Source organism: Cellulosimicrobium sp. So1_17, assembly GCF_055181235.1.
On sequence record NZ_CM143702.1, the window covers coordinates 3,947,654 to 4,405,164 of the forward strand.

Genomic DNA, 457,511 nt, shown 5'->3' on the forward strand with positions numbered 1-457,511 from the left:
GCACGTCGGGTTCGCGCTCGGCGCGGCGAGCGACTACGTGGTCCTGCAGTCGGGACGCGTCACGAGCCGCGGGACCGGCGGCGAGGACGCCGAGGCCGGGGTCCGTGCGGCGATGGCGGTCTGACGGCGTACGGCGGGCGCGCGGGTGCGGGAGGATGGGGCAGGGGACGCAGTGGCCGGACGAGCCGGGAGAGCCAGCATGGACATCGTGACCGCGACGACGCCCGGCTCGGCCGCGCGCTCCCTCCGGGACACCGTCTACACCCGGCTGCGCGCCGAGATCCTCAACGGGCGCGTCGACCCGCGCGAACGGCTCACCGAGCCCAAGCTGAGCAAGCTCTTCGACGTCTCCCGCACCCCGGTGCGCGAGGCCCTGTCCCGCCTCCTCTCCGACGGGCTCATCGAGCGGACCGACTTCGGCTACGCCGTCGTCGTGCCGAGCCTGCCCGAGCTGCGCGACCTCTACGAGCTGCGCGTCACGCTCGAGCTGCGCGGGGTCGAGCGGATCATCGAGAACCCCGAGCTCCGCTACGACACGGGCGCGCTGTCCGCCGAGCTCGAGCACTGGCTCGGGCTGCGCGCCGACGTGCCCGAGCCCGACCCGAGCTTCGTCATGCTCGACGAGCGCTTCCACACCGTGCTGTCGCGTGCGGCGGGCAACGAGCGGCTCACCGAGGCCCTCGTCGCGGTCAACGAGAAGGTCCGCGCGGTGCGGATGTACGACTTCGTCGAGCCGGAGCGCATCCGCATCACGATCGACGAGCACGTCGAGATCCTCGAGCTCGCGCTCGCGGACCGGCTCCCCGAGGCCCGCACGGCCCTGCACAAGCATGTCGGGGAGTCGCTCGCCGTCGTCATGGAGCGCGCGGCCCGGGCGCTGTCACGCATGGCTCTCGCCGTCTGAGACCCGCGTCCGCCGGGGGCTCGGCGGGCCTAGAGTGGCGTCGTTCGACCCGACGGCGAGGCGCGCTCTCGCCCGCCCGCACGGCACCCGGGAGGGCGATGACCGCCACGCTCCTCGTCGCGAACCGCGGCGAGATCGCCTGTCGCATCCTCCGCAGCGCCCGCGACCTGGGGTTGCGGACGGTCGCCGTGCACTCCGACGCCGACCGCGGGGCGCGTCACGTCGGCCTCGCCGACCGGGCCGTGCGCATCGGGCCGGCGCCCGTCGCCGCGTCCTACGACGCGGCGGACCGGCTGCTCGCCGCGGCGGCGTCCGTCGGCGCCGACCTCCTCCACCCCGGCTACGGGTTCCGCTCCGAGGACGCCGCGTTCGCCGCAGCCGTCGAGGCCGCGGGCGTCGCGTTCGTGGGCCCGACCCCCGAGCACCTGCGCACCCTGGGCGACAAGGCCCGGGCCCGGGAGCTCGCCCTGGCCTGCGGGCTCCCCGTGCTCCCCGGGTCGCCGCTGCTCACGGGCCCCGAGGACGCCGCCGCGCACGCCGCGGCGGTCGGCTATCCCGTCGTCCTCAAGGACGCGGCCGGGGGCGGCGGCACCGGGGTCCACGTGTGCCAGGACCCCGACGAGCTCGCGGTCGCGTGGCGGCGCGAGTCGTCCCGGCCCGAAGCCTCCGGCCGGCTGTTCGTCGAGCGCCACGTCGCCCGCGCGCGCCACCTGGAGGTCCAGGTGTTCGGTGACGGCGCGGGACGCGTCGTCACGCTGGGCGACCGCGATTGCTCGGTGCAGCGCCGTCACCAGAAGGTGATCGAGGCCGCACCCGCGCCCGGGCTCGCCCCGGAGGCCCGGGCCGGGCTGCACGACGGCGCTCGCCGTCTCGCGGAGGCCGTCGCGTACCGGTCGGCCGGGACCGTCGAGATGCTCCTCGACGTCGACACCGGCGAGACGTGGTTCTGCGAGGTGAACCCCCGCATCCAGGTGGAGCACACCGTCACCGAGGAGGTCACGGGCGTCGACCTCGTGTCGTGGATGCTCCGGCTCTCCCTCGGCGACGCGAACGTCCTGGACGGGGTGGCAGCGTCCGGACCGTTGCCGGTCGGCGTCGCGGTGCAGGCCCGCGTGTACGCGGAGGACACCCGGCACGGACGACCCGCCGCGGGCACGCTCACGCGGCTCGAGCTGCCCGACGGCGTGCGGGTCGAGACCGGCGCGCGGGCAGGCGACGAGCTCGGCGGCCACGCCGACGCGCTCGTCGCGAAGCTCGTCGCGCACGCACCGACCCACACCGGGGCCCTGGACGCCCTCGGCACGGCCCTCGCGGCGACGCGCGTCGAGGGCGTGCCGACGAACCTCTCGCTCCTGCGGGCCGCGGTCGTCGACCCGGCCGTCCGTGGCGGGACCGCGACGACGAGCACGCTCGCCGGGCTGCAGGACCCGACGCCGTGGGTCGACGTGCTCGACCCCGGCGTGCTCACCACGGTCCAGGACTGGCCCGGTCGCACCGGGTACTGGGCGGTGGGCGTGCCGCCGTCGGGACCGATGGACGACCTCTCGTTCCGTGCGGGCAACCGCGCGCTGGGCAACCCCGAGGGCGCGGCTGGGCTGGAGTGCACGCTCTCGGGCCCGACCCTGCGGTTCTCGCACGCCGCGACGGTGTGCGTGACCGGTGCGCCGGCGCCGGTCACCGTGGACGGCGAGCCGGTGCGCCAGTGGGAACCGGTCGAGGTCCCGCCCGGGGGCGTGCTCGCGGTGGGCGCGCCGCACGCCGTCGGGCTCCGGACCTACGTGCTGGTGCGCGGCGGGCTCGACGTCCCGGCGTACCTCGGGTCGTCCGCGACGTTCCTCCTCGGGGGTGTCGGAGGCTACGCCGGCAGGGCCCTCGCCAGGGGCGACGTGCTGCACCCGCGTCGACCCGCGGACGCCGGTGCCGACGCCGACGACGAGGGCGTGGGCCTGGGCGACGGGTGGCCGAGGCCGCGGGCCGTGCCCTCCGACGAGCGCCCGCGCATGGGTCACTCCTGGGAGATCGCCGTCGCGACCGGGCCGCAGCCGACGCACCTCACGGCAGCTGCGCTGCGCCGGCTGCGCACCGCGTGGTGGCGTGTTCTGCCGCACGCCGACCGCACCGGGATACGGCTCTCCGGGCCGCCCCTCACGTGGGTGCGAGCCGACGGCGGCGACGCCGGGCTGCACCCCTCGAACGTGCACGACAACCCGTACTCCGTCGGCGCGCTCAACGTCAGCGGCGACACCCCGATCCTGCTCGGCCTGGACGGTCCGAGCCTGGGCGGGTTCGTGTGCCCGCTGACCGTCGTCGTCGGTGCGCGCTGGAAGCTCGGACAGCTTCGACCGGGCGACGTCGTCCGGTTCGTCCTCCTGGACGACGACGAGGCGCGTGTCCTGCGCACCCGTGCCGCGGCGCGTGCCGTGGCGCGGGTCCCCGCCTCGCGGCGTACGGTCCCGGACGACGGGGTGCTCGCGCGCCGCCACGGGAGCGGGCCCGCCGGACGGCCCGCGGTGCGGTACCTTCGCGGCGCCGAGGACAACGTGCTCGTCGCGTACGGCGACGACGAGGGTGACGGGAGCAGCGGCGACCCGCTCCTCCTGCGGCTGCGCGTGCACGCCCTGGCGCAGGCGCTCGCGGCGCACGCCCCGCGCGGCGTCGTCGACGTGACGCCGGGCGTGCGGACGCTCCACGTCCACGTCGACCCGGACGAGCTGCCCGTCCGGCGCCTCGTGGGGCTGCTCGGCGAGCTCGAGGACGACCTCCCGCCCGCCGCGGAGATCGAGGTCCCGAGCCGCGAGCTCCACCTCCCGCTGAGCTGGGACGACCCCGCGATCCACGAGGCCGTCGAGCGGTACGCGGCGGCCGTCCGGGAGGACGCGCCGTGGCTCCCGTCCAACGTCGACTTCGTGCGGCGTGTGAACGGGCTCGGTTCGGTGGACGACGTGCGCCGCACCGTGCTCGACGCGCAGTACCTCGTGCTCGGTCTGGGCGACGTGTACCTCGGCGCGCCGCTCGCCCTGCCCGTCGACCCGCGGCACCGCCTCCTCACCACGAAGTACACGCCCGCGCGGACCTGGACCCCCGCGGACACCGTGGGCCTCGGCGGGACGTATCTGTGCGTGTACGGGATGGACAGCCCTGGGGGGTACCAGCTCGTCGGCCGCACGGTGCCGATCTGGGCGCCCCACGCCCAGCGCGGCCCGTTCGAGCCGGGCGTCCCGTGGCTGTTCCGCGCGTTCGACCGCATCGTGTGGGACCCGGTGGACGCGTCGGAGCTCGCGGAGCGGCGGGCCGCCGCACGGGCAGGGGTCCTCGACGTGCCGGTGACCCCGGGGACCTTCTCCGGGCGCGCACACCTCGACCTGCTGGCGGAGCACGCCGACGAGATCGCGACCGTCGCCCGGTCGCGCCGTGCCGCGTTCGATCGCGAGCTCGAGGCGTGGACGGGCGCGGGCGAGCTTGTCGGCGCCCCCGGGCGTCGCGGCCGACGGCGCCGCGGCGCCATCACGGACCCACCGCCTCCTGACCGGGCCGTGGAACGACGGGCCGCCGCCCGCACCACGGGAGGCAGCCCGGGTGTCGTCGTGGAAGCGTCCCGCCACGCCGACGCGTCCGAGCCCGGAACGGGCCCGGACGGACGGCCCGGCCCGGGACGGACGGTGCTCCGGGCCCCCCTCGGTGGCGTCGTCTGGCGGGTCGAGGCGCAGCCGGGCGACCCTGTGCCCGCGGGAGGCGCCGTCGTCGTGCTCGAGGCGATGAAGCTGGAGCTGCCCGTGACGACGACCGTGCCGGGGCGGGTGACCGAGGTCCTGGTCCGCCCCGGCGACCACGTCGCACCCGGGGAGGGGCTCGCCGTCGTCGTCACCGACGTGTGAGCCGCGGCCCACCGCGACCGCCGCCGCTAGCGGGCCACGAACAGGCGCGACGCCTGGGCCTCGGCGTCCGCGTACGTCTGCGCGGCCGACCCGAGGGCGGCCGTGATCGCGTCGAGCGCGGACTCGACCTGGACCTGCGTGCCCTGCCACTGGGCCATCACACCCGTGAAGGCGTCTGCGGCGCCGCCGCGCCACGACGCCTGCAGGTCCGTGAGGTGCCGCATCATCGCTGCGACCTCCGTGCGGATCGCCGCCACCGACCCGCTCACGGCCGTGCTGGCCTGCGCGACGCGCGCGCTGTCGACCTCGTACCTGCTCATCGTCGTCCTCCGTCGTGTCCGGCGGCTCGTCAGGGCCGCGTGGCCCGGCCGACCGCCGGGCTCGTCGAGGACGTTAGGGGAGCGATCGGTGGCCGGGCTCGAGGAGGCGGTGCACCTGTGGACGACCGCTCAGGCCGTGGAGGGTGTGGACGGCGTGGACTGTTGCGCCAGCTTGATCTGCTCCTTGCGCAAGCGCTGGAGCTCGGCATCGAGGTTCTGCCGGGCGGGCTCTTCCCAGGCCGTGCCGAGCGGGCTGGAGAACAGCGACCGCCGCTCGAGCAGCTTGGTGAGGATGGCCATGCGCGCCCGGACGTAGTCCTCGGGCGGGATGTGCGCGTACTCGTCGCGCACGTCCTTGAGGTATTCCTTGTAGCGCTGGGGCTCCGCGGCCAGCACCGCCAGGTCGGCGTCGCACAGCACGGCGCAGTCGAAGTCCGTGGGGTCGGGTGCGTGCCGCACGAGGGCGTTGACGAGGTGGGCGACGCGGCGCGCCGCGTCGTCGGGGACGCCGAGCTCCGTCAGCTCGGCCAGCGCGAGCGCCGCGCTCGCCGTCTCGTCCTCGCCGCCCTTGTTCGCGTACGTCGCGCGGCCCTTCGCGTCGAAGACCGCGCCGTGGTACCAGGCGGCGAGCCGGACGAGGTCGGGGTCGTGGGTCTCCTGGGAGAGCTCGTCGACCCGTCCGAGCACGTCCGCGAGGTGGCGCAGGTTGTGGAAGTTGCGACCCGGGGTGTCCCAGCGGTCGAGCAGTCCCTGCCCGACGCCGCGGATCGCATCGTCCGACGCGGTCGCTCCGGCGCCCCTGGCGCTGCGGACGAACGAGGAGAGGAACCACTGCGGTGCGTCGATGCTCGTGACGCCCATGGAATCAGCCTTCTTCGACGACGAGGGAGGAGCGGCACCGGTCGGGGAGAGCCGACCGGCAGGCCCGACGTCGGCAGCGTCCTTGCCGGGCCTTCGGTCCCAGCCTAGGTCGATCCACCGACGACGACGCGCCATCGTAGCCCGTGCCCGACGGCGAGGTGTCAGGACGAGAGGTCACCGGGGTGACCTCTCGTCCTGACACGAGGCGACGGGGCGCCGTGTGTCAGGGGCACAGGTCACCCGGGTGACCCGTCGCGCTGACAGGGTGTGGTCAGGACGCGAGCGGGAGCTCCACACGGACGGTCAGCCCGCCGTCGTCGTCGGTCGTGCGCACCGAGACGTGGCCGCGGTGCGCGGCGACGATCGCCGCCACGATCGCGAGCCCGAGGCCCGAGCCGCCCGACGCACGGTTGCGGGACGAGTCCGCCCGGTAGAAGCGCTCGAACACGCGGTCCTCCTGCCCGGCGGGCACGCCGGGGCCGTGGTCGCGGACCTCGAGCACCGCCGTCGCGCCGCGAGCCGTGCCGTGCGGAGCGCGCTGGACGGTGCCGTCCGTCGGGAGCGGGGGCGCCTCGACGACGCCGAGCGCGATCTGCGCGGCCGTGCCGCGCGGCGTGTGCCGCGCGACGTTCCCGACGAGGTTGGCCAGCACCTGCCGCAGCCGGTCCTCGTCGCCGACGACGCGCAGCGGCTCCGGCGCGACCGACCCCGCCGCCAGCCCCACGACCTGCACGTCCCGCGACGGGTCGAGCGCGTGCAGGTCCTGCGCGGAGTCCTTCGCGAGCGCGGCGAGGTCGACGGGCTCGTGCCGCAGGGGCCGCCCCTCGTCGAGCCGCGCGAGCGCGAGCAGGTCGTTGACCAGCGCCCCCATGCGCGTCGCCGAGTCCTCGATGCGGCCCATCGTGTCGTCGACCTTCTCGGGCGTGTCGAGCGCTCCCATGCGGTACAGCTCGCCGTACCCGCGGATCGTCGCGAGCGGCGTGCGCAGCTCGTGGCTCGCGTCGGACACGAACGTCCGCATGCGCGCCTCCGACGCCTCCTGCACGGCGAACGCCTCCTCGATCTGCGACAGCATCGCGTTGAGCGACGTCGCGAGCGAGCCGACCTCGGTCGTGGGCGGTGCCGGCCGCACGCGTCGGGCGAGGTCGCCCCCCGCGATCCCTGCGGCGGTCTCCTCGATCTCCCGCAGCGGACGCAGCGCGCGCTGCACCGCCATGTACGCGACCGCTCCGCCGATGAGCGCGATCCCGAGCGCGGACAGCGCGAGCGTGCGGCCCAGCACCTTGACCGTCTCGTGGATACCCGTGAGAGGGAGCGCGACGAACGCGGTTCCCTGGACCTCGCCCGTCAGCTCGCTGCGGATGAAGAAGGGGACGACCCGCCACTTCGCGGGGTCGGACCCGCCGCTCGACGACACGGTGAACGGATCACCGGCGCGATCCCTCACCTCGGGGTCGGACATCGCCGGGATGTCCGGCTCGCCGTACCGCGAGACGGTCTGCGGCCAGCCGAGCGCGCTGCTGTTCCCGTCCCGGTCCCGGGCGACCACGTAGTAGTCGCTCGGGAGGACGCTGCGGACCGGCCCCTGGTTGAGGGTGGACTCGGCGACCTCGCTGGCCGAGCGCTCGAGCTGGTCGTCCACCTGGTCGACGAGGTACTGCGACACGACGGTGGTCGTCAGGAGCGCGGCGATCCCCTGCCCGGCGGCGAGCAGCAGCACGATGATCGCGACGAGCCGCGCCCGCAGCGGCACGCGTGCGAGCCAGCTCCAGCCCTCGGTGGGGACGCGCCGGCCGAACGGCCGCTGCGCCGTCGGGCCCGGGTCGCTCGTGCCCCCGGCCGCCGCGTCGCCGGACGTGCCCGACGCCGTGTCCCCGGCAGGGCGCACGGCGTCGCCCGGGGGAGAGGGCGGCACCGCGCGCGCGTCGGTCGCCGTGCGGTCGGACCCTGCGCTCATGACGACGGCGGCGCGCCCGGCGGCTGCCGCAGCAGGTATCCGACGCCGCGCTTGGTGTGGATGAGCGGAGGCAGGGCGACGGGCGCTCCGTCGGGGCCGGGCACGGTGAGGTTGTCGATCTTGCGCCGCAGGTAGGAGATGTAGGACTCGACGATGTTCGCGTCGCCGCCCCAGTCGTACTGCCACACGTGGTCGAGGATCTGCGCCTTGGAGAGCACGCGGCCGGCGTTGAGCATGAGGTAGCGCAGGAGCTTGAACTCGGTGGGGGACAGGTCGACGTCGATCCCGGCGCGGCGGACCTCGTGCGAGTCCTCGTCCATCTCCAGGTCGGCGAAGCGCAGCACGGCGTCGTCGACGGGCTCGGCGTGGGTCCGGCGCAGGACCGCGCGGATCCGCGCCACGACCTCCTCGAGGCTGAACGGCTTCGTCACGTAGTCGTCGCCGCCGACCGTCAGGCCGGTCACCTTGTCGCGCGTGTCGTCCTTCGCGGTGAGGAACACGACGGGCGTGCGCTGGCCCTTCTCGCGCATGCGGCGCGTGACCGTGAAGCCGTCCATGTCGGGGAGCATCACGTCGAGCACCACGAGGTCGGGCTCGACGTCGCGTACGAGCTTGAGCGCGCTCTGGCCGTCCGCGGCGGCGTGCACCTCGAACCCCGCGAACCGCAGGGACGTGGCCAGGAGCTCGCGGATGTTCGGCTCGTCGTCGACGACGACGAGGCGTGCCTCGGGAGTGCTCATGGATCCAGTGTGCGCGCGTCCTCTGGGAGCTGCCTGGGAGACCCCTCCACCGGTGCCGGCGCGGTCGTGGGCGGTGGCGTGCAGGATGGCGGGGTGCGCATCACCGTGGAGCAGCGTCGTCGTCTGCTCGTGGCCCGTCAGCTCGCCCTCGGCGTCGACCACCCCGGCCTGCCCGCCGCGCGCTCGGTCGAGGACGTGGTCGGGCGGGTCCTCGCGCTGCACGCCACCGACGCACCGAGCGTGTACCTGTCGGTCCTCGCGCGCGTGCCCGACCTCGTGCTCGCGGACGTCCGCGACGCGCTGTTCGGGCGCCGCACCCTCGTCAAGGTGCTCGCGATGCGTCGGACGATGTTCGTCGTACGGCGCGAGCTGGTCCCGGTGGTGCACGCCGCAGCGGGGGCGGCCGTCGGGCGGCGGCTGCGGACCCGCCTGCTCAAGGAGCTCGCGACCCTGCCGACCGACCCGCCCGTCGAGGACGCCGACGCGTTCCTCGCGGAGGCCGAGCGTCAGGTGCACGCCGCGCTCGCGGAGCACGGGCCGCTGGACGGCGCGAGCCTCTCTCGGGCAGCGCCGGCGCTGCGCACCGCGTTCTTGCCGACCACCACGAAGTCGTGGGACGTGCGCCGGACGGCGACGAGCCAGCTCCTGTCGATGCTCTCTGCCGAGGGCGTGGTCGTGCGCGGCGAGCCGCGCGGCTCGTGGTCGTCGAACCGGCACGTGTGGACGCCGATGGACGACTGGTTCCCCGGCGGTATGCCCGAGCTCGACGAGCCGACGGCGCGCGTCGAGCTCGCGCGCGCCTGGCTCGCCGTGTTCGGGCCGGCGACCGAGAAGGACCTGCAGTGGTGGACGGGGTGGAACCTGCGGGACACGCGCGCGGCGCTCGGCGCTCTCGACGTGCGCGAGGTCGACCTCGAGGTGGGCGCGCGCGGCGCGACGGGAGAGGCGGCGGTCGCGCGCGGCGTCGTGCTCGCGCAGGCGCTCGACGACGGGTCGCTGGACCTGCCGGAGGACACGGCCGAGGGCGTCGTGTCGCTCGTGCCCTCGCTCGACCCGACGACGATGGGGTGGTCCGTGCGCGACTGGTACCTCGGGCCGCACCGCGACCAGCTCTTCGACACGATCGGCAACGCGGGAGCGACCGTCTGGTGGGAGGGGCGGATCGTCGGCGCGTGGACCGTCCGGCGCGGCGGGGAGCCCGCGTACCGCCTGCTCGAGGACGTCGGAGCGGACGCGGAGGCCGCCGTCCAGGCCGAGGCGGCACGCATCGCCGCCCTCCTCGGCGGGGACGGCACGACCGCGTCGTTCCCCACGCCTCTGTACCGCGAGCTGCAGGCCTGAGCCCGCGGCCCGCGGCACGCGTCAGAGGTAGCGCAGCGGGTCGAAGTCGGCGAGCGGGATGATCCGCACGCGGGGCAGCATCGTCGTGAACGCGCCGGCGTGGTCCTCGAGGTCGAACACCTCGAGCCCGCGCGCGGTGAGCTCCGAGAGCCGCACGTTGACGAACTCGCGGAACGCGAGCACGCCCACGCGCCGGTCGGGGTCGCCCAGGAGGTTCTCGACCTGCGGCAGGAAGTCGCCGTCGTGGCTCGCGAGGAGGACGTCGCCCGGCCGGTCGCGCAGGGCGTCGAGCGTGCGCTGGATGCCGATGTCCACGACCTTCTCGCTGCCCGACCCCGCGAGCGGGATGGGCCGGTAGCCCATCGCGAGCAGCGCCTGCACGAACGACATCGGCATCTGCCCGGACGACGCGTTGAGGAAGAACAGCGGCGTGACGTCCTGACCCCACGCCTGACGCGCGAAGTCGACGATCCGGTCCCAGCGCGGACGCTCCTCGGGCGCCGGGCGGTGCCCGAGGACGTTCATGCCGAGCGTCGCGTCGATGTTCTCGCCGTCCACGACGAGGTACGTGCGGCGCGGCTGCTCGACGACGGGCGGGGGCGCGACGATCTGGGGGTCGGACATGCGGTCAGCCTAGCCGTGACCTGCGTGCCAGGTCCCGGCGGGCTGCCGTGCGACGTCGCGGTTTGCGTCCTCCGGGGGGCCACTGGGTACGGTCGTCCTTCGTGACCACGTTCGACACCTCGCCCGGCCCTGCCGGAGCGCCGTCCGGCACCGCCGGAGCCTCGCTCGACCTCGAGCGCCCCGCCGTGCGCGTGACGGTCGTCCAGAGCTCTCCGGACGTCACCCTCGACACCTACGCCGACCACCTCGACGCGGACCTGCACGTCGTGCGCGCCTACGACGGCGAGCCGGTCCCCACGGCGAGCGAGGTCGGTGACGGGCTGGTCGTGCTCGGCGGCCACATGTCGGCGTACGACGACTCCCGCGCACCCTGGCTCCCCGCCGTGCGGGAGCTGCTGCTCGCGGCGGCGACGTCCGGGGTCCCCACGCTCGGCATCTGCCTCGGCGCCCAGCTCCTCGCCGTCGCCGGTGGCGGCCGGGTCGAGGTGGCCGCGCCCCCGGGCCGCGAGGTCGGCGCGACGCGCGTGTTCTGGCGGCACGGCGCCGAGGCCGACCCCGTCCTCGGGGCTCTCGCCGCCGGCGACGCGCCGGTCCGCTGGGCTGCGAGCGCGCACGGCGACGCCGTCGTCGACCTGCCGGCCGACGCGGTGTGGCTCGCGTCGTCGAACATGTATCCCTACCAGGCCTTCCGCCTCGGCTCGGCGCTCGGCGTCCAGTTCCACCCCGAGGTCTCCTGGGCGAGCCTCGCCGGGTGGTGCGACCGCTACGACGACGTCGACACCGCCGCCGTGCTCGCGGGGTTCGACGAGCACGCCACCGAGATCGCCGACGGCGGCCGCCGCCTCGCTGCCGCGTTCGTCGCCGAGGTGCGTACCGCCGTCGAGCGGCGGTTCGTCACCGCCTGAGGGCGAGGCGCTGAGGCGCTGAGCCGCTGAGCCGCTGAGCCGCTGGGGCGCTGAGGCGGGGCGGCGTCGGTCCGCGGTCGACGGCTCCACGAGGAAGGGGCCGGGTCTACCATCCGCCCGCTCGTCCCTCGCGGGCTCCCGCCAGCCCCGCCACGACCCGGCCCCTTCCTCGCTCCGCCGTCGACCGCTCGGCGGGGTGGCGCGCCGACAGGCTGTGACATGGCGAACCAGCGGTCGCGTGGTGGACGAGCGGTGAGACGGCGGACCAGCGGTCGCGCGGCGGACGAGCGGTGAGACGACGGACCAGCGGTCGCGCGGCGGACGAGCGGTGAGACGACGGACGAGCGGTGGGGGCGACGTCGGATGCGAAGGGCGTAGACGCCGCGCTCCGGAGACCGGAAGCCGACGGGCCGAGGCGACGGCGCGGCAGCCCGAGCACCGACGGCGCCCCCACCGCGGACCGGACGAGCGCCGATCTGCGGCGGGGACGCGCGTTCTCACCAGCCCGACGTCGGCGCGTCCTGGGTGCTCGTGCCGGACCCGATCTCCGGGGTGACCTGGGTGGGCGCGACCTGGGGCGCCGTCGACGCCGTGCCGCCCTTGAGCGCCGCGAGCCGCGCCTCGATCTCGATCGTCTCGCCCGACGACTCGAGCTCGGCGAACTGGGCGTCGATGCTCGACGCCGCGACCTCTGCCTGGCCCATGGACATCGCCTCCTCGCGCCGCACCATCTCCTCGTAGCGCGAGATCTCGCTCGTCGGGTCGAGGACGTTGATCGAGCTGATGGCGCCCTGCACGGTCTGCTGCGCCTGGGCGCTCTTCTGGCGCGCGACGAGCGAGTCGCGCTTCGAGCGCAGCTCGCCGAGCTTGTCCTTCATGAGCGCGAGGCCGGTCTTGAGCTTGTCGACCGTCTCGCGCTGGGAGGCGATGAGCGGTTCCGCCTGCCGGACCTCCCCCTCGGCGGCGATCTGCTTGCCGAGCGCGAGCTTGGCGAGGTTGTCGAACTTGTCGGCGTTCGCGGAGTCGCCGGCCTGGCGGTAGCGGTCCGCCTGCGCGGACGCGGCGACGGCCTTCTGCCCCCACTCCTGCACCGCCGCGACGTCCTCGTTGTAGTCCTGCTCGGCGAGGCGCAGGTTTCCGATCGTCTGCGCGACGGCCTGCTCGGCCTCGGCGATGTTGTTCGTGTAGTCCCGCACGAGCTGGTCCAGCATCTTCTGCGGGTCCTCGGCGCTGTCGATCAGCGCGTTGATGTTGGCCCTCGTGAGCTGGGCGATGCGCCCGAAGATGCTCTGCTTCTCCGCCATGGTGCCTCTCCTGTCGATGCGTCGTTCCGTGACCGGGTCGTGCTGCTGAGAGATGCCGGGGTGGTGCGGGGCGCGCTAGAACCGTCCGCCGCGCCCGGAGCGGCCGCCCGAAGACCTGCCGCCGGACCGCCCGCCCGAGCGTCCACCGCCGAACCCTCCGCCCCCGGACCCCCCGCCGAAGCTGCCGCCGCCGAAGCCCCCGCTGCGACCACCCCGTCCGCCGCCCCCGCGCAGGATCGAGTCGAGCAGGATGCCGCCGAGCACCATCCCGCCGACGTTGCTCCCTCCACCCGATCCGTAGCCGCCGCCACCGCCGAAGCCACCGAGCCCACCGCCCTGCGAGGCGTCCCACCGGGACGCGTCCTGCTGGGCCAGCTGCGCGGCGGCCTGCGCCTGGGCGTCGGCCTGCTGGGCACGCTGCAGGGCCGACACGGGGTCGGTCGGCTGGAGGGAGCGCGCCTCACCGAGCAGGCGGATGGCCTCCGAGAGCCTGGTCCGCGCCTCGGAGCCGACGGCGCCGCGCCGGGTCTCGATGAAGTCGTGGGTCGCCCGGACCTGGGAGTCCACGCGCGAGAGCGTCTCGCGCAGCAGCGCGTTCGCTCGGGCCACCTGCTCCGCGCGCTCCCGGAACGGGGCGAGCACGGTGTCGAGGGCGGCCTCCGCGTCGGTGAGGCGACGCAGGGCGGCGAGGGGGTCGCCGCCGTCGTGCACCGTCGCGGCAGCCTCGGCCGCTGCCTGCGCCTCGGCGAGGGCGGGTGCCACGGTGGCGTCCTGTGGCGCGAGCCGACCGGCGTCCGCCACGTCCGCGCGGATCGAGGCGAGTCCCTTGTCCAGACGGGCACCGGCCTGCGCGAGGTCGGTCCCGGCGCGGTCGACCGCGTCGAGGAGCGTGACCGCCTGGCCGACCGCGTTCTGGGCCGCACGCGCCAGCGCGACGGCAGCCGCCCGGTCCTTGCGGGCCAGCGACTCGCGGCCCCGCGCCACCGAGTCCTGCGCCCCCGCGACGAGCGCCTCCGCCTGGTCCGGGTTCTGCGCGACCGATGCGAGCGCCGTCGCCGGATAGGTGCGGGCGAGGGTGTCGAGCGTCGTGCGGGACGCCGGTACACGCGCCAGCACCTCGGTCGCGCGCTGGTCCGTCTCGTCGAGCACCTGCGGCGCGCGGGCCTGCAGGTCGCGCAGCTCGTCGAACGTCGCGGACTGGGCGTCGAGCTCGTCCGCCACGTCGTCGCACAGCGTGACGATCCGGGCGAGGAGGGCGCGCGCCTCGGGCTCCGTCTCCGGGGCCGAGTCGTCGAGGCGCCGGCGCAGCGCGAACGCCTCGGTCACCTTCTGCTTGCCCGAGGCCAGGGCCGCGGAGAACTGCTGCGTCGCCTCGAGCCCGAACTGGGCCTGCGCGAAGCCGAGCTCCTGCTCCGAGGTCTTCAGCGCGTCGTCGATCGCGACCAGAGCGGAGCTCGCCCGACGGTCCAGCTCGTCGGTCGGCAACGACTCCAGGCTGCCCGGGGCGGGCCCGCCCGCGGCGCCCCCGGGGGCGCCGCGCTCCTGGCGACGTCGGCGGTTCGCGACGGCGCGCACCACGAGCACCACGACCAGCACCAGCAGCCCGCCCACCGCGAGCACGAGGAACCAGCTCACCCCGCCGCCGTCGCCGCCGGTCGCCGACTCCCGCGCGGTGTCCGCGGCGGCGATCGCCGCGCCCGCCCAGTCGTCCTCGCGCAGGTGGTCCTCGACGGTGGACGTGACCCGGTCGATGCCGGCGTCGCTCAGCGCGATGTTGTTGTCGTACGACAGCCCGTACCGCCGGTCCTGCGTCCCGACCGCGAGCAGGAGGTCGTCGACGCCGAGCCCCGACGCGTTCGCCGTCGCGTTCGCCCAGTCGATGCCGTCCATGCCACCGAGGTCGGGCACGTACACCACGAAGAGCTGCAGGTCGGTGTCTGCCGCGAGCCGGTCGAGGGCCTCCTCGACCTCGCCCGTGCGGTCGCCGAGCACGCCCTCCGGGTCCGTGATCTCGCCCTCGACGTCGAGCGGCGCCTCGGCACGGACCGGTGGCCCGGCGGGGAGCGCGGTGGCGACCGTCGGGCTCGCCGTGAGCAGCACACCCGTCAGCAGCGTCAGGACGACGGCGACGCCGCGCCGGAACCCGTCGCTCGCCGTCGTGACGGGGGCAGGGGCGGTCGTGCGCACGAGCGGTCTCACGCGCCCGATCCTTTCCCAGCGGCTCCCTGCCTGCAATCGCTGGCACGACCTGCCGTTCCGCGCCGGGAGGGGACCGTGCTGCGCTGCGGTCCCCACCCTCTGCTGCACGACGCCCAGGTCCTCGTTCTCGTGGTCGGACCTGGGCACCGTTCCGTGCCGGGCGGGGACCGTGCTGCGCTGCGGTCCCCACCCTCTGCTGCACGACGCCCAGGTCCTCGTTCTCGTGGTCGGACCTGGGCGCCGTTCCGGGCGGGGACCTTGCTGCGCTGCGGTCCCCACCCTCTGCTGCACGACGCCCAGGTCCTCGTTCTCGTGGTCGGACCTGGGCGCCGTTCCGGGCGGGGACCTTGCTGCGCTGCGGTCCCCACCCTCTACTGCACGACGCCCAGGTCCTCGGCGTCGACGATGCGGTAGGCGTACCCCTGCTCCGCCAGGAACCGCTGGCGGTGCGCCGCGAAGTCCTGGTCGACGGTGTCGCGCGCGACGACGGCGTAGAAGTGCGCCGTCCGGCCGTCGGCCTTGGGGCGCATGACGCGGCCGAGGCGCTGCGCCTCCTCCTGGCGGGACCCGAACGAGCCCGACACCTGGATCGCCACCGACGCCTCCGGCAGGTCGATGGAGAAGTTCGCGACCTTCGACACCACGAGCCGCGAGATCTCGCCGGAGCGGAACGCCTCGAACAGGCGCTGGCGCTCGCGGACGGTCGTCGCGCCGGTGATGAGCGGAGCGTCGAGGTGGTTGCTCAGCTCCTCGAGCTGGTCGAGGTACTGGCCGATGACGAGCACCTGGTCGTCCGGGTGCTGCGCGACGATCTGCTCGACGACCCGGTTCTTGCCCGTCGCCGTGGCTGCGAGCCGGTACTTGTCCTCGGGCTCCGCCACCGCGTAGGTCATGCGGTCGGACTCGGGCAGCGTGAGCCGCACCTCGACGCAGTCGGCGGGCGCGATGTAGCCCTGCGCCTCGATGTCCTTCCACGGCGCGTCGTAGCGCTTCGGCCCGATGAGCGAGAACACCTCGTCCTCGCGGCCGTCCTCCCGCACGAGCGTCGCCGTCAGGCCGAGGCGGCGCCGCGCCTGCAGGTCCGCCGTCATGCGGAAGATGGGCGCGGGCAGGAGGTGCACCTCGTCGTAGACGACGAGGCCCCAGTCGCGTGCGTCGAGCAGCTCGAGGTGCGTGTAGACGCCCTTCCGCTTCGTCGTGAGCACCTGGTACGTCGCGATCGTGACCGGCTTGATCTCCTTGCGGGCGCCCGAGTACTCGCCGATCTCGTCCTCCGTGAGGCTCGTGCGCCGCACCAGCTCGTCACGCCACTGCCGCGCGCTCACGGTGTTCGTCACGAGGATCAGGGTCGTCGTCCCGGACCTCGCCATCGCACCGGCCCCGACGATCGTCTTGCCCGCGCCGCACGGCAGCACGACGACGCCGCTCCCGCCGTGCCAGAACCCGTCCACGGCCTGGGCCTGGTAGGGACGCATCTCCCACGGCTTCGGCGCGTCGCCCTCGGTGCGCGGCGGCGTCGTCGGGCTGAGCGCGATGGCGTGCTTCTCGCCGTCGACGTAGCCCGCGAGGTCCTCGGCGGGCCAGCCGAGCTTCACGAGGACCTGCTTGAGGTGGCCGCGCTCGGAGGGGTGCACGACGACGGTCGTGTCGTCGACCCGCTCGCCCACGAGGCCCGCGGTCCGCTTCGACTTGAGCACCTCCGCGAGCACGGCGCGGTCGGTCGCCTCGAGCACGAGCCCGTGCACCGGGTGCTGCGCGAGCGTGAGGCGCCCGTAGCGCGACATCGTCTCGGCGATGTCGATGAGCAGCGCGTGCGGCACCGGGTAGCGCGAGTACTCGATGAGCGTGTTCACGACCTGCTCGGCGTCGTGGCCCGCGGCGCGCGCGTTCCAGAGGCCCAGCGGGGTGAGCCGGTACGTGTGGACGTGCTCGGGGGCGCGCTCGAGCTCGGCGAAGGGCGCGATGGCGCGCCGCGCGTCGCCGCCGCGCGGGTGGTCGACCTCGAGGAGCAGCGACTTGTCGCTCTGGACGATGAGGGGGCCGTCGGTCATGCGTCTCCTTGCCGAGGTAGGACCGGGGTCGTGCGAGGCAGGACCGGGGTCCTACCTCGCCGGGTCGTGGTCACCCGCGCGGGCGGGGGTGACGGAGGCGATGCGGTGCACCGCGACGGTGAGCTCGGCGTCGCGCGCAGGGTCCTGCGCGCGCAGCCGCCCGGCGTCCAGCGTCAACGGTCGCACGAGCCGTCGGGTCGGGGACCCGACGGACCCCACGACCTCGAGCCACACCGACGCGCCGTCGGCGATCGCCTCGCGCAGGAGACCCAACGCGGCCGCCGGGTCCGTTGTTCCATCGGCACCGGGCTGCCGGACCGCACCCCGCACCGCTGATCCCTCCGCGTCCCCGAGCGCCCTGTCCGCGTCACCCGCGGGCGCCGTGCCCGTGCCCGACGACGCCCGCGCGCCACCGCGACCCGTCGCGCCTCCCGGGGCGCCGGGCAGGGCGGAGCCGCTCTGCGACCGACGGGACGAGGAGGCACCGGGACGGCCCGACGGCCTGCCGTCGTCCTGCCCTCGGGCCGCCGCGTCGTCGGCCGCGCGCAGCCGCGCGACGAGCGCCGCGTACCTCTCGCGAGCCGGCCCCGGGCGCCCGTCCCCGGGCCCCGGCCCGTCGTCGTCGGCACCGGGACCGAACCCCGCCGCCGCGGCGCGGGCGCGTCGTCGGCCGACCACGTGTCGACCGCCACCCGGCGGACCGGTGCGCCGGCCGCCGTCGGCCACGAGCACCCGCCCGTCCGGGCCCTCGACCGCCGAGACCACGCCGCGGTCGCGCAGCGCCGCCTGGAGCTCGCCCGCCGGGACGGCCGCGACGAGCACGGTCGGCGCGATCCGCACGAGCCCGAGGTGCCGGAGCGCGGGCGCCTCGACCAGGCCGGCGAGCAGGGCCGGGTCCTCCGCGCGGACGTAGCTCGACGCCGATCCCACCCGCACGCGCCCGTGCCGGCGCGCGGCGTCGCGCACGAGGTATTCGAGCGGCTGGGGGACCGGCGTGCGGGAGTGCGCGGCGAGGTCGTCGAGCAGGTCGTCCGCGCTGCGCCCGTGGTCGAGCGCACGTACGACGGACTCGGCGGAGAACCGGACCGTCGTCGCGGCGCCGCGCGATTCGACGTCGGCCGCGATCTCCACGAGCCGGCTCAGCGCGCCCGACGGTCGCCCCGGCACGATGCCCGTGAGGTCGCCCTGCAGCAGCAGCTCGTCGACCTCGGGCGGCAGGACGGCCTCGAACGCGGCGGGGAGCGCCGGAGCGCTCTCCTCGCCCTGGCCGAGCAGCGCGCGCCCCGGCGCCGACAGCGCCCCCGCTCCCGTGACGCCCAGCAGCGCGGCCTCGCGCAGCAGCCCGGCGACGGCCTGCTCCGGCGGGACAGCGCGCGGCGTGCGCCAGCGCAGCACCTCGACGACCTCGGGCGCGCCCGGCCCGCGCCCGGGGAGGTCCGCGAGGACGTCCAGTACGGTGCTCCGCAGCCGCGGCACCCACGGACGCCACAGCTCCGGGTCGAGCGCGCCGCGCAGCGCACCCTTCTCGTCGCGGCTGCCCACGAGCCACGGGGTGCGTCGGGAACGCCACCAGCCGCGCGCGAGCGCGGCCCAGCGATCGCCGAGGTCGTCGTCCAGCCAGTCCTCGGCCGCAGCGGTCGCGGTGAACGACGGCGGGTCGTCGCCGTCGTCCGCGACCAGCCCTGCGGCGGCGGCGAGCTCGACGACCGCTGCCGCCGTCGCGTCGTCGACCTCGAGCGTCGTGCCGGCGCGGCGCAGCTCCCGCACGCCGAGCCCGCCGGAGCGCAGCACGCCGGGCGGGTCCTCCTGCCACGCCGTGACGAGCCGGGCCACGAGCCGCACGGCCTCGATCCCGGCGCTCGCGGACTCGGCGTCGACGGTCGTCGCCGGGACTTCGCGGACGTCCGGCACCGGTGGGCTCGTGCGCACGTCGCGGTGGGTGCGGCCGCCGCGCAGCGCGAGCCCGACCTCGCGCGGCAGCACGACGTGCCGGTCGTCGGTGGCGTGCAGGTACCCGCGCTCGACGAGCCATCCCACGGCGCGCCGGGCCGCCGGGTCGGTACGCGGTGCGACGCCGACGGGTGGCCCCCACGTGAGCGCGTCGAGGATGGCCGTCGCACCGGGCGGGGCGTCGGCGGGGAGCGGGACCGCTGGGACGTCGTCGGGCGCGACGCCCGCCGCGGGGCCGAGGCCGGCGGGGTAGGGCCCGAGGATCTCGGCCAGGCCGGGAGCGGGGCGACGGCTCGCGGGCCGCGCGGGGTCGGGGGACCAGACGAGCGCGGCCTCGGCGAGGTGCGCCAGAGCCTCCGTGGTCGACCGGACGCCTGCCGCGCCACGCGTGCCGAGCGCGGCGGCGACGTCGCGCGCCGTCGTCGGACCGGTCACCGGGTCCAGCAGCAGCACGGACTCGAGCACGTGCAGCTCGAACGCGCTCAGCCCGGCGAGAGCCCGCTCCAGGCTCGTGCGGCTCGACGCGCGGGCAGCGAGCGACAGGAGCGTCGACGGCGAGGGCGTGGCCAGGTCAGGGCGTCTGGTCAGGAGCGCGACGAGGCGCGCGTCGTCGCTCGAGCGCAGCGTGTCGCTGAACGTCGCGGACCGCCCGGACGTGGAGATGGCCATCCGTTCGATGCTACGCGGGCGGAGCGCACGCGACGGCACGGGCCGTGGCGTCGTCGTCCGAGATCGCGAGATCGCGAGATCGCGAGATCGGCAGGAAGGCGCGAGACCGGTTCTTGCACGGACCGATCTCGCGTGGAGGGACCGATCTCGCGTCGACGGACCGATCTCGCGTGGACCACCTGCTAGCGGCCGTGGGCGGTGACCCGAGGGAGCGGCGGCAGCAACCGGTCCGGGCGCAACGACCGGACGACCTCGGGCGGCAGCGCCGCCAGGACACGGTGCTCGACGGACGCCGCCGAGTCCGACGCCATGAAGCGCAGCATCCGCCACCGGGCACGCTCGGCGGCCTCCTGGCGGCGCTTCTCCTGGACAAGGACGCGACCCGGGTCGTCCAGCGGCGCGAGACCGTCGCCGGAGGTCCGGTACTTGACCAGCCCGTCGAACTCGAGCAGCAGCCGCCACTGCTCCCAGCCGGCGTCAGCGCGGACCCGGCCGATCGACGTCCGGATCTCGAGCTGCGTCGTCGGACGCGGCAGGCCGAGACGGAGCACCACGTACCGCAGCCACGACTCCCACGCGGACTCGGCACCGGCGTCGGCGAGCTCGAGGACGTGCCTCGCCCGGCGGACGCCGCGCGCTCCGGGAACCTGGCGGTCCAGCACGGCGGCGACGTCCTCGCGTCGTATGCCGGACGCCAGCGCCGAGTCGGCGACGACGAGACCGTCGAGCGGGGGCGACGTGCGCAGGCAGTCCGCCACGGTGCGAGCGGGCGACGTCACCGGCAGACCGCCGAGGATCACACGCTCGCCCGCGCCGAGCGGAAGACGGTGCCGTGTCACGTCGTCCGCCGAGACGCTCGACGCGTTGTACGCCTGGACCACGTGCGTCGTCCGCGGTGGTGTCCACAGGCGGAAGCCGTGGAGGAGCGCGGCCGTCGTGTGACTCAGCGTGTGCTCGGCCGAGAGCTGGAGGTGGAGCGCCCGGGCGCGGTCGGCGGCGAGCTCGCGCTCCGCGACGTGTGGCGAGGCGTGCGGCGGGGTCCGCGGGCGGTACGCGCCGCGACGCACGCGGTCCCACGCGCCGTCGTGCACGGCCTGGGCCGCGGTGCCGGGCGGGTGCTCACGGGCGAGGAAGATCGGGCGGTCGTGGTCCGGACTCATGGAGGGAGCGTGTCCTGCGCGCTCGCTCGTCGTCTCGAGCGAGCCGCGTGCCTGTGGACGGGCTCACCACAGCCGGGCCTCTGGACGGCCAGGACCCTGCCATCACGCCGTGACCCGTTGGCGCACGGGGGATGACCGTCGAGATCGGTCGGGCGGCGCGAGATCGGTCCTCTGCAGGACCGATCTCGCGCCAACCGGCCGATCTCGGTGCCGGGTCTTCGCACGCCGTCTCCCCGCATCCCGGGAGCGTCAGCCGCGCGCGGTGCGCCGGCACACCTCGTCCCATGGCGTCGGCTCGATGTCGAAACGTGCGCGAGCCGCCGAGTCGTCGAGGACGTACGGGCGCTCCCACTGGTAGATCAGCTCGCGCAGCTCGCGGAGCAGCGGCGAGAACAGCCCCGCGGCGGCGAGGCCCGGCCCGCGCAGCGACCGGACCCGCACGGGCGGCAGCCCGACGCTCGCGAGCACGTCCGTGAGCGCCTGCGCCTGGCTGCGAGGAGCGTTGCTCGGCGTGTGCCACGTGCGGCCGTGCGCGCCGGGATCCTCGGCCGCCGCGACGAGGGTGCGCGCGGCGTCCTGCACGTCGGTGAAGGTGTGGGGCAGGTCGGTGCGCCCCATCATCGTCACGCTCTTCCCGCGGGACGCCGCCGGGACGACGCGCGACACGTGGCCGTTCCCGCCGACGCCGGGCCCCATGAAGTCGGAGCTGCGCACCTCGACGGCGCGGACCCGGCCGGCCCGGTGCGCGGCGAGCGCGTCGGCCCACAGGCGGGCACGCAGCATGCCCTTGTGGTCGGTCGCGGCGTCGGGCAGGTCCGCCGTCATGGGGCCGTCGACGGGTCCGTACGGGTAGAGGTTGCCCGTGATCGCGTAGACCGCGCCGCTGTGCCCGGCGGCCGTGAGCATCGACGCGGCGAGAGGCGGCCAGACTCGTTCCCACTGCGTGTAGTCGCCGGGGTTCGCGCAGTTGTAGAGGACGTCCGAGCCCTCGGCCAGGCGGCTGAGGGCGTCGGCGTCGGACGCGTCGAGCGCGACGTGGCGGACGCCGGGGATCCCCGTGTCGCGCCCGCTGCGCGTCACGACGGTGACGGACGACCCGCGCGCGGCGAGCAGCTCCGCGACGTGGCGGCCGACCGGGCCCGCGCCGACGACGAGGTGGCGGTCGAGAGGGGTGCTGGGCATGACGGTCTCCGTTTCCGAGAGCGGTGCTCTCACTTCGAGGAGCCTGACACGGTTCGCCGGACAAATCAAGAGCACTGCTCTCATTGGTGGACAGCGCTCTCGTCTGCCACGCTGGACCGCATGGCAGCACCCCGGAACGCCCGCGCCCTGGCCCGAGAGACCCTGACGCGCGAGATCCTCGACGCCGCGCGCGCACGGCTCGCGACCGACGGCCCGGGCGCCCTCTCGCTCCGGGCGGTCGCGCGCGACGTCGGCATGGTCTCGTCGGCCGTGTACCGGTACTTCCCGAGCCGCGACGCGCTCCTCACGGCGCTGCTCGTCGAGTGCTACGACGAGCTCGGCGCCGCCGTCGAGGGCGCCGAGGCCGCCGTCGCGCGGGACGATCACCAGGGCCGCTGGCTCGCCGCGTCTCGGGCGCTGCGGGCGTGGTGCGTCGGGCGGCCCGGCGACTTCGCGCTGCTCTACGGCACGCCGGTGCCCGGCTACGCCGCGCCGCGCGACACCGTCGAGCCCGCGACGCGCGTCGTGCGGGTCCTCGTCCGGATCGTCGGCGACGCATGGGTGGCCGGGCGAGAACCCGTCCCGGCGCCGGAGGGCGCCAACGACGCCACCGCGCTCGTCGCCGACGCCCGCGCCTACGTCGCCGCGCGCGGGCTGGTCGGGCCGGACACGCCGACGGAGAGCGTCGTGCGGACTCTCATCGCCTGGACGACCCTGTTCGGCACGGTCTCGTTCGAGCTGTTCGGGCACCTCGAGCGCACGGTCGGGGACCGCGCGTCGTGGTTCGACGCCGTCGCGCTCCGGCTGGGCGCGGACCTCGGTGTCGTCGGGCGCGCCGCCGACCCCGGGAGCGGTGCGCCCTGAGCTGCCGTCCGGCGGGCGGTATCGATGCGGCGACTGCCCGACGAGGCCGGTAGCCTGATGGCTCTGGTCCCTACGAGCACGAACGAGGTCTACGTGCCCACCGGCAAGGTCAAGTGGTTCGACACCGAGCGCGGCTTCGGCTTCATCGCCGACGACGACGGCGGCGAGGTCTTCCTGCACGCCTCCGCGCTCCCCGCGGGCGCGCCCGCCCCCAAGCCCGGAGCGCGCGTCGACTTCGGCGTCGCCGACGGCCGTCGTGGCCCCCAGGCCCTGGCCGTCAAGCTCCTCGACCCCGCGCCGTCGGTCGTCAAGGCGAAGCGCCGCTCGGCCGACGAGATGGCCGTGATCGTGGAGGACCTCATCAAGGAGCTCGACGGGATCGGCAACGGCCTGCGCCGCGGCCGCTACCCGGAGAAGGGCAAGGCGACGAAGGTCGCCGCCGTGCTGCGCGCGGTCGCGGACGAGATCGAGGCCTGAGCATGAGTGCCGTGGCAGCTGCCGAGGAGCGCGTGCGCGGGGTGTCCGCGCGTGCCGCGCGCGACGCCGTCCTGACGGGCGCCGTCGACGTCGCCCGCGCCGCGGCCGAGGAGGTCGCGGAGAACCCTCAGGACGTCGGCGAGCACCTCGGCACGGTCGCGGAGGCCGACCGGCTCATCTCCCACCGGTTCGCGTGCACGATGCGCGGGTACTCCGGCTGGCACTGGACCGTGACCCTCGCACGCGTGCCGCGCGGGCGCGTCGCGACCGTGTGCGAGGTGGAGCTCCTGCCCGGCGACGGCGCGCTGCTCGCGCCTGCGTGGCTCCCGTGGTCGGAGCGCCTGCGGCCCGGCGACGTGGGCCCCGGCGACGTCCTGCCCTTCCGCGCGGACGACCCGCGCCTCGAGCCCGGCTACGTGCCGACCGGCGACGAGGAGGAGGACGCCGTCGCGATCGAGGAGCTCGCGCTCGCACGGGCGCGCGTGCTCTCGCCGGAGGGCCGGGACGAGGCCGCCGAGCGCTGGTACCGCGGCTCCCGCGGCCCGACGACGCGTGGCGCCGTCGCGTCGGCGGCCGAGTGCGGGTCGTGCGGCTTCCTCGTGCCCCTCCAGGGTGCGCTCGGCCAGGTGTTCGGCGTGTGCGCGAACGCGTGGTCGCCCGACGACGGCAAGGTCGTGAGCCTCGACCACGGCTGCGGCGCGCACTCCGAGACCGACGTCGACCCCCAGCCGAGCGACTGGCCCGACGCCGCGCCGCTCATCGACGAGATGCACGTCGAGCTCGTCTCGATGCTCGAGGCGGCGGCTCCGGCCGAGCCTCCGGCCGCGACGACCGACGTCGTGAGCGGGACCGGGTCGGCGGAGCCGTCGCGAGCGGCCGAGGACGAGCCCGGGGCGTGAGCCACGACCCCCTCGGGACCGCGGCGCTGCGTCGCGCCGTCCTCGAGGCCTGGCGGTCCTCGCCGACCCGGCTGCGCGAGGACGCCAACACCGAGGAGGACCACGCGCACGGGTCCTACCGGGACCGCGTGGTCGTCGAGCTCGCGCAGAACGCCGCCGACGCCGCCGCTCGCGCCGGGGTGCCCGGCCGCCTGCTCCTGGCCCTGCGGCCGTCGGACCGTCGTGGCACCCCCGGCGTGACCGGCACCGGCGGCGCCGGCGGCGAGGTCTGGGTGCTGCGCGCCGCCAACACCGGGACGCTGCTGGACGCCGCGGGCGTGGCGTCGCTCGCCGCGCTGCGGGCGTCCGCCACGGGCGAGCAGCGCGCGGCGGGGTCGACCGTCGGCCGGTTCGGCGTCGGGTTCGCCGCGCTGCGCTCGGTGTCCGACGAGATCCGCATCGGCGCCGGGGACCGCGCCGTCGGCTTCTCGCTGGACCGTGCCCGCGTCGCGCTCCAGGAGGTCGTGCGCGACGACGCCGCGCTCGCGACCGAGGTCGCCCGGCGCGGCGACCGTCTTCCCGTGCTGCGGCTCCCGTTCCCTGCGACGGTCGTGGTGCCGGACGGCTACGACACGGTCGTCGAGATCGTGCTGCGCGACGCGGCCGCACTCGCCGCGGTGCGGGCGGAGCTGGCGGCGGTCGGCGACCCGCTGCTGCTCGCGCTGCCCGCACTGGAGGAGATCGTCGTCGACGACGACGACCGCCCGCCCCGACGGGTCGCGGACGTCGAGGAACGCTGGACGACGGTCCGCCGCGGCGGGTCGGTCGACCCGGAGCTGCTCGCCGGGAGGCCGGTCGAGGAGCGGTCGCGGAGCGGCTGGGCGGTCACGTGGGCCCTCCCGCACGACGCCGCACGTCCGGAGGGCGGGAACCTCCTTGAGGCGCCGCCGTCGGGCGCCGGCGACATGCTGCACGCGGCAGAGCCGTCGAGCGGTCGCGAGCTGCTGCGTGTCGTGCACGCTCCCACGCCCACCGACGAGCCCGCGACCTTCCCTGCGCTGCTGCTCGCGTCGTTCCCGCTCGACCCCTCGCGCCGGCACGTGTCCCCGGGAGCCCTGACCGAGCACGTGGCGCGCCGCGCGGGCGAGGCGTACGCGGAGCTGCTCGGGGCGGAGGCGACGCGACGCGGGGCCGACGTCCTCGGGCTCGTGCCGACGGGGCTGCCCGCGGGCGCCGTCGACGCCCTCGTGCGCGACGCGGCCACGGACGCCCTGCGACGCACGCCGCTCCTCCCCGTCGCGGGCTCACGTCACCTGGTCCGCCCCGCCGACGCGCGGGTGCTGAGCGGGGACGTCGGCGCCGACCCGGCCGTGCTCGAGGTGCTCGGCGTGCCCGACCTCGTCGCGGTGCCGCGGCACCTCGTGCCGGTCGCCCGCTCCCTCGGGGTGGAGGTGCTCGACCTCGCGGACGTCGTCGACGATCTCCGGACCCCGGTCGCCCGCGACGGCTGGCGCACCCTCTACGACGCGCTCGCACCGCACTCCGCGGACCCGGCCGTGCGGGAGGCGCTCGGCGCGGTCCCCGTGCCCCTGGCCGACGGCCGCACCGTGCGCGGGGCGCGTGGGCTCGTCCTGCTCGACGTGCCCGAGGACCTCGACGCGCCTGGCGCCCTGCCCGCCCTCACCGCGCACGACGGCGCGGTGCTGGGCCTGCGCGTCGTCGACCCGGAGGCGGTGCACCCGCTCCTCGAGCGCCTCGGCGCCCGCCGGGCCTCGGTGCGCGACCTCGTCGCCGACGACGCGGTCCGCGCGCGCGTGCTCGCTGCGGCGGCTGCGTCCGACGACGGCGACGACGTCACGGCGGTGGTCGGGCCCCTGCTCGCGCTCGTCGCAGCGGCGGTGGCGACAGGTCTCGACGCCGCGCCGTTCTGGTGGGGGGAGCTGCCGCTCGCGACCGGGGACGGCGAGACGGCGGCGGCGCGGTCGCTCGTCCTGCCGGGCTCGTGGGCGAGCCGTGTCCTCGCCCTCGACCCGGTGGGTGCGGACGTGGTCGAGCGGTGGGGCGAGCCCGTGCTGCGGGCGGTGGGGGTCGTCGTCGGGCCGACCGTGCACCGGGTGCGCGACGTCCTCACCCCGTCGCCCGGCGAGGACCCGGTGCTCGCGCCGCACGGCGCGGAGGGCTGGCTGTCGGACTGGTCGGGATACCTGGAGCACCTGGCGCGCGCGCTCGGGGCCGGGGTGTTCGTGGGCGACGTCGCCGCCGTCGCGGATCTCGACGCGGTCACCGACGACGCCTGGACCGAGGTCCTCGCGGCGATCGCCGCGGACCCTGCCACCCGGGCGGCGCTGCTCGAGCCGGTGCGGGCGCCGGGCGGGCGGGAGGCACCGTCGTACACGGCGTGGTGGCTGCGCGAGGAGCTGGGCGGGCCCTTCGCGCTCGGCGACGTCCCTTTCCTGCGCCCGGCCCCGCCGGAGCTCGCCGCGCTCGACGAGGAGATCCTCGTCGCGCTCGGTGGTGTGCGACGCCTCGGCGGGCTCACGCCGGTCGAGTGGGTCGGGCTGCTGGACGCGCTGCCCGACGTCGGGTCGCGGGTCGACGCCGACGACGCCCTCGCGGTGTGGCACGCGCTCGCGGGGCTGGCGGGGCGCGGAGAGGAGCTGGACCCCGCCCCGGACCGGCTGCCGACGCTCGGTCCGCGGGGTGTCGAGGTCGCGGACGCGGGCGAGGTCGTGGTCGCGGCGGACCCGATGTGGTCTGCGCTGCGCCCGGTGGTCCCGGCGCCCGCGGACCTGGTGGGCGCCGTCGCCGACCTGCTCGACGTCGCCGTCGCGCCCCCCGCCCCACGACCCGACGGCGCGGGCCTGCCGCCTACCCCGTCGACCGACGGCGCCGCGCTGCGCGAGGTCCCCGTGTCGGTGCGCCGGGTCGTGCCCGACGCGCCGGGGACGTGGACCGAGCACGCGGACCTGCGGGTGCAGGGGGTCCGCGTGCCGTGGTGGGTCGTGGGCTCGGGGTCGGCGGTGGCCGTGCACGTCGGCGAGCCCCGTGCCCTCGCGCCCGCGCTGGCCGCGGCGGCGGGGAGGTTCGCCCTGCGGCACCTGGTCGAGGAGGTGCTGCGCGACCCCGGGAGCGCCGACGCGATCGTGGCGTCGTCGTTCTGGGACGAGGCAGGGTGAGGGGCGCGCGCCGAGCTCTGCCGACGTCAGTCGGTCGTGCGGTCCCGACGGTCGTCGCGCGGGGCGACGGGGGGCTCGGCGGTGCCGGCACGGTAGCTCTCGCGGTGCCCGCGTTCCCACCACAGGCCGATGCCTCCGAGGACGAGACCGACGACGCACGTCGCGACCCCGCGGGCCGTGGGCACGCCTGTCGCGAGGAGCACGACGCACACCAGCAGGGCCGCCGCCCACAGCGCGACGCCCCACAGGATCACCGCGCGCAGGTCCACGCGCAGGGGCGCAGGCTCGGGCCGGCGGCGGTCGGGGTGGAGCAGGAGCGAGACGAACGTGGGCACGTCGCCATCGTACCGGCGGGCCTTTTCACCCGGTGATGCCCGTCACAGATGGCGGTCACGGATGTCTCACCTGGTGTGATGATCTCCAGCGTCGCCGACCGGCCCGCCGCGACGCTGCGGCGAGACGAGGCGACGCGCATCCGCACAGAGCCGGGTATCTCAAGGCAGAACACCTGGACTGGACGCCTGTCCAAACTCTTTCACTCCGACCCGATGGCTGCAGGAAACGTTGAAATCCTGCGCCTGCGAGGTTCGAGGGATCGTGCAGCGCAGTGATCATCTCACCCGGGTGAAAGCCGATGAGAATTCGCTTTCCACTACTTCGACGAACCTAGGATGAGTCGCCATGCAGGGGTATCAGGAGTCAGGAGGTGGACACGTGTCCCACGACGTCGAGCACGACACACGACGCGGGCTGCGTTCCCTCCTCGGCGTCTCGCCCGCAGCGAGGGTCCGGGCGGCCCGGGCGGCGTTCACGGACAGGGACTGGCAGGTGGCCTACCGTCGCCGTCTTTTGCTCACCGACACCGTCGCCGTCGCCGTCGCCGTCCTCGTCGCCTACTTCATGCGGTGGGAGCAGTTCCTCTCGGACCCGGTGCGGAGCAACGTCCACGTCCCGTACGTCGTCCTCAGCGTCCTCATCGGCGTCGCGTGGTCCGTGTCGCTCGTCGCCACCCGCACCCGCGACCCGCGGGTCCTGGGCAGCGGGGCCACGGAGTACCACCGTGTCTTCGACGCGTCGTGGCGGCTCTTCGCCGTGCTGGCGGTCCTCGCCTTCCTCCTGCGGTTCCAGGAGGCCCGCGGCTACCTCGCCTTCGCGTTCCCCATCGGTCTCGGCGGAGTCCTGCTCGGGCGCTACGCGTGGCGGCAGTGGCTCCACCGGCAGCGCGCCCACGGGCTCGCACGCTCCGCGGTCCTCGCCATCGGTCACCGCGAGCAGGCCCAGCGGCTCATCAGCGACCTCAACGGCCGGTCCGAGTCGGGCTACCGCGTCGTCGGGGTGTGCGTCCCGTCCGGGCGCATCGAGGAGGGGGAGACCGTCAGCGGGATCCCCGTGCTCGGTTCCCTGCGCGACGCCGGCGAGGTCGCCGCGAGGGTCGACGCCGACATCGTCGCGGTCTCCGGCTCCGACGCGATCACGGCCGACGTCGTGCGACGGCTCGGCTGGGAGCTCGAGCCCTACGGCGTGGACCTCATGCTGACCGCGGAGCTCGCCGACGTGGCCGGGCCGCGCATCACCATCACCCCTGCCGAGAGCGTCGCGCTCCTGCACGTCGACGCACCGCGCTTCACCGGGCCCCGGTTCGTCGTGAAGACGGCCACCGACTGGTTCGGGGCCGCGCTCATCACCCTCGTGCTGCTGCCCGTCCTCGTTGTCGTGGCGCTCGCCGTACGGTTGACGAGTCGCGGACCGGTCTTCTACCGCCAGGACCGCGTGGGCCGCAACGGCCGCGTGTTCCCGATGTTCAAGTTCCGCTCCATGCGGACCGGTGCGGACCGCGAGATCGCCGCCCTCGTCCAGCAGAACGACGGCGCGGGCCCCCTGTTCAAGATGCGCGACGACCCGCGGGTCACGCGCGTGGGCAAGGTGCTGCGCCGGTACTCGCTCGACGAGCTCCCGCAGCTGCTCAACGTGCTGCGCGGCGACATGAGCCTCGTGGGCCCGCGCCCGCCGCTGCAGAGCGAGGTCCAGAAGTACGAGATGAAGGTCCGTCGTCGTCTGCTCGTCAAGCCGGGGCTCACCGGGCTGTGGCAGGTGGGCGGGCGCTCCGACCTGTCGTGGGAGGAGAGCGTGCGGCTCGACGTCTATTACGTCGAGAACTGGACCCTCTTCGGCGACTTCCTCATCCTCGCCCGCACGGCGCGAGCCGTGTTCGGCGGGCACGGCGCCTACTGAGGCGGAGGTGGTCCGTCGTGCGGGTCTCCGTCGTCGGGTGCGGCCGCCGAGGCGCGGTCCAGGCGGCGTGCCTCGCCGCAGCCGGTCACGACGTCGTCGCCCTGGAGACGGACCCGTCCGCCCGACGGCGGCTGCGTGCCGGGCTGCCCGCGACCGCCGAGCCGCGCCTGCGACGGCTCCTCGCCCTCGCCCTGCTGAGCGGGCGGCTGCGGGTCACCGGTGACCGGACCGCGGTCGCCGGTGCCCGGGTCCACGTCCTGGCCGTGGGGACCGGTGCAGTCGCGGGCGGCCTGGCCGTCGGGGACGACGACGTGCGCGCGGGTGCCCGGACGGCGATGCTGCGCGACGCCGTCGAGCAGCTCGCCCCGCACCTGGGGCCCGGGGACCTCGTCGTCGGCCGCGCGAGCGTCCTGCCCGGGACCGCCGCGTGGCTCTCGGCGTCGCTCGCGGCCGACGGCGTGCACGCGGACGTCGTGTGGGTGCCGGACGAGCACCGGCCCGGCCACGCCGTCCTCGACACGCTGCGCCCCGCCCGCCTCGTGTACGGGGTGCCGGGCGGCACGCCGGGGGAGCGGGCGGTGGCGATCCTCGACGCGCTCCACGCCCTCCAGCTCGCCGCGGGTACGCCCCGTGAGACGGCCGGCCTCGAGCACGCGGAGCTCGTGGGAGCGCCCGTCCCCGCCGTGCTCGGCGCGGCGTGAGGCGCGCCACGGCGGGCACCCTACCCCGGTTACGCCCTCGTAACCCGCGTCTGGCAGCATTCTCCCCATGTCTTCCCCCACCTCCGTCCGTGAGGACGAGCAGGCGCCCCCGCCTGCCACCAGCGCGATCGACCGCTTCTTCAAGATCACCGAGCGCGGCTCGACGATCGGTACGGAGGTCCGCGGGGGCCTCGTGACGTTCTTCGCGATGGCGTACATCATCGTGCTCAACCCGCTCATCATCGGGACCGTGCAGGACGGCACGGGCCAGTTCCTCGGCGGCGGCGACGCCCCCGACTTCGGCAAGGTCGCCGCGGCGACGGCGCTCGTCGCCGGCGTCATGACCATCGCCATGGGCGTCTTCGCCAACTTCCCGCTGGGTCTGGCCGCGGGGCTCGGCCTCAACGCCGTCGTCGCGTACTCGATCGCGTCCCTGCCGGGCGTGACGTGGGCCGACGCCATGGGCCTCGTGGTGATCGAGGGCCTCATCATCCTGCTGCTCGTGCTCACCGGGTTCCGCGAGGCCGTGTTCCGCGCCGTCCCCGTCGAGCTCAAGACGGCGATCAGCGTCGGCATCGGCCTGTTCATCGCCCTCATCGGCCTCGTCAACGCCGGCTTCGTCACCGCGGGCAGCGGCACGCTCCTCGCGCTCGGGGACCTCGGCACGTGGCCGATCCTCGTGTTCGTCGTGGGTCTCGTCCTGACCATCGTGCTGTGGGTGCGCAAGGTGAAGGGCGCGCTCCTGATCGCGATCCTCACCGCCACCGCCCTCGCGGTCGTGCTCGAGAACACCCTGAACATCGGGGCCAAGGCACCCGACGGCTCGAACCCGGACGGCTTCAACCTCAACGCGCCGACGTTCGACGGCGTCGTGCAGGTCCCCGACTTCGGCCTCCTCGGGCAGTTCTCGCTGCTCGGCTCGTTCGAGAACATCGCGACGGTCACCGTCATCCTGCTGGTCTTCTCGCTGCTCCTCGCCGACTTCTTCGACACGATGGGCACGATGGTCGCCGTCGGTGCGGAGGCGAAGCTGCTCGACGCCGACGGCACCCCGCCGCGCTCGCGCGCCATCCTCGTCGTCGACTCCATCGCCGCGGCCGCCGGTGGCGCCGGGTCCGTGTCGTCGAACACGAGCTTCGTCGAGTCGACGACGGGTGCGGGCGAGGGTGCCCGGACCGGCCTCGCCTCGGTCGTCACAGGTGTCGCGTTCCTGCTCGCGACGTTCCTGTCGCCGCTCGTCGCGCTCGTGCCCTACGAGGCCGCGGCGCCCGCGCTCGTCTTCGTCGGGTTCCTCATGATGACCCAGATCGCGGGCATCTCCTGGAAGGACGTCGAGATCGCGATCCCGGCGTTCCTCACGATCATCGTCATGCCGTTCACCTACTCGATCGCGGACGGCATCGGCGCGGGCTTCCTCGCGTTCGTGCTCATCAAGCTCGCGCTCGGCAAGGTCAGGGCGATCCACCCGCTCATGTGGGTCTCGTCGGCGATGTTCGTCGTGTACTTCCTGCTCGGCCCGATCCGCGAGGCGCTCGGCCTGTAGGGCCGGTGCGTCGGACGGTGGTCGAGTCGCCGCTGGGGCGGTGAGCGCGGCGCGGGGGACGCTTGCGCCCTACCGGCTCGACCGCACCGTCGAGCGCGACGACCGGGGATCGCCGTCGGCCCTCCAGGACCTCCTGGGCCTGGAGGCCGACGGCCGACCCGCGGGCAGCCTGCTGGACCTCGTGCACAGGCACCCGGCCGGGTGCGCTGGGGAGGTCATGGCGAGCCTCGACGACGTGCTGCGCGCCGGGCTCGTCACGCAGCGCGTCGATGTCGACGCGCTGCCCCTCGCCGCGCACCGTCAGCGAGCTGCCGCGCGCGGCACCAACACCCGGCCGACGGCGACCCGGGACTCTTTCATTACCCGAGGTAATGAGTTAGGGTAATGATCATGCCTGCTGCGGATCCCACTGCCCCGACCCGGAGCCAGTGCCGGCCCGCCACCCTCGGCGGCGAGCTCCGCGTCGCGCTGACCCGCATCTCCCGCCGGCTGCGCTCCCAGCGCGGCGAGGCCGACCTCCCCGAAGGGCAGTTCGGCGTCCTCACCGTCCTGCACAAGCACGGTGCCATGTCGCCCGGCGCGCTCGCCGAGCACGAGCGCGTCCGCCCGCCGTCCATGACGCGGGCCGTGAACCGGCTCGTCGAGCTCGGTCTCGTCGAGAAGGTCGAGCACGAGACCGACCGGCGCCAGGTCGTCGTCCGCCTGACCGACGTCGGCGTGCACGAGGTCAAGGAGACGCGGCGCCGACGCGATGCGTGGCTCACGCAGCAGCTGACCACCCTCACCCCCGACGAGAGAGAGACCTTGGCCCGCGCCAGTGAGCTGTTGATCAGGATCGCCGCCCGATGAGCGCGACGTTCTCCTCCCTGAAGTACTTCAACTACCGCGTCTGGTTCGGTGCCGCGCTCGTCGCCAACATCGGCACGTGGATGCAGCGCGTCGCGCAGGACTGGCTCGTCCTGACCGACCTCACGGACGAGTCGGGCATCGCCGTCGGCGTCGTCACCGCGCTGCAGTTCGCCCCCGTCCTCGCGCTGTCCGCCTGGGCGGGCGTCCTCGCCGACCGGCTCCCGCGCCGTCGGCTCCTCATGGCCACGCAGAGCGCCATGGGCCTGCTCGCGCTGGGACTCGGTGCGCTCGTGCTGTCCGGGCACGTCCAGCTCTGGCACGTGTACGTGTTCGCGACGCTGCTGGGCGTCGTGTCCGCGTTCGACAACCCCGTGCGCCAGACGTTCGTCGCCGAGATGGTCCCCGCCGACAAGCTGTCCAACGCCGTCGGGCTCAACAGCGCGTCGTTCAACGCCGCACGCCTCGTGGGCCCCGGCGTGGCCGGCCTGCTCATCGCCGTCGTCGGCTCCGGCTGGATCTTCGTCATCAACGGCGTGACCTTCGCCGCGACGATCCTCGCGCTCGGCTACATGCGGACGCGCGAGCTGCATCCGATGCCGAGCGCCTCCCGGCAGAAGGGGCAGATCCGCGAGGGCATCCGGTACGTGCGCGGCCGGAGCGACATCATCGTCATCATGGTCGTCGTCGGCGTCGTGTCGACGTTCGGGCTCAACTTCCAGCTCACCTCCGCGATGATGGCCAAGGTCGAGTTCGGCATGGGCCCGGGGGAGTACGGCATCCTCGGGTCGATCCTCGCGATCGGTTCGCTCACCGGCGCGCTCCTCGCCGCGCGGCGCGAACGGCCGCGCGTGCGCCTCGTCATCGGCTCCGCGTTCGGGTTCGCCGTCGCCACGGGCGTCATGGCGCTCATGCCGACCTATCCGAGCTTCGCCGTCGCGTGCATCCCCGTCGGACTCGCGTCGCTCACCATGATGACCGCGGCGAACTCGACCATCCAGATGTCCGTCGACCCCGTCATGCGTGGGCGCGTCATGTCGCTCTACATGATCGTGTTCCTCGGCGCGACGCCGGTCGGGTCGCCCCTCATCGGCTGGGTCGCCGAGGCCTGGGGGCCCCGCTGGGCCATCGGCATCGGGTCCATCACCGCGGGGCTCGTCGCCGTCGGCGCGGCCGTGTGGGCCGTCCGCAACTGGCGCCTCGAGGTGCGCTACCGCGTCCTGCAGCGCCCTCACCTCCTCGTGCGCTACCTCGACGCTGGAACGCCGGTCGAGACCGGCGCCCGCGCGGAGACGAAGCGTCAGCTCGGCACCGAGGACGCGCAGGAAGCAGCGCGCGCGGCCTGAACGCACTGCGCGTGTGGTCGGGCTGGGTGGCGAGCGCCCCCGACCACCCATGGTCGGATTCCAGCGGTCGTCGCACCACGTGTGGTCGGCGTGACGCTACGTGCTGACGTGGGCCTGTGGAGAGATGCTCGCGGTGGTGGTGATGTCGACGTCTCCGACGGCGGGTAGCGCGCGGCGCAGGGCTCGCGTGGCCTCGCTGGTGGCTCGGGTGGCGGCCGCGAGAGTGGTGTCCGGCGGGAGCTCGACGCGGGCCTGGACGGTGAGGCGGTGGCCGGTCCAGCGCAGCCGGACGTCGGTGGCGCGCCCGAGGTCCGGGACGTGCTCGAGTGCGTGTCGTGCGCGGTGGGTGAGGTCGGGGTCGACGCCGTCGAGGAGGCGGCGTCCGACGTCGCGTGCGGTACCCCAGAGGAGGACGAGGATCGCGGCGGTGATGAAGAGGCCGACGATCGGGTCTGCGAGAGGGAACCCAGCCCAGACGCCGATCACGCCGAGCACGACGGCGAGGGAGGTGAACCCGTCGGTGCGCGCGTGCACGCCGTCGGCGACGAGTGCTGCGGAGCCGATGCGTCGCCCGACGCGGATGCGGTAGACCGCGACGGCCTCGTTGCCGACGAATCCGATGATGCCGGCGGCGAGCACCCAACCGAGGTTGTCCAGCGGCTGGGGGTCCGCCAGGCGGCGCACGGACTCCACGCCGGCGACGACGGCGGACAGAGCGATCATCGCGACGATGAACAGCCCGGCCAGGTCCTCGGCGCGTCCGTACCCGTAGGTGTAGCGGGTGGTGGCGGCGCGACGACCGAGGACGAACGCGATCCACAGCGGGACGGCGGTCAGGGCGTCGGAGAAGTTGTGGATCGTGTCGGCCAGGAGCGCGACCGACCCGCTGATCGCGACGATCGCGAGCTGGGCGGCCGCGGTGAGGCCCAGCACGACGAGGCTGACCTTGACTGCGCGGATGCCCTGCCCGCTGGCCTCGAGCGCGTCGTCGATCGAGTCCGCAGCGTCGTGCGAGTGGGGCACGAACACCTCGTGCAACCAGCCCTTGAACCCGGTGGCGTGCTCGTGCTCGTGCGTGTGCTCGTCGCGCGGGTGGTCGTGCCCGTGCTCGGGGTGGGCCGACGGGTCCGTGTGCGGATGGCGACGGGTCGCGGTCACGACGCGTCCCCGACGTGGCTCGGGTGTGCCTCGTGGTGGGCGGGCTGGTCGTCCACGGCGTGCTGCGCCTGGAACACCGCCTGCGTCACGAGGTTCCGTGCGTGCTCGTCGACCAGGGAGTAGAACACCCGGGTCCCGTCCTGACGAGTGCGCACGATCCGGCCCCAGCGCAGCTTCGCGAGGTGCTGGGAGACCGCGGTCGGTGCCTTCCCGACCGTCTCGGCGAGGGCGCTCACCGACTGCTCGCCACCACGCAGCGCCAGGATGATGCGCACCCGCGTCGGGTCCGCGAGGAGCGAGAACACCTCCGCCGCGAGCTCGACGTACTGGTTGTCGACCCCGAACGTGCAATCCTGCTTATCTGCGTGCATACGCAGATATTAGCCCTCGCCCCGAGCGGCTGCTCGAGCCGTTGCGTCGGGGGACTGCCGGTCCAGCGTCTTGCGGCGACGGAAGGGTCAGGCCAGGCGGTCGACGACGTGGTCGACGCACGCCGTGAGAGCGCGGACGTCGTCGGGGTCGATGGCGGGGAACATGGCCACGCGGAGCTGGTTGCGGCCCAGCTTGCGGTAGGGGAAGACGTCGAGGATCCCGTTCGCGCGGAGCGTCGCGACCACCTGGGTGGCGTCGACCGAGTCGTCGAGGTCGATCGTGCCGACGACGGTCGAGCGCTCGGTGGGGTCCGCGACGAAGGGCGTGGCCCACTCGCGGGCCTCGGCCCAGCCGTAGAGGTGGGTGGCCGACTCGGCGGAGCGTGCGGCGGCCCAGGCGAGGCCGCCCTGGGCGAGGAGCCACTCGACCTGCTCCGCGAGCATGACGAGCGTCGCGACGGCCGGGGTGTTGAGGGTCTGGTCCTGGCGTGAGTTCGCCGCGGCGGTGCGGAGGGAGAGCGACTCGGGCACCCAGCGCGTCCCGCTCGACTCGACCTCCTCCGCGCGCGCGAGCGCGTCGGGCGAGCACAGCGCGAGCCACAGGCCGCCGTCGGACCCGAAGACCTTCTGCGGCGCGAAGTAGTAGACGTCGGTCTCCGCGACGTCGACCGGCAGCGCGCCGGCGCCCGACGTCGCGTCGACGAGCGTGAGGGCGCCGCGCTCGCGCGAGCCGGGGACGCGGCGTACTGGCGCCATGGCTCCGGTGGACGTCTCGTTGTGGGGCCACGCGTGCACGTCGACGTCGTCGGCGGGCTCGGGGTGGGCGACCGTGCCCGGCGGGGCCGTGATCACCTGGGACGGATCGAGGAAGGGGGCCGCCGTCGTCGCGGCCGCGAACTTCGCACCGAACTCCCCGAAGGCCGCGTGCTGCGCCCTGCGGCGCACGAGGCAGGCCGTCGCGACGTCCCAGAACGTCGTGGACCCGCCGTTGCCCAGCACGACCTCGTACCCCTCGGGGAGGCTGAAGAGCTCCCCGAGGCCCTCGCGCGAACGCCGCACGAGCGACCTCACCGGCGCCTGCCGGTGCGACGTGCCGAGGAGCGACGTGCCGGCGTCGGACACGGCACGTACCTGGGCGGCGCGCACCTTGCTCGGCCCGGACCCGAACCGGCCGTCGGCCGGGAGCAGGTCCGCGGGGATCGTGATCTGGGCGGTGGTGTCGGCGGGCGATGCGTGCTCGGTCACAGCGTCACCCTACGCGCGCGCGAGGCGCGGGCTCGGCGGCGTCCGGGGGGCGTCGGGCGACGGCGCTCGTTCTTCCGGGATTCTCCCCGGAACGCGTCAGGGGATCGCCATAGACTGTCCCCCAGCCGACGGACGACAGGGAGCGCGACGTGACCGATCTGATCGATACCACCGAGATGTATCTGAAGACGATCTACGAGCTCGTCGAGGAGGGCATCACACCCCTCCGCGCGCGCATCGCGGAGCGCCTCGGCCACTCGGGCCCCACGGTGTCGCAGACGGTCGCGCGCATGGAGCGCGACGGCCTCGTCGTCGTCACGGGGGACCGGCACCTCGAGCTCACGCCGGCGGGCAACGACAAGGCGACGCGCGTGATGCGCAAGCACCGCCTTGCGGAGCGCCTGCTCACCGACGTCATCAAGCTCGACTGGGAGCACGTGCACACGGAGGCGTGCCGCTGGGAGCACGTCATGAGCGAGCTCGTCGAGGAACGACTCATCGGGCTGCTCGACCACCCGCACTTCGACCCCTACGGGAACCCGATCCCGGGGCTCGCGGAGCTGGGCGAGCAGTTCGAGGGCGTGGAGTTCCTCGACGGCGTCGTCCCCCTGCCCGCGTACGTCGCGCAGCGCGCGACGGGCGACGTCGAGGTCGAGGTCGTCCTGCAGCGCATCGCCGAGCCGATCCAGGTGGACGTCGAGCTCCTGGCGCGGTTCGCGGAGGCCGGGGTGCTCCCGCGCCGGACGCTGCTCGTGCGTCCGGCGAGCGGCGGTCTCGTGGTCCAGGGCAAGGGGTCCGAGATCGTCCTGGACCTCCCCGAGGAGATCGCGCGCCACCTGTTCGTCGCGCAGGGCTGACCCGCGTCCCCCGACCGGGGTAGCGCTCCCATGGCGCCCTGACCAGCAGGAACGCGATCTCGTGGGCTGCCCTGGGGAGACGGCTCCCGAGGGCCGTGATGGGAACGTGACATTTGGCAGGGTGTCCTGTACGGTCGGTGCTGCTCCATCGGAAGACCTGTCCGGCGGAGTCCTCGAGCGGAACGCCTAACCCTGTCGCTGCCCGAGGTTCACGACAACCCGACGACAGGGACGGGGGACCCAAATCCGGGCGCTGGAGACAGCGTCCTTGGGGTGAAGCCCGACGGACCTCGGTCCGTCAGGCCGGGTGTATCTCCCACCCGAACCCGACAGCTGACCTCGCAGGCGTCCAGGAGAGGCAACACGTGACCGTGAGCACGACTCGCGCCCGCCACCGCGCGGCGCGGCGTCCTATGACGCCACTCAGCACCATCGCCCAGGCCGCCTCGGACCAGATGACGACCGTCGGGCGCCGCACCGCCGTCGTCGCCGCGTCCTCCGGTCTCATCGTCTCGATGATCGGCGCTGCCGCTCCCGCGACCGCAGCCCCCGTCGACACGGAGCCGAAGCTCAACTCGGTCGACCTCAGCGCACTGACCGCGCAGGCGCGCCAGGCCCTCGAGGCCGCGCCGACCGTGACGGTCGCGGCCGACGCCGCGTTCTCGATCGAGGCCGCACCGGTGACGGTGACGCCGGCCCCCGAGCCGGAGCCCGAGCCCGAGCCCGTCGTCGAGCGGACCCAGAGCACGAGCCGCACGCAGGAGCGTGAGTCGACGCAGACCGTTGCCGAGGCGCCCGCCCAGGAAGAGGCCGCGGTCGCCGTCCCGGCGTCGGCCTACGGCAGCACGATCGTCTCGATCGCGGCGCGCTACGTCGGCGTCCCGTACGTCTACGGCGGCACCACGCCCGACGGCTTCGACTGCTCCGGCTTCACGAGCTACGTCTACGCGCAGGTCGGCATCAGCCTCCCCCGCACGTCGGGCGCGCAGGGCTCCGTCGGCACCAAGGTCCCGCGCTCCGAGGCGCAGCCGGGCGACCTGATCTGGACGCCGGGCCACATCTCGATCTACGCCGGCGACAACATGCAGATCGACGCGCCGCGTCCGGGCAAGACCATCCAGTTCCGTCAGATCTGGCAGTCTAACCCGACGTTCATCCGCGTCGCCTGACCCACGGCGCAGCGCAGCACGTCACACGAGCCCCGTCCCTCCGCGAGTCGTCGCGTAGGGGCGGGGTTCGTGGCATTCTTGACTCGTTCGTGACCTGCGGTGGAGGTTCTGCCCGGGGCGCCTCGGCGACGTCGGTCGCCGGACGGCACGCGGCCGTCGAGAGGAGAGTCACCCATGACCCGCACGGAGACCGTCCTGGTCGGCGTCGACGGCTCGGCGCCCAGCCTGCACGCCCTCGACTGGGCGGCCGCGTACGCGCTGCGCGTCGGCTGGTCGCTCCACGTGGTCTGCACCTACTCGCTGCCGTCGTTCACCGCAGCGTCCCTCGACGGCGGGTACGCCGCGCTCGACGACAGCGCCATCCAGGAGGGTGCCAGGGCGGTGCTCGAGGAAGCACGGGCGCGCGCCGACGCCGCGGGGGTGCGCGTCACCGCCACGGTCACGACGGGTGACGCCGCGGGTGTGCTCGTCGAGATGTCCCGCGACCACTCGCTCGTCGTCGTCGGGACCCGCGGCCGCGGCGGGTTCACCGAGCGGCTGCTCGGCACGGTGTCCTCCGCGCTCCCGGCGCACGCGCACTGCCCCACGGTCGTCGTCCCGTTCCGCGCCCGGACCAAGGGCGACGACGCCGCGACGGAGGAGCTGCCGGTCGTCACCCCGCTGCGCCGCATCGTCGTGGGCGTCGACGGGTCGCCGTCGGCCGAGATCGCCCTGCGGCACGCGATCCGCCAGGCCCGCGCGTGGGACGCCGAGCTCGTCGCGGTCGCCGGGGTGCCGGTCGGTGCGGGCGCCGGGTTGCTGGCGTGGCTCCCCGCGTCCATCGACCACGAGCAGGTGCTTGCCGACGTCACCGAGGGGCTCAACGTCATCATCGCCCGGCACGAGGCCGAGAACCCCGGTCTGACCATCAAGCGGATCGTGCTCGACGGGACCGGCGCGGAGCTGCTCACGGAGTTCTCCACCGCGTCCGACCTGATCATCGTCGGGTCCCGCGGTCGCGGGGGGTTCCGCGGCCTGCTGCTCGGGTCGACGAGCCAGGCCGTGCTCCACCACTCCGCGTGCCCCGTCATGGTCGTGACGAAGAAGTGCGACGACGTGGTCGAGTCGGGCTGAGGCTGCCGAGGGAGTACCGCGGTCGGGCCATCCTCTGCTGGTTCGGGGGGAGACTCACTTCTCGGTGGGGGGACCACCTGCGAGGATGCGGCGATGCAGATCCACCGCCTGGGTGCTCACCCCTTGACTCGCTTCGGAAGTGCGGGCGTCGAGCTCGTGCCGGTCGGACGCGCGCTCGGTCCGGCGGTCGTGCACGTCGCGCGGATCGCTGCGGGAGGCAGCATCGGGGCGCACCCTGCGACGGTGGACCAGGTGATGACGGTCGTGAGCGGCAGCGCCCGGGTCGAGGGTGGGGACGGTGCGGATGCCCGGCTCGACACCGGTGACGCCGTCCACTGGGCTGCCGGCGAGGTCCACCGCACCTGGGCGCTGACGGACGTCGTCGTGACGATCCTGGAGGCTTCGGACGGCATCGAGGTCGCCGGCGCCGAGGCGTGACCGGTGTGCCTGCCGGACCTCAGCTGCGGTTGCGGTACAGACGCATCGTGATCGGGGCGAGGACCGCGGTGAGGACGACCGACGCCACGAGCACCCACATGATGCCGTCGAGGTCGGGCTCGCCCGCCATGAGGCTGCGGACGGCCGTGACGAGGTGCGTCACCGGGTTGATCTCGACGAAGCGCTGCAGGACCACCGGCATGGTCGACGGGTCGACGAAGATGTTCGACGCGAACGTCAGCGGCATGAGCACGAGCATCGACGTCCCCATGACCGCGTTCGGCGAGCGCAGCACGAGGCCGAGGGCCGTGAAGACCCAGCTCAGCGCGAACGAGAACACGAGCAGCAGCAGGATGCCGAGCACGACCCCGACCACACCGCCCGGCGGGCGGAACCCGAGGACGAGCCCGAGCGCGAGCGTGACCACCGACGCGATGGTGTAGCGGACGGTGTCGCCGAGCAGCGCGCCGACGATCGGTGCCGGGCGCCACACGGGCAGCGAGCGGAACCGGTCGAAGACGCCCTTCGAGATGTCGGTGTTCATCGTGTAGCCCGTGTAGATCGTCGTGAACAGCACGGCCTGCACGAGGATGCCGGGGAGCAGGAACTGCAGGTAGCTCTGCACGTCGCCCGCGAGCGCACCGCCGAACAGGTACGTGAACATGAGCGTGAAGATGATCGGCGACACGGTGACGTCGAACAGCTGCTCCGGGACGTGCTTGATCTTGAGCAGCGCACGCCACGTGTAGGTGAAGGTCGCCGAGACAGGGGAGGGCCGGCTCGGGCGGTGCTCGAGCGCGACGGCCTCACGCAGGGCGCTCGCCTCGGGAGCGCGCAGCTCCGCGGCAGTGGTGGGCTCGGTCGCCATCAGGCCACCTCCTCGATCTGCTCGTCGGGTTCGTCGACCGGCTGGCCGGTCAGGGCGAGGAACACCTCGTCGAGGCTCGGCTGCCCCAGCGTGAACTCGGGCACCGCGATGCCCGCGTCGCCCAGCGCGGGCAGGAGGTCCGCGACCGAGGTGGCGCCGTCGTCGGGCACGCGGGCCGAGAAGGCGTAGGGGTCGTTGGCGAGGGAGACGTCGGTGCCCAGCACGGCGCCCACGATCTCGGCCGCGCGGGTGCGCTGCGCGGAGTCGGCGAGCCGCACGTGCACCGCGCCCTCGCCCACCGAGCGCTTGAGCTCGGTCGCGGTGCCCTCCGCGATGACCTTGCCGTGGTCGATGACCGCGATCTTGTCGGCGAGCTGGTCCGCCTCCTCGAGGTACTGCGTGGTGAGGAGGACGGTCGCGCCGTCGGCCACGAGCACGCGCACGATGTCCCACACCTGGTTGCGGCTGCGCGGGTCGAGGCCCGTCGTCGGCTCGTCGAGGAACAGGACGCGCGGGCTCATCACGAGGCTCGCGGCGAGGTCGATGCGGCGGCGCATGCCGCCCGAGTACGTCTTGACCTGGCGGTCACCCGCGTCGCCGAGGCCGAACGCCTCGAGCAGGTCCGCCGAGCGGCGGCGCGCCGTCCCGCCGAGGAACCCGTAGAGCCGCGCGAGCATCACGAGGTTCTCGGTCCCCGTGAGGTCCTCGTCCACCGAGGCGTACTGCCCCGTGAGCCCGACGACGGAGCGCACCTTGTCGGCGTCGCGCACCACGTCGTGGCCCAGGACGGTCGCCGTCCCGGCGTCGGGCTGGAGCAGCGTCGCGAGCATGCGGACGGCGGTCGTCTTCCCGGCCCCGTTCGGGCCGAGCACCCCGAGAACGGTGCCCTCGGGGACCGACAGGTCGATGCCGTCGACCGCCTTGGTCACCGACTTCTTGGACGTGAAGTGCTTGACGAGACCTCTCGCCTCGACGGCGAGGTCACCGGTCGACGAGCTCATGTCCCTCCTCGGGTCGCACGTGGCGGCACCCGGGCGGTCCCACCACCCACGCTCCGACCGGGCCGTCCGGCGGAACTCATCGGTGCACCCACCCATCGTGCGCCGAGCGTCCGACACGGTCCAGTGAGATCTGTCAGCTGCCGAGGGAGTACCCCGCCCACCCCGACACCCAGAGCGACCACGCGCCGTCGGGCGCGACCGCGGTACTACTTCGCGGCCTGCTCCGCGGCGGCGAGCAGGACGCACGTGGCGACGCCGTCCATCGCGACGCGGACCTCCTCGAGCGGGGGCAGGGACGGCGCGAGGCGCAGCACCGTGTCCTGCGGGTCCTTGCCGTACGGGTAGGCGGCGCCGGCCGGCGTGAGCGCGATGCCCGCGGCCTTCGCGAGCTCGACGACGCGCGACGCGGTGCCGGGCCGCACCTCGAGGCTCACGAAGTAGCCGCCCTTCGGCTCGGTCCACGACGCGACGTCCCACGGCCCCAGCCGCTCGGCGAGGATGCCGGTCACGGCCTCGAACTTCGGCGCGAGGATGTCGCGGTGCCTGCGCATGTGCTCGCGCACGCCCTCCGCGTCGCCGAAGAACAGCGCGTGCCGGAGCTGGTTGACCTTGTCCGGGCCGATGGACCGCGACGACAGGTTCTTCCGGACCCACGCGACGTTGGCCGGCGACGACGCGAGGAACGCGACGCCCGCACCTGCGAACGTGATCTTCGACGTCGACGCGAACAGCACGACGCGGTCCGGGTTGCCCGCCTCCGCGGCGAGACCGATCGCGTCGACGGTCGTCACCTCGTCCTGCGTGAGGTGGTGCAGCGCGTACGCGTTGTCCCACAGGATGCGGAAGTCGGGGGCTACGGTGGGCATCGACACGAGCCGGCGCGCGACCTCGTCCGTCACGACCGAGCCGTCGGGGTTCGCGTACGTCGGCACGACCCACATGCCCTTGATGCTCGGGTCGTCGGCGACGAGCGCGGCGACGGCCTCGGCGTCCGGGCCGTCCGCCGTCATGGGCACCGTGACCATCTCGATGCCGAGCGCCTCGCACACCGAGAAGTGGCGGTCGTAGCCGGGCACCGGGCAGATCCAGCGCACGCGCTCCTCGCGGCCCCACGGTCGCTCGGACCCGGGGACGCCGAACAGCGTCGCGTCGGCGAGCGTGTCGTACATCATCGTGAGGCTCGCGTTGCCGCCCGCGAGGAGCTGCTCCACCGGGACGCCGAGCAGCTCGGCGAAGATGCGCCGGAGCTGCGGGAGCCCGTCGAGGCCACCGTAGTTGCGCACGTCCGTGCCGTCGGCGTCCGTGTGCACCCCCTCGCCGGGCAGGGCGAGCAGCGCCTCGGACAGGTCGAGCTGCTCGGCGGACGGCTTGCCGCGCGTGAGGTCCAGCTTCAGCCCGAGCGCCTGCAGGTCCGCGTAGGCGCGGCGCAGGTCGTCGAGGGACGCGGCGAGGGCGGAGGGGGTGGGGTGCGCGGTGGTCACGCTCCGGACTCTACCGATCGTCGGCGAGCCCCGTCAGGGCATTCTCCAGCGCGGACAGCCCGGTCTCGAGGTCGTCGGCGGAGATGGTCAGCGGGGCGCGAGCCGGATGGTCGAGCCGTGCGTGTCCTTGGCCAGCACCCCGCGCGCGAGCAGCGCCTCGCACAGGTCGCGGCCGGTCCCGCGCGCCGGGTCGAGATCGAGCCCGGCCCACAGCCCGACGCCGCGGACGCCGTCGAGCAGCCCGGCGCCCACGAGCCCGGCGAGGCGCGCGTGGAACGCCGACCCCAGCGACCGGGCCGCGGCCTGCGGCACGCCGGAGCGCAGCAGGTCGACGACGGCGATCCCGACGGCGCACGCGAGCGGGTTGCCGCCGAACGTGCTGCCGTGCGTCCCCGGCGTGAGGACGTCGAGCACGTCGCGGCGGCCCACGACCGCGGAGACCGGGAGGATCCCGCCGCCCAGCGCCTTGCCGAGCGTCACGAGGTCGGGCCGGACACCCCACAGCTCGCACGCGAGCGTCGTCCCGGTGCGCCCGAGGCCGGACTGGATCTCGTCGGCCACGAGCAGCACGTCCCGATCGGCCGTGAGCGCACGCAGCGCGGGCCAGAACCCGTCCGGCGGCACCACGACCCCCGACTCGCCCTGGATCGGCTCCATGAGCACCGCGACGGTCGTGTCGTCGACCGCCGCGGCCACGGCGTCGACGTCGCCGAACGGCACGACGCGGAAGCCCGGCGTGTACGGGCCGAACCCGTCGCGCGCGTCGGGGTCGTCGGAGAAGGACACGATCGTCGTCGTGCGGCCGTGGAAGTTGCCCGACGCGACGACGATCGTCGCCTCGCCCGGCGCGATCCCGCGGACGTCGTAGCCCCACTTGCGCGCGGTCTTGATCGCTGTCTCGACGGCCTCGGCGCCGGTGTTCATCGGCAGCACGGCGGTGCCCGGACCGTGGTCCGCGCCGCCGGCCGTCAGCGGCCCGACGAGCGCGGCGAGGGCGTCGGCGAACGGGAGCAGCAGGTCGTGGTCGAACGCGCGCGACGTGAGGGTGACGCGCCCGAGCTGGCGCGTCGCGGCGTCGACCAGCGCCGGGTGCCGGTGACCGAAGTTGAGCGCGGAGTACCCGGCGAGCAGGTCGAGGTAGCGGCGCCCGCCCGTGTCCGTGACCCACGCCCCCTCGGCGGTCGCGATCGTCACGGGGAGCGGGTGGTAGTTGTGCGCGAGAGTGCCGGGCACGCCGGGGGCGGGCGTGGCCGGGTGTGGCGTCGAGGGGCGCACGTCCTGCGCGGTCATGCGGCACCGCCGGCGCGGAGCCCGCGCACCTCGAGCGTGCAGCACTTGGCGCCACCGCCCCCGCGCAGCAGCTCCGACGTGTCGACGCCGAGCGGTTCGTAGCCGCGCTCGCGCAGCGCTCCCGCGAGGTGCTCGGCGCGCGGGTTGTGCACGACGTGCGTCCCGTCGCTCACGGCGTTGAGCCCGAGGACGACGGCGTCCTCCTCCGTCGCGAGGAGCGCGTCGGGGAAGCGCTCGCGCAGGACATCCTGCGCGGCGGGCGAGAAGGCGTCGGGGTAGTAGGTGACGTCGACGGCGGGCGGGCCGACGAGCGCGGGGTGAGCCCCGCCGTCGGGCACGGGGCCGCCCTGGTTGCCCCGCAGGACCGTGAGGGCGGTGTCGAGGTGGTAGAAGCGCGGGTCGACGAGCTCGAGCGTGACGACCTCGCGCCCCCAGAGGGCGGCGGCCTCGGCGTGCGCGGCGCGGTCGGTGCGGAACCCGGTGCCGGCGAGGACGACGTCGCCCGCGACGAGCAGGTCGCCCTCGCCCTCGTTGACCTGCTCCGCGAGGTGCGTGACGAACCCGTGGTCGGCGAACCACTTGAGGTAGGCGGGGCCCTCGGCGGCGCGCTCCGGGTGGAGGAACCGGGCGGAGTAGACGAGACCGTCGACGACGGTCGCGCCGTTCGCCGCGTAGACCATGTCGGGCAGCCCGGGGACGGGGTCGATCGTCTCGACGGTGTGCCCGAGGTCGCGGTAGGTGTCGCGCAGGCGCTCCCACTGGGCGACGGCGAGCGGCGTGTCGACCGGCCTGCTGCGGTCCATCCAGGGGTTGATCTCGTAGCTGACCGTGAAGTAGGTCGGCCGGCACATGAGGTATCGCCGGGAGTGGTCCGCGTGCATCGCCGCCTCCTCGCTGAGACCGGGCCGCGGGGTGGTGGCCCGGGGTGACCCGGGCGGTGGGTGTCCGGCCGGGTGACGTGCTGGCTGCCAGCGTACGTCCGGTGGTGGCCGGTGGCCCGGCGCCGCGCGCTTCTCGCGGAGGGTTGACGACGATAGTCTGTCGATATATCGTTAGCGTATCGCTGAGCCACTCGATGCGACTCGCGACCACCGCCCGCGGCGACGACACGTCGCCCGGGCGTCGGCCCTGGGCACACGCCCGGGCCCTCCAGACACCCTCACCCAGGAGAAACTCCATGAGCTACGCACACCAGAACCGGGGTCGTCACCCCGAGAACCTGTCCCAGCCCTCCGGCGACCTCGGCGGGCGCGGCCCGCGGCGTCGCCGTCGCGACGGCTTCCCGTCCGTGCCCGACGACGCGGCCTGGTTCCGCGGCGACGCACCCTCCGGCCGTGGTCGGGGCGGCGCTCGCCGCGGGCCCGGCGGCTTCGGCGGCCCGGCGGAAGACCCGCGCGGTCCCGAGGGCCGCGGCTTCGGCGGTCCCGAGAGGCGCGGTGGCCCGGCCTTCGGCCCCGGGTTCGGGCCGGGCTTCGGCCCTGGCGGGCACCGAGGTGGCCACCGCGGCCGCGGGCCGCGCCGTGCAGGCCGCGGCGACGTCCGCGCCGCGATCCTCCTGCTCCTCGCCGACCAGCCGATGCACGGCTACCAGCTGATCCAGGAGATCGGCGACCGGAGCGAGGGCCAGTGGCGCCCGAGCCCCGGTGCCGTCTACCCGGCGCTCAACCTGCTCCAGGACGAAGGGCTCGTGGAGCTCTCCGCCGAGGGCGGGCGCCGGCTCGCCTCGCTCACCGAGGCGGGACGCGCCGTCGTCACCGAGCAGGCCGACACGCTCGGCGACCCGTTCGCCGAGGCCGCCGGTCGCGGCGGGCGCTCGCGCCACGCGCTGCGGGCCGGCGTCGAGGCCGTCGCGGCCGCCGTCCACCAGGTCGCCCGCACGGGCACCGACGAGCAGGCGAAGGCCGCGGCCGAGCTGCTCGAGCGCACGCGCCGAGACCTCTACCTGGTCCTCGCCGGCCCGACGCCGTCGGACGCCCCCGCGGACGTGCAGGACGCGCCCGTGGCGGAGGACTCGCCGTCGGGCACGGGCGACGAGCCCACCGTCTGAGGCATCGGTCACCAGCCACGCCGAACCCCGGGTTGCGTCCCGATCAGACAGCTGATCGAGGCGCAACCCGGGGTTCGGCGTCTGCGTCGGCGGCGCGCTGCGGGAACGGGGGCCGACGGTCTGCTGAGAGGGCCAGGTCAGCCGTGCCGTGCGGTGAGCCGCGTCTCCAGCCGGCGCAGCGACGCGTGGAGCATCCAGCGCAGCACGAGGCCGACGAGCGGTCCCGTCACGGCCCGGGGGAGCGGGCCGGCGAGGTACGCGTCCTCCCACCACACGACGCGGCAGCGCCCGGCGCCGAGCGGCTCGACGTCGAACCCCGCGTCGCCGAGCAGCACGGGCCCTTCCTTGCGGACGCTCGTGCGCCCGGTCCGGCCGGCGGCGGTCGACGGCCGCTCCAGCGACGTCACGACCATCCGGTCGACGACGCCGCGCGCGCCGCGACCGACGAACGGCCCGCTGACCATCGCGAACCGGTCGCCGACCTCCGGACCGCGCCCGGCCGGCGTCGCCATCCGCGTCAGCGGGATGAAGCGGGGGTGCGTGCGCGGGTCGGCGACCCAGGCGAACGCGACCGTCGCGTCCACGGGCAGCTCGCGGCCGACCGCGACCCGGTGGGACGTCACCCGGCGTCTCGCGTCGGGTCCTGCCGGCGACGACGCCCCGGCAGGAACCGGCGTCGACCGCGCGACGGCGAGGCGTCCTCGGGAACGGGGACCAGGGTCGGCCGGGCGTCCTCTGTCGGTGCCTCGACGACCTCGAGGATCCGCCCGAACGTCGACGGCGGCGGGCCGAACGCCCGGCGCGACTGCGCGACGACGCCGTGCCCCAGGGCGCGCGCTCCCACGACCCCGACGACCGCGCCGATGCCGAACGGCACCAGCCTGCCGAGGGCGAGCCCGGACTGCTTCGCGAGCTGCGTGCGCAGGAAGCGGTTGCCCAGGGCCTTGTTGACCTTGACGAGCGTCCCGGCGGGCATCCGGGTCAGCAGCACCTTGCCCCAGGCGAGGCCCGAGCCCTGAGCGGCCTTCTCGACGTCGCGCGCGCCCTTCTCGCCGAGGACCGAGGCGAGCAGGAGCGCCCGGCGCCGGGCGACGTCGTCGACGGCGATCCCGTGCACGTCGGCGACGGCGAGCGAGAACGCCGCCGACGACGCGAAGAACGTCGCGATGTCGCTCGAGGTGAGGACGAGGCCCACGCCGGTGCCGACCGCCGGAAAGCCCGCCGCGGCACCGACCGCGCCTCCGGCGGCCTGGATGACGAGCAGGTACTCCCGCTCGAGGATGCGGATGACCTCGGCAGGCCCCGCCTCCGGGTTCCGACGGCGCACCGAGTCGACGTGCGCGCGGATCACCTGCGACGGGATCGTCACGGCCTTGTCGAGCGCGGCGTCGAGCAGCGGGGTCGGCCGGTACGCGGCCCACTCGACGGCGTCCTGGGTCGCGACGTCGTCCGGGTCGCGCGTGGCCGGCGGCGTCCCGTAGTCCGGGGCACCGCCGTACGGCGTCGGGGTCCTCGAGGGGTCCTGGTGGTGCGCCATCGCGTCTCCCGTCATCCGTGCGGTCCGGTCATCCGTTCCGTCTGGTCGTCCGTGCGTCCCGGTCAGCCCTGCGTCCCGGTCAGCCCTGCGGTCCGGTCAGGCCTGCGTCTCGACCTCGCGACCGGCGCCCTCCGGCTGGAAGAGGTACTCGACCTCGGCTCCCGCCTTGACCGTCCGTCCTACGGTGCACGCCTTGTCGATCGCTCGCGCGGCGACGGTGACCAGGCGGTCGCGCGCGTCGTCGTCGAGCGAGGTCAGGTCGATGTCGTACGTGCCCGTGATCTTCGGGTAGCGGTCCTCCTCGACGAGCTTGGCGCCCTCGACGTGGATCGTCACCTGGTAGTCGTCGCCGAGCCGTCGCGCGAACGTCCGGTCCGTGCTCATGCCGGCGCACGCAGCGAGCGCGATCTTCAGCAGCTCGCCCGGCGTGAACACCGCGCCCTCGCTCGCCGGGCCGATCGAGACCTGCGCGCCGCGCGCCGAGTGCCCGGTGTACGTGCGGTTCCCCGTGCGCTCGACCCACAGGGGGTCGGTCGGTGCGGGCGACGCCGCGGGGACGTCGCGCTCCGCCTCGTCGGCGGAGTTCAGGGTGCTCTCGGCAGGCTGGGTCGTCATGCGTCGATCCTCGCACTCCTCGGTCCGTGGCGGCCGGACGGTCCGCCGTCCGAGGAACGTGCGGGAGACGTCGGCGATTCCCCGCACGGGTTCGCGCCTCGACCTGCCGTCAGGACCCCCGGGTGTCACGACGCCGCCCGCTGGTCGGTCAGGAGGGTGGCAGGCGGCAGAGCGCCGCGCGCCCGAGAGGAGAACGTCATGAGGATCGTCGTCGTCGGAGGAACGGGGCTCGTCGGGAGCCAGGTCGTCGCACGGCTGCGGGACGCCGGGCACGAGGCGGTGGTCGCCGCGCCGAGCACGGGCGTGGACACGCTGACCGGTGCGGGGGTGGACGAGGCGCTCGCGGGCGCCGACGTCGTGGTGGACGTGTCGAACTCGCCGTCGTTCGCGGACGACGACGTGATGCGGTTCTTCACGACGTCGACGCGCACGCTGCTCGACGCCGAGGCGCGCGCCGGGGTCGGGCACCACGTGATCCTGTCGATCGTCGGCACCGACCGGACGGACGCGGGCTACCTGCGGGCGAAGGTCGCGCAGGAGGACCTCGTCCGCGGGTCGGGACGTGGATGGTCGGTCGTGCGGGCGACGCAGTTCTTCGAGTTCGCGCGGTCCATCGCGGACGGCGCGACCGCGGACGGGGTCGTGCGGATCCCCCCGGTGGCCTTCCAGCCCGTGGCGTCGGCCGACGTCGCCCGCACGGTCGCCGACGTCGCGACGGGAGCGCCGCTCGACGGCCTGGTCGAGCTCGCGGGCCCGGAGCGGCTGCGGTTCGACGAGTTCATCCGGTCGGCGCTCGCGGCTCAGGGGGACGACCGGGAGGTCGTCGCGGACCCTGAGGCCACCTACTTCGGGACGCGGCTGGTCGAGGACTCGATCGTCCCGCAGGGCGAGTCGCTGCGCGGCGGGATCACGTTCGCCCAGCACGCCGCGTGACCGGAGTGCCGCGAAGGGCAGACGCGCGGTGCGTCGCCGTCGTACCGTGACGGCATGACGTCAGGACCGGGCACGGTCGAGCGCCCCGGGGCCCAGGAGGACCCCGGGGCGCTCGACGCGTTCCTCGGGGCGCGCCCCCAGCTCTTCGGCATCGCGTACCGCATGCTCGGCAGCGTCCCCGAGGCGGAGGACGTCGTGCAGGACGCCTGGATCCGCTGGCAGGGCACGGACCGCGAGGTGGTGCGCAACCCGACCGCGTTCCTCACCACGACGGTCACGCGCCTGGCGATCAACGCGGCGACGTCGGCCCGGGCTCGCCGCGAGACGTACGTGGGGCCGTGGCTCCCCGAGCCCGTCGACACGTCCGACGACCCCGCGCTCGGCGCGGAGCGCGCCGAGGCCCTGGAGATCGCGACCCTCGTGCTCCTCGAGCGGCTCACGCCCGTGGAGCGCGCGGTCTACGTGCTGCGCGAGGCGTTCGGGTACCCGTACCGCCGCGTCGCCGAGATCCTCGACATGACCGAGGCGAACGCCCGCCAGCTCGCACGCCGCTCGCGCGAGCGGCTCGGCCGCCGCGAGGCCGTCCCGGTGGATCCCGGCGAGCACCGCCGCCTCCTCGACGAGTTCGTCGCGGCCGCGCACGACGGCGACCTCTCACGCTTCGAGCGGTTCCTCGCCGACGACGTGGTCGCCCGCCCCGACGGCGGCGGGAAGGTGAACGCGTCGCGCGTCGAGCTCCACGGCGTCGCCCGCGTGTCCCTGTTCTTCGACAACGTGTGGCGCAAGTACTGGGCCGACGCCGACGTGCGCGTCGTCGAGGCCAACGGGCTGCCCGCGCTGCTCGTGCGGATCGAGGACGCGCCGTTCGCGCTCGTGTCCCTCGAGGTCACGTCCCGCGGGATCGAGCACGTCTTCGTCCAGGTCAACCCCGACAAGCTCGGCGGATTCGCGGCTGCGGCCTGACCGACCAGGTCCGGTCGTGGACGTGCCGTGCACGTCCTTCGGCGACGGCGCGCCACCGTCAACGCTCGGTGTCGTCGGGCTCCGCGAGGAGCGCGGGCTCGCCGTCGGGGCCGAGCGGGGCCACGAGGACCAGCTCCTCGGCCTCGGGATCGACCCAGCGCTGGTAGCCGGGCCCGGTGTGCGCGGTCTCGAAGCGCACGGCGATACGCCCGTCGTCGCCGACCCGCACGACCCAGCCCCGACCGTCCGCCTCGGTCTGCACGTCCAGCCCGGGCGCGACGACGGCCGCCGTCGCGCGCACCGGCCCGGCCGGGACCGGTGGGGGCGGCGGTCCGGCGGCGTCCGGCACGGGCTGCTCGTCGGCGACCACCACGTCGTCGCCGAGGGGCAGCATGAGCTGCGCGTGCTCGGACAGGGCGTGGAACGAGGTGCCGAGCAGCCGCACGGGCTCGGTGACGTCCGCGAGCGCCAGTGCGCGGTGCGCCGCGGACCGCAGCGCGCCCTCGTCCGACGTCGGGCGCGGCAGCGTCACCGACCGGGTCAGCGTCGTGAACGACGAGAGGCGGACCTTGACCACGACGGTGCGCGCCGCGACGGCGTGCCGCTCCAGGCGGGCGAGCGCGGAGTCGACGACGCGGTCCAGCGCCCCGCTGATCGCGGCACGTCCGTGCAGGTCGGCGTCGAACGTGTGCTCCGCGCCGGCGGACTTGCGCTCGCGCACCGTCGTCACCGGACGGTCGTCCCAGCCGCGCGCGATCCGGTACAGGTTCGTGCCGCCGGACTCCCCGCCGATCGCGACGAGGGTGTCGAGCGGTTGTCGCCGCAGGTCGGCCACGGTGCGCACGCCGAGCTCGTCGAGGCGCGCCGCGGAGACCGGGCCGACACCCGACAGGGCCCGGACCGGCATCGCGAGCAGGAAGTCATCCTCGTCGTCCGGGTCCACGACCCGCACCCCGCCGGGCTTGGCGTCCTCCGACGCGAGCTTCGCGACGAGTTTCGACCGGCCGAGCCCGATCGAGACCGACAGCCCGCTCAGCCCGCGTGCCCGCTCCCGGATCCTCAGTGCGAGCTCCGCGAGATCCGTGCCCGGCCCGGCCGCGGCGTCGAGGTCCGCGAACGCCTCGTCGATGCTGACTGGTTCCACCAGCTCCGTGACCTCGCGCAGCGCCGCCATGATCCGGTCGGAGTAGGCCGCGTACGCGGCGAACCGCGGCACGACGACCACCGTGGACGACGGGCAGAGCCGGCGCGCCAGCTCCATCGGCATCGCCGAGCGCGCGCCGAACCGGCGCGCCTCGTACGACGCCGTCGCGACGACGCTGCGCGGACCGACCCCGCCGACGAGCACGGGGCGATCACGCAGCGACGGGCGCTGGTGCTGCTCGACGCTCGCGAAGAACGCGTCGGCGTCCAGGTGCGCGACCGTGGCGCGGGCGCGCAGCACGGGAGCGAGCGGCACGCGGGCGAGGTTCACCGCACCACTGTGCCGTGTCCCTCCGACACCCGGATGAGAGCGTCCTCCCGCCCGGTCTCGACGACGGCGTTCGTCTCGGTCCTTGGAGCCTCCGCCGACCCGCTCGGCGCGGCGGCCACGAACGCGGCGCGAGGCCGCTGCACCGAGGTGAGCGAGACGACGTCGCGCCCGAACAGTCCCGCCGTGAGCCACACGGCCAGCACGCGGACCTTGCGCTCCCACGTGGGGATCGCGAGGACGTGGTAGCCCCGGTGCATGAGCCAGGCCAACGGGCCGCGCACCACGAGCCGTCGGTACTGGAAGATGCCGGAGCCGAGGCCGAGCGTCGCCACGACGCCGAGGCTGCCGTGCACGTAGGGGCGGGTGGCCCGCCCGCGGCGGGCGGCGACGAGGTTGCGCGCGAGGCGCCGGCCCTGCCGGACCGCGTGCTGCGCGTTCGGCACGGTGAGCGCGCCCGGGCGCGGCACGGCGAGGTCGGGCACGGCGGCGCCGTCGCCCGCGGACCACGCGTCGTCGACCGGCGCGTCGTCCGTGCCCACCCGCAGGTCGGGGCGCACCACGACGTAGCCGCGCGCGTCGACGGGCAGGTCGGTGTGCGTCGCGACGACGGGGTTCGCCGCGTTGCCCGCGGTCCACACGAGCAGGCCGGAGGGGAACGACTCACCGGTCGAGAGCGTCACGACGCCGCCCTCGGCGGACTCGAGCCCCGACCCGAGGTGCACGTGCGCGCCGCGCCGCTCGAGCTGCCGCACGACCCAGCGGCCCGGGCGCTCGGTCACCTCCGGCAGGATCCGCGTGTTGCGCTCGACGAGGTGGAAGTGCAGCTCCGACGCGTCGATCTCGGGGTAGACGCGCAGCAGGTCGTGCGCGAGCGACAGGAGCTCGGCGAACCCCTCGACGCCGGAGAAGCCGCCGCCGACGAACGTCGCGGTGAGCAGCCGCTCCCGCTCCGGCCCGGCGGGCATGCTCGCGGCGCGGTCGAAGGACGTGAGGAGCTGGTCGCGGATCGCGACGGCCTCCTCGACGTGCTTCATGCCGATCGCGTGCTCGCCGACGCCGGGGACGGGGAAGACGCGGGTCACGGCGCCGGCCGTGACGACGACCGTGTCGTAGGCGAGCGCGTACTCCTCGCCCGACGGTGGCCGGACGCGCACGACGCGGTGCGCGTGGTCGACGCGCGTCACCGACCCGTCGACGAGCCGCGTGCGGCGCAGGTGGCTCCGGTGGGCCACGGCCGCGTGCCGCGCCTCGACGGACCCGGCGAGCACCTCCGGGAGGAACGGCTGGTAGGTCATGTAGGGACGAGGGTCGACCAGGACGAGCTCGACGTCGCCGCGGCGCAGCTCGCGCCGCAGGTGCTTCTCGAGCTCTCGGGCCGCCGTGAACCCGGCGTAGCCCCCGCCGACGATGACGATGCGTTCCATGACCGCCTCCTGTGCGTCGCGCCCTCTGCGCGCTCTCACCCCCTCGACCACGCAGCACGGGCTTTCGTGACGCTCTGCGGACATGGCGTACGTCACGCCCCGGGCCACCATCCGAGACGTCCGTGCCGGCCTGCCGAACGTCGCGGGCCTCGTCTACGTCGGCGCGTTCGCGCCCGACACGGGCGAGAGCGCGTTCGAGCTCTCGGCGAAGTTCCCCGGGAGCACGCTCGGTGACGCCGTCGTGCCCACGCCGCTGTCGGACGGGGGTGCCGAGCTCACGATCCGCCAGGACCTGTTCCACCAGCAGTTCGTCGCCGACGTCGACGAGGCGACGGCCGCGCTCATGGCGGTGGCCCAGAGGCCCGTCACCGCGGCGGCGCTGAACGAGCCCCTCGCGGCCGAGCCGGCGTGGCGGACCGTCCCGTCGTGGTTCGTCCACGGTGCCGAGGACCGGAACATCCCGGCCGAGGTGCTGCGGTTCGTGGCCGAGCGAGCCGGTTCGCGCGGCACGACCGAGGTGCCCGGCGCATCGCACGCGCTCGGGGTCTCGCAGCCCGACGCCGTCGCACAGGTCGTGCTCGACGCCGTCCGCGCCGTGGGCGAGGCCGCTGCCTGAGGCTGCTCGTGCCCGGGAACGACTGCGGGCCTGGTTCCGTCCGAGGACGGCACCAGGCCCGCAGCGTCGTGAGAGGTCAGGCGTGGCTGCGCTTGGTGAGCGCGCCGTACACGCCGAGCGTGATGAGCGAACCGAGGATGGCGAGGAGCCAGGTCCGGAAGTCGCCGAGGTCGCCGAGGCTCGTGCCGAAGAGCACGGAGCCGAGCCATCCGCCGAGGAGGGCGCCGAGGATCCCCAGGAGGATCGTGATGATCAGCGAGCTGGTCTGCTTGCCAGGAAGGACGAAGCGCGCGATGAGTCCGGCGATGAGCCCGAGCACGATGTAGGCGAGCCAACCCATGGTAAATCTCCGTTTCGTCGGATCTGTGAGTTTTCCCCCTGCGACCGTGAACTCTGGCAGAGGTCGTGCGACCTCGCACGTCGAAACGTCCGACGGTGCCGTCGCGCCTAGACTGACGGCCGTGGCCACCGACTCTCCGTCCGCCGTCCCCACGCCCTACGAGGACCTCCTGCGTGACGTCCTGGAGAACGGGACGCCCAAGGGTGACCGGACGGGGACCGGCACGCGGAGCGTGTTCGGCCGGCAGATCCGCTTCGACCTCTCGCAGGGCTTCCCGCTGATCACCACCAAGCGCGTGCACCTGAAGTCGATCGCGTACGAGCTGCTGTGGTTCCTGCGCGGCGACTCGAACGTGCGCTGGCTGCAGGAGCAGGGCGTGACGATCTGGGACGAGTGGGCCGACGCCGACGGCGAGCTGGGGCCTGTCTACGGCGTCCAGTGGCGCTCGTGGCCGACGCCGGACGGCCGTCACGTCGACCAGGTCGCGCAGGTGATCGAGCAGATCCGGAGCAACCCCGACTCGCGGCGGCACATCGTCTCGGCGTGGAACGTGGCCGAGCTCTCGACCATGGCCCTACCGCCCTGCCACGCGTTCTTCCAGTTCTACGTCGCCGACGGCCGGCTCTCGTGCCAGCTCTACCAGCGCTCGGCCGACCTGTTCCTCGGCGTGCCGTTCAACATCGCGTCGTACGCCCTGCTCGTCCACATGGTCGCGGCGCAGACCGGCCTCGAGGTCGGCGACTTCGTGTGGACCGGCGGCGACGTGCACATCTACGACAACCACGTCGAGCAGGTGCGCGAGCAGCTCACGCGCGACCCGTACCCGTACCCGACGCTGCGCCTCGCGCCCCGCGACTCGATCGACGCGTACGAGTACGAGGACATCGAGGTCGTCGGGTACCAGCACCACCCGACGATCAAGGCCCCGATCGCGGTCTGATGCTCGGTCTGATCTGGGCCCAGGCGCGCGACGCCGCCGGGCGGCCCGTCATCGGCGCGGGCGGCACCATGCCGTGGCACCTGCCGGAGGACCTCGCGCACTTCAAGCGCGTCACGTCGGGCCACCCGGTGGTCATGGGGCGGCGCACCTGGGAGTCGCTCCCGCCCCGGTTCCGGCCGCTCCCGGGCCGGACGAACGTCGTCGTCACGCGCCAGGACGGCTGGGCACCGGACGACGCGGTGGCCGACGGCGGGCAGTCGCTCGGAGCGGTCGGCGCGCCGGTGCGCGTGGCCGGGTCGGTGGACGACGCCCTCGCCGTGGCGCGCGCCGCCGCCGGCGCGGACGGCGAGGTGTGGGTCATGGGTGGCGCCCAGCTCTACGCGGCGACGATCGAGCAGGCCGACCGGTGCGTCGTCACCGAGATCGACGCGGCCGTCGAGGGAGACACGTTCGCCCCGCCCGTGCCGGCGGGATGGCGCGTGGAAGCGGGGGAGTGGGCGACGTCGTCCACGGGTCTGCGCTACCGCATGGTCGTGCACGACCGCGGCTGACCTCGGCCGACGGCGAACCGTCGGCGGCCTGAGGGGAACGGCGCACACGCGCGCAACTATGTTGACGCGCTATCTAGTCTGACCTACGGTCTAGTGGTGAGCGAGGACGCGGAGTGGCCCAGCGAGTGGCTGCGCGGCGTCCTCGCGGTGTGCGTGCTGCGCGTGCTCGCCGACGGTCCGACCTACGGGTACGCGATAGCGGCGACGCTCGCCGACCGCGGGCTCGGGCCCGTCAAGGGCGGCACGCTCTACCCCCTGCTCAAGCGGCTCGAGGACGCGGGGTGGGTCATCACCGAGTGGCGCGCGGGCGACGGCGGGCCAGGGCGGAAGTACTACGCGATGACCGAGGCGGGGCGCGACGAGCTCCGGCGCTCCGCCGCGCTCTGGGGCGCGTTCGCCACCGTGACATCGACGATCGTCGCCGACGGCGCCTCGCGCCCGTCGCGGACCGAGGAGGAGCTCGTATGAGCAGCACGACCCGCGACCGTCGTCGCGCCAGACGGTACGCCCTGGAGCGGGAGCTGGCCCCGCACGTCGACCCGGCCTGGACCGAGGCGGTGCTGCTCGAGCTGCGCATCCAGGGGGTCGCCGGTGAGCTGATCGGCGAGGTGCTGGGCGAGGTGGACTCGCACTGCGCCGAGAGCGGTGAGGACGCGCGGGAGGCGTTCGGCGACCCGATCGCCTACGCGCGCGAGCTCGGACTGCCGCCGAGCCCCGCGCAGCGTCCCGCCGCGACCGTGCGGGGCGTGCTGCCCACCCTGGCGCAGCTCGCGGGAATGTTCCTGACGCTCTGGTCCGTCCCCGGTCTGACGTCTTCGGGCGTCGTCGAGATCACCGTCGGCCAGGCGCTCGCGGCCGTGGTCGCCGCGACGGCCCTCCTGCTGTTCGCGGGGCGGCCCGAGCCGGTGCTCCGGGGGATCGTCCGCCGCCCGGTCCTGGGGACGCTCGCGTTCGGGGCGGCGTCCGCGGCGCTCGTCGTCCCGCTCCTGCTGCTGCAGCGCACGCTCGTCGTGCTGCCCGCCACGGTGACGGTCGCCGCCGGGCTGACGCTCCTGGTCCTCGGCGTGGTGGTCGAGCTGGCTCGGGCACGGCGACCCGACGACGCCGACCCCGTCGTGGCGCCGCTCCAGGACGAGGGGGCCGTGGCGCGGCGTCGGCGCGTCGACGGGCGCGTGCGTCTGCTCGGCGTGCTGCTCGTGCCCGCGTGGACGGTCGTCGTCGGGCTGCTCCTGTGGTGGCTCGCCGGCTGACACCTCGCCTCCCGGCCAGTCCTCCGCGATCCGGTGCCGGGGTCTCAGAGGGCGGTCGGCTCGATCGGGTCCAGGCGCGGCGGCGGGACGGGGTGCGGTTCCTCGAGCGTCTCGACGTCGGCGTCCTGCGGCGCGGTGAGGCGCTCGACCGCTCCGTCGAGGTTGGCGGCGATCGCGGCGACGAGGCCGTCGGCGTCGCGCGCCTCGAGCCGCTCGACGATGTCCGCGTGCGACGCCGCGGAGTCGCGGCGCACCGCGTACTCGTCGCTCACGGTGAAGCTCGCGACGCGGACCTCGACGATGAGCGTCGTCATCCAGCGCAGGAGCCACGGGTTGCCGGCCGCCGCGACGAGCGTCCAGTGCAGCGTGAGGTCGGCGTCGCCGATGCGCCGCGCGTCCTCGGAACGTCCGGCCTCCACGAGCGCGTCGTAGGCCCCACGGACCGCCGCGACCTCGGCGTCCGACGCACGGGCGACGGCGAGGCGCGCGGCCGTCGTCTCGACCGTCGCCCGCGCCGCGTAGAGGGCGGGGATGCGCTCGCGACCGATGGTCACCACGCTCAGCCCGCGCCCGGGCGTCGCGGTGAGCAGGCCTTCCTGCACGAGGCGCTGGGCGGCCTCGCGGAACGGGCCGCGGCTCACGCCGAGCTGGCCCGCGATCTCGACCTCACGGATGGGGGAGCCGACGCGCAGGGCGCCGGAGTAGATCGCGTCGCGGAGCTCGCGGACGATGAGGTCGACCGTCGACGGGCGCGTCACCGGTGAGAGGAACGGCGCGTTGCCGAGCGGCGCGCGCGAGGCGGGGCTCATCGGCTCTCCTTCGCTGAGGTCGTGCGGTGGTGGGCCCGCCGGGCCGAGTGTGCGTGCAGGACGGTCGAGGTCACGATCCGGTATCACATCATCCCCTGTCGGAGGCCGGAGCGCGGCCCGTGGTCGAGCGGCCGACGCGCGTGCGGCGCGGCGGTCGTGGAACAAGCGTCCGTGCAGGTCAGCGATGCTCTCGACCCCTGTGGAGCGGACGCCTCCGACGTCCGCCACGAGGCGGAGTCACCGAGTTGTCGTCCGATTGTAGACAATCCGACGGTAGGACGAGCAGATTGTCGAATGGTCGACATCGCGTTAGCGTGTTCGATCGTCCAGCCACCCACGACCGTCCGCCGCGACACGCGTCGACGGGCACGAAGGGAACCATGACTTCCACGCGATCCACCGCGACCCGACGCCGCGCGCTCCTCTCCGCGAGCGCCGTCGGCCTCCTTGCCGTCACCACCGCCTGCTCGAGCGTCGACTCCGGGGGCGGGGGCGGCGCCGGCGGCGGGACCACGGAGGGCGGCAGCGGCACCCTCGCGGAGCTCCAGGAGAGCGGGACCATCACGGTCGGCTTCGCCGGCGAGGAGCCCTACAGCTTCCAGGACGACGGCGGTGAGCTCACCGGTGCCGCCGTCGCGCTCAACGAGGCGATCTACGGCGAGCTCGGCATCGACACGGTCGAGGGCACGCTCACCGAGTGGAACTCGCTCATCCCCGGCCTGAACGCCGACCGCTTCGACTCGATCAGCGCGGGCATGTCGATCCTGCCGGACCGCTGCGAGCAGGCCGCGTTCAGCGAGCCCGAGATCATGTACACGACGGCGTTCCTCGTGCCCGAGGGCAACCCCGACGGCCTCGACGACTGGCAGTCCGCGGTCGACGCCGGCGTCACCCTCGCGGTGATGGGCGGCGCCATCGAGGCCGGCTACGCCGAGGACACCGGTGTGGAGACGATCCAGGTGGGCAGCCCGCAGGACGGGCTCGACGCCGTCGTCGCCGGTCGTGCGGACGCGTTCGCACTCACCGGGATCTCGCTGCGCGCCCTCGCGGAGCGGTCCGACGCCGCGGTCGAGGCGACCGAGGCCTTCGTCGCCGTCATCGACGGCGTGCCGCAGATCGGCGCCGGTGCCACCGTGTTCCGCCAGGCCGACACCGAGCTGCTCGACGCCTACAACGAGAAGCTGGCGGAGATCGTCTCCGACCCGCAGCAGTACGAGGACGTCCTCGGCCCGTTCGGGTTCACCGAGGCGGAGCGTCCCGTCGACGGTCTGACCGCCGAGATGCTCTGCGAGGGCGACCTCGAGGCGATCGCCGACGAGCTCGGCCCGGAGCTGGGTCAGGACTCCTGACCCCATGTCCGACGACCTCCAGACACTTCTCAACAGGCTCCCGCAGCTCGGGGAGAGTGTCCTCGTCACCCTGCAGCTGACGGTCGGCGGCGCGGTCCTCGCGATGGTCGTCGCCCTGCTGCTCGGGTTCGGCTCGCGCACCCGCACCCTGTGGGTGCGCGGGCCCTCCCGGGTGGTCGTGGAGTTCTTCCGCGGGACGTCGCTCGTCGTCCAGTTCTTCTGGCTCTTCTTCGTGCTCCCGGTGTTCGGGTTCAAGATGGAGTCGCTGGCCGTCGGGATCGTCGCGCTCGGCCTCAACTACGGCGCGTACGGCGCCGAGGTCGTCCGGGGCTCGATCAACTCCGTGCCGGTCGGCCAGTGGGAGGCGTCCACGGCGCTCAACCTGGGCCCGCTCCACCGCGTCCGGCGCGTGATCTTCCCGCAGGCGTGGGCCCTGATGATCCCGATGCTCACCAACCTGCTGATCCAACTCCTCAAGGGCTCGGCGCTGGCGACCTACATCTTCCTCCACGACGTGAACTTCTTCACCGACCAGCTGCGCAACACCACGCAGGACACCGTGTTCTCCTACTCGGTCGGCCTGCTCGTGTACTTCGCGATCGCCTACCTGCTGACGCTCGGCATGAACGCGCTCGAGGTGCGCGCGAAGAACCGGCTCGGGGCCGGCCCGAGCCTGCGCGAGGTGCTGCGGCTGGCACCGGTCCCCACGACGGCGAAGGCAGGTGCGGCATGAGCGACATCTGGAGCTGGGAGCGCGCCTGGGACGTGCTGCCCGCCCTCCTCGAGGGCTTCAAGATCACCCTGGTCGCGACGGTCGTCGGCATGGCGATCGCCTCCGTGCTCGGTCTGCTCGTCGCCCTCGTGCGGCGGTCCGGGTCGCGGTGGGTGACGGTGCCCGTCGGTGTCGTCGTCGAGTTCATCCGGTCGACGCCGCTGCTCGTGCAGCTCGTGTTCGCCGCACTGCTGCTGCCCACGGTGCCGACGCTCGCCATCGGGTGCACGGTGCTCGGCATCCACTACGCCACGTACATGTCCGAGGTCTACCGCGCGGGCATCGACGCGGTGCCGCGCGGCCAGTGGGAGGCCGCGACCGCGCTCAACCTCCCGCGCGGCCGGACCTGGCGTGCGGTCGTGCTGCCGCAGGCGATCCGCAAGACGCTGCCCGGGCTCGGCAACTACGCGATCTCCATGTTCAAGGAGACGCCGTTCCTGTTCGCCATCTACGTGGTCGAGATGTTCGCGGCAGCGCAGAACTACGGAGCCAACACGTTCTCCTACATCGAGCCGCTCACCCTGGTCGGCCTGATCTTCCTGGCGGCGAGCTACCCGACCTCGCTCCTCGTACGACGGATGGAGAGGCGCCTTGCCTGACGTGATCGATCCTGTGACCGAACCTGTGCCCGACCCCCTGCCCGACTCAGCGACATCCCCGGAGGACAGCGTGTCGACCACCCAGGGCACCACCCCCGCGATCGAGTTCCGTGACGTCGTCAAGAGGTTCGGCGACAACGTCGTGCTCGACGGGCTGAGCTTCAGCGTCGCGAAGGGCGACCGCGTGACGCTCATCGGCCCGTCGGGCTCCGGCAAGACGACGATCCTGCGCCTGCTCATGACCCTCGAGGAGTCGGACGGCGGGCTCATCCTCATCGACGGCGACCCGTACACGCACGAGTACCGCGGCCAGAAGCGGGTCGAGGTACCCGAGAAGCGGCGGCGCGTCGTGCGCAACCGTGTCGGGATGGTCTTCCAGCAGTTCAACCTGTTCCCGAACATGACGGTGCTCGAGAACATCATCGAGGCGCCCGTGCACGTGCTCAAGCAGCCGAAGGGCGAGGCGATCGCCCGCGCGGAGCAGCTGCTCGAGCAGGTCGGGATGTCGGACAAGCGCGACTTCCGGACCAACCAGCTCTCGGGCGGCCAGCAGCAGCGCGTCGCCATCGCGCGGGCGCTCGCGATGGACCCCGAGATCCTCCTGCTCGACGAGGTCACGTCCGCGCTCGACCCCGAGATCGTCGCCGACGTCCTCGGCGTCCTGCGGGAGATCGCCGAGACGACGGACATCACCATGCTGCTCGTGACGCACGAGATGCAGTTCGCGCGCGACGTGTCGAACCGCGTGCTGATGTTCGACCACGGGCACATCATCGAGGAGGCTCACCCCGAGACGATGTTCACCAACCCGACCCACGAGCGCACGCAGGAGTTCCTCAAGGCCGTCCTCGGCTGACGGCTCGTCGGGGCGGGGTCGTGGTGGCTGGGCCCGCGGCCGACGGTTCCGCGAGGGGCGGGGCGGGTCTACCATCCGCGGCCCGGCACGGCGCTCCCGGCTGTTCAGTCATCACCCGCCACGACCCGCCCCACCCCTCGCTCCACCGCCAGCCGCTCTGCCGTTGGCCGTCGGTCCGGCAGTCGCTCGGTCGCCCGGCTGGTCGCGTGCTGTCAGGCCGGGTCACCGATGCGGCGGAGGGCATCGACGATCTGGGTCCAGAAGCGGTCGTGGTCGAGCGTGACGCCGACCTGGGTGCGGCACTCGACGGGCTCGTCGCCGCGGAGGTCGACGACGGTCATGCCGGTCGTGAGGGTGCCGGTGAGCTCGACGTCGACCGGCGCGCGGCGCGTCGTCATGACCTCGGGGTCCGCCACGTAGGCGACGGCGCACGGGTCGTGGACCGGCGGGTGCGGGAAGGCCTGCGTGGCGCTGTACGTGCCGCCGTAGAAGTCGAGCAGCTCGCCGACGAAGCGCGCCGGTCCGGTGCCGAGGGCGGCGAGCCGGTCGCGCACGTCGGGGGTGGCGACGGCCTGGTGCGTGAGGTCGAGACCGACCATCGTTACCGGCCACGCCTCGTTCAGGACGACGTGCGCGGCCTCCGGGTCGGCGAGCACGTTGAACTCGGCCGTGGGCGTGCGGTTGCCGCCGTGGAACGCTCCGCCCATCATCACGACCTCGCGCACGCGCGGCACGATGCGTGGCTCCTTGCGCGCCGCCGTCGCGATGTTGGTCAGCGGACCGACGGGCACGAGCGTGATCTCGCCGGGCTCCGCCGCGAGGACCGTCTCGACGATGAGATCGACGGCGTGCCGCGGGTCGACGGCGCGGCGCGGGGCAGGCAGGACGGGACCGTCCATCCCCGAGTCGCCGTGGATGTCGGGGGCGACGATCCGCGGCCGGACGAGCGGGCGGTCGCAGCCCGCCGCGACCGGTACGTGGATCCCCGCGACCTCCGCGACGGACAGGGCGTTACGCGTGACCTTCACGAGCGTCTGGTTGCCCGCGACGGTCGTCACGGCGACGAGGTCGATCGCGGGGGAGCCGTGGGCGAGGAGCATCGCGACGGCGTCGTCGTGGCCCGGGTCGCAGTCGAGGACGATCTTCCGCGGGTACGTGGGCTCGGGAGTCACGCGCCCATCCTCGCGCGGTGCGGCACGCCAGGCACGTGCCCGACGACGCGTGGCGCGCTTCGCGCCGGACGGCCCACGGCGGCTAGGCTGTGCTGCGGCCCTGCCCCGGGGCCATGCGCCTGTAGCTCAGGGGATAGAGCACCGCTCTCCTAAAGCGGGTGTCGGCAGTTCGAATCTGCCCAGGCGCACAGCGTGGCTGTGTCCACGGTAGTGCTCGTCCCGAGGCTCCTCGGTGACGGGGCGCAGGAGGCGTGAAGGCGTCGTCCTCCTGCTGAGCGTGCGGTCGGCAGGCCGTCTCGCGCTGCGGCTCGTCCGTCGCGCGACGTGAGAGTGCGGGGAGCCCGCCCGTCACGGCTGGTCGAGCGGTGTCCCTCGCCACGAGCGCGCATGCTCGCTCGCTCGTGGGGCCCGGAGGCGGCGGTCGTGCGGAGAGGCTGCGCCCTTCGACACGGCGCCGACCTGTCCGCCGGGCAGGTCGTGACCCGGCGTGCTGCGCCGCGGTCGGTGTGAGAATGGAACGAAGGAGGAGACGTGGCTCGAGCAGGCCAGCGGCGGACCGGTCGCGCGCGCCCTGACCCCGGCGCCCAGCGCCGTCGCGCACCACGACCCTCCGAGAAGGGGATCATCCCGGTGCTCGCGGGGATCGCCCGCGAGCTCGACGGGGCGGTCCGCCGACCGCCGACGCGTCCCGCCGTGCGCACGCAGTTCCAGGTCGCCGCGCTCCTCGTCCGGGAGGAGCGGGCCCGGGTGATGGCCGACGCCTCCCTGACCGCGGGCAAGCGCGACCAGGAGCTCAAGCGGCTCGACGGCGTCGCGACGCTGCTGGCCAAGATCGCTGTCCGGGACACCACGCTCCTTACGCTGCTCGCCGAGGACGCCCGGGTCACCGACGCGGCGCGCGACTACAAGGCGACCGTGATGCGCGCCGGCGGGCTGGAGCCGCCCGAGGAGACTGCGCCCGCCGCGCCGGCGCCGTCGGCCTCGTCGCCCTCGTCGGCCCAGCCGACCTCTCCGGCTGCGATCCCCGCCGAGAAGCGGGTCGTGCCCCGGTCGGTGATCTCGCGCCAGCTGGCCAACCCCTTCCTCGCGCCGGACTTCGAGGCCGCGGCCGAGCGGACGGCTGCGCGTGCACGCCGGCTGGCCGGCTGGGAGCTGCTCGAACCGCTCTTCCGATCCTTCGAGCAGGCCGGCCCCGGCGCACCGGCGTGCATGCCGCTGCCCGAGGCCCGCTCGCTGTCCGCATCCTTCGGCCGTGAGCTCATGCCGCACCAGGCCCAGGTCGTCGCGGCGACCGCCCGCGGCCACCGCACCTTCCTCCTCGCCGACGAGCCCGGGCTCGGCAAGACCGCCCAGGCGCTGCTCGCCGCGCAGGCGGCGGACGCGTTCCCCCTGCTCGTCGTGGTGCCCAACGTCGTCAAGACGAACTGGGCGCACGAGGTCGGGATGTGGACGCCGCTGCGCCGCGCCACGGTGGTCCACGGCGACGGCGACAAGGTCGACGCGTTCGCCGACGTCGTCATCGTGAACTACGAGCTGCTCGACAGGCACGTCGGCTGGCTCGGCGACCTCGGCTTCCGCGGCATGGTCGTCGACGAGGCGCACTTCATCAAGAACAAAGGATCGCAGCGCTCCCAGCACGTCCTCGCGCTCTCCGAGCGGATCCGGACCCGCACCGCGCGGCCGTTGCTCATGGCCCTCACCGGCACCCCGCTCATCAACGACATCGAGGACTTCCGGGCGATCTGGCAGTTCCTCGGCTGGATCGACGACACCAAGCCGCTCGGGAAGCTGATGACCGCTCTGGAGGACACCGGTCTCACCCCGGCGGACCGGGGCTTCTACGCCGCCGCCCGGGCCGCCGTGATCGACATGGGCATCGTGCGCCGCCGCAAGGCCGACGTCGTCGCCGACATCCCCGCCCGCCGGGTGGCGGACCTGCCGGTCGAGCTCGACGGCGCTGCCGGCCGCTCGATCCGTGCCGCCGAGACCGCGCTCGCGCGCCGTCTGGCCGACCGCTATCGCTCTGCCGAGGCGGCGCGCGCCGGCGCCGACGCCGCCGACACGGTGGGCGGCGAGGTCGACCTCGACCTCGCGCGCCGGGTGGCGGCCGCGGAGCTCAAGGACTCGAGCTCGAAGACCGGTGGCGAGAACGTGTTCACGATGGTCCGCCGGATCGGCCAGGCCAAGGCCGGCCCGGCCGCGGACTACGCGGCGCAGCTCGCCCGCAACGTCGGCAAGGTCGTGTTCTTCGCCAAGCACGTCGACGTGATGGACGAGGCCGAGCAGACCTTCGCCCAGCGCGGCATCCGCTACGCCTCGATCCGCGGCGACCAGACGCCGAAGGTGCGCGAGAAGAACATCGACGCGTTCGTGAACGATCCCGACGTGTCGATCGTGGTGTGCTCCCTGACGGCCGCGGGGGTGGGGCTGAACCTCCAGGTCGCCTCCAACCTGGTGCTGGCCGAGCTGTCCTGGACCGACGCCGAGCAGACCCAGGCCATCGACCGCGTCCACCGGATCGGGCAGGACGAGCCCGTCACCGCCTGGCGGATCATCGCCGCCCAGACCATCGACGCCACGATCGCCGAGCTCATCGACAGCAAGTCCGGTCTGGCCGCCCGTGCGCTGGACGGGGCGTCGGACGACGACGGCGCGTCGTCGAAGGACGTGCAGCTCGACGCCCTGGTGGCGCTGCTCACCGACGCGCTGGCCGCCGAGCGTCTGGGTTGACCGCGGGACCGCCGGCGCGGGCCGGCGCACGGGCGGTCGCGGCGCGGCCGCGGGACCGGACCGGTGGCGCAGGAGCAGCGCGAGCATGAGCGCGCTGGTCACGAGGTAGAACGTGTGCAGCACCCAGATCGGTCCCGCCGGCAGGTCGAAGACGTACAGCGAGTAGACGGCGTTGCCGAGGTTGGTCATCAGCAGGCTCGGCAGGCTGTACGACTCGAGGTCCCGCGTGCGGACGGCCTTGACGACCATCGGGAGCATGCTGCTCGCGAAGACCACCGTCGAGACGCCGCCGGCGGCGAGCGCCACGTCGACCACCATGTCCGCGGGCCTCCTTCCGCCTCGATCACCTCGCGTGATCCGACGCTAGGCGCGCGGGGAGGGACGGCGCGTCGGGTCTTCGGCGCATCCCGGCCACCCGTGGGTGGGCAGAACGGTGCAGGTGCCCGACGGCGGTGCGGCGCCCGGGCGGTCGTCGCACCTCAGGTGGCGGGTCGCCGAGGGACCCCGTTCTCGTGCGCCCACGCGGCCGCCGCGGTGCGCGACGAGACGCCGATCTTCGTGAAGATGTTCGCCAGGTGCCGGCTCACCGTCTTCTCGCTGATGAACAGCTCACCGGCTACCTGCCGGTTCGTCAGACCCGAGGCGACGCTGGAGAGCACCTCGCACTCGCGGTCGGTCAGCCCGCCGGGGAGCGCACCCCGGTCGAGGCGCCGCACGTCCGGGAGGGCCCCGAGCTCGCGGTAGATCGCCAGGGCCGTCGCGCGGTCGGCGTCCGCGACCCCCGGCTCGCCCGTGGCGCGGTGTGCGTGCGCGAGCAGCTCGTAGACCTGCGCGGTCTCGTAGCGGCACTGCAGGCTGCGGTACTCGCGCGCCGCCGCCTCGAGCGTGCGCACGGCATCAGCGGGGTGTGCCCGGGCCACCTGCACCGCACCCCGGGCGTGCGCCGCCCAGGCGCGCAGGCCCGGGGTGTCGAACAGTGCTGCCGTCTCCTCGAGGCGCGCGCACCAGGCCTCCGCCTCGTCCACCAGGCCGAGCTCGAGGGCCATCCGCACGCCCGGGGCGAGCAGGGCTGCGGACGAGAGCGGGTCCCTGCCCGCGAGCGCGAGGGACAGCCTCGACCAGCCGGCGCCGCCGTCGCCGGCCGCGAGCAGGAGGAGGGACTCGCCGGGCTGCGGCTCCGTGCCGAGCCCTCGCGCCCGGTCGTACGCCGCGCGGGCGCCGTCGTGGTCACCGCGGAGCCGCCTGATCTCGCCGAGCTGGTAGAACGCCTCGGCGGCCACCCAGTTGCTGCGGCCCTCGAGCTCGACCCCGCTGCGCTCGACCTGTTCCTCGACCGCCGCGCCCCCGCCCTGCGTGCACAGCAGCTGGAGCCGGTGGACCCGGCAGATCCCCGAGTAGATGCCCTCGCCCTGGAACTGCTCGCACCACTGCTCGGTCGCCTGCGTCCAGGCCCGCATCCGGTCGAGGTCCGCGAGCTGGTGGCACGCGTGGATGACCGTGCAGTACACCTCGCCGGCCCACTCCGGGGCGAGCCGCCCGGCGAGCACGGGCAGCATCGCCTCGTCGAGCTGGCCGAAACCTGTCGCGACGCGGCCGCGCTGCAGGTCGCTCAGCCCGGCCAGCACGAGGGCCAGGGACGTGACCGCCAGGTCGCCGGTGCGTCGCGCGACCCGCGCGGTGCCGTCGGCGGCCTGCTGGAGTCCTTCGTGGTCGCCGCGGGCGAGCGCGAGCGCGCCGGTCCCGTAGAACAGGTAGCCGTGCGTCGCGCTCTCCGGGAGGTCGGCGAGCAGGCGGCGGGCACGGTTCAGCCAGCCGGACGCCACGACGAGGTCGCCCCGGCCGCCCCAGAGGACGGTCAGGTCGAGCGCTCGGCGAGCTGCGCCGTCGGCGTCGCCCTCGTCCTCGAGGAGGCGGAACGCGAGCTCGGTGATCTCGAGCGACTCCTGCGCGCTGCCGACCCACCACGCGGCGCCGCCGAGCCGTGCCAGGTCTCGTGCCTCGAGCCCCGCCACCTCGCGAGCCCGCGACAACGCGCCGTAGGCGACCTGCCAGTCGCCCCGGGCATACGCCGCACGCCCTGCGGCGAGGTCGTCCGTGCCGTCCATGGTGCCAACCCACGCTAGACCCTTCGGTCCGACGGTGGGCAGACGGGCAGACCTCGAGCGCCATCGGGGGAGACCGATCGGCGGGTGGCGTCGCCCTCGCGCGTGTCCGCAGACCCTGCCCTACGCTCGCACGACGACGGCGAGAGAGAGGTGTGCCATGGGATTCCTGGGAAAGATCACGAAGAGCGGGATCGCGGTCAAGGCGGCTCGCGTCGCCCAGCGGGAGATGTCGAAGCCGGAGAACCAGCGCAAGGCCAAGGAGCTGCTGGGCAAGATCACCCGGCGGGGAGGCTCCACCGGGCCGTCCGGACGGTCCTGAACGCCGACCGCGTGGACGGCGGCCCGGCACGCTCGTAGGGCTTCGGCGGCGCTCGTCGGCGGCGCTCGCTGGCGGCCACCGACGCTGTCGGTGGCCGCGCGTAGCGTGAGGCACGTCACGTCGCCGCGACGAGAGGCCGCACCATGACCGATCCGCCCTGGGAGCCCCCGCTCGCCGGCACCGACGTCGAGCACCTCGTCGGCACGCTCGAGCGGCTCCGTGCCACGTTCCGCTGGAAGGCCGACGGCCTCGACGTGGAGCAGCTCCGTACCCGGGCGGTCCCGACGTCCGAGCTGACGGTCGGCGGCCTGCTCAAGCACCTCGCCGTCTGCGAGGACGACGTGTTCTGCTGGCGCATGGCGGGGCGGCCGCCCGTCACGTTCCTCTCGGTGCCCGAGGAGGACGTCGCACGCTGGCAGTTCACCGTCGACCCCGACGAGACGGCCGATCAGGTGTACGGGCTGTGGGAAGCTGCCGTCGGGCGCTCGCGCGTCCGGCTGCGCGAGCTCGTGGCCGACGGCGGGCTGGACCAGCCCGGACACCTCGAGTTCGGCGACACCCGTCCCACGGTGAGGCGCCACCTGCACGACATGATCGAGGAGTACGGGCGGCACACCGGTCACATGGACCTGCTCCGCGAGGCGATCGACGGGCGGGTCGGCGAGGACCCGCCGACCGACTGGCCGATGCTCCCGCCCGACGCCCCGGAGGCATGAGCGGGAGCGGTCGGCGTCAGCCCACGACCCGCACCGCGACCAGCTCGCACTGAACGGGGTGCGACTCGGCGCACGAGCCGGTGAGCCACACCTCGACCTCGTCCCCCGTCGCGAGACCGGCGGACTCGATCGGTTCGCCGTCCGCCCCCACGAACGGCGTCTCCGTCACCACCAGGCTCATGCCGTCGAAGTAGTAGTCCGACGGCTCCGTCAGGAGGGCACCGGTCCCGGTGCGCTCGACGACGCCCGTCACGTCCGGCTCCCGGTCGGGGACGCCGCCGGCTCCACCGCCGCAGGCGGTCAGGAGCATCGCCAGCGCGACGAGCGCAGCTGCCGCCGAGGCAGTGGGGACGGACCGTGCGGAGATGCGTCGTCGGGCCATGAGGACCATGCTCCTCGACGCCGAAGGTTCGCGGTGGGGTTACGTGCCGTCAACGCCCGACGTCGACGGCGACGGGGCCGGCTCGGCCGAGCCGCCCGTCGTCCCGCCGGATCCCGAACCGCCACCGACTCCCGTGTCCGTCCCGCCTGTCTCCGTCCCGCCACCGGGCGTGCCGGTCTCACCGGTGCCGGGGGTCGCGGGCTCCGTGGGCTCCGGCGTCGGCGTGGCCGGATCGGTGGGCTCGTCGGTCGGGACCTCGGTCGGCGCGTCCGAGGGATCGTCCGTCGGCACGTCCGTGGCGTCGTCGGAGGGTGCGGACGGGTCGGGGGAGGGCGTCGTGGTACCGCCGTCGGGCAGCTCCTGCGGAGGCGTCACGGTCCCCGTCCCGGGCTCGCTGCCGCCGTCGTCGGTCGTCGTCGTGCGGCTGATCGACGTCCCTGACCCCTCCTGCCCGCGCACGGCGTCGGAGATCGGCTTGCCGATCACGAGCTCGGCGACGAGCACGACGCCCATGACGACGACGAAGAGCGCCGCGGCGGAGACGGCGAGCACCTTGCCCGTCCCGTAGCGGTCGATGAGGCGGAACCACGGACCGGGGCGCGCGTCGTCGTCGGGCGCCGGCGCGTCGTCGTCGGCAGGAACAGGCGTGCCGACGGTCGCGGTGACGGGTCCGCCTCCGCCGTCCTCGGCCGCGACGCTGCCACGCGAGACGACCGCCGCGTCGTCCGGCGCAGCGGAACGCGGTCGGGGGAGCGGCTGCGTGTCGTCGCCGCGAGGGACCGCGGGCAGCTTCGCCGTCCCGCCGCGAGGGCGGGGCGCGAGGTGGCTGACGACGGGCTTGAGCTGCTCGTGCGTCTTCTGGATCGACCGCGTGTACGCGTAGTTCGCGACGACGGTGATGACGCTCGCCGCACCGGCCCCGATGATCGTCCCGGCGATGCCGAAGTACGAGAGCAGCACCGTCGTGCTCACGGCGGCGAGGGCGCTCGCGATCATCTGCGTGAGCGAGAGCTTCGGCGCCTCGGGAGCCTTCTCGTCGGGCGCCTCGGGCGCGCCGGTGGGCGCGCCCGGGAACGGGCGGGTGCTGGGGGAGGTCGTCACGTCGTCTGTGGTCCGCGTCTTTCGAGTCGGGTGGCTGGTCGCGCCCGCTCTCCTCCGGCCGGCGCCTGCGCCGGGCGCTCCGCGGTCCGGCGTCGGGGCGGGCGTCCTTCCAGCGTAGCCACGGGGTGTGGGCGCGCCCGCGGGCGCAGGTGACCGGGACGTGACGGAAGGAGGAGATCGTGTGTCGGCGCCCGAGGAGTGACCAACGTCCCTGAACCTAGACGCGTGTGCAGGTTTATGGTGGAAGAGCCGGGCGGTCCCCGAACCGTCCCCTCGGCGGACCGCCCGGCGTCAGCAGCACAGCCAGGCGAGAGGAGTGGCCATGAAGGCCGTCCAGTACCGAGAGATCGGCGCACGACCCGAGGTCGTGGAGATCGAGACCCCAGAGCCGAAGCCGGGGGAGGTGCTGCTCAAGGTCTCCGCCGCGGGCCTGTGCCACTCCGACGTCTTCGTCATGGAGCAGTCCGCGGACGAGTACGCCTACGGGCTGCCGCTCACCCTCGGCCACGAGGGCGTCGGCGTCGTCGAGGCGGTCGGCGCCGGCGTCGACCAGAGCCTGGTCGGCACCGCGGCCGCGGTCTACGGGCCGTGGGGCTGCGGCGTCTGCCAGCGGTGCGCCGCCGGCCAGGAGAACTACTGCCTGCGCGCCGCCGAGCTCGGCATCGCCCCTCCCGGGCTCGGTGCACCCGGCGCGATGGCCGAGTACATGATCGTCGACTCGCCCCGCCACCTCGTGCCGATCGGCGACCTCGACCCGGTCCAGGCCGCCCCGCTCACGGACGCCGGTCTCACGCCGTACCACGCGATCAAGCGGTCGCTGCCGAAGCTCACGGCCGGCACGACGGCGGTCGTGCTCGGCGTCGGCGGCCTCGGCCACGTGGGGGTGCAGATCCTCAAGGCCCTGAGCGGGGCCCAGGTCGTCGCGCTCGACGTGACCGAGGAGAAGCTGGCCCTCGCGCGCGAGGTGGGCGCCGACCATGCCCTGATGTCGGACTCGTCCGCCGTCGAGGCGGTCAAGGACCTCACGGGCGGGCGCGGTGCCGACCTCGTGGTCGACTTCGCCGGTGTCCAGCCGACGATCGACCTCGGGCAGCAGCTGGTCGGAGTCGGCGGGGACTTCACGCTCGTCGGTATCGGGCACGGCATGCCGTCCGCAAAGGTCGGTTTCTTCCAGTCCCCGTACGAGGCGTCGTTCCTCGTGCCGTACTGGGGATATCGGCAGGAGCTGTTCGAGGTCCTGCAGCTCGCCCAGCAGGGACGACTCACCGTCCACACGGAGGTGTTCGACGTCGACGACGCCCCTGCGGCGTACGGCAGGCTGTGGGACGGAACGCTGCGCGGACGCGCCGTCGTGCGGTTCTGAAACGGTCCATTCGGGCGCCGGACATGGACGGTCGTCCAGATGACTTCCGTGCCGCACAGGACGCATCGCGCCACGTCGCGAGGCTTCACCCGGAGGCGAGTTGACGCGCCCCCGTGAAGCGTGCAAACTAGTGCCCGACGGAGCGCATCGCCTGCCCCCTGCGCGGTGCGCTCCGTTTCTACGTCCCGGCCCAGAGCCGGAGGCAGTGCCCCGGACCGCTGGTCCGGGGCACTTTGCATTTCCCGGGAGAACGCCGACGTCGCCATTTCCCAGGACTTCTCCAGGAAACCGCCCGGACGACCGTCCTGGTCCGCACGGCGGGCGATTCGTGCTCGTCGCGGCGCCGGACCGACGCGGTGATGCGCTCGGCGGTCGCGTGCTCGGGGAACCTTCCCCGGCGTGCCTCGACCGGGCGCCGCACCGGCACGGTTAGCGTCAGAGGGTGAACGCCGCAGCCCGCACCAGCTCAGCCGCCCGGAACGTGGCCGATCCTGCTCGGCTGCCCACCGACCCCGCCGGGACGCCCCCGGACGTCGACGACGAGGCGGTGCCGCAGCGCCCGGTCCTCGTGCGCCCGCCCACCACCGCCGACCTCGTCGAGGAGGCCGTCGCGCGGTGGCGCGCCGGGCTCGTCGAGCTCGCCGGCGGGTCCTCGCTCGCCGACATCTCGCTCCTCGGAGACGCCGTCGTCGATCTCACGGCCGCCCACCCGTCCGGTGTCGCGCAGCTCTTCGCCGGCCGACCCACCCGGCTGTCCAACCTGTTCCGGGAGGGCGGCTCGCTCCCGGCGGCGCGGCGTCGGGCACGCGCCGTCGTGGTCCGCGCCGCCGAGCACGCGCAGCGCTACGGTGTCGCGCCCACGTACCTCGCGATCGGCGTCGCGACCTGGACCGAGAGCGAGCCGTCGCCCTCCCGGCCGGCGGACGACGTCGGCGCGCTCGCGCGCGTCGCCGGCCGCGCGTCGCGGCCCGGCACGGCGACGATCGAGGTCTCAGCGCCCCCGGCGGACGTGACCGACGGCGGGCCCGACGACGTGACGAGCTCTGCCGACGTGTCCGGCTCCGACTCCGGTGCGGTGCCCGCCGCAGCGTCCGACGACGCGCGCCCCGCGGCCCTGCCGGCGCAAGGCGAGGACCCGGGCGCGCAGGCCGCGGACGGGGAGCCGGGCTCGGACGCCCCCGCCGAGGAGCCCGCCGACGCCGGTGTGCGCACCGTCCGGGCCCCCGTGCTCCTGCGACCGCTGACGATCACGCCGCGCGGCGACGGCGAGACGGACTACGAGCTCACGCTCGAGCCGACCGCCGAGATCAACCCGCTCCTCGCCCGGACGCTGCGTGCCCACGGAGCGCTGCTCGACCCGGTGACGCTCGCACGCAGCACCTTCACCGGTGCCGGGTTCGACCCGGGTGACGCGACGGACCGCATCGCGGCGCTCGGGCGCGCCGTCCTGGACGACTTCGGCCTCACGCACCGCGTGCTCGCCGGCACGTTCGTGCACCCCGGCCAGGTCCTCGTCGACGACCTCGACGAGCTCGTGGCCGGCCTCGAGCGGCACGAGATCGTCGCCGCGCTCGCTGGGGACGAGGACGTCGCGGCGACCGTGCGGCGCGAGCTGCCCGGCCCACGCGTCGGCGACGCCGACCCCGAGCTCGAGCGCGGGGTCGGCGACCTCGACCCGTCCCAGCGCCACGTCGTCGACGCGCTCGCGAGCGGCTCCCACCTGTTCGTCGACGCGCCGGCGGGGTCCGACGTCGCGGGGACGCTCGCCGCCGTCGTCGCCGAGGCCGCGGCGAGCGGCCGCCAGGTCCTGTACGTCCCCGGGCACCGGCGCGCGGCGGACGCGCTGGTCGCGCGTCTGGAGAGCCTCGGGCTCGGCGGCCTCGTGCTCGACGTCGCCCCCGACCCCACCTGGCGCGCCACGGTCTCGCACCGCCTGCTGTCCGCGATGGCGACCGAGCCGGAACCCGCGGCCGACGACGCGGTCGAGCGCACGCGCGACGCCCTGCTCGGCTCCCGGGCCCGGCTCGCCGGGTACATCGAGGCGCTGCACCTGGTCCGCGAGCCGTGGAGCGTCTCGGCCTACGACGCGCTCCAGGCCCTCGCGCGCATCGTCGCCGAGCGGCCCGCCCCCGACACCACGGTGCGCCTGGCCCCGGAGGTGGTGCTCGCCGTCGGGCAGCAGCGCGACCAGCTCGCCGACGACCTGCGGGACGCCGCCGAGCTGGGGGCGTTCACGACGCGCGCGACGTCGACCCCTTGGTACGGGGCGAACCTCACGACCCGGCAGGAGGCGCAGGACGTGCTGGTGCGCGTCGAGCGTGTGCGCACGCACACGCTCCCGCAGCTGCGGTCAGAGGTCGAGCGGGTCGCCGAGGTCACCGGCCTCACGCCTGCCACGACGCTGCGGCAGTGGGGCGACCAGCTCCGCATGCTCGGCGGCATGCGCGGCACGCTCGACGTGTTCCAGCCGATGATCTTCGAGCGCACCGCGCAGGACATGGTCGAGGCGACCGCCACCCGCCAGTGGCGCGAGGCGCACGGCGTCGACATGGGATGGTTCGCGCGCCGCCGCCTGCGCCGCCAGGCGCGGGACATGGTCCGCCCCGGCGTCCGGGTCCCGGACCTGCATGCCGCCCTCGTCGAGGTCCAGGCACAGCGGGCGGTCTGGCAGAGGCAGGCACCGGGTGGCGGCTGGCCGCGCCTCCCCGAGGGCCTCGCGGCGATCGAGGACACGCACGAGGCCGTCCGCATCGACGTCGAGGAGATCGAACCGGTCCTCGCGGGCACGCCGCAGGGCGCCGGGCTGCTCGACCTCCCGCTCGTCGACCTCGCCGCGCGCCTCGACACGCTCGCCGAGGACACGGAGTCGCTCGACCGCCTCCCCGCCCGCACGGCGGTGCTGCGCCGGCTCTCCGCCGCCGGGCTCGACGACCTGCTCGCCGACCTCGCCGAGCGGCGCGTCGAGACCGACCTCGTCGGTCCGGAGCTCGAGCTCGCGTGGTGGAGCTCGGTGTTCGAGCAGGTCCTCGCGCAGGACCATGCGCTCGCCGGGCAGGACGGCGCCGGGCTCGACGCGCTCGCGCGGCGCTTCCGGGAGCTCGACCGCGCACACGTCGCGTCGCTCGCCTCCCCCGTGCGCGTCGCGGTGCGTGAGCACCTCGCCACGGCGATGCGCGAGCACCGCGACGAGGCCGAGGACCTTTTCACCGAGCTGCTCGAAGGGCGGCTCGTCAGCCTCCGCGAGACGTCGGAGAAGCACCCGGACGTGCTGCGGCGCCTGCGGCCCGTCGTCGTCGCGACGCCCACGCTCGTGCCGCACCTGCTGCCGCCCACCCGCACCGTCGACCTCGTCGTGCTCGACGCGATCGAGCACGCTCCCGTCGAGCTCGTCCTCTCGGCGCTCGCGCGCGGGCGCCAGGTCGTCGCCGTCGGCGACCCGCGGGCGTCCTCGGCGTCGACGGTGCACGACCTGGCCGACCTGCTCCCGACCGTCACCCTCCTCGCGGACGGTTCGCAGCGGGACCCGTACGTCACGACCTTCCTCGCCGAGCACGGCTACGCCGGCGTCCTGCGGCCCGCGCCCCTGCCCCGGGCCGAGGCCCTCGTCCGGCTCGACGTCGTCGACGGCGCCGGGATGCCCGACCCGACGTCCGGGGCGGTCGAGAGCACGCAGGTCGAGGTGGACCGCGTCGTCGAGGTCGCGATCGAGCACGCGCTGACCCGGCCCGACGAGTCGCTCGCGATCGTCACCGTCACGCAGCTGCACGCCGACCGCATCCGCGAGGCGCTGCTCGTCGAGGTGCGGCAGAACCCGGCGCTCGCCGGCTTCTTCTCCGCGTCGCGGCCCGAACCGGTCGTCGTCGCCGACGTCTCGGGCGTCGCCGGCCTCGTGCGCGACACGATCGTGCTGTCCGTCGGCTTCGGGCGGACGCCGCACGGCCGCGTCCTGCACCGCTTCGGCATCCTCAACACCCCGGGCAGCGAGGCGATGCTGCTCGACACCGTCGGCGCGGCGCGCAGGCGCCTGCACGTGGTGTCCTGCTTCGCCGCGGTCGACCTCGACCCCGAGCGCCTGCGCGGCGGCGGCGCGAAGCTGCTCGCCGAGGTGCTCGACCTGGCCGAGCAGCGCAACGGCGTGGCCGACCAGGTCACGCTCGGCAACGGCGTCGACGTGGGCGGCACCCCCGACCGGCTCGTGCTCGACCTCGCGGAGCGCCTGTGGCGCGCCGGGCTCGTGGTCGAGACCGACTACGGCGTCGGCGACGGCGACCGCATCCCGCTGGTCGTCGGGCACCCCGACCTGCCCGGAGAGCTGCTCGTCGCCGTCCTCACCGACGACACCGCCTACGTCGCCGAGCGCAGCGTCCGCGTGCGCGACCGCCAGACCGCCGAGCGGCTCGAACGGATCGGCTGGACCGTCGCGCAGGTGTGGTCGGCCGCCGCGTTCCTCGATCCCGCGAAGGAGGCCGAGCGCATCCGGCGCGTCGTGCAGGACGTGCGCGACGCACGCCTGCCGGAGACCGGGGGCGTGGCCCAGACCGGTGGTGGCGACCGGATCGTCGTCGTGCCGGTGCTCGACGACGACGCGGACCACGGCGACGACGACCTCTGACAGCCCGCGCCCGTGTCAGGGCGAGGGGTCACGGGGGTGATCCGTGGCCCTGACACGGTGGTGGCTCGGCGAGGGTGTCAGGGCGAGGGGTCACCGGGGTGACCCGTACCCCTGACAGGTTGGTGGCGCGTGCCCGCACGGTGCGACGATGGTCCCGTGACCTCTGCCCCGCACGACGACACCTCCCAGGAGCCGACGCCGGGACGTCCCGGCGCCCGGCGGCCTCGCCGCGCGGTACGTCGCGGCACGGAGACGGCGGCGTTTGCCGGGGTGAGCGACGACGAGCGCCCGGGCGGCTGGGGGGACCCGGCGACGACCGACGGCGCAGGCAGTGGACAGAACGACGACCGACTGCTGCAGGACGTGCCCCCGCACTACGGGAAGCACTGACACGCACGAACCGGGGCGGCCGCGCCGTGGGCACGGACCGCGGCGGGGCGGGCACGAGGAGGCCCTCGACGCGGTGCGCCGAGGGCCTCGTTCCGCCGAGAGCTCCGGTCGGAGCCGGTCAGAACCGGTCGGTGGGACCGCCGAGCGGGCCGCCCGTGGGTCCTGCACCGGGCGAGCCCGGTCCGCCCTGACCCGGTGCGCCGGCCTGCGCGGCGAGCAGGTCGCGGATCTCCTGGAGGACGCGGACGTCCTCGGCCGGGGCCTCCGGCTCGGGCTCGACGTCCTTCTTGCGTCGCGCGGCGAGGTGGTTCATCGGCAGCACGATGACGAAGTAGACCGCGGCGGCGACGCACAGGAACTTGAACAGTGCGTCGAGGATCAGGCCGAGGCTGAAGACGGCGTTGTTGACCTCGAAGGTCGCCACCTGTGTGAGGTCGACCTGACCGAAGAGCGCCGCGATGAGCGGGCTGATGAGCCCGTCGACGATCGCGGTGACCACGGCGCCGAACGCCGCACCGATGACGACGCCGACCGCGAGGTCGATCGCGTTCCCGCGGAGCACGAACTCCTTGAACCCGTTGAACACGCCCTTCATGCAGATACCTCTCCTGTCGCTGGTCCGCGTGGCAGCGGCGCCACGACAAGTGCAGGAACGATCTTCGCAACGGGTCGGACGAGCGGCAACAGCGGTCTCGGGCTCCGGACGGTCGTGCGTCAGGCTGCGACGGCGGCCTCACGGGACGAGGACTGCCGTCACCTGGCCCCAGCCCGCGACGGCCGCGAGCCGTTCCGCCTCCTCCGGGAGCACCGCGACGAGCGTGACCTGCTCACCGGTCACGGTCGGCGAGCCGAGCAACCCACCCGAGGCCGACTCGCCCGGTCGACCGGGCACGACGACGGCGCCCCGCGCGAGGTAGGGGCTCGCACCGTCGGCCGGCGCGGGCTCGCCGGCGACGCCGGTCAGGCCCGTAACGGCGGACGCGACGAGCAGGTCCACCCGGTCGCCGGCGGCGAGGAGCCCGCTGATCCCGGGGTCGAGGCGCACAGGAGCCACGACCGTGCCGGGCGGCGCCGCGGAGACGAGGTCGCCCGCAGCGACGAGCGACTCCTGCAGCGCGGTCCCCGGCGCGATACGGACGGAGGCGGACCGTCCGACGGCGTCGTCCGGCGACCGCAGAGCCTCGGGCGCGAGGTCAGCGGGGACGTCGACGACCCGGACGTCCGCCGCGGCGAGCTCGGCACCGGCGGAGACCTCGCGCGCGGTCACGACGACGGGGACGGTGGGCGGAGGATCAGGACTCAGTGCCGAGACGGCCGTGGCCGCGGCGACGCCGCAGCACAGCGCGGCGACGGCGAACCGCAGGCGCCACCACAGCACCCCGGCACGACGGCGCGCCGAGCGGGCACGCGCACGGGCGTCGTCGGGCAGGGAGCCGCCGGGTCGAGGGGTCGAGACCATGGCCGCGACCGTAGCGGCGAGCGGCGCAGGACCGCCGTCGTCCCTGGGGACGACGGCGGTGGTGAGGCCCGTCACGGCGGCGGCGATGCCGACGACGCGGGCCTGTGGTCGACCGTGCGCGGCAGGTTGCCGCGCGGCTGACCGGGACCGGTCAGGAGGCGGGCGTGCTCGCGGTCGAGCTCGTCGACGAGGACGAGCTCGAGGAGGTGCCGTCCGAGGAGGACCCGGACGACGTGCTCGGGCTGCTCGCGCTGCCGTTCGACGAGCTCTTCGCGCTCGTGGACGCCGACCCGGACTTCCCGCCGGAGCGCGAGTCGGTCCGGTAGAAGCCGGAACCCTTGAAGGTCACGCCGACCGACGAGAACACCTTGCGCAGGCGCCCGGAGCACTCCGGGCAGACCGTGAGGGCGTCGTCCGCGAAGGACTGGTGGATGTCGAAGGCGTGACCGCAGGCGGTGCAGGTGTACGCGTAGGTGGGCACGGGTTCTCCTCGTTCACGTGACGGCGACTCGACGGGGGCCGGGCCTCTGCCGCCAGGTCAACACTCGCTGGCACTCGAATCTTCCGAGTGCCAATCATACGCGGGCGGGCGTGGACCCCGGCCGGGGTAGTCTCGCACCGTGTCTGCGCACGAACCCGTCGAGAAGCCTGCCGGTGACGACCCTGAGACCGTGACCGGCACGCGCCCGGCGCGGCGCACCGGCCGGCGCGTGCTCGTCGCCGTCGCTGCCCTGCTCGTCGTCGTGCTCGTGGCGGTGACCGTGCTCGTCGTCACGACGGTCCGCCGGCCGCTGCCGCAGACGGGCGGCGAGATCACGCTCACCGGGCTCGACGCCGAGGTCACGGTGCTCCGCGACGCGCAGGGCGTCCCCCAGATCTACGCCGACACCCCCGAGGACCTCTTCCGCGCCCAGGGCTTCGTCCAGGCGCAGGACCGCTTCTTCGAGATGGACTACCGCCGGCACGTCACGTCCGGACGGCTCACCGAGCTGGTGGGCGACAACCCGGACGCGATCGCGGCCGACAAGGTCACGCGCACCTTCGGGTGGCGCGAGGTCGCCGAGCAGGAGTGGGACATCGTCGCCCCGGAGACGAAGGCGTACCTCCAGGCCTACGCCGAGGGCGTCAACGCCTACCTCGAGAACCGCAGCCCGGGCGAGGTCGCGCTCGAGTACACGGTGCTCGGCCTGCAGGTCGACGTCGCGGAGCCCGAGCCGTGGGACCCCATCGACTCGCTCGCGTGGCTCAAGGCCATGGCGTGGGACCTGCGCGGCAACTACGACGACGAGCTCGACCGGGCGCTCGCGTACGGCACGCTCCAGGACCCCGCGCGCGTCGCCGAGCTCTTCCCGGCGTACCCCTCGGACGTCAACGCGCCGATCCTCCAGCCGGGCGAGCTCGAGAACCCGCAGCGGGTCTCCGCCGAGCTCTCGCCGGAGGCCGCGCAGACGTACTCGTCCGAGGGTCTGCAGGCCGCCGTCGCGTCGGCGGACCGCGCGCTCGCCGCCGTCCCCGTCCTCATCGGGCGCGGGGAGGGGACGGGCTCGAACTCGTGGGTCGTCTCCGGCGAGCACACGGCGAGCGGGCAGCCGATCCTCGCGAACGACCCGCACCTCGGCCTCTCCGCTCCCGGCATCTGGGCCCAGGTGGGACTGCACTGCACGACCGTCGGCCCCGACTGCGCCTTCGACGTCGCGGGCTTCTCCTTCGCCGGGTTCCCGGGCGTGGTCATCGGGCACAACGCCCAGCTCGCGTGGGGGCTGACCAACATGGGCGCCGACGTCACGGACTTCTTCGTCGAGCGCGTGCGCGACGACACCTACCTGCGCGGCGACACGTGGGAGCCGCTCGACGTCCGCACCGAGACCCTCGAGGTCGCGGGCGGGGACGACGTCGAGCTCGAGATCCGCTCGACGGTCCACGGCCCGATCGTCTCGACCGTCGTCCCCGCGACCGCCTCCGCCGAGGACACCCCCGCTCCGGACACACGCCTGGGCGAGTACGCCGTCTCGCTCCAGTGGACCGCGCTCGAGCCCGGCCGCACCGCCGACGCGGTCTTCGCCTTCAACCTCGCCGCGAACGCCGAGGACATGCAGGCCGCCGCGGCCCTGTTCGAGGTGCCCGCGCAGAACATCGTCTTCGCCACCGCGGACGGCCACATCGGCTACCAGGCCCCCGGGAAGATCCCGGTCCGCCAGACGGTGCCCGACGCCGCCGTGCCGTCCGACGGCACGTGGCCCCGCGACGGGTCCGACCCACGCTACGACTGGCAGGGCTACGTCCCGAGCGACCAGATGCCGCGCGTCGTCGACCCCGCCGAGGGTTTCGTCGTGGCTGCCAACCAGGCCGTGCTGCCCGCCGGCCTCGAACCGTTCCTCACGACGGACTGGGACTACGGATACCGCTCCCAGCGCATCCGCCAGCTCCTCGAGGAGGAGATCGCAGCCGGGCGGGCGGTCGACGTCGACACCATGAACGAGATCCAGGTCGACGACCGCAGCCCCTACGCCGAGGCGCTCGTCCCGATCCTGCTCGACCAGGACATCGACGACGACTTCGCCGCCCAGGGCCAGGAGCTCCTCGCCGACTGGGACTACCGGACGGACACCGACTCCGCCGCCGCGGCGTACTTCGCCGCCGTGTGGCGCAACCTGCTCGAGCTGACGTTCTGGGACGAGCTGCCGGAGTCCGCGCGGCCGAGCGGCGGCAGCCGGTGGCTCGCCGTCGTGCAGCGGCTCGTCGAGAACCCCACGGACGCGTTCTGGGACGACCGGCAGACCGTGAGCGTCGTCGAGACCCGTGACGAGGTGCTGACGCAGGCCCTGATCTCCGCCCGGCTCGACCTCACCGTCGAGCAGAGCAAGCAGCCCTCCGACTGGGCGTGGGGCAAGCTGCACCAGCTCGCGCTCGAGCACCCCGTCCTGGGCGGGTCGTCGATCCCGGCGCCCGTGCGCGACTACGTCAACCCCGACCCGGTGGGCATGCCTGGTGGCTCGTCCATCGTCAACGCGACGGCCTGGGACGCGGCGTCGGGCTCCTTCGAGGTGACCGCCGGACCGTCCATGCGCATGGTCGTCGACCTCGCCGATCTCGACCGCTCCACGTGGGTCACCGTGACGGGCGCGTCCGGCCACCCGGCGTCGAAGCACTACGACGACCAGCTCGGCACCTGGGCGCGCGGCGAGACCTTCGCCTGGCCCTTCACCGTCGAGGCCGTCGCCGACGCGGGGACGGACGAGCTGACGCTCGTCCCGTAGCGGACACTCGGGTCGCGTCCGCGGCGGGTCGAGATGTGTGCTTGGGCTGGCGCGCTCGTGGTCGTGTCCGCGGCGGGGTCGAGGTGTGTGCTCGGGCTGGCGCGCCGTCGCCACCTCCTGTCGGGTCGCCTTCTCGCGCGCGCTTCTACGCCCTTCGCACACACCTCGACCCCGCCGCTCGTCCTGCCCGTCACCGCCCGACGGTGCGGGTCGGTCGTGCCTGTCGGCGCGCGACGGCGTGACGCGGGCTGGTGGTGCGCGTGGCCGCCGGCCGACGGGGCGGGCGCGTCGTGCTCGTCACGGCCTGGTGCGGGACGACCGGGGTGAGACGACGAGGGTCGGGGCGGGTGACGTGCGAAGGGCGTAGAGCCGCGCGCGTGAAGCGAGGACGACGGGCCGGAGGTGACGGCGCGGCAGCCCGAGCGCGTGACCCGGTCCGGCCACCCAGCCCGGCCACGCGCGTGCACCGACGACCAGCGCGCACCGACGACGGGAGCGCGGCGACGACGAGGGCTCAGGGGAGCCAGCGCCAGCCGAGGGGGGTGGCGACGGCGTCGACGGTCTTGTCGTGCCGTTCGAGGGGGAGAGGGCGGTCGTCGGCGTCGTAGACCTCCTCGGGGAAGACGACGGCGACGACCCTGGCGCCGGGCCGGGTGTGCTCGAGGGCGCGGTCGTACCAGCCGCCGCCCTGGCCGAGCCGTACGCCGCGCGAGTCGACGGCGAGCGCGGGCGCGACGACGACGTCGGCGAGCGCGAGGGCTTCGGGCCCGAGGGGTGCGGTGCCGGGTTCGGGCGGGCGGCCGGGCGCGCGGACCTGCAGGTCCGCCGGGCCGGCGTACTCGGCCCAGTCGCGCTGCAGCCCGGCGCCGAGCACGGGCAGCAGCACGCGCACGCCGCGCGCGGCGAGCCGTTCGAGCATCTCGGCGGTGCCGGGTTCGGTGGGGCGGGCGGCGTAGGTCGCGACGCACGTCGCCGCCGCGACCTCGGGGATCGTCTCGATCACGTCCGCGATGGCGACGGCCGCTTCCTTGCGGAGCCGTTCCGAGCGGGACTGTCGGTTCGTCCGGATGGCCTTGCGGAGGATCTCCTTCGCGTCCTCGACCTCGATGCTTCCGTGCAGGGGGTAGGGCTGGTCCGGGCCACTCATGTCCCTATTGTCACCCGGGCGCCGCGATGGGCCGTCCGCCGCGCGGGGGATGTCTCGCCCGTCGTGCACGGGTACGGGGTTCCCTGGACGCTCCGGACGGACCTATGATCGGGATCGTACTAGTACGGACTCCTGACAAAAGCGCCTGCCGCTCGTGTCAGGGCCGGCCTGCGCCGACCAGTGAGGACGCCATGACCGCGCCGACGACCGCCCTGACGACCGCTCCGTCCACCGAACCGACGCGCCGTCCGTCCACGGCGCCGGCGCCCCGTCCGTCCGGCGCTTCGGCCACCGCGTCGCCGCTCCGGGCCACCCGTGCCGCGGTGGTCCTCGCCGCCGGTCACGACGCCGCGTCGCGCGACCTGCTCACCCGGCCGCTCGGGGACGCGACCGTCGTCGAGCTCGCCGTCGCGACGGTGCGCAAGGTCGTCGACCCGCGCCGCGTCGTCGTCGTGGTCTCGCCCGACGACCCGACGGTGCGCGAGCTGCTCGGCGAGGACGTCGTCTACGTCGAGCAGCCCGAGCCGCGGGGGACGGGTGACGCGGTCCTCGCGGCCCGTGAGGCGGTCGCGTCCGTCCTCGGCGTGGGCGCGGACGGTCCTGTCCTCGTCGCCTACGCGGACACGCCGCTGCTGCGTCCCGAGTCGCTCCTCGGCGTGCTCACGCGCCACACGCTGACCGGGGCCGACCTGTCGTTGCTGTCGGCCGTCGTCGACGAGCCGCAGCCGAGCTCGGGCCTCGTCGTGCGGGCCGGCGGCGAGATCAGCGCGATCCTCGAGCCGGAGGACCGCGCGGGCGCGCCGGTGGGGGAGCGACCCGAGGTCAACGTGGGCGCCTACGTCGCCTCGCCGGCTCTGCTCTTCCGCGAGCTCGAGGCCATGGCCGCGGGCGGCGAGCACCGGCTCACCGAGCTCGCGCGCCGCGTCATCGGGGCCGGTCGGCGGATCTCCTCGTACCGGATCTACGACACCGACGAGGTGCGCGGCATCAACACGCCCGACGAGCTGCAGGAGGCCGCGGACGTCGTCCTCAAGCGCCTGTTCGTCCCGACGAAGAACACGGACACGAAGATCGTGTTCGGCACCGGGGGCTGGCGTGCGGTGATCGGCGAGGGCTACACGCTCGCGAACGTCCGCCGGCTGTGCCAGGCCATCGCGAACGAGACCGTGCGCCAGGGGCTCGACGGCAAGGGCGTCGTCATCGGCGGGGACCGCCGCTTCCTGTCGCGCGAGTCAGCGATCGCCGCCGCGGAGGTCTTCGCGGGCAACAACATCGCGGTCACGCTCCTGCCCGACGACGTCCCCACGCCTCTCGTGACGTTCGCCGCCCCGTACCTCGGCGCGGCGTACGGGATCATCGTCACGTCGAGCCACAACCCGCCCGAGTGGAACGGCATGAAGGTGTTCCGCCAGGACGGGTCGCTACCGCTGGACGACGAGACGGACCGGTACCAGGACGAGGCCAACGCGCTCTCCGTGGACGACGTCATCACGCTCGACATCGACGTCGCGCGCCGCACGGGCGTCGTCGTGGACCGGGCGCTCACCGACCCGTACGTCGACGCGATCGAGCGGATCATCGACGTCGACGCGGTGCGCGGCTCGGACCTGCAGGTGGTGGTGGACCCGATGTACGGGACGAGCCAGCTCACGCTCGGCACGATCCTGTCCGACATGCGCGTGCGCTCGGAGTTCATCCACGCGGCGCACAACCCGCTGTTCGGCGGCGTCGCGCCGGCGCCCGACCTGCAGCGCCTCAGCACGCTCGTGTCGATGATCCGGCAGGGCGGCGGGCGATACGACCTCGGCATGGCGACCGACGGCGACTCCGACCGCATCGGCATCGTCGACGAGACCGGCGAGTACATCTCGACCAACGACCTCCTGCTCCTCCTGTACTGGTACCTGCACGAGGTGCGCGGCGAGACGGGCGGCGTGGTGCGCAACCTCGCGACGACGCACCTGCTCGACCGCCTCGCGGCGCACTTCGGCGAGGAGTCGCGCGAGGTCAAGGTCGGGTTCAAGCACGTCACGGCGGGGATGGAGGAGATCGGCGCGGTGCTCGGCGGAGAGTCGTCGGGCGGCCTGACGATCCGGGGCTGGATCCTCGGCAAGGACGGGATCTTCGCGTGCGCGCTCGTCGCGGAGATGCTGGCCCGCACCGGCAAGCGGATCTCCGAGCTGCGCGCGACGGTCTACGCGATCACGGGCCGCCTGTACACGCTCGAGGCGGGGGTGCCCGCGACGCCGGAGATGCGCGTCGAGGTCCCGCGTCGGCTCGCGGCCGAGCCGCTCACGCACGTCGGGCCGTACCCGGTCGTGTCCGTCTCCCACCTGGACGGCACGAAGATCCTCCTCGAGGACGACAACTGGGCGCTCCTGCGCTTCTCCGGCACCGAGCCCGTGCTGCGCATGTTCGTCGAGGCGGACAGCCCTGAGAAGGCCGGCGAGCTGCTCGACTGGCTCCGCGGCTTCGTCACCGCCGGCGTCTGAGCCGCACCCGGCACGAGCCGGACGCACCCACCCCGGCGACCACGCGCCGTCGGGCACGTACGACCACCCGAGCAGCCCCCCGGAGAGGAACCCCAGCAACGATGCGCTACGGCCGCTTCGACACCGCGCGCGACGAGTACGTCGTCGAGCGCCCCGACGTCCCCGTCTCGTGGACGAACTACCTCGGCACGAAGGACCTGTGCACGGTCCTGTCCCACACCGGGGGCGGGTACTCGTACTACAAGAGCTCGCAGCAGGGCCGCATCACGCGCTTCCGTCCCAACGGTGTGCCGCTCGACCGCCCCGGCCACTACGTGTACGTGCGCGACGCCGACGACGGCGACTACTGGTCGGTGTCGTGGCAGCCGGTGGGCAAGCCGTTCGTCGGGCCGGACGAGGAGGTCGACGCCGCGGGCGGGGCCGGCCGGTGGACCACGCGGCACGGGCTCGGCTACTCGACCTTCCGGGCCGAGTACAAGGGCGTCGACGCCGAGCAGACCGTCTTCATCCCGGTCGACGACGACGTCGAGGTGTGGGACGTGCGCCTGACGAACACGACGGACCGGGAGCGGCGCCTCACGGTCTCCGGCTACGTGGAGTTCAGCTTCCACACGATCACCATCGACAACCAGAACCTGCAGATGTCGCTGTACGCGTCCGGGTCCTCGTACGAGGACGGGATCGTCGAGTACGACTTCTACTACGAGCCGTGGACGTTCCACTATTTCGCGTCGAGCGAGACGCCGTCGTCGTACGACTCGCTGCGCGACAGCTTCATCGGCCCCTACCGCACCGAGTCGAACCCGATCGCGATCGAGCGCGGCCACGGCTCCGACACGAGCGCGACGACGCAGAACCACTGCGGGGCGCTCCAGCACGAGATCGTGCTGCAGCCCGGAGAGACCAAGCGCCTCGTCTACCTGCTGGGCTACGGCTCGCGCGACGCGGCGGGCCGGGCGATGCAGGCGAAGTACGCGGACCTGCACGCCGACGTCCCGGCCGTCGACGCCGAGCGCGCACGCCTCGCCGCGTACTGGAGGGCCAAGCAGGACGCGCTCCGCATCCGTACGCCCCACGAGGGCATGAACACGATGATCAACACGTGGACGCTGCTCCAGGCCGAGACGTGCGTGCAGTGGTCTCGGTTCGCGTCGTTCGTCGAGGTCGGGGGGCGTGCGGGGCTCGGCTACCGCGACACGGCCCAGGACGTCCTGAGCGTCATCCACTCGAACCCGACGAAGACGAGGCAGCGGATCGTCGAGCTCCTGCGCGCCCAGACCGAGGCGGGGTACGGGCTGCACCTGTTCGACCCGAGGGCGTTCGACCCCGACGCGGAGAAGCTCCCCGACGTCCCGTCGCCGACGATCGTGCCGACCGTGGACCCGAAGGACCTGATCCACGGACTGGAGGACACGTGCTCCGACGACCACCTGTGGCTGGTCCCGTCCGTCGTGGAGTTCGTCAAGGAGACGGGGGACCGCGGGTTCCTCGACCTCGAGATCCCGTTCGCCGAGGGCACGCCCGCGACCGTCTACGACCACCTGGTCAAGGCGCTCGAGTTCTCCGCCGAGCAGGTGGGTCAGAACGGCGTCGCGCTCGGCCTGCGCGCGGACTGGAACGACTGCCTCAACCTCGGCGGGGGCGAGACGTCGCTCGTGACGTTCCTGCACGCGTGGGCGATCGGCGCGTTCCTCGAGATCGCGGAGCCGCTGGCCGCGGCCGGCGACGAGCGCGCGGAGGCCGACGTCGTGCGGTTCACCGCCGAGCGCGAGCGGATCGCGAAGGTCGCCGACGCCCAGCTCTGGGACGGCCGCTGGTGGATCCGCGGCTACACGCGCGACGGCGTGAAGATCGGCTCGGCCGAGAACGCCGAGGGCAAGATCTTCCTCGAGCACCAGGCATGGCCCGTCATCGCGGACATCACGACCCAGGAGCGCGGCGAGACGTCGATGGACGCCGTGCGCGAGCTGCTCGGCTCCGAGTACGGGAGCCACCTCAACTGGCCGGCGTTCACGCAGGTCGACGACACCGTCGGGTTCGTCACGCGCGTGTACCCGGGCATCAAGGAGAACGCCGCGATCTTCTCCCACCCCAACGCGTGGCCGATCATCGCCGAGGCGCTGCTGGGCCGCGGCGACGAGGCCGTGCAGCTCTACGACGCGATCCTGCCGTACCACCAGAACGACAACATCGAGGTCCGCGGGGCCGAGCCGTACGCCTACGTGCAGTTCCTCTACGGCCGCGACCACGAGTGGTTCGGCACGGCGCAGAACCCCTGGCTGACCGGCACGGCCGGCTGGATGTACACCGCCGTGACCAAGTACGTGCTCGGCGTGCGGCTCGCGCTCGACGGCCTCGTCGTCGACCCGTCGATCCCGCGTGACTGGGACGGGTTCGAGGTGCGACGCGAGTGGCGCGGTGCCGTCTACGAGATCGAGGTGCGCAACCCCGACCACGTCTCCAAGGGCGTGCGGGCCGTGACCGTCGACGGCGTCGAACACGACCCGGCGCTCCCGATCCCCGTGCAGCCGGTGGGCAGCGAGGTGCGCGTCGTCGTCACGCTCGGTTGACCGCGCCACGGTCGCGGCTGGTGGCGTCGGCCGCGACCGTGGTACACCCTGTCAGCGAGGCCGGGTCGTCCGTGCTTCGGCACGCGCGAGGAAGGCCGAGGATGGACGCCGCACGAAGGACGCCACGATGACCGGGAGGACGGCGCGCGCGTGGACCCTCACCAGGCCCTGGCCGGTCACGCTGCGCGAGGACACGCTCGACGGGTCCGTGGTGCTACGCCCGCTGCGCCGGCGTGACGCCCACGACTGGATGACTCTGCGGGCCCGCAACGCCGGGTGGCTCGAGCAGTGGGAGGCGACCTCTCCACGCCCCGGACCCGGCGGTCCGCCGACGTTCGGCGAGTACGTCCGAGCGCTCACCTCGCAGGCGCGCAACGGCTCGTCGTTGCCCTTCGCGGTCGAGTTCGACGGCGAGCTCGTCGGCCAGCTCACGGTCTCGTCGATCACCTACGGCTCCCTGTGCGGGGCGAGCGTGGGCTACTGGGTGAGCGAGCACGTCGCCGGCCGAGGGATCATCCCGACCGCCGTGGCCATGTCGGTCGACTACTGCTTCGCCGTGCTCGGCCTGCACCGGATCGAGATCAACATCCGCCCGGAGAACGGGCCGAGCCTGCGCGTCGTCGAGAAGCTCGGGCTGCGCGACGAGGGGCTGCGCGAGCGGTTCCTCCACATCCAGGGCGCCTGGCGCGACCACCGCACGTTCGCGATCACGACCGAGGAGGTCCCGGACGGCCTCCTGGCGCGCTGGCAGGCGACGCGCCGCGCCGGCGGCTGACGCGGCGTCGGGCACACGGCGTCGGGCGTGCCGCGGATGCCGGGCGCCCGACACGCCGGGGCGCGTCCGGGACGCGTGCGAGGGCCTCGCCTACCGTCGGAACGTGGAATCGGCCTCGGGGATCGTCGCGCTCGCGGTGGTCCTGCTGTGGCTGGGGTACTACGTACCCCACCGCGTGCAGCACCGCCAGCAGCTGCTGGAGGCGCGCACGGAGGACCGGTTCTCGGGCGCGCTGCGTGTCCTGTCCGTCGCCGGACGGGGCCTCGGCACTCCCGAGCGGCTGGTGCCGACGCTCGACGGGACGCTCGCCGTCGCGGCGGCGCCGACGGGCGGGGGTCGGGCACTGCTCGGCTCCGCACCGGGGGCCACGCAGAGGACGACGGGTACCGAGGGCACGGCGGGCACGACGGGCACGACGAGCACGGCACGATCAGACCGGTCGGACGGTCGGACGCACGACGAGGTGGAGGACGCCATGGAGATCAGCGGCAGCGCGTCATCCCCACGGGGTGCGGTCCCGGACGTCGGGCGTCCGTCGACGTCCCGCCTCGCCCTCCTCGAACGCCGCGCGGCCGCCGCGCGGCGACGGCTCGCGCTCACCGCCGTCCTGCTGCTCGCCAGCGTCGCCGTCTGGGTCGTCGTCGGTCTGGGCCTCGTGGCGTGGTGGGCAGCTGTCGTCCCGACGGCGCTGCTCGCCCTGGTCCTCGTCCTCGGCCGGCGCGCCGTGCTGTCCGCGCAGCGGGCCGACGCCACGTGGCTCGCCGAGCGACGGGCGGAGGCCCGTGCCGCGCGCGGCACGGTCGCCGGCAGCCCCGCCGCCCCCCGCAACGTGCGTCCGCGAGTGACAGGACGGGCCGTGCACGGCTCGCAGCTCAGCACGCAGATGATCCCGCGCGTCACCGCGAAGGACCTCGCGCGGGCCGGCGCGACCGCCGCAGCGGACAGCGCCGCGGCCACCGTCGCGACCCCGGGCGGCTCGGGGCGCGGGACGTCGCGCGCCGGCTCGAGCACCCCGCGCACCGACGACGACCCCGCGGAGGGTTCCTCGGCCCGCCCGGAGAAGCGCGACGAGGTGCCGACCACCGTCGCCCCCGAGCCGGCAGAGCCGACCGAGGACCGCGTCCCCTCGGGCCGCGCCTGGGACCCGGTCCCCGTGCCACGGCCGACGTACACGATGAAGCCCACCGCACCCCGGCGGGAGCCGGCTCCTCTGGCCGAGGACGAGACGTCGCCCGCAGCGGTCCGACCGGCTGCGGCGAACGCCGCCGTGCCGATGCCCGAGCGGACCGCGGCCCCGGAGCGTGCCGAGGGCGACGCGCAGAAGCCGAGCACCGAGACGCTGGGGCTGGCCCTGGACGAGATCCTCGCGCGCCGGCGAGCGGCGGGGCAGTAGCCCGACAGGTGGCCGGCGCCTGTCCGTCGGAGGCGCTTCGTGGCGGCACCGGTTTGCAGGACCACGGCCCCCAGGTGTTAGTCTGTACACCGCTCGAGGGGCTATGGCGCAGTTGGTAGCGCGTCTCGTTCGCAATGAGAAGGTCGGGGGTTCGAATCCCCCTAGCTCCACTCCTCGAAGGCCGTTGGTCAGGATGAAGTTCCTGGTCAGCGGCCTTCGGTGTTTCCCGAGGTCCTCGACTGAGAGGACCGGAACGACTGTGACTCCACGCGAGATTCCACGCGAGTGCTTACCGGCGATGCGTGCGGGCGACCCTGATCGACCTTGGACGCCGGTGGCGGTGCCGCACCTGACCCTCATGGTCACGCGAAACGAACCACCGCTCACCCACACCCCGATGTGGACGCTCGACGAGCTCTGCGAGAAGGTCCACGTGAGCCGAGAGACGGTGCACACGTGGCGCAAGAGAGGGACGGCGCCCAAGGCGTACGTCATCGGCCGCCACCTGCTGTTCGAGGAGTCCGATGTCCGGGCTTGGCTCGAGGCCCGGACTGCTCCCGTCGACGGCGAGCCGGGTGCCGGCTCTGGCTCGGGTTGGTGAGCCCGATGGCTCACGAGAAGCTGAAGCCGGGCGAGCACGGCGAGATCTTCATCAAGCAGACCTCGAGCGGTTCGTACCAGGCGCGCGTGCGCGTGCGACTGCTCGACGGCACGGAGACGCAGATCTCGCGGAGCCGCAAGACTCGAGCCTCTGCACGGCTCGCCGTGCAGGCCGAGGTCGACGATCGACTCAAGCGGCCGAAGGGATCGATCGACCTCAGGCACGACAGCAAGGTCGGTCTCGCGGCGCGCCAGTGGATCGACGAGCTGCGCGTGCAGGCTACCTGGCCCCAGCCGCGTCGCCGCCCCCAGACGATCGATGAGTACGAGCGCCTCCTCGGAACGCTGATGGTTCCGAAGCTGGGCAGGCTCCGCCTCGATGAGTTGACTACTGCGAGATGCCAGGCCTGGATCGACGGAATCATCGAGGCGGGCCGGAAGGGGCCGAACGACATGGTCGTCACGGCCGCGCAGGCGCGGATGGCGTTCAAGGCCGTGCTGGACCGCGCGATCGTTCACGACGCGCTGCGATCCAACCCGATGGACAAGACGACGACGCCGCCCCGTAAGCAGCCGAATCCCGCCGCACTGACGGTGACCGACGTGTTCCGCCTTCGAGCGGCCGTCCGAGCCTGGGAGGCCGACCGCGTCGGCCGACCCGGCCCGCCACCGAACGGACACGTCCCGGTTGCTGTCGACGTCATGCTCGGGACCGGTCTGCGGATCGGCGAGGTCCTCGCGCTCAACTGGGGAGAGGTCAACCTGACGTCGGAGGGCCTGCCGACAGTGACCGTGAACGCCACGATGGTCGACATCAAGGGGCAGGGCACCGTGCGGCAGGCGATGCCCAAGACGGATGCCGGGAAGAGGACGATCATCATCCCGCCGTTCACGGTGGAGTCGCTGCGGACACTGCGTCCCGAGGTCGTTTCGCCGGACGCGCCGGTGTTCCCATCGCGGCGCATGGCAGGCAGCGGCGCGGGGGAGTTCCGGCCGCAGACTCCGCACAACGTGCGGCGGACGCTGCGGGCGGCGCTCGAGCTCGCGGGTATGAAGGGTGAGGTCCACCCTCATCTGCTCCGGTCGACGGTCGCGACTTTCGTCGCGCGCGAGCGAGGGACCGCAGACGCTGCAGCGCTGCTCGGGCACAAGATCCAGGGCGGCGTCACCCAACGGCATTATGTCGAGCGCCTTCGGGTCGCTCCCGACGTGTCGTCCATCCTGGAGGCGATGGTCGAGATCGGCGAGGAGGAGGCAGCGGTGGCGACCGGGCGAGCACCGCGGCACGAGGACGTTCAGCAGCCGGCGGTGAGCACGTCGTCGGCCACCGGAGGTCCGGCCGCCGACGAGGGTTCGGGTTGGTGAAGACTCACGGATCATGGCAAGTCGGGTCCAGCTGCTGTCGGGCGGTCTGGGCTCCGTGACCCATCGTTCAGGTCGGTCCCGGTACGGGGCCGGGCTGGCCGGGCGGGGGCCCTGACGGAGTAACCGCGGTCAAGGTTGTGGTCGACCATGCGCGGCGGGACGGTCAGCCCCGCGCGCTGGCCGTCGGCGATGACGGTGCTGAGTGCGCCGGCGAGCTGGCCGGGGAACTGGCTGCGGTCCCCGACGACGGTGAGGTTGGTTGGCGCCCTACCCGTCGGGTCGAACTGGGTGGAGCCCAGGACCTGGTCGATCTTCGTGTCGAAGTAGGTGTTGACGTAGACCTGGCCGCCGTCGAGCTGGACGGCGGTCGCTTCCTCCCACTCGGCACCGCGGCGTGGTGCGGCGGACTCGCGGCGTCGGAGGACGAGGAGGTCGGCGATCTCGTCGGTTCCGGTTGCGCCCCGGTAGATGCCGGATGGGAAGCGCACCGCGCCGACGAGGTCGGCGAGCTCCGCGAGCTGGCGGCGCCCGAACGGGACGGGGTTGTCCATCAGGTCGTGCGTGGCGATGACGGCTGTGAGTCCGCCCGGCTTGGTGACGGCGAGAGCGAGCGTGGTATCGATGATGTGGTCGGCTCGCCGTTTGACGATGTTGGGTGCGTAGGTCAGGCGGATGTCGTACCCGGCGAGGCTGGCGATGACGGCGTCGAAGTCTTCGCGCTCGTCCCAGCGCTGCATATCGGAGAAGGGCCCGACGGCGTTCCCGTTGCTGTCCTTGTGCGCGACGACCGAACCGTGCTGGGGACCGGCGCGTTCGAGCAAGCCCAGGAGCGTGCCGCAGCCGTCACCGACGGCAAGGACGTGCCCGCCACGGTGCCCGAGAGCGTTGAAGGTTCGCCAGATCTGCGCGGCGACGACTCTGTGGGTCTTGGTGGCCGGGTCGGCCAGGTGGTCGTGCGCCGCGAGCGCGTCGGCGGCGATCTTCATGTTGCGCGGGACGTCGACGCTCATGACGGACCTCCGGGTCCTCTGGGCCTGCGGCGTCGGGAGGCGACGTCGTCGTCGACGAACATGCTGAAGTCGGCGGCGCGGTCGGTGATCTCCCGGTCGGCGGCGACGGGTTCGGGAGGTTCCCCGGGCCAGATCGTGTGCCTCGTGGGACGGTCACGATCCAGGCGGGTGCCGCAGGCGGCGACCCATTCGCGCAGTCGGTGACGGGCGTCGGCAAAATCGCGCATCCATGCGACGGGAGCAGACGGTGAGGCGTCGGGGTCGTAACAGGCCAGCCAGTGCGTGTGCAGCGCGGACAGCTCCCAGACGAGCTCGTCGTGGCGATGCCAGAGGGGCGGGATGATCGTGGGCGGGAGACCGAATGCCTTGCGCAGCCAGGTGACCCACGCGTTCAGGTCCGTCCACGCCGCATGCGCTTCCTCTGGGCTCAGCGCGTTCCAGTTGACCGGGACGATCTCGTCGTCACCCGCGGCGGCCAAGGTCGGATTGTGGTCGTCGGGGACGCCCGCCAACGCGCTGAATCCGGTCGCGTCGAACAGGGGCGGCATCTTGTCGAACGGCCACTCGTCCGGCTCGGAGGTGCTGCTCATCGTGGGCCACCGCCCCTCAGCTTCCGAGCGGCGACTCGACGCCGTCGAGCGGACCACTGTGCCGGACGAGGTTCGGCTGCGCGGGCAGGTCCGGCACCACCCGCAGCCGTGGTCCCGACGCCGAAGCCTCCTCCGGCTCGGCGGCGCTGCGGGTGCCGAGGTGTCTGGCCTGGGACGCCGGGTGTCGGGCCATGGACTGGGCGAGGGCGTCGTCGGTGGCGTCATGGCCGATGCGGGTCGCGACGAACTCGTGCCGCACCTCCTCAACACCGAACCGATCGACGGAGTACGAGCGCGTGCGCCCGGCGGCGACGAAGCGTTCGCCCTTGTGGAACTCGCCCACGAGCCGGGCGGCAGGCGCACCATAGATCGCGAGCGTGTGGAACGAAGGGTCGGCCTTGGCGCGCGATCCGTCGGGCTCGCGTTCCCAGTGCTCGATGCCGACGCGTACCGCGAGGCGGCACACGCCGCCAGCGGTCGTGGTGAGGCGGGGCTCTGTGACGATGAACCCGGCGAGTGACTCCCGGGTCGGGATCGGCTCGGACACAGCGACTCCTGTTCAGAGGGATGAGTTTGCCGCCTGGGCGGCTGTACCCCACAGGTGCGCGAGCCCGACCGTGACGGAGGTGAGCTGCGGCCGTGGTGCATGCTCGAGGCAGCAGGCCGTTCGACCAGCAGGGCGTCGTTTCGGACACCGGCGTGACATCCGACCGACGCAATGTCCCGTGTCACCCCCTTGCGACACAATGCGTCGTACCCGACCACGAGGAGGACTGATGCCAGCTCGGCGAGTCCGGATTACGAGAACGGTCCGTGTGCAGACGCAGGTCCGTGTCACGCAGAAGCGCGTTGTCGCCTCGCCTCAGCCCGCGCCGAGGCCGACAAGTACTCAGGTGAGTCAGGAGCGGAGAAGGTTGGAGAGCGCCGGCAAGTCGCTCGAGGCTGCGGTGAGTAAGGCGCGCCCGCGTGTGACATACACGCCAGCCGAACAGAGGTCGCTGGCGCCAATCGCGATGCAGGCCGCACAGCAGGCCTCCACGCACCCCGATCGTCGCGACGTGTTCCTCTGCCACGCGTGGGACGACCGCGCAGGCCTCGCGAAGACGCTCCACGACCTGCTGGAGAGTTTCGACGTCGCCGTATGGTTCTCCGAGAAGGACGTCGCACTCGGCACGAGCCTGATCCGAGAGATCGACCGCGGACTCAAGATGTCGCGCATCGGTGTCGTCCTCGTGACGCCGAACATGCTGAAGCGCCTCGACTCACAAGGCGTGGCCGACAAGGAGCTGTCTGCGCTGTTGGCCACCGACCGCGTGATCCCCGTGATTGATGGAACGACCTTCGAGGCTCTGCGCGATGAGAGCCCTCTGCTGGCATCGCGCAGCGGACTCTCGACTCGGGAGAACACGTTGGAGCAGATCGCGGTCAAGATCGCCGAAGCGGTGCGCCCGGGCGCGTAGCGCCCAGACTGAGTTCGGCGCGGGGCTGCCGTCACTCACTGCGCACAGCCCCGGCAGCTAGAGCCCGGGACTTGCCCGTAGTCAAGCGCCCGGAGCGCCGAAGAGGGCCTCAACTCCCGCCCGATCGGCCTCCAGGGCGTGGGTATCACTCCGCGAGGTCCACGCGCGCAGGTCGGTGATCATCACGGGTGCCGAGCGCAGGATCGTGACGGCTGTCCCGAACGGCAGCGTCCGCAGCGCTTCCGGCGGCATGATCGGCACCCGTCGTGTCGACCGCTGTGTGGACTTCGTCCCGTCGGCGCCTGTGGAGACGGAGTCGGTGGTCTCGTCGCGCTCGCCGATGAGTGACGACACGTCCTGAAGGTCTTTGGCGACCGACCCGCCGCCGAGGAGCACCTTGACGATGGAGGAGTCCCAGATAGTCCCGGCGTCGTCGATGCCCCACTTGGAGCGGGCCTGGGACATCGACTGCAGGACGGGCATGGTCGTGATGCCGGATCCGCCGCCGTCGGACATGAGCTGGGGGAGCGAGGGTAGCGGGGCGAGGTTGCCGATCTCGTCGAGCGCGAGGAGCAGCGGTGGGTCGAGACGCTGCTTTGGCAGCGTCGAGGCGGTGCGGCGGGCGACCTCGACGACGTCTTCGATGAATGCCGCGACGAGAGGGCCGGCGCCTGCGGCGCCCCCGGCGGTGCCGAGGAGGTAGAGGGTGCCGCGGTCGCGGATGAACTGTGCGGGGTCGAAGTCCTCGCCGGGACGGGGTGTGACGGCGTCCATGACTTGGGGATCGGCGAGGCAGTCGAGGGCGAGGGAGACGCCCATCCAGACCGAGTCGCGGGTTCGGGGGTCGGCGTGGATCTCAGTGGACAAGGCGTCGGCCCAGCCTGGTGCGGCGTCGTGATGGGACGCGAGGATCTGGACGGCGGCTTCTGCGGAGGCAGGGGACAGGGACCAGTCGTAGAGGTCCCGTGCACCCAGGCCCGCCAGGGCGGCGGCGTGGAGCATGCCTTGGAGGGTGGTCTTGGTCTTCTTCTCCCAGAACCCGCCGGAGTCCGTCCCGCCACCCTTCTGCAGTCCGGTCGAGGCAGCGAACCCGTGCGCGCGGGCCATCGCCGTCTGTGCGCGCTCGCACCCGCGGACCGGCGACCATCGCATCGCCGAGATGATCCCGCCCGCGAGGCACTGCGGGTCGAAGACGGCGACCGGGCCAGCATGCTCGCGCGCGGCGATGGTGATGGCGAGGTTGTCAGGCCGGGTCGACGTGGTCACGACGGCGCCGGGCGCGTCGAGGATCGCGTTGATCACAAGGTGCAGGCCCTTGCCGGACCGGGGCGGACCGAGAACGAGCGTGGAGTCCTCGACCGATGTCCAGATCTCCTGACCATGGCAAGTGCCGAGGAGGTAGCCGACGTCGGCCGCCCTAGGGTGACGGAGGGATGGGCGCAGGTCTTGCGCCCGCTCGAGCAACTGATGTCTGGACGCGGCCCTGCGGACATCCGCCACGGTCGCGGTCCCGAGCTGGTGGTGCGGGTCTCGGCGGTGCACCGTCGCCGAGTTGCGGTACAGACGCCACGCGCCGCAGGCGGCGGCCATGACGACGCCGAGGAGGACCACGACGATCGCCCAGTACGCGACCCGGTTCAGGAGGGGTGCGCTGAAGGCCATGCCGGGATCGCCCGGGCGCCGGGCGGCGTCGATGGCCGCTTCCAGCCCGCCCGACGGCGAAGGAGCACCGGTGAAGTAGGCGGCGAGCGATGCTGCCCCGCGGAGCACGCCAGCGAGTGCGACCGCTCCAGCGAGGAGCGCGAGACTGACGTTGAGCACGATGTCATGGCTCGTCGCGGCGGTGCGGGAGGTGGTCATTGCTGGTCGCCGCCGAACGGGTCGACCAGCACGAGCGTCCCGGATGTCTGACCGAACAGGACGAAGGGCCCTGCCCGCCGCTGCAGGAGCGCGGTTGGCAGTCGCAGGGACGCGGTCCCGTCGTCGTCGGCCTGGTTGCGCGTGACGATCATGGCGAACGCGACGTGCTCGCCCGGGATGAAGCCGTCGCCGCGCAGCCCGACGACGACGCCGTCATCGTCGACTCGGAACGTTTCGGCGGAGTCGGTCTGTAGTGACGCGGCACGTCCCGGCTTGGCGTCCGAGCGGTCGATGCCCGACGGGCCGGGGCAGCCGGGTGTGGCGTCGTCGGGCGTGACGATGTCGGTGAACGGCGGCAGGCCACCTTCGGCAACGCGGACCTGCAGAGCAACGTCGCGGGCGCGGGCGAGCTCGACGAGCTGCGCACGGAGCGTCGAACGTTCCAGTGGGGTCGACGGTTCAAGGCGGACACCGTCGACAGCGACCGTGATCGGGCCGGCGTCGGGGATGGAGACTTCGACCAACGGCAGGACGATGGGCACGGGTCCGGCTCGCTCGCGGGTCTCGTGGCGGATCATCTGGTCACCGCCGCACTCGCTGCGCCCGGGCGCCGCGTCGTCGTCGTGCCCGAGCGGGTGGCGGCCCGGTGGTGAGAGAGCGCTTCGCGATCCAGACCCGGCGGCAGGCCGTTGCCGATCTGCGCCGTCTCGAGCTGGCCGAGGATCATCGTCGCGGTCTTCGCGACGCGGTCGAAGGTCCGCATGACCGTCTCGACGTGGTCACCGGGAACCGACGATGCCCACGTCGCGACGTACGGGACGGTGTACTGGCTGGTGTCGACTCCGTGCGCGCCAAGCACGAGCGCGGCGGTCGACTCGGCTTCGACCTCGACGATGCCGCGGTGCATAGCCGCGTCCTCGTTCGATGGCCCGTGGGCCATGACGTGAGCGAGTTCGTGCGTCAGCGTTCGGACGGCCGAGAGGGGTTCGACGTCGGTACGGACCTGGACGGTCTTGGCGAGGTAGCTCGTCAGGCCGTTCGCGCCCCCAATCTCTTTCGCGGAGTCGACGAGTAGCAGGTCGAAGCCGCGCGCGGCGATCTGCGCGGCGACTCCGTCCCACAGGCCCACAGGCGCCTGCCCGGTCAGCAGGACGGGCGCCGGAAGCATCTCGACCGGATCTCCCTCCGTCTGGCAGACGTCGAAGACCCGACCCACCTTCGTGTTCACCAACTTGCGCTTGAGGACCTCGCCCGGCCGGAGCTTCTCCCAGTTGCCGAGCCTGCGCCAGGAGTCCTCCGGGGCGTCAGGGAACTGCGCCGCGTACCGGCCGAAGACGGGGAGGCGGATCTCCAGACCGTGCTGCCCCTTGATGACGGTGCGGCCCAGCGAGTTCCACTGCTTGATGCCAGCCACCATCGTGGGCGTGTCGGTCGGGACCAGACCCTTGGCGTATTGCTCGGAGAGGCCCACCCAAATCAGGACACTGTTCATCGCCGAGTATGCCCGGAGCCGCGCGCCCACCATGAGCGCACGCATCCAGTCCTCACCCGTGACGAGCGTTCCGACCGCAGTGGTCAGTTTTTCGTGCAGGGCCTTCAGCCGGGCTTCCTGCTCGACCCGCTTCGTCATGTTGCTGGTATGCATCGCGCCTCCCTTGTTGGCGGGGAGGTGCGCGCGAGCCGCCGCGCTTCGGCTGCCAGGCCCACTCAGCTGGATGAATTCTGGTGCCTGACGTCCGGCGGACGCGCGCGCTATCGTCCGTGCAGGTCACCTAGAGCTCTTCACGCGGGGGAGAACTAGGCGATGAACAACGTCGGCCTGTCTGGGCACGCGATCAACGGCACGGGCTTCGTACGCAGCCAGTTGGTCGCGCCTGGGACGGTTCTGCCCATGGGGGTCGAAGTCGCCGCCGACCTCGGCCACGAGGTCACGTTCCGCGTGACGAGCACCGTAGGCCGCGGATCGGTCACCTGGGCGGCACCGAACTCGTTCAGCATTGAGCAGGACATTGGTACGTCGCTGCCCTGGTCCAAGACCTGGAGCCCTAAGGCTGAACCGGACCGCTACAGCCTCGGCAACTTCAACGCACAGATGAACGGCAGCGGCTCCATCACGTGCGAGATCGTCAAGAACGGGGAGGTCATCATCTCGAACACCTCCACCGGCGCGTACGCGGTGGTCTCCTGCGGCTGATCACACCATCAGCGCCAGCGAATGCGCTGAATGGGCGGTCATCCAGGGAGTGTGGTCGAGCGGGGGCACGCGGCGCTACCCCGCGTCGTCGAGCGGCTAGGGGAACTCGCCCTGCCGCGTTGACTCACCTGACGCGGGCTCCGGGATGGCAGCCAGACGCGCGGGACGAGGTGTCGAATATCCGAAGCTCCGCAGGATGGAGCTGATGCTGGCAGACGAATGCCCTGTCGCGGATCCGCCACAGCCCTTGCCCCGCCCCGAGCGTCGGCAGCAACGCTTGCTCGGTGCGGCTCAGACCCAGCGCGGCGGCGGTCGCCCGGAGCTGGTCCGTCTCCTGCCGGTAGATGATCCGGGTCTCGGCGTTCGCGAGGAGCGACGCGGCAAGTGCACGGTTCGCAGATCCGGCGTCGCCGACGTTTTCGAGGTCGGTGAGCTTGTGGAAGATGAGCATGTTCGCAATGCCGTAATACCGCGCGAGCCGCCAGTGGGCGTCCATGCGCCGCAGGAGAGCGGGGTGCTGCATGAGGCGCCACGCCTCGTCGTAGATGACCCATCGTGGGCCGCCGTCGGGGTCGAGGAGCGCGGACTCCATCCACGCGGACGAGCATGTCATCAGTACCGACAAGGCCGTCGCATTCTGCGAGACGCGCGATAGGTCGAGCGAGAGCATCGGGAGCGTCGGATCGAACCTTACGGTCGAGGGCCCGTCGAACATGCCGGCCAGGTCTCCGGAGACGAGCCGGCGCAGCGCGTGTCCGACGAGGCGTCCGTCCTCGGCAAGCCGGTGGTGGGCGTCGTCGCGCCGGTTCGGGCTCAACAGCCGTTCGACCACCATCGGCAGCACAGGCACCGAGGCGGAGCGGACGGTACTGCGAAGTGCGACGTCTACAGCGGTGTGCTCCAACGGCGTCAGCGGCCGGTCGAGCACGGTCTCGGTGAGCGCCCCGACAAGGTCGCGTCGTCGGGCGGTGACCTCGGCTGCCCACTGCTCATCGGAGAGCCCAGACGCGCGGTGACCCGCGTCGAGCGGGTTGAGCCGGTTCGGCAGCCCAGGTCCGAGCTCGATCGCTCGCCCGCCGACGGCGCGGGCGACCGCCGTGTGCTCGCCCTTCGGGTCTCCGGGAACGTACACGCGTCGTCCGAATGGCAGTGACCGTGTGTAGAGCGACTTGGCGAGCGCGGACTTCCCCGCGCCGACGATCCCGGCGAGCACGACGTTCGGTGCGGTGATCAATCCGCGCTGGTAGAGGACCCACGGGTCGTAGACGAACGACGACCCCGAGTACATGTCCTGCCCCACGAAGACGCCTTCGGCGCCGAGCCCACCCTGGGCGAGGAAGGGGTAGGCCTGTCCCCAGGTAGCCGAGGTGTCCTGGTGCTTCGGGATCCTGAGCCGACCTGGCGTCCGCAATGAGGCCGGTCCGCGTTCGCCCGACGCGGGCAACATGATGGTGGCCCGCCGTTCGGAGCGCTCGACGTCATGCTTGGCTCGCGCCGTCGCTTGTTCGGCCCGGCGCGTCATCGCGCCCAGTTCGGCTGCGTTGCGTTCGCGTGCCCGACGACGACGGCGCCCCTCTCGGTACGGGGCGATGAGGACCGCGGTGTGTAGTTGCTCGCCCGAGGTCACAGCGCCAACCCGTCCGGGGTCGTGCGGACCGGGCGTGGCGGCTCGGGCACAGCGCGAGCGGTCCGGCCCGGTGCACGCGGGTCATCGTCGGGACGCCAGATGATCCGGCTCGTCGTCGAGAGCGCGCGGTCCGTGCTCGTGTAGGCCGCGGCGACGTCGCGAGACGCCCTGCGCAGGCAACGGGCGGTCTTTTCGGCCATCGCCCTACCCGAGTCGGCGTCATGCAGGTCATCGTCAATGGCACGGGAGGCGTGGCGAAGATGAACCTGTGCGAGGTTCTGGAGAATCTCAGCGGCCAAGGACGTGATGCGGAGCACGTCGCCCAGGACATCGAACGTGTCGGCCGGGTTGTCCCCGAACTTGGAGGTCGCGTGAGCCAGGGCTCGCACTGCCTCGGACGCCTCACGGGCTGAGGCGACGGGCTGGTCGTAGTTCGGCATGGAGTCCTCCCAGGTCTTCTTCCGGGAAGGTGCGCGACTGCACCCGTCAGAGCAGCGGAGCGAGGGCGACTGCGACGTACAGGCCACCGACGATCGCAGGGCCGAACGCGATGTCGCGACGCTGCCGAGCCAATGCGCACAGCGCGAGAGGAACAGCGAGGAGGTGCGCCAGGACGACGAACGCGACGACGGCCTGCCAGCCGATCGTTCCAGCGATCGGGGCGAGAGCGGCCGCGAGTCGGACGTCCCCAAAGCCGAGCCCGGTGAACCGCCACAACGTGAAGAAGACGATGCCCACGGCGGCGCAGGCCACCAGTCCCGCAATGAGAGGCATCCAGCTCCGGCCGATGATCGCGAACACGATGCATGAGGACAGGGCAACCGCGCCGCACGCCATCGCGAGCACGGTGGGGATCCGGTGGGTAAGGACGTCGATGATCGCGGCAGCCGCGGCGAGCGGGCTCAGCATGATGAGCGCTGAGCGGGTCCCGACGTCGTCGACGAGGAAGACGGCTGCAGCCGCAAGCACCATCGTCAGTCCGACGAACGTCCAGCGAGCCGACCCCGACAGCGAAGTCCAGAAGCCACCGGAGGACAATGGCCCAGGCTCGTTGACCGTCGACGTGCCGTCGTCGCTGCGGCTAACGCTCATGAACCCACGGTACGAACTACGCGGGCAACGCGCTCTGGTCGTTACCAGAAGTCTGGACGATTGCTGGGGAAGAGCCGCCCATGTTATCGAGGGAGCCGCGCGAGGGGGAGTGCGCCGCTGGTGAACGCGCGCGCCTGCTGCCCCCACAGCCGCCGCGTCTCGCACGATGCCTGGATCGCTGCCTGTTCGAGGGCGGCAACGGCGCCTTCGAGTTCGTCGAGGGCCGGGGCGGTCACGGCCACGAGCCCGACAGCCCGCAGGACGCCATGCCCGGCGGTGAGGTCGGCCTCCTGCTGAAGCACGTCACCGAATTCCGCCGTCTGGGCGGCGTCCTCAATCTGACCGATACGGTTGCGCTGCGCGGCGTCGGAGATGTACTCGGTCTTCTTGCGGCGCAGGTCGCGGGCGGCCACATCGGCGCGTACAGGGGTGAACGTCACCGAGAGCGTGCGCCGTACTCCGGGCGCGAGGAGGAGCGGTGCGAGGAAACCGGGGTAGACGAGGGTGCGTGGCCACTCTGAGATCCACAGGACGCAGTGGTAGCTGGAGTCGGCGCGCAGGTGGCCCCAGGACTCGGTGATGGCGATCGGTCCCGCCGCCGCAAGGTCTCGTCCAACGGACCCGTGGCGTTCGAGTGCCGCACCCACTGCGGGGTCATAAGCGCCGCGGATCGCGAGTGCAACTTCACCCGAGCCAAGCATCTCCGTCGGGGTCAGGTCCGCCGCTTGCAGCGCGGCGGACAACGAGGCGATCTCCTGGTGCAGGACGGCTGCGCCGCCGCGGAGGCCCCCGCCGGCGGCACGGACGTGACGTGCCGCTGCGCGCAGGGAGATCGAGAGCGAGATCGTCGAGGCGTGGCACTCTCCGGTCGGTCCGGCGCGGTCGATGAGCTCGGCGTACGTGCGCGCGGCCCAGCCGCCGTCGTCGCTGCCTTGGGTTGTCCACCAATCAGCCAGGCCCTTACCCGAGTCGGGCAGTGTGCGCTCGAGCACCTGTACAGCGGCGACGTTCCCCGACCGGCACGTGGAAGCGAGAACCCGTCCCCAGGCGGAGACCCGGCGTGCCTGTTCGTCGGCGTCGAGGAGCATGAACGAGGGATGCTGGACGCCGAGGACGGCGGTGAGGGTCGCGGCGTGTGGGTCGTGAATCATGACGCCGCCGGTCTCGTCGTCGATCCACTGGCGCAGACGCGCGGCGTCTCCGGGCAGTGCGAGGGTTCCCGCTGGCCGTGGCTTGCCTATGCGCACGCGGTACTCGAGCTGGCCTGTCGCCCCGCGGCGGGCCCAGGTGGTGGCGACGGGCAGCCACTCGACGGCAGGGCGGCCGCCGACCCGGAACCAGCACAGTGCCGCACAGAGGAGTAGCACGGGAGTCACGTACACGACGGCCGGCCCGCGGGTGACGAGCGCGGCGACCAGGGTGACCGCGCCGACGGCGAGGACCGCGAGCTGGGAGCCGGACATGCCGAGGAGGATGCCGCGTCGGGCGAGGCGTGAGAAGCGAGCGGTGGTTCCCATGCCGTCCGTGGGTGTGGTGGTCATCGCCGATCTCCTCGCGACGTTCCGGCGTCGGTCTGCTGGTCAGCGCTGTCGGCGACGGTCGCACCGAGCCGCGGCCCGGCCGACGCGGTCTCCTTGAGCGCGATCGCAGCGATGGCCGCGCCCCCGGTCGCGGCACCGGCTGCCCCGGCGCCGGCCGCAGCGGAGCCGGTCGCGCCGCTCGACGGGGGCCCTCCTGCTGCCGCTCGGACTCCTGCCGCCGCACCGTTCCCGCCTCCAGAGCCAGGGGAGCCGCCGCCCCCTGGCCCGCCGCCTGAAGGCCGCGGAGTTGATGGCGAAGCAACACTGCCATGGGCCTCGGAGAGGACCCGCTGCGGCGTCCTGCGCATCGGGCTCGGCGGCACGGGAACCGGCCGGTTGAGTGCTTGCTTGGCCTCCTGCTCGGTGCTCATGGCGTGGTGGAAGTCGACGCCCATGAAGCTGATGGCCTTGTACGTGAGGTAGGGCGCGAACCCCGCGATCAGCAGCAGCACGATCCCCGCGAGGGGGTCTGCGACGGACCGCAGGTCGGTGTCGATGGGTGCCGAGACCTGCTCGGCGGCGAGCAGGAAGATCACCACCATCACGAGCTTGGACACGATCAGCGCGACGACGAACTGCGCCCATCGGGACACCCACCCGCGGGTCGCGTCCCACGTCGCTCCCGAGAACGCGATCGGTGCGAAGACCACGGCGACGAGCAGCAACGCCTTGCGGACCAGGAGCGAGAGCCAGACGATGAAGGCCGCCGCGACGGCGAGCCCGCCGAGGAAGAGTGCGAGCAGCAGCGTGACGGCTGGCCCGCCGACGGCGGAGGCGCCGATCGTCCCGGTGAGGAGGTCGATCCGGTCGCCCATCGCATCGACCGTCGTGCCGGCGGCGAAGACGATGCCGAGGCAGAGCCGGTCGACGATCTCGAGCGCCGTCGCGATCAAGGTCAGGGCGAGGAACGAGCCGAGCACGGCTTTGCCGAGCCCGAGTGCCGCTCGCGAGAGCGCGGCTGGTTCGCGCCGCACCATGCCACCGATGAGCTGGAGCAGGAAGAACGCAAGCATGACCAACACCCCGATGCCGAACAGGATCGCGTAGACGCGCTGGAACCGGGGCGAGGTGATGTCGACGAACGTCGTCGCCTCGAAGGCGGACCACACGCTGCGGAGCAGGAACGAGGCGAGCCCGGCGAAGCCGTCGGCGAGCCAGGCCACAGGCCCGGTGAAGAACGCACCAGCGCCGTCGACGGTGGCTTTGCAGACCGAGCCGATGACAGGCAGATCACAAACGCTCATGGCCGTTCACCCGACCTGCTGGCCGACGTTCCAGAAGAAGTTGACCAGCGCGACGGACCCGCCGCAGACGATCGCGGCGGCCAGCGCGACGACGAGGCCCATCTTGCCGCGGCCGGCGAGGTGCGGGTTCGACGAGTTGGCTCCGAACGCCCACACGATCGCCGCGACGATCAGTGCGAGGACGGCGAGGATCAGCCCGACCGTCATCACGGCGCCGACGATCGAGCGGAGCTGCTCGATGCCGGGCAGGCCGTTCGTGTTCGGCGTGATGCTGATGTCGCCGAGCAGGTGGTTGCGGTGCATGGCGTTCTCCGGTTCGTGTCGGTGAGGCGACGGCGGGTGCTAGAAGCGGGCCCCGGTGTCCAGGAGCCAGTTGGTCCACGCGAGCGCACCGCCGGCGAGGGTGGCGCCGCCGAGTGCGACGAGAACGCCCGCGCGAGCACGGGCCGTTGCCTGCCAGGCACCCGAGCCGGTGCCGATGGCCCAGGTGACGGCGCAGACGATCAGCAGGCACACGGCGACGACGAGGGTGATGGTGAGCAGAGCGCCGACGACGTCGCCCAGGCCGCTGGACATGACGGCGCCGAGATTGGGCGCGATGGTGCGCATTAGGCGGCGCTCCGGGAATCCGCTACGAAGGTGGGGCATGCGGCTGCGACGCCCGTGGGTGCGCCGGGTCCGGTGCTCTCGAGCCATGGCGCCGGGTCGACGGCTCGCGCCGTTGCACCGCCGGGGTGGATCTCGAAGTGCAGGTGAGGGCCGGTCGAGTTGCCAGTCGACCCGACCCGGCCGATCACCTGTCCGGCGAGAACGACGTCCCCTACAGCGACCTCGTGGGAGTCGGCCAGAAGGTGGCCGTACACCGAGGCGACCGCTCGGTCGGCGACGGTGTGCTCGATGACGACGTGGTTCCCGAGCCCGCCGGAGTGCTCGGCGACGACGACGCGCCCGCCCGTCGTCGAGAGGACGGGCGTCCCCGCGGCGGCGGCGAGGTCGACACCGGCGTGGAGGCGCACGATCCCGAGGACCGGGTTCCGCCGCATCCCGAAGCCGCTGGTCTGGGTCCACGTCCCCGCCGGAAGCGGGAACATGACCCGCCCGGACGCGACAGGGAGGGTGCGCGTCGTCGGCGCTGGCGCGCGGAGGGCCGCGAGGATCCTCTCCGCGACCGGGATCCAGCGGGCGTACCGGTCGGGGTAGGCGGACACCTCGACCGCCTGTGCTGCGGCCCCGGGGTGAAGTGCGGTCCATCCGGCGATGTCGAGCAGCCCGCGCGGAGAGCCGTGGTGCGGGCCGCTCGGTCCGCCGAAGAACGCGCGCGCCTGGAAGGTCGGGTCCATGAGCTGCGCGACGGTTCCCCAGCCCGCCCGCGGTCGCATCTGGAACATGCCCAGGCTGTCGTGGTCCCTCCCGTCCCCGTCGTTCGGGAACGACGTCGACGCCGGGTAAGCGGCCGGGTTCGCGAGCATCCGCAGTCCCGACTCCGTGAGCGCGGCCGTGAGCGCGACGACGAGTCCGCGGTCTCCGACGTCGGGCGTGCCCGCGCCGACCTCGACGACGGTGGCGGCATTGCGGAGCTGTGCCGCGCCCAGGGTGACGGCATCGCCGTCCGTCGTGTTTGCCGTCAACGCTTGGGGCACCGTCCCGACGCGCGCGGTGCCGGTGTCGCAGACGGACGCGCTGGAATGGGCGCCGAGCGCGGTCACCGCTACCAGGCCGAGGAGCGGGACGAGAGCGAGGGCTGTGATTGCGGCAACGACGAGCATGCGGGACATATCGACTCCTCACCACAGCGGGTTGTCGAGCTCGGACAGGCGCAGGAGATGGCACGTCGGATACGACGGCGCGCAGACGACGAAGACCGTGAAGGCGACGTTGTGGCGCGACGTGACCTCGTCGCCCTCCCAGACCCCTGCGCGGTGGCGGGTACCCGTGACCGTGACGGCAGCGGTGCCGGGTGCCACGTCCAACGCGGGCGTCGCGTCGAGGGCGGCGGTCCACGCGGCGGGCACCTCGGCCGTGGTGATCTCGATCCATTGCCGGGTCGAGTACTGCGCGAGGTGTGTCCAAGCAGCAGCGTCCGGGAGATAACTGTCCAGGTCGGCGAGCAGCCCGGGCGACTCCTCGCCGGTCGGGTCGGCCACTGCGAGCAGCCGACCGCGGACCTCGCCCGGGTCGGTCGCCGTCGTGTCCCAGGTGAAGAGGGCCAGGCTCACGAGGGTCGCGAACTCTTCTGGGTCCGACGTCGGCGGCACGGAACCGTCAGCCGGGATCCGGAGTTGGTAGGTGTCCGTCACCTTGTTGCGGGTCTCCGGACGCGCCGCCCGTTCGACCGGGGACGGGAGCGTGACGGAGTCACTGGCGGCGTCGTCACCAGGGGACCACAGCATCGCGCCGACGGCGGCGACGAGGACGACGAGACCCACAGCGGCCAGCGCCACACGGCCGCGCACTGGGCTGCCGGTGATCCGGTGCATGGTTACACCGCCTCCGCGGTAGCCGACGCCGCCGCAAGCGCGGCCCGAGCCTCGGAGACGGCCGTGACGAACTTGTGCCACTCCTCCGCGACCCGGCAGACCAGCTCCCATTCGCGCTCGCTGAGTTCACGCGCGACCTGGTCGAGGTCGTAGTGACGAGTGATGCCGTCAAGGTCCTGCATCGACAGGTAGAACGCGCGGACGCTGCGACGGACAGGCTGGGCAGCGAGGCGCCGTTTTGCCGCTGCGGCCTGCTCGGCGGCGCGGCGAGCCTTTGCGACCCGCTCGGCCTCCCGGGACATCGTTGCGATCTCCTCCTCAGACTTCTGAGCGTGCTGTGAGGCGAGGCCTTCGTCGCGGGACTCCTCGGCCTCGTCCGGCGCGAGGGTCGCGAGCGTGAGCGCCGCCATGACCATGCGGTACTGCGGATCGACGGGCGCGAGCTCGTCGATCACCGTGAGCGCTCTCTCCGCGACCCGGCGCACATGCCACGCGGTCATCGGGTCCTCGGCGACCGAGATGACCTTCGCGATCTGCTCGAGGCGCTGGAACGACAGCTTCCCCGTGATTGCGACCGCTGCCTTCTGCCGACTGGTCAGGTTCACGGCGCGCCGTGCGGAGGATTCCTCCGAGCCGTCACCTGCGCCAGCCGCCGTGCCGCCACCGAAGCGGGTGACGGCCTGACGCTCGGCGGCGTCGGCCTGGCAGAGCGGCTTGAGCTCGATGTAGAGGCGAGCCTCCTCGGTCGGAAGGAGCTCGAGCCGCTGACCGTTCTCCTGCTGCTCGGCCAGGGCCGCGCTGAGGTCGCTCGACACGTCCGGGTGGACACGGACCTCGACCTTCCTCCACCCGAGCTGTCGCACCGCAGCCAGGCGTCGCGCACCGCACAGGAGCACGCCGTCGGCTGAAACCAGGGGAGGGTTCATCAGGCCGACCGCCTCGATGGACGCGGCGAGCCCGTCGATGTTCCCGAGCGAGCGGCGGCGACGCCCCGAGACCCGGATCTCGTCGGGCGCCCGGATCTCGGTGGGGAAAGCCTCGTGCTCACGCATGCGAGGTCGCCACCACATGGTGCGCGCTGTCGCGCTCAGGCAGAGACCGGGTCGACGGCGCGGCATCGACGAGCTGTGCGACGAGCCGGTCGTCGCAGAGGACCTCGTCGACCGTGACGCCCGACGCGAACCGGTGCAGGAGCCCGTGGCCAGCCGCCGTGTGCTCGAGAGTTGCGGCAGGGCTACCGAGAAGCGACGTGATGAGTGCACACCAGGAACCGTGTGCCAGCCCGAGAAGCATGGGCGTCTCGTGGTCGTGACGCAGCCCTTCGTGCGCCCGACGTCGGTCACCTGCCTCGACCAGTCGCGAGGCGACGAGCCCGATGGCGTGTCCTGCGACCTGGACGGGCCACCCGCACAGGGTGAGCACTTGTGTCGCGTCCTCGATCATCTGCTCCACGGTCGCGTACGCGCGCTCAGTTCCCGGGCCCGACGTCGTGTCCGCGTGGGGGATGGCTGCGAGGTTCTCGACGTGCCGGGCGAGGTGTTCGTGCTCGCCGATCCGGGCTACGTCGCGGGGAGTGCGCGTCTTCATCAGGTGCGAGGCTTGGTCGCGTCCGCACATCAGCGCCTCCTCGAACGAGGCGGTCATGAGCGCGATCCGCATCGCCGTCGTCAACGACCCCCACGGGTCATGCGCCCACCGGGTGCCAGCGGCGCGCAGAAGCTCGAATGCGAGTCGCATCGCGTCGTCAGCCGTCTGCCCGTGCTTGTGGGCCAGCGCGGCGTACTTGTCGCGGCACAGCCACAGGAGATCGTGCGCATCGGGGTCCGTGTGCCAGCCGCCAGGATCGGCGTGGAGACGGAACAGCATCGCGCGAAGCGCCTCGGGGCTGGCGAGGTCGACGGCGTCCATCAAAGGCCCAGCCCGTCGGACGTTGGCGACGCCGTCAGGCGGCCCGGTGCCGTGGGGAGCTCCGGCCGTCGCCGGAGGCGTGTCCTCGTGGTCCGAGCTACCGCGTGGATCGCGCGCGACTGTGCCGCGAAGCCTTGGTCGATGGCCCAGCCGAGGGCGCGCATTCCGACTTCCGGCGCTTCGGTCGGACGCACCCAGCGCGTCGCGCGAGGGTCGACGCCCGTCGACGGCGTGGCGGGCGAGGTTGGCTCGCGTAGGGACCGTTGGGCACTCGGCGCCACCGACGACGACTCGTGATGGTGCTGGTGGTCGTAGTCCTCCGTGATATTCACCGTGACATCCCTTCGCGTGTGCTGGTGCAGGTGGGTCTCGGTAGTGACTGGATGGGTGGCTGGCGACGGAACGCCGAGTCGACGGTGACCTCGACCTCTCGTTGGCCGAGACCCGCGCGGATCGCCGCGGGGCCGAGGGTCTCGATGGCGTTGTCGTGGCTGTACCCGTGGCGGGCCATTTCGCATGCCGCCCAGAACAGACCGGAGTTGCGGGTTCCAGGACCGCGACGCTCGACCCAGCCGACGAGATCCTCGAGACCTCGCCCCTGGCGCGGGGTGAACCGTGTTGGCCGAGGCGAGCGAGGCGGGTCGATGAACCGGCGCAGCGCGGCGGCGTCGATCGCACGCGACGGGTCGTTCGAGATTGCACGCATCGTGTAGACCGCAGCGTGCTTCTGGTCGAACGCGATGCGCGACGGCGGGGCGACGACGTACCCGCCGTCGCCGCGGAAGTCGATGTGCGCCGACGTGGTCCAGCAACGCTGTGAGACCCCGTGCGCGTGGGGGTAGTAGACGTGCAGCCCGCCCGACGGCGTCTGCACCGACCATGCCCAGCCGTCCACGAGGTGCGCGTCCCGGGCGCGTTCGAACATCGGGCGCCCGGAGGCGTCGCCATGGAGGTCGATGTCGACGACGTCGAGCCCCGAGACCACGCCCGTCGGAATGCCGATGTTCGCGTTAGGTCGCGAGCGCCACCACGCTGCAACCTGACCGATGTCGGCGGTCGCAGACTTGTAGCCGGCGCCAGTCATCGGTGGCTTGCCGCCTGGCACGCACGGGAAGACCGGGACGTCAGCCCTTGCGTAGGCGAGCGCGGCCTCACCTAGTGTTGGCGAGCCGTCCGCCGATGCGAACGCCACGAGCGGGAGTTTTCGAGGCGTGGTGGTCAGGTCCATACGCATGACGTTCATGACAGCGAATCACCATGATCGTCACCATGAACGCGCCTCCCAGGGTGTGGGAGGCGTCGTCCAGGCACGTCAGGTGCGTCCCACACTTCGTGCGGCCGCCGCAAGGAACCTCGGCGCGCGGTTCAGTCGTCTCAGACGAGCGCCGGCGTTGCCGTGCCTGTCGCGAGGGGTCGGTGACGAGCTGCACCCCCGCGGCGTGCGCGCACCGCGGGGTCGTTCCACCGTGGTCGCATCCATCCGACGGAAGAAGCGCCCGTGGCCGTGATGATCGAGGTCTACCACCAGGACGAGCAGTGGCACGTACGCCGCCAGGGCGAGCGTGATTCGCTGTCCAGCCACGCGAGGAAGGACGACGCGGTCGCCGGTCGCGTGGCCGCCGAGCGCGAGAGCGGGCGAGCTTGTGATCAAGAACCTTGATGGGGATGATCGCGCAGGACTTCCACGGTCACGACCCGCGAAACGTGCCAGGCTGAGCCATGGTCGGGCGCGAGGGCGATGCCGTAGGACGTCGCCCTCGCGCGCGCCGTCGAGCAGATCCCCGCGCCGAGCGCGCTTGAGGGCGGGTGCCGGTACGAACCCAAGTGGGACGGCTGGCTTCACGGAACATGGCGCGTCGACGGTCACGCGGCGTAGGCGCGAGGAAGGGTGTGCCGTAGGAGCGAGGCGAGCGCTTCTCGGTTGTTCGCCTGATCAACGGTCACCAGGGGGTAGTACATGCGGATGACTGAGGAAGCCAGGGCGCTGGTCGTGGTCAGTACAGAGATCGCTCGATTTCGAGGTGCTCTGCAGGTGACGACACTCGATATCGCGCTCGCGTTCGCGATGGTTCAGGTCAAGCCGCGCGGTCAACTTTTTGCCGACGCGCGTGCGAGCCCTTCGCCGCAGATGCTCGAGTTCGCCACGGTGCTCGCCGAGCTTCTCGCCGGCACCGACGAGGTGGGGGTGGAGGACCTTCGACGCGTCAGCGAGCCGGCGCGGCAGGCGATACGCCGCGCAGTCGACGGGGAGGACGCCTGAACGGTGCCCGTGCGGTTCTGGTGACGCGCATCGGGCGTAGGTGGGTGGTCGCTAGGAGCGGACGAGGCGGGCGATGGCGTCGGAGGCTTCCTTGATCTTGATGTCCGTCTCGGCGCCGTCGGTCTTGGCGGCATCCACGACGCAGTGCTTGAGGTGGTCGTCCAGCAGTCCGAGCGCGACCCCTTGTAGGGCGCTGGTCAGGGCGCTGACCTGGGTGAGGATGTCGATGCAGTACTGCTCCTCGTCGACCATGCGGTGCAGGCCGCGCACCTGTCCTTCGATGCGCTTGAGGCGTGCGAGGTAGCGGGCCTTGTCCGTGATGTACCCGTGGGGTGCGTCCTGGTGCGTTGCGGGTTCGGGGTTGTCCGTCATGGTCGTCCTCTCCTGTGGTGCGGTCGACCGCTGCTGCCCGGTGCCGCGCTGTGCACATCGTGCACGAGAACGGCACCGGGCAGGGTTCAGGCGGTGCGGGCGTACTGCTTGGGGTTGGCGTCGAAGAGCGGGCCGCAGGAGGAGCAGCACAGCCAGTAGCGCTGACCCTCGTAGTCACGGACGAGTCCGGCTGCTTCCGCGTCGGCCTTGACACTCATGCTGCCGGGCATGACCGGGCACTCCGCGAGGTCGGCCTTCTGCGAGGTACCGCTCGGGGCCGCGGGTGCAGCGTGGGCGTGGTGCGTCCCGCTGTGCTGGTCGTTGTCGCCGTGACCGTGGTGGGCCTCGCCGTGGTGGTGCTGATGGGCGTCGTCGTGGTCGTGCTGGTGGCACATGGTGGTCCTCCTGGAGATCGTTGGGATTGGTGGTTGGTCAGACGCCGGCGAGCTGCGCGGACGGCGTGGTCGATGTTGTGGTGGACGGGTTCGGGCTGATTGCCCGGCTGGTGAACGACCGCAGGCGCAGGCTGTTGCCCACGACAAAGACGCTGGAGAACGCCATCGCGGCGCCTGCGAGCATGGGGTTGAGCAGGCCGAGCGCGGCGAGCGGGATCGCGGCGACGTTGTAGGCGAACGCCCAGAACAGGTTCACCTTGATCGTCCCGAGGGTCCGGCGGGACAGGCGGATCGCGTCGGCCGCGGAGCGCAGGTCGCCGCGCACCAGGGTGATGTCGGCGGCCTCGATCGCGACGTCGGTGCCCGTGCCCATCGCGAGGCCGAGGTCGGCCTGGGCCAGGGCCGCGGCGTCGTTGACGCCGTCGCCGACCATCGCGACGACCTTGCCCTCGGCCTGCAGCCGGGCCACGACGTCGACCTTGTCCCGGGGCATGACCTCGGCGATCACCTCGTCGATGCCGACCTCCGCCGCGATCTGCCGCGCGACCGTGGCGTTGTCGCCGGTGAGCAACACCGGGGTCAGGCCGAGCCCGCGCAGCTGGGCGATGGCCTGGGCACTCGTCGGCTTCACGGCGTCGGCGATCACGAGCACGCCGCGGGCACGCCCGTCCCAGCCGACGACAACGGCCGTGCCGCCCTGCTCCTCGGCGCGGGCCTTCGCGTCGGCGAGGTCGCGGGGCAGGTGCTGGGCCCACTCCGCCAGGAGCGACTCGCGCCCGACCAGCACCGCGTGACCGTCGACGACGCCCTGCACGCCCTTGCCCTCGACGTTGGTGAAGTCCTCGGGCACGGGCAGCGTCCCGACCTCCTGGGCGGCGCCCCGGGCGATCGCCCGGGCAACGGGGTGCTCGGACGCATCCTCGAGCGCCCCGGCGAGGCGCAGCAGCTCGGCGCGGTCGACCCCGGTGCCGGGGACTACGTCGGTCAGGGTCATCACGCCCGTGGTCACGGTGCCGGTCTTGTCGAGCACGACCGTGTCCACGGTGCGCGTGGACTCCAGCACCTCGGGGCCCTTTATGAGGATGCCGAGCTGCGCACCGCGCCCGGTGCCGACCAGCAGCGCCGTCGGGGTGGCGAGGCCGAGGGCGCACGGGCACGCGATGATGAGGACCGCGACGGCGGCGGTGAACGCGGCCGAGGCGGGCGCGCCCGCTCCGAGCCAGGCGCCGAGGGTACCGACGGCGATCGCGATGGCGACGGGGACGAAGATCGCCGAGACACGGTCGGCCAGCCGCTGGACCTGGGCCTTGCCGGACTGGGCGTCCTCGACGAGCCGGGCCATCTGCGCGAGCTGGGTGTCGCCGCCGACGCGCGTCGCGCGCACGACGAGGCGTCCGCCGGCGTTGACGGTCGCGCCGGTCACGGCGTCGCCCTCGCCGACCTCGACGGGCACGGACTCGCCCGTGAGCATGGACGCGTCGACGGCGGAGGTGCCGGTGACGACGGTGCCGTCGGTGGCGATCTTCTCGCCGGGGCGCACGACGAACTCGTCGCCCACGGCGAGCTCGGAGATCGGGATGCGGGTCTCGGCGCCGTCGCGCAGCACCGCCACGTCCTTGGCGCCGAGCTCGAGCAGGGCGCGCAGCGCGGCGCCGGCCTGCCGCTTGGACCGCTTCTCGAAGTAGCGGCCGGCGAGGATGAAGGTCGTGACCCCGGCCGCGACCTCCAGGTAGATGTTTCCCGCGCCGTCGGTGGGCGCGACGGACAGCGTGAACGGGTGGGTCATGCCCGGCTCGCCCGCGGTGCCGAGGAACAGCGCGTAGAGGGACCACAGGAACGCGGCGCTGGTCCCCACGGAGATGAGGGTGTCCATCGTCGCCGCGCCGTGGAGCAGGTTGGTCCACGCCGCGCGGTGGAACGGCCAGGCCGCCCACACCACGACGGGCGCGGCGAGCGCGAGGCTGGCCCACTGCCAGTAGGTGAACTGGAGCGCGGGGACCATCGCCATCGCGATGACCGGGACCGAGAGCACCACGGACCCGATCAGGCGGTGACGCAGCGCGGTGAGCTCGGGGTCGGTGTCGTCCGCCTCGTCCGCTGCCGGGACCCCGGGGTCCTCGATGCGCGGGAGCTGGGCGGTGTACCCGGTCTTCTCCACCTCGGCGATGAGCGTGGCCGGGTCGACGCCCTCCGGGACGGTGACCTTCGCCTTCTCCGTCGCGTAGTTCACGGTGGCGGTGACGCCCTCGAGGCGGTTGAGCTTCTTCTCGATGCGCATGGCGCACGAGGCGCAGGTCATCCCGCCGATCTCGAGCTCGACGAACGTCCCCGGCGACGGGGCGGCCGGTGCCGTCATGAGGTCCTCCTTCCGGCCCGGCAGCGTGCTGCCGGGCACACGGGTGATCAGTGGTCGTGGGACGCCGGGTCGTGACCGGCCGCGGGGGCGTCCTCGGGCGCGGGGGCGGGGGCGGCGTCGGGCGTCGCCTCGACGACGAACGCCGCGGTGCGCACCTGGCCCTCCACCTGGAAGTCGAGGTACAGCAGGTAGCGGCCCGGGGTCGGCGCCTCGACGCCGAACGACACGGTCGGGCCCGAGACCTGGTCGGCCTCCGGCTCGTCGCCCTCGGGGTGCGCGTGCAGGTAGGCGAGGTCGCCGTCGCGCAGCGCGACGAGGTGCCCGTAGGCGCCGAGGTAGGGCTCGAGCGTCGTGACCGGTTCCCCGTCGCGCGTGACCTCGACGGTCAACCGAGACGTCGTCCCGGCCTCAAGGTGCCCGTCGAGCGCGACGTCGTACCCGCCGACCGACGCCGTGGTGGAGACCTCACTGCCCCGGACCGGGGCGAGGTCGCCCGCGACGTCGACCGTGCGGGACAGCGTGACGGCAACGCCCGCGCTGGGGGCCGCGTCCGCGTACACGCGGTAGGTCCCGGCAGCGTCCCACGTCCAGGGCAGCGACCAGCGCCCGTCCGCGTCCATCACGGGATGGACGTGCCGGAAGTGCGCGCCGTCGGAGCGCACGACGATCAGGTGGAGGCGCTGCTCGTGCGAGACGTCGAACTCCGTGACGGGATCGCCGTCGGGGTCGGTGACGGTGAAGGCGAGCTCTCCGGCCTCGCCCACGGTCGGGGGAGCCGCGACCTCGCTCAGCGTGTACCCGTCCTGTTCCAGGGACAGTCCGCGCGTCATGTCCGCTCCTCTCGTGCTCTCCTGCTCGGGGTCGCCGGCCGATGCGACGTGCTGCTCAGGGGCGTGCGAGGCGGCCGGAGCCGGCACGGCGTCCTCCGGGACGACGGCCCCGGCGATCGCGGCCGAGGCGACGAACACGACGCCGAGCCCCGCGGCGTACAGCCCGATCCGGGCGGGGGCTCTCATCGCACCCGCACCGCCTGGTACCCGGCCTCGTCGACGGCGGCCACGACCGTGGCGTCGTCGAAGTGCTGGTCGGCCGTGACGACGAGCCGACCGGTGCTGGCGCTGACGTCGATCGCGGTCACGCCGGGAACCTGCTCGACCTCCTCGCGCACCGACATCTCGCAGTGGCCGCACGTCATGCCGGTCACCTGGTACTCGATCTCGACGATGCTCATCGCGTTTCCTCCTCGACTTGGATACCCCATCTGGGTATGACTAGGGTGGCGAATATACCCACAGGGGGTATGGCGGTCAAGAGGGAGCGGTGAGCGACGTGGGAGAACGGGCCGACGTGGTGGTCGTTGGTGGCGGGGCGGCCGGGAACGCGGCGGCGCGGGCGCTGCGAACGGAGGGGTTCGACGGGCGCGTGGTGCTCGTGCACGGTGAGGACGGGCAGCCCTACCTGCGCACCCTCGTGAACAAGGCGATCGTGCAGGGCCTGCTGACCGCCGAGCAGGCGGCGCTGCCGGCGCCGGAGGGCGAGGTCGTGCGCGGACGCGCGGTCGAGCTCCACCCGACGCGGCCGGGGGTCGTCCTCGACGACGGGCGCGAGCTCGAGGCCCGCGCGCTGGTCCTCGCCACGGGCGCGGTGCCCCGCCCAGCGCTCGCCGACCGTGATGCCCGCCCGCCTGCGCGCCGCGGGACGCCGCGCGTCGTGCACCTGCACACGCCTCAGGACGCAGACCACCTGCGCGCGCTGCTCGGGCCAGACCCTTCCGGACGGACGGTCACGGTGCTCGGCGCAGGGTTCGTCGGGTCCGAGACCGCGGCCTGGCTCGTCGACGCCGGCGCAAGCGTCCACTTGGTCGCGCGATCGCGCCTGCCGTTGGCCCGAGCCCTGGGCTCCGCGGTTGCCACGGCCGTCGCACGCCAGCAGGGGGAGCGCGTCGCGACCTTCTTCGGCCGGCGCGTCGAGGCGGTGACACAGCGCCGCGAGTCGGTCAGGGTGCGGCTCGACGACGGCACGGCCCTGGAGTCCGACCTGGCCGTCGTGGCGCACGGCACCGTCCCGGACGCCGCGTGGGCCGGGGCGCAGCCGGGCGGCCTCTCGGTGGACGACCGGCTCGGCGTCGTCGCGACACCCGGCCGCTACGCCGCGGGAGCGGTCGCGCTCCACACGGACCGGCGCGGCCGGTCGTACCGGACCGACCACTGGGACGCCGCCGTCGCGCAGGGGGCCCATGCGGCGCGCGTCGTGCTGCGCGACCTCGTCGGCGCCGCGGACCCGGGGCCCTACGTGCCCGAGGCCGGGTTCTCCCTGAGCCTGCACGGCACCCAGGTCGCCGGCCTCGGGGTGCCGGTGCCTGGCGCGGTCGAGCAGCACCGCCGCCTCGACGGGGGAGGGGTCCTGGCCGAGTTCCGGCTCGACGGCGACCTGGTCGCGGTCACCGGGGTCGGCGCGACGCGCGAGGTGTCCGCCCTGCGCACGGAGCTGCGACGTCCCTGACCTCCACAGTGCAACCCGCGCGCCGCGGTGCGCAGTCACGTCCGTCGCGGATCCGGGCGCGGGCGCTTGCCGGGGCCAGGCCGCACTACGTCCCGCGTCGTACCCGCCGTCGACAGCACGCCGAAAGCGCGAGGGGCGAGTGGTGCGCACGGTTCGTACGGTGGATCGGTGCTCACCGTCCAGCGTCGGGCAGGTCGGCCGCGGTGGGTCGAGGAGGTCGCCATGAGCGTGACGCGAGAGATGATCGAGACGTTCCCGGGCCAGGGGGTCGCTCCGTTATCGGAGCTGGTGACCTGCATCGACGCGTGTGCCGAGTGCGCCCAGGCGTGCACGGCCTGTGCCGACGCGTGCTTGAGCGAGGAGCACGTCGGCGAGCTGCGCCGGTGCATCCGGCTGAATGCCGACTGCGCCGACGTGTGCGCCACGACCGCGGCGGTGCTGACTCGTCAGACGGCTGCGGATGTGCAGGTCCTGCGTGCAGTGCTGCAGGCGTGCGTGGCGGCGTGCGCCGCGTGCGGGCCGAGTGCGGGAAGCACGCGCAGATGCACGAGCACTGCGCGGTGTGCGCACGCTCGTGCAGCGCGTGCGAGCAGGCGTGCCGAGAGCTGCTGTCCGCCCTCGGATGAGCCCGGGGCGCGGACCGGTCTTGGTAGAACTGCGGGGGCAGTGGTTAGGCTGACCGGGACATGAACCTCATGGCCTCGTTCCGTTCGCTGCTCGCCGGTCGCCGGCGAGGGCTTTCGGGTGCCCTGCTGATCGCGGCGCTCCTGCTGGGCGTCGTGACGATGCACGCGATGAGCGGGTCGGCCAACGCCCACGTGGGCCCGGCGGCGGCGATCATGGCCAGCCCCGACCACCACGACGCACCGACCTCAGAGGTCGGGACGCAGGAGGCCGGGGCGCACGGACACGACGCGCCGGGCGGGTGCACCGACTGCGGGGGCCACGAGATGGCGTCGGCCATGTGCTTGATGGTGCTGGTCGCGCTGCTGGCCTTCACGCGCCCGGGAGCGAGCCTGCTGGCGCGTCTTGCTCCGGTGTGGTCGCCCCTGGTCGAGGCTGGCCGGACGCCGATGGTCGCCGGTGCCGCACCGTCGCTGCACGTCCTGGGGATCTCTCGGACGTAGGAACTGCACGCCGTCGACGCGCGCGTCGACCGTTTCACGCCCCCTTCTTGTGGGGCCCGTGTGTGGTTTCTAGTGCTGAGTTGAGAGGTCCTTTCCCATGAACTTCAAGCGTGTGCTTGTTCCAGCGATCGCGCTGGTGACCGCCGCGAGTCTTGCGGCGTGCTCGAACGACGACGAGTCTGGGCACGACATGGCGTCGATGTCCTCCTCGACCGGGGCCGGGGAGCAGGAGAGCCCGGCAGAGGGCGACTGGTTCAACCAGCAGGACGTCGACTTCGCCCGGATGATGGTTCCTCATCACGAGCAGGCGATCGAGATGTCCGACGTCATCGTGGCCAAGGAGGGCGTCGACCCTCAGATCACCGACCTGGCGAACCAGATCAAGGACGCCCAGGGACCCGAGATCGAGCAGCTGACGACCTGGCTCGAGGAGTGGGGCTCGCCGCGGCCGGAGTCCGACTCGATGGACTCCACGGACCACGGGTCCATGGACGGGATGATGAGCGACGAGGACATGCAGGCCCTTCGGGACGCGCAGGGCGCCGAGGCAGGCCGCCTGTTCCTCGAGCAGATGATCGTCCACCACCAGGGCGCCATCGAGATGGCTCAGACCGAGGTGGCCGAGGGCAAGAACGAGGACGCTGTCGCGATGGCGCAGCAGATCGTCGACACCCAGCAGGCCGAGATCTCCACCATGGAAGACCTGCTCGCCTCGTTGTGACCCTCGCCCTGCGGGGCGTGCACTGCGTCGCGCACGCACCGCGGGTCCTTTCCGAAGGACTGCCTCGATGAACCCTGCCCTGAAGAGATGGTCGAGCCGGTGGACAGCAGCAGGAACCGTGCTGCTGCTGGCCGCCTGCACCCCGACCCCACCACCTGCGAACACCCCCACGAGTCAGCCGCCGCAGGACGTGGCCGAGTTCGGCCACGTGCACGACGTGCAGGTCGACCCGGTCGACCACACCATCCTGGTCGCGACCCACACCGGGGTGTGGACCGTGCCGGACCCGTTCGGCGACGAACCAGCACGACCGGAGCGGGCCGGAGAAGGCCGACAGGACACGATGGGCATGACCCTCGCGGTCGACGGCACCATCTACGCCTCCGGCCATCCCGCGCCGGGGGAGCAGACCGACCTGAAGGCGCCCAACCTGGGCCTGATCCGCAGCACCGACGGTGCCGCGACCTGGGAGCAGGTCTCCTTGACCGGGGAGGTCGACTTCCATGCGCTGAGCACCGCGACCACCGACGCTGGCACCGTGCGGGTCGTCGGGCTGGACTCGGCTACCTCCCGCCTGCTGATCAGCGACGACTCCGGAGCAACCTGGACACGGGGGGCAACCGTGCCGGCTCGCGACGTGCACGTCATGGACGGTGACCCGGACACCGTCCTGGTCACCACACCGGCCGGCCTGCAGCTCAGCCACGACGCGGGACAGACGTTCACCCCGGACCGGGACGCGCCCACCCTTGCGTTCGTCGAGGCAGGGCTCGGGGCCGAGCTGATCGGCCTGGACCCCAGCGGCACCGTGTGGACCAGCACCCCAGGCGTGGAGCCTTGGACCGCGCACGGAGCCGCTCCCGGCCAGGTGCGGGCCATGACCTATGTGCCCGACGACAGTCCCGGGAACCAGCCGTGGATCGTCATCGTCACCGACACCGGCCTGTTCACCAGCCGCGACCTCGGCGCGAGCTGGGACCCGGTGCTCGGCCAGGAAACCGGGTGAGACGCCGGCCGGCCGCGCGCCGGGACACCAAGCCTGCCCCACCTGCCGCGATCGGACCGTGCCCGCACGGTCGCGCGCGGCGAACCACCCCATGCTCCTCGCGGGACATCCGCGAGGGATCCAAGAGAGCGCCGAACCCTGTCACCTCTTGGAGCACACCACCAACACCCATGACAGGGACGGGGGAACCACTCAACCGGGCACCACGGTGCCCTCGGGGTGAAGCCGCACCGCACCCAGCGGTGAGGCCGGGTCACTCTCCGATCCGAACCCGACAGCTCACCCCGCAGGCGCGAAGGAGAACACCATGACCGCACGAAAGCCGGGACGCCACCGCGCGTCCCACCGACCCATCACACCCCTGACCCCGATAGCCCGCGCAGCCCAGGAAGGAGCAGTCAGCACCGCCCGCAAGGGCGCCCTGCTCGCGGCCGGATCTGGCCTGCTCGTGTCGGTGTTCGCGGCACCGGCCAGCGCCGCACCGAGCACCGACCGCCCCAAGGCCGTCTCCAGCGTCGACCTGAGCGCGCTGACCGAGCCGGCCCGTCAGGCGCTCAGCGCCGCCCCAGCGGTCACCGTCTCAGCCGACGCCGCGTTCGTGATCGAACAGGCACCGGTCGCGGTCACCCCCGCCCCCGAACCCGAGCCGGAACCGGAGCCCGAGCCGGAGCCGGAACGCCAGGAGCGCTCGTCCCGCAGCCAGGAGCGCGCTCCCGCCCCGCAGGAGCAGGCGGGCACCGCTGTGGCCCAGGCCCCGGTCGAAGCTCCGCCGTCCGCGGCGGGCTCGAGCGTGGTCAGCGTCGCGATGCAGTACCTCGGCGTGCCCTACCAGTGGGGCGGCACCACACCGGCAGGGTTCGACTGCTCCGGGTTCACGTCCTTCGTGTACGCCCAGGTCGGCATCAACCTGCCGCGCACGTCCTCCGAGCAGCGGTATGCCGGCACCGTCATCTCCCGCGACCAGGCACAACCCGGTGACCTGATCTGGAGCCCGGGCCACATCGGCATCTACGCCGGGGACAACATGCAGATCGAGGCGCCCTCGCCTGGCAAGACCGTCCGGTACGGGCAGATCTGGCAGTCCAACCCGACGTACATCCGCGTCGGCTGACGCGTGAAGGGCCCCACCAGCCAGGTGGGGCCCTTCCCCACGCGGGAATACCCCTAGGGGGTATAGTGTTCTTGGCGTACCCGGTCGCACTGTCAGGAGAGGAAGGTCGATCATGAAGCCTCACGGTCACGACGAGCACGGACCGAGCACGGCCCATCATCACCACCCCGCACCAGCCTCCGTCGACGCCGACGGCGACGACCGGGCCCCCTCGGGTGGTGCGCCCGACCCGGGCCACCACGGCGAGGTGCACCCTGGACACGCCGATCGGCACAGCCAGGGCCACGAGCATGCGCAGCACGGCAGCCACGGCGGGCACCCTGAGCCCGCCGGCCACGAGGGCCACGAGGGCCACGGTGGGCATGGTGATCACGTCGGGCAGTTCCGCCGGCTGTTCTGGATCATGCTCGTCCTGGCGGTCCCGGTGGTTGCGACGTCGAGAATGTTCGCGATGATCATCGGTTACGAGCTGCCCGACGTGCCAGGTCTTGCTCTGGTCTCGCCGGTGCTCGGCACGGTGATGTACGCGTGGGGCGGGCGCCCGTTCCTGACGGGCGCGGTCTCGGAGATCCGCTCGCGCAAGCCCGGGATGATGCTGCTCATCGGCCTGGCGATCACCGTCGCGTTCGTCGCCTCGTGGGGCGCGAGCCTGGGCCTGCTCGACCACCAGCTCGACTTCTGGTGGGAGCTCGCGCTGCTGATCGTGATCATGCTGCTCGGCCACTGGATCGAGATGCGGTCCCTGGCGCAGACGACCTCTGCCCTGGACTCCCTGGCCGCGTTGCTGCCGGACGAAGCTGAGCGGGTCGAGGGCGATGACGTCGTCACCGTGGCGCCTGGCGACCTGCGCGTGGGAGACGTGGTCGTGGTCCGCCCCGGTGGCCGGGTCCCGGCCGACGGCAAGGTCGTGGACGGCGCCGCGAGCATGGACGAGTCGATGATCACCGGTGAGTCGCGCACCGTGCGCCGCAGCAACGGTGACCTGGTCGTGGCCGGCACCGTCGCGACCGACTCGGGTCTGCGGGTGCAGGTCACCGCGGTCGGGCAGGACACGGCACTGGCCGGTATCCAGCGCCTGGTCACCGAGGCGCAGAACTCCAGCTCGCGCGCCCAGCGTCTGGCGGACACCGCGGCTGGGTGGCTGTTCTGGTTCGCCCTGGGCGCCGCGGTGCTCACCGCTGCGGCATGGACCGTCCTCGGGCTGCCGGACGACGCCGTGATCCGCACGGTGACCGTCCTCGTCATCGCCTGCCCTCACGCCCTGGGCCTGGCGATCCCCCTCGTGGTCTCCATCGCGACCGAGCGCGCGGCGCGCGGCGGCGTCCTGATCAAGGACCGGCTCGCGCTGGAGAGCATGCGCACCGTCGACGCGGTGCTGTTCGACAAGACCGGCACCCTGACCAAGGGCGAGCCCACGGTGACCGGCGTCGAGGCGACCGGCGACCACGACGAGGACACCGTCCTCGCGCTGGCGGCAGCCGCGGAGTCCGACTCCGAGCACCCGCTCGCCCGCGCCATCGTCCGCGCCGCCCGCGACAAGGGCCTGCCCGTGGCATCCGCTCAGGAATTCCAGTCGTCCCCGGCGGTCGGCGTACGCGCGACCGTCTCGGGCCGCAGCGTGGAGGTCGGAGGGCCCAACCTCCTGCACGAGCGGTCCGTCCAGGAGCTGGCGATCGCCGATCGGTGGCGCGAGTCGGGTGCGATCATCTTGCACGTCCTCATCGACGGGCAGGTCGCAGGAGCTCTGCGCCTGGCCGACGAGATCCGCACCGAGTCCCGCGAGGCGGTCGCCGCGCTGAACCAGCGTGGCGTGCAGGTCGTGATGATCACCGGCGACGCCGAGGCCGTGGCTGCATCCGTCGCCAACGAGCTCGGCATCGAGCGGTACTTCGCCGGCGTACGGCCCGAAGACAAGTCAGCCAAGGTCCAGCAGCTGCAGCGCGAAGGCCGCAAGGTCGCGATGGTCGGAGACGGCGTGAACGACGCCCCCGCGCTGGCCCAGGCGGACGTCGGCATCGCGATCGGCGCCGGCACCGACGTCGCGATCGCCTCGGCCGGAGTCATCCTCGCCAGCGACGATCCCCGATCCGTGCTCTCGGTGATCGAGCTGTCGCGGGCAAGCTACCGCAAGATGAAGCAGAACCTGTGGTGGGCAGCGGGATACAACCTGATCTCCGTCCCGCTCGCCGCCGGAGTGCTCGCGCCCATCGGCTTCGTCATGCCGATGTCTGTCGGTGCACTGCTCATGTCCGCATCGACCGTCGTCGTCGCGCTCAACGCCCAGCTCCTGCGACGTCTGGACCTGCGCCCCGAGACGAGCACCCGGGCCATCCTTCGCCAGCCTGCCGTCGATGCCGAACACCAGGACGCTCACGCATGACCACTCACCCATCGGGCGCCGGCGCGCAGCCGCCCACCGGCGGCGCGTGGCGCGCCGTCCCCGGCCTGACCGCCTGCCGCCTGTGCGCCGGCGAGACCCTGGGGAAAGACGATCCCCGCCCCGGCGGCCAGCTCGTGCGGGTCCGCGAGATCGCGGCAAGCGGTCACGCGCGCCTGACACTCGTGGACTGCCTCGACGCGTGTGAACGTGGAGACATCCTCGTCGTGCGACCCACACCTGAGGTGCGGGCGAGGCAACGCCCGGTCTGGTTCGAGCGCCTCGCGGGCGACGACCTCACCACCGAGCTGCGGAACTGGCTGAGCGCGGGAGGCCCTGGGATCGCTCCACTGCCCGAACCCCTGCGTCCCCTCGTGCTGCACCTCCAGCAGCAGCTGCCGCCCGACCGCGCCCCGGGGTCGGCAGACGTCAACGCCGGTGTGTAGTGGGCCCGCCCGCCCGATGGAAGGCTGCTGGGATGGCGGACCCGGTGTGGGAGGAGATCGACCTCGAGAGCGCTCGGAACCATGCCCGGGCGGTCGTCGACGGCGCCCCAGCGGACGAGCGCACCATCGCCCACCACGTCCGCAACAGCGCCTCAGTCGTGCTCGTGCGGGCCGACCCCAACGGCGCATGGGGCTTGCTCTACATGTGCACGACGGCGGGAGCACGCGCGGACTACTCGAGCACGCTGCTGGACCTGGCGGCCGAGCACACGATTCACGTCGGAAGCGCCGCCCCGCAGTACGGGCAGGGACCACGACTGCACTTCGCGGCAATCCGAGCCGCAGGCATCACCACCGCCCGAACCCGGCAATCGGGTGAACCGTGGCGCACCCTGACCGCAGACGACAGCGGCTGGATCCTCGACGTTCGCGTGACCGACGACTTCCACGGTGCGACTGCGTACGAGTTCGAGGCTCCCGACGGAACCTGGCACTCAATCACCTGACAGCGTCCATCGCGACGCGCGACGCCTCGCGGGCGAGGTGAGCGATGGACGGCCATGAACCGCCCCGACTTCCATAGAGGCTCTCAACCCACGGAGGATGAGGGTCATGGCTGCACCGAGGAAGTACCCGGACGAGCTGCGTGAGCGCGCGGTCCGGCTCGTGCTGGACGCGAAGAAGGACCCGGTGACTCGTCCGGCGGCGTGCCGACGGATCGGCGAGCAGCTCGGGATCAACCCCGAGACGCTGCGCGGATGGGTCAACCAGGCCGAGACCGATGCTGGAGACCGCCCCGGGACCACCACGAGCGACGCGCAGAGGCTGGCTGACCTGGAGCGTGAGAACCGCGAGCTGCGGCGCGCGAACGCGATCTTGCGCAGCGCGTCGGCTTTCTTCGCGGCGGAGCTCGACCGCCCGTCGCCCAGGTAGTGGAGTTCATCGACGCCCACCGCACCGAGTTCGGGGTCGAGCCGATCTGCCGCCAGCTGCAGGTCGCCCCGAGCACGTACTACGCCGCTAAGGCCCGCCCGCCCTCGGCCCGTGCCGTCAGCGACGTGCAGCTGACCGAGGTGATCCGGGTCGAGCACGCCGCGAACTACGGCGTCTACGGCGCGCGGAAGATGTGGCGGCACCTGCACCGTATCGGGCACCCGGTCGCACGCTGCACCGTCGAGCGGCTGATGCGGTCCGCCGACCTGCGCGGCGTGGTCCGCGGCCGGGCAAAGCGCACCACGACCCCGAGCAAGGACGGCACCCGCGCCGGGGACCTGGTGAACCGGGCATTCACCGCCCACGCCCCGAACCAGCTGTGGGTCGCGGACTTCACCTACGTGCGCACCTGGTCCGGGTTCGCCTACGTCGCGTTCGTCATCGACGTGTTCTCCCGGATGATCGTGGGCTGGAAAGCCGACACGAACATGCGCGCCGGCCTGGTCACCGACACCCTCGAGATGGCCGCCTGGACGCGCGGGCGGACCGGCGTCACCGACCTGACCGGGCTCATCCATCACAGCGACGCCGGGTCCCAGTACGTCTCGCTAGCCCTGACCGAACGCCTCGCCGCGCTGGGCATCCGCGCCTCGATCGGGACCGTCGCCGACGCCTACGACAACGCCCTCGCAGAGTCCACGATCGGGCTGTTCAAGACCGAAATCATCCGCCGGCGCGGGCCCTGGCGAACCCTGGACGACGTCGAGATCGCGACCCTGGAATGGGTCGACTGGTTCAACAACCGCCGCCTACACACCGAGCTCGGCGACATCCCACCCGCCGAGCACGAGACCAACCACTACCGTCAGAACCCTGCGTCAACGACGCTGGAAACCAGAGAACCGAGCCTCCACTGAACCCGGGGCGGTTCAGCCACGAACACCACAGCACCACTTGCAGAGCGAGAGAGGATGGACCGATGAAGGTTGAGCTTCAGGTCGTCGACGCGTGCCCGAACGAGGCACCCGCCCGGGACGCGCTGCGCCGGGCCCTGGACCGGGCCGGCATCGACGTGCCGATCGCCACCGTAGTCATCACCGACGACGACCAGGCCCAGAGGTACGGATTCCACGGGTCGCCCTCGTTCCACATCGACGGGCAGGACCTGTTTCCCGTGCCCGAGGCTCGTCCTGGTGTGGCGTGCCGCGTGTACCCCACGAGCGCAGGGCTGCGCGGTGTTCCCGACGATGAGGCGCTGGCCGCCGCTGTCGCGGCCCGGGCCGCGCGCTGACCGAGCTCGACCGACCTACGGTGTCGGTGCGGGTCCGCGCGTAGGTGTCGCGCGCGGCGGGCGGTGTCGTCGCATCGCCCGCACTGTGAGCGGTGTCCCGATCGCTGCGGGCAGGAACCAGAACGACCAGGCGGGCAGCCGTTCCCACACCGGCAGGTGTGGTCCGTTGTCGACGTAGAACGCGGTCAGCATCGCGATGTACGCCAGGCCCATCCACGCGATGTGCGCGGCGTCGCTCTGGCCACGGCGCCGGTTGCGCCACCCGAGGGCCGCGGCGGCCAGCGCGATGCCCCCGAGCACGGCCAGATGGACGGTAGCGGGCCAGCGGATCGCCACCATGACGACCATCGACCCGAAGAGGGCAGCGATCCCGCCGAGGAAGACTCGCCCTGCCCCGACATGCCACGGCCCACCCTTGGGCGCGACCATCGCCACCAGCCCCGCGAGGACCGCTGTCAGCCCGGCAGCGATGTGCACCAGCAATGCGAGGTCGAACACCGGACCCGCATCCGGCTCGGGCAAGCCCGGGATATCGATCACGGTCGCCTCCGACGTCCAAGCGCCCCGTCCCAGCGTCCCACCATCCACAACCCTCTGGTCACTTCCCGCACGGTTGCCCGACCCCGCTCCACCGAAGAGCGCGATGCCGTACGCGGCCTCCTGCGACTGAGTGGTAAATCGGTCGGGCGGCACCAGCCCCGCCCCCGCGTCGCACCCTTGGTGCGGAACCCCTTCGTCAGGTGAGCGAGAGGAAGAGCTTCTCCAGCCGCTGGACGTCATCGGGGCCGTTCTCCTCGTCCGTGAGGCACTGCTTGAGGCCCGACGCGATGATCGCGAATCCAGCCCGATCGAGGGCTTTCGAGACGGCCGCGAGCTGCGTGACGACGTCGGCGCAGTCGCCGCCCTCGTCGACCATACGCACGACGGCGGCCAGCTGACCCTGGGCGCGCTTCAGGCGGTTCGAGACCTTCTTCATCTCGTCCTTGTCGAGCTGCATATCGGTTCCTCCCGTCGGGCTGCCGTCAGCGCCCGAACAGCCGGGCGAGAAAAGAGGTGCCCGGCCGCTCCGGGTGCCCCTCGCAGCGCTCGCCGCGCGGCACGTCCCGCATCACCTGGTCGACGTGCTGGCCGCAGCCGCTCCACGTCGTCTTGCCGCACTGCCTGCAGGTCGCTGCCTGGCACATCGTGGTCCTCCTCGGTCGGTCGTTCCCCACAATACCCCAGGGGGTATCCTGGAGTCATGTCGGAGAAGAAGTCGCTGAAGATCGTCGTCGTCGGTGGAGTGGCCGCGGGCATGTCCGCGGCCACGCGGATGCGCCGCCTGTCCGAGGCCGCCGAGATCGTCGTTCTCGAGGCAGGCGAGCACGTCTCGTTCGCGAACTGCGGCCTGCCGTACCACGCGGGCGGGGTCATCGAGGAGCGGGACGCGCTCCTCCTGCAGACGCCCGCGTCGCTGGCCGCGCGCTTCCGCCTCGACGTCCGCGTGCGCAGCCGCGTGACGGACGTGGACGCCGAGGGGCACACCGTGACGGTGCGCGACCTGTCGACGGGACAGGAGTACCTCGAGTCCTACGACCGGCTCGTGCTGAGCCCCGGCGCCCGCCCCATCGTCCCTGAGGTGCCGGGGGTCGATCGCGCCCTCGTGCTGCGGGACGTCGCGGACGTCGACCGGCTCGTCGGGGCGATCGAGCACGGGGGCGAGGACGGTGCTCCTGCCCGCACCGCCGTGGTGATAGGCGCCGGGTTCGTCGGCGTGGAGGTCGCCGAGAACCTCGTCCGCCGCGGCCTTGCCGTCACGCTCGTCGAGCTCGCCGACCAGGTCCTGGCCCCCCTCGACCCCGAGATGGCCGTGCGCGTGCAGCACGAACTCGAGGCGAACCGGGTCGACGTGCGCACGTCCACCCAGGTGGCCGCGGTCGGCGCCCGCACGGTCGACCTGACCGACGTCACAGGCGACGCCGTCGGCACCGTGGCCGCCGACGTCGTGGTCGCCGCCATCGGGGTGCGCGCGGACGTCGAGCTCGCTGTCCGCGCGGGCGCGCGGACCGGGCCGCGCGGCGGGATCCTCGTCGACGACGACCTGCGCACCACAGTGCCGGACGTCTTCGCCGTAGGGGACGCCGCGACCAAGCGCGACGCGCTCGCCGCCCCGGGCACCGCCCGCGCCGATGGCGCCGCGACCACGCTCGTCCCGCTCGCCAACCTCGCCAACCGGCACGGCCGACACGTCGCAGATGTCATCCTGGGACGCCCTCGGCCACTGCGCCCGTCCGTCGGCACGGCAGTCGTCGGTGTCTTCGGCCTGACCGCCGCCGCGGTGGGCCGCAACGAGAAGCGTCTGCGAGCCGAGGGGCGCCCGTACCGCGCGATCCATACCCACCCCACCCAGCACGCCGGCTACTACCCAGGCGCCGAGCAGATGGCGCTCAAGCTCCTCGTCGACCCGGAGACCGACCTCGTCCTGGGCGCGCAAGGCGTCGGGCGCGACGGCGTCGACAAGCGCATCGACGTCATCGCCACCGCGATCGCCGGCGGGATCACCGCGTCCGACCTGGCGGACCTCGAGCTCTCCTACGCACCGGCTTACGGGTCGGCGAAGGACCCGGTCAACATGCTCGGGTACGTCGCCGACAACCTCCGCGCCGGGCATACTCGGACCGTCCAGTGGCACGAGCTCGACGCGCTGGCCGAGGACGACGGCGCGACCGTCGTCGACGTCCGGACGCCAAATGAGCACGCCCGCGGCACCGTGCGCACCGCGGACGGACGACCCGCCGTCAACGTGCCCCTCGACGAGCTGCGCGCCCGCGCCGCCGCGGAAATCCCCACCGAGGCGCCGGTCGTCGTGCACTGCCAAGTCGGTCAGCGCGGCCACACCGCTGCGCGCCTGCTCGCCCAGCTGGGCTACGACGTCCGCAACCTCGACGGCGGCTACCTCACCTGGCGCGACGGAACCGCCTCCTTCGTGAAGGTGAATCTCGAACCAACACTCGCAGTTGCCTGAGTCCTAGCCGGTGTCGCGTGGAGTACCAGATGCCATTCGCGCGCGACGGGCCGTCGTCGTGTCCCCTGTCGGGAACCGACGCCGGTCCATCGATTCTCGGATTCCGCGGAACGAGCCGCGACATCCGAGAGCCGGTGGGCTCTACGGGGCTGGATGGGCTCGACCTGTGCGGTGCGTCTAGCGTTGCATCGCCGTGGCCGGTTGCTGCCCGCGCGTGTTGACGAGGAGCGCTGCGATCGCGGCGGCGACGAGCAGGATGACGGCGGCTGCGAGGTAGCCGGTGGCGTACCCGTGGCTGAGCGCGTGCTCGGCGCTGGTGATCAGACTCGTGTCGCCTGCGGTCACGGCCTCGTTCAGAGTGGTGACCGCGTCGGGGAGCCGGGTGCTGGCCGCGGTGATCGAGACGGTGGTGAGGACGGCGAGGCCGAGGGCGGCGCCGAGCTGCTGGGCGGTGTTCATGAGGGCGGAGGCGATGCCGGTCTCGCGCTCGTCGACGCCGTGCACGACGGTGAGGGTCATCGGGACGAAGGCGAGGCCGAGTCCGGCGGACGTGAGGAAGAGCGGGACCATGAGGTCGCCCCAGTAGCCGGCGTCCGCGTCGAGGCGTGAGAGCCAGAGCATCCCTCCGGCGGCCAGGAGCAGGCCAGGGACGGTGACCAGGCGCGGGGGCAGCTTCTCGACGAGCTTCGACGCAATCCCCGACGCGACGATGATGCCGACACCGAAGGGCAGTGCGGCGAGCCCGGCTTGCAGCGGGCCGTACCGAAGGACCTGCTGCATGAACAGGGTCGCGAGGTAGAACGTGCCCATGAGGCCACCGCCGATGAACAGCACGGTGACGTAGGCGCCGGAGCGGTTGCGGTCCGCGAGGAGCCGCAGCGGCAGCAGTGGGTGCGCGCTGCGCGCCTGCACCAGCACGAACAGCCCGAGGAGCACGACCGCAGCGGCGAACGCCGTCAGCGTCAGGCCGTCGGTCCAGCCGTGCTCGCCGGCGCGCGTGAAGCCGTAGGCCAGGGCGACGAAGCCAGCTGTGCCGGTGACGGCGCCCAGGGTATCGAGACGGCCGGTGCTGCGTTCGCCGTCGCGCAGGATCCGGGTGCCGGCAAGCACGGCCAGGCCGATGGGAAGGTTGATGAGCAGGACCCACCGCCAGCTCAGCGCGCTGGTCAGGATCCCGCCGAGCAGGACGCCTCCGATGATGCCGAGCGCGGAAATCGCGCCGTAGACGGCCACGGCCTTGTTGCGGGGCTTGCCGGCGGGGAAGGTGGTGGCGACCAGCGCGAGCGCGTTCGGCGCCACCAGGGCCGCGCCCACCCCCTGGACGCCGCGCGCGGCGATCAGGGCCTCGCTCGTCGGGGCGAGGCCGCCGACGAGCGAGGCGACGGTGAAGACGACGAGGCCGAAGCGGAGTACTCGGCGCCGCCCGTACAGGTCCCCAGCGCGTCCTCCGAGCAGCAGCAGACCGCCGAAGGTCAGGACGTAGGCGTTGATCACCCACGGCATGGCCGCCTCGGTGAGCCCGAGGTCGGCCTGGATGCTCGGCAACGCGACGTTCGCGACGGTGTCGTCGAGCACCATCATCAACTGTGCCGTCGCGATAACTAACAGCGCCCAGATCAGGCGGCGGGCGCTTCGCTCGTTCTGGTTGGGCGGCGATTCGGTCGAGGGCACGGCAATACCTTCCTGCGATCTAGATACCCCATAGGGGTAGTACGTCTGCGCAACCATATACCCGGGGCGGGTATGCCCGAGCGCCTGGGGCGTGGCTCACATGGCGCCCTGAGGTACCCGAGCGCACGGAAGTTGGTGGGAAGGTCCAACGACGTCTGACGTCACAGAACCCACGGCGGTCTCCGCCCCCCGTTTGTCGGGCGTCCGAAAGAGGGTTGTGCGACGTGCGGCAACGGTGCGTTCTGCGCACGGCTGCTCCGTAGGGCGCGCGGAGACGCCGACCGTGCTCGCGGTTCACCACCAGACGGCGTGCTGCCAGCACTATGATCGTTAGATACCGGTTATTATCGTTCTATGTCGATCATAGAACCTGAGGTGTGTGCGGCGACCACGGCCGATGTCGAGCCGGCTGTCGCGTTATTCCGGTCGTTGGGGGACCCGGCGCGGTTGGCGATTGTGCGCCGGCTCGCGGTCGGGGAGGCGCGCGTCGCGGAACTGACGGCTGATCTGGGGCTCGCGCAGTCCACGGTGTCCTCGCACGTGGCGTGCTTGAAGGACTGCGGCCTGGTGGCCGGGCGCATGGAGGGTCGGCGGGTGTTCTACTCGCTGGCCCGCCCGGAGCTGCTGGACATGCTGGCTGCCGCGGAGACCTTGCTCGCGGCGACGGGCAGCGCGGTCGCGCTCTGCCCGACGTACGGCGTGGACGGGCAGGTGTCGGCGTGCTGAGCACCATCGCGGCCGCAGTCGGGTTGTTCGTCGCGACCAACCTCGACGACATCGTGGTCCTGACAGTTCTGTTCGCAGTCGCCGCGCGCGGGACGTCACAGCTGCGCGGGTGGCAGATCGTGGCCGGGCAGTACCTGGGCCTGGTCACCCTGATCGCGGTCAGCTTCCTGGCCGCACTCGGCCTGACGATCGTTCCCGACGAGTGGGTCGGCCTGCTCGGCCTGATCCCGCTCGCGATCGGTGTGCTCGCCCTAGTGCGCACCTTGCGCGGCAAGGACGACGACGACGAAGCGGAGTCCGCCCTCAAGGCCGTCGGCCTCCTCGGCGTCGCGGGCATCACGATCGCCAACGGCGGGGACAACATCGCGATCTACACCCCGGTGTTCCGCACCATCTCGACCACCGACGCCCTGCTCACCATCGCGGTGTTCCTCATCTTGCTCGCACTGTGGTGCCTGCTCGCGCGCACAATCGGCACCAACGAGAAGGTCACCGAGGCGCTCGAGAAGGTCGAGCACTGGCTCGTGCCCGTGGTCTTCATCGGCCTCGGCATCTTCATCCTCATCGAGTCCGGGACCCTCGCCCACGTCGCTTCGCTGCTGTGAGCGCAGGTGCACGCCTGCTCGATCGGGCTGCCGAGCTCGACCGACCTACGGTGTCGGTGCGGGTCCGCGCGTAGATGTCGCGCGCGGCGGGCGGTGTCGTTGCATCGCCCATACCGTGAGCGGTGTCCCGATCGCCGCGGGCAGGAACCAGAACGACCAGTCCGGTAGCCGTTCCCAGATCGGCAGGTGCGGTCCGTTGTCGACGTAGAACGCCGTCAGCATCGCGATGTAGGCCAGGCCCATCCACGCGATGTGCGCACGGTCGCTGCCGCCGCGGCGCCGGTTGCGCCACCCGAGCAGCGCGGCGGCCAGCGCGACTCCCCCGAGCACGGCCAGATGGGCGGTAGCGGGCCAGCGGATCACCACCATGACGACCATGGACCCGAAGAGAGCGGCGATCCCGCCGAGGAAGACTCGCCCTGCCCCGACGTGCCACCGCCTACCCTTGGGCGCGACCATCGCCACCAGCCCCGCGAGGACCGCCGTCAGCCCGGCAGCGATGTGCACCAGCAGCGCGAGGTCGAAGATCGGGCCCGCGTCCGGCTCCGGTAGGCCTGGGATGTCGATCACGGCCGCCTCCAGGAGGCGAGTGGTTCTGCTCGGTCAGCTGCTCGGGGCTGTCTCGGTGAGCGAGGTCGCGAGCTGGCCGAGTGCGCCAGGGACCAGGGAGTAGTAGGCCCAGCGGCCGCGCTGCTCGCGGTGGAGCAGGCCGGCGTCGACGAGGATCTTGAGGTGGTGGCTCACGGTGGGCTGGGCGAGACCGACGGGCTCAGTGAGGTCGCACACGCACGCCTCGCCGCCGTCGTGCGCGGCGACGATCGACAGCAGCTGCACCCGGGTGGGGTCGCCGAGCGCCTTGAACACGCGGGCCAGGTCGCGCGCCGTCTCGGGGTCGGCGGCGTCGCGTACGAGCGGCGCGCAGCACCCGCCCGTCGTAGAGGTGTCCGGAGCCTCGAGGGTGAGCGCGGTGGTCGTCATCCCTCCATCTTGCCATGCATCGACGTTTATGGATACGTTGGCGTCCTGAGGTTGATCGAAGTTTGTCGATGCGAGGAGGCGTGATGGGCGAGGTTGTGCGGGACGAGCTGCCGGTCGTGGTGATCGGTGCGGGTCCGGTGGGTCTGGCGGCGGCGGCGCACCTGCTGGAGCGCGGCCTGGAGCCGTTGGTCCTCGAGGCAGGTGGCGGTCCGGGTGCGGCGGTCGCGTCCTGGGGCCACGTGCGGCTCTTCTCGCCGTGGCGCTACGACGTCGACGCCGCGGCGCGTCGTCTGCTGGAGCCGACCGGCTGGGTCGAGCCGGACCCGGACACCCTGCCGACCGGTGGCGAGCTCGTCGGGCGCTACCTCGCGCCGCTGGCCGCGACGCCGCCGATCGCCTCGCGGCTGCGCACCGGGACGCGCGTGCTGGCGGTGGCGCGCGACGGCGCGGACAAGACGCGTTCCCTCGGGCGCGAGCGGACCGGCTACCGGGTGCGCACGGTCGGCCCGGACGGAAGGGTCGAGGACGTGCTGGCGCGCGCGGTGATCGACGCGTCGGGCACGTTCTCGACGTCGAACCCGCTGGGTGTCTCCGGGCTCCCGGCCGCGGGCGAGACGGAGGCCGCCGGGTATGTCACCGGACCGCTGCCCGACGTCCTCGGGTCGCAGCGCGACCGGTTCGCCGGGCGGGACACGCTCGTCGTCGGGATGGGGCACTCCGCGGCGAACACGCTGCTGAGCCTGGTCGAGCTCTCCGAGACCGAGCCGGGCACCACGGTCACGTGGGCGATCCGTGGCGGCTCGGCGCGGCGCCTGTTCGGCGGTGGGACCGACGACGAGCTCCCCGCGCGCGGGCTGCTCGGCACGCGGCTGCGGGCCGCCGTCGAGGCGGGGCGCCTGACCCTGCTCACCCGGGTCTCGATCGAACGCCTCGTGCCGGGCGGGGACACCGTGCAGGTCCTCGGCACCGCGCGCGACGGGGCGCTGAACCTGGACGTGCACCAGATCGTCAACGCGACCGGGTTCCGTCCGGACCTGGACATGCTGCGCGAGGTGCGCCTGGACCTCGATCCGGTCGTGGAGGCTCCGACCGCGTTGGCCCCGTTGATCGACCCGAACCAGCACTCGTGCGGGACCGTTCCCCCGCACGGGGAGCAGGTGCTGTCCCACCCGGACGACGGCTTCTACCTCGTCGGGATGAAGTCCTACGGTCGCGCGCCGACGTTCCTCCTCGCCACCGGCTATGAGCAGGTGCGCTCGATCGCCGCGGCGTTGGCCGGGGACCGCGCGGCGGCGGACGCGGTCGAGCTGAACCTGCCCGCGACGGGCGTGTGCTCGTCCGACCTTGCCCTGGAGGCCGACGGCGAGAGCGCGGTTGGGTCGTGCTGCGGCACCGCGCCCGCCGAGCCGCAGCTCGTCACGCTCGGCCTCGGGGCGCCCGTCGGGGTGGGGTTTGCCACGGGCGTCGTGCACGGGCGTTCGGGCGACGGTCTGGACGCGTGAGCCTGACCGTGCGGAGCGCGACCCCCGCCGACATGGCGGGGGTCGCGCGCATCGACGACCACTACGTGGAGACGTCGACCGCGACGTTCGAGCTCACCCCGCCGGGTGAAGGCGTGTGGGCGGACAAGCTCGAGGTCCTGCAGGGTGCGGGCTGGCCGTTCCTGGTCGCCGACCTCGACGGCGCCGTGTCCGGGTTCGCGTACGTGGGGCCGTGGCGCCCGCGTCCGGCGTACGCGCACACGGTCGAGGACACCATCTACCTCGACCCGGCCGCGACCGGGCGTGGGATCGGGACCCGGCTGCTCGACCAGGTGCTCACCGACGCCGCGGAGGCCGGGGCGCGGGAGGTGATCGCGGTCGTCGCCGACGGCGACACCGACGCGTCGCTGGCGCTGCACCGCCGGGCCGGGTTCACCGACGCGGGACGGCTCGAACGCGTGGGCCGCAAGTTCGACCGGTGGCTCGGCACGAGCCTGCTGCAGAAGACGCTGGCCTGACACGCGCGTCGGCCGGGACCCCACGGCGGGGTCCCGGCCGACGTCGTCGTTGTGGAGCGGGATCAGGCGGTCGCGGCCTGGACCGGCGCGACGCCGAGCTCGTCGAGCAGGGTGAGGACGCGGGTGCGGATCTCGTCGCGGATGGGGCGCACGGAGTCGATGCCCTGCCCGGCGGGGTCGGCGAGCTCCCAGTCCTCGTAGCGCTTGCCGGGGAAGATCGGGCACGCGTCGCCGCAGCCCATGGTGACGACGACGTCGGACGCCTGGACCGCGTCGGTGGTGAGGATCTTGGGCTGCTCGGCGCGGATGTCGATGCCCTCCTCGAGCATGGCCTCGACCGCGACGGGGTTGATCTGGTCGGCCGGCGCCGAACCGGCCGACCGGACCTCGACGGCACCGCCGGACAGGGCGCGCAAGTACCCGGCGGCCATCTGGGAGCGGCCGGCGTTGTGCACGCAGACGAACAGGGCGGACGGCTTCGCGGTGGTGGTCTCGGTCATGGTGGTCTCCTGGTGGGCGGGGTGGGTCACCGGTCGGTGAGGGCGAGGTCGGGCAGCAGGTCGGTGAGCAGGGCGCGCACGCGGGTGTCGAGCTCGTCGCGGATCGCGGCGACGCCGGCCGGGGACGCCAGCGCAGGGTCGCCGACGAGCCAGTCCTCGTACCGTTTCCCGGGAAGGACCGGGCAGACGTCGCCGCAGCCCATCGTGATCACCACGTCGGCGGCGCGGACCGCGTCGTCGGTCAACGGCTTGGGGAACGCCTCGCCGTCCGCGGTGCCGAGGGCCGCGAGCTCGGGTCGTACCGCGGGGTGCACGTCCGCGGCCGGGGTCGAGCCCGCGGAGCGGACCACGACGCGGTCCCCGGCGTAGCGGCGGACCAGGGCCGCGGCGAGCTGGGAGCGCCCGGCGTTCGCGACGCAGACGAACAGCACCTGCGGTCGAGCGTCAGCCTCGCGGGACATGTCCGCGAGGCGTTGGCGGGCGAACCGGTCCGTGAGGGTCAGCAGGTGCGCCGAGACCGTGGCCGAGCGGGCCAGGGCCGTGTAGGACTCGCGCACGGTCCGTAGCACCACCTCGGGGCCGACGTTCGGGTGGCGGGTGGCGAGGTCGGCGGCCAGGCGGTCGAGCGCGGCGTCGACGTCCTCCAGACCCGTGAGCTCGTGCGGGGCGACCAGCGCCTCGAGGGCGGCCGGGGCGAACGACTCGAGCAGGGTGGAGACCGCGCCCTTGTAGCCAGGGGTGATGCGGTACCAGACCCAGGTGCCGCGTCGTTCGGAGGTCAGCACCCCGACGTCGCGCAGCACCTTCAGGTGGTGCGACACCGTGGGCTGTGACACGTCGGTGAGAGCCGCGAGGTCGCACACGCACGCCTCCCCGGCGGGAGATGTGGCGATGAAGGACAGCATCCGCAGTCGGAGCGGTTCGGCGAGGGCCTTGAGCGTGGTCGCGACGGCGCCGGCGACCTCGGTGCCGATCGCGTGGGACTCGATCCGCGGGGCGCAGTCCGGGTCGCGGGCGGTCAGGGGGGTGGTGGTCATGACCTCACCTCTTCCAGCTCACGTGCAGGAGTCGGGGTGGCGTAGGGGTCGACGGCGAACCAGCGGCGTGCGAGCCACAGGGAGACGTAGACGAGGCCGACGAGGACGGGGACCTCGATGAGCGGGCCGACGACACCGGCCAGGGCCTGGCCCGAGGTCGCGCCGAACGTGCCGATCGCGACGGCGATCGCGAGCTCGAAGTTGTTGCCCGCCGCGGTGAACGCGAGCGTCGTGGAACGGGCGTAGCCGAGCGTCAGCGCCTTGCCGACGAAGATGCCGATGCCCCACATGGCGGCGAAGTACACCAGCAGCGGCAGCGCGATGCGGGCCACGTCGAGCGGGTTCGAGGTGACGGCCTCGCCCTGCAGGGCGAAGAGCAGCACGATCGTGAACAGCAGCCCGTACAGCGCCCACGGCCCGACCTTCGGCAGGAACCGGTCCTCGTACCAGGTGCGGCCCTTGGCGCGTTCGCCGACCAGGCGTGAGACGAACCCGGCGGCCAGCGGGACGCCGAGGAAGACCAGGACGTTGAGGGTGATCTGCCCGACCGAGACGTCCAGGCCTTGGGTGTCCAGGCCGAGCCAACCGGGCAGCACGGTGAGGTAGAAGTAGCCGAGCAGGGAGAACGCGACGACCTGGAACACGGAGTTGATCGCGACCAGCACCGCGGCCGCCTCGCGGTCACCGCACGCGAGGTCGTTCCAGATGACGACCATGGCGATGCAGCGGGCGAGGCCGACGATGATCAGCCCGGTGCGGTACTCGGGCAGGTCCGGCAGGAAGACCCAGGCGAGGGCGAACATCAGCGCGGGCCCGACGAGCCAGTTCAGCAGCAGCGAGGACACCAGGAGCCGCTTGTCGCCGGTGACGGCGCCGACGCGGTCGTAGCGGACCTTGGCCAGCACCGGGTACATCATGACGAGCAGGCCGAGCGCGATCGGGACCGAGATCCCGCCGACCTCCATCGCCGTGAGCACCTCGGACAGCGCGGGGACGAACCGGCCCAGGACCAGGCCGGCGACCATCGCGAGCCCGATCCACAGCGGCAGCCACCGGTCGAGCGTGGACAGGCGCCCGCGCGTGGTGGTCGTGGGGTCGCTCACGCGAGGATCTCCTCGATCTCGGCGACCAGCGCCGGCTTCGGGCGCGCCCCGACGACGGACTTCACGAGCTTGCCGCCGGAGTAGAAGTTCAGCGTCGGGATCGACACGACCCCGGCCGCGGCCACGGTCTCCGGGTTGGCGTCGGCGTCGAGCTTGGCGATCGTCAGCCTGCCGTCGTACTCCTGCGCGAGCTCGGCCAGGATCGGGGCGACCTGGCGGCACGGGCCGCACCACGTGGCCCAGACGTCCACCAGGACGGGGGCCTCAGAGCCGAGGACCACCTGGTCGAAGGTGTCGTCGGTGACGGTCACGGTGCTCATCGGATCTCCTCCAGCGCCAGCGGCAGCTCGTCGGGGTTCGGGGACTCAGGCGTGCCGGCGAGGTCGGACAGGCCCGCGGCGTCGGCGAGCTCGGTGAGGTAGCGCTGGGCGTCGAGCGCGGCGGAGCACCCTGAGCCGGCGGCGGTGATCGCCTGCCGGTAGGTGTGGTCGACCAGGTCGCCGCACGCGAAGACGCCGGGCAGGTTGGTCGCGGTGGTGCGACCGACGACCTGGACGTAGCCCTCGTCGTCGAGGTCGATCTGACCGGCGAGGAGCTCGCTGCGGGGCTCGTGCCCGATCGCGACGAAGAGGCCCGTCGCCGGCAGGTCGCTCTCGGCACCGGTCACGGTGTCGCGGAGGCGGACGCCCTCGACCTTGCTCTCGCCCGCGATGCCGATGACCTCGGAGCTCCAGGCGAACTCGATCTTGGGGTCGGCCAGGGCGCGGTCGGCCATGATCTTCGACGCACGCAGCTCGTCGCGGCGGTGCACGATCGTGACCTTCTCCGCGAACCGGGTGAGGAACGTGGCCTCCTCCATCGCGGAGTCACCGCCACCGACGACGGCGATGTGCTGGTCGCGGAAGAAGAAGCCGTCGCACGTGGCGCACCAGGAGACCCCGCGCCCGGACAGGCGCTTTTCGCCGTCGATGCCCAGCTCGCGGTACGCGGAGCCCGTCGCGAGGATCACCGCGCGGGCGCGGTACGTATCACCGTTCCCCGTCACGACCGTCTTCACGGGGCCGTCGAGCTCGAGCGACGTCGCGTCGTCCCACTCGACCCGGGCGCCGAAGCGCTCCGCCTGCTTGCGCAGCGACTCCATGAGGTCCGGACCCATCACCCCGTCGGGGAAGCCCGGGAAGTTCTCGACGTCCGTCGTGTTCATCAGCGCCCCACCGGCGGTGACCGATCCGGCCAGCACCACGGGCGCGAGGCCCGCGCGGGCCGCGTAGATCGCCGCGGTGTAGCCCGCAGGACCCGATCCCACGATCACGACATTCTGTATCGACATACGTCTATGTTGACACGTATCGATGTAGGTCGCAAGGAAGGTGAGCCGGTGCAGGGACTCCTGGCAGGTGACCACCCAAGATCACCTTGTGGGGATCGGCGGTTCGTTGCGCGTACGCAGCGCGGGTGCCTAAGATTGGGGCAGCTCACCGCAGTAGCGGCGAGAAGTGAACCCGAGACCCTTCCGGACGGTTGTGGCGCTCGGGTTTCGCGCTTTCTACAGCCGGACGACGCCGGCGAGCAGGGGCTCGGCGGCCGCGGTCGCGTGGTCGTACGCCAGCGAGTCCCGGCACCCGCGACGACCCGTCTCCCGGTACCGCAGCCGCCGGTCGCGCTCGTCTTCGCCCTGCTCGCTCTCGAGCCCCCGCACCCTCTTGCGGGCGAGCGCGAGCTCGCGGGGGTTTCCGCCGCGGCAACGAGCAGGTAGTCCCGCTTCTTGCTCTAATCGACGAACACGTGACCACCTTTGTCGGGAGCGGTCCGAGACGCTGGTAGGCACGAACGCAAGAGTATGGACGGCGAACGACACCACCGTGCGCGCGGCCCGAGCGTCAGCCTTCTCGGCGACGCACAGCACCCGGGATCGGCACATGACCGGGTCCCGCGAGCGACGAAAAGGCTCAGCGACTGAACTTCCTGCGGATCTCCGCCTCGTTGACGTTCTCGACCTCGTGCTTGCGAAGGACGCGCGCGAAGGCTCGCGCCTTGGCCTCCGGCGTCGACTCACCCAGTGAACTTTCGCTCTAACGGGCGTCGAGGGCGGAAGGACCCTTCGCTGGCCTCGGCCGCATCGGACAGGACGGGCAACGGCAACTCGCACCACTCGAGCACGCGCGCGCCTACCGGTCGACTCGTGCGGGCGGGAGTCCGAATTGCCGGGTGGGCGAAGCACTGTCTCCGGCGACACCGCGCAGCGCAGGCCGCTCTTCGTCACGTCAGCCCGCCGCCCGCGATGGCCCGCGCGCGGGGGACCGCAGTCGAGCCATGATCGCCCTTGTCCGCGCGGACGGATCGATCGGACTTCGGTAGTCCTCCGATGCCTTGCCGATTGCGTCGAGCAGCTGGAGCACGGCGGTGTCGCCATGACCCTCCCTTGCGGCGACAGCAACGAGGTCAAGCTTCGCCTGGTCATCGTCGGGCGCCGCCTTGTGCGCGGCCTCCGCCGCGAGGCGCGCCGTGGGGAGGTCGCCGTAGGTCAGCGCGTGCGCGATCACGACCGAAGCGACCTCCAAGACAGCGATCGTCATGATGTGGTCGAGTCGTTCGCCCTCGAAAACCCACGTGAAGTGTCCGGGAGCCTGCGCGAACGGGACGCCCTCGACCAGCTCGAGCGCTGCCACGAGGTCGGCGATTCCCTCGCTCCCGCCGCGTGCCTCGCCGCGGACACGGAGCGCCCGGAAGAGGTTGACGTCGCAGAGGCAGTTCTCGAGCTGGTAGACGAGCCCGGCCTTGCCGTGGTCAGGGGAGTGGTGCGCGTTCGGGAGGAACTGGCGCCCGGTCACCGGGTCCTTGCCGAGCCAGGTTCGCAGTTCCGTTGTCCGCTGGGCGACGCTGTTCCCTGCGACGCCTGCGTCCTTCAGTTCTGCGGCCGTGGCGCCCCTCGGGTGGAGTGCGAGGTAGGCGAACGTCTCGAGCCGCGTGCTGTCGCGGTAGGGCGCCGCGGTGCGGTCTCCGCACCCTTTGGCCTCGACGGGGCCGAGGAGGCGGATCCAGGGGCGTCTCGGCGGGTTCTTCCCGAAGTCGGCGAGGTCGCGGTCGAGGTCGTCGAGGTCCCGCTCGACGTCGGCCCGGACTCCTTCGCGCACGAGCGGTGCGAGCACGGCGACGTCGTCGGTGGTGACCGGGGCGGAGGCGGCGTAGTCCGCGGCGGCTCCGGGGAGGAGGGACGTGTCGTCGGCGGGTGCCGCGACGTCGAGGGGGCGGTCGGCGACGAGCTCGGGACGGAGCGCGCCGGCGAGGTTCGCGTGCGCCTCCCAACCCTCGAGGGCGTCTTCGTCGACGGGGATCGGGACACTCGTCGCGGCGTCCGTCGCGGCGACGACCTGGGCGCAGGCGGCGGCCTCCTCCCGGGACAGGCCCGGCGCTTCAACCTCGATCCCGAGGTCGGCAATGAGGAGCCGCCCGGACTCGGTGATTTCGCCGTGCGCGGAGTGCGGGAGCTCACCGCCGAGGGCGATGAGGACGACGGCGGGCCGTGCGGGGTGGCAGTTGATCGACGTGGCAAGGGCTTGCGCTGGAGCGCCCGACTCGGTGGTCAGGACGAGGTAGTAGTTGTCGGGCGAGGTGGTAAGTACGCCGTCGGTCGTGACCGCCTGGGTCGCTTCATCTATCCCGGCGGGGTCCTCTGGCGGGAAGTACCGCAGTCGCAGGTGGTCGATGTCGGCGAGTTCCTCGGCGACGCCGAGGGCGTAGACGCAGACTCGCGCCGACCACGGGTTGAGCGCGACGGACGAGGCGAGGAAGCGCGCGAATGCGGTGACGCGCTCGTGGTCGCCGCCCAGGCTCAGCGTGCCGAGGTGCTCCAAGTTCACGAGGTGGATCCGCCCGTCGACATCGGCACCGACCGGCACCAGCAGCGGGAACGGTGCGTCGACATCGGTAGGAGCAGCCGGTGTGAGCGACGCCGTCCAGGTCGTGCCGGTGCCAGACCAGGGCGCGGGGAGTCCGGCGTCTTCCGCGAGTGTCAGCGTGACGTCGCTGCCCGCGATGACGACCGTGGCCACCTTGGGATGGAGCTCCGGGTCAGGAGGGGTCGCGGTCAGTGCGTTGAGCATGCCGGTCAGGCATGCGACGGCCTCGGAGGGCGTGCGCCCGACGGCGGCCGCGGTCTTCGCTGTCGGTTGCAGCTCCGGCGGCAGCGGCGGGAGCATCTTCCCCGTCTCGCGTCGTCGGGCGGCGGTTCGCCGCCGGGCACGGATCGTGAGCAGCAGGGCGCCAGCGAGGATCCCGCCAGCGCCGGTGAGGCCAGGTACGAGCCACGACGGCGAGGTGTCGCCGTCCTCCAAAAGGCTTTCGGTCTCCGACACGCCGTCCGGCTCCGAGCCGGCCTCGCCGTGAGCGTCCGACACCGGTGCATCCGTTCCCTCAGCACCAGCGTCGACGTGACGAGGCGTCGCGGCCGGTGGGCGGCGTTCCGGTGCTGGTGTGCCGTTCAACGACTTCGGCGGCACCCGTCCGTGGCTCGGCGCCGGGGCGGGGCCTGGAGAAGAGGCCACGGCTGGGGCAGTGGTCTTCTCCGTCGCCGGATCAGTGCTCGTCTCGCCAGGGATCGTCACAGTCCAGCCGGGACGGATGAGGTCGGGGTCGGTCAGGTGGCCGCCGTCGGGCTGCACTGTCGCGGTCGATGCTTCGTAGATCTCGCCGTAGCGGCCCGCGTCGCCGAGCGTCTCCGCTGCGATACCCGAAAGTGTGTCTCCGGGCTCGACGACGTACGTCCCGTCCGCGAGCGAGGGCTCGGTGACCTGTGGGATCCGCAGCACCAGACCCGGTTCGATGTAGGAGGGGTTGTCCCCGATGGCGTCGCGGTTCAGGTCGCGGATCTGCGTCCACGCGGTGCCGTGCCCCAAGTAGCGCTCGGCGATCTTCCACAACGACTCGTTGCGCTTGACGGTGTGCTCGAACGTGGCGGGCGGTGGGGGAGTCGGCTCCGCGACGACGGCAGGAGCGGGCGCCAGAGTCGCCTCCGCGACCACCGGCGCCGTGCTGGTCTCCGACGCCTCGACAGGTGCCGGGCCGGTACGAACAGATGTGAGCGCATGAGCAGGTGCGGCGATGATCGGCGTCGCCACCGGCACGACGACGAAGAGCGTTGCCGCAACGTCGATGAGGTGCCGTGCCACCCCCTGGGAGAGCCCGAGGCCGCGCACGCGCGGCGCGCTCATCCCGCGCACCCGGTAGACCGCTTCGAGCACGAGCCCCCAGGCAAGGTATGCCCACGCGATCCACGCGATCGCCTGCACCAGGACGATCAGGAGCGAGCCGTCGTCGGGCATCTGCGCACGCACCCACAGCTCGGACCAGGTGAACGTCCACAGACGCCGGTACGCCCACACGAGAAGGATCGGGAGCCCGGCGACGAACGCGAGAATCCCTAGGGTCGCTGCTAGCCCTGCGAGTCGGCGACGGATGGTCATCGTTCGTTCCCTCCGAAGGTGCGGATCACACGGGCGCTCGCGGTGCCGGTCACGTCGAGCCGGTCGATGCCGATGGCAGCGAGGAACATCGTGTCGTAGGTGTCGCTGACGGCCACCGTCACCGTGGACCCGTTGCGTACGGTCACGGTTCCGTCCACACCGGCAGCCTCGAGGTATCCGTTCGCCGCCGACCTTGCGGCGCCAACATCGACCGACGCGCCGCGACCCTGTATCGCCAGGGGTGCGTCGAGTCGTTCGCTGCCGGCACGGGCGGCCTGCGCGGCGACGGCGCGAGCATGTTGCTGGACGGTAAGTTGACCGCCCAGGTCGACGACGAGGCCGACCAGCACGATCATCGTGAAGGATGCGAGCACGGCCCACGCGCTGATGGACCCGCGCTCGTGGTCGTCGGCGCGGCCGTGAAGTGGACGGTGATTCATCCGCGCTCCCGGAACGCGTCGACGGGCGAGGACATCGATGCTCTGACCGTTCGGGTTCCGGGCAGGCCGGGTACCGCGAGGTCGCCGAGGTCGACGACGCAGGTGACCTCGACGGTCACGGAGCCGTACTCGCCGAGCGGAGCGCTGAGCGCCGAGGTGTCGACGACGACACCGGTGTCCGCACAGCGGAGCTCGCGGTTGGCGAGCGTCTGAGAGGCCGCGTCGAGCGCGGCGCGCTGGGCGACGTCGGGCGACCGGGCGAGCGACGCCGCGCGGGCGGCGTCGTACGCCGCCGCCTGGAGCCCCTGGTGAGCCAGGGCGGTCCGGCCGGCGAAGATGATGAGCCCGAGGAACAGCAGGAACGCGGGCACAACGATCGCGGCCTCCACGGACGCGGAACCGCGCTCATCCGAGGACCGGAGCAGCCCGGCGAGCCGTCTCATGTCGTCTCCGCGGTCAATCGCTCGGTCCTCGCCACGGCCTCCACCTCGAAGCCCGGCGACCACCCGGGCACCACGCTCAGGCTGGCCCCGCGGACGGTGATGACGACCCGCTCGGCGGTGCGCTCACCGCCGACGTCGAGGTCGACGATGACGCGATCTCCGCCGGCATCGGCGACGAACGTGGCTGCGGCCGAGATCCCGTCGGACGCGCGCCCGTTTTCCACGGCCGCGGCGCGAGCGCCCTCGGTAGCGGCCGCCTGGGCGACGTTGCGGGCGTGGTAGAACAACGCGGCCTGGACGCCGAGGAACATGGCGATCAGCAGCGCTGGCAGGAGGATCGCCATCTCGATCGACGTCGAGCCGCGGTCGTCGCGCCAGCGCCGATCGTGACGTCGGTCGCTGCCTCGGGCGTGCCGAGGACTACTGGATGCGTGCCGCTTGGTTCGTGACATACGAGGTCACCGCGGCGACGACGATCCCGGCGATCACGATGACCCCCAGAGCCCACAGGACGTGGTCCATGGTCACCGAGCCGCGCTCGCGGTCGTCGTCGGGCCTGGTCAGCCAGGCCCTGAGAAGGGCGACGGCGGTGATGAGGTGGGACATGGTGCGGTTCCTTCCACGGTGTTCCTTCGTGCGATGTGCGGTGCTCCGGCCAGGGAGCATCGGGACGGGGTCAGGAGCTGATGGACATGGACAGAAGGGCCGGCGCGAGGAGCAGCGCCATGAAGATGACGCCGAGCAGCGAACCCGGGATCGACAGACGTTCACCGGTCGCGTTGGCCTGAGCGAGCTCGTCACCGAGGATCGCGGTGCGCATCGCCTCGGCCCGTGCGCGGAGGTGCTGGTAGACGCTCGTGGACTGCTCTCCGGACATCCGCATGATGTCGGCGAAGTCGTCGAGCTCCGGCAGCGCGAGGTCGGTGGCAAGGACGTGCAGCGAGTCCCACGGGGGCACGCCGGACCACCGCGACCGCGCGAGGTCCTCGGCGAGGCGCGTGAACACCCACGAGTCGCCGACCTCGGCCGCGGACTCCATGGCCTGACGGGGGCCGGATCCGTTGAGTCGCTCGAGCGCGACGAGGTCGATGTAGGCGCCGAGAGATCGCCGGAACTCGCCGCGTGCCTTCTTGGCGTCGTCGATGGCGTTGTAGTTCGGGATGAAGAACATGACGACGGCGAGGCCGATCGACGCGACCGCGGGGATCTGGAACGGCACGTCGAGCCCGAGGAAACGGAAGAACGCGACGATGAGCGGCGGTGCGAGGAGGCCGACCAGGGCGAACGTGACCTTCTCGCCGTAGAAGCGTTGAAGAGAGATGCGCAGTAGCGCGAGCTCGCGAGCCGGGGTGCGCACCCAGGCGCGGGCGGGAAGTGTCTTCATCGCCCAGTTCCCGATGCGTTCCGTTGCTCCTCGGGGCGCGGTCGTCGCCGCAGACGACGTCGACGGGCGACGCTCGATGCGAGCAACGGCGTCCCCAAGGTCCACGGGCTGTGACGGGAGAACTGCGGCGACGAGCAGCGCAAGACCGAGGCCGACGAGCCCGCCGCAGAGCATGAGCAGAACCATCGTGGTGTTCACTGGGCGCCCCCTTGAATCAGGCGAGCAGCGGGCTTTCCTGCGGCCATGCGCTTCATCCACAGCAGCACGGCGACGTAGGCCGTGACGAGCGCGACGAGGACGACCTGCCCGATCGGCGTCGAGTACGGCTCGACGTACTGGCCGGAGAAGGTGAAGACGATGAGGACGCCGGCCGAGATGATCGTGACCCATCGGGCCGTCGCTCTCGGTTTGGCTCGGTCGGCCTCGATCTGCCGTCGCGCCCGTACGTCCGCTGCGACGGACTCGGCGAGAGCCTGGAGCACCGACGCCAGGCCCGCGCCCCGGCGTCGTGCACCAAGGATGAGGTTCGCGGCGACGAGGTCGCCGGTGGCGTCATCGAGCTCGTCGGCGAACGCACGCAACGCCTCCTCGGTGTTCCAGCGGGCGCGCAGGCGCGCCACGAGACGGCGCACCTCGGGCGCTATGGCGGTGGGCACGGAGCGCAAGGTGGCCCCCAACGCCTGCTCGAGCCCGACGCCGACCGTCAGCACCCCGGCAAGGGACCGCGTCCACTCCTCCATCGCCTCGAGCCGGGTGATCTGCGTGCTTGCCCCGCCGTCGGAGAGCAACAGCGGTAGTCCGACCGCGGCGACGGGGATCGCGACGACGGCGACGAGCCACCCCGTCAGGAGCCAGGTGCAGACACCGGCGAGCACACCGACGGCGAGAACGATCCACGTGCGGCGCGGGACGCGGCTCCATCGGCTCGGCCGACGGACCGTCTGGTCGTCGCCCTCCGGGTCGGGCCGCATCGCGAAAACGAACCATGCGATCGACAGGCCGACCAGCGTGCCGGAGACGATCAGGCCGACGCCCCTCACGACACACTCCGTTGCTGGGTCGCGACGTACTCGGTGAGGTCGAAGCCGAAGTCCTCGAGGTCTCGCATCTCGTCGGGCAGGGTGTGCGGGTATGCGGTCCCAGCGCGCTCGAGGCTGCGGAAGACGTGTGTCATCGAGTAGCCCAGGTCTCGTTCGCCGCGGGAGACTGCGACGATCTCGGTGACGTGCCGCTGGCGGCGCTGGGTGCCGTCGGGTCGGACGACGTCGCGCACGTCGATGTAGACGACGAGGTCGACGGTCGCGGCGAGCTTGCGGCCGACGACGCGGTCGTCCACACCGTGCCCCTCCTCCAGCGCGCAGGAGACGAGCTTCTCGAGCGTCGCTGCAGCGCTGGTCGCGTGGGTCGTGCACATGGAGCCCGTGCCCGACTCCATCGCCTTGATCATCGGCCAGATCTCCTTGCCTCGGACCTCGCCGACGATCTGCCGCGAGGCGTTGAAGCGGAAGGAGTCGTAGAGCCCGTCGTGGAGCGTGTACTCCCCGGCAGCGCGGCCGTCCGAACCCTTCTCGCCGGATCCGGGGCGGGCTTCGATCGCATGGACGATGTGGTGCTTGTCGGGGAGCAGATGAAGCTGGAGCTCGTACTCGGTCTCGATCGTCACGATCGCCTCGTCCGGGTCGATCTCCGAGCACAGCGCCCGCACCAGAGTGGTCTTGCCGGCGCCCTGGGCCCCCGCGACGACGATCGACTTCCGCGCCCGGACCGCCGCCGCGAGGAACGACATCGCGACGTCGGTCATCAGCTCCTTCTCCACGAGCTCGTCCAGGGTGACGCTGATGAGCCGGTGACGCCGGATCACGATGGACGGCCGCGGGGTCACCCAGGCGAGTGCCGCCAGACGTGCACCCCCGTCGAGACGTAGGTGCAGCGACGGTTGCGCTTCGGAGAACGGGCGCGCGTTGACCTCGGACCGGGTGGCGAGGAACTGGAGGAAGGTGAGCAGCTCCTCGTCGGAGTCGGCGACGGCTGGCCCCTGGAGCAGCGTGCCGTCAACGAGTTCGAGCACCACATGATCGAAGCCCGTGATGATGATGTTCTCCACGCGGTCGTCGTCGACGAGCGGCTGCAACCGGCCCAGCCGAAACAGGGAGTCGAAGACGGCGTTTGCGGTCACGCGCTGCCGGGCGAGCGACCACGTCGGTCGACCGGTGTTGGCGTCCTCCGCCATAGCCGCTTCGATGAGATCAAGGGCGATCGACCGGCCGAGCTGCTCCTCGCTCGCCTTGTCGAGACCTTCGCCGGCGGTGGCTTGGGAGAGCAACTCGGAGGCGTGGGCGCGCAGCGCCGTGATGAGGCTCCAGTCCACGGAGTCTGTCGTCTCCGGTGGCCCGGCAACAGCGGCCGATGTCGCTCCTGTCGTCGCATGGATCGGCACCGTGGGCTGGGCAAGGAAGGGCAGCGCGGCAGGGTCGATACGTGGCGGTGCCTCGTCGTCAGACCCGCTCGAGGTCTGCGCCACGCGTAGGTCGGTCATGGCGCTACCTCCCGCAGCAGGTCCTCGCGGCGTGTGTTGACGGTGTGGCCGATCGCGTCGACCGCGGCACGAAGAGAGCGGATGAACCGGCTCTGTGCGAACTTGCGCGGCGCGTGCGCGCCCCGATGGTAGACGGCGGCGGCTTCGGCGTCGTCGGTGATCGACGCGACCACCGGGACGCCGAGGAGGTTGGCCGCCTCGCGTGCCGTGTAGGGCCGGCCCTCGCCGATGAGGAGCAGCCCGGGCTGTTGCCACGAGGGCGCGTTGCGGTGCAGCGCCTCGGTCCAGGACCGGGTGGCGAAGAGCGCGGGCAGGTGGGTGCGCGTGACCACCAGTGTGAGGTCGGCGAGCGAGAGGAGCGCCTCGGGGGAGCCCGGGAAGCCGAGGGCACCGGCATCGACGATGACGTCCTGGCCCGTCTTCTCGAGGTCGTCGAGTGCCTCGGAGAGTCTGCCCCAGAGGTCCTTGAGACCAAGGGCCTGCGCGTGCGAGCGTGTGCCTGCGAGGAAGCTCGCCTCTCCGCCGAGCGGGCGGACCATGTCGCGCAGCGCGTCCGAGATCTCCAGCGGTGAGAGCGCAAGCTCCACAAGGCCGACGTCGTACTCTCGTGCGCCCTGGAAGAACCCGGACAGGATCGTCGAGGTGCCGCGCGGGTCCGCCTCGACGAGCAGCACGGGACGAGGCCAGCACATCGCCAGGCCTATCGCCGTCGTGGTGACTCCCGGCGCACCAGCGGCCGAGCAGAGGGTGATGACCGCCATCAGTCCTCACCTCCGCGAGGCTCGAGCAGGACGGCGACGTTCCCCGCCGCCGCGTTCGCGGCGACCATCGGACCGTCGGCCTCGGTGACGAGCAGGTCGAGGATCGTGCCGCCGAACTCTGGGTCGACGGCGACGGATGCCACCTCGGCGTGCGCGGAGGGAGGAACGCCCTCGCCGGTCGCGCCGCCCTCGGGCGGAGTGACGACGACGAGCACCTCGTCGCCGACGAGGAGCGGCGACCCGGGGGCGTGCGCCGAGTCGAGGCGCACGCCGACGAGAAGCCTGCCGGGCTGGGTCGGCTCGAAGCCGGTGACGGCGTCGTGCGTGACGATGCTTCCCCCCGCGACGTCGAGGGCGAGACGCTCGCCGAGAAGATCGCTGAGCTCGGCAGCCGTGACGGGGTCGAGAGCCGCGTCGTCGTACGTACGGGCCGGGGTGAACGACTCCTCGGTGATGACGTCGCCGCGGTGCATGGTCTCCTTCGCCACGAGCACCGCCGTCATCGACGACGTCGACGTCCAGGCGAGCACCCCGCCGATCATGCCGGCGGCGCCCAGCGCGACCGCCGTGGCGATCTGCCACGCCCGCCTGCGCGGCTTCGGAGGCGGCGTTGTCGGGGGCCCGACCGACGACGACGCCCTGGTGGTGCCGTCCTGGATAGAGGTGGCCATGACTCTTGCCCTTTCCTGCGTGGCGGTCGCGACTACTGCGTCACGAGCACCTGCGCCTCTCCGACGGCGATCTGCACGGACCGCTCGAGGTCGCCCATGCGGATGGTCCCGGTCTGTCCGGCGCCCTCCCAGGTCACGACCCAGTCCGAGGTGGCGGTGACGGTGTAGACACCGCCTGCTTGACCCGCGCTCGTGCGGGTGTAGACGTGGCCGCAGTCCGGCGACGAAGCGCCGCCGTGGCTCACGTGGTACGGCGTTCCGGCGCCTTGGCAGACGACGGTGGAGCCGTCGCCCATGGCCCAGCTGATCTTGTGGATCTTCGCCGTCGCGGTGACGGTGACCCCGCCCGCCGACGCAGTCGCCGTGATGGGGCCGACGGTGGAAGGGCTGGGGTCGGCGGCCCACATCCACACGGGCATACCGACGATCCCCATCGATCCCGCACCCGGGTCGGGGACGATGCCGATCGTGATCGCGGTGAGGTTCATCTCGTCGATGGCCATCTCGGCGACCGCCCTCGGAGAGGGTCCCTGCCCCGACCGCTCGGGTGCGCTCTCGAGCCACAAGTACACCGAGTAGTCGGTGATCGGTTGCCAGCACTCGTAGATGAGGCCTCCGCCAGCCGGGTCGCGGCCGCCCCACGCGGGGTCGGTGCCGTCGGGCTGCGGGTCGAGGGCACGGACGTAGCAGCCGTACGAGTTCGACCACCACATGCCGTCCTGCTCGCAGGGGACCGCCTGCGGTTCGACGTCCGAGACGTTCTGCCTCGACGGGTCGAACCAGCACGGCGAACCCTCACCGGTCTCTGCCGGACCGTCGTCGGTCACCGGGTCGACGTCGGGCCCCGCCGGCGGTGCCTCGACCGCGATGATGCAGAGGCCGGTCACGAGGTCGATCTGCTGGCACTGCGGTGCCCCCTCGGCGGCACTCCCGGGTCGAGGTCAGAGATACGCGCGAACGCGTCGAGTCCCTCCTGAACCATTGGGACCGACGCGCGCGCGAGGCGCGAGAGGCGGGTCAGGGTCTCGTGTACGACAGGCCGCAAGGCGACGACAAGGCCCTCTTCAAACGGTTTGGCCAGACGGGCGAAGGATGGCTCGTCGCGGACTCAATGAGGTCGGTGGAGCCGAACGTCGCCGTCGAGGTACGAGAGCCGTTCGAGGAGGGGTCAAGTGCAGCGGATCAAGCATGACCTGCGACTGTCGGAGACCGTCTCGCCGTTCGGCGTCGGCGCCGTCGTGGACATCCGTGGTGAGTCACTGATCGCCCCCGACACGTCCTGGTGGGACAAGAGGTTCGCCCCCGAGATCCACTGCCCGCGACTGGTCGAGCGGATCGGGCCGAGCGTTCTTCGAGAGGCACCGACCCACGCCGATCGCGCAGGCAAGGACACGGCAAGCCTCCTGTACTGGCGGTTCCCGACGTGGCGCTTCTGCGAGCGGTGCTCGCGGCTGTCCCGGGTGACGGGAAAGGACCGGGGCAAGTGGACTAATAAGTGCGAGTGTGGCGGCTTCCTCGTCCCGATGCGCTACGTCGCCGTGTGCGAGAAGGGCAGCCATCTCCAGGACATCCCTTGGTTCCAGTGGGCTCACCGTGGGCGCGATGCCGGTGTCACCGAGGCCGTCCGTCTCTGCCGTGCATACAAGGAGCTCCGCTTCGTGCGCTCGGCAAAGCACGGCGAAGGACTCAACTCGTTGCGTGTCGAGTGCACGGGCTGCAAGCGGTCGCGACCTCTGTCGGAACTCGTCCTGAAGGAGTCCCTGGGTCGCGACGGCATCCGCTGCCAAGGTGTTCAGCCCTGGCAAGAGCCACTCCCCGCCAACGCATGTGAACACCCTCTCGTTGCAGTGCAACGCGGGGCAACAGGCAACTACATCGCGGAACGAATCTCGGCCCTGGACATCCCAGAAGAGAAGCCGAGCTCGGTGGCGTCGGTTGATGCAGTGCGCGCGCACGATCTCTTTGCGCGCTTGGTGGCGGACAACGGGGGCCCGAAGGCTGAGATGATCGCCGAGATGATTGCCGAGGATCTCGGGGTCCAGGTCGCTGACGTCATTGCGATCGCGGACTCCGCAGACGATCAGCCAGATGATGTCGTGGCCGACCTCAAGGACGGGGAGTGGGCTGCGTTCCTGAAGAAGCTGGGCCGTGCGGGACGCGATCGGTCCGAGGGGGACTTCGTCGTGGACTCGTGGCGAGTCGACGCTCAGTCCGGTGTTCCCGCAGCGCTCATGGAGCGGATCACAGCGATAGGGCAGGTCCGCCGGGTTCGTGAGGTGAGTGCACTCAGGGGTTTCCGTCGGTACTCCGCCGAGGCAGAGCTGATCTGCGCCGACCTGTCTGCCGAGGGCAGGAGGCGGCCGACCCTTCCGGCGATCGAGATGTATGGCGAGGGCATCTTTATCCAGTTCGACGAGGGCTACCTGACCGAGTGGGAGGCGCAGCCAGCGGTGCAGAAACGGGCGGGCGTCCTTGCCGAACGCCGTCAGAGCACGACATGGGCACAGCGGTTGGACGTGCCCGAGCCGCGGTTCGTGGCACTCCACACGATCGCGCACCTCCTTATCAGGCGCCTCGCGTACGCCTCGGGATACTCGTCGGCATCACTTCAGGAGCGCATCTACGCGCACTCGGACCGCCCCGACCGGACCGCGGGGATCTTGGTCTACACCGCGGCCGGTGACGCTCAAGGAACGCTTGGTGGTCTCGTCCGCCTTGGTGACCCGGACAAGCTCATCCCTTTGATCCTCGCGGCCCTCGACGACGCCGACGTCTGCTCGAACGATCCCGTCTGTATCGAGAGTGACCGGCAAGGCTCATCGAGCCTGAACCTCTCCGCATGCCACGGGTGCTCGCTTGTCAGCGAGACCTCCTGTGAGACCGCGAACAGGCTCCTGGACCGCCAGCTCGTGCTTGGTGGATCCGAAGTGCCAGGGCTCTTGGACGGGCTACTTGCGGAGGTTCGCGCCATCCCGTTGAACGGCTAGTACGCGAACACGTGGGCGCTCAGCACGTCGATCTCGCGACGCGGCTCGCCGAAGAAGGCCCCCAACCGCCGCGAGACGAGTTGGAACGGGCGTTCCCGCGGCGTCCCGTCGGCCTTCCAGTTGTTCCTTGGCACGATGAGGAACAGGTGATGCGCGTCCGGCGCGATGTGCGCTTTCCAGAGGTCCTTCAGATCGTGGTTGTTCGTCGTCGTGCCGCCGCGCTCGACCTCCGCGATGACACCGCGACTCGGCGAGAGCCTGTAGAAGAAGTCCGGCCGGGCCTGCGTGACGAACCCAGTCTGGGGCGTGAGGACAACTTCTTCGCCGAAGCCGAGTTGGACGCGGAGCAGCGTCGCGATGTGGTCCTGGATCGCCTTGCTCGGCGCGCCGTGGACATGGATCGTTGCAATCGCATTGCGGGTGGAGGCGATGTGCTCCGCGAGCTGACGTGCCAATCCGTCGACGACCGCGAGTTCCGCGGTGTGCTCAGGCGGAATGACCGCCTTCACATGCCGCGAGTAGCCGTCCACATCCGCGAGCTTCGCAGCTCGCGCACGCTGAAGCTACCGGAGCGACGTGCCCCGGGCGTTGCACCGGTCGGAATCCTGCCCGACCGGCCCTGTCGGATGCGACGGCTAGCGTCAGCTCATCAGGTTTCGCGAGGAGGAGTCATGTCATCGGACGCCTATCTGTACCCCGTCGCCGTATCGCGGATCGGTGAGGGAGACACGCGCGAGCAACAGACTGCACGTGCGATCGCGTGGATCGGCGCGCAGAGCGGAGGTCCGATCACCGTCATCACGCCGCAGAAGCGATTTGGGAGCGAGACACTGACGCGCTTCCTTGCACGACCCGGTGTGACGCACCTGAGCTGGCGCGGGCTCTCCACAGGTCACCTCACCGGCAACCGTGTGGTGCATGCGTGGCCAGACCGTCAGCGTCTGAACGACCTCTGGGACGTCGATGTCGATGCGCTCGTGGTCATCGAGCACGGGGGAAGGGAGGCAGCCGAATGGATCGAGGACGCCAACCCCATCCACCTGCTCGCGGATGGTGTTGTGCCTCTCCTTCTGGACAGCGCGCACCTGCGACCGGTTGAGGACGGCCAACTTTCCGAGGATGTGGGCGGAATCCTTGAGTACGTCGCGCGGTGGGCCGCCGGGTACTCTTCCGGACTCAAGTGGAATGAGGAGGACAAGCTCAAGGCGGACATGATGAACCGCCCGGAACGCTGGGCGACTGTGTCGGTGGAGCAGGTACGCGCGAAGTGCCGTGAGCTGGGAATGCGTCCGAACGACGTTGACACCATCGCGCGCCTCCTGCAGCGACGGAAGGACGGAAAACGGTTCAACGTCGGGTCGTCGTACCGCGACTTCCGCTTCTCCTGACGAAGGCGCTGCGACGCTGCCGACAGCACCACGCAGACGGTTCCACGCGAGTTCCACGCGAGGCGCGCGGTGCACGCGTGTTCCACGGCCCGGCGCCCGGCGAGCGACCACGATTGACTGTGGTCGGCGGACGGTGTCAGCCTGGATGAATCGGTCCGCTGATCGCCGCGATTCCAACGTGCGTGGTGGTCAAGGCGTCGGTGACCGACGAACGACGTAACGGACTTCGGGAGCGCCGGGTCGTATGACCCGCCAAGAGAAGGTCGGGGGTTCGAATCCCCCTAGCTCCACCGGCTGAGGGCCGCTGACTTCCAGGTCAGCGGCCCTCGTGCTTTCCCGGGGAACCCTGGCGACGGGCGAGAACGTTGCGATGCCGCGGCAGTTCGGGATGCCGGCCCCCAGCCCGGGCGAGCCTCTTCAGCACGGACTCCTCGTTCGTCGGAGCGATCATGGTCGCCGTCGCGCGCTGCAGGTTCAACGAGCGGATCCTCCAGCCGTAGACCGCGACGGCGAGCGTCGTGGCGAGGTAGAGCGCCATCGCCTGCAGCACGTAGGCGGGGTAGTGGATGAGCCACAGGGGCTGGCTCGGATCGGTGAGGTGCTCAGGGTTGTCGGTCACGTACGGCACCGCGGAGCCGATCCAGTAGCCCGCGGCCTGACCCCCGGCGTACGTCGCGATCCCGGCGAGAAGCGCGATCGTCGCGCTACGCCTCCTGTGTCGCCACACGACCGTCGTGGCACGCAGCGCGGTCTGCGGCTCCCAGGACCCGCGGACCGGAGCGAACCACGCAGCCATGAGAGGCGCGAACGCGAACGCCGCCGTGAGCAGGATCAGGAGAAGGCCCGTGCCGATGATGAGCAGCTGCTCGCTACCGGCACGGCTGCGCATGAGCTGTGGCACGAGCAGCAGAGCGAGGAGGGGGAGGCACCCGATCAGGCAGGCGAGCCAGGTGCGTGCGAAGGTTCTGAGGTTCACAGCACCAGGGTTGCCGATCCCGGACCCCTGCCGCCATCAGGGATGTCCCCGATCTCTCACGCTCTGTCGTGTCGGCGTGTCGGCGTGTCGGCGTGTCGACCGCGCCGCGGCGCGGTCGGGATCACGGTGCCATGGCCACGAGCGCATCTGAACATCTCCCGTCGACGACCCGATGAGGGACGCGGCGCCTGCCGGCCTGCCGCGAGCGTCTGGTCGGACGAAAGAGCCCGGGGCCGCGACCACCGTGGTGGTCGCGACCCCGGGCTCCGGGAAGCTCAGGTGTCACGGGCAGGTGACGTTGACCCCCTCGTAGACCACCGTCTCGCCGGACGGGACGCCGACGCAGGCCTCGTTGAGGATCTGGACACCCTGCCAGAAGACCCAACCACCGATGATCGTGCCGATGAGCACCAGGACACCGATGATGATGCCGGCGATCGCCAGGCCGTTGCCGTAGCCGGCCTTCTTGGACTTGTTCAGCGCGACGATGCTCAGGATGATGCCGACGATCGACAGGCAGCCGAGGAACGACAGGACGAAGCCGACGATCCCGAGCGTCTTGCCCGGGTTCTGCGCGGGAGCGGAGTAGCCCGGCGTCGACTCGCCGTACTGCGGGGCCTGGGGTGCGCCGTACTGGGGCGCCTGGGGTGCCCCGTACTGCGGAGCTCCGCCCTGCGGCGTCGACGCCCCGTACTGCGGGGAGCCGCCCTGCTGCGGTCCGCCGAAGGACGGCGGTCCGGACGGGTTCGGCTCCTGCGGCTGCTGGGGCTGGTCGGGGGTGGACATGGAAGTCGCTCCTCGGTTCGTGGGCACGGCGCGGCCAGTATGCCCTGGTACGACACGCCGCCGCCAGGTCCTGGCCAGGTGTGTCACGGTCCGCTCTTCACCACTTCGTCACGTGCCGGGTCGATCGGCTCCCGGGCGTACGCGATGATGGGGACGTGAACCCACGGAAGGTCCGATTCGTCACGCTCGCCGCGTCTGCCACGTTCTCGGTGGCGGTCGTCCCGGCGCTGTCCGGGTGCGCCGCGGAGCCTGCAGGTGCCGAGGGTGCCTCGCCCGCGCCGACGCAGGTCGCCCGGGCTGCGGAGCCGGCGGACAGCGTGCTCGTGCTGGGCTCCGCAGACCCGGCGGAGCTCGCCCTCACGGCCAGCCAGACCTTCTTCGACGCCGCGCCAGTCGTCGTGCTCGCGGCCGCGGGCGACGTCGCTGCCCAGGCGACCGCGGCGGCCGTCGCCGCACCGCTCACGGCACCGGTCCTCCTCGTGGGCGGCGGGATCTCGGACGGCGGCGTGCGGACCGAGCTCGACCGCCTCGGCGCCGTCGCGGTCGTCGAGGTCGCCGAGGACCCGGTCCCGCCGGGCGGCGCGCAGGACGGCGGGGCGGAGGCGGGCGACGACGGCTCCGAGGCCCTGGAAGGTCTCGACGACGTGACGAGCGTGCGCCTCGACGTCGACGCCCTGACGCCCGAGGGGGAGATCGACCCGCGCGACCTCCAGGACCTGCAGGACGCTCTGCCTGCCCGGGGCGAGGCCGACGTGCTCACGGAGGTGCTGGTCCTCGCGCAGCCCGGCGAGGCGCAGGTCGCGGCCGTCGCCACGGCGCGCGCAGCGGGTGCGCTCCCCGTGGAGGTCGCCGGTGGTGACCCGCGCGCCGATGCCTCGGTCGTGGAGACGATCTCCCAGGCGAAGGCGCTCGCCGTCGTCGGGATCGGTGCGGAGTTCGGCACGTCGCAGGAGCTCGGCTGGCGCGTGCGGGCGGCGGAGTCCGGGATCCTGCTGCCGTCCGGGACGCAGCTCGTGCTCGCCGGGGACGCGCGGTACGTGGCGGTCGGGGCGGACGTGGTCACCTCGCGGCTCGAGGCGGTCGACGCCGAGGACGCCGCCGAGGCGCTCGCGGACGCACGCACTGCGGCGGACGCCTTCGCGGCGGAGAGCGGCGGCCCGGCGGTCCCCGTCGTCGAGGTCCGGGCGACCCGGTCGTCGTCGAGCGCCGGGACGGACGGCGACTACTCGACGGAGGTGCCCGCGGACGAGCTCCGGCCGTTCGTCGACGCGGCCGCCGCCGCCGGCGTGCACGTCGTCCTCTCCTTCGAGCCGGGGCGCGCGACCTTCGACGAGCAGGTCGCGGAGTACGCCGGCCTGCTCGCGCTCCCCGGGGTCGGGGTCGCTCTCGACGTGTCCGCGCGCAGGGGTGCGGTCCGGTCCGGCACCGTCGACGCGGCCGAGGTCGAGGCGGTCGCGGTCCTGCTGGGCGAGACGGTGCGCTCCGGCGCGCTCCCGCAGAAGCTGCTCGTGGTGCAGACGCCGGCCGCCGACGCGGTCCGCGGCCTCGCGGACCTCGACGCCGGGGCGGGCGAGCTCGCGGTCGTCGTGCAGTCGATCGCCTCGGGCGGCTACCAGCGACGGGTCGACGCGTGGGACGGCGTGGTGACGGGATCGCCGACGGACGCGGTCCCGGGGTGGACGACGGGCTCGTCCGACCCGACCCTCGACGTCGCGGGCGTGCTGGCGCTCGAGCCCGCCCCGCGGTACGTGGCCGCGGCTCCGTAGGCCGGGCAAGGGGTCTTGGCCCGGTGACCGGACGCGGGTTACGGTGTGCTCCTCACAAATGCCGAATCGATTCGATCGGCCGCCGTACGACCAAGCCCACGACAACGAGGTTCCGATGGTCTCGCTCATCCCGCAGCCCCTGGACGTCCGCCACGCCGGCGGTCATGTGTCCCTGACCGGCGTCACCGTGCGGGTGCACGGCCTCGACGAGCACGCGGCTGCGGGCCTCGAGGACCTCGTCACCCAGCTCCTGGAGGCGACCCTTCCCGCGGGCGCCGGGAAGCCGGACGTCGGCGCGCCCGCCGACCTGCCCGTCCAGCTGCGCGTCGACCCCTCGGCGGGACCCGACGGGTCCACGAGCGACGAGCGCTACTCGCTCGTCGTCGACGCCGACGGTGCGACGCTCTCCGCCCCGGACGCCGCCGGGCTGCTGCACGCCGCGCAGACCCTGCGCCAGCTCGTCGAGCCCGTCCCGGCGTCCGGCGGCGGTGAGCCGACGGCACGGCTGCCGTTCGTCGTCGTGGTCGACGCGCCCCGCTACCCGTGGCGCGGGCTGTCGGTGGACGTCGCGCGCCACTTCTCCGGCCCGGAGGCGCTGCGCGCCGTCGTCGACGTGCTGAGCGCGTACAAGCTCAACGTGCTGCACCTACACCTCACCGACGACCAGGCCTGGCGGATCGAGTCGCCGTCGCGCCCCGAGCTCGCGAAGCTCTCGTCCGACGGCGACTGCTCGGGCGGGAAGGGCGGTCACCTGTCGCTCGCCGCCTTCCGGGCGCTGCAGGACTACGCGGCGGAGCGCTTCGTGCGCGTCGTGCCCGAGATCGACGTGCCCGGGCACATCAACGCCGCGACGCACGTGTACGGGGAGCTGCGGCCCGACGGCGTGCCCACCGACGCGTACACCGGCATCGAGGTCGGCTTCTCGCGGCTCACGTTCGACCTCCCGGCGACCGAGCCCTTCCTGCGCGACGTCTTCACCGACCTGGCGCACGTGACCGACGGCGAGCACGTGCACTTCGGCGGCGACGAGGTGCTGACGATGGAGCCCGACGAGTACGCGCGGTTCGTCGAGCTATGCGAGCGGATCATCCGCGAGGCCGGCAAGACACCGGTCGCGTGGCAGGAGGCGGCGAAGGCCCCGCTGCGGCCCGGGACGATCGTCCAGTACTGGGACACCCACAAGGCCGACCTGACCTACCTGGCCGACGCCGCACGGGCCGGCGCGCGCGTCCTGCTGTCCCCGGCGAACAAGGTCTACCTCGACATGAAGTACACCGCGGACTTCCCGCTCGGCCAGGAGTGGGCCGGGCTCGTCGAGCTGCGCGACTCCTACGACTGGGAGCCCGAGGGCGTCGTCGAGGGCCTGCCGCCGTCGTCGATCGAGGGCGTCGAGGGCGCCGTGTGGACGGAACGGATCGTCACGACCGACGACCTGTTCACGATGCTCCTGCCGCGCCTGTCCGCGGTGGCCGAGGTCGCGTGGACGACGCCCGAGCGCAAGGACTGGGACGACTTCCGCCGTCGCGTCGCGGTCGAGGCGGCCGCGTGGCGACGCGACGGCCGCGCGTTCCACCCCACGCCGCAGGTCGACTGGTGAGCCGGCCTCGCGGGGTGACCGACGACACCGCCGAGATCGCTCGCTGAGGTCGCGCGGCGCGAGGCACGTTGCGACGATCGATCGGATGACCGTTCCCCGCACCCACCCCGTCCGGGACCCTGCCGGGTCCGCCCGCACCCGTGCCCGACGGCGCGTGCTCGCCCTCGCGGCCGTCCTCGCCGTGGGGACGGGGCTCGCGGCCTGCACGGGCGGCTCGCCCACGGACCCGACCCCGAACGGCAGCGGCACGACGACGGAGGAGCCGACGGCACCGTCTGCACGGGCCGCGACGGTCGAGGGGGTGGCGACGCTGCCCGAGCAGGACCCGGCCGGGCTGACGCTCTCGGCGAGCCGCACGTTCTTCGAGGCCGCGCCGCTCGCCGTGCTCGTGCCGACCGCGTCGGCCGCCGACGCGGCGACGGTCGCCGTGGCCGGCGCCGCGGCGGAGTCCGTCGCGGGCCCGGTGCTCGTCGTGAGCGACGGCGACGGTGGGGAGGGTGTCGCGGAGGAGCTGCGACGCCTGGGCGTCGAGGGGGTGGCGCTCGTCGAGGCCGGACCAGCCCCCGGCACGGAGACGGGCGGGGCGGACGCGCCGGACGCCACGCCGTCGGACACCGGAACGCGCGCCGTCCCGGGTCTCGACGACGTCGTGACGGTGACGGTCGACCCCGCGGCCGTCGCGCCCGACGGCGAGCCGGACGCTGCGGCGCTCGACGCGGCGCTGGCCGACCTGCCCGCGACGGGCGAGCCCGAGACGTCGGCGGGCACCCTCGCGCTGACCGACCGGACCACGACCCCGGCGAGCGCCGTGGCCGGGGCGACCGCCCGCGCGTCGGGCGCCACGGTTCTCGACGTGCCGGGCGGGGACCCGCGCGCGACGTCCGCCACGGTCGAGGGCGTGCACGACGCCCAGGCCGACGGTGCGACGTCGGGCACCGTGGGGCTCGGCCCGTCGTTCGGCACCGCCGAGGACCTCACGTGGCGCGTCGAGACGGCCGCGACGGGCGTCGAGCTGCCCGGTGGCGGACAGATCGCGCTGCCCGGCAAGCGGTACGTCGCGCTGTACGGGTCGCCTGGCGCTCCCGTGCTCGGCGTGCTCGGCGAGCAGGACGTGCCCGCCACGATCGCCCGCGCGCAGGAGCACGCGGCGCAGTACGAGGCGCTGACGGGCGAGCCCGTCGTGCCGACGCTCGAGATCATCACGACCGTCGCGTCCGGCTCGGCCGGCACCGACGGCAACTACTCGAACGAGCGGTCGGCCGACCTCGCCCGGCCCTACGTCGAGGCGGCGCGCGACGCGGGCGTCTACGTCGTGCTGGACTTCCAGCCCGGCCGCACCGACTTCCTCACGCAGGTCCGGGCGTACGAGGACCTGGTCGTCGAGCCGCACGTCGGCGTCGCGCTCGACCCGGAGTGGCGGCTCGGCCCGGACCAGGTGCACCTCGCGCAGATCGGCTCGGTGGGAGTCGACGAGGTGAACGCCGTGGGCGACTACCTCGCCTCCCTGGTCCGCGAGCGCGACCTGCCGCAGAAGATCTTCCTGCTGCACCAGTTCCGGCTCTCGATGATCAGCGAGCGCGAACGGCTCGACACCACCCATCCCGAGCTCGCGACCGTGATCCACGCCGACGGCCAGGGCGGTCAGGAGGCGAAGGCCGCGACGTGGGCGAACCTGCACCGGGACGCGCCGGCCGGGGTGTTCTGGGGGTGGAAGAACTTCTACGACGAGGACGCGCCGATGCTGACGCCCGAGCAGACGTGGGCGGTCCGGCCGACGCCGGACTTCGTCAGCTACCAGTGATCAGATCCAGCTCGGCAGCCACATGTGGAGGTGCCAGAACCAGTACGGCACCTGGATCCCGGTCCAGACCGGGTAGAAGAACACGCTCACGGCGGCGATCGTCGTGAGCAGCACCGTGATGCCGACCCGGACGCGGGAGCGGCCGACGCGCGAGTGCTCCGTCCGTTCGAGCGCGACGGTCAGCACGTACACGAGCGTCAGCACGACCCACGGCGTGAAGGCGATCGAGTAGAACGTGAAGATCGTCCGTTCCGGGTAGGCGAACCACGGCACCCAGCCCGCGACGAGCCCGCTGAGGACCGCGAGCGCGCGCCAGTCCTTGAGCCGCAGCAGCAGGACGACGGCGACGACCACGGCGAGCGCCGCCGTCCACCACAGCACCGGGTTGCCGAGCGACGTGATCGCCCGCGCGCAGCGCTCGACCTCGCAGCCCGCCTCGCCCGCGTCCTGGGACCGCCAGTAGAACGACGTGGGGCGCCACTGCACGATCCAGCCGAGCGGGTGGGCCTCGTACGGGTGCTCGGACGAGAGGCCGGTGTGGAAGTCCCACATCTTCAGGTGGTACTCCCACAGCGAGCGCAGCGCGGGCGGGAGCCACGGCACGCCCTCGCCGGGGTTCTCGAGCGCCCACTGCCGCATGTACGACGCGGGCGTGCGGAACCACGCCGTCCACGTCGCGAGGTAGGCGAGAGCTGCCGTCGGCAGCATCACGAGCGCAGCGGGGATCGCGTCGACGAGGAGCGCGTCCTCCCACCAGCGCCTGATGCCGACCGTGCGGCGCGCCGTCGCGTCCCACAGCACGGAGAGCACGGCGAACACCGCGAGGAAGTACAGGCCCGACCACTTGACGCCGCACGCGAGACCGAGCGACACGGCGGCGGCGAACCGCCACCAGCGCCAGCCGAGCTGCGGCCCGTACCTCCCGAGGCGTCCGCCGGCGTCGAGGACCGCACCGCACCGCTCGGCGAGCCGCCGCCGGGCCTGCTCGCGGTCGAGGAGCAGGCACCCGAACGCGACGAGCACCCAGAGCATGAGCATGTTGTCGAGCAGGCCCGTCCGGGCGTGGACGATCGCCGCGCCGTCGACGGCCATCAGCGAGCCCGCGACGATCCCCATCGCCGTCGACGCGAAGAGGCGGCGCGCGATGCGCGCCACGAGCACCACCGCGATCACGCCCACCACCGCCGACGCGATGCGCCACGACCACGGGTTCTCCGCGCCGCCGAACGCCCTCATCCCGAGCGCGATCATCCACTTGCCGAGCGGCGGGTGGACGACGTAGTCGGCGGTCGGGAGGTACGTGTCGACGTCGCCGGCCTCGAACGCCGGGTTCGGCTCGTCCGGCCAGTCCGCCTCGAACCCGACCCGCAGCAGCGTGTACGCCTGCTTGACGTAGTACGTCTCGTCGAAGATCAGCGTGCCCGGACGGCCCAGGTTCCACAGCCGGAGCACCGCGGCCACGGCCGCCACGATCGCGACGCCGAGCCAGCCCCACAGACGGTCGTGCGCCGTCGCTCCGAGCGCCAGACGACGCGGACCGAGGAGCGCGAGCAGGAGACGGTCCCGGTGGCTCAGGTCCGGGACCTCGTCGGCGGGGTCCGGCGAGGAGTCGCCCGGCACGGACCCGGCGGGCGAGGAGGTGCCGGGCGAGGCGTCGTCGCTGCGTCCCGGGACGTCGTCGGGCAGGGGCGCGAGGGGCGTCGACCCGGGGTGCGCGTCGGCGGGCGGCTGGGACACGCAGGCCATCGTAGGGGGTCGCCCGTGTGGAACCCTGGGCACCATGAGCCCCGCGACCGACCTGCCCGACGCCGCAGCGACACCCCGCGAGGCGGGTCACCTCGTGCTCGCGGGCACGCCGATCGGCAACGCCGAGGACGCGAGCCCGCGCCTGCGTCGTCTGCTCGCCGAGGCCGACGTCGTCGCGGCAGAGGACACGCGACGGCTGCACGGGCTCGCGGGCCGGCTCGGCATCCAGGTCGGCGGGCGTGTCACGAGCTTCCACGAGCACAACGAGTCCGAGCGCGCCGACGACCTGCTCGACGTGGTCGAGGGCGGGGGGACCGTGCTCGTCGTGTCCGACGCCGGGATGCCGAGCGTGTCCGACCCGGGGTTCCGCGTCGTGGCGCGCGCGGTCGAGCGGGGCGTCCCGGTGACCACAGCGCCCGGTCCGAGCGCCGTGCTCACCGCTCTCGCGCTCTCGGGCCTGCCGACCGACCGCTTTTGCTTCGAGGGCTTCCTGCCGCGCAAGGCCGGGGACCGGTCGAGGACCCTCGCGGCGCTCGTCGACGAGCCGCGCACGCTCGTGTTCTTCGAGGCGCCGCACCGCGTCGCGGAGGCGCTCGCGGCGATGGCCGACGCGTTCGGCGCGGACCGGCCGGCCGCCGTCGCGCGCGAGCTGACCAAGACGTACGAGGAGGTGCTGCGCGGGACGCTCGCCGAGCTCGCCGAGCGAGCCGCGGCCGAGCAGCTGCGCGGGGAGATCTGCGTCGTCGTCGGCGGTGCGCCCGCGCGCGGCCCCGTCCCGGTCGCCGAGCTCGTGCCGGCGGTGCTCGCGCGCGTCGACGGCGGGGAGCGGCTCAAGGACGTCGTCGCGGACGTCGCGACGGGCGCAGGGGTGCACAAGCGCGACCTCTACGCCGCGGCGCTCGAGGCCCGCAAGGGGTGAGCGCCGCGGCGTCGGTCAGCGGGTGATCGGCGTGATCAGCCGGCGATGCCCTCGAGGGTGCCGGTGACCGGCTCGAGGTCGCCGTGGTAGACGAGGCACAGCACCTCGCGGTCGTCCTGCGCCCAGCTCGCCTCGGTGGGGTACATGGGCCAGAAGTCGTAGACCGAGTCCTCGTAGGCCAGGCCGACGAAGCCGGCGAACGCCTCGTGGCAGACCTCGTCGGCGGTCTGCAGGACGGTCTCCTCCCCGGGGTAGTCGTCGCCCGGGAGGAGGTGGGAGGAGTAGATCTCGTTGTCGTGCGGCTCGTCGCACGGCACCACGGACACGGTCGCGATCTCCGCGGCCTCCGTGCTCTCGGCCTCGTCCCCGTCGTTCGTGCAGTCGCCGACGGCGAGGCTGAAGACGTCCGCGTCCGTGTCCGCCTCGGTGATGGCGCCGGACTCGTCGCGCACCGGCTCCGAGCGCGGGAGGAGTCCGCACGCGCTCGTGCCGAGCACGGCGAGACCGAGGAGGAGGGCGGCAGGGGTGCGCAGGGCAAAGCGCGGCATGAGGTCGCTCCGTGTGTCGTGGCCGTCGGCACGGTGCGGACGGCAGCACGCCGAAGAGTAGTGGCACGCACCCACGTGCCGGGAGGGCATTTCGATGCCACCCGGGGCGCCTCCCGGGCGGGTGCGCTCAGGCGGCGTCGCTCGCCTCGAGCGTGACGCCGGCTGCCGCGAGCTCCTCGCGCGCCGCCGCGCCGAGCTCGGGCGTCACGGGCACGGTGAGGTCGGTGAGCACCCGGGTGTCGAGGCCGAGCGCGTGGGCGTCGAGCGCCGTCGCGCGGACGCAGTGGGACTCGGCGATGCCGACGACGTCGACCGCCTCGACGCCGGCCTCGCGCAGGAGGTCCGCGAGCGCGTGGCCCGCCACGTCGACACCCTCGAAGCCCGAGTAGGCGGCCTGGTACTCGCCCTTCTTCACGGACACGTCCGGCGCGAGGTCCGCGAGCGCCGGGTGGAGCTCGGCGTTCGCGGAGCCCGCGATGCCGTGCGGCGGCCACGTGTCGACGAAGTCCGGCGCCGGGCTCCAGTGCTCGCCCGGGTCGACGTGCCAGTCCTGGGTGGTGACGACGAGGTCGTACCGGTCGCGGTGGTCGCGCGCGTGGGCGGCGATGCGCTGCGCGACGGCGTTCCCGCCCTCGACCCCCAGCTCGCCGCCCTCGCAGAACGTGGGCTGGACGTCGACGACGATCAGGGCGCGGCGCGGCGCCCGCGTGCTCTCGCTCATGACGTCCACTCTGCCACCGTCCACCGGCGTACGGGACGCCGGGCGCGCCCTCGCGGGTGGTGCCACAGTGGGGGGACGCCCGAGCACCGCGTGGAGGACCCATGACGACCGACCGCCCGATCGGCTACTGGCTCAAGCTCGTGGACCGGCTCATCGACGAGAGCTTCGACGAGGTGTTCCAGCACACCGGTCTCACGCGCCGGCACTGGCAGGTGCTCAACACGATCCGTGACGGCGTGAGCGAGGAGACCGCCGTCGACGGCGTGCTGTCACCCTTCACGGGCGCGGCGGGGGGCGGCCACGCGGCGTCGGTTAGCGCGGAGGTCGAGGACCTCGTGCGCCGGGGGTGGGTGGCGCGGTCCGACGCCGGCCTATCGGTCACGCTCGCCGGGAACCACGCGTACCACGACCTGCTCGACGCGGTGTCGCGGTCGCGCGAGCGCGTCGCCGAGGGCGTCTCGCCCGAGCGGTACGCGACGACGGTGGCGACCCTCCAGCAGATGGCGCGCAACCTCGGGTGGTCGTCCGGCGGGTGACGTGGCCACCGGGCGCGGCTCCGCCCGGCGGGAGCCGGGCGGTCCGGGTCAGCGGGCCGGCGACTCGAGCGCCCACCGGTGGCCGAACGGGTCGACGAGCCAGCCGCGGCGCTCCGCGCCCTGGTCGTCCGGCTCGCGGTCGGGCGTCGCGCCGGCGGCGAGGGCGGCCGCGTACGTGGCGTCGACGTCGTCGACCCCGAGGACGACAGCGACGGTCGAGTGCCCGACCGTCGCGGGGGCGTACGCGCCCACCTCGCGGTACTCGTCGGAGACGAAGAACGTGTCGTCGCCGACCTCGAGCGCGGCGAAGCCGACGCGGCCGTCGTCCTCGACTCAGCGCTCGCCCGTCTCCCGGGCCCCGAACGCGCGGGCGTAGAAGTCGATCGCGGCGGCGGCGTCGTGCACGGTCAGGTAGGGGACCAGCATGGGAGCTCCTCGGTCGGGTGCGAGCCGGGCGTCCTCGGCGACGTCGCGGTCTCGGCTGCCTCTCACCGTAGGGGGCGCGCGACGCGGGCGACAGGGCTGTGCGGGCAGCACGGCGGACGGGGGACAGGCAGGGGCGGGCGTCGTGGACGCCGCGACCGGACCACGGCTCGCGGGCGTACGCTGCCGGGACCCGAGTCCCGCGCACCGCGGGCACCCCGACGAGCAGGAGCACTGCGATGGAGTTCCGCCGGATCCCCGGTCTGCCGCCCTACGTCTTCACGATCATCGACGGGCTCAAGATCGAGGCACGCCGAGCAGGTCGCGACGTCGTGGACCTCGGTTTCGGCAACCCGGACCTGCCCAGCCCGCAGATCGCGGTCGACAAGCTCGCCGAGGCGGCGCAGAACTCCCGCAACCACCGCTACTCCGCGTCTCGCGGCATCCCCAAGCTGCGCGAGGCCGTGGCGGGGCTCTACCAGCGCCGGTTCGGGGTGAGCCTCGACCCGGACACCGAGGTCATCTCGACGATCGGCGCCAAGGAGGGCTTCAGCCACCTCATGTGGGTGCTGTTGCAGCCCGGCGACGTCGCGCTCGTCCCCACGCCGAGCTACCCCATCCACATCTGGGGCCCCTACTTCGCGGGCGCCGACGCCCGCCAGGTCCCCATCGGCGACGGGACCGACGCCGCGGGGTACATCGACCGCATCATCGAGGCGTGGGAGCTGGGCTGGCCCAAGCCGCGCGTCGTCGTGCTGTCGTTCCCGCACAACCCCACGACGACCGTCGCGACCAAGGAGGACCTGCAGCGCCTCGTCGACTGGGCGCGCGACAAGGACGTCGTGCTCGTCCACGACCTCGCCTACGCCGACATGACGTTCGACGGGTTCCGCCCGCCGTCGATCATGGAGTGCGACGGTGCGCGCGAGGTCGCCGTCGAGCTCTACTCGATGACCAAGTCCTTCTCCATGGCGGGCTGGCGCGTCGCGTTCCTCGTGGGCCGCCGCGACGTCGTCGGCGCGCTCGCGAAGCTCAAGAGCTACCTCGACTACGGCACGTTCCAGCCGATCCAGATCGCCGCGACCGTGACGCTCAACGAGGCGACCGAGCACCCGCAGGAGATCTCGTCCGTCTACGAGTCGCGCCGCGACGCCCTCTACGACGGCCTGCAGCGCATCGGCTGGGACATCCACAAGCCCGGCGGCACGATGTTCGCGTGGGCACGCATCCCCGAGCCCTACCGCGACATGGGCTCGATCGAGTTCGCGACCCACCTCGTGGAGGATTGCGACGTCGCCGTCTCCCCGGGCGTCGGCTTCGGCCCGGGCGGCGACGAGTTCGTCCGGTTCGCCCTCATCGAGAACGAGCACCGCATCGGCCAGGCAGTCCGCGGCCTCAAGCGCGGCCTCACCCGCCTCCAGTAGCCCGCACCCGCGCCCAGGGCGTCCACCTGCGGCGCGACGCTCAGGCGGTCGCGGCCGTCGGCGGCGTCTGCCCGCGGCGTCCCTGCCGGTGCCGCTCCACGCGGCGACCCGCGGCGGCGACGGCCCGGTCGTCGACGAGGTCGTACACGACGGTGCCGACCCACACGATGAGCGTCGCCCACACCCACGTCCAGATCCCGTCGATGTCGAACCCGCTCGACGGCGAGAGCAGGGTCGTGACGATCAACGACCCGAGCACGGTCACGAGGCCGAGCGTCCAGGTCCAGCCGTGGACGTGCTTGCCGAGGAGCCGGACCACGAGCGGGCGGAGCAGGGCGATGGTCACGGTGAAGAGCGCGACGGCGACGATCCCCCACAGCCAGCTCATGTGCATGCCGCCGAGCACGAGGTTCGCGACGACGAGGGTGATGCCGTAGGCGATCGCGGCGACGACGAAGCTGAGCACCTTCGGGTGCATGGCGGCCTCCTTCGGGCCCGGGCGTGCGGATCACACCCCTGTGGTTCAGTGTGACGCGCATCACGTGATCCGCGCGACGAGCGTGTGCGGCTCCGCGGCGCCGGGGTCACGATGGTGCCATGCCACCTCGACCCGTGACGACGCACGCACGCCTCGGCGTGGCCGGCGCGGTCCTCGTCGCCCTCCTCGCGGCGTGCACGGGCGAGGGGACGGGTGGGGACACGCCGACGCCGTCGGGCAGCGCGACGGAGACCCGGGCCGAGACGTCGACGCCGCCGGAGCCCCCCGAGAACCCCACGGCGTCCGCGGAGCCCGGGCTCGTCGTCGTGCCCGAGGTCCGGGTCGAGGTCGCCGAGGTCGCGACCGGGCTCGACGCGCCGTGGGGTCTCGCGCCGCTGCCCGACGGGACGCTGCTCGTGTCGCTGCGCGACGAGCGTGCGCTCGTCGTCGTGGACCCGTCGACCGGTGCCGTCGCACCCGTCGGTGGACCCGGGGCGGACGAGCTGCGGGACGGCACGGTGACCGGGGGAGAGGCAGGGCTGCTCGGCGTCGCCGTCGGGCCGGCCGACGGCGACGCGCCGGGCGAGGTGTTCGTCCACCGCACGGCCCAGGGCGGGAACGAGGTGCTGCGCGGGACGCTCTCGGGCGGCGAGCTGTCGGCGCTGACCCCGGTCGTGCAGGGGATCCCCGCCGCGAGCACGCACGACGGCGGTCGGCTCGCGTTCGGTCCGGACGGGTACCTCTACGTCGCGACGGGGGACGCCCAGCAGCGCGGCACGTCCCAGGACCCTGCGTCGCTCGCGGGCAAGATCCTGCGCGTGACCGTGGACGGCGCTCCCGCTCCCGGCAACCCCGATCCGGCGTCGCCCGTCTGGAGCCTGGGTCACCGCAACGTGCAGGGCCTGGCGTGGGACGCGACGGGACGGATGCTCGCGAGCGAGTTCGGTCAGGACACGTTCGACGAGCTCAACGTCGTCGAGCCGGGCGCGAACTACGGCTGGCCGGACGTCGAGGGGACGGGCGGTGCCGGGGCCGGGTTCGTCGACCCGGTGACGACGTGGGCGACCGACGACGCGTCGCCGAGCGGTCTCGCGGCCACGCGCGAGGGCGCGTACCTCGCCGGGCTGCGCGGCGAGACGCTGTGGCGCGTCCCGTTCGCGTCGCCCGACGGCGGGGCGTCGCCCGACGCGTTCGGCGCGCCCCAGGCCGTGCTCACCGACCTCGGTCGGCTGCGGACGGTGGTCGTGGACCCCGCCACCCCGCAGGGGGACGACGGCAGCGCGGTGCTCTACGTGCTGACGAACAACACGGACGGGCGGGGCGAGCCGCGCGACGGCGACGACCGCCTGCTCCGCGTGCGCATCTCGCCGGTGGGGTGAGCGAGATCGACCCGCGCTTCGCGGTCCGGTGACGGCGGCGCGGGCGGCGCGGTGGCCTGCCGGTTTGGTCTTCGATAACGAATCGGTTACGGTCGAGTGTCCCGTCGTGCGGTCGACCCCTCCTGGGTGTATGCGGCCAGACCGGGACGCGGCCGTCCCTCGCCTTGTCCGCGAGCGACGACGCCGGAGGACCGCCGGATCGGCGGGTCGACCTCGGTGACGCCCGTGCCACGGCACGCCGGTGCCCGAGAACGCGCAGCCAGCGCTCCGTCGACCGCCCGTGCCCGGGACCCCTGACGACTGGACCTTCAGTGCACAACCTCTTCCGCCTGCGCACGAGCGCGCCCGCGAACCCGACCGACCCGACCGAGACCCCGAGCACCCCGCCCTCGCACGAGAGCGCGCAGAGCTCGCGCACGGCGCTGCGCACGGCCCGCACGCTGCGCGTGACGCGCCGCCGCCGCTGGGCGACGATCTCCGCCGTCACCGCCGTGACCCTCGTCGGGTCTGGCGCCGTCGCCTACGGCGAGGCCCAGAAGACCGTGACGCTCGACGTCGACGGCGAGACCCGGACGGTCACGACCGTCGCCGGGTCCGTGCAGGGAGCGCTCGACGCCGCCGGCGTCGACGTCGGCTCACGCGACCTCGTCGCCCCCGATGCCGACGCGTCCCTCGAGGACGGCGCCGAGGTGGTCGTCCGCCTCGGCAAGCAGGTGACCGTCCAGACCGACGGCGAGGAGTCCGACGTCTGGCTCACCGCGCTCGACGCCGACGAGGCGCTCGAGACCCTCGCAGCGCGCGGTGGCGACGTCCGGCTCGTCGCGTCCCGCTCGGGCGACCGTGCCGCCCTCGACCTCGACCTCGACACCGACGGACCGGTGAACGTCGTCGCCGACGGGAAGACCACGGTCGCGCCCGACGGCGGCGTCGGCGTCGACGCCCTCCTCGCCGACCGGGACATCGAGCTCGGCGAGCTCGACCGCGTGAGCGTGCAGCGCGTGGCCCCTGCCGCGGAGAGCGCGGACACCACCGACGCCGCGGCGACGCGTGAGGCCGCCGAGACGCCGGCGGTGTCGCTCGTCGTGCAGCGCGTCGTCGTCGAGCGCCAGGAGAAGACCACGCCCGTCGCGCACGAGACCGTCGAGAAGACCGACTCCGCGCGCTACAGCGACGACCCCGTCGTCGTCGAGCAGGAGGGTCGTGACGGTGTCACGACCACGGTGACCGACGTCACGCTCGTCGACGGTGAGGAGTGGCTGCGCGAGCCCGTGTCGGAGGAGGTCACCACGGCCCCCGTCGAGGCGGTCGTCGTCCGGGGCACCAAGGAGCGCCCGAAGGACCCGCGCACCATCGGCCAGCAGATGGCGGCCGAGCGCGGCTGGACCGGCTCGCAGTGGCAGTGCCTCGAGCAGCTGTGGACCAAGGAGTCCAACTGGAACCCGTCGGCGGACAACCCGACGTCGAGCGCCTACGGCATCCCGCAGTCCCTCCCCGGCTCGAAGATGGCGAGCAAGGGCGCCGACTGGGCCACCAACCCCGCGACGCAGATCGCGTGGGGCCTCGACTACATCGCCGGCTCGTACGGCACCCCGTGCGGCGCCTGGTCGCACTCGCAGGCCGTCAACTGGTACTGAGCCGACGCACGCCTCGCCGCGGGCCCGCGGCCTCTCCGGAGGTCGCGGGCCCGTCGTCGTCCCGCAGGAGGGCGAGCAGCACACCGAGGGTGACCCGCGACACCCCGCCCCGCCTCGCCCGGAACCGGGACGGGCGTGCCTCCACCGAGACGCCGCACGGCGCCGCGGACCGGCCGACTAGGATCGGGCCCCATGACCCACATCCTCTCGGCCGTGGCGTGGCCGTACGCGAACGGCCCGCGCCACATCGGTCACGTCGCAGGTTTCGGTGTCCCCTCGGACGTCTTCAGCCGGCACATGCGGATGGCGGGTCACGACGTCCTCATGGTGTCGGGCACCGACGAGCACGGCACGCCGATCCTCGTCCAGGCCGACAAGGAGGGTGTCAGCGCGCAGGAGCTCGCGGACCGGTACAACCGGGTGATCGTCGAGGACCTGCAGCAGCTCGGGCTCTCCTACGACCTGTTCACGCGGACCACGACGCGCAACCACTACGCCGTCGTGCAGGAGATGTTCCGCACGGTGCACAAGAACGGCTACATGGTCGAGCAGAAGACCATGGGCGCGATCTCGCCGTCGACGGGCCGCACGCTGCCGGACCGCTACATCGAGGGCACGTGCCCCATCTGCGGGTACGACGGCGCTCGCGGCGACCAGTGCGACAACTGCGGCAACCAGCTCGACGCGATCGACCTCATCAACCCGAAGAGCCGCATCAACGGGGAGACGCCGAAGTTCGTCGAGTCGAACCACTTCTTCCTCGACCTGCCGGCGTTCGTCGACGCGCTGGGCGACTGGCTGCGCACCCGGACCGCGTGGCGCCCGAACGTCCTGAAGTTCTCGCTCAACCTGCTCGACGACGTCCGGCCGCGGGCCATGACGCGCGACATCGACTGGGGCATCCCCGTCCCGCTCGAGGGCTGGGAGGACAACCCGAGCAAGCGCCTGTACGTGTGGTTCGACGCGGTGATCGGGTACCTGTCGGCGTCGATCGAGTGGGCGCGACGCACGGGCGACCCCGACGCGTGGCGCGCGTACTGGAACGACCCCGAGGCGCGCTCGTACTACTTCATGGGCAAGGACAACATCACGTTCCACTCCCAGATCTGGCCGGCCGAGCTGCTGGCCTACGACGGGCGGGGGAACAAGGGCGGCGCTCCGGGTCCGTACGGCAACCTGCAGCTGCCGACCGAGGTCGTGTCGAGCGAGTTCCTCAACGTCGAGGGCCAGAAGTTCTCGTCGTCGCGCGGCGTCGTCATCTACGTGCGCGACATGCTCGCGCGCTACCAGCCGGACGCGTTCCGCTACTACGTGGCGTCGGCGGGCCCGGAGACGCAGGACGTCGACTTCACGTGGGCGGACTTCCAGCGCCGCACGAACGACGAGCTCGTCGCGGGCTGGGGCAACCTCGTGAACCGCACGGCGAGCATGGTGCACAAGAACTTCGGCGAGATCCCGACCCCGGGCGAGCGGCACCCGATCGACGAGGGCGTGCTCGCGACGACGACCACGGCGTTCGGTCGGGTCGGCGACCTCATCGCGACGCACCGCCAGCGCGCCGCCGTGGCCGAGGCCATGAAGACGGTCGGCGAGGTGAACAAGTACGTCTCGGACACCGAGCCGTGGAAGCTCAAGACGGACCCTGAGCGCCTCGGGACCGTGCTGCACACGGTGACGCAGGCCGTGAGCGACCTCAACACGATCCTCTCGCCGTTCCTGCCGCACTCGGCTCAGCAGGTGCACGAGGCGTTCGGCGGGACGGGCACCTTCGCGCCGCAGCCGCGCATCGAGGAGGTCACCGACCTCGACGACGACTCGCGGCACTACCCGGTCATCACCGGGGACTACCGGAGCGGGCAGGGTGGCGAGGGCATCCCCTCGTGGCAGCCGCGCGCCGTCGTGCCCGGGACGCCGGTCGGCAAGCCGACGCCGGTCTTCACCAAGCTCGACGAGTCGATCGTCGAGGAGGAGCTCGACCGGCTGCGCGAGGACGCCTGACGCGAGGTAGTACCGCGGTCCCGCGAGGTAGTACCGCGGTCCCGACCGCGGTACTACCTCGCGAAGCTGCGGTACTACTTCGCGAGGCTGCAGTACTACTTCGCGTGACCGCGGTACTGCTTCGCGTGACCGCGGTACTGCTGCGGCGCTGGTTCGGCTGAGGAGGATGGATGGCGAAGAGCCGTGAGCGGGGATGGCCGCCGGACCCGGAGCGGCTGCCGGTCCCCGTGGTGGACAACCACACGCACCTGGACTCGATCGCGCACGTGCTGCCCGACGACGTCCCGCCCCCGAGCGTCGCGGCGCACCTCGAGCGTGCGGCCGCCGTCGGCGTCGACCGCCTGGTGCAGGTCGGGTGCGACCTGCCCTCGGCACGCTGGACCGACGCCCTCCTGCGCGGCGACCACGCGGCCGACGGGGTGGTGGCGAGCCTCCTGGGTGCCGTGGCGATCCACCCGAACGAGGCGGTCCTGCACGGCGGTGTCCGGGAGGTCGGGCCGGACGGGCTCGAGCCCGACCCGCGGCCGCACCATGCCGCGTCGCTCGACGACGCGATCGCCGAGATCGCGCGCATCGCCCGGGACAACCAGCGGGTCCGCGCGATCGGCGAGACCGGGATGGACCTGTTCCGTACAGGTCCGCAGGGCGAGCGTGTACAGCGAGAGTCGTTCCGCGCCCACGTCGCGCTCGCGAAGGAGCTCGGGCTCGCGCTCCAGATCCACGACCGCGACGCGCACGCGGAGGTGCTCGACGTGCTCTCCCGCGACGGGGCCCCCGAGCGGACCGTCTTCCACTGCTACTCGGGAGACGCCGAGATGGCGCGGTCCTGCGCAGCGCAGGGCTGGTACCTGTCGTTCGCCGGGCCCGTGACGTTCCGCGCCAACGACGAGCTGAGAGCGGCGCTGCGCGAGGTCCCGCTCGGGCAGGTCCTCGTCGAGACGGACGCGCCGTACCTCACGCCGCACCCGTACCGCGGTCGCCCCAACGCGCCGTACGTGTTGCCGGCGACCGTCCGTACCGTCGCCGAGGTGACCGGCGTACCGCTCGCCGAGGTGTGCACCCGCGTCGCGGCGACGTCGGTCGAGGTCTACGGGCCGTGGTGACCCACCCGTGACGGGCGGCTGACGGGCCGCTGACACGCACCGTCGGACGCCCGGCACGAACGGGAGGTTTCGCCCAGGGCCACGACTCGGCTACGGTCGGGTCCGTGCGTCGTCCGCGGTCTGCCGACGACGCCCCGAACCCTCGCCCGGCGCTCGTCGGACGCCCGGCCCGCCGAGAAGGGACCGCCCGCGTGCTCGCACCTGACGGAACGACGCGCCGCCGCGTGCAGCGGTTCGTCGCCCGGGGAGTGGTCGTCGTCGGGCTCGTCGGGGTGACCGGCGCGTTCGCGACGCTGCACAAGAGCGTGACCCTCGACGTCGACGGCACGCTCTACGACGTCTCCGCGTACGGGCGCACGGTCGCCGAGGTGCTCGACTACCAGGACGTCGGTGTCGCGCCGGAGGACCTCGTCGAGCCCGCGCTGGGTTCCTCCGCGCCCGACGGCGGAACGATCGTCGTCCGGACGAGCCACGACGTCGTGGTCGAGATCGACGGCCAGGAGCAGACGATCGCGACGACGGCGCGGACGGTGGGCGAGCTGCTCGCGTTCCTCGGGCCGCGCGCCGAGGGTGCGGTGACCGACGTGTCGCGCTCGGCGTCGCTCGGCCGCCAGCCGGTGCGCGTGTCGACGCTCAAGACGGTGCACATCGCGGTCGACGGCGCCGTCATGCCCATCACGACGGCCGAGGCGACGGTCCGTGGCGTGCTGCAGACCGCGGGGATCGTGCTCGGCGAGGAGGACGACACGTCCGTCCCGCTCGACGCCGCCGCCGTGGACGGGATGCTCGTCCTCGTCAGCAGGGCGGCGGCGACGTCGGACACGCTCACGGAGGTCCTGCCGTTCACGACCGAGGAGGTCGAGGACCCCAACCTGCCGAAGGGCCACCGGGTCGTCGTCCAGTCGGGACGCGTGGGCGAGGCGGTCACGACGTACGCGGTGCAGACGCTCGGCGGCGCGGAGGTCGCCCGCACCGTGCTGACGCGCAACGTGACGACCGAGCCCCGCAACGAGGTCATCAAGGTCGGGACCATGGACATCTCCGTCTCGGTGGACCCCGGGTCGGCGCGCGCGGTCGGGCGCTCGCTCGCCGCGCAGCGCGGCTGGGGCGACGACCAGTTCGTGTGCCTCGACAAGCTGTGGACCAAGGAGAGCAACTGGCGCGTCGACGCCGACAACCCGAGCTCGTCGGCCTACGGCATCCCGCAGGCGCTGCCGGGCTCGAAGATGGCGAGCGCCGGCGACGACTGGCGCACGAACCCGGCGACCCAGATCACCTGGGGCCTCGGCTACATCGAGGGCCGGTACGGCACGCCGTGCTCGGCGTGGTCGCACTCGGTCGCCAAGGGCTGGTACTGACCGGCCCGGTCACCGCCGGAGCACCTCCAGGTAGTGCGGGTTCTGCATGATGCCCAGGACGTTGCCGAACGGGTCGACGACGGACGCCGTCACGAACCCCTCGCCGTTGCCGCGCTCGACGACTCCCTCGTACTCGGTCGCGCCGAGCTCGAGGAGCCGCGCGAAGGCCGCCCGGACGTCGTCGACGTGCCAGTTCACGACCACGCCGCCCGGTGACTCGGGCTGGGGCCGCGGCGAGAACGAGCGCGCGATGATCCCCAGCTCGTCCTCGCGGTCCCCGACGCGGAACTCCACGTAGCCGCCCGGGACCACGTAGTAGGGCTCGATCCCGAGCACGGTGGTGTACCAGGCCGAGGCGGCCTCCAGGTCGTCGGCCCACAGGTTCAGCGTCGCCATCCCTCGCAGCATGGTGGTCGTCCTCTCGATGTGCTGGGCGGTCGTCGGGCGGGTGCCCGTCGTCCCGTCGTGCCCGGTCCGGACGGACCGTCGAGGCCCTCGGCGGGCCGTCGAGAACGACGCTACGACCGATCGAGGAACGCACAGTTCCGCATTCGGCGCCGACCCGAGAGACTGGGACGGTGCTCGACACCTCCGTCCGCCTCCTGCGTCTCCTCGCCCTGCTGCCGTCGCGCGCGACCTGGACCGGTCCGGAGCTCGCGGAGCGGCTCGGCGTCACCACGCGCACCGTGCGCAACGACGTCGAGCGGCTGCGCCTGCTCGGGTACGAGGTCCGCTCGACGCCGGGCGTCGCGGGCGGGTACCGCCTCGGCGCCGGCTCGGCCCTGCCACCCCTCCTGCTCGACGACGAGGAGGCGACCGCCGTCGCCCTGTCGCTGCGCGCGGCGACGGGCGGGACCGTCGCCGGGAGCGAGGAGGCGGCGCTGCGCGCGCTGGTCAAGCTCGACGCCGTCCTCCCGGCGCGGCTGCGCTCCCGCGCGGACGCGCTGCGAGCCGCGGTGGTGAGCGTCCCGGCCGGCGGGCCCGCGGTCGACCCGCAGGTCCTCGCCGACGTCGCGACGGCCGTGCGCGACCGCGTCGGCCTGCGCCTCGAGTACCGCGGCCACGACGGGTCGACGAGCCTGCGCGCCGTCGACCCGCACCGCCTCGTGCACGTCGGCCGGCGCTGGTACCTCCTCGCGTTCGACACCGACCGGGACGACTGGCGCACGTTCCGCGTGGACCGGCTCCGGCTGCGCACGCCCGGCGGTGCGCGCTTCGCGCCGCGCGAGGTCCCGGGGGGCGACGCCGTCGCCCACGTCCTGCGGGGCGTCGGGGCGACGGCGTGGCCGCACACGGCGCGCGTGCGCCTGCACGCTCCAGCGGCGGTGATGGCTGAGCGGCTCACGCCGGCCGCGGGGGTGCTGTCCGACGACGGCCCCGACGCGTGCGTGCTGGAAACCGGCGGCTCGTCGATGGCGAACCTGGTGGGCATGCTGCTGTCGCTCGAGGTCGAGCTGACCGTGCTGGACCCGCCGGAGCTCCGCGGCGTGCTGGCCCGGGTAGGGGAGCGGGCCGTGCGGGCGGCGGGGCGAGGAGCGGCTGAGGGGACGTCGGGTGGTGGGGTCCACGCGTGAGGACTGCGTGGAGAGCGCGGCGACATTCACGGTGATAAACGGACAGAACCGCTCATCTTAACGCGGTACTGCTTGGAGTTCGATAACAGATCGGTTACGGTCGATCGTCGCTCGTGCGTCAGCCGTGCCGTCGTCCGCCCCTCCCGGGTCGGGTCGCCGGGACGCGGACGGTCGGGCGGTGCGCCGCCGTCGGGCCCTGGGGAAGGGGTGTCGAGGAGGCGCCGGCAGCCGGATCGGCCGCTCGAGACCTGCGGGTCGCACCACGGTGCGTCCGCCGTGGTTCGCACGCCTGCGTGCGTCCGCGGTCCGCAGGGGTGCACCCGCGCCGTCGAGCTCCCGTGCCCGGGAACCACGACGACTGGACCCGAGTGAACAACCCCTTCCACCGGACCGCTGACGCGGCCGGCGCGCCCGAGAGCGCCGACACCACCCAGCCCCTCGACCTCTCCGACACCTCCGCCGCCGAGGGCTCCACGAGCCCCGCGGCCACGACGGCCCGCCGCCGTCGCCGCTGGCCCCTCGTGGCCGGCGCGACCGCCACCGTCCTCCTCGCCACCGGCGCCGTCGCGTACGGCACGGCGCACAAGACCGTCGAGCTCGACGTCGACGGCGAGATCACCACGGTCACGACCTTCGCCGGCTCCGTCGACGGACTGCTCGAAGAGCAGGGCGTCGCCGTCGGCGAGCGCGACCAGGTGGTCCCCGACGTCGACGCCGCGCTGCGCGGCGGGAGCGACGTCGTCGTCCGCTACGGGCGCGAGGTCCCCGTCCAGGTGGACGGCACCCAGTCTTCCGTCTGGCTCACCGCGCTCGACGCGGACGAGGCCCTGACGACCCTCGCCTCGCGCGGCAGCGACGTGCGCCTCGTGGCGTCCCGCTCCGGCGAGCGCGCCTCCCTGCCGATCCGCCTCGACGCGGACGGCCCCGTGGCCGTCGTGGCCGACGGCGAGACCAAGGTCGCGCCCGACGGCAGCATCGGCATCGACGCGATCCTCGACCAGCAGGGCGTCGTCCTCGGTGAGCTCGACCGCGTGCACGTCGCCCAGACCGACGCCGTCACGGCGACGACCGACGAGAAGGCCGCCGAGAAGAAGGCCGCCGACGAGAAGGCCGCCGACGAGAAGGCTGCCGACGAGAAGGCTGCCGACGTGAAGGCTGCCGACGAGAAGGCTGCCGACGAGGCCGCCGTCTCCCTCGTGGTCCAGCGCGTGAAGGTCGAGGAGGTGCCCACCACCAAGGGTGTGCCGTTCGAGACCACCACCGAGGAGGACCCGAACCGGTACGAGGACCTCGACCCGGTCGTCAAGCAGGAGGGCGTGGAGGGCGTGCACACGACCGTCCACCGCGTCACGACGGTCGACGGCGCCGAGGAGTCGCGCGAGCTGGTCTCCGACGGCGTCACGACCCCGCCGGTGGCGAAGATCCTCGTGCAGGGCACGAAGGAGCGTCCGGCCCCCGAGCCGGAGCCCGCGCCGACGCCGCGTGCGTCGTCCAGCGCGTCGTCGGGTGCGTCCGCGCCCGCTGCCGCCCCGGCCCCCGCCGCCGACCTGGGCTCCGCGCCCGAGGGCGTGTGGGCCGCGCTGGCCCAGTGCGAGTCCGGCGGGAACCCCGCGACGAACACCGGGAACGGCTACTACGGCCTCTACCAGTTCTCGCTGCCGACGTGGCAGGCGATGGGCGGCTCCGGTCTCCCGTCGGAGGCCTCGGCCGCCGAGCAGACGCAGCGCGCCCAGGCGCTCCAGGCCCGTTCGGGCTGGGGCCAGTGGCCCGCGTGCTCGAGCAAGCTCGGGCTTCGCTGACAGCCTGAGGTGGACGACGTCGGAGGGCGGGGTGCGCGAGCGCCCCGCCCTCCGGCGTGTCGGTAGGCTCTCTGCTCATGAACGACACCCGAGGCGCCCTGCTGGGTCCGGCCGAGATCCGCGACCTGGCAGGGCGCCTCGGCGTGCGCCCCACCAAGACGCTCGGCCAGAACTTCGTGCACGACGGCGGCACGGTCCGCAAGATCGTGCGTGCGGCCGACGTGCGGGCGGGGGAGCGCGTCGTCGAGATCGGGCCGGGCCTCGGGTCGTTGACGCTCGGCCTGCTCGAGGCGGGTGCGAGCGTCGTCGCCGTCGAGATCGACCCCGTGCTCGCGCGGCAGCTCCCGACGACCGTCGCGGCGCACGTGCCGGACCTCGGCGACCGGCTGGAGGTCGTGGGCGCGGACGCGCTCGACGTGACGTCGCTCCCGGGCGAGGCGCCCACGGCGCTCGTCGCCAACCTGCCCTACAACGTCGCGGTGCCCGTGCTCCTGACGTTCCTCGAGCGCTTCGACTCGCTCGAGCGCGTGCTCGTCATGGTCCAGGCCGAGGTCGCGGACCGCCTCGCCGCGCCGCCCGGGAGCCGGACCTACGGCGTGCCGTCGGTGAAGGCCGCGTGGTACGCGTCCGCGCGCCGGGCGGGGACGGTCGGTCGCGCCGTCTTCTGGCCCGTGCCGAACGTCGACTCCGCGCTCGTCGCGCTCGACCGGCGCGAGCCCCCCACGACGACGGCGACCCGCGAGCAGGTCTTCGCGGTCGTCGACGCCGCGTTCGCCCAGCGGCGCAAGATGCTGCGCTCCGCGCTCGCGGGGATCGCGGGCTCGTCGGCGGCGTCGGCGGCCGCGCTCGAGGCGGCTGGGGTCGACCCCCAGGCGCGCGGCGAGACGCTCGACGTCGTCGCGTTCGCGCGCATCGCCGAGCACCTGCCCACGGTGACCGGCGGTCGCACCTCGCCGCGCGCGGCCGGCGGGCGACCTGGCACAGTGGACGCGTGAGCCCCCCGCCTCCGACGAGCATCGCGCTCGCGCCGCCCCCTCGTGTCCGGGTGCGTGCGCCGGGGAAGGTCAACCTGTCGCTGCGCGTGGGCGCGCTGCAGGACGACGGCTACCACCCCCTCGTGACCATCTTCCAGGCGGTCGGGCTGAGCGAGGAGGTCGTCGCGCACGAGGCCCCGCGCGGCTCCGGGATCTCGCTGTCCGTCGAGGGCCTGCAGGCCGACGTCGTGCCGACCGACGGGTCCAACCTCGCGTGGCGGGCGGCCGAGGCGCTCGCGCAGCACGCCGGGGTCGACCCCGACGTCCGCCTCCAGGTCGTCAAGGGCGTGCCGGTCGCGGGCGGCATGGCGGGCGGGTCCGCGGACGCCGCCGCGACGCTCGTCGCGTGCGACGCGCTGTGGGAGACGGGGCTGTCGCGGGCCGAGCTGATGCGGCTCGCGTCGGGGCTCGGAGCCGACGTCGCGTTCGGGCTCGTGGGGCACACCGCCGTCGGGACCGGCCGCGGGGACGTGCTCACCCCGGCGATGACGCGCGGGGAGTTCCACTGGGTGTTCGCCGTGCAGGCCGACGGGCTCTCGACGCCGGAGGTCTACCGCGCGTTCGACGAGACGGTCGGCGGGCCGGCCGGGCTCGACCACGCGGACGACACCACCCTCATGCAGGCGCTGCGGGCCGGGGACCCGGTGGGACTCGGGCAGGCGCTGCGCAACGACCTCGAGGGCCCCGCGCTCGCGCTGCGCCCCGAGCTCGAGCGCACGCTCGCCGTCGCGCGCGAGGCGGGCGCGCTCGGTGCGATCGTCTCCGGGTCGGGACCGACCGTCGCGGCGCTCGCCCGCAGCCGTCAGCACGCGCTCGCGATCGGCGCGACGTGGACCGCCGCCGACGCGTGCGACAGCGTGTGGTGCACGACGGCGCCCGCGGGCGGCGCGCGCGTCGTCGCGCACTGACCTCGGCGCGGCCGGGCGGGGACCACTGCGACGGGCTGACCGTCGGGCAGAGGAGGCGCCGCCGTCGGGCCGATCGTCAGGCGCCGGCGTGCGTGCGCAGCCAGGCGCGCTGCTGCGCGAACCGGTAGCCCTGGCCGCCCTCGTGGTCGTTGTACCGGTAGACGTCGATCTGCCGCTCGACCGGACCGGCCTGGGCGGCCGCAACGGCCTTCGCGCCCCAGCCGTTGAACGCGGCGTAGACGGTCGACGGCGGGCACGTCGCGTCCATGAGCGCGACGGAGAACAGCGCGGGCGCCGTCGCGCGGCGGGCGAGCAGTGCGACGTCCAGGTAGGACAGCGTGCGGAACACGGTGTCCTCCGCGTCGCGGTGCACGGCGAGGTACTGCCGGATCTCGCCGTACGGGTCGCGGTCGGTGATCTCGACGGCGCGGCGGAAGTGGGAGAGGAACGGGACGTCGGGCATCGCCGCGACGAGACCGTCGGCGAGCCCCGCGACGGCGATCGTGATGCCGCCACCCTGGCTCACGCCTGCCACGGACACACGCTCCGGGTCGATGCCGGGGATCGCGCGCACGGCGTCGACGGCCCGCACCCCGTCGGTGTAGACCCGCCGGTAGTAGTGGTCGTGGGGGTCCTCGATGCCGCGCGTCATGAAGCCCGGCGTCGCGGGGCCCGAGCCGACCGGGTCCGGCGTCCCGCCGCCCGTGCCCCAGCGGCTGCCCTGGCCACGCGTGTCGACGACGAGGTGCGCGAACCCGGCGGCGGCCCACACGAGGTGCTCGTGCGCGAGGCCTCGACCGCCGCCGTACCCGATGAACTCCACGACGGCCGGGAGCGGCCCGTCCGGACGCGCGGGCCGGACCAGCCAGGCCTTGATCGGGTGGCCGCCGAACCCGGGGAAGGTCACGTCGTCGACGGTGACGAGGTCGAGCCCGGTCTCGACGCGCTCGACGTGCACCGTCTCGGCGAGGTCGCCCCCGGCCGCACGCGACTCCGCGAGCGTCGTGGTCCAGAAGGTGTCGAGGTCGTCGGGCTCGTCGAGGGTCGGCGCGTAGGTCTCGAGCTCGGCGAGCGGCAGGTCGAAGAGCGACATGCGGGCACCCTACCGGCCCACGGAGCCGTGGATCCCCGCGGTCTCGAAGCGCTTCGACAGTCCCTGGTTTTCCCGGACCCACCAGGCGGCGCCTACGCTCGGTGCGTGGCTCATCTCCTCGGGGCCGACGGCATCTCGCTGACCGTCGGCACCCGCACCCTCCTCGACGACGTCTCGCTCGGCCTCGACGACGGCGACCGTGTCGGCATCGTCGGCCCCAACGGGGCCGGCAAGTCGACCCTGCTGCGGCTGCTCGCGGGCACGCAGCGGCCCGACGGCGGTCGCGTCACCCAGGTGGGCGGCCTGCGGGTCGGTCTCCTCGACCAGCGCGACGACGTCGGCACGGGGGCGACCATCCGCGACCTCGTGCACGGCGACGCCGCGACGCACGCGTGGGCGTCGGACGCGGCCGTCCGCGGCGTGCACGACGGCCTCCTCACCGACCTCGACCTCGACGAGCCCGCGGACACCCTGTCCGGCGGGCAGCGGCGGCGCGTCGCGCTCGCGGCCCTGCTCGTCGCGGACCACGACGTCCTGTTCCTCGACGAGCCCACCAACCACCTCGACGTCGAGGGCGTGGCCTGGCTCGCGGAGCACCTGCGCGACCGGTTCGCGCGGCCGGGTGCCCGGGGCGCGCTGGTGGTCGTCACGCACGACCGTTGGTTCCTGGACGCCGTGTGCTCGCGCATGTGGGAGGTGCGCGGCGACGGCTCGGGCGAGGTCGAGGGCTACGAGGGCGGGTACGCCGCGTACGTGCTCGCGCGCGCCGAGCGGCAGCGGACTGCCGCCGTCACCGCGGAGAAGCGCGACAACCTGCTCCGCAAGGAGCTCGCGTGGCTGCGCCGCGGGGCGCCCGCGCGCACGAGCAAGCCCAAGTTCCGGCTCGACGCCGCGGCCGCGCTCATCGCCGACGTCCCGCCGCCGCGCGACTCGATGGAGCTCACGCGCACCGCGACGAAGCGGCTCGGGAAGGACGTGCTCGACCTCGAGGACGTCACGGTCAGCGTCCCGGCCCGCCCCGGCACGAACGTGTCAGGGTCACAGGTCGCCGGGGTGACGCCCGACCCTGACACGGGACGGCGCGTGCTGCTCGACGACGTCACGTGGCGTCTCGGCCCGGGCGACCGCTACGGGGTCGTGGGGGTCAACGGCGCGGGCAAGACGACGCTGCTCGCCCTCCTCGCCGGGCGGCGCGAGCCCGACGCGGGCCGGGTCAAGCGGGGCAAGACGGTGGCTGTCGCGGAGCTGACCCAGGACGTGGAGGAGCTCGACGACATCGCCGGGCTGCGCGTGGTCCAGGTGATCGAGTCCGAGAAGCGTTCGGTCGTCGTCGACGGCAAGGAGCTCACGGCGTCCCAGCTCGTCGAACGGCTCGGCTTCACGCGTGAGCGCTCGCAGACGCTCGTGCGCGACCTCTCCGGTGGCGAGCGGCGTCGGCTCCAGCTCCTGCGGCTCCTGGTCGCCGAGCCGAACGTGCTCCTGCTCGACGAGCCGACGAACGACCTCGACACCGACACGCTCGCTGCGCTGGAGGACCTGCTCGACGGCTGGCCCGGCACGCTGGTCGTCGTCTCGCACGACCGCTACCTGCTCGAGCGCGTCGCCGACCGGCAGGTCGCGCTGCTCGGCGACGGGAGGATCCGTGACCTGCCGGGCGGGGTCGAGCAGTACCTCGAGCTGCGCCGTGCCGCGATCGCGAGCGGCGAGACCGGCTCGGCCCTGCGCGCGCCGGCTGCGCCCGCGGGGGCGGGCGGCGCGTCGGGCGGAGCGTCGGGTCCCTCGGGCGACGGCGTACCGGCCGGTCCCACGGCCCCGAGCGCCGCCGACGTGCGCGCGGCGAAGAAGGAGATCAACCGGATCGAGCGCCGGCTGAGCAAGATCGCCGAGCTGGAGTCGCGGCTGCACGACAAGATCGCGGCGCAGGCGACGGACTACGCCGCCGTCGCCGGGCTCGACGCCGAGCTGCGGGTCCTCGCCGCCGAGAAGGACGAGCTCGAGGCGGCCTGGCTCGAGGCCGCGGAGGTCGCCGGCTGACGAGAGCCGGACGGTGTCGGCGGGCGCTCGGGGGGCGCACCGCGCAGCCAGGCGTCAGCGGCGTCGGAAGCCCATGCGGTCGTCGGGGTCGACGCGTTCGAGGATCGCGCTCGCGATGTCGTCGAGCTGGGCGACCTGCTCGTCCGTGAGCGCGTCGACGACGTGGTCGCGCACGGTCGCGACGTGCCCGGGGGCGGTCGCGACGACCTTCTTCCAGCCGTCGTCGGTGAGGTGCGCGTTGGTGGCGCGACGGTCCTCGGGGCAGGGCAGGCGCTCGACGAGCCCTCGCCTCTCGAGCCGTGCGACGACGTGCGAGAGGCGGGGGAGGGTCGCGTTGGTCGCGGACGCGAGGTGCGTCATGCGCAGCGTGCGGCCCGGCGCCTCGGAGAGCATCGCGAGCACGTAGTACTCGAAGTGGCTGAGGTCGGCGTCGCGCTGGAGCTGCGCGTCGAGGACTCCGGGCAGCAGCTCGACGACGGCGACGAGGCGCTTCCACGCGTCGAGCTGTGTCTCGTCGAGCCAGCGGGGCTCGCTCATCGTGTCCTCCTCCGGGTGTGACCGGGCGCACCCGGAAACAGTTGACGCTACAAGCATACCGGGCTACCTTGTTTGTTGTAGCAACAACTAATGCCGACGGTCGGTCGGCGTGCGAAGGGAAGTCACCATGAGCAGCATCACGATCATCGGCGCGGGGAACATGGGCTCGGCCGTCGCGTCGCTCGCCCTCGCGGCGGGCAGCTCCGTGCAGGTCCTGACCCGCGAGCCCGTCGACGTCGACGCGCGCGCCACCACCGGCACGATCGGCGACGCCATCACGGGCGACGTCGTCGTCCTGGCGCTGCCGTACCCGGCCGTCGCCGGGGTGCTCGACGCGTACGACGGCCAGCTCGACGGCACGGTCCTCGTCGACCTCACCAACCCGCTCGACTTCGCGACGTTCGACGCGCTCGTCGTCCCCGCCGGATCGTCCGCCGCCGCCGAGATCCAGGCGCGCGTGCCGGGTGCCCGCGTGCTCAAGGCGTTCAACACGACCTTCGCCGCGACCCTGGCATCCGGCCAGGTCGGCCCGCTCCCGACGACGGTCCTCGTCGCCGGCGACGACGCCGACGCCAAGGCCGCCCTCGCCGCGGCGATCACGGGCGTGCGCGTCGTCGACGCCGGGTCCCTGAAGCGGGCGCACGAGCTCGAGGCCCTGGGCTTCCTGCAGCTCACGCTCGCCGCCGCCGAGAAGACCTCCTGGACCTCGGGCTTCGCCCTCGCCGAGTGATCCCCCGCGGTCGGCACGGCCGGCCGCGCGACGGTCTGCCGCACGAAGGGCGCCCACGTCGGTGGGCGCCCTTCGGCGTCACGCCTGGGCCTTCTCCACGGCCGCCCGCGCGGCGTCGCGCTCGGCGCGCTGCGCCTCGCGCAGCGCCTTCTCGAGCTCCCGCACCTTCTTGTGCCCCTCGCGGAGCCGCCGCTCGGCGTCGCGCCGCTTGAGCGCCGCCTTCTTCACCTTCGGGTCGCGGACGTGCACCGCCACCTCGTCCGGCACGGAGCCGGCGCCTCCGTCGCGGGCGGGGAGCCCGTCGTCCGTGTCGTGCGCCTCGCCCGGGGTCGCGTCGGGTGCGCCCCCGAAGTCCCGACCCGCTCCCGGGGCGCCTGCCGCCCGCGCGTCGACGTAGACCGCGAGGCCGTCCAGGATGCGCTCGAGCCCCCACGACGTGTCGTCGATCTGTCCCTCCGCGCCGTACGCACCGGAGAGGACGAGCGGACGCAGGTAGGGGAAGCGGACCTCGTCGACCAGGCCCCGCAGCGCTGCGGCGACGGACGACCCGTCGACGCCGTCGCCGCCCGCGTCGCGGACCGCGCGCGCGAGCTCGGACTCGAGCCGGGCCGCGTTCCGTGCGTACCCGCTGAGGAGCAGGATGACCGACATGCTCTCCTCCTCGTCGAGCGGCGTCGAGCGCAGCGCCCGGAGCCCGGCGTCGGCGCCGCGCAGGTTGTTCGGCGTGAGGGGCGCTCCGGTGATCGGGATGTCGAGGAACCACGGGTGGGAGAGGAACACCGCCGTCGTGAACTGGGCCCACTCGCGCAGCTCGGCGCGCCAGTCCGCCGGGTCGTGCGGTGGCGGGTACTCGACGTCGAGGACCGACTCCTGCATGAGGAGGAGCAGGTCGTCCTTGCTCGTCACGTACCGGTAGAGCGACATGGTCGTGAAGCCGAGGCTCTGCGCGACCTTCGCCATCGAGACGGCGGCGAGGCCTTCGGCGTCCGCGATCTCGATCGCCGCCTCGACGATGCGCTCGATGCTCAGCTCGCGCTTCGGCGCGCGCTCGGGGCGCTCGGCGACGCCCCACGCGAGCGCGATCCGGGCCGGGAGGTCGGGTGCGTCCGTCATGCCCTCATCCTCCCCGAGAATCCCGCCCACGGGGCCGCCGTGTCGTCCGCGCACCGGTCACCGCGCCGGGCATGCCGACGTCGCCCGTCCCGGGTGCCAGGACGGGCGACGACCGCACGGTCGGCGAGATCGGGTCAGCGGGCGGTCCGACGGCGGTAGAGCACCGCGCCGGCGACGCAGCTCACCACGAGGAAGCCGACCAGCCAGGCGACCGCGGTGAGGATCGTCGTCGCGTCCGGCGCGCCGCTCAGCAGGCCGCGGAACGACTCGATGATCGGTGTGAACGGCTGGTGCTCCGCGAAGCCGTGGAGCCACGACGGCAACGTGTCGATCGGGACGAAGCCCGAGCTGAGGTAGGGGACGAAGAGGAAGATGAAGTTCACCGACTGCGACGCCTCGACGCTCAGCACGAGGCCGAGGACCACGCTGAGCCAGGTGAAGGTCAGCACGGAGAGCACCGCGAAGGCCACGAGCCCGAGCCAGTCGGCGAGGCCGGCGTCCGCCCGGAAGCCCAGCGCGTAGGCGACCGCCACGACGACGACGGCGGACGCGAGGTTGCGGCCGATGCTCGCGACGACGTGCCCCCACAGGGTCGACGGGCCGAAGATCGGCATCGTCCTGAACCGGTCGATCGTGCCCGACGACATGTCCTGCGCGACGCCCACGGCCGCCGTCGCCGACCCGAAGCCGAGGCACATGACGAGCACGCCCGGGACGACGTAGTCGATGTAGTCGTCGCCCGAGATCGCGCCGCCGAAGATGACGACGAACACGAGCATGATCATCACCGGCAGGGCGAAGGCGGTGATGAGGCCGTCGACGCTGCGCAGCTGTCGCCGCGTCTCCCGCACGACCATCGTGCGCACGTCGCGCAGGGCGGTCGCGGGCGACTGCCGGGTGCGGGGAGCGGTGCCGCGGACGCTGCGAGCCGGCAGCGCGGTGGTGGCTGTCGTGGTCATCGTGCGGACTCCTTCGAGGTCAGGGCGAGGAAGACGTCGTCGAGCGTGGGCCTGACGACGCTGACGCCGCTCACGGCGAGGCCGTTCGTGTCGGCCGCGGCCAGCACGTCGCGGATCGTGCGGACCGGGTCGTCGCTCGCGGCCGTGAGGGAGAGGTCCTTGTCGTCGGTGCCGGTGGTCGTGATCCCGAGCCGCGCAGCGAGCCCGACGGCGGCCGCGAGGCTCGCGTGGTCCTCGAACGCGACGCGGACGTGGTCGCCCGCGACGAGCGCCTTGAGCTCGGTGGCGGTCCCGCGCGCGGCGACGCGGCCGTCGTCCAGGACGGCGATCGAGTCGGCGAGGCGGTCCGCCTCCTCGAGGTACTGCGTGGTGAGCAGGACGGTCGTGCCGTCGGCGGCGAGCCCGCGCACGACGTCCCAGAGCTGGGAGCGCGACGCCGGGTCGAGACCCGTCGTCGGCTCGTCGAGCACGAGCACGGCCGGGTCCGCGACGAGGCTGATCGCGAGGTCGAGCCGACGGCGCATGCCGCCGGAGTAGGTGCCGACGCGGCGGTCCGCGGCGCCGGTCAGGTCGAAGCGCTCGAGGAGCTCGGCGGCCCGCCGCCGTACCGACCGGGGCGGCAGGTGCGCGAGGTTCCCCATCATGACGAGGTTCTCCGCCCCGGTCTGGAACTCGTCGACCGAGGCGTACTGGCCGGTCAGCGCGATGACCTCGCGCACGCGGCCCGGATCGCGCAGCACGTCGGCCCCCGCGATCGTCGCCGTCCCGCCGTCCGGCCGGACGAGCGTCGTGAGGATGTTGACGGTCGTCGTCTTGCCCGCGCCGTTGGGCCCGAGCAGCGCGTAGATCTCGCCGCGCCGCACCGTGAGGTCCACCCCGCGCAGCACGCGGTGGTCGCCGTAGGACTTCTCGAGTCCCTGGACGGCGATCATCGGTTCGTCCATCGCCTTCTCCTGTCGTCGGTGTGCGTCGCACACGATGTGTAGACCGCACGCTGTGTGTATGAGGCAAACTGTGTGTACACCATAAACAAGAGTGGACGAGGCGGTCAACAGGTTCGGCGAGATCGGCCGCTAGCTCGTGCGAGGGCGCGGCACGCCCGTGAGGACCGCACCGATCGCCGTCATCACGAGCAGCCCCCCGAGCACCACCGCGACCGGCGTCGTCCACGTGCCGGTCGCGGTCTGCAGGGCGCCGGCAGCCGTCGGTGCGGCCGCGGCGAAGCAGTAGCCGACCGACTGCACGGTCGCCGACGCCTGGCGGCCCTGCCGGACCGTCGGGAACCGCTGCGCGACGAGCGTGAAGATCACGACGAAGTTCGCCGCCTGCGCGACGCCCGCCGCAGAGGCCCACACGACCCACGCTCCCGGCGCGACCAGCAGGCCGACGGGCAGCGTGAGCCACAGGACGGCGATCCCCACGAACGTCGTGCGCATCGACAGGCGGCGCGTCGCGAGCGGGACGGCGAGGCCTCCCAGGATCGCGAACCCCTGGAACAGCGAGGCGGCGCCCCCGGACGCGCTGCTCGGGATCCCCGCGAGGTCCTCGAGGATCAGAGGGAGCCACGCGGTGAGGGCGTAGAAGCTCGACGACTGCAGCGCGAACATCGCGCACAGCCACCACGTGAACGGCGTGGCGAGCACGTGGCGGTCTCGGGCGGCCGTCGGGTCGGTCCCCGTGACGCCCTCGGCCGCCGCCGCCGCCAGGGCCTGGTCGTCCGTGGGCGTGCCGGGATCACGCGGCCCCTGGGGCGTCGTCGTGCCCGACGGCGGACCGCCCCGTCTGCGGGCGGCTCGCCCCGTGGCCTCACGGGGCACCGCGCGGAGCCACCACACGAGCGCGACGACCGCGAGGACGCCCCACGAGGCGAGCGCCCAGCGCCAGCCGACCGCGCCGGCGAGCGGCGCGGTGAGCGCCGTCGTGGCGACGGTCCCGACGTTGATCGCCGCGGTGTACAGGCCGGTCACGGTGCCCACGTGCCCGGGGAAGTCGCGCTGGGCGATCATCGGGACGGCCAGGTTCGCCGTCGTGATGCCCAGTCCGAGGAGCACCGTCCCCGCGAACGTCCCCGCCGCGACCGGTCCGGCGACGCCCGACAGGTCGGCCGAGCGCAGGAGGGTGCCCGCGAGGATCAGCAGCAGCGCGACGGCGATCGCCGTGCGCAGCGAGGAGCGGCCGAGGATCCCGGCGACCGCGGGCGTCGCGAGCGCGAAGCACAGGACGGGGATCCCGGTGAGCAGCCCCGCGGCGGCTGCCGTCAGGTGGAGGTCGGCCGCGACGTCGGACACCACCGGCGGGAGCGCGGTGAGCGGGGCCCGCAGGTTGACCGCGACGAGGAGGACGGCCACGAGCAGCACCCCGTCGATCCCGCCGCGGAACGCGCGAGCGGGCGTGGCCATGTGTCCTCCGGGTCCTGGGGCGGCTGCGCGCCAGGACGCGTCAGGGTCGCCCGGCCCGCGGATCAGTCGTCGAACTGCCCCACGACTGTACGCAGGAGAGCGGCGAGCGCGGGTCGCTCGGCGGGTGCGAGCGTGTCGAGGATGCGCGCCTCGACGGCGAGCAGGTCCGTCATGGCGGTGTCGACCCGGTCGAGCCCGTCCGGCGTGAGCTCGACGAGGACGCCGCGGCGGTCGTCGGGGGAGCGTCGGCGCTCCACGAGCCCGCGCGACTCGAGCCGGTCGATCCGGTTCGTCATCGTCCCGCTCGTCACCAGGGTCTGCGTGACGAGCGCGCCGGGGGAGAGGCGGTACGGGTCCCCGGCGCGGCGGAGCGCGGAGAGCACGTCGAACTCCCACGTCTCGAGGTGCGCGTGCGCGAACGCCGTCCGGCGCGCGCGGTCGAGGTGTCGGGCCAGGCGGTCCACGCGGGAGAACACCGTGAGCGGCTCGAGCTCGAGGTCGGGCCGCTCGCGCTGCCAGGCCGCGACGATGCGGTCGACCTCGTCCGGGCGCTCGCCGTGCTGCTGCCCGGGCGAGCGCGCGTCGTGCTGCTGCTCCATGACGCGAGGGTACTCGACGTGTCTCGACGTCAAGACTCTTGACGGCGCACTTCCCCGAGGTGGTACCGCTGCGGTGCTACCTCGGGGAGCTGCGGTACGACCTCGGGGGAGTGCGGTGCTACGTCGTGCGGAGGGCGTCCTTGAGCTTGACGCGGGCGCCCGTGCGCAGGACGGCGTTGGAGTAGATCTTCGCCGCGAGCCACACGAGCACCGGGATGAGCGCGAGCGACAGGCCCAGCGCGAGCAGCACCTCCCACGTCTCCGCGCTGCCGAGCGCGATGCGCACCGGCATGAGCAGCGGCGAGCACAGCGGCACGTACGACAGCCAGACGACGAGCGGGTTGTCGGGCGCCCACGGCGCGACCGAGACGCCCACGATGTAGGGGACGACCATGAGGAACGTGACCGGCGTCGTGACCGCGCCCACGTCCTCCTGCCGCGAGACGAGCGCCCCGAGCCCGGCCATGAGGAGCGCGTAGCTCACGAACCCGACGACGAACCACACGAGCGCCCACGCGGCGGCCGCGCCCAGGTCGATCGTCGAGGTGTCGACCAGCCCCAGGCCGAGCGCCGTCCCGACGCCGGCCGCCACGACCAGAGCGACCTGGCCCAGCCCGACGAGGCCGATGCCGAGCACCTTGCCCGCCATGAGCTGCCACGGGCGCACCGTGGACAGCAGCAGCTCGACGACGCGGCTCGTCTTCTCCTCGACCACGCCCTGGGCGATGAGCTGACCGCTGATCATGATGGCCATGAAGAGCAGCACGCCCGTGACGAGCCCGGTGACGTAGCGCGTCGGGTCGAACTCGCTCGGCTCGCCGATCGTGCGGACCGTCGGCTCGGCCGTCGCGACGTCGCCCGCGACCTGCGCGGGGTCGCCGCCCAGCGCGGTCACGGCGTCGGCGAGCGCGGACTGCTGCGCGAGGGTCGTGAAGACGGCGGTGAGCCCGGTGGACAGCTCGGAGTCGACCACGACCGTGAGGTCGTCGGCGGAGCCCGTGACGAGCGCGTCGAGGTCGCCGTCGCGGACCTGCTGCTCGCCCGCGGCGTCGTCGGAGACCTCGACGGTCTCGACCTCGGTGCCGAGCGCCTCCCCGGTCGCCGTGATCGCGCCGGCGAGGTCGGCGGTGGTCGACGTCACGCCGACGCGCTCGGCGGTCGGGCCGGACGAGCTCGCCGCGTTGAGCACGAACCCGCCGAGGACGACCGCCCCGACGAGGATCACGGTCAGCCACACGAACGACTTCGAGCGCAGGCGCGTCGTGATCTCGCGGCCCGCGACGAGACGGATCGCACCCCACGGCGAGAGCGAGGCCCCGCCCGGGACGGCGTGCTCGACCGGCCTGTCGGTCTGTCGGGCGGGTCGGGTCGTGGTCATGCCGGCACCTCCACGGTGGTCGCCGCGGACGTCTCGTCCGCGGGGGAGCTCACGACGTCGCGGTAGAGCTCGGTGAGCGACGGGCGGACGAGGGAGAACTCGCGGACGGGACCCGCCGCGAGGGCGGCGCGCAGCACGGCCTGCTCGCGTCCGACGTCGGTGCCGCCGGCCGCGCCGGTGAGCTCCACCACGGTGCGCGAGCCCTCGAGGCTCACGGCCCGGGCGTCGGGCACGGCGCCGATCCAGGTGGCGCCGGGTGGGCCGTCGACCACCCACCGCTGCGTCTCGGTCCGGCGCAGCTCGTCGATCGTGCCGACCTCGACCATCGTGCCGTCCTTGATGATCCCGACCCGGTCGCACAACCGCTCGACGAGGTCGAGCTGGTGGGAGGAGAAGACGACGGGCACGCCTGCGGCGGCGCGGTCGCGCAGCACGCCGCTCATGACGTCGACCGCGACGGGGTCGAGACCGGAGAACGGCTCGTCGAGCACGAGGAGGTCCGGGTCGTGCGTCAGCGCGGCCGCGAGCTGGACCCGCTGCTGGTTGCCGAGCGAGAGCTTCTGCACCTCGTCGCCGCGTCGTCCCTCGACGCCGAGCGTCTCGGTCCAGCGCTCCATCGCGTCGTCGGCGTCCCGCGCGGACAGGCCGTGCAGGCGTGCGAGGTAGGTGAGCTGGGCGCCCACGGGCATCCGCGGGTACAGGCCGCGCTCCTCGGGCATGTAGCCGATGCGGCGTCGTGCGGCCAGGTCGACCGGGCGGCCGTCCCAGCGGACCTCGCCGCCGTCCGCGGCGAGCACGCCGAGCACGATCCGCATGGTCGTCGTCTTGCCGGCCCCGTTCGACCCGACGAAGCCGAAGATCTCGCCGTCGCGCACGTCGAACGACGTGCCGCGCAGGGCATGGACCGTGCCGTACGACTTGGTCAGGGAGTCGATCTCGAGAGTCGGCATGGGACAACCCAACCACCATCGCCAGGAGGCCGCCCAGGACATTCGTCACGACCTGGCCGGGCACGGGGACCGGTCAGTCGGTCTTCGTCAGCGCCGGCTTCTTGACCATCCCGGAGAGCCCGTTCCACGCGAGGTTCACGAGGTGCGCGGCGACCTCGGTCTTCTTGGGGCTGCGCGCGTCGAGCCAGTACTGACCGGTGAGCGCGACCATCCCGACGAGCATCTGCGCGTAGAGGGGTGCGGTCCTCGGGTCGAGGCCGTTGGAGCGGAACTGGTCCGCCAGGAGGTGCTCGACCTGCGTCGCGACGTCGCCGATGAGGCTCGAGAAGGTCCCGGTGGCCTGCGCGACGGGCGAGTCGCGCACGAGGATGCGGAAGCCGTCCTCGGACGCCTCGATGTACGACAGGAGGGCGAGCGCGGTGTGCTCGAGCAGGACCTTCGGGTGCCCGCCGCGGTCCAGCGCGCCGGACAGCGCGGCGGTCAGCGCCTGCACCTCGCGGTCGACCACGACCGCGTAGATGCCCTCCTTGCCGCCGAAGTGCTCGTACACCACCGGCTTGGACACCTCGGCCCGGGCGGCGATCTCCTCGACGCTCGTCCCCTCGAAGCCCTTCTCCGCGAAGAGCCCGCGGCTGACGGCGAGCAGCTGCTCGCGTCGCTGGCTCGCGGTCATGCGGGAACGGGGGGTACGTCTGGACTCGGCCACGGGGTCCATCATGCCGTGCGGCGTCGGGCACGACCGGCGACCTGGCAGACTGTTCCCGGACCCACCTGCCGCCGCGGACCCGGGCGCGATGCCCGGACCGGTACCCGACCGGCACGGCGTCACGGTCCGATCCGCCTTGGTGTAATCGGCAGCACAAGGGTTTTTGGTGCCCTTGGTCCAGGTTCGAGTCCTGGGGGCGGAGCTCGAGCCACCGATCCCGAGGGGTACATCCATGGAAGCTCAGCAGGGCACCGGCACGACCGTCGTCCCCGCTGCCGTGATCGTCCTCGCCGCCGGCGAGGGCACGCGGATGAAGTCGTCCACCCCGAAGATGCTGCACACGATCGCGGGCCGCAGCCTGCTCGGTCACGTGCTCGTCGCGGCCCGCTCGCTCGACCCTGAGCTGCTCGCCGTCGTCGTGCGGCACGAGCGTGACCGCGTCGCCGAGCACGCGCTGGGCGTCGACGCCGGCGCGCTCGTCGTCGACCAGGACGAGATCCCCGGGACCGGCCGCGCGGTGCAGTGCGCGCTCGCCGCGCTCGACGCGAAGGCGCACGCGCTGTCCCTCGTGCACGGCGTGCCCGACGGCGAGGAGGGCCGTGGTCTCGGTGACGGGCTCGAGGGCCCGGTCGTCGTCACGGCCGGCGACACCCCGCTGCTCGACGGCGGCACGCTCGCCCAGCTCCTCGCGGCGCACGTCGCGGACGGCAACGCCGTCACGATGCTGACGACCGAGCTCGCCGACGCGACCGGCTACGGCCGCGTCGTGCGCGACGCCTCGGGTGACGTCGAGCGGATCGTCGAGCACAAGGACGCGTCGGCCGACGAGCTGGAGATCCACGAGATCAACGCGTCGATCTACGTGTTCGACGCGGCCGTGCTGCGTCGTGGCCTCGGCACCCTCGGGCGCGACAACGCGCAGGGCGAGGTCTACCTGACCGACGTCGTCGCGGCCGCACGCGGCGAGGGCGGCGTCGTGCGTGCCCTGCTCTCCGACGACCCGACGGTCGTCGAGGGCGTCAACGACCGCGTCCAGCTCTCGGTCCTGCGCGCCGAGCTGAACCGCCGGATCCTCGAGGACTGGATGCGCGAGGGCGTGACGGTCGTCGACCCGGCGACCACCTGGGTCGACGTCGACGTCGAGCTCGCGCGCGACGTGACGCTCCTGCCCGGGACGCAGCTCCACGGGGCGACCGTCGTCGCGGAGGGCGCGACCGTCGGCCCCGACACGACTCTCACGGACACCGAGGTCGGCGCGGGCGCGACGGTGACGCGCACGCACGGGACCCTCGCGGTGCTCGGCGCAGGGACGAGCGTCGGCCCGTTCGCCTACCTGCGCCCCGGCACGGTCCTCGGCGCGCAGGGCAAGATCGGGACGTTCGTGGAGACGAAGAACGCCGAGATCGGCGAGGGCTCGAAGATCCCGCACCTGTCCTACGTGGGCGACGCGACGATCGGCGACCACACGAACGTCGGCGCGGCGTCGGTGACCGTCAACTACGACGGCGTGAACAAGCACCGCACCGTCATCGGGTCGCACGCGCGCACCGGTGCGGACAACATGTTCGTCGCGCCCGTGACCGTCGGCGACGGTGCGTACACGGCGGCGGGCTCCGTGATCCGTCGCGACGTCCCCGCCGGCGCGCTCGGCGTCAGCGGCGGGCAGCAGCGCAACATCGAGGGCTGGGTCGCTCGCCGTCGGCCGGGCACGGCCGCGGCCGAGGCCGCGGCGGCCGCGCGCGCGACCGACCCCGAGGCACCGCCCGTCGGCGCCCAGGCGCAGGCGCAGCTCGCGGACCACTCGGCCGCCGCGACCGCGGACCGCCCGACGCCGCCCGCGCCCGGCCCCGACCTCGAGAGCACGCTCGACGCGCTGCGCAGCGCGCGCTCCACGGACTGACGCGGCAGACTCTGCCGCACGAGCGTCCGCCCCAGAACCCCGACCGACCCCACCCGGACACCGAAGGAACGCACCGCATGAGCAGCACGATCGCCGGAAACGGGGACAAGTCCCTCGTCCTCGCCTCGGGGCGCGCACACCCCGAGCTGGCCAACGACGTCGCGCGCGAGCTGGGGATCGACCTGCTCCCCACGACGGCGTACGACTTCGCCAACGGGGAGATCTACGTCCGGTTCGGGGAGTCGGTCCGCGGCGCGGACGTCTTCATCCTCCAGAGCCACACCGCGCCGATCAACCAGTGGATCATGGAGCAGCTGCTCATGGTCGACGCCGCGAAGCGCGCCTCGGCCCGCACCATCACGGTCGTGCAGCCCTTCTACGGGTACGCCCGCCAGGACAAGAAGCACCGCGGCCGCGAGCCGATCTCGGCACGCCTCATGTCCGACCTGTTCACGGCGGCGGGCGCCGACCGCCTCATGAGCGTCGACCTCCACGCCGCGCAGACGCAGGGCTTCTTCGACGGCCCGGTGGACCACCTGTGGGCCATGCCGATCCTCACGGACTACGTCCGCACGCGCGTCGACACGTCGAACGTCACCGTCGTCTCGCCGGACGCCGGCCGCATCCGCGTCGCCGAGCAGTGGGCGGCGAAGCTCGGCGGCGGCCCGCTCGCCTTCGTGCACAAGACGCGCGACATCACGCGCCCGAACCAGTCGGTGGCCAACCGCGTGGTCGGCGAGGTCGAGGGGCGCGACTGCGTGCTCGTCGACGACCTCATCGACACCGGCGGCACGATCGCCGAGGCCGTGCGCGTGATCCTCGCCGCGGGCGCGAAGTCCGTCATCGTCGCCGCGACCCACGGCGTGCTGTCCGACCCGGCGGCGCAGCGCCTGTCCGAGAGCGGTGCGAGCGAGGTCGTCATCACCGACACGCTGCCCATCGTCGCCGAGAAGCGGTTCCCGCAGCTCACGGTCCTGTCCATTGCGCCGCTGATCGCGCGCGCGATCCGCGAGGTGTTCGACGACGGGTCCGTCACCTCGCTCTTCGACGGCAACAGCTGAGCGTTCTCCGGAGCGTGGGCGGGAGACGGGCATGGGCACCTCCGGCGTGACGACCACCGGCCAGGGCGCGGCGACGGCGGCGCCCGACGTCGCCGTCGTCGAGCTCGGGACCGAGGCCTCCGCCCCCGGGGTCCAGGAGGCGCTGGACCGCGCCAACGCCGGCCTCGCCGCCGCGCGCGACGCGCTCCTCGCGGCGGGCGTCGCGGCCGCGGACCTGCGGACGTCGCAGACGTCCACGTGGACCGAGCAGCGCGAGGACGGCCCGCGCACGACGGCGCGCCTCACCCTCCGCGCGACCGTGCGGGACGTCGCGGGGTCCGGTGAGGTCGTGCGCGCCGCGCTCGACGCCGCCGGCCCCGTGGCGCGGCTCGACTCGACGAGCCTCGCCGTCGGCGACCCGGGCCCGCTCGCCGCCGCCGCGCGCGAGGACGCGTTCGCCGACGCGCGCGCCCGCGCCGAGCAGTACGCGCGCCTTGCCGGTCGGTCGCTCGGGCCGGTCGTCGAGATCCGCGAGGACGTGGGGGGACCGGCGCCGCTGCCGCGGCTGATGGCGGCGAAGGCGGCGGGGGACGCGCTCGTCGTCGAGCCGGGGACCCAGGAGGTGCGTGCGAGCGTCACCGTGCGGTGGGAGCTCGCGGACTGACGGCCGGATTTCATCCTTGCCACGCAGGGGCGTCGGGTCGACCGTGAACTGTCCGGGTCCGACGACCTGAGGAGTGGCGATGACCGACGAACCGGGCAGCTACGTGGACGAGTACCGGTGGATCCGCGGACGGCTGCTGCAGTGGGACGGGCAGCGATGGGTCGTCCCGCTCGGAGGAGCGGGCCCCGACCGGCACCCGGCGCGGGGCGACCTGCGGGGCGGGGAGGACCTCGACGACCTCGCCACGCCCTCGGAGGACTGACGTGCGGTGGGCGCGCGCGCCGCGCGAGGCACCGAGCCCGCCGGACGCCCGGCCGGTGGAGACCGCCCTCACCGTGGCGCGCATCTCCTCCTACGACGCCTCGACCGCGCGCCTGCGAGACGTGGCGAAGTGGTTCGCCACCTCGACGATCGCGCTCGTCGCGTTCCTCGCGGCCGCGTTCCCCGTCGCCGGTGTCGTGTCCGACGCCGGGGCCGTCACCTGGCCGGCGCTGCTCTGGGGCGCCGGGGTCCTCGCGTCGCTGGGCGCCGTCGTCGCGCTCGCCGCGCGTGTCCTCGCGCCCCGGATCGTGACGCTCCGCGCAGTCGCCACCGAGCCGGAGTACGCGAGCCTGCGGGCGGAGATCGCCGCCGAACCCGCGACCTTCCTCGGCCTGTGGGCGTCGGACGTCGCGGGACTGCAGGCCCGGCGGGAGCGTGCCGTGGCCGACCAGCGGAACGTCGTGAGCAGCCTTGCGGACCCGGGCCTGGCCCCGGTGCAGGCGCGAGCGTTCGAGAGTCGACGCCTCGTCGTCGAGCGGGACCTGACGATTCTCGGGTGGGTCACATACCGGCTCGAGAGCGCCGGGTTGTACGCCCTCACCTGGAGCCGCTTCACGACGCTGCGCTGGGGGAGCGCCGTCGCGGCCGTCGTCGCCGCCGTCTGCCTGCTCGGCCTCGTCGCGTCGGTGCGCGGCGTCGCGACAGAGGAGCACACCGGCAGCGCGGTGACGCTCACCTTCCTCGACGCCGTCGACCCCGATCCGACGAGCCTGCTCGGGGCCTCGTGCCCCGACGTCGTCTCCGGGGAGCTGATGTCGTCCGACATCGCGCCGCCTTGGACGGTCCGCGTCACCCAGGACGGGTGCGACCCGGCGACTCTCCACGTCACGGGCGACCAGGCCGTCCTCGTCCTCCGGGAACCGTGATCCAGGAACGCGTCACGGCCCACGCGTGACATTCGGCACGACGGCGGTCTCGTCGCGCGTCCTACCGTGGAACCATGCTCATCCTCGAGGACTACCTCCTGCTGACGCTGGACGACGAGACGGGCAAGACAGTCGTCGACGCCACCCACCGCGAGCAGGTCGCCGCGGGCGCGCTGCTCGTCGAGCTCGCGCTGCTCGGCCGGGCCGACCTCGCGGGCGACGGCGACGGCGGCCGCGTCGGGCGGATCGTCGTCCGGGACACGACGGTCACCGGGAACGACCTTCTCGACGAGGCGCTCGACGTCGTGCGGTCCAAGGAGGGGTCGAAGCCGAAGACGCTCGTCCCGCTCCTCGCGAAGCGCAGGCCCGCGGAACGGGCCGTCGCCGCGCTCGCGGGCCGGGGCGTGCTCCGACGCGAGGCCGGCCGGATCCTCGGGATCTTCCCGACGACCCGCTGGCCCGCCGTGGACACCCGGCACGAGGACGCCGTGCGCAGGCAGCTGTGGCGGGTTCTCGTCGACGGAGAACGGCCCGACGAGCGCACCGCGGCCCTCGTCGGCATCCTCGCCGCGAGCGGGCAGGCCGGGCCGGCGCTCGCCGCGGGCGGGGCGCGCGGGGCCGTGGTCGACGGCGACGAGCGCCGGACCCTGCGCCGGCGCACCGCCGTCGACCGACGGGCGAAGGAGGTCGCCGCGGGGAGCTGGGGGAGCGCGGCGCTCAAGGCGTACCTGGACGAGGTCGTCGCGGCGACGGTCGTGGGGGCCACCGTCGCCGCCACGACGGCCGCCGTGACGTCGGGCTGACGTCGGGCTGACGACGTGCCCGACCGGTCGCGGACCGGGTCGGGCGAGGCGTCCGGCCGTCCCCGCGCGGAGAGCCGTCGGGCCCACGGGACGGGCGAATTGACGGGGTCTGGGTGCAGTGTGCGGTGCGAGGTCGTGCCGTCGTGGGTGAACTTCGCCGGAACCCGTCGCACCGAGGGGGGCGGAGGTGGTTCGATCTGCCCAGGAGCCGTGCGCGGGGGGTGACGCGTCGTTCGGTGGCGTCGCAGCTCCCCGGACGCACGGAAGCAGGACTGAGCACGATGTCGGTACCACACGCCTCACCCCTCGACCGCCCCCGCCGGCGCTGGGTCGCCCTCCTCGCAGCGGGAGTCGCGCTCGCGCTCGGCACCGTCGGGCTCGGCATCGCCCTCCCCGGGACGCCGTGGAGCAGCGGCTCGTCCCAGGTGACCGCCATCGTCGGCGACACCGAGGCGGAGGGCGCGCCGATCGGCGGGTCGGTCGGCCAGGAGGTCGCCGCCAACTTCGACCCGGGACAGTCCGGTCCTGAGGGCCCGGACGTGACCGCCTCGGCGATGTGGTGGCGCTGGACGGCGCCCGCGAGCGGACCGATCACCTTCTCGACTCACGGCAGCGAGATCGACACGGTCCTCACCGTCTACCCGGGCTCCGCCACGAACGCTCCCGTCGCGACCAACGACGACGAGGGCGACGTGCGGACCTCGTCGGTCACGTTCGACGCGGTCGCGGGCGACGAGTACCTCGTCGAGGTCGGCTCGAAGTCCTCCGACCCGGGCCTGCTCACCCTCGCGTGGCAGCCGCCGGAGCCGACGGCTGCCGCGGCGCCGGAGGACCCGGCCACGACGGCGATCACCTCGACGGGGATCCCGCTCACGGGCAACACCGGCGAGAAGCCGCAGTCCAAGCTCTGGAGCGCGGGCGGGACGTGGTGGGCCGTGCTGGCCTCGGCGAGCGCGACACCCTCGGGGACGTGGGTCTGGCGCTACGACAGCGTGGCCCGGAGCTGGACGAACGTCACCCGGATCTCCGAGCGGACGGACGTGCGCGCCGACGTGAAGACCGTGGGCGACGTCGCCCACGTCCTCCTGCACGGACCGACGACGACCCTCGTGTCGATCCAGCGGGACCCGCAGTCCAACACGTACGTGCCCTGGGCGGCGCGGACCGGCGCGACCGCCGTCTCCCTGCCCGGGAGCGAGACGGCGACGGTCGACATCGACTCCACGGGCCGCATGTGGGTCGCCTCGGACACCGTGAGCCAGGTCCAGGTGCGCTGGAGCGACGCGCCCTACTCGTCCTTCTCGTCGCCCGTCACGGTGGCCTCGGGCATCACCGACGACGACATCGCGGTCGTCACGGCGATGCCGGGCAAGAAGATCGGTGTGCTGTGGTCCAACCAGAGCACGAAGCGGTTCGGCTTCCGGACCCACGTCGACGGGGCGTCGCCGTCGACGTGGACGGCCGACGAGGTGCCGGCGGGCGGCTCGGCACGGCCCGTCGGTGGCGGGATGGCGGACGACCACCTGAACGTCGCTCTCGCCGACGACGGGACGCTCTACGCGGCCGTCAAGACGTCGTACGACTCGTCGAGCGAGACGGTCGTCGGGCTGCTCGTGCGGCACCCGAACGGGACGTGGGACCCGCTGCACGAGGTCGACCGCATCGGGACGCGCGGCATCGTGCTCGTGGACGACGTCACCGACCGTCTGAGGGTCGTCTACACGCGCAGCACCAACCTCGACGACATCCTCGTCAAGGAGACCTCGCGCATCGCGCCCGACTTTGACGCCGCTCCCGAGACGGTCCTCGACGGTGCGTGGAACAACGCCACGGCGACGAAGTCGAACGTCCCGGGCGAGGTCCTCGTCATGGCGGCGTCGTCGTCGACCGCGCGAGCCGTCCGGCTCGCATGGACGGCTCCGGGTGCACCGGTGGCCCAGGACACGACCGTGTCGACGACCGCCGGTGGCACGGTCAGCGGCACCCTCGTCGCCCAGGCCGCGACCGACGCCCCGCTCGTCTTCGAGCTGCTCTCTCAGCCGACGGCCGGGTCGCTCACGTCGTTCGTCCCCGGCACCGGCGCGTTCACGTATGCGGCTGGTGCACGGACGGGCGTCGACTCGTTCACGTTCCGGGTGCGTGCAGGAGACCTCTGGTCGGCGCCGGCGACGGTGACCGTGCGCGTGTCGACCGCCGACGGTCTGGTGGGTGCGTGGGGTCTGGACGAGGGGCAGGGTGTGGTTGCTGCGGACTCGTCGGGGTGGGGTGGTGCGGGTGCGTTGGTCGGTGGTGCGAGCTGGGTCCCGGGTGTGGTGGGGACCGCGGTGCGTTCGGACGGGGCGACGGGGTATGTCCGTGTCCCGGACTCTGCGGCGCTGGACCTGACGGCGAGGTTGACGGTCTCGGCGTGGATCCGTCCGGAGCAGCTGGGGACGCAGTACGTCGTGAAGAAGGCGGCGCAGGGTGCGACGGATGGTTACGAGCTGGGTCTGGCGAGCGGTGGCAAGCCGTTCCTGCGGCTGAACCATGCGTCGTCGGGTGACACGTACCGGGTGGAGGCCTCGTCGTCGTACCCGACGAACGGGACGTGGATGCATCTCGTGGGGACGTACGACGGCTCGCGCATGCGGATCTTCGTCAACGGTGTGGAGCAGGCGTCGAAGGTGGGTCCTGCGAGCGTGGCGGCGAACTCGTTGCCGTTGGGCATCGGTGCGGAGCCGAGCGGGTTCCGGCCGATGAAGGGCGCTGTCGACGGTGTGCGTCTGTACGACCGTGCGCTGTCGGCGACGGAGGTCGGTGCCCTGTTCGAGGGAGGCACGACCCAGCCCACCCCGGCACCGGTGGCGAAGGACGTCGCGGTGACCACACCCCTCGGGCAGCCGGTCTCCGGGACCCTCGCGGCGACGGTCCCGCAGGGCACGACACCGCAGTTCCAGATCGTGACCCCGCCGACGCGCGGGAGCGTCACGCTGACCGACGCGACGACCGGGGCGTTCGTGTACACCCCCGGCGCCACGGCGGGCGCCGACTCGTTCGGCTTCCGCGTGGGAGCCGGTGGGCAGTGGTCGACCCCCGCCACCGTCCGGGTCACGGTGAGCTCGCCCGACGGTCTGGTGGGTGCGTGGGGTCTGGACGAGGGGCAGGGTGTGGTTGCTGCGGACTCGTCGGGGTGGGGTGGTGCGGGTGCGTTGGTCGGTGGTGCGAGCTGGGTCCCGGGTGTGGTGGGGACCGCGGTGCGTTCGGACGGGGCGACGGGGTATGTCCGTGTCCCGGACTCTGCGGCGCTGGACCTGACGGCGAGGTTGACGGTCTCGGCGTGGATCCGTCCGGAGCAGCTGGGGACGCAGTACGTCGTGAAGAAGGCGGCGCAGGGTGCGACGGATGGTTACGAGCTGGGTCTGGCGAGCGGTGGCAAGCCGTTCCTGCGGCTGAACCATGCGTCGTCGGGTGACACGTACCGGGTGGAGGCCTCGTCGTCGTACCCGACGAACGGGACGTGGATGCATCTCGTGGGGACGTACGACGGCTCGCGCATGCGGATCTTCGTCAACGGTGTGGAGCAGGCGTCGAAGGTGGGTCCTGCGAGCGTGGCGGCGAACTCGTTGCCGTTGGGCATCGGTGCGGAGCCGAGCGGGTTCCGGCCGATGAAGGGCGCTGTCGACGGTGTGCGTCTGTACGACCGTGCGCTGTCGGCGACGGAGGTCGGTGCCCTGTTCCAGGGAGGCACGACCCAGCCCACGTCACCGGAGCCGTCGCCGAGCCCGGAGCCGACCCCGACTCCCGCGCCAGAGCCGACGCCGGAACCGACGCCGACCCCGACCCCCACGCCGGAACCGACGCCGGAGCCGACGCCGGAGCCGACGCCGGAGCCGACGCCGGAGCCGACGCCGGAGCCGACGCCGGAACCGACGCCGGAACCGACCCCGACCCCCACGCCGGAACCGACGCCGACCCCGTCGGTCCCGGCAGGGGCGATCGGCGCCTGGTCGTTCGACGAGGGCCAGGGCACCACGGCGGCGGACGCCTCGCCGAGCGCGAGCCACGCCACCCTGCGCTCGGGGGCCACGTGGGCCACCGGGCTGAGCGGCAGCGCGCTCGGGCTCGACGGCGTGGACGACTTCGCGCGCGTCGACGACAAGGCCGCGCTGGACCTGTCCGGTCCGATGACCGTCTCCGCCTGGGTGCAGCCTGAGCGGAAGGCGACGCAGTACGTGCTGAAGAAGGCGGCCCAGGGTGCGACGGACGGCTACGAGCTCGGACTGGCGAGTGCGGGCACGGCGTTCCTGCGGTTCAACCACGCGTCCTCGGGCGACACGTACCGCGTGGACACCACGACCCCGTACCCGACGAGCGGGGCGTGGGTGCACCTCGTGGGCACGTACGACGGGTCGCGGATGAGGATCTACGTCGACGGCGTCGAGCAGGCCTCCACGGCCGGCCCGGCGAGCATCGGCACGAACTCGCTGCGGCTGGGCATCGGGGCGGAGTCCGACGGGACGCGGCCGATGAAGGGCCGGATCGACGGCGTGCGGCTGTACGACCGTGCGCTCGGCGCGGCGGAGGTCGCACAGCTGTTCGCCGCCCCCGGGCAGTAGAGCGCCGCCCCGGGCAGCAGGGCGCCGCCGTGGGTTTCGCGGCGGCGCCGCGCCCGGGTACAGTAGTCAGGTTGCCTCGGCGAGGGACGTCTGACGGCCGGCGAACGCGCACCACCCGCGAGGGGGGAGCGCGAACCGGAGAGTCAGCCAGACCTGTTGGATCTCCGTAATCGACTGGGCGGTCGTCCTTCGCGCGCCCGTCACGTGTCCCGCGCCGACGCAGCCGCCCGTCCGGGGGGCCCTCTCACCGTCCGGACAGCCGACCGCTCCCCACTGGTGGCCGGCCCGCAACGTTCTTCCAGGAGTGATCCACGTGTCCGAGATCAAGCTCGCCGCCGAGACCCGCACCGAGTTCGGCAAGGGCGCCGCCCGCCGCGTCCGCCGTGCCGGCAAGATCCCTGCCGTCCTCTACGGGCACGGCAGCGACCCGCTCCACGTGACCCTGCCGGGCCACGAGACGATGCTCGCGCTCAAGCACTCGAACGCACTGTTCTCGATCGAGCTCGAGGGCAAGGCGCAGCTCGCCATCACCAAGGACGTCCAGCGCGACCCGGTCCGCAACGTCATCGAGCACGTCGACCTGCTCCTCGTGAAGAAGGGCGAGAAGGTCTCCGTCGACATCCCCGTCCATGTCACGGGCGAGTCGGCTCCCGGCACCATCCACCTCGTCGACCTGCAGGAGCTGTCGGTCGAGGCCGAGGCCACGCACATCCCCGAGTCGGTCGAGGTCTCGATCGAGGGCCTGGCCGCCGGCGAGACCGTCTTCGCGCGCGACGTGAAGCTGCCGAAGGGCACCACCCTCGTCTCGGAGGGCGACCTCGCCGTCGTCTACATCTCCGTGCCGCAGGACAACTCCGCAGACCTCGAGGCGTCCGAGGCCGAGGCCTCCGCCCAGGCCGCCGTGTCCGAGGCCGAGAGCCCCGAGTCCGAGTGACCTGAGCCGTCGAGGACCTCGACGGCCCTCGACGGCACTCGACGGCGCGGCAGCCGCCGCACCTCTCGACGGACGCCCGGTACCGTGACGGTGCCGGGCGTTCGCGCGCCCGCGGACGACGCGCCGCCCACCCTGCACGAAGGACGAGGTGACATGACCGACCAGCCCTGGCTCGTCGTCGGGCTCGGCAACCCCGGGGACCGCTACGCGGCCAACCGGCACAACCTGGGCCACATGGTCCTCGACGTGCTCGCGGGGCGCGCGGGCGTCCGCTTCGCGCGGCACCCGCGCGCGCAGGCCGCCGTCGGCGAGGGCCGGATCGGCGTGCTCCCCGGCGGCCGACCAGGCCCGCGCGTCGTCCTCGCCAAGCCGTCGACGTACATGAACGTGTCGGGCGGGCCCGTGTCCGGCCTGGCGTCGTACTACGGCGTCGACCCGGACCACGTGCTCGTCGTGCACGACGAGGTCGACATCCCGTTCGGCGCCGTCAAGCTGAAGATCGGCGGCGGCGAGGGCGGGCACAACGGCCTGCGCGACATCACCAAGGCCCTCGGCACCAAGGACTACGTGCGCGTGCGCGGCGGTGTCGGTCGCCCGCCGGGACGCATGGACACCGCCGACTACGTGCTGAAGAACTTCTCCGGCTCGGAGGCGAAGGAGCTGCCCTTCCTGCTCGACGACGCCGCCGACGCGGTCGAGATGGTCCTCACCGACGGTCTGCTCGCGGCGCAGGGAAAGTTCCACTCGAGGGTCTGACGGCTCCTCGCGTGCCCGTTTCACCCGGGTGATGTCCCGGTTCGCGCCCCTTGTCCCCGTGGGTCCGACCTAGGCTGGGTCGGTCCGAGCACGGCCGGCGCGGGGAGGTGCCATGACGGAGGGTGTCGCCCTCGCGCACGACTACGCGACCCAGCGTGGCGGCGCCGAACGTGTCGCGCTGCTGCTCGCCGACGCCTTCCCGGGTTCGCCGATGTACACGACGCTCTACGACCCGGACGGCACCTTCCCGGAGTTCGCCGACGTCGACCTGCGCCCGTCGGGCATCGACCGGCTCGGTCTGCTCCGCCGCAACCACCGCCTCGCCCTGCCGCTGCTCGCCGGCGCGGTCGACCGCCAGCGCGTCGTCGACGCGGACGTCCTCGTCGCGTCGTCGACCGGCTGGGCCCACGGCTACCGGGGGGCGGGGCGGACGGTCGTCTACTGCCACGCCCCCGCGCGGTGGCTCTACCAGCGCGACCGCTATCTCGGCCCCCAGGACGGAGCCCTCGCGCACCGGGCGCGGCGCCGTGCGGCCGCCGCGGCGCTCGGGATCCTCACGCCGCGGCTCCGCCGGTGGGACGCCGCGGCGGCGCGGCGTGCAGACGTCTACCTCGCGAACTCCACCGTGACGCAGCGCGCGGTCCGCGAGGCCTACGGCATCGAGGCCGAGGTCCTGCCGCCACCACCGGCGATGCTCCCTGCGGGTCCGGAGAGCCCGGCGCCCGGGGTCGAGCCCGGCTTCCTCCTGTGCGTCGCCAGGCTGCTGCCGTACAAGAACGTGGACGTCGTCGTCGAGGCGGCGCAGGCGACCGGTCGAGAGCTCGTGGTCGTCGGTGACGGGCCGGACCGCGCACGGCTGGAGACGCTCGCGGCCCGCTCCGCCTCGCGCCGCGGGGACGCCGCCGGACGCGTCCACCTGCTCGGCCGGGTCGACGACGCGACGCTTCGCTGGGCGTACCGGAACGCGTCCGCACTCGTCGCGGCGTCGTACGAGGACTACGGGCTGTCACCGCTCGAGGCGGGCGCGTTCGGCCGCCCGAGCGTCGTGCTGCGTGACGGCGGCTACCTCGACACGGTGGCCGACGGGGTGAACGGAGTCTTCTTCGACGACCCGCGCCCCGACCTCGTGGCGGCAGCCGTCGAGACCGCGGCGGCTCGCCCGTGGGATGATGACGCCGTGACGGCGCACGTGGCGACCTTCGGCCGGGACCGTTTCGTCACGCGGCTCCGCGCGATCGTCGACCCTCGCACGCGCGGTGCCGGCACCGCGGACGGACCAGGCACGAGGAGGAGCGACCGATGACGATCCGGGAGTTCGTCCACACCGTCTGGGCCGGCAAGTACTACGTCCTCGCCGCGGTCCTCGTCGTGGTCGCCGGCGCGCTGTTCTACCTCGATCGTCAGGACACCCTGTACCGCGCCAGTGCGACCGTGCAGCTGTACGGCGTGCAGAGCGCGCAGGGTGGCGAGGAGCTCGTCGAGGTCACCGTCGCGACCGATCCCGACGACGTGACCTCGCCCGAGGTCGCCGAGGCGGCGGCGACCGCCCTCGGCGAGCCGACGTCGAGCGCCCCGGAGCTGGCCGCCCTGGTGACGGCGGAGGTCGACGGCGAGACGAGAGTCGTCGACATCGCCGCCACCACGCCCGACGAGGCGTGGTCCGTCGAGGTCGCGAACGCCTTCGCCGAGGCGTACGCGGCACAGCTCGTGACGATCCAGGCCGCGCAGGTCGAGGAGTTCCAGGCACGGCGCGAAGCGCTCGCCGAGCAGCTCAAGGACGTCCGCCTGCGTCTCGGCCTCGACGAGGGCGACCCGCTCGCGCTCGCGGAGCAGGACATCATCGTCAACGACTACTCGGCACTGACGATCCAGAGCAACTCGCTGCGCGGCATCGCGGTGCCCGGGGAGGTCGTCTTGCCGGCCTCCGGCGCCGAGGCGCTCGGTCTCTCCCGTGCGACGGTCCTCGCGCTCGCGGTCCTCGTCGGCCTCGTCGCCGGGATCGGGCTCGCGTTCGCGCGGCGCGGCCTCGACGTCCGGGTGAGATCGGCGGCGGAGTCGACCCGGCTGACCGAGACGCCCGTCCTCGCCGAGCTCTTCGCGACGCGGCCTGCCGAGAAGGAGTTCGGGAGCACGCACGCGCTCCCCGTCGCGAGCAAGGTCGCGACGCCGTTCACCGAGTCGATCCGCGAGCTGCGGACCGCGATCCAGGTCTCCACGGCCGGCATGAAGCACGCCGTCGTCGTGGTCACGGCTGCCGACCCGTCGGCCCCGCGCTCCTTCATCACCGCCAACCTCGCGGCGTCCTTCGCGCTCAGCGGGCGGCGGACGATCGCGCTCTCCGGCGACCTGAGGCGTCCCCAGCTCGACCGGATGCTCCCTCCCCCGGAGTCGTGGCAGGGCGACGAGCAGACGTTGCGTCCCACGACGGTCCCGAACCTGCGCGTCATGCCGGTTCCCGAGGAGGAGATGGACCCCGCGGACTTCCTCGCGACCGCACGAGCACGGCAGCTGGTCGAGAGCCTGCGCGAGCACGCCGAGGTGGTGGTCATCGACTCGCCGCCCGTCCTCGCGGCCGCCGACGCGACGATCCTCGGTGGCTACTCGAACGGTGTCGTCCTCATCGCCGCCGCCGGACGGACGGACCGCGCCGTGCTGGTCGAGGCGACGGACCGCCTGCGGGCGAGCAACGTCCCGCTGCTGGGGATCGCCATCACGGGGGTCAAGGGCGACCGCCGCATGCTCTACGCCTCCACGTACGGTGACCCGACGGCCGAGGCGGTCGAGGACCACGGCTCCGTAGGACCTGGCGCGCACTCAGGCGCGGGCGGCCCGGTCGCCTCCGACGAGGACGTCTCGCGCGCGGTGAACGGCGACCAGGGTGCCGAGGAGCGGGCAGCGCCCGACCCGTCCTCGATCGCCGAGCAGGGCTCGGAGCATCGCCCGGTAGAGCCGGCGGACCCGGCCGAGAGCGCGACACGGCGGGCGAGCGTGGTCGCCGCGTCGGTCCCCGTCGAGCACGCCACCAGGGCGGGGCGGGCGGAGCCCTCGATGAGCGGCGCCGCCCGCGGCCCGGCGGCCGGGCGCCGCACCGTCCTCGCCCCGACGTGGAGCAAGGTCGAGCCGGCGATGCCCGAGGAGACCGAGGAGGGCGAGACCCAGAAGGTCGTGCGCAAGCGGCCCTTCCGGTGGTGAGCGCGGCGCACGACCGCCCGCTGCGGGTCCTCGTCCTGGACCACACGGCCGAGCTCGGCGGTGCGGAGCTCGCCCTGGTCCGTGCGTGCGAGGCGCTCGGGGACGACGTCGAGGTCCGCGCGCTCCTCTTCGCCGACGGCGAGCTGCGCGGTCGGCTCGAGGAGGTCGGTGTGCGGGTGGAGATCGTCCCGCTGAGCGGTTCCGTGGTGGGCGCCGACCGCGCCCGCGCCGCTCGCCTCTCGCCCTGGACCGTGGTCGCCGCGCTGCGGACCGTCCCGTTCCTGTGGCACCTGGCACGACGGGTCCGCGCGCTCCGTCCCGACGTCGTGCACTCGACGTCGCTCAAGGCGGACCTGCTCGCGCTCGTGCCCGCCCAGGCGGCGCGTCGCCCGCTCGTCTGGCACGTCCACGACCGCATCGCCACGGACTACCTGCCCAGCCCCCTGGTCCACCTCGTCAGGGGCCTGTCCCGCGTCCCTTCGGCCGTCGTCGTGAACTCGCGCGCGACCGCCGCGACGCTGCCGGTCCCCACGGCCGTCGCCTACCCCGGGTTCGCACCCGACCAGGCCGCCGCCCTCGGGACGTCGGGCGAGCCGCAGCCCGGTGCGGGACCAGTCGTCGTCCTCGTCGGTCGCCTGAGCGCGACCAAGGGGCAGCTCGAGACCGTCCGTGCGCTGCGTGCGCTCGTCGACGACGTGCCGGGCGTCCGGCTGCGGCTGGTCGGCGAGCCGGCGTTCGGCGCGGAGAGCTATGCCGCCCAGGTGCGGGACGAGGTGAGGGCGCTGGGCCTCGAGGACCGGGTCGAGCTGGTCGGCTTCGTCCCGGACACGCGCGCCGAGCTCGACCGCGCCACCGTCTGCGTGCACGCCTCGCCGGTGCCCGAGCCCTTCGGCCAGGTCGTCGTCGAGGCCATGGTGCGCGGGGTGCCCGTCGTGGCGACCCGCGCCGGTGGCGTCGAGGAGATCCTTCTCGACGACGTGCAGTACCCGGAGCCGCTCGGCCTCCTCGTCCCGCCCGGCGACGTGCCGGCGCTGGCTGCGGCGCTCCGGGAGGTCCTCACGGATCCCGAGGCGGCGCGCGAGCGCGCCGAGCGGGCCCGGACGTCCGCCCTCCGCCGGTTCCCGGCGGCGCGCACCGCCGAGGTGCTCACGCAGGTCTGGAACGACGTGTCCGGTCGACGGCCGCACGCATGAGCACCGCCTGACCCCGCCACGTCGGCACGGAGGGAGGCTCGCCGCCGAGCGGACCGGCCACCGGGAGGCTCGCCGACCCGAGCGCGTCGACCACCGCGTCCGGGAAGCGTGCCCGATCGGCGACGTGGACCCCCCGCTCGTCACGGAACCCGGCGACAGGGGTCGTGACGACGGGACGGCCGACCGCGCGGTACTCATAGAGCTTGATCGGGTCGAGGCTCTCCGTGAAGTCGTCCACGACGTGCGGCACGAGCAGCACGTCGGCATGACGCAGGTAGGCGGGGACGGTCGACCAGGGCCGTGGCCCCAGGAGCGCGACGCCCTCGCCCTCGAGCGCCTCGAGGCCGTCGCGCGGGACGTCCACGACCGGCCCCACGAGGACGACACGGGCCCTACCGCGCAGCGCCCGCGCCGTGGCGGCGAGGAGGGGCACGTCGAACCGGTCCGGATGGACCGTGCCGACGTACACCGCGACAGGACCGTCCGGCAGGTCGGCAGGGCGAGGGTGCGCTGCGCGGTACCGCTCGAGGTCGACGCCGTTCGTCACGAGCGTCACCGGGCGCTCCGCACCCTTGCGCCGGACGAGGTCCGCGGAGCACACCGTGACCTCCGCACAGCGGTCGAGCAGCGTGCGCTCGTCGGCGACCAGGCGGTCGTGCTCGGCCGGGGTGCGGTCGGCGGAGAGCCAGTCGTCGGTCACGTCGTAGAGGGCCGGCCACCCCGTGCGGCGCACGACGGACGCACCGGACGGGTCGTTGACCCACAGCACCGGTCGGCGCAGTCCTGCGCGCGCGACCGTGCGCACGACGCCCCGGGCGAGCCGGAGGTCGGCACGCGGGTCGACGCGTCGTGGGAGCCACTTGGTCGGCTGGTGCAGGAGCAGCTGGCCCGGCCGGACGCCGTCCACCGGCGGAGCCGGACGGAGGCCGCGGCCGAGCCGGGGGAGGGCTCGGCGGCTGACCTGGTGCAGAGGGTCGGCCGCCGGCTCGACGAACAGCACGCGCAGCGTCGGGTCTGCACGGCAGAGCTCCGCGACGAGGTACTGGTTGCGTCGCCAGACGTCGTCCCAGCCCTCGAGGGAGAGCACCACGAGGGAGGGTCCGCCGCTCACGCGAGCACCTGCTCGTAGACGGCCTGCGTCCCGGTGACCTGCGCGGCGGGCGTGTAGCGCTCGCGCTGGACCGCCAGGGCCACCGCTGCGGCGGCGTCGCGCCGGTCCGGGTCGCCCGCGAGCACCGCGAGGCTGCGCCCCGCTGCCCGGGCGTCCGACGGCGCGTAGAGCGCGAGGGGGTCCACGCCGGCGAGGGTCTCGAGGTGCCCGCCCGCCGCCGCCGCGACGACGGGGAGGCCGCTCGCCATGGCCTCGAGGACGCTGAGCCCGAGTCCCTCCACCGGACAGGGCGCGACGAGGACCGCGGCACGGGCCATGAGAGCCTCGACGTCGTCGCGGGCACCGAGAAACCGCGTCCGCGCCGAGATCCCGAGCCGGTCTGCCTGCGCCGCCAGCTCCCCCCGCAGCGCGCCGTCGCCCGCGACCTCGAGGCTCCAGCCCCGCTCGGCGAGCCCCGACGCGGCGAACGCGTCGAGCGCGAGGTCCGTGCGCTTCTCCCGCTCGAGCCGTTGCACGACGAGGACGACGCGCTCGCGCTCCCGGGCCGCGGGGCCGTCCGGCCGGGGGTCGACGCCAGGGAGGACCACGGTGCTCGGGCCGTCCACGTGCTCGGCGACGTAGCGGCTGATCGCGACCTGCGCACGGACGGCCGACGCGGCGACGGCGGCGACGGCCGCGCCGCGCGCACCGCTCCCGCGGCGTCGCGCGAAGTGGCGGGTCGTCACGACGGGCGGGAACCCGCGCGTCGTGACGTCCGCGACGGCTGCCGCGACCTCGGCCGCCGTCATGTGGACGTGGACCACGTCCGCCGCGGGGCCGTGGCGCCGCAGGAGCGCCAGGACGTCACCGGTCGTCGCGGCCGGGCGCAGCGGCACGGACGGGTCGCCCACCGTCGCGCGCATCCCGGGCGGGTCCCCGCCGAGGACGGCGACGGCGTGCCCGGCGGCGGACTGGGCGCGCGCGAGGCGGGCCACGTGCCGCTCGACGCCGGCGAAACCGTCGGAGCGGACCGCGTGCAGGATCCTCACGACAGCTCCTTCGCGAGCGCGACGTACCGGCGGGCGACCGCGTCCCAGTCATGTCGCTCGGCGCTCTGCCGAGCGTGCCGGGAGACCTCGTCGCGACCGGTGTCGTCGAGCGCGACGAGGGCGAGGAGACCGCGTCGGACTCCTGCGGCCGAGCGGTCGACGAGCCACCCGTTCCGCCCGTCCTCGACGACGTCGGGGGCGTACCCGACCGGGGTGGCGACGACGGGCACGCCGCACGCGAGCGCCTCGAGCACGACGAGCGCGTTCGCCTCGTAGGCGCTCGGCAGCGCGAGGGCGTCCGCGGCGTGCAGCCAGGGCAGGGGGTCCGGCACGCGACCCGCGAGGTGGACGCGGTCGGACGTCCCGAGGCGCTCGACGTGGGCACGGACGCCGGCCAGCATGTCCGGGGTGCCCCCGACGACGCTCACGTGCACGCCGGGGACGGTCGCCGCGGCGTCGAGGAGCAGCCCGAGCCCCTTGCGGTCGAACTCGTGGCCGACGAACACGACGTGCATCGCGTCGTCGGGCACCCCGGCGGCGGACCGGGCGGCGACGCGCTCGGCCGCGGACGGGGGAGCGAAGCGCGCGACGTCGACGCCGTTGCCGATGACGACCGCGGGGACCCGGAGGCCGGGATAGGTGCCGCGCAGCGCCTCCCGTTCGGACCGCGTGAGGTTGACGACCACCCGGTGCGTCCGCCCCCGGTACCGCACGGCGTCGCGCGCCGCCGTGAAGAGGTGCAGCGGGTTGCGGGCCATGCGCCACGCGTACCCGCCCCGGGCGCGCATCGCGACGCGCAGGATCCCGTGGTTGACGTAGACGTCGCCCGCGAGGACGTCGTTGTGGCAGATCGAGACCGCGTCGGGCCGGGTCGCGAGGAACCGCCGCGCCAGAGCGGTCCCGACGGTCGAGAACCACACGACGCGCGCGAGGAGGGAGAGCCGGCCGCGCAGTCCCTCGCCGGGCTCGGGCAGCCACGTCCCGCGCGCCTCCGCCATCGTGAACCGCTCGGTGGTCACGCCGGCGCGGACGAACGACTCCTCGAGGTGGTGCGCGACGCCGCCGACCCCGCTGCCCGGCGCGATCTCGGGCGCGATCTGCACGATCTTCATCGGGCGGTCATCTCCTGCACGGATCGCAGCTCCTCGAGCGGTAGGTCGCGGCCGGTCGCGTCTCGGGCGCGCTGCCGGGACTCGGCATAGGACTCGGCGCCGAGGCACACCCCGACGATCACGAAGGGCACGGTCACCTGGACCGACACCCAGAACAGGTCGAACTGCCCCTGGACGAAGCGCATCATGAGCATGGAGAAGGCGAGCGTCCCGAACCGCGGGTTGATGCGCCAGAGCACGACCATGCCGCCGACGAAGAGCACGAGGAACCCGACCAGCCCGACGATCCCCGCCGAGGTGAGCACCTCAAGCTCCACGTTGGGCGGCTGGAAGACGAACTCGGTGACGCCCGCAGTCCACCACCGCAGGCCCATCCCGACCCAGGGGCTGCGCTGCCACACGTCGATCGAGTCGGCGTACCAGGTGAGCCGCTGGTTGGCGGAGTTGAACTCGTTGTCGGACGACAGCTGCTCCTGGACCGCGAGCACGACGAAGTAGATCGCCGGGATCGCGGCGAGGAGGATGACCTTGGACCGCTTGCGGTCGGGGTCCCCGCGCAGCGTGATGAGCATGATGCCGATCGCGAGGCCGATGAGCGCCTGGCGTGCCTGGGCGGCGAGCACGCCGACGGAGCACAGCCAGAAGGAGGCGAGCGCGAACCAGCGGGGCCAGCCGACCCACCAGGGGCGCGCGTACGCCGTCAGCGCGGCGAACGCGAGGACGCAGCCGATGAAGTTCTTGTGCATCGCGATCGGGAAGTCGACGTACACGGGTCCCGTGTTCCCGGCCGCGAGCTGCTGCAGCGCGACGATGCAGGTCTGCGCGGCGATGGCCAGGCAGGGGACGAGGAAGAGCGTGAGCCCGAGCCGGGCGCGGCCCGAGCGGCCCACCGCCCAGCCGAGCACGAGCGCGCCGGCCACGGACAGCCACGCGTGGAACCACTCCACGACGTTCGCGCTGAACGGGTTGACGATCACCGTGAACAGCGTCGCCACCTGGTAGACGAGCGACAGCCACAGCATCGCCCGCATGGGTCTCGAGAAGGGGCGCGGCGAGAAGAACAGCGCGAACCAGAACGCACCGAACAGTGCGAAGTCGCTGAGCGAGAGGTCGACGCCCCCGCCCCCGACACGCTGCACGACGACCAGGGCCGGCATCGCGAGGATGGGCAGGGCGACCGGCTCGTACGCCGTGAGACCGACGACCAGGACGAGCAGGGCCGCGCCGAACGCCGCCGTCTGGAACTCGGGGACCACGAACCCCAGGACGCCGAGCAGCGCCACGACCACCGCACCACCGGCGACCCAGGCGACGGCGCCGCCCACCCGGGCCCGGAGCGCGCCCGGCACGTCCGGTGCCCGGTAGAGGACCGGCCGGCGCCACGGCAGACGCAGGCCGGGCGGCATCACAGTGCGGCCTCCGCACGGACCGGTCCGTGCACGTACAGCCGCAGTCGCCGTCGAGCGCTCTCCCGGTCCTGCCCGCGCAGGACGAGCGTGCGGCCCGCAGCGCCCAGGACGGCACCGGCGCGGGCCGCCTCCCACCCGAGCGCGCCGTGGTGCTTGCGCAGGTAGCGCTCCTGGGCCGCGTGGAAGTGGGTGTCGCGGCGTGCCGGGTCGCTGCTCGTCGCGCCGCCGAGGTGCAGCGCCCTGGCGTCAGGCACCTCGACGTGCCGCCAGCCCCGCCGTACGGCGCGGTAGGCCCAGTCGGTCTCCTCGGCATAGAGGAAGAAGCGCTCGTCGAACCCGCCCACGTCCTCGACGGCGCGGGCGTTCAGCAGGAGCACCGAGCCGATGACGAAGGAACGCCCCGGGGGTGTCCGCCGCAACCGCGCGAGACCCACGGCCTCGATCCACGTCGCCGCAGGGGACGGGAACGGCCAGACGACGCGCGCAGGTGTGCCGTCGTCGTCGACCTGCTCCGGGCCGACGCTCGCGACGCCGGGCCGCGCGTGCAGGGCGCGGTGCAGCGTCTCGACGTCCTCGGGGGTCACGACGGCGTCCGGGTTGAGGAGGAGCACGTCGGCGCCGGGAACCTGGCGGTGGGCGAGGGCGTGGTTCACGCCTGCCGCGAAGCCTCCGTTGCGCCCCGGGTCGAGGTACCGGCCGCCGGCGAGCTCGGTGATCTCGCGGATCGCGGGCAGCGACGAGTTGTCGACGACCGTGATCGGGTACTTCCCGGCCAGGGGCGCGAGCGCGTCGCGCACCATCGCCGGCGCGCCGTAGGCGACGACGACGACCTCGGGGGGCGTCGCGGGCAGGTCGAGGGCCGGGGACGCACCGTGCGCGGGCGACGGGCGCGCACCGCGACCGCCCGCGGCCGTGCCGTACAGCTCGAGGTACTGCGCCGCGACCTCCGTCCACGAGCACTCCGCGGCCCGTCGCGACCCCGCGGCGCGCAGCTCGTCCGCGAGCCCCACCTCGTCGCGCACCCGAGCGATCGCGGCGCGCAGGGCTGCCGGGTCGTCGGGCGGGACGAGGAGCCCCGCGCCGCCGACGACGTCGGGCAGGGCGCCGGTGCTCGTCGCGACGACGGGCACGCCGCACGCCATCGCCTCGACCGCGACGCGCCCGAACTGCTCGACCCAGCCCGGCGTCTCGCGAGAGGGCACGGCGAGCACGTCGAGCGAGCGGTAGAACGCGACGAGCCCGTCGCCGTCGAGGGTGCCGGCGAAGCGCACGCGGTCGCCCAGCGGCCGCGCGGCGACCTCGAGGGCCGTGCGGTCCGGGCCGTCGCCGGCGACGACGAGGTCGAGGCGGGCGTCCCCGGCGACCGCCGTGAGGAGCACGTCGACGCCCTTGTGCTGCGCGAGCCGCCCTGCATACCCCACGACGAGGCGGCCCGTCCGACGCGCGGGGCCTCCTGCGTCGGGCACGGGCGCCGGGGAGAAGACTGCGGGGTCCACGCCGAGCGGGACGGTCTCGACGCGTCCACGAGCGCCCTTGGCGCGCACGATCCGCCCGGCCTCCTCGTTGCACACCGAGACCGCGGCGGCCCCGCGCAGCGCGCGGGCCTCGAACGACCGGAAGGGCCACGGGTAGCGCTTGGCGAGGTTCTGCGCGGAGTAGAGGACGTACGGGGGAGCGGGGCGACGGGACACGACCGCCCGCAGGCGGCGCAGCGCGAGGATCTCGGCCGTCGCGAGAGCGAACGGCTCCTCGTGCACGTCGAGGACGTCCCAGTCCTCGCCGAGCGCGCGCCACAGCGGGCGCGGGTCGTAGACGAAGAGCGCCGGGTGCGAGCCGAACGTGCGCACCCCGCGCACCGGCTCACCCGGGCGGGGGACCAGACGGACCGAGGCGCCTCCCTCGTCCCACGCACGCGCCGACAGGAGCCGGACGTCGACGCCGAGGGCGCGCAGCTCCCGCTCGCGCTCGCGCCACGCGTCGACCACGGCGCTGTGCGAGACGCGGAGGATCCTCATGTGGGAGATTGTCCCCCAGCGGTCGGCGGATCCGGCGAGATCCCGCCGATTTCACCCCTCCCGGTCCCCGGCCGGACGACGTCGACGAGAGGCCCCGATGAGCGTGGACGAAGGGCGCAGCCCGGCGGAGGACGCCGACGACCCTCCGCGGGTGTCCGTCGTCGTCGCCACCAACCGAGGCGGGCCGTTCCTCGCCGAGGCCCTCGCTTCGGTCGTCGCCCAGACACTGCCCCCCGCCGAGCTCGTGGTCGTGGACGACGGGTCGCCCGATCCTGACGCGCTGCGGACGATCACCGACGCGTTCCCGGTCGCCCGAGTCGTGCGCACGCAGCCGTCGGGTGTCTCTGCCGCGCGCAACCGGGGGGTCCTCGAGACGACGGGCGAGCTCGTCGCGTTCCTCGACGACGACGACCGCTGGCACCCCGACCGGCTGCGCCGCCACGTCGAGGTCATGGCGGCCCGCCCCGACGTCGTCGTCAGCTACTGCGGGATGCGGACGATCGACGCCGCCGGCGACGTCGTCGTCGAGGCGGACCAGCGTGCGGCGGCGGACCGCCGCGACGTGATCCGCGGGCCGGGGGTCATGCTGCCGAACCTCGTGATCCGGCGCGAGACGTTCGACGCGATCGGCGGCTTCGACCCCGCGTACCGCCAGGGCGAGGACCTCGACCTCGTGCTCGACGCCGCGGCGCACGGTCCGTTCGCGTTCGTCGACGAGGCACTCGTCGACTACCGCTACCACCCGTCCAACACCACGCGCTCGTACCGCGACCTCGCCACCGCGATCCGCACGATCCTGCGCGTGCACCGCGCCGCCGCCCTCGACGAGGGTCGCGCCGACCTGGTCGGGGCGTATGACGACCGCCTGCGTGCGAACGACCGGTTCGCGTGGTGGAGCGCCGGTCGCGCGGCCCGGACCGCGCTGCGGGAGCGGCGGGTCGGTGCGGCGCTCGCGGACGGGACGTGGGCGCTGCGGTTCGCCCCGACCGCACCCGTCACCCGGCTGCGCCCCGTGCGACCCGCCGACGGAGGCTCCTGACGGCGCGCAGCGCCCTCAGTACCAGTCCGCCGGTGCCGTGGACCGGAGCTCGCCCCATCGCTCCTCGAGGACGGCCCCGACGCGCGCCGAACCTGCGCCGAACCCCTCGCGGCGCGCCTGGTGGAGCGTCGCGACCAGCACCCGGGCCGCGAGGAGCGAGAGGCGCCCCGAGGCGCTCGCGTCGAACCGGGACCCGGCCGCCTGGAAGAGGCGGTGCATCTCGCCGTCGAGCCCTCCGTCCAGGTAGGTCTGCAGGACGGGACCTCGCGCGTTCCCGACGATCCCCAGCGGGAAGTAGAAGAACGGGTCGTCGCGGACGGTGACCAGGTCGATCGGGACGGGTGTCCGCCGGGAGACGACGATCAGGTTCTTGACGTTCGCATCGGTGCCCGACGGGACGAGGGGCCACGACGCGGCCGCGTGCCGCAGCGCCGGCGGGTCGACGTAGGCGCGCATGGCCGGCGGGAGGGCCGAGTGCTCGACGAGCGCGAGGGCGTCGCCCAGGCGGTCCGCGCTGGAACCGCTGCCCTCGGCGCGCACGAGCGCGGTGTAGCTGCCGAGCAGCACCTTGACCGCGGCGACCTGCTCCGTGGCCGACAGCTCGAGGAAGTGCACCCCGTCGACGAACTCCTCGACGACCATGCCGTCGTGGACCTCGAACGCCGGCATGGGGACGTGCGCCCCGTAGCGGCTGCGGAGGGCGACGTAGTCGCTGCCGACGCCGGTGCCGCCGCCGACCCGCGCCACGCGGCCCCCCGAGGGGTCGAGCAGGACGAGTCCGCCGTCGTGCGTCGACGTGGCGATCGAGTAGCCGGTGGGCCCGCCGCGGCCGACCAGCCAGACCGGCGGTGTCGCGACGCGGATCGTCCTCGCCAGAAGGGCGACCATCCTCGTCACGCCCGGCGCGGGCCTCGGACCGTGCTGGGGCGGTCGGGTCCGGCGCAGGTGCTCGGGCACCGGCTGCCGCCAGCGTCTCCAGGTGCGACCGTCGTCCGCCACGTAGACACCGCGTCGGAGCAGCGGCGCGTACGGCAGCACCGCCCGGCGGGAGGTGGCCTTGGCCGCGGCGAGGCGGCGCACCCCGCGGGCGACGGACCAGGAACGGGCGACGGCGGCCTTCGCCCCTGCCAGCACCGCGGAGCCGTTCGCCGCGCGGACCGCTCGCAGGGTCATGCGCGTCCCGCGCCCCGGGAGGGCGGGTCGACCGGTCCGGCCGACCGTGCGCGACGCCTGGCCCACAGGGTGTAGCGCCAGAGAACAGCGCCCTTCGTCCCGCGGGCCGACCGGTAGGCGCGCCGCGCCAGCGCGGACACGCGGGTGCGGGGCGCGGTGCCGACCCGGACGGTGCGGTAGCGCAGGCGGTGTGACCGCTGCTCGCGGTCCGACCCGTCCAGGAGGACGTCCAGCGGCATGCCGGTGTAGGGCAGCCACCGCTTCTCGTAGGACATGTCGCCCACGGGGCGGTCGACGGCGAGCTCCGGTGGTACTCCCACGAAGTTCGCGCTCCGAGCGAACGGAGGTGGGTCGCCCGCGTACCGGTGCAGGAACTCGAAGTCGACGACCCGGAGGCCGAGCCTGCGGTCGACGACGAAGTTCTGGGGCTTCGCGTCGACGAGGTCGTAGCCGAGCTCGTGGAACCGACGCAGGACCGCGACCATCTCCCGCAGGACCCCGAGCGGGACGAGCCGTGGTCCACGGGAAGTGTCGAGCGGTCCGAGGACGTCGTCGAAGAACGGGCACGTGAACCAGTTCGCCCCCGAGTCGAGGACCGGCGGCACGGCCTCCACGAGTCCGGACAGCTCGCGCATCGCCCAGAGCTCACGGTCCTTGAAACGGAGGAACCCCCGCGCGAACGTCTTGCGGACGACAGGACCGTCCGGGCCCTCGACGACCTCGACGCGGGCGCGCCGTCCACGGCTCAGCGTGCGCAGCACCGGGAGCTCGCCGCGCAGCTCGCCGCGCCGATCGCCGACGTCGGCGCGGATCGCCGCCACGGACCCGGGGGCGGCGATCTCGAGGTACTCCCAGGCCTCCTGCTCGTTGTCGGAGGAGTGGATCGGGTTGAACGCGGCACCGGCATGGGTGGCAGCCTCGACCGCGTCCCGCACCCTCCGCTTCGCGACGACGACCTCCGCGTTCGTCAGGTGCGGGTAGCGCGACAGGAGGTCCGGGTGCGGTTCCTCGGGGTCGTGGTGCAGCGCCGCGACGACGACGCTCGGGTCTCCGCCGCTGACGGGGAACGGACCCTTGCCCCAGTTGCCTCCGCGAAGGCTCTGAGCGGTGCGGGAGCGCGCCGCGTCGTCCAGCTCGACCGTCGCCACGACGTCGAACCCGACGTGCTCGAGCTCGTCCAGCACCTCGGGGAGCGTGAGCGTGGCGAGCGTCCGTGCCCGGACGAGGAAGACCGTGAGCTCCGACTCCTCGGTCTTCGTCTCCTGGGTCTCGCCGAGCGCCGCCCTGATCCACCGGTTCGACGGCGCGAAGCGACGCAGGGCGTCGAGCGGTGGGCGCCACCCCACCGCCGCCAGATAGGCGTCGACGTCCTCGAGCGTCCGCAGCGGCGGTGCGCCCTGGTGCGTGGTCAGCCGTGCGAGGGCGGTCGGGTAGTCGTGCTCGGGCTCCTGGTCCGCCGGTCCCAGCAGACCGGACGGGAACCCCGACGTCGGCCCCTTGTGGTACACCGCGTGGTACGCGAGCGAGCGCAGGTGGTCCTCCGGCGCCGGCGTGAGGAACCCGCTGGGATGCACCACCGCACGGTCGAGGAGCCCCGTCGCCAGCTGCGGCGGGTAGTAGGCAGCACCCAGGTAGTCGGAGTGGTCCAGGCCGGATGCGCTGTACAGGTCGACGGGGCAGGTCCCGGGCTCCGACTCGACGAGCGCTCGGAACGCGTCCGCGTCGTCGTCGGCCACGAGGACGTCCAGGTCCTCGCCGGGGGAGATCTCGGGAAGGGACTCGAACCATCTCAGCACCGCGTAGCGCAGTCCTGCCTCCTTGAGGCGCTCCGCCAGGCCGGACGGACCCCACACGGGGGAGAAGTACGTCCGCGGTGCGGGCTCGCCGTGCTGAGGCACCTCGTAGAGGTCGAGACGGACGCCCTCGCACGTGGCTCGACCCCGGGGTCGGAGCCGGCCGATCGTCCGCGCCGAGAGCGCTGCGGCGCGTCGCTCGAGGTCGAGCGGGCCCGAGCCCGCCTCGACGGCGAGCAGCCGCACGTGGTGGAGGTCGCGGTGGGCCCACAGGACACGGGTCCAGGGCCCGCGGAGGACGAGCACGTCGGTGCTGTTGCGGATCGCCTGGTCGGCCGTCGTCAGGGGATGGACGCGGTGCGCGAGGTCGTCGCCGACGTCGGACCGGACCGCGTCGAGCAGGTGCGGCGGGACCAGTCCCAGATAGCGCGCGGCGAGCCCCGACCGTTCGAGGGCACGCGCGAGCACCCCGTCCGTGGCCCCGATCTCGAGGACACGTGCACCGGGTGGCACGACAGTCGCGAGATCCACACGGCGACCCTATGGCAACGGAAACTGTGCACGGGCCGCTCGTCCCGAATTCACCCGGGCGACATCCGCGTGTGGCACGGGCCGGCGCCGGGCGCCGGGGGATCGTGGGGGAGCCACCGCTATGCTCGGCGTGTCGTGGACGACCCGCGATCCCCGGACGAGGAGAGACGCATGGAGGACGCTCCCCGTCGGGTTGAGGACCTGCCGAGAGTCACGGTCATCATCCCGGTCTACAACGACGTCGAGCGCCTGAGGCTCTGTCTCGACGCGATCGCGGAGCAGGACTACCCGGCCGACCGGTTCGACGTCGTCGTGGTCGACAACGCGTCGACCACCGACCTGCGGCCGGCGCTCCCCGACGACGACCGGTTCGTCATGGTCGGCGAGACGCGGAGGGGTTCCTACGCGGCCCGCAACGCCGGGATCGAGGTCGCGACCGGCGAGGTGCTCGCGTTCACCGACGCCGACTGCCGGCCGTGGCGCGACTGGCTGAGCACGGCGGTCGCGACGCTCCGGGGCCTCGACGCACCGGACGCCGTGGGAGGCCAGATCCGGCTCGTGTTCCGGGACGGACCCGAACCCGTCACCGGACCGGAGCTCTACGAGTCGGTGCACGGGTTCGACCAGGAGCGCTTCGTGACCACGTTCCACTTCGCCGCGACGGCGAACCTCGTCGCGACTGCCGACGCGGTACGGGGCGTCGGCGGGTTCGACGCCGCGCTCCAGTCGGGCGGCGACGACGACTTCGGCCATCGGCTCCGAGCGGGCGGTCGCCGCCTCGTCTACGCCGCCGGCGCCGTCGTCGACCACCCGTCGCGGCCGACCTGGTCGGAGCTCACCACCAAGTCGGTCCGCATCGCGAAGGGCATGGCGGACCTCACGGAGTCGGGACCGCCGCGGGACGCGGCACGGGCCTCGGTGCGTGAGCTGCGCGCGGGGACGACCGTCTGGTTGAGCATCTGGACCAAGCCGTGGCCCACGACGCCGCGCGGCAAGGCCGGGTATGCGGCGGCCATGAGCTGGGTCGCTGCCATCCGGCTGGCGACCTGGACACCACGTCTCGTCCGCCGGGCGCTGCGCCGCGGCCGCCCGACCTGACACCTCGCTCAGGCGAGGTCGGGCGGGAGCGGGACCTGCGGCGTGCGGGGGTCGGGGACGACGCGTCTGCCACGGGAGAACCCGAGCCGCCAGACGACGTCGGCGAGGTCCGACGGGTTGCCGAGGCGGGCAGCCTTGCGCACGGCGCGCCGGACGACCGACGACGCACGCCGTGGCGAACCGCCCCGGGAGCCGTCGCGGAGCTCGTCCGCGCTCTGACGGGCGCCGTCGTCGGGGGCGCGGCGGGCGAGCGCCTGCGCCACGACGTCGTAGCGGTGCTCCAGCCAGCGTGAGCCCGCGCCGTAGGCGACGGCCTGCTCGTAGACGGCGCGGACGCCCTCCCTGGGGCGCACCGCCAGCACGAGGGTCGGGTCGAACGCCAGGTGGTGCCCGGCGAGCTGCAGACGCAGGCAGAGGTCGTCGTCCTCGCGCGTCGAGATGCTCTCGTCGAAGCCCCCGACGGCACGGAACGTCGCGGCGCGGACACCGAGGTTGCCCGCGCCTGCCGTGACGAACCCCGGCAGCCAGGGGATGCTGGTCAGGCCGTGCTCCTGCGGCGACCAGGACACGGCGACGCTGCGTCGTGACGTCGTCACCGTCGTGAACCGCCCCGCGACGACGTCGTGCTCGTCCAGCGCGCGGCGCATCCCGGAGACCCACCCCGGACCGACGCGGTCGTCGGCGTCGCAGAACGCGAGGCGCGGAGAGCGGGCGACCGCCGCGCCGGCGTTCCGTGCCGCCCCGGGTCCACGGACCGCGGAGGCGTCGACGAGGTGCAGCTCCGGCATCCGGCGCCGCCAGCGCGTCACGACGGCCTGCGTGCCGTCCGTCGAACCGTTGTCGCAGACCAGCACCTCCCACGGGTGCTCGGGCCGTTGCGCGAGCAGGGCACCGAGCTGCACCTCGATCGTCCGTGCTGCGTCGAAGGCCGGGACGATCACGGAGAGCTCGGGGAGGCCGTCGGTCACGGTCGCACCATCCGCTGACGCGCGAGGCTCGTCACCCGGCGGTACCGGCCGACGAGCTCACCGGCCGTGAGCTCCTGGTAGCCCGCGGCGCGGGTGCGGGACAGGAGCCGGTCCAGGACCGCCGCGCGGTCGAACACCGGGAGCCTCTCGCCGGGCCGGATCGTCTCGGGGTCCGCCCGCGTGTCGTGGAGCAGCAGGATCCCGCCCGGGAACACGGCGTCCACCGCGCGGTCCGCGACGGCCTCGGCGTCGTCGTCGAGCCAGTCGACCGCGTCGCCCGACCACAGGACGAGGTCGAGCCCGAGGCGCCGGAAGCCGACCGCCTGACGCAGCGTGTGGGCACCGTACGGCGGCCGGAAGAGGCGCACGGGCCGTCCCGCCACTTCCTCCACGAGGCGTTTCGCGGCACGGACCGTCGCGACCGCCTCGGCGTCCGAGAGGGTGAGGAGCGAGCGGTGGTCCGTGCCGTGCAGCGCGAGCTCGTGCCCCTCGGCCACGATGCGCGCGACGACGTCGGGGTGGCGCCGGACCGCGTCCGCGAGGACGAAGAAGGTCGCGTGCGCGTCCCGGTGCCGGAGCACGTCGAGGATCGGCGGGGTCTGCTCGGGGTCGGGGCCGTCGTCGTACGTGATGGCGTGCACGCGATCGGTCGTGTCGACGCAGAAGGTCCCGAGAGCGCCGGTCACGAGCCGGGGCACGAGGCCGCGGCCCACGGACACCTGGTGGAAGCGCCCCGCGGACCCGCCGGCGCGCTCGACGTCGCGGTGCCGGACGAGGAGCGGCCGCGCGGTCCTGCCGTTCATCGCGGCTCCTCGTCGCTCGGCGGCGTGCCCGCCGGCCGGCGGAGCCGGCGGAGGGAGTCGCGCGCGGCGGCGAGCCGCGGGAGCGAGCGGACGAGCGTGCGGTTCGCCGCCCCACGAGGGGCGAGCAGCAGGCCGACGAGCGAGCGTCGCTGAGGGTACAGCGCCGAGCTCTCGACGTTCTTGGGGTGCATGCACTGGTCGAAGAACTCGACGCGCGGTGCCTGGGCGAGGACGAAGTCGACCTCGGCCGCGCGGCCGACGACACCCGGGCTCCACCGGGCGTAGCGCTCGTCGTAGGTGTCCATGACGCCGAAGACACCCCCTCCGCACACGAGCTTGACGGACATGTACAGCGTGACGTCCCCGGCCCGGAGGCTGAAGACCCGGAGGAGCCCTCGGGCGCGGAAGCCGTCCGCGACCTCGGTGAACCACTCGGCGGCGTTCGGGGTCACCCGGAGCGCGCCGCCCCGCGCCGTCGTGCCCTTCCACCCCGCGGCCTCGAGGTCGAGGAAGTCCTCGAGCGCCTGCGGGTCGTCGCCGCGCGCCTCGCTGACGAGCGGCGCGCCGAGCTCGCGCTCGAGCGCTCGCTCGAACCGACCGATCTTCTTGCGCCGTCCCGGGCTGAGATCGTCGCGCCAGGTCCCCGGGGCGGGGACCGGTCGCATGCACGCGCGCTCGAACCGGTACCGCTCGAGCACGGGCGTGCCCGTGGCGCGGGCCGCGTCGTACAGGGCGTCGTGCAGGGCCCCGGCGCCCGGGAAGAGAGTGAGCTCGAGGAGACCGGGCAGCCCTGCGCCGCGCCCGGCGAGGTGGTCGAGCATCGTCGTCAGGATCTCGCCGCTCCCGTCCCTGTCGACGAGCGGGGCGCACAGCGGTGCGCGCCGGGCGAGGAACGGACCGGCCGTGGTCGCGAACGGGACCGGCAGACCCTGGAAGCGGCGCTCCACGCTCAGCGGGAGGAGAGCCACCATCCGGTCGTCCTCCTCGACGACGACGAGCCGGATGCCCTCCGTGTCCGGGAACCAGCGGTCGGCCGTCAGGAGGAACGACGGGTCGAGGAACGGGTTCGGCTCCACGGCTCGTGCCGCGAGGTCCCTCCAGCGCGACGCGTCCTCGGCCGTCACGTCCCGGAGCCGCAGCGTGCGCGTGCGTCGCGTCATGGTCGTCGAGCTCCCGTCGCGCGCCGGGGCGAGGCGGACAGCGCGGCGTCGAGCGCCTCGCTGGCACGCGTCCAGCTGCACTCGACGGCCCGACGCCTCCCGGCGGCCTGGGTGCGCGCCAGGAGGCCCTCGTCGTCGGCGAGCGCCGTGATGACCGCTGCGAGGGAGGCGACGTCCCCGGGGGGCACGAGGAGCCCGGCGTCGCCGACCGCCTCCGGCAGACCTCCGATCTCGGACGCGACCACCGCGGCGCCCGCGGCCATGCCCTCGAGTGCGGTGAGACCGAACGGCTCGGGCCACACGGACGGCACGACCAGGACGTCGGTGCGCCGCAGGATCTCGGGCAGGTCGGGCCGGGGGACGAACGAGGCGAACTCGACGGTCGCGCGCGTCGTCGCCGCGGTCCGGCGCAGGCCTTCCTCGTACGCGGAGAGGGGGGCGTCCGCGGCGAACCCCGGTCGACCGACGACCGTGACGTGGAGGTCGGGCCGGTCGAGCGCCCGGACGGCGTCGAGCAGGACGTCCACGCCCTTCTCCCGGATGACCCGGCCCACGAAGGTGATCCTCGTCGCCGTCTCGCGAGGCGCGCGAGGGCCGGCGAACTGCTCGGCGTCGACGCCGTTCGGCACGGCACGGACCAGGGCGCTCAGCTCCGGTGGGAGCATCCGTGCGGTCTCGTCTGCCAGGAACTCGCTCACGCAGACCACGGCGGCCGCCGGGCGCAGGACGCGCGCGGCCTCGCGCCGGCCGTAGGTGCGCAGCAGCTGGTTGTGGGCGTAGAGCACAGGTGCGTGCCTCGCGGCGACGAGAGGCACGGCCTGCGGTGCGTTGTGGGCGAGGACCACCGAGTCGGGCCACTCGTGCTGGTCCCGGAGAGCCGCCGCGAGCCGCCGTCGTGCTCCTGGCCTCGGGGAACTCAGCGCGGCCGCGACGAGGTCCAGGTACCGGTCGCTCCGGCGCTGCGGGGACTCGGCGTACTCGACGACGTCGGCGCTCGGGTAACGGGTCTCGTAGGTCCCGCGCGCCACGAGGACCGTCGAGCGGGGCGTCCTCCTCGCGGAGGCGAGCCCGTGGACGACCGTCGGGACGGCGCTCCCCGTGAGAGGTGAGAAGTGGTCGCCCGGCGTGATGAGGTGGACGTGGCGGCTCGACATCGCGCTCAGCCCCGCACGGACGGCGTGGCGACTCCGTCCCGGGCGTCCCTGCGCCGTGCGACGGCGGCCGCCGGGATCCCGGCCGCGAGTCCCGCGAGCTCGGCGACGGCGCGGGTGAGCACGATCGGAGATGTCGCACGCTTGCGCAGGGAGCGTCGGGTCCCGTCCGTCTTGAACGGCCGGAGGCGACGACCCGCCTCGCGGAGGTAGGCGTGCTGCGCGCGGATCGCGGTCCCCGCGTAGTGACGCGTGATGGGATCCCGCCACCCGAAGTTGCGGACGAGCATCACGACGTGGTTGCGACGCAGGTAGTACAGGTACCGGCGGTCGAACCGCTTGCCGCCGATGCCGTACGGTGCCGCGACGTGCCGGACGACAGCGCGCGGCGTGAAGAGCAGCTTCCCACCGGTGGCCCGCAGCCGGAGCGAGATGTCCGACTCCTCGCACAGGCACGTGCCGGGATAGTTGCCACGGATCCCGCCGATGGCGTCCAGCGCGCTGCGCCGGAACGACATGTTCGCGCCGAGCAGGTGGTCCACCTCGATCACCCTGCCGGGATCAGCGCCGAAGTGGCCGGTGAGCCGGCCGTCGGGCAGGAGTCGACCGATCTGTCCGAGGCCCTCGGACTCCTCGCCGGGGATGTCGTTGTCCGCGCGACCGCCGACCGCGACGACCGCCGGGTCCGCGTAGGGGCGCACGAGCTCGTCGAGCCAGTCCTCGGCCACGTACGCGTCGTCGTCGATGAACGCGACGACGTCGCCGCGCGTCAGGGCGAAGCCCATCTGGCGCGACTCCGGCGTCGTGCCGCGGCCCAGCGTGCTGTGGACCAGCCGGACCTCGGGGTACTCCTCGCGCACGAGCCGCCGCGTCGTGTCCGCCGGGGTGGCATCCACGACGATCACCTCCAGCGGGGCGGTACGGAGCCGCTCGAGGTGCGTCAGGCACTCGCGCACGCTCTCGGGTCGTCCGTACGTCACGACGACGACGCTCACGGTGAGGGTCACGGTTCGCCTCCCGGCGGTTCGGGGACGGACACGAGGCGGAACCAGTCGCGCCGGCGCCACGGCGAGGTCAGCACGGTGCGGCGCGGGTGCCGGGATCGCTCGACCCACGACTCGTAGACGTCCGGCCGTGAGTAGTGGGCGGTGTGTCCCGACCAGCCGAACTTCTTGCGCATCGCCTCCGGCGTGCGGACCCACGAGAAGTGCAGGACCGCACTGTCGGGTCCGACGACCTCGTGGACGATCTCGTCGTGCCGGTGGCTCGGGTCCGTGTTCCACGGACGCAGGTCGACGCGGTACAGCGGCACGTCGGCCTGCCGCGCGTGGGCGAGCCTCGTCCCGGCGCGCACGGCGAGCGGTCCCGGGAAGGACGCGGACGGACGGCCGAGCCGCGTGCTCGCCTCGAGGTAGCGACCGGGTGCGACGCGCGAGTACAACCACCGGGACGGGAAGTGCAGGCCGGACGCGCCGGACCTCTCCGCCGCGTCGATCGACGTGCGGAACGCCGACGGGTCGAGCATCACCTCGTCCGTGTCGAGCTGGAGCACCCAGTCGGCCCCGTCGGACGCGGCGTCGAGCGCGGTCTGACGCTGGAAGGTGTCGTTGTCCAGCGGGTGCTCGTCGAGTCGTGCGAAGCTCCCGGGCGCTCGCACGCACTTGCGCTCCGAGTCGAGCGCGTCGACGACGGCGAGGCACTCGTCGACCGGCAGCGGGGTGCCGGTCCACGAGGTCCCCGTCACGTCGTAGGACAGCACGACGCGGTCGACCAGGTGGTAGTACGCGCGCAGGCTCGCGCCGAGGAAGCTCGGATCCGCGAGGAGCACGTACGCCGTGAGCCGCATCAGATGAAGTCCGCGAACTCGCGCTCGTTCTTCTGGAAGACGAGAGTCCCGGCGAGGAGGATCATCGGTGCCGCGACGAAGAGGGCGACGACCTGCCACGTGGGCGGGAGGTCGGTGCCGAGCAGCGACCAGCGGAAGGTCTCGAGGAACCACGTGACCGGGTTGATGTCGAACAGCCACCGCAGGTCCGCAGGGACCGACGAGAGCGCGTAGGCGACGGGGCTCGCGTACAGCAGGATCTGGACGAGCCACGGCAGGACGTAGCCGACGTCGCGGTACTTCACCATGTAGGCCGCTGCCGCGAGGCCGATGCCCGTCCCGATCATGAGGATGAGGAGCACCCAGACGGGGAGCAGCAGCACGGCCCATCCGGGGTTGATGCCGTAGACGAAGAGCAGCACCACGGCGAGGACGAGCGCGACGAGGAAGTCGAGCACGACCGACGCGAGGCTCGAGATGGGTACGAGCAGACGAGGGAAGAACACCTTCTGCACGAGCGACTGGTTGCCCACCATGGATCCGGCGGCGCGCCCGAGCGACCCGTTGAAGAGGTTCCAGGCGAGCATCCCCGCGAGCGTGAACAGGAAGGTCGGGATCGCTCCGGTCGACAGGCCGGCGATCTCGCCGAACACGATCGTGAAGATGCCCGCGCTGACGAGCGGCTGGATGATCACCCAGGTGACGCCGAAGATCGTCTGCCGGTACCGCACGATGACGTCGCGCAGCGCGAGGCGGACGGCGACCTCGCGCGCCGCCCACAGCTCGCGCCACGACGGCAGGTTGAGACGCCCCGGGGGCGTGATGACGGTGCGCTGGACGGTGTGCTCCACGTCAGACCCCCTCGTACTCGAAGTTCACGAAGACCATGCCCTTCTCGGTGCTCGACGTCTCGGTGAACTCCGGGTACGGGAGGTCGGGCAGCACCTCGAAGCGCCACGCGCCCTCCCAGGCGTCGAGCACGCCCGCCTGGCACGCGTACACGTCCACGGTGTACTGGCCGGGCTTGAGCCACAGGTCCCGCACCACGAGCCGACCGCGCTGGGCCTCCTCGGGGTCGAACCACTTCCCGACGAGCCGTGAGTCGCACTGCGCGATGACGGTGCCCTGGTCGTTGTTGATGTGCATCGAGACGAAGTAGGTCCCGATGAGCTTCTTGCTCGCCGGCGCCTCGAAGTCGACGACGATGTCCTGCGAGGACTTGACGAACTCGTCCTCCATGCGGACCGAGGACAGACGGACCTTGCCGTTGCCCGGCCGCTTCTTCGGATCGGACTGGGCCGCGGCGAAGCTCTCGAAGCTGTCCCGGTACGCCTGAAGCGTGCCCTCGACCGTGCCCGAGTACGTGAGGGTCCCCCGGTCGAGCAGGATCGCGGACGAGCACAGCGCCTGAACGGTCTGGAGCTGGTGGCTCACGTAGAGCACGGTGCGACCGCCCTGGGCGGCCTCGCGCATCTTCTGGATCGAGCGTCGCTGGAACTCCGCGTCGCCGACCGCGAGGACCTCGTCGATCGCGAGGATCTCGGTGTCGAGGTGCGCCGCGACGGAGAACGCGAGCCGCACGTACATGCCCGACGAGTACCGCTTGACGGGTGTCGCGAGGAACTTCTCGATGCCGGAGAACTCGACGATCTCGTCGTAGCGCTTCTGGATCTCCTTGCGCGTCATGCCGAGGATGGCGCCGTTGAGGTAGATGTTCTCCTTGCCCGTCAGCTCGGGATGGAATCCCGTCCCGACCTCGAGCAGAGAACCCACGCGACCGTTGAGCTCGATCCGCCCGCGCGACGGTGCCGTCACCCGGGTGAGGATCTTGAGCAGCGTCGACTTGCCGGCCCCGTTGCGCCCGACGATCCCGAGCGCCTCGCCGTGCGGGACCTCGAAGGACACGTCGTCGAGGGCTTCGAAGAGCGTGAACCGCTGCTTCCCCGTCGACCGGACCCACTGGATCGCGGCGGCCGCCGCGGTGGACGAGCGCTCGCCGGAGGCGCCGAGCCGGTAGGTCTTGCCCAACCCGGCGACGGTGATCGCGTGGTCTGTCGTCGTCGCCTGCACAGATGAAAGATAGTCGCCGGGACCGTGCGGACGGTCGGGTCGACAGGGTGAATCGCGCGCAGACCCCGGAGATCGCGGGTGAAAGTCCCGCGAGATGCTCGGACCGGGGGGCCCGCGGTCCTACGATCGCCGGAACGGCACGCGGTGCCGGGCCTCCCGAGGGCGAGGGCGTGGATGAGCGACGACGAGCAGGTCGAGACGGCACCACGCCGAGCCGACGTCACCGCGGTGAGCGGTCTCGTCGCCGCGGCGGTCGGGATCGTCACCGCCGTCGTGATGGGCAGCGGCACGGGACCGGCGTCGGGTACGACCCCTGTCCTCGCCACGCCGGAGGTGCCGGCGACCGCGCCGGTCACGCAGCAGGGTGCGCTGCCGCTGTGCGGGTTCCCGCGGCTCGACCAGGTCACGGACGACGGTGCCGGCGCCGAGGATCCCGGCGGTGTCCGGACCGTCGTGGACGACGTCGTCACGCTCGACGACGGCGAGCTCGTGACCTTCCGCGTCCTCGACGGCTCGGCGTACGTGCTCGAGTGGGACCGCGAGGCGACGTACACCGTGTCGCGCTACGTCCTCGCGACGGGCGACCTCGTCGCGACGACGCCGGTCGAGCTCGACTGGGACGGCGCGAGCGAGACCTTCACGACCGGGTCGTTCGAGGTGGACCCCGACGGGAGCGTCTACCTCCTCGACACGCTCATGCACCGGCGCGACCTCCTCAAGGTCGCGCCCGACGGCTCGACGACCTGGTCGGCGGCGATCCCCGAGGGAGAGCCCACGGCGGGGGACCTCCTCGACCTCTACGGCACGGTGCGCCGGACGGTCGACGGCCGGACCGTCGTCGGTGTGCAGGAGGCCGGCGAGGTGCTGCACGAGGTCTCCGCCGACGGCGAGCTCGTCGGCACCGTGCCGTTCGAGGGAGACGTGCTCGCCCAGCTCCCCGACGGCACCGCCCTCGTGGAGTCGGACGAGCGTGACGGAGAGCGGCGGTCGCGAGACCTGCGGTCGGTCGGCCCTGACGGCGACGAGGGTGCCGTGGCCCTCGGGGCCTCGTGGGAGCGCGGTCGCCCGTTCGGCGTGCCGCGCGTGCCGTGGGTCGACGACGCGACCGGCATGACGACGGGTCCGTCCACCGGCGAGAGCGGCGACGGTCTCCTCGCGGCGCAGGAGAACCTGGGCTTCCGCTGGTGGGGGAGCGACGGCGTCTTCCGCGGTGTCTGGCCCGACACGCACAAGGACCTCGAGCAGCCGTTCGCGCTGTGGGAGCGCACGCCCGTCCTGCGCGACGGGACGGACGGCGCCGCGCCCTACTACGTCCTCACGCACGGCGAGGACGGGGGCTTCTCGGTCACGGAGATCACCGCGGACCGCATGGCCTACCAGCTCGGCGCCCCCGTGAAGTACAACGCCGCCAACGAGGAGCTCTTCGGCGGCCTCGGCCTCGGTGCCGGCCTGCTCGTCGACGCGCCCTACGGCGTCTTCCCCGACGGGACCGAGCCGCGCGTCGTCGCGGCGTTCGACGACGCGTGGGCCGCGCACGCGGGTGCCTACCGGCTGCGGTACCAGGTGCGCGGGGACCCGCGCGTGTGGGACCCGGTCGTGGGCGAGGAGACCGTCGTCGAGCTGCCCGCGGACGGTGCCGACGTCCCGCTCGAGCTCCCCGCGACCCGCCCCGGGGTGTACGAGGTCGACGCCGCGCTCGTGGACGTCGCCACCGGCGAGGCCGTGTCGGGCACGTGCCTGCGCTACACGGTCGCCGCGGCAGGCAGCGACCTCGACCCCGCGGCGCTCGCGGACGGCGCGGACTGGGGCGGCGCCGGTCCGCTGCGCGGCGTGCAGCTCGCGGACCAGCTCGGCGTGGGCAGCCACCGCACGCAGCTCGACTTCGGTGCGATCGTGCCCGACCCGACCGCCGAGCCGGACGCTGACGAGCTGGTCTGGGACTCGCTGCCGAAGGCCGCCTTCGAGTCCGACGACGAGGAGGGCGAGGAGCAGGCCGACGTCGACCCGTTCGCCGAGCTCGCCGCCGCGGCGCAGCTCGCGGACGAGACGGGTGTGATCCTCACCCTGCAGCTCGGGTCGGGCGGGGAGGCCGAGCAGGCCGCGGTCGAGGCGGGCACGTGGGAGGGCTGGGCGCGGCTGATCGTCGCGGAGATGCTCGACCGCGCGCCGCAGATCCGGCACTGGCAGCCCTGGAACGAGCCGAACAACACCGGCTTCGACGACGCCGCGGCGTACGAGGAGCAGGTGGGTGCGCCGTTCGCCGCGGGCGCGCGCGCGGCGTCCCGCGACGTCGTGGTCGTGGGGGGCAACACGCTCGGCGTCGAGCCGGAGTGGTGGGCCGACCTCGTCGCGGCCGGTGGCTGCGACTCGCTCGACGTCGTCGGGATCCACCCGTACACCGGGTTCAACCGGTCGTGGGAGGAAGAGGGCTTCTCCGAGGACGGTGCCGAGCTCGACGAGCTGCGCGCGGCGATCGCTCCGTGCGGCGACGTCCCCGTGTGGGACACGGAGACGGGGTGGTGGTCCGACGGCGTCGCGAACTTCTGGGCGGGCGGGTCCGACGTCGTGCGCAAGCTGCTCTGGTACGGCGTCGAGGGCGTCGACGAGTGGACGTACTTCTTCTCCGAGGGCGGGTTCGGGGAGGCCGGGAACTCGTGGTCCCTCCTGCAGTACGGGCAGTACGTCAAGCCCGCCGGCGCGGCGTTCGCGGCGAGCGCGCCGTTCCTCGAGGGCTTCGGGCCGCCCGGGGCGGTCGGGACCGGAGCCCCGGGAGTGCACGCCGTGCGTGCGGACGGCACCGGCGCGACGTACGCCGGGGCGGAGCTCCTCGCGGTGTGGTCCGAGGACCTGTCGACCTCCGTGCGGCTCTCCGCGTCCGAAGGTCCGGTCACGGTGACGGCGCGCGACGCGTACGGTGCCGAGCGCGGCCTCGAGATCCCCGCGGAGGGCGTCGAGATCCCTGTGAACGGTGCGCCCGTCCTGCTCGTCGCCCCCGCGGGCGCAGGGCTCGAGGTCGCGCCGGTCGAGACGTTCGGCGACGACGTCCTCGAGGGCCGCCCCGTCACGGCCACGTCGACGCACGAGGACGCCGGGGACCCGGAGGTCGTCACGTCGGGGACGTTCGCGGTGCGCGAGCCCTGGCGCTCGGGCCGGCTCGCGGACGGGTCGGTCGACGAGGCACCGGCCGTCGAGGTCGCCACCGACGGCCCCCGCACGATCGACCGGGTCGCGGTCGCGACCGCCGGGATCCGGTGCTGCACGTCCGGCCTGCGCGACTACACCGTCTCGGTCCGGGCGACCGACGGGACGTGGCACGACGTCGCGCAGCAGACCGACCAGTTCCTCGACCGCGTGGCGCTGTTCTCCTTCGAGCCGGTCGAGGCCACCGCGGTGCGGGTGTCGCTCCCGATGACGACGGAGCGCGACGTGCCGGTGCTGGCCGCGAACTACACGGGGATCGTGGGCGGCCTGCACCCGGACTTCATCCCGCTCGCGACGGAGAGCGAGTGGATCGCGACCATCAGCGCGATCCGTGCGTGGGAGCCCACGGCATGAGGGCGGCCCGGGGGTCAGCCGCGCTCGGCGACCGCGCGCCAGACCGCGGCGTGCCGGGCCGCGCTGCGCTCCCACGTGAACGTGGCGGCGCGGGCCCTGCCGCGCTCGACCGTCGACGCGACCGCCGGGTCGTCGGTGGTGACCCACAGCAGCCCCTCGGCGATGCTCGCGCCGTCGGGCTCGACGAGCACGCCGCCGTCGCCCACGACCTCGGGCAGCGAGCTCGTGCGGGCGGCGACGACCGGGACGCCCGAGGCCATGGCCTCCAGGGCGGGAAGGCCGAACCCCTCGTAGAGCGACGGCACCACGACCGCCGCGGCCCCCGCCACGAGCCCCGGCATCAGGTCGGCGGGGAGGCGCCCGACGAGCCGGGTCCCGGGCAGGTCGGCGAAGAGGGACGTGCGGCGCGGGTGCGGGGGCCCGGACATCACGAGCGTGAGGTCCGGACGCGCGGAACGCACCGCGCGCCACGCGACCGCCAGCTCGTCGAGGTTCTTGCGCCGCGAGGCCCCGCCGGCGTGCAGCACGTACGGGCCCTCCACGCCGAGCGCGGCGAGACGCTCGCGCGGCAGCGGCGTGGCGTCGAAGTGCACGGGGTCGACCCCGTTGTACGCGACGACGGGCCGCTCCGAGAGCCCGAGGACCTCGGCCGCCTCGTCGGCGCTGAACTCCGAGACGGTCACGACCGCGGCCGCACGACGGACCTCCTCGGCGGCGGCCCGCACCGGGGCGGACTCGTCGTCGTAGCGCCACGACACGACGTCCTGCACGGCCACGACGTCGCGCGTGGGGTGCGGGGGGAGGTCGAGACCGACCCGGTGCACGACGGCGCCGCGCGGGTACACCGCGCGGCCGACCGCCCGGCGCACGCCCGCGCCGGCGCCGGCGAGACGGCCGAGCGGGAGCCGGTGCGTGCCGGCGAGCGGCGAGCGCAACGACCGGAAGACGGCGCGGTCGACGCTCCAGGCCTCGGGGCCGGTCGTGCCGTCGGCGTCGCTCGTGAGGGCGGTGGCGGCGCGTGCCGCGACCTCCTCCTGGTAGACCTGGGCGCCCATGGGGACCTCGACCGCGACGGTCGCGACGACGAGCTGCGGCATCGGGCGGTTCTCCCTCGGGACGTGCCGTCCGGCCTGCTCGGAGCGGAAGGCGCGGTCGGTAGGATTGCCCACTCTAGTGGCGTCGGTACCCCCACGGACCTGCGCGAGCGGGTGATGAGCGGGTGATCGTCGGGCGAGCGCGGGACCTTCCGCGAGACGGTGAGGGACGGATGACGGAGCGGCGCGTAGCCCTCGTCGCGAGCTCGTTCGACCCCTACACGGGTGGCGTGGAGTCGCACGTGCGGCACGTCGCGCGCGTCCTCGCCGAGCGCGGGACGCCGGTCGAGGTCTGGACGGTCGACCGCGGCGAGCACCTCGGACCCCGGCTCGTCGACGACGTCCTCGTGCGGTACCTGCCGACCCCCCAGCCGTCGCGCCGGGCGGGCGACGTCGCGCGGTTCGCGCTGGCCGCACCGGCCGCGGCGATCGCGTGGGCGAAGGCCTACCGGGCCTTCCGGCCGGACGTCCTGCACGTGCAGTGCTTCGGGCCCAACGGCGCCTACGCGCTCGGGCTGCGGACGCTGACCCGGACCCCGCTCGTCGTGAGCTCGCACGGCGAGACGTTCGCGGACGACCATGCCGTGTTCGACCACTCGCGCCTGCTGCGCGCGGCGCTCGAACGCTCGGTCGGCGTGGCGGCCGCCGTCACGGGGTGCTCGCGCGTGGTGGCCGACGACCTGACACGGTTCGGGGCGCCCGACGCCGTGGTCGTGCCCAACGGCGTCGACCTCTCCGTGGGGACGCCGTCCGCCGGGCCCGACCTGGCCGGGCCCGACCTGGCCGAGCACGACCTGGCCGAGCACGACCTGGAGGTCGGTGTCCGGCCCCTGCCCCCGACGACCTCCGTGCCCGGTCCGACCGCACGCGAACCCGTGGTCGTCGCCGTCGGCCGGATCGAGCACGTCAAGGGCTTCGACCTGCTCGTCGACGCCTTCGCGTCGTCCGCCCTGCGCGACCGCGCGCGGCTCGTCGTCGTGGGGGACGGCAGCGAGGCGGCGGCGCTGCGCCGCCGCGTCGTCGCAGCCGGGCTCGAGGACCGCGTCGACCTCCCGGGCCGGCTCGACCCGCCGGAGGTGGCGGCCCGGATGGCCGAGGCCGCCGTGGTCGTGGTGCCCAGCCGGGCGGACGCGGCACCGCTCGTCGTGCTCGAGGCCTGGCGCTCCGGACGTCCCCTGGTGGCCACGACGCGCGGCGGCCCTCCGGAGATCGTCACCGACGGGGTGGACGGGGTGCTCGTGGACCCGCAGGACACGCGGGCGCTGGCGGGCGCGGTCCTGGGTCTGCTCGACGACCCGGCGGCGGCCGCACGGATCGGCGCGGCGGGCCGGTCCCGGGTCGAGGACTTCACGTGGGAACGGGTCGTCGACCGCTACGAGGACCTCTACGCACGGGCGGTCAGGGTGCCGGCGCGCTGACGCCGTCCGACGGCGTGCCCGTCGCCCGGGGGTCGCGCGCCGGCCTGGCGAGCGTGCGCCGCGGGACGTCGAACGCCCAGGACACCGCCACCGTGGCCGCGGCAGCGACGAGGAGCGACCCGACGACGTCGCTCGGGCGGTGCGCGTACGTCACGACCGACGCGAGCGCGGACAGGCCCGTCACGGCGAGACCCGCCCACCCCGCCACCGGGCGCGTCGCCGGTGACGGCCAGAGGATCCAGATCGCGACGCACAGCCCTCCCACGACGGCGACGTGCCCGCTCGGGAACGTCTGGTGCGCGTACCCGTAGCCGCCGAGGTCGGGGCGCACGAGGAGCTCGCGCAGCCCGACCGCGACACCGACGGTGGCGACGGTGACGAGCAGCGCGCCGGCGAGGTCGCGCCAGGCCCGGCGCACGAGGGCCACCACGCCGAGCACCGCGGCGACGGCTGCGCACGCCACGGGCAGCCCGCGCCGCAGGGCGCCCGCGACGTCCGCGCCGGAGTCGTGGAGCGGGGCGAGCGTACGGAAGGCGCCCGCGTCCGCCTGCTGGCCGGCGGCGGTGAGGTGGGAGGCCGCCCAGAGCACGACGAAGGCGCCCAGGATCAGCAGGAGCATCACGGCCTGCGCGGGAGGCCGGCGCCGCGCCGGTGCGGGCGCACCGTCGGGCCGGTCCGAGGAGGAGGGCACCCGTCGAGCATGGCGGAGGAGTGCGGGCGGTGTCACGGGTGCACACGAGCTCCGGCGGGTGAAAGTCGCGGCGCGGCGCGTGCTGCCGTGGGCAGCGGGTCGCTGCCGGTGTCGGTACTCCGGCGTAGGCTGGTCGGCGCTGCAGGACCAGCCCGGACCCGGCCTCCACGAGCCGCACGGTCCGGGCCGTTCATGCTGCCCCCTCGACCGACGCGCCCCGTGACTCCTCGCCCGACGCCGCGGGCCGACCGCCGTCCTCGGAAGGAACCGAACGCATGAACCTCACCGGCATCCTGCCGACGTTGCTCGCCGACCCTGCCGCGGCGGCCGCCGTCGAGCACGTGCGCGCGCGGGGCGAGGCGGACGTCGTCGGCCCGGCCGGTGTCCGGCCCCCGCTGCTCGCCGCGATGGCCGGCGCCCGGGCGACCGGGCCGGTGCCGGACGGCGACGTGGCGGCGCGGGCCGCTGCGGCGGCGTCGGGCGCGGGCGAGTGGACGGCGGGGTCGCGGCCGCTCGTCGTGGTGACGGCGACGGGACGCGACGCGGACGAGCTCGCCGCGAGCGTGCGCGCGTACCTCCCGGACGACCTGGCGGACCTCGTCGCGGTCCTTCCGAGCTGGGAGACCCTGCCGCACGAGCGGCTCAGCCCCCGCGCGGACACGGTCGCGAAGCGGATCGCGGTGTTCCGACGGCTCGCGCACCCGGACGTGGAGATCGGACCGTCAGGTCCTGTGCGGGTGCTCGTCATGCCGGTCCGTGCGCTCCTGCAGCCCGTCGTGGACGGGCTCGGGGACCTCGTGCCGGTCGCTCTCCACCCGGGTGACTCCGCCGACATGACGGAGACCGCCGAGCGCCTCGTCGCGGCGGCCTACTCGCGGGTGGACATGGTCGAGCGACGCGGCGAGTTCGCGGTGCGCGGCGGCATCCTCGACGTCTTCCCGCCGACGGAGGACCACCCGCTGCGCGTCGAGTTCTGGGGCGACGAGGTCTCCGAGATCCGCTGGTTCGCGGTCGCCGACCAGCGCAGCCTCGAGATCGCGGAGCACGGGCTGTGGGCGCCGCCGTGCCGCGAGATCCTCCTCACGGACGCGGTCCGCGCGCGCGCCGCGGCGCTGGTCGAGGAGCTGCCGGGCGCGACGGAGATGCTCGACAGGCTGGCCGCGGGCATCGCCGTCGAGGGCATGGAGTCGCTCGCGCCCGTCCTGGTGGACCGCATGGTCCCGGTCCTCGAGCTCGTCCCGGACGACGCGCTGCTCGTCCTCGACGACGCCGAGCGCGTGCGTCGGCGCGCCCACGACCTCGTGGCGACGACCGAGGAGTTCCTCGCCGCGGCGTGGACCGGCGCGGTCGCGGGGGGCAAGACGCCGCTCGACCTCTCCTCGGCGTCGTTCGCGACGTTCTCCGACGTCCGGGCCGTCGCGCAGCGCCGCGGCCTGGGCTGGTGGACGCTGTCGTCGTTCGCGCTCGACAACCCGGACCTGGACGAGGCGCTCGACCCGACGGCCCCGCCCGCAGCGGGCGGGCCGGGTGCGGGCGGTGACCGCGCGGCGTCGGGCACGACGGGCCCGCGCGTGGGGGAGAGCGCCCACGGCGTGCCGACGTTCACGATCGGCGCGCGCGACGTGGAGTCGTACCGCGGCGACGTGGCGCGCGCGCTCGACGACATCCGCGGGCTCCAGCACGCCGGCTGGCGCCTCGTCCTCACGACGGAGGGCCACGGCCCCGCGAAGCGCATGGTCGAGCAGCTCGGCGCGGCGGACACCCCGGCGCGGCTCGTGTCGCGCCTCGACGACGAGCCCGAGGGCGGCATCGTCCTCGTCACACCGGCGATGGTGGGGAAGGGCTTCGTCGTCCCGGAGCTGCGGCTCGCGGTGTTCTCGGAGTCCGACCTCACGGGCCGTGCCGGGTCGAGCACGCGCGACATGCGCAAGATGCCGAGCCGGCGGCGCAACGTCGTCGACCCGCTGCAGCTCAAGGCGGGCGACTTCGTGGTCCACGAGCAGCACGGCGTGGGGCGCTTCGTCGAGCTCGTGCAGCGCACGCTCGGCACGGGGGGCAACGCGGCGACGCGCGAGTACCTGGTGATCGAGTACGCGAGCAGCAAGCGTGGGCAGCCGGGGGACCGGCTCTTCGTGCCGATGGACCAGCTCGACCAGGTGACGAAGTACACCGGTGGCGAGTCGCCGAGCGTCAACAAGATGGGCGGTGCGGACTGGGCGAAGACCAAGTCGCGCGCGCGCAAGCACGTCCGCGAGATCGCCAGCGAGCTCATCCGGCTGTACTCGGCCCGCATGGCGACGCAGGGGCACGCGTTCGGTGCGGACACGCCGTGGCAGCGCGAGCTCGAGGACGCCTTCGCGTACGTCGAGACGCCGGACCAGCTCGCGACGATCGACGAGGTCAAGTCCGACATGGAGAAGACGGTCCCCATGGACCGCCTGGTGTGCGGCGACGTCGGCTACGGCAAGACGGAGATCGCGATCCGCGCCGCGTTCAAGGCGGTCCAGGACGGCAAGCAGGTCGCGGTGCTCGTGCCGACGACGCTGCTCGTGCAGCAGCACTTCGAGACGTTCTCCGAGCGGTACGCGGGCTTCCCCGTCACCGTCAAGGCGCTGTCGCGCTTCCAGACGGCCAAGGAGTCGGAGGAGACGATCGAGGGCCTGCGGCTGGGGAAGGTCGACGTGGTCATCGGCACCCACCGCCTCATCACGGGCAACATCCGGTTCAAGGACCTCGGCCTCGTGATCATCGACGAGGAGCAGCGGTTCGGCGTCGAGCACAAGGAGACGCTCAAGCAGCTGCGCACGAACGTCGACGTGCTCGCGATGTCCGCGACCCCCATCCCGCGCACGCTCGAGATGGCGGTCACGGGCATCCGCGAGATGTCGACGCTCGCGACGCCGCCCGAGGAGCGCCACCCGGTGCTCACGTACGTCGGCGCGTACGAGGAGAAGCAGATCGCCGCCGCGCTGCGGCGCGAGCTCCTGCGCGAGGGACAGGTCTTCTACGTGCACAACAAGGTGGAGACCATCGAGAGGCAGGCGGCGCGCCTGCGGGAGCTGGTCCCCGAGGCCCGCGTGGGCGTCGCGCACGGCAAGATGAACGAGCACCAGCTCGACCAGGTGATCCGGGCGTTCTGGGAGAAGGAGCTCGACGTCCTCGTCTGCACGACGATCATCGAGACCGGCCTGGACATCTCCAACGCCAACACGCTCATCCTCGAGCGCGCCGACATGCTGGGGCTGTCGCAGCTGCACCAGCTCCGCGGGCGCGTGGGCCGCGGGCGCGAGCGCGCGTACGCCTACTTCCTCTACCCGCCGGAGCGGCCGCTCACGGAGACGGCGCACGACCGCCTCGCGACGATCGCCGCCCACACCGACCTCGGGGCGGGCATGCAGGTCGCGATGAAGGACCTCGAGATCCGCGGCGCGGGCAACCTGCTCGGCGGGGAGCAGTCCGGGCACATCGCGGGCGTCGGGTTCGACCTGTACGTGCGGATGGTCGGCGAGGCCGTCGCGAACTTCCGGGGCGACGGTCCGGAGGAGCAGCCGGAGGTCTCGATCGAGCTCCCGGTCGACGCGCACCTGCCCGAGTCGTACATCGCGACCGAGCGCCTGCGCCTCGAGGCGTACAAGAAGATCGCCGCCGCGACCGACGCGCCGCAGCTCGCCGAGGTCCGCGCCGAGCTCGTCGACCGGTACGGAGCGCTCCCGGACGTCGCGTCCGCGCTGTTCGACGTCGCGGACTTCCGCAACCACGCGCGCCGGGCCGGGCTCACGGACGTCACCGCGCAGGGCAAGTTCATCCGGTTCGCCCCCGTGGACCTGCCGGAGTCGGCGCAGCTGCGCCTCAAGCGCCTCTACCCGGGCACCATGCTCAAGCCCGCGATCCGCGCGTTCCTCGTGCCGTACCCGACGACGGCACGCATCGGCGGTCGTCCGCTGCGCGGCACCGAGGTGCTCCAGTGGGCGCGCCAGCTCATCGACGCGGTCGTCCTCGGCGAGGTCAGCGCGGCGGCGACGGTGGGGACGGCCGCCCGCGGCTGAGGTCGGCACAGCGCAGCCGGGGTCGGCACGCGCGGTCGGCGTCGGCGCGCAGCCGGCGTCGCGAGCCGGTGTCAGCCCTTGCGGCCGTCGAGGAAGTACGCGATCGGGCCGACCCAGTTGACGAGCAGGGCGATGCCCCACGCGAGCTTCGTCCCGTTGACCTGGTCTGCGGGGCGCTTCGCGAGGTCGCGGTAGGCGGCGGCCGTCAGCGTGACCTGGACGGCCCCGACGACGCCGACGGCGACCTGCTGACCTCTGCTGAGGTCGGCCCAGCGACGGTGCGTGCCCATGTTCCTGTCCTCTCGTCGTGGGGCGGCCGATGCCGGCCCTCTCTTCGACGCTAGGCCTTGCGGTCCAGGGATGCACGGGTCCGTGGTCCCGAGGTGCGGTGCGGCGCTGCTCCGGCCCTGCGGCCGCGATCGTCGCCAGGATTTGTTCAACCGTTGTCCTGCCGGCGCCCCCACCCCTAGGGTGAGAGCGGGCGCACCGGCGCGCCCGGTTGAGCGATCGCAAGGGAGCGATGATGCGAAGGACCTGGAGGACCGTCGCGGCGGGAGTGGCTGCGGCCCTCGTCGTGGGCGGGGGAGCGGGTGGCGCGATGGGTGTCGAAGATCCGGCGGGGGAGACGTCTGCGCAAGTCGATAACGATATCGACATCGTTCTGGAGAACGATTTTGAAGACTCGGCCGCACCGTGGGGGCCACGCGGCCCGGTCACCCTCTCGCTCACGGGCACCGAGGCGCACGGCGGCGCGAGCAGCCTGCACGTCACGGGCCGCACCGGGGAGTGGAACGGTCCCGCGACGTCGGTCGCGACGCTCTTCGAGCCCGGCGCGACCTACGACGTCGAAGCCTGGGTCAAGCTGCCGGCCGGCGCCGAGGGGTCCTCCGGACTGCACTTCACGGTGCAGGAGACGAGCGCCGCCGGTGACGCCTACACGTGGGTGGGCGGCTCCGTCGCGACGACCGCCGACGGCTGGGTCCGCATCGGCGGCGCGTACACGATGCCCGACGCGCTGACGGCCGCGACGCTCTACGTCGAGGCGGCACCGATCGCCGGCGCGCACCCGTCGTTCCTCGTCGACGACGTCCTGGTGACGGCGCGCGACGCCGTCGACCCGGGCGACGCCGTCCCCGGCGGAGCGGTGAACCCCGTGACGACGCCCGTGCGGCTCGCGCAGGGCACGGGCGACGTCGCCGCCCTGACGTTCGACGACGGCCCGAACCCGGGCACGACGCCCGCCCTGCTGGACTTCCTCGCCGAGCACGACCTCCACGCCGTGTTCTGCGTGATCGGCCAGAACGTCGAGGCGCCGGGCGGCGCGGAGATCCTGCGCCGCATCGTCGACGACGGTCACGTCCTGTGCAACCACTCGACGGGCTACGCGGACATGGGTGCGTGGACCGCCGACCAGGTCCGGGCCGACCTCGTCGAGAACCTCCGGATCATCCGCACCGCGCTCGACGACCCCACGTACCCCGTGCCCTTCTTCCGCGCGCCGAACGGCTCGTGGGGCGGAACGCCCGCCGTCGCGGTCGCGCTGGGGATGCAGCCGCTCGCGGTCACGAACACCATCGCGGACTGGGAGACGCAGGACGTCGCGACGCTCACCGCGAACCTGCGCGCGGCCATGAAGCCCGGCGAGGTCGTCCTCGCGCACGACGGCGGCGGCGACCGGTCCGGCACGCTCGCAGCGGTCAAGACCGTGGTGACCGAGCGGCTCGCCGACGGGTGGACGTTCCCGTTCCCGCAGGGCACGCCTGCGCCCACCGGGCAGGCCCTCGTCGAGACCGACTTCGAGGACGGCCTCGACGGGTGGGTCCCACGCGCGGGCGACGCCACGACGCCGACGCTCGGCCTCACGACCGTGGCGCACGACGGCACGCAGGCGGCGGTCGTCACGGACCGCGACGGCCAGGGTGACGGGATCGGCCACGACGTGACCGGTCTCCTCGCCGCGGGCACGACGTACGAGCTGAGCGCCTGGGTCCGCTTCGCGGACGGTCAGCCCGCCGACGACGTCTGGCTGAGCATCGCGCGCACGGTCGGGGGCGCCACGTCGTACTCGACCCTCGCGCAGCTCTCGGGGATCACGAACAGCGGCTGGACGCAGGTCACGGCGTCGTTCCAGGGGGCCGACGCGGACTCCGCGCTCCTCTACCTCGAGACGGACTACAACGGCGACAACACGAGCGACCTGCTCGTCGACGACGTCGTCCTGCGCACGGCCGCACCTCCCGCCGTCGAGGACCTGACCGGCATCAAGGAGACCCTGGACATGCCGGTCGGTGTCGCGATCGACTCGCGCGAGACCGCCGGTGCCGCGTCCGAGCTGCTCCTGCGCCACTTCGACCAGGTCACGGCCGAGAACCACATGAAGCCCGAGGCCTGGTACGACGCCGAGGGCACCTTCCGACCCCACCCCGAGGCGGTCGAGCTCATGGACTTCGCGGCCGAGCACGACCTGCGGGTGTACGGGCACGTGCTCGTGTGGCACAGCCAGACACCGGCGTGGTTCTTCGAAGGTGCGGACGGCTCGCCGCTCACGACGTCCGAGGCGGACAAGCAGGTCCTGCGAGACCGTCTGCGCACGCACGTCTTCGACGTCGCGGGCTGGCTCGCCCAGGAGTACGGCGCGTTCGGCGGCGGCAACCCGGTGACGGCGTTCGACGTCGTCAACGAGGTCGTGTCCGACGGTGGGGAGAACCCGGACGGCCTGCGCCGCTCCGAGTGGTTCCGGGTCCTCGGCGAGGAGTACCTCGACCTCGCGTTCGAGTACGCCGACGAGGCGTTCAACGACGTCTACGCGGCGGACCCCGCCAGCGGTGCGGCCGAGCGCCCGGTGACCCTGTTCATCAACGACTACAACACCGAGCAGGGCGGCAAGCAGGACCGCTACCGCGCGCTCGTCGACCGCCTCCTGGCGCGCGGCGTGCCCGTCGACGGCGTGGGGCACCAGTTCCACGTGAGCCTCGCCATGCCCGTCTCGGCGCTCGAGGGCGCGATCGACCGGTTCGCCGACCTGCCCGTCACGCAGGCCGTCACCGAGCTCGACGTGACGACCGGCACGCCGGTGACCCAGGCGGGTCTCGTGGAGCAGGGGTACTACTACCGCGACGCGTTCCGGGTCTTCCGCGAGCACGCCGACGACCTGTACTCGGTCACGGTGTGGGGGCTGACCGACGGGCGCAGCTGGCGCGCGAGCAGCGGCGCACCGCTCGTCTTCGACGACTCCCTGAAGGCGAAGCCCGCCTACCACGGGGTCGTCGACGGCGACCTGCCCGCCCGGCTGCGCACGGCCGACGTCTTCGCGGGCGACGTCCCGCTCGACGACGGCGCGACCTCGGCGATCGTGTGGCGGCAGCTCCCGCTGCACCGGTTCGCCGTCCCGGCCGGCGAGGCGGCGTTCCAGCTCCGCTGGGCGCCTGACCACCTCACCGCGTTCGCGAGCATCGACGACCCCGCTGACCCGGCCGACCCGACGGACGCAGGCGACGCCGTGACGTTCGACCTCGACGGCGCGGAGCACGTCGTGGGCCGCGACGGCACGACGACGGCCGGCACCAGCGCGGTCGTCACCGAGCGCGAGGGCGGGTACGACGTGGTCGCGCACCTCCCGCTCGACGCCGCGGCGGAGGGCGACACGCTCGCGCTCGACGTGCGTGTCACCGACGGCGCCACGACCACCGGGTGGAACACGACCGGCGCGACCGGCACGCTGCGCCTGCTCGAGCCGCTGTCGTTCCTCGAGGTGGCGCAGGCTCCGGTGGCGCCGGACGTCGACGGCGCGGTCGACGCGGCGTGGGACACCGCGGGCGGGCCCGTGACCACGGCGAAGGAGGTGCAGGGCAGCGGGGGCGCCGTCGCGACGGTGCGCACGCTGTGGAAGGACCAGACCCTGTACGTGCTCGCCGAGGTCGCCGACCCGGTCGTGGACGTCTCGGGCTCCGACCCGTGGGTCCAGGACTCCGTGGAGATCTACGTCGACGCGGGGAACGCGAAGAACGGGGCCTACCGGTACGACGACATGCAGCTGCGCATCAGCGCGGCGAACGCGGTGTCGTTCGGCACGGGCGACGAGGCGTTCCAGCGCGGACGCGTGACGAGCGCGGTCGAGCGGACCGCGGACGGGTACGTCGTCGAGGTGGCGATCAGCCTCCTCGAGAACGGCGGCGAGGGGTCGTTCCACGGCCTCGACGTCCAGGTCAACGACGCCGCCGACGGCGCGCGCACGGCGATCCGCAACTGGGCGGACCCGTCGGGCACGGGCTACCAGTCGACGGCCCGGTGGGGCGTGGCGCAGCTCGTGGGGGTGGCCGAGCCCGAGCTGCCGGTCACGGTCGAGGTGCAGGCCCGCTGCCTCGCGGGGAAGGCGTACGTCGCGGTCCGCGCGACGAACGGCGCCCACGTCCCGCTCGACGTGTCGCTCGCGACGCCCTACGGGACGAGGACGTCCACCGCCGTCGCGCCCGGGAAGACCGTCTACCAGTCGTTCGCCGTCCGGGCGACGTCGGTCCCGGCGGGCACGGCCACGGTGACGGTCACGGGTGACGTCGGAGGCGAGCAGGAGACCCGCGCGCTCGACACGTCGTACGACGGGACGTCCTGCGCCTGACCGTCCCACGCCGACCGTGTGGTCGTGGCTCGTCCGGACGGCTGGACGGGCCACGGCCGCACGGTCGGCGGTCGGCAGGACGTGCTCGGCGAGCAGAGGGCGAGCAGAGAGCGGCACCGCGCGGGCCGCTGCCCTCCCTACGATGGGGCGATGAGCGCCCCCGCCCCCGAGCCCGTCACCGCACCGACGACCGACGGGCTGCGCGCCGCCGTCGCCGTGATGGACCGCCTGTACTCGCCCGGCGGGTGCCCGTGGGACCGCGAGCAGACGCACGCGTCGCTCGTCCACTACCTGCTCGAGGAGGCGCACGAGCTCGCCGAGGCGATCGAGACCGGTGACCGGGCGGGCATGCGCGAGGAGCTCGGCGACCTGCTCCTGCAGGTCCTGTTCCACGCCCGTATCGCGAGCGAGGAGCCGGACCCGTTCACGGTCGACGACGTCGCCGCCGACCTCGTCGCCAAGCTCGTCCGCCGGCACCCGCACGTGTTCGCCGAGGGCGCCGACGCCGCCACGACGACCGACCTCCACGCCCAGTGGGACGCGATCAAGAAGGCCGAGAAGCAGCGCTCGTCGGTGCTCGACGGCGTCTCCCACACGCAGGGCGCGCTCGCCCGGGCGCAGAAGGTCCTCTCGCGGACCCGGCGCGGCGGGCTCGGCGGGGTGGCGGAGTCGGCGCTCGCGGCACCGGTCCCCGGCCCGACGGCGCCGGAGCGGCTCGGGCGCGAGCTGCTCGCCCTCGTCGTGCAGGCCGAGGCGGACGGCATCGACGCCGAGGCGGCGCTGCGTGTGGAGCTGCGCCGGGTCGAGGGTGCGATCACCGCCGCCGAGACGACGGCGTCGGCCGGGACGCCGCCCGCCTGACCGCCGCGTCCCGATCGCCGCGACCCTCACCGGCAGGCGTCGCCCGAGCCCGTGGGGACCTTGGTCCCGGCGCGACCGGCCGAGGTCACGACCGCGCGCTCGAAGGACGGACGGAGCGGCGCGGGTCATATCCGGGCACTAGGCTGGGGTCGTAAACCCCCACCACCGTCGCGGGCGCACGCGGCGCCCCGGGTTCTTCCTGCCCGGGTCGGCCGCCGTCGGAGCGCCTGCGCGCCCCCTGCCTGAAGGAGCACCTGTGGCCAGCATCGAAGCCGTTGGAGCGCGCGAGATCCTCGACTCCCGCGGGAACCCGACCGTCGAGGTCGAGGTCGTCCTGGACGACGGGACGTTCGCCCGCGCCGGCGTGCCGTCGGGCGCGTCGACCGGTGCGTTCGAGGCCGTCGAGCGTCGTGACGGCGACAAGTCCCGCTACCTGGGCAAGGGCGTCGAGGGCGCCGTGAACGCCGTCATCGACGACATCGCCCCCGAGCTCATCGGCTTCGAGGCCGAGGACCAGCGTCTCATCGACGCCGCGCTCATCGACCTCGACGGCACGCCCAACAAGGGCAAGCTCGGCGCCAACGCGATCCTCGGCGTCTCGCTCGCGGTCGCGAAGGCCGCTGCGAAGAGCGCCGGCCTGGACCTGTACCGCTACGTCGGCGGCCCGAACGCGCACGTCCTGCCCGTCCCGATGATGAACATCCTCAACGGCGGGTCGCACGCGGACTCGAACGTCGACATCCAGGAGTTCATGGTCGCCCCGATCGGCGCGTCGTCGTTCCGCGAGGCGCTGCGCACCGGCGCCGAGGTCTACCACGCGCTGAAGTCCGTGCTCAAGGAGAAGGGCCTCGCGACGGGCCTCGGCGACGAGGGCGGCTTCGCGCCGAACCTCGCGAACAACCGCGAGGCGCTCGACCTCATCCTCGTCGCGATCGAGAAGGCCGGCTTCACGCCCGGCACCGACGTGACGCTCGCGCTCGACGTCGCCGCGACCGAGTTCTTCGCGGACGGCGCGTACCGGTTCGAGGGCGGCGCGAAGACGCCGGCCGAGATGATCACCTACTACGAGCAGCTCGTGCGCGACTACCCGCTCGTGTCCATCGAGGACCCGCTGTCCGAGGACGAGTGGGACTCGTGGTCGCAGCTCGTGGCCGAGGTCGGCGACCGCGTGCAGATCGTCGGCGACGACCTGTTCGTCACGAACCCCGAGCGCCTCGCCAAGGGCATCGAGCTCAAGGCCGCGAACTCGCTCCTGGTCAAGCTCAACCAGATCGGCACGCTCACCGAGACGCTCGACGCCGTCGAGCTCGCGCAGCGCAACGGCTTCACGGCCATGACGTCGCACCGCTCGGGCGAGACCGAGGACACGACGATCGCCGACCTGTCCGTCGCGACGAACGCCGGCCAGATCAAGACCGGTGCGCCCGCCCGCGGCGAGCGCATCAACAAGTACAACCAGCTCCTGCGCATCGAGGAGGCCCTGGACGACGCCGCGCGCTACGCCGGGCGCTCCGCGTTCCCGCGCTGGTCGGCCTGACGCACCCGCGCCGGTCGGGCTGACCAGGCCCGACCGCGGCGGACGAGCGTCCGCACCGCACGCCGAGGCCCGGCGGACCGTCACGATCCGCCGGGCCTCCGCGTCGTCGGGAGCGCTCCGTCGTCGCGACGCCGTCCCTGACGGCACCCGACGGCACCAGACGGCACCAGACGGCACCCGACGGTGCGCGCACCGGGTGAAGGGACCGTGTCGACCCGCTCACGTTCGGGCGGCCCCGCGCGTACTGACCCCTCGGGACGCGGGACGGCGGCACAATCGGGGCATGCCGTCCTCGCGTCGCCCTCCGCGCCCCGGTGCGTCCGCGCGTCCGCGCGCCGCCGCGCGCCCCGCCTCGGGATCACGGACGGGCTCGTCGAAGGCCTCGGCCACGTCCTCGGCGAGGCCCGACGGCGGCTCCTCCGCGAAGAGCGCGGGGTCCGCGGCCCGTGCAGGCGCCGGGACGAGCGCGTCGGCGCGTCGTCCGGCGGCGCGCCCGGCCGCCGCGCGTCGCCCGGCGGGTCCGGCACCGGAGGACCGGCGGCGGAGCCGGCACGGCTTCCTCCTCCCGGAGGTCGTGACCGTCCGGGCCCTCGTGCTGTCGGTCGTCGGGCTGCTCGCGGTCGTGCTCCTGCTGCCGACCGTGCGCGCGTGCGTGACCCAGACGAACGAGCTGCGCGCGCTGCGCAGCGACCTCGTCGACGCGCAGGCGCAGCACGACGAGCTCGAGGCGGAGCTGGAGCGCTGGGGCGACGACGCGTACGTCGAGCGGGAGGCGCGCGACCGGCTCAACTACGTCATGCCGGGAGAGCGGCCCTGGCGCGTGCTGGACCCGGAGTCCGTCCCCGACGGCATCGACCCGCAGACGGGCCAGGTGATCCCCGACGGGCCCGTGGAGAGCCGTGACGGGACGCCGTGGTACCAGGCGATGTGGGAGTCGGTGCAGGTCGCGGGCGAGCAGTCGACGCCCGGGCAGGACGACGCCGGGGGCGGCGGTGGCGCTGCCGAGCCCGACGAGGCGCCGGCCGGGGAGACGGGTCCGCCGGCCACGGACGAGCAGGGTGCGACGACCGGGGAGAATGGGTGAGGCGTCGCCACCGGTGACGCCGCGGCCGGAGCCGGCCGCGCGCCGTCGGGCACGTGCCCACGACGCCCTGACCCGACGCCTTCCCGAGGACCTGCCGTGACCGACGCCCGACTGGCCATCCCCGTTGACGACCCCGCCGCCGCGGTGACGCCGCACGACCTCGAGGTGCTGGCCGAGCAGCTCGGCCGCCCCCCGCGCGGCGTCGTTGGCATCGCGGCGCGGTGCGTGTGCGGGCGCCCGCTCGTCGTGCGGACGGCGCCCCGGCTCGAGAACGGCACCCCGTTCCCCACGACGTTCTACCTGACGCACCCGGGAGCGGTCGCCGCGGCGTCGACCCTCGAGGCGAACGGCGTGATGAAGGAGATGTCGGACCGTCTCACGGAGGACGACGAGCTCGCCGCGGCCTACCGAGGAGCCCACGAGCACTACCTCGGGCAGCGCGAGGCGCTGGGGCACGTCGACGAGATCGACGGGATCTCCGCGGGCGGCATGCCGACGCGCGTGAAGTGCCTGCACGTGCTCGTCGGGCACGCGCTCGCGGCGGGCCCGGGCGTCAACCCGCCTGGCGACGAGGCGCTCGAGCGCGTGCGTGACGTCTGGCGCCCCGACCGCTGCACCTGCTGAGCGGTGCCCCGGCGAGCCGTCCGGGTGGGGCGGCCTGGGCGCGGCACGACGGACGGTCGCCGCAGCGGCTGACGTCAGGCGTCGGGGCGGGGCGAGCCGACGAGGTCCTCGGGGAGCACCTCGGGGCCGGCCTCGGGCGGTCGCGGGGCCTCCGTCGTGAACGCTCGCAGCGCGAGCAGCGCGATGTCGTCCTCGCGGGTGGGCGCGAGGTCCGCGATGAGGCCGTCGCACAGCTCGTCGAGGGTCAGGCCCCCGAGGCTCTCCGCGGCGCTGCGCAGGCGCTCGAGGCCGACCAGGAGCGACTCCCCGCGGCGTTCGACGAGACCGTCCGTGTAGAGCAGGACGGTCGACCCGGGACGGATCAGCTGGGTGTGGTCCTGGCGGTCGGTGTGCACCCGCACGCCGAGCGGCAGGTCCGCCCGCCGGTGCAGCAGCTCGGCCGTCCCGTCCGGGTGGATGAGGAGCGGTGGCAGGTGGCCGGCGCTCGACCAGCGCAGCCTCCGGAGGTCCCGCTCCTCGAGATCCTCCGGCTGCTCGACCCTGGCGAGGATGCCGGTGCTGATCGTCCCGACGGCCAGGTCGTGCATCGCCCAGTCGAGCGACGCGAGGATCGCGGCCGGCGGCTCGATGACGGCGTGCGCGCCGCCCCGCAGCAGGTTGCGCACCTGGGCCATCGAGACCGCAGCCCGGAGGTCGTGGCCGGTGACGTCGCCGATGACGAGGCACGTGCTGCCGTCGCGCACGAGGAACGCGTCGTACCAGTCGCCGCCGATCTGCGCCCCGGAGGTCGCCGGCGCGTAGCGGGCGACGAGGTGCAGGTGGTCGGGCTCGGGCAGCGGCGTGAGCAGGCTGCGCTGGAGCTCCTCGGCCAGGTCGCGCTGGACCGCGTGGAGGTGGGCGTTGTCGAGCGCGAGGCCGATCTGCGCCATGACGTCGCGCAGCGCGGCGAGGTCCGGCTGGGTGAAGTCGCCGCGCTCGGCTCCTCGCACGAGCGTGATCAGCCCACGCACGTGCCCGCGCCCGCGCAGCGGCATGACGACGAACGCGTGCGGCGCGAGGCTCACGAGCAGGTCGTGCGCGGGACCCTCCTCGACGAGGTCTCCGGGGCGCGGTGTCCCGGACCGGAGCGCGTGCGGCGCGCCGGCGAGCGTCTCCGCGATGAGCGACGACGGGGAGAGGGCAGGGACGCGGATCGCGCGGTACCGGTCGAGGACGGGCTGCGCGGCAGGGTCGGCGTGCAGCGCCGCGACGTCGTGCAGCCGCTGCTTCCACGGCGCCGGGCCCTCGTCGAGGGTGCTCGCGATGGCGAAGTCGGCGACGCCCGGCACGAGATGGGGAAGCACCGCCTCCAGGGCCTTGACGGGGTCGAGGGTCTCGGCGAGGTCGGCGGCGACCGCGGCGAGGAGCGCTGACCGTGCCTGTGCTCTCTCGGCGAGCTCGAGCGCACGACGACGCTCCGTGATCTCCGTGAAGTACGCCGCGACCCCGCCGCGCTCCGGGACGGCGCGGACCTCGTACCAGCCGTCGAGGGGCGCCGGGTAGTAGGCGTCGAAGACGACCGGCACCCCGGTCCGCGCGACCTCGCGGTAGCCGTCCCCGAACGTCGAGCCCGACGCCGCGGGGAAGAGTTCCCACACCACCCCTCCGAGCAGGTGCTCGCGCGGGCTGCCGAGGATCCGTTCCGCCTCGGCGTTGACGTAGCCGAAGCGCCACTCGGGGTCGAGCCAGTAGTAGCCGACCGTCATGTCCTCGAGGATCTGCTGGACCCGCTCCTCGCCCGCACGCAGCGCCGTCGTGTCGGTCGTGACGCCGACGACCTGCTCGGCGGTACCCGACGGTCCGGCGAGCGCCCGGCCACGGGCGGTCAGCCAGCGCGTCGTGCCGTCCGGTCGCACGACCCGGAACTCCGCCTCGTACACGCCGCACGCGGCGATCGCCCGGTCGAGCGCGGCCGTGACCGGGCGGACGTCGTCCGGGTGCACCCGGGCGTTGAAGGCGTCGATCGTGCCGCCGAAGGTCTGCTCGTCGTACCCGAAGACGTCGAGCAGCGCCGCGTCCCAGCGCAGCGCGCCCGTGACGAGGTCCCACTGGAACGTCCCGAGCCCCGCCGCCCGGGCGGCCGCCGCGAGCAGCGCCGGCCGGTCGACGTCGGCATGGTCGACACCGTCCGTCGTGGCTCCCGAACGCCCTGCCCGGTGTGCGGGCGCCGGGCCCCCGGGATCGTGCATGGTTCCTCCGTGCCTCGTGGGCGCCGTGTGGCGTCGCAGCGCACATCATGCCCTGCGGGGACGACGTTCGCCCTCGTTCGTGGTCGCGGTCGACCGGCGGCCGGGGCGCGTGCGGGGGGCGCGGGGTGGCAGGCTGGGCGCATGACATCCGGTTCCACCCCTGCTCCCGCCGCGCAGCGCATCGCCTCGGTCCCCACCCCTCCCGTGCCGGGCGCGTCTCGGGTCGCCGCGATCGACTGCGGCACCAACTCGATCCGCCTCCTCGTCGCCGACGTCGACACCGTCGCGGGCACCCTGACCGACCTCGACCGCCGCATGGAGGTCGTCCGCCTCGGGCAGGGCGTGGACCGCACGGGGCGGCTCGCCCCCGAGGCCCTCGAGCGGACGCTCGACGCTGCACGCCGCTACGCCGCGGTCGTCGCCGAGCTGGGCGCGACGCGGACGCGGTTCGTCGCGACGTCTGCCACGCGCGACGCCGAGAACCGCGACGAGTTCGTGCAGGGCGTCCTCGACGCGCTCGGCGTCGAGCCGGAGGTGGTGTCGGGCGAGGAGGAGGCGGCGCTGTCGTTCCGGGGCGCGACGTCGACCGTCGCGGGCCTGCGCCCGGGACCGTACGTGGTCGTGGACCTCGGCGGCGGGTCGACGGAGCTCGTACTGGGCACGTCCACGCCCGACGCCGCGTACTCGATGGACGTCGGCTGCGTCCGCCTCACCGAGCGGCACCTGCGCAGCGACCCGCCGACGCCCGCCGAGGAGGCTGCCGCCCGTGCCGACGTCCGGGCGGCGCTCGACGAGGCGGCCCGCGTCGTGCCGCTCGGCCGGGCCGCGACGCTCGTCGGGCTCGCCGGGTCCGTCACCACCGTCACCGCGCACGCGCTGCGCCTCGCGGCCTACGACCGCGACCGGATCGACGGCGCCGTCCTGTCCGTCGAGCAGGTCCTCGCCGCCTGCGACGACCTGCTGCACCGTTCGCGCGCCGACCGCGCCGCGCTCGGGTTCATGCACCCGGGGCGCGTCGACGTCATCGGCGCAGGGGCGCTCGTCTGGTCGGAGGTCGTGGCGCGGGTGCGCGACGACGTCGCCGCAGCGGGTGGCGAGCTCACCGACGTCGTGACGAGCGAGCACGACATCCTCGACGGCATCGCCTGGTCGATCGCCTGACCTCGTCGGGGCGGCACGTCACTTCTCGGCGGCAGGCCTGCCGGACGAGCGCCGTCGACGGACGATCTCGACGACCACGTACGCGAGGAACGCGTAGAGCACGACCCGGCCGACCCACAGGAGGACGGGGCTCCGGACGTCGTAGCCGAGCGGGACGCCGAGCAGCGCCAGGACGACGCTGCCCCAGGCCGCGCGCCCGCCTGTGTCGAAGTCCGCACCGGCGCCGACGACCAGCACGAACGTCGTGAGCGCCGCGATGCCGAAGGCTCCCCAGAGGTAGCTCGTCCCTTCCTGCCGGTCCGCGGGGCCGCGGGCCGTGACCAGCCTGACGCCGCCGCGCAGGAGCATCTCGACCGGCACGAGCACGGCGGGGACCGCGAGCAGGCCGAGTCCGGCGGCCATCACGAACAGGAGGAGGAGCAGCCACAGGTCCTCGGCCAGCGTCTCCCTGGTGCCGAGGACGCCGTCGAGGGCCCACGGCAGCGCGAGCGCGAGGGCGAGGAGCGGGGTGAACGGGGTGGCCCACCAGCCTCGGAACGGGGCCTTGCGCCGGAGCCTCCTGCTCGCCGGCCGGTCGTACACGCGCCAGCCCAGCCGGAGCATGAGCGCCCACTGCAGACCGATCACGACCATGATCGCGGCGATCGCGCCGGTGACCTCGTCGGTGCTCTCGTCCGCACCAGGGGGCAGGGCGAGCAGGATCGCCAGGATCACGACGAGCGTCAGCGCGGCGACCAGGAGCTCGGTGAGGCGGAAGCGCCGCTGGGTGCGGAGCCGTGCCCGGAGCAGCTCGGGCTCCGTCGGGGCGTCGGTGGTCGGCACCGCAGCAGTATGCCCGCCGAGGCCGGCGTCTCGCCGCCATGGCGAGCGCCGGTCCCGCGAGCCACGTCTGCCTGCCCGGTTTCGACCGCTCCGACCGCTCTGCCCGGGTCGGCGTGCGCGGGATCACGCCCGTCTGGCGGACTCCCGGGCTCGCGCGTCCCGGGAGCAGTAATACTCTGGAGCCATGCCTCAGAATGACCTGACCTCGGTCAGCCGTGCCCAGACCGCTTCGCCGCGGCCCCGCAAGGTGCCGCGCGTCGTCGTGCTCGGCGGCGGATCCGTGGGCCTGTACGCCGCGCGCCGCCTGCGCAAGAAGCTCGGTCGCCGCGAGGCGGCGATCGTCGTCGTCGACCCGCGCCCGTACATGACCTACGCGCCCTTCCTCCCCGAGGCCGCCGCCGGGTCGATCGACGGTCGCGACGTCGTCGCGCCGCACCGCCGCGCGCTCAAGGGCGTGGACGTCCTCCAGGGCAAGGTCGTGGCGATCGACCACGGCAACCGCCGCGTGACGATCCACCCGGAGGAGGGCGACGACTACTCGGTCACCTACGACCACCTCATCGTCGGCCTCGGCTCCGTCTCGCGCACGCTCCCCATCCCGGGTCTCGCGGAGCACGCGATCGGCTTCAAGAACGTCGAGGAGGCCATCGCCGTCCGCAACCACGTCCTCAACCGCATGGACGTCGCCTCGTCCACGTGGGACGAGACGCTGCGGCGCCGGATGCTGACCTTCACGTTCGTGGGCGGCGGGTTCGCGGGGATCGAGGCGATGGCCGAGATCGAGGACATGGCCCGCTACGCGACGCGCAACTACGCCACGATCGAGGAGAAGGACCTCCGCTTCGTCATGATCGAGGGCGCCGGGCGCATCCTGCCCGAGCTGAGCGAGCCGATGGCGGGCTACGCGCTCGAGGAGCTGAAGAAGCGCGGCATCGAGTTCCACCTCAGCACGTTCCTGTCCTCGTGCGTCGACGGCCACGTCGTCACGTCGACGGGCGTCGAGTTCGACTCGGACACGATCGTGTGGACCGCGGGCGTCAAGGCGAACCCGGTCATCAAGGAGGCCTCGGACCTGCCGGTCGACAAGATGGGGCGCGTCACGGTCCTCCCGACCCTGCAGGTCGCGGACGCCGAGGGCGAGGTCGTGCCGAACGCGTGGGCCGCGGGGGACTGCGCCGCGGTGCCGGACGTGCTGAACCCGGGCAAGTTCTGCCCCCCGAACGCCCAGCACGCGATCCGTGAGGCGACGCGCCTCGCGGACAACCTCGCGCTCGAGCTCCACAGCGAGCCGCCGGTCGAGTACCGCCACAAGAACGTCGGCACCGTCGCGTCGCTCGGCCTGTACAAGGGCGTCGCGGAGCTGTTCGGCGTCTTCAAGCTCCGCGGCGTGCTCGCGTGGCTCATGCACCGCAGCTACCACGTCATGGCGATGCCGACGGGCAACCGCAAGATCCGCATCTTCATCGGCTGGATGGGGCAGTTCCTCATGGGGCGCGAGCTCGTCTCGCTCGGCTCGCTGCACGACCCGCGCGCCGAGTTCCGCACCGCCTCCGTGCCGCCGAAGAAGGACGGCGAGCCCGTGAAGCAGAGCGCCCAGGGCTCGGCGGCCGCGGCCGAGGCCGGCGGGTCGGACGCGACCATCGACGCGGACGACAGGACGCCGGCGGCCAAGGCCTCCTGAGCAGGTCCCGACCGCCCGGCGAGAGTCGGCATCCTGCCCGACGACGAGGGGCGGGCCGCGCGTGCGGCCCGCCCCTCGTCGCGCGTCGGGAAGGCCCCGCGTCGCGGACCTGACCGGGCGCGTCGAGCACCCGGTAGATTCGGGGCGCGCCCCCATAGCCCAACTGGCAGAGGCGGCCGGCTTAAACCCGGCGCAGTGCGGGTTCGAGTCCCGCTGGGGGCACGCTCAGGAGAGCCCCGTCGGTCCGTCCGGCTCGGCGGGCGGCGCGGCCTCCTGGCCCAGGACCACGAGGTTGCCGTCCGGGTCCTGCACGCGCGCGACGCGCTCGCCCCAGGGCTGGTCCGTCGGCGGCTCCACGACCGTCACGCCCGCGGCGGCCAGGTGCTCGACGGCACGGTCGCAGTCGTCGACGTACACCCACAGCGTCGTGCCGCCGCGGACGTCCGCCTCGTCGGCGAGGCCGATCCCCAGCGGGGACACGCCCACGTGCACGTTCACGTACACGGGCGGGCCGTCGTCGGGGAACGCGTACGCCACCGTGCCCCGGAGGAGGTCGCGGTAGAAGCCGAGGGACCGCTCGACGTCGGCCACCGTGAGGATCGGGAAGAGGCTCCGGAACATGCCTCCATGGTCGACCCGGCGGGGCGCTCCCGCCCGACGGGACCCTCCCGCGCAGCCGGTGGGGCTCCTGCTAGGGTGCCGACGAACCACGCGGGGTGTCCCGCCCGGGCGACGAGCGCCGGGCCGAGGGACCGAGACGAGCGGTGAGGCCGCCCGGACCCGTCGAACCTGATCTCGCTAGCACGAGCGGAGGAACGTGGGCATGACGACGTCTGCCATCACCACCCTGACCACCCCGACCACCGGGATCCCCGGTGCTCTCGTCGCTGCGGACGAGGACGGCTTCACCGCCGGGCTCGGCCGTCGGTACGCGCACCTGTTCGCCGAGTTCTACGACCACCCGTTCCTCGCAGGGCTGCGGGACGGGACGGTCGAGCCGGCAGCCGTCCGGCACTACGTGGGCCAGGACCACCAGTACCTCACGGCGTACCTGCGCTGCTACGGGCTCGGCATGGCGCTCGCCCCCGACCGCGCGTGGGCGGCGTGGTTCCACGGCAAGGCGGGCTTCCTGCTCGACGACGAGTCCCACGCCCACCACGCGATGTGCGACTTCCTCGGCGTGCGGTACGAGGACGCGCAGGTCTCGCGGCTCGCGCCGAGCGCGCAGGCGTACGTCGACCACATGCTCGCCGCGGGTCGGGACTCCCTCGGCGTGCTGCTCGCCGCGCTGCTCCCGTGCCCGTGGACGTACATCTGGTCGGCGCGGCGCTTCTGGCTCGACGATCGCGCGTCGACGCCGGGTGCGATCGCCGCCGACCACCCGCTCGCGGGGTGGTGGGAGTTCTACGCGGCGGAGCGCACCGAGGACGTGCTCGCCGACCTGCGGGCGCGCCTCGACGCGCTCGCCGCCGACGCCGGGGAGGCCGAGCGCGCCCGCATGGAGCTCGCGTTCGAGCTGAGCTGCCGGCACGAGATCCGCTTCTGGCAGATGGCTCAGACGCTCGAGGGCTGGTGAGCCTTACGCCCGCAGCAGATCCGCGCCCCGGCCCGGCGACGACCGGACCGGGGCGCGGGTAGCGTGACCGGCATGGACGGACAGACCCTCGCGACCGGCGGCGCTGCCGCGTCACGGCCGAGCCCGACGAGGCGTCCCGAGCCTCTCCTGCGTCACGTGATCGGCGGCATCCTGCGCCGTGCACGGCTCGCCCAGGGGCGCACGCTCGTCGACGTCTCCACCGCGGCCCGGGTCTCGACGGCGTACCTGTCCGAGGTCGAGCGAGGTCGCAAGGAGGCGTCGTCGGAGGTTCTGGCAGCGGTCTGCGCTGCGCTCGGGATCCGGCTCGTCGACCTCGTCGCCCGGACGGGGGAGGAGCTGCGTCCCGTCGGCCCGGTGCTGGTCCTGTCGTCCGCCGGGGCCCGGCCCTCCGCGCGTGCCGCCCTCGCGGCGCGTCACCGCGGCGCGAGGTCCGGTCCTGCCGCCTCCGCGCGCGTCGCGCGCCACCGGTCTCTCGCCGCCGCCTGATCTCGGGGCGTTCTGTGCGGCCCCGTGTCGCTGCCCGCCGGGGCGCACCCGACGGGGCTACGTTCGATGCATGACCGAGCCGCCCGTCCTCCAGGACCTCGTCGACGACGCCGCGTTCCTGTCCCACGAGCACGAGCTGCACCTCGCCGACCTCTACGGTGACGACTCGTGGGACGCGGACCTGTCGACGGGCACGTTCACCTTCACGTCCGCCACCGGCGTCGCGACCGGGTGCCGGCTGCAGTTCCTCGGGACGTCCGCCCCGGGACCCGGGACCTGGATGTGGGCCTGGCACAACGTCAACGACTTCCCCGACGAGGTCCTCGTGGCGGCGGAGAAGACCCGCGGCGCCGGTCTGCCGGAGACGACGACCGCCGAGCTCTCGCTGTCCGAGGAGCTGCCGCACCGGCTCACGCTCGCGGCCAAGACGACGACCGGGTCGTTCGCGCACTACAGCGCACCGGTCGGGGGAGGCACGCGCGCCTGGTTCCTCCTCGAGCACCCCACGCTCGAGCTGCCCTCGCCGAGCGTGCCGCGCGTCGTGCGCACGCTGAGCGAGGGCCTGCTCGCCGTGACCGTCGTCGACCACCGTCGTGCCGTGCTCGCCTACGCGCACGGCCGCGGGCTCGAGGTGGAGCCGGGCGACGACGGGGCGGTCGTGCTCGTCGTCCCGGGCGGCGCGGTGACCGTGGCGTTCGACGACTCCGCCCGGATCACGCAGATCCAGGCGACGGCGCGACCAGCCGCGGAGCCTGTCGACGCCGGGCCTGCCGACGCCGGACCTGCCGACGGCGATCCAGCACCGGTCGGGGTCGAGGCCGAACCCGCCCCGGTCGAGGCCCAGGCCGGTCCCGGTGCGGCCGACACCGGGAGCGCGGCGGGTGCCGGCCAACCGAGCCCGCCGCCGCGCCGGCGCTGGTTCCGCCGGCACGGCTGAGGCGCTGAGGGATCAGCTCCAGGTCACGGTGCGGGAGTCGCCGAACGCGTTCGTGCGGATCCAGACCTGCGCGCCCGGCTGCCCGTAGTGGCACCACATCCCGCTCCGCGGGAAGTTCCCGTTCGCGTCGGTCCGCAGCTGGCGGTTGTTGCGGTCGACGGAGTACGTGCGCGTGCCCTCGAACATGTGGTCGCCGTTGTGGCTCGTCCAGCACGACACCGTGAACGGCGTGTTGGGCTCCGCACCGGAGATCGACAGGTCGACGATCGCGCACGACGAGTGGGTGCACGTGACGGACGGGTAGTTCGATCCCTTGTACGCCTGGAGGACGGGCTCGGGCCGCTTGTCGGACGTCGCGCTCCGGCAGGTCTGGTTCGCCGCACCCTCGGTCGGGGTGACGGTCACGCAGATCTCCCGGGTCTCCGAGTAGCCGACGCTCAGCGTCCCGGACCCGGACGCGCTGTTCGAGCGCACGGCACCGGTGACCGACGTGGTGTACGGGCGACCGTTGTCGGACGTCGACCAGCTGTAGGTGATGGCGCGGTCTCCGCCGCTCACCGTCAGCGTCGGCGCGGGGATCGGTCCGTAGGGGGTCGCCGTCGCGCTCGAGGCAGGTCCCGGCTCGTCGGCGCCGTCGACGCCGGCGACCGCGCGGACCTGGATCGTCGCCTCGCGGCCGTCGGTGAGGCCGCCGACGACCCTGTTCGCGGCGAGGGCGGCCCAGCCGCCGCCGGCGTTGTACTGGTACCGGATCTCGTCGGCGCGCACGCCGCTGCCGGTCGCGGCGCCGAAGGAGAGCTCGACCTGCCCGTCCGACCCCGTGGCGCGTGCGCTGAGGCCCGAGACGGCGCCGGGCGCGGCGAACGCGCGGACCGCGTTGGACGCGGGGGAGCTCTCGGCGTCTCCGAACTTGTCGGTGGCCTTGTTGTGCGCCCGGACACGGAACGTGTACCCGGTGGTGTCGGCGGGCAGACCCACGGTCGTGCTCGTCGCACCGCCGCCCGCGGTCACCGTCCGCACGACGGAACCGCCCTGGAGCACGTCGACCGAGTACTGCGAGATCGCCGCACCGTTCGGGTCGGGCGCCGTCCAGGAGACCTCCATCTGCGACGTGGCGCCGATGGACGTGCGCCGCGCGGTCGGCGCCGCGGGCGCAGCGGGCTTGCCCGCGGGGGTCTCGGACGCGGAGGTCTCGCCCCACTCGGACGGGTCGGGTGCGCGGTTCTCGGCCTGGACCTGGACGGTGTAGGCCTGGCCGTTGGTCAGGCCCTCCCAGGTGGTGGTGGTCTCGGTCAGGCACGTCTTGTCGGTCGCGCCGCCGGCGGGGGCAGGGGAGATGCGCAGGTTGACGCACTCGATCGCGGACCGGTCGGTGTAGGTCGCGTTCTTCCACGTGACGGTGAGGGACTCGTCGCCGAACTCGAGGGTGGGTGCGGCGGGCGGGTCGGGCTTCTCGTCCGGGCGGGCGACCGCCGAGGCGGGTGAGGCGGGGCCGTCGCCGACGTCGTTGGTCGCGAACACGGTGAACGTGTACTCGACGTCGTTCGTCAGCCCGTCCAGGGTGCAGGTCGTGGTGCCGCACGCCTTCTCGTACCCGTTCTGGGACCGCACGGTGTACCCGGTGATCTCGGCGCCGTTGTTGTTCGGCGGGTCCCAGGACAGCACGACCGTCTTGGACCGGACCTCCTCGACCTGCGGCGTGGGGGGCGCCTCGGGCTTGCCGAGCACGGTGAGCTGGATCCGGCCCTCGACCTCGCGGTCGGGGTCCTTCGTCGCGTCCTGGATCCGGTAGCGCACGACCATCACCCCGACGAAGTCCTCGCGCGGGGTGACGGCCACCTGGTCGCCCGCGAGCGACACCGAGCCCTGGCCGGTCTCGACCACCGCGTTGAGGAGCGTGAGCGGGGTGGCGGGGAACGGGTTCGAGTCGTTGTCGAGCACGGGGACCACGGTCTCCTTGCCCTGGTGGGCGTCGGGGACCGCGTCGTCGTTCGCGCGGGTCAGGGGCCGCGTGGACGCCACCACGGTGAGACGGGCCTGCGTCGCCACGGGCGGGTTGTTCTCGTCGGAGACCGTGACCGGGACCTCGACGACGGTGCCCTTCGACACCTCGGGCGTCGCCTGGGCGAGCAGCGTCGAGCCCTCCACCGAGACGGTGATCCCCTGACCCGGCGCCGACGCCTTGAACGACAGGGCGTCGCCGTCGGGGTCGGTCGCGAACCGCGCGAGGTCGACGGACGCCTCCTCGCCCGCAGCGACCTCGAGGGTCGCGTCGCGCAGCTCCGGCGGCAGGTTCTCCGGCGGCAGGACCGTGATCGGGAGCGTGAGGAGCGCGACGTTGCCCTCGGGGTCGTCAGGCCCGGAGCCGTCGGTGACCTCGAAGGTGACCGACGCCGGCCCGTGGTACTCCGGGCTCGGCGTGTAGGTGATCTGCGTGACCGACGTGACCACGCGAGAGCCCTCCGTGGCCTTGACCGTCTCCTCCGTCGTCAGGCGCGGCGTGCGGCCCTCGACCACCAGGACGTGCTCGGTGATGTCGATGTCGAGCGACTGTCCGGCGACGACCTCGAGGGACGTGCCCGGGCGCAGCGTCGGGACCTGGTCGGTCAGGCCGGGGACCCTGACGAACGCCCTCGCGGTGAGCCCGTCGACGTCGGTCACCGTGTAGGTGAGCACCTGACGCTGCTCGGTGAGCGTCACGACGAGGTCGCCGTCCTCGCTCACCGTCGCGGTCTGCGCGTCGGTCGAGACCTCGAGCTCCGTCGCGGCCCCGTCGGGGTCCTCGTCGTTGGCCAGCACGGGGATGCTGACCTCGGTCTCGCCGAGGATGTCCTCGACCTGGACCGCGTCGTCGCGCGCGACGGGGGGCAGCAGCGGGGCGTCGGCGGCCACGTTCACGGTGATCGCACCGGTCGCACGCGCCCCGTAGGTGTCCTGGATGCCGTAGTAGAACGTGTACGCCCCGTCGTCCGGCGGGGACGTGATGACGATGCGGTCGGCGACGACCTCGGCGCCCAGGCCGTGCTCGTCCTCGACGGCGGACGGGACGAGGGCGACCTGGTCGCCGTCGGGGTCGGTGTCGTTGCGCAGCGCCGCGACCGAGACCGTCCGGTCCGGCCGGACGGTGATCTCGTCGTCGACGGCGACCGGCGACTGGTTGGTCTCGGCCGGTCGGGAGATGCCGACCCGCACGGTCCCGGTCGCGGTCGCGCCGCGCGCGTCGAGCACCGAGTACGTGAACGTGTCCAGGCCGGTGGAGCTCTTCGACGCGCTGTACTCGAGGCTCCCGTCGACCACGCGTGCGGTGCCCTTGCTCGGTGCCGAGGCCACGCCGGTGACCTGGACCGAGTCGCCGTCGGGGTCGATCCCGAGGAGAGGGACGTCGACGCGCACGGCCGCGCCGGACAGGACGCGGGCCTCGATGTCGCGGGGCTGGGGCGGCTCGTTGTCCTCGTCGTCGCGGATGCGGATCGTGACCTGGGCGGAGTCCTCCTGCCCGTTGGCGTCGCGCACGCGGTAGATCGCGTGCGCGGTGCCGGCCTCCGCGCCGGCCTTGAAGCGGAGGGTGTCCTCGGAGACGAACGCCTCGCCCAGCGCCGGGTCGACGTCCTGCTCCAGCTCGGTCTGCAGGAAGAGCTCGAGCCCGTCCGGGTGCGTGTCGTTCTTCAGGACGGGGATCGTCACGACGTCGCCCGTGTGCACCATGACCTCGTCGGCGACGGCGTTCGGCGGCTGCAGCTTCGTCGGGGCGGGCACGGCGACGACGCGCACCTGCCCGGTGGACGACTGCGTCCCGTTCGAGACCGTGTACTCGACGGTCACGGGGCCGTCCAGCCGCCGGATCTCGGTGATGCGCAACATCTGGTGGGCGAGCACGGCGACCGACACACCGGCGTCCTCGGGCACCGTGACCGACTGCACGACGAGCACGCCGCCGGCCGGGTCGGTGTCGTTGGCGAGCACGTCGACGAGCGTCGTGCCGCCGGTGGGGAGGAGCGCGGTGTCGGCGACGACGATCGGCGGGCCGCTCGCGGCGTCGGGCGGCAGCACGTCGACGCGGACGAGGCCCGTCGTGACGCCCGGGCCGTCGGTCACCTGGTACGTCAGGTCGTACGAGCCGGGCTCGTCGGCCGCGAACGCGAAGGTCCCGGCGTCGAGGTTCGGCGTGATGAGCGCCCGGTCGTGCTCCGAGACGGCCGTCAGGCGCAGTGCGTCCGAGTTCGGGTCGCTGTCGTTGCGCAGCGGCTCGACGGTGACGGACTGCCCGGCGGGGACGACCACGTGGTCGTTCACCGCGATCGGCGGCTGCTGGCCCGCGACGACGTCGACGAGCAGCTTGCCCTCCGCGATGCCGCCCAGGCCGTCGGCCACCGCGAGCGTGACGATCTTGCGGCCGGTCGACCCGCCGCCGTCACGGAGCTCGACCGTCCCGTCGGGTCGTGAGCGGACCTCGTCCCCGGCGACCGTCGCGTCCGCCGACGCGAGGTACAGGTCGTCGCCGTCGGGGTCCTTGAAGAACGGCAGCACCTTGATCGTGGCGGTCCCGCCCTGCGCGACCTTGAGCACCGGGTCGCCGGTCTGCTCGGGGGCCTCGTTCTCGTCCCAGGGGGAGATCTTCAGGGAGACCCCGGCCTCCGCCGTCCCGCCGCGACCGTCGGAGACCGCGTACCGGAAGCCGAGTGTGCCCTCGGCGTCCTCGGGCACGACCGCCTGCAGCGCGGCACCCCCGAGGATCTGCTCGACCGTCACGCCGTCCGGTCCGTCGCCCACCACCGTCGCCGTCATGACGTCGCCGTCCGGGTCGACGTCGTTGGCGAGCACCGGCAGGATCGTCGTGCGCCCGGGGCGGGCCCCGAACACGTCGTCCTTCGGCTGCGGCGGCTTGTTCGGCTGCGACCGGTCCGCGATGAACTGGTCCACCTGCTCGGGGTTGGTCAGCTCGGCGTCGGACTCCTCGCCCTCGGCCTCCTCCGGGAGCTGCACGTCCCAGTCGTCGACCTTCTCGTACTCGTCCGCCGCCATCCACAGCGTCCCGGCCGCCAGGTCGTTGAGCACCACGACGTGCCGGTTCACCCGGTACTCCAGGCGAGCCTGCGGGTCCACGCCCTCGAGCCGCTTGTCCAGGTCGCGATCGGTGCCCGCGCAGTCCCGGACCACCTGAGCCGTGGATCCCCACGCGCCGTAGGTGCAGCCGTCGAGCTGCACGGGCGCCGACGGCGATCCCTGCGCCGCGCGCGTCAGCGCGTCACCGCCGTCCAGCGGCTGGGTGACGAGCCCCGACGACGTCGCGACGACCACGTTCGCCGACCCGGCGGACGGCTGCTGCAGCCGCGCGCCCTCGCCGTCGTCGAGGAGGACGGTCTTCCCGCCTGGGAGCACGAGCGTCGACGCCGAGCGGTCCAGGACGACGGGCTCGTCGCCGACCGCGGTCACGGCCACGTCGGCGCCGGGGCCCACCGGGAGGTTCGCGGTGCCGGGCGCGCCCTGGACGACGCCCTTGTCGGACGTCTCCACGGTCCACAAGGTGCCGGTCGACGGGACCGCGACGAACACCGTGCCGTCGCCCGAGACCGTCAGCGCGCCGTCACCCTCGACCTCGGCGACCGGCTCCGTCTCCTCCGGGTCGAACGCCGTCGCACCGTCGAACGGCAGCACCCACAGCAGGCCCTTCTCACCGTCGAGCACCGCCGTCGTCGCACCCCCCGACGCCACCTGCGCCCCCGCCGGCAGCCGCACCTGCCCGTCCAGCGTCAGGTGCGCCACCTCGACCGGCGACGCCGTGCTCGTCCCCTCGTCGTCCAGCAGCACCCGACCCTCGTCCTGCTGCACGTCGAACGACGCCGACCCCGCCACGAGCACACCGTCGATCGCCTGCGACTCGTAGTTGAACCGACCCAGCTGCCCCGACGACGTCTTCGTCACCCACACACCCGAGTCGTTCAGCTCCACGTCGGCCGTCGCCTCGCCCTCGTAGAACCACGCGAGTCCCACCAGTGCCGTCGAGAACACCGACACCGTCGTCACCGACGCCACGGCGCGACGGTTCTCGTTGAGACGTTGCAGGAAACCCACGGAACTCCCCCGGTTGGTACCTCGGCTCGGCCTGCACCGGCGGAGCGAGGCCGGGAACGGCCCTGGTCGGCGCGAGCGGCCCGGACGAGCATAGCCGGGGCGGGAGAGCGGGGGACAGGCCACCGAGGGGCAGAAGTCCCCATCCGGTGCCTGAGGACGGTCTCAGCGCAGCAGCAGGGGGTGGGTCTGCGCGGCGTTGTCGTCGAGCCGCTCGACGTGCCCGCGGGCGAGCACGTCCCGGGCGGCGACGCCCTCGGACCGGGCGGTGCGCGCCGCGAGCGCCTGGGCGCGGGCGGCGGCGCGGCGTCGGCCCAGCGCGGTGAGGTGCGAACCGACCCGGACGAGCAGCCGGTCCACCCCGTGCAGCTCGGCGGTGCGGGGCAGGGTGGGGGAGTACGCGCTCACGAGGGGTTCTCCTTGCCGTCGACGAGGGGAAAGAGGTTGAAGTGGACCTGGACGGGCCGGGCACCCGGCGTCTGCTCCTGGTGGGAGAAGCGGTCGAGGGTGTCGGAGAACTGCTCCCACGCCGCGCCGACCTCGGCCATCTGCTCCGCGGTCAGCCAGATCGCCGTCGTCGTGAGCCGGGTGACGTCGAGCCACTCGCGATCGAGCGTCTGCGAGTTCTCCAGGAGCGACTGGATCTTGCGGGCGCGTGCCTTCTCGAACTCGAGGGCGACCGTGAGGGTGGTAGCGATCGCCGCAACGTCGTCCGGGTCCTCCGGGAGCCCGACCCGGAAGCCCCCGGGCCGGCGCTCCCACCACCGTTCGCGGCCGGTGCCGCGGCCGGCGACCTCCTGGATGAAGCCGTGGCGCGCGAGCTGACGCAGGTGGTAGCTCGTCGACCCGCTCGACTCGCCGACGAGCTCCGCGATCCCGCTCGCCGTGAGCGCCGAGTGCGCGGAGAGCAGGTCGAGGATCTGGATCCGCAACGGGTGGGCCAGGGCCTTGAGCTGGGCAGGCCCGAGGGACTCCTCGTGCTCCTCGGGGGCTGTCGCTCCGACATCGTCCGTGCTCATGCCGACGACGATATCTATCCAAAGGATCCTTTGCAAGGGTTCCTTTGCAGAGATTCCTCTGGATAGATCGCCGCGGCAGCGGCGCCGCGCGTCAGGGAGCGGGCCAGGTCGTCCTCTCGTAGTGCGTCCCGTCGATCACGACCCACGCCTGGGCCAGCCCGCCGTTGATGTAGGCGTTGCCGAGCACGCACGGCAGGTCGACGAAGCCGTTGGCGTTGAGCGTCCGGGTGTAGGAGTTGCCCGAGATGTTGTGGTCGTACCCGTTCGCGTTGCTCCAGCACTGGAACGAGTGCGAGCCCGACGGGAAGTCCGCGTTCGCGTGCACGCGGAACTGCGTGCACATGTAGCCCGAGCAGCCGGCGACGTTGCTCTGCGGCCCGCGGACCACCCACGCCCGCGGGTTCGGCGGCGGGGGCGGCGCATCGGTCGCGCCGGACGCCGAGACGTACCCCGAGCAGCCGGCGGCGTTGCACGCGCGCGCCTGCACGGTGTAGCTGCGCGAGTACCCGCCCGCGAGGTCGATGCGCCCCGTCCCGGTGCCGCTCCTGCTCTCCGAGCCGGACAGCGACCACTCGACGCGCGCGGCGTTGCCGCCGTCGGAGCTCGGCCCGCTCACGGTGAAGTAGCCGTCCGTCGCCGACGCCTTCGTCCACGAGACGCCGGGCGTGCTGGGCGTCGTGTACGGAGTGACGGAGCCGGACCGGCCGGTCCACGCCGAGCACCCCGCGGCGTTGCACGCCTGGACGTCGAACGTGTAGGGCTGCCCGTTCGTCAGACCGGTGAAGGTGGAGGTCGTGGCGGTCGTCTGGATGCTCCGGCCGCCGGTGCCGTTCGCCCGCACGGTGTACGTCACCGCGTCGCCGTTGGCGTCCGCCGCCCCGAAGGTCACGCGCGCCTTCCCGTTCGTGTCCCCGGAGATGAGCGCGGCCGAGGGTGTCCCGGGTGCCCCAGGCTTGCCGTAGGGGATCACCGCGGCCGACGCGGCGCTCGTCGCGCCCCTGCCGGCCTTGTTCTGGGCGGTGACGGTGAACGTGTACGACGACTCGTTGTCGAGGCCGGTCGCCGAGAACGACGTCTTCCCGGCGACCGGCACGGTCGCGCCGTCCGGGGAGCCGTTGCGGAACCGCTGCACGTGGTAGGTCGTCACGGCGTCACCGTTCTCGAACGGCGTGCTCCACGTCACCCCGATCACGCCGCCGTTCACGGCGCTGTCCGTGCGCGTCGCGCTGGGCGCGGCGGGCGCGTCCGGCACGCCGGCCGGGACCTCGGGGTCCGACGCGGCGCCCCACTCCGACGGCTCCGGGGCGTCGTTGACCGCCTGGACGGTCACCGTGTACGGCACGCCGTTGTCGAGGCCCGACCACACTGTCTCGGTACCCGCGACGCACGACTTGCGGAACACGCCGTCGTCCGGTGCGGGGACGATCTCGAGGTTGACGCACCGGATGGGGGACCTGTCGGTGTAGGTCGCGTTCTCCCACGTCACCGTGAGGGACCTGTCGCCGAACGTCAGGGTCGGTGCTGCCGGCGGGTCCGGCTTCTCGTCCGGCCGCGCGGGCGGCGACGGGGGCGACGCCGGCGACGGGCCGACCGCGTTCTCCGCGACGACCGTGAACGTGTACTCGACGTCGTTCGTCAGCTCGTCGAGCGTGCACGTCGTCGTCGCGCACGCCTTCTCGTACCCGTTCTGCGACGTCACCGTGTAGCCCGTGATCTCCGCGCCGTTGTTGTTCGGCGGGTCCCACGACAGCACGACGGTCTTCGAGCGGACCTCCTCGACCTGGGGCGCGGTCGGCGCCTCGGGCTTGCCGAGGACCGTGACCGTGACGCTGCCCTCGACCTGCCGCTCGACGTCCTGCGTCGCGTCCTGGACCCGGTACCGCACGACGAACACGCCGACGAAGGACTCGTCCGGGGTCACGAGGACCTCGTCGCCGTCGATCTGGGCGGAACCGTCACCGGTGTCGACCGCGGCCCCGAGGAGCTCGAGAGGCCCGACCTCCTCGAACGGGTTCTTGTCGTTGCGCAGCACGGGGACCGAGATCTCGACCCCCTGGTGCGCGTCCTCGACGACGTCGTCGACGAGCGTCGCGAGCGGACGGGTCGACGCGACGACGGTCACGGCCAGCTCGCCGCCGACCCCGGGGTTCTCGCCGTCGCTCACCTGCACGGGCACGGCGAGCGTCGTGCCGCGCTGGACGTCGGCCGAGGCGCGGACGGTGACGATGGACCCCTCGACGGTCGTCGTCAGCCCGGGGGCCGACCCGGTGACGGTGAACGTCAGAGGGTCCTCGTCCGGGTCCGTCGCGAACCGGGCGAGGTCGATCGAGGTCTCCTCGCCGGCCGCGACGTCGACCGTCGGCGCGCCGAGCACGGGCGGCAGGTTCTCCGGCGGGAGCACGCGGATCGGGAGGGTCAGGACGGCGGTCGCGCCGTCGGGGTCGTCCGGCCCGGTACCGTCGGTGACCTCGAAGGTGACGCCCGCCGCGCCGGCGTACTCGGCGCGCGACGTGTAGACGATCGTCGTCGCGCCCGTGACCTCCCGCGTCCCCTCGAACGCCGTGACCGCAGACTCCTCGGTCAGGCGCGGGGTGCGGCCCTCGGCGACGACGACGTAGTCGGCGACGTCGATCGTCAGCGGTTCGCCGCTGAGCACCTCGAGCGGGGTGATCCCGGCCCGCAGGACGGGCTTCCGGACAGGTTCCTCGGCCGTCCCGAGCCCCGGCACGCGCACGAACGCGCGCGTGCTGAGCCCGTCGACGTCGGTCGCGGAGTACGTGATCACCTGGGCGTCGGTCGTCAGCGGGACGGTGAGCACGCCGTCCTCGTCGACGACGACGTCCTCGTCCGCGACCTCGACCGTGAGCTCCTGCGCCGTCCCGTCCGGGTCCTCGTCGTTCTCGAGCACCGCGACGTCGACGCTCGTGCGACCGAGCACCGCCTCGACGGCGACGACGTCGTCGTGCGCGACGGGGGGCAGCAGCGGCGCGTCCCGGCGCGCGACCACCGTCACGGCGGCCGAGGAACGCGCGCCGAACGTGTCCTGGACGGCGTAGTAGAACGTCGACGTCCCGTCGTCGGGCGGGGTGGTGACGACGACGCGGTCGCCCACGACCTCGGCGGGCAGCTCGAGCGTGCCCTCGACCTCCGACGCGACGAGGGACAGCCGGTCGCCGTCGGGGTCGCTGTCGTTGTCGAGCACGTCGACGGCGACCGTGCGCCCCGGCCGGACCGTGACCTCGTCGTCGACCGCGACGGGCGGCTGGTTGGTCGCCGGCGGGACCGAGATGCCGACCCGCACGGTGCCGGTCGCGGTCGCACCGCGCGCGTCGACCACCGCGTAGGTGAACGTGTCCGTGCCGACGGCCGTCGCCGCCGCGGTGTACTCGAGGTAGCCGTCGACGAGCTCGGCCGACCCCTTGCCGGGCGGTGACGCGACGCCCGAGAGGGTCACCCAGTCGCCGTCGGGGTCGACGCCGCCGAGCGGGACCGCGATCCGGACCGTCGTCCCGCTGAGCACGCGGGCGACGACCTCGGGCGGGCGCGGCGCGGCGTTGTCCTCGTCCGCCCGGACCCGGATCGTCACCTGGGCCGAGTCCTCCTGGCCGTTGACGTCGCGGACGCGATAGATCGCGTACGTCGTCCCCGCCTCGGCCCCGGCGCGGAACCGGACGAGGTCCTCGGAGACGAACGCCTCCCCGACGGCCGGGTCGACGTCCTGCTCGAGCTCGGTCTGGAGCGTCAGCTCGAGCTGGTCGGGGTGCACGTCGTTGCGCAGCACGGGGATGTCGACGACGTCGCCCGCCTGGACCGTGACCTCGTCGGGCAGCGCCGTGGGCGGGCGCAGCTCGACGGGCGGCGGGACGGGCACGACGCTGACCTCGCCGACCGCGGTCCGGGTGCCGTTGGACGCCGTGTAGCGGAAGGTCACGGGCTCCGACTGGCGTCGCACCTCGGTGACGCGCAGCACCTGGTGCGCCAGGACGGCGACGGAGATCCCCGATCCGTCCGGCACCTCGACGGACTGGACGACGAGCACGCCGCCGGCGGGGTCGGTGTCGTTCGCGAGCACGTCGACGAGGGTCGAGCCGTCGGCGGGGAGCAGGGCGCGGTCGGACACGACGACGGGCGGGGCGTCGTCGTCGGCCGGGGCGACGACGTCGACGCGCACGAGGCCCGTCGTGACGGACTGGCCGTCGCTCACGTCGTACGTCAGGTCGTAGGACCGCGCCTCGGTGGAGCGCACGTCGAACGTCCCGGCCTCGAAGCTCGGCGTGATCTCCGCGGGCGCCTGCTCGGCGACCCCGACGAGGCGCAGGGCGTCGCCGTCCGGGTCGGAGTCGTTGCGCAGGGGCGAGACCGTGACGGTCTCGCCGACCGGGACGACCACGTGGTCGTTGACGGCGGTCGGGGGCTGGTCGGCGGGGACCGAGTCGACGAGGAGGCGGCCCTCGGCCGTGACGCGACCGTCGGAGACGAGCAGCTCGACGATCTTGCGGCCCGGCGCGGCGCCCGCGTCGCGGTACTCGACCGTGCCGTCGGGGAGGGTGCGGACCTCGTCGCCCGCGCCCGACGTGCTCGCCGAGGACAGGAAGAGCTCGTCGCCCTCGGGGTCGCGGAAGTAGGGGAGGACCTTGATCGACGCCGTGCCGCCCTGCACGACCTTCAGCACGGGCTCGCCGGTCTGCGCGGGCGGCTCGTTGACGTCCCAGCCGAAGACCTCGAGCGTGACGTCGGCCTCGGCGGTGCCGCCCGCCCGGCCGTCGCTCACCCGGTACGTGAACGACGAGCGCCCTGCGGCGTCCGCGGGGACCGTCGCCTGGAGGGCCGCGCCGCCCAGGACGGGCTGGACCAGCACGCCGTCCGGCCCGGCGCCGGCGACCTCCGCCGTCATGACGTCGCCGTCGGGGTCCACGTCGTTCGCGAGCACGGGCAGGATCGTCGTGCGCCCGGGGCGCACGCCGAGGAGGTCGTCGTTCGGCAGCGGCGGCCGGTTGGGCTTCGAGCGGTCGGTGAGGACCTGGTCGACCTGCTCCGGCGAGCTCTCCTCGCTCTCGGACTCCTCGCCCTCGGCGTCCTCGGGCTTGACCTGCTCCCAGTCGTCGACGACCTCGAACTCGTCCGCGGCCATCCAGAGGGTGCCGGCCGCCAGGTCGTTGAGCACGATCGCGTGGCGGTTCACCCGGTACTGCAGGGTCGCGCGAGCGTCGACGCCGTCGAGCGTGCGCTGCAGGTCGCGCTCGGTCCCGTCGCAGTCGCGCACGACCTCCCCGGATGACGACCAGGCGCCGTACGTGCAGCCGTCGAGCTGGACGGGCGGCGCCGGGACGCCGCTCGCACGCCTGACCACCGCGTCGCCCCCGCGCAGGGGCTGCGTGACGAGACCGGTGGCCGTCGCGACGACGACGGAGCCCGACTCGGCGGACGGCTGCTGGAGCCGCGCCTCGGAACCGTCGGCCAGGCTCACCACGCTGCCCGACGGGAGCACGAGCGTGGAGGCGGTCCGGTCGAGGACGACGGGGACCTCTCCGACCGTCGTGAGCTCGACGTCCGCGCCGGGGGAGACCGCGAGGGCGGACGACGTCGGCTCCTCGGCCACGGCGTCCGGACCGGTGCGGACCTCGTGCAGGACGCCCTCGGCAGGGTCGGCGACGAAGACCGTGCCGTCCGTGGAGACGGCGAGCGTGCCACCCTCCCCGACGGTGGCGACCGGCTCGGACTTCTCGGGGTCGAGGCCGGTTGCGGCGTCGAACGGCATGACCCACAGCGTGCCCTCGTCGGTGTCCAGCACGGCGACCGTGCCGCCGCCCGAGCGGACCTGGGACCCGGCCGGTGCGCGCACGGAGCCGTCGAGCACGAGGTGGGCGACGTCCACGGGGCTCGCGGCGGACGTCGCGAGGTCCTCGACGAGCACCCGGCCCGCCTGCTGCTGGACGTCGAACGACGTGCTCCCGGAGAGCAGGGAGCCGTCCAGCGCCTGGGACTCGGCGTTGAACCGGCCGACGAGCCCGGTGGACGTCTTCGTCACCCACACGCCGGAGTCGTTGAGGTCGACCTCCGCGGACGCCTCGCCCTCGGACAGCGCGGCGACGGCGACGAGCGTCGTCGCGAAGAGGGTCACGACGGTCGCCGAGGCGACGGTCCGACGGTTCGCCGCAACACGCGACCTGATTCCCACGACGTCCTCCGAGCACGTCCCGGACGACCTGCCGGCCAGTCCGGAGGCGCACCCACGGGCGCCGCCCGCGAGCACAGGATAGGGCTGCGAGCGCACCGTGGAGGTGCGTGCTCGCCCTGCGGTGGGACGATCAGGACATGCTGGACGCCCTTTCACCCGTTCGGCGCTCCGCGGGCGCGGCGATCCTCGCGCGCGTCGCCGGGCCCGACGCCGCGGCGACCCGCGCGCGCATCCACCACACCCCCGGTCCGCGCTGGTTCGAGGAGACCTCGCCGGTCCGGCGCGTCCACGGCGACGCCTCGATGTTCGTCGGCGGCCTGCGCGCCCTGCTGCTGCAGAGCCTGCACCCGCTCGCGATGGCGGGCGTCGCCGCGCACTCGGGGTACCGCGGGGACCCGTGGGGCAGGCTCCAGCGCACGTCGACCTTCATCGCGACGACGACGTTCGGCACGGCGGACGACGCGCAGCGTGCCGTCGACGCCGTCCGAGCGGTGCACCACCGCGTGCGCGGGACGACCCCGGACGGGCGGCCGTACGCCGCGGGCGACCCGCACCTGCTGCGGTGGGTGCACGTCGCGGAGACCGAGAGCTTCCTGGTCGCGCACCAGCTGTTCGGTGCGGACCCGCTCGACCGCGCGGGGTGCGACGAGTACGTGGCGCGGGCGGGCGACGTCGGTCGCCGGCTCGGGGTCGAGGACGTGCCGCTCTCCTGGGTCGAGCTGGAGGCGGCGATCGCCGCCTACCGGCCCGAGCTGGCCGTGACGCCCGCCGCGCTCGACGCGGCGCGCTTCCTCCTCGTGGAGCCGCCGCTGCCCGCCGTGGTCAGGCCGGTCTACGCCGGGCTCGCGGCGGCCGCCCGCGCGTCGCTGCCGCCGTGGGCGAGGGAAGGGCTGCCGCCGGTGCGGCTCGTGCCGCCGGCGCAAGCCGGGCCTGCGGGGGCGGTCGTCACGCGCGCGATCCGGTGGGCGCTCCCCGCCCCGTGAGCTCCGCAGCCGTCGCGCGCGCGGCGCTCGTGGCGCCCCGTCGTACGCGTCCTGCGCGGCCGGTGTCGTGCTCAGCCGTCGTCGCGGTGCCGGCGGAAGTCGTCGAGGTCGGCGTTGAGGCGTGCGAGGAGCTCGGCGAGCAGCGACCGGTCGAGCCGTGACCACCCCCCCAGCACGTCGGCGTACAGGGCCGCTCGCGTCGCACGGTGCCGCGCGAGCTCGTCGAGGCCCTCCGGGGTCGGCTCGACGAGCACCGCCCGTCCGTCGTGCGGGTCGCGCACGCGGCGGACGTGGTCCGCACGGTCGAGCGCGACGACCTGGCGTGTCACCGTCGAGGCGTCGAGGCCGAGCCGGGCGGCGAGCGCGTTGACGTTCTGCGGGCCGTGCGTGGCGAGCGTCTGCAGGAGCAGGTAGCCCGACCGGTCGAGCGTGCCGGTGCGCGCACTCCCGCGAGCGGTCCCGGGGGACCCCGACGCCGAGGTGCGCTCGGCCCGGCGCAGCAGCTGGGCGACCTCGAGCTCGATCGCGGCGACGACGTCGCGTGCGGCGCCGTCGCCGGCAGGGTCGTTTCCTCGGGCAACAGACATAGGTGTATTCTACAGGAAAGTACCTGCTAGATACAGATAATGACTGAGAGCGAGCACCACGTGGCCTCGACACGCGACGAGCCGAACCGCACCGCCATCTACGCCACCGCCCTGACCGCGTTCTTCGCGATCGCCGGGATCGCCGTCGTGGACCCGATCCTGCCCGTCATCGGCGCGGAGATCGGGGCCTCGACCTGGCAGATCGAGCTGCTCTTCACCGCGTACATCGCGGTCATGGCGCTCGGGATGATCCCGGCCGTCCTGGCGACCGGGCGCTTCGGCTACAAGAAGATCCTCGTCGCGGGCGTGTCGCTCGTCGCCGTCGCGGCGGTGCTCGCCGCGCTCAGCACGACGATCGGTCAGCTCGCCGCGTTGCGCGGGCTGTGGGGTCTGGGCAACGCGATGTTCTTCGCGACGGCGATGGTCCTGCTCGTCTCCCTCGCGAACGACCGCGAGTGGGTCGTCGCGCTGTTCGAGACGTGCGTGGGGCTCGGCTTCGCCGTCGGTCCGCTGCTCGGCGGCCTGCTCGGCGGCATCTCGTGGCGCGTGCCGTTCCTCGTGTGCGGCGTCTTCATGGTCGTCGCGCTGCTCGTCTCGGTGACGCGGCTGAAGGACCCCGTGGAGAAGCCGGCGCCCCTGCGCGTCGGCCAGGTGTTCCGGCTCTTCCGCAAGCCCGGTTTCCTCGCCCTGTCCGCCGTCACCGCGGCGTACAACTTCTGCTTCTTCGTCGTCCTCGGCTACACGCCCGTGTTCCTCGGCCTCGACGTGATCCCGCTCGGCCTGGTGTTCACCGCGTGGGGCGTCGGCCTCGCGGTCGGGATCCTCATCGTCGGGCACCGCCTCGCGCACCGCGTCGGTGCCGTGCAGACGCTCGGGATCGCGATCCTCGGGGTGCTCGTCGCGCTCGTGCTGCTCGCGCTCGACGTCGGTACCGCCGGGTCGGTCGTGGTGCTCGTCCTCGCGGGCGTGTGCATGGGCATCGCGAACGCCAACCTCACCGACCTGTCCCTCGCGCTCGGGGACCCCGACCGGCGCGTGACGACGGGCGCGTTCAACCTCGTGCGCTGGGGCTTCGCCGCTCCCGCGCCCGTCATCGCCGGGCTGCTGCACCCCGTCTCGGCGACGGCGCCCTTCTGGGTCGGCGCGGGCGTGCTCGTCGTCGGGGTCGTCGTGTTCCTCGCGACGGCGCACCGCATGGCCGGCGAGCTCGGGGAGCGCGTCCTGTGGTCGCGCTGGGACCGGCGTGCCCGCGCCGTCGAGGGGACCCCCGAGGAGGCGCTCGGCGAGGTGTGACGCCGCCGCAGGCAACGGTCGCGGCCGGCGTCCGACGGGCGTCAGCCGCGCGCGTCGGCCTCGGCGCGCGCCGCGTCGGCCAGCGCGACGATCCCGCGCACGAGCGCGCGCAGGTCGTCGAGGTCGAGACGCTCCAGGAGGTGCTGCGTCGGCTCCTCGCGCGCCGCCAGCCGACGGACGGCCTCCGCCCCGCGGCCCGTCGCCGCGACGAGGCGCACGCGCCCGTCGGTCGGGTCGGGTCGGCGCTCGGCCATCTCCGCGGTGACGAGCCGGTCGACGATGCCCGAGACCGTCGCCGCGGAGACGCCGAGGACCTCGGCGAGATGGTGGGCGCCCGACGGCCCGTCGAGCTGCAGGACGGCGAGCGCGCGCAGCTGCTGCACGGTGAGCGGGGTCGTGAGGATCGGCTCGAGCCGCTGCGCGAGGAAGATCTCGCTGAGCACGTCGCCGGCCTCCTCCACGCGGCCGACGAGCACGCGGCGCTCGTCGGCCTGCTCGTCGCGCCCCGCGTCCTGCCGCTCGACGGCGCGGTCGGTGTGCTCGTCTCCCACGACGTGACCGTACCCGGAACTCCGCACGGATGCTTAGCGTTAGGCTAACGATCGACGACGGCGTCGAAGCCCCTGCTCCTCCGATCTTCCTCGCTGCCTGGAGGCACCGTGTCCCGACTCGCCCGCACGTCGCTCGCGAACCGAGCCGTCGTCGCCCTCGTCACGGTCGCTGCAGCGATCTTCGGCGTGGTCAGTCTCGGCTCGCTCAAGCAGGAGCTCATCCCGTCGTTGCAGATCCCGGCGGCGGCCGTCGTCGCCGTCTACCCGGGCTCCGCGCCGGAGATCGTCGAGGACCAGGTCACCGAGCCGCTCGAGGCGGCGGTCCAGGGCGTCGACGGCGTCGCGGGCATCAGCTCGACCGCGTCGACGAGCCTGTCCGCCACCACCGTCGAGCTCGACTACGGCACCGACATGGACGCGGCGGCCCAGCAGCTCCAGACCGCGGTCACGCGCATCCAGTCCCAGCTCCCGGCCGACGTCGAGCCGCAGGTCGTCACGGGCTCGATCGACGACCTCCCGGTGATCCAGCTCGCGGCCGCGGGGGCCGAGGGCGGCGACGAGCTCGACGCGGCCGAGCTGGGCTCCGTCGTCGAGTCCGTGCTCGTGCCGCGGCTCGAGGAGATCGACGAGGTGCGCTCCGTCGCGGTGACCGGCATCGCCGACCGCGAGGTGCGGGTCGACCTCGACCCGCAGGCGCTCGCCGCGGCGGGCGTCTCGTCCGCCGACGTCTCCACGCTCCTCGACGACAACGGCGTCCAGATCCCCGGCGGCACCGTGACCGAGGGCGACACCGAGCTCACGGTCCAGATCGGCTCGCAGATCACGAGCGTCGACGAGTTCGCGGCGCTCCCGCTGCAGGGCGCGGCGGGCGTCGTGCCGCTGGGCGACGTCGCCGACGTCGCCGAGGTCGACGCCGACGCGACGTCGTACTCCCGGCTCGACGGCGAGCCGTCGCTCGCGATCGCCGTGACCAAGACCCCTGCGGGCAACACGGTCGAGATCTCGCACGCCGTCCAGGACGCGCTCGGCGACCTCGACGAGGCGCTCGCCGACCAGGGCGTGCGCGTCGCCGTCGTGTTCGACCAGGCGCCGTTCATCGAGGAGTCGATCGAAGGCCTCGCGACCGAGGGCGGGCTCGGCCTGCTGTTCGCCGTCGTGGTCATCCTCCTGTTCCTCGCGTCCCTGCGCTCGACCCTCGTGTCGGCGATCTCCATCCCGCTGTCGCTGTGCGTGACGTTCATCGTCATGAACGCCACGGGCTACACGCTGAACATCCTCACCCTGGGCGCGATGACGGTCGCGATCGGCCGCGTCGTCGACGACTCCATCGTCGTCATCGAGAACATCAAGCGGCACCTGTCGTACGGCGAGCCGAAGCGCGAGGCCATCCTCACGGCCGTCCGGGAGGTCGGCGGGGCCATCACGTCCTCGACGATCTGCACGGTCGCGGTGTTCGCACCGATCGCGCTCGTCGGCGGCATGGTCGGCGAGCTCTTCCGGCCCTTCGCCGTCACGGTCGCCATCGCGATGCTCGCCTCGCTGTTCGTCGCGCTGACCATCGTGCCGGTGCTCGCGTACTGGTTCATCAAGCCGCCGAAGGGCGTCGTCGAGCACGACGGCTCCGAGGAGTCCGTCGCCCGCGCGGCCGAGGTCGCCGAGCGCACGCGCGCCGAGGCCGAGGCGAAGGAGCGCCGCGGCATCTGGCAGCGCGCCTACATGCCGACGCTGCGGGCCTCGCTGCGCCGCCCGGTCGTCACGCTCGCGGTCGCCGTGCTCGTCCTCGTCGGGACGCTCGCGCTCGTGCCGCGCCTCGAGACGAACTTCCTCGGCGACTCCGGCCAGGACACGCTCACCGTCACCGAGTCGTTCGAGCCCGGCACGACGCTCGCCGCGCAGGACGAGGCGGCGCGCGCCGTCGAGGACGCACTGCTCGGTCTCGACGAGGTCGAGACCGTCCAGACGACGGTCGGCCAGGGTGACGTCGCCGCGGCGGCGTTCTTCGGCGGCGGGTCGACGCCGCAGGCGAGCTTCGCCGTGACGCTGGCCGACGACGTCGACGGCACCGCGGCGCAGGACACGATCCGCGACGCCGTCGCCGACCTCGGCACCGACGCCACCACCGAGATCACCGTCGCGGGCGGCGAGGCGCTCATGGGCTCCTCGACCGTCGACCTCGTCGTGCGGACCACCGACCCCGACACGCTCGCCGACGCCGCGCAGCAGGTCCAGGAGGCGGCGGCCGCGACCGACGGCGCGATCGAGGTCACGAACAACCTCGCCGCCGAGCAGTCGACCGTGCAGGTGAGCGTCGACCGCGACGCCGCCACCGCCGCGGGCCTGACCGAGACCCAGCTCTCCGGGCTCGTCGCCTCGGTCATGTCGCCGATGCCGGTCGGGAGCGTCGACCTCGGCGACGGCCCCGTGGACGTCGTCGTGTCGCAGGGCGAGGGGCCGGCGACGGTCGCCGAGCTCGAGGCGCTGGTCATCCCGAGCGCCGCCGGACCCGTGCCGCTGACGTCCGTCGCGACGATCGAGGAGGTCGCCGTCCCGACGTCGATCACGCGCCTCGACGGCGAGCGCAGCGCGACGGTCTCCGTGACGCCGGCGGGCCAGGACCTCGGCTCGCTCACCGCCGCGCTCACCACGACGGTCGACGAGCTCGACCTGCCCGCGGGCGCGTCGGTGGAGATCGGCGGCGTCGCCGCCCAGCAGGAGGACGCGTTCGCCGACCTCGGCATGGCGCTGCTCGCCGCGATCCTCATCGTCTACGTCGTGATGGTCGCGACGTTCCGCTCGCTCGTGCAGCCGCTCATCCTGCTCGTCTCGGTGCCGTTCGCCGCGACCGGCGCGCTGCTCCTGCTGCTCGCGACGTCGACGCCGCTCGGAGTCCCGTCGCTCATCGGGATGCTCATGCTCATCGGCATCGTCGTGTCGAACGCGATCGTGCTCATCGACCTCATCAACCAGTACCGAGAGCGCGGGCGCTCGCTCGACGACGCGGTGCTGGAAGGGTCGCGCAAGCGTCTGCGTCCGATCGTCATGACCGCGCTCGCGACGATCTTCGCGCTCACCCCGATGGCGTTCGGCATCACGGGCGGCGGCGCGTTCATCTCCCAGCCGCTCGCGCTCGTGGTCATCGGCGGGCTGATCAGCTCGACGCTGCTCACGCTCGTCGTCGTGCCGGTGCTGTACCTGCTCGTCGAGCGCCGCGGCGAGAAGCGCCGGGCTCGTCGGGCGGCGAAGGCTCAGGAGTCGGTGCGTGCGGAGTCCGAGACGGTGGGGGCGGCGCAGGCGTAGTCCCCGGGGTCCCCGGGGTCCCCGGGTCCCCGGGTCCCCGGGTCACGGGGTTCCGGGGTCCGGTCCGGTCCGCGGGCGGTGCGACGTCGGTGCTCGGGCTGGCCGCGCCGTCACCTCCGGCAGCCGGCCGTCCGCTTCAGGAGCGCGGCCTTGACGCCCTTCGCATCCGACGTCGCACCGCCCGCTCATCCTTCGTCTCGCCATCCCGGTGCCCCCGAACGCGAGGTAGTACGCCAGTAGCGCGGGGTAGTACCGGGGTGGCGCGAGGTAGTACCGCGGTTGCGCGGGGTAGTGCCGCGGTTGCGCGGGGTAGTACCGCGGTAGCGCGGGTGGTACCGCGGTTGCGCGGGGTAGTACCGGGGTAGCGCGAGGTAGTTCCGTGGTTGCGCGGGTAGTACCGGGGTGGCGCGAGGTCGTACCCCGGTCGCGCGGGCGAACCCTGGTCGCGGTCGTCCGCGGCCAGGGTTCGCTGCCGTCAGGCCGTCAGGCCGTGAGGCCCGCGAGGGTGGCGAGGCGCTCCCACGAGCGGTGGAGACCGAGTGCCGTGCGGAGCGTGCGCGCGAGGTCGGAGGGGTCGGCCGCTGCGTCGTTCGTCGTGACGTCGGGTGCGGCGGTGTCGATGCCGGCAGCCGTGAGGACGTCCTGGCCGTCGCCGACGGCGGCGATCGCCTTGCCGTGCCGGAACGCCTCCTGCAGGAGGACGGCCGTGCGCGGGTCGGTGCCGATCGGTGTTCCTGCGGTGCCGTCGGCGACCACGACGGCGTCGTACTCGATCGAGCGCGCCGTGAGGATCGTGCGGTCCACGGTCTCGGACGTGCCGCCGGACGTCACGTCACCGCCGTGGGCGGCGACGACGCGCACGACCACCTGGTCGTCGCCCAGCGCCGACCGCAGGGCGTCCACCACGCCCAGGTCCCCGCCGTCGGACACGAGGACGCCGACGACGCGGCCGTCGACACGACCCGGCTCCTGCGGCACCTGCGAGAGCGCAGGGGAGGGGACGGCGTCGGGCACCTCCGCGTCCGGTGCGGGCAGACCGAGTCCGGCCGCGACGCGCGTCGCGAGCTCGGCGTCCACCTGCGCGAGGCTCGCCAGCATGCGCTCGCGGACCTCGGCGCGACGGCACTTGCCGAGCTCGAACGTGTAGGCCTCGACCTCGTGCGCCTGCTCGACCGGCGTGAGCGAGAGCCAGAACAGCCGGGCCTGCGTGAAGTGGTCCGCGAACGAGACGGGGCTCTGCCGGGCCTTCGCGCCGTCGACCGGCGTGGCGATCGTGACGAAGCCGTCCTCCGGCGAGGCGAGCGGACGGTCGTCGTCGATCGCGTTGGGCTTGTACGCGACGATCCCCTCGTGCACGGCGGTCTGGTGCATGCCGTCGCGCAGCATGTCGTTCACGGGCGCGTGCGGGCGGTTGATCGGGAGCTGCGCGAAGTTGGGACCGCCGAGGCGCGAGAGCTGCGTGTCGAGGTACGAGAAGAGCCGGCCCTGCATGAGCGGGTCGTTCGTGACCTGGATGCCGGGGACCAGGTGGTCGACGTGGAACGCGACCTGCTCCGTCTCGGCGAAGTAGTTCGTCGGGTTGGCGGTCAGCGTGAGGACCCCGACGCGCTGCACCGGGCACAGCTCCTCCGGGACGATCTTCGTCGGGTCGAGCAGGTCGATGCCCTCGAAGGTCTCCTCAGGGGTGTCGGGCATGACCTGCAGCCCGAGCTCCCACTGCGGGAACGCTCCGGCGTCGATCGCGTCGGCGAGGTCGCGGCGGTGGAAGTCGGGGTCGGCGCCCTGGGCGATCTGCGCCTCCTCCCACACGAGCGAGTGCACGCCGAGCACGGGCTTCCAGTGGAACTTCACGAGCGACGTCGTCCCGTCGCTCGCCTCCAGGCGGAACGTGTGGACCCCGAAGCCCTCCATCGTGCGGTAGCTGCGCGGGATCCCGCGGTCCGACATCGCCCACATCGCCATGTGCGTGGACTCGGTGTGCGAGGAGATGAAATCCCAGAACGTGTCGTGCGCGCTCTGCGCCTGGGGGATCTCGCGGTCGGGGTGCGGCTTGCCCGCGTGGATGACGTCGGGGAACTTGATCGCGTCCTGGATGAAGAACACGGGAAGGTTGTTCCCGACGAGGTCGAACGTGCCCTCGGCGGTGTAGAACTTCGTCGCGAACCCGCGGACGTCACGCACCGTGTCGGCCGAGCCCCGCGAACCCAGCACGGTCGAGAAGCGCACGAAGACGTCGGTCTCGCGGTCCGCCTCGGCGAGGAACGCCGCCCTCGTGACGCTCGCCGCGTTGCCGTAGGCGCGGAACGTGCCGTGCGCCCCCGCGCCGCGCGCGTGCACCACGCGCTCCGGGATCCGCTCGTGGTCGAAGTGCGTGATCTTCTCGCGGAAGTGGTGGTCCTCCACGAGCAGCGGACCGCGCGGCCCGGCCTTCAACGAGTGGTCGGTGTCGTCGACCCGCAGCCCCTGGGCCGTCGTCAGACGGTCGCCGGCCTGGGCGCGCGGGTCCGGGCCGCCCGGCTGCCACGGGCATCCCGTCGCGCTCCGCGGCGCGGGCGAGGCGTGGCGGCCCTCGTCGTGCTCGTGGTGTCGCGTGCCGTGCGCCTCCGGCGCCGTCGGCCGCTGCTCGTCCCTGGTGGTGTCGTCGGTCATGGTGGCGAGCCCTTCCGCTAGGTGAGCCTCCACCCTGCGAAGCGGAGGCGTCGCTCGCACGCCGCGACGACTCGCGGGTCGACACGGCAGGCGGGCACGCCGCGGGGCGCGGTCAGCCGGGCCGGGCCACACCCGTCTCGTACGCCAGCACCACGGCCTGCACGCGGTCGCGCAGGCCGAGCTTGCCCAGCACGCGGCCGACGTGTGTCTTGACCGTGGCCTCCGAGAGCACGAACTGCTCGGCGATCTCGGCGTTCGTCAGGCCCTCGCCCAGCGCCTCGAACACCTCGAGCTCGCGGGCCGTCAGTTGGGCGAGCCGGGGGTCGTCACGACCGGTCGCCGCGGTGGCCGGTGCCGCGCCGTCCTCCGGGAGCTGCCCGGAGAACATCTCGAGCATCCGCCGCGTGATGCGCGGGGACATCGCCGCGTCGCCGCTCGCGACGGCGCGGATCGCGCCGACGAGCTCGCCCGGCTTCGCGTCCTTGAGGAGGAACCCGCTCGCCCCGGCGCGCAGGGCGGAGAACGCGTACTCGTCGAGGTCGAACGTCGTGAGGATGATGACGCGCGACGACGGCGTCTCGGCGACGATCCGCTCCGTCGCCTCGATGCCGTTGGTCCCGGGCATGCGCACGTCCATGAGCACGACGTCGGGGCGCAGCGCCGACGCCTGCGCGATGCCGGTCGCGCCGTCCCCGGCCTCGCCGACGACCTCGATGTCGTCCTCGGCGGCCAGGATCATGCGGAAGCCCATCCGCAGCAGCGCCTGGTCGTCGACGAGCAGCACGCGGATCGTGCCTCCTGCTGCCGTCCCGTCGTCGTGGCCCACGGCCCCTCCCGTTCCCGTCATCCGTGCTCTCCGTCCAGGCGCAGGCGCGCCACGACCTCCCAGCCGTCGCCGACCGGGCCGGCCGTCACGCTACCCCCGTGCACGGCCGCCCTCTCGCGCATACCGATGATGCCGCGCCCGGTGCCCACGGGGACGTCGGCAGGGTGGTGCGCGGCCACGGACGGGGGCAGGGCACGGTCGTCGACGCCGGTGCCCTCGCCGGGCCGCCGTCCGGACCGGTTGACGACGCGCAGCTCGAGCCAGTCTCCCTCGCGCGACGCCGTGCGGTCCCAGCGGACGACCTCGACGAGGACGATCGGCGACAGCGGCGCGTACCGGAGCACGTTGGTCAGCGCCTCCTGCACGATGCGGTGCGCGGCCTGACGCACGGTGGGCTCCAGCGCCGGTTGGGCACCCCGGCGGACGAGGCGCACGGGCAGACCCGCGGTGCGGTAGCGCTCGATGATGTCCTCGAGCTCGGTGGGCTCGTGCGTCGGGGCCAGGGGAGCGGACGTGGTCCCCGCGCCGGGCTCGCGCAGCACGCCGAGGACGCGGCGCATGTCGGCGAGCGCCGCGCGCCCGGTCTCGGTGAGCTCGTCCAAGGCGTGGCCCGCGAGCTCGGGGTTTTTGGCGCCGGACGCCTTCGCACCGTCGGCGAGGGCCACCATGACGGTGATGGAGTGCGCGACGACGTCGTGCATCTCGCGCGCGATGCGCGTGCGCTCCGCGGCGACGGCGAGCTGCGCCTGCTGGTCGCGGTCGCGGGCGAGCGAGTTGGCGCGCTCGACGAGGTCGGCGACGTGCTGCCGCCGGGCGCGGACGTTCGAGCCGACGGCCATGGCGATCAGGCACAGGATCGTCGTCACGAGGACGCTCACGACGCGGTCGACCGTCGGCTCGCCGGGTGCCGCGCTCGTCCGCACGAACTCGCCGTCCTCGGTGGTGCTCATGTGGTACCAGAGGAAGGTCGCCGTCGAGATCGGCAGCACCACGGCCGCGAGCGTCGGCCAGGCGACGCGGGGCGACCGTGCCGCTGCGACCGCGTAGAGGGCGAACATCGCGGCGACCTCGTAGCCCGCGGTGTCACCCGTGACGCCGATCGCGGCGGACCCCAGGACGGCGACGGCCAGTGCGACGGTCACCGGGCGCCGGCGCCGCCACAGGAGCGCGGTACCACCGGCGAGGGAGAACGCGAGCACTGCGAGGTCCGAGCCGGCGCCCTCGGGCATGGCGAGCGCGTAGAACAGGCCCGGCACGACGAAGAGCCCCACGACGACCCAGTCCATGACGCGCGGGTGCTGGGCGAAGTAGCGGCGGACGGGCCCGAGGCGACGGGCGTCGAGCTCCGTGAACGGCTGCGGTGCCGGCCGCATGGCGAGCGTGCGCGGAGCGGCCGACGCCGGACGAGCGGTGGGCTCGTCCGGCGTCGGCGGGGTGAGGTGCGGCGTGGTCACGCGTCCCGGCGCTTGAGCACGAAGGCCGCGACGGCGAGGGACAGGACGGCCCACCCGGCCATCGCCCCGGTCGCGGCGCCCGGGGAGAGCACCTCGACCATCCCGGCGTCGGCGTCGTTGACCGTCATCATGGCCGTCGCGAGGTTCATCGGGAGGAACTTCTCGACGTCGCGCACCCAGTCCTGGGACAGGAAGCTCGCGACCAGCGGCAGGACGAAGAGGAACGCGACGAGCGTGAAGATGCTGCCGGCGGAGTGGCGCATGATCGTCCCGACCCCGACCGCCAGGAGGGCGACGAGCGCGAGGTAGCCGGCGCACGCGAGGATCACGCGCTGGACGACCGGGTCGCCGAGGTCCGGGACGAGGTCGTTGCCGGACAGCATCGGCGCGGTCGCCACATAGGACAGCGCGATGCCGACGAGTCCCACGACGAACGTCACGACGCCGATGATCCCGGCCTTGGCCCACAGCGCGGGCAGGCGGGTCGGGACGGCGGCGAGCGTCGAGCGGATCATGCCCGTCGAGTACTCGCCGGTGATGACGAGCGCACCGAGGACCGCGACCGACAGCTGGGCGAAGATGTACCCGAGGACGATCGCCTGGACCGTCGAGATGTTGCCCATCTCCGCGGCCATCTCGGGCGAGTCGGCGGCGAAGTTGAGCGACGCGGCCATCGACAGGCTGAACAGCACCATGACGACGATCGTCGTGCCGATCGTCCACCAGGTGGAGCGCAGGGAGCGGAACTTGATCCACTCGGAGCGCAGCACGTGGCCGAAGCCGAGGCGGTAGGGGGTGGCCCGGGTCGCCGTGGGGCCGGCGGACACTGCTGCGGCGGTCATCGCTGCGCTCCTTCGGGGGTCTGGACGGGTGCGCCCGGCGCGACGCCGGCCGGGACGGAACCCGTGGCGCCGTGCCCGACGTGGATCTGCGCGGACTCGGTCTGGTACTCGACGGAGTCGGCCGTGAGGGCCATGTACGCGTCCTCGAGCGTGGACGCGACGGGAGTGAGCTCGTGGAGCACGAAGCCCTGTGCGGCGGCGAGCTCGCCGATGCCCGCGGCGTCGGCTCCCGAGACGACGAGCAGGCTGGGCTCGTCGCTCGTGACGGTGGAGCCGTCGCGCGTGAGGAGCTCCGCGAGCTGGGTCGCGTGCGGCGTCCGGACGCGGACGGTGCGCTGCTGGGTCCCGTTGACGATGTCGCCCACGGGGGCGTCCGCGATGATGCGGCCCTTGCCGATGACGACGATGTGGTCCGCGGTGACGGCGACCTCGCTCATGAGGTGGCTCGAGAGGAAGACCGTGCGGCCCTCGGACGCGAGGTACTTCGCGAGGTTGCGGACCCACAGGACGCCCTCGGGGTCGAGGCCGTTGACCGGCTCGTCGAGGATGAGCGTCTTCGGGTCGCCGAGCAGAGCCGACGCGATGCCGAGGCGCTGCCCCATGCCGAGCGAGAAGCCGCCGACGCGCTTCTTCGCGACCGACTGCAGGCCCGTCATCTCGATGACCTCGTCGACGCGCTTCGTCGGGATGCCGTGGGTGGCGGCCATCGCGCGGAGGTGGTTGTAGGCGGAGCGCCCGGTGTGGACGGCCTTCGCGTCGAGCAGCGCGCCCACCTCGGTGAGGGGGGAGCGGTGCTGCGCGTAGGGGCGTCCGTTGACGGTGACGGTCCCGGCCGTCGGGCGGTCCAGTCCCATGATCATGCGCATGGTCGTGGACTTGCCGGCGCCGTTCGGGCCGAGGAACCCGGTGACGGTCCCGGGGCGGACGGTGAACGAGATGCCGTCCACCGCCGTCTTGGGCCCGTACCGCTTGGTCAGGCCGCGTGCTTCGATCATGGCTCGCCCTCTCCAGGGTGCTGTGCGGGCCGCGGCCCGCTCGGGTGTGTGTCGTGGGGTCGTCGTCGAGCCTAGGTCCGGTGCCCGACGCCGGTCAGCCACCTTCCGGCGTATGTTCTGCGCCCGGTGGGTCGCGTCTCGTACCCCGTGCGGTGTACGTCGGTCAGGGTGCGTGGTCCTCGTGGGCCACCGGTGGTGACGACGGGATCGTCCGCGGGAACAGTGACCGGGACTCGCACGTTCCGTAGGATGAACGTCAGGCCAGCGACACCCGACTCGAGGCAGGAACGCCGATGACGAGGCCCGCTGCAAGAGTGGACGCCGCGACCAGGAGGAGCTCATGAGCAACCCCGTCTTCAACAACAGCGCGGTCTTCGGTGATCCGAAGAACCAGCGCGGAGGGGCCGCCACCCAGGCGGGGCCCGCGTACGGCACGCCGCCGGCGCAGGGGCAGAACCCCGCCTACGGCACGCCGCCCCAGGCGGGCCAGTGGGGCCAGCACGGCGCGCAGGCCGCCGACGCGGCCACGCTGAACCAGATGTACGACGCGCCGGCCGCCACGACCGCGGACACCAAGCGCCTCACGTACGACGACGTCATCATGAAGACGGGCGGCCTGCTGGCCCTGCTCGTGGTCGTCGGCGCCGCGACGTGGCTGATCGCGCCGGGCCTGTGGCCGATCGGCGCGATCGCCGGCCTCGTGCTCGGTCTCGTCAACGCGTTCAAGCGCAACCCGAGCCCGCTGCTCATCACGCTGTACACCGTCGCCCAGGGTGTGTTCCTCGGTGGCATCAGCGCGTACTACGAGAGCTTCTACGACGGCGTCGTGCCGTCGGCCGTCGTCGCGACGGTCGCGACCTTCGCCGCGGCGCTGTTCCTCTTCCGCTCCGGCAAGGTCCGGGTCACGCCGAAGTTCACGCGCTGGCTGATCATCGCGATGGTCGGCTACCTCGCGTTCTCGCTCGTCAACGTCGTGCTGCTCATGTTCGGCGCGCTCGACGGCTGGGGCCTGCGCGGCGGCACGCTCGGCATCGTCATCAGCCTCTTCGCGGTGGGACTCGCGGCCGCGTCGCTCATCGTCGACTTCGACTCCATCAAGCGCGGCGTCGAGGGCGGCGTGCCGGCCAAGTTCGCGTGGTCGGCCGCGTTCGGCCTGCTTGTGACGCTGATCTGGCTCTACCTCGAGTTCCTGCGCCTGTTCGCCATCCTGCAGAGCAGCGACTGACGGTGGCGCGAGACTCACGCGGACCGGCACCCGCGGCGGAGACCTCTCCGCCGCGGGTGCCGGTCTTTGTCGCCGGCCTGGCCGTCGCCGCGGCGGCGATGCTCGGCGTCCAGGTGCTGTACATGGTCCTGTCCGGCGCGCCGCCCGCGTACCTGCCGTTCGCCGCGCTCCTCGTCCTGCTCAGCGTCCCGACCGCCGGCGCGGCCGTCGCGTGGCTCGGCACGCGGGTCACGAAGGGCGCGACCGACGGTCGGGCCGCGCTCGTCTTCGCCGGACTCGGGCTCGTCGCGGGCGCCCTGTGGGGATCGCTCCTCGCGGGCGGTCTGGCGAACCAGCTCGCCGACGCCGGGGCGAGCGGCGGGGGCGCGCTGATCGCGGGGGCGGCGCTCGTCGTCGGCATCACCGCGGCGGTCGGTGCCGGGCTGGGCCGCCTCACGGCGCGCGAGGCGGCGGGCCGCCCGGTGCTCGTCGTGGGGCTCGTCGTCGCGGTGGTGCTCGTCGCGCTGCTGGGCTTCCTCGGCTGACCCCCGCCCGTCCTGGGCGCGAGATGGGCCCGGTTCTTCACCGAGAACCGGGCCCATCTCATGCCTACGTCCAGGCAGGTGGTGGTGTCAGGCCGGGAGGTGGTGGCGAGAGGCGGCGGAGGCGAAGCCGAGCCACGTGTGGCGGTTGCCCGCCCAGCACCAGCCGACCTTCGGCGCGCCGCGGCGCTCGCGGCCGTCGCGACCCGTGCCGTTGGAGATCCAGATCGCGGGGGTGCGGGTGTCGAGCGTCCCGCCGGGCTTGCGCAGGCGGGAGCCGATCGTCATGTAGCAGTGGTTGCGCGCGACGACGCCCGGCACCTGGAGCGCCCAGTGGATCCCCTCGGCGAGCAGCAGGGGCGTGCGACCGCGGCGCGTGATCTCCGGCAGCGCCTCGTCGGGCGACCAGTTCGCCATCTCGTCGCCGCGCTCGACGGCGGTCACGGCGTACAACGCACCCTCGGGGATCTCGAGGCCGTCGATCGGGGCGAACCGGTCGACGTCGTCCATGTCGACGACGACGAACCCGTCCTTCTCGCCGTCGCGCACCGGCAGGCGCAGCAGCGGTGCGAGGGCGGACGGCGGTGCGAGCGCCGGGTCGACGACGAGGAGCGAGCCGGACGGGGCCGTCGTCGCGAGCTCGGCGGCCGCCGTGCGCACGGCGTCGTCCGTCAGCCCGGCGAGCGTGGGGACACCGAGCGCGACGAGCCGTTCGGCCTGGTCGGCGAGCGAGGGCAGGGGCGGGACGGTGGTCGTCGCGGGAACGGCGGTGGTCGCGGGAACGGCGCTGGTCGCAGGAACGGCGGTGGGGGCGGTCGTGGTCACGGAGCACCTCTCGATCGGGGGCAGGCAGACGGGCCAACGTTCTACACCGTACGGAAATTCCCGCCGGAGGGGTGTCCGGGTTGGTGCGGCGTGCGACCGCCCGCTCCGCGCGGTCGGTGAGGCGTCCCGGGATCGGCGATGATCAGAGGATGAGATACGCAGAGCACATCTCCGAGCTCGTCGGCGGCACCCCGCTCGTCAGGCTGACCCGCGTCACGCAAGGGCTGTCGGCGACGATCCTCGCCAAGGTCGAGTACGTGAACCCCGGCGGCTCCGTGAAGGACCGGATCGCCCTCAGGATGGTCGAGGCGGCCGAGGCGTCGGGCGAGCTGAGGCCGGGCGGCACGATCGTCGAGCCGACGTCCGGGAACACCGGGGTCGGGCTCGCGCTCGTCGCGCAGCGCAAGGGCTACGACTGCGTGTTCGTCTGCCCCGACAAGGTGAGCCAGGACAAGCGGGACGTGCTGCGCGCGTACGGGGCGCGCGTCGTCGTGACGCCGACGGCCGTCGCGCCGGACCACCCCGACTCCTACTACTCGGTCTCCGACCGGCTGGTGCAGGAGATCCCGGGCGCCTGGAAGCCGAACCAGTACGCCAACCAGAACGGGCCCCTGTCGCACTACGAGTCCACCGGGCCCGAGATCTGGGCGGACACCGACGGACGCGTGACGCACTTCGTCACGGGCGTGGGTACGGGCGGCACGATCACCGGGACCGGCCGGTACCTCCACGAGGCCTCGGCGGACCGCGGGCCCGACGACGGCGGGCGGGTCCGCGTCGTCGGCGCGGACCCGGCCGGCTCCGTGTACTCGGGCGGCGACGGGCGCCCGTACCTCGTCGAGGGCGTGGGCGAGGACTTCTGGCCCACCGCGTACGACCCCGCGGTGCCCGACGAGGTCATCCCCGTGACCGACGCGGACTCGTTCGCCATGACGCGACGGCTCGCGCGCGAGGAGGGCCTGCTCGTCGGCGGCTCGTGCGGCATGGCGGTCGAGGCGACGCTGCGGCTCGCGCGCCGGCTCCAGGACGAGGACCCCGAGGCCGCGGCGCGCGCGGTGATCGTCGTGCTCCTGCCCGACAGCGGCCGTGGTTACATGTCGAAGATCTTCAACGACGCGTGGATGCGGTCGTACGGCTTCCTGCCGGCCGAGGAGGGCGTCACCGCGGGAGACGTCCTGCGCGCGAAGGACGGTCGCATGCCCGACCTCGTGCACACCCACCCGAACGAGACCGTGCGCGACGCGATCGAGATCCTGCGCGAGTACGGCGTCTCGCAGATGCCGGTCGTCGGCGCGGAGCCGCCCGTGAAGATCGGCGAGGTCGCGGGGTCGGTGAGCGAGCGGGAGCTGCTCGACGCCGTCTTCTCGGGGCGCGCGTCGCTCGCCGACCGCGTGGACAAGCACATGGAGCCGCGGTTCCCGCTCATCGGGGCCGGTGAGGGCGTCGAGGCGATCCGCGAGGCGCTGCACGACGCCGACGCGCTGCTCGTCGTCGAGGACGGCGACCCCGCGGGCGTGCTCACGCGTCACGACCTCCTGGGCTTCCTCGCGACCTGAGCGTCGGCCGAGCACGGGATCGTCTACCGCCGAGCACGGGATCTGCGACCGTTTCCGACCGGATCGGTGGAGGACCCCGTGCTCGGCGGGTGGGCAGGGGTCAGGCCGGCCGGGCGAGCCTCTCGAGGCCGGCGAGGATCATCGCGACGTGGGCGGTGAAGCTCGCGTCGAGGTCGTCGGGGAGGCGGAAGCCGCCGCCGAGCTCGAGGTGCACGAAGCCGTGCACGCTCGCCCGCAGCGAGCGGACCGCGTCGATCGTGCGGTCCGGGGGCAGGTCGAAGCCGCGCAGGACCGCGGCGACGACGTGCACGCTGCGCGCCGCGGCCTCGATCAGCGGCGCCGCCGCGGGGTCGTCCGGGTCCGGCGCGACCTGCGACGCCGCGTACCGGCCAGGACGTGACCGCGCGACGTCGCGGATCGCGTGGGCCAGCGCGACGACGGCGTCGGCGCCGGAGAGCCCGACCGTCGCGTCGGTCATCGCCCGCGTGAGGTCCTCGACGCAGACGACCGAGACCTCGCGCCGCAGCTCGGCCAGGGACGCGACGTGCTTGTACAGGCTGGGGGTCGCGACGCCGGCCTGCGCCGCGACCTTCGCGAGCGAGAGGTCGGCGAAGCCGGTCGGCCCGCCGCCGTCGACGAGCCCGAGCGCGATCCGCACCACCGCGTCGCGCGACAGCCCGGCCCTAGCCACGGTCGCCGCTCCGCGCTCCCCGCTCGCCGGTCCCGCGCGCGTCCTGCTCGCCGGTCGCGCGCACGGCCGCCGCGTCCGGCAGCCCGGCCAGGAACGGGAGGACTGTGGCGACGACCTCCTCGGGTGCCTGGAGCTGCGGGTAGTGGCCCACCTCGGGCAGGACGAGCGTCGTCGCCCCGAGGGACGCCTCGGCCCACGCGGCCTCGGCGACCGGGTCGGCGTAGTCCGGGTCGAGCGCGCCGAAGATGGCGAGCGCGGGCGCCTGCACGCGCGGGACCCGCGGCTCGACGACGGAGTGGTCGAGCTGGAGGCACAGGTGCCGGAACGAGCGCAGCCGGCCGGGTTCGGAGAGGTTCGCGCGGATCGCGGCCTGGTGCGCGGCGAGCCGTGCGGGACGACGGCCCTTGACGAGCGTCCCGTAGAAGGACGCCCAGGCCGCCGCGCCCCACGGTCGCACGAAGAGCGCGCGGTACAGCAGGCGCATCGCGCGCTGCTTGGCGGGCGAGACCGGCTCGCGCAGGAACCCGTCGAGGAGGACGAGGCCGCGCACGAGGTCCGGCCGCTCGGCCGCGGCGACCACGGCGGCCGAGGCGGCCATCGAGCTCCCCAGGAGGACGGCGGGCCCGGCGTCGAGGTGCTCGACGAGCGCGACGTAGTCCGACGCGGTGGCCTCGTCGCCGTGCGTCGCGAACGTCGTGCCGCTGTCGCCGTGGCCGCGCAGGTCCATCACGACGACGCGGTGACCGGCGTCGACGAGGGCGGGGGCGACGTCGTCGTAGGTCGCGCGCAGGTCGCCCATGCCGGGGACGGCCACGACGAGCGGGCCCGTGCCCTCGTCGGTGTAGGCGAGGCGGCCCGCGGGTCGCGACAGGTGATGGACGACGGGAGACGTCTGGCGCTGTGTCATAGCCAGAAGGCTAATACCATTAGCCGCGGATGGCAAGGCCTTCCGCCCGAGGGCTCTCGAGCCCTCCCAGGACGCGCCGCGTAAGGTGGACGGGCCGCGTGCGCGCGGCACATCCCAGCTCACCGACGAGAGGCATCCTCGTGACCGACCAGCCCGCCGAGCAGACCGCTCTGCCCTCCGCCTCGGGTTCCTTCGGCGACAAGCCGACCCTGACCTTCCCGGAGTCCGCAGCGCCCGACGGCCTCCAGGTCGTCGTGCTCTCCGAGGGGGACGGTCCCGCCGTGACCTCCGGGCGCAACATCGTCGTCCACTACCTCGGCCAGACGTGGGGCGGCCAGGTGTTCGACAACTCCTACGACCGCGGCGACACCATCGCGTTCCCCATCGGCGTCGGCGCCGTCATCGGTGGCTGGGACAAGGGCCTCGTCGGGCAGAACGTCGGCTCGCGGGTGCTCCTCTCCATCCCGCCGGAGCACGGCTACGGCCAGCGCGGCGTCCCCCAGGCGGGCATCGGCGGCACGGACACGCTCGTGTTCGTGGTCGACGTCGTCGACGTGCAGTGACGCCGTCGGGGAGCGGCCGTCGGGTCGGGTGACCGGTCCGCGGGGCGCGACGCTCAGCGACGCGTGCTGCGGGTGACCGTGAAGCGACGGTCGCGCGCCACCTGGACGGTCGGGCCGACCGCGCGCTCGAGCGCCGGGCGGTGGCGCAGGTGCGAGTTCACCACGCACCAGAGCTCGCCGCCCGGCCGCAGCACCCGGCCCGCCGTCGCGAACATGCGGTGCGCGGCGTCCGTGCGCAGCGCCGCGCCCTCGTGGAACGGCGGGTTGAGCAGCACGACGTCGGCGCTCGCGTCCGCGAGGGTCGCGCCCGCGTCGTCCCGCACGACGCGCACCCGGTCGCCCACGCCGTTGGCCCGCGCCGTGAGCGCGGCCGAGCGCACCGCCGCGTCCGAGCGGTCCGCGGCGACGACCTGCGCGGTCGGCCATCGCCGGGCGGCCCAGGCCGCCAGGATCCCCGTCCCGCACCCCAGGTCGACGACGTCGCGCGGCTCGCTCCCGCGGGTGGCCGCCGCGCCGCCCAGCGTCGCCCCCGCCGCCGCTCCGCCCGAGCGCTCGTCGCTGACCGCGCCCTCGAGGGCCTCGAGGAGGAACCGCGTGCCCAGGTCGAGGCTCGCGCCGGCGAACGCCGCGCCGTACGCGGCGACCGCGAGACCGACGTCGGGCAGGTCGACGGTGACGGGGTAGGTGAAGGGGGTCCCGGCGTCGGGAGCCCGAGGGGACCGCGCGACGAGGACGCGGGACTTGCCGCGCGCGAGGCTCGCGCGCACGTCGGCGAACGACTCGCCGAGCACGTCGTTCATCGCGGGTGTCATGTGCTTGACGCGCCCGCCCGCGAACAGGACGACGCCGGGGTCGGCCTCGCGCGCGACGTGCTCCGCGACGTCCCGCAGGGCGGCGAGCCCGCGGGGGAGGCGCAGCAGGACGACGCGCGCGCCCGCGAGCAGCCTTGGACCCGGTGCGTGCTGCTGGTAGGCGCCGAGCCTCCCGGTCGACGCCGCGTTCGCGGCGAGCGCCGCCTCCGCGGTGCACTCGTCCTGGTGCACCCGCACGACGCCGTCCGCGCGTCCCGGCTCGTCCGCCGTCGCGCCCCCGGACGACCCCCGGACCAGCGCCGTGGCACCGAGCGTGAGCGCGCCGAAACGGTCGTCGACGACGGCGACGTCGCCCGCGTCGGCCGCCGCGAGCCACGGCGCCGCCTCGTCGAGCAGCAGGCGGTCTGCGGCGTCGACGGCGACGGGGGAGTCCTCGCGCAGAGGTCCGCCGTCGTCGGTGCGGAGCCGGGCGAGCAGGTCGTCGAGGTCGGGCGTCGTCACGCTCCCAGTCTCCCCGACCGACCGGCGCGCGGTGCCCGCGTGCGCGCGCTAGCCTGCGGTTCTCGGTCCGAGGAGGCCACCATGGACGTCCCGAGGACGCTCGACGAGTCACGTGCCGCCGGCCGCACCCTCCGGGAGCGCGCGCCGCGCCGGGCCCAGGGCGAGCTGGTCCTCCCGGAGCGGGACCCGGTCGCGATCGTCGAGGAGCAGAACCGCGACCGCCTGCAGGAGCTCGTGCCGCTGCGCATCGGACGCATGCTCGAGTCCCCGTTCGCGTACTACCGCGGCACCGCCGCGACCATGGCCCACGACCTGCGCGACGGCCCGCGGACGGGCGTCCACGTCGTCGCGTGCGGCGACGCGCACGTGTCCAACTTCGGCCTGTTCGCCTCGCCGGAGCGGCGCCTCGTGTTCGACCTCAACGACTTCGACGAGGCGTGCGACGCCCCGTGGGAGTGGGACGTCAAGCGCCTCGCCGCCAGCATGTACGTCGGCGGACGGGACAAGGGCATGGCGGAGGCGGAGTGCGCGGACGCGGCACGGCTCGCCGTCCGCGGCTACCGGGAGGCGCTCGCGGAGCTGTTCGCCGGCAGCGCGCTCGACCGGTTCGCCTACCAGGTCGAGACCGACGTGATCGCGCCGACGATGCGCAAGGAGGGGCGGGAAGAGCTGCGCCGCACGGCACGCAAGGCGCGGCGGCGGACGTCCGAGCAGGTGGTGGAGCGGATCACGACGCGCACGGCGGACGGGCGGTCGCGGATCGTCGACCAGCCGCCGGTCACGCAGCACGTCGACCGCGTGTCGCTCGACGAGCTGACCACGATGTTCGAGCAGTACCGCGAGCCGCTGCGTTCAGACCTCCGGCTCCTGCTCGGGCAGTTCACGCTCGTCGACTTCGTGCTGCGCGTGGTGGGAGTGGGCAGCGTCGGCACGCGCTGCTACATCCTGCTCTTCGAGGGGCCCGCGGGGGAGCCGCTCGTCCTCCAGCTGAAGGAGGCCTCGACGTCGGTCCTCGCGCGCTACGGCGGCATGGTCGACGCCCTGCCCGCCGGGTTGAGGCCTGCGCGGGCGGAGCCGTCCCAGGGGCGGCGCGTCGTCGCTGCCCAGCGCATCCTCCAGGCGCACTCCGACCCCTTCCTCGGCTGGACGACCGTCGAGGCGCCGGACCGGACCGGACGCCCGCGCGTCGACTTCTTCTGGCGCCAGTTCCGGGACATGAAGGGTTCCGTCGAGCTGGACCGGCTGGACCCCGCACTGTTCTCGCGGTACGGCGGGCTGTGCGGACGCGTCCTCGCGCGGGCGCACAGCCAGTCGCCCGGCGCGAGGATGGTGCTCGGCTACCTGGGTCGCTCGGACACGTTCGACGCGTCCGTCGCGCGCTGGGCCCGCGCCTACGCGGACGTCGTCGAGCAGGACTACGCGGCCCTCGAGGCAGCGGTCGCGTCCGGGCGGCTGCCCGCCGAACGGGGCACGTGACGCCCGGGCGGCGACCCTAGGCTGGGCAGCATGACGGACGACGCCGCACGACCCCTGCCCGCCGGCGAGCTCGTGGAGCCTCCGGCGCACCAGCCGCGCGGGACGGCGCGCGTCGCGGTCGAGTACTGCACGCAGTGCCGCTGGCTGCTCCGCGCCGCGTGGGTCGCGCAGGAGCTCCTCCAGACCTTCCGGACCCGGCTCGGCGAGGTCGCGCTCGTGCCCGGGACGGACGGTGTGTTCCGCGTCACGCTCGACGCCGGGGACGGTCCGGTCCTGCTGTGGGACCGGAAGGCAGACGGCGGGTTCCCCGAGATCCCCGACCTCAAGCGCCGCGTGCGGGACGCCGTCGCCCCCGACCTGTCGCTCGGCCACACCGACCGCGCGGCGGGGAGCGCCTGACGGTCGAGAGGACCTGCGGTCTCCGCCCCGCTCGTCGGGTGGGCGGACGTGGCCGACAGGTGGCCGAACCGGCCGCGGTGACGACCTGGCTCAGGCCTTGCGGGACTGCTGCGCGGCGAGCCGCTCCTCCTCGGCGCGCACCTTCTTGAGGACCTCGCGCTCCTGGGCGAGCCACGCGGGCGGGTCCTGGCGCAGCTCGTCGATCTGCTCGGTGGTCAACGGCTCCGTCAGCCCGCCGCGCGTGAGGCCGGAGATCGAGACGCCGAGACGGCCGGCGACGACGGGCCGGGGGTGCGGGCCGTTGCGACGCAGGTCGGCGAGCCACTCCGGCGGGTTCTTCTCGAGCTCCTCGAGCTGCGCGCGCGTGATCTCCCTCGCCCGGAACTCCTCGGGCGTCGCGGGCAGGTACACCCCGAGCTTCTTGGCCGCCGTGGCGGGCTTCATCGACTGCGCGGAGTGCTTCGGGCTCATGCGCCCAGGGTATGTCCTCCGAGCGGGTCGGGCCGTCCGCCCGGGGGGCGCCGGCCCCTGGTGCCCGGTCCGGTCCGGTCGCGGGGCGCCGTCGGACCTAGGGTGGTCGGGTGGACGACGACACGGGCGCGACCCCCGAGGACGACAGCGACGCGACCCTCGAGGGCGGCGCGGGCACGGCTCCTGGTCACGAGGTCGGTCAGCAGGGCGGACCCCGCTTCCGGCTCGCGTACGTCCCGGGGGCGACCCCGGCGAAGTGGGTCCGCACGTGGCGCGCGCGGCACCCTGACGTACCGCTCGACCTCGTCGCGGCCGACGTCGCCGACGCCGAGCGCGTCCTGCGCGAGGGAGAGGCCGACGCCGCGCTCCTCCGGCCGCCGGTCGACAAGGATGTCCTCGCGGCGATCCCGCTCTACGAGGAGACGTCCGTCGTCGTCGTGTCGCGCGACCACCTGCTCGCCGCGCTGGACCCCGACGAGCCGGTCGCGCTCGACGACCTCGACGACGACGTCCTGCAGCGCCCGCTCGACGACGTCGTCCCCTGGGCGGGCGAGCCGGGGGCCGCGGACGACGCCCCGCCGCCGCCCGGCGTCGCGGCGGTCGAGCGCCCCGCGACGACGGCCGACGCCGTGGTCCTCGTCGCGGCGGGGGTGGGCGTCCTCGTCGTCCCGCAGTCGCTCGCGCGGCTGCACCACCGCAAGGACGTCGTGCACCGGCGGCTCGACGGCGCGCCGTCCGCGCCCGTCGCGCTCGCCTGGCTGGCGGAGAGGGACGACGACCTCGTCGAGGAGATGGTGGGCATCGTCCGCGGCCGGACCGTCAACAGCTCGCGAGGCCGGTCCCCGGCGCCCGACGCCGCGGCGTCGGGGCGTGCGGCCGAGCCGGGCGGCCCGCGCGGCGAGAAGGGCGGCACGGGCCGGGGTGCTGGCAAGGTCGGCTCGGGCAGGGGACCCGGGAAGGGCGGCAGGAGCGCCGGGACGAGCGGCCTGGGCAAGGGCGGCGGTCCCGGCAAGGGCGCGGGAAAGGGCGGCTCGGGCAAGGGCGCAGGCAAGGGCGGTTCGGGCAAGGCGGGCGGCGGGAAGCGCGGGGGGCGCGGGCAGGGCCGGGGTCGCTGAAACCCGGGTCTCGAGGGCGACCGAGGCGCTCTCGTCGAGCGCTGCGCCCAGGCTCGAGCGCTGCGCCCAAGGAGTGCGTCTCTCGAGCCGGGCGCTCGTCCGTCGACCTCCATAGGCATTGACTTATATAAGTGCTCGCTTCCATACTGGAGCGATGGAAGCGTTCGACGTGCTGGGCGACCCCGTCCGCCGCCGCATCCTCGAGCACCTGGCCGAGGGCGAGCGGTCCGCGGGCGAGGTCGTCGCTCTCGTGGGCGCGGAGTTCTCGATCAGCCAGCCCGCCGTCTCCCAGCACCTGCGCGTCCTGCGGACGAGCGGGTTCGCGGCCGTCCGTGCCGAGGGGACCAGGCGCCTCTACGCGCTCGACCCCGCGCCGCTGGCCGACGTCGAGGACTGGGCCGCCGGCCTCCGGCGCTTCTGGGAGCAGCGGCTCGACGCGCTCGGCACCGAGCTCGCGCGCGGGGCACGCGAACGGCGGCTCGCCGCGGACCGTGCCGCGAGCGGAGGCGGTGACGACACCGCGCGGGGGGCGCGAGCGCCGTCGACCACCGACGAGAAGCACGACACCGACACCACCTGGAGGGCAGGATGAAGGACCTCATCGCCGAGCTGGAGAACGTGCGACGCAGGGTCGGGCGCGGGACGCTCCCCGCGGGGGAGGCGCGCGTCGTCAGCCTCTCGCGGACGTACCCCGCGGCCGTCGACGACGTCTGGGACGCCGTGACGAACCCCGAGCGTCTCCCGCGCTGGTTCCTGCCCGTCACGGGCGACCTGCGCGTCGGGGGCACCTACCAGACGGAGGGCAACGCGGGCGGGGAGATCCGCGCGTGCGACGCGCCGCGTCACCTGCAGCTCACGTGGGTCATGGGCCCGTCGGGCCCCGAGGACTCCTCGATCGTCGACGTGCGTCTCGAGCCGGACGGCGACGGGACGCGGCTCACGCTCGAGCACACCGCCGTCACCCCGCCCGAGATGTGGGACCAGTTCGGCCCGGGAGCGGTCGGCGTCGGCTGGGACGGCGCGCTCCTCGGTCTCTCGCTGCACCTCGCGGGCGTCGAGGGGGCGATCGACCCCGAGACCCTCGCGACCGATCCCGCCGTGCGGGCGTTCAACACCGCGAGCAGCGAGTCCTGGGGCGCCGCCCTGGCCGCGGCGGACGGCCTGGACGAGGGGACCGTCGCGGCGCGCGTCGCGGCGACCACCGCGTTCTACGTGCCGCCGCTCGACCCGCAGGAGTAGCACCGCCGGGATCGAGAGGGTCGGGTCCGCCCTCGGTCGTGCGACGACACGCTCGACGTCCGACCGAGGGCTGATGTTCATCCGCTGTTCACCTGTCTACCCTCGACCGGTGAGCTCGCCCGATTCGTCCCGTCCCGCACCCGTCCTCGACCGTGTCCTGCACCCGGACGACACGCCGCCCGACTCCGGCGCGCCCCGCCCGCACGTCACCACCCGGGCGCTCGCGTGGCTGGGTGGCGCGGCGCTCGTCGTGGTCCTGGCCCTCCTGCTGCGCGGTCCGAGCGAGGGCCTGTACGTCGCGCTGACCGCTCGCACGGGCGACCTGTCGTGGACCGGGCTCGTCGCCGAGGGCGGCGTGCTCGTGCTCGTCGCGCTGTGCGGCGTCGTCCTCCTGCGCTCGCGGCACGACGGCCACGTCGCCGTGGCGACGACGCTCACGGCGGGCGTGGGTGCGGTCCTCGCCTACGGGGCCAGCGAGCTCGTGAAGTCCGTGGTCCGTCAGCCGCGCGGGTGCTGGGAGCTCGTCGAGGTCGCGCACTGCCCGCCGGCGGGGGACTGGTCGTTCCCGAGCAACCACACGGCGATCGCTTTCGCGCTCGCCACGGCGGTCGTCGTCGCGGGAGCGCCGGCCGTACGTCTCCTCGGCGGGCGGACGCCTCGCCACGCGGTCGTCGCGCGACCGGTCGACGTCGTGCTGTGGGTCGTGCTGCCCGTCGCGCTCGCCGTGGTGGTGGGCGCGGCGCGCGTCGCCCAGGGTGCGCACTTCCCGCACGACGTCGTCGCGGGCGCGGCGGTCGGGGTGGGGGTCGTGGTCGCGACCACCCTGGTGCTGGCAGGTCCCGGGACGACCGCGGTGCACGCGGCGTGCCGGGTCGACGGCGTCCGGCGCCTGCTCGTCGCGCGACCCTTCTGAGCGCGGGCTGGTCCGCAGGGCCTCAGCGGGGAGCGGTGACGAACACGTCGAAGAGCTCGGGGTTGTGGGCGTGCACGAGCACGCCGAACACCACGAGGTCGAACAGCAGGTGCACGGCGACGACGTACGTGAACGACTTGCTCCACGAGAAGATCCAGCCCTGCACGAGGGCGAACGGGATCGTCAGCAGCGGGCCCCACTCGCGGTAGCCGAGCTCCCACAGGAACGAGACGAACACCGCCGCCTGCAGGAGGTTCGCCGTCCACAGCCCGAAGTGCTGGCGCAGCAGCGCGAAGACGATGCACACGAAGAACAGCTCGTCCCAGATCCCGACGGCGTTCACCCCGACGAACAGCCGCGCGATCTCGGCCCCGCTCGTCACCTCCGGCCAGTTCCGGTACGCCCCCGAGCCGATGAAGTAGAACGGCAGGATGAGGTAGCCCGCGACGACGACCACGGCGAGGTAGACGATCTGGCCGCGCGACCAGCGCCGGCCGGTCGCGACGGGGAACGTGATCGTCCGGTCGTGGAACGCGACCCGCGACAGCGCCCAGGGCACGAGCACCGCGAGCGACAGGGCGACGGTGAAACGCGCCATGCCCGCGTCCGACAGGTCGGCCTCGAGCGAGATGGCCGAGATGATCCCCAGGCCCACGCCGATCAGGGCGAGGTCACGGCCGAGGACACGATCGACGGCCCAGCCGAGCGCGACGCCCAGCACGAGCGGGAGATAGCCGAGCGGGCGCACGTGCACCGCGAAGAGCAGCACCGCGGACAGCGAGACGAGCGCGGCGGCGAGCAGGCGGGCCGGCGAGCCGACGGCCCATGGCGGTAGGGCGGCGTCGGGCACGACGACGGACGGGCCGGGGGAAGACGTCACGTGCACACGGTGCCATGCCCGCGCGGCGGGAGCGCGTCACGACCTGCGCGTGGCAGGACCGTGGGCGACCGGTGGGGCGGTCCGAAGGAGTTCCGTGGGACCGTGGGTCGATGACCGCACCCACCTCCGAGCTCGGCGTCGTCGCCGTCCTGTCCGACGTCCACGGCGTGCTCCCCGTGCTGGACGCCGTGCTCGCGGAGCCCGACGTGCGCGTGGCAGACCTCGTCGTCGTGACCGGTGACCACGCCGCCGGCCCGCAGCCGGTCGAGGTGCTCGACCGCCTCACGTCGCTCGGTGACCGCGCCCTGCTCGTGCGCGGCAACGCGGACCGCGAGCTCGTCTCCTGGGCGCGCGACGGCGCGGGGGAGGTGCCCGACCCGGTCGTGCCGTGGGCGGCGGCGCAGCTCCGGCCCGACCAGGTCGAGCTGCTCGCCGGCCTGCCGCACCCCGTCGAGATCGTCGTGCGCGGGTTCGGGCGCGTCGTGTGCTGCCACGGGACGCCGCGCGACGACGAGGAGGTCGTGCTCGTCGACTCGTCGCTGGAGCGATGGGCCGACGTTCTCGGCGGCCTCGACCCCGCGGTCCGCACGGTGCTCTGCGGGCACACGCACATGCCGTTCGTGCGGCTCGTCGACCGGCGGCTCGTCGTGAACCCGGGGAGCGTCGGGATGCCGTACGGGCGCCCCGGCGGCGCCTGGGCGCTGCTGCACGACGGCCAGGTGTCGCTGCGCCACACGGAGGTCGACGTCGACGCGACCGTCGCCGCGGTGGTGACCGGCAGCGACTACCCGGGCGTCGAGGAGTGGGCCGAGTACTTCGTGCGGTCGGCGGCGAGCGACGCCGAGGCGCTGCGGGTCTTCGGGCCGCGCGACGGCCGCAGGCCGGCTGGACCGTGACCCGCCTCCGAGAGGCAGGGTCAGAGCTCCTCGTAGACCGCGGGGTCCTGGTCGTTCGTCCGACCGTCGGCGCGCGCGAGGCCTGTGAGGGCGTTCATCTCGTGCGTCGACAGCTCGAACGAGAAGACGTCGAGGTTCTCGCGCTGCCGCTCGGGCGACGACGCCTTGGGGATCGGCACGACGCCCAGCTGGACGTGCCAGCGCAGGACGACCTGCACCGGGGAGACCCCGTGGGCCGCCGCGACCGCGGTGACGACCGGGTCGGTGAGCAGCTCGCCCGCCCGCCCGATCGGGCTCCACGCCTCCGTGACGACACCCCGCTCGGCGTCGGCGTGGCGCTGGTCGTGCTGCGGGAAGTAGGGGTGCAGCTCGACCTGGTTCACGACGGGCGTCACACCCGTCGCCGCGATGACCGTGTCCAGGTGGTCGGGCAGGAAGTTGGAGACGCCGACGTGGCGGACCAGCCCGCGCTCGCGGCACGCGACGAGCGCCTCGTACGCCTCGACGTAGCGCCCGACGCCGGGGTTCGGCCAGTGGACCAGGTAGAGGTCGAGGTGGTCGAGACCGGTGCGGAACAGCGACTCCTCGACGGCGCGGACGGCGTCGTCGTAGGCGTGGTACCGCCCGGGCAGCTTCGACGTCACGAGCACCTCGTCGCGCGGCACCGACGACTGCCGTACGGCCGCGCCCACCGCGCCCTCGTTCTCGTAGCTGAACGCCGAGTCGATGAGCCGGTACCCCGCCTCGATCGCCCGCACGACCGTCTCCGCGCCGCCCGCCCCCCGAAGTGAGTAAGTGCCGAAGCCGATCGCGGGGATCGTGGTGCCGTCCTGGGACGTGAGTCGGGGGAGGGAGGTCATGCTCTCCATCTACGCACGCCCCGGACGCGCCGGCACGCGCAATGGAACCCTCGGTGGCGCTGCCCCGTCGGCGTACCGACACACCGTCCTCGCGCAGTCGTACGCTCTCCCCATGGTGGTGCTGTGCGGCCCTTCTCGTCGCGAGGTCGAACGGTGGTGGACGGCGCTGGTGCGCGGCGGCGTGAGCCGCGAGGAGGTGCATCGCTGGGCGGATCCGTACGTCATGGCCGATTCCCCTGTCGAGGCGCAGCCTCTCGTCATGACGGCGCTCCTGCACCTGCACGGCTTCGACCTGACGCGGGACCCGGACGACCCACGACTGATCCGCCACGGAGGGCCGGGCGAGCACGTCCACGAGTTCGAGTACATCCGTTCGACCTTCGACGGGTGGCTCGACGAGTGCCGGGAGCACGATGCAGACCCCGTCGCATGGTCGGCGGCCGTGCGCGAACGGGTCCGGCGCCTGGTGGTTCAGGGTGACTGACGGCCCCAGTGACGACCGTGACCGGCGGGCGGTCGAGACGATCATCGGCGTCGCCCTGCCGCGCGCATGGCCTCGAGGAGCCTGGCCCGCCGGCACGCGGGTCCGTGTCGTGCACGACCGGGCGTGGCACGGACCGTGGCTCCAGGAGTTCTCCGGCACCGTCAGCGCGATGGCGGCACCGGTGCCGATCAGAAACCCGCGCGCGGAAGCCGGCGAGCTGGAGTACTGGGTCGAGTTCGACCAGCCCCAGCGAGACGCCGACGGCGACGGGCCGTACCGCAAGGCACTCATCTGGGCCCGCTATCTCGTTGCCGACGAGGACCGGACCCGGCCGCGGCGTGTCCCGACGGCATGAGGACGGCCCTCGACCGGGTGGTCGAGGGCCGTCAGAGCGGGGAGACGATCAGGCGGCGTCGGGGAACGGGACGCCCGTCGTGGCGTGGCAGCGGTAGCCGTTCGGGTTCTTGTCGAGGTACTGCTGGTGGTAGTCCTCGGCGTAGTAGAACGGGCCGGCCTCGGATGCGGGGCGCCTCTCCGTCGTGATCGGGTCGTAGCCCTTCGCCTCGAGGACCTTGCCGTAGCGCTCGGCCGTCTCGCGGACCGCCTGCTCCTGCTCGGGCGTCGTCCAGTACACCGCGGACCGGTACTGCGTGCCGACGTCGTTGCCCTGGCGGTAGCCCTGGGTCGGGTCGTGGCGCTCCCAGAAGATCTTGAGGAGCTCCTCCTCGGAGACCTTCGTCGGGTCGTACGCCACGAGCGCCGTCTCGGTGTGGCCCGTGCGGGCGCTGCACGCCTCCTCGTAGGTGGGGTTCGGCGTCGTGCCGCCCATGTACCCGACGGCGGTGCTCACGACGCCCGGGACCTGCCAGAAGATCTCTTCGGCACCCCAGAAGCAGCCCATCGCGAGGTAGAGCACGCGCGTGCCCTCGGGCCAGGGGCCGGTGATCGACGTGCCGAGCACGGTGTGCGGGCGCGGGGTCTGCAGGACGGGGGACTGGCGCCCGGGGAGCGTGTCCTCCGGGGCGACCATCGTCGTCTTGCCGGACGAGCCGAAGATCGCGTCGAAGATCGAGTTCATCGCTTACCTCCTGAAGGGACCGGGACGACCGGGGCGCTGGCCCACGACGCATCGTCCTGGCACGGGGTAGAACGCGGCGCGGCCGGAGTGTGTTCCTGCCCTGGGCACGCGCCCTGGGCGCTCCGCCGAGGGTCTCACGGGACGATCGCGTCGATGTAGCCGCCGTCGACGCGCACGGCCGCACCCGTCGTCGCGGACGCGAGCGGCGACGCGAGGTACGCGACCATGTGCGCGATCTCCTCGGGCTCGATGAGCCGCTGGAGCAGCGACTGGGGCCGGTGCTCGCGCATGAAGACGCGCTGCGCCTCGTCCCAGGGCAGGTCGTCGCCGACGAGGCTCCGGGCGAAAGTCTCGACGCCGCCCGTGTGCGTCGGGCCGGCGAGCACGCTGTTCACCGTCACGCCCGTCCCCGCCGCGGCCTTGGCGAACCCGCGCGAGACGCCGAGCAGCGCCGTCTTCGTCACGCCGTAGTGGATCATCTCCGCCGGGATCACGACCGCCGAGTCGCTCCCGATGAACTGCACGCGACCCCAGCCGCGGTCCATCATCCCGGGCAGGTAGGCCCGCGTGAGGCGCACGCCCGTCAGGACGTTCACCTCGAGGAAGCGGCGCCACGTGGCGTCGTCGATCTCCAGCGGGTCCGCGCTCTCGAAGATGCCGAGGTTGTTCACGAGCACGTCGACGCGCGGCACCGCCTCGAGCATCGCCGCGGTGCCCTGGTCGGTGGCGAGGTCGGCCGCGACGCCGAGGACCTGCGCGCCCGGCACGTGCTCGCGCACGTCTTCCGCGGCGCGCTGCGACGTCTCCTCCGACCGCCCGTTGACGACGACGCTCGCCCCGCACCGCGCGAGGGTCCGGGCGATCGCCAGCCCGATGCCCTGCGCCGAGCCGGTGACGAGCGCCGTCCTGCCGTCGAGGTCGATCCTCATCCGTGCCTCCGTCCGCGTCGCGGGCACCACCGGTCGCGGCCGGTCGCTGCCCTGGTGCTCCCACCGTGCCGCGCGCCGTCGGGCCGCGCCACCGCGGGCCGTGACCGTGGCGGGCTCGGGCCGCGACCGTAGTCTGGGACGGTGAGCACCTCGAGCGAGCACCCCGACTGGACCACGACCGGCTTCTCTACCCGCGCCATCCACGCGGGCCAGGACCCGGACCCGACGACGGGCGCTGTCGTCCCGCCCATCCACCAGGTCTCCACGTACAAGCAGGACGGTGTGGGCGGCCTGCGCGGCGGGTACGAGTACTCGCGCTCCGCGAACCCGACGCGCACGGCGCTCGAGGAGGCGCTCGCGGCCGCGGAGTCCGGAGGGCTGGGCCCGACGGCGGACGGGTCGCCCGCCGCGCGGGGCTTCGCCTTCGCGTCCGGCCTCGCCGCGGAGGACACCCTCCTGCGCGCCGTGCTGCGCCCGGGGGACCACGTCGTGTTCCCGAACGACGCGTACGGCGGTACGTACCGGCTCGTCCACCGCGTGTTCGGCCCCTGGGGGATCGAGCACACCCCGGTCGACCTCACGGACCTGGCGAACCTCGACGCGGTGCGCGCCGCCGTCCGACCCGGGTCGACCAAGGTCGTGTGGGTCGAGACGCCGACGAACCCGCTGCTCGGGATCTCGGACGTCTCGGCGCTCGCGGAGATCGCTCACGAGGCGGGCGCGCTGCTCGTCGTCGACAACACGTTCGCGACGCCGTACCTCCAGCAGCCGCTCGCGCTCGGCGCGGACGTCGTCGTGCACTCGACGACGAAGTACGTCGGCGGGCACTCGGACGTCGTCGGCGGAGCGCTCGTCGTCGCAGCGGGCGCGCAGCTCCCGGGCGGCCTCGCGTCGCCCGCGGGCGGGACCGACGTCGCGGGCGCGGTGGGCTTCCACCAGAACGCGTCCGGCGCCGTCGCCGGCCCGTTCGACGCGTGGCTCACGCTCCGCGGGCTCAAGACGCTCGCGGTGCGCATGGACCGGCACCAGGCCAACGCCGCGGCCGTCGCGGCGTTCCTCGAGCAGCACCCGGCGGTGACGCAGGTGATCTACCCGGGGCTCGCGTCCCACCCGGGCCACGAGGTCGCGGCCCGCCAGATGAGCGGGTTCGGCGGCATGGTGTCGTTCCGCGTTGGCACCGAGGCGAAGGCGCTCGACGTGTGCGGGCGCACGCAGGTGTTCACGCTCGCGGAGTCGCTGGGCGGGGTCGAGTCGCTCGTCGAGCACCCGGGGCGCATGACCCACGGCTCGGTCGCCGGCACGGCGCTCGAGGTGCCGGACGACCTGGTGCGCCTGTCCGTCGGCATCGAGGACGTCGAGGACCTGATCGCCGACCTCGACCGCGCGCTGTCGTGACGCACACCGCCGGACGGGGCAGATCCGGCGGACGCGTGGTGCCGGTACGCGCGACCGGGTGCCCGCTCGCCTAGTGTTGCGCTGTGAGCGCGCAGACCGACCGGCCCGACCAGCACGAGCAGACCGCAGACCCCTCCCCGCTCCCGCCGGGTCGACCCGGTGCGGCGGCGGTGCCGGACTCGGTGCGCGCGGCCGCCGCCTGGTCGTGGCGGCTGCTGCTCATCGGCGCGCTCGTCGCCGCGACCCTGTGGGTCGTCACGCAGCTCAAGGTGATCGTCGTGCCGATCGCCGTCGCGCTCCTGCTCACGGTGCTGCTCACCCCCGTGCAGCGGTTCTGCCAGCGCCGGCTCGGCATGTCGCGCGGGCTGGCGTCGGGCGTCGCGCTCCTCGGGCTGCTGCTCGTCGTCGCGGGGCTCGTGACGCTCGCCGGGCAGCAGATCGTCAGCGGCTTCCAGGAGCTGCGCGACCAGGCTGTCGAGGGGTTCCAGCAGTTCACCGCCTGGCTCGCCGACGGCCCGCTGAAGCTCGACTCGGTGACGCTCGACTCCTACCTCGACCAGGCGCAGTCCGCCCTCTCCGAGAACCAGAGCAGCATCGTGTCCGGCGCCCTGGGCGCCGCCACCACGGTCGGCCACGTGCTCGCGGGCGCGCTCATCGCGCTGTTCTGCACGTTCTTCTTCCTGCTCGACGGCCGGACCATCTGGTCCTGGGCCGTCGGGCTCCTCCCGCTCCGGTCGCGCGACCGCGTGCACCAGGCGGGGCGCCGGGGCATCATCACGCTGTCCGCCTACACCCGGACCCAGATCCTCGTGGCCGCGGTCGACGCCGTCGGTATCGGCATCGGTGCGGCGTTCTTCGTGCCGTCCCTCGCGCTGCCGCTGGCCATCCTCGTGTTCGTCGGCTCGTTCATCCCGATCGTCGGTGCGATCGTCACCGGCTCGATCGCGGTGCTCGTCGTCCTCGTGGCGCAGGGCTGGCCGCAGGCGCTGATCATGCTCGCGATCGTCCTGCTCGTGCAGCAGATCGAGGGACACATCCTCCAGCCGTTCCTCATGGGGCACGCGGTCTCGCTGCACCCGGTCGCGGTCCTGCTCGTCGTCGCGGCGGGCAGCTTCGCGGCGGGCATCCTCGGGGCACTGTTCGCGGTCCCGATCGCCGCCGTCCTCAACACCGTGGTCCTCTACCTGCACGGGCACGACAAGTTCCCCGAGCTCGGGACCGACGACCGCGTCGTCGTCCGGGGGAGCCCGCAGCCCCCGGTCGTCACGCGCGCGGAGGCCGATCTCGACGAGCCCACCCGCCGGACGTGGGTGGGACGTCGCCGCGCCGCGCCGGGCCAGGAGGACTCTCCCGTCGCGAGCACCGAGGACGCCGGCGACGGCCCGTCCGCATGAGCGGTCCCGACCACGTCACGCTCGCCGACGTCCGGGACGCGGCCCGCCTGCTCGACGGCGTCGCGACGGTCACGCCCGTGCAGACGTCGCGCGCGATCAGCGAGGCGGCCGGCGTCCGCGTGCTCCTCAAGTGCGAGAACCTGCAGCGCGCGGGGTCGTTCAAGGTCCGCGGCGCGTACGTGCGCATGGCCCGGCTCTCGGCCGACGAGAAGGCACGCGGCGTCGTCGCGGCGAGCGCGGGGAACCACGCGCAGGGCGTCGCGTTCGCCGCCGGCCTGCTGGGCATCCGCGCCGTCGTGTACATGCCGGTCGACGCCGCCCTGCCCAAGGTCGCGGCGACCCGCCAGTACGGGGCGGAGGTCCGGCTCGTGGGGGAGGACGTCGACGCGACGCTCGCCGCGGCGCGGGCCGAGGCGGAGCGCACGGGTGCGGTGCTCATCCACCCGTTCGACCACCCCGACGTCGTCGCCGGGCAGGGCACGATCGCGCTCGAGATCCTCGAGCAGGTGCCCGACGTGCGGACCGTCGTCGCGCCGCTGGGCGGCGGCGGGCTCGTCGCGGGGCTCGCCGCGACGCTCGCGGAGGCCGCCCCGCACGTGCGCGTCGTCGGCGTGCAGGCAGCCTGCGCCGCGGCCTACCCGGCGTCGCTCGCCGCCGGCGAGCCCACGACGTCGCGGGTCGCCGCGACCATGGCCGACGGCATCGCTGTCGGCACGCCGGGCGCCGTCCCGTTCGAGATCCTCGCCCGACACGGGGTCGAGGTGCGCACCGTCACCGAGGAGGAGATCTCCCGCTCGCTGCTCATGGTGGCCGAGCGCGCGAAGCTCCTCGTCGAGCCGGCCGGGGCGGCAGGCGTGGCCGCTCTGCTCGCGGCGTCGCGCGCGCTCGACGTCGCCGACCCGACCGCGGGTGCTGCGCCCCTGGAGGGGCCGGTCGTCGTGGTCCTCTCCGGCGGGAACATCGACCCGCTCGTCCTCCTGCGCGTCGTGCGCCACGGCCTCGCCGCAGCGGGCCGGTACATCCAGCTCCAGGTGCTGCTCGACGACCGGCCCGGCGCGCTCGCCGGGCTGCTCGAGATCATCTCCTCCCTGCGCGGGAACGTCATGCACATCGACCACGACCGCACGGACGTCGGGCTCGCGATCGGGGAGGCGTGGGTGCGCATGCAGGTCGAGACGAAGGGTCCCGAGCACTGCGACGAGCTCGTCGCGCGGCTGCGCGCCGAGGGCTACCGCGTCGAGCGGTCGGAGCGGACGTCGCCCGCCTGACCTCGCGACCTGGCGAGATGCGACTCGTGGTCGCTCCGGCACGCTCGACGCCGACCACGACTCGCATCTCGCGCGTCCGGACGGGTGCCACCGCGGTTCACGATCGCGGCCAGGACGGCGTCACGACGCGTGGCCGGGTCGCCGCGTCCGGGGCGTCGGGCAGCTCGTCCGGCCGGACGCCGCGGTCGACGAAGGCCTGGAGCACGCGGCTCTCCGTGCTGGGCCATCGCCGCAGGACGTCGTGCGCGAACAGCACGATCACGCGCCAGCCCAGCCGCTCGAGCTCCTCCTGACGGGCGACGTCGTCCAGGCGCTGCTTCGCGGAGACGAGGTGGTGCGCGCCGTCGTACTCGACCGAGATCCGCAGCGCTGGCCAGCACAGGTCCGGTCGGGCGACCCACCGGCCGTCGTCGTCGAAGACGTCCGCGCCGACGACCGGGCACGGAAACCCCGAGTCGACCAGCTGCAGCCGCAGCCGCGTCTCCATCGGTGAGTCGACGAACCGGCGCGACCGCTCGAGCGCCAGGGTCAGCGACGTGGAGCCCCGGCGACCCGACCACGCCGCGAGTCGCGCTTCGAGCAGCTCACGAGGGCAGGGCCGGGTTCGTCCGCGCCCGTGGAGCAGGGCGTCCGTGACGACGAGGAGGTCGGTCGGCCCGAGCGACGGTCCCGCCTGCCGGCCCGCGACGAGCGCGCCGAGGTCGGCCCAGGTGCGGTCGGGTCGCGTCGTGCGCACCCCGTGCCGGACCGCGACGTCGACCGGCGCGAGCCCGGCGTGCGACACGACGTGGAGGGCGTCGATCGACCGCCGGCCAGCGGGGCCGGTCACATGGAGCGGGCCCGTTCCGGTGACGCCCCGCGGCAGCGGCAGGTCCCATAGTGCGGCCGCCGTCGTGTGGGAGAACGCCGCGTCGTCCGGGAGGACGAGCTGCACCGCCGCGGTCACGCCGCGGACGTCGTCGGCGAGGCCCACGTCCATGCGCACCCCGCGGACCGGTGCGTGCAGACGTGGCGACCGCAGCTGGCGGCGGGTCGCGCCGAGGGCGAGGGCGGTGGCGACGAGGAACGGAGGCTCGGGAAGGGGTGGCAGCACGTCGGTCGGTGTGGCGTCGCCCGCCTCGCCGTGGTGGCCCCGGACCGAGACTGTGGACGACGGCGGCACCGGCCTGCCCGGAGCAGGGATCGAGAGGCGAGAAGTGGTCGTCCGACGTGCGGCCGGAGCGACGACGAGCCGCATCTCGTGGGCACGACCGCGGGATCTGGTGGGACGACGACGGCCCGGCACCCGATGGGTGCCGGGCCGTCGTGGCGGGCGTGCGTCGTCGTGAGGGAGGTCGTCAGCCCTCGAACGGCTTGGCGCCGGTGATCTTCACGGCGATCTCGTTGCCGTTGGGCGCGGTGTAGCTCGTCGCGTCCCCGATGGACTTGCCGTCGATCGCGGCGCCGAGCGGCGACGTCGGCGAGTACACGTCGAGGTCCGTCGTGCCGGCGATCTCGCGGGAGCCGAGCAGGAAGGTCATCTCGTCGCCCGCGACCTCGGCGGTCACGACCATGCCGGGTTCGACCTTGCCGTCGTCCGGCGGCGTGCCGATCTGCACGTTGCGCAGCTTCTCGGTGAGCTCGCGGATGCGTGCCTCGTTCTTGGCCTGCTCCTCGCGCGCGGCGTGGTAGCCGCCGTTCTCCTTGAGGTCGCCCTCGTCGCGCGCGGCGGCGATGCGCTCGGCGATCTCGGTGCGGCCCTCGCCGGACAGGTGGGCGAGCTCGGCCTGCAGCCTGTCGTGCGCCTCCTGGGTCAGCCAGGTGACGGTGGTGTTGGTCACGGTTCGCTCCTTCCTTCCATGGTCGACGGCCGCACCTCGGCGGCCGTGCAGGTGCGGGCAGCCGAGGCGCGAGCTCTCGCGGTGCGCCTGCCTGCCCGGGTCGGTGACGCTGCCCGGGTGGCAGCGCATGTGGCTGGGTCTCCGCGCGGTGCTCCGGTGCCCGACGGCGGCCGGCGCGTCGGTCTCGACGGGCACGGCTCGTCCGGGCGCAGTCCTGCGCAGGAATCCCTCAGGGTATCAAAGGGCACCCACGTGCCGACGACGACGCAGGTCACGACCTCCGGGCTCACGGCCGGGGCGCGGTCCAGGAGGGCCGGGGTGAGCAGGTGAGAAGGGTCACTCCACGACGCGGCACGACTCGACGACGCCCGTCGTCGCCAGCTCGGACGTGGCGACGCTCACGGTCCAGCGGGACTCGAGCGTGTCCACCGGGCCGACGGTCACGTCGAGCGTGCCGACCTGCGCGTAGCTGTCCGCCATCGTGTCGACGGTGCACTCCGCGACGGTCCCGGGCTCCATGGAGACCTCGAACGTCACGTCGACGCGCTCGGAGTCCACGACGTCGAACCCGACGAGCTTGTGCCGCACCGGCTCGCTCGCGAACCGGATCCCGATGGCGACGACGACCGCGAGCCCCACCACTGCCAGTGCCGCGATCGCCGCGATCGCCAGGCGTCGACGTCGCACCGTCGGCTCCGGCCCGTACCGTCCCGCGGGCGGCCGTGCAGGCGTGCCGGGGGCGGGCTGCGGGGCGGTGGTCTCGTTCGTCACGTCGGGGTGTCCTGGTTCGGCGGCCGCCGGTCGGCTCCGGTCGTCGCGGTCGCCAGGGGCGGGTCCGGCTGCGGCGGGGTTCGTCAGCGGTGGGCGGGGTGGGGGATCATGGTCCTCGACCATCTTCGCAGAGCCCGGCACGTGCCGTGGCACGGCCGGGACCCGACCGTGTCGCGCGCCCGGGCGCCTGCGCGGAGACGCACGAGGTATCCCGGGAGGACCAGTGGCCGATCCCACGGCCGGACCGACGCCCCGCCGCGACCACGGCGAGCAGGAGCCGTTGCGGCTCCTCGCCGTGCACGCGCACCCGGACGACGAGTCGAGCAAGGGGGCCGCGACCACAGCCCGCTACGCGGCGGAGGGCGTGGAGGTGCTCGTCGCGACGTGCACGGGCGGTGAGCGCGGCGACATCCTCAACCCGAGCTTCGGGACGGGCCCCGCGGACGTCGAGGGCATGCGGGCGCTGCGCCGCGAGGAGATGGCGGCGGCCGCGCGGGCGCTCGGTGTCCGTCAGCAGTGGCTCGGCTTCGTGGACTCCGGCCTGCCCGAGGGCGACCCGCTGCCGCCCCTGCCGGACGGCTGCTTCGGACTGGTGCCGCTCGAGGAGGCGGCGGCGCCGCTCGTCGAGCTCGTGCGGGAGTTCCGCCCGCACGTCATGACCACGTACGACCCGTCGGGCGGGTACCCCCACCCCGACCACGTGATGTGCCACCGGGTCGCGTTCGAGGCCTTCCACGCCGCGGGCGACCCCGACCGCTACCGGCGCGAGGGCGGCGCGGCGCCGTGGGCCCCGCTCAAGCTGTACTACAACCACGACTTCTCGATGAACCGCATCCGGACGCTGCACGAGGCGATGCAGGGCGCCGGCCTCGAGTCGCCGTTCGGCGACTGGGTCGAGTCCCGGTCCGCGCGCGAGATCCCGGAGCGCCAGGTCACGACGCGCGTCCCCGTGGCGCGCTACTACGCGCAACGCGACGCCGCGCTCATCGCGCACGCGTCGCAGATCGACCCCGACGGCTTCTTCTTCGCGATCCCGCGCGACCTCGAGGTCGACGTGTGGCCGTTCGAGGAGTACGAGCTCGCGGAGTCGCGCGTGCCCGTGGACCTTCCCGAGGACGACCTGTTCGCGGGCGTGCGCGAGCACGTCGGCACGTCGGGGAGCGCGGCATGAGCGCGGTGACCGGGTCCCTCGGCTCCGACCCGGTCGACGCCGGGCTGCTCGACGGCGTGCTGCTCGACCTGGGCATGCCGGGCGGCGGGGCGCTCGCCGTCGCGGGCGGCCCCGGGTGGGCGGCGGAGGTCGTCACGGAGACGGCGACCCCGAGCCCGTCCGACGACCCGCTGCGCGAGGACCTCGAGCCCACCGACGTGTCGCCGGGGCTCGCGGGCTTCCTCGCGATCTTCGCGGTCGCGCTCGCCGCGGTCGCGCTGTTCTTCGCGCTCTCGCGCCAGCTCCGCCGCATGCGGCACAACGCCGAGGTGCAGGGCATCGGCCCGGACGGCCCGATCACGGGTCCGACAGGCAGCACGGCGCCGGACGACGGTGCCGGAGGCGACGGCGGTGCCGCACCGGGCGACGGGCGAGCACCCGGCGACGGGCCAGCGCCCGGTGACGGGCGCACGCCGGGCGGCGACGCGACGTCGGGCACCCCGCGGCGGGACGCCTGACGGTGGCCGACGGTGCGCGCGTCACCCTCGGCCAGCTCGAGGTGTCGACCGACCACGCGGCGAACCTCGTCGCGGTGCGCTCCGCCTTCCGCGAGGCGGCGCGCGTCCACGCCGACCTGCTCGTGCTGCCCGAGTACGCCGCGGCGTTCGACCCGGGCGGGACCGGACCGGAGCACGCCGAGCCGCTCGACGGGTCCTTCGTCACGGGGCTCCGACGCCTCGCGCGCGAGCACGGTGTCGCGGCGGTCGCCGGGACGCTGCTGCCTGCGGCCGTTCCGGGGAAGGCCGTCAACGCCGTCGTCGCGGTCGACGCCCAGGGCGAGCTCGCCGGCGTCTACCGCAAGGTCCACCTGTACGACGCGTTCGGCCACCGCGAGTCCGACCGGCTCGAGGCGGGCGACCCGGCTGCCGAGCCGCTCGTGCTGCGCCTCGGTGGCCTCGCGTTCGGCGTCATGACCTGCTACGACCTGCGGTTCCCCGAGAGCGCGCGGCGCCTCGTCGACGCGGGCGCGGACGTGCTCGTCGTCCCGGCGGCCTGGGCCGCGGGACCGCTCAAGGCCGACCACTGGCGCACGCTCGCCCGGGCGCGAGCCATCGAGAACACCGCCGTCGTGGTCGCGGTGGGGCAGGCCGGCAGGGGCGTGACCGGCCGGTCCCTCCTGGTCGGCCCCGACGGCCAGGTCGGCCTCGAGCTGGGCGAGGAGGCCGAGCTGCGCAGCGCCGACCTCGACCCCTCCGCCCTCGCGGCGGTGCGCGAGCGCAACCCTTCTCTCGCGAACCGCCGCTACGCCGTCGTCCCGCTCGGCTGACCTCCCGACGCGCGGGCTCAGCGCGCGGCGACCGCCGCCAGCATGATCGCCGCGTAGTGGCACCCGAACCCGACGACGGTGAGCACGTGGAAGATCTCGTGGAAGCCGAACCAGCGTGGGCTGGGGTTCGGCTTCTTGATGCCGTAGACGACGGCGCCCAGCGTGTAGGCGAGGCCTCCGATCGCGACGAGCCAGACGATCGCGGGCCCGTTCGTGGTGGTCCAGAACTGCGGCATGTAGCCGACGGCGACCCAGCCGAGCGCGACGTAGATCGGGACGTAGACCCAGCGGGGCGCGTCGAGCCACAGGATCCGGGCGAGGAGGCCGAGGAGCGCTCCGCTCCACACGATGGCCAGCAGGATCGTGGCCGTGCGCTGGGGGAGGAGGAGCACGGCGAGCGGGGTGTACGTGCCCGCGATGATGAGGAAGATGTTGGAGTGGTCGGCGCGGCGGAGGATGCCGGCGACGCGGGGCGACCAGGTCCCGCGGTGGTAGACGGCGCTCGTCCCGAACAGCAGGCACGCGGAGAGCCCGAAGATCGCGCAGGACACCTTGCCCGCGACGGGTGGCGCGATGGCGACGAGCACGATGCTGGCGACGAGGGCGAGCGGGAAGGTCCCGGCGTGGATCCAGCCGCGCAACCGGGGCTTGACCGCCTCGGCGACCTGCGCGACGGCGTCGGTCACGGAGTCGCGGACGTTCTCCAGCGAGCCTGTGGCGGGTTCGTCGGGCTGCGTGCCGCGAGGTGCGGTCGGGCCGGACTCGGGTGCCGGGTCGCGGTCGGACGTCGCTCGTGCCACCGGTCCTCCAGGGTGTCGGTCAGCGGTCGGTCGGGTGGGTGCGGGCGCGCTCCCCGCGCCCTACGGCATCGTAAGTTACGCAAGCGTAGGTTCATGCGCGAGGCGGCGGCCGCCGGTGTGAAGATCCTGGGCAGGGCACCGTCCTGCGACACCGGGCGGCCGTGGCCGCGGTGGCCGAGGAGTACCGTGTGGCAGTCCGGTCGGCCGGACCGCCGCGCCACGCGGCGCGCTGCCGACCATGACCAGACCACCCACCGAGCCACCGCCGAGGAACCGTCGTGCGACTGCCCCATCCCGTGTACGGACTCTACGAGCGTCGGCTGGCCGCGTCGCTCTCGCGCGAGGGATTCCCGCGACACGTGGGCGTGATCCTCGACGGCAACCGGCGCTGGGCCCGCTCGTTCGGCGAGACGGCCGCCACGGGTCACCGTCGCGGCGCGGACAAGATCGACGAGTTCCTGGGGTGGAGCGAGGACCTCGGCATCGAGGTCGTCACGCTGTGGATGCTCTCCACGGACAACCTCTCGCGTTCGCAGGAGGAGCTCTCAGCGCTCCTCGACATCATCGAGGACGCCGTGCGCGACCTCGCGCAGTCCGGTCGGTGGCGACTGCGCGTCATGGGGCGTCTGGACCTGCTGCCCGAGCGGCTCGCGTCGGCGCTGCGCGAGGCCCAGCAGCGGACCGCCGCTGTGGACGGGCTCCAGGTCAACGTGGCCATCGGCTACGGCGGTCGGCACGAGATCGCCGACGCGGTCCGCTCGTACCTGCGCGAGCAGGCCGACGCCGGGGCGAAGCTCGACGACCTCGCGGAGAACCTCGACGTCGAGCACATCGAGGAGCACCTGTACACCAAGGGACAGCCGGACCCGGAGCTCGTCATCCGGACGTCGGGCGAGCAGCGCCTCGGCGGGTTTCTCCTGTGGCAGAGCGCGCACTCGGAGTTCTACTTCTGCGAGGCGTACTGGCCGGACTTCCGGCGCGTCGACTACCTGCGCGCGCTCCGGTCCTACTCCCAGCGGGAGCGACGCCTCGGCCGGTGAGGCCCTCGCCCTGCCGGTAGGGTCGATGCGAACGCATCGACCGGAGGTGTCATGAGCGAGTCGGCCCGGGACGTCGGCAGCGCGCGCCTCGCCGTGGAGACGTGGGAGTCCCTCTTCCGCACCCAGGTCGCGCTCGTGCGCCGCCTGCAGTCGGACCCCGTCTGGGACGACCTGACGATGCGCGAGTACGACGTGCTCTTCTCGCTCACGAAGGGCCCGGGCGACGGCATGCGGCTGCGCGACCTCAACGCGCTCATCCTCCTCAGCCAGCCGTCTCTCAGCCGCATGGTCGAGCGGCTCGAGCGCCGGGGCCTCGTGGAACGCTCTGCCGACCCCGGCGACGCACGCGGCACGCTCGTGCGTCTCACGCCGCTCGGCGCCGAGCGGCAGCGGACGATCGGCCGCGCCCACGCGCGAGCGATCGCGACCTACGTCGGCGGCGCGCTCGACGACGACGAGCTCGAGACCCTCGGCGCCCTGCTCGAACGGCTCCGCGCGGCCCAGGCGAAGATCTCCGCGGTCCGGCCCGACCTCCCGCGCGGCGCCGGTGTGGTGGGAAACACGCAGGACGAACCTGCCGTCGACCCGCCCGTGACCGACGTGCCTGCCTAGAATCGCCGCGTGTCCTCAGCGCCGAGCACCGAACCCGTCCGTCCCGCCCCGCGCGGGGAGAGCCCGCTGCGCGTCGTCGTCGCGCCCGACTCCTTCAAGGGCAGCCTGAGCGCTGCCGAGGTCGCCGACGCGGTCGCAGCAGGGGTCCGCAGCGTCGTCCCGGACGCGCACGTCGTCGAGCTGCCCATGGCCGACGGCGGCGAGGGCACCCTCGACACCCTCCTCGCCGTCTGGGGGGTGCCGGCGCGCGAGGTGCCCACCGTCGACGCGATCGGCCGCCCGCACACCGCGCGCTACGGCGTCTCGGCCGACGGCCGCGTCGGCGTGGTCGAGCTCGCGGAGGCGAGCGGGCTGCCGCAGGTCAGCGACGTCGCCCTCCAGCCGCTGCACGCGCACACGCTCGGGACGGGCGCCGCGGCCGCGGCCGTCCTCGACGCCGGCGTGGAGGAGGTGATCGTGTGCCTCGGCGGCTCCGCCTCGACCGACGGCGGAGCGGGCATCCTCACGGGGCTCGGTGCACGCCTCCTCGACGAGGGCGGTGAGCCCGTGCCCGACGGCGGCGAGGGGCTCGCGCGCGTCGCGCGCCTCGACCTCGCGTCCCTGCACCCCCGCGCACGCGCCGTGCGGTGGCGGCTCGCGGTGGACGTGACGAACCCGCTGCACGGCGAGCGCGGAGCGGCCCACGTGTTCGGCCCGCAGAAGGGGGCGAAGGGCGCCGACGTCGCGTACCTCGACGACGCGCTGCGCCGCTGGGAGGCCGTGCTCGAGCGCGAGACCGGGGTGTCGGTCGGCGGGCTCGCGGGTGCGGGCGCGGCGGGCGGAGTGCCCGCCGGGCTGGTGGCCGCCGTGGGGGCGGAGCTCGAGCCCGGGGCACGCCTCGTCGCCGAGGCGATCGGGCTCCCCGGCGAGATCGGCCGCGCGGACCTCGTCGTGACCGGGGAGGGGTCGTTCGACTCGCAGTCGGTCCACGGCAAGGTCGCCGACGCGATCGGCGCGCTCGCCGCGGAGGCGCCCCGGCGGCCGCCCGTCGTCGTGCTCGCCGGACGCGTGCTCCTCCCGGCGGACCAGGCGAGGGCCGCCGGGATCGCCGCGGCCTTCAGCATCGCCCCGGGCCCCATCGCGCTCGACGACCTGCTCGACCGCACCGCGTCGCGGCTCACGGACCTCGCCGCGACGGTGACGAGCCTCGTCCTCGCCGCACGCGCCTGACGCGCGGGTAGCGCGAGCGGTAGCGGTCAGCGCTTCGGCCAGTGCCACACCGGCTGGTCGAGCAGACCCTCGCGACCCGCGACGACCGTCTCGCCCGACGCCTTCTCCAGCGCGACCTCCTGGAGGTCGTCCGGACCGGGCAGGTCGGCACCGCCCGACGCGGTGCCTGACGCCGCGGCCCGGCGGAGCGCGTCCACGAGCGGGGCCGAGTGCGTCACCACGACGACCTGCGTGTCCCGCGCCGCCGCGTGGACGAGCGTGCCGAGCGCGGGCAGCAGGTCCGGGTGCAGGCTCGTCTCCGGCTCGTTGAGGACGAGCAGCGCCGGGGGTCGCGGGCTGAGCAGCGCGGCGACCCACAGCAGGTAGCGCAGCGTGCCGTCGGAGAGCTCCGCGCCGGAGAGCGGTCGCAGGAGACCCTGCTGGTGGAACGCGAGCCCGAACCGGCCGTCGTCGGCGCGGACCTCGACGCGCGCCCCCGGGAACGCGTCGGCGACCGCCGCGTCGAGCTCGTCGGCCCGGCCGAGGTCGCGGACCGTCTCGAGCGCGGCGGCGAGGTCGGCACCGTCGTGCGCGAGCACGGGCGTGCGGGTCCCCACCTGCACCGCGCGGGCGGGGGCGAGCGGGTCGGTGCGGAACTGGTCGTACAACCGCCACGAGCGCAGCGCCTCGCGCACCGCGACGACCTCGGGCGCGCCGACGGGGTCGACGTGCTCGGCGAGCATGCTGTCGAACGTGCGCAGGCGCGCGGGCGACGTGACCCACGCGCCGTCGTCGTCCCGCAGGCGTACGGCCGGACCGCGCCGCTCGGCCTGGAGGGTCGCGGGGCGCAGCACCGGGCCGGACCACACGGCCTCGACCTTGATCTCGGGGTCGAGCGCGAACGCCGACCCGCCGTCCTGGGGCAGCCCGAGGTCGACGGCGTAGCCCAGGTCGGCCGCCTCGACGCCGGCGACGCCGAGTCGCAGCGCGACGGGACCGGTGCGGAGCCGGCCCTGCAGCTCGCCGTCGCGCGTCGCACGGGACCCGTGCTCCGGCCCGGCCCAGAGCGTCGAGCGCAGCCCGCCCTCGCGCGCGAGCGCCCCGACGGCACCGTCGAGCGCGCACTGCGCGAGGAGCCGCAGCGACCGGTAGAGGTTCGACTTGCCCGTGCCGTTCGCCCCTGTGACCACGGTGACCCGCCCGAGCGGCAGCACCACGTGCCGCAGCGAGCGGTACCCCTCGACGGCGATCGTCCCGATCATGCCGCTGCTCCGTTCATGCGCACGACCCTAGGCCGCCCCGCCCACCCCTTCGCTGAGTGCTGGAAATCTGTCGTCGCAGGCTTCATCGAGCGACAGATACCCAGCACTCAGCGGGTCGGGGCGTCAGCCCGTGATCGCGAAGGCGTCGATCTCGACGAGCATCTCCTCGCGCGGCAGGCCGGTGAACACCGTGGTGCGGCTCGGGAGCACGCCGTTCGTGGTGTGCGCGGAGACGAACGCGCCGTACGCCTCGTTCATGACCGGGAAGTCCTCGCGCTTCGTGAGGTAGACGCGCAGCATGACGACGTCGTCGAACGTCGCGCCGGCCGCCTCGACGATCGCCCGGACGTTCTCGAGCGTGCGCGTCGTCTGGGCCGCGACGTCGCCCGGGTACAGGTACTCGTTCGTCGCGGGGTCCACGGGGCCCTGGCCCGACACCTGGACGAACGGGCCCTTGCGCACGCCCTGGTGGAACGTGTGCGCCGGCGCGGGGGCGTCGGGGGTCGAGACGGCGGTCTTCTCGGTGCTCATGCGGGTCCTCCGGGAGGTTCTCGTGGTGTGCGACGGCGCAGGTGCGCAGGTCGGTCAGAAGTCCGTCGTGACGAGGTCGACGACCTCGTCCCCGCGCACGACGGCGGCGACGTGCCAGCGGTCGAGCGTCGTGCACGGGTGCGAGATGCCGAACCCGATCACGTCACCGGGGCGCACCTGCGACGTCGCCGGCGTGTCGGGCGACGGGTCGAGGGAGAGGAACAGGTGCTGGTCGTTGAGCGCGGTGACGCGCGCACCGGCGAGCTCGCGCGCGGGCCGCAGCTCGCCGTCGTCGCCCAGCGAGCGCAGCGCGAGCGCGACGGGCAGGTCGATGTCGAACGACACGTCCCGGCGCCCGACGCCACAGATCACCAGACCCGGCTCCGGCACCGAGAGCACCTGCCCCCAGACCGTCGCCGCGGCGTGCAGCGGCTCGGCCCCGGGGATGCGGCTCCACGGGTCCATGCGCGCGCAGAAACCGTGGTCGTGCGTGAGGTAGGCGCCCGAGCGCACGACGACGCGCAGGTCGCGGTCCAGGACGCTCGTCCCGTCCGTCGCGCCGCCGGCCTCGGGGGCCGAGAGAGGGCCCGGCAGCTCGGCGAGCACGACGTCGAGGAACGAGCTGCCGCCCGCCGACAGCACGAGCGGCTCGTCGGTCCCCGCCAGGCCGGCGCGCACGAGCGCGGCACCCACCTCCCGCAGGTGTCGGCACCACGCGGCGACGGTGTCGAGCTGCTCCGCGCTCGTGCCCCCGGCGACGGACCCCTCGTAGCCCGCTGCGCCGAGCAGGCGCAGCCCGGTCGCGTGGACGGCACGGGCCACGTCGAGCGCCTCCACGTCGTTGCGCACGCCCGTGCGGCCTCCGACGACGCCGATCTCGACGAGCACGCCGAGGCGGGAGAGCACCTCCGCCTCGGCGCCTGCGAACGCGCGTGCGAGGAGGTCGACGCCCCGCGTCGAGTCGACGTACAGCCACACCTCGAGCGAGCCGACGGTCTCGAGCTCGCGGCGCAGCCAGGCGAGCTCGCGCGGGTCGACGAGCTCGTTCGCGAGGAAGATGCGCTCGCTGCCCCAGTCGCGCACGGTCCGGAGCTGGCCGGGCGTCGCCACCGTCGCGCCCCAGGCGCCCGCCGCGACCTGGCGCGCGTACAGCGCGCGCGACATCGCCGTCTTCACGTGCGGCGCGTGCTCGACGCCGCGCTCCGCGCACAGGCGCGCCACGAGGCCGACGTTGTGGTCGATCGCCGCGTCGTCGAGCGTGAGGAGCGGCCACGAGAAGCGGTCGTCCGTGATGCGAGGGCCGTGAGGTGCGCCGCCGCCGCCCCCGTCGTCGGCGTCGGCGGTGGGCACGGGCGCGAGGACCTCGGCGACCGTCGCGGGCGCGTCGAGCCGCAGGCCCTTCGTCCGCGGCCCGACGACGTCGCCCGCCCACGCGCGCAGCTCGCCCGGTGCGGGGGTTCCGGTGGTCATGCGGTGCTCCTCTGCTCGGCTTCGCGGTCGTGGACGGCTCGGCCCGGACCTGAGCCCGGGCGCCGGCCCGGACGCAGGGGCCGTCCCGGGGTCGCGTCCGTCAGGGCGCCACCCACGAGGACCGGCACGCCCGCCACGAGCACGTCGTCGATGCCCGACGCCGGCGCGCGCGGCCGCTCGTACGTCGCCTCGTCCTGGACCCGGTCCGGGTCGACGAGCGCGACGTCGGCGACCGCGCCCGGCACCAGGGTCCCGCGGTCGGCGAGGCCGAAGCGTCGCGCCGGGGCGGTGGACAGGTGCGTCGCGGCGTCGTGCCACGTCCAGTCCCCGAGCCTACGCACGTGCTCGGCGAGGAAGCGTGCGAAGGCGCCCCAGCCGCGCGGGTGCGGGCGACCCCCGCCGTCGAGGGGCGCGTAGATCGCGTCCGACCCGCCGACGTGCGCGGGATGCCGGAGAAGTGCCCGCACCGACGCGGGGGAGCTCGTCGGGGGCTGCGCGAAGACGCAGCTCGCGCGCAGGCGCGTCGCGACGAGGAGCCGGACCGCGGCATCGGCGGGCGACAGGCCGAGCCGGGCGGCGACGTCGGGCAGCGCCAGGCCCTCCGTCCAGGCGAGGTCCTCCGTCGCGGCCGGTGCGCCGGTCCGCTCCGACGGTGCGCCGGCCGCGGGCCCGGTCGGGACGGCGGCCATGGTGACGCGCGGCCACAGGTCCGCGAGCGCCGGGAAGTGCTCGCGACGGAGCCGGTCGAGGACGACCGGGTCGCGCAGGGCCGCGACGGTCGCGTCGGGGTCGGCGATCGGGAGCCAGGTCGGCAGCGACACCATCGACAGGATCGAGCAGCCGCGCAGGTACGGGTAGGAGTCGAACGTGACGTCGAGACCGGCGGCGTGCGCGTCGTCGACGTCGCCGAGGAGCTCGTCGGCGCGGCCGTGGTAGTGCGACACGTGGGTCGCGACGCCCGCCGCCCGTGCGATGCGCACGAGCTCGGCGAACGCCGGCCCGGCCCGGTCCTCGTAGCCGCGCATGTGGGACACGTGGGGCAACCCGCGCGCCGCGACGACGCGGGCGAGCGCGACGAGCTCGTCCTCGTCGGCGTACGCGGCCGGGACGTACTCGAGGCCCGTCGACATCCCGAGGGCGCCGTCGTCGAGGGCCGCGGCGAGCATCGCGGCCATGCGGTCGAGCTCGGCAGGCGTCGCGGCGCGCGCCGCGGGGCCCAGGACGGCGTACCGGATCGTGCCGTGCGGCGCGAGATACCCGACGTTCACCCGCGTGGTGCCGTCGTACGTCGCGAGCAGGTCGGCCACGGACCCGCCGCTGAACGTCGGGTGCTCGCCGTCGATCGCCGCGAAGTACGCGCTCGCCCAGCCCTGGGCGTCGTGCAGCGGCTCCGTCGAGCCCTCCCGCAGCGAGCCCGTCGCGCCCGCTCGTGTCCTGCCCGGTCGTGCCTCGCCCCGTCTCGGTGAGGGCGCGTAGCCGACGCCGTCCTGGCCGACCACGATCCCCGTGACGCCCTGGCGCAGCATCGCGAGCTGGACGTCGTCGTCGAGGACGGCCGCCGCGCCGTGCACGTGGGCGTCCAGGAACCCGGGGAGCGCGAGGCGTCCGTCCGCGTCGAGGACGCGTGCGCCGTCGGGCAGCGCGTCCCTCCGGCCCGCCGGGGAGACCGACGCGACGCGCCCCGCGGACACCACGACGTCGACCGGGCCGGAGAGCCCGCCGTGCGCGAGAGGCAGGCGCGCGCCGCGCACGACGAGCGTCGCGCGGCCGAGGCCCGCCGAGGACCGGGCCACCGTGCTCACGCCGGTCCTCCTGTGTGCCGGTCGCGCCCTTCGACCCAGCCGCCGACGCCGCGCAGCCCGCCCGCGGCGAGCTCGGCCGCGAGGTCGCGCGGCCAGCCGTGCACGCCCGGCCGGGTCTGCCACGGGTGCGGGCCCGACGGCGGGCGGTACTCCACGCCGTACGCGTCGAGTCGCGGCAGGTGGTGGGTCTCCAGGCGCGCGCGGAACTCGAGCGACGCCGCCGAGCCGACCGACCGGTCCGCGGCGGGGGACCACATGACCTCGGCGAACGCCGCGAGGCGCGGGAACGCCGCGTAGTCGACGCGGCGCACGGAGTCGAGGTGCTCGGTCCACACCTGCGCCTGGCCGCCGAGCAGCGCGCCCGACGCGGCGGCGCCGGCGCGGGCGACCGCGTCCGCCAGGCCGCCGGGGAGGGGCTCGAACGCGTAGACGTCCTCGAGCGTGCGCAGGAACCCGACGGGCACCGGCTCGTCGGGACCGTCTCCTTCCCGGTGGTCGAGGTACACGACCTGCTCGGGCGCCATGACGACGTCGTGCCCCGCGGCGAGCGCGTCCGCCCCGGCCGCCCAGCCGCGCCACGACGCCACGACGACGTCGCGGGGGAGCGCGGGGCCGAACGCCTCGTCCCACACGACCGCGCGACGGCCTCGCGACGCGACGTGCTCCGCGAGGCGCGCGAGGAACCAGCCGTGCAGGTCGGCGACGTCGTCGAGCCCGAGCGTCGCGGCCCGCGCGACGATCGCGGGGTCGTCGCGCCAGAGCGTCGTCGGGACCTCGTCGCCGCCCAGCGCGACGAACGGGGCGTCGAACACGTCGAGGACCTCGTCCAGCACGTCCCGGAAGAACGCCAGCGACTCCTCCGACGGGTCGAGGACCTCGGTGCTCACGCCCCACGTGGTCCGGACCGCGTGCGGGGTCTTGCGCGTCCCGAGCTCCGGGTAGGCGGCGACGGCCGCCTCGACGTGCCCCGGGACGTCGATCTCCGGGACGACGGTGACGCCGCGCTCGCGCGCGTACGCGACGATCTCGCGCAGGTCGTGGTGCGTGTAGGACCCGCCGTGCGGCCGCCCGTCGGACACCCCGGCCCGCCACGTCCCGACGCCCGACTCGCGCCGCCACGCACCGACCTCCGTGAGGCGTGGGTAGCGCTCGATCTCCATGCGCCAGCCCTGGTCGTCCGTGAGGTGGAGCTGGACGACGTTGAGCTTGTGCGCCGCCGCGAGGTCGACGAAGCGCAGGACGTCGGCCTTCGGCAGGTAGTGCCGCGCGACGTCGAGCAGCACCCCGCGCCACGCGAACCGGGGGTGGTCCGTGATCGTGACGTGCGGCAGCGTGAGGGCACCCGCGACGGGTCGAGGCTGCCCGTCGGTCCAGGGGCGGCCGCCGCCGTCCCGTCCGACCGGAGCGCGACGGAACGCCGCCGGGCCGGCGAGCTGCCGCAGCGTCTGGGCGGCGGCGTGCGCGCCGTCGAGGTCGGCGGCGTCCACGCGCACGCCGGCCTCGTCCACCGTGATCCGACAGCCCGACGGCGGCAGGTCGCGGTCGACCGCGAACCGCACCGTCGCGGTGGTGCCGGTCGGGTCCTGGGCGGCCGCGCCGTCGGGCAGGGGGACGAGGTCGAGACCGAACGCGTCCTCCGTGACGCGGCGCCACCAACGGGCAGCGGGCCGCAGCGCGGGATCGTGGGCGACGACGCTGCCGGAGGCCAGGACCACGACGCCCGGCGCGGGCGTCACCGACACCGGACGGGGGACCAGCCCTTGCGACATTTGGAAGGACACTGAACGAGCCTAGCCGCACCCTCAGGACGGACGAAACCGCGGCCACCGGACCGAGGTTCCGAGAACTGCGGCCGACGACCTCCGACCACCGCTGCGACCGCGCAAGAATGCGTCGCGACACGGTCGTTCACGCAAGCCGCTTGCGTGCCGGCGTATAGTCGGCGCCATGTCGAGACGTCTGGCCGAGGTCGCCACGAAGGTCGGGGTCAGCGAGGCGACGGTGAGCCGCGTCCTCAACGGCAAGCCGGGCGTCTCCCAGGCGACGCGCGACGCGGTGCTCACCGCCCTCGACGTGCTCGGCTACGAGCGACCGACCAAGCTGCGCGGCGAGCGCGGGCGCCTGGTCGGGCTCGTGCTCCCGGAGCTCGTCAACCCCATCTTCCCGGCGTTCGCCGAGGTCATCGGGGGTGCGCTGGCCCAGCAGGGCTTCACGCCCGTGCTGTGCACACGTACGGCCGGCGGCGTCACCGAGGCGGAGTACATCGACCTGCTCCTGGGCCAGCAGGTCTCGGGCGTCATCTTCGCGGGTGGGTTCTACGCCGAGCGCCGGGCCGACCACGCGCACTTCCGCCGCCTGGAGAAGCTCGGCCTGCCCGTCGTCCTCATGAACGCGTCGATCGAGGACCTGGACTTCCCGCGCGTCTCGTGCGACGACCTCGTCGCCATGAACCAGGCGCTCGGCCACGTGTACTCGCTCGGGCACGAGCGCGTCGGGCTGCTGCTCGGGCCGTCGGACCACGTGCCGTCGGAGCGCAAGCTCGCCGCGGCGCAGGCGTTCGCGGAGCGCAACGGGCTCCGGCTCGACCCGGCGCTCGTCGCGCACAGCCAGTACTCGCTCGAGAGCGGGCAGGCCGCGGCGAACCGGCTGCTCGAGGCCGGGGCGACGGCGATCGTGTGCGCGAGCGACCCGCTGGCGCTCGGCGCGGTCCGTGCCGTGCGGCGCGCAGGGCTCGACGTGCCGACCGACGTGTCCGTCGTGGGCTACGACGACTCCAACCTCATGAACTCGACCGATCCCGCGCTGACGACCGTGCGCCAGCCCATCGAGCCGATGGGCCGCGCCGCGGTCGACCTGCTCGCGAGCATGATCGCCGGCGCCGACGTGTCCCGCGACGAGCTGCTGTTCGAGCCCGAGCTCGTGGTGCGGCGCTCGACCGCGGCGGCCCGTTCGACCGGGCGCGAGCCGATCGCGCCGTAGCGCCGCGCGCACCGGGCCGCACCCCGCACCGCACCCCCGCACCGCACCCACGCTCCCCTCTGCCCGGGTCCGCGCGCGAACCCGGGGTCGTGCGGCGCTCGGTGCTGTCAGAGCGCAACAACCCGGGGCTCGGCACCGAGCGGTCCCGGCTGCCGAGATCGTCGCAAGGCGTCGTCGACCCCTCGATGTCAAAAGATAGCGTTTCGATAACGGCTGTGTCAGGTTCTTGCGTCAATTCTGTCGGCTAGTTACTGTCATGCTCGACGACGCAGTCACCGCCCCGCGGACGACGGTCGTCCCGACGCCGGGAGACCGGCGACGGCGGCACGCAGCACGGCACCCGCACCGCAGCGGGAGCGCCGACCAGGAGGAAGAGGTCCCGGTGAGCGACGATCAGCCCGGCCAGGAGTGGTGGCGCAGCGCGGTCATCTACCAGGTCTACGTGCGCAGCTTCGCGGACGGGAACGGTGACGGGACGGGCGACCTCGCGGGAGTCCGGAGCCGCCTGCCCTACCTGCGCGACCTCGGTGTCGACGCCATCTGGTTCACCCCCTGGTACGTGTCGCCGCTCGCCGACGGCGGGTACGACGTCGCGGACTACCGTGCGATCGACCCCCAGTTCGGCACCCTCGCCGAGGCCGAGCAGCTCATCGCGGAGGCGCGCGAGCTGGGGATCCGCACGATCGTCGACGTCGTCCCCAACCACGTCTCCGCGGAGCACGAGTGGTTCCGGGCGGCCCTTGCCGCCGAGCCCGGCGCCCCGGAGCGCGAGCGGTTCTGGTTCCACCCCGGCACGGGCGAGGACGGGGCGGGGATCCCCACGCACTGGGTCTCCGAGTTCCAGGGCTCGACCTGGACCCGCACGACCAACCCCGACGGCACGCCCGGCGAGTGGTACCTGCACGTCTTCGCTCCCGAGCAGCCCGACCTCAACTGGAACCACCCCGACGTGCGCCGCGAGCACGAGGAGATCCTGCGCTTCTGGTTCGACCGGGGCGCCGCGGGCATCCGTATCGACTCGGCCGCGCAGCTCGTCAAGGACCCGGCGCTGCCCGACGTCGTCCCCGCGCACCCGGCGCCCGGCGAGCACCCGCACGTCGACCGCGACGAGCTCCACGACATCTACCGCTCGTGGCGCGCGGTCGCGCAGTCCTACGACGAGCCGCGCGTCCTCATCGGCGAGGTGTGGCTCGCGGACCGCGCGCGCTTCGCGCAGTACCTGCGCCCCGACGAGATGCACACGGCGTTCAACTTCGACTTCATGGCCCGCCCGTGGGACGCCAAGGCGCTGCGCGAGTCCGTCCAGACGACGCTCGACGCCCACGCCCCGGTCTCCGCGCCGGCCACGTGGGTCCTGTCCAACCACGACGTCACCCGTCCCGTGACGCGCTACGGCCGCGAGGACAGCTCGTTCGCCTTCCTCAGCAAGCGCTTCGGGACGCCGACCGACCTGGCGACCGGTCGCCGTCGGGCACGCGCCGCGGCCCTGCTCACCGCCGCGCTGCCCGGCTCGCTCTACGTCTACCAGGGCGACGAGCTCGGCCTGCCCGAGGTCGAGGACCTCCCGCTCGACACGATCCAGGACCCGATGCACTTCCGCTCGGACGGTGTCGACCCCGGCCGGGACGGCTGCCGGGTCCCTCTCCCGTGGACGCGCGGCGGGACCACGTTCGGGTTCGGGCCCGACGGCGGCGCCGCGGCCTGGCTGCCCCAGCCGGCCGGGTGGGGCGAGGTGTCCGTCGAGGCCCAGGAGCACGACGACGCGTCGGTGCTCTCCCTCTACCGTCGCGTGCTCGCGGCCCGCCGGGCCGAGCGCGCGCTGCACGACGAGACGTTCCGCTGGCTCGACACCCTCGGTGGCGTCGTGCTCGGCGACGACGTGCTCGCGTTCTCCCGGGGGGACGTCGCGTGCGTCGTCAACCTCGGCACCGAGGACGTGCCGCTGCCCGCCGGCGCGCAGGTCCTCCTCCGCAGCGAGCCCGACGGGGGCGACGACGCACCCGCGCGGCTCGTGACCGACACCGCGGTGTGGCTCCGGCTCTGAGCACCCAGCAGCGTCTGACCAGGCACCACCGCACCAGCACCACGCACCCGACCCAGCACGCACCCAGCACCACCGGACACAGGAGTGACGATGAAGTCCACACGTCAGGCGATCGCCCTCACCCTCGCAGGGGCGCTCGCGATCAGCACGCTCGCCGCGTGCTCGAGCAGCGGCTCGGGCGACGGAGACGGCGACGAGGGCACGGACGGGGACGGGAAGGTCACCCTCAAGGTGGTCTCCCTCCTGCCGGGCTCCGAGCAGGAGGCGATCGACGCCTTCAACGCCCAGGTCGAGGAGTTCGAGGCCGCGAACCCGGACATCGACGTCGTGCCGGAGGAGTACGAGTGGAAGGCGACGACGTTCGCGCCGCAGCTCGCGGGCGGCACGCTGCCGGACGTCTTCGAGATCCCGTTCACCGACGCCAAGACCCTCGTCGAGAACGGTCAGCTCGCGGACCTCGACGAGCAGTTCCGCACCCTGCCCTACGCGGACAAGTTCAACCCGGCCATCATCGAGGCGGGCACGGGCTCCGACGGCCACGTCTACGCGATCCCCGCGAAGAACGTGTACGGCGTCGGCCTGCACTACAACCGCCAGCTCTTCGAGTCGGCCGGGCTCGACCCCGACGACCCGCCGACCACCTGGGACGAGGTCCGCGAGGCCGCGAAGACGATCGCGGACGCCAACCCCGGTGTCGCGGGCTACATGCAGATGTCGCAGAACAACACGGGCGGCTGGCAGCTCACGGTCAACACGTTCGCCCGCGGCGGCCGCACGCAGGAGGTCGCCGACGACGGCACGGCCACGTCGACCCTCACGAACGACGGGACCAAGGAGGCGCTCGAGTGGCTCCAGGCCATGCGGTGGGAGGACAACTCCCTCGGGAGCAACTTCCTGCTCGACTGGGGCACCATGAACCAGGCGTTCGCGGCCGGCCAGGTCGCGATGTACACGTCGGGCTCCGACGTCTACACCGCGCTCGTGCAGACGAACGCGATCGACCCGGCCATGTACGGCCTCGCCGCGCTCCCGCTCGAGGGTGACGACGCCGGTGTCCTCACGGGCGGCACGCTCGCAGCCATGCCGGCGGACGTCGCGGAGGAGAAGAAGGCGGCCGCGATGAAGTGGATCGACTTCTTCTACCTCGCCAAGCTCGTCGACGAGGACCGTGCCGTCGCGGACGCGGAGACGCTCGTCGCGAACGACCAGCCCGTGGGCACGCCCGTCCTGCCGATGTTCTCGCAGGAGCAGTACGAGCAGAACCAGGAGTGGATCGCCGACCTCGTCAACGTGCCGCTCGACCAGATGACGGGCTACACCGACACGATGTTCGACCTGCCGCTCGTCGGTGAGCCGTCGCAGAAGACGCAGGAGATCTACGCCCTGCTCGACCCCGTGGTCCAGGCCGTCCTCACCGACGAGAACGCCGACGTCGACGCGCTCCTCGAGGGCGTGGACACCGAGGCGCAGGCCCTGCTCGACCAGGGCTGACCGACCTCCCGGCCGGCACCGGGCCGTCCGACCCGGTCCGGCCGGTGGCGCCCCCCACCGGTCGGACCGGCACCCCACCGGTGCCCGACGACGGGACGCACCTCCCGTCGTCGGGCACCCTCCACCGCACGCGAAGGACACTCGTGACCGCCACCACCGCACCGCCGCCACCGCCCCGCGCGACGCACGCGCGGACCGGCCGTGCCCCCGGACCCGCCCCACGCGCCGGTCGTGCCGACCGGCGCCGCAGCCCCGTGACGTGGGTGCGCGGCGGGGGGCTGCCCAACCTCGTCTTCCTGCTCCCGCTGCTCGTGATCTTCGGGCTCTTCTCGTGGTTCCCCATCGTGCGCGCGGTGGTCATGAGCTTCCAGGAGACCAACCTCGTGAGCGACCCGACGTTCGTCGGGCTGGACAACTTCCGCCAGGTGCTCGCCGACCCGCTGCTGTGGAAGGCGGTGCGCAACACGGTGTACTTCGCGTTCCTCGCGCTGCTGTTCGGCTACCCGGTCCCGCTCGTGGCGGCGGTCCTCATGCGCGAGGTGCGCCGCGCGCGCGGCCTGTACTCGGCGCTCGCGTACCTCCCGGTCGTCGTGCCGCCGGTGGTCGCGGTGCTGCTCTGGAAGTTCTTCTACAGCGGCAGCCCGACGGGCGTGTTCAACACGATCCTCGGCTGGGTCGGTCTCGGCCCGTACCCGTGGTTGCAGGACGCGTCGACGGCGATGCCGTCCCTCGTGCTCGCGGCGACGTGGGCGGGAGCGGGCGGGACGATCATCATCTACCTCGCCGCCCTGACGAGCGTGCCGCCGGAGCTCTACGACGCCTCCGAGGTCGACGGTGCCGGGCTGTGGCGCAAGATCTGGCACGTGACGCTCCCGCAGCTGCGCGGCGTCCTGTTCATCACGCTGATCCTGCAGATCATCGGCACGGCGCAGGTGTTCCTCGAGCCGTACCTGTTCACCGGCGGCGGACCCAACAACGCGACGCTCACGGTCCTGCTGCTCATCTACCGCTACGCCTTCCAGAACAGCCTCGGCGGCGACTACGGCGCCGCGACCGCGCTGTCGCTCATGCTCGCGGCCGTCCTGGCCGTCTTCTCGCTGGTCTACTTCCGGCTCACCCGGTCCTGGAGCACGTCATGACCCTCTCGCCCACCGACAACCCGAGCGAGATCGGCGTGGTGTCCCAGGACTCCGCGGCCGCCGCGGCCGGCACCTCCGGTCCGGAACCCGCTGGCCCGGAACGCGGCGACCCGGCCCGGCGGGCGGCCGACGCGAGCCGCTCGCGCCGCGAGGCGGAGCAGCGCCGACTGCGCGTCCGCCGGCGCAGGGCGCTCGACGGCGTCGAGGACCGCGGGGCGCTGTCCGTGGCGGACTGGCGGCGCCCGGGCATCCGGTGGGGGATGGGCTCGACGCACGTGCTCCTGCTCGTGGTCCTCGTCGTCGCGGGCCTGGGGCCGATGCTCCTCCTCGCGAAGTTCGCGGTGACCCCGACGCAGGACATCCTCCGCACGCCCATGGCGGTCTTCCCGAACGGCATCGCGTGGGACAACCTCGACAAGGCCTGGAACGACGTCCAGGTCAGCCGGTACTTCCTCAACACGATCTGGCTGGCCGTCGGGTCGTGGGCGGCGCAGATCGTCGTCGCGACGACGGGCGGGTACGCGCTGTCGGTCCTGCGGCCCCGGTACGGCAAGGTCGTCCAGGCGCTGGTGCTCTCGACGATGTTCGTCCCGGCGATCGTGCTCCTCGTGCCGCTCTACCTGACGATCCTCGACCCGCCGCTGCTCGGGCAGTCGCTCGTCGACAGCTTCTGGGCGGTGTGGCTGCCCGCGGGCGCGAGCGCGTTCAACGTGCTCCTGGTGCAGCGGTTCTTCGACAGCCTGCCGCGCGAGGTGTTCGAGGCGGCTCGCGTCGACGGCGCCGGGCCCTACCGGTTGTTCTGGTCGATCGTGCTGCCGATGTCGCGGCCGATCGTCGGGGTCGTGTCCGTCTTCGCGGTCATCGCGGCGTGGAAGGACTTCCTCTGGCCGCTGCTCGTGCTCAAGGACCCGGACATCCAGCCGCTCTCGGTGCGCCTCCCGTCGATCGAGGCGACGACCGACCTCGGGGTGTTCCTCGCGTCGCTCGCCATCTCGACGCTCATCCCGGTCGCGCTGTTCGTCGTCTTCCAGCGCATGTTCCTCCAGGGCGCGGGCCTCGGGGGAGCGGTCAAGGGCTGACCCCGGGCACCCGGCACCGGGCGTCGGGCGTCGGAGGGGGTCGGGGCTGGTGCCGAGAACGACCTGGGTGCCGTGACCAGCTCGATCACGGCACCCAGGTCGTTCTCGACCGCGCGCCACGTCGTGCTCGACGGCGACGCGCGGCTCCGGCGGGACGGTCGCCTCAGCCGCGGCCCCGACCGAGCATCGCCCGCAGGACCGCGTCGTGGACGTCGGTGTTGCGCTGCGCGCCGGTCATGCGCTCGGCGCCGGGGCCCTGCGCCGTGAGCGGCGTCGCCTCGCCCGTGTGGCCGCCCGTCGTCCAGTCGACGGTGAACTGCAGGTCGGAGCCGGCCAGGTCGAACGGGCCGTCCTCGGCCGTCGCGCCCTCGCCGCCCTCGTCCTCGTCGTCGACGTTCTCGATGGCGAGGCCGCCGGTGGCGTGGTCGCCGACCACGAGCACGAGCGTCCCACGGTTCCTCTCCGCGAAGTCGAGCGCGAGCGCGACCGTCTCGTCGAGCGCCTGCCCCGCCTGGATCGTGCGCGTCGCGTTGCTGCGGTGCGCGAACTCGTCCACGGCCTCCTCCTCGACCACGAGGAAGAACCCGTCACGGTCGCGCGACAGGGTGTCGAGCGCCTTGGCGGTCATGTCGACGAGCGGGACCTCGGGCTCGTAGAGATCGCCCTCGCCCTCGTTGCGCTGCTCGAACATCTCCTCGTTCGCGAACAGGCCGAGGAGCTTGCCCCGCCCGGCGGAGTCGAGGCCCTCGGCGTCGCTCACGTACGTGTATCCGAGCTGCTGCGCGCGGGCGACGAGGTCCCCCTCCGTGCCCTTGCTCTGCTCGGTCGGGTCCTTCGGCGGGTTGTCGGGCCAGGCGCCGGGGTCGCCCGCGGGCAGCCACCAGTCCTCGCCGCCGCCGAGGATCACGTCCGGCCGCGAGTTCTCGAGGAACTGCCGGGCGATCTCGCTCTGGTCGCCGCGGTCGGGCACGTGCGCGCCGAACGCGGCGGGCGTCGCGTCGGTGACCTGGGCGGTCGTGACGAGACCGGTCGCCTTGCCGGCCTTGCGGGCCCGCTCGAGGAGCGTCGGCACGGGGTTCCCGGCGGCGTCGACGCCTACCGCGCCGTTGTAGGTCCGCACGCCCGACGCGAACGCCGTCGCGCCCGCGGCGGAGTCGGTGACGGCCTCCTCGGGGTCGGCGGAGTCGGTCGTCGTCCAGCCCGCGTGCTCGAGCGAGTCCATGGCGAGCTGACCGTCCTTGCCGACCGTGGCGAGCCGGATCACCTCGCGGTGCGACAGCCCGAGACCGTCGCCCTGGATGAAGATGACGTTGCGGGCCCGGTCGCTCCCGCCGCGGTCGTCCGGGCGGCCGTGGCCGCCGCCGCGGTCGCCGTCACCGCCCAGGGGCAGGACCGCGGCGAGCGCGATCCCCGCGGCGATCCCTGCGGCGCCTGACCTCATCGTGGTGCGTCGTGCGTCCATGAGCTCTCCTTCGAGACTCTCGGCGTCGTCGGCCCGTGCGCCCGCCGGGATCTCCGGGGGACGCGGCGGTGGGAGGCACCGTCGTCCGTGGGCCGGCGCCGACGGCGTCCTCGCCGTCGACCCGACCCACGCTAGGTGCGGGCGGGGCGCCCACAACTCGGGACGCCGGCGCCGGGTGTCCGGGCCGGCTCCGGGAAGGTGACACGGTGTCTGGTCAATGTCACGTCCGTCGCGTCCGCTTCCCGGCGGGCGGGCCCGGCTCCAGGTGCCATGATCGAGACCATGCCCCCGTTCTCCCCCCAGGACGACGCTGCCGCCCCTGCCGGCGTCCCCTCGCCCCGTGCCGATGCCGCCGCGACCGCGGCCCCCGATCTCCGCCCGTACGACGCATTGCTCCTCTACTCGTTCGGCGGGCCGAACCGGCCCGAGGACGTCGTGCCCTTCCTGCGCAACGTCACGGCGGGCAAGGGGATCCCGGACGCCCGTCTCGAGGAGGTCGGCGAGCACTACTACGGGTTCGGCGGCAAGAGCCCGATCAACGAGCAGAACCTCGAGCTCAAGGCAGCGCTCGAGGACGAGCTCGCGCGCCGCGGCGTCGAGCTCCCCGTCGTGTGGGGCAACCGCAACTGGGAGCCGTACACGGACGACGCGATCACCGAGCTCGAGGCGCTCGGCGCGGAGCGCGCCGTCGCGCTCGTGACGTCGGCGTACTCGTCGTACTCGGGCTGCCGCCAGTACCGCGAGGACCTCGCCGTGGTGCTGGAGAAGCGCGGGCAGCTCGACGAGAGCGGCTCCACCGGGGTCCGGTTCGACAAGGTGCGCTCCTACTTCAACCACCCGGGCTTCGCGCAGGCCAACGTCGACGCGGTGCTCGACGGCTACGCGGCGCTCGCCGAGAAGGGTGGCGACGGCGCGGCCGCACGGCTCGTGTTCGTCACGCACTCCATCCCGGACACCATGGAGGCGGCGTCGCGCATCGCGCTCGCGACCTACTCCGAGCAGCACCTCGACCTCGCGCGCGTCATCGTCGAGCAGGTCTCGGAGCGCCTCGGTCACGACGTCGCGTGGGACCTCGCCTACTGCTCGCGCTCCGGCCCGCCCAGCCAGCCGTGGCTCGAGCCCGACGTCAACGACCACCTCGAGGCGATCGCGGCCGACGGCGTGCGCGACGTCGTGCTGTCGCCGATCGGGTTCGTCTCCGACCACATGGAGGTCGCGTACGACCTCGACACGGAGGCCCTCGAGACCGCGGAGAAGCTGGGCATGACGGCCGTCCGGGCCGGCACCGTCGGTACGCGCGAGCCGTTCGTGCGGGGCCTCGTCGACCTGCTCGTCGAGCGCGCGGCGATGGCACGCGGCGAGGACGTCGAGCAGGCGACGGTCGGCGACCTGCCGGCCTTCCGCTCCGTGTGCGCGCCCGGCTGCTGCCTGCGTCGTGACGGCGAGCCGAGCGGCGTCCCCGCGCTCTGCAGCACCGACATCCACAGCTGACCCGCCGGCACCCGGCCACCCGAGAGGATCCCCGATGAGCGACGCCGCCCGCGTCCCCGCCGACCACGACGAGATCAACGCGACCATCCGCTACGCGATGTGGTCGGTGTTCGCGACGGCGGCGCCCCTGCCTGCGCACCCCGAGGAGCGGGCCGCGCTCGTCACGCGGGCGCTCGACGCCGTCGGCGGCGGCGACGACCCGGCCGCGACGGACGGCGACCTCGTCGTCCGCGGCTGGTACGACGTCGCGGGACTTCGCTCGGACGCGGACCTCATGGTGTGGTGGCACGGCCCGACGGTCGAGTCCGTGCAGGGCGCCTACCAGCGCCTGCGGCAGAGCGGGCTCGGTGCCCACCTCGAGCCCGTGTGGTCGAACGTCGCGCTGCACCGTCCCGCGGAGTTCAACCGCGGGCACGTCCCGGCGTTCCTCGCGGGCGAGGCACCGCGCGACTACCTCAGCGTCTACCCGTTCGTGCGCTCCTACGACTGGTACCTGCTGCCCGACGCCGAGCGCCGCACCATGCTGCGCGACCACGGCCTCGCGGCGAAGGACTACCCGGACGTGCGCGCCAACACCGTCGCGTCGTTCGCGCTCGGCGACTACGAGTGGATCCTCGCGTTCGAGGCGGACGAGCTGCACCGCATCGTCGACCTCATGCGCGAGCTGCGGAACACCGAGGCGCGCCGCCACGTGCGCGAGGAGGTCCCGTTCTTCACCGGGCCGCGCACGACCCTCACCGCGTGGGCGGACCGCCAGCCGTTCGCCTGACCCCGGAACTTTCTGGAACGACAGGGGTGCCGCTGTCCCACGGGACAGCGGCACCCCTGTCGTCCTCGACGGCGGGTCCGGGCGTCTCGCGCCCGCGCGCGCCGGCTGCGGAGCCCGACGGCGCGGGCTCAGCCGGCGGTGACGGCGTCGGGCTGGTCCTCGCGCACGTACGGCATGACGTACGCGACGAGCGCCTCGTCGCTGTCCTTCGTGAGCCGCTCGCCCGACCAGGTCTCGTGCAGGGAGACGGTCGCGCCGTCGTGCAGCGTGAGGTCGACGCGCGCGGGCGTGACCTTGCGGACGACGGCGGAGGCGATCTGCTCGTAGGCGAGGAAGCGGTGGGCGGCCGCGAGCCGGTCCACCGGAGCGGACTGCACGAGGCCGACGAGGCGGGACCTGCCGCCCTCGGTCTTCTTCGGGCACGGCACGAGGATCAGCCCGTTGTCGAGCACGAGGACGTCGTGGGGCGCGCCGTCGACCTTGACGTTGGCGAGCCCGCCGACGATCTCGCCGCCGTGGGCGGTCGCGGTCTCGCCGACCTGTGCCGCGGCCGTCACGTCGACGCCCAGGGCGACGAGGTGCTCGCGAGCCGCCGTGGTGCCGGCGCCGTCGAGGACCTCGCGCGCGACCGGGTCCAGGTCGAGCTCCTCGCCGGTGGGCGTGACGAGGCGCGCCGGCCCGGTCCAGGACGGCTGCCACGACGCGGCACCGGACGTGACCGCCGCGGCCCGCAGGGCGGCCGACGTCGCGGCGACGAGCTCCTCGCGCGCCTCGTCGAGCGGCAGGTTCGGCACGAGGTCGCGTCGCACGGCGTCGAGGCGACCGGCGTCGACCACGTCGAGGAGCGTCGAGAGGCTGCCCCGGCCCGTGCCCGCGGCGCGACCGACGGCGCGGTAGAGCGTGTCGGCGACCCGCTGGTCGTGCAGCGGCATCGTCGTCGCGACGAGCGCGTCCCAACCGAGCCGTGCCCGTGAGCCGTAGTCGACCTGCTCCTCGGCGACCTGGGTCGCGCGCGCCGCGAACCCCGGGACGAGGTCGGTCGCGGGCCGGTCGTCACGCGTGACCACGACGTCCGGCATCCTCTCCATCGCCGCGACGCGGGCCGCGATCGACGGGTGGCTGTCCCAGCGCGACTGCTCGGCGGGCGGGGCGCCGGCACGGAGGGTCGAGATCTCCTCGGCGCGGGCGTGGAGCATCCGCGAGAAGCCGTCGAAGACGTCGGTGGGAGCGGGGGCGTAGCCGTGGTCCCACCCGAGGCCGACGTACTGCGCGCCGTAGAAGCCCCACGCGGCGTCGAGCGCGGGCAGCTCGCGCAGCGCGGACTGTGCGGTCGCCCGGCCGGCGGCACGGACGGAGAGCTCGTCGGCCTCCAGCTCCTGGCGACGGCTCACCGCGGCGGAGACCAGCAGGTACAGCTTCGTGTACTGCTTGAGGAGCCATCCGACCACGTTGCCCTGGAGCTGCTGGACGGTCGCGACCATCGCCTCGCGCCCGCGGTACGTGAGAGGGCCGAGGCGCGTGTGCGAGCGGGAGTAGTGCCCGAGCTCGTGCGCGAGCACCGACCGGAGCTGCGCCGCGTCGAGCCCCTGGAGCAGGGGGACGCCGAGAAACAGGCGCCGGTTCCCGCCGACGAGGCCGAGCAGCCGGGTCTCCTCGTTGACCGCCGCGTTCACCTCCGCGACGAGACGGATCTCGTCCGGCGGGCGCGTGTCGGCTACCTGCGCGAGCTCGCGCACGGTCGCCCAGAGCTCGGGGGCGTCGCGCTCGTCGAGGAGGACGCCCGACGGCGGGTGCTTCTCGGCGCGGGCGACCCGCCAGAGGGCCGCGAGGATGCCGATCGCGACGACGACGGTGAGGAAGCCGATCTTGGCCGCACCGGCCCCGGCGTGCTCGGAGAAGGCCCAGACGGTGGCGGCACCGAGGCCGACGACGGCGCCGAGCGCGAGGACGTAGAAACCGACGAGGAGGAGGACCGAGAGCGCTGCGCGCAGGGTCGTGGTCACGGGCGTGCCTTTCACGTGCGCCGCACCTGTGCGGCGATCTGGCGCGGATACTAGCGGTCCCCGGAGTCACGGGACGAATGCCGTCCACCGGGCCTCTCCCCAAGATGCTCAGCATGCTGAGTGATGTCAGGCTGGAGGCATGACGACAGCCGCCGCCTCCTCGTCCCTGACCGTCCCTCCGACGACCACCGACCGGGTCCGCCAGGTCGTCGTGCTCGTCGGCTCCCTCGTCGCCGCCGGCGCCGCCGCGTACGGTGCGGGCGCGTTCGGCGGCACCGCCGTCGAGCAGACCGCCGGGGGAGCGCTGTCGGCCGACGCGACGCCGGTCGCGCCCGACAACCCGGCGTTCCGCATCTGGTCCGTGATCTATCTCGGGCTCTTCGTGTTCGCGGTGTACCAGGTGCTCCCGCGCCACGCTGCGACGCCGCGCCTGCGCGCGACCGCGTGGTGGGTGCTCGCCTCGATGGTGCTCAACGCGGCATGGATCGGCGTGGTCCAGGCCGGCTGGCTCGCGGCGAGCGTCGCGGTGATCGCGGCGCTCTTGGCCGTCCTCGCCGTGATCGTCGTGCGCCTCGTCCGCAGCACGCCCGACAGCCGGGTCCAGGCCGTCGTGCTCGACGGCACGGTCGGCCTCTACACCGGCTGGGTGAGCGTCGCGACGCTCGCGAACGTCGCCGCGACGCTCTCCGACGCCGGGGTCGGGGAGCTCGGCCTCGGCGCCACGGGATGGTCCGTGGTCCTGGTCGCGCTCGCCGCGGTGCTCGCCGTGGCCTGGGCGGCGTTCACCGCCCGACGCCGCGCGCTCGCCCTCGGGATCGGCCTCGCCATGTCCTGGGGTCTCGCGTGGGTCGCCGTCGGGCGGTTCACGGGTCCGCTCGAGGACACGACCGTCGCGTGGGCGGCCGTCGCCGCGTCGGCGGTCGCGCTCGTCGCGGCGATCGGAGCCGTCCTGGTGCGCCGCCGCGGCTGAGCCGAGGCCCGACGGCGTCGACAAGCCTGCTCGAGGGCTACGGGTAGAGACCCCGGATCTGGTGCGCCTCCGCCACGCGCTGCACGCCGATGACGAGCGCCGCGTCGCGCAGGCTCAGCTCCTCGCGCCGCGCGAACGACGACACCTCGTCGTACGCGTGCTGCATGCGGTGCTCGAGCTTCTCGCCGATCTCCTGCGCGGTCCACCAGTACGCCTGGTTGGCCTGCACCCACTCGAAGTAGGAGACGACGACGCCGCCCGCGTTCGCGAGCACGTCCGGCACCACGGTCACGCCGTTCTTCGCCAGGACGCGGTCGCCCTCGGCGGTCGTCGGGCCGTTGGCACCCTCCACGACCCACCGCGCACGGACGCGTCCGGCGGCGTCCTCGTCCAGCACGCCGCCGACCGCAGCCGGCACGAGGACGTCCACGTCGAGCGCCAGGAGCGCGTCGTTGTCGACGGCCTCGCCACGCTCGAACCCCACGACGCTGCCCGTCGCGGCCACGTGCTCGAGCAGGCCGCGCACGTCGAGGCCGTCCGGGTCGTGCACGCCGCCGTACTGGTCGGACACGGCGACGACGCGTGCCCCGCGGGCCGCGAAGATCGCCGCGGCGTGCGACCCGACCTTGCCGAAGCCCTGGACCGCGACGCTGATCTCCGAGAGGTCGGCGTCCTCCTCGGCCAGCGCGGCGCTCGTGACGTGCACGACGCCGGCCGAGGTCGCCGTCGTGCGCCCGAGCGACCCGCCGACCGTGATCGGCTTGCCCGTGACCACGCCGGGGATCGTGTACCCCTGGTTCACCGAGTACGTGTCCATGACCCACGCCATGGTCCGTTCGCTCGTCCCCATGTCGGGCGCCATGATGTCCCGCTCGGGCCCGATCACGGGCATGATCTCCGACGTGTAGCGGCGCGTGACGCGCTCGAGCTCGGCGTCGGAGTGCTCGCGGGGGTCGATCGTCACGCCGCCCTTCGCACCGCCGTACGGCAGGTCGACGATCGCGCACTTCCACGTCATCCACATCGCGAGCGCGCGCACCTCGTCGAGGTCGACCCCGGGGGAGTAGCGCAGCCCGCCCTTGCCGGGCCCGCGCGACACGTTGTGCTGGACGCGGTAGCCGTGGAACAGGACCGTGCGGCCGTCGTCGCGGCGCAGCGGGACGGCGACGTTCACCTCGCGGCGCGGCGTCGCGAGCATCTCGTGCAGGCCGTCGTCGTAGCCGAGGAACCCGACGGCGCCGGCGAGCTGCGCGTGCGCGGTCGCGAGGGCGGACCCGACGTCAGGCTCCTGGTGAGCGCGCCGCGCCGGTCCGGCGTCGGGCGCTGCGGCGCGCGCGTGGCCGGGCGGCGAGCTCTCGGGGGTGGGCGGTGCCGTCGTGGTGGGCAGGGTCGTCTGGGGTGCTGACGTCGTCGTCACTGGTCCTCCGGTTCGAGGTGATCCGGGCTCGGCGGGGGTGTGCCGAGCCCGGGATCACGCTACCCCGGGCGGTGGGACACGCAGCCCGCCGCGACCGACGGGCCGTGTCGTGGCGGCAGCCGCGAGGCGGTTCCGGTCGCGCGAGGCACGATCAGCCGCCGAGCGCGTCGACCGCCGCGAGCTCCTCGGGCGTGAGCGAGAAGCCCGTGACCTGGAAGTTCGCCTCGATGCGTTCGGGCGTGACGGACTTGGGGATGACGACGAAGCCGTGGTCGAGGTGCCAGCGCAGCACGACCTGGGTCGGCGTGACGCCGTGCGCCTCGGCGACCTCGGCCAGGACCGGGGCGTCGAGGTCGGTCCGCTTGAAGGGGCTGTACCCCTCGAGCACCACGCCGCGCGTCGCGAGCTCCGACGCCACCTTCCGGTCGTAGTCCGCGGGGCTCCACGGGATCTGGTCCACGGCGGGCGTCTCGCCGACCTGCGCGGAGAGGATGTCGACCTGCTCGACGGAGTAGTTGCTCACCCCGATGGAGCGCACCTTGCCCTCGTTCCGCAGCTCGACGAACCGCTCCCACACCCACGGCGACGCCTCGCCGGACGGCGGCCAGTGGATGAGCCACAGGTCGACGTACTCGGTGCCGAGGTCGCGCAGCGACGCCTCGAGCGTCTCACGCTCCTTCCCCGCGGCGTCCGGCGGGAGCTTGGTCGTGACGAACACGGCGGCGCGGTCGACGCCCGACTCCGCGAGCGCCCGCCCCACCTGGGACTCGTTGCCGTAGCCCGTCGCGGTGTCGACGTGCCGGTAGCCCACGTCGAGCGCGTGGCGCACCGAGCGGTAGGCGTCGTCGCCCTCGGACTGCCAGGTGCCGAGGCCGAGCAGCGGGATGTCCCCGCCGGGGAGCGTCGCGGTGGGGATGCCGGAGAGGTCGGGTCGTGAGGTGCTGGGTCCTGTCGTCATGGGCACCAGTCTTCGCGCCCGACGCCGTGCCTCGCCACCCGGCGGCGGTACTGCGCGGGCGTCTCGCCGGTGAGCCGCGCGAACGTGCGCGTGAACGACGGCTGGTCGTAGAACCCCGACGCCGCCGCGACCTCGGCGATCGTCCCCTCGCGCGCGGCGAGGAGCCGGGTGGCCCGGTCGACGCGCGTGCGCAGGACGAGCTGGCGCGGCGTCACGCCGTAGACCCGCCGCACGCGACGCTCGATCGTCGACGGCGTGCAGCCCGCCGCGGCGGCGAGCAGGTCCGTCGTCCAGCGCGCGCCGAGGTCCGCCTCGACCGCTGCGACGAGCGCGGACAGCGAGGCCATCGTCGCGTCGTCGGCCGCGCCCGCCCGCAGGTCGTGCGAGACGGACACGAGCCCGACGAGCCGGCCCGCGCCGTCGTGCACGGGCAGCTTCGCGGTGAGGAACCAGCCGGACGTGCCGCCGAGCCGACGGATGCGCTCGAGCTCGCCGCGCAGCGGGCGGCCCGTGCGCAGCACCTCGGCGTCCTGCTGCTCGTAGCGCTCCGCGAGCTGCGGCACGAACAGGTCTCCGGCGCGCCGCCCGACGACGTCGCGGCGCGAGCGCTCGGTCGTCCGCGCGACGAACACGGGGTTGACCGCGACGTAGCGCCCGGTGACGTCCTTCGCGCAGAACATCGTGTCGGGCAGCTCGTCCATGAGCGCGACCATCGCCGGGCTGAGCGCCGCGAGGAGCGCGTCCGCGGTCGCCGTGCCGGCGGGGTGCCGGAGCGGGTCGTCGTTGTCGCGGAGGCGTGCCATGTCGTCCCGGATCGTACAAGACAGGTCGCGCGCGGCGAGGCACGCTGGGGGGATGAGCGACGACGCCACCACGCGGCCACTCCCCACCCCCGGAGACGCTGCCGGCACCACGATCATCTCGCCCGAGGACCTCGTCGACGACGCCGTCGCGCTGGCCCGCCGCTGGCTCGGCGCGACCGAGAGCCCGGGCGACGCGCGGACGCAGTCCCGCGAGCGTCGTACGGCCGAGCGTCTGGGTGCGCTCGTCTCGGACCCGGCCGGGCTCGAGCTCGCGGTCCGGTTCGTCGACGACGTCGCGCGCCCTCACGACGCGCGCGTCGCGGCCCGTGCCCTCGCGCGGCTCGGCGAGCTCGCGGGCAGCGCGGGCTCGTTCCTGGGTCCCGTCGACCGCACGCTCCTGCGTGTCGGGGCAGGGGTCGCGCCCGTGCTGCCGTCGGTCGTGGTGCCGGCCGCGCGGGTCCGCCTGCGCCAGCTCGTCGGACACCTCGTGGCCGACGCCGGGAAGGGGCTTGGCGCGCACCTCGCCCGGACGCGGGCCGAGGGGTACGCGCTCAACGTCAACCTCCTGGGCGAGGCGGTGCTGGGCGAGGACGAGGCGCGTGCGCGCCTCGAGCGGACGATCGCCCTGGTCGAGCGCCCCGACGTGGACTACGTGTCGGTCAAGGTGTCGTCGGTCGCCTCGCAGCTCGTGACGTGGGACCTCGAGGGGTCGCGCGACCGCGTCGTCGAGCGGCTGCTGCCTCTGTACCGCGCGGCGCGCGACCACGGCGTGTTCCTCAACCTCGACATGGAGGAGTACCGCGACCTCGCGCTGACCACCGAGGTCTTCCGGGCGGTCCTCGGCCGTGACGAGCTCCGCGACCTCGAGGCCGGGATCGTCCTGCAGGCATACCTGCCCGACGCCCTCGGCGCGCTCGACGGGCTGACCGCGTTCGCGACCGAGCGTGTCGCCGCAGGCGGGGCGCCGGTCAAGGTGCGGCTCGTCAAGGGCGCGAACCTCGCGATGGAGGCGGTGGAAGCCGAGCTCCACGGGTGGCCCCTGGCTCCGTACCCGACCAAGCCCGACGTCGACGCGAACTACGCGCGCCTGCTCGACCACGCGCTGCGAGCGCCCCGGACCGACGCCGTGCGCGTCGGCGTCGCGAGCCACAACCTGTTCCACGTCGCGCTCGCGGTCCTGCTCGGGAGGGCGCGCGGTGTGAGCCACGCGCTCGACGTCGAGATGCTCCAGGGCATGGCGCCGGGCGAGGCACGGGCGGTGCGCGACGAGGTCGCCGGCGACCGCGTGGACGTCGGACCGCACGCGGGCAGGGGTGGCCGGGTCGTGCTGTACACCCCGGTCGTGCGCGACGAGGACTTCGACGTCGCGATCTCCTACCTCGTGCGACGCCTCGAGGAGAACGCCGCCGAGCAGAACTTCCTCCACGCGATGTTTGCCGGCGGCACGTCGGCCGACGGTGCACCGAGCGGTGCGCGAGGCGGCGCGATGAGCCGGCAGGCGGACGCGTTCCGCGCGTCCGTGCACCACGGCGTCCACCACTCCGAGGCCGACGTGACGCCGCGCCGCCGCTCGCGCGCGGAGGTGCCGTCCGCCGTCGGGCACCGTGCGCCTGCCGAACCCCGGCTCGTGTCGCCATCGGAGACCGGATCGGGCGACAACCCGGGGTTCGGCAACGCGCCCGACACCGATCCGGCCGTCGCGGAGCACCGCGCCTGGGCACGGCGGGTGACCGGATCGGGCAGCGGGTACGTGCCCGTCCGGACGCCGGAGCTCACGACCACGGACGCGGCGGACGACGTCGTCGCGCGCGCAGGCCGTGCCACCGAGGCCTGGTCCCGGGTCGCCCCGGCCGCGCGCGCCGCCGCCCTGCGCGCCGTCGCCCGGCGGCTCGAGGCGGCGCGCACCGACCTCGTCGCCGCCATGGTGCACGAGCCCGGGAAGACCGTCGCCGAGGCCGACCCCGAGGTCAGCGAGGCCGTCGACTTCGCCGCCTACTACGCGGACCGGGCCGTCGAGCTCGACCCCGCGTCCGGCGCGTACCCGGGGGCGCGGTTCACGCCCGACGGCGTCACGCTCGTCACGCCACCGTGGAACTTCCCCGTCGCGATCCCCGTCGGCGGCGTCCTGGCGGCGCTCGCGGCCGGGTCCGCGGTGATCGCCAAGCCCGCGCCCCCGACGCCGCGCTGCCTCGAGGTCGCCGTCGACGCGATCCACGCGGGCCTGCGCGACGCCGTCGCGGCCGACCCCGCGCCCTTCGCCGCCGCCGGGCTCGTCGACGGTCCGGGCGCCGGACCCGGCGCACCGACGACCGACGACGTCGTGCAGTACGTCCGCGTTCCCGACGACGAGCTCGGCACCCACCTCGTCACGCACGACGGCGTGGCGCGCGTCGTGCTGACCGGCTCCATCGAGACCGCCCAGCTCTTCGCGCGGTGGAAGCCGGAGCGTCCGGTCCTCGCGGAGACGTCGGGCAAGAACGCGCTCGTCGTCACGCCGTCGGCGGACCTCGACCTCGCCGTCGCCGACCTCGTGCGCTCGGCGTTCGGCCACGCAGGGCAGAAGTGCTCGGCCGCGTCGCTCGCGATCCTCGTCGGGTCGGCCGGCGACCCGGCCACCGAGACGGGGCGGCGCGTGCGGCGCCAGCTCGTCGACGCGGTGCGCTCGCTCGTGGTCGGCCCGCCGACCGACCTGTCGACCACCATGGGCCCGCTCACCGAGGCCGCGTCCGGGAAGCTCCTGCGCGCGCTGACGACGCTCGAGGAGGGCGAGTCGTGGCTCGTCGAGCCGCGCTGCCTCGACGCGGGCGAGGACGGCACCGGCCGGCTCTGGACCCCGGGCCTCAAGGAGGGCGTGCGGCCCGGGTCGGCCTTCCACCTCACCGAGTACTTCGGGCCCGTCCTCGGCATCATGACGGCCGCGACGCTCGACGAGGCGATCGCGCTGCAGAACGCGGTGCCGTTCGGCCTCACGGGCGGCATCCACAGCCTCGACGACGACGAGGTCGTGCGCTGGCTCGACGCCGTCGAGGTGGGCAACGCGTACGTCAACCGGCACATCACGGGCGCGATCGTGCAGCGCCAGTCGTTCGGCGGCTGGAAGCAGTCGGCCGTCGGCCCCGGTGCCAAGGCGGGCGGACCGAACTACGTGGCGCAGCTCGGCCGGTGGGACGACGACGTCGCGAGCGACCTCACGCAGCCGCAGGACGCGCCCGACGACGGCCTCCCGCCCGCGCGCGACGTCTCGCCCGAGGGGTGGCTCGCGTGGGCGAGCGCCGACGACGCGCGCTGGTGGGCGCGGGAGTTCTCGCCCGCCCACGACCCCTCGGGGCTGCAGGCCGAGTCGAACGTCTTCCGCTACCGGCCGGTCGAGCTCCTCACCGTGCGCGCGGGGTCCGACGCGCCGGCCGTCGAGGTCGAGCGCGTGCTGCACGCCGCGCGCACCGCCGGGGTCCCCGTCGTGGTCGTCCCCGCGCCCGGGGCGCCCGGGGCCTCACGGGCCGTGGAGGTGACCGACGAGGACTTCGCCGCGCGCGTGGCCGACGGCCGCGTGCACGGGCGGGTCCGCGTCGTCGGGACGGCGCCGGGGCTGCACGACGCCGCGGCGGGTCGCGTCGGCGACGTGACGGTGCTCGACCACCCCGTCGTCGCGAGCGGTCGGCGCGAGCTGCTCACGGTGCTCCACGAGCAGGCCGTGAGCCGCACGACGCACCGGTACGGCCACGTGCGACGCTGACGCCCCGTCGGGGAGGATCCCGGCGCGTCGGGGGAGTGCCCGGTGGCCCGGGCACCTCCCGGCGACGTCAGACCGAGGCGCGCTCCACGAGCTCGGGCGAGAGCACGCACGAGCTGACCTCGTCCGAGCGGTGCGCGACGAGGTCCAGCAGGAGGTCCGTCGCGTTGCGCACCATCTCGACCATCGGGTTCTGGACCGTCGTCAGGGGCGGCGAGGTCGTCGCGGCGTTCGCGAGGTTGTCGAAGCCGACCACGGAGACGTCGCCGGGGACGCTGCGCCCGTGCTGGGCGAGGACGCGCATCGCTCCCTCGGCCATGAGGTCCGACGCGGCGAAGAGGCCGTCGACGTCCGGGTGGTCCGCGAGGATCCGCTCCATGGCAGCAGCCCCGCCCGAGGCGGCGAAGTCGCCCACCTCGACGGCGTCGTCGGGCAGTCCGGCGTCGCGCAGCACCTCGCGCCAGCCGGTGAGCCGGTCGACGCCCGCGGTCATGTCCTGCGGACCGGCGATCGTGGCGATCCTGCGGCACCCCGCCTCGACGAGGCGCCGGGCGGCGAGCCGCCCGCCCTCGACGTTGTCCACGTCCACGTACACGAGGTCGGGCGTCGGCCGGAACGGGCGACCGACGAACACCGCGGGCAGGCGCGTCGCGAGCAGCGCCTCCTCGAGCTCGTCGTCGCGGTGGTGCGACGCCACGATCGCGCCGTCGACGTGGCCGCTGCGCAGGTAGCGCACGATCCGGCCGGGCTGCTCGTCCGGGCGGGCGAACAGGAGGACGAGCTGGAGGTCCGTGCCGCCGAGCGCCGCGCTCACGCCCCGCATCGTGCCGGCGAGGAAGGGGTCGGTCAGGATGCGCTCGTCGGGCTCGGGGACCACGAGCGCGATCGAGTCGGTGCGGCGCGTCACGAGCGACCGTGCGGCACGGTTCGGCGTGTAGCCGAGCTCGGCGACGGCGGCGTCGACCGCCGCCTGTGCCTCGGGGGAGACGCGCAGACCACCGTTGATCGCGCGCGACGCCGTCGACCGGGAGACCCCCGCCGCCTGGGCCACCTCGTCCAAGGTCGGGGCGATGCTCGGAGTGCTCATCCGACCAGTATCCCGCGTCCTTGCCGTGACGGGCCCGGGGGCGGGCCGCGACGGCGTCACGGCGCTCATCAGGGCCTCGCGCCGGCCGGTGCGTCATCCGGCTCGTCCCGTGCGGGCACGACGTTCGTCCCGGCCACGCGTGCGTACCAGCGGCCGCTGGCCTTGACGGTGCGCTCCTGCGTCTCGTAGTCGACGCGGACGATGCCGAAGCGCTTGGTGTAGCCCAGGGCCCACTCGAAGTTGTCCATGAGGGACCACGCGAAGTAGCCGCGCACGTCGGCGCCGGCGTCGATCGCGTCCTTCGTCGCACGCAGGTGCGCGTCGAGGAAGTCGAGCCGGTCCTGGTCGTCGACCGAGCCGTCGGGACCGACGACGTCGGGGTAGGCGGCGCCGTTCTCGGTGACGTACATGCTCACGCCGAGCGGACCGGTGTACTCCTCCTGCAGACGCGTGAGCAGGCGGGTCAGGCCCTCCGGCTGGACCTCCCAGCCCATGTCCGTGAGAGGCAGGCCGCGCGAGTGGCCGTGGACGCCGTCCGCGGCGGGGTAGGGCGACGACGTCTCGCGCACCGGGGCGCCGTCCTGCGCCCCGGCGTCCTCGTCGCGCACGCCCTCGGGGCGCGTCCCGCCGTCTGCCGAGCCGGACTCCTGCGGTCGGGCCGAGAACGCGCCGCCGTTGTAGTAGTTCACGCCCAGCGTGTCGATCGGGGTGGAGACGATCTCCAGGTCGCCGTCCCGGACGTGGTCGAGCAGCCCGTAGGGCGCGACGTCGTCGAGGAGGTCCTGCGGGTACGCGCCGCGGAAGAGCGGGTCGAGGAAGACGCGGTTGAACTGGCCGTCGATCCGGCGGGCGGCGTCGACGTCGGCGGGGTCCGCCGGATCGACGGGGTCCGCCACCGTGAAGTTCAGGGTGATGCCCAGGTTCGCCTGCGGGGCGCGCTCGCGCAGCGCCTGCACCGCGAGGCCGTGACCCAGCAGGAGGTGGTGCGCGGCGGCGAGACCGTCCGGCCGCGACTGCCGACCCGGGGCGTGCACGCCCGCCGTGTACCCGAGGAACGCGGAGCACCACGGCTCGTTGAGCGTCGTCCACACCCCGACGCGGTCGCCGAGCGCCTCGTGCATCGTCACGGCGTACTCGGCGAACCGGAACGCGGTGTCACGGTTCGTCCACCCGCCCTTCTCCTCGAGCGCCTGCGGGAGGTCCCAGTGGTAGAGCGTGATCCACGGGAGGATCTGGGCGTCGAGGAGCTTGTCGACGAGGCGGTCGTAGAACGCGAGACCCTGCGGGTTCACCGCGCCGCCGTCCGGGCGGACGCGCGCCCACGAGCTCGAGAAGCGGTAGGCGCCGAGGTTCAGCTCGCGCATCAGCGCGACGTCCTCGCGGTACCGGTGGTAGTGGTCGCACGCGACCAGGCCGTCGTCACCGTTCACCACGGCGCCGGGGACGCGGGCGAAGGCGTCCCACACCGAGTCCTTGCGGCCGTCGGTCTGCCCGGCACCCTCGATCTGGAACGACGCGGTCGCGGCACCCCAGAGGAATCCGTGCGGCATCTCGACGCGGCCGGTGGCCGTCGCCGGGTTGGGCGCGAGCGGCGTGGACGGGACGAAGAGGCTCATGGGTCGATTGTCCTTCGAGAGGTACGGGTGGACCTCCGGGCGGGCTCCGGTCAGGAGCCCGCCCGGGCAGTCGGGTACGGAGTCGGGCAGGGCGGTCAGCCCTTGACGGCGCCCTGCATGATGCCCGCGACGAGCTGGCGCCCCGTGAACATGAAGATCACGATGAGCGGCAGGGTCACGAGGAAGATGCCCGCCATGACGAGCGAGTAGTCGACGAAGAAGTTCGACTGCAGCGACCGGACGACCAGGGGCAGCGTTGGATTGCTCTGGTTGAGCACGATGGACGGCCAGAAGAAGTTGGTCCACTGCTGCACGAACGTGAACAGGCCGAGCATCGCGGCGGCAGGGCGAGCCGCGGGCAGGGCGATCGACCAGAACGTGCGGAACATCGACGCGCCGTCGACGCGCGCGGCCTCGATCAGCTCGTACGGCAGCGCCTCACCGAGGTACTGGGTCATCCAGAACACGCCGAACGCCGTGACGAGCGCCGGCACGATGACCGCCTGCAGCTTGCCGATCCACCCCAGGTCCGACATGAGGATGTACATGGGGATCACGCCGAGCTGCGTCGGGACCGCCATCGTGGCGATGACGAACACGAGCAGCGGTCCGCGCCCCTTGAACCGGAGCTTGGAGAACGAGAACCCGGCGAGCGTCGAGAACAGCACGACGGACAGCGACGTGATGACCGCGATGACGACGGAGTTCCACGCAGCCTTCCAGAAGTTGATCGCGTCAGAGCTGATGACCTCGCCGAACTGGGTGAACAGGCTCGAGTCCGGCAGGAGCTGCGGCAGGGCGTTGCGCGAGATCTCCTCCGGGGTCGACGACCCCAGGATGAGGGTGAAGTACAGCGGGAAGACCGAGATCAGCAGGACGATGCCGAGCAGCGTGTAGGTGACCCAGCGAGGACGACGCTGGGTGCCGCCGACGTTCTTGCCTGCGGAACGGCGACGGGCTGCGGCGCGCGCGGCGCCCGGCCCGGCGGTCTGGGCGACGACGGGGACGGAGCTCATCGCTTCCTCCGATCGGTGGTGCTGGGCGTCGAGCCGCCTGCCGACGGTCCGACGTGACGGGCGGGGGAGGTCGGCTGCGACGCCGCGGCGAGCTCGGCACGGGCACGCGCCGCGCGTCGTCGGCGTTCGCGTCGGGAGTCGCCCGTGGGCGCTCCCGAGGTCGAGATCCGTCGTGTCACGAGGAAGTTGACCATCCCGATGAGCAGGATGAGGAGGAACAGCAACCAGGCGATCGCGGCGGCGCGGCCGAAGTTCTTCTGGTTGCCCCACGCGACGTCGTACAGGTACAGCACCGTGGTCATCCACTGCCGGTCGGCGCCGCCGAGGCCCTGCGCGTCGTACATGCGCGGCTCGTCGAAGATCTGCAGGCCACCGATGGTCGACGTGATGACGACGAAGATGATCGTCGCGCGGATCTGCGGGACCGTGACGGAGAAGAACTGGCGGACGCGCCCGGCGCCGTCGATGATCGCGGCCTCGTAGAGCTCGCGCGGCACGGCCTGCATCGCGGCGAGGAAGATCAGCGCGTTGTAGCCGGTCCAGCGGAAGTTGACCATGGACGAGATGGCGACGTGGCTCGCGAAGGTGTCGGCGTGCCAGCGCACCGGGTCGACGCCGACGAGGCCCAGCAGCTCGTTGATGAGGCCGTACTGGTCGGCGAAGAGGCGACCGAAGATCATCGAGACGGCGACCGGTGCGACGACGTAGGGGAGCAGGACGCCCATGCGCCAGAACGTCGCGGTGCGCAGGTTCTGGTCGAGCAGCGCGGCGATCCCGATCGCGGCGATCACCTGCGGCACGGACGACAGCACGAAGATCGACAGCGTGTTGCGCAGCGACTTCCAGAACGTGGGCTGCGCGAGGACGTCGGAGTAGTTCTGGAGACCGACGAAGTCGCCCTGGCCACCCAGGAGGTTCCAGTCGTACACGGACACGACGGCCGTGTAGACGAGCGGGAACAGGCCGGTGATCGCGAAGAGCACGAAGAACGGCGAGATGTAGAGGTAGGGGGACACCTTGACGTCCCAGCGGCTCATGCGCTGGGAGAAGCCGAGGCGGCGCGGTGCGCGCTCGTTCGGCCCGCGGAGCCCTGGTGAGGGCTGGGTGGGGGTGAGGACGGCCATGTGGGTTCCTGTACGGCGGTCTGCGTCGTCGTGGGCGAGCGACGCGGTGCGGTGGGCGGGCAGGGTGCGCCCGAGGACGCACGGCGGGGGCCGGGCCGGCGCGTGCGCGCCGACCCGGCCCTGTCAGGTCAGAGACCCAGGTCCTGGAAGGACTGGAGCGTCTTGTCCCACGAGGACGCGGCGTCGTCGGTCTTCTCGACGTCGACGCGCTTGATGCCGTCCTGCACCGTCGTGTGGATCGCGAAGTAGTTCGCGCCCTTGAACGGTGCGCCGTCGATCGCGAGCGCACGGTTCACGAAGATCTCACCGACCGGGGCGGCGTTGAAGAACTCGTTCGTGAAGGACTGGACCGCCTCGGACTCCTGCGCCTCGACCTGCGACGGGAACGTGCCCGCGTTCTCGAAGGCCGTGGTCTGCTGCGCCGGGTCGGTCAGCCACGCGGCGAGCTCCTTGGCCGCCTCGGCGTTCGGGCCCGTGGCCGGGACCGTGAGGAACGAGCCGCCCCAGTTGAGGCCGCCGCCGGGGAACACGTCGGCGACGTTCCAGCCGGTGACACCGCCCGAGCGCTCCTCGACCGGGCCGGTCATCCACGCCGGGCAGATCATCGTGGCGAAGCCGTCGTTCTGGAACGCGGCGTCCCAGTCGGCGGACCACTGCTCGAGACCGGCGGACAGGCCGTTGGTCGTCGACTGCTCGAGCACCGTGTCGTAGATGTCCTTGATCTCGGTGTTCTCCGCGAGGTCCTTCGGCGTGCCGTCGGACTCCTCGTAGGCGTTGTCGATCTGGTTGACCATGCCCTGCGAGATGGACATCGCCGAGTCGTACCAGGCCGCGTCGCTCGCCTCGACGAACTGCGCACCGGCCGCGAAGTAGTCGTCCCAGGTCGCGTCCTCGCCACCGAGCAGCTCGGCGACGGCGGCCGGGTCGCTCTCGAGGCCGGCGGCCTCGAAGAGGTCCTGGCGGTAGCAGATCGCGCTCGGGCCGATGTCGGTGCCGTACCCGATGAGCTTGCCGTCGGTCGTCGTCGCCTGCTGGACCTTCCAGTCCACCCAGCGGCCCTCGAGCGCGTCGTCGGACAGGTCCTCGAAGAGGTCCGGGTACTGCATGAGCTCAGGGAGCCAGTCGACCTCGATCGCCTCGATGTCGGCGAGGCCCTCGCCACCGGCGGCGAGCTTCGTCGTGAGGTTGGTGCGGGCGTCCTCCGACTTGGCGGCCTTCGTCTGCTTGACCGTGACGTTGGGGTGCTCCTCCGAGTACGCCGCGAGCAGCTCGTCGGTGTAGCCGAAGTCGTTGAACGTCGCGACGGTGAGGGTGATCTCCTCGTCGCTCGAGCCGGACGTCTCGTCGTCGGAACCCGTGCCGCTCGAGCACGCGGTGAGGGTGAGGGTGATGGCCGCGAGGCCCGCAGCGGCGGAGATCGCCTTGCGGGACCGGCGGGTCGTACGGGTGCTGCTCAGCACGGTGACTCCCTTGTCGGTGGGACGGGATGGCAGCGCTCCCACTCCAGAGTGGTAGCGCTTCCACGAACGTGGCTCGATGGTGCTCGGCCCGGGTGGGGCGTGTCAAGCGCCGTCGGCGGAGGGGGCGCGGTGGTCGCGCTCCCACCGACGCATCTTTGCAGGTCAGAAGGGTAGCCGTCGCGCCTCGGCCGGGGATGCGGCCGAAATTGTTACCGGTTCGAGACCGCTCGACGGGTCGTCATCGGGCGAGCCACTCGCGCCCTGCGCGCTCCTCCGCAGCGAGCGCGCCGCGCACGGCCCCCGCCGCGGCCTCCTCGATCGCACCTCCGAACAGCGGGACCGAGGCCTTGATCTCCCCCGAGTACGTCTGGACCGTGGCCGTCGGGTCGGCGGGGTCCGCCGCGAGCCGGACCGTACCGGTCAGCCGGACGGGGGCGCCGGTGATCTCGAGCGACACGGTGCCGGCCCGCGTGCCGTCGCGCTCCGGCTCCCACGCCTCCGCCTGGCGGATCTCCAGCCGGCCCCCGACGAAGGTGCGCACGTGCGACGGGATCTGGTCCGTCGGGAGCTCCCGGCGCACCGCGACGGTGAACCCCGCCGCGGCGCTGCCCGTGACGTCGACCTGCTCGACCGCCCCGCCCGGCCCGCCCGACCGCTCGGCACGCCACCGGACGAACGGCTCGTCGGCGAGCATCGCGCCGACCGCGTGGACGGGTGCGGGATAGCGCAGCTCGACGCTCAGGTGCACGGGGGCCTCCTCGGGGACGCGCCCGGGACGTGGGCGCTCATCGGGACTCTAACGGGCCGCGCGCAACTACGCTGGGGTCCGTGTCTGCCATGAGTGACCTCATCTCCCGCCACGCCGACCTCAGCGCCGGTGACAACGAGTGGCTCCATCTGCTCGTGGGGGACTGGCAGGTGATCTCCGACCTCGCCTTCGCCGACCTGGTGCTCTGGCTCCCCACGCAGGACGGCAACTTCGTCGCCGTGTCCCAGTGCCGTCCCTCGACCGGCGCGACCGTCCACTACGACGACATCGTCGGCTCGCACGCCCCGGACGGCCAGCGCCCGCAGCTCGAGCGCGCCCTCACGGAGGCGCGCTCGCAGCGGTCGCGCGAACCCCGTTGGTTCGGGGCGTACGCCGTGCGCGAGGAGGCCATCCCGGTCGTCCACGAGGGTCGTGCCATCGCCGTCGTCGCGCGCCAGACCAACCTCGGCAGCGGGCGCACACCGAGCCGGCTCGAGCTCAACTACGTCGAGGCGGCCGACGACCTCATCGCGATGATCTCGCGCGGCGAGTTCCCGTTCCCCAACGCCGCGACAGGCCCGCGCCGCGGCGCTCCGCGCGTCGGCGACGGGCTGATCCGCCTCAACTCCGAGGGCGAGGTGCTCTACGCGAGCCCCAACGCCCTGAGCTGCTTCCACCGCCTCGGCGTCATCGGTCCGCTCGTCGGCCGGTCCCTCGTCGAGGTGACGACCGACCTCATCGAGCACGAGCGGACCGTCGACGAGTCCCTGCCCCTCGTCGTCATGGGACGAGCGCCGTGGCGCACCGACATCGAGGCGCACCGCGTCGCGCTGTCGCTGCGGGCGCTGCCGCTCACGGAGTCGGGTCAGCGCATCGGCGCGGTGCTCCTGTGCCGTGACGTGTCGGAGCTGCGGCGCCGTGAGCGCGAGCTCATCACGAAGGACGCGACGATCCGCGAGATCCACCATCGCGTGAAGAACAACCTCCAGACCGTCGCCGCGCTCCTGCGCCTGCAGGCCCGGCGGATGGACATCCCGGAGGCCCGCGCGGCCCTCGAGGAGGCCATGCGGCGCGTCGCGACGATCGCGCTGGTCCACGAGGGCCTCTCGCAGACCCTCGACGAGGAGGTCGAGTTCGACGACATGGTCGGCCGGGCGCTGCGCCTCGCCGCCGACGTCGCGTCCGCCGACACGAGCGTGCGCACCGTCCGCACGGGCAGCTTCGGGCTCGTCCCCGCCGAGGACGCGACACCGCTCGCGCTCGTCCTCACGGAGCTGGTCACGAACGCCGTGGAGCACGGCCTGGCGAAGCAGGAGTCGGGCACGGTCGAGGTGGCGGTCGAGCGCGAGGGGTCCGCGGTGCGCATCGTCGTCGCCGACGACGGCACCGGGATGCCGGACGGCGGCGTCGCCTACGCGGGCAGGGTGGCGAAGAGCGGTCTCGGCTCGCAGATCGTCCAGACCCTCGTGACGAACGAGCTCGGCGGGTCGATCGAGTGGGGTCCGCGCCCCGGGGGAGGCACGCAGGTCGTCCTGCAGCTCGTCCTGCGTGACGGCGCGGGGTCGCGTCACGCCTGAGGGTGCAGCCAGGGCACCGTGTCAGGCATCTCCATCACGAAGGGCCGCCACCCGGTGGGGTGGCGGCCCTTCGTGAAGGTGCTGCGGTGCTGCTCCGCGGGCGGGCGTCAGCCGGCGCGGCGGGCGCGGGCGGTGCGGCGCTTGAGCGCGCGACGCTCGTCCTCGGACAGGCCGCCCCAGACGCCGGCGTCCTGACCCGACTCGATCGCCCACTTGAGGCACGTGTCGACGACGTCGCAGCGACGGCACACGGCCTTCGCCTCCTCGATCTGCAGCAGGGCCGGGCCCGTGTTGCCGATCGGGAAGAACAGCTCCGGGTCTTCGTCCAGGCAGGCTGCGCGGTGGCGCCAGTCCATGGTGATCTCCTTGGTGCGGGGGGAACCTGGACGCAGGTGATGACGCTGCGCGGTGGGCGCCGCAAGGCCAGGTTCCGAGCGGGGGGTAATTGATGCTTGAACCAGGTTCACACCTCGTGAAGACGAGCACAAGGGGTTACGAGGAAGTTTCCTCTGGATGAATCGTGAGGTGTGCGTCACACGGAAGTGAACGCCCAGGTCGCGGCGTACGCTGGGTGATCGTGCCCCCTCGACCCACCCCGCAGGACCGTCCGGAGACCGGCCCCGGAGACCGCCCGCCGGCTCTCGTCGCCCTCGTCGTCGGCGTCCTCGTCGAGGCCCTCGCGCTCGCCGTGGGCGGGGCGGTGGTGCTCGTCGAGCTGCTCGCCGGTGGCTCCCGGTCCGTCGGCGTGAGCCTGTTCCTCGTGGTGTTCGCGCTCGGCGTCGCGACACTCCTCGTCCTGTGCGTCCGCGGGCTGCTGCAGGGCCGCCGGTGGGCCCGGTCCCCCGTCGCCACCTGGCAGATCCTCCAGGTCGTCGTCGTGATCAGCTCGTTGCAGTCCGGGGCGACGGCGTGGATCGCGGTGGCCCTGGTGCTCGCCGTGGTCGTGCTCGTGCTGCTCATGCTCCGGCCGGTGGTCGAGGCAACGACGCGCGACGCCCGTCCGGCCGCCTGAGACGCGCGCCGTCGCTGGGACACGCGCGCCGTCGCACGGCCGCGCGACGGTGGCGCGCAGCCGCGTCCCGGCCGGTCCGGACCGCCGTCATCCTCCGTCGGGGAGCGCGACCTGTACCGGTGCGAGCCGCGAGCCCTCGACGAGGACGCCTCGCCCCGGTCGGGGACGTCCTGGGTCGGCGAGCCACGACAGGTCGTGACCGAAGACCTCGCCGCTCCCTCGTTCCGCCGGCGCGAGGACGATCCCCGAGCGTCGTGCGCGCAGCTCGGCGAGCGGACCCCGCATCGCCATGACCGCCGACCCGGTGGCCGCGGACGCCACGAGGCGCACGTCCTCGCGGCACAGCGCCGCGACGCGGTCCGCCTCGAGCACGCACAGCTGGGCGAGCTGGTCGATGTCGTCGATGACGAGGACAGGAGCCCCGGAGGCCCCCGGCGTCGTACCCGACGCGACGACCGCATCGAGGACGCGGCCGACCTCGGCCGGCGAGAAGCGTCCACCGACGGCGACGCCCGGCCCCGCGAGGTCCTGCAGCGAGCGGTCGCGCGCGAGGACCCCGCGCAGCACGCCTGCGGTCCGTGCGTGCCGGGCGAGCAGCACGAGCGCGGTCGTGCGCCCGCTGCCGGGCGGACCGACGACCAGGGCGCCGCGACTCGCGTCGAGCGTGAGCACGGACGCGTCGTCACCACCGATCCCCACGGGCACCTCGTCGGGCAGGCCTGGGACGCGGGGACGGTCGGCCACGTGCAGCGCGCTCTCGCGGATCGTCGTCGGCAGAGCGGCGAGGCGCAACGGGCCGGGGTCCACCATGCCGGGGTCCGCCGGGTCGACGTCCGGCGGGCCGGCGTCCGGCGGGCCGGCGTCCGGCAGGACGACCTGGCAGACGAGGGGTTCCCCCGGGCCGATCCACACCGCCCGGCCGGGAGGGCCGCCTCGCCCCGCCAGCGGGGCGGGGACGCCGAGGGACACGTCGTCGTGGCGGTCGCGGGACGACAGGACCGTGCGGACCCCGATGCACGCGGCCAGACCGGCGACGGTCGGCCCGGACCCGGCGACGGCGAAGGCCGCGCCGGATTCCGTGAGCGCCTCGGCGAGCAGGTCGGCCCCTGCGCCCCCCGCGAGCGCCGAGAGCGTCGAACGGACCGCCTCGACGTCGTCGACGAGGACGAGGGTGGGCGCCGTGCCGAGCGCCCCGACGGGCCGGACCTGTCCGTCGTCGTGCTGCGCGAGGAGGCGCAGCAGCCGCGCGACGCGCCGGGCGTCGGAGCGGTCGACCACGGTTCCGGCGGCGGGGTGCGCCGCGATCTCGCCGAGCCGCGCTCCGACGGCGTGGACGTGCCAGCCCTGCGCGAGGGCGGCGTGCGCGAGGGCGACCAGGGTCGTCGTCCGTCCGGAGCGCGCGCGTCCGAGGACGGCGAGGTGGCCGTCCCGCGGGTCCCATCCGACGACGACGCGACGCTGGTGGTCGGGGTCGTCGCCGAGAGCCAGGGGCAGCGTCGCGCGAGCGTCCGTCCCGAGGGCGCCCTCGGCGTCCGGGCCGACCGGACCGCTGGGCTCGCGCCGCTCGTCGACCGGACCGCTCAGGGCGCCCAGGGCGCCGAGGTCCCGCGCGCGGACCTGTTCCGGCAGCGCGGGCAGCCACGGCGGGCCGGGTGTCGTGATCCCCGCACCGGCGGCGACGGTGCGGGCCGCGTCGACGAGCCGTGCGAGGGTGTCCGGCGCCGGGGTGCACTCGCCCCCGCCGCGCGCGAGGGCGTCGTCGGCCGGGAGCGTGGTGGCGCCCCAGCCCGGGGCAGCACGGACCCCGGCCGTCGGCACCGGGACCGGTGCCCCGGCCCGCGCGCACTGGAGTGCGACGGGCGGGGCGGCGCCGCGGCGCAGCACGAGCCGCCCCGGTGTCCCGGTGGGGATCAGCGCCGCGTGGGGCGACTCGACGACGTCGCGCGAGTCCGCGGCGTCGACGACTCTCAGCGCGAGCCGCAGCGTGATGTTGGCGCGCACGTCCGCGCTCACCGCACCGGCGGGGCGCTGCGTCGCGAGCACGAGGTGGACGCCGAGCGAGCGGCCCTGGGCGGCGACCCGCAGGAGGCCCGGGAGGAACTCGGGCAGCTCGTCGGCGAGCGCGCGGAACTCGTCGATGACCACGACCAGCCGGGGGAGCGTGCCCGCGGGCACGTCGTCGACGCTCGCGGCGCGCGCCGCGGCGAGGACGCGCTCCCGACGGCGGAGCTCGGCCCGCAGACCGGCGAGCGCCCGCCCGGCGAGGCCTGCGTCGAGGTCCGTCACCTGACCGACGACGTGCGGCAGCCTCCCGCACTCACCGAAGCTCGCGCCGCCCTTGAAGTCGACCAGCACGAACGTCAGCTCGGCCGGCGAGCGTCCGAGCGCGAGACCCGCGACCAGGGACTGGAGGAGCTCGGACTTGCCCGCGCCCGTCGTGCCTGCCACGAGCACGTGCGGACCGTCGGCGACGAGGTCGACGACCTCCGGCGTACCGCCCGGGCCGACGCCGAGCGGGACCGGGAGGCCTCGGCCGTCGCGCGTCGCGGCGCGCCGCCAGCGGTCGGCGACCCACGCGACCGTCGCGCCGTCCGGCTCGGGCGCCGCCGGTGCACCGAGGAGAGCTCCCAGGGAGACGTCGTCGGGGAGGGTCGACGCCGCAGGGTCGCAGCCGTCGGGGACCGTCGCGACGCCGGGCGCACGGAGCCGGCCGAGGTGCTCGGCCGCCGCGAGGTGACGGGCGAGCTCCTGGGCCCACGTGACGTCCACGCCGACGTACGGGGTCGTCGTGCCGACGCCGTCCGCCCCGGTGAGCACGGCGTCGTCGCCGTCGACCGCCAGGACGGTGCGGCACCACGCGGGTACGGCCTGCACGTCGCGCGCGACGAGGACCAGGCGTGCCCCCGCGGGGCCGAGCCGTTCCCACGCGGCAGCGAGCTCGCCGGGCGCGAGGTCGCCGTCGACGACGAGCAGCCTCGCGCCAGCGGCCGCGGCGTCGTCGAGGTTCCGCACGAGCGTGCTCCGTGGCAGCCACCGGCACCAGGACCAGTCGGACGCCGCACCCGGTCCGTGCCGGACCGTCAGTGCGGTCCCGGAGGTCAGCAGCTCGGCGAGCACGGCGCGTGCAGCCGCGAGGGCCGCGTTCCGCGGGCCGACCACCGCGATGCAGCCGTCCGGCAGCCGGACGCCGAGCCCGTCGTCCGTGGTGGACCCCGGCGTCGACCCGGTCGGTCGGCCCGCCGGTGGGCCGGCAGGGGGGCCATGATCGACGACCGCACGGCCGGGAACGGCCTGCACGGTGTCGTCGGGGGCGAGGTGGGCGACCGCTGCCCAGGTGAGCACGTCGGCAGGGCGGGGCCGCAGAGGGTCGGGGGACCGAGCCCCCGCGGCCCCGCCGGCAGCCGCGGTCGGCACGGCGGTGCGACGGCGTCGGGCGTCCAGGAGCGCCGGCAGCAGCAGGGCGAGCGGACCGACGAGGGCCAGCAGCGCGTACAGCGGCTGGCGGAACGTCACCGCGAGCGCGAGCGACGCCACGGCCGGGGTGAGCGCCGTCGCGAGGTGCGTGCTCCAGCGGCGCGACGCCTCGGGGCCCGCGGTCGTCCCCGCGACCGCGACCGCGTCCGAGGGCGGCACACGGGGCGCGTGCTCGAGGCGCGGGCGAGGCCGCAGCGCGTAGGTCGTCGAACCGTGCACGACGACGTGCCCCTCGCGCCAGCGTGTCGCCCACCTCGGCGAGAGGCGGCGCCGGCGCCCCGAGCCCCGGGCGGCGGGCCGGGCCGGGTCGGCGGCCCGCACCCGGAACGCGCCCCGCGGGCCACGGACCCGCACGACGTGTCCCCGCCGGACCCGGGTCGACCGCACCTCGAGCGCGTCGACCGCGACGAGGCCGTCCGGTGTCCGCGCCCCGGACTGCCGGCCCGGCGCGGCCGGGGGCGTGACCGGCACCAGCCGGCCGGCGCGAGGGCCGCCCACCACGGCGACGTGCCACGGCGCGGCGAGGACGTCCGCGGCCCGCGGGCGTGCGGCGTCCTCACGCGCGTCGTCCGTCGCGAGCGTGGCGCCGGGGAGGAGGGGTCGGGTGCCGCACCGCTGGTCGTCGTCGACGCGGACGCCGTCGACGCGCAGCGGTGCGGTGAGGAGCTCGGGCCGGCACGTCAGGTCGGCGAGGGCCTGTCGTGCGTCGCCGAGGCGGACGCCGACGTCGAGCAGCAGGTCCGTGCCCGGCCGCAGGGTCACCCGCGCGGCGGCGCCCGCCACCCCGGGAGCAGGGAGAGCCGCCCGGGCAGGGGCGGGCTGCGGGGGAGCGGGAGCGGTCGGGGCGGGCACGTGCCGATCCTGCCGCCTGGGACGCCACCCGCGCCGGGACGACGGACGCCCCTGTGGACAACTGTCCGCAGGGGCGTCCGCCGGACGTCCGGTCCGGGCACGGACCAGGACGTCCGTGGCGCATCAGTCCACCGCGAGCGCCGCGACCGGCGACGTCCGGGCCGCCGTCCGGCCGGGGACGACGGACGCCACCAGGCCGGCCACGAGCGCCACGACGAGCACGAGCACGATGTCCCGCCACGGCACGGTGAGCGACACGTCGCCCATGATGCTCAGCGCGGTCGCCGACCCCGCCCAGCCGTAGAGCACGCCGAGCGTGATCCCGAGCAGCGCGCCGACGCCCGCGATGAGCATGCCCTCGAGCGCCAGCATCCACCGCAGCTGCGAGCGGCTGAGACCGATCGCGCGCAGCGTCGCGGACTCGCGGCGCCGCTCGATGACGGACAGCGAGAGCGTGTTCGCGACGCCGATGAGCGCGATGACGACCGCCACGGCGAGCAGCCCGACGATCACCGCGAGGATCGTGTCGATGACCTGCTGCATCGTCGCGCGCTCGACCGCGACGCCGATCACCTCCACGGGCGCGTCCGTCCCGACGATCGCGTCCTGGATCGCGGGCACGACCTGCATCGCGTCGTCCGGCGAGCCCAGGCCGACCCACAGCCGCGAGACGACGGCCGAGGGGTCGACGGCCAGGGCGTCGGCGGTCGTCATCAGCCAGCGGTCGCCGATCGCCCCGACGTGGGCCGTGAGCTCGACCGTCTCGCCGGTCGGGCCGGTGAGCGTCAGCTCGTCGCCGTCGGTGACGCCGTACGACTCGGCGGAGTACTCGGGCACCATGACCGTGCCCTCGCCGAACGCCTCGAGCGTCTCGGGCGAGCGGACGACGTCGAGCGCCTCCGCGGGCTCCACGCCGTGCACCGAGGCGTAGCTCCCGTCGGGCAGCGTGACCTCCGTCCCGGTGAGCCCGACGACCCCCGCGACACCGTCCACCTCGGACACCGCCCGCACGACCGTGTCGGGCACGGGCTGGTCCGTCGACCCGTAGTTGTCGGCCGCGACCATCACGTCCACGGGGTACTGGTCGTCGAGGGCGGAGTCGAGGCTCGACCGGGCGCTCGCGGCACCTGTGGACATCATCGCGACGAGCGTGACGCCGATGAGCAGCGCGGTGCTCGTCGCCGTGGTGCGCCGCGGGTTGCGCAGGGTGTTCGCCGCGGCGAGGCGCGCCGTCGACCCGGTGCCCGCGAGGAGGCGGCCGACGAGCGCGACGACCTTCGGCAGCCAGAACACGGCACCGACGAGCACGCCGACGAACGACAGCGCGCCGCCCGCGACACCGACGAGGATCCCCGCCTCGGGGCTGTTCGCACCCAGCACGATCCCGCCCGCGAGGAGCGCCGCGCCACCGAGCGTGAGCAGGGACGCGAGCACGAGGCGCACGCGTCCGCCGCCGCGCACGCTCGGGGCGTCGGCCGGGCGCAGGGCCTCGAGCGGCGCGACGCGGGTCGCCGCGCGGGCCGGTGCCAGGGACGCGACGAGCGTGACGAGCGTGCCCACGAGGAGCGGCACGAGCACGACCGCCGGGGTGACGGTGATCGTCGAGGGGACGGGCACGCCGAGGTCGGCGCCACGGGCGACGAGCAGCGCGACCTGCGTGAGCAGGGCGCCCAGCAGGACGCCGCCCACCGACGACGCCACGCCGAGGATCGTCGCCTCCGAGAGCACCGAGCGCGCGAGCTGCGCCTTGTTCGCCCCGACGGCGCGCAGCAGCGCGAGCGTGCGGGTGCGCTGGGCGACGAGCACCTGGAACGTGTTCGCGATGACGAGCGCGGCGACGATCAGCGCGACCGCGGCGAAGCCGAGGATGACGAACGTGAACACGTCGCGGTCTCCCGTCATGCTGCGCGCGACGTCCTGCGCGTGCTCGGACGGCGTGACGGCCCGCGACCCGTCCGGACCCTGCGCGACCAGCGCGGCGCGCACCGCCTCGAGGTCGGTGCCGGGTGCGAGCCCCACCATCGCGGCGGAGTAGGTGCGCTCGGCGTCCTCCGCGGACCGCTGCGCGGCCTCCCACGCGGCGACGTCGGCGGCGGAGAGGACGGCCGCACCGCCCATCTGGGCGTACGCGCCGTACGGGTCGTCCGTCGTGCCGACGACCGTCAGCTCGTCGCGGAGCTCCTCGTACGCGCCGCCGTCGGGTGCCGAGTCGTCCCACACGTTGCGCAGGCTCACGACGGTGTCGCCCACCGAGACGTCGAGGCGTTCGGCGACGCTCTCGGGCAGGGCGAGCTGTCCGGGCGCGCTCGGGAGCGAGCCCTCGACGACCTCCAGCGCCTGGAAGCGCGGGTCCGACGGCGTCGGGATCCCCATCTGGAAGACGCGCTTCGAGCCGTTGGACAGGTCCAGGTAGGTCAGCTGTACGGCGTCGACCGCCTGGACTCCCTCGACGGCGGCGAGCGCGTCGACGTCCGCGGCGGTGAGGTCGGCAGGTGCGGACACCACGAGGTCGGCGTCCGCGAACTGCGCGGCGATCGAGTCGTTGGTGGTCCGGGTGATGACGTTGCCCGCGATGAGCGTCGCCGTGACGAAGGCCGTCCCGATGACGATCGCGACGCCGGCCGCGGTGAGGCGGCCCAGGCTGCGGCGCATCTGCGCCAGGGTGAGGCGGAGCATCAGGCGCGCACCGTCCCCGTGGCCGCACCGGCTGCCGCGACGTCGCCGCGCTCGTCCGGTCCGGCGACCTCGAGCGTGCGCAGCGCGTCGAGGCCGGCGAGCACCGACTCGGGCGTCGGGTCGGCGATGTCGCCCGCGATGCGGCCGTCGGCGATGAGCACGACGCGGTCCGCGTACGCCGCCGCCGCCGGGTCGTGCGTGACCATGATGATCGTGCGGCCGAGCTCGCGGACGCTGCGGCGCAGGAAGCTCAGCACCTCCGCGCCGGAGCGCGAGTCGAGGTTGCCCGTCGGCTCGTCGGCGAACACGACCTCCGGGGCGGCGATGAGCGCCCGCGCGATGGCGACGCGCTGCTGCTGGCCGCCCGAGAGCTCGCTCGGGCGGTGCGTGAGGCGTGCCTGGAGGCCGAGCGTGCTGACCAGGGTGTCGAACCACGCGCGGTCGACGGTGCCGCCCGCGAGCTCGACCGGCAGCGTGATGTTCTGCTCCGCCGTGAACATCGGCAGGAGGTTGAACGACTGGAACACGAAGCCGACGCGGTCGCGGCGCAGCTGGGTGAGCGCGTTGTCGTTGAGGCGCGTGACGTCGGTGTCGCCGATGAACGCGTGCCCGTCCGTCGCGGAGTCGAGCCCGGCGAGCAGGTGCATGAGCGTCGACTTGCCCGAGCCCGAGGGGCCCATGATCGCGGTGAAGTGCCCGCGCTCGAAGTCCACGTCGACACCGTCGAGCGCGCGCACGACCGCCTCGCCCGTGCCATAGGTCTTGCGCAGCGCGCGGGCGCGCACCGCTGGGCCGGCCGTCCTCGCTCCGGGGCCGCCGTCGGGTGCGGGCTCGGCGGGTCGGTACACGGTCGTGTCCACGTCGTCTCCTGGTGTCAGCTGCTGTGCGGATGTCTCGAGAGGTGCACCCGGGACGTCGCCCGGGAACGTCCTCGACGCTACGGACCGGCCCGCCGTCGTCGCGTCCGGCGTCGGTCGGGACCTCACGGGCGCGCCGTCATCCCGTGGTCGTACGAGCGTCAGGCCCCGGGGCGGACGAGGCCGGTCTCGTACGCGGTCACGACGGCCTGGACCCGGTCGCGCGCGCCGAGCTTGGCGAGGATCCGGCCGACGTGGGTCTTGACCGTCGCCTCGGCGACGAACAGGTCGCTCGCGATCTCCGTGTTGGACCGGCCGCGCGCCATGAGCAGGAGCACCTCGCGCTCGCGCTCCGTGAGGCCCTCGACGGCCGCGTGCGCGGGGGAGTCCGCGACCTGCTCGGCGGGCAGTGCCGTGACGAGGTGCTCGAGGAGGCGTCGTGTCGAGGACGGCGCGATCACCGCGTCCCCGCGGTGCACCGTGCGGATGGCCGCGAGCATCTCCTCCGGCGGGGCGTCCTTGAGCAGGAAGCCGCTCGCGCCGGTCCGGATCGCCTCGAGGACGTACTCGTCGAGGTCGAACGTCGTGAGGACGATGACGCGGGGCACGTGCGCTCCCTCGGCGGCGGCCGCGGTGAGCCGTGCCGTCGTCTGCAGGCCGTCGAGGTGCGGCATGCGCACGTCCATGAGGACGACGTCGACCGGGTGGTCGGCGAGGAGCCGCAGCGCCTGCAGGCCGTCGCCCGCCTCGACCGTGACCTGCAGGTCGGGCTGGGAGTCGATGACCATGCGGAACCCCGCGCGCACGAGCTGCTGGTCGTCGACGAGGGCGACGCGCACCGGGGCGCTCGCGGGCTCGTCGGACGGGAGGAGGGCGGTGGCGTCGGTCATGGCGTCCTGTCGGTCGTGGGGGTGGGCAGAGTGCTCGCCGGACCGGTCGCCGGCGCGGGCCCCGCAGGGCTCGCGGGCGTCGCGGGGGTCGCGCGAGGAGGGAGCGGCGGTGGGGGGACCGGCGTCGTGCCAGACGCCGTGGGCCCGGCACCCGCGCGGGTCGCCGGAGGCAGGGGGAGGGTGAGGTGGACGCGGAACCCGCCGCCGGGCCGCGGGCCGGTCGTCACCCTCCCGCCGAACAGGGCGGCGCGCTCGCGCATCCCGAGCAGGCCGTAGCCGCCCGACCGTCCCGGCGCTGCGCCCGGGGGTTCCGCGGCCGCGCCGCGGCCGTCGTCCTCGACGAGGAGCGAGAGCGAGGTCGCGTCCCAGCGCACGACGACCGTGACCGTCGGGTCGGGCCCGGCGTGCTTGAGGACGTTCGTCAGCGCCTCCTGGCACACCCGGTAGACCGTGAGGCCGGCGCCGGGGGGCAGAGGTCGCGCCTGGCCGACGCGGACGAGGGACACGCGCAGGCCGCTGTCGCGCACCTGCGCGACGAGGGTCTCGAGGTCGGCCGTGTCCGGCTGCGGCGTCGTCTCGAGAGTCGGGAGGGTCGCGGGCGGCGCCCCGCCGGCCGGTGTCGCGTCCGCGGCCGGGAGGGCGGCCCTGGGCGCGCCGGGCCCCGCGACCGGGGCGCCGGACGGACGCGGCGCCTCGGTGCGCAGCACGCCGAGCAGCCGGCGCATGTCGGCGAGCGCGGCCCGCCCCGTCTCGGAGACGGTCGTCAGCGCGCGCTGTGCCGCAGCCGGGTCGGAGGCGGCGGCGTACCGGCCGCCGTCGGCCTGGGCGATGATCACGGACAGGGAGTGCGCCACGATGTCGTGCATCTCGCGCGCGATGCGCGCCCGTTCCGCGGAGGTGGCGATCCGTGCCTGCTGGTCGCGCTCGACCTCGAGCCGCTCCGCCCGGTCGACGAGCGCGGCGATGGTCTCGCGCCGCGAGCGGCGCACGAGTCCGAACGCCCACACGGCGAGGAACGTCATGCCGCCGAAGGCGGACGTGAAGAAGACCATGGTCGCCAGGTCCGCGAGGCTGCCGGAGCGCAGCCCGAGCGCCAGGCCGAGGACGACCGCGCCCACGAGCGCCGAGACGATCGCCGTGCGGTGGGCCCAGCGCGGCCCGTAGACCGTCACGGAGTACAGGGCGACGAGCACGGCGAAGTCCGCGGGCAGCAGCAGGAGGTAGCCGGCGAGCAGGTGCAGCAGCGCCACGGCGAAGACCGCGACGGCCGACGCGACCGGGCGCACGCGCCGCCACGGCAGCGGCGCGAGGAGCAGCGTGGCCCAGACCGCACCCCATCCACCGCTGAGGTCTGCGCCGACGGTCCCGGCGTTCGGCGCGAACGCGGCGGAGGACGGGACGAAGACGACCGCGACGAGCACCGTGAGGGTGAGGTCGACCCCGAAGCGGTGCTCCTCGTTCCACTGCCCGAGCCGCGCGTACCATCCCATGCGACCAGCCTAGGCAGGAGGGGTCGGTGTGACGTCCGACCACGGTCGGACAGGAGGCGCTGCACGAGGGGACCGAAGTCGTACTGATGCCCTAGCATGAGCGAATGACCCACGTACTGCTAGCGGAGGACGACCCGGCGATTGCCGAACCTTTGGCGCGTGCGCTGACACGTGAGGGTTACAACGTCGTCGTCCAAGGAACTGGTCAAGGGGCGATCGACTCCGCGAGCGGCGCGGACATCGTGGTGCTCGACCTCGGTCTGCCGGACATGGACGGGCTCGACGTCGCGCGCGAGATCCGGCACAAGGGTCTCAGCACCCCGGTGCTCGTGCTCACCGCACGGGCCGACGAGGTCGACCTCGTCGTCGGTCTCGACGCCGGGGCGGACGACTACGTGACGAAGCCGTTCCGGCTCGCCGAGCTCCTCGCGCGCGTGCGGGCGCTGCTGCGACGGAGCCACGGCGAGACGGGGGACGAGGAGGAGCTCGGCGCGCAGGACGTGCGGGTCGACGTCTCCGCGCACCGGGCGTTCCAGGGCGAGCGCGAGCTGCACCTGACGACCAAGGAGTTCGAGCTGCTGCGCGTGCTCGTCGCGAACGCCGGCTCGGTCGTCGTGCGCGACGCGCTCATGCGGGACGTGTGGGGTTCCGAGCCCGTCGGCTCGACGAAGACGCTCGACATGCACGTGTCGTGGCTGCGGCGCAAGCTCGGCGACGACGCCAACTCGCCCCGCTACATCTCGACGGTCCGCGGGCTCGGCTTCCGCTTCGAGACCGGCGAGAGCTGATCCACCGGGTCGTGGAGGGCAAGGAGTAGCGTGCGGCGCCGGATGCTGCAGGCCACGGTGGCGGCGGTCGCCGTCGCCGTGATCCTGCTGGGGTTCCCCCTCGCGTTCTTCGGCGCGCAGTTCGTCCTGCAGGGCGAGGCCGACGACGTGCAGGCGCGGGCCGACCGTCTCGCCACCCGGGTCGACAGGCGCGTCGACGCGGGAGAGGAGATCCCCGACGTCACGATCGAGGAGGCCGTGCAGGGTGCCGGCAACGACATCCCGGCGTCGGTCTACGTCCAGCTCCCCGACGGCACCCTCCTGCGTGCCGGCGAGGAGGTGACGGGTCGCGCGATCCGCACGGCCACGACCTCGGAGTCGGGGGCCCTGATCGTCGTCGAGATCTCCTACTGGGAGGCCTACTGGCGTGCCGCCCAGATCGTGATCCTCGTCGTGGCGGCCGCCGTCGTGGCGTTCGCCGCGGGGATCGTCATGGCCGTCTGGCAGGCGAACCGGCTCTCCGCGCCGCTCGTGTACCTCGCCGCCTCCGCGGAGCAGCTCGGCTCGGGACAGGTGCGACCGCGTCTGGAGCCCTCCGGGGTCGAGGAGATAGACCTCGTCGCCGCGGAGCTGGCCCGCAGCTCGGACCGGCTCGCGGGACGCCTCGCGGCGGAGCGGCAGTTCGCCGCGGACGCGTCGCACCAGCTCCGGACCCCGCTGACCGCGCTGAGCATGCGCCTCGAGGAGATCTCGCTCGCGTCCGACGACCCGGCCGTGCAGGAGGAGGCCCGCATCTCGCTCGAGCAGGTCGAGCGGCTCGTGGGGGTCGTCGACGACCTGCTCCAGTCCTCGCGCCAGGCGCAGGGCGGCACGACCGAGGCCGTCAACCTCCTCGAGGTCGTCCACCAGCAGGAGGAGGAGTGGGTCCCGACCTTCCAGAAGGCGGGACGCCGGCTCGTCGTCGACGTGCCGCCCGACTACCAGGTGCTCGCGACGCCCGGGGCGCTCGCCCAGGTGCTCGCGACCCTCATCGAGAACTCGCTCAAGCACGGCGGCGGCACGACGACGGTGCGGGCGCGTCCGTCCGGCACCAGCGGGGCGGTGGTCACCGAGGTGTCCGACGAGGGCGCGGGCGTCCCCGACGACCTCGCACCGCGGATCTTCGAGCGTGAGGTCACGTCCGGGGCCGGTACCGGGCTCGGGCTCGCCCTCGCGCGCGACCTGGCTGCGTCCGACGGCGGTCGCCTCGAGCTCGCCCAGCGCCGCCCGCCGGTCTTCGCGCTCTTCCTCGCCGGCGTGCCGCGCCGGCTCGACCCGCGGGTCGTGCTGCCGACCGGCACCGCCGTGCCGTCACGGCGCCGTCGGCGCAGGCGCTGAGCCCGCGCCCTCCGCCGGCGCGCTGAGGCGGCACCCTCCACCGCGCTCGCGCGGCGGAGGCGGTCAGCCGACCCGGGCGGGTTCTGCGTCCTCGACGGGTTCTGCCGACCCGGTGAAGACGAGGTGCCGGTACGCCAGGTAGCGGAACGCGGTGCCCAGGGCCAGCCCCACGACGTTCGCGGACACGTTCTTCGCGAGCGGCGACGTGAGGCCCAGGACGTACGTGGAGAACGCGAGGCACCCCACGGCGATGAGCATCCCGCCGACGTTCACGACGACGAACGCCGTGAGCTCGCGGCCGCGCGTCTCCGTGCGGCGTGCGGAGAAGGTCCAGTAGCGGTTGCCCAGCCAGGAGACGAGCGTCGCCACGGCGACGGAGACGACCTTCGCGGTCAGGGGCTTGTGGCCGAGCACCTCGCCCGGGCCGAAGCTCAGCAGGTTGAACAGCCCGAGGTCCACGACGTACGCGAGCGCGCCGACGGAGCCGAACTTCGCGAGCTCGCGCACGCGGTCGGCGAACCGCTGTCGCGGGGCGCTGGTGCCGGGGGCCATGGACCGAGGCTACCCGGGGTGCCTGGGAGCGTGCGGGGCGGTGGGTGCCGGTGGGTGCGGGCGCGCACAGGCACTAGGGTGGGTGCACGTGGCAGCACCAGTGATCGCCGTGGTCGGCGGCGGACAGCTCGCACGGATGATGGCCCCGGCGGCGGGGGAGCTCGGTGTGCACCTGCGGGTGCTCGTCGAGGCGCCCGACACGTCGGCGGCCCAGGTCGTGACCGACACCCCCGTGGGCGTGGCGTCGGACGAGGCGGCGATCCGGGCGCTCATCGCACCGGCCGGGGGCGAGGCCGCGGCCGTGCTCACCTTCGAGCACGAGCACGTGCCGAACGCCCTGCTCACCGACCTGCTCGAGCACGGCACCCCCGTGCGTCCCGGGCCCGACGCGCTCGTGCACGCGCAGGACAAGATCGTCATGCGGCGTCGGCTCACGGAGCTCGGCGCCCCGTGCCCGCGCTGGGCGGCGCTGCCGACCGCGCCCTACGCCGCGCGCGCCGCCCTCACCGCGTTCCTCGCCGAGGTCGGCGGGGAGGCCGTCGTCAAGACGTCGCGCGGCGGCTACGACGGCAAGGGCGTGCGGGTCGTGTCGACGGCCGGCGGCGGGGCCGAGCAGGTCGCCGAGTGGATCGACGCCGCCGCGGCCGGCGGGCCGGCGCTCCTTGTCGAGGAGAAGGTCTCGTTCGCGCGCGAGCTCGCCGTGCTCGTCGCACGACGCCCGTCCGGCGGCGAGGACGGTCGCGGCGAGGTCCGTACCTGGCCCGTCGTCGAGTCGATCCAGCGCGACGGGGTGTGCGCGGAGGTGATCGCCCCGGCGCCGGACCTCTCGGCCGAGGACGCCGAGCGGGCCCGGGACGCCGCCGTGCGCATCGCCGAGGGGCTCGGCGTGACCGGCGTGCTCGCTGTCGAGATGTTCGAGGTGCCGGCCGACGCGGCCGGGGCCGGCGGTGCAGGCGACGCCGCGCCGTCGCGCATCCTCGTCAACGAGCTGGCGATGCGCCCGCACAACTCCGGGCACTGGACGATCGACGGCGCCGTGACGAGCCAGTTCGAGCAGCACCTGCGCGCCGTCCTCGACCTCCCGCTCGGCGACACCGCGCCGAGCGCCCGGTGGACCGTCATGGCGAACGTGCTCGGCTCTGCGCTGGACGAGCTCACCGACGCGCTCCCCGACGTGCTGGGGGCCTTCCCGGACGCGAAGGTGAACCTCTACGGCAAGGGCGTGCGGCCCGGCCGCAAGCTCGGGCACGTCAACGTGAGCGGCGACGACCTGGACGACGTGCGCCGTCGTGCGCTCGCCGCCGCCGCGATCCTGCGCGGCGAGAACCCCGGGTCGCAGACCGCGAACCCTTCGGACGAGGAGCACTGACCATGAGCGACAACCCGATCGTCGGCATCGTCATGGGGTCCGACTCCGACTGGCCCGTCATGCAGGCTGCCGCCGACGCCCTGGCCGAGTTCGACGTGCCGGTCGAGGTCGACGTCGTCTCCGCGCACCGCATGCCGGTCGAGATGATCGACTACGGGCGTTCCGCGTCCGAGCGCGGCCTGCGCGCCGTCGTCGCCGGCGCCGGGGGCGCGGCCCACCTGCCGGGCATGCTCGCCGCCGTCACGCCGCTGCCCGTGATCGGGGTCCCCGTGCCGCTCAAGCACCTCGACGGCATGGACTCGCTGCTGTCCATCGTGCAGATGCCCGCGGGCGTCCCGGTCGCGACCGTGTCGATCGGCGGGGCGCGCAACGCCGGTCTGCTCGCCGCGCGCATCCTCGCGTCGGGGACCGACGACGCCGCGGCGCGACTGCGCGAGCGGATGGTGGCGTTCCAGGAGGACCTGGCAGACCAGGCGCGCGCGAAGGGCGCGCGCCTGCGGGAGTCGCGGACGCGGTAGCCGGACCACGGTCGCGCGGCGTCGTCGGCAAGATCGCCTGGCCGGCCGACACAGGCAGGGTATGGACGTGCAGCGAGACCTCCGCGTCGCAGCCGCCCGAGCAGGCGTGGTCGCCGCCGCCGGGCTGCTCGCGGTGGCCGTCGTCGGCTGCGGTCCCACGGCCGGGACCGAGGGTGACGAGGGACCGAGCGTGACCGCCGAGCTCGCGGTCGCCGTGGTCGACCCTCAGGACCCCGTGTTCCAGGACGCCGTGGACCGTGCGTCGGACATCACGTCGGACGACGACTCGTCGCCGGTCGTGCTGCGAGGCGGCGAGGGGAACGAGCTTCTCGTCGTCACCCGCGGCAGCTCGTCCTGCCCTGTCACCCCGCGTGCGGGCCGGTGGGTCGGCAAGACGTACGTCCTCGAGGTGGCGTCGTACACGGCCGAGGACGCCGAGCAGGAGGGGACGGACCGCGTCTGCACGGACGACCTGGCCCCGGCGGTCTTCGCGATCTCCGTGCCCGACCTTCCCGACGACCCCCTCGACGTCGCTGTCGAGCGGGTCGAGCTCGTCGCGTCCTCCGAGCTGCCGGGCCGGGCGACGGCGCGTCCGGAGGGCTGACGGGCGCCTCGAGACGTGCCGCGACGTCCGGGCGCCCGGGGCGTGGTCCGAGCTGCGGTCCGGGCTACGGCTGGGGGAGCCCGCCGACCTGTCCGGGCGGGAGGTTGCCGTCGCGGATGTCCTCCCAGAACTGCGGTGCGAGCTCCGGGTCGAGCTGCACCGTGGAGCCGACGTTCCCGGGACGGTAGTCGGGGTTGCTGATGGGTGGCGTGCCCGTGATGCCGTCGGGGCCGTTCGCTGCGCGGAACGCGAGAGCCATCTTGCCCAGGTCGACGATCCCCGTGCTCTCGTCGACCGTGAGCGCGCCGAGCCCGGAGTCGAGCAACGAGACCTGGTCGGCCGGCCGGAAGAGGATTCCCGGGTCGGCAGCCTTCGAGGTGACGGCCCCGATCACCTGTCGCTGACGCTCGGCGCGACCGATGTCGCCCTTCGGGTCGGAGTAGCGCATGCGCGAGAAGGCGATCGCCGTGGTCCCGTCGGCCACGTGGCACCCGGCGGCCCAGACGAGGCCGCTGTTGGGGTCGTTGACGTCGTAGTCGAGGCACAGCTCCACGCCGCCGACGGCGTCGACGACTCCCTGGACGCCGCCGAACCCGATCTCCACGTAGTGGTCGACCGTGAGCCCGGTCAGCTGCTCGACCGTGCGGACCAGGAGCGGTGCGCCGCCCCAGGAGTACGCCGAGTTCAGCTTGCTGGCGCCGTTGTCCGGGATCTCGGCGTACGTGTCGCGAGGCAGGCTGATCAGTGCCGCAGGCCCGCTCGACGGAGCGTGCAGGAGGAGGATCGTGTCCGTCCTCGCGCCTTCGGTGCCGTCCTCGCCGACGACCTCGCCGCGCGCGTCCGATCCCGCGAGCAGGTAGGTGTTCCCCGGCGTCCCGGCCGCACCGGAGAGCGCCTCGACGTGCTGGATCTTGCCGTTCGCCCACACGAGCAGGCCGATCGGCCAGGCGAGCAGCCCGACGAGCACGACGCAGGCGACGAGCACGGCGACGCGGCCCTTGCGCACACGGATGGTGCCACGCCCGCGCGGAGCCCCGGCGGGCGACGTCGGTCTGGGGCTGCCCGCGGGCGGGCGACCCGGAGGCGCCGGGGACGTGCCCGGACGCCGAGCCGGCGAGGCCGTGCTGCTCGATGCGTGCGATGACGACGAGACGCGGGGTGACGACGAGACGCGGGGTGACGACGAGACGCGGGGTGACGACGAGACGCGGGTCGACGGCGTCCGTCGCTGAGGCGTACGCTCCGGCGCCACGGACGGCGGGAGGGCGGACGCCGCCGCCGGGCTGCCTACCGGCCGTGCTGGCCGTGCGGGCGGGGGTGTCGAGGAGCGCGTCGGCGTGACGGGGACCTCTCGCGACGACTGGCGTCGGATGCGCGGCTCGGGGCGCACGGCGTCGTCGGCCGCCGGCCGCCGCACCGGTGCGGGGCGCTGACCGCTGTTGCCGATCGTGATGGCGTCGTCGACCGACGACGGACGTGGCGACCTCCCGCCCTGCGGCGTGAAGCTCGGTGGGCGTCGCCCCGGATCAGTACCCTCGTGCGTCATCGGCGCTCACCCGCACACTGACGTGACGTCCTGCGCGGAGAACGCCTCCTCGCCGGCGTCCTTCGTCTCGGCCGGGGCCGGTGCCGTCTCGGTCGCGTCCTCCGGCCCGGCCGGACCGGTGCCGGTCTCGGGCGTGGCGTCGGACGAACCGGCATCCTGCTCGCCGCCGGCCTGCTTGGTCGCTCCGGCCGGGCGGTCGTTCTTCAGGTTGTCCCAGAGCTGGTCCGCGTCGGACGTCCACACCACGTTGTTGGGATTTGTCGGGTCGGTGCCGTTCGGGACCGTCATGAAGGTGATGCTGCCAAGGTCGATGCCCTTGGCGCTGTAGGCCAGTCCGGCGAGTCCCGTCACGGAGGAGAAGTTGTCGCTCATGGTCAACGAGCTCGTCACCGCGTCGAGGAACTGCACCAGCGCACCGGCGTCGGTCAGGAGGTTCTTCCCGAGCACGGTGCGGACGAGCGCCGCCATCAGTTCCTGCTGACGACCGATCCGGCCGAGGTCCGAGCCGTCGCCGAGGCCCTGCCCGGTGCGTGCACGGGCGTAGCTCAGCGCGGTCCCGCCGTCGAGCGTCTGCACCCCGGCGGGAAGCGTGAGGTTGTTGGCCTTCGGCGAGTGCACCGCCTCGGGGATGCACAGCTCGACGCCGCCGAGCGCGTCGATCATCGCCTGGAAGCCGGCGAAGTCGATGACGACGAAGCCGTCCATCCGGACGTCCGTGAGGCTCTCGATCGTGCGCATCGTGCAGAGGGCGCCGGAGGCGACGTCGCCGCCGAGGTCCGCGCCGGCCGCGAACGCGGAGTTGAACTTCGTGCCCGACATCGGGTTCGTCGTCGTGCCCGACGTCGTCGGGCACGACGGGACGTCGACCGTCGAGTCGCGCGGGACCGACACGAGCTCGACGCGGGACCGGTCGGCGGAGATGTGCAGGATCATCGTCGTGTCGGAGCGCATGCCCTCGGTGTCGTCGGCCACGAGGCCCGCATTGGCTCCCGACCGGTCGTCGCTGCCCATGAGGACGATGTTCAGGGGAGTGCCGGCGTTCGGGTCCTCAGGATCGGGCGTGCTGGCCTCGGGGCGGTCGTCGCCCAGCAGGGTGTCGGCGTCGACGTCGTCGATGTTCCCCGTGAACCGCGAGAGAGCGGTCGCGCCGCCGACACCCGCGAACGCCACGCACGCGGTCACGCACAGCGCCAGCACCCGCAGCACGGACCTCGACGGGAGGCGTCGCGCATGCGCCGGACCGGCCGCGGTCCGGGGTCGGTGCGGTGCCGTGCGACCGCGATTCCGAGAGCTCACGACCGATGAGCATAGGCGGTGGAGGTCACCGTTCTGCGTCGCCCCAGGACCCGGTGGGTAGAGGAATCGTGGAGAACGCCGACGCCGTCAGCGCCGGCGGGTCCGCCGGTGGCGGACCCGCCGGAAGGACTCACTGGCCGACGGCGGCGTACTTCGCCTCGGTCGCGGCCTTGGCCGGACGCCACCACGCCTCGTTCTCGCGGTACCAGGCGACGGTAGCCTCGAGCCCGTCGCGGAAGTCGGTGTATCGCGGGGTCCACCCGAGCTCGTCCCGCAGGGTGGAGGCGTCGATGGCGTAGCGGAGGTCGTGCCCCGGGCGGTCGGTGACGTGGTCGAAGTCTTCCGCGTCGCGCCCGAAGATCTCGAGCAGCGTCCGCACGACCTCGAGGTTGTTCTTCTCCCCGTCCGCGCCGATGAGGTAGGTCTCGCCCGGCCGACCCTTGTCGATGATGCTCCAGACGGCGGCGTTGTGGTCCTCCACGTGGATCCAGTCCCGCACGTTGAGGCCCGCGCCGTACAGCTTCGGGCGCACCCCGTCGATGAGGTTCGTGATCTGGCGCGGGATGAACTTCTCGATGTGCTGGTACGGCCCGTAGTTGTTGGAGCAGTTCGAGATCGTGGCCTGCACGCCGAACGACCGCGCCCACGCGCGGACGAGGAGGTCGCTGCCGGCCTTCGTCGAGGAGTACGGGCTCGAGGGGTTGTACGGGGTGCTCGCCGTGAACTTCGCCGGGTCGTCGAGCTCGAGATCGCCGTAGACCTCGTCCGTCGAGATGTGGTGGAAGCGGGTGCCGTGCTTGCGCACCGCCTCGAGCAGCGTGAAGGTGCCGACGACGTTCGTCTGGACGAAGGGCGACGGGTCGTTCAGCGAGTTGTCGTTGTGCGACTCGGCGGCGAAGTGCACGACCAGGTCCGACTCGCCGACGAGGCGGTCGACGAGCGGGGCGTCCGTGATGCTGCCCTCGACGAGCGTGATCGCGTCGGCGACGGGAGCGAGCGACGTGCGGTCGCCCGCGTAGGTGAGGGCGTCGAGGACGGTCACCCGGACGTCCGGACGCTCACGCACCGTCTGGTGGACGAAGTTGGAGCCGATGAAACCGGCTCCGCCGGTGACGAGCAGACGCATGTGACGGTCCTTCGAGAGGGGCTGCGGGCGGCACCTACTGTACTGAGGTTCGTCGGACGGGATCACGACGCGCCGTTCGTCTCACCTTGCCGAGGGTGAGGACCTGGCGTTGACTTCGTGTACAAACCGTTCACGCCGAGGAGTGCCGATGGTGTCGCCAGCCGTGGTTCCCGCGTTCGTCGCCGTCGCGTCCTTGGTGGTGCCCCTGTTCGGGCCGCCCATGGTCGCGCCCGTCGAGCGTCCGACCGCCTCCGCTCCGTCCCTGCCCGCTCCGACCGTGCCGGCCCCGCTCCTTCCGGCGACGGCGCTGCCCACGGCGGACGCGTCCGTGGAGCCCCGGATCGACGAGTACCCGCTCGCCGTGGACGTCTCCGTTCCCGACCCCCGGACGCAGGCGGGGGCACGGAGCGCTCCGGCCACGGGCGAGACCGCTGAGAGCGCGGCGCCTGACGGTGAGGTGCCCGACGGTGAGGTGCCCGACGGTGAGGTGCCCGACGGTGAGGCCCCGGACGGTGAGGTGCCCGACGGTGAGGCCCCGGACGGTGAGGTGCCCGACGGTGAGGCCCCGGACGGTGAGGCTCCTGAGAGCGGGAGCCCGGAGAGCGAGGCTCCGAGCGACGACTCCGGCGAGAGCGAGGCCGCCGAGGAGGCCGAGGACGGCGCTGCTCCCTCGGACGAGCCGGCGCTGGCGGATCCTCCGGCCGAGCCGGCCGAGCCCGTCGCCCCCGGTGACGAGCTCGAGCTCGAGGCCGTGGACGACGTCGCCGCGGGACCGGTCGTGGAGAACGAGGGCTTCCAGACGGTCGCCGTCTCCTGGCCCGACGACCTGACGGTCGAGGTGCCCGAGCTCCAGGTACGGACCCGGTCGCAGGACGGGGACTGGACTGGCTGGCAGCATCTCGAGGTCGCCGACGAGCAGCCGGACGCGGGCACGGTCGACGCGGAGGTCGAGACCCGGTCCGGTACGGGGACGATGTACGTCGGTGAGTCGGACGCCGTCCAGGTGGCGACCGTCGACGCGGTGGAGGAGCTGCCGGCCGACGTCCGTCTGACGCTCATCTCCACCCCCGAGCCGACCGAGGTCCCGGCGGCCGAGGTGGCCGGTGCCGCGTCCACGGGCGAGGCGGTCACGACGAACGCGCTCTTCGTGGAGAGCGCCGGCGCCACGGTCGCGACCGCTGCGGCCGGGCCGGCGGTCATCTCCCGAGGAGGGTGGGGAGCCGCTCCTCAGGCATGCACCCCGGACACCGCTTCACGCCTGGTGGGTGCCGTCATCCACCACACGGCGAACCCCAACTCCTACACGTCCGTCGCCCAGGCGATGCAGGTCATCCGCAACGACCAGGCGTACCACATCAACACCCGCGGGTGGTGCGACCTCGGGTACAACTTCGTCGTCGACAAGTGGGGAAACGTCTACGAGGGCCGCGCGAACAGCATGACGAAGGCGATCATCGGCGTGCACGCGGGCGGCTTCAACACGTCGACCGTGGGCATCGCGTTCCTCGGCGACCACTCGAGCGTCGCCCCGAGCAACGCCGCGGTCCAGGCCGTGGCGCACGTCGTCGGGTTCCGGCTCGGCGCCTACGGGGTGCGCCCCGACGTGTTCATGAGCTACACGACACGCGGCGGGGAGAACTCCCGCTACCCGGCGGGGACGACGGTCACCCTGCCCACGACGTTCGGTCACCGTGACGTCGCCTACACCGCCTGCCCCGGCCAGGTCGGCTACACGCACCTGCAGTCCATCCGGAACCGTGCGACCGCGTACGGCTACGGTGCGGCGTTCAACCAGGCGCGGTCCGTGGTGCGGGCGTTGTACGACGACCTGCTGGGTCGTGCGGCGGACTCGTCGGGGTTGACGACGTGGACGTCGAAGCTGGCGTCGGGGACGAGCCGGGAGTCGGTGGTGCGCTCCTTGACGCGGTCGGAGGAGTACGTGCGGCTGCGGGTGCGTGAGGCGTACGTGGACGTGCTGGGTCGTCAGCCGGATGCTGCGGGGTTGAACAGCTGGACGCGGGGTGTGATGTCGGGGGACATCTCGGTGGACGCTGTGGCGTTGTTGTTCTACCGGACGCCGGAGTTCTACCAGCGGTCGGGGGGCAACGACGACGCGTTCGTGCGGCGGTTGTACCAGGTGATGCTCGGGCGGTCGGCGTCGGCGTCGGAGGTGGCGCACTGGCGTGGGCAGATCGCGTCGTCGGGCCGGGCGGCGGTGGCGTCGGGGGTGTGGTGGTCGCGGGAGGCGGCGAACAACCGGGCGGGCGGGTACTACGAAGTGTTCCTCGGGCGTGCGCCGGACCGTGCGGGCAAGGTGTCGTGGGGTGGCGTGCTGCTCACGCGGGGTGAGGGCGCGGTGCGTGAGGGGATCGCGGGCTCGGTCGAGTACCGCAACCTCGCCCTCCGCCGGTTCCCCTGACGATCATGCGCTCCCGGTCGGTCGTCCAGGCGCTGGTGCTCACCATGGTGGGCCTCCTCGCCGTCGTCGTGCCGACCGCACCACCGGCCGCAGCGGCCGACGGCACGATCACGTTCGCCGGCCGTGGCTACGGGCACGGGCGGGGCATGGGCCAGTACGGAGCGCTCGGGTACGCCGTCGACCACGGGTGGTCCCACGCGCAGATCCTGCAGCACTTCTACGGCGGGACGAGTCTGCGGAGCGACGCCGGGAACGGTTCCCTCTCCGTCGAGCTCCTCCGCAAGACCGGGTCCGACACGATCGTCACGGGCCCGTCCCTCCGCGTGAACGGCGCGGCCGCCGGTGCCGCGGCGGTGCGGCTCGTGCGCGTCGCGGACGGGCGCCTGCGGTACCACACGGGCCCCGGGTGCGCCGGGCCGTGGTCCGACCGGGGGGAGGTCGCGTCAGGCGCCGTCGTCTCGACGGCCGCCGACCCGGCGAACGTCGCGAACCTCCTCCAGCTGTGCGAGGCCGGGGTCGACCACGGCTACCGGGGCACGTTGCGGGCCGTCGCGGCCGGGGGGACGCAGTTCACCGTCAACACGCTCCCGGTGAACTCCTACCTGCGGGGCGTCGTGCCGCGGGAGATGCCGGCGTCGTGGGGAGCGCTCGGCGGCGGACGTGGTGCACAAGCGCTGCGGGCCCAGACCGTGGCTGCGCGCTCCTACGCGCTCGCCCCGCGCGGCGTGCGGGCCTCTGGAGCGCAGACGTGCGACACGACGGCGTGCCAGGTGTACCTCGGCGCGACGACGGTCACGGACGCGGGCGCGCGAGCGTCCCTCGAGCACGCCCTGTCGGACGCTGCGGTCTCGGGGACGTCGGGACAGGTCATGCGCCACGCCGACAACCGCGTCGCGCTCACCGAGTTCAGCAGCTCGACCGGCGGGTACTCCGCCGGAGGGACGTTCCCGGCCGTCGTGGACGCCGGGGACGCGACCGCGAGCAACCCGCACCGCTCGTGGGCCGTGACGTTCACCCCGGAGGAGCTCTCGGCACGCCTGGGCGTCGGCACGGTCACGGGCGTGCGGGTCGCTGCCCGCAACGGGCTCGGCGAGCTCGGGGGCCGGGCGACGCGGGTGGACGTCACCACGACGGGCGGGCAGGTCGTGGCGCTCACAGGGAGCCAGGTCCGCACCCGGCTCGGGCTCAAGAGCGACTGGTTCACCGTCTCCGGGGTCTCGCCGGCCGAGGCGCAGTCGGTGGTGCGGGCGTTGTACGAGGACCTGCTGGAGCGCCCGGTGGACGCGGCGGGTCTGTCCACCTGGTCGTCCGCGCTGGTCTCGGGGACGAGCCGTGCCGCTCTGGTGCGGTCGTTGACGCGGTCGGAGGAGTACGTGCGGCTGCGGGTGCGTGAGGCGTACGTGGACGTGCTGGGTCGTCAGCCGGATGCTGCGGGGTTGAACAGCTGGACGCGGGGTGTGATGTCGGGGGACATCTCGGTGGACGCTGTGGCGTTGTTGTTCTACCGGACGCCGGAGTTCTACCAGCGGTCGGGGGGCAACGACGACGCGTTCGTGCGGCGGTTGTACGAGGTGATGCTGGGGCGGTCGGCGTCGGCGTCGGAGGTGGCGCACTGGCGTGGGCAGATCGCGTCGTCGGGCCGGGCGGCGGTGGCGTCGGGGGTGTGGTGGTCGCGGGAGGCGGCGAACAACCGGGCGGGCGGGTACTACGAGGTGTTCCTCGGGCGTGCGCCGGACCGTGCGGGCAAGGTGTCGTGGGGTGGCGTGCTGCTCATGCGTGGTGAGGGTGCGGTGCGGGAGGGGATCGCGGGCTCGGTCGAGTACCGCAACCTCGCCCTCCGACGGTTCCCCTGACGGGCGCGCCGGCCCGTCAGGACCCGGACGGCACGGGCACGACGGTGCCGTCGGGCTCGATGACACCCATCCAGAGCCTGGACTCCGTGGTACGCGCCTCCTGGGGCGGGCTCACGAGCGTGCGCTCCCAGATCGTCTCCGTCGTCGTCCGCAGGGGCGGCGGCACGACGCCGTCGGACCACGGGATGACCTCGCCGTGGAACGCGACGACGGCCACGTCGCCTCCCCACGCCTCTCGGAGGCGTGCGAGGGTCTCGGGTTCCGCGTTCGAGACGGCGACCGTCTCCGTCCCGCAGATGGCCCGGAGCGTCGCCTCGTAGGGTATGACCGTCTCCAGCACCGCGACAGGTCGACCGTCCGCGGCGTCGCACGCCGCGGACGCCTCGCCGAACCGCCCGTCCTGCTCGACCACCGTGAAGATGTTCGACCAGGTGAGCAGGGGCCATCCTGCGACGGCGACCGCCCCGACGACGGCGAGCACCCGGGCCCACCGGCGCCGGGTCTCCCAGATCACGACGAGCGCCAGCGTCGCGGCGACGAGGAATCCAGGAATCGTCACCGGGAGGAAGCGCCGCATCGCCCAGACCTGGTCCGGCGTGATGCTCACGCGCCACAGGTAGAGCGCGCTCGGCGCGGCGACCACCGCGACGAAGACCAGCAGACGGGGGTCGCGGCGGTCCACGGCGCGGTACGTCGCGACGGCCAGGCCCGCGAAGGCGAGGACGACCATGGGCACGCCGAAGTACCAGGTCAACCAGTTCACGGACAGCTCGTCGTACGACCGCGTCCCGTCGAGCGGCAGCCCGTCGAGCTTCTGGATGTTCTCGATGAAGCCGGCATAGGGCGAGGCGCCGTCGATGTTGTGCTTCTCGGTCCACAGGGGCCTGGTGACCAGGACGAGAGCCACGACGACGACGGCGGCCGCGCACCCCCACGCGAGCATGCGCCGCCCACGCAGCGTGACCCAGCCCAGGAGCCGCGAGAGGAGCGGGACGTTGACGAGGACGGCGACGACGACCGTCGCCGCGAGCGCGAGCCCGAGCATGTTCACGCGGGCCGAGAGGTCGGAGAGGTACTTCGGGCTGTGGACCGCGAGGTCGAGGTACCCGAGGGCGATGAGCGCCAGGCCTCCGGCGGTCGCGGCCGCGAGCGCGACGACGAGACGTCGACGCGCGGCGGGTAGCGTCGCGCACGCCGCGGCGAGGCCCAGCGCGGCGACGAGACCGATCATCTGGGCGGCGCCGTCGACGCGAGCGAGCGCGGTCGCGCCGACGAACGCACCGGCACCGGCGAACTGCCACCACGACCTGGTGGCGACCGCGCTCCAGGCCAGGGTCAGGCCCGCGAACCCGAACGCGACCGTGATCGGCTCGGTGTAGGCGGCGCGGGTGAAGGCCGCGAACGGCACGCTGCACGCCATGCCGACGAGCGGGACGAGCGCCCAGAGCGGCCCGACGAGCCGGCGTGCGAAGGCGTACACGGCGAGCAGCGCCACGGCGCCGAGCACGAGGTTGCCCACGAGGATGCCGAGATCACCTCCCGCCCATCCTCCGACCGCGAGGATCCCGGGCAGGAGCTTGGCGCCCTGGACGTGGACGACGTCGCCGCTCGTCGAGTACGCCATCGACGCGATGCGGACCCCGTCGATCTGGGCGAGCAGGTCGGCACCGGTACCGAGCGGGATGTCGGGGGAGCTGTTGTCGCGGAGCCAGAAGCCCTCGAGCGTGAGGAAGCCCGGGTCACGCGTCACCACGACGAACCGGGCCGCGAAGGGCACGTTGACGGCGAGCCAGACGAGGACGACGCCCAGGGCTGCCGACGTGCCGATCACGGCGCGCCGGGTGGCCGGCACCGGGTCCGGGACGAGGCGCCACATCAGGGCGACGAGCACCACCGTGAGCGGCAGGACGACGAGAGGTCGGAACACCTCCAGGAGGACCGTGACCGACACGGCGATGCTCAGGCTGAGCAGCAGCGTCTGGACGCGGTCGGGCGCCGCGACGAGGAGCGCCGCCGCGTGGAGCCGCGGGCGCGCGGGCCTCACGTCGAGACGGCTCATGCCGACGCCGCCACGCTTCCCGGCTCCAGCACGCGCACCCGGACCGGGCTCGTCGTGAAGCCGACGGACCGGCCGTCCCCGGCCACGAGGAGCGTCGAGGCGTCACGGAGCCGGTCGAGCTCGACGCCGGCCTCGTTCGCGACCGCGCCGTGGACCGTGTAGGTCCCCTCGCCGAGCTGGAGGTTGCGGAAGTCGAAGGCGATCCGCACGTCGCCCTCGAGGCGCGGCATCCTCCGGCTGAGCAGCTGGGTGTTCGTCCCGATGACGGCGACGCCCAGCCCGGAGTCGATGCCCGTCCCGACCACCGCGTCCTCGACGGGGGCGGAGGCGTGGACGGAGACGACCACGGTGACGTCCTCGCCCGGCGAGATCTCCGCGACCGGCGCGCCGTCGGAGCGGACCACGTCGACCGCACGGACGGTCACGACGTCCTCCGGCTGCGCGTCCTCGACGTCCTCGACCGCCCGGGCCGCCTGCACGGTGCGCCGGTCCTCCCGGCGGATCTGGTCGAACTCCGAGCGCAGCGTCCGCAGCGCGTCGCGCGGCTCGCCGTCGGCGATCACCCGTCCGCTCTCCAGGACGACGGCGCGGTCGCACAGGTCGGCCACCTGGTCGAGCGAGTGGCTCACGAAGACGATCGTGCGGCCGTCGTGCTGGAACTGGCGGATGCGGTCCATGCACTTGCGCTGGAACGGCTCGTCCCCGACGGCCAGCACCTCGTCGACGAGCAGGATGTCGGGGTCCACGTGCACGGCCACGGCGAAGGCGAGGCGGACGTACATGCCGGAGGAGTAGAACTTCACCTGCGTGTCGATGAACTTCTCGATGCCCGAGAAGTCCACGATCGCGTCGAAGTAGCCGTCGGTCTGCTCGCGCGAGAGCCCGAGGATCGACGCGTTGAGATAGACGTTCTCCCGGCCCGTGAGGTCGGGGTGGAACCCGGCGCCGAGCTCCAGGAGCGCCGCGAGCCGGCCGCGCAGGCTGACGGTGCCCGTCGTGGGCTGCAGGATGCCGCCGATCATCTTGAGCAGCGTGCTCTTGCCCGACCCGTTGGGGCCGACGAGCCCGACCGTGGAGCCGGAGTCGATCTCCATCGACACGTCACGCAGTGCCCAGAAGTCGTCCTTGTGCTTGTTGGACCGCCCGAAGTTGACGAGTCGCTCCTTGAGCGACTTCTCCTTGCGGATGACGAAGCGCTTGGACAGGTCGTCGATGCGGATGACGGGGGTGCTCATCACAGCTCCTGCGCGAAGTTGCTCTGGAGGCGGGCGAACGTGCGCTGACCCAACCAGAGGAGGACGACGGAGACACCCAGCATGATGAGGAGGTTCGTCCCCAGGTTCGGGGGCACGGACTGCCCGTCGCCGGCGACCCAGAAGGTCTGCTGGAAGGCCAGGATGACCTGCGTCATGGGGTTCGCCAGGTAGATCGTCTCGAGGACCCCGTCGAGATACTGCGACACCTGGCTCCAGGAGTAGACGATCGGCGACGCCCAGAACAGCAGCATGAGCGAGATGTCGACGAGGTACTGCACGTCGCGCAGGTACACGTTCACCGCGGCCAGGAACAGCGCGACGGCGGTCGCGAAGGTGACGAGCACCGCGAGGGCCAGCACGAAGTAGAGCCATCGGGCGCCGACGGGGAACTGCCCGCGCACGACGGTGAAGGCGATGAGGATCCCGAGCTGGATCACGAAGTTGAACAGCGCGGAGCCGACGGCCGAGAGCGGGTAGACCTCGCGCGGGACGTAGACCTTCTTGATGAGGCCGGAGTTCGCGACGATCGAGCCCGTACCGGTGAGGACGATGTCGGAGAAGAGCTGCCAGGCGGTCAGGCCGGTGAAGATGTAGATGGCGAACTCGGGGATGGCGCGCTCGGCCCCGAGGAACTTGCCGATCGCCACCCAGTAGACCATGAGCATCGCGAGGGGCCGGGCGAGGCTCCAGAAGAAGCCGAGCACGCTGTCCTTGTAGCGCGCCTTGATCTCGCGCCGGGTGAGCAGCCCGAGGAGCTCCCGGTGCGCCACGATGTCGCGGATCGACTGGACGGTGCCACCGATGAAGCCGGGACGCGGTCCGGCCGGGCGGAAGGGTTCGGCCTCGAGCGTCGAGGCGCGCGCAGAGCGCTGGTCGTTCATCGCCGTCCTGATCGGTCGGGGGGTTCCGTGAGGTCGCCCAAGAGTAGTCGTGCCGCCCGGCCTCACAGGGCCGGGGGAGCGCCCTCCACGAGGAAGCGCCACACATCCTCCGCATACTCGTCCCACGTGCGGATCGACCGTGCGGCAGCCTCGGCACGGAGGCGGAGGAGCGTGGCGTCGTCGGCGAGCAGGGCCCGCATGCCGTCTCGCAGCGAGACGTCGTCGCGAGGGTCGACCAGGAGGGCCCCGCCACCGTCGGCGATCTCGGCCATGCTACCGAACGCCGAGGTGACCACCGGCGTCCCGACGGCCAGCGACTCAGCGACGGGGAGCCCGTAGCCCTCGTTGAGCGAGGGGAACACCGTGAGACGGGCGAGCCGGTAGGCGGCCCACAGGAGCCTGTCCGGGACCCGCGTGGCGGACTCCACGGCCCGTCCCTGGTCCTGGAGCCGTCGGAGCCGCTCGACGAACTCCTCGCTGTTCCATGCGTTCCCGCCGACGAAGGTCAGGGAGAACTCGTGCCCCTCGCGCCAGAGCACCTCGGCGGCGTGGAGCACCGCGCGGTGGTTCTTGCGCGGTTCGTGGCTGCCCACGACGAGCACCAGCGGCATCGTCCCCACGAGGAACCGCTCCGCGGCGTCGCGCAGGTCGTCCTCGGTGGACGGCGGAGCCTCGGTGGGCAGGAGCACCGGCTCGATCTCCGGGCCCGTGAGCCCGGTGGCGCCCAGCATCGTGCGCCATCCCCGGTACTCGACGGCGGCGGCGCGAGAGATGGGCGCGACGCGTGCGCCGTGCCGCATCGCCGTCATCGTGCCCGCGAAGGCGCCGGGCATCCCCGGCGCCGTGGTCTCTCCGGTGGTCAGCGGGATGAGGTCGAAGCCGATCGCCGTGAAGCTGCTGCGGGAGAAGCGGGCGAGCGCACGGAGGCGCTCGGTCCGGGGCTGGTCGATCGCCAGCTCCGGCAGCACGTACGTGGTGCGCCAGGGGACGACGACCACCGCCTCGTCCTGGGCCTCGTCGCTCTCCTCGGCGGCGACGGCCCGGACGATGCGGTCGTGCTCGACGGGCGTCAGCTCACGGATGGCGTCGAGCCCCGCGGTCCACGCGACCGCCACCACGTCCTTGGCGAGCCAGCGGCGGGTCGACTCGCGGGCGACGCGCTGGATCCCGGTCATCAGGGTCGTCGAGGCGGTGTGCGCGACGTCGACCACCGTGCTGCCCGACTCGACCCGGACGCGGCGCCGTGCAGACTCCGGCGTGGTCAAGAGGGTGAGCCGGTCCACGAGCGCGGACGGGTGCGACTCGCTCGCCCGTGACGTCTCGATGACGGTCGTGTCGTCGGGCAGGACCGCCGAGAGGACGGCGAGGGCCAGCCACACCTGTGACGGGTCGCGGACGTCGACGATCCGCTCGACGGCGTGGCGGACGGCCGACGGAGAGGCTTGCGGGACCTCTGCCGCGGTGTCGAGGGCCGCCGCGAGGACGGGGACCCGACGGCACCAGGCGGCGACGACATCGGGATCGAGGGGCGGTGGGGCGGCGCGGTCGGGCCGTCGCCTGGCCCACGGTCTCGTCGGCGTCATCAGTGCTCCCCCTTCGGCGGCTCCGCTCCTGTCAGGAAGTCCCACAGGTCGGCGGCGTAGTCGTCCCACGTCCGTTCCGGACGGTTTCGCGCCTCACCCTTGAGCCGCTCGCGCAGGGCACCGTCGGTCACGAGCCTGCGAAGTCCATCGGTCACCTGGTCGTCGTCACGCGGGTCGACCAGCAGGCACCCGCCGTCGGCGGCGACCTCCGCCTGGCTGCCGTACGCGGTCGTCAGGACGGGAGTGCCCACCGAGAGCGCCTCGGCGATCGGGAGGCCGTACCCCTCGTGCAGCGACACGAACGCGACCGCGTCGGCTGCTCGCAGCTCGTCCCAGAGGACCTGCTCGCTGACGCGGCCCAGCTCGACCAGAGGCCGTCCCTCGGCGCGGAGCCGTGCGGTCGCCTCGCCCAGCGGCTCGTCCGACCAGCCGAACCCTCCGACGAGGCGGAGCTCGAAGTCCACGCCCTCGCGCCACAGCCGCTCCGCGGCATGGACGACGGCACGGTGGTTCTTGTGGGGCTCGCGCGTACCGGTGCAGAGCACGACGGGGCGTGAGGACGGGTCGACCGGGTCGGAGCCGGGCAGGGGCGAGGCGATGGCGGGCAGCTGCACCTCGTCGACCTGCGGTCCGAGGAGTCCCTGCGCCGGGAGGGCCTCCACGAAACCGCGGAACTCGGCCGTCGCGGAGCGGCTGATGCACGCGACGCGCTCGGCGTGCTTGACCACGTGCAGGAGCCCGGCCGTCCCGTTCGCCTCGCCCCACGGCCGCAGGTCCGCGCTCGTGATGGGGATGAGGTCGTAGCCGACGAGCCCGACGGTGCTGCCGGACCACCGCGCGAGCGTCGCGAGCACGTCGCTCGCGGCCCCCACGGGGACGTCGGGGAGGAGGACGCGTGTGCGCCAGGGGACGATCATCGCGTGCTCGTAGTCGGCGGCGTCCCCGCCGGGCGTCAGGCCGCTCGTCCCTCCGGTGCCGAAGGAGAGGACGCGCTCCGACTCGCGAGGGGCCAGGGTGCGCAGCGAGGAGTGGTCGTCGCTCCAGGCGGCGAGGACGAGGTCGTTCTCGGACGCCCACCGCGGGACGGTCTCGCGGACGACCCGCTGGATGCCGGTGTGATGGTCGTGCCGCGCGCTGTAGTCCGTCTCGACGACCGTGGACCGGACGACCCGCATCGGCCGGTCCGCGTACATCGCGGGGCGGCGGAGCGCGATCGTCAGGATCTCGGTCTCGATCGCCTCCGGCGGGTCGAGCTCGAGCGAGCGCCGGAAGGCGACGAGCTCGTCCGACGAGGGGTAGCGTCCCAGGGCCGCGACGAGGACGAGCCACCGGGCGTCGTCGCCGGCGTCGGCGTCACGGACCGCCTCGACGAGGCGGGGCAGCAGGGTGGCGGCCGTCGTCCCGGCCTCGGCGGGCGCACCCCCCTCGTCCTCGCCGAGGACGACGTGCGCCGCCGTCGCGAGCCGTGCGTCCAGGGCGACCAGGAACCGCTCGGCGGTGGCGGGGGTGGCCGACGTCACGAACTCTTCCTCGCGGCCAGGCGGCGGACGGCGCGCAGCGGCTTGGTGACCCGCCACGAGAGGGTCTGGCGGATGGCCTCCAGCTCCTGGCGCGCCGCCGAGTCGTCGGGAGCAGGTCGCTGCTGCTGCTGCTCCTGGATCTCCGCCCACTGGACCAGGGCCCGCGTGCGCCACTGCACGAGCTGGCGCTCGACCTCCTCCATCTCCTGGTCCTTGGTCTCCAGGGAGCGAGAGGCCGACGCGCGGGCCTCGACGAGCGCGTAGGCGACGAACTGGTCGAGCGGGCACGCGGGGTAGGAGAGCGCCGTGCGCAGCTCGTCGGCGTGCTCCCGCGCGACGTAGAAGCGGGAGAGGCCGTCGAAGAGGCAGAACTCGTAGCCGGCCTCGAGGACGCGCGGCTCCCACGACTCGTGCGAGGGCTCGGTCGAGTTGGGCAGGGTCGACTCCACGACCAGGACCCACGGCCGCCACCGGTGGAGGTCGACGCTGCGCAGGACGGACTCCTCCGCGCCCTCGACGTCGACGAGCAGGAAGTGGATCTCCTGGGCCGTCCACCCGCTCTCGTCGAGCACGGAGTCCAGCGAGCGGGCGGGGACGACCATGTCCTCGTGCTCGAAGCCGGCCTGGTCGTGCCGTTCGCTCACCGAGTCCACGAGGGTGGACAGGCCGGTGCCGGGGACGACGTGGAGCGTGATGGTCTCCACAGGCTCGTCGGTGATCGCCGCCTGGACCACCCGGTCGCGGGGCCGCTCGTCCCGGTAGGCGGCGGCGAACGCCTCGACGGGTTCGACCGTGATCCCGCTCCACCCCCGGTCGTAGAAGGCGCGGCTCACCGAGTCGACGCGAGGGTGGTTCGCACCGACCTCGACGTAGCGCCCGTTGAGGACGTGACCGAGAGCGCGCCAGAGGACGACGTCCTCGCGGTTCTGCGCGTACGAGATGAGGGGACCGTCGGGCATGGGCGCCAGCATATCCACGACGAACGGCTCGCCGTGCACGCCTCGACGCGGGTCCTCGGCCCTCGGCTACGCTTGCTCGGTCCCCGAAACCGACCAGACGAGGAACCATGGCACGCGCGCTCATCACCGGCATCACCGGCCAGGACGGTCTGTACCTCTCGGAGCTGCTGCTCTCGAAGGGTTACGAGGTCTACGGGCTCATCCGTGGACAGAACAACCCGAAGCTCGACCTGGTCCGTGAGACCGTGCCCGACGTCAAGCTCGTCACGGGTGACCTGACCGACCTCTCGTCGCTGCTGCGCGCGCTCCAGGTCGCCCAGCCCGACGAGGTGTACAACCTCGGCGCGATCTCGTTCGTGGCGTACTCGTGGGAGAACGCCACGCTGACGAGCGACGTCACCGGCAAGGGTGTGCTCAACATCCTCGAGGCCGTGCGGCTCTACTCGAACGACGACCCGTCGAAGGTCCGCTTCTACCAGGCGTCGAGCTCGGAGATGTTCGGGAAGGTGCAGGAGGTCCCGCAGCGCGAGTCGACCCTCCTCTGGCCCCGCTCGCCCTACGGCGTCGCGAAGGTCTTCGGTCACTACATGACCATCAACTACCGCGAGTCGTACGGGATGCACGCCTCGAGCGGCATCCTCTTCAACCACGAGTCCCCGCGCCGCGGCCCCGAGTTCGTCACGCGCAAGGTGACGCAGGCGGTCGCACGGATCAAGCTCGGTCTCCAGGACGACCTCGTCCTCGGGAACCTCGACGCGAAGCGCGACTGGGGCTTCGCGGGCGACTACGTCGAGGCGATGTGGCGCATGCTCCAGCAGCCGGAGGCCGACGACTACGTCGTCGCGACGGGCGAGACGCACTCGATCCGCGACCTTCTCGACCACGCGTTCGCCCACGTCGGCATCGAGGACTGGTCCGGCTACGTGAAGCAGGACCCGCGGTTCATGCGTCCGGCCGAGGTGGAGCTGCTCATCGGCGACCCGGCCAAGGCGCACGAGAAGCTCGGCTGGGAGCGCAAGGTCGACTTCCCGGGGCTCGTGGGGATGATGGTCGAGAACGACCTCCGGGAGCAGTCCGGGCACGCCGGTCGGTGACGGGGATGACGACAGCCCTCGTGACCGGCGTCACCGGTCAGGACGGCTCCTACCTCGCCGAGCGTCTCGTGGCCGAGGGCGTCGAGGTCCACGGCATCGTGCACTCGACGTCGACCCCGGCCGGGACCTCCGTCCCGGAGGGGGTCGAGGTCCACGTCGGCGACCTCCGGGACGCCGAGGGCGTCGCCCGGATCGTCCAGGACGTCCGGCCGGACGAGATCTACAACCTGGGCGGCATCAGCTCCGTCGCGTACTCGTGGGACCACCCGGTGGAGACCGGCAGCGTGAGCGGTCTGGGGGCCGTGGCCCTCTTCGAGGCCGCGCGTCGCGCGCAGGACGCGTCCGGGCGGCCGGTGCGCGTCCTGCAGGCGTCGAGCGCGGAGATCTTCGGGTCGCCCGACCGCACGCCCCAGGACGAGCAGACGTCGGTCCGTCCGCTGTCGCCGTACGGCGCGGCCAAGGCCTACGCGCACCAGTCGGCGGCGGTCTACCGCGGTCGCGGTCTCGCGGTCTCGACGTGCGTGCTCTACAACCACGAGTCACCCCGGCGGCCCGAGTCCTTCGTGACCCGGAAGATCACCGCGGCCGCCGCGCGGATCGCCCGGGACGGCGGAGGGGTCGTGACGCTCGGGCGGCTCGACGTCCGCCGCGACTGGGGCTGGGCGCCGGACTACGTGGACGCCATGGTGCGCGCCGTCCGGCACGCGGAGGCCGACGACTACGTCGTCGCGACGGGTGCGACGCACTCGGTCGAGGACTTCGTCCGCGTCGCGCTCCAGCGCGCCGGGATCGAGGACTGGCGCTCGCACGTCGAGATCGACCAGCGGTTCGTCCGACCCGCGGACGCCGCCGAGCAGGTGGGCGACGCCTCGAGGGCGCGCTCCGTCCTGGGCTGGGCGCCCACCGTAGGATTCGACGAGATCGTGGGGCGGATGGTCGACCACGACCTCGCCCTCGCAGGAAAGGGCTGACGCCGACGTGAACGAGCCGACAGTGCGCGACGGTGTGGTCTCCGTCGTCCTGGTCAACTACAAGGGCGCGGACGACACGATCACGTGCCTCCGGGCCTTCGACGAGGTCGACTGGCCGAGCGAGCGGCTCGAGCTGATCGTCGTCGACAACGACTCGCAGGACGGGAGCGCCGAGCGGATCCGTGCGGCCGTGCCGCACGCGAAGGTCGTGGAGTCGGGCGGCAACCTCGGTTTCGCCGGCGGGTGCAACACCGGCGTCGCGCACGCCACGGGACAGTGGGTCGGCTTCATCAACAACGACGCCCGCCCCGGTCCGGGATGGATCACCGCGGCGGTCGAGGCGATGAGCGCCGACCCGTCGATCGGTGCGGTCGCATCGAAGGTCCTGGACTGGGAGGGCAAGCTCGTCGACTACGTCGACGGGTCGCTCACCTGGTACGGCATGGGCTACAAGCGCGAGGCGGAGTGGCCCGACTCCGCGGAGTACGACGTCCCGAAGGACGTCCTCTTCGGCACGGGTGCGGCGATGTTCGTCCCCGCTGCGCTGTACCGCGAGATCGGCGGGTTCGACGAGCGGTTCTTCATGTTCTACGAGGACGTGGACCTGGGCTGGCGTCTCAACCTGCTCGGCTACCGCGTGCGGTACGTCCCGGGGTCCGTGGCGTACCACAAGCACCACGTCACGATGAAGAAGTTCGGGAACTACCGGGAGTCGTACCTCCTGGAGCGCAACGCGCTGCTCTCGATGTACAAGAACCTCGACGACGAGTCGCTCGCGCGCGCCCTCCCGGCCGCGATGGCGCTCGCCGTCCGTCGGTCGGTCGCGCGCACCGGCACGGACGCCACGATGCTCGACCTGCAGCGGTCGCCCGGCGGCGACGACGTCGGCACCGTCGAGATCGAGAAGATGGCGCTCACGGGCCCGCTGGCCATCGACTACTTCGTCGAGCAGCTCCCGTCGCTCGCGGAGTCCCGCAGGGACCTGCAGGCACGACGTCGACGCTCGGACCGCGAGCTCTTCCCGCTGTTCCGGCACGCGATCGAGCCGGCCTACGCGATCGAGAGCTACCTGACGGCGCACCACGACCTCGTCGAGGCCTTCGGGATCGACGAGCACTTCGTGTCGCGGCAGCGCGTGCTCGTCGTGACCGGCGAGCCCCTCCTGGAGCGGATGGCCGGGCCGGCGATCCGCGCGTGGGAGATCGCGCACGCCCTCGCCCCGGTCGCCGAGGTGCGGCTCCTGTCGACGGCCGGCGTCAAGGTGGAGTCCCCCGAGTTCGACGTCGTGCACGCGCACGGTCGGGAGCTGCGCAAGCAGACCGACTGGGCGGACGTCATCGTCTTCCAGGGCTTCCTCCTCGAGGGCGCGCCCTGGCTCAAGGAGAGCTCGAAGATCCTCGTCGCCGACGTCTACGACCCCATGCACCTCGAGCAGCTCGAGCAGGCGAAGGACCTCGGTCCGAGCGGTCGCGACCGGTCGATCCGGGAGACGACCCGCGTGCTCAACGAGCAGCTCGCGCGGGCGGACTTCGTCCTGTGCGCCTCCGAGAAGCAGCGTGACTTCTGGCTCGGGCAGATGGCCGGCCAGGGCCGCGTGAACGCGGCCGTCTACGACGAGGACGAGAGCCTCGACTCGCTCATCGCCGTCGTCCCGTTCGGCATCGCCGACGAGAACCCGGTGCAGCGCCGGCACGCCATCAAGGGCACCGTCCCGGGCATCGGTCCGGACGACAAGGTCATCCTCTGGGGCGGCGGCGTCTACAACTGGTTCGACCCCCTGACCCTCGTGCGCGCGGTCGACCGGCTCCGTCGCCGCCACCCGGAGGTGCGCCTGTACTTCCTCGGGCTGAAGCACCCCAACCCCGGCGTGCCGGACATGCGGATCGCCTGGGAGCTCCAGCAGCTCTCCGACGAGCTCGGCCTGACGGGCAAGCACATCTTCTTCAACGAGGGATGGGTCCCGTACGGCGAACGAGCCGACTACCTGCTCGACGCGGACCTGGGCGTCTCGACGCACTTCCACCACGTCGAGACGGCGTTCAGCTTCCGTACGCGCATCCTCGACTACCTCTGGGCCGAGCTGCCGATCGTCGCGACGAGCGGCGACACCTTCGGCGGCCTCATCACCGAGCACGGCCTGGGTGCCGCGGTCCCCCCGGAGGACGTCGAGGCGCTCGAGGCGGCGCTCGAGACCTACCTGTTCGACGACGTGGCGATCGCCGCCGCACGGGAGAACGTGAAGGGCTTCGCGGAGTCGTACCGCTGGGCCGAGGTGCTTCGTCCGCTCGTCGACTTCTGCCGGTTCCCGCGCCGGGCGGCCGACCTCCACTACGACCTGGGGGAACCGGAGACCGTGGCCCGTGGCTTCGAGCGTCGAGGCGGGCTCCGTGCGGACCTCGCCCTGGCCCGGGACTACCTGCGCGCCGGGGGCATCGGTGAGGTCGCACGACGTGCGGGCGGGCGCGTGCGTCGGGCTCTCGGCCCGTCGTCCTGACCGGACGCCGCCTGACCGGACGGTGAGGGCGGGTGCGGAGCGCCACGGCGCGCCGCGCCCGCCCTCACCGCGTGAAGGGGAGGGATCCCCGCAGCGCCCGCCCCCGGCGGGCGACGACGTCGCGCAGGGACGTGAGCCGCTGGTCGAGGTTCCTGCTCGCCCCGTGCAGGCCGGCCAGGTGCTCGGCCATCCGGCGCCCCGCGACCCCGGGAGAGTGCAAGGTCCGGATGTCCTCCGCCGCCCGCCGACCGACCGCTCGCGCTCGCTCCGGGTCGTCGACGACCGTCCGCATGTGCGCGGCGGCGGCGGCCACGTCGGGCTCCGCCCAGGGGCTCCCCGCGGGATACGGGTCGGCCCCCTCGGGGATCGGCGTGCTCGTCCACGGCACGAGGAACGAGTTCTCCTCGGTCATGAACTGCATGTTGCCCGAGTACGCCGTGGCGATGACCGGTCGGCCCCACGCCATCGCCTCGGCGATGGTCAGGCCCAGCCCCTCGGACCGGTGGAGAGAGACGTAGCACGCGCAGCGGGCCGCGAGGGCGTCCCGCTCGGCAGCGGAGAGGTACCCCTCGAGGAGCACGACGTCCGGGTCCCCCGCGACGAGGAGCCGAAGTCGTTCCGCGTCGGCCGGTCGCTTGTCGGCGTTGATGGTCTTGAGCACCAGCACCGGTCCCTCGCCGGGTGCGAAGGCGGACCGGAACGCGTCGACGACCGCCCAGGGGTTCTTGCGCTCCACGGTGCTCAGGTAGTCGAAGGCGAAGAGGAAGTACGGACGACCGGAGGGGATGCCGAGACCCTCGGGGAGCGCCGGGCGCTCGGGCGACCGCTGCGGTAGGGGCGGCGGCATGGTGACGACGGGTACCGGTGAGACGGCGGCGACGGCGTCGCGCACGAAGTCCGTGGCCGTCCACACCTCGTCGACGTGCTCGAACGCCGCGGCGTGCTCGGCAGGGAACGACTCGACCTCCCAGTACCACATGCCGATCCGCCGGGACCCCGCGGTGAGGGTCTCGACGGCGGCCGCGATCTCCGGGGTCTGGTCGGCGTTGACGCACAGCAGCGTGATGTCGAAGACCTCGTTGTCCTGGGACGCCTCGTAGGCGGCCGAGGTTCGGCTCTGGAGGTTCCGTGCCACGGACACGGTGGAGTGCCGGACGCCACCCGCCGTGAGCGCCTGCTCGACGAGGCGCGCCGACTCGCCCACCCCGAGCTCACCCGTGAGGTATCCGACGAGGTTGACCCCGTGCGGGTGGTGGCCCTGCTGACGCAGGGGGGCCGTCCGCTGCGCGTCGGCCGTGGCTCTCGCGGCGGCCCGCATCAGCCCCGCGTCGTAGGGCTCCTCGCCGACCCCGCTCGCCAGCGCCCAGGCCGCCAGTGCGGGGGTGTCGGGCCCGGGGACCAGCGGGAAGGCCGCGCGCAGGTCGTCCCGGTCGTCGTACGCCGCCGCGAGATAGCGCGCCACGCCGGCCTCATGACCGTTCGGCAGCACGTCGAGCAGCCATCCGGTCAGCGCCTGCGCGGCCCCGGCGGCGAAGGGGTCGGGGAACGTCCCGCCCGCGGACGCGGCCCGCCGGAAGACGTGGCGAAGGTGCGCGTGGAGCGGGGTGCCCGACGCGGTCGTGGAGAACCGCCGGCTCGCCGGGCGGACGTCCCGCCCGCGCTCCTCGGCCTCGGCGGCGGACCGGCGCGCGAGCGCCGGGTGCTCGCTGAGCAGGAGCATCGGCGGGTCGTCGCTCCGGGCGTCGAAGAGCCAGGGCCGTGCGGGGTCGAGGCCGCCGAGGTCCAGCGCGACGACGTCCCGACCGTCCCGGCGCAGGACGGCGCCCTCCTCGTCGAAGCGCGCCGTGGACGGCGTGTTCCAGCGGGTCACGAGCGCGGCGTCGTCGCGCACGACGGTCACGGGCACCGCCATCGCGAAGAGGTCCAGGGCGGCGTCGCCCACCTCCCACGACTCGAGCAGACGGACGAGCGACGGGAGCGCTGGCAGGACCGTCGGCCCGAGCGCGATCAGCTCGGAGGCCAGACGCGGACCCGGGACGAGCGACGCCGCGGTGTCCAGGGGGAGGCGTGCCAGGGGGTCCGTCGTCCGGCTGAGGAGCACGAGCCCGGTCTCTCCGACGAGGCCCGTGATCCGCGCCGGGGAGGAGAGCAGGACCACGCCTGCGGCGACCAGGAGGACCTCGCGTCCCGCGGCGAGGAGATCGGCGGCGAGGCGCACGCCGAGGAGCCGCACGAGCCCGTCCTCCGTGAGCAGCGCCGCCCAGCGGTGCAGCTCCGCGTCCGGGACGACGTCCTCGGGGCGCCGCACCTCTTCGTCGCGCACAGGCACGTAGCCGTCGTCGAGGGCGAGGACGACGACGGGGGTGCTCGGGGCGGCACGCCCGACGGACCGGACCGTCGCGCGGGCCGCGGCGAACGTGGGTGCGGTGGCGACGACGACGACGGTCACGTGATCTCCTGGTTCTGGACGGAAGGGGGCGGGGGAGGGGCCTCCGAGCGGGCACCTCGTGCCGACGCGGTCCGGAACACCTGCGCGCGGGCACGTGCCGCTCCGCGCCAGAGGTGCCGCCGCTCGCGCAGGGTCGTCGGTGCGCGGCGCACGGCGTCGAGGACGGCGCGCCGCCGCGCGGCGGTCACGGCGGGTCGTTCGGAACGGCGGAGGCTGTGCACGACCGCCGCGGCGACCTGGCGCGCGGAGGACCGCGCGACCACGGCCAGCGGTGCGTGCCGGCCGAGGACGACGAGGGAGTTGCGCGTGTTGTAGTAGCGGAACAGCGGGCTGGTCGTGTCGCTGCTGGCGGCGTGCCGGTGGTGCGCGACCGAGGCCGCGCAGTAGCGCACCGCCCATCCGTGCGCGCGCAGCCGCCACGAGAGGTCGGTGTCCTCGTAGTAGAGGAACAGCCAGGGGTCGAACGACCCGACGTCGCGGAGCGCGGCGGCCCGCAGGAGCGCCGCGCCACCGCAGAACCCGAAGACGTCGGGGTCCGGGTCGACCGTCCCGTCCACGGCGAGCCAGTCCCGGTCGCCGCCCGCGCCGTCGGGCCGGACGACGTTGCCCGTCGAGTTGATGAGCGTCCGGCCGAGCGCGTCGGGCTCCGTGAGGAGGATCCTCGCCGTCACGGCGCCGACCGTGGGCTCGGCGTCGGCGACCTCGACCAGCTTCCGCACCGCGTCCGGCTCGAAGCGGGCGTCGTTGTTGAGCAGCACGGCGTACTCGGCGTCGAGGTCCCGGAGACCGAGCTCGGCCCCTCCTGCGAAGCCCAGGTTCTCGGGGCTCGCGACCACCCGGACCGTCGGGAACTCGGCGGCGAGCATCGCGAGCGTCCCGTCCGACGAGCCGTTGTCCACGACGAGGACGTCGAGCTCCCCGTCGGCGACGTCCTGGGCGAGCAGCGACGGGAGCGACTCGCGCAGGAGGTCCGCACCGTTCCAGGTGACGACGACGGCTCGCACCCTGGGCGCCGACGGGCCGGTCATGCGACCACCCCCAGCGCGTCCCGGTACGCCTCGACGTGCGCCGCGGCCGAGCGCTCCCACGTGTACCGGGCGGCGTTCTCCACGGCGGCGCGGGAGAGCACGTCGTGCCCCTCGCCGGCCGCGTGCTCGATCCCCTCGGCGATCGTGTCCGGGGCGGCCGGGTCGACGAGGACCACGCCGTCGCCGCCGACCTCCGCCATCGACGTGCCGCGGGAGGTGACGACGGGAGTTCCGTGCGACTGGGCCTCGAGCACCGGCATGCCGAAACCCTCCCACCACGACGGGAAGCAGAAGACGCGCGCGGCGGCGTACGCGAGGTGGAGGTCGTGCACGCTCAGCGGACCCAGGCGGTGGACCCGGTCCGCGGGGACCGACGCGAGCCGGGACGCGACGTCGTGCTCGGCGTCGCCCCAGCCCGGCGGGCCTGCCAGGACGAGGTCGAGGTCGGCGCCGCGCGCGACCAGGAGCCGGTAGGCGTCGACGAGGCCCGCGACGTTCTTGCGTGGCTCCAGCGCACCGCACCAGAGCACGAACGGCCGCTCCAGCGCGTGCCGCCGGCGGAACCGGTCGACCTCGGTCTCCGTCACGGGAAGGCCGCCCGCGCCGTGAGGGACGACCCGGATCCGGGAGTCCTCGATGCCGGCGTCGAGGCAGTCGAGCCTCGTCGCGTCGGACGGCGTCACGACCACCGCCGCCTCGTGCCGGACGATGTCGAGGCCACGCTCGAAGAACCGGACGCCCCGGGGGGTGAAGTGCTCGGGCGCGCGGCGGAACGCCAGGTCGTGCACCGTCACGACGAGGGGCGCGGAGGGCGGGGGGACCGCCCACGTCGTCGCGTGGACGACGTCGGGGCGTGGGCCGGCGAGCCGGGGCCGCCGCCAGCGGGACCAGGCCTCGTAGAGCACGGGGCGGGGAAGCGCGGACCGATGCACGGGCATGGCCGGGGGCAGGCCGTGGGCTCCCGCCGAGCCGCCTCGGGCACGAGCGCCCGCGACGGACACGTCCCCACGCGCCGCGAGGCCCTGCGTCAGCTCGCGCACGTAGGTCCCGGAGCCGCCCGGGACGGGCTGCCACAGCTGTTCGACGGTGAGCGTCACACGGAGCACGGGGCGGGAAGGCACGCGGCCCAGCCTAGATGCTCACGACGGCCTTCCGGTCAGCCCTCGCGACGGACCGAGGCGCCCGGGTCGCACGGCCACGGCCGGAGCTACGCCCGCCCGCGCGCGATCTCCTCGATCAGCTCGACCTGCTGGAACGCCGTGCGACGCACGTCGACGAGCGCCGTCGCGATCTCCTCGTGGATGGCCTCGCGGTCGGCCAGCAGGTCGGCCAGGAGGGACCGGAAGACGTCGTCCGTGAGCTCCCTGTGCCCGACCGCGAACCGGGACTGCCCGAACATGTCCAGGACCTCCCGGTACTTGTGGCTCCAGCCGATCACCAGCGTCGGCACCTCGGTGGACAGCGACGACACCATGGCGTGGAAGCGCGACGCGACGAACACGTCGCACCGCGAGATGAGGTGCCGCAGCGACTGCGAGCTGAGCTCGTCGTCGACGAAGAGCACGCGCCCCGGGTCGGCGACCCGCGCGGCGATCTCCCGGCACAGCGGGAGGTCGTTGTTGTGCACCTTGTCGGTGTGCGCGCGTGCACTGTGGGCGACGAGGAAGACCTTGCGGCCGAGGGTCTGCGTGATGTGGTCGATCTGCGCCACGACCTGGCCGACGTAGTCCTCGCCACGTGCCGCGGCGGACTTCGCCAGCACGGCGCTGGGGGAGAAGCCGACGACGTCGCCGTCGGCGAAGAAGGCGGGGTCGACCGCGGACTCGGCCGCCGCGACGTCGTCGGGACCGACCTCGAGCGTGAACGCGAGGTCGGCACCCGCGTGCACGTTCGTCAGGCCGAGGCCGACGAGGTGCTCGTGGGTGATCGCACCGCGCGAGACGATGGCCGCCATCCGAGGCAGGATCGCCCGCGCGGCCAGCTTGTTCAGCGCGCTCTCGAAGGGTCCCATCGCCTGGGCGACCTTCACCACGGGCGTGCCGACGAACAGCGCGGGCAGGATGCTGGCGACGTTGTAGATGAGGAACTTCCCGCGGCCGTCGACGAACGTGATGCCGCCCTCGTCGAGGAGGACGTCGCTCTCCGCGAGCGCGCGCACCTCGGGCACCGCCCGGCGGATCGCGGCGCGTGCCGGCGGCAGGAGACGGTGGAGCAGCGCCGCGCCGTTGATCAGCACGCCGAGGCGCACCGGGTCCGCGCGCATGACGCGCACGTTGCCGAACGGGTTCAGACGACGATCGGAGTCGGGGTACATGCTGAGGAGGACGAACCGGGCCTCCTCGTCACGCGCGCTCAGGTGCTGCACGGAGCTCTCGAGCATCGCCGATGCACCCTTGTTGCCCGAGAAGGCCGAACCGATGATCGCAATCCTCATGCTGTGTGTCCTTTGCGGTGTGAGAGCGCTCTGAGCGCGAGGTAGAGGGCTGCCACGACGGCGTCGGCGAGCGTCGCCAGGAGCCGCGCGGCCAGGGAGAGGACGATGGCCTGCTCGACGGGGACGTACGGCGTGGCCAGGAGCACGAACACCGACTCGCGGACACCGATGCCGCTCGGCACGAACACGGCGAGGATCCCCACGGCGCCCGCGATGATGTACGCGCACGCGAGGGGGAGGTAGGTGGACGCCGGAGGGTCGATCATCGAGATCGCGATCGCGACGACACCGACCCCGTTGACGACGCGCGGGAGCAGGTAGAGGACCTGGAAGCGCAGCGACTGGCGCGAGGTGAGGAAGTACTCGTGCGGGATCTCCCGCTTGAGCGTCCGGCGAGCGAGCAGGTTCGACGCCCAGCGGAAGAACCGGCGGTTCGTCAGCGCGAGGAGCGGGACGAGCGACACGAGGGCGAGGACGAGCATCCCGTTCCCGCTGACGTCGAACGTCCCCATCGCGAGGAGCACCACGGTCGGCGGGACGAGGGAACCGACGAGCAGGAAGACGTTCTCGTAGACGAACGTCAGCGTGACGAGGGTGCGCGAGATCCCGACGTCCTTGGCCCACGCCACCTTGTTGACCACGGACCCGACCTGGCCGGGTACGTACTTGAGCAGCCAGGACAACGAGTGGACGCGGATCGCCTCGAGCGCCGGGACGCGGTGCCCCGAGAGCTCGGAGGTCATCCTGCCCCAGAGCTGGCCGGAGACGACGACTGCCCAGGCGAAGAGGAGCACCGAGGCGACGATCCACCCGTCCAGGGTGAAGTCGATGTCGCGGACGGCGTCGATGTTGTCGAGGAGCGACCGGCCGAAGAAGTAGCCGACGACCGCGACGACGACGACCGTCAGCGCGATACGGAGCGCTCTGCGCCGACCTCCCGAGACCGACGCCACCCGGTCACTCGGCCAGCGCATTGAACGAACGCATCACGTCCAAGGACTTCTTCGGGGACGAGGCGACGAGGGCGTCGGGCCGGGGGTATCCGACGGCGATGAGAAAGACGACGCGCTCGTACGGGGCGAGGCCGAGGGTCTTCTGCATCTTCATCTCGAGCGGCTCGAAGTCCGGCCAGTTGATCACGCTGGAGGAGAGACCGAGGGTCTCGAGCGCCAGCATGAAGCCCATCGCGGCCAAGGACGCGTCGACGTACGGCACGTGCCTGTCGCGGGGGGAGAAGTAGGAGTCGAAGCGCCCCTTCACGACGATGACGGTGGGGATCTGGTGCCCGTAGCCGCCCGCGCCGAAGGGGATCGAGGCAACCTTCTGCACGGCGTCCGCGTCGTCGAAGACGAGGAACTCGTACGGCAGCCGGTTGCAGGCGGTGGGAGCCTCGCGACCGACCACGAGCGCCTTGTCGATGAGCTCGCGCGGCACCGGGCGGTCCTCGAACCACCGGACGGAGCGGCGCTGGTGGGCGAGCGCCAGGAGGTCGTCGTACGAGACGTCGCTGCGCTTGATGTCGGACTGCGCGTACGGGAAGAGCGGGCGGTCCACGACGACGCCGTCCGGCTTGGGCAACGCCTCGTAGGCGGCGCGGGCGCGGTCCACCACGGGCTCACCGGGCGCGACGACGGAGAAGTACTCCGCGAGCACGGCATCGGCCCAGCGCAGCTCGACGTCGTCGATCCCCGTGCCGGGTCCACGGCCGCGGACGGCGCGCCCGTAGAAGTCGACCGTCTCCTCGATGTAGTCGCGGGCGAACACCTCCCGGCGGGGCTCCATGAGGATCCCCTTCTCCAGACGGTGGACGTTGCGTCGCAGCTCCACGTGCGAGTGACGCGCGCGGCTGAGGTTGCGGTAGTACGCCCGCCGCCCCGCGAGGATGCCGTACTGCTCGCGGTTGAAGGTCCCGAGCCCGAGCACCGAGTAGGCGGTCGCCGCGGGGCGGTTGCTGCCGAACACCTCGAGGACGCCGAGGGTGGTCCGCTCGTAGGCACGGCGGACCTGGGGGACGGCCAGCGCGTCCTTCGCGAACTTCTTGAGCTTCTTCAGCACTGCGTGCACCTCAGGTCGTCGTGTTCGCCCGCGGCACGCGGGCCTGGCGGTGGTCAGGACGGGCGGTCTCCGGCGCGGCCGGACGCCTCCTCCGAGAGGACGGCGCGACGACCGGTCGGGGTGCGTCCGCACGGAGCCGACGGCCGGTGGCGTGGTGCGCCGGGACGGAGTGCGCCGACGGGCATCCTCCCACGGCTCGGACAGGAGAGGAAAACTGCGCGACCGGTCGTCTCAGCGAATCGCGGCCGGGGGAAGCTCCTCCTGGACCCGGACGGGCTGCGGGTCTCGAGCGGCGGCCGTGCGGACCGACGCCGGTGCGACCGTCCCGGCCGCGGGCAGCGTCGGCCGCTCCGCGCGATCGGGTCGGCCGTACTGGATCTCCTTGAGCCGCTCGAGGGTGTCCTCCATGAGCGTGCGGTTCGTCTTGAGCAGGTCGGCGATGACGAGGAGCGCGAAGCAGAGGAGCGATCCGAAGAGCATGGCGGCGCCGAAGATCAGCGACTGGATGTGGTCGCCCGCGTCCCCGACGAGCGTCAGCACGAGGAAGCGGACGAACGGAACGAGCGCGACCACGAGGAACAGGAGCCCCAGCGTGACGAACACGGTGTGCGGCTTGAACATGATGTAGCTGCGGGAGATCGCCTGTCCCGACTTGACCATGTGCTGGCCGATGTTCGTGAACAGGCGGGACTCGCGGGTCTTGGCGTTGGTCGAGATCGGCACGCTCGCGATGCGCAGGCGCTTGTTGCCCGCCTGGATGATGGTCTCCATGCAGTAGCTGAACTGCGTGACCACGTTGAGACGGATCAGCGACGACCGGGAGTACGCCCGGAACCCGCTCGCCGCGTCGGGCAGGTCGGTCCCGGCAGCGAAGTTGACGACCTTGCTCCCGATCCCCTGCATGAGCTTCTTGAACGGCGAGAAGTGCGCGATCGTGGCGGTCTGCCGGTCTCCGATCGCGATGTCGGCCTCGCCGCGGATCAAGGGTGCGACGAGGTCGCCGATGCGCTCCTGCGGGTACTGGTTGTCACCGTCCGTGTTCACGACGATGTCGGCGCCGTGCTTGAGCGCGTAGTCGACGCCGTCCCGGAACGACCGGGCGAGACCCATGTTGCGGGTGTGGCGCACGAAGTGGACCACTCCGTGCTCGCGTGCGACCTCGACGGTGCGGTCGGTCGACCCGTCGTCGATCACGAGGACGTGGATCTCGTCGACACCCTCGATCTCGCGGGGGATCGAGGCGAGGACCGAGCCGAGGGTCGCCTCCTCGTTGAGACAGGGGACCTGGACGAACAGCTTCATCTCACACTCACTGAGGACGGAGGCGGGCTCGACGGAGCGACGCTTGACGTGCAGCAGTCTAGTCACCGTCGGACGGGCGTCGGCGCACGCCGGTGGCCGGGCGCGTCCGTTCCTCGGACGCGGTGGGCGTCGTTCGTCAGCGGTCGGACGTCTCCGCGCTGGTCAGCGCACGACGACGGTCGTCGCCCGAGGTCGCGCGCAGCACCACGACGACCAGCGCTGCCCAGGCCGCGGTGTACAGGGCCGCGAGCACGAGCGGATGGGCGACGGGCGCCCAGGAGTCCGCGTCCGTGCTGAACCACCCGCCGGCGGCCCCGTTGACGTAGCGGTGCATGTTGACCGCGAACGCGGCGACGTTCACCGCGACGAGGCCGACGCCGAGGGTCGCGAGCAGGTTGGTGTGCAGCCACCCCGGCAGCACGTCCGCCGCGCGGGACACGACCAGGCCCGCGAGGAGCACGAACCCGACCGAGAGCGGGAAGATGTAGCGTCCCTGCCAGAAGAACCCGATCGACTGCGCCTGCGCCGCCTGGAACGCGATCGGGAGGGCGAAGACGACGAGGGCCAGGCCCGCCAGCAGGAGGCGGTCCCGCGAGCGGCCGAGGGCCCAGGCCAGGAAGACCACGAAGCCGATGGTGGCCGCGGCGAGCAGGTAGAGCCAGACGGGGACGGCGACGTCCAGCCACCCCAGCGCGGAGATCAGCTGCTGCACGTAGGCGCTCGTGTTCCCGAGCGTGAAGGTCACGGCGTCGCGGAGCGGGATCCCGGAACCGCCCCCGTCGGGTACCGCGCTCGCACCGAAGATCCAGGCCGTGCCGACCGCGCACGCGGCGACGCCCGCCGCCACGCCCCACCACAGTCGGCGGTCGCGGAAGACCTCCCGCAGCGTCGACCAGGGCACGCTCGCGACGCACAGCACCACGATCAGGGCGGCGAAGAACGGGCCGAGGCTCCGCGCGTTGGCGAGGAGGAGCGCAGCGATCCCCACCCGCACGAGGCGCCGCGGCGTGAGCGCGGCGTCCGGGGAGTGCAGCAGGGCGAGGAGGGCGACCCACAGGAGCGCCGCGCCGGTGACCTCGATCGACTGGGGGTTGACCGACCCGAGGAGGTTCACGACCGTCGGTGTGACGGGGAGCAGCAGCGCGAGCCCGAGCCAGCGTCGCGTCCTGAGCTCGACGATCGTGCGCACGGCGAGCGCCAGCACGAGGGAGGCCAGGGCGGCGTTCACCAGGCGCATGAGAAGGACCGTGTGCTCGCCGCCCCCGGGCAGAAGGCTCGGCAGGCCCACGATCGCGTAGTACAACGGGTTGTAGTTGATCGCGGAGGTCTGGACGGGCGTCGGCGTGTCGATGTCGCCGCTGAGGTCCGGCTGGCACGAGGCCGGCTGGTCGGGGTCGAACGCGAAGCAGTTGGGGTAGAGCGAGAGCTGGAGGTACAGGTTCGGCAGCTCCACCACGCCGATGCCGTTCTCCGCACCGTCGGGCGAGAGGTCCTCGGCACCGCGCACGGTGGCGGCCGCCTTCACGACGTGCGCGGGCTCGTCGACCGACGCCATGAGCGGGTTGCTCACGGCCCACAGGGCGCTGACGGCGAACAGCGCCACGAAGGCTGACCAGAACGCGGCGCGAGGTGTCGAGCGCCGCGCGGTGAACACCCGCTCGACCCACGCGGGAGTGCCGGGGGTGGCAGGGGCGGCGGGGGCGGAGACCGTGGTCCGGGTCATGGTCGACCCTTTCGCGTCAGCAGTCGGCGGGCGGTCGACCAGTACGCGCGCAGCACGCCCTCGAGCGGTCGCGCCGCGGGAGGGAGAGGTGTCTGCGCCGGGTCGAACGTGTCGGTGAGGAGGGAGAACAGCTCGCGGTCCGGAACGGTCCGGGCGCGCTGGACGACCGCACGACGCCGACGGATCCACGACGCGTGGGTGAGGCACCACCACCACCCGGCGACCTTCTGCCGACCCCAGCCCTGCAGGACGGCGACGAGCAGCAGCGCGAGGTCGAACGCGACGAGCGGGAGCGCGAGAGCGGCGAGGGTGGCGCGCTCGTGGCACGTGAGCAGGAGCAGCCAGCGGTTGCGCTCGACGAGGTACATCTTCAGCGGGCTGCGGGAGAACTCGTAGTGGTGGAGCACGCGCGCGTCGCCGAGCACCTGCACGCGCAGGCCCTGCTGCCAGCACCGCCAGCTGAGCTCCATGTCCTCCATGTACGCGAAGTACTCGTCGGGGAACCCGCGCAGGTGCTCCCAGAGGTCGCGCCGCAGGACCAGGCACGCGCCGCTGGCGGAGGCGACGTCGCGAACCGCGGGGACCTCGGCTGCGGGCGTCCCCATCCGGCCGGCCCAGCTCAGACCCAGCACGTGCAGCGGGTTCCCCGCCGAGTTCACGGTGCCGGGGGAGTCGGCGAGGAGGACGGTGGCACCCGCGACACCGACGTCGGGCGCGCCCTCGAGGTGGGTGACGAGGCGGGACAGCGTCGACGGCTCGACGACGGCGTCGCTGTTGACGAGGGCGAGGAACCTCCCGTGCGCACGTCGGGCGCCGAGGTTCACCCCACCGGTGAAGCCGAGGTTCCGGCCGGGGGTGAGGACCTCGACGCGCTCGTCGGCAGGGAGCCGCCCGACGGCGTCGGAGGTGCAGCCGTTGTCGACGACGACGAGCTCGATCGTGACACCCTCGGAGGCCAGGACCGCGCGCACCGCCTCGTGCAGGTACTCCTCGGCGCCGAAGGCGAGGACGACGACGGAGACGTCGGGCTGGGTCACGGGAGGGCCTCTCGGCGGAGCTGGTCCCAGCGGCGGTCCGTCCGGCGCAGGGCGATCGTCAGGGCGAGGAACGAGACGGCCGACCCGATCGTCAGGGCGACCGCGACGCGGAGGTCGAGCGTGCCGGGCAGGGGCAGCGAGACGAGCGCGCCGACGACGCCGGCGGCCCACGCGAGCGCGACGACCCGTTCCTGCTCGTGGGCGAGGAGCGCCTGGGCCTGCACCTGCGCCAGCATGAACACGCCGCCGGAGACCGCCACGACCACGAGGGTGGAGAGCCCGACAGCGAACTCCGGACCGTAGATCAGTGCCAGAGCCCGCTCGCCGAGCAGCCAGACGCCCGCGACACCGGCGACGGCGAGAGCCAGGGCCGCGAGGCGCGCCCCGCGGACTGCCGTCCGGTACCGGACGACGTCGTGCCGCGCGATATGACCCGCCAGGGACGGCAGGAAGACCGCCTGGACCGCGGCGAACAGGAAGAGCGGGATCCGGGCGACGGTCACGGCGGCGACGAAACGACCGCTGAGACCCTGCTGGGCGGGCGTGGCGAGCGCTGCCATGCCGATCGGGCCGAGGTTCGCGAGGACCTGTGCAGCGGTGGACGCGGCGACGAGGGCGCCGATCCCGGCACCCCGGGGAAGGTCGCGATGTCCCCGCCCGACGTGCAGGAGCGCGCGCGGCGAGGCCGTGACGAGGGTGGCGACCACGGGCGCGAGCACGAGGACGAGCCCGTAGGACAGGCGCGACGGGTCCGGCAGGGCGAAGAGCGCGCCCGCCAGGACGATCCGGAGCGCGCCGTCCACGCCCAGCTGCGCGCCGTACCGGACGAAGCGTCCCTGACCCGCCAGCACTCCCCGGGCGTAGTAGGCGAGCGCCTGGCCGACGAGACCGAGGACCACGACGACGACGATGTCCTGGGCGGAGCCGAAGAACACGTCGGCCAGCCACGGCATGAGGGCGAGGCCCACGACGAGGACGACGGCCGACGCCACGACCCCGAACCGGACCGCCGTGACGACGTTGGCGCCGCGCCCGGTCGCCCGGCTCGCGGCCAGCCGGCGTCCGGTCTCCTGCTCCAAGGGCTGGAACAGGCCGATGCCCAGGGCGTTGAGCACGGTCCACGCGACCGACACGGGTGCGGAGGCCGCGGGACCGAGGTCGCGGCCGACGAGGGCGAGGAAGACGAAGTTGGACAGGCCGAAGAGGCCCAGCCCGCACGCCACCCAGATCGGTCCGAGGTCGGCACGCGTCCTGGAGGGGTCAGCCCTCATCGGTGAGCGTCTCGACGTCGAGGTCGGTGCGCGCGCGCGAACCGCGGGTGAGGACGTCGACGTCGAAGCGGAGCATGGCGACTTCCTCGACCAGGACGCGCGTCTCCTCCTCGAGCGCAGTGGTCTCGACGCTCAGCTGGATGCACACGCCGAGCAGGACCGCGAGGGCGAGCGCGAAGAGGAGATTGCTCGGCGTCTCGACGCCGACCACGCCCGCGAGGGTCTCGACGACGCCCGGGAACGCGCCGACGACGCACACGGCCACGGCGAGCACCAGCCAGGTGGCCGCGTACTTCTCACGGAGGCGGCGACGGCGGAGGAGGACGACCAGGAAGACGACGAGGGCGACGCACGCGCCCAGGGCGAGGACGTATCCGCTCAAGGGAGGTCTCCTTCGGGCACGACGACGGGCCTGGTCAGTGCGATCGTGAGCGCCAGGACCGCGCGACCGAGGAAGACGGCCGCCTTGGCGGGGTTGTGGGACGGGGTGCCGCCGGCGCGCGGGCGCATCGAGACGCCGACCTGCCGGACCCGCAGCCCCGAGCGCGCGGCGATGACGAGCGACTCGATGGTGTCGCCCAGGTACTCCGCGGGGTAGTCCCGCGCGAACAGCTCGATCGCGCGACGGTTCGAGGCCTTGAAGCCCGAGGTCGTGTCCGTCAGGCGCGTCTTCGTGACCCTCGACAAGGTCACGGAGAGCAGCCGCATCGCCCATCGCCGGGGGCCGCGCACGGCGTACTTGCCCTCGCCCGCGAAGCGGGCGCCGATGACGACGTCGGCGTCCTGCGACTCCAGCACCTCGAGGAGCCTGGGCACCTCGGCGGGATCGTGCTGGCCGTCCGCGTCGAGCTGGACCGCGACGTCGTAGCCGTGGTTGCGCGCGAACTTGTACCCGGCGCGCATCGCCCCTCCGACGCCGAGGTTGAGCGGGAGCTCGAGGACCATCGTCCGGCCGCGTCGCGCCGAGGCGGCGGTGGAGTCGGTCGACCCGTCGTCGACGACGAGGACGTCCGCCCAGGGGATGGAGGCCTCGATGTCGTCGAGGACGCCGGGCAGGGCCTCCTCCTCGTTCCACGCGGGCACGACGACGAGCACGCGAGGAGGTCCGGGGGCGGTCACGGTCGACGATGATACCGCTGCCCGACCCGGGGGACGGCCTTGCTAGTGTCCCTGTCTCCCGGCCCTTTCCATCGCGACACAGGAACTGGAGCGCCCTCGTGCGAGTCCTCCTCGACGCCACCGCCGTCCCGGCCGACCGTGGGGGCGTCGGCCGCTACGTCGACGAGCTCGTCCCCGAGCTCGTCGCCGCCGGGGTCGACCTCGTCCTCGCCGTCCAGCGACGCGACGTCGACCTCTTCGCGCGCGTCGCGCCGGCCGCCGAGCTCGTGCCCGCGCCCTCGCACGTCGCCCGTCGGGCGACGCGCCTCGCGTGGGAGCAGTCCGGTCTGCCGGCGCTCGTGCGCTCCGTGCGTCCCGACGTCGTGCACTCGCCGCACTACACGCTCCCGATCGTCACGGGGGCACCGACCGTCGTCACGCTCCACGACGCCACCTTCTTCACGACGCCGGAGCTGCACCTGCGGTCCAAGGCCGTCTTCTTCCGCAACGCCATCAAGGTCGCGTCGCGGCGCGCGGACGCGCTCGTCGTGCCGTCCCGCGCGACGCGGGACGAGGTCGTCCGGCTCGTCGGCGCCGACGCCGGGAAGTTCTTCGTCGCGTACCACGGCGTGGACCACGCGCGGTTCCACCCGACGAGCACCGACGAGCGCGAGCGGGTGCGCCGCACGCTCGACGTCGGCGACGCGCCCTACGTCGGCTTCCTCGGGACGCTCGAGCCCCGCAAGAACGTCCCTGCCCTCGTCCGGGGCTGGGTCGAGGCGTGCGCCGGGCTCGAGAGCCCCCCGGCTCTCGTCCTCGCGGGCGGCCGCGGGTGGGACGACCGGATCGACGCCGAGATCGCGCACGTGCCCGACCACCTGACGGTCCGCCGTCCGGGCTATCTGCCGCTCGACGACCTGCCGGGCTTCCTCGGTGGGGCGAGCGTGCTCGCCTACCCCAGCCTCGGGGAAGGGTTCGGCCTGCCCGTGCTCGAGGCGATGGCCTGCCGTGCGACGGTGCTCACGACGCGCGAGCTCTCGCTGCCGGAGGTGGGCGGCGACGCCGTCGCGTACTGCGGGACGGACGACACCTCCATCGCGCGCGAGCTGGGCTCGCTCCTCGCCGACGACGCGCGCCGTGCGGCGCTCGCCGACGCGGCCGCCGTCCGCGCGCAGGAGTTCACGTGGGCCGCCGCGGCCCGCGTCCACGTGGAGGCGTACGAGGCCGCGATCAGGCGCGCAGGGAGGCGATGAACCCCTCGACGGCCGCGGCCGTCGGGAGCAGGCCCTGCTCCGCCGCCTCGTGCAGCCCGGGTGCGGCCTCGTCCTTCGCGGAGAGCTGGGGCGTGAGCGGCGAGCCGTCGCGCGCCGTCGTCGGCCACTCGATGCCGACTGCCGGGTCGAGCGGGTGGATCCCGTGCTCGCGGCCGGGCGCGTAGCCGGTCGAGCACAGGTACAGGACCGTCGAGTCGTCCTCGAGGGAGAGGAAGGCGTGCCCGAGCCCCTCGCCGAGGTAGATGGCCCGACGGTCCACGTCGTCCAGCAGGACCGAGTCCCACTGCCCGAACGTCGGCGAACCGACGCGGACGTCCACGACGACGTCGAGCACCGCGCCCCGGGCGCACGTCACGTACTTGGCCTGTCCCGGCGGGACGTCGGCGAAGTGGATCCCGCGCAGCACGCCTGCGGCGGAGACCGAGCAGTTGGCCTGCTGCAGGTCGAGCGGGTGCCCCACCGCCTCGGCGAAGGGTCCGGCCTTGAACCACTCGAGGAAGACCCCTCGCGGGTCGCCGTGCTGTTGCGGCGTGATCTCCCACGCACCGGGGACGGCGAGCTCGCGGAGCTGCATCGGTCGTACTCCTCTTCCGGACGTCGTGGCGGACCCCGCCGCGGACGTCGCGCGGCGGGCCCTAGGATCTTACGGTGCCCCGACCGGGCGCACGGTGCGGCCCTCTGCGCGACGCGGGCGGGCGCATCTCTGCAGGCCGCCGAGCGCGGCCCACATCCAGGGACGGAGCGTCGTGGACGAGACGATGGACCACGGGACCACGCGGACCGGACCCACCGGGTCATCACGCCGGTGGCTGGTGGTCGGCGCGGGCGGGATGCTGGGACAGGACGTCGTGGCGGCCGTCGCGGCCTCGGGGGACGAGGTCGTGCCGGTGGACCGCCGGTCGCTCGACGTCACGGACCCGAGCGCGACGGCTGCCGCGGCCAGAGGCTTCGACGTGGTCGTCAACTGCGCCGCCTGGACCGCGGTGGACGACGCCGAGTCGCAGGAGCCGGCCGCCTTCGCCGTGAACGGCACGGGCGCCGCGAACGTCGCACGGGGGGCCGCCCGTGCGGGCGCACGGGTCGTGCACGTCTCGACCGACTACGTGTTCGACGGTCGCGCCTCCACCCCGTACGCGGAGGACGCCGCACCCGCGCCGCGGTCCGCCTACGGGCGCACCAAGGCGGCGGGCGAGTGGGCCGTGCGGGCCGAGGCCCCGGACCACCTCGTCGTGCGGACCGCGTGGCTGTACGGGGCGCACGGCGCGTGCTTCCCGAAGACGATGGCCCGGCTCGCCGGCGAGCGCGACGAGCTCACCGTCGTCGACGACCAGGTCGGTCAGCCGACGTGGACGGTCGACCTCGCGGACCTCGTCGTGCGCCTCGTGGCTGCAGGTGCTCCGAGCGGGACGTACCACGGCACGTCGTCGGGCTCCGCGTCCTGGTACGAGTTCGCCCGGCACGTCGTGGCGTCGGCGGGCGGGCGCGCCCGCGTGGTGCCGACGACGAGCGAGGGCTTCGTCCGTCCGGCGCCCCGCCCGGCGTACTCCGTGCTGGGGCACGACGCCCTGCGCGCCGCGGGCGTGGAGCCGATCGGGGCGTGGGAGGAGCGCTGGGCGCTCGCCGCGCCCACGGTGCTCGGCCGGGGCTGACCGGCCGGGGCGGTCAGGCGGGGGTCAGGAGCGACGTCTGCTCGCCGTACGGCAGCGTGGGCGTGAGCCCGGTGCAGCGGGTCTCGCGCAGCCCGCTGCCCTCGATCGCGGGCCGGTACCTGGCCCGGCGGCTGTTGTCGAACACCACGAGACCGTCCGGCGCGAGCCGGTGGACGGCGCGCGCGAGGCTCGCGCCGCGCGCGCGGCCGTCGACCACCACGAGGTCGAACGTCCCGCCCGCGCGGTCGATCGCCGCGACGTAGTCGGCGAAGTCGAGCCCGGACTGCCCCTCCTTCTGGGACGGCACCGCGGGGTGCTCCGAGACCTCCGGCTCGACGAGCTCGACGCTGAGGTTCTCCTGCGCCTCGAACGCGGGACGCATGTACTCGTAGAAGCCCTCGTGGTGCTCGACCGAGTGCACCTCGCCGGCGCGGCGCGCGAGCCACAGCGAGCTGGCGCCCGACCCGTACTCGAAGATCCGCGCGTGCTCGCGGCCGCCGAGCCATGACTCCACCGCGTCGATCGCGTCGTACGTCCACCACGGGACGTCCATCTCGATCATGGCCTGGGGGTCGTACACGCGGGTGAGGCTGTAGAACCAGTGCTTGGTGCGCGCGGCACGGGGAGGAGGGGCGTCGTCGAGGACGTGCAGGGCGCGCAGGCCCGACCCGAGCGTCTTCATGCCCGACACGTAGGCGCTCTTCGACATGCGGAGGACGGTGTCTCTCATCAGGGCTGCTCCTCGGTCGCCGCCAGGCGACTCCTGCGTCGAAGGTACGAGAACGCCACCAGGGCGGCGGCGCCGTCCACGAGAACATAGAGCAGTCGGGAGACTGTGGCAACGATCACACCGGGCGCCGCGCCGAGTCCGCACAGGGCGGCGAAGACGATCTCCCGCAACCCCGCTCCCGCGGGCACGGGGACCGCGACGATCCCCACCGTCCAGGCGGCCACGGCGGCCATGGACACGGCCGCGGGCGACTGCGCGTACCCGAGGGACGCGGTGACGAGCACCGCGGCCCCGCCGACGAAGAGCCACGAGGGCAGCGTCAGGAGGGTCAGCCGCGCCATCGCGGCCCAGCTCGGCACCGTGAGCATCCGGTCTCCCCGGAGCGCGACGTGCATCAGCCGCAGCCCGAGCCCGACGACGCGCGGGTGCAGGAGGACCGCTCCCACGGGGAGGGCGAGGGCGAACCACGCGACCCAGCTCGGCGCGTCGCCCAGACCGACCGCGAGCGGCCCGACGACGCCGCAGAACCACCCGCCGGAGACGACGATCGCGCCGAGCGACAGGAGCGTCGAGGCGTAGCTGGTGCGCCGGTCGATCCCGCCGCGCAGCGACAGCTCGCCGCGCCCGACGATCGCCCAGATCCCCCCGGGCAGGTACTTGCCGATCTCGCCGCCGAAGTACCAGGCGAGGACGTCGGTCACGGTGCGGCCGTGCCCGACGATGCGTAGGCAGTACCACCACGCCGTGGCGAGGACGAGGCCCGCGAGGGCGCTGACCACGAGAGCCACGACGAGGAGCGTCAGGTCGGCCGACCGCAGGTCTCCCGAGATGCGGTCCCACTGCGTGACGACCGTCCACACGCACAGCCCGACGGCGACGACGGCGACCAGGCGGCCCGCGAGGCGGACCCACCGGGCACGGGCGGTGGGGGTGCGGCCGTCGTCCTCCGCAGCACCGGGCTCCTCGGATGTCACGGGCCCACAGTACGGTGCGGTCCGACGATGCCCCAGGACCCCGAGGCCGGACGCGGCCCGGGCCGGTGCGCGACGGGCTACGCGTCCAGGAGGCTGATCAGGTAGGAGCCGTAGCCGGACTTGACGAGGGCCTCGCCGCGGCGGCGGAGCTCGTCGTCGGTGAGGAAGCCGCGACGCCAGGCGACCTCCTCGGGCGAGCCGATCTTCATGCCCTGCCGGTTCTCGATCGTCCGGACGAAGTCGGACGCCTCGAGGAGCGAGTCGAACGTGCCGGTGTCGAGCCACGCCGTGCCACGGGGGAGGACCTCGACCCGCAGCCGGCCCTGGCGCAGGTACTCGCGGTTGACGTCGGTGATCTCGTACTCGCCGCGAGCCGACGGTTCGAGGTCGCGCGCGATCGCGACGACGTCGTTGTCGTAGAAGTACAGGCCGGGCACCGCATAGTTCGACTTCGGCTCGGCGGGCTTCTCCTCGAGCGACAGGGCGCGGCCCTGCGCATCGAACTCGACGACCCCGTAGGCCGTCGGGTCGGACACGCGGTACGCGAAGACGGCGCCGCCGTCGATGTCCTCGAACCGGGTGAGCTGGGAGCCCAGGCCGGGGCCGTAGAAGATGTTGTCCCCCAGGACCAGGGCGGCGGAGTCGTCCCCGATGAAGTCGGCGCCGAGGACGAAGGCCTGGGCGAGGCCGTTGGGCTCGGCCTGGACCGTGTAGCTGATCGAGACGCCGAACTGCGAGCCGTCACCGAGGAGGCGGCGGAACTGCTCGGCGTCGTGCGGGGTGGTGATGACGAGGATGTCCTGGATGCCCGCGAGGATCAGCGTGGACAACGGGTAGTAGATCATCGGCTTGTCGTACACCGGGACGAGCTGCTTGCTCACGCCGAGGGTGATCGGGTGCAGTCGGGTGCCGGAGCCGCCGGCCAGGATGATTCCACGCATGGTCGCCATTGTGCCGCACGCGGGAGCGCTCAGGACCGTGCGGTCCGGCGCGCACCGGCGACCTCGAGCTGCTCGCGCAGCCGCAGGCCGAGGACGGCGACCCAGCGCACCGGTGCCTCGAACCAGCGCCGGTACCGGCGCCGCACGTACCGTCGGGCGCTGGCGTGGTGGGCGCGGATCATCGGTTCGGGCGTGCGCTTCCAGGACGCGCCCTGGATGTGGGTCACGGTCGCCGAGGGGACGACGACGTTGTCCCACCCCGCACGGCCGAGCCGTTCGCCGAGGTCGAGGTCCTCGAAGAACATGAAGTAGCCGCTGTCGAAGCCGGAGACCGCCTCGAACGCCTCGCGGCGCAGCAGGAGGAGTGCACCCGAGAGCCAGCCGACGGCGCGCTCGGCCCCGGGGTCCGCGGGGTTCTCCCGGCGATAGCGGCGGGACAGCGGGTTGGACGGCCAGATGCGCACCAGGAGCGCGTGCCCCGCCCCGAGCCACAGCGAGGGGACCGCCCGCGCCGACGGGTACACCGTGCCGTCCTCGTTGAGGATCCGCGGCCCGAGCGAGCCGGCCGCCGGATGGCGCGCGGCGGCGTCGAGCAGGGTGTCCAGGGACCCGGGCTCCCAGACGACGTCGGGGTTCGCGACCACCAGCCACGGGGAGGTGGAGCCCTGCGCGCCGATGTTCGCCGCGCGGCCGTAGCCGAGGTTGCCCCCGGACTCCACGAGTCGCGCCGCGCCCTCGTCGACGAGCCCTTGCACGACCGCGCTGGGCCCGCCGTTGTTCACCAGGACCAGCTCGTACGACGCGCTCGTCGCCGTGCGCAGCGAGCGCACGAAGGCCTCGAGCTCGGGGCCGGGGTTGAACACGACGCAGACGACTCGGACGGCAGGAGGGACCGGCGGAGGGGCGGACGGCATGGCACGCGAGCCTAGCGGTCGAGCGGCGCGCGCCGGGCACACCGCCGGCGATTGGGGCGTAGGGTCCCGATCGGATAGCCTCCTCGCGAAATCGGCCCGAAGGACACGTCGTGAAAATCTCAGTGATCGGTTGTGGTTACCTCGGTGCCGTGCACGCGGCGTGCATGGCCAGGCTCGGCCACGAGGTGGTGGGGGTCGACGTCGACGAGGCGAAGATCGCCGCGCTCGCGGAGGGGCGCGCGCCGTTCTTCGAGCCCGGCCTGCCCGAGCTGCTCGGTGAGGTCTCCGGCACCGGAGCGCTCCGTTTCACCACCGACATGGCCGAGGTCGCCGGTTCGCAGGTCCACTTCGTCTGCGTCGGGACGCCCCAGCGACGGGGCGAGTACGCCGCCGACCTGCGGTACGTCGAGAGCGCCGTGGCCGCGCTGATCCCTCACCTGCGCGACGGCGACCTGGTCGTCGGCAAGTCGACGGTCCCGGTCGGCACCGCAGCCGGTATCGCGGAGCGGCTCGGGCGCGAGGCTCTCGGCGTCTCTCTCGCCTGGAACCCGGAGTTCCTCCGCGAGGGCTTCGCCGTCAAGGACACCCTCCACCCCGACCGCCTGGTCTACGGCGTCCCGGGTGGCGAGGCGGGGGAGCGGGCGGTCGCGCAGCTCGACGAGGTGTACGCCGGGCCGTTGTCGGAGCACACCCCGCGCGTCGTCACCGACTACCCGACCGCAGAGCTCGTGAAGGTCGCCGCGAACTCGTTCCTCGCGACGAAGATCTCGTTCATCAACGCCATGGCTGAGCTGTGCGAGGAGACGGGTGCCGACGTCACGCGCCTCGCCGACGCCATCGGCTACGACGACCGCATCGGGCGCAAGTTCCTCAACGCGGGCCTCGGCTTCGGCGGCGGCTGCCTCCCGAAGGACATCCGCGCCTTCATGGCGCGTGCGGGTGAGCTCGGCGCGGACCAGGCGGTCGCGTTCCTTAAGGAGATCGACGCGATCAACACCCGGCGTCGTGTCCGGATGGTCGACCTCGCGCGCGAGGTGCTCGACGGCTCGATCGTGGGCAAGCGCATCGCCGTGCTCGGCGCGGCGTTCAAGCCCAACAGCGACGACGTCCGGGACTCGCCGGCCCTCGACGTGGCGGTGCAGCTCGCGCGACAGGGCGCGGACGTCCGCGTGACGGACCCCGAGGCCGTCCCGAACGCGCGGCGCCTGCATCCTGAGCTCCGGCTCGTCGAGTCCCTGGACGAGGCCGTCGTGGACGCCGAGATCGTGCTGCTGCTCACGGAGTGGCAGGAGTACCGCGAGCTCGTCCCGGCGGAGCTCGCGGAGAAGGTCGCGGGGCTGCGGATCCTCGACGGACGGAACGTCCTCGACCCGGTCGCGTGGCGCGCCGCCGGGTGGACCTACCGGGCGCTCGGCCGTCCCTGACCCGTCGCCCCGCACCGTCCCTGCGGTTTGCGTCAGCCGGTGACGCGCTCGTCCCGAGCGATGCGCTCGAGGCGCGACGGGTCCTGCGTCCGCACGAGGACCGCGGACCCGTCGGACGCCCACAGACGCAGAGCGGTCCGCAGGACGCCGTCCAGGGGCTGCCCTGCCGTGGGCAGGAGCTCCCGGCGGCCGGCTCCTGCCGTCCCGCCCTGCGTCCCCTCGGGCGTCACGGGAGGAACGAGACCGGCGTGCTCCCAGGTGGCGGTGCCGGTGACGGCGGGAAGGGCGAGGTCCGGGTCGGGGACCCAGGCGACCTGGTCGCCGTACGTCATCACGGCCGACGCCGCGTCGATCGCGCCGGGAGGCAGGGCGCCGTCGAACCGGCGGGCGAGCGCCGGGAGCGAGACCGCGACGATCTCCGCCCCGGAGTCGTCCCACTCCGCGGGCCGCGTCGTCACGACGACGTCCGGTCGCTCGGGCGCCCGGGTCACCCCGCCTTCCTCGACCAGCACCGCCGTCGCCCCGACCCGCCACACGGCGAACGCCCAGACGACGGTGCGCCAATGCACGGGGAGGTCGATCACGACCCGCGTTCGGGGCCCGGCGTCGAATTCCTCGACGAGCAGGTTCGTCGTCTTGTTGATCCAGTTTTCAAGCACCGCGCCGGACAGCTCGACGCGTTCACCGTCGTCGCCATACCACGTGAGCCGGGGACGGCCGGGCTCGCGTGTGATCAGACGCAGCAGGTCAGCGACGTGAGCCGGGCGTTCGCGGGGAGCATCGGGGCCGACCGTGGAAGCGTGGGGAGAGGTCACCATGGCACCACCCTAGGCGGTGTGCTATGCGTCCGGACATGTCGGGATTTCACCCCGGCGCCTTCGCGGGGCTATCACATTTCGGCTTGACGGCTGAGGACGACACGCGTGTAATTTCTTCAATGCAGTTTCTCGTGAACGGCATGAAGGGGCGCACGATGTGGAACATTCTGGACGGAGCCGGAGCGGACATTCCCTCCGACGCAGGGCGTGAGGTGGAGCGGGTAGCACCGGTGCTGCCGCTCTTCGGCGAGCCGGTCGACGACGGGCTCATGGGATGGCAGGAGCGTGCCCTGTGCGCGCAGACCGACCCGGAGGCCTTCTTCCCGGAGAAGGGCGGGTCCACGCGCGAGGCCAAGAAGGTCTGCACGGGCTGCGAGGTCCGCGCGGAGTGCCTCGAGTACGCGCTCGAGAACGACGAGCGCTTCGGCATCTGGGGCGGCCTGTCCGAGCGGGAGCGCCGCAAGCTCAAGCGCCGCGTGGTCTGACGGCGGTCGAGGCCTGAGAGGGACGGGCGGCACGAGCGCCGTCCCGACGTCCGTGCGGGCCTTCTCCGGCGGGGTCCGACACCCCGCCACACCGGGGCGCGCAAATGCCGGGTCCGGCGCCGTCCTCGTCGCATGATCGACGGGACATGACTTCCGCGGACCTCACGAGCAGCACGCGCGCGGCCCTCCCCGGGCCGGCGCAGACCGTCGTGCGCGCGCCCGTCGGCGCCGCGCCCCCGGCGTCACCCCCGACCGGTGTGCCGGTCTCGGCGCCCGACGTCGTCGCGACGGTGACCGGTGCGCTTCCCGTCGTCGTGAGCGTGACCGCGGTCGTCGTCACGCGCGGCGAGACCCCGTACCTGCGCCGCACGCTCGCCGCGGTGCGCGCCCAGACGAGCGGCCCGGACGCCGTGGTGGTCGTCGACGCGGCGAGCGCGGGGGCCGCCGGTCAGTACCCCGACCTCCACCTCGGCGACGCCCGGTTCGTCGCGGCGCCCAGGGCCCGCTCGTTCGGCGACGCCGTGGACGCCGCCCTCGCGAACCACGACGCGGGCACCTGGCTCTGGCTCCTGCACGACGACTCCGCGCCGGCGCCGGACGCTCTCGCCGAGCTGCTGCGCGCCGTCGAGCACTCGAGCGCCGTGGCCGTCGCGGGCCCGAAGCAGGAACGCTGGTCGCCCGGCACGGCGTCCGAGCCGGCGGACCCGTTCGAGGCCGGGAGCCCGGGACGCCTCCTCGAGGTCGGCTTCACGACGACGCCGCTCGGCCGCCGGATGACGGGCATCGACGACGACGAGATCGACCAGGGCCAGCACGACGCGCGCGACGACGTGCTCGCCGTCGGCCTCGCGGGCGCGCTCGTGCGACGGACCGTGTGGGAGGAGCTCGGCGGGACGGACCCGGAGCTCGGTGCGTTCGGCGACGGGCTGGACCTGTGCCGCCGCGCCCGGCTCGCGGGACACCGGGTGGTCGTCGTCCCGTCCGCCGTGGTGCGTCACGTGCAGGCCTCGCTCCTCGGGCTGCGGGACCGGTCCGCGCGCCGGCCCGGTGCGGAGGCGCCCCGTCCCGACCCGGACGCGTCGTACGTCCAGCGACGACGGGCGCACCTGCACGCGCGTCTCGTCGGGGTCGCGCTGCCCTGGGTGCCGTTCGTCGCGCTGGCGATGCTCGTCGCGGCCCCGTTCCACGCGATGTACCGCCTGCTCGTCAAGCAGCCCGGCCACGCGCGCGACGAGATCGTCGCGCCGCTCTGGGCGCTGGCACGGGTCGGGCCGGTCGTGCGGGCGCGCCGACGGGCGGGGCGGACCGCGCGGCTGCCGCGCAGCACGCTGCGCCCGCTCAAGGGGACGTGGCGCGAGGTCCTCGCGGAGCGCCGGGACCGTCGCCTCGCGCGGGCGGAGCTGCGGCGCACCGTGTGGGCGCCCACGGACATCGAGCGACGCGAGCTGCGCGCCCTCGCCGTGCGCCGTCGTGCCGGGCTGGGCGGCGTGGTCCTTGCGCTCGGCGGGCTCACCGCGCTCGTGTTCGGCCCGCTCGTCGGTCCGCTCCTGTCCGGGGGGCGGCTCGTCGGCGGAGGCGTCCTCCCGGCCGGCAGCACGCTCGGGGACGTGTGGCGGGCGGCCACGACGGGCTGGGTGACGACGGAGCTCGGGGCGTCGGCGCCCGCCGACCCGTTCGTCTCCGTGCTCGTCCCCGGCGCGCTGCTCGCGGGCGGGTCGGCGCAGACCGCCGTCGACGTCCTGGTCCCGGCCTGCTTCCTCGTGGCCGGGCTGGGCGCGTGGTTCGCGGCCGGCACGCTCACGCGCTCGGTGGCCCTGCGCGGGTGGGCGACGCTCGTCTGGGTCGCGGCGCCGAGCCTGCTCGCGTCCGTCGCCTCGGGGCGCGTCGGTGCCGTCCTCGCGCACGCCGCCCTGCCGTGGGTCGCGCTGACCGTCGTGCGTGCCGTCGGGCTGCAGCGGGTCGACGTCGTGGCGCCGGCGACGCCCGACGCCCCACGCCGCGCCCCCCGTCCCGAACCGGGCTCGCTCGCCGCGGCGGCGGCAGCCGGCTTCGCGTTCGCGGTGGCCGTCGCGGGGGCGCCCGTCCTGCTTCCCGCTGGTCTCCTCGCGCTCGGTGTCGCCGCGCTGGGCGTGCGCCGCCACCGCCGCTATCTCGCCCTCGTCCCGGTCCCCGCGGTCGTCGTCTTCGCCCCGTTCCTCGTGCACGTGGCCCGCACCTGGTCCGACGGCGGGTGGCGGCTCCTGCTCGCCGACCCCGGGTCCCCGGTCGCGTCGACCGCCGCCCCCGGGTGGCAGCAGGTGCTCGGCCTGCCCGTCTCCCCCCAGCCGTGGTTCGGCGCGGACGGGGCGGGCGCCGCCGACCTCCTCGCGCGGTGGGCGCCTCTCGTCGCGGGTGGCGTCGTCGTCGTGCTGGCCGCCGTCGCGGTCCTCCGGGGACGCCGCGTCGCCGCGGGCGCCTGGTTCGTCGCGGCCGCCGGGGTCGGCGCGGGGATCCTCGCGGGAGCGACGACGGTCGCGCCCGGTCCGTCGGTCGACGCGCCGGTCACGGGCTGGCCGGGTGCGGGTGTGTCCCTCGCGCTCCTCGCGCTCCTCGGCGCGGCGCTCGCCGGGCTGCCCCGTCTCCCGGAGCGGGACGCGGCGGCGTGGCGCACGGGCAGCGTCGTCGCGCTCGCGCTCGTCGTCACCCTGCTCCCGCTCGGGACGGTCACGTCGTGGACCGCGCAGGTCCTCGACCGCTCCGACGCGAGCGTGGGAGCGGTCCGCGCCACCACGCAGCCCGTCGTCCCACCGGTAGGCCGCCAGACGCAGACGTCCCCACGGCAGGCCCGCGTGCTGACGCTCGAGCCCGGGGAGGACGGCGTCGTCGCGTACGCCGCGCTGCGCGGTGACGGACCCCAGGCCGTGGACTCGTCCGCCGTCGTGCGATCGCGGCAGCAGGTCGCCCCGGGGGCCGTCGAGGCCGACCTGCCGACGACGGTCGCCGAGCTCACCGCGGGCACGTCCGACGACGCCGCGGCGCGCCTCGCGCGGCTGGGCGTCGGGGCGGTCCTCGTCCCGGCGTCCGTCCCGGCGGACCAGGACCGGGCCGAGCTGGTCGCCCGGCTCGACATGGTGCCGGGCCTCGAACGGATGACGGAGGGACAGTCGGAGGTGACGTGGCGGGTCGCGCCACAGGGTGTCGAACCCTCGTACGCGCGACTGGAGACCGACGACGGCACGGTCGAGCCGCTCGAGGCCGACCGGAGCGCACTGCGCCCCGTCGACGTCGGGGTGGCAGCCGGGCCGGCGGACCGCACCGTCGTGCTCGCGGAGAACGCCGCTCCCGGCTGGCGCGCGACGCTCGACGGGCGAGCGCTCGACCCCGTCGACCCGGCGCTCACGGGCGGGTTGCAGGCGTTCGCCGTCGGACCGGACGACGGACGTCTCACGATCTACCACGCCGCGGACCACCGGACAGGGTGGCTGGCGGTCACGGGCGTCGTGCTGCTCGTGTACGTCCTGCTCGCGGTCCCGGTGCGGCGACGTCGGCCGGTGGCACGATGACGGCCCGGCGCTCCGTCGCCCGTCGGCTCGCGACGACCGGCGCAGGGGTGGTCGGCATCCTCGCCGTCGGCGCGGTCGCGGCGTTCGGCGGTGTCCTGACGGACCGTGTCCCCGAGCCGGAGGTCGCCGACCCCGTCGAGCACGTGACGGTGGCCCCCGCGCAGGACGTCCTCGTCTGCCCCGGACCCGCGCGTCTCACCGACCCCGAGGCGGTCGGGGACGCACAGTTCGGGCCGGCGCCGGTCGGTACGACGAGCGTGCTGCGGGCCGCGGTCGCGGGTGACGCGACGTCGGTGCTCACACCGCTCGATGGCAGCGAGGGCGTCGAGCTGGACGCCGGCGCCGACACGGCCGGTCCTGCCGCGACGACGGTCGAGGACCCGACCGTCGGGTCCGTGCTCGCGGTCCGGCCGGGCGACGGCGACGCGCCGCGCCCCGCGGCGGCCGTGGGCTCCGTCACCACCGCGGGCGACCTGAGGGGTCTCGCCGCGGCGAGCTGTGGTCGGCCCGGGGTCAGCCACTGGCTCGTCGGTGGCAGCACCGAGGTCGGCAGCAGCGCGCAGCTCGTGCTCCAGAACCCCGGGCTGACACCCGCGACCGTCCAGGTGAGCGTCTGGGGCCAGGGCGGCGAGGCCGTGCTCGCCGGCGGCGGGCAGCAGCTCGTCGGTCCCGGCGAGGAGGTCGTGACGCTCGTCGAGGCCGCCGCGCCCGAGCAGCGTCGACTCGTCGTGCACGTCGAGGCGTCCGGCGGGCTCGTCTCCGCGTACCTGCAGCACACCACCCTCGACGGACTCGTCCCTCTCGGGGTCGAGTACGTCGTGCCGGGCACCCAGCCGACGCACGACGTCGCGCTGACGGGGTTCGCCAGCGTGGGCGAGGCCGTCGACGACCCCCACGCGCCGCAGGTGCGCGTGCTCGCACCCGGCCTGGACCCGGGGACGGCGCGCGTCGTCGTCCACGGTGCGGACGGCGTCGTCCCGCTGCGCGGGGCGGAGGAGGTCGCGCTCACCCCGGGCGTCGTGACGGACGTGTCCCTGGGTGGGCTGCCCGAGGGCCGGTACACGGTCGCGGTCCACGCCGACGTCCCCGTCGTCGCCGGCGGGTCGGTCGACCGGCGCGGCGAGCCGGACCCCGACCTCCTCCACGACGAGCGGCAGTACGACCGTGCCTGGATCGCGGCGGTGCCGCTCGCGGAGCCCGACGCCGCGGGGTCGACCCCGGCGGGCCAGGTCGCGCTCGTCCCCGGCACGTCGTCGAGCCTGTCGCTCGCCGCGGTGCCGGTCGAGGACGAGGCCTCCGACCCTCCTGCCGGAGAGCTCGAGCTCGCGGTGCGCGGCTACGCCGCCGACGGGTCGCTCCTCGGGGAGGAGACGGTCGCCGTACCGGCCGGGACGACGAGCACGCTCGACGCCGGGTCGCTGCGACCGGAGGGGTCGGACGACGCGCCGGCGACCGTCACCGTCGACGTCGTCCGCGCCGCCGAGGGAGTCGTCCCGCTCTGGTCCGTGCTCGCGAGCGCCGGCCCGCCGAGCGGCGACAAGGGCGACAGGACGCCGAGCCTGCTCTCCGTGCTGCTCCCGGTCGCGGACGGCTCCGCGCCGCGCGAGGTCGCCGTCCGCGCGTCGGGCACGGCGGGGCTCGGCCCCTAGGGCGTGTCTCCCAATGGCCTGCAATGATTCGGCCGTGCGTGAGTTCCTGATTCGTACCAGCGCCGATCATGGCTGGCCTGCGTTCCATCGCGACCGGATGGCAGAGATTCTCCAGCCAGGGGGCTGGGAGTGTGAGCCCATCGGTGGCGCAGGTGACTTCCGCGTCCGGGCCGAGGGCGTCGAGGTCTCGTACTCCGGCGAGGAAGTCGGCTGGCAGGTCACCTTCGACGGGGATATGCCTCGGGCCGAGGAATGGGTCGAGCAGGTCACTCGACAGATCGCCGCGGCCGCGGCCGAGCCGTGTGAGTGGCTGGAGTTTGCTTAGGAAGTCCGCAGCCAGGTGACGATCGTCTACCGTGCCGGAGCCGTCATGGCCGCGATCATCAGCTGGCTGCCCAGTTCCTGAGCCAACGGAATTTCAGGTGCTCCGCCGCGAACCGCGGCGGAGCACCTCGGCATCTGGCCCGGCTCGAACGGGCTGCCACCCTCTCCATGAACGGACACGCGACACCGGGACCCGCGTGCCTTGGGCAGTATCGAGATCACGCTACGCAGCAAGGGCCGTCGAACTCAACGCTTGAGGCCGTCCAGACGGCGACACGCTCAGGCTGCCAGCCGCATCTGTCGCATCAGCCCTTGGAGACCACCGCGATCCCGCCCGATGCGAGGGCGAAGATCCGAGCAAGTGCCGAGCGAATGACGGGATCCTGATCGATCCGATCCAGTGCCGCATACGTCGCTGGCAAGAGATCGATCGTCGCCACCCCGCCAGCACCGGGCCCATCGGCCGTCGAGAACAGCACCAGGCATCTGTAGGCCCGAAGGACGCCAGCCCGCTCCTCGCGCAGGAGCGACTGAAGAAGAATGCTGCCTTCCGCGACCTGAGCACGCAGGGCATCCACGGCTGACCACCGCGTCGCCCAGCCAAGTTCCTCGGCCTGCCGCTGGAGATCGATCAGCGTCTCGAGACCGATCTGGGACACCTTGAAGTCGGAATCTGCCGAACGAACCAGAGGCATCGCGGTCAATCTCCCTCGAAAACATCGATGCGAATCGGGTCTCCTGGACCGATCCGGCCATCGTTGATCCTCATGAGCAACTCATCCCATCGGTGATGACCATCAAGGATGGTCCCACCGCGCGAGACCAGAATCCCGTCGCCGGCACCCACACGGTTTAACTCGTGGCCGCGAGTCTGGCGCGAGGGTCACCTCAGGGTTGGGAGACACGCCCTAGTCCTGGCGCCCGGTCGGGGCGTCAGTGGTCGCCCGTGTAGCGCGGGTCGATCTCCTCGGGCGAGCGGGCGAGCAGGTGCGCGACCTGCTCGACCACCACGTCGCGCACGAGGTCCTCGAGATCCTCGGCGTCGAGCGCCCGCGCCTCGACCGGCCGGCGGTAGACGACGACCCGGGACGGCTGGCCCGACTCCGCCGGGAAGCACCGCCCGAGCGGCACGACGCCCTGCTCCCACGGCGCGGGGTCGGACGGCGGGACGTCCTCGACGGCGAACTCCGTGCCCCGGAGCTGCTTGGACCACGTGCGCTCGACGCGCTCGACCACGTCGACCACGACGTCGTCGAACCGCTCGGCCCGCGTCCGGTTCGCCGGGGCGGACGGCGGGAGGAGCGGCCCGCGGAGGCCGCGGCCCCGACGGTCGCGCCGTCGTGCCGCCGGGCCCTGGCCACCCGGTCCGGGCGCTCGCAGAGGGATGTCGAGGTCGTCGAACGACGGTTCGCCGGGCGCCTGCTCCACCGGCGCCGGGGGGCGGCGACCGGCGGCCCGGTCGCGCGACCGGCGACCGCGCCCCGCCGGCTCGGGCCGGGAACCGGGGAAGGAAGGGATGCCGCGCACACGACGACTGTAGACGCGCAGGCGGGCCGCTGTCCTTCTGCGGTCACCGTGCCGTGCCCTGCCGTGCCCTGGCACGGTGACCGCGACGGCGTGTGCCGCGTCCACCGACCTGGCGAAGGGCGTAAGGTCACCCCGTGAGATCCGTCAGGCAGTGCTCGCGCACGGCGTGCGTCCGTGCCGCCGTCGCGACCCTCACCTACGTGTACGCCGACTCGACGGCGGTCCTGGGCCCTCTCGCGCACCTCGCCGAGCCCCACAGCTACGACCTGTGCGCCGAGCACGCCGAGCGCCTCACCGCCCCGCGCGGCTGGGAGGTCGTCCGGCTCTCCCCGGAGTTCGTCGAGACCGGCCCGAGCGACGACGACCTGTCGGCGCTCGCGGACGCCGTCCGTGAGGCGGGCAAGGTCCGGAGCGAGCCCGAGCCGGCCGCCGTGACCGAGGTCGGGCGGCGCGGCCACCTGCGCGTGCTGCGCGCCGAGGGGGACTGAGCCCGGCGTCGTCGCCGGCAGGGCGCGCCTGTCGTCCTCTACGGGGTCCGCACGCTACGCGGTCCGCACGCTACGGCGTCCACACGCAGACGACGTGGCCGTGCCCGCCGACCTGCAGGGGCCCCGCAGCGTGGGGAACGAACGCGGACTCGCCCCGGGCGAGGACGAGGTCGTCGTCTGTGCCGTGCAGCACCGCCTTCCCGTCCAGGCACAGGACGATGCGAGGTCCCTCCGACGGGAACGTCAGGGTCTCCTCCTCGTCGACGTCGGCGACCACGAGGCCGAACTCCTCGACCGGGACCCGGTACGTGTGGACCTGTCCGCGGTCGCCCGACGTGGTGACGGTGGGGACCGTGGGACCGCTCGGCTCGAAGACGGCGCACTCGACCAGCGCCGCCTCGTCGACCCGCTTCGACGTGAGACCCGCTCGCAGCACGTTGTCCGAGCTCGCCATGACCTCGATGCCGAGGCCGCTCACGTAGGCGTGCACCACGCCGGCCGGGATGAACAACGACTCGCCGGGCTCCAGGGTCACCCGGTTGAGCAGGAGCGAGACGAGGGCTCCGGGGTCGCCGGGGTGCTGCTCGGCGAGGAGCATGACCGTGCGGTCGGCTCGCTCGTAGGGAGAGCCGCCGTCCAGGCGGCGGCGCACGGACTCGAGGGAGGCCTCGAGCGCGGCAGGAGTGCCCGCGTCGTGGCGCGACGCGACGAGTCCTGTGAACGCGGCGCGGATGCCGCGGGCCGACCTGTCCGCGCCGAGCACCGAGCGGACCGTCGCGACGAGCGGTCCGTCGAGACCGTCGAGGAGGGAGAGGACGGCGCGCGGGGTACGGAAGCCGACGAGCCCCTCGAACTGCGAGAGCGCGACGACCATCTCGGGCTTGTGCTGGTCGTCGTGGAACGAGCGGTCGGGCGAGCCGTGGGGCAGCCCGTCGAGGTTCTCGCGGTTGAACCCGGCGCGTGCGTGGTGGGGCCGAGGATGCACCTGGAGCGAGAGGGCACGGTCGGCGGCGAGCACCTTGAGCAGGTACGGCAGTCGCGGGCCGAAGGCGTCCGCGACGCGTCGTCCGAGCATCCCCTCCGGGTCGCCCTGCACGAGGTCGGCGAGCGAGACCTGCTCGGGCACGTCGCCCGGTGCCGCGTCGAGCACGGTCGACGGCGCGCTCCGGTGTGCACCGAGCCAGAGCTCCGCGGCGGGCCGGCCGTCCGGGGTCGAGCCGAGGAGCTCGTGGATCCGTGTGGGCGATCCCCAGTCGTAGTGCTGGACCGTGTTGTCGAGCCGGAAGTGCCGGTTGTGCATGCTGAGAGGTCTCGCGTCCGTCGGGCGGGGGCGCGTCCTGCCCTCCGCGGTCCGATGAGTTCTCCGGCCAGCGTAGCCGAGGGCCCTCGACCTCCCGGGTGCCGCGCGGGCGGGACCCGAGGAGAGCCTGCGGCCCGTCCCCACTACTGTTGTCGGGTGACCACGAGCGATCTCTCCCACCTCATCAAGGCCTACGACGTCCGGGGTACCGTCCCGGACCAGCTGAACCCGGAGGTGACGAGGGCGATCGGCGCCGCGTTCGCCCGGGCCGTCGTGCTCCCGGAGGCACCGGTCGCGGGCGGCGGCACGGCCGCGCGGCCGAGCGTCGTCGTCGGGCACGACATGCGGGACTCCGGGCCGGAGCTCGTGGACGCGTTCGCCGCCGGGCTCGCGGACGCGGGCGTGGACGTGACCCGGATCGGGCTCTGCTCGACGGACGGGCTGTACCACGCGTCGGGCGTGCTCGGCGTGCCGGGCGCCATGTTCACCGCGAGCCACAACCCGGCCGCGTACAACGGCATCAAGCTGTGCCGCGCGGGCGCGCGCCCCGTCGGGCAGGACTCGGGCCTCGCGGAGGTCCGCCGCCTCGCGGAGAGCTACCTGGACGACGGCCTCCCGACCGCCGTGGACGAGCGCGGCGCGGTCGCCGACCGCGACATGCTCGCGGACTACGCGGCGTTCCTCCGCGGTCTCGTCGACCTCTCCGGCATCCGTCCCCTCAAGGTGGTCGTGGACGCAGGGAACGGCATGGGCGGGTACACGGTCCCCGCCGTCCTCGGGACCGGCGCAGGCCTGCCGGCGCTGCCCCTCGACGTCGTCCCGCTGTACTTCGAGCTCGACGGGACCTTCCCGAACCACGAGGCCAACCCGCTCGACCCCAAGAACCTCGTGGACCTGCAGGCCGCGGTCGTCGAGCACGACGCCGACCTGGGCCTCGCCTTCGACGGCGACGCCGACCGCTGCTTCGTCGTCGACGAGCACGGCGACCCGGTCTCGCCGTCCGCGATCACCGCGCTCGTCGGGCTGCGCGAGGTCGGCAAGGAGCTCGAGGCAGGGCGCACGCCGACCGTGATCCACAACCTCATCACGTCGCGAGCGGTCCCGGACTTCCTCGGTGCCGCGGGCGCGAGGACGGTGCGCACGCGCGTCGGCCACTCGTTCATCAAGGCGCAGATGGCCGACAACGACGCCGTGTTCGGCGGCGAGCACAGCGCCCACTACTACTTCCGTGACTTCTTCTTCGCGGACACGGGCATGCTGGCCGCGATGCACGTGCTCGCGGCGCTCGGGACCCAGCCGCACCCCATGTCGGCGCTCGGGGAGATGTACGAGCCCTACGTCGCCTCCGGCGAGATCAACTCGACCGTGGCCGACGTCCCCGCGGCGCGGGCCCGCGTGGTCGAGGCCTACGTGACGCAGCAGGGCGCCGGACCGGTCGACGTCGACGAGCTCGACGGCCTGACCGTCTCGCACTGGGACTCGCACCCGCAGTGGTGGTTCAACCTGCGCGCGTCCAACACGGAGCCGCTGCTGCGGCTCAACGTCGAGGCCGCGGACCAGGACATCCTGGAGAAGGTGCGCGACGACGTCCTGTCGCTCGTGCGCGCGGCCGACGCCGCGGCGTCGGGCACGACGAGCGAGGAGCGAGCATGAGCCTGAACGTCGACCCCTGGGTGCGCGAGGCCCTGCGCTGCCCGGTGACGGGTGCGACGCTCGTGGACGGCACCGGCCCGGACGGCGCGCCCGAGCTGCACTCGACGGACGCGGAGCGACCCCTGGCGTACCCCGTGCGCGACGGGATCCCGGTCCTCCTCGAGGACGACGCCCGGGCGCTCTGAGCGCCGACGGCACACGCACGAAGGCCGGCTCCCCGTGAGGGAGCCGGCCTTCGGTGTCGAGGTGCGGGTCAGACGCCCGCGGCCTCCTTGAGGTCGTCGACGAACGTGGGGTTCTCCTCGAGCCACGCCTCGACGGCCGCGTCCTCGTCGGAGTGCTCGTCGGAGTTGAACATCATGTTCTCGAGCGAGAACAGCTGCTCGTCGTCCAGCTCGAAGGCGCCGACGAGCTTCGTGAGCGTCGGGTAGCGGTCCTCGAAGTCGCCCGCACCGTACGTGTGGATCTCCTCGGCGTCGCCCAGCGTGCCCTCGGGGTCCTCGAGGTCGCGGACGGGGAACTCGTCGTAGGCCCAGTGCGGGCGCCACAGGGTCACGGCGATGTTCTCGCCGGAGTCGGTCGCGCCCTTGAGCTCGGCGAGCATCGCCGGGGTCGACGAGATGGTGTAGTCCATGTCCTCGAGGCCGTAGGTCGGGATGACCTCCTCCTGGGTGACCTTCGTCAGGCCCGCGCCCGCCTCGATGCCGACGAGCTTGTTGCCGTACTCGTCGGCCATGCCCGCGAGGTCCTCGAGCGACTGGGCCGGGGAGTCCTCGTTCACCGCGACGGTGAGCTTGGCGTCGTCGTACCAGACGCCGAGGTCGGAGACGTCGTCCCCGTACTCGTCGAGGTAGGACGCGTGCGTGATGGGCAGCCACGCGTCGAACAGCAGGTCGAAGTCGCCGCCGGCGAGACCGGTGAAGACGATGCCGATGTCGGCCGTCTGCGTCTCGACGTCGTAGCCCTCGTCCTCGAGGATCGCCTTCCACAGGTGGGAGACCGCGATGCCCTCGTCCCAGCCGGAGGGGATGCCGATCGAGACCGACGTCTCGTCCTCGCCCGTGGAGGCGTCGCCGGAGTCCCCGGACTCGGTGTCGGACGCGCAGGCGGACAGGCCGAGGCCGAGGACGGCGGCGGTGGCGACGGCCGCGGTGCGGCGACGGGTGGTGGTACGTGCGGGGGTCATGAATTCCTTCCTGGGGTCCTGCGGACCCGGGGGCGGTGGTGCCCGACGGCGCGCGGACGCGCCGTCGGACGGCTGGCGGGGTGGGCCGGGCGGCCCGGCGGTGGCTCAGACGCGCGCGGCGGCGAGAGCCCGGGAGACGGGTGCGCGGTCGGCGAGGGCCGACGTCACGCGGTCGAGGAACATCGCGAGGATGACGACGGACAGGCCGGCCTCGAAGCCGAGCGCGACGTCGATGCTGCTCAGCGCCTGGACGACGGGCTGCCCCAGGCCGCCCGCGCCGACGAAGCCGGCGATGACGACCATCGACAGGGACAGCATGATCACCTGGTTGACGCCCGCCATGATCGTGGGCATCGCGAGGGGGAGCTGGATCTGGCGCAGGATCCGGCCCGGGGTCGAGCCGAACGCGTGGCCGGCCTCGACCACCTCCTTGTCGACCTGGCGGATGCCGAGCTCGGTGAACCGCACCCCGGGCGCCATCGCGAAGACGATCGTCGCGATGATGCCGGGCACGGGGCCGGTGAGGAAGATGACGACGGTGGGGATGAGGTACACGAACGCCGGCATGGTCTGCATGAAGTCGAGCACGGGTCGGACGGTGCGCGAGACCCGGTCGTCGCGTGCCGCCCAGATGCCGAGCGGGATCGCGATCGCGAGGGTGATCGCCGTGGCCAGGAGCACGAGCGCGAGCGTGTCCATCGCGTTGTCCCACTGGGCGACCCCGGCGATGACGAGGAAGCCGACGAGCGATCCGACGGCGAGCTTCCACCCCTTCGCGGCCAGCGCGAGCGCGGCGAGCGCGAGCGCGACGATCCAGAAGGGCGGGGTCGCGAGCACGGTCTCGAAGACGTCGTAGATGCTCGTGAGCACGTCCTTGATGACGTCGAAGACGGGGTCGAAGACGTCGGTCACCCAGTCGACGAAGGCCTCGACCCACTCGCCGAGGGGCAGCCGGGGAACGAGCGTGTCGGTCATCGGGCACCTCCCTCGGTCACGGGGCGGCCGTCCACGGCGCCGTCCTCCACGGGGTGGTCGGCCAGCGCGGCCTGCGCGGGCGGAAGGTCCTCGGCGCGGTCGTGCGCGACGGCCTCCCGGACCGCGGGCACGGAGACCTCGCCGGTACGGGGCTGGTCGCCCGGGACCATGGCCTCGAGCAGCGTCACGCGGGGCACGACGCCGACCAGACGGCCGGAGCCGTCGGTGACGGCGACCGGCAGCGGGGACTCCGCGGCGGGCGCGAAGATCTCCGCGAGGGGGGTGTCGGGGGAGACGGGCGCGACGCCGTCGCGCACGATGCCGTCGAGGGACTCCTTGCCGGCCTTGAGCGCGGTGACCGCGTCGGCGTCGCGCACGACGCCCTGGAGGCGGCGCTGGCGGTCGACGACGTACGCGGCCGACACCTGCGCCTCGCGCATGGTGCGGCTCGCCTGGCGCGGGCCGCCACCCATCGGGACGACGACGGCCGGGCGCACCATCACGGACGACGCGGTGAGGACGCGCGTGCGGTCCACGTCGGCGACGAACTGCGCGACGTAGTCGTTCGCGGGGTCGGAGAGGATCTGCTCCGCGGTGCCGATCTGGACGATGCGACCGTCGCGCATGACGGCGATCCGGTCGCCGAGGTGCATGGCCTCGTTGAGGTCGTGCGTGATGAAGACGATCGTCTTGCCGAGCGTCTGCTGGAGCTCGAGGAGCTGCTCCTGCATCTCGCGGCGGATCAGCGGGTCGAGCGCGCTGAACGCCTCGTCCATGAGCAGCACGTCGGTGTCGGCCGCGAGGGCGCGGGCGAGCCCGACGCGCTGGCGCATGCCGCCGGAGAGCTGCGACGGCAGCGAGTCCTGCCAGCCGCCGAGCCCGACGAGGTCGAGCGCCTGCTGCGCCTTCTCGCGGCGCTCGGCCTTGCCCATGCCCTGGATCTCCAGGGGGTAGGCGGCGTTGTCGAGCACGGTGCGGTGGGGCAGGAGCGCGAAGTGCTGGAACACCATGCTCACGTGCTTGCGGCGCAGCGCGCGCATCTGCTGGGCGTCCGCCTGCGCGAGGTCGGTGCCGCCGAGGAGGACGTGGCCCGAGGTCGGCTTCCACAGGCCGTTGAGCATGCGGATGAGCGTCGACTTCCCGGAGCCGGACAGTCCCATGACGACGAAGATCTCGCCCTGCTTCACGTCGAAGCTCGCGTCGATGACTGCGGCGGTCCCGAGGGGCTTGACGTCGTCGCGCGACGCGCCCTGCTCGAGCCGGCGCACGGCCTCGACGGGCTTGCGCCCGAAGACCTTGTAGACGTCGCGGACCGAGAGCGCGGTCTCGCGCTCGCCCGTCCCGGCGTGCGCGGTGCCGACGGATCCCTCCGTCCCTGGTGATGCGGTGGTGCTGAGTGCTGTCATGCGGCGGTGTCGCCACCTTCCGTCCGTGGACCAGCGCGTGGGCACCGGACGGGTCACCCCGCAGCGGGGGACGTCGACGGTGAGGGGCACGAGGAGAGGCCCCGGTGCGCGGACGTCCTCCCTCGGGCGGCTCGTCCGGCCGACGCTCCCTGCAGGGTCGGCGCACACAGGACCTCACGCTGATCCGATGTCAATCGGTTCACCTGCACCCTGCCTCAATCCAGGCCGAATTGCGACCGAGGTCCCCTGGATCGCGGACGATTGCAGGTGGATTCTTGACCCACGATCGTTGCGATCGCGCGGATCGCGCCGGATCGCGGATCGTTACCTCTTCGTGATCTTGATTCGGTCAAGAGATCGTGCTATCGCGCGCGTCCGCGCGCGCTCAGCGTTCTCGCCCCGGCCGGCTCCGAGGCGCGCTGGGTAGGGTGGGGGTGTCCGTCGGCGAGGCCGACGGACAGGCGCGGACGGGAGCCCCCAGCGCAGACCTCGACCGTGATCGTCCCCAAGGAGAATCATGTCCACGACGGCGCCAGCACCCACGACGACCCCCGGCTTCGACGAGCTCCCCGGCCGCTACAAGGTCAGGGACCTCGCGCTCGCCGAGGCGGGTCGTCACCAGCTCCGCCTCGCCGAGCACGAGATGCCCGGTCTGATGGCGCTGCGCGCCGAGTACGGCGCGTCGCAGCCGCTCGCCGGCGCCCGCATCGCCGGGTCGCTGCACATGACGGTCCAGACCGCCGTGCTCATCGAGACGCTCGTGGCCCTCGGCGCCGAGGTGCGCTGGGCGAGCTGCAACATCTTCTCGACGCAGGACGAGGCCGCTGCCGCCGTCGTCGTCGGCCCCGACGGCACCCCGGAGGACCCGCGCGGCGTGCCCGTGTTCGCCTGGAAGGGCGAGAGCCTCGAGGAGTACTGGGACTGCACCGAGCAGATCCTCGTGTGGCCGGCCGACGGCTCCGCGGACGCCGAGCGGCGCGGCCCGAACATGATCCTCGACGACGGCGGCGACGCGACGATGCTCGTCCACCTGGGCCTGCAGTACGAGCGCGCGGGCGTCGTCCCGCCCGACACGCTGCCGGGCGAGCCCGACCACACGCACGAGATGAACGTCGTGCGCTCGGTCCTGCGTCGCGCGGTCGACCAGGACCCGCTGCGCTGGACGACGGTCGCGCAGGCGATCCAGGGCGTCACCGAGGAGACGACGACGGGCGTGCACCGCCTGTACCAGCTCGCCGAGGCCGGCGAGCTGCTGTTCCCGGCGATCAACGTCAACGACTCGGTGACGAAGTCGAAGTTCGACAACAAGTACGGCATCCGGCACTCGCTGCCCGACGGCATCAACCGCGCGACCGACGTCCTCATGGGCGGCAAGGTCGCGTTCGTCGCGGGCTACGGCGACGTCGGCAAGGGTGCCGCGGAGGCGTTCCGCGGCCAGGGCGCGCGCGTGATCGTCTCGGAGGTCGACCCGATCTGCGCGCTGCAGGCCGCGATGGACGGCTACCAGGTCGCACGCATCGAGGACGTCCTCGATGAAGCAGACTTCTTCATCACGACGACCGGCAACAAGGACGTCATCCGCGCCGACCACATGGCCGCGATGAAGAACAAGGCCGTCGTGGGGAACATCGGTCACTTCGACAACGAGATCGACATGGCCGGCCTGGCCGACCTCCCGGGCATCACGCGGACCGAGATCAAGCCGCAGGTCCACGAGTGGACCTTCCCCGCCGGCACGAGCGCCGACGGCAGGGAGCGCGCGGAGCGGTCGATCATCGTGCTCTCGGAGGGGCGCCTGCTCAACCTGGGCAACGCGACGGGCCACCCGTCGTTCGTCATGAGCAACTCGTTCTCCAACCAGGTGATCGGGCAGATCGAGCTGTACCGCGACGCCGTGGAGTCGGCGGAGGCGGGCCGCGAGCGCTCCTACGAGCACCAGGTGTACCGCCTGCCGAAGGTGCTCGACGAGAAGGTCGCGCGCCTGCACCTGGACGCGCTCGGCGTGCGGCTCACGGAGCTCACGTCGTCGCAGGCCGACTACCTCGGCGTGCCCGTCGCCGGGCCGTACAAGCCCGAGCACTACCGCTACTGACGAGCACCGGGCGACCGGCCCCGCGACGACCTCCTCGGCGACCGTCGCCGAGCAGGAGGTGGTCGCGGGGCACCCCGCGCCGCACCGGCTGACCTGTGGGAACGTGTTCCACGGCTCGGCAGTCGCAACGTGAGGGTGGTGCTCGGTGGAGTCTCGTCGATCGACGTCCGGTCCTGGTCGGGCCCGTCGCGTGCCCGGGTGGGTGCGGTGGACCGCGAGCGGGCTGCTGCTCGCGCTGAGCGCCGTCCTCGCGGTCGCGGCGCTCGTCGCGCGCTACGCCGACGGCACCCTCCTCGACACCGAGCGGTACGTCGCGATCGTGCGGCCCCTCGCCGACGAGGAGTCCGTGCAGGACCAGGTCGTCGAGACCGTGACCGACCAGGTCATGTCCCGCGTGGACATCGAGTCGATGACCGCGACCGTGCTGGACGGCCTCGCCGCGTCGATCGACCCCGAGGCGAGGCCCCGGCTCTCGGCCGAGGCCACCGAGCGGGCCGACGCCGCCGCGGCCGCGCTCGCGCCCGTCGTGTACGGGCAGGTCGAGCGCCTCGTCCACCAGGTCGTCGAGCGCGTCGTGACGTCCGACGCGTTCGCGGGGGTGTGGGAGACCGTCAACCGTGCCGGTCACCGGGCGGTGGTCTACGTCGTGACGGGGGAGGGCGACATCGTGCGGGCCTCGGAGGACGGCGTCGTGCGGCTCAGCCTCGGGCCCGTGGTCCAGGACGTCCGCGGGGCGCTCGAGGAGCGCGGCTTCTCCTTCGCCGAGCGCATCCCCGACGACGTCGACCCGGAGCTCGTGCTCGGCCAGTTCCCGCAGGTGACGGTGGTCCAGACGGGCGTGACGTGGCTCGGCCGCGCCGCGGCCTGGCTGCCGTGGGTCGTCGTCGGGCTCGCCGCGCTCGCCGTGTGGGTCTCCCCGGCCCGACGGCGCGGCGTCGGGCTGGTCGGGGGGGCGTGGGCCGCGGCAGGCCTGCTCCTCGTCGGCGCCGTCGCGTTCGGACGCTCGGCGTACCTGGAGGCGCTGCCCGCCTCCGCGCGCGAGAACGCCACGGGCGTCGTGTACGACCGGCTGCTCGGGCCCTTGCGCGGCGACGGCATCTGGCTCGTCGTGGTCGGCGTCGTCCTGCTCGCGGCGGTGATCGGATGGTCGGTCTGGTCCGGCGGTCGCCGTGCCCCGGGTGACGTGGCCGCGTCGACGCCGCCACCGCCAGCGTCGTGACGGAGGTCCCCTGACCGGGGGGTGTCCCCCCTCCGCTCCGGCGGACCGCTCCCTGGTGGAAGGGCCGTCGCCGTCGTCAGACTGGCACCATGATCGCCGTGACCCCTGACCAGCCCAGCGTCCTTCCCTCGGGCGAGCCGTCGTCGTCGGGCACCCCTGCGCCCGTCCCGCTCTCCGCCGCCGCGGCGGCGTTCGCCGGGACGCGCCCCGACCCGCGCTACGTGGACCACCGCCGGCAGGTCTCCTTCCTGCGCGCGCCGTTCGCGGGCCGGACGTGGCGCGAGTACGGGTACCTGTGGCTCGCGCTGCTGCTCGCGCCGTTCGGGTTCGCGTACGCGGTGTTCACCGTCTCCTTCCTCGCGGGCGTCCTCGTGACCGTCGTCGGGCTCCTCGTCGCGGGCTGGGTCGTGGTCGGCGGTCGCGGCTGGGGGGCGATGTACCGGTCGATGGCGCGCTCGATGCTCGGCGTCGACGTCGCGGCACCGGCGCCCTACGTCCGGCCGCGCGGCTTCTGGCGCACGATGTGGAGCGGTCTCGGCGACGGCCCGGGGTGGCGGGCGCTCCTCTTCCTCGTCGTGACGCTCCCGCTCGCGATCGTCTCGTTCGTCGCGAGCACGGTGTTCCTCGCGGTCGGCCTCGGCGCCATGACGCACTGGTTCTGGTCACGCTGGCTGCCGCTCCAGCAGGCGAGCGACGGTTCGTGGCACCGTGGCGCCTCGTTCGGCACCGACTGGTTCGTGGACACCCCGGTGCGCCAGCTGGGGCTCGTGCTGGCGGGCGCGCTCTTCCTGTGGGTCTGGCCGCACGTCACGCGCGCCTTCGCGCACCTGTTCCGCGCGCTCACCGTGGCGCTGCTCGGCCCGACGCTCGCGAGCCTGCGCGTCGCGGACCTCGAGGAGTCGCGCGGCCGCACGGTGGAGGACGCCGACGCCAAGCTGCGGCGCATCGAGCGCGACCTGCACGACGGCACCCAGGCGCGCCTCGTCGCGGTCGCGATGCAGCTCGGGGAGGCGAAGGAGCAGCTCGCCGCGGGGAGCGACCCGGGCGAGGCGCTCGACCTCGTCGACCTCGCGCACTCCTCGACGAAGGAGGCGCTCGTCGAGCTGCGCGAGCTCGCGCGCGGCATCCACCCGCCGGCGCTGGACAACGGCCTCGCCGTCGCCCTGGAGACGCTCGCCGCTCGCTCGCCCCTCCCCGTCACGGTCGACGTCGACCCGGACGTCGAGGCGTCGGGCCGGCTCGCGCCCGCGGTGGAGTCGATCGCGTACTTCTGCGTCGCGGAGCTGGTGACGAACGCCGTCAAGCACGCGCGCGCCACGGGCGTCTACGTGCTCGTCGAGCGGCAGGGCACCGGTCGCGCCGCGCGCCTGCGCCTGCGCGTGCGCGACGACGGACAGGGCGGGGCGCGCGTCGTGCAGCCCGGCTCCGACGGCCAGCGGTCCGGTCTCGCCGGCCTCGCGGAGCGCGTGCGCTCGGTCGACGGCTCGTTCGAGCTGACGAGCCCGGTCGGCGGGCCGACCGTCGTGACGGTGCTCCTCCCCGCGCGCGTGTGAGGATGGCCGCGCACCCCGACGGAAGGACATCGATGCGGCTCGCCATCGCCGAGGACTCGGCCATCCTGCGCGACGGGCTCGTCGCGCTCGTCACGCGCCGCGGGCACGAGGTCGTGGCCGACGTGCCCGACGGCGACGCGCTCGTCGCCGCGGTGACGCGTCTCGCCGCCGAGGACGCGCTGCCCGACGTCGCGGTCGTCGACATCCGGATGCCCCCGACGTTCACCGACGAAGGGCTGCGCGCGGCTCTCGCGCTGCGGGCGGCGCACCCGGGCCTCGGCGTCCTGCTCTTCTCCCAGTACGTCGAGACGCGCTTCGCGAGCGAGCTGCTGACCGGCGGTGCGCAGGGCGTGGGCTACCTGCTCAAGGACCGTGTCGCGGACGTGAGCGAGTTCGTCGACGCGCTGACGCGCATCGCCGCGGGCCAGACGGTGCTCGACCCGGAGGTCGTCAGCCAGCTCATGGGCGCGTCGAGGTCCGACGACGGTCTCGCGCGCCTCACGCCGCGCGAGACCGAGGTCCTCGAGCTGATGGCCCAGGGACGGTCGAACTCCGCGATCGCCGAGACGCTGTTCCTCTCCTACGGCGCGGTCGAGAAGAACGTGACGTCCATCTTCGGCAAGCTCGGCCTCCCGCAGGACGCGGGCGACCACCGCCGCGTCCTCGCCGTGCTGCGCTACCTCAAGGTGTAGGGCACGCCGCTCACGCCCTGTCAGCGCCTCACCGGTCCCGGCCGGTGGGGCGCTGGCTCGTGAGGGAGGGGGAGAACCCCCGTGCCGTCGGGCGGCTGGCCGCGCGGAGGCCGGGGGAGGGTCCCGTTCCAGGTCAGAGCGCGTTTCTTGAGACTGGTGAGAGCCGGATGACGCCGGCTCCCACCCACCGAGGAGCGTCCCGTGACCGCCCTGCTCGACCCACCCCGCTCGCCCCGGCCGACGGGCGCGAAGCACCCGCTTGTGCCGACCCCGACGGCCGGGCCGCGCGCCGCCGTCGGGAAGCGCGTGACCACCGACCGCGCCGGCGGACCACCGCGCGACGTCTTCGTCGACGCCGTCCGGGCCGTCGCGACGGTGTGCGTCGTGACGGTGCACTGGCTCATGGCCGACGCGTCGTGGGACGGCCGGCACCTCGAGCTCGGCAACGCGCTCGCCCACGGGTACGGCTGGGCCGCGACGTGGGTGCTGCAGGTGCTCGCGCTCCTGTTCTTCGCGGCCGGCGCGTCGGCCGCGTACGGGCTCCAGCGCACGCCCGACGGCGCGATGCCCCCCGGGCTGCGCCTCGTCGCCCGGCGTCTGCCGAGGATGCTACGACCGGTCGGCGTCTTCGTCGGGGCGTGGGTGGTCGTGGTGGGCGTCCTCCTCGGCCTCGGGCTGCCCGACGACGCGGTGCTGACCCTCGCTCGCCTCGCGCCACAGCTCCTGTGGTTCCTCGGCGTCTACGTGGTGCTCGTCGCGCTCACGCCGGTGCTGCGGCGCGCGCTGCACGCCGCGGGGTGGTGGGTCGTCGCGGGGCTCGCCGCGGTGCCGCTCGCGGTCGAGGCACTGCGCTTCGGGGCCGGCCTCGAACGGCTCGCGCTCGTGGACGTCGTGCTCGTGTGGGCCGTCCCCTACGTGGTCGGCATGCTCTACGCCGACGCACGCGCCGGGCTTCGTGTGGTGCGCCGCGGGCGCGTCGCGCCGGTCGCGGTCGTGCCGTCCCGGGGCGTGCTCGTCGCGGTCGGCGCAGGGGCGCTCGCGCTCGCGGCGCTCCTGGTCGCCGTCGGGCCGTACCCGGTGTCGCTCATCGGGATGCCGGGGGACGCGATGTCGAACCTCGGCCCGCCGACCGCGCCCGTCCTGCTGCACGCCGTCGGCCTCGTGGCGCTCGTGCTCGCGGGGCGCGGTGCCCTCGTGCGCTGGGCGGACGGCCCCGGACGCGGCGTCGTGGCGGCGCTCGCGGCCCGCTCGATGACGGTCTACCTGTGGCACGTCACCGCGATGATCGCGGTGGTGGCGTTCGTGCTCGTGGTCCTCGGGACGCCGCTCCCGGAACCGGGCTCCGCCGACTGGTGGGCGAGCCGGCCCGTGTGGTTCGGGGCGTTCGGGCTCGTCCTCTGGGGGATCGCACGTGCCGTCGGACGGTTCGAGGGCCCGGCGGGGCGCGGCACGCGGCGGACCGACGGCGCCGCGGGACCGGTCACCTCGGCGGGTCGGGCACCGAGTACGGGAGCCGGTGCAGGAGCTCGGCCTGCTCCGCGGCGAGCGCCTGCTGGCGTCGCGCGGTGACCCGGTCGCGGTCCCGGCGTGCGGCGAGCACGGCCAGCAGGAACGTCTCGGGGTGCGTCCCCGGGGGCGGCCCCGGCGCGACGTACCGTTCGACCTGCCCGGCGAGCTCCTGACCCAGCCGCGCCCGCGACGCCGGGTTGAGCCGGTCGACGCGGGCGAGGAACTGCCGGGCGGCGAGCGCCAGCCCGTCGGGGAGCCGGCGCATGTCCGCGTGCGACGCCCAGGACTGGAGGTAGGGCGGCATCGCGAGCGGTGCGAGCGTCGCCCTGCCTCCCCGCACGCGGATGGCGTACGTCCCCGCCGCCATGTCGCCGAGCCGCTTGCCGCGGTCGTTGGTCAGGGACGCGACGAGTGCGACGGTCCCGAACGTGAGCCACAGCTCGCCGACCCCCACGAGCGCCCGCAGGAACGCGTGGCGGAAGCGGACCGGGCCGCCGTCGTCGCGCACCACGCGGATCCCGAGCGCGAGCTTGCCGAGCGAGCGGCCGCGCGTGAGCGTCTCCACCGTCGTCGGGACGACGACCATGACCAGCACGAGGACCGCGACGAGGATCGCGGGCGCGAGGTCCGGGTCGACGAAGGACAGCGACCGGGACGCGACGATCATGAACGCGACGAGGACGACCCCGATCGCGACCAGGTCCAGGAAGAAGCCGAGACCCCGGGAGAGGAAGGACGCGGGACGCGCGTCGAGGACCACGCCCTCACCGATCAGGATGCCGTCGCGCACGTCGCTCCTCGCTCCTCGCCTCGTCTGTCCGTCCCGTCCGACGCACCGGGTGGTGCCGGACGGGGTCGCCGGGCCGGTCGCGCCGCCGGGCCACCGTCCCGTGTGGCAGGGTATCGGTCGTGGACCTCGACGCCTTCACCGACGTGCACCGCGCGCAGTGGGACCGCCTGGAGGTGCTGACGAAGCGACGCTCGCTCGACGGCGCCGAGGCGGACGAGCTCGTGCGCCTGTACCAGGCCGTGGCGACCCACCTCTCGACGATCCGGTCCGTCGCCCCCGACCCCGTGCTCGTCACGCGGCTCTCCGACCTCCTGGGACGCGCCCGCACCCGCATCGCGGGCGCGCACGAGCCCGCGTGGCGCGACGTCGTGCGGTTCCTCGTCGTCTCGCTCCCGGCGGCGCTGTACCGGATCCGCTGGTGGTCGGTCGGCGTCACGACGGCGTTCCTCGTCGTCGCGCTCGTCGCGGGCGTGTGGGTCGCGACCACGCCCGAGGGGCTCGCGTCGATGGGGCCGCCGAGCGTCCAGGAGGACTACGTCCAGAACGCGTTCGCGTCGTACTACGACCCGGGCCTCGACTTCGCGGCGGTCGTCTGGACGAACAACGCCTGGATCGCCGCGCAGTGCATCGGTCTGGGGATCACGGGCGTCTACCCGGCCTACGTGCTGTTCTCCAACGCCGTCGCCGTCGGGTCGACGGGCGGGATGATGGCCGCGCACGGCGAGCTCGACCTGTTCCTCACGCTGATCGCCCCGCACGGCCTGCTCGAGCTCATGTCGATCTTCGTCGCCGGTGCGGCGGGGCTGCGGATCTTCTGGGCGTGGGTCGACCCCGGGCCGCTGCCGCGCTCGCGCGCGCTCGCCCAGGAGGGCCGCGCGCTCGTCACGGTCGCGATCGGCCTGACGATCGCGCTCGCGGTGTCGGGCCTCATCGAGGGCTTCGTCACGGGCTCGGACCTGCCCTGGTGGCTGAAGATCGTCATCGGCGCGATCGCTCTCGGGGGCTTCTGGGTCTACACGATCGTGCTGGGCCGTCGCGCGGTGCGCGCGGGAGAGACGGGCGACCTCTCGGCGGACCACGCCGGCGACGTCGCGCCGGTCGCCGCCTGACCCGTCCTGTCCGTCCCGCGCTCAGGCGTGGACGACGACGCTCGGTCGCGCCTCGGGAGCCGCGACCCGCAGCCAGTCCTCGGCCCGCGCGACGACCTCGTCCCGGACGCCGGCCTCGGCCAACCGAGCCGCGGGGTGCGGCGCGCCGATCGAGCTCCCGGTGTCGTCGGCGCCGGTCCCCGCCGGGACGAGGGGCCGCACGTCCACCCGCGCGACGGCCTCGTCCCCCGCGGTGTCGAGGGTCCACACCCAGGTGCCGGCCACCCTGCCGTCGACGAGCACCGTGGCGGCGACCTGCCCGTTGATGCTCACGACCTGTTTCACGGCGACCGCGCCGAGGACGCGGGTGCGATCGTCGTGCGCCAGGAGGAGATTGTCGAAGTCGGCGGCGAGGACGACGGGGACGGGCTCGTCGCCGGGTGGGCGCGGGGCGTCGGCGAGGTCGACCAGCTCGACGCCGCGTGGTGCACCGGCGCTCCTGGCGCTCGTCGGGCCGGTGTCCTGTCGACCGGGGCCCGTGAACGTCACGAACTCGGGTCGCAGAGCCTCGACCGCGGGGCGCAGCCGCGTCAGCCCGGACCACCGCTGCACGTCGGCGACCGTCGCAGGGCCGAACGCCGCGAGGTAGCGGCGCACGAGCCGCATGCGCGCGGCGAGCACCGCCTCGGGGTCGCTCGCCGTCGCGACGGCGTCGAGCTCGTCGGCGGACCGGCGGGTCGGGCCGCCGAGCCACGCGTGCGCCGTGGTCCACGTCGTGGTGGTGCCAGGCCCGCTCGCGCCCCAGAGGCCGCGCGGGGGGACCTGGACGAGCGGGAGGAGGCATCGCGCGCCGTACGCGAGGTGCTTCGGGTCGACGTCCGGCCAGCGCGCGGCGAGCCGTCGGCCCAGCTCGACGGACGTGAGCGGCTCGGCGAGCAGGTCGGTGGCGGCCTGCTCGAGGTCACCGAGGTCGACGTCGCGCAGGGCGTCGCCGTGCTGGTTCTTCGCGCGCAGGTAGGCGACGAGCGCGGGGCGCGCGTGGGCGGCGAGCTCGAACGCGTCGTCGGCGGTGACGAGGTGGACCGTGCCCCGCAGCGTCGCGGTCCGCACGACCGACCGGTCGAGCAGCCGCGCGCCCAGGTCGTCGGTCGCGAACCCCGGCACCCGTGACCACAGGCCGGGGTACGGCGACGACGGGACCTGCGACTGGAGCCCGACGAGATGGTCCACCTCGGCGACGACGCCCGCGGGCGCGGCGGACGTGGTCGTCGCCCGTGCGTCAGGGCGGGGCGCGAGGTGCTGGCGCGCGAGCAGCGCGCGGTTCAGGGCGTCGTGATCCAGCCACGGCCCGTACCGGTCGTCGCTCACGTCGCCTCCCGCCGGCTCAGGACAGGACGATGGCGAGCGCAGGGATGACGAACGTCGCGAGCAGCGCGGCGACGACGATGATCGCGACGCGCCGGTTCCGCCGTTCGCGGTCGCGCGGGTCGGTGGGCTGCCAGGCCACGGGGTCTCCTGAGGTTCGGGGATCGTGCGGCCACGACCCTACCCCGTGGCACCGACGCGGCCCCGACCGCCGGGGAGTACCCCGGTAGCGCGAGGTAGCACCCGTGGTCCCGCGAAGTAGCACCTCGGTACCGCGAGGTAGTACCGCAGTCAGGCGAAGTAGTACCCCGGTGTGCGAGGGAGACCCGTGGTCTCGCGAAGTAGTACCCCGGTCCGGTGCCGCTGAAGCGTGACAGCGCCGGGCGAGCGAGGGCCAGGGCGAGACGATGCCAGGAGGGGTGGGTGGGGCGCCGCGTCGTGGTGGGTCTGGCGGGAGCCGCGAGGAACGAGCGGCGGATGGTAGACGCGGCGCCCCACCCACCCCGACTCCCAGGGCGACCACTCGCCGTCGGGCTTGACCGCGGTACTACTTCGCGCGACCGCGGTACTACTTCGCGCGACCGGGGTACCACTTCGCGCTGCGGGCGGAGACGTCAGAGGCGGCCGGCGGCCTTGAGCGCGAGGTAGGTGTCGGCGAGCCGCGGTGCGAGCTCGTCGGGCAGCGCGTCGACGACCTCGACCCCGCGCTGCCGCAGGACCGTCGTGACGGCGGCGCGCTCGATCTCCCCGCGTGCCGCGGCGGCGGCGTCGTAGACCTCCGTGGTGCCGGTCCGGTCCGCGCGCAGCTCGGCGACCTCCGGGTCGCCCGCCGCGGCGAGGACCACCTGGTGCTTCGCGGTGAGCTGTCCGACGACGGGCAGCAGACCGGTCTCGACAGCAGCGGCGTCGAGCGTCGACAGGAGCACGACCAGGGCCCGCTGGGAGAGCCGCTCGTGCACCGCGCCGACGAGGCCCGGCCAGTCGGTCTCGAGGAGCGCGGGCTCGAGCGGGGCGAGGGCGTCGGCCATCGCGGGCATGAGCCGCGGACCCGCTGCCCCCGCGACCCGGGCGCGGACGGTGCGGTCGAACGCGATGAGCTCGACGCGGTCGCCGGCGCGTCCGGCGAGCGCCGCGAGGAGCAGTGCCGCCTCGATGCTCGCGTCGAGCCGAGGTTCGTCCCCGAGGCGCGTGGCCGACGTCCGCGAGGTGTCGACGACGATCAGCACGCGACGGTCGCGCTCGGGTCGCCAGGTGCGCACCACCATGTCGCGGCCCCGCGCGGACGCGCGCCAGTCGATGGAGCGCACGTCGTCGCCGATGACGTACTCGCGCAGCGAGTCGAACTCGGTGCCCTCGCCGCGCACCTGTACGGCGGCACGGCCGTCCATCTCGCGCAGGCGTGCGAGGCGGCTCGGCAGGTGGCGGCGGGACGCGAACTCGGGCAGGACCCGCAGGCGCCCGGGTACCGGGAGCGATGCCTGGCGTGCTGCGAGCCGCAGCGGGCCGAAGGAGCGGATCGTCACGCGGTCGGCCACGCGCTCGCCGCGGCGCGTCGGGACGAGCACCGTCACCGCACGCGCCGCCTCGCCGGGCGGCAGGTCGACCGCGTGCCGGTTGACCTGCGTCCCGGCGGACGGCGGCCACGCGTCGCGCACGAGCGCGCGCAGTCGGCGCGGTGCGAGGTTGGTCAGGGTCAGGGTCGACGCCGTGCGGTCGGTGAGCCGGACCGAGCCCGGCACGCGCCGCTCGATGGCGACGCGCCGCGGCGAGGCGGCGAGCGCGACGTCGACCGAGCACACGGCGACGACGAGCAGCGCCCACACGAGCACCGTGCCCGGCACGGGGAACAGCAGCACGGGCACGATGCCGATCGCCACGAGCACGACGGCGCGCCACGTCAGGGCCACGTCGAGCGCCTCAGCGGGGGACGGGCACGGACGCGAGGACCGTGTCGAGGACGCTCTCCGCGGTGACGCCCTCGAGCTCGGCCTCGGGCCGCAGCTGCACGCGGTGGCGCAGCGTGGGGTGCGCGAGGGCCTTGACGTCGTCGGGCGTCACGTAGGAGCGGCCGGACAGCCACGCCCACGCGCGTGACGTCGCGAGGAGGGCCGTGGCGCCGCGCGGCGAGACGCCCAGCGACAAGGAGGGCGAGTGGCGCGTCGCGCGGCACACGTCGACCGCGTAGCCGAGCACCTCGCGCGCGACCTGCACGCGCGCGACCTCGGCGCGAGCCCGGTCGAGGACCTCCCGCGCCGCGACGGGCCGCACGCCCGCCCCGGCGAGGTCGCGCGGGTCGAACCCGGCCGCGTGCCGGGCGAGGACCTCGACCTCCTGCTCGCGCTCGGGCAGCGGCAGCACGACCTTGAGCAGGAAGCGGTCGAGCTGGGCCTCGGGCAGCGGGTACGTGCCCTCGTACTCGACGGGGTTCTGCGTCGCGATGACGAGGAACGGGTCGGGCAGCGGCCGCGGCGTCCCGTCGACGGAGACCTGCCGCTCCTCCATCGCCTCGAGGAGCGACGCCTGGGTCTTGGGGGGCGTGCGGTTGATCTCGTCGGCGAGCAGGAGGTTCGTGAAGACGGGCCCCTCGCGGAACGAGAACTCGGCCGTGCGCGCGTCGTAGACGAGCGACCCCGTGACGTCGCCCGGCATGAGGTCGGGCGTGAACTGCACGCGCTTGGTGCCGAGGTCGAGCGACGCGGCGAGGGTGCGAACGAGCAGCGTCTTCGCGACGCCGGGCACGCCCTCGAGCAGCACGTGCCCCTTGCAGAGCAGGGCGATGAGCAGGCTCGTCACGGCGCCGTCCTGCCCGACGACGGCCTTGCCGACCTCGGTGCGCACGGCGGCCAGCGACTGGCGCAGCTCGAGCGACGGCGCGGGCGGGGCTCCGTACGCGGGCGCGGGCGGGCGAGGTGCGGGCGTCTGTGGCGCGTACGGCTGCTCGCCGGGCTGCAGGGACGCGTCGGGGCCCTGGCCCGGTCCCTGGGCGGCGGCGCTCACGCGGTCCGCGACCGAGCCGGAGGTCGGCTCGTCGTGCGGCCGGTCGCTGTAGGGGCGCGGCTGCGCGTCGGGCCCTGGTGCGGGGGTGAAGCGGTCGGGCTGGGGCTGCGTGCCGTCGGGGTGCTGCGTCACGAGTGGTAGACCTCGCTCTCGATCTGGTCAAGGTGACGCGCGAGCTCGAGCAGCGCCGCGTCGTCGGCGGGTGGTGGTCCGTACAGGAGGTGGGCGAGCTGGTCGGGTGGTCGCCCGGTCGCGCGCGCGACGGCGTCGACGAGGGACGCCGCGTCGGCGGAGCGGGGGAGGCCGAGGCGCCCGGCGAGCCGGTCGGCCGCGCTCGCCCGCAGTCCTGCGGCGGCGTGCCCGCGGGACCCTGCGCGGCGGTAGAGCCGACCGCGGCCCCGCGTCGTCTCCGACGCACGCACCACGACCGGGAGGTCCTCGGTGACGAGTGGGCCGAGCCGCCGGCCGCGCCACAGCGCGACGACGAGCACGAGGACGAGGAGCTGGAGCGCGACGACCCCCGTCCACGGGGGCAGCGCGAGCGCGGGCTGCTCGTCACCGCCGGACAGCGTGGTGTCGAACGGGTCGGGGACGAGCCAGACGAGACGCTCGTCCGCACCGAGCGTCCACAGGGCGAGCGCGGCGTTCCCCTCCTCGGTCACCGTGTCGTTGCGCAGGACGGACCCGGTGTCCACGGCGCGCACGGTGCGGTCGTCGGCCTCGTGGACGAGGTAGGCCCCGGCGGTCGTGTCGGTGGGGGACGGGAAGCACACGACCGTGCTCGCCCCGGCACCCGCACCGGTCAGGGAGAACCCCACGCCGTCCGAGCCGATCCCGCCGGCGGCACGAGCCGCGGGGTCCTCGCACCGCGGCTCGCGCACCACGGAACCGTCGGGCCAGTCGTACACGAGCTCTGCCGCCCCACCGGTCGCTCTCGAGAGGAGGTACTCGTTCGGCGCGACGAGCACGAGGTCTGCCGCGGTCGCGACGAGCGCGTCGGCCTGCTCGTCGAGGAGGAAGTCGCTCTGCGCGACGAGGAGCGTCGTGTCGTCGCCGGCCGCGGCGACGGCGTCGGCCACGGTCTGCACGTACGTCACGTCGACGCCGCGGTCACGGAGCACCTCGGCGACGGCGCGGCCACCGCCCGGGCCGGGGTTGTCGGGTGCGAGCGGGGTGCTCGACGTCGTCGGGCGGGCGACGGCGGAGAGACCGGCGAGCGCCAGGAGGACGACGAGGATCGTGACGGGCCAGCGGACGCGTCCCCAGCGGCGGCGTGCCCGGCTGGCACCCGTGGTGCCGTCACCCACGACCGGCACGTGGGCGGTCGCCACGAGACGGGTCGGGTCGGCCGGAGCCGCGGCCGTCGTCGGAGGTGGCGGCGTCGTCGTGCTCATGCGCCACCCCCGTCCGGGGCAGCACCGGCCGCCGCGAGCTCCGCGCGCGCGATCGGACGGGCGGCGGTGGCTCGCGCGTCGAGCTCGCGCAGGAACGTGTCGGCGTCGGGGCCGACGGCCACCTTGCCGTAGCAGACGTCGTCGAAGTGGTGGGCGCCACGCCCGAGGTCGGCAGCGACGTCGGGCAGGCGCTCGCCCGCGGCCTGCGCCGCCTCCCACGCCGTGCGGCCCGGTCGCGGCTCGAGGAGCGCGCGCTCCTCGAGCGAGCGCACGACGGCGCGGAACCGTTCGAGCACGGCCGTCGCCCAGTCCCCTGCCGCCGCGGCGGCGTCGGCCGCGGCGCGCAGCTCGGTGGCGCTGCGCGTGTCGTCCTCGAGCACGACCGCCGAGGTGGGGCGTCGCCGGGAGAGGCGGACGGGACCTGCGACCCGGTACGCGATCCCCGCGACCAGGAGGACGACCGCGACGACGACGAGCGCCACCCAGGGCGTGGAGAGGTCCAGGGCCGGGGCGCCGTCGAACAGGCCGGCCAGCCACTCGAGGAAGCGGGCCAGGAGGGACGGGTCCGTGCTGTACTCCGGTCTCGCGAGCTCCTCGACGACCCAGCGTCGGGCCTCCTCGGCGCCGGGCTCCACCGGGACGTCGGCGGAGAGCAGGGTGAGGGTCATGCCGCGGGCTGCTCGCTCGCTGCCGCGGCGAGCTCGACGTCGAGGCCCTCGCGCCGCATGCGCACGTCGATGTAGAGCAGGGCGACGACGCTGCCCAGGAAGAGGGTCAGGGCGATCGTCGACACCGCGATCCCGAGGGTCATGACGAGGTTGCCGACGAACACCTGGCCGGCGCCCAGCGCGATCCCGCCGACGAGGCTGAACGGCGTGATGAGGATCTGCGTGACGACGTAGATCGCGACGTAGGCGAGCAGGTAGATGCCGAAGAGGCGCCAGAACGACCCGCGCGTGAGCCGCCACACGCGGGCGACCGTGGCCCAGAACGGCTGCCCCTCGAGCGCGAGCGCGGGCGGCACCAGCCCCGTCCGCACACCGACCCACACCACGAGCACGAGATAGGCGGGGATCGCGAGGAGGATCGAGACGCCCCCGAGCGCCGGGTCGACCGAGAACGCGAGGACGGCGAGCAGCACGAGCGCCGTGACGAGCAGGGTCGACGCCAGACCGAGGAGCAGGGTGAACCCGAGGAGGAACCACGCGCGACGCCCGACCTGCGACCACACCTCCCCGACGCTCGCCCTGCGGCCGATGACCGACTGGCCGATGGAGACGGTGAGGAGGCCGCTGACGATCGGCGTCGCGAGCGCCGTGGTGATCCCCGTCCCGAAGAGCGTCGAGTAGAGGGTCGCGAACTGCGACTCCATCCCGCCGAGCCCGGCGTCGGAGGGCAGGGCGAAGAACAGGTCTGCGACGTAGCCCGAGAACGCGTAGCCGATCAGCGCGCCCACGATCGTCGCGGCGACGACGACGATCGTCGTCATGCCGAGCATGACGCGCGGGTTGTGGCGGATCGCGCCGAACGACCCGTCGAAGATCTCGCCGAGCGTCAGCGGTCGCAGCGGGACGATCCCCGGCTTCGAGGCGGGCGGGACGTACGGGGCACCACCGAACCCTGCGGGCGGGCCGTACCCGGGCTGCCCGTACTGACCCTGCCCGTATTGCTGCTGCCCGTACTGGCCCGGCTGTCCGTACTGGGCCGGCTGTCCGTACTGACCCTGCTGTCCGTACTGGGCCGGCTGTCCCTGGGCCGGCTGCCCGTACTGACCCTGCTGTCCGTACTGGCCCTGTCCGTGCTGCTGCTCGGGCTGGCCGGGTTGCTGGCCGTACTGGCCGTACCGGGGCCGTTCGGGCGCGGGACCTGCCGCGGGGCCGTATCCCGGCTGCCCGTACGACGGCGTCCCCCACCCGGACGGCTGCGCGGGCGTGGCGTCCGGGCCGGAGGCGGCCCCGCGCGCGTCCGGTGCGTCCGGCGTCGCTCCGTCCGGCGTGCCGGGGGCGTCAGGTGTGCTCATCGGGGCTGTCGTCCTCGCTCGTCGTCTGAACGTCGTCTGCACATCGTTCGCCGGTCGTCCGCTCGTGTCCTGCTCGATCGTCTCGGGGACGACACGGCACCGCTGGCGAGGCCACCCTAGTACGGGCCCCCGACCCACGACGGGGGCGCGCCCACCGGTACCCACGCCCCGCGATGGCAAGATGTGCGCATGAAGGTTCGCGTGCTCGTGGTCGACGACGACACCGCCCTGGCCGAGATGATCGGCATCGTCCTGCGCTCGGAGGGGTTCGAGCCCGTCTTCTGCGCGGACGGAGACCTCGCGCTGGAGGCGTTCCGCAACGCGCAGCCCGACCTCGTGCTGCTCGACCTCATGCTTCCCGGCAAGGACGGCACCGAGGTGTGCCGGCTCATCCGGGCGGAGTCGGGCGTGCCCGTCATCATGCTCACGGCCAAGAGCGACACGGTCGACGTCGTGCTGGGGCTCGAGTCGGGCGCGGACGACTACATCTCGAAGCCCTTCAAGCCCAAAGAGCTCGTGGCCCGCATCCGCGCGCGCCTGCGCCGCACGGACGAGCCCGCGCCGGAGCACCTCGCCATCGGCGACGTCGAGATCGACGTCACGGGGCACCGGGTGCTGCGCGGCGGAGAGGCCATCGCGCTCACCCCCCTCGAGTTCGACCTGCTCGTCGCCCTCGCGCGCAAGCCGTGGCAGGTCTTCACGCGCGAGGTCCTGCTCGAGAAGGTCTGGGGCTACCGGCATGCCGCGGACACGCGCCTCGTCAACGTCCACGTCCAGCGTCTGCGGTCGAAGATCGAGCACGACCCGGAGAACCCGGAGATCGTGCTCACCGTCCGTGGCGTCGGGTACAAGGCGGGCGCGGCGCGGACGTGAGCACGACGGCCGGCAGGGGCGCACGGCGACGCGGGGCGTGGACCCGGCTGCGGCTCCGGCTGCGGGCCGCCGTGCGCCGCGCCGTGTGGCGGTGGCGCTCGTCGATGCAGCTGCGGGTCGTCACCTCGGCGCTCGTCGTCGGCGTCGTCGCGGTGGCCGCCCTCGGCGCGTACCTGTCGGACTCGATGCGCGACGGCCTCTTCGAGCGCCGCCTCGCCGAGATCGACCTCGAGAGCGCGCAGTCCACGGCGCAGGCCCGCCGAACTCTCGACGCCTCACCGGCGTCGAGCGTCTCCGAGGCGCAGTCGCTCCTGTACGACCTGTACTCGATGCTGCTGTACAGCGGCTCGGCGTCGCGCGAGGTCTTCCTGTGGCGCGCGGACGACGAGACGTCCGGGGCGCTGCTCGACCTCTCGTCGAACGACCAGCTCGACGGGCTCGTCTCGCCCGAGATGCGGGAGCAGACGCTCGCCGCGGACGGCGGGCAGCAGCGGCAGTCGGTGGCCATCCCGCGCGATCCGGGCGACCCGGAGTCGCCGGTGGTGCCGGGCGTCGTCGTCGGCTCGACCGTCGAGGTACCGATCGGCGGGACCTACGAGCTCTACTACCTCTACGACCTCGAGGCGGACCAGGAGACGCTCTCCTTCCTCCAGTCGGTCCTCCTCGTCGGGGCGCTCGTCCTGCTCGCCCTGCTCGTCGGGATCACCGCGCTCGTCACGCGCCAGGCCGTCGTCCCGGTGCGTCAGGCCGCGCGGGTCGCGGAGCGTCTCGCCGACGGTCACCTCGACGAGCGGCTGCCCGTCAAGGGGCACGACGAGATGGCCTCGCTCGCGCGCACGTTCAACGAGATGGCGCACAGCCTCCAGGAGCAGATCGAGCGCATGGAGGAGCTGTCGATGCTGCAGCGTCGCTTCGTGTCCGACGTGTCGCACGAGCTGCGCACCCCGCTCACGACGATCCGGATGGCGTCGGAGGTGCTGCACTCCTCGCGCGACGACTTCGACCCGGTCTCGCGGCGCTCGACGGAGCTCCTGCAGGCCCAGCTCGACCGGTTCGAGGACCTCCTCGCCGACCTCCTCGAGATCTCCCGGTTCGACGCGGGGGCGGCCGTCCTCGACGCCGAGCGCCGCGACGTGCGCGACGTCGTCAGCGCCGCCGTCGACCATGCGGCACCGCTCGCCGAGCGCAAGGGCGTGTGGCTCTCGGTGCACCTCGGCGACGAGCGGCTCACGGCCGACGTCGACCCGCGGCGCGTCGAGCGGATCGTGCGCAACCTGGTCGTCAACGCGGTCGAGCACGCGGAGGAGAAGCCGGTGGAGATCACCGTCCAGGGCGACGGGCACGCGATCGCGGTGGTCGTGCGCGACCACGGCGTGGGCATGACGCCCGACGAGGTCCAGCACGTGTTCGACCGGTTCTGGCGGGCCGACCCCGCGCGTGCCCGCACGACCGGCGGCACCGGCCTCGGCCTCGCGATCTCGCTCGAGGACGCCCACCTGCACGGCGGCTGGCTCGAGGCGTGGGGACGGCCCGCGCGCGGGGCGAGCTTCCGCCTCACGCTGCCGCGCCGTGCCGGCATCCGGCTCCAGTCCTCGCCGCTCCCGCTGGTCTCCGAGGTGACCGGCGACCGGGGTCTGGGCAGCGGGTGGAGCGCGCACGCCGCCGTCGTCGAGGACGTCGACGGGACCGTCGGGCCCGCCGACCTGCCGTCGGTCACCGGAGGGATCCCCGTGGTGCTCCCGGCGTCGGTCCCCGGCCCTGCCGAGCTCCCCGACCGCGCCGCGCACACCGGCCGGGACGAACCGTCCGGACCGGCAGACCACGGCTCCACCGTGCGGGAGGGCGGGCGATGAGCGGGACCCGGGTCGCGCGGCGCAGGCCGCTGCGCGCGGCGCTCGCGGCCCTCGCCGCGGCGCTCGTGGTCGGACCCGTCGCGGCGTGCGCGTCCATCCCGACGTCGGGTCCGGTGATGGACGGCGAGACGGTCCTGTCCCAGCGCGGCCCGGTCTTCGTGCGCGCCGACGCCCCGCGCGAGGACGCGCTGCCCGAGCAGATCGTGCGGGGCTTCCTCGCGGCGCAGGCCCAGGGCGCGTCCGGCTCGTTCGACGTGGCCACGCAGTTCCTCACGCCGGAGACCGCCACGACCTGGTCGCCGCTCGCGCAGGTCGCCGTGCTCGCCGCCGAGCCGGAGCTCGAGGTCGACGACTCGCGCGTCGAGGAGGGCGTGGCGACCGTGCGCGCGGCCGCCGACGTCGTGGGCACCGTCGACGCCCACGGGGTGTACACCGAGGAGGTCCCCGGGACGACGACCGACCTCGTGTACGGGCTCGTGCGCGACGACGAGGGGCAGTGGCGCGTCGACACGACGGACGACGGCCTCGTGGTCTCGGCGACGAACTTCGTGCAGACGTACCGGGCGACCGACCTGTACTTCCCGACGGTCGACCGTCGTTACCTCGTGCCCGACGCCCGGTGGTTCCCGAGCCGGAACTGGCAGACGCTCGCGGTGCGCGAGACGCTGGTCGGCCCCGTCCCGTGGCTCGCGGGCTCGGTGACGACCGTCGTCCCCGACGGGACCGCGTTGAGCATCGACTCGGTGACCGCGGCCCCGGCCGGCCCCGTCGAGGTGCCGCTCACGGACGCCGTGTCCGGGACCTCTGCGGAAGACCGCGCCGTGCTCGTGGCCCAGCTCGGGGCGTCGCTGGGGAACCCCTCGCCGCGCGAGGTGCAGATCACGGTCGAAGGGGTGCCCCTCGCCGCCGTGGACGAGACCACGGCGCGGCCGGCGACCACCCCGAACGACCCCGTCGTCCTCGCAGGCGACCAGGTGACGAGCATCGTCGGCCGGTCCACCCAGCCCGTGGAGACCGTCGCCCCGCTCACGGGCCTGCAGCCGACCGCGCTGGCGTTCACCGGGTCGTCGTCCGACGCGACGTTCGTCGTGCGCGACGGGTCTCGCCGGCTCGTGACGGCACCCACGGCGGACACCGAGTCCGTCCTCCTCATGGACGGCGAGAACCTCCTCGCGCCGAGCGTCGACCGCTTCGGCCTCGTGTGGAGCGGGCCGCAGGAGCAGCCGGGGTCGCTCCGGGTCGCCGACCTCGAGGGAACCGTCTCGGAGGTGGCCGCGCCGTGGCTCGACGGCCGGACCGTCATGTCCCTCCGGGTCGCGCCCGACGGCGCGCGGATCGCCGTCGTGAGCGCGACGGGGACGGGGCTCCAGGTCCACGTCGCGGGGATCCTGCGGGACGAGGACGGCCTGCCGACCGAGCTCTCCGAGCCGGTGCGGGTCGGGCAGCCGATCGTCGCGGCGACCCAGGTGGTGTGGGTCGACCGGACGACGCTGGGCGTGCTCGGACGGTCGATCGGCGACACCGCACCGCTGGTGCACCTCGTGCCCGTGGGCGGTCCGACGAGCAAGGCGTCACCGCTCGAGGGCGCGGTCTCGCTCGCCTCGGGCACGGGCATCGGCACGATGCTGCTCGGCACGAGCGACGGGAGCCTGTACGCGGCGGGGTCCTCCTCGCTGTGGACGCGGGTCGCGACCGAGGTGCGGCTCCCGAACTATCCGGGCTGAGGCGTCGTCCCGGCCGTCCACAGGCCCGGCAGATCTCGGCTCGTCCACAGGACCTCGGAATGAGGGCGCGTGAACGGGCCTGAGCAGCGACGATGCGGCGATGAGCAGCCGCCCCGACCGAGAGCGGACCGCCCCCGCCGTCCTGGTGCGCGGGGTGCGCGACGTCGCACGCCTCGCGCTCCCCGTGGCGTGCCCCGGGTGCCGCACACCGGACGTCCGCTGGTGCGCGGACTGCCTCGCGGTGCTGGACGCCCCGCCGTGGCGGTGCGAGGCCACCGCGCCACGCCTCGACCGGCTCGACGACGTCGACCCGCTCCCGGTCTGGGCGCTCGCCGGCTACGCGGGCGGGTTGCGCGACGTCGTCGTGGCGTGGAAGGACCGCGGTCGTGCAGACCTCGACGCGCCGCTCCGCGCGGCGGCCCGGCGCGCGGGCGAGCGCCTGCGCCCGGTCCTCGCCTCCGGACCGGTCCTCGTCGCGGCCGCACCCACGAGCAGGGCCGCACGCCGGACGCGCGGTCGTGACCCGGTGGCAGGCCTCGCGGCCGCGTTCGCCGCAGGGCTGGGAGCGCCGGCGCGCACCGCGCGCGTCCTCGGCCAGCGGGGGCTGGCACGAGACCAGGTAGGGCTCGGGTCGCGCGCCCGCGGCGACCGGCTCCGCGCCGTGGAGCTCGCGCGTGGGCCACGGGTGCGCCGCGCCCTGGGAGCCGCGCCGTCGGTCGTCCTGGTCGACGACGTGCTCACCACCGGCGCGACGCTCGCCGCGTGCGAGACGGCGCTCGCCCGTGCCGGGATCCCCGTCCTCGGGGCGTTCGTGCTCGCCGCCACGCCGTCACCACGAAGCGATCCGTGACCCTCTCCGCGCGCTCGCGCGGGTCTCGCGGGCGACGGTCGAAGGTCCCGGTGTTCACCTCCCGTTGAGACTGCCGACACCCCGGACCGCGGGTTAGGCTGAGGGCCAGTCGTCGCGAGGACCGGGCGCACAGGACACCTGTGCCGAGTCCCCGCGCGAGCCCGCCGAGCGGGGCGCCCCGGCGTCGCAAGGAGGTGGTAGACCACCGGCACCGATCTTGGTGCCCTACCAGATCCGGACCGACGCTCGAGGAACGGGCGTCACTACCCTCGTGGAGGCTCACATGGAGATCGTCGTCGTCGGCAGGCACACCGAGGTGGCCGACCGGTTCCGCCAGCACGCGGAGGACAAGCTCGCCAAGGTCCAGCAGCTCGCGCCCACGGCGCAGCGCGTGGACGTCGAGGTCACCCACGAGAACAACCCGAGGCTCTCCGGGGTCCGTGAACGCGTCGAGCTCACGGTCCGCGCGAAGGGGCCCGTCGTGCGTGCCGAGGCCGCGGCCGACGACCGGTTCGGCGCCCTCGACCTCGCGATGGAGAAGCTCGCCGAGCGCCTGCGCCGCGTGCGCGACCGTCGCAAGGACCACCGGAACCACACCGTCGTGCCGCCCGTCGACGTCCGTCCCTACGACCCGGTGACGCACTCCGCCCCGCCGGCACCGGCGCCCACGGCGCCCTCCGAGCCCGGTGAGGCGGTCGAGAAGCCTCTCGGCGACGGCGACTCGCCCGTCGTGATCCGGCAGAAGCTGCACAGCGCCGAGCCCATGACCGTCGACGACGCGCTGTACGAGATGGAGATGGTCGGCCACGACTTCTTCCTCTTCGTCGACGTCGAGACCGCGCGCCCGTCGGTCGCGTACCGCCGACGCGGGTGGACCTACGGCGTCGTCGCGCTCGACACGTCGTGCGACTGCGCCGAGGCGAAGGTCGAGAAGTCCGCCTGACCCTCGTGGATCCCTCGCGGTCCTGAGTCGCCTCCGGACGAGGTGAGGGTGGGCGCGCGCGACCTACCATCCGCCCGCTCGTTCCTCGCGGGCTCCCGCCAGACCCGCCACGGTCGCGCGCGCCCACCCTCACCTCGTCCTCTCCTGTGCGGTCGCCTCGTCGTCTCCTGTCCGGTCGCCTCGTCCGCTCCTGCCCGGTCCGCCTCGCGTCGTGCGAGGCGGACCGTCGTGCGTCGGGGGCCCGGCGGTCTCGCGAGCGTGCACGACGCGCAGCGACCCCGCTCCGTGTGGGTGGGGTCGGGCAGGATCGGGGGGTGGTCACCGTCGAGACGATGTCGTTGTCGCAGGCGAGGCGGGTCGCGCTCGCGGCTCAGGGTCTGCACCGACCGCGCCCCTTCGGGGGCGCCGGGGGAGAGGGGCGGGCCGGGGCGCCGACCATGCGGCACGTGCAAGGAGTGATCGACCGGCTCGGGCTGGTGCAGATCGACTCGGTGAACGTGCTCGCCCGGGCGCACCTCATGCCGCTGTACGCACGCCTCGGGCCGTACGACACGGCGCTGCTGGACCGTGCGGCCGGGCGGGCACCGCGTCGGCTCGTCGAGACGTGGGCGCACGTCGCGTCCTACGTGCCGCCGTCGACGTGGCCGCTGCTCGAGTGGCGACGGCGTCGGTACCGCACGGAGGCGTGGGGGGCGATCAGCGCGGTCGAGATGAGCCACTCCGAGACGGTGGAGGACGTCCGCCGGCTCGTGACCGATCGAGGGCCGATCACGGCGAGCGAGGTCCACGCGATCCTCGAGGAGGAGGGGCGCGCCCACCCCCGCGACCGGTCGCAGTGGGGGTGGAACTGGACCGTCGCCAAGCGCGCGCTCGAGTTCCTGTTCTTCACGGGCGAGATCACGTCGGCCCGGCGCAACGGGGCGTTCGAGCGGTGCTACGACCTCTCCGAGCGTGTCCTGCCGCCCGAGGTGGTCGCCGCGGCACCGGTCTCGGACGCCGACGCCGTCCGGCAGCTCCTCGAGATCGGCGCCCGCGCGCACGGCGTGGGCACGCTGCGGTGCTTCAAGGACTACTTCCGGCTCTCTGGACCGGCCGTACGCACGGCGCTCGTGGAGCTCGTCGAGGCCGGGACGCTGCGGCCGGTCGTCGTGCGCGGCTGGGACGAGCCGACGTATCTGCACGCCGACGCCGCGCTGCCGCGACGCGCGACGGCGACGACGCTGCTCAACCCGTTCGACCCCCTGGTGTTCGAGCGCACCCGGCTCGAGCGGCTGTTCGACGTGCACTACCGGATCGAGATCTACGTCCCGGCGGCGAAGCGCGTGCACGGGTACTACGTCCTGCCGTTCCTCGAGGGAGAAGCCCTCACGGCGCGCGTCGACCTCAAGGCCGATCGTCGCGCCGGCGTGCTGCGCGTGCTGTCCGCGCACCGCGAGCAGGCGGCGGGCGCCGAGACCGCAGCCCGGCTCGCGGCCGAGCTCGCCGTGCTCGGCGCCTGGCTCGGCGTGCCGGAGGTCGACGTCACCCCCGTCGGGGACCTGGCGCCGGCACTCGCGGCGGAGGTCGCGACGCAGCTCACCGCCTGAAGGGCGACAGAGCTCCCGGCCTGAGGGCGAGCTGCACCAGCCGGTCGACGACGGCGTCGGGCGGCGTCACGCTCGTGTCGATCTCGTGCGTGCACGCTGCACGCAGCAGGGGGACGACGACGCGCGTGTCGGCGACGATGCGCGCGCGCTCGGCCTCGGTCCTGCCGAACGGGTTGGTGACCCGCCGCGCGACCCGGTCGAGCATGACGTCGAGAGGCGCCGAGAGCAGGACCACGGCGTCGAACCGGTCGTGGAACCTGCCCTGGTTCGGCACCGTTCCGGCGACGACGAGCGGACGCCCCGCGCGGTCGTCGAGCAGGGCGGTCATCCGGTCCTCCCGCCACACGCGGTCGACGGTGCCGCGCGGTGCGCCAGGTACCGGCGCGACGACGCACCAGTCGCCGTCGTCGGTCTCGACGACCTCGACGTCCCGGTCCGCGAGACCGCCGAGCGCCGTCGACTTCCCGACGCCCGACATCCCCGTCACGAGCACGTGCGCCACGGGCCCGAGCCTACGGGCGTCGGACGGTGCGGGCGTGCGGGCGGTGCGGTTCGTCGTCGGCGGAACGCGGACGGGGCCGGGAGGCCCCAGGCTCCCCTACGATGTTGTGTGACGTTGCCGACGCCCGACCCGCACGCACCCGTGCGGCGAGGAGCGCGGCCCTCCCGGACCACCCGGCCCGGGACGCGATCGATACGGGAGTTCTGCGTGCCTTCGATCCTCGACAAGGTCCTTCGCATCGGCGAGGGCCGGATCCTCAAGAAGCTGTCCGGCATCGCCGACCAGATCAACAAGCTGGAGCCCAGCTTCGAGGATCTCACCGACGAGGAGCTGCGGGAGGAGACGGACCGCTTCAGGGCGCGCCTCGCCGACGGCGCCACCCTGGACGAGATCCTGCCGGAGGCGTTCGCCACCGTCCGGGAGGCGGCGCGCCGCACGCTCGGGCAGCGGCACTTCGACGTCCAGCTCATGGGCGGGGCCGCGCTGCACCTCGGCAACATCGCCGAGATGAAGACCGGTGAGGGCAAGACGCTCGTCGCGACGACGGCCGCGTACCTCAACGCGCTCGAGGGCAAGGGCGTGCACGTCGTCACGGTCAACGACTACCTGGCGAAGTACCAGAGCGAGCTCATGGGCCGCGTCTACCGCTTCCTCGGGCTCACCACGGGCGTGATCCTCTCCGGTCAGACGCCCGCGCAGCGCCGCCAGGAGTACGCCGCCGACATCACGTACGGCACGAACAACGAGTTCGGCTTCGACTACCTGCGCGACAACATGGCGTGGTCGACCGACGACCTCGTCCAGCGCGGCCACAACTTCGCGATCGTCGACGAGGTCGACTCGATCCTCATCGACGAGGCGCGCACGCCGCTCATCATCTCGGGACCTGCCTCGGGCGACGCGAACCGCTGGTACGGCGAGTTCTCCAAGGTCGTGCGCCGCCTGAACGGCGGCACGGACTACGAGGTCGACGAGAAGAAGCGGACCGTCGGCGTGCTCGAGCCGGGCATCGAGAAGATCGAGGACTACCTCGGCATCGACAACCTCTACGAGTCGCTCAACACGCCGCTCATCGGGTTCCTCAACAACGCCATCAAGGCGAAGGAGCTCTTCAAGCGCGACAAGGACTACGTCGTGCTCAACGGCGAGGTGATGATCGTCGACGAGCACACGGGCCGCATCCTCCCGGGCCGCCGCTACAACGAGGGAATGCACCAGGCCATCGAGGCCAAGGAGGGCGTGCAGATCAAGGCCGAGAACCAGACGCTCGCCACGATCACGCTGCAGAACTACTTCCGCCTGTACTCCAAGCTCGCGGGCATGACGGGTACCGCCGACACCGAGGCCGCCGAGTTCCAGGGCACGTACAAGCTCGGCGTGGTCCCGATCCCGACGAACCGGCCGATGCAGCGCCTCGACCAGGCCGACCTCGTCTACAAGAACGAGGACGGCAAGTTCGACGCCGTCGTCGCGGACATCGTCGAGCGCCACGCGCACGGTCAGCCCGTCCTCGTCGGCACGACGAGCGTCGAGAAGTCCGAGCTGCTGTCCTCGAAGCTCAAGAAGCAGGGCGTCCCGCACGAGGTGCTCAACGCGAAGCAGCACGCGCGCGAGGCCGCGATCGTCGCGCAGGCCGGCCGCAAGGGCGCCGTCACCGTCGCGACGAACATGGCCGGTCGAGGCACCGACATCATGCTCGGCGGCAACGCCGAGTTCATGGCGGTCGCCGACCTCGCGGCCCGCGGGCTCGACGCCGCGGAGAACGCCGAGGAGTACGAGGCGGCATGGCCCGACGCCCTCGAGAAGGCGAAGGCCGCCGTCGCGGCCGAGCACGACGAGGTCAAGGAGCTCGGCGGTCTCTACGTGCTCGGCACGGAGCGCCACGAGTCGCGCCGTATCGACAACCAGCTGCGTGGTCGTTCCGGCCGTCAGGGCGACCCGGGGGAGTCCCGGTTCTACCTGTCGATGCAGGACGACCTCATGCGCCTGTTCAACTCGGGTCTCGCCGAGTCGATGATGAACCGCGCCGGGTTCCCGGACGACGTGCCGCTCGAGTCGAAGATGGTCACGCGCGGCATCGCGAGCGCGCAGGGCCAGGTGGAGTCGCGCAACTTCGAGATCCGCAAGAACGTCCTCAAGTACGACGACGTGCTGTCCCGTCAGCGCACCGTCATCTACGACGAGCGCCGCCGCGTGCTCGAGGGCGAGGACCTGCACGAGCAGGTGCAGCACTTCCTCACCGACGTGATCACCGCCTACGTCGAGGCGGCGACGGCCGAGGGCAACCCCGAGAACTGGGACCTCGACGCGCTGTGGACCGCGGTCAAGGCCGTGTACCCGATCTCGATCGAGGTCGACGAGGTCGTCGAGCAGGCCGGGGGAGCGACCCGCCTGACGCAGGAGCTCCTGCTCGAGGAGATCCTGTCCGACGCCCGCATCGCCTACGAGAACCGCGAGGAGCAGCTCGGTTCCGCGAACATGCGTCAGCTCGAGCGCCGCGTGACGCTGTCCGTGCTGGACCGCAAGTGGCGCGAGCACCTCTACGAGATGGACTACCTCAAGGAGGGCATCGGCCTGCGCGCGATGGCCCAGCGCGACCCGCTCGTCGAGTACCAGCGCGAGGGCTACCAGCTCTTCCAGGCGATGACCGAGGCGATCAAGGAGGAGACCGTCGGGTTCCTCTTCAACCTCGAGGTCAAGGTCGCCGAGCCCGGCGCGGCACAGGGCCAGCCCGCGGTGATCGACGCCGCCCAGGCGGCCCAGGCGGCGCAGTCCGCCGCGGGGCAGGCGCTCGGTGGGGCGGCTGGCGCCGCGTCCGCGGGTGCGACCGCCGGTCTCGCCGCCGCGGCGCAGTCCGCTGCGGCGCGGACGGCCGCGTCGCCGGTGCAGGACGCGCCGGTCGACGAGGTGGAGGACGCCCCGGTCGAGGACGAGCCCGCCGAGGCGCCGTCGGTCGAGAAGTCGTCGGTCGACGAGCCCCCGGTGCAGGCGGCGGCCGCCGAGGGCGCGCCCGTCGTGGCCCCGGCTGCGTCGGGCGACCGTGCCGGCACGCTCATCGCGAAGGGCCTCGACGGTCCCGACCGTCAGGTGCCGCTCTCGTACAGCGCCCCGAGCGAGGACGCCACGGGCGCCGCGGTCGTGACGGGCGACGCCGGTCGCCGCTCGCGCCGCGCGCTGCACGGTGAGGCGACCGCCGTCGAGAGCGACGGGCGGACGTTCCCGGGAACACCGCGCAACGCCCAGTGCCCGTGCGGCTCCGGCAAGAAGTACAAGGTCTGCCACGGTCAGAACGAGGCGTGACCGGCCGGGGGGCGTATCGCGCCCCCCGGGTGCGCGAGGAGGGGCGGTCGTCTTCGACCGCCCCTCCTCGTGTCTCCGGCGTCAGCGACCGTCGCCGCGGCAGCGCCGGTCCGGTCACCCGATCTCGAGAGCGACCACGCGCCACGTCCCGCGGCGCTCCTCGAGCCGGGCGGCGGCTGCCCGGACACGGTCGCCGTCGTCGACGACCACCGTCGCCTCGGCGACGTCCGACCCGAGACGCAGGACACGGGCGCGCCGGACCGTCACGGGGCGGGTCGCCGTGTCGGGCGCGAGACCCGCGTCGAGCACGACCCGCGCGCGTCGCGCGAGCGCCTCGTAGATCTCCGGCGTCACCCAGCGCGCGAGCTGCTGGACCGTACGGTCGCCCCGCACCACCTCGACGGCGGCTCTCACCACGGCGCAGCACAGCGGCGTCGGGTCCGGGAGCGGAACGGGCGTCGTCGGGACCAGAGGACGCCCGTGCGCCACGTGGCGCGGGACGCCGGCCCGGGGGTCGCGGACGTCGACGGTCGCAGCAGGCGCCTCACCGACGCTCCGGAGCAGCCGGGCGCTGCTCGCCTCGGTCGGGACGCTGGTGGACCGCGCCGTCACCGCGGACTGGGGGTCGAGCACGCTGGTCGTCATCGTCGGCTCCTTCGGTCGTTCGGGACGGTGGGTCACGCCGACGGTGCGACGAGCACCTGGCCGGGTCGGATGAGGTCGGGGTCGCCGCCGATGACGGCGGCGTTCGCCGCGTGCCACCGCGCCACGGCCGCGGCGACGTCGGCGTCGGTGGCGGCGGCGGGGAGCGACCGGGCGGCGATGTCCCAGAGCGTGTCGCCGCGCAGGACCACGACCTCGGTACCGGTCGCGGACCGCTCGCGGGTGACGGTCAGCGCGGCGTCCCGCTCCGCGGCCGGGAGTGCCGAGCCCGAGCGAAGGGGCGTCGTGCCGGTGCCCGTCCCACCGGGGCGAGGGGCGGCGTCCGCGTCGGTCGGGGGAACGGGGTGGGCGGCCGCCTGCCTTGGACCGGTCTCGGTGGACGCGTCAGACCGTGGTCCCTCGGTCCCGGATGTCGTTCGGGGCGCCTCGACGGGGAGCGACCAGGAGGCGGGCGCGTCGTCTATGGTCGGCACACCAGAGGCGTTGCTCGTGCCCGTGGGCACCGGCGCGGGCCCGGTCGTGCCGTCGGGGGCGTCGGTCCCGTCGACGGAGGGGACGGCGTCGCCGGACCGGCGGTCCGCGCGGCGTTCGGTCTCGACCGCGGACGTCACCGGACCTCCTGCCACGGTCCTGGGTGCGACCTCCGGGGCCGACGCACGCCATCCGAGGTCGACGGCGACGACCGGCGCCCGGTCCGCGTCCGGCCCCTCCGTCGCGTGGGCGGTCCCTGCGCCGAGGACCAGCCCGGCTCCGACCGTCATGCTGACGCCGATGCGCGCCGCCCGGCGCACGACAGCAGGGGCGTGGCGCGCGATGATCCGCTCGCCGGCGGCCCAGGTCCGCCCGCCGGCCCGGACGGCCAGGCAGCCGAGCGCCAGCGCGCTGCTGAGGGCGACCCAGGCGGCGACCAGGGCGCCGACGGTGACCGCCGCGAGCTCGAGGTAGGCCTCGAACCGCGTGGTGGGCAGGGTCCCGGCGACGTGCACGCCTCGCGCCGTGAGAGCGACCGCCGCTCCCGACAGGGCGCCGAGCAGAAGAAGAAGCGTCCAGCCCCCGTGCACGCCGCTGCCTCGTGCGGCTGGCTCGTCGGGTGCTGGTCGCGCGTCAGATCGCCGTTCCATGGGTCCCCCTGAGTCTGCCGTTCGCCAACCGCGGCATCTGTTGATGACGTTTGATGTCGTTTGATGCTGTTGGCGATATCTAAGTGCAGCTTGTTGTCGGTGTCTAGGGGGTTCTCGTGATGTGGACGGCGCGGACCCGCCCGGGTGCCCCTCCCGCTACCGTGTGCGCGTGCGGTGGGACGCCCTCTTCGACGACCTCGCGGCGCAGCTGGCCGCCGCCGAGCGCGCCGAGCTGGCCGACGCGGTGGCAGACCTGACGCGCGCCGAGCACGCCACCGTCTCGCTCGTCGAGCGGCTCCGAGGCACGGAGGGAGTCGTCACCCTCGAGCTCCGGGACGGGTCCCGGGTCACCGGCGAGGTCCGCGACGTCGCCACGGACTGGGTGCTCATGGAGGAGCAGCCGCGCCAGCACCTCGTCCCGTCGGCGGCCGTCGCGGCCGTCACGGGGCTCGGGAGGTTCGCGCGACCCGCGACCTCGGGACGGGCCGAGCGGCTCGGTCTGGGCCACGTCCTGCGGGCCCTCATGCGGGACCGTCGGCCGGTGCAGGTGCGCGTCCACACTGCCGCGTACCCGGGATGGATCTCCCGCGTGGGCAAGGACCA

General features: G+C 73.5%; 388 protein-coding genes, 4 tRNA genes, 3 pseudogenes, 2 riboswitches and 1 other annotated feature (2 of these 398 running past the window's edge). Of the genes and pseudogenes, 185 read left to right on the forward strand and 210 right to left on the reverse strand.

The features are described 5' to 3' along the window. The 3 genes from urtE to uca all read left to right on the forward strand — a co-directional run. On the forward strand, window positions 1-124 hold the end of the coding sequence (gene urtE, locus ACZCLJ_RS17430) for an urea ABC transporter ATP-binding subunit UrtE (protein ID WP_463104658.1). 569 nt of this gene lie to the left of the window's left edge; 124 of the gene's 693 nt are visible here — the last part of the coding sequence; its start codon lies off the left edge, out of view; it ends in the stop codon at window positions 122-124. A 75-nt stretch (window positions 125-199) separates the two neighbouring features. Continuing rightward, a complete protein-coding gene (locus ACZCLJ_RS17435) occupies window positions 200-904 on the forward strand; it encodes a GntR family transcriptional regulator (protein ID WP_463104659.1) in 705 nt (234 codons plus the stop codon). Window positions 905-1,002: 98 nt separating this feature from the next. Beyond that, window positions 1,003-4,779 (forward strand): urea carboxylase, encoded by a 3,777-nt coding sequence (uca, locus tag ACZCLJ_RS17440; RefSeq protein WP_463104660.1) that lies wholly within the window; start codon window positions 1,003-1,005, stop codon window positions 4,777-4,779. A 26-nt stretch (window positions 4,780-4,805) separates the two neighbouring features. Here uca and ACZCLJ_RS17445 read toward each other — a convergent pair whose 3' ends face one another. The 4 genes from ACZCLJ_RS17445 to ACZCLJ_RS17460 all read right to left on the reverse strand — a co-directional run bounded on the left by ACZCLJ_RS17445 (window position 4,806) and on the right by ACZCLJ_RS17460 (window position 8,657). Continuing rightward, window positions 4,806-5,099, reverse strand: coding sequence for a WXG100 family type VII secretion target (locus ACZCLJ_RS17445; RefSeq protein WP_463104661.1), 294 nt, complete (start codon window positions 5,097-5,099; stop codon window positions 4,806-4,808). A 129-nt stretch (window positions 5,100-5,228) separates the two neighbouring features. Further along, entirely contained in the window at window positions 5,229-5,960 is a 732-nt protein-coding gene (locus ACZCLJ_RS17450; protein WP_463104662.1) for an HD domain-containing protein, read from the reverse strand. Between the two features lie 271 nt (window positions 5,961-6,231). After that, window positions 6,232-7,917: a sensor histidine kinase gene (locus ACZCLJ_RS17455; protein ID WP_463104663.1), complete on the reverse strand. Its 1,686-nt coding sequence runs from the start codon at window positions 7,915-7,917 to the stop codon at window positions 6,232-6,234. After that, window positions 7,914-8,657: a response regulator transcription factor gene (locus tag ACZCLJ_RS17460; RefSeq protein WP_463104664.1), complete on the reverse strand. Its 744-nt coding sequence runs from the start codon at window positions 8,655-8,657 to the stop codon at window positions 7,914-7,916. Before ACZCLJ_RS17460 ends, ACZCLJ_RS17455 begins: the two co-directional genes overlap by 4 nt. 93 nt (window positions 8,658-8,750) lie before the next feature. On the opposite strand from ACZCLJ_RS17460, the gene ACZCLJ_RS17465 reads away from it, so the two are divergent. Then, window positions 8,751-9,998, forward strand: a complete 1,248-nt coding sequence (locus ACZCLJ_RS17465) for a winged helix DNA-binding domain-containing protein (RefSeq protein WP_463104665.1) — start codon at window positions 8,751-8,753, stop codon at window positions 9,996-9,998. Between the two features lie 21 nt (window positions 9,999-10,019). Here the strand turns inward: ACZCLJ_RS17465 and ACZCLJ_RS17470 are convergent, their stop codons facing one another. After that, window positions 10,020-10,622, reverse strand: coding sequence for an NYN domain-containing protein (locus ACZCLJ_RS17470; protein ID WP_251150192.1), 603 nt, complete (start codon window positions 10,620-10,622; stop codon window positions 10,020-10,022). Window positions 10,623-10,723: 101 nt separating this feature from the next. On the opposite strand from ACZCLJ_RS17470, the gene ACZCLJ_RS17475 reads away from it, so the two are divergent. Then, a complete protein-coding gene (locus ACZCLJ_RS17475) occupies window positions 10,724-11,527 on the forward strand; it encodes a type 1 glutamine amidotransferase (protein WP_463104666.1) in 804 nt (267 codons plus the stop codon). Between the two features lie 497 nt (window positions 11,528-12,024). On the opposite strand, the gene ACZCLJ_RS17480 is transcribed toward ACZCLJ_RS17475, so the two are convergent. The 6 genes from ACZCLJ_RS17480 to ACZCLJ_RS17505 form a co-directional block, all read right to left on the reverse strand. Beyond that, a complete protein-coding gene (locus ACZCLJ_RS17480) occupies window positions 12,025-12,831 on the reverse strand; it encodes a PspA/IM30 family protein (RefSeq protein ID WP_463104667.1) in 807 nt (268 codons plus the stop codon). Window positions 12,832-12,906: 75 nt separating this feature from the next. Next, complete coding sequence (locus ACZCLJ_RS17485; protein ID WP_463104668.1) at window positions 12,907-15,030, reverse strand: TPM domain-containing protein; 2,124 nt, start codon at window positions 15,028-15,030, stop codon at window positions 12,907-12,909. A gap of 371 nt (window positions 15,031-15,401) precedes the next feature. Next, a complete protein-coding gene (locus ACZCLJ_RS17490) occupies window positions 15,402-17,081 on the reverse strand; it encodes a DNA repair helicase XPB (RefSeq protein WP_251150196.1) in 1,680 nt (559 codons plus the stop codon). Window positions 17,082-17,132: 51 nt separating this feature from the next. Continuing rightward, window positions 17,133-19,700, reverse strand: coding sequence for a helicase-associated domain-containing protein (locus ACZCLJ_RS17495; protein ID WP_463104669.1), 2,568 nt, complete (start codon window positions 19,698-19,700; stop codon window positions 17,133-17,135). Between the two features lie 182 nt (window positions 19,701-19,882). Continuing rightward, the gene (locus ACZCLJ_RS17500) at window positions 19,883-20,860 is read right to left on the reverse strand and encodes a type IV toxin-antitoxin system AbiEi family antitoxin domain-containing protein (RefSeq protein ID WP_463104670.1); all 978 of its coding nucleotides are present in this window, start codon (window positions 20,858-20,860) and stop codon (window positions 19,883-19,885) included. 249 nt (window positions 20,861-21,109) lie between these two features. Beyond that, the gene (locus tag ACZCLJ_RS17505; RefSeq protein WP_463104671.1) at window positions 21,110-22,042 is read right to left on the reverse strand and encodes an NAD-dependent epimerase/dehydratase family protein; all 933 of its coding nucleotides are present in this window, start codon (window positions 22,040-22,042) and stop codon (window positions 21,110-21,112) included. A 120-nt stretch (window positions 22,043-22,162) separates the two neighbouring features. Here ACZCLJ_RS17505 and ACZCLJ_RS17510 point away from each other — a divergent pair, with 120 nt between their 5' ends. The 4 genes from ACZCLJ_RS17510 (at window position 22,163) to ACZCLJ_RS17525 (ending at window position 27,437) form a co-directional block, all read left to right on the forward strand. Next, window positions 22,163-22,906, forward strand: a complete 744-nt coding sequence (locus ACZCLJ_RS17510; RefSeq protein WP_463104672.1) for a TetR/AcrR family transcriptional regulator — start codon at window positions 22,163-22,165, stop codon at window positions 22,904-22,906. Between the two features lie 93 nt (window positions 22,907-22,999). Further along, window positions 23,000-23,383, forward strand: coding sequence for a cold-shock protein (locus ACZCLJ_RS17515; protein WP_251150583.1), 384 nt, complete (start codon window positions 23,000-23,002; stop codon window positions 23,381-23,383). A 2-nt stretch (window positions 23,384-23,385) separates the two neighbouring features. Then, entirely contained in the window at window positions 23,386-24,282 is an 897-nt protein-coding gene (locus ACZCLJ_RS17520) for a DUF3027 domain-containing protein (RefSeq protein ID WP_463104673.1), read from the forward strand. Beyond that, entirely contained in the window at window positions 24,279-27,437 is a 3,159-nt protein-coding gene (locus tag ACZCLJ_RS17525) for a sacsin N-terminal ATP-binding-like domain-containing protein (protein ID WP_463104674.1), read from the forward strand. The genes ACZCLJ_RS17520 and ACZCLJ_RS17525 overlap by 4 nt, the downstream gene beginning before the upstream one ends. Window positions 27,438-27,463: 26 nt before the next feature. Here ACZCLJ_RS17525 and ACZCLJ_RS17530 read toward each other — a convergent pair whose 3' ends face one another. Then, entirely contained in the window at window positions 27,464-27,772 is a 309-nt protein-coding gene (locus ACZCLJ_RS17530; protein WP_463104675.1) for a DUF2530 domain-containing protein, read from the reverse strand. Between the two features lie 379 nt (window positions 27,773-28,151). Between ACZCLJ_RS17530 and ACZCLJ_RS17535 the strand changes: the two genes are divergently transcribed. From ACZCLJ_RS17535 to ACZCLJ_RS17560, 6 genes are all read left to right on the forward strand, one after another. Continuing rightward, window positions 28,152-29,669 (forward strand): sugar transferase, encoded by a 1,518-nt coding sequence (locus tag ACZCLJ_RS17535; protein ID WP_463104676.1) that lies wholly within the window; start codon window positions 28,152-28,154, stop codon window positions 29,667-29,669. A gap of 17 nt (window positions 29,670-29,686) precedes the next feature. Then, on the forward strand, window positions 29,687-30,370 hold the full coding sequence (locus ACZCLJ_RS17540; RefSeq protein WP_463104677.1) for a hypothetical protein: 684 nt from the start codon (window positions 29,687-29,689) through the stop codon (window positions 30,368-30,370). 67 nt (window positions 30,371-30,437) lie between these two features. Further along, window positions 30,438-31,913 carry an NCS2 family permease gene (locus ACZCLJ_RS17545; protein WP_463104678.1) on the forward strand — a complete coding sequence of 492 codons (1,476 nt, stop codon included), beginning with the start codon at window positions 30,438-30,440 and terminating at the stop codon, window positions 31,911-31,913. A gap of 40 nt (window positions 31,914-31,953) precedes the next feature. Beyond that, window positions 31,954-32,298 carry a hypothetical protein gene (locus tag ACZCLJ_RS17550; RefSeq protein WP_463104679.1) on the forward strand — a complete coding sequence of 115 codons (345 nt, stop codon included), beginning with the start codon at window positions 31,954-31,956 and terminating at the stop codon, window positions 32,296-32,298. Between the two features lie 5 nt (window positions 32,299-32,303). Then, window positions 32,304-32,762: a MarR family winged helix-turn-helix transcriptional regulator gene (locus ACZCLJ_RS17555; RefSeq protein ID WP_251150207.1), complete on the forward strand. Its 459-nt coding sequence runs from the start codon at window positions 32,304-32,306 to the stop codon at window positions 32,760-32,762. After that, complete coding sequence (locus ACZCLJ_RS17560) at window positions 32,759-34,105, forward strand: MFS transporter (protein ID WP_463104680.1); 1,347 nt, start codon at window positions 32,759-32,761, stop codon at window positions 34,103-34,105. Before ACZCLJ_RS17555 ends, ACZCLJ_RS17560 begins: the two co-directional genes overlap by 4 nt. Before the next feature lie 96 nt (window positions 34,106-34,201). On the opposite strand, the gene ACZCLJ_RS17565 is transcribed toward ACZCLJ_RS17560, so the two are convergent. The 3 genes from ACZCLJ_RS17565 to serC all read right to left on the reverse strand — a co-directional run bounded on the left by ACZCLJ_RS17565 (window position 34,202) and on the right by serC (window position 36,879). Continuing rightward, window positions 34,202-35,263, reverse strand: a complete 1,062-nt coding sequence (locus ACZCLJ_RS17565) for a cation diffusion facilitator family transporter (protein ID WP_463104681.1) — start codon at window positions 35,261-35,263, stop codon at window positions 34,202-34,204. Further along, complete coding sequence (locus ACZCLJ_RS17570; protein ID WP_463104682.1) at window positions 35,260-35,634, reverse strand: ArsR/SmtB family transcription factor; 375 nt, start codon at window positions 35,632-35,634, stop codon at window positions 35,260-35,262. The genes ACZCLJ_RS17565 and ACZCLJ_RS17570 overlap by 4 nt, the downstream gene beginning before the upstream one ends. An 87-nt stretch (window positions 35,635-35,721) precedes the next feature. Further along, window positions 35,722-36,879 carry a phosphoserine transaminase gene (gene serC / locus ACZCLJ_RS17575; protein WP_463104683.1) on the reverse strand — a complete coding sequence of 386 codons (1,158 nt, stop codon included), beginning with the start codon at window positions 36,877-36,879 and terminating at the stop codon, window positions 35,722-35,724. A 149-nt stretch (window positions 36,880-37,028) separates the two neighbouring features. On the opposite strand from serC, the gene ACZCLJ_RS17580 reads away from it, so the two are divergent. The 4 genes from ACZCLJ_RS17580 to ACZCLJ_RS17595 all read left to right on the forward strand — a co-directional run bounded on the left by ACZCLJ_RS17580 (window position 37,029) and on the right by ACZCLJ_RS17595 (window position 40,456). After that, window positions 37,029-37,736, forward strand: coding sequence for a metal-dependent transcriptional regulator (locus ACZCLJ_RS17580; protein ID WP_251150212.1), 708 nt, complete (start codon window positions 37,029-37,031; stop codon window positions 37,734-37,736). Between the two features lie 202 nt (window positions 37,737-37,938). Then, window positions 37,939-38,099: riboswitch (cyclic di-AMP (ydaO/yuaA leader) on the forward strand. Window positions 38,100-38,149: 50 nt separating this feature from the next. Next, window positions 38,150-38,905: a C40 family peptidase gene (locus ACZCLJ_RS17585; protein ID WP_463104684.1), complete on the forward strand. Its 756-nt coding sequence runs from the start codon at window positions 38,150-38,152 to the stop codon at window positions 38,903-38,905. 174 nt (window positions 38,906-39,079) lie between these two features. Further along, window positions 39,080-40,018, forward strand: coding sequence for a universal stress protein (locus ACZCLJ_RS17590; RefSeq protein ID WP_251150214.1), 939 nt, complete (start codon window positions 39,080-39,082; stop codon window positions 40,016-40,018). 93 nt (window positions 40,019-40,111) lie between these two features. Beyond that, entirely contained in the window at window positions 40,112-40,456 is a 345-nt protein-coding gene (locus ACZCLJ_RS17595; protein WP_463104685.1) for a cupin domain-containing protein, read from the forward strand. 19 nt (window positions 40,457-40,475) lie between these two features. Here ACZCLJ_RS17595 and ACZCLJ_RS17600 read toward each other — a convergent pair whose 3' ends face one another. From ACZCLJ_RS17600 to ddaH, 5 genes and pseudogenes are all read right to left on the reverse strand, one after another. Beyond that, window positions 40,476-41,324 (reverse strand): ABC transporter permease, encoded by an 849-nt coding sequence (locus ACZCLJ_RS17600; RefSeq protein ID WP_251150216.1) that lies wholly within the window; start codon window positions 41,322-41,324, stop codon window positions 40,476-40,478. Beyond that, the gene (locus ACZCLJ_RS17605; protein ID WP_251150217.1) at window positions 41,324-42,325 is read right to left on the reverse strand and encodes an ATP-binding cassette domain-containing protein; all 1,002 of its coding nucleotides are present in this window, start codon (window positions 42,323-42,325) and stop codon (window positions 41,324-41,326) included. Before ACZCLJ_RS17605 ends, ACZCLJ_RS17600 begins: the two co-directional genes overlap by 1 nt. Window positions 42,326-42,531: 206 nt before the next feature. Next, window positions 42,532-43,806, reverse strand: coding sequence for an aminotransferase class I/II-fold pyridoxal phosphate-dependent enzyme (locus tag ACZCLJ_RS17610; RefSeq protein ID WP_463104686.1), 1,275 nt, complete (start codon window positions 43,804-43,806; stop codon window positions 42,532-42,534). A 10-nt stretch (window positions 43,807-43,816) separates the two neighbouring features. Next, window positions 43,817-45,096 (reverse strand): annotated as a pseudogene (rocD, locus tag ACZCLJ_RS17615) (ornithine--oxo-acid transaminase). Further along, on the reverse strand, window positions 45,093-45,977 hold the full coding sequence (gene ddaH, locus ACZCLJ_RS17620; protein ID WP_463104687.1) for a dimethylargininase: 885 nt from the start codon (window positions 45,975-45,977) through the stop codon (window positions 45,093-45,095). The pseudogene rocD and the gene ddaH overlap by 4 nt, the downstream one beginning before the upstream one ends. 296 nt (window positions 45,978-46,273) lie before the next feature. On the opposite strand from ddaH, the gene ACZCLJ_RS17625 reads away from it, so the two are divergent. After that, window positions 46,274-47,143, forward strand: coding sequence for a PadR family transcriptional regulator (locus ACZCLJ_RS17625; RefSeq protein ID WP_251150221.1), 870 nt, complete (start codon window positions 46,274-46,276; stop codon window positions 47,141-47,143). A 137-nt stretch (window positions 47,144-47,280) separates the two neighbouring features. On the opposite strand, the gene ACZCLJ_RS17630 is transcribed toward ACZCLJ_RS17625, so the two are convergent. The 3 genes from ACZCLJ_RS17630 to ACZCLJ_RS17640 form a co-directional block, all read right to left on the reverse strand. After that, entirely contained in the window at window positions 47,281-47,766 is a 486-nt protein-coding gene (locus ACZCLJ_RS17630; protein WP_463104688.1) for an SRPBCC family protein, read from the reverse strand. Beyond that, the gene (locus ACZCLJ_RS17635) at window positions 47,763-48,680 is read right to left on the reverse strand and encodes a hypothetical protein (protein ID WP_251150223.1); all 918 of its coding nucleotides are present in this window, start codon (window positions 48,678-48,680) and stop codon (window positions 47,763-47,765) included. Before ACZCLJ_RS17635 ends, ACZCLJ_RS17630 begins: the two co-directional genes overlap by 4 nt. A 96-nt stretch (window positions 48,681-48,776) precedes the next feature. Further along, window positions 48,777-49,295: an OsmC family protein gene (locus ACZCLJ_RS17640; RefSeq protein WP_463104689.1), complete on the reverse strand. Its 519-nt coding sequence runs from the start codon at window positions 49,293-49,295 to the stop codon at window positions 48,777-48,779. A gap of 198 nt (window positions 49,296-49,493) precedes the next feature. On the opposite strand from ACZCLJ_RS17640, the gene ACZCLJ_RS17645 reads away from it, so the two are divergent. After that, window positions 49,494-50,228 carry an SDR family oxidoreductase gene (locus ACZCLJ_RS17645; protein ID WP_463104690.1) on the forward strand — a complete coding sequence of 245 codons (735 nt, stop codon included), beginning with the start codon at window positions 49,494-49,496 and terminating at the stop codon, window positions 50,226-50,228. Window positions 50,229-50,282: 54 nt separating this feature from the next. Then, a complete protein-coding gene (sigJ, locus tag ACZCLJ_RS17650; protein ID WP_463104691.1) occupies window positions 50,283-51,191 on the forward strand; it encodes an RNA polymerase sigma factor SigJ in 909 nt (302 codons plus the stop codon). Window positions 51,192-51,249: 58 nt separating this feature from the next. On the opposite strand, the gene ACZCLJ_RS17655 is transcribed toward sigJ, so the two are convergent. Both ACZCLJ_RS17655 and ACZCLJ_RS17660 read right to left on the reverse strand, forming a co-directional pair. Next, window positions 51,250-52,665: a DNA polymerase IV gene (locus ACZCLJ_RS17655; RefSeq protein WP_463104692.1), complete on the reverse strand. Its 1,416-nt coding sequence runs from the start codon at window positions 52,663-52,665 to the stop codon at window positions 51,250-51,252. After that, complete coding sequence (locus tag ACZCLJ_RS17660; protein WP_463104693.1) at window positions 52,662-54,089, reverse strand: NAD(P)/FAD-dependent oxidoreductase; 1,428 nt, start codon at window positions 54,087-54,089, stop codon at window positions 52,662-52,664. The genes ACZCLJ_RS17655 and ACZCLJ_RS17660 overlap by 4 nt, the downstream gene beginning before the upstream one ends. An 82-nt stretch (window positions 54,090-54,171) precedes the next feature. Here ACZCLJ_RS17660 and ACZCLJ_RS17665 point away from each other — a divergent pair, with 82 nt between their 5' ends. Beyond that, the gene (locus tag ACZCLJ_RS17665) at window positions 54,172-54,705 is read left to right on the forward strand and encodes an alpha/beta fold hydrolase (RefSeq protein WP_463104694.1); all 534 of its coding nucleotides are present in this window, start codon (window positions 54,172-54,174) and stop codon (window positions 54,703-54,705) included. 76 nt (window positions 54,706-54,781) lie between these two features. Here the strand turns inward: ACZCLJ_RS17665 and ACZCLJ_RS17670 are convergent, their stop codons facing one another. Next, window positions 54,782-55,045 (reverse strand): GlsB/YeaQ/YmgE family stress response membrane protein, encoded by a 264-nt coding sequence (locus ACZCLJ_RS17670; RefSeq protein WP_251150233.1) that lies wholly within the window; start codon window positions 55,043-55,045, stop codon window positions 54,782-54,784. A gap of 121 nt (window positions 55,046-55,166) precedes the next feature. Here ACZCLJ_RS17670 and ACZCLJ_RS17675 point away from each other — a divergent pair, with 121 nt between their 5' ends. The 4 genes from ACZCLJ_RS17675 to ACZCLJ_RS17690 all read left to right on the forward strand — a co-directional run bounded on the left by ACZCLJ_RS17675 (window position 55,167) and on the right by ACZCLJ_RS17690 (window position 57,786). After that, complete coding sequence (locus ACZCLJ_RS17675) at window positions 55,167-55,985, forward strand: thymidylate synthase (RefSeq protein ID WP_463104695.1); 819 nt, start codon at window positions 55,167-55,169, stop codon at window positions 55,983-55,985. Continuing rightward, window positions 55,985-56,536, forward strand: coding sequence for a dihydrofolate reductase (locus ACZCLJ_RS17680; RefSeq protein WP_463104696.1), 552 nt, complete (start codon window positions 55,985-55,987; stop codon window positions 56,534-56,536). Before ACZCLJ_RS17675 ends, ACZCLJ_RS17680 begins: the two co-directional genes overlap by 1 nt. 96 nt (window positions 56,537-56,632) lie before the next feature. Further along, window positions 56,633-57,004, forward strand: a complete 372-nt coding sequence (locus ACZCLJ_RS17685; protein ID WP_463104697.1) for a PadR family transcriptional regulator — start codon at window positions 56,633-56,635, stop codon at window positions 57,002-57,004. After that, a complete protein-coding gene (locus tag ACZCLJ_RS17690) occupies window positions 57,001-57,786 on the forward strand; it encodes a hypothetical protein (RefSeq protein ID WP_463104698.1) in 786 nt (261 codons plus the stop codon). The genes ACZCLJ_RS17685 and ACZCLJ_RS17690 overlap by 4 nt, the downstream gene beginning before the upstream one ends. Window positions 57,787-57,830: 44 nt before the next feature. On the opposite strand, the gene ACZCLJ_RS17695 is transcribed toward ACZCLJ_RS17690, so the two are convergent. Next, the gene (locus ACZCLJ_RS17695; RefSeq protein ID WP_463104699.1) at window positions 57,831-58,595 is read right to left on the reverse strand and encodes a GntR family transcriptional regulator; all 765 of its coding nucleotides are present in this window, start codon (window positions 58,593-58,595) and stop codon (window positions 57,831-57,833) included. 380 nt (window positions 58,596-58,975) lie between these two features. Here ACZCLJ_RS17695 and ACZCLJ_RS17700 point away from each other — a divergent pair, with 380 nt between their 5' ends. The 4 genes from ACZCLJ_RS17700 (at window position 58,976) to ACZCLJ_RS17715 (ending at window position 62,171) form a co-directional block, all read left to right on the forward strand. Beyond that, complete coding sequence (locus ACZCLJ_RS17700; protein ID WP_463104700.1) at window positions 58,976-59,944, forward strand: transporter substrate-binding domain-containing protein; 969 nt, start codon at window positions 58,976-58,978, stop codon at window positions 59,942-59,944. 4 nt (window positions 59,945-59,948) lie between these two features. Next, window positions 59,949-60,677 carry an ectoine/hydroxyectoine ABC transporter permease subunit EhuC gene (ehuC, locus tag ACZCLJ_RS17705; protein WP_463104701.1) on the forward strand — a complete coding sequence of 243 codons (729 nt, stop codon included), beginning with the start codon at window positions 59,949-59,951 and terminating at the stop codon, window positions 60,675-60,677. Continuing rightward, the gene (ehuD, locus tag ACZCLJ_RS17710; RefSeq protein ID WP_251150240.1) at window positions 60,674-61,315 is read left to right on the forward strand and encodes an ectoine/hydroxyectoine ABC transporter permease subunit EhuD; all 642 of its coding nucleotides are present in this window, start codon (window positions 60,674-60,676) and stop codon (window positions 61,313-61,315) included. Before ehuC ends, ehuD begins: the two co-directional genes overlap by 4 nt. Window positions 61,316-61,385: 70 nt before the next feature. Further along, window positions 61,386-62,171, forward strand: a complete 786-nt coding sequence (locus ACZCLJ_RS17715; RefSeq protein WP_251150241.1) for an amino acid ABC transporter ATP-binding protein — start codon at window positions 61,386-61,388, stop codon at window positions 62,169-62,171. Between the two features lie 212 nt (window positions 62,172-62,383). Here the strand turns inward: ACZCLJ_RS17715 and uriH are convergent, their stop codons facing one another. After that, window positions 62,384-63,343, reverse strand: a complete 960-nt coding sequence (uriH, locus tag ACZCLJ_RS17720; RefSeq protein ID WP_463104702.1) for a uridine-preferring nucleoside hydrolase UriH — start codon at window positions 63,341-63,343, stop codon at window positions 62,384-62,386. A 115-nt stretch (window positions 63,344-63,458) separates the two neighbouring features. On the opposite strand from uriH, the gene ACZCLJ_RS17725 reads away from it, so the two are divergent. Both ACZCLJ_RS17725 and ACZCLJ_RS17730 read left to right on the forward strand, forming a co-directional pair. Next, a tRNA-Arg gene (locus ACZCLJ_RS17725) sits at window positions 63,459-63,531 on the forward strand. Between the two features lie 343 nt (window positions 63,532-63,874). Next, window positions 63,875-66,073 carry a DEAD/DEAH box helicase gene (locus ACZCLJ_RS17730; RefSeq protein WP_463104703.1) on the forward strand — a complete coding sequence of 733 codons (2,199 nt, stop codon included), beginning with the start codon at window positions 63,875-63,877 and terminating at the stop codon, window positions 66,071-66,073. A gap of 479 nt (window positions 66,074-66,552) precedes the next feature. Here the strand turns inward: ACZCLJ_RS17730 and ACZCLJ_RS17735 are convergent, their stop codons facing one another. Next, entirely contained in the window at window positions 66,553-68,178 is a 1,626-nt protein-coding gene (locus ACZCLJ_RS17735) for a LuxR C-terminal-related transcriptional regulator (RefSeq protein WP_463104704.1), read from the reverse strand. Between the two features lie 157 nt (window positions 68,179-68,335). On the opposite strand from ACZCLJ_RS17735, the gene ACZCLJ_RS17740 reads away from it, so the two are divergent. Together ACZCLJ_RS17740 and ACZCLJ_RS17745 are read left to right on the forward strand one after the other, a co-directional pair. Further along, the gene (locus tag ACZCLJ_RS17740; RefSeq protein ID WP_251150542.1) at window positions 68,336-68,497 is read left to right on the forward strand and encodes a hypothetical protein; all 162 of its coding nucleotides are present in this window, start codon (window positions 68,336-68,338) and stop codon (window positions 68,495-68,497) included. A gap of 143 nt (window positions 68,498-68,640) precedes the next feature. Continuing rightward, the gene (locus ACZCLJ_RS17745) at window positions 68,641-69,213 is read left to right on the forward strand and encodes a mycothiol transferase (RefSeq protein WP_463104705.1); all 573 of its coding nucleotides are present in this window, start codon (window positions 68,641-68,643) and stop codon (window positions 69,211-69,213) included. Between the two features lie 16 nt (window positions 69,214-69,229). On the opposite strand, the gene ACZCLJ_RS17750 is transcribed toward ACZCLJ_RS17745, so the two are convergent. Continuing rightward, the gene (locus ACZCLJ_RS17750; protein ID WP_463104706.1) at window positions 69,230-69,595 is read right to left on the reverse strand and encodes a hypothetical protein; all 366 of its coding nucleotides are present in this window, start codon (window positions 69,593-69,595) and stop codon (window positions 69,230-69,232) included. A 39-nt stretch (window positions 69,596-69,634) separates the two neighbouring features. Then, window positions 69,635-70,696 (reverse strand): hypothetical protein, encoded by a 1,062-nt coding sequence (locus tag ACZCLJ_RS17755; RefSeq protein ID WP_463104707.1) that lies wholly within the window; start codon window positions 70,694-70,696, stop codon window positions 69,635-69,637. Between the two features lie 322 nt (window positions 70,697-71,018). Between ACZCLJ_RS17755 and ACZCLJ_RS17760 the strand changes: the two genes are divergently transcribed. The 3 genes from ACZCLJ_RS17760 (at window position 71,019) to ACZCLJ_RS17770 (ending at window position 77,061) form a co-directional block, all read left to right on the forward strand. Then, window positions 71,019-72,059, forward strand: a complete 1,041-nt coding sequence (locus ACZCLJ_RS17760; RefSeq protein ID WP_463104708.1) for an NAD(P)-dependent alcohol dehydrogenase — start codon at window positions 71,019-71,021, stop codon at window positions 72,057-72,059. A 442-nt stretch (window positions 72,060-72,501) separates the two neighbouring features. Continuing rightward, window positions 72,502-76,671, forward strand: coding sequence for a hypothetical protein (locus ACZCLJ_RS17765; RefSeq protein ID WP_463104709.1), 4,170 nt, complete (start codon window positions 72,502-72,504; stop codon window positions 76,669-76,671). Window positions 76,672-76,827: 156 nt separating this feature from the next. Further along, on the forward strand, window positions 76,828-77,061 hold the full coding sequence (locus ACZCLJ_RS17770) for a hypothetical protein (protein ID WP_463104710.1): 234 nt from the start codon (window positions 76,828-76,830) through the stop codon (window positions 77,059-77,061). 118 nt (window positions 77,062-77,179) lie between these two features. Here the strand turns inward: ACZCLJ_RS17770 and mscL are convergent, their stop codons facing one another. The 3 genes from mscL to ACZCLJ_RS17785 form a co-directional block, all read right to left on the reverse strand. Beyond that, window positions 77,180-77,656, reverse strand: a complete 477-nt coding sequence (gene mscL / locus ACZCLJ_RS17775) for a large conductance mechanosensitive channel protein MscL (protein ID WP_463104711.1) — start codon at window positions 77,654-77,656, stop codon at window positions 77,180-77,182. 138 nt (window positions 77,657-77,794) lie between these two features. Next, window positions 77,795-78,520: an SAF domain-containing protein gene (locus ACZCLJ_RS17780; RefSeq protein ID WP_463104712.1), complete on the reverse strand. Its 726-nt coding sequence runs from the start codon at window positions 78,518-78,520 to the stop codon at window positions 77,795-77,797. 151 nt (window positions 78,521-78,671) lie between these two features. Then, window positions 78,672-79,001 (reverse strand): FmdB family zinc ribbon protein, encoded by a 330-nt coding sequence (locus tag ACZCLJ_RS17785; RefSeq protein ID WP_251150533.1) that lies wholly within the window; start codon window positions 78,999-79,001, stop codon window positions 78,672-78,674. A 229-nt stretch (window positions 79,002-79,230) separates the two neighbouring features. On the opposite strand from ACZCLJ_RS17785, the gene ACZCLJ_RS17790 reads away from it, so the two are divergent. Continuing rightward, a complete protein-coding gene (locus ACZCLJ_RS17790; RefSeq protein ID WP_463106427.1) occupies window positions 79,231-81,777 on the forward strand; it encodes a penicillin acylase family protein in 2,547 nt (848 codons plus the stop codon). 514 nt (window positions 81,778-82,291) lie between these two features. Here ACZCLJ_RS17790 and ACZCLJ_RS17795 read toward each other — a convergent pair. Then, window positions 82,292-82,924, reverse strand: coding sequence for a 5-formyltetrahydrofolate cyclo-ligase (locus ACZCLJ_RS17795; protein ID WP_251150532.1), 633 nt, complete (start codon window positions 82,922-82,924; stop codon window positions 82,292-82,294). 191 nt (window positions 82,925-83,115) lie between these two features. Between ACZCLJ_RS17795 and ACZCLJ_RS17800 the strand changes: the two genes are divergently transcribed. The 7 genes from ACZCLJ_RS17800 (at window position 83,116) to ACZCLJ_RS17830 (ending at window position 92,119) form a co-directional block, all read left to right on the forward strand. Further along, on the forward strand, window positions 83,116-85,416 hold the full coding sequence (locus ACZCLJ_RS17800) for an NTP transferase domain-containing protein (RefSeq protein ID WP_463104713.1): 2,301 nt from the start codon (window positions 83,116-83,118) through the stop codon (window positions 85,414-85,416). 101 nt (window positions 85,417-85,517) lie between these two features. Beyond that, on the forward strand, window positions 85,518-87,986 hold the full coding sequence (locus tag ACZCLJ_RS17805; protein WP_463104714.1) for a GH36-type glycosyl hydrolase domain-containing protein: 2,469 nt from the start codon (window positions 85,518-85,520) through the stop codon (window positions 87,984-87,986). A 127-nt stretch (window positions 87,987-88,113) separates the two neighbouring features. Then, window positions 88,114-88,761, forward strand: coding sequence for a GNAT family N-acetyltransferase (locus tag ACZCLJ_RS17810; RefSeq protein ID WP_251150529.1), 648 nt, complete (start codon window positions 88,114-88,116; stop codon window positions 88,759-88,761). A gap of 103 nt (window positions 88,762-88,864) precedes the next feature. Next, entirely contained in the window at window positions 88,865-90,154 is a 1,290-nt protein-coding gene (locus tag ACZCLJ_RS17815) for a hypothetical protein (protein ID WP_463104715.1), read from the forward strand. A gap of 97 nt (window positions 90,155-90,251) precedes the next feature. Further along, a tRNA-Ala gene (locus ACZCLJ_RS17820) sits at window positions 90,252-90,324 on the forward strand. A 170-nt stretch (window positions 90,325-90,494) separates the two neighbouring features. Further along, window positions 90,495-90,755 carry a helix-turn-helix transcriptional regulator gene (locus tag ACZCLJ_RS17825; protein ID WP_463104716.1) on the forward strand — a complete coding sequence of 87 codons (261 nt, stop codon included), beginning with the start codon at window positions 90,495-90,497 and terminating at the stop codon, window positions 90,753-90,755. Window positions 90,756-90,760: 5 nt separating this feature from the next. Then, on the forward strand, window positions 90,761-92,119 hold the full coding sequence (locus ACZCLJ_RS17830; protein WP_463104717.1) for a tyrosine-type recombinase/integrase: 1,359 nt from the start codon (window positions 90,761-90,763) through the stop codon (window positions 92,117-92,119). 11 nt (window positions 92,120-92,130) lie between these two features. Here the strand turns inward: ACZCLJ_RS17830 and ACZCLJ_RS17835 are convergent, their stop codons facing one another. The 3 genes from ACZCLJ_RS17835 to ACZCLJ_RS17845 are packed head-to-tail and all read right to left on the reverse strand — an operon-like array spanning window position 92,131 to window position 94,266. Then, window positions 92,131-93,129: a hypothetical protein gene (locus ACZCLJ_RS17835; RefSeq protein WP_463104718.1), complete on the reverse strand. Its 999-nt coding sequence runs from the start codon at window positions 93,127-93,129 to the stop codon at window positions 92,131-92,133. Continuing rightward, on the reverse strand, window positions 93,126-93,719 hold the full coding sequence (locus ACZCLJ_RS17840) for a hypothetical protein (RefSeq protein WP_463104719.1): 594 nt from the start codon (window positions 93,717-93,719) through the stop codon (window positions 93,126-93,128). Before ACZCLJ_RS17840 ends, ACZCLJ_RS17835 begins: the two co-directional genes overlap by 4 nt. A 16-nt stretch (window positions 93,720-93,735) precedes the next feature. After that, window positions 93,736-94,266 carry a single-stranded DNA-binding protein gene (locus tag ACZCLJ_RS17845; RefSeq protein ID WP_463104720.1) on the reverse strand — a complete coding sequence of 177 codons (531 nt, stop codon included), beginning with the start codon at window positions 94,264-94,266 and terminating at the stop codon, window positions 93,736-93,738. Window positions 94,267-94,633: 367 nt separating this feature from the next. Here ACZCLJ_RS17845 and ACZCLJ_RS17850 point away from each other — a divergent pair, with 367 nt between their 5' ends. Then, window positions 94,634-95,179, forward strand: a complete 546-nt coding sequence (locus ACZCLJ_RS17850; protein ID WP_463104721.1) for a toll/interleukin-1 receptor domain-containing protein — start codon at window positions 94,634-94,636, stop codon at window positions 95,177-95,179. An 81-nt stretch (window positions 95,180-95,260) separates the two neighbouring features. On the opposite strand, the gene ACZCLJ_RS17855 is transcribed toward ACZCLJ_RS17850, so the two are convergent. From ACZCLJ_RS17855 to ACZCLJ_RS17865, 3 genes are read right to left on the reverse strand one after another with little or no spacing between them, the layout of a single operon-like run. Beyond that, window positions 95,261-97,039 carry a type IV secretory system conjugative DNA transfer family protein gene (locus ACZCLJ_RS17855; protein ID WP_463104722.1) on the reverse strand — a complete coding sequence of 593 codons (1,779 nt, stop codon included), beginning with the start codon at window positions 97,037-97,039 and terminating at the stop codon, window positions 95,261-95,263. Further along, entirely contained in the window at window positions 97,036-97,617 is a 582-nt protein-coding gene (locus ACZCLJ_RS17860) for a hypothetical protein (RefSeq protein ID WP_463104723.1), read from the reverse strand. Before ACZCLJ_RS17860 ends, ACZCLJ_RS17855 begins: the two co-directional genes overlap by 4 nt. Further along, window positions 97,614-98,684, reverse strand: coding sequence for an ArdC-like ssDNA-binding domain-containing protein (locus ACZCLJ_RS17865; protein WP_463104724.1), 1,071 nt, complete (start codon window positions 98,682-98,684; stop codon window positions 97,614-97,616). The genes ACZCLJ_RS17860 and ACZCLJ_RS17865 overlap by 4 nt, the downstream gene beginning before the upstream one ends. Window positions 98,685-98,843: 159 nt before the next feature. On the opposite strand from ACZCLJ_RS17865, the gene ACZCLJ_RS17870 reads away from it, so the two are divergent. Continuing rightward, on the forward strand, window positions 98,844-99,233 hold the full coding sequence (locus tag ACZCLJ_RS17870; RefSeq protein ID WP_463104725.1) for a hypothetical protein: 390 nt from the start codon (window positions 98,844-98,846) through the stop codon (window positions 99,231-99,233). Between the two features lie 124 nt (window positions 99,234-99,357). Here the strand turns inward: ACZCLJ_RS17870 and ACZCLJ_RS17875 are convergent, their stop codons facing one another. The 12 genes from ACZCLJ_RS17875 to ACZCLJ_RS17930 all read right to left on the reverse strand — a co-directional run bounded on the left by ACZCLJ_RS17875 (window position 99,358) and on the right by ACZCLJ_RS17930 (window position 110,389). Further along, entirely contained in the window at window positions 99,358-100,860 is a 1,503-nt protein-coding gene (locus tag ACZCLJ_RS17875; protein WP_463104726.1) for an ATP-binding protein, read from the reverse strand. Continuing rightward, window positions 100,857-101,300, reverse strand: a complete 444-nt coding sequence (locus ACZCLJ_RS17880; protein WP_463104727.1) for a hypothetical protein — start codon at window positions 101,298-101,300, stop codon at window positions 100,857-100,859. The genes ACZCLJ_RS17875 and ACZCLJ_RS17880 overlap by 4 nt, the downstream gene beginning before the upstream one ends. 46 nt (window positions 101,301-101,346) lie before the next feature. Continuing rightward, a complete protein-coding gene (locus tag ACZCLJ_RS17885; RefSeq protein WP_463104728.1) occupies window positions 101,347-101,952 on the reverse strand; it encodes a prepilin peptidase in 606 nt (201 codons plus the stop codon). A gap of 83 nt (window positions 101,953-102,035) precedes the next feature. Further along, a complete protein-coding gene (locus tag ACZCLJ_RS17890; protein WP_463104729.1) occupies window positions 102,036-103,493 on the reverse strand; it encodes an SCO6880 family protein in 1,458 nt (485 codons plus the stop codon). Next, a complete protein-coding gene (locus ACZCLJ_RS17895) occupies window positions 103,490-104,776 on the reverse strand; it encodes a conjugal transfer protein TrbL (RefSeq protein WP_463104730.1) in 1,287 nt (428 codons plus the stop codon). Before ACZCLJ_RS17895 ends, ACZCLJ_RS17890 begins: the two co-directional genes overlap by 4 nt. Before the next feature lie 6 nt (window positions 104,777-104,782). Continuing rightward, entirely contained in the window at window positions 104,783-105,079 is a 297-nt protein-coding gene (locus ACZCLJ_RS17900) for a DUF6112 family protein (protein ID WP_463104731.1), read from the reverse strand. Between the two features lie 39 nt (window positions 105,080-105,118). Further along, window positions 105,119-105,385: a DUF6112 family protein gene (locus ACZCLJ_RS17905; protein ID WP_463104732.1), complete on the reverse strand. Its 267-nt coding sequence runs from the start codon at window positions 105,383-105,385 to the stop codon at window positions 105,119-105,121. Then, window positions 105,385-106,542, reverse strand: a complete 1,158-nt coding sequence (locus ACZCLJ_RS17910) for a M23 family metallopeptidase (protein WP_463104733.1) — start codon at window positions 106,540-106,542, stop codon at window positions 105,385-105,387. The genes ACZCLJ_RS17905 and ACZCLJ_RS17910 overlap by 1 nt, the downstream gene beginning before the upstream one ends. Window positions 106,543-106,560: 18 nt before the next feature. Beyond that, the gene (locus ACZCLJ_RS17915; RefSeq protein WP_463104734.1) at window positions 106,561-107,253 is read right to left on the reverse strand and encodes a hypothetical protein; all 693 of its coding nucleotides are present in this window, start codon (window positions 107,251-107,253) and stop codon (window positions 106,561-106,563) included. Between the two features lie 2 nt (window positions 107,254-107,255). After that, complete coding sequence (locus tag ACZCLJ_RS17920) at window positions 107,256-108,305, reverse strand: ParB N-terminal domain-containing protein (protein ID WP_463104735.1); 1,050 nt, start codon at window positions 108,303-108,305, stop codon at window positions 107,256-107,258. After that, the gene (locus ACZCLJ_RS17925; protein WP_463104736.1) at window positions 108,298-109,161 is read right to left on the reverse strand and encodes a hypothetical protein; all 864 of its coding nucleotides are present in this window, start codon (window positions 109,159-109,161) and stop codon (window positions 108,298-108,300) included. Before ACZCLJ_RS17925 ends, ACZCLJ_RS17920 begins: the two co-directional genes overlap by 8 nt. 328 nt (window positions 109,162-109,489) lie before the next feature. Further along, window positions 109,490-110,389: a bifunctional DNA primase/polymerase gene (locus tag ACZCLJ_RS17930; RefSeq protein ID WP_463104737.1), complete on the reverse strand. Its 900-nt coding sequence runs from the start codon at window positions 110,387-110,389 to the stop codon at window positions 109,490-109,492. Between the two features lie 270 nt (window positions 110,390-110,659). Between ACZCLJ_RS17930 and ACZCLJ_RS17935 the strand changes: the two genes are divergently transcribed. Together ACZCLJ_RS17935 and ACZCLJ_RS17940 are read left to right on the forward strand one after the other, a co-directional pair. Continuing rightward, complete coding sequence (locus ACZCLJ_RS17935) at window positions 110,660-110,821, forward strand: hypothetical protein (RefSeq protein ID WP_463104738.1); 162 nt, start codon at window positions 110,660-110,662, stop codon at window positions 110,819-110,821. Window positions 110,822-111,124: 303 nt separating this feature from the next. After that, on the forward strand, window positions 111,125-111,421 hold the full coding sequence (locus ACZCLJ_RS17940; protein ID WP_463104739.1) for a hypothetical protein: 297 nt from the start codon (window positions 111,125-111,127) through the stop codon (window positions 111,419-111,421). Between the two features lie 51 nt (window positions 111,422-111,472). Here the strand turns inward: ACZCLJ_RS17940 and ACZCLJ_RS17945 are convergent, their stop codons facing one another. From ACZCLJ_RS17945 to ACZCLJ_RS17965, 5 genes are all read right to left on the reverse strand, one after another. Further along, window positions 111,473-111,793, reverse strand: a complete 321-nt coding sequence (locus ACZCLJ_RS17945; protein WP_463104740.1) for a metal-sensitive transcriptional regulator — start codon at window positions 111,791-111,793, stop codon at window positions 111,473-111,475. A gap of 86 nt (window positions 111,794-111,879) precedes the next feature. Beyond that, window positions 111,880-112,188 carry a YHS domain-containing protein gene (locus ACZCLJ_RS17950; protein ID WP_463104741.1) on the reverse strand — a complete coding sequence of 103 codons (309 nt, stop codon included), beginning with the start codon at window positions 112,186-112,188 and terminating at the stop codon, window positions 111,880-111,882. A gap of 37 nt (window positions 112,189-112,225) precedes the next feature. Next, window positions 112,226-114,544, reverse strand: coding sequence for a heavy metal translocating P-type ATPase (locus ACZCLJ_RS17955; protein WP_463104742.1), 2,319 nt, complete (start codon window positions 114,542-114,544; stop codon window positions 112,226-112,228). Between the two features lie 47 nt (window positions 114,545-114,591). Further along, a complete protein-coding gene (locus ACZCLJ_RS17960; RefSeq protein ID WP_463104743.1) occupies window positions 114,592-115,560 on the reverse strand; it encodes a heavy-metal-associated domain-containing protein in 969 nt (322 codons plus the stop codon). Next, complete coding sequence (locus ACZCLJ_RS17965; protein ID WP_463104744.1) at window positions 115,557-115,775, reverse strand: heavy-metal-associated domain-containing protein; 219 nt, start codon at window positions 115,773-115,775, stop codon at window positions 115,557-115,559. The genes ACZCLJ_RS17960 and ACZCLJ_RS17965 overlap by 4 nt, the downstream gene beginning before the upstream one ends. 89 nt (window positions 115,776-115,864) lie before the next feature. Here ACZCLJ_RS17965 and ACZCLJ_RS17970 point away from each other — a divergent pair, with 89 nt between their 5' ends. The 11 genes and pseudogenes from ACZCLJ_RS17970 (at window position 115,865) to ACZCLJ_RS18020 (ending at window position 126,058) form a co-directional block, all read left to right on the forward strand. Next, window positions 115,865-117,046 (forward strand): FAD-dependent oxidoreductase, encoded by a 1,182-nt coding sequence (locus tag ACZCLJ_RS17970; RefSeq protein ID WP_463104745.1) that lies wholly within the window; start codon window positions 115,865-115,867, stop codon window positions 117,044-117,046. 222 nt (window positions 117,047-117,268) lie between these two features. Next, window positions 117,269-117,672: pseudogene (locus ACZCLJ_RS17975) on the forward strand (four-helix bundle copper-binding protein). 60 nt (window positions 117,673-117,732) lie between these two features. After that, the gene (locus ACZCLJ_RS17980; protein WP_463104746.1) at window positions 117,733-118,173 is read left to right on the forward strand and encodes a DUF6153 family protein; all 441 of its coding nucleotides are present in this window, start codon (window positions 117,733-117,735) and stop codon (window positions 118,171-118,173) included. 97 nt (window positions 118,174-118,270) lie between these two features. After that, entirely contained in the window at window positions 118,271-118,894 is a 624-nt protein-coding gene (locus ACZCLJ_RS17985) for a DUF305 domain-containing protein (RefSeq protein ID WP_463104747.1), read from the forward strand. A 67-nt stretch (window positions 118,895-118,961) separates the two neighbouring features. Further along, window positions 118,962-119,900 carry a F510_1955 family glycosylhydrolase gene (locus ACZCLJ_RS17990; protein WP_463104748.1) on the forward strand — a complete coding sequence of 313 codons (939 nt, stop codon included), beginning with the start codon at window positions 118,962-118,964 and terminating at the stop codon, window positions 119,898-119,900. A gap of 149 nt (window positions 119,901-120,049) precedes the next feature. Continuing rightward, window positions 120,050-120,208: riboswitch (cyclic di-AMP (ydaO/yuaA leader) on the forward strand. Further along, window positions 120,208-121,011, forward strand: a complete 804-nt coding sequence (locus ACZCLJ_RS17995) for a C40 family peptidase (protein WP_463104749.1) — start codon at window positions 120,208-120,210, stop codon at window positions 121,009-121,011. (Overlaps the previous riboswitch by 1 nt.) Window positions 121,012-121,123: 112 nt before the next feature. Beyond that, entirely contained in the window at window positions 121,124-123,391 is a 2,268-nt protein-coding gene (locus tag ACZCLJ_RS18000) for a heavy metal translocating P-type ATPase (RefSeq protein WP_463104750.1), read from the forward strand. Continuing rightward, window positions 123,388-123,834, forward strand: a complete 447-nt coding sequence (locus tag ACZCLJ_RS18005; protein ID WP_463104751.1) for a hypothetical protein — start codon at window positions 123,388-123,390, stop codon at window positions 123,832-123,834. Before ACZCLJ_RS18000 ends, ACZCLJ_RS18005 begins: the two co-directional genes overlap by 4 nt. Window positions 123,835-123,866: 32 nt before the next feature. Then, window positions 123,867-124,340, forward strand: a complete 474-nt coding sequence (locus ACZCLJ_RS18010) for a hypothetical protein (RefSeq protein ID WP_463104752.1) — start codon at window positions 123,867-123,869, stop codon at window positions 124,338-124,340. A 106-nt stretch (window positions 124,341-124,446) separates the two neighbouring features. Next, window positions 124,447-125,684, forward strand: a protein-coding gene (locus tag ACZCLJ_RS18015; RefSeq protein WP_463104054.1) for an IS3 family transposase whose coding sequence is annotated in 2 segments (ribosomal slippage) — window positions 124,447-124,726 and window positions 124,726-125,684 — 1,239 coding nt in all. Because the reading frame shifts where the segments join, the coding sequence is not laid out codon by codon here. Continuing rightward, window positions 124,725-124,838, forward strand: a sequence feature (AL1L pseudoknot). Its footprint overlaps the gene before it by 114 nt. A gap of 62 nt (window positions 125,685-125,746) precedes the next feature. After that, a complete protein-coding gene (locus tag ACZCLJ_RS18020) occupies window positions 125,747-126,058 on the forward strand; it encodes a DF family (seleno)protein (protein ID WP_463104753.1) in 312 nt (103 codons plus the stop codon). A 15-nt stretch (window positions 126,059-126,073) separates the two neighbouring features. Here ACZCLJ_RS18020 and ACZCLJ_RS18025 read toward each other — a convergent pair whose 3' ends face one another. Continuing rightward, window positions 126,074-126,598, reverse strand: coding sequence for a DUF2306 domain-containing protein (locus ACZCLJ_RS18025; protein WP_463104754.1), 525 nt, complete (start codon window positions 126,596-126,598; stop codon window positions 126,074-126,076). A gap of 196 nt (window positions 126,599-126,794) precedes the next feature. Next, window positions 126,795-127,055 (reverse strand): metal-sensitive transcriptional regulator, encoded by a 261-nt coding sequence (locus ACZCLJ_RS18030; protein WP_463104755.1) that lies wholly within the window; start codon window positions 127,053-127,055, stop codon window positions 126,795-126,797. A 243-nt stretch (window positions 127,056-127,298) separates the two neighbouring features. Here ACZCLJ_RS18030 and ACZCLJ_RS18035 point away from each other — a divergent pair, with 243 nt between their 5' ends. After that, window positions 127,299-129,062 carry an FAD-dependent oxidoreductase gene (locus ACZCLJ_RS18035; RefSeq protein ID WP_463104756.1) on the forward strand — a complete coding sequence of 588 codons (1,764 nt, stop codon included), beginning with the start codon at window positions 127,299-127,301 and terminating at the stop codon, window positions 129,060-129,062. Between the two features lie 177 nt (window positions 129,063-129,239). Here ACZCLJ_RS18035 and ACZCLJ_RS18040 read toward each other — a convergent pair whose 3' ends face one another. Then, entirely contained in the window at window positions 129,240-130,733 is a 1,494-nt protein-coding gene (locus ACZCLJ_RS18040) for an MFS transporter (RefSeq protein ID WP_463104757.1), read from the reverse strand. Window positions 130,734-131,087: 354 nt separating this feature from the next. Between ACZCLJ_RS18040 and ACZCLJ_RS18045 the strand changes: the two genes are divergently transcribed. Further along, window positions 131,088-131,459, forward strand: coding sequence for an ArsR/SmtB family transcription factor (locus ACZCLJ_RS18045; RefSeq protein WP_024841850.1), 372 nt, complete (start codon window positions 131,088-131,090; stop codon window positions 131,457-131,459). After that, a complete protein-coding gene (locus ACZCLJ_RS18050) occupies window positions 131,453-132,064 on the forward strand; it encodes a cadmium resistance transporter (RefSeq protein WP_463104758.1) in 612 nt (203 codons plus the stop codon). Before ACZCLJ_RS18045 ends, ACZCLJ_RS18050 begins: the two co-directional genes overlap by 7 nt. A 45-nt stretch (window positions 132,065-132,109) precedes the next feature. Here ACZCLJ_RS18050 and ACZCLJ_RS18055 read toward each other — a convergent pair whose 3' ends face one another. Together ACZCLJ_RS18055 and ACZCLJ_RS18060 are read right to left on the reverse strand one after the other, a co-directional pair. After that, a complete protein-coding gene (locus ACZCLJ_RS18055) occupies window positions 132,110-132,634 on the reverse strand; it encodes a DUF2306 domain-containing protein (protein ID WP_463104759.1) in 525 nt (174 codons plus the stop codon). A 33-nt stretch (window positions 132,635-132,667) separates the two neighbouring features. Next, window positions 132,668-133,042, reverse strand: a complete 375-nt coding sequence (locus tag ACZCLJ_RS18060) for an ArsR/SmtB family transcription factor (protein WP_463104760.1) — start codon at window positions 133,040-133,042, stop codon at window positions 132,668-132,670. A gap of 83 nt (window positions 133,043-133,125) precedes the next feature. Between ACZCLJ_RS18060 and ACZCLJ_RS18065 the strand changes: the two genes are divergently transcribed. Then, window positions 133,126-134,544, forward strand: a complete 1,419-nt coding sequence (locus tag ACZCLJ_RS18065; protein ID WP_463104761.1) for an FAD-dependent oxidoreductase — start codon at window positions 133,126-133,128, stop codon at window positions 134,542-134,544. After that, the gene (locus tag ACZCLJ_RS18070; protein WP_463104762.1) at window positions 134,541-135,041 is read left to right on the forward strand and encodes an N-acetyltransferase family protein; all 501 of its coding nucleotides are present in this window, start codon (window positions 134,541-134,543) and stop codon (window positions 135,039-135,041) included. Before ACZCLJ_RS18065 ends, ACZCLJ_RS18070 begins: the two co-directional genes overlap by 4 nt. Before the next feature lie 62 nt (window positions 135,042-135,103). On the opposite strand, the gene ACZCLJ_RS18075 is transcribed toward ACZCLJ_RS18070, so the two are convergent. The 16 genes from ACZCLJ_RS18075 to ACZCLJ_RS18150 all read right to left on the reverse strand — a co-directional run bounded on the left by ACZCLJ_RS18075 (window position 135,104) and on the right by ACZCLJ_RS18150 (window position 150,265). Continuing rightward, a complete protein-coding gene (locus ACZCLJ_RS18075; protein WP_463104763.1) occupies window positions 135,104-135,541 on the reverse strand; it encodes an arsenate reductase ArsC in 438 nt (145 codons plus the stop codon). A 26-nt stretch (window positions 135,542-135,567) separates the two neighbouring features. Continuing rightward, window positions 135,568-136,578: a metalloregulator ArsR/SmtB family transcription factor gene (locus ACZCLJ_RS18080; protein ID WP_463104764.1), complete on the reverse strand. Its 1,011-nt coding sequence runs from the start codon at window positions 136,576-136,578 to the stop codon at window positions 135,568-135,570. Further along, on the reverse strand, window positions 136,575-137,681 hold the full coding sequence (gene arsB, locus ACZCLJ_RS18085; protein WP_463104765.1) for an ACR3 family arsenite efflux transporter: 1,107 nt from the start codon (window positions 137,679-137,681) through the stop codon (window positions 136,575-136,577). The genes ACZCLJ_RS18080 and arsB overlap by 4 nt, the downstream gene beginning before the upstream one ends. Further along, window positions 137,678-138,001, reverse strand: coding sequence for a thioredoxin (gene trxA, locus ACZCLJ_RS18090; RefSeq protein ID WP_463104766.1), 324 nt, complete (start codon window positions 137,999-138,001; stop codon window positions 137,678-137,680). Before trxA ends, arsB begins: the two co-directional genes overlap by 4 nt. Next, a complete protein-coding gene (trxB, locus tag ACZCLJ_RS18095) occupies window positions 137,998-139,011 on the reverse strand; it encodes a thioredoxin-disulfide reductase (RefSeq protein WP_463104767.1) in 1,014 nt (337 codons plus the stop codon). The genes trxA and trxB overlap by 4 nt, the downstream gene beginning before the upstream one ends. A gap of 934 nt (window positions 139,012-139,945) precedes the next feature. Further along, window positions 139,946-143,143: a LysM peptidoglycan-binding domain-containing protein gene (locus ACZCLJ_RS18100; RefSeq protein WP_463104768.1), complete on the reverse strand. Its 3,198-nt coding sequence runs from the start codon at window positions 143,141-143,143 to the stop codon at window positions 139,946-139,948. Next, window positions 143,140-143,583, reverse strand: a complete 444-nt coding sequence (locus ACZCLJ_RS18105) for a pilus assembly protein (RefSeq protein ID WP_463104769.1) — start codon at window positions 143,581-143,583, stop codon at window positions 143,140-143,142. Before ACZCLJ_RS18105 ends, ACZCLJ_RS18100 begins: the two co-directional genes overlap by 4 nt. Further along, a complete protein-coding gene (locus ACZCLJ_RS18110; RefSeq protein ID WP_463104770.1) occupies window positions 143,580-144,026 on the reverse strand; it encodes a TadE/TadG family type IV pilus assembly protein in 447 nt (148 codons plus the stop codon). Before ACZCLJ_RS18110 ends, ACZCLJ_RS18105 begins: the two co-directional genes overlap by 4 nt. Then, window positions 144,023-144,478, reverse strand: a complete 456-nt coding sequence (locus ACZCLJ_RS18115) for a TadE family protein (RefSeq protein WP_463104771.1) — start codon at window positions 144,476-144,478, stop codon at window positions 144,023-144,025. The genes ACZCLJ_RS18110 and ACZCLJ_RS18115 overlap by 4 nt, the downstream gene beginning before the upstream one ends. After that, window positions 144,447-144,632, reverse strand: a complete 186-nt coding sequence (locus ACZCLJ_RS18120) for a hypothetical protein (RefSeq protein WP_463104772.1) — start codon at window positions 144,630-144,632, stop codon at window positions 144,447-144,449. Before ACZCLJ_RS18120 ends, ACZCLJ_RS18115 begins: the two co-directional genes overlap by 32 nt. 70 nt (window positions 144,633-144,702) lie before the next feature. Then, window positions 144,703-145,608 carry a type II secretion system F family protein gene (locus ACZCLJ_RS18125; protein WP_463104773.1) on the reverse strand — a complete coding sequence of 302 codons (906 nt, stop codon included), beginning with the start codon at window positions 145,606-145,608 and terminating at the stop codon, window positions 144,703-144,705. Next, on the reverse strand, window positions 145,605-146,450 hold the full coding sequence (locus ACZCLJ_RS18130; RefSeq protein WP_463104774.1) for a type II secretion system F family protein: 846 nt from the start codon (window positions 146,448-146,450) through the stop codon (window positions 145,605-145,607). Before ACZCLJ_RS18130 ends, ACZCLJ_RS18125 begins: the two co-directional genes overlap by 4 nt. Beyond that, on the reverse strand, window positions 146,447-147,946 hold the full coding sequence (locus ACZCLJ_RS18135) for a CpaF family protein (RefSeq protein WP_463104775.1): 1,500 nt from the start codon (window positions 147,944-147,946) through the stop codon (window positions 146,447-146,449). The genes ACZCLJ_RS18130 and ACZCLJ_RS18135 overlap by 4 nt, the downstream gene beginning before the upstream one ends. Then, window positions 147,943-148,707 carry a hypothetical protein gene (locus tag ACZCLJ_RS18140; protein WP_463104776.1) on the reverse strand — a complete coding sequence of 255 codons (765 nt, stop codon included), beginning with the start codon at window positions 148,705-148,707 and terminating at the stop codon, window positions 147,943-147,945. Before ACZCLJ_RS18140 ends, ACZCLJ_RS18135 begins: the two co-directional genes overlap by 4 nt. Then, a complete protein-coding gene (locus tag ACZCLJ_RS18145; protein WP_463104777.1) occupies window positions 148,707-149,378 on the reverse strand; it encodes an SAF domain-containing protein in 672 nt (223 codons plus the stop codon). The genes ACZCLJ_RS18140 and ACZCLJ_RS18145 overlap by 1 nt, the downstream gene beginning before the upstream one ends. Before the next feature lie 32 nt (window positions 149,379-149,410). Further along, a complete protein-coding gene (locus ACZCLJ_RS18150; protein ID WP_463104778.1) occupies window positions 149,411-150,265 on the reverse strand; it encodes a hypothetical protein in 855 nt (284 codons plus the stop codon). A gap of 285 nt (window positions 150,266-150,550) precedes the next feature. Between ACZCLJ_RS18150 and drmB the strand changes: the two genes are divergently transcribed. Continuing rightward, window positions 150,551-152,365, forward strand: coding sequence for a DrmB family protein (drmB, locus tag ACZCLJ_RS18155; RefSeq protein ID WP_463104779.1), 1,815 nt, complete (start codon window positions 150,551-150,553; stop codon window positions 152,363-152,365). Here the strand turns inward: drmB and ACZCLJ_RS18160 are convergent. Beyond that, entirely contained in the window at window positions 152,362-152,895 is a 534-nt protein-coding gene (locus tag ACZCLJ_RS18160; protein ID WP_463104780.1) for a hypothetical protein, read from the reverse strand. The genes drmB and ACZCLJ_RS18160 overlap by 4 nt on opposite strands. A 141-nt stretch (window positions 152,896-153,036) precedes the next feature. Between ACZCLJ_RS18160 and ACZCLJ_RS18165 the strand changes: the two genes are divergently transcribed. Then, window positions 153,037-153,753, forward strand: coding sequence for a hypothetical protein (locus ACZCLJ_RS18165; protein WP_463104781.1), 717 nt, complete (start codon window positions 153,037-153,039; stop codon window positions 153,751-153,753). Between the two features lie 316 nt (window positions 153,754-154,069). Here ACZCLJ_RS18165 and ACZCLJ_RS18170 read toward each other — a convergent pair whose 3' ends face one another. Further along, window positions 154,070-154,729, reverse strand: coding sequence for a hypothetical protein (locus tag ACZCLJ_RS18170; RefSeq protein ID WP_463104782.1), 660 nt, complete (start codon window positions 154,727-154,729; stop codon window positions 154,070-154,072). Between the two features lie 282 nt (window positions 154,730-155,011). Then, window positions 155,012-155,515, reverse strand: a complete 504-nt coding sequence (locus tag ACZCLJ_RS18175) for a DUF4190 domain-containing protein (protein WP_251150527.1) — start codon at window positions 155,513-155,515, stop codon at window positions 155,012-155,014. A gap of 155 nt (window positions 155,516-155,670) precedes the next feature. On the opposite strand from ACZCLJ_RS18175, the gene ACZCLJ_RS18180 reads away from it, so the two are divergent. The 3 genes from ACZCLJ_RS18180 to ACZCLJ_RS18190 all read left to right on the forward strand — a co-directional run bounded on the left by ACZCLJ_RS18180 (window position 155,671) and on the right by ACZCLJ_RS18190 (window position 160,679). After that, window positions 155,671-157,281: a hypothetical protein gene (locus ACZCLJ_RS18180; protein ID WP_463104783.1), complete on the forward strand. Its 1,611-nt coding sequence runs from the start codon at window positions 155,671-155,673 to the stop codon at window positions 157,279-157,281. Window positions 157,282-157,396: 115 nt separating this feature from the next. Next, on the forward strand, window positions 157,397-158,878 hold the full coding sequence (locus ACZCLJ_RS18185) for a family 20 glycosylhydrolase (protein ID WP_463104784.1): 1,482 nt from the start codon (window positions 157,397-157,399) through the stop codon (window positions 158,876-158,878). A gap of 85 nt (window positions 158,879-158,963) precedes the next feature. Beyond that, window positions 158,964-160,679: a hypothetical protein gene (locus ACZCLJ_RS18190; RefSeq protein ID WP_463104785.1), complete on the forward strand. Its 1,716-nt coding sequence runs from the start codon at window positions 158,964-158,966 to the stop codon at window positions 160,677-160,679. Here ACZCLJ_RS18190 and ACZCLJ_RS18195 read toward each other — a convergent pair whose 3' ends face one another. After that, window positions 160,680-162,425: a dolichyl-phosphate-mannose--protein mannosyltransferase gene (locus ACZCLJ_RS18195; RefSeq protein WP_463104786.1), complete on the reverse strand. Its 1,746-nt coding sequence runs from the start codon at window positions 162,423-162,425 to the stop codon at window positions 160,680-160,682. 34 nt (window positions 162,426-162,459) lie between these two features. On the opposite strand from ACZCLJ_RS18195, the gene rsmI reads away from it, so the two are divergent. Next, complete coding sequence (gene rsmI / locus ACZCLJ_RS18200; protein WP_463104787.1) at window positions 162,460-163,344, forward strand: 16S rRNA (cytidine(1402)-2'-O)-methyltransferase; 885 nt, start codon at window positions 162,460-162,462, stop codon at window positions 163,342-163,344. Window positions 163,345-163,379: 35 nt separating this feature from the next. Here rsmI and ACZCLJ_RS18205 read toward each other — a convergent pair whose 3' ends face one another. Next, a complete protein-coding gene (locus ACZCLJ_RS18205; RefSeq protein WP_463104788.1) occupies window positions 163,380-163,892 on the reverse strand; it encodes a septum formation family protein in 513 nt (170 codons plus the stop codon). A gap of 127 nt (window positions 163,893-164,019) precedes the next feature. Continuing rightward, entirely contained in the window at window positions 164,020-164,613 is a 594-nt protein-coding gene (locus tag ACZCLJ_RS18210; protein ID WP_463104789.1) for an isochorismatase family protein, read from the reverse strand. Window positions 164,614-164,714: 101 nt separating this feature from the next. Here ACZCLJ_RS18210 and ACZCLJ_RS18215 point away from each other — a divergent pair, with 101 nt between their 5' ends. Continuing rightward, complete coding sequence (locus ACZCLJ_RS18215; RefSeq protein ID WP_251150519.1) at window positions 164,715-165,149, forward strand: MarR family winged helix-turn-helix transcriptional regulator; 435 nt, start codon at window positions 164,715-164,717, stop codon at window positions 165,147-165,149. A 48-nt stretch (window positions 165,150-165,197) separates the two neighbouring features. Here the strand turns inward: ACZCLJ_RS18215 and ACZCLJ_RS18220 are convergent, their stop codons facing one another. Continuing rightward, window positions 165,198-165,401 carry a VOC family protein gene (locus ACZCLJ_RS18220; RefSeq protein WP_463104790.1) on the reverse strand — a complete coding sequence of 68 codons (204 nt, stop codon included), beginning with the start codon at window positions 165,399-165,401 and terminating at the stop codon, window positions 165,198-165,200. Window positions 165,402-165,811: 410 nt separating this feature from the next. On the opposite strand from ACZCLJ_RS18220, the gene ACZCLJ_RS18225 reads away from it, so the two are divergent. Continuing rightward, window positions 165,812-166,996: an aminotransferase class I/II-fold pyridoxal phosphate-dependent enzyme gene (locus tag ACZCLJ_RS18225; RefSeq protein ID WP_463104791.1), complete on the forward strand. Its 1,185-nt coding sequence runs from the start codon at window positions 165,812-165,814 to the stop codon at window positions 166,994-166,996. Between the two features lie 40 nt (window positions 166,997-167,036). Here ACZCLJ_RS18225 and ACZCLJ_RS18230 read toward each other — a convergent pair whose 3' ends face one another. Beyond that, window positions 167,037-167,474: a hypothetical protein gene (locus ACZCLJ_RS18230; RefSeq protein WP_251150516.1), complete on the reverse strand. Its 438-nt coding sequence runs from the start codon at window positions 167,472-167,474 to the stop codon at window positions 167,037-167,039. Window positions 167,475-167,593: 119 nt separating this feature from the next. Between ACZCLJ_RS18230 and ACZCLJ_RS18235 the strand changes: the two genes are divergently transcribed. From ACZCLJ_RS18235 to ACZCLJ_RS18255, 5 genes are all read left to right on the forward strand, one after another. Next, complete coding sequence (locus ACZCLJ_RS18235) at window positions 167,594-168,853, forward strand: PQQ-dependent sugar dehydrogenase (RefSeq protein ID WP_463104792.1); 1,260 nt, start codon at window positions 167,594-167,596, stop codon at window positions 168,851-168,853. Window positions 168,854-169,164: 311 nt separating this feature from the next. Next, window positions 169,165-170,487: an aggregation-promoting factor C-terminal-like domain-containing protein gene (locus tag ACZCLJ_RS18240; protein WP_463104793.1), complete on the forward strand. Its 1,323-nt coding sequence runs from the start codon at window positions 169,165-169,167 to the stop codon at window positions 170,485-170,487. Between the two features lie 192 nt (window positions 170,488-170,679). Beyond that, on the forward strand, window positions 170,680-172,485 hold the full coding sequence (gene metG, locus ACZCLJ_RS18245; RefSeq protein ID WP_463104794.1) for a methionine--tRNA ligase: 1,806 nt from the start codon (window positions 170,680-170,682) through the stop codon (window positions 172,483-172,485). 170 nt (window positions 172,486-172,655) lie between these two features. Beyond that, complete coding sequence (locus ACZCLJ_RS18250; RefSeq protein WP_463104795.1) at window positions 172,656-173,588, forward strand: TatD family hydrolase; 933 nt, start codon at window positions 172,656-172,658, stop codon at window positions 173,586-173,588. Between the two features lie 191 nt (window positions 173,589-173,779). Further along, a complete protein-coding gene (locus ACZCLJ_RS18255) occupies window positions 173,780-174,946 on the forward strand; it encodes an aggregation-promoting factor C-terminal-like domain-containing protein (protein ID WP_251150511.1) in 1,167 nt (388 codons plus the stop codon). 9 nt (window positions 174,947-174,955) lie between these two features. On the opposite strand, the gene ACZCLJ_RS18260 is transcribed toward ACZCLJ_RS18255, so the two are convergent. After that, window positions 174,956-175,342: a VOC family protein gene (locus ACZCLJ_RS18260; RefSeq protein ID WP_463104796.1), complete on the reverse strand. Its 387-nt coding sequence runs from the start codon at window positions 175,340-175,342 to the stop codon at window positions 174,956-174,958. A 182-nt stretch (window positions 175,343-175,524) separates the two neighbouring features. Here ACZCLJ_RS18260 and ACZCLJ_RS18265 point away from each other — a divergent pair, with 182 nt between their 5' ends. From ACZCLJ_RS18265 to ACZCLJ_RS18280, 4 genes are all read left to right on the forward strand, one after another. Continuing rightward, the gene (locus tag ACZCLJ_RS18265) at window positions 175,525-176,520 is read left to right on the forward strand and encodes a helix-turn-helix transcriptional regulator (RefSeq protein ID WP_463104797.1); all 996 of its coding nucleotides are present in this window, start codon (window positions 175,525-175,527) and stop codon (window positions 176,518-176,520) included. Window positions 176,521-176,858: 338 nt separating this feature from the next. Continuing rightward, a complete protein-coding gene (locus ACZCLJ_RS18270; RefSeq protein ID WP_463104798.1) occupies window positions 176,859-178,319 on the forward strand; it encodes a transglycosylase family protein in 1,461 nt (486 codons plus the stop codon). Window positions 178,320-178,396: 77 nt separating this feature from the next. Next, complete coding sequence (rsmA, locus tag ACZCLJ_RS18275) at window positions 178,397-179,314, forward strand: 16S rRNA (adenine(1518)-N(6)/adenine(1519)-N(6))-dimethyltransferase RsmA (RefSeq protein WP_463104799.1); 918 nt, start codon at window positions 178,397-178,399, stop codon at window positions 179,312-179,314. Further along, window positions 179,311-180,261 carry a 4-(cytidine 5'-diphospho)-2-C-methyl-D-erythritol kinase gene (locus ACZCLJ_RS18280; RefSeq protein ID WP_251150507.1) on the forward strand — a complete coding sequence of 317 codons (951 nt, stop codon included), beginning with the start codon at window positions 179,311-179,313 and terminating at the stop codon, window positions 180,259-180,261. Before rsmA ends, ACZCLJ_RS18280 begins: the two co-directional genes overlap by 4 nt. Before the next feature lie 76 nt (window positions 180,262-180,337). Here ACZCLJ_RS18280 and ACZCLJ_RS18285 read toward each other — a convergent pair whose 3' ends face one another. After that, complete coding sequence (locus ACZCLJ_RS18285; RefSeq protein ID WP_463104800.1) at window positions 180,338-181,354, reverse strand: acetylxylan esterase; 1,017 nt, start codon at window positions 181,352-181,354, stop codon at window positions 180,338-180,340. A 105-nt stretch (window positions 181,355-181,459) separates the two neighbouring features. Here ACZCLJ_RS18285 and ACZCLJ_RS18290 point away from each other — a divergent pair. Beyond that, a pseudogene (locus ACZCLJ_RS18290) lies at window positions 181,460-181,951 on the forward strand (ATP-binding cassette domain-containing protein); the annotation flags it as partial. Then, entirely contained in the window at window positions 181,931-183,388 is a 1,458-nt protein-coding gene (locus tag ACZCLJ_RS18295) for an ABC-F family ATP-binding cassette domain-containing protein (RefSeq protein ID WP_463106428.1), read from the forward strand. The pseudogene ACZCLJ_RS18290 and the gene ACZCLJ_RS18295, both read left to right, overlap by 21 nt. Before the next feature lie 54 nt (window positions 183,389-183,442). Here the strand turns inward: ACZCLJ_RS18295 and ACZCLJ_RS18300 are convergent, their stop codons facing one another. Continuing rightward, complete coding sequence (locus tag ACZCLJ_RS18300; RefSeq protein WP_251150504.1) at window positions 183,443-183,925, reverse strand: MarR family winged helix-turn-helix transcriptional regulator; 483 nt, start codon at window positions 183,923-183,925, stop codon at window positions 183,443-183,445. Between the two features lie 127 nt (window positions 183,926-184,052). Here ACZCLJ_RS18300 and ACZCLJ_RS18305 point away from each other — a divergent pair, with 127 nt between their 5' ends. Next, window positions 184,053-184,655, forward strand: a complete 603-nt coding sequence (locus ACZCLJ_RS18305) for an NADPH-dependent F420 reductase (protein ID WP_463104801.1) — start codon at window positions 184,053-184,055, stop codon at window positions 184,653-184,655. 78 nt (window positions 184,656-184,733) lie between these two features. Here the strand turns inward: ACZCLJ_RS18305 and ACZCLJ_RS18310 are convergent, their stop codons facing one another. From ACZCLJ_RS18310 to ACZCLJ_RS18345, 8 genes are all read right to left on the reverse strand, one after another. After that, on the reverse strand, window positions 184,734-185,768 hold the full coding sequence (locus tag ACZCLJ_RS18310) for a TetR/AcrR family transcriptional regulator (RefSeq protein WP_463104802.1): 1,035 nt from the start codon (window positions 185,766-185,768) through the stop codon (window positions 184,734-184,736). Between the two features lie 134 nt (window positions 185,769-185,902). Beyond that, window positions 185,903-186,727, reverse strand: coding sequence for an ABC transporter permease (locus ACZCLJ_RS18315; RefSeq protein ID WP_463104803.1), 825 nt, complete (start codon window positions 186,725-186,727; stop codon window positions 185,903-185,905). Beyond that, window positions 186,724-187,671, reverse strand: coding sequence for an ATP-binding cassette domain-containing protein (locus ACZCLJ_RS18320; protein WP_251150500.1), 948 nt, complete (start codon window positions 187,669-187,671; stop codon window positions 186,724-186,726). Before ACZCLJ_RS18320 ends, ACZCLJ_RS18315 begins: the two co-directional genes overlap by 4 nt. Window positions 187,672-187,800: 129 nt before the next feature. Continuing rightward, window positions 187,801-189,126, reverse strand: a complete 1,326-nt coding sequence (locus ACZCLJ_RS18325; RefSeq protein ID WP_463104804.1) for an MFS transporter — start codon at window positions 189,124-189,126, stop codon at window positions 187,801-187,803. A gap of 62 nt (window positions 189,127-189,188) precedes the next feature. Next, on the reverse strand, window positions 189,189-189,725 hold the full coding sequence (locus ACZCLJ_RS18330) for a MarR family winged helix-turn-helix transcriptional regulator (protein ID WP_251150498.1): 537 nt from the start codon (window positions 189,723-189,725) through the stop codon (window positions 189,189-189,191). Between the two features lie 118 nt (window positions 189,726-189,843). After that, a complete protein-coding gene (locus ACZCLJ_RS18335) occupies window positions 189,844-191,103 on the reverse strand; it encodes an ABC transporter permease (RefSeq protein ID WP_463104805.1) in 1,260 nt (419 codons plus the stop codon). Continuing rightward, a complete protein-coding gene (locus ACZCLJ_RS18340) occupies window positions 191,100-192,053 on the reverse strand; it encodes an ABC transporter ATP-binding protein (protein WP_463104806.1) in 954 nt (317 codons plus the stop codon). The genes ACZCLJ_RS18335 and ACZCLJ_RS18340 overlap by 4 nt, the downstream gene beginning before the upstream one ends. Window positions 192,054-192,126: 73 nt before the next feature. Further along, complete coding sequence (locus tag ACZCLJ_RS18345) at window positions 192,127-192,726, reverse strand: TetR/AcrR family transcriptional regulator (protein ID WP_251150495.1); 600 nt, start codon at window positions 192,724-192,726, stop codon at window positions 192,127-192,129. A 163-nt stretch (window positions 192,727-192,889) separates the two neighbouring features. Here ACZCLJ_RS18345 and ACZCLJ_RS18350 point away from each other — a divergent pair. The 13 genes from ACZCLJ_RS18350 (at window position 192,890) to ACZCLJ_RS18410 (ending at window position 209,023) form a co-directional block, all read left to right on the forward strand. Further along, a tRNA-Gln gene (locus ACZCLJ_RS18350) sits at window positions 192,890-192,961 on the forward strand. Between the two features lie 30 nt (window positions 192,962-192,991). Then, window positions 192,992-194,659 (forward strand): bifunctional UDP-N-acetylglucosamine diphosphorylase/glucosamine-1-phosphate N-acetyltransferase GlmU, encoded by a 1,668-nt coding sequence (gene glmU, locus ACZCLJ_RS18355; protein ID WP_463104807.1) that lies wholly within the window; start codon window positions 192,992-192,994, stop codon window positions 194,657-194,659. Window positions 194,660-194,736: 77 nt separating this feature from the next. After that, on the forward strand, window positions 194,737-195,720 hold the full coding sequence (locus tag ACZCLJ_RS18360; RefSeq protein ID WP_251150493.1) for a ribose-phosphate diphosphokinase: 984 nt from the start codon (window positions 194,737-194,739) through the stop codon (window positions 195,718-195,720). Between the two features lie 31 nt (window positions 195,721-195,751). Beyond that, window positions 195,752-196,363 (forward strand): SIMPL domain-containing protein, encoded by a 612-nt coding sequence (locus ACZCLJ_RS18365; RefSeq protein ID WP_251150492.1) that lies wholly within the window; start codon window positions 195,752-195,754, stop codon window positions 196,361-196,363. Window positions 196,364-196,442: 79 nt separating this feature from the next. Then, window positions 196,443-196,625 (forward strand): hypothetical protein, encoded by a 183-nt coding sequence (locus ACZCLJ_RS18370; protein WP_251150491.1) that lies wholly within the window; start codon window positions 196,443-196,445, stop codon window positions 196,623-196,625. Between the two features lie 55 nt (window positions 196,626-196,680). Beyond that, complete coding sequence (locus ACZCLJ_RS18375; protein WP_463104808.1) at window positions 196,681-197,550, forward strand: hypothetical protein; 870 nt, start codon at window positions 196,681-196,683, stop codon at window positions 197,548-197,550. 74 nt (window positions 197,551-197,624) lie between these two features. Beyond that, on the forward strand, window positions 197,625-198,353 hold the full coding sequence (locus ACZCLJ_RS18380) for a GOLPH3/VPS74 family protein (RefSeq protein WP_463104809.1): 729 nt from the start codon (window positions 197,625-197,627) through the stop codon (window positions 198,351-198,353). 281 nt (window positions 198,354-198,634) lie between these two features. Next, window positions 198,635-202,948 carry a LamG domain-containing protein gene (locus tag ACZCLJ_RS18385; protein ID WP_463104810.1) on the forward strand — a complete coding sequence of 1,438 codons (4,314 nt, stop codon included), beginning with the start codon at window positions 198,635-198,637 and terminating at the stop codon, window positions 202,946-202,948. A gap of 313 nt (window positions 202,949-203,261) precedes the next feature. Then, window positions 203,262-203,882, forward strand: a complete 621-nt coding sequence (locus ACZCLJ_RS18390) for a 50S ribosomal protein L25/general stress protein Ctc (protein ID WP_251150487.1) — start codon at window positions 203,262-203,264, stop codon at window positions 203,880-203,882. Window positions 203,883-204,035: 153 nt separating this feature from the next. Next, window positions 204,036-204,638, forward strand: coding sequence for an aminoacyl-tRNA hydrolase (gene pth / locus ACZCLJ_RS18395; RefSeq protein WP_463104811.1), 603 nt, complete (start codon window positions 204,036-204,038; stop codon window positions 204,636-204,638). Between the two features lie 112 nt (window positions 204,639-204,750). Further along, window positions 204,751-205,941, forward strand: coding sequence for a glycosyltransferase (locus ACZCLJ_RS18400; protein ID WP_251150485.1), 1,191 nt, complete (start codon window positions 204,751-204,753; stop codon window positions 205,939-205,941). Then, window positions 205,938-207,830, forward strand: a complete 1,893-nt coding sequence (locus ACZCLJ_RS18405) for a polysaccharide biosynthesis tyrosine autokinase (RefSeq protein ID WP_463104812.1) — start codon at window positions 205,938-205,940, stop codon at window positions 207,828-207,830. Before ACZCLJ_RS18400 ends, ACZCLJ_RS18405 begins: the two co-directional genes overlap by 4 nt. Further along, window positions 207,827-209,023 (forward strand): glycosyltransferase, encoded by a 1,197-nt coding sequence (locus ACZCLJ_RS18410; RefSeq protein WP_463104813.1) that lies wholly within the window; start codon window positions 207,827-207,829, stop codon window positions 209,021-209,023. The genes ACZCLJ_RS18405 and ACZCLJ_RS18410 overlap by 4 nt, the downstream gene beginning before the upstream one ends. Here the strand turns inward: ACZCLJ_RS18410 and ACZCLJ_RS18415 are convergent. From ACZCLJ_RS18415 to ACZCLJ_RS18435, 5 genes are read right to left on the reverse strand one after another with little or no spacing between them, the layout of a single operon-like run. Next, window positions 208,977-210,134, reverse strand: a complete 1,158-nt coding sequence (locus tag ACZCLJ_RS18415; RefSeq protein WP_463104814.1) for a glycosyltransferase — start codon at window positions 210,132-210,134, stop codon at window positions 208,977-208,979. The two genes, ACZCLJ_RS18410 and ACZCLJ_RS18415, sit on opposite strands and share 47 nt — an antisense overlap. Next, a complete protein-coding gene (locus ACZCLJ_RS18420; protein WP_463104815.1) occupies window positions 210,131-211,162 on the reverse strand; it encodes a glycosyltransferase family 4 protein in 1,032 nt (343 codons plus the stop codon). Before ACZCLJ_RS18420 ends, ACZCLJ_RS18415 begins: the two co-directional genes overlap by 4 nt. Beyond that, window positions 211,159-212,274, reverse strand: coding sequence for a glycosyltransferase family 4 protein (locus ACZCLJ_RS18425; protein WP_463104816.1), 1,116 nt, complete (start codon window positions 212,272-212,274; stop codon window positions 211,159-211,161). Before ACZCLJ_RS18425 ends, ACZCLJ_RS18420 begins: the two co-directional genes overlap by 4 nt. Further along, window positions 212,271-213,680 carry an O-antigen ligase family protein gene (locus ACZCLJ_RS18430; protein WP_463104817.1) on the reverse strand — a complete coding sequence of 470 codons (1,410 nt, stop codon included), beginning with the start codon at window positions 213,678-213,680 and terminating at the stop codon, window positions 212,271-212,273. The genes ACZCLJ_RS18425 and ACZCLJ_RS18430 overlap by 4 nt, the downstream gene beginning before the upstream one ends. Next, on the reverse strand, window positions 213,680-215,698 hold the full coding sequence (locus ACZCLJ_RS18435) for a glycosyltransferase (RefSeq protein ID WP_463104818.1): 2,019 nt from the start codon (window positions 215,696-215,698) through the stop codon (window positions 213,680-213,682). The genes ACZCLJ_RS18430 and ACZCLJ_RS18435 overlap by 1 nt, the downstream gene beginning before the upstream one ends. A gap of 97 nt (window positions 215,699-215,795) precedes the next feature. Between ACZCLJ_RS18435 and ACZCLJ_RS18440 the strand changes: the two genes are divergently transcribed. Next, on the forward strand, window positions 215,796-216,737 hold the full coding sequence (locus tag ACZCLJ_RS18440; RefSeq protein ID WP_463104819.1) for a glycosyltransferase family 2 protein: 942 nt from the start codon (window positions 215,796-215,798) through the stop codon (window positions 216,735-216,737). A gap of 15 nt (window positions 216,738-216,752) precedes the next feature. Here the strand turns inward: ACZCLJ_RS18440 and ACZCLJ_RS18445 are convergent, their stop codons facing one another. Both ACZCLJ_RS18445 and ACZCLJ_RS18450 read right to left on the reverse strand, forming a co-directional pair. After that, the gene (locus tag ACZCLJ_RS18445; protein WP_463104820.1) at window positions 216,753-217,910 is read right to left on the reverse strand and encodes a hypothetical protein; all 1,158 of its coding nucleotides are present in this window, start codon (window positions 217,908-217,910) and stop codon (window positions 216,753-216,755) included. After that, a complete protein-coding gene (locus tag ACZCLJ_RS18450; protein WP_463104821.1) occupies window positions 217,907-220,234 on the reverse strand; it encodes a hypothetical protein in 2,328 nt (775 codons plus the stop codon). The genes ACZCLJ_RS18445 and ACZCLJ_RS18450 overlap by 4 nt, the downstream gene beginning before the upstream one ends. 171 nt (window positions 220,235-220,405) lie before the next feature. On the opposite strand from ACZCLJ_RS18450, the gene ACZCLJ_RS18455 reads away from it, so the two are divergent. Then, window positions 220,406-221,332, forward strand: coding sequence for a glycosyltransferase family 2 protein (locus ACZCLJ_RS18455; protein ID WP_463104822.1), 927 nt, complete (start codon window positions 220,406-220,408; stop codon window positions 221,330-221,332). Window positions 221,333-221,340: 8 nt separating this feature from the next. Here ACZCLJ_RS18455 and ACZCLJ_RS18460 read toward each other — a convergent pair whose 3' ends face one another. From ACZCLJ_RS18460 to ACZCLJ_RS18495, 8 genes are read right to left on the reverse strand one after another with little or no spacing between them, the layout of a single operon-like run. After that, window positions 221,341-222,300: a glycosyltransferase family 2 protein gene (locus tag ACZCLJ_RS18460; protein ID WP_463104823.1), complete on the reverse strand. Its 960-nt coding sequence runs from the start codon at window positions 222,298-222,300 to the stop codon at window positions 221,341-221,343. Continuing rightward, window positions 222,297-223,103 carry a polysaccharide deacetylase family protein gene (locus tag ACZCLJ_RS18465; protein ID WP_463104824.1) on the reverse strand — a complete coding sequence of 269 codons (807 nt, stop codon included), beginning with the start codon at window positions 223,101-223,103 and terminating at the stop codon, window positions 222,297-222,299. The genes ACZCLJ_RS18460 and ACZCLJ_RS18465 overlap by 4 nt, the downstream gene beginning before the upstream one ends. Then, on the reverse strand, window positions 223,100-224,263 hold the full coding sequence (locus ACZCLJ_RS18470) for a GNAT family N-acetyltransferase (RefSeq protein WP_463104825.1): 1,164 nt from the start codon (window positions 224,261-224,263) through the stop codon (window positions 223,100-223,102). Before ACZCLJ_RS18470 ends, ACZCLJ_RS18465 begins: the two co-directional genes overlap by 4 nt. After that, window positions 224,260-225,417, reverse strand: a complete 1,158-nt coding sequence (locus tag ACZCLJ_RS18475) for a glycosyltransferase family 4 protein (RefSeq protein ID WP_463104826.1) — start codon at window positions 225,415-225,417, stop codon at window positions 224,260-224,262. Before ACZCLJ_RS18475 ends, ACZCLJ_RS18470 begins: the two co-directional genes overlap by 4 nt. 5 nt (window positions 225,418-225,422) lie before the next feature. Beyond that, window positions 225,423-226,421 carry a glycosyltransferase family 2 protein gene (locus ACZCLJ_RS18480; RefSeq protein WP_251150469.1) on the reverse strand — a complete coding sequence of 333 codons (999 nt, stop codon included), beginning with the start codon at window positions 226,419-226,421 and terminating at the stop codon, window positions 225,423-225,425. Further along, window positions 226,418-227,260, reverse strand: a complete 843-nt coding sequence (locus ACZCLJ_RS18485) for a glycosyltransferase family protein (RefSeq protein WP_251150468.1) — start codon at window positions 227,258-227,260, stop codon at window positions 226,418-226,420. The genes ACZCLJ_RS18480 and ACZCLJ_RS18485 overlap by 4 nt, the downstream gene beginning before the upstream one ends. After that, a complete protein-coding gene (locus tag ACZCLJ_RS18490) occupies window positions 227,260-228,090 on the reverse strand; it encodes an ABC transporter permease (protein WP_463104827.1) in 831 nt (276 codons plus the stop codon). Before ACZCLJ_RS18490 ends, ACZCLJ_RS18485 begins: the two co-directional genes overlap by 1 nt. 1 nt (window position 228,091) lies before the next feature. Then, window positions 228,092-229,309: an ABC transporter ATP-binding protein gene (locus ACZCLJ_RS18495; RefSeq protein WP_251150466.1), complete on the reverse strand. Its 1,218-nt coding sequence runs from the start codon at window positions 229,307-229,309 to the stop codon at window positions 228,092-228,094. A 174-nt stretch (window positions 229,310-229,483) separates the two neighbouring features. Between ACZCLJ_RS18495 and ACZCLJ_RS18500 the strand changes: the two genes are divergently transcribed. Beyond that, complete coding sequence (locus ACZCLJ_RS18500) at window positions 229,484-232,864, forward strand: hypothetical protein (RefSeq protein ID WP_463104828.1); 3,381 nt, start codon at window positions 229,484-229,486, stop codon at window positions 232,862-232,864. 14 nt (window positions 232,865-232,878) lie between these two features. Here the strand turns inward: ACZCLJ_RS18500 and ACZCLJ_RS18505 are convergent, their stop codons facing one another. Further along, window positions 232,879-233,961, reverse strand: a complete 1,083-nt coding sequence (locus tag ACZCLJ_RS18505) for a glycosyltransferase family 4 protein (RefSeq protein ID WP_251150464.1) — start codon at window positions 233,959-233,961, stop codon at window positions 232,879-232,881. Window positions 233,962-234,131: 170 nt separating this feature from the next. Between ACZCLJ_RS18505 and ACZCLJ_RS18510 the strand changes: the two genes are divergently transcribed. Next, window positions 234,132-235,376 (forward strand): glycosyltransferase family 4 protein, encoded by a 1,245-nt coding sequence (locus ACZCLJ_RS18510; protein WP_251150463.1) that lies wholly within the window; start codon window positions 234,132-234,134, stop codon window positions 235,374-235,376. Here the strand turns inward: ACZCLJ_RS18510 and ACZCLJ_RS18515 are convergent. Next, on the reverse strand, window positions 235,357-236,067 hold the full coding sequence (locus ACZCLJ_RS18515; protein ID WP_251150462.1) for a phosphatase PAP2 family protein: 711 nt from the start codon (window positions 236,065-236,067) through the stop codon (window positions 235,357-235,359). The genes ACZCLJ_RS18510 and ACZCLJ_RS18515 overlap by 20 nt on opposite strands. Window positions 236,068-236,342: 275 nt before the next feature. Here ACZCLJ_RS18515 and mfd point away from each other — a divergent pair, with 275 nt between their 5' ends. Further along, window positions 236,343-240,113 carry a transcription-repair coupling factor gene (gene mfd / locus ACZCLJ_RS18520; protein ID WP_251150461.1) on the forward strand — a complete coding sequence of 1,257 codons (3,771 nt, stop codon included), beginning with the start codon at window positions 236,343-236,345 and terminating at the stop codon, window positions 240,111-240,113. A 71-nt stretch (window positions 240,114-240,184) separates the two neighbouring features. On the opposite strand, the gene ACZCLJ_RS18525 is transcribed toward mfd, so the two are convergent. Then, window positions 240,185-240,403, reverse strand: coding sequence for a PLD nuclease N-terminal domain-containing protein (locus tag ACZCLJ_RS18525; protein ID WP_251150460.1), 219 nt, complete (start codon window positions 240,401-240,403; stop codon window positions 240,185-240,187). A gap of 233 nt (window positions 240,404-240,636) precedes the next feature. On the opposite strand from ACZCLJ_RS18525, the gene ACZCLJ_RS18530 reads away from it, so the two are divergent. From ACZCLJ_RS18530 to ACZCLJ_RS18550, 5 genes are all read left to right on the forward strand, one after another. Then, window positions 240,637-244,728 carry an endo-1,4-beta-xylanase gene (locus tag ACZCLJ_RS18530; RefSeq protein ID WP_463104829.1) on the forward strand — a complete coding sequence of 1,364 codons (4,092 nt, stop codon included), beginning with the start codon at window positions 240,637-240,639 and terminating at the stop codon, window positions 244,726-244,728. A gap of 150 nt (window positions 244,729-244,878) precedes the next feature. After that, the gene (locus tag ACZCLJ_RS18535) at window positions 244,879-245,589 is read left to right on the forward strand and encodes a nucleoside triphosphate pyrophosphohydrolase (RefSeq protein ID WP_463104830.1); all 711 of its coding nucleotides are present in this window, start codon (window positions 244,879-244,881) and stop codon (window positions 245,587-245,589) included. A gap of 256 nt (window positions 245,590-245,845) precedes the next feature. Then, window positions 245,846-247,126: a phosphopyruvate hydratase gene (gene eno / locus ACZCLJ_RS18540; protein WP_463104831.1), complete on the forward strand. Its 1,281-nt coding sequence runs from the start codon at window positions 245,846-245,848 to the stop codon at window positions 247,124-247,126. A 574-nt stretch (window positions 247,127-247,700) separates the two neighbouring features. Further along, entirely contained in the window at window positions 247,701-248,210 is a 510-nt protein-coding gene (locus ACZCLJ_RS18545; protein ID WP_463104832.1) for an FtsB family cell division protein, read from the forward strand. Between the two features lie 96 nt (window positions 248,211-248,306). Next, window positions 248,307-248,834 carry a DUF501 domain-containing protein gene (locus ACZCLJ_RS18550; RefSeq protein WP_463104833.1) on the forward strand — a complete coding sequence of 176 codons (528 nt, stop codon included), beginning with the start codon at window positions 248,307-248,309 and terminating at the stop codon, window positions 248,832-248,834. Window positions 248,835-248,908: 74 nt separating this feature from the next. Here the strand turns inward: ACZCLJ_RS18550 and ACZCLJ_RS18555 are convergent, their stop codons facing one another. Beyond that, window positions 248,909-251,062 (reverse strand): SpoIIE family protein phosphatase, encoded by a 2,154-nt coding sequence (locus tag ACZCLJ_RS18555; protein ID WP_463104834.1) that lies wholly within the window; start codon window positions 251,060-251,062, stop codon window positions 248,909-248,911. A 141-nt stretch (window positions 251,063-251,203) separates the two neighbouring features. On the opposite strand from ACZCLJ_RS18555, the gene ACZCLJ_RS18560 reads away from it, so the two are divergent. Next, window positions 251,204-252,223, forward strand: a complete 1,020-nt coding sequence (locus ACZCLJ_RS18560; RefSeq protein ID WP_463104835.1) for a Ppx/GppA phosphatase family protein — start codon at window positions 251,204-251,206, stop codon at window positions 252,221-252,223. Between the two features lie 18 nt (window positions 252,224-252,241). Here the strand turns inward: ACZCLJ_RS18560 and ACZCLJ_RS18565 are convergent, their stop codons facing one another. After that, on the reverse strand, window positions 252,242-253,045 hold the full coding sequence (locus ACZCLJ_RS18565; protein WP_463104836.1) for a hypothetical protein: 804 nt from the start codon (window positions 253,043-253,045) through the stop codon (window positions 252,242-252,244). Between the two features lie 184 nt (window positions 253,046-253,229). Between ACZCLJ_RS18565 and ACZCLJ_RS18570 the strand changes: the two genes are divergently transcribed. Both ACZCLJ_RS18570 and ACZCLJ_RS18575 read left to right on the forward strand, forming a co-directional pair. Continuing rightward, the gene (locus ACZCLJ_RS18570; protein WP_251150453.1) at window positions 253,230-254,726 is read left to right on the forward strand and encodes an NAD(P)/FAD-dependent oxidoreductase; all 1,497 of its coding nucleotides are present in this window, start codon (window positions 253,230-253,232) and stop codon (window positions 254,724-254,726) included. 148 nt (window positions 254,727-254,874) lie between these two features. Further along, a tRNA-Leu gene (locus tag ACZCLJ_RS18575) sits at window positions 254,875-254,948 on the forward strand. Between the two features lie 3 nt (window positions 254,949-254,951). On the opposite strand, the gene ACZCLJ_RS18580 is transcribed toward ACZCLJ_RS18575, so the two are convergent. Next, window positions 254,952-255,347, reverse strand: a complete 396-nt coding sequence (locus ACZCLJ_RS18580) for a VOC family protein (RefSeq protein WP_251150452.1) — start codon at window positions 255,345-255,347, stop codon at window positions 254,952-254,954. 202 nt (window positions 255,348-255,549) lie between these two features. Between ACZCLJ_RS18580 and ACZCLJ_RS18585 the strand changes: the two genes are divergently transcribed. The 3 genes from ACZCLJ_RS18585 to ACZCLJ_RS18595 all read left to right on the forward strand — a co-directional run bounded on the left by ACZCLJ_RS18585 (window position 255,550) and on the right by ACZCLJ_RS18595 (window position 257,746). Next, the gene (locus ACZCLJ_RS18585) at window positions 255,550-256,302 is read left to right on the forward strand and encodes a TenA family protein (protein ID WP_251150451.1); all 753 of its coding nucleotides are present in this window, start codon (window positions 255,550-255,552) and stop codon (window positions 256,300-256,302) included. A 72-nt stretch (window positions 256,303-256,374) separates the two neighbouring features. Beyond that, complete coding sequence (locus ACZCLJ_RS18590; protein ID WP_353050413.1) at window positions 256,375-256,809, forward strand: helix-turn-helix domain-containing protein; 435 nt, start codon at window positions 256,375-256,377, stop codon at window positions 256,807-256,809. A gap of 70 nt (window positions 256,810-256,879) precedes the next feature. Then, complete coding sequence (locus ACZCLJ_RS18595) at window positions 256,880-257,746, forward strand: DUF6882 domain-containing protein (RefSeq protein WP_463104837.1); 867 nt, start codon at window positions 256,880-256,882, stop codon at window positions 257,744-257,746. A 12-nt stretch (window positions 257,747-257,758) separates the two neighbouring features. Here ACZCLJ_RS18595 and ACZCLJ_RS18600 read toward each other — a convergent pair whose 3' ends face one another. From ACZCLJ_RS18600 to ACZCLJ_RS18615, 4 genes are all read right to left on the reverse strand, one after another. Then, window positions 257,759-263,818, reverse strand: coding sequence for an Ig-like domain-containing protein (locus ACZCLJ_RS18600; RefSeq protein ID WP_463104838.1), 6,060 nt, complete (start codon window positions 263,816-263,818; stop codon window positions 257,759-257,761). 162 nt (window positions 263,819-263,980) lie between these two features. Further along, window positions 263,981-264,223 carry a hypothetical protein gene (locus tag ACZCLJ_RS18605; protein ID WP_463104839.1) on the reverse strand — a complete coding sequence of 81 codons (243 nt, stop codon included), beginning with the start codon at window positions 264,221-264,223 and terminating at the stop codon, window positions 263,981-263,983. Continuing rightward, window positions 264,220-264,834 (reverse strand): ArsR/SmtB family transcription factor, encoded by a 615-nt coding sequence (locus ACZCLJ_RS18610; protein WP_463104840.1) that lies wholly within the window; start codon window positions 264,832-264,834, stop codon window positions 264,220-264,222. The genes ACZCLJ_RS18605 and ACZCLJ_RS18610 overlap by 4 nt, the downstream gene beginning before the upstream one ends. 91 nt (window positions 264,835-264,925) lie before the next feature. Further along, window positions 264,926-270,955: an Ig-like domain-containing protein gene (locus ACZCLJ_RS18615; protein WP_463104841.1), complete on the reverse strand. Its 6,030-nt coding sequence runs from the start codon at window positions 270,953-270,955 to the stop codon at window positions 264,926-264,928. Window positions 270,956-271,149: 194 nt separating this feature from the next. Here ACZCLJ_RS18615 and ACZCLJ_RS18620 point away from each other — a divergent pair, with 194 nt between their 5' ends. Continuing rightward, on the forward strand, window positions 271,150-271,995 hold the full coding sequence (locus tag ACZCLJ_RS18620) for an oxygenase MpaB family protein (RefSeq protein WP_463104842.1): 846 nt from the start codon (window positions 271,150-271,152) through the stop codon (window positions 271,993-271,995). A gap of 71 nt (window positions 271,996-272,066) precedes the next feature. On the opposite strand, the gene ACZCLJ_RS18625 is transcribed toward ACZCLJ_RS18620, so the two are convergent. After that, the gene (locus tag ACZCLJ_RS18625) at window positions 272,067-272,582 is read right to left on the reverse strand and encodes a MarR family winged helix-turn-helix transcriptional regulator (protein WP_463104843.1); all 516 of its coding nucleotides are present in this window, start codon (window positions 272,580-272,582) and stop codon (window positions 272,067-272,069) included. Between the two features lie 39 nt (window positions 272,583-272,621). Here ACZCLJ_RS18625 and ACZCLJ_RS18630 point away from each other — a divergent pair, with 39 nt between their 5' ends. Then, complete coding sequence (locus ACZCLJ_RS18630; RefSeq protein ID WP_463104844.1) at window positions 272,622-273,875, forward strand: MFS transporter; 1,254 nt, start codon at window positions 272,622-272,624, stop codon at window positions 273,873-273,875. Window positions 273,876-273,916: 41 nt separating this feature from the next. Here the strand turns inward: ACZCLJ_RS18630 and ACZCLJ_RS18635 are convergent, their stop codons facing one another. After that, a complete protein-coding gene (locus tag ACZCLJ_RS18635; protein ID WP_251150442.1) occupies window positions 273,917-274,426 on the reverse strand; it encodes a MarR family winged helix-turn-helix transcriptional regulator in 510 nt (169 codons plus the stop codon). A gap of 108 nt (window positions 274,427-274,534) precedes the next feature. Here ACZCLJ_RS18635 and ACZCLJ_RS18640 point away from each other — a divergent pair, with 108 nt between their 5' ends. Continuing rightward, window positions 274,535-277,723: an efflux RND transporter permease subunit gene (locus ACZCLJ_RS18640; protein ID WP_463104845.1), complete on the forward strand. Its 3,189-nt coding sequence runs from the start codon at window positions 274,535-274,537 to the stop codon at window positions 277,721-277,723. A gap of 483 nt (window positions 277,724-278,206) precedes the next feature. On the opposite strand, the gene ACZCLJ_RS18645 is transcribed toward ACZCLJ_RS18640, so the two are convergent. The 5 genes from ACZCLJ_RS18645 to ACZCLJ_RS18665 form a co-directional block, all read right to left on the reverse strand. Further along, a complete protein-coding gene (locus tag ACZCLJ_RS18645; protein WP_463104846.1) occupies window positions 278,207-280,372 on the reverse strand; it encodes a catalase in 2,166 nt (721 codons plus the stop codon). A gap of 112 nt (window positions 280,373-280,484) precedes the next feature. After that, a complete protein-coding gene (locus tag ACZCLJ_RS18650; RefSeq protein WP_251150439.1) occupies window positions 280,485-281,219 on the reverse strand; it encodes a response regulator in 735 nt (244 codons plus the stop codon). Then, window positions 281,216-282,652, reverse strand: coding sequence for a sensor histidine kinase (locus tag ACZCLJ_RS18655; RefSeq protein ID WP_463104847.1), 1,437 nt, complete (start codon window positions 282,650-282,652; stop codon window positions 281,216-281,218). Before ACZCLJ_RS18655 ends, ACZCLJ_RS18650 begins: the two co-directional genes overlap by 4 nt. Continuing rightward, window positions 282,649-283,494, reverse strand: coding sequence for an ABC transporter permease subunit (locus ACZCLJ_RS18660; RefSeq protein WP_251150437.1), 846 nt, complete (start codon window positions 283,492-283,494; stop codon window positions 282,649-282,651). The genes ACZCLJ_RS18655 and ACZCLJ_RS18660 overlap by 4 nt, the downstream gene beginning before the upstream one ends. Next, window positions 283,491-284,489: an ABC transporter ATP-binding protein gene (locus tag ACZCLJ_RS18665; RefSeq protein WP_251150436.1), complete on the reverse strand. Its 999-nt coding sequence runs from the start codon at window positions 284,487-284,489 to the stop codon at window positions 283,491-283,493. The genes ACZCLJ_RS18660 and ACZCLJ_RS18665 overlap by 4 nt, the downstream gene beginning before the upstream one ends. 340 nt (window positions 284,490-284,829) lie before the next feature. Here ACZCLJ_RS18665 and ACZCLJ_RS18670 point away from each other — a divergent pair, with 340 nt between their 5' ends. Continuing rightward, on the forward strand, window positions 284,830-285,714 hold the full coding sequence (locus tag ACZCLJ_RS18670; protein WP_251150435.1) for a Bax inhibitor-1/YccA family protein: 885 nt from the start codon (window positions 284,830-284,832) through the stop codon (window positions 285,712-285,714). 56 nt (window positions 285,715-285,770) lie between these two features. Then, on the forward strand, window positions 285,771-286,238 hold the full coding sequence (locus ACZCLJ_RS18675; protein ID WP_463104848.1) for a hypothetical protein: 468 nt from the start codon (window positions 285,771-285,773) through the stop codon (window positions 286,236-286,238). Between the two features lie 87 nt (window positions 286,239-286,325). Here the strand turns inward: ACZCLJ_RS18675 and ACZCLJ_RS18680 are convergent, their stop codons facing one another. Then, the gene (locus ACZCLJ_RS18680; RefSeq protein WP_463104849.1) at window positions 286,326-287,060 is read right to left on the reverse strand and encodes a DUF5701 family protein; all 735 of its coding nucleotides are present in this window, start codon (window positions 287,058-287,060) and stop codon (window positions 286,326-286,328) included. Window positions 287,061-287,209: 149 nt separating this feature from the next. Here ACZCLJ_RS18680 and ACZCLJ_RS18685 point away from each other — a divergent pair, with 149 nt between their 5' ends. Further along, window positions 287,210-288,616 (forward strand): cystathionine beta-synthase, encoded by a 1,407-nt coding sequence (locus tag ACZCLJ_RS18685; protein ID WP_463104850.1) that lies wholly within the window; start codon window positions 287,210-287,212, stop codon window positions 288,614-288,616. Between the two features lie 100 nt (window positions 288,617-288,716). On the opposite strand, the gene ACZCLJ_RS18690 is transcribed toward ACZCLJ_RS18685, so the two are convergent. Together ACZCLJ_RS18690 and ACZCLJ_RS18695 are read right to left on the reverse strand one after the other, a co-directional pair. Then, complete coding sequence (locus ACZCLJ_RS18690) at window positions 288,717-289,307, reverse strand: TetR/AcrR family transcriptional regulator (protein WP_463104851.1); 591 nt, start codon at window positions 289,305-289,307, stop codon at window positions 288,717-288,719. Beyond that, window positions 289,300-290,214 carry an alpha/beta fold hydrolase gene (locus ACZCLJ_RS18695; protein WP_463104852.1) on the reverse strand — a complete coding sequence of 305 codons (915 nt, stop codon included), beginning with the start codon at window positions 290,212-290,214 and terminating at the stop codon, window positions 289,300-289,302. The genes ACZCLJ_RS18690 and ACZCLJ_RS18695 overlap by 8 nt, the downstream gene beginning before the upstream one ends. A gap of 140 nt (window positions 290,215-290,354) precedes the next feature. Here ACZCLJ_RS18695 and ACZCLJ_RS18700 point away from each other — a divergent pair, with 140 nt between their 5' ends. Then, complete coding sequence (locus ACZCLJ_RS18700) at window positions 290,355-290,777, forward strand: FKBP-type peptidyl-prolyl cis-trans isomerase (protein WP_251150429.1); 423 nt, start codon at window positions 290,355-290,357, stop codon at window positions 290,775-290,777. Window positions 290,778-290,830: 53 nt separating this feature from the next. On the opposite strand, the gene ACZCLJ_RS18705 is transcribed toward ACZCLJ_RS18700, so the two are convergent. Continuing rightward, entirely contained in the window at window positions 290,831-292,090 is a 1,260-nt protein-coding gene (locus tag ACZCLJ_RS18705; RefSeq protein WP_463104853.1) for a class I SAM-dependent methyltransferase, read from the reverse strand. 81 nt (window positions 292,091-292,171) lie between these two features. Between ACZCLJ_RS18705 and ACZCLJ_RS18710 the strand changes: the two genes are divergently transcribed. Both ACZCLJ_RS18710 and ACZCLJ_RS18715 read left to right on the forward strand, forming a co-directional pair. Then, a complete protein-coding gene (locus ACZCLJ_RS18710; protein ID WP_463104854.1) occupies window positions 292,172-293,566 on the forward strand; it encodes a DUF2252 domain-containing protein in 1,395 nt (464 codons plus the stop codon). A 30-nt stretch (window positions 293,567-293,596) separates the two neighbouring features. Further along, complete coding sequence (locus tag ACZCLJ_RS18715; protein ID WP_463104855.1) at window positions 293,597-293,965, forward strand: Rdx family protein; 369 nt, start codon at window positions 293,597-293,599, stop codon at window positions 293,963-293,965. A 90-nt stretch (window positions 293,966-294,055) separates the two neighbouring features. On the opposite strand, the gene ACZCLJ_RS18720 is transcribed toward ACZCLJ_RS18715, so the two are convergent. Beyond that, window positions 294,056-294,436 (reverse strand): DUF5997 family protein, encoded by a 381-nt coding sequence (locus tag ACZCLJ_RS18720; RefSeq protein WP_251150605.1) that lies wholly within the window; start codon window positions 294,434-294,436, stop codon window positions 294,056-294,058. Window positions 294,437-294,546: 110 nt separating this feature from the next. Here ACZCLJ_RS18720 and ACZCLJ_RS18725 point away from each other — a divergent pair, with 110 nt between their 5' ends. The 4 genes from ACZCLJ_RS18725 to ACZCLJ_RS18740 all read left to right on the forward strand — a co-directional run bounded on the left by ACZCLJ_RS18725 (window position 294,547) and on the right by ACZCLJ_RS18740 (window position 297,703). Then, on the forward strand, window positions 294,547-295,551 hold the full coding sequence (locus ACZCLJ_RS18725; protein WP_463104856.1) for a LysR substrate-binding domain-containing protein: 1,005 nt from the start codon (window positions 294,547-294,549) through the stop codon (window positions 295,549-295,551). Between the two features lie 154 nt (window positions 295,552-295,705). Beyond that, entirely contained in the window at window positions 295,706-296,143 is a 438-nt protein-coding gene (locus ACZCLJ_RS18730) for an ArsR/SmtB family transcription factor (RefSeq protein WP_463104857.1), read from the forward strand. Then, window positions 296,140-296,790, forward strand: a complete 651-nt coding sequence (locus ACZCLJ_RS18735) for an SRPBCC family protein (RefSeq protein ID WP_463104858.1) — start codon at window positions 296,140-296,142, stop codon at window positions 296,788-296,790. The genes ACZCLJ_RS18730 and ACZCLJ_RS18735 overlap by 4 nt, the downstream gene beginning before the upstream one ends. Window positions 296,791-296,899: 109 nt before the next feature. Next, window positions 296,900-297,703, forward strand: a complete 804-nt coding sequence (locus ACZCLJ_RS18740) for a phosphatase PAP2 family protein (RefSeq protein ID WP_463104859.1) — start codon at window positions 296,900-296,902, stop codon at window positions 297,701-297,703. Between the two features lie 22 nt (window positions 297,704-297,725). Here the strand turns inward: ACZCLJ_RS18740 and ACZCLJ_RS18745 are convergent, their stop codons facing one another. After that, window positions 297,726-298,553 carry a CPBP family glutamic-type intramembrane protease gene (locus ACZCLJ_RS18745; protein WP_463106429.1) on the reverse strand — a complete coding sequence of 276 codons (828 nt, stop codon included), beginning with the start codon at window positions 298,551-298,553 and terminating at the stop codon, window positions 297,726-297,728. A gap of 140 nt (window positions 298,554-298,693) precedes the next feature. Between ACZCLJ_RS18745 and ACZCLJ_RS18750 the strand changes: the two genes are divergently transcribed. Further along, the gene (locus ACZCLJ_RS18750) at window positions 298,694-299,479 is read left to right on the forward strand and encodes a metallophosphoesterase family protein (RefSeq protein WP_463104860.1); all 786 of its coding nucleotides are present in this window, start codon (window positions 298,694-298,696) and stop codon (window positions 299,477-299,479) included. Window positions 299,480-299,499: 20 nt separating this feature from the next. Here the strand turns inward: ACZCLJ_RS18750 and ACZCLJ_RS18755 are convergent, their stop codons facing one another. Further along, window positions 299,500-300,339, reverse strand: coding sequence for an aldo/keto reductase (locus ACZCLJ_RS18755; protein WP_463104861.1), 840 nt, complete (start codon window positions 300,337-300,339; stop codon window positions 299,500-299,502). On the opposite strand from ACZCLJ_RS18755, the gene ACZCLJ_RS18760 reads away from it, so the two are divergent. Next, complete coding sequence (locus ACZCLJ_RS18760) at window positions 300,338-300,823, forward strand: hypothetical protein (protein WP_463104862.1); 486 nt, start codon at window positions 300,338-300,340, stop codon at window positions 300,821-300,823. The genes ACZCLJ_RS18755 and ACZCLJ_RS18760 overlap by 2 nt on opposite strands. Beyond that, the gene (locus ACZCLJ_RS18765) at window positions 300,816-301,178 is read left to right on the forward strand and encodes a hypothetical protein (RefSeq protein ID WP_463104863.1); all 363 of its coding nucleotides are present in this window, start codon (window positions 300,816-300,818) and stop codon (window positions 301,176-301,178) included. Before ACZCLJ_RS18760 ends, ACZCLJ_RS18765 begins: the two co-directional genes overlap by 8 nt. Before the next feature lie 48 nt (window positions 301,179-301,226). On the opposite strand, the gene msrA is transcribed toward ACZCLJ_RS18765, so the two are convergent. Together msrA and ACZCLJ_RS18775 are read right to left on the reverse strand one after the other, a co-directional pair. After that, entirely contained in the window at window positions 301,227-301,901 is a 675-nt protein-coding gene (gene msrA, locus ACZCLJ_RS18770; protein ID WP_463104864.1) for a peptide-methionine (S)-S-oxide reductase MsrA, read from the reverse strand. Window positions 301,902-302,035: 134 nt separating this feature from the next. Further along, a complete protein-coding gene (locus ACZCLJ_RS18775) occupies window positions 302,036-302,830 on the reverse strand; it encodes an SDR family NAD(P)-dependent oxidoreductase (protein WP_463104865.1) in 795 nt (264 codons plus the stop codon). A gap of 141 nt (window positions 302,831-302,971) precedes the next feature. Between ACZCLJ_RS18775 and ACZCLJ_RS18780 the strand changes: the two genes are divergently transcribed. The 3 genes from ACZCLJ_RS18780 to ilvA all read left to right on the forward strand — a co-directional run bounded on the left by ACZCLJ_RS18780 (window position 302,972) and on the right by ilvA (window position 306,887). Next, the gene (locus tag ACZCLJ_RS18780; RefSeq protein ID WP_463104866.1) at window positions 302,972-304,225 is read left to right on the forward strand and encodes a cystathionine gamma-synthase; all 1,254 of its coding nucleotides are present in this window, start codon (window positions 302,972-302,974) and stop codon (window positions 304,223-304,225) included. Window positions 304,226-304,308: 83 nt separating this feature from the next. Then, window positions 304,309-305,619 carry an AI-2E family transporter gene (locus tag ACZCLJ_RS18785; protein WP_463104867.1) on the forward strand — a complete coding sequence of 437 codons (1,311 nt, stop codon included), beginning with the start codon at window positions 304,309-304,311 and terminating at the stop codon, window positions 305,617-305,619. Next, entirely contained in the window at window positions 305,616-306,887 is a 1,272-nt protein-coding gene (gene ilvA, locus ACZCLJ_RS18790; protein ID WP_463104868.1) for a threonine ammonia-lyase, read from the forward strand. Before ACZCLJ_RS18785 ends, ilvA begins: the two co-directional genes overlap by 4 nt. 97 nt (window positions 306,888-306,984) lie before the next feature. Here the strand turns inward: ilvA and ACZCLJ_RS18795 are convergent, their stop codons facing one another. From ACZCLJ_RS18795 to ACZCLJ_RS18805, 3 genes are all read right to left on the reverse strand, one after another. After that, complete coding sequence (locus ACZCLJ_RS18795; RefSeq protein ID WP_463104869.1) at window positions 306,985-307,980, reverse strand: endonuclease domain-containing protein; 996 nt, start codon at window positions 307,978-307,980, stop codon at window positions 306,985-306,987. 244 nt (window positions 307,981-308,224) lie between these two features. Continuing rightward, entirely contained in the window at window positions 308,225-308,707 is a 483-nt protein-coding gene (gene greA / locus ACZCLJ_RS18800) for a transcription elongation factor GreA (RefSeq protein ID WP_251150412.1), read from the reverse strand. A gap of 336 nt (window positions 308,708-309,043) precedes the next feature. Continuing rightward, window positions 309,044-309,478, reverse strand: a complete 435-nt coding sequence (locus ACZCLJ_RS18805) for a DUF4307 domain-containing protein (RefSeq protein WP_463104870.1) — start codon at window positions 309,476-309,478, stop codon at window positions 309,044-309,046. Window positions 309,479-309,701: 223 nt separating this feature from the next. Here ACZCLJ_RS18805 and mca point away from each other — a divergent pair, with 223 nt between their 5' ends. The 3 genes from mca to ACZCLJ_RS18820 are packed head-to-tail and all read left to right on the forward strand — an operon-like array spanning window position 309,702 to window position 311,955. After that, window positions 309,702-310,649, forward strand: a complete 948-nt coding sequence (gene mca, locus ACZCLJ_RS18810; protein ID WP_251150410.1) for a mycothiol conjugate amidase Mca — start codon at window positions 309,702-309,704, stop codon at window positions 310,647-310,649. Continuing rightward, window positions 310,646-311,146 (forward strand): hypothetical protein, encoded by a 501-nt coding sequence (locus tag ACZCLJ_RS18815; protein ID WP_463104871.1) that lies wholly within the window; start codon window positions 310,646-310,648, stop codon window positions 311,144-311,146. Before mca ends, ACZCLJ_RS18815 begins: the two co-directional genes overlap by 4 nt. 2 nt (window positions 311,147-311,148) lie before the next feature. Continuing rightward, window positions 311,149-311,955 (forward strand): carbon-nitrogen hydrolase family protein, encoded by an 807-nt coding sequence (locus ACZCLJ_RS18820; RefSeq protein ID WP_463104872.1) that lies wholly within the window; start codon window positions 311,149-311,151, stop codon window positions 311,953-311,955. A gap of 17 nt (window positions 311,956-311,972) precedes the next feature. Here the strand turns inward: ACZCLJ_RS18820 and trhA are convergent, their stop codons facing one another. Continuing rightward, window positions 311,973-312,755 (reverse strand): PAQR family membrane homeostasis protein TrhA, encoded by a 783-nt coding sequence (trhA, locus tag ACZCLJ_RS18825; protein WP_463104873.1) that lies wholly within the window; start codon window positions 312,753-312,755, stop codon window positions 311,973-311,975. A 278-nt stretch (window positions 312,756-313,033) separates the two neighbouring features. Here trhA and ACZCLJ_RS18830 point away from each other — a divergent pair, with 278 nt between their 5' ends. Genes ACZCLJ_RS18830 through ACZCLJ_RS18840 form a run of 3 tightly spaced genes read left to right on the forward strand, consistent with a single transcriptional unit; the run spans window position 313,034 to window position 315,616 of the window. Beyond that, window positions 313,034-313,795 carry an isoprenyl transferase gene (locus ACZCLJ_RS18830; RefSeq protein ID WP_251150407.1) on the forward strand — a complete coding sequence of 254 codons (762 nt, stop codon included), beginning with the start codon at window positions 313,034-313,036 and terminating at the stop codon, window positions 313,793-313,795. Between the two features lie 51 nt (window positions 313,796-313,846). Then, window positions 313,847-314,407, forward strand: a complete 561-nt coding sequence (locus tag ACZCLJ_RS18835; protein ID WP_463104874.1) for a MarR family winged helix-turn-helix transcriptional regulator — start codon at window positions 313,847-313,849, stop codon at window positions 314,405-314,407. 9 nt (window positions 314,408-314,416) lie between these two features. Beyond that, entirely contained in the window at window positions 314,417-315,616 is a 1,200-nt protein-coding gene (locus ACZCLJ_RS18840; RefSeq protein WP_463104875.1) for a glycerate kinase, read from the forward strand. 26 nt (window positions 315,617-315,642) lie between these two features. Here ACZCLJ_RS18840 and ACZCLJ_RS18845 read toward each other — a convergent pair whose 3' ends face one another. The 5 genes from ACZCLJ_RS18845 to ACZCLJ_RS18865 all read right to left on the reverse strand — a co-directional run bounded on the left by ACZCLJ_RS18845 (window position 315,643) and on the right by ACZCLJ_RS18865 (window position 322,441). Further along, window positions 315,643-316,857, reverse strand: coding sequence for an AAA family ATPase (locus tag ACZCLJ_RS18845; protein WP_463104876.1), 1,215 nt, complete (start codon window positions 316,855-316,857; stop codon window positions 315,643-315,645). A gap of 123 nt (window positions 316,858-316,980) precedes the next feature. Next, a complete protein-coding gene (locus ACZCLJ_RS18850) occupies window positions 316,981-317,388 on the reverse strand; it encodes a RidA family protein (protein ID WP_463104877.1) in 408 nt (135 codons plus the stop codon). A gap of 54 nt (window positions 317,389-317,442) precedes the next feature. Then, window positions 317,443-318,858 (reverse strand): alanine racemase, encoded by a 1,416-nt coding sequence (locus tag ACZCLJ_RS18855; protein WP_463104878.1) that lies wholly within the window; start codon window positions 318,856-318,858, stop codon window positions 317,443-317,445. After that, window positions 318,855-320,660 carry an N-acyl-D-amino-acid deacylase family protein gene (locus ACZCLJ_RS18860; protein WP_463104879.1) on the reverse strand — a complete coding sequence of 602 codons (1,806 nt, stop codon included), beginning with the start codon at window positions 320,658-320,660 and terminating at the stop codon, window positions 318,855-318,857. The genes ACZCLJ_RS18855 and ACZCLJ_RS18860 overlap by 4 nt, the downstream gene beginning before the upstream one ends. Further along, the gene (locus ACZCLJ_RS18865) at window positions 320,657-322,441 is read right to left on the reverse strand and encodes a beta-N-acetylhexosaminidase (RefSeq protein ID WP_463104880.1); all 1,785 of its coding nucleotides are present in this window, start codon (window positions 322,439-322,441) and stop codon (window positions 320,657-320,659) included. Before ACZCLJ_RS18865 ends, ACZCLJ_RS18860 begins: the two co-directional genes overlap by 4 nt. Before the next feature lie 166 nt (window positions 322,442-322,607). Here ACZCLJ_RS18865 and ACZCLJ_RS18870 point away from each other — a divergent pair, with 166 nt between their 5' ends. From ACZCLJ_RS18870 to ACZCLJ_RS18890, 5 genes are all read left to right on the forward strand, one after another. Continuing rightward, window positions 322,608-323,639, forward strand: coding sequence for a LacI family DNA-binding transcriptional regulator (locus tag ACZCLJ_RS18870; protein WP_463104881.1), 1,032 nt, complete (start codon window positions 322,608-322,610; stop codon window positions 323,637-323,639). A gap of 382 nt (window positions 323,640-324,021) precedes the next feature. Then, window positions 324,022-325,683 carry a glycoside hydrolase family 13 protein gene (locus tag ACZCLJ_RS18875; protein WP_463104882.1) on the forward strand — a complete coding sequence of 554 codons (1,662 nt, stop codon included), beginning with the start codon at window positions 324,022-324,024 and terminating at the stop codon, window positions 325,681-325,683. A gap of 90 nt (window positions 325,684-325,773) precedes the next feature. Then, window positions 325,774-327,174, forward strand: a complete 1,401-nt coding sequence (locus ACZCLJ_RS18880; protein WP_463104883.1) for an ABC transporter substrate-binding protein — start codon at window positions 325,774-325,776, stop codon at window positions 327,172-327,174. A 263-nt stretch (window positions 327,175-327,437) separates the two neighbouring features. Continuing rightward, window positions 327,438-328,313, forward strand: coding sequence for a carbohydrate ABC transporter permease (locus tag ACZCLJ_RS18885; RefSeq protein WP_251150601.1), 876 nt, complete (start codon window positions 327,438-327,440; stop codon window positions 328,311-328,313). After that, window positions 328,310-329,392, forward strand: coding sequence for a carbohydrate ABC transporter permease (locus ACZCLJ_RS18890; protein WP_463104884.1), 1,083 nt, complete (start codon window positions 328,310-328,312; stop codon window positions 329,390-329,392). The genes ACZCLJ_RS18885 and ACZCLJ_RS18890 overlap by 4 nt, the downstream gene beginning before the upstream one ends. Before the next feature lie 163 nt (window positions 329,393-329,555). Here the strand turns inward: ACZCLJ_RS18890 and ACZCLJ_RS18895 are convergent, their stop codons facing one another. Continuing rightward, on the reverse strand, window positions 329,556-330,854 hold the full coding sequence (locus ACZCLJ_RS18895; protein WP_463104885.1) for an alkaline phosphatase: 1,299 nt from the start codon (window positions 330,852-330,854) through the stop codon (window positions 329,556-329,558). 282 nt (window positions 330,855-331,136) lie between these two features. Here ACZCLJ_RS18895 and ACZCLJ_RS18900 point away from each other — a divergent pair, with 282 nt between their 5' ends. Both ACZCLJ_RS18900 and hemQ read left to right on the forward strand, forming a co-directional pair. Next, window positions 331,137-332,345, forward strand: coding sequence for a ferrochelatase (locus ACZCLJ_RS18900; RefSeq protein WP_463104886.1), 1,209 nt, complete (start codon window positions 331,137-331,139; stop codon window positions 332,343-332,345). Window positions 332,346-332,379: 34 nt separating this feature from the next. Beyond that, window positions 332,380-333,114, forward strand: coding sequence for a hydrogen peroxide-dependent heme synthase (gene hemQ / locus ACZCLJ_RS18905; RefSeq protein WP_463104887.1), 735 nt, complete (start codon window positions 332,380-332,382; stop codon window positions 333,112-333,114). Window positions 333,115-333,242: 128 nt separating this feature from the next. On the opposite strand, the gene ACZCLJ_RS18910 is transcribed toward hemQ, so the two are convergent. Next, entirely contained in the window at window positions 333,243-335,132 is a 1,890-nt protein-coding gene (locus ACZCLJ_RS18910) for a M48 family metallopeptidase (protein WP_463104888.1), read from the reverse strand. Window positions 335,133-335,256: 124 nt separating this feature from the next. Here ACZCLJ_RS18910 and ACZCLJ_RS18915 point away from each other — a divergent pair, with 124 nt between their 5' ends. Beyond that, window positions 335,257-336,087: a tryptophan-rich sensory protein gene (locus ACZCLJ_RS18915; protein ID WP_251150391.1), complete on the forward strand. Its 831-nt coding sequence runs from the start codon at window positions 335,257-335,259 to the stop codon at window positions 336,085-336,087. 37 nt (window positions 336,088-336,124) lie between these two features. Here ACZCLJ_RS18915 and ACZCLJ_RS18920 read toward each other — a convergent pair whose 3' ends face one another. From ACZCLJ_RS18920 to ACZCLJ_RS18930, 3 genes are all read right to left on the reverse strand, one after another. After that, the gene (locus ACZCLJ_RS18920; protein ID WP_463104889.1) at window positions 336,125-337,504 is read right to left on the reverse strand and encodes a Glu/Leu/Phe/Val family dehydrogenase; all 1,380 of its coding nucleotides are present in this window, start codon (window positions 337,502-337,504) and stop codon (window positions 336,125-336,127) included. A 151-nt stretch (window positions 337,505-337,655) separates the two neighbouring features. Continuing rightward, window positions 337,656-338,462, reverse strand: a complete 807-nt coding sequence (locus tag ACZCLJ_RS18925; RefSeq protein WP_463104890.1) for an aldo/keto reductase — start codon at window positions 338,460-338,462, stop codon at window positions 337,656-337,658. After that, window positions 338,459-339,265, reverse strand: a complete 807-nt coding sequence (locus ACZCLJ_RS18930) for a helix-turn-helix transcriptional regulator (protein ID WP_463104891.1) — start codon at window positions 339,263-339,265, stop codon at window positions 338,459-338,461. Before ACZCLJ_RS18930 ends, ACZCLJ_RS18925 begins: the two co-directional genes overlap by 4 nt. A gap of 52 nt (window positions 339,266-339,317) precedes the next feature. On the opposite strand from ACZCLJ_RS18930, the gene ACZCLJ_RS18935 reads away from it, so the two are divergent. Then, entirely contained in the window at window positions 339,318-342,998 is a 3,681-nt protein-coding gene (locus tag ACZCLJ_RS18935) for a proline dehydrogenase family protein (RefSeq protein ID WP_463104892.1), read from the forward strand. 67 nt (window positions 342,999-343,065) lie between these two features. Here the strand turns inward: ACZCLJ_RS18935 and ACZCLJ_RS18940 are convergent, their stop codons facing one another. From ACZCLJ_RS18940 to ACZCLJ_RS18965, 6 genes are all read right to left on the reverse strand, one after another. Then, the gene (locus tag ACZCLJ_RS18940) at window positions 343,066-344,082 is read right to left on the reverse strand and encodes a LacI family DNA-binding transcriptional regulator (RefSeq protein WP_251150386.1); all 1,017 of its coding nucleotides are present in this window, start codon (window positions 344,080-344,082) and stop codon (window positions 343,066-343,068) included. 68 nt (window positions 344,083-344,150) lie between these two features. Next, the gene (locus ACZCLJ_RS18945; RefSeq protein ID WP_463104893.1) at window positions 344,151-345,698 is read right to left on the reverse strand and encodes a glycoside hydrolase family 1 protein; all 1,548 of its coding nucleotides are present in this window, start codon (window positions 345,696-345,698) and stop codon (window positions 344,151-344,153) included. 95 nt (window positions 345,699-345,793) lie between these two features. Next, window positions 345,794-346,714 carry a carbohydrate ABC transporter permease gene (locus ACZCLJ_RS18950; RefSeq protein ID WP_251150384.1) on the reverse strand — a complete coding sequence of 307 codons (921 nt, stop codon included), beginning with the start codon at window positions 346,712-346,714 and terminating at the stop codon, window positions 345,794-345,796. Beyond that, complete coding sequence (locus ACZCLJ_RS18955) at window positions 346,711-347,838, reverse strand: carbohydrate ABC transporter permease (RefSeq protein WP_251150383.1); 1,128 nt, start codon at window positions 347,836-347,838, stop codon at window positions 346,711-346,713. The genes ACZCLJ_RS18950 and ACZCLJ_RS18955 overlap by 4 nt, the downstream gene beginning before the upstream one ends. Before the next feature lie 128 nt (window positions 347,839-347,966). Next, window positions 347,967-349,298 (reverse strand): ABC transporter substrate-binding protein, encoded by a 1,332-nt coding sequence (locus tag ACZCLJ_RS18960; protein WP_251150382.1) that lies wholly within the window; start codon window positions 349,296-349,298, stop codon window positions 347,967-347,969. Between the two features lie 238 nt (window positions 349,299-349,536). Then, on the reverse strand, window positions 349,537-350,046 hold the full coding sequence (locus ACZCLJ_RS18965) for a DUF2505 domain-containing protein (RefSeq protein ID WP_251150381.1): 510 nt from the start codon (window positions 350,044-350,046) through the stop codon (window positions 349,537-349,539). A gap of 89 nt (window positions 350,047-350,135) precedes the next feature. Between ACZCLJ_RS18965 and ACZCLJ_RS18970 the strand changes: the two genes are divergently transcribed. Then, entirely contained in the window at window positions 350,136-351,623 is a 1,488-nt protein-coding gene (locus ACZCLJ_RS18970) for a sensor histidine kinase (RefSeq protein WP_251150600.1), read from the forward strand. A 107-nt stretch (window positions 351,624-351,730) separates the two neighbouring features. On the opposite strand, the gene ACZCLJ_RS18975 is transcribed toward ACZCLJ_RS18970, so the two are convergent. Then, window positions 351,731-351,979: a WhiB family transcriptional regulator gene (locus tag ACZCLJ_RS18975; protein WP_021481972.1), complete on the reverse strand. Its 249-nt coding sequence runs from the start codon at window positions 351,977-351,979 to the stop codon at window positions 351,731-351,733. 221 nt (window positions 351,980-352,200) lie between these two features. Here ACZCLJ_RS18975 and ACZCLJ_RS18980 point away from each other — a divergent pair, with 221 nt between their 5' ends. Then, complete coding sequence (locus ACZCLJ_RS18980; protein WP_463104894.1) at window positions 352,201-352,635, forward strand: hypothetical protein; 435 nt, start codon at window positions 352,201-352,203, stop codon at window positions 352,633-352,635. An 87-nt stretch (window positions 352,636-352,722) separates the two neighbouring features. Here ACZCLJ_RS18980 and ACZCLJ_RS18985 read toward each other — a convergent pair whose 3' ends face one another. The 5 genes from ACZCLJ_RS18985 to ACZCLJ_RS19005 all read right to left on the reverse strand — a co-directional run bounded on the left by ACZCLJ_RS18985 (window position 352,723) and on the right by ACZCLJ_RS19005 (window position 362,874). Beyond that, a complete protein-coding gene (locus tag ACZCLJ_RS18985; RefSeq protein ID WP_463104895.1) occupies window positions 352,723-356,961 on the reverse strand; it encodes an FtsK/SpoIIIE domain-containing protein in 4,239 nt (1,412 codons plus the stop codon). Window positions 356,962-357,084: 123 nt separating this feature from the next. After that, window positions 357,085-359,637, reverse strand: coding sequence for an ABC transporter permease (locus tag ACZCLJ_RS18990; RefSeq protein ID WP_463104896.1), 2,553 nt, complete (start codon window positions 359,635-359,637; stop codon window positions 357,085-357,087). After that, window positions 359,637-360,497, reverse strand: coding sequence for an ABC transporter ATP-binding protein (locus ACZCLJ_RS18995; protein ID WP_251150378.1), 861 nt, complete (start codon window positions 360,495-360,497; stop codon window positions 359,637-359,639). The genes ACZCLJ_RS18990 and ACZCLJ_RS18995 overlap by 1 nt, the downstream gene beginning before the upstream one ends. Before the next feature lie 158 nt (window positions 360,498-360,655). Further along, the gene (locus ACZCLJ_RS19000; protein WP_251150376.1) at window positions 360,656-361,384 is read right to left on the reverse strand and encodes a response regulator; all 729 of its coding nucleotides are present in this window, start codon (window positions 361,382-361,384) and stop codon (window positions 360,656-360,658) included. After that, window positions 361,381-362,874 carry a sensor histidine kinase gene (locus ACZCLJ_RS19005; RefSeq protein ID WP_463104897.1) on the reverse strand — a complete coding sequence of 498 codons (1,494 nt, stop codon included), beginning with the start codon at window positions 362,872-362,874 and terminating at the stop codon, window positions 361,381-361,383. The genes ACZCLJ_RS19000 and ACZCLJ_RS19005 overlap by 4 nt, the downstream gene beginning before the upstream one ends. Before the next feature lie 104 nt (window positions 362,875-362,978). Between ACZCLJ_RS19005 and ACZCLJ_RS19010 the strand changes: the two genes are divergently transcribed. Both ACZCLJ_RS19010 and ACZCLJ_RS19015 read left to right on the forward strand, forming a co-directional pair. Further along, window positions 362,979-363,662 carry a response regulator transcription factor gene (locus ACZCLJ_RS19010; protein WP_251150375.1) on the forward strand — a complete coding sequence of 228 codons (684 nt, stop codon included), beginning with the start codon at window positions 362,979-362,981 and terminating at the stop codon, window positions 363,660-363,662. Window positions 363,663-363,692: 30 nt separating this feature from the next. Continuing rightward, entirely contained in the window at window positions 363,693-365,018 is a 1,326-nt protein-coding gene (locus ACZCLJ_RS19015; protein WP_251150374.1) for an ATP-binding protein, read from the forward strand. A gap of 63 nt (window positions 365,019-365,081) precedes the next feature. On the opposite strand, the gene ACZCLJ_RS19020 is transcribed toward ACZCLJ_RS19015, so the two are convergent. Continuing rightward, on the reverse strand, window positions 365,082-365,570 hold the full coding sequence (locus ACZCLJ_RS19020) for a GtrA family protein (protein ID WP_251150373.1): 489 nt from the start codon (window positions 365,568-365,570) through the stop codon (window positions 365,082-365,084). A gap of 88 nt (window positions 365,571-365,658) precedes the next feature. On the opposite strand from ACZCLJ_RS19020, the gene ACZCLJ_RS19025 reads away from it, so the two are divergent. The 3 genes from ACZCLJ_RS19025 (at window position 365,659) to ACZCLJ_RS19035 (ending at window position 368,061) form a co-directional block, all read left to right on the forward strand. Further along, complete coding sequence (locus ACZCLJ_RS19025) at window positions 365,659-366,939, forward strand: 5-(carboxyamino)imidazole ribonucleotide synthase (protein ID WP_463104898.1); 1,281 nt, start codon at window positions 365,659-365,661, stop codon at window positions 366,937-366,939. A 2-nt stretch (window positions 366,940-366,941) separates the two neighbouring features. Next, on the forward strand, window positions 366,942-367,457 hold the full coding sequence (gene purE / locus ACZCLJ_RS19030) for a 5-(carboxyamino)imidazole ribonucleotide mutase (protein ID WP_463104899.1): 516 nt from the start codon (window positions 366,942-366,944) through the stop codon (window positions 367,455-367,457). A 67-nt stretch (window positions 367,458-367,524) separates the two neighbouring features. Further along, window positions 367,525-368,061 carry a hypothetical protein gene (locus ACZCLJ_RS19035; RefSeq protein ID WP_463104900.1) on the forward strand — a complete coding sequence of 179 codons (537 nt, stop codon included), beginning with the start codon at window positions 367,525-367,527 and terminating at the stop codon, window positions 368,059-368,061. Window positions 368,062-368,125: 64 nt separating this feature from the next. On the opposite strand, the gene ACZCLJ_RS19040 is transcribed toward ACZCLJ_RS19035, so the two are convergent. The 3 genes from ACZCLJ_RS19040 to rfbB form a co-directional block, all read right to left on the reverse strand. Continuing rightward, window positions 368,126-369,067 carry an LCP family protein gene (locus ACZCLJ_RS19040; protein ID WP_251150369.1) on the reverse strand — a complete coding sequence of 314 codons (942 nt, stop codon included), beginning with the start codon at window positions 369,065-369,067 and terminating at the stop codon, window positions 368,126-368,128. A gap of 546 nt (window positions 369,068-369,613) precedes the next feature. Further along, window positions 369,614-370,813 carry an LCP family protein gene (locus ACZCLJ_RS19045; protein ID WP_463104901.1) on the reverse strand — a complete coding sequence of 400 codons (1,200 nt, stop codon included), beginning with the start codon at window positions 370,811-370,813 and terminating at the stop codon, window positions 369,614-369,616. 220 nt (window positions 370,814-371,033) lie between these two features. Then, window positions 371,034-372,029, reverse strand: a complete 996-nt coding sequence (gene rfbB / locus ACZCLJ_RS19050; protein WP_463104902.1) for a dTDP-glucose 4,6-dehydratase — start codon at window positions 372,027-372,029, stop codon at window positions 371,034-371,036. A 148-nt stretch (window positions 372,030-372,177) separates the two neighbouring features. On the opposite strand from rfbB, the gene ACZCLJ_RS19055 reads away from it, so the two are divergent. Together ACZCLJ_RS19055 and ACZCLJ_RS19060 are read left to right on the forward strand one after the other, a co-directional pair. Continuing rightward, complete coding sequence (locus ACZCLJ_RS19055; protein WP_463104903.1) at window positions 372,178-374,448, forward strand: DUF4214 domain-containing protein; 2,271 nt, start codon at window positions 372,178-372,180, stop codon at window positions 374,446-374,448. Window positions 374,449-374,453: 5 nt separating this feature from the next. Then, complete coding sequence (locus ACZCLJ_RS19060; RefSeq protein ID WP_463104904.1) at window positions 374,454-376,301, forward strand: DUF4214 domain-containing protein; 1,848 nt, start codon at window positions 374,454-374,456, stop codon at window positions 376,299-376,301. A 16-nt stretch (window positions 376,302-376,317) separates the two neighbouring features. Here the strand turns inward: ACZCLJ_RS19060 and ACZCLJ_RS19065 are convergent, their stop codons facing one another. The 6 genes from ACZCLJ_RS19065 to ACZCLJ_RS19090 form a co-directional block, all read right to left on the reverse strand. Further along, window positions 376,318-378,360, reverse strand: coding sequence for an ArnT family glycosyltransferase (locus ACZCLJ_RS19065; RefSeq protein WP_463104905.1), 2,043 nt, complete (start codon window positions 378,358-378,360; stop codon window positions 376,318-376,320). Further along, window positions 378,357-379,595, reverse strand: a complete 1,239-nt coding sequence (locus ACZCLJ_RS19070; RefSeq protein WP_463104906.1) for an ABC transporter ATP-binding protein — start codon at window positions 379,593-379,595, stop codon at window positions 378,357-378,359. Before ACZCLJ_RS19070 ends, ACZCLJ_RS19065 begins: the two co-directional genes overlap by 4 nt. Then, window positions 379,595-380,497, reverse strand: a complete 903-nt coding sequence (locus ACZCLJ_RS19075; protein ID WP_251150362.1) for an ABC transporter permease — start codon at window positions 380,495-380,497, stop codon at window positions 379,595-379,597. Before ACZCLJ_RS19075 ends, ACZCLJ_RS19070 begins: the two co-directional genes overlap by 1 nt. Before the next feature lie 62 nt (window positions 380,498-380,559). Continuing rightward, entirely contained in the window at window positions 380,560-382,080 is a 1,521-nt protein-coding gene (locus ACZCLJ_RS19080; RefSeq protein ID WP_463104907.1) for a glycosyltransferase, read from the reverse strand. Further along, on the reverse strand, window positions 382,080-383,600 hold the full coding sequence (locus ACZCLJ_RS19085; protein WP_463104908.1) for a glycosyltransferase family 4 protein: 1,521 nt from the start codon (window positions 383,598-383,600) through the stop codon (window positions 382,080-382,082). The genes ACZCLJ_RS19080 and ACZCLJ_RS19085 overlap by 1 nt, the downstream gene beginning before the upstream one ends. After that, the gene (locus ACZCLJ_RS19090) at window positions 383,597-384,559 is read right to left on the reverse strand and encodes an FkbM family methyltransferase (RefSeq protein ID WP_463104909.1); all 963 of its coding nucleotides are present in this window, start codon (window positions 384,557-384,559) and stop codon (window positions 383,597-383,599) included. Before ACZCLJ_RS19090 ends, ACZCLJ_RS19085 begins: the two co-directional genes overlap by 4 nt. Window positions 384,560-384,666: 107 nt before the next feature. Here ACZCLJ_RS19090 and ACZCLJ_RS19095 point away from each other — a divergent pair, with 107 nt between their 5' ends. Genes ACZCLJ_RS19095 through ACZCLJ_RS19105 form a run of 3 tightly spaced genes read left to right on the forward strand, consistent with a single transcriptional unit; the run spans window position 384,667 to window position 389,118 of the window. Next, the gene (locus ACZCLJ_RS19095; protein ID WP_463104910.1) at window positions 384,667-385,653 is read left to right on the forward strand and encodes a GDP-mannose 4,6-dehydratase; all 987 of its coding nucleotides are present in this window, start codon (window positions 384,667-384,669) and stop codon (window positions 385,651-385,653) included. A 5-nt stretch (window positions 385,654-385,658) separates the two neighbouring features. After that, on the forward strand, window positions 385,659-386,624 hold the full coding sequence (locus tag ACZCLJ_RS19100; RefSeq protein WP_463104911.1) for a GDP-mannose 4,6-dehydratase: 966 nt from the start codon (window positions 385,659-385,661) through the stop codon (window positions 386,622-386,624). 7 nt (window positions 386,625-386,631) lie between these two features. Then, window positions 386,632-389,118 (forward strand): glycosyltransferase, encoded by a 2,487-nt coding sequence (locus ACZCLJ_RS19105; RefSeq protein ID WP_463104912.1) that lies wholly within the window; start codon window positions 386,632-386,634, stop codon window positions 389,116-389,118. Between the two features lie 64 nt (window positions 389,119-389,182). Here the strand turns inward: ACZCLJ_RS19105 and ACZCLJ_RS19110 are convergent, their stop codons facing one another. From ACZCLJ_RS19110 to ACZCLJ_RS19165, 12 genes are all read right to left on the reverse strand, one after another. Beyond that, complete coding sequence (locus ACZCLJ_RS19110; protein ID WP_463104913.1) at window positions 389,183-391,567, reverse strand: glycosyltransferase; 2,385 nt, start codon at window positions 391,565-391,567, stop codon at window positions 389,183-389,185. Then, window positions 391,564-392,595, reverse strand: a complete 1,032-nt coding sequence (locus tag ACZCLJ_RS19115) for a glycosyltransferase family 2 protein (protein WP_463104914.1) — start codon at window positions 392,593-392,595, stop codon at window positions 391,564-391,566. Before ACZCLJ_RS19115 ends, ACZCLJ_RS19110 begins: the two co-directional genes overlap by 4 nt. After that, entirely contained in the window at window positions 392,592-393,716 is a 1,125-nt protein-coding gene (locus tag ACZCLJ_RS19120; protein WP_463104915.1) for a glycosyltransferase family 4 protein, read from the reverse strand. Before ACZCLJ_RS19120 ends, ACZCLJ_RS19115 begins: the two co-directional genes overlap by 4 nt. 86 nt (window positions 393,717-393,802) lie before the next feature. Further along, window positions 393,803-395,029, reverse strand: coding sequence for a polysaccharide pyruvyl transferase family protein (locus ACZCLJ_RS19125; protein ID WP_463104916.1), 1,227 nt, complete (start codon window positions 395,027-395,029; stop codon window positions 393,803-393,805). Next, window positions 395,026-396,003 (reverse strand): lysylphosphatidylglycerol synthase domain-containing protein, encoded by a 978-nt coding sequence (locus ACZCLJ_RS19130; RefSeq protein ID WP_251150351.1) that lies wholly within the window; start codon window positions 396,001-396,003, stop codon window positions 395,026-395,028. The genes ACZCLJ_RS19125 and ACZCLJ_RS19130 overlap by 4 nt, the downstream gene beginning before the upstream one ends. Next, the gene (locus ACZCLJ_RS19135) at window positions 395,987-397,093 is read right to left on the reverse strand and encodes a nitroreductase family protein (RefSeq protein ID WP_463104917.1); all 1,107 of its coding nucleotides are present in this window, start codon (window positions 397,091-397,093) and stop codon (window positions 395,987-395,989) included. The genes ACZCLJ_RS19130 and ACZCLJ_RS19135 overlap by 17 nt, the downstream gene beginning before the upstream one ends. Before the next feature lie 222 nt (window positions 397,094-397,315). Continuing rightward, window positions 397,316-398,386, reverse strand: a complete 1,071-nt coding sequence (locus ACZCLJ_RS19140) for a glycosyltransferase family 2 protein (protein WP_463104918.1) — start codon at window positions 398,384-398,386, stop codon at window positions 397,316-397,318. A 136-nt stretch (window positions 398,387-398,522) separates the two neighbouring features. Then, window positions 398,523-400,109, reverse strand: coding sequence for a DUF2142 domain-containing protein (locus tag ACZCLJ_RS19145; protein WP_463104919.1), 1,587 nt, complete (start codon window positions 400,107-400,109; stop codon window positions 398,523-398,525). Beyond that, window positions 400,106-401,146 (reverse strand): glycosyltransferase family 2 protein, encoded by a 1,041-nt coding sequence (locus ACZCLJ_RS19150; RefSeq protein WP_251150347.1) that lies wholly within the window; start codon window positions 401,144-401,146, stop codon window positions 400,106-400,108. Before ACZCLJ_RS19150 ends, ACZCLJ_RS19145 begins: the two co-directional genes overlap by 4 nt. Further along, on the reverse strand, window positions 401,143-402,417 hold the full coding sequence (locus ACZCLJ_RS19155) for a lipopolysaccharide biosynthesis protein (protein ID WP_463104920.1): 1,275 nt from the start codon (window positions 402,415-402,417) through the stop codon (window positions 401,143-401,145). Before ACZCLJ_RS19155 ends, ACZCLJ_RS19150 begins: the two co-directional genes overlap by 4 nt. Continuing rightward, entirely contained in the window at window positions 402,407-402,799 is a 393-nt protein-coding gene (locus ACZCLJ_RS19160; protein ID WP_251150345.1) for a DUF2304 domain-containing protein, read from the reverse strand. Before ACZCLJ_RS19160 ends, ACZCLJ_RS19155 begins: the two co-directional genes overlap by 11 nt. Then, window positions 402,796-403,536, reverse strand: coding sequence for a glycosyltransferase family 2 protein (locus ACZCLJ_RS19165; protein WP_463104921.1), 741 nt, complete (start codon window positions 403,534-403,536; stop codon window positions 402,796-402,798). Before ACZCLJ_RS19165 ends, ACZCLJ_RS19160 begins: the two co-directional genes overlap by 4 nt. A 98-nt stretch (window positions 403,537-403,634) precedes the next feature. On the opposite strand from ACZCLJ_RS19165, the gene ACZCLJ_RS19170 reads away from it, so the two are divergent. Further along, a complete protein-coding gene (locus ACZCLJ_RS19170) occupies window positions 403,635-404,768 on the forward strand; it encodes a glycosyltransferase family 4 protein (RefSeq protein ID WP_463104922.1) in 1,134 nt (377 codons plus the stop codon). Here ACZCLJ_RS19170 and ACZCLJ_RS19175 read toward each other — a convergent pair. Next, window positions 404,746-405,363, reverse strand: coding sequence for a dTDP-4-dehydrorhamnose 3,5-epimerase family protein (locus tag ACZCLJ_RS19175; protein ID WP_463104923.1), 618 nt, complete (start codon window positions 405,361-405,363; stop codon window positions 404,746-404,748). The two genes, ACZCLJ_RS19170 and ACZCLJ_RS19175, sit on opposite strands and share 23 nt — an antisense overlap. A gap of 184 nt (window positions 405,364-405,547) precedes the next feature. On the opposite strand from ACZCLJ_RS19175, the gene rfbD reads away from it, so the two are divergent. After that, window positions 405,548-406,438: a dTDP-4-dehydrorhamnose reductase gene (gene rfbD / locus ACZCLJ_RS19180; protein ID WP_463106430.1), complete on the forward strand. Its 891-nt coding sequence runs from the start codon at window positions 405,548-405,550 to the stop codon at window positions 406,436-406,438. Between the two features lie 13 nt (window positions 406,439-406,451). Here rfbD and ACZCLJ_RS19185 read toward each other — a convergent pair whose 3' ends face one another. The 4 genes from ACZCLJ_RS19185 to ACZCLJ_RS19200 form a co-directional block, all read right to left on the reverse strand. Continuing rightward, complete coding sequence (locus ACZCLJ_RS19185; RefSeq protein WP_463104924.1) at window positions 406,452-407,168, reverse strand: class I SAM-dependent methyltransferase; 717 nt, start codon at window positions 407,166-407,168, stop codon at window positions 406,452-406,454. Next, window positions 407,168-408,142, reverse strand: a complete 975-nt coding sequence (locus ACZCLJ_RS19190; RefSeq protein ID WP_463104925.1) for a lysylphosphatidylglycerol synthase domain-containing protein — start codon at window positions 408,140-408,142, stop codon at window positions 407,168-407,170. The genes ACZCLJ_RS19185 and ACZCLJ_RS19190 overlap by 1 nt, the downstream gene beginning before the upstream one ends. A gap of 77 nt (window positions 408,143-408,219) precedes the next feature. After that, a complete protein-coding gene (rfbA, locus tag ACZCLJ_RS19195; RefSeq protein ID WP_251150339.1) occupies window positions 408,220-409,083 on the reverse strand; it encodes a glucose-1-phosphate thymidylyltransferase RfbA in 864 nt (287 codons plus the stop codon). Window positions 409,084-409,112: 29 nt separating this feature from the next. Beyond that, the gene (locus ACZCLJ_RS19200) at window positions 409,113-409,997 is read right to left on the reverse strand and encodes a glycosyltransferase family 2 protein (RefSeq protein ID WP_251150338.1); all 885 of its coding nucleotides are present in this window, start codon (window positions 409,995-409,997) and stop codon (window positions 409,113-409,115) included. 110 nt (window positions 409,998-410,107) lie between these two features. Between ACZCLJ_RS19200 and ACZCLJ_RS19205 the strand changes: the two genes are divergently transcribed. After that, on the forward strand, window positions 410,108-411,421 hold the full coding sequence (locus ACZCLJ_RS19205) for a UDP-glucose dehydrogenase family protein (protein WP_463104926.1): 1,314 nt from the start codon (window positions 410,108-410,110) through the stop codon (window positions 411,419-411,421). Between the two features lie 32 nt (window positions 411,422-411,453). On the opposite strand, the gene ACZCLJ_RS19210 is transcribed toward ACZCLJ_RS19205, so the two are convergent. Beyond that, complete coding sequence (locus ACZCLJ_RS19210; protein ID WP_463106431.1) at window positions 411,454-412,236, reverse strand: TIGR03089 family protein; 783 nt, start codon at window positions 412,234-412,236, stop codon at window positions 411,454-411,456. 158 nt (window positions 412,237-412,394) lie between these two features. Here ACZCLJ_RS19210 and ACZCLJ_RS19215 point away from each other — a divergent pair, with 158 nt between their 5' ends. From ACZCLJ_RS19215 to ACZCLJ_RS19230, 4 genes are all read left to right on the forward strand, one after another. After that, entirely contained in the window at window positions 412,395-412,724 is a 330-nt protein-coding gene (locus ACZCLJ_RS19215; RefSeq protein WP_251150597.1) for a WhiB family transcriptional regulator, read from the forward strand. A gap of 146 nt (window positions 412,725-412,870) precedes the next feature. Next, a complete protein-coding gene (locus ACZCLJ_RS19220) occupies window positions 412,871-416,266 on the forward strand; it encodes a glycosyltransferase (protein WP_463104927.1) in 3,396 nt (1,131 codons plus the stop codon). Further along, window positions 416,263-417,915, forward strand: coding sequence for a DUF5719 family protein (locus ACZCLJ_RS19225; RefSeq protein WP_463104928.1), 1,653 nt, complete (start codon window positions 416,263-416,265; stop codon window positions 417,913-417,915). Before ACZCLJ_RS19220 ends, ACZCLJ_RS19225 begins: the two co-directional genes overlap by 4 nt. A gap of 34 nt (window positions 417,916-417,949) precedes the next feature. Further along, window positions 417,950-418,240 (forward strand): hypothetical protein, encoded by a 291-nt coding sequence (locus ACZCLJ_RS19230; protein WP_463104929.1) that lies wholly within the window; start codon window positions 417,950-417,952, stop codon window positions 418,238-418,240. 304 nt (window positions 418,241-418,544) lie between these two features. Here the strand turns inward: ACZCLJ_RS19230 and ACZCLJ_RS19235 are convergent, their stop codons facing one another. Both ACZCLJ_RS19235 and ACZCLJ_RS19240 read right to left on the reverse strand, forming a co-directional pair. Further along, the gene (locus ACZCLJ_RS19235; RefSeq protein ID WP_463104930.1) at window positions 418,545-418,934 is read right to left on the reverse strand and encodes a hypothetical protein; all 390 of its coding nucleotides are present in this window, start codon (window positions 418,932-418,934) and stop codon (window positions 418,545-418,547) included. A gap of 238 nt (window positions 418,935-419,172) precedes the next feature. After that, the gene (locus ACZCLJ_RS19240) at window positions 419,173-419,766 is read right to left on the reverse strand and encodes a metallopeptidase family protein (protein ID WP_353050411.1); all 594 of its coding nucleotides are present in this window, start codon (window positions 419,764-419,766) and stop codon (window positions 419,173-419,175) included. 134 nt (window positions 419,767-419,900) lie between these two features. On the opposite strand from ACZCLJ_RS19240, the gene ACZCLJ_RS19245 reads away from it, so the two are divergent. Next, a complete protein-coding gene (locus ACZCLJ_RS19245) occupies window positions 419,901-420,254 on the forward strand; it encodes a DUF3499 domain-containing protein (protein ID WP_251150333.1) in 354 nt (117 codons plus the stop codon). 70 nt (window positions 420,255-420,324) lie between these two features. Here the strand turns inward: ACZCLJ_RS19245 and manA are convergent, their stop codons facing one another. After that, a complete protein-coding gene (gene manA, locus ACZCLJ_RS19250) occupies window positions 420,325-421,554 on the reverse strand; it encodes a mannose-6-phosphate isomerase, class I (protein WP_463104931.1) in 1,230 nt (409 codons plus the stop codon). A 156-nt stretch (window positions 421,555-421,710) separates the two neighbouring features. Here manA and ACZCLJ_RS19255 point away from each other — a divergent pair, with 156 nt between their 5' ends. Continuing rightward, complete coding sequence (locus ACZCLJ_RS19255; protein WP_463104932.1) at window positions 421,711-423,207, forward strand: phosphomannomutase/phosphoglucomutase; 1,497 nt, start codon at window positions 421,711-421,713, stop codon at window positions 423,205-423,207. After that, window positions 423,204-423,392: a Trm112 family protein gene (locus ACZCLJ_RS19260; protein WP_251150330.1), complete on the forward strand. Its 189-nt coding sequence runs from the start codon at window positions 423,204-423,206 to the stop codon at window positions 423,390-423,392. The genes ACZCLJ_RS19255 and ACZCLJ_RS19260 overlap by 4 nt, the downstream gene beginning before the upstream one ends. 68 nt (window positions 423,393-423,460) lie before the next feature. On the opposite strand, the gene ACZCLJ_RS19265 is transcribed toward ACZCLJ_RS19260, so the two are convergent. The 3 genes from ACZCLJ_RS19265 to ACZCLJ_RS19275 form a co-directional block, all read right to left on the reverse strand. Then, window positions 423,461-424,393, reverse strand: coding sequence for a glycine betaine ABC transporter substrate-binding protein (locus tag ACZCLJ_RS19265; RefSeq protein ID WP_463104933.1), 933 nt, complete (start codon window positions 424,391-424,393; stop codon window positions 423,461-423,463). A gap of 105 nt (window positions 424,394-424,498) precedes the next feature. Further along, on the reverse strand, window positions 424,499-425,368 hold the full coding sequence (locus ACZCLJ_RS19270; protein WP_251150328.1) for an ABC transporter permease: 870 nt from the start codon (window positions 425,366-425,368) through the stop codon (window positions 424,499-424,501). Then, a complete protein-coding gene (locus ACZCLJ_RS19275) occupies window positions 425,365-426,774 on the reverse strand; it encodes a quaternary amine ABC transporter ATP-binding protein (protein ID WP_463104934.1) in 1,410 nt (469 codons plus the stop codon). Before ACZCLJ_RS19275 ends, ACZCLJ_RS19270 begins: the two co-directional genes overlap by 4 nt. 517 nt (window positions 426,775-427,291) lie before the next feature. Here ACZCLJ_RS19275 and ahcY point away from each other — a divergent pair. From ahcY to ACZCLJ_RS19300, 5 genes are all read left to right on the forward strand, one after another. Next, window positions 427,292-428,866 carry an adenosylhomocysteinase gene (ahcY, locus tag ACZCLJ_RS19280; protein WP_463104935.1) on the forward strand — a complete coding sequence of 525 codons (1,575 nt, stop codon included), beginning with the start codon at window positions 427,292-427,294 and terminating at the stop codon, window positions 428,864-428,866. Window positions 428,867-429,011: 145 nt separating this feature from the next. Then, window positions 429,012-430,085, forward strand: a complete 1,074-nt coding sequence (locus ACZCLJ_RS19285; RefSeq protein ID WP_463104936.1) for a hypothetical protein — start codon at window positions 429,012-429,014, stop codon at window positions 430,083-430,085. A gap of 89 nt (window positions 430,086-430,174) precedes the next feature. Continuing rightward, entirely contained in the window at window positions 430,175-431,638 is a 1,464-nt protein-coding gene (locus tag ACZCLJ_RS19290) for a sensor histidine kinase (protein WP_251150324.1), read from the forward strand. Window positions 431,639-431,670: 32 nt separating this feature from the next. Then, window positions 431,671-432,330 carry a response regulator transcription factor gene (locus ACZCLJ_RS19295; RefSeq protein WP_251150323.1) on the forward strand — a complete coding sequence of 220 codons (660 nt, stop codon included), beginning with the start codon at window positions 431,671-431,673 and terminating at the stop codon, window positions 432,328-432,330. A 201-nt stretch (window positions 432,331-432,531) separates the two neighbouring features. After that, a complete protein-coding gene (locus tag ACZCLJ_RS19300; RefSeq protein ID WP_463104937.1) occupies window positions 432,532-433,899 on the forward strand; it encodes an acyltransferase family protein in 1,368 nt (455 codons plus the stop codon). Here ACZCLJ_RS19300 and ACZCLJ_RS19305 read toward each other — a convergent pair. Then, window positions 433,811-434,629 carry an RDD family protein gene (locus ACZCLJ_RS19305; RefSeq protein ID WP_251150321.1) on the reverse strand — a complete coding sequence of 273 codons (819 nt, stop codon included), beginning with the start codon at window positions 434,627-434,629 and terminating at the stop codon, window positions 433,811-433,813. The two genes, ACZCLJ_RS19300 and ACZCLJ_RS19305, sit on opposite strands and share 89 nt — an antisense overlap. Before the next feature lie 119 nt (window positions 434,630-434,748). Here ACZCLJ_RS19305 and ACZCLJ_RS19310 point away from each other — a divergent pair, with 119 nt between their 5' ends. Beyond that, on the forward strand, window positions 434,749-435,738 hold the full coding sequence (locus ACZCLJ_RS19310) for a stage II sporulation protein M (protein ID WP_463104938.1): 990 nt from the start codon (window positions 434,749-434,751) through the stop codon (window positions 435,736-435,738). 21 nt (window positions 435,739-435,759) lie between these two features. Here the strand turns inward: ACZCLJ_RS19310 and ACZCLJ_RS19315 are convergent, their stop codons facing one another. The 7 genes from ACZCLJ_RS19315 to ACZCLJ_RS19345 form a co-directional block, all read right to left on the reverse strand. Beyond that, complete coding sequence (locus tag ACZCLJ_RS19315; RefSeq protein WP_463104939.1) at window positions 435,760-437,085, reverse strand: winged helix DNA-binding domain-containing protein; 1,326 nt, start codon at window positions 437,083-437,085, stop codon at window positions 435,760-435,762. A gap of 16 nt (window positions 437,086-437,101) precedes the next feature. Beyond that, on the reverse strand, window positions 437,102-437,224 hold the full coding sequence (locus tag ACZCLJ_RS19320) for a hypothetical protein (RefSeq protein ID WP_285821096.1): 123 nt from the start codon (window positions 437,222-437,224) through the stop codon (window positions 437,102-437,104). A 472-nt stretch (window positions 437,225-437,696) separates the two neighbouring features. Next, window positions 437,697-438,989 carry a DUF58 domain-containing protein gene (locus tag ACZCLJ_RS19325; RefSeq protein ID WP_463104940.1) on the reverse strand — a complete coding sequence of 431 codons (1,293 nt, stop codon included), beginning with the start codon at window positions 438,987-438,989 and terminating at the stop codon, window positions 437,697-437,699. A 10-nt stretch (window positions 438,990-438,999) separates the two neighbouring features. Next, on the reverse strand, window positions 439,000-440,034 hold the full coding sequence (locus ACZCLJ_RS19330; protein ID WP_251150595.1) for an AAA family ATPase: 1,035 nt from the start codon (window positions 440,032-440,034) through the stop codon (window positions 439,000-439,002). 173 nt (window positions 440,035-440,207) lie between these two features. Then, window positions 440,208-441,473, reverse strand: coding sequence for a DUF4350 domain-containing protein (locus ACZCLJ_RS19335; protein ID WP_463104941.1), 1,266 nt, complete (start codon window positions 441,471-441,473; stop codon window positions 440,208-440,210). After that, entirely contained in the window at window positions 441,470-442,141 is a 672-nt protein-coding gene (locus ACZCLJ_RS19340) for a DUF4129 domain-containing protein (RefSeq protein WP_463104942.1), read from the reverse strand. The genes ACZCLJ_RS19335 and ACZCLJ_RS19340 overlap by 4 nt, the downstream gene beginning before the upstream one ends. Next, window positions 442,138-443,493: a DUF7544 domain-containing protein gene (locus ACZCLJ_RS19345; RefSeq protein WP_463104943.1), complete on the reverse strand. Its 1,356-nt coding sequence runs from the start codon at window positions 443,491-443,493 to the stop codon at window positions 442,138-442,140. Before ACZCLJ_RS19345 ends, ACZCLJ_RS19340 begins: the two co-directional genes overlap by 4 nt. A 189-nt stretch (window positions 443,494-443,682) precedes the next feature. Between ACZCLJ_RS19345 and mtrA the strand changes: the two genes are divergently transcribed. The 6 genes from mtrA (at window position 443,683) to ACZCLJ_RS19375 (ending at window position 451,322) form a co-directional block, all read left to right on the forward strand. Next, complete coding sequence (mtrA, locus tag ACZCLJ_RS19350; protein WP_251150314.1) at window positions 443,683-444,366, forward strand: MtrAB system response regulator MtrA; 684 nt, start codon at window positions 443,683-443,685, stop codon at window positions 444,364-444,366. After that, window positions 444,363-446,219, forward strand: coding sequence for an MtrAB system histidine kinase MtrB (gene mtrB, locus ACZCLJ_RS19355; RefSeq protein WP_463104944.1), 1,857 nt, complete (start codon window positions 444,363-444,365; stop codon window positions 446,217-446,219). The genes mtrA and mtrB overlap by 4 nt, the downstream gene beginning before the upstream one ends. Next, complete coding sequence (locus ACZCLJ_RS19360) at window positions 446,216-447,943, forward strand: LpqB family beta-propeller domain-containing protein (protein WP_463104945.1); 1,728 nt, start codon at window positions 446,216-446,218, stop codon at window positions 447,941-447,943. The genes mtrB and ACZCLJ_RS19360 overlap by 4 nt, the downstream gene beginning before the upstream one ends. A gap of 100 nt (window positions 447,944-448,043) precedes the next feature. Next, window positions 448,044-448,793, forward strand: a complete 750-nt coding sequence (locus ACZCLJ_RS19365; RefSeq protein ID WP_463104946.1) for a ComF family protein — start codon at window positions 448,044-448,046, stop codon at window positions 448,791-448,793. Window positions 448,794-449,076: 283 nt separating this feature from the next. Beyond that, on the forward strand, window positions 449,077-449,736 hold the full coding sequence (gene hpf, locus ACZCLJ_RS19370; protein ID WP_251150311.1) for a ribosome hibernation-promoting factor, HPF/YfiA family: 660 nt from the start codon (window positions 449,077-449,079) through the stop codon (window positions 449,734-449,736). A 332-nt stretch (window positions 449,737-450,068) separates the two neighbouring features. Next, window positions 450,069-451,322, forward strand: a complete 1,254-nt coding sequence (locus ACZCLJ_RS19375; protein WP_251150593.1) for a winged helix-turn-helix domain-containing protein — start codon at window positions 450,069-450,071, stop codon at window positions 451,320-451,322. Here the strand turns inward: ACZCLJ_RS19375 and ACZCLJ_RS19380 are convergent. Beyond that, entirely contained in the window at window positions 451,312-451,824 is a 513-nt protein-coding gene (locus ACZCLJ_RS19380; RefSeq protein WP_251150310.1) for an AAA family ATPase, read from the reverse strand. The two genes, ACZCLJ_RS19375 and ACZCLJ_RS19380, sit on opposite strands and share 11 nt — an antisense overlap. A gap of 207 nt (window positions 451,825-452,031) precedes the next feature. Between ACZCLJ_RS19380 and secA the strand changes: the two genes are divergently transcribed. Next, window positions 452,032-455,124: a preprotein translocase subunit SecA gene (gene secA, locus ACZCLJ_RS19385; protein ID WP_251150309.1), complete on the forward strand. Its 3,093-nt coding sequence runs from the start codon at window positions 452,032-452,034 to the stop codon at window positions 455,122-455,124. Window positions 455,125-455,238: 114 nt separating this feature from the next. Here the strand turns inward: secA and ACZCLJ_RS19390 are convergent, their stop codons facing one another. Together ACZCLJ_RS19390 and ACZCLJ_RS19395 are read right to left on the reverse strand one after the other, a co-directional pair. Next, window positions 455,239-455,769 (reverse strand): Rv3235 family protein, encoded by a 531-nt coding sequence (locus ACZCLJ_RS19390; RefSeq protein ID WP_463104947.1) that lies wholly within the window; start codon window positions 455,767-455,769, stop codon window positions 455,239-455,241. A 32-nt stretch (window positions 455,770-455,801) separates the two neighbouring features. Beyond that, window positions 455,802-456,848: a hypothetical protein gene (locus ACZCLJ_RS19395; RefSeq protein WP_463104948.1), complete on the reverse strand. Its 1,047-nt coding sequence runs from the start codon at window positions 456,846-456,848 to the stop codon at window positions 455,802-455,804. Window positions 456,849-457,077: 229 nt separating this feature from the next. Here ACZCLJ_RS19395 and ACZCLJ_RS19400 point away from each other — a divergent pair, with 229 nt between their 5' ends. After that, window positions 457,078-457,511, forward strand: partial view of a hypothetical protein gene (locus ACZCLJ_RS19400; RefSeq protein WP_463104949.1) — the 5' portion only. Its footprint extends 106 nt past the window's final position; only the first 434 of its 540 coding nucleotides appear in the window; the start codon lies at window positions 457,078-457,080; the stop codon falls past the right edge of the window.

Excerpts from the sequence above, each read along its gene's own strand:
- ACZCLJ_RS18950 (WP_251150384.1), bottom strand. The coding sequence starts at position 346,714 with ATGAGCTCCGTCCCCGTCGTCGCCCAGACCGCCGGGCCGGGCGCCGCG.
- ACZCLJ_RS17645 (WP_463104690.1), top strand. The coding sequence starts at position 49,494 with ATGAGGATCGTCGTCGTCGGAGGAACGGGGCTCGTCGGGAGCCAGGTC.
- ACZCLJ_RS18815 (WP_463104871.1), top strand. The coding sequence starts at position 310,646 with ATGAGCGCGGTGACCGGGTCCCTCGGCTCCGACCCGGTCGACGCCGGG.
- ACZCLJ_RS18505 (WP_251150464.1), bottom strand. The coding sequence starts at position 233,961 with ATGCCGCAGCTCGTCGTCGCGACCGTCGCGGTCGAGGTCCCCATGGGC.
- ACZCLJ_RS18930 (WP_463104891.1), bottom strand. The coding sequence starts at position 339,265 with ATGGCACGCCTCCGCGACAACGACGACCCGCTCCGGCACCCCGCCGGC.
- ACZCLJ_RS19080 (WP_463104907.1), bottom strand. The coding sequence starts at position 382,080 with ATGACGCCGACGAGACCGTGGGCCAGGCGACGGCCCGACCGCGCCGCC.
- ACZCLJ_RS18555 (WP_463104834.1), bottom strand. The coding sequence starts at position 251,062 with ATGCACGATCCCGGGGGCCCGGCGCCCGCACACCGGGCAGGGCGTTCG.
- ACZCLJ_RS19225 (WP_463104928.1), top strand. The coding sequence starts at position 416,263 with ATGACGGCCCGGCGCTCCGTCGCCCGTCGGCTCGCGACGACCGGCGCA.
- ACZCLJ_RS18990 (WP_463104896.1), bottom strand. The coding sequence starts at position 359,637 with ATGCTCCGCCTCACCCTGGCGCAGATGCGCCGCAGCCTGGGCCGCCTC.
- ACZCLJ_RS18110 (WP_463104770.1), bottom strand. The coding sequence starts at position 144,026 with ATGAGACGGCTCGCCGGGCTGCTCCGGTCCTCGGATGAGCGCGGTTCC.
- ACZCLJ_RS18100 (WP_463104768.1), bottom strand. The coding sequence starts at position 143,143 with ATGACCATCCGTCGCCGACTCGCAGGGCTAGCAGCGACCCTAGGGATT.
- ACZCLJ_RS17945 (WP_463104740.1), bottom strand. The coding sequence starts at position 111,793 with ATGACGGACAACCCCGAACCCGCAACGCACCAGGACGCACCCCACGGG.
- ACZCLJ_RS17810 (WP_251150529.1), top strand. The coding sequence starts at position 88,114 with ATGACCGGGAGGACGGCGCGCGCGTGGACCCTCACCAGGCCCTGGCCG.
- ACZCLJ_RS17855 (WP_463104722.1), bottom strand. The coding sequence starts at position 97,039 with ATGACCACCTCCCGCACCGCCGCGACGAGCCATGACATCGTGCTCAAC.
- ACZCLJ_RS19290 (WP_251150324.1), top strand. The coding sequence starts at position 430,175 with ATGATCGCCGTGACCCCTGACCAGCCCAGCGTCCTTCCCTCGGGCGAG.
- ACZCLJ_RS19155 (WP_463104920.1), bottom strand. The coding sequence starts at position 402,417 with ATGAGGGCTGACCCCTCCAGGACGCGTGCCGACCTCGGACCGATCTGG.
- ACZCLJ_RS19235 (WP_463104930.1), bottom strand. The coding sequence starts at position 418,934 with ATGCCTCTGGTTCGTTCGGCAGATTCCGACTTCAAGGTGTCCCAGATC.
- ACZCLJ_RS18590 (WP_353050413.1), top strand. The coding sequence starts at position 256,375 with ATGGACGGACAGACCCTCGCGACCGGCGGCGCTGCCGCGTCACGGCCG.
- ACZCLJ_RS19145 (WP_463104919.1), bottom strand. The coding sequence starts at position 400,109 with ATGACCCGGACCACGGTCTCCGCCCCCGCCGCCCCTGCCACCCCCGGC.
- ACZCLJ_RS17895 (WP_463104730.1), bottom strand. The coding sequence starts at position 104,776 with ATGAGCGTTTGTGATCTGCCTGTCATCGGCTCGGTCTGCAAAGCCACC.
- ACZCLJ_RS17600 (WP_251150216.1), bottom strand. The coding sequence starts at position 41,324 with ATGGCGACCGAGCCCACCACTGCCGCGGAGCTGCGCGCTCCCGAGGCG.
- ACZCLJ_RS18560 (WP_463104835.1), top strand. The coding sequence starts at position 251,204 with ATGACATCCGGTTCCACCCCTGCTCCCGCCGCGCAGCGCATCGCCTCG.
- ACZCLJ_RS18020 (WP_463104753.1), top strand. The coding sequence starts at position 125,747 with ATGAAGGTTGAGCTTCAGGTCGTCGACGCGTGCCCGAACGAGGCACCC.
- ACZCLJ_RS18735 (WP_463104858.1), top strand. The coding sequence starts at position 296,140 with ATGAAGGACCTCATCGCCGAGCTGGAGAACGTGCGACGCAGGGTCGGG.
- mscL (WP_463104711.1), bottom strand. The coding sequence starts at position 77,656 with ATGAAGGGCGTGTTCAACGGGTTCAAGGAGTTCGTGCTCCGCGGGAAC.
- ACZCLJ_RS17805 (WP_463104714.1), top strand. The coding sequence starts at position 85,518 with ATGCGCTACGGCCGCTTCGACACCGCGCGCGACGAGTACGTCGTCGAG.
- ACZCLJ_RS18360 (WP_251150493.1), top strand. The coding sequence starts at position 194,737 with ATGAGCAGCACGATCGCCGGAAACGGGGACAAGTCCCTCGTCCTCGCC.
- ACZCLJ_RS18510 (WP_251150463.1), top strand. The coding sequence starts at position 234,132 with ATGACGGAGCGGCGCGTAGCCCTCGTCGCGAGCTCGTTCGACCCCTAC.
- ACZCLJ_RS18455 (WP_463104822.1), top strand. The coding sequence starts at position 220,406 with ATGGAGGACGCTCCCCGTCGGGTTGAGGACCTGCCGAGAGTCACGGTC.
- ACZCLJ_RS17690 (WP_463104698.1), top strand. The coding sequence starts at position 57,001 with ATGAGCAGCACGACCCGCGACCGTCGTCGCGCCAGACGGTACGCCCTG.
- ACZCLJ_RS18525 (WP_251150460.1), bottom strand. The coding sequence starts at position 240,403 with ATGGGCACGCACCGTCGCTGGGCCGACCTCAGCAGAGGTCAGCAGGTC.
- ACZCLJ_RS18135 (WP_463104775.1), bottom strand. The coding sequence starts at position 147,946 with ATGACCGACCTACGCGTGGCGCAGACCTCGAGCGGGTCTGACGACGAG.
- ACZCLJ_RS19360 (WP_463104945.1), top strand. The coding sequence starts at position 446,216 with ATGAGCGGGACCCGGGTCGCGCGGCGCAGGCCGCTGCGCGCGGCGCTC.
- ACZCLJ_RS18925 (WP_463104890.1), bottom strand. The coding sequence starts at position 338,462 with ATGACGACAGGACCCAGCACCTCACGACCCGACCTCTCCGGCATCCCC.
- msrA (WP_463104864.1), bottom strand. The coding sequence starts at position 301,901 with ATGAACTCGATCTTCGACGCGATCTTCGGCTCGTCCGGCAAGACGACG.
- ACZCLJ_RS17835 (WP_463104718.1), bottom strand. The coding sequence starts at position 93,129 with ATGAGCGTCGACGTCCCGCGCAACATGAAGATCGCCGCCGACGCGCTC.
- ACZCLJ_RS18870 (WP_463104881.1), top strand. The coding sequence starts at position 322,608 with ATGTCGAGACGTCTGGCCGAGGTCGCCACGAAGGTCGGGGTCAGCGAG.
- ACZCLJ_RS18030 (WP_463104755.1), bottom strand. The coding sequence starts at position 127,055 with ATGCAGCTCGACAAGGACGAGATGAAGAAGGTCTCGAACCGCCTGAAG.
- ACZCLJ_RS18845 (WP_463104876.1), bottom strand. The coding sequence starts at position 316,857 with ATGATCGGGACGATCGCCGTCGAGGGGTACCGCTCGCTGCGGCACGTG.
- ACZCLJ_RS17560 (WP_463104680.1), top strand. The coding sequence starts at position 32,759 with ATGAGCGCGACGTTCTCCTCCCTGAAGTACTTCAACTACCGCGTCTGG.
- ACZCLJ_RS18970 (WP_251150600.1), top strand. The coding sequence starts at position 350,136 with ATGAGTGACCTCATCTCCCGCCACGCCGACCTCAGCGCCGGTGACAAC.
- rsmA (WP_463104799.1), top strand. The coding sequence starts at position 178,397 with ATGAACGACACCCGAGGCGCCCTGCTGGGTCCGGCCGAGATCCGCGAC.
- ACZCLJ_RS17990 (WP_463104748.1), top strand. The coding sequence starts at position 118,962 with ATGAACCCTGCCCTGAAGAGATGGTCGAGCCGGTGGACAGCAGCAGGA.
- ACZCLJ_RS19090 (WP_463104909.1), bottom strand. The coding sequence starts at position 384,559 with ATGCCCGACGGTCCCCTCATCTCGTACGCGCAGAACCGCGAGGACGTC.
- ACZCLJ_RS17570 (WP_463104682.1), bottom strand. The coding sequence starts at position 35,634 with ATGCACGCAGATAAGCAGGATTGCACGTTCGGGGTCGACAACCAGTAC.
- ACZCLJ_RS17780 (WP_463104712.1), bottom strand. The coding sequence starts at position 78,520 with ATGGTCTCGACCCCTCGACCCGGCGGCTCCCTGCCCGACGACGCCCGT.
- ACZCLJ_RS17520 (WP_463104673.1), top strand. The coding sequence starts at position 23,386 with ATGAGTGCCGTGGCAGCTGCCGAGGAGCGCGTGCGCGGGGTGTCCGCG.
- ehuD (WP_251150240.1), top strand. The coding sequence starts at position 60,674 with ATGAGCGACATCTGGAGCTGGGAGCGCGCCTGGGACGTGCTGCCCGCC.
- uca (WP_463104660.1), top strand. The coding sequence starts at position 1,003 with ATGACCGCCACGCTCCTCGTCGCGAACCGCGGCGAGATCGCCTGTCGC.
- ACZCLJ_RS19055 (WP_463104903.1), top strand. The coding sequence starts at position 372,178 with ATGGTGTCGCCAGCCGTGGTTCCCGCGTTCGTCGCCGTCGCGTCCTTG.
- ACZCLJ_RS18405 (WP_463104812.1), top strand. The coding sequence starts at position 205,938 with ATGACGATCCGGGAGTTCGTCCACACCGTCTGGGCCGGCAAGTACTAC.
- ACZCLJ_RS18630 (WP_463104844.1), top strand. The coding sequence starts at position 272,622 with ATGACTGAGAGCGAGCACCACGTGGCCTCGACACGCGACGAGCCGAAC.
- ACZCLJ_RS18320 (WP_251150500.1), bottom strand. The coding sequence starts at position 187,671 with ATGGACGAACCGATGATCGCCGTCCAGGGACTCGAGAAGTCCTACGGC.
- ACZCLJ_RS18465 (WP_463104824.1), bottom strand. The coding sequence starts at position 223,103 with ATGAACGGCAGGACCGCGCGGCCGCTCCTCGTCCGGCACCGCGACGTC.
- ACZCLJ_RS19065 (WP_463104905.1), bottom strand. The coding sequence starts at position 378,360 with ATGAGCCGTCTCGACGTGAGGCCCGCGCGCCCGCGGCTCCACGCGGCG.
- ACZCLJ_RS17910 (WP_463104733.1), bottom strand. The coding sequence starts at position 106,542 with ATGCTCGTCGTTGCCGCAATCACAGCCCTCGCTCTCGTCCCGCTCCTC.
- ACZCLJ_RS17640 (WP_463104689.1), bottom strand. The coding sequence starts at position 49,295 with ATGACGACCCAGCCTGCCGAGAGCACCCTGAACTCCGCCGACGAGGCG.
- ACZCLJ_RS19295 (WP_251150323.1), top strand. The coding sequence starts at position 431,671 with ATGCGGCTCGCCATCGCCGAGGACTCGGCCATCCTGCGCGACGGGCTC.
- ACZCLJ_RS18310 (WP_463104802.1), bottom strand. The coding sequence starts at position 185,768 with ATGACGGACGCACCCGACCTCCCGGCCCGGATCGCGCTCGCGTGGGGC.
- sigJ (WP_463104691.1), top strand. The coding sequence starts at position 50,283 with ATGACGTCAGGACCGGGCACGGTCGAGCGCCCCGGGGCCCAGGAGGAC.
- ACZCLJ_RS18935 (WP_463104892.1), top strand. The coding sequence starts at position 339,318 with ATGAGCGACGACGCCACCACGCGGCCACTCCCCACCCCCGGAGACGCT.
- ACZCLJ_RS18855 (WP_463104878.1), bottom strand. The coding sequence starts at position 318,858 with ATGACCACCGGAACCCCCGCACCGGGCGAGCTGCGCGCGTGGGCGGGC.
- ACZCLJ_RS17545 (WP_463104678.1), top strand. The coding sequence starts at position 30,438 with ATGTCTTCCCCCACCTCCGTCCGTGAGGACGAGCAGGCGCCCCCGCCT.
- rsmI (WP_463104787.1), top strand. The coding sequence starts at position 162,460 with ATGAGCCCCGCGACCGACCTGCCCGACGCCGCAGCGACACCCCGCGAG.
- ACZCLJ_RS18380 (WP_463104809.1), top strand. The coding sequence starts at position 197,625 with ATGCTCATCCTCGAGGACTACCTCCTGCTGACGCTGGACGACGAGACG.
- ACZCLJ_RS17870 (WP_463104725.1), top strand. The coding sequence starts at position 98,844 with ATGAACAACGTCGGCCTGTCTGGGCACGCGATCAACGGCACGGGCTTC.
- ACZCLJ_RS19125 (WP_463104916.1), bottom strand. The coding sequence starts at position 395,029 with ATGAGGATTGCGATCATCGGTTCGGCCTTCTCGGGCAACAAGGGTGCA.
- pth (WP_463104811.1), top strand. The coding sequence starts at position 204,036 with ATGACCGACCAGCCCTGGCTCGTCGTCGGGCTCGGCAACCCCGGGGAC.
- ACZCLJ_RS17830 (WP_463104717.1), top strand. The coding sequence starts at position 90,761 with ATGGCTCACGAGAAGCTGAAGCCGGGCGAGCACGGCGAGATCTTCATC.
- ACZCLJ_RS17455 (WP_463104663.1), bottom strand. The coding sequence starts at position 7,917 with ATGAGCGCAGGGTCCGACCGCACGGCGACCGACGCGCGCGCGGTGCCG.
- ACZCLJ_RS17670 (WP_251150233.1), bottom strand. The coding sequence starts at position 55,045 with ATGGGTTGGCTCGCCTACATCGTGCTCGGGCTCATCGCCGGACTCATC.
- mtrA (WP_251150314.1), top strand. The coding sequence starts at position 443,683 with ATGAAGGTTCGCGTGCTCGTGGTCGACGACGACACCGCCCTGGCCGAG.
- ACZCLJ_RS19070 (WP_463104906.1), bottom strand. The coding sequence starts at position 379,595 with ATGAGCACCCCCGTCATCCGCATCGACGACCTGTCCAAGCGCTTCGTC.
- ddaH (WP_463104687.1), bottom strand. The coding sequence starts at position 45,977 with ATGCACGCGGACCACTCCCGGCGATACCTCATGTGCCGGCCGACCTAC.
- ACZCLJ_RS18955 (WP_251150383.1), bottom strand. The coding sequence starts at position 347,838 with ATGGCCGTCCTCACCCCCACCCAGCCCTCACCAGGGCTCCGCGGGCCG.
- ACZCLJ_RS17760 (WP_463104708.1), top strand. The coding sequence starts at position 71,019 with ATGAAGGCCGTCCAGTACCGAGAGATCGGCGCACGACCCGAGGTCGTG.
- ACZCLJ_RS17965 (WP_463104744.1), bottom strand. The coding sequence starts at position 115,775 with ATGAGCATCGTCGAGATCGAGTACCAGGTGACCGGCATGACGTGCGGC.
- rfbB (WP_463104902.1), bottom strand. The coding sequence starts at position 372,029 with ATGCGTCTGCTCGTCACCGGCGGAGCCGGTTTCATCGGCTCCAACTTC.
- ACZCLJ_RS18715 (WP_463104855.1), top strand. The coding sequence starts at position 293,597 with ATGACGGACGACGCCGCACGACCCCTGCCCGCCGGCGAGCTCGTGGAG.
- ACZCLJ_RS18250 (WP_463104795.1), top strand. The coding sequence starts at position 172,656 with ATGGCGAAGAGCCGTGAGCGGGGATGGCCGCCGGACCCGGAGCGGCTG.
- ACZCLJ_RS19345 (WP_463104943.1), bottom strand. The coding sequence starts at position 443,493 with ATGAGCACACCTGACGCCCCCGGCACGCCGGACGGAGCGACGCCGGAC.
- ACZCLJ_RS18890 (WP_463104884.1), top strand. The coding sequence starts at position 328,310 with ATGACCCTCTCGCCCACCGACAACCCGAGCGAGATCGGCGTGGTGTCC.
- ACZCLJ_RS17460 (WP_463104664.1), bottom strand. The coding sequence starts at position 8,657 with ATGAGCACTCCCGAGGCACGCCTCGTCGTCGTCGACGACGAGCCGAAC.
- ACZCLJ_RS19075 (WP_251150362.1), bottom strand. The coding sequence starts at position 380,497 with ATGAACGACCAGCGCTCTGCGCGCGCCTCGACGCTCGAGGCCGAACCC.
- ACZCLJ_RS17500 (WP_463104670.1), bottom strand. The coding sequence starts at position 20,860 with ATGAGTCCGGACCACGACCGCCCGATCTTCCTCGCCCGTGAGCACCCG.
- ACZCLJ_RS19215 (WP_251150597.1), top strand. The coding sequence starts at position 412,395 with ATGTGGAACATTCTGGACGGAGCCGGAGCGGACATTCCCTCCGACGCA.
- ACZCLJ_RS18120 (WP_463104772.1), bottom strand. The coding sequence starts at position 144,632 with ATGTCCCACCTCATCACCGCCGTCGCCCTTCTCAGGGCCTGGCTGACC.
- ACZCLJ_RS18975 (WP_021481972.1), bottom strand. The coding sequence starts at position 351,979 with ATGGACTGGCGCCACCGCGCAGCCTGCCTGGACGAAGACCCGGAGCTG.
- ACZCLJ_RS17635 (WP_251150223.1), bottom strand. The coding sequence starts at position 48,680 with ATGGCGCACCACCAGGACCCCTCGAGGACCCCGACGCCGTACGGCGGT.
- ACZCLJ_RS18535 (WP_463104830.1), top strand. The coding sequence starts at position 244,879 with ATGAGCGCCCCCGCCCCCGAGCCCGTCACCGCACCGACGACCGACGGG.
- ACZCLJ_RS18895 (WP_463104885.1), bottom strand. The coding sequence starts at position 330,854 with ATGGACGCACGACGCACCACGATGAGGTCAGGCGCCGCAGGGATCGCC.
- ACZCLJ_RS19200 (WP_251150338.1), bottom strand. The coding sequence starts at position 409,997 with ATGCCGTCCGCCCCTCCGCCGGTCCCTCCTGCCGTCCGAGTCGTCTGC.
- manA (WP_463104931.1), bottom strand. The coding sequence starts at position 421,554 with ATGCACAACCGGCACTTCCGGCTCGACAACACGGTCCAGCACTACGAC.
- ACZCLJ_RS18370 (WP_251150491.1), top strand. The coding sequence starts at position 196,443 with ATGACCGACGAACCGGGCAGCTACGTGGACGAGTACCGGTGGATCCGC.
- ACZCLJ_RS18230 (WP_251150516.1), bottom strand. The coding sequence starts at position 167,474 with ATGCACCCGAAGGTGCTCAGCTTCGTCGTCGCCGCGATCGCCTACGGC.
- ACZCLJ_RS19095 (WP_463104910.1), top strand. The coding sequence starts at position 384,667 with ATGGCACGCGCGCTCATCACCGGCATCACCGGCCAGGACGGTCTGTAC.
- ACZCLJ_RS19005 (WP_463104897.1), bottom strand. The coding sequence starts at position 362,874 with ATGGGATGGTACGCGCGGCTCGGGCAGTGGAACGAGGAGCACCGCTTC.
- ACZCLJ_RS17840 (WP_463104719.1), bottom strand. The coding sequence starts at position 93,719 with ATGAGCAGCACCTCCGAGCCGGACGAGTGGCCGTTCGACAAGATGCCG.
- ACZCLJ_RS17980 (WP_463104746.1), top strand. The coding sequence starts at position 117,733 with ATGAACCTCATGGCCTCGTTCCGTTCGCTGCTCGCCGGTCGCCGGCGA.
- ACZCLJ_RS18625 (WP_463104843.1), bottom strand. The coding sequence starts at position 272,582 with ATGTCTGTTGCCCGAGGAAACGACCCTGCCGGCGACGGCGCCGCACGC.
- ACZCLJ_RS18595 (WP_463104837.1), top strand. The coding sequence starts at position 256,880 with ATGACCGAGCCGCCCGTCCTCCAGGACCTCGTCGACGACGCCGCGTTC.
- ACZCLJ_RS18000 (WP_463104750.1), top strand. The coding sequence starts at position 121,124 with ATGAAGCCTCACGGTCACGACGAGCACGGACCGAGCACGGCCCATCAT.
- ACZCLJ_RS18945 (WP_463104893.1), bottom strand. The coding sequence starts at position 345,698 with ATGAGCCTCTTCGTCCCGTCCACGCCGCTCGCGCCCAACCCGGCGACG.
- ACZCLJ_RS17625 (WP_251150221.1), top strand. The coding sequence starts at position 46,274 with ATGAGCTACGCACACCAGAACCGGGGTCGTCACCCCGAGAACCTGTCC.
- ACZCLJ_RS17985 (WP_463104747.1), top strand. The coding sequence starts at position 118,271 with ATGAACTTCAAGCGTGTGCTTGTTCCAGCGATCGCGCTGGTGACCGCC.
- ACZCLJ_RS17585 (WP_463104684.1), top strand. The coding sequence starts at position 38,150 with ATGACGCCACTCAGCACCATCGCCCAGGCCGCCTCGGACCAGATGACG.
- ACZCLJ_RS17905 (WP_463104732.1), bottom strand. The coding sequence starts at position 105,385 with ATGCGCACCATCGCGCCCAATCTCGGCGCCGTCATGTCCAGCGGCCTG.
- ACZCLJ_RS17930 (WP_463104737.1), bottom strand. The coding sequence starts at position 110,389 with ATGGACCTGACCACCACGCCTCGAAAACTCCCGCTCGTGGCGTTCGCA.
- ACZCLJ_RS18305 (WP_463104801.1), top strand. The coding sequence starts at position 184,053 with ATGAGCAGCATCACGATCATCGGCGCGGGGAACATGGGCTCGGCCGTC.
- ACZCLJ_RS18695 (WP_463104852.1), bottom strand. The coding sequence starts at position 290,214 with ATGACACAGCGCCAGACGTCTCCCGTCGTCCATCACCTGTCGCGACCC.
- ACZCLJ_RS18005 (WP_463104751.1), top strand. The coding sequence starts at position 123,388 with ATGACCACTCACCCATCGGGCGCCGGCGCGCAGCCGCCCACCGGCGGC.
- ACZCLJ_RS18335 (WP_463104805.1), bottom strand. The coding sequence starts at position 191,103 with ATGACCACGACCCGACCCGCCCGACAGACCGACAGGCCGGTCGAGCAC.
- ACZCLJ_RS18045 (WP_024841850.1), top strand. The coding sequence starts at position 131,088 with ATGTCGATCATAGAACCTGAGGTGTGTGCGGCGACCACGGCCGATGTC.
- ACZCLJ_RS19220 (WP_463104927.1), top strand. The coding sequence starts at position 412,871 with ATGACTTCCGCGGACCTCACGAGCAGCACGCGCGCGGCCCTCCCCGGG.
- ACZCLJ_RS18060 (WP_463104760.1), bottom strand. The coding sequence starts at position 133,042 with ATGACGACCACCGCGCTCACCCTCGAGGCTCCGGACACCTCTACGACG.
- ACZCLJ_RS18430 (WP_463104817.1), bottom strand. The coding sequence starts at position 213,680 with ATGCCGCCCGGCCTGCGTCTGCCGTGGCGCCGGCCGGTCCTCTACCGG.
- ACZCLJ_RS18105 (WP_463104769.1), bottom strand. The coding sequence starts at position 143,583 with ATGAATCACCGTCCACTTCACGGCCGCGCCGACGACCACGAGCGCGGG.
- ACZCLJ_RS18485 (WP_251150468.1), bottom strand. The coding sequence starts at position 227,260 with ATGCGGCTCACGGCGTACGTGCTCCTCGCGGATCCGAGCTTCCTCGGC.
- ACZCLJ_RS18235 (WP_463104792.1), top strand. The coding sequence starts at position 167,594 with ATGCCACCTCGACCCGTGACGACGCACGCACGCCTCGGCGTGGCCGGC.
- ACZCLJ_RS17435 (WP_463104659.1), top strand. The coding sequence starts at position 200 with ATGGACATCGTGACCGCGACGACGCCCGGCTCGGCCGCGCGCTCCCTC.
- rfbA (WP_251150339.1), bottom strand. The coding sequence starts at position 409,083 with ATGCGTGGAATCATCCTGGCCGGCGGCTCCGGCACCCGACTGCACCCG.
- ACZCLJ_RS18720 (WP_251150605.1), bottom strand. The coding sequence starts at position 294,436 with ATGAGCCCGAAGCACTCCGCGCAGTCGATGAAGCCCGCCACGGCGGCC.
- ACZCLJ_RS17665 (WP_463104694.1), top strand. The coding sequence starts at position 54,172 with ATGGCGTACGTCACGCCCCGGGCCACCATCCGAGACGTCCGTGCCGGC.
- ACZCLJ_RS18340 (WP_463104806.1), bottom strand. The coding sequence starts at position 192,053 with ATGCCGACTCTCGAGATCGACTCCCTGACCAAGTCGTACGGCACGGTC.
- ACZCLJ_RS19335 (WP_463104941.1), bottom strand. The coding sequence starts at position 441,473 with ATGAGCACGACGACGCCGCCACCTCCGACGACGGCCGCGGCTCCGGCC.
- ACZCLJ_RS18325 (WP_463104804.1), bottom strand. The coding sequence starts at position 189,126 with ATGGCCACGCCCGCTCGCGCGTTCCGCGGCGGGATCGACGGGGTGCTG.
- ACZCLJ_RS18750 (WP_463104860.1), top strand. The coding sequence starts at position 298,694 with ATGACCGCACCCACCTCCGAGCTCGGCGTCGTCGCCGTCCTGTCCGAC.
- ACZCLJ_RS18940 (WP_251150386.1), bottom strand. The coding sequence starts at position 344,082 with ATGAGCACTCCGAGCATCGCCCCGACCTTGGACGAGGTGGCCCAGGCG.
- ACZCLJ_RS19270 (WP_251150328.1), bottom strand. The coding sequence starts at position 425,368 with ATGACCGACACGCTCGTTCCCCGGCTGCCCCTCGGCGAGTGGGTCGAG.
- ACZCLJ_RS18190 (WP_463104785.1), top strand. The coding sequence starts at position 158,964 with ATGACCGTTCCCCGCACCCACCCCGTCCGGGACCCTGCCGGGTCCGCC.
- ACZCLJ_RS17470 (WP_251150192.1), bottom strand. The coding sequence starts at position 10,622 with ATGTCCGACCCCCAGATCGTCGCGCCCCCGCCCGTCGTCGAGCAGCCG.
- ACZCLJ_RS18145 (WP_463104777.1), bottom strand. The coding sequence starts at position 149,378 with ATGGCCACCTCTATCCAGGACGGCACCACCAGGGCGTCGTCGTCGGTC.
- ACZCLJ_RS17940 (WP_463104739.1), top strand. The coding sequence starts at position 111,125 with ATGACTGAGGAAGCCAGGGCGCTGGTCGTGGTCAGTACAGAGATCGCT.
- ACZCLJ_RS18665 (WP_251150436.1), bottom strand. The coding sequence starts at position 284,489 with ATGATCGAAGCACGCGGCCTGACCAAGCGGTACGGGCCCAAGACGGCG.
- ACZCLJ_RS18185 (WP_463104784.1), top strand. The coding sequence starts at position 157,397 with ATGGTCTCGCTCATCCCGCAGCCCCTGGACGTCCGCCACGCCGGCGGT.
- ACZCLJ_RS19020 (WP_251150373.1), bottom strand. The coding sequence starts at position 365,570 with ATGGCCCCCGGCACCAGCGCCCCGCGACAGCGGTTCGCCGACCGCGTG.
- ACZCLJ_RS18140 (WP_463104776.1), bottom strand. The coding sequence starts at position 148,707 with ATGGCGGTCATCACCCTCTGCTCGGCCGCTGGTGCGCCGGGAGTCACC.
- ACZCLJ_RS17745 (WP_463104705.1), top strand. The coding sequence starts at position 68,641 with ATGACCGATCCGCCCTGGGAGCCCCCGCTCGCCGGCACCGACGTCGAG.
- ACZCLJ_RS17735 (WP_463104704.1), bottom strand. The coding sequence starts at position 68,178 with ATGGACGGCACGGACGACCTCGCCGCAGGGCGTGCGGCGTATGCCCGG.
- ACZCLJ_RS17955 (WP_463104742.1), bottom strand. The coding sequence starts at position 114,544 with ATGACGGCACCGGCCGCCCCGTCGCCGGGGACGTTCGTCGAGCTCGAG.
- ahcY (WP_463104935.1), top strand. The coding sequence starts at position 427,292 with ATGTCCACGACGGCGCCAGCACCCACGACGACCCCCGGCTTCGACGAG.
- ACZCLJ_RS18580 (WP_251150452.1), bottom strand. The coding sequence starts at position 255,347 with ATGTTCCGGAGCCTCTTCCCGATCCTCACGGTGGCCGACGTCGAGCGG.
- ACZCLJ_RS19340 (WP_463104942.1), bottom strand. The coding sequence starts at position 442,141 with ATGACCCTCACCCTGCTCTCCGCCGACGTCCCGGTGGAGCCCGGCGCC.
- ACZCLJ_RS19260 (WP_251150330.1), top strand. The coding sequence starts at position 423,204 with ATGAGCCTGAACGTCGACCCCTGGGTGCGCGAGGCCCTGCGCTGCCCG.
- ACZCLJ_RS19100 (WP_463104911.1), top strand. The coding sequence starts at position 385,659 with ATGACGACAGCCCTCGTGACCGGCGTCACCGGTCAGGACGGCTCCTAC.
- ACZCLJ_RS17495 (WP_463104669.1), bottom strand. The coding sequence starts at position 19,700 with ATGGCCATCTCCACGTCCGGGCGGTCCGCGACGTTCAGCGACACGCTG.
- ACZCLJ_RS19175 (WP_463104923.1), bottom strand. The coding sequence starts at position 405,363 with ATGCAGCTCCGCGAGCTCGCCGTCCCCGGTGCGTGGGAGATCACGCCG.
- ACZCLJ_RS19010 (WP_251150375.1), top strand. The coding sequence starts at position 362,979 with ATGACCCACGTACTGCTAGCGGAGGACGACCCGGCGATTGCCGAACCT.
- ACZCLJ_RS18850 (WP_463104877.1), bottom strand. The coding sequence starts at position 317,388 with ATGAGCACCGAGAAGACCGCCGTCTCGACCCCCGACGCCCCCGCGCCG.
- ACZCLJ_RS18080 (WP_463104764.1), bottom strand. The coding sequence starts at position 136,578 with ATGACCACCACCCCCCTGACCGCCCGCGACCCGGACTGCGCCCCGCGG.
- ACZCLJ_RS18670 (WP_251150435.1), top strand. The coding sequence starts at position 284,830 with ATGAGCAACCCCGTCTTCAACAACAGCGCGGTCTTCGGTGATCCGAAG.
- ACZCLJ_RS18195 (WP_463104786.1), bottom strand. The coding sequence starts at position 162,425 with ATGGCCTGCGTGTCCCAGCCGCCCGCCGACGCGCACCCCGGGTCGACG.
- ACZCLJ_RS18570 (WP_251150453.1), top strand. The coding sequence starts at position 253,230 with ATGCCTCAGAATGACCTGACCTCGGTCAGCCGTGCCCAGACCGCTTCG.
- ACZCLJ_RS18115 (WP_463104771.1), bottom strand. The coding sequence starts at position 144,478 with ATGTCACGAACCAAGCGGCACGCATCCAGTAGTCCTCGGCACGCCCGA.
- ACZCLJ_RS18010 (WP_463104752.1), top strand. The coding sequence starts at position 123,867 with ATGGCGGACCCGGTGTGGGAGGAGATCGACCTCGAGAGCGCTCGGAAC.
- ACZCLJ_RS18730 (WP_463104857.1), top strand. The coding sequence starts at position 295,706 with ATGGAAGCGTTCGACGTGCTGGGCGACCCCGTCCGCCGCCGCATCCTC.
- ACZCLJ_RS17590 (WP_251150214.1), top strand. The coding sequence starts at position 39,080 with ATGACCCGCACGGAGACCGTCCTGGTCGGCGTCGACGGCTCGGCGCCC.
- ACZCLJ_RS17890 (WP_463104729.1), bottom strand. The coding sequence starts at position 103,493 with ATGACCACCACACCCACGGACGGCATGGGAACCACCGCTCGCTTCTCA.
- ACZCLJ_RS19185 (WP_463104924.1), bottom strand. The coding sequence starts at position 407,168 with ATGAGAGACACCGTCCTCCGCATGTCGAAGAGCGCCTACGTGTCGGGC.
- ACZCLJ_RS19365 (WP_463104946.1), top strand. The coding sequence starts at position 448,044 with ATGAGCAGCCGCCCCGACCGAGAGCGGACCGCCCCCGCCGTCCTGGTG.
- ACZCLJ_RS18835 (WP_463104874.1), top strand. The coding sequence starts at position 313,847 with ATGAGCGAGTCGGCCCGGGACGTCGGCAGCGCGCGCCTCGCCGTGGAG.
- ACZCLJ_RS17505 (WP_463104671.1), bottom strand. The coding sequence starts at position 22,042 with ATGCCCAGCACCCCTCTCGACCGCCACCTCGTCGTCGGCGCGGGCCCG.
- ACZCLJ_RS18530 (WP_463104829.1), top strand. The coding sequence starts at position 240,637 with ATGCGAAGGACCTGGAGGACCGTCGCGGCGGGAGTGGCTGCGGCCCTC.
- ACZCLJ_RS17700 (WP_463104700.1), top strand. The coding sequence starts at position 58,976 with ATGACTTCCACGCGATCCACCGCGACCCGACGCCGCGCGCTCCTCTCC.
- ACZCLJ_RS18645 (WP_463104846.1), bottom strand. The coding sequence starts at position 280,372 with ATGACCGACGACACCACCAGGGACGAGCAGCGGCCGACGGCGCCGGAG.
- ACZCLJ_RS18345 (WP_251150495.1), bottom strand. The coding sequence starts at position 192,726 with ATGACCGCGAGCCAGCGACGCGAGCAGCTGCTCGCCGTCAGCCGCGGG.
- ACZCLJ_RS18400 (WP_251150485.1), top strand. The coding sequence starts at position 204,751 with ATGACGGAGGGTGTCGCCCTCGCGCACGACTACGCGACCCAGCGTGGC.
- ACZCLJ_RS19390 (WP_463104947.1), bottom strand. The coding sequence starts at position 455,769 with ATGACGACCAGCGTGCTCGACCCCCAGTCCGCGGTGACGGCGCGGTCC.
- ACZCLJ_RS18075 (WP_463104763.1), bottom strand. The coding sequence starts at position 135,541 with ATGACCGAGACCACCACCGCGAAGCCGTCCGCCCTGTTCGTCTGCGTG.
- glmU (WP_463104807.1), top strand. The coding sequence starts at position 192,992 with ATGGAAGCTCAGCAGGGCACCGGCACGACCGTCGTCCCCGCTGCCGTG.
- ACZCLJ_RS17450 (WP_463104662.1), bottom strand. The coding sequence starts at position 5,960 with ATGGGCGTCACGAGCATCGACGCACCGCAGTGGTTCCTCTCCTCGTTC.
- ACZCLJ_RS17885 (WP_463104728.1), bottom strand. The coding sequence starts at position 101,952 with ATGAGCGTTAGCCGCAGCGACGACGGCACGTCGACGGTCAACGAGCCT.
- ACZCLJ_RS18175 (WP_251150527.1), bottom strand. The coding sequence starts at position 155,515 with ATGTCCACCCCCGACCAGCCCCAGCAGCCGCAGGAGCCGAACCCGTCC.
- ACZCLJ_RS18710 (WP_463104854.1), top strand. The coding sequence starts at position 292,172 with ATGGACGTCCCGAGGACGCTCGACGAGTCACGTGCCGCCGGCCGCACC.
- ACZCLJ_RS18650 (WP_251150439.1), bottom strand. The coding sequence starts at position 281,219 with ATGACGGGAACGGGAGGGGCCGTGGGCCACGACGACGGGACGGCAGCA.
- ACZCLJ_RS18775 (WP_463104865.1), bottom strand. The coding sequence starts at position 302,830 with ATGAGGATCGACCTCGACGGCAGGACGGCGCTCGTCACCGGCTCGGCG.
- ACZCLJ_RS17605 (WP_251150217.1), bottom strand. The coding sequence starts at position 42,325 with ATGAGCTCGTCGACCGGTGACCTCGCCGTCGAGGCGAGAGGTCTCGTC.
- ACZCLJ_RS18915 (WP_251150391.1), top strand. The coding sequence starts at position 335,257 with ATGACGACAGCCGCCGCCTCCTCGTCCCTGACCGTCCCTCCGACGACC.
- ACZCLJ_RS17750 (WP_463104706.1), bottom strand. The coding sequence starts at position 69,595 with ATGGCCCGACGACGCATCTCCGCACGGTCCGTCCCCACTGCCTCGGCG.
- ACZCLJ_RS17555 (WP_251150207.1), top strand. The coding sequence starts at position 32,304 with ATGCCTGCTGCGGATCCCACTGCCCCGACCCGGAGCCAGTGCCGGCCC.
- ACZCLJ_RS18445 (WP_463104820.1), bottom strand. The coding sequence starts at position 217,910 with ATGACCCTGCGAGCGGTCCGCGCGGCGAACGGCTCCGCGGTGCTGGCA.
- ACZCLJ_RS19130 (WP_251150351.1), bottom strand. The coding sequence starts at position 396,003 with ATGCGCTGGCCGAGTGACCGGGTGGCGTCGGTCTCGGGAGGTCGGCGC.
- ACZCLJ_RS19375 (WP_251150593.1), top strand. The coding sequence starts at position 450,069 with ATGTCGTTGTCGCAGGCGAGGCGGGTCGCGCTCGCGGCTCAGGGTCTG.
- ACZCLJ_RS18470 (WP_463104825.1), bottom strand. The coding sequence starts at position 224,263 with ATGACGCGACGCACGCGCACGCTGCGGCTCCGGGACGTGACGGCCGAG.
- ACZCLJ_RS18315 (WP_463104803.1), bottom strand. The coding sequence starts at position 186,727 with ATGACCACGACAGCCACCACCGCGCTGCCGGCTCGCAGCGTCCGCGGC.
- ACZCLJ_RS18210 (WP_463104789.1), bottom strand. The coding sequence starts at position 164,613 with ATGAGCGAGAGCACGCGGGCGCCGCGCCGCGCCCTGATCGTCGTCGAC.
- ACZCLJ_RS18760 (WP_463104862.1), top strand. The coding sequence starts at position 300,338 with ATGCTCTCCATCTACGCACGCCCCGGACGCGCCGGCACGCGCAATGGA.
- hpf (WP_251150311.1), top strand. The coding sequence starts at position 449,077 with ATGGAGATCGTCGTCGTCGGCAGGCACACCGAGGTGGCCGACCGGTTC.
- ACZCLJ_RS17660 (WP_463104693.1), bottom strand. The coding sequence starts at position 54,089 with ATGGAACGCATCGTCATCGTCGGCGGGGGCTACGCCGGGTTCACGGCG.
- ACZCLJ_RS18260 (WP_463104796.1), bottom strand. The coding sequence starts at position 175,342 with ATGGCGACGCTGAACCTGTGGGCCGACGACCTGGAGGCCGCCTCGGCC.
- rfbD (WP_463106430.1), top strand. The coding sequence starts at position 405,548 with ATGGACCACGGGACCACGCGGACCGGACCCACCGGGTCATCACGCCGG.
- ACZCLJ_RS19115 (WP_463104914.1), bottom strand. The coding sequence starts at position 392,595 with ATGACCGGCCCGTCGGCGCCCAGGGTGCGAGCCGTCGTCGTCACCTGG.
- ACZCLJ_RS18880 (WP_463104883.1), top strand. The coding sequence starts at position 325,774 with ATGAAGTCCACACGTCAGGCGATCGCCCTCACCCTCGCAGGGGCGCTC.
- ACZCLJ_RS18425 (WP_463104816.1), bottom strand. The coding sequence starts at position 212,274 with ATGAAGATCGTGCAGATCGCGCCCGAGATCGCGCCGGGCAGCGGGGTC.
- ACZCLJ_RS17490 (WP_251150196.1), bottom strand. The coding sequence starts at position 17,081 with ATGACCGACGGCCCCCTCATCGTCCAGAGCGACAAGTCGCTGCTCCTC.
- ACZCLJ_RS19275 (WP_463104934.1), bottom strand. The coding sequence starts at position 426,774 with ATGACAGCACTCAGCACCACCGCATCACCAGGGACGGAGGGATCCGTC.
- ACZCLJ_RS18900 (WP_463104886.1), top strand. The coding sequence starts at position 331,137 with ATGCCCCCGTTCTCCCCCCAGGACGACGCTGCCGCCCCTGCCGGCGTC.
- ACZCLJ_RS18620 (WP_463104842.1), top strand. The coding sequence starts at position 271,150 with ATGCTGGACGCCCTTTCACCCGTTCGGCGCTCCGCGGGCGCGGCGATC.
- ACZCLJ_RS17950 (WP_463104741.1), bottom strand. The coding sequence starts at position 112,188 with ATGTGCCACCAGCACGACCACGACGACGCCCATCAGCACCACCACGGC.
- ACZCLJ_RS17510 (WP_463104672.1), top strand. The coding sequence starts at position 22,163 with ATGGCAGCACCCCGGAACGCCCGCGCCCTGGCCCGAGAGACCCTGACG.
- ACZCLJ_RS18585 (WP_251150451.1), top strand. The coding sequence starts at position 255,550 with ATGACGACGTCTGCCATCACCACCCTGACCACCCCGACCACCGGGATC.
- ACZCLJ_RS17795 (WP_251150532.1), bottom strand. The coding sequence starts at position 82,924 with ATGAGTGGCCCGGACCAGCCCTACCCCCTGCACGGAAGCATCGAGGTC.
- ACZCLJ_RS17480 (WP_463104667.1), bottom strand. The coding sequence starts at position 12,831 with ATGGCGGAGAAGCAGAGCATCTTCGGGCGCATCGCCCAGCTCACGAGG.
- ACZCLJ_RS19000 (WP_251150376.1), bottom strand. The coding sequence starts at position 361,384 with ATGACCGACGCCACCGCCCTCCTCCCGTCCGACGAGCCCGCGAGCGCC.
- ACZCLJ_RS18385 (WP_463104810.1), top strand. The coding sequence starts at position 198,635 with ATGTCGGTACCACACGCCTCACCCCTCGACCGCCCCCGCCGGCGCTGG.
- ACZCLJ_RS18330 (WP_251150498.1), bottom strand. The coding sequence starts at position 189,725 with ATGGAGCAGCAGCACGACGCGCGCTCGCCCGGGCAGCAGCACGGCGAG.
- ACZCLJ_RS17915 (WP_463104734.1), bottom strand. The coding sequence starts at position 107,253 with ATGCACCGGATCACCGGCAGCCCAGTGCGCGGCCGTGTGGCGCTGGCC.
- ACZCLJ_RS18755 (WP_463104861.1), bottom strand. The coding sequence starts at position 300,339 with ATGACCTCCCTCCCCCGACTCACGTCCCAGGACGGCACCACGATCCCC.
- ACZCLJ_RS18475 (WP_463104826.1), bottom strand. The coding sequence starts at position 225,417 with ATGTCGAGCCGCCACGTCCACCTCATCACGCCGGGCGACCACTTCTCA.
- ACZCLJ_RS17960 (WP_463104743.1), bottom strand. The coding sequence starts at position 115,560 with ATGAGAGCCCCCGCCCGGATCGGGCTGTACGCCGCGGGGCTCGGCGTC.
- ACZCLJ_RS17925 (WP_463104736.1), bottom strand. The coding sequence starts at position 109,161 with ATGGACGCCGTCGACCTCGCCAGCCCCGAGGCGCTTCGCGCGATGCTG.
- ACZCLJ_RS18215 (WP_251150519.1), top strand. The coding sequence starts at position 164,715 with ATGACGACCGACCGCCCGATCGGCTACTGGCTCAAGCTCGTGGACCGG.
- ACZCLJ_RS19140 (WP_463104918.1), bottom strand. The coding sequence starts at position 398,386 with ATGAAGCTGTTCGTCCAGGTCCCCTGTCTCAACGAGGAGGCGACCCTC.
- ACZCLJ_RS17860 (WP_463104723.1), bottom strand. The coding sequence starts at position 97,617 with ATGATCCGCCACGAGACCCGCGAGCGAGCCGGACCCGTGCCCATCGTC.
- ACZCLJ_RS18440 (WP_463104819.1), top strand. The coding sequence starts at position 215,796 with ATGAGCGTGGACGAAGGGCGCAGCCCGGCGGAGGACGCCGACGACCCT.
- ACZCLJ_RS17740 (WP_251150542.1), top strand. The coding sequence starts at position 68,336 with ATGGGATTCCTGGGAAAGATCACGAAGAGCGGGATCGCGGTCAAGGCG.
- ACZCLJ_RS17445 (WP_463104661.1), bottom strand. The coding sequence starts at position 5,099 with ATGAGCAGGTACGAGGTCGACAGCGCGCGCGTCGCGCAGGCCAGCACG.
- ACZCLJ_RS18365 (WP_251150492.1), top strand. The coding sequence starts at position 195,752 with ATGGGCACCTCCGGCGTGACGACCACCGGCCAGGGCGCGGCGACGGCG.
- ACZCLJ_RS17800 (WP_463104713.1), top strand. The coding sequence starts at position 83,116 with ATGACCGCGCCGACGACCGCCCTGACGACCGCTCCGTCCACCGAACCG.
- ACZCLJ_RS17680 (WP_463104696.1), top strand. The coding sequence starts at position 55,985 with ATGCTCGGTCTGATCTGGGCCCAGGCGCGCGACGCCGCCGGGCGGCCC.
- ACZCLJ_RS17865 (WP_463104724.1), bottom strand. The coding sequence starts at position 98,684 with ATGCATACCAGCAACATGACGAAGCGGGTCGAGCAGGAAGCCCGGCTG.
- ACZCLJ_RS17900 (WP_463104731.1), bottom strand. The coding sequence starts at position 105,079 with ATGCACCGCAACCACCTGCTCGGCGACATCAGCATCACGCCGAACACG.
- ACZCLJ_RS18205 (WP_463104788.1), bottom strand. The coding sequence starts at position 163,892 with ATGCCGCGCTTTGCCCTGCGCACCCCTGCCGCCCTCCTCCTCGGTCTC.
- ilvA (WP_463104868.1), top strand. The coding sequence starts at position 305,616 with ATGAGCGGTCCCGACCACGTCACGCTCGCCGACGTCCGGGACGCGGCC.
- ACZCLJ_RS17880 (WP_463104727.1), bottom strand. The coding sequence starts at position 101,300 with ATGCCGAACTACGACCAGCCCGTCGCCTCAGCCCGTGAGGCGTCCGAG.
- ACZCLJ_RS19060 (WP_463104904.1), top strand. The coding sequence starts at position 374,454 with ATGCGCTCCCGGTCGGTCGTCCAGGCGCTGGTGCTCACCATGGTGGGC.
- ACZCLJ_RS18165 (WP_463104781.1), top strand. The coding sequence starts at position 153,037 with ATGTCATCGGACGCCTATCTGTACCCCGTCGCCGTATCGCGGATCGGT.
- ACZCLJ_RS18225 (WP_463104791.1), top strand. The coding sequence starts at position 165,812 with ATGGAGTTCCGCCGGATCCCCGGTCTGCCGCCCTACGTCTTCACGATC.
- ACZCLJ_RS18500 (WP_463104828.1), top strand. The coding sequence starts at position 229,484 with ATGAGCGACGACGAGCAGGTCGAGACGGCACCACGCCGAGCCGACGTC.
- ACZCLJ_RS18610 (WP_463104840.1), bottom strand. The coding sequence starts at position 264,834 with ATGAGCACGGACGATGTCGGAGCGACAGCCCCCGAGGAGCACGAGGAG.
- trxA (WP_463104766.1), bottom strand. The coding sequence starts at position 138,001 with ATGAGCACCGTGACCGTCACCGACGACACCTTCGACCAGGTGGTCCTC.
- ACZCLJ_RS18285 (WP_463104800.1), bottom strand. The coding sequence starts at position 181,354 with ATGTCGCTCTTCGACCTGCCGCTCGCCGAGCTCGAGACCTACGCGCCG.
- purE (WP_463104899.1), top strand. The coding sequence starts at position 366,942 with ATGAGCGACAACCCGATCGTCGGCATCGTCATGGGGTCCGACTCCGAC.
- ACZCLJ_RS18685 (WP_463104850.1), top strand. The coding sequence starts at position 287,210 with ATGAGATACGCAGAGCACATCTCCGAGCTCGTCGGCGGCACCCCGCTC.
- ACZCLJ_RS18065 (WP_463104761.1), top strand. The coding sequence starts at position 133,126 with ATGGGCGAGGTTGTGCGGGACGAGCTGCCGGTCGTGGTGATCGGTGCG.
- ACZCLJ_RS17595 (WP_463104685.1), top strand. The coding sequence starts at position 40,112 with ATGCAGATCCACCGCCTGGGTGCTCACCCCTTGACTCGCTTCGGAAGT.
- ehuC (WP_463104701.1), top strand. The coding sequence starts at position 59,949 with ATGTCCGACGACCTCCAGACACTTCTCAACAGGCTCCCGCAGCTCGGG.
- ACZCLJ_RS18435 (WP_463104818.1), bottom strand. The coding sequence starts at position 215,698 with ATGAGGATCCTCCGCGTCTCGCACAGCGCCGTGGTCGACGCGTGGCGC.
- ACZCLJ_RS19265 (WP_463104933.1), bottom strand. The coding sequence starts at position 424,393 with ATGACCCCCGCACGTACCACCACCCGTCGCCGCACCGCGGCCGTCGCC.
- ACZCLJ_RS17695 (WP_463104699.1), bottom strand. The coding sequence starts at position 58,595 with ATGAGCCCCGCCTCGCGCGCGCCGCTCGGCAACGCGCCGTTCCTCTCA.
- ACZCLJ_RS18660 (WP_251150437.1), bottom strand. The coding sequence starts at position 283,494 with ATGACCGCCGCAGCAGTGTCCGCCGGCCCCACGGCGACCCGGGCCACC.
- trxB (WP_463104767.1), bottom strand. The coding sequence starts at position 139,011 with ATGTCGATACAGAATGTCGTGATCGTGGGATCGGGTCCTGCGGGCTAC.
- mfd (WP_251150461.1), top strand. The coding sequence starts at position 236,343 with ATGAACCTCACCGGCATCCTGCCGACGTTGCTCGCCGACCCTGCCGCG.
- ACZCLJ_RS18035 (WP_463104756.1), top strand. The coding sequence starts at position 127,299 with ATGTCGGAGAAGAAGTCGCTGAAGATCGTCGTCGTCGGTGGAGTGGCC.
- hemQ (WP_463104887.1), top strand. The coding sequence starts at position 332,380 with ATGAGCGACGCCGCCCGCGTCCCCGCCGACCACGACGAGATCAACGCG.
- ACZCLJ_RS18300 (WP_251150504.1), bottom strand. The coding sequence starts at position 183,925 with ATGAGCGAGCCCCGCTGGCTCGACGAGACACAGCTCGACGCGTGGAAG.
- ACZCLJ_RS17920 (WP_463104735.1), bottom strand. The coding sequence starts at position 108,305 with ATGCGTGAGCACGAGGCTTTCCCCACCGAGATCCGGGCGCCCGACGAG.
- ACZCLJ_RS17995 (WP_463104749.1), top strand. The coding sequence starts at position 120,208 with ATGACCGCACGAAAGCCGGGACGCCACCGCGCGTCCCACCGACCCATC.
- metG (WP_463104794.1), top strand. The coding sequence starts at position 170,680 with ATGACCCACATCCTCTCGGCCGTGGCGTGGCCGTACGCGAACGGCCCG.